At 73.5% G+C, this 454,459-nt stretch carries 423 protein-coding genes, 8 tRNA genes, 1 other RNA gene and 6 pseudogenes (2 of these 438 only partly in view); 261 read left to right on the top strand and 177 right to left on the bottom strand.

Annotation, left to right across the window (positions count from 1 at the left end; translation table 11 throughout):
* The 3 genes in view from QE405_RS15965 to QE405_RS15955 are tightly spaced (each overlapping or abutting the next) and all read left to right on the top strand, a layout consistent with a single transcriptional unit that may run on beyond the window.
* Window positions 1–638 carry the 3' portion of a TIGR03857 family LLM class F420-dependent oxidoreductase gene (locus QE405_RS15965; protein WP_307202519.1) on the top strand. 436 nt of this gene lie to the left of the window's left edge, so the window shows 638 of its 1,074 coding nt (coding positions 437–1,074); its start codon lies off the left edge, out of view; the stop codon is at window positions 636–638.
* A complete protein-coding gene (locus QE405_RS15960; RefSeq protein WP_307202517.1) occupies window positions 635–997 on the top strand; it encodes a nuclear transport factor 2 family protein in 363 nt (120 codons plus the stop codon). The genes QE405_RS15965 and QE405_RS15960 overlap by 4 nt, the downstream gene beginning before the upstream one ends.
* Window positions 994–2,112 (top strand): phosphotransferase, encoded by a 1,119-nt coding sequence (locus QE405_RS15955; protein ID WP_307202515.1) that lies wholly within the window; start codon window positions 994–996, stop codon window positions 2,110–2,112. Before QE405_RS15960 ends, QE405_RS15955 begins: the two co-directional genes overlap by 4 nt.
* 102 nt (window positions 2,113–2,214) lie before the next feature.
* Here the strand turns inward: QE405_RS15955 and QE405_RS15950 are convergent, their stop codons facing one another.
* The 3 genes from QE405_RS15950 to QE405_RS15940 are packed head-to-tail and all read right to left on the bottom strand — an operon-like array spanning window position 2,215 to window position 5,071.
* The gene (locus tag QE405_RS15950; RefSeq protein ID WP_307202513.1) at window positions 2,215–2,928 is read right to left on the bottom strand and encodes a tyrosine-protein phosphatase; all 714 of its coding nucleotides are present in this window, start codon (window positions 2,926–2,928) and stop codon (window positions 2,215–2,217) included.
* Window positions 2,925–3,551, bottom strand: coding sequence for a hypothetical protein (locus QE405_RS15945; RefSeq protein WP_307202511.1), 627 nt, complete (start codon window positions 3,549–3,551; stop codon window positions 2,925–2,927). The genes QE405_RS15950 and QE405_RS15945 overlap by 4 nt, the downstream gene beginning before the upstream one ends.
* Window positions 3,548–5,071 (bottom strand): AMP-binding protein, encoded by a 1,524-nt coding sequence (locus tag QE405_RS15940; protein WP_307202508.1) that lies wholly within the window; start codon window positions 5,069–5,071, stop codon window positions 3,548–3,550. The genes QE405_RS15945 and QE405_RS15940 overlap by 4 nt, the downstream gene beginning before the upstream one ends.
* 160 nt (window positions 5,072–5,231) lie before the next feature.
* On the opposite strand from QE405_RS15940, the gene QE405_RS15935 reads away from it, so the two are divergent.
* Genes QE405_RS15935 through QE405_RS15910 form a run of 6 tightly spaced genes read left to right on the top strand, consistent with a single transcriptional unit; the run spans window position 5,232 to window position 11,916 of the window.
* Window positions 5,232–6,428 carry a cytochrome P450 gene (locus QE405_RS15935; protein WP_307202506.1) on the top strand — a complete coding sequence of 399 codons (1,197 nt, stop codon included), beginning with the start codon at window positions 5,232–5,234 and terminating at the stop codon, window positions 6,426–6,428.
* On the top strand, window positions 6,425–7,879 hold the full coding sequence (locus QE405_RS15930) for an aldehyde dehydrogenase family protein (RefSeq protein ID WP_307202503.1): 1,455 nt from the start codon (window positions 6,425–6,427) through the stop codon (window positions 7,877–7,879). The genes QE405_RS15935 and QE405_RS15930 overlap by 4 nt, the downstream gene beginning before the upstream one ends.
* Window positions 7,876–8,712 (top strand): SDR family oxidoreductase, encoded by an 837-nt coding sequence (locus QE405_RS15925; RefSeq protein WP_307202501.1) that lies wholly within the window; start codon window positions 7,876–7,878, stop codon window positions 8,710–8,712. Before QE405_RS15930 ends, QE405_RS15925 begins: the two co-directional genes overlap by 4 nt.
* Window positions 8,709–10,175: a pyruvate, phosphate dikinase gene (locus QE405_RS15920; protein ID WP_307202500.1), complete on the top strand. Its 1,467-nt coding sequence runs from the start codon at window positions 8,709–8,711 to the stop codon at window positions 10,173–10,175. The genes QE405_RS15925 and QE405_RS15920 overlap by 4 nt, the downstream gene beginning before the upstream one ends.
* Window positions 10,172–10,876 (top strand): TetR/AcrR family transcriptional regulator, encoded by a 705-nt coding sequence (locus tag QE405_RS15915; protein ID WP_307202498.1) that lies wholly within the window; start codon window positions 10,172–10,174, stop codon window positions 10,874–10,876. Before QE405_RS15920 ends, QE405_RS15915 begins: the two co-directional genes overlap by 4 nt.
* Complete coding sequence (locus QE405_RS15910; RefSeq protein WP_307202496.1) at window positions 10,873–11,916, top strand: ferredoxin--NADP reductase; 1,044 nt, start codon at window positions 10,873–10,875, stop codon at window positions 11,914–11,916. The genes QE405_RS15915 and QE405_RS15910 overlap by 4 nt, the downstream gene beginning before the upstream one ends.
* 56 nt (window positions 11,917–11,972) lie before the next feature.
* Here QE405_RS15910 and surE read toward each other — a convergent pair whose 3' ends face one another.
* A complete protein-coding gene (gene surE / locus QE405_RS15905; RefSeq protein WP_307202494.1) occupies window positions 11,973–12,779 on the bottom strand; it encodes a 5'/3'-nucleotidase SurE in 807 nt (268 codons plus the stop codon).
* 208 nt (window positions 12,780–12,987) lie between these two features.
* Between surE and QE405_RS15900 the strand changes: the two genes are divergently transcribed.
* The 14 genes from QE405_RS15900 (at window position 12,988) to QE405_RS15835 (ending at window position 28,983) form a co-directional block, all read left to right on the top strand.
* Window positions 12,988–14,724, top strand: a complete 1,737-nt coding sequence (locus tag QE405_RS15900; RefSeq protein ID WP_307202492.1) for a PEP-utilizing enzyme — start codon at window positions 12,988–12,990, stop codon at window positions 14,722–14,724.
* 429 nt (window positions 14,725–15,153) lie between these two features.
* Window positions 15,154–15,738, top strand: a complete 585-nt coding sequence (locus QE405_RS15895; protein ID WP_307202491.1) for a hypothetical protein — start codon at window positions 15,154–15,156, stop codon at window positions 15,736–15,738.
* 83 nt (window positions 15,739–15,821) lie between these two features.
* Window positions 15,822–16,355 (top strand): hypothetical protein, encoded by a 534-nt coding sequence (locus QE405_RS15890; protein ID WP_307202489.1) that lies wholly within the window; start codon window positions 15,822–15,824, stop codon window positions 16,353–16,355.
* 37 nt (window positions 16,356–16,392) lie between these two features.
* Complete coding sequence (locus tag QE405_RS15885) at window positions 16,393–18,984, top strand: circularly permuted type 2 ATP-grasp protein (RefSeq protein WP_307202487.1); 2,592 nt, start codon at window positions 16,393–16,395, stop codon at window positions 18,982–18,984.
* A complete protein-coding gene (locus tag QE405_RS15880) occupies window positions 18,981–19,883 on the top strand; it encodes a transglutaminase family protein (RefSeq protein ID WP_307202485.1) in 903 nt (300 codons plus the stop codon). Before QE405_RS15885 ends, QE405_RS15880 begins: the two co-directional genes overlap by 4 nt.
* Window positions 19,884–20,000: 117 nt before the next feature.
* On the top strand, window positions 20,001–21,263 hold the full coding sequence (locus QE405_RS15875; protein WP_307202482.1) for a DUF2510 domain-containing protein: 1,263 nt from the start codon (window positions 20,001–20,003) through the stop codon (window positions 21,261–21,263).
* Between the two features lie 37 nt (window positions 21,264–21,300).
* Complete coding sequence (locus QE405_RS15870; RefSeq protein ID WP_307202480.1) at window positions 21,301–22,245, top strand: DUF2510 domain-containing protein; 945 nt, start codon at window positions 21,301–21,303, stop codon at window positions 22,243–22,245.
* Between the two features lie 59 nt (window positions 22,246–22,304).
* Window positions 22,305–23,285 carry a zinc-binding metallopeptidase family protein gene (locus QE405_RS15865; RefSeq protein WP_307202478.1) on the top strand — a complete coding sequence of 327 codons (981 nt, stop codon included), beginning with the start codon at window positions 22,305–22,307 and terminating at the stop codon, window positions 23,283–23,285.
* A 2-nt stretch (window positions 23,286–23,287) separates the two neighbouring features.
* Complete coding sequence (locus QE405_RS15860) at window positions 23,288–24,166, top strand: hypothetical protein (protein WP_307202477.1); 879 nt, start codon at window positions 23,288–23,290, stop codon at window positions 24,164–24,166.
* 34 nt (window positions 24,167–24,200) lie between these two features.
* Complete coding sequence (locus tag QE405_RS15855; RefSeq protein WP_307202475.1) at window positions 24,201–25,217, top strand: glutathione S-transferase family protein; 1,017 nt, start codon at window positions 24,201–24,203, stop codon at window positions 25,215–25,217.
* A gap of 93 nt (window positions 25,218–25,310) precedes the next feature.
* Window positions 25,311–26,234, top strand: coding sequence for a cation diffusion facilitator family transporter (locus QE405_RS15850; RefSeq protein ID WP_307202473.1), 924 nt, complete (start codon window positions 25,311–25,313; stop codon window positions 26,232–26,234).
* Between the two features lie 40 nt (window positions 26,235–26,274).
* Entirely contained in the window at window positions 26,275–26,535 is a 261-nt protein-coding gene (locus QE405_RS15845; protein ID WP_307202471.1) for a GlsB/YeaQ/YmgE family stress response membrane protein, read from the top strand.
* A 76-nt stretch (window positions 26,536–26,611) separates the two neighbouring features.
* Window positions 26,612–27,487, top strand: coding sequence for an AAA family ATPase (locus QE405_RS15840; RefSeq protein WP_444939687.1), 876 nt, complete (start codon window positions 26,612–26,614; stop codon window positions 27,485–27,487).
* Window positions 27,488–27,492: 5 nt separating this feature from the next.
* Entirely contained in the window at window positions 27,493–28,983 is a 1,491-nt protein-coding gene (locus tag QE405_RS15835) for a VWA domain-containing protein (protein WP_307202468.1), read from the top strand.
* A 91-nt stretch (window positions 28,984–29,074) separates the two neighbouring features.
* On the opposite strand, the gene QE405_RS15830 is transcribed toward QE405_RS15835, so the two are convergent.
* The 3 genes from QE405_RS15830 to QE405_RS15820 are packed head-to-tail and all read right to left on the bottom strand — an operon-like array spanning window position 29,075 to window position 31,895.
* Entirely contained in the window at window positions 29,075–30,508 is a 1,434-nt protein-coding gene (locus tag QE405_RS15830) for a hypothetical protein (protein ID WP_307202465.1), read from the bottom strand.
* Window positions 30,505–31,440, bottom strand: a complete 936-nt coding sequence (locus QE405_RS15825) for a hypothetical protein (RefSeq protein ID WP_307202464.1) — start codon at window positions 31,438–31,440, stop codon at window positions 30,505–30,507. The genes QE405_RS15830 and QE405_RS15825 overlap by 4 nt, the downstream gene beginning before the upstream one ends.
* A gap of 11 nt (window positions 31,441–31,451) precedes the next feature.
* A complete protein-coding gene (locus tag QE405_RS15820) occupies window positions 31,452–31,895 on the bottom strand; it encodes a hypothetical protein (protein WP_307202462.1) in 444 nt (147 codons plus the stop codon).
* Window positions 31,896–32,046: 151 nt separating this feature from the next.
* Here QE405_RS15820 and galE point away from each other — a divergent pair, with 151 nt between their 5' ends.
* Window positions 32,047–33,066 carry a UDP-glucose 4-epimerase GalE gene (gene galE / locus QE405_RS15815; protein ID WP_307202460.1) on the top strand — a complete coding sequence of 340 codons (1,020 nt, stop codon included), beginning with the start codon at window positions 32,047–32,049 and terminating at the stop codon, window positions 33,064–33,066.
* Here the strand turns inward: galE and QE405_RS15810 are convergent, their stop codons facing one another.
* A complete protein-coding gene (locus QE405_RS15810; protein WP_307202458.1) occupies window positions 33,067–34,521 on the bottom strand; it encodes a hypothetical protein in 1,455 nt (484 codons plus the stop codon).
* Window positions 34,518–35,030 (bottom strand): hypothetical protein, encoded by a 513-nt coding sequence (locus tag QE405_RS15805; RefSeq protein WP_307202456.1) that lies wholly within the window; start codon window positions 35,028–35,030, stop codon window positions 34,518–34,520. The genes QE405_RS15810 and QE405_RS15805 overlap by 4 nt, the downstream gene beginning before the upstream one ends.
* Before the next feature lie 262 nt (window positions 35,031–35,292).
* Between QE405_RS15805 and QE405_RS15800 the strand changes: the two genes are divergently transcribed.
* On the top strand, window positions 35,293–36,789 hold the full coding sequence (locus QE405_RS15800; protein WP_307202454.1) for a potassium/proton antiporter: 1,497 nt from the start codon (window positions 35,293–35,295) through the stop codon (window positions 36,787–36,789).
* Between the two features lie 270 nt (window positions 36,790–37,059).
* Here QE405_RS15800 and QE405_RS15795 read toward each other — a convergent pair whose 3' ends face one another.
* From QE405_RS15795 to eccCb, 3 genes are all read right to left on the bottom strand, one after another.
* Window positions 37,060–37,596 (bottom strand): LytR C-terminal domain-containing protein, encoded by a 537-nt coding sequence (locus QE405_RS15795; protein WP_307202452.1) that lies wholly within the window; start codon window positions 37,594–37,596, stop codon window positions 37,060–37,062.
* Window positions 37,593–37,889 (bottom strand): type II toxin-antitoxin system VapB family antitoxin, encoded by a 297-nt coding sequence (locus tag QE405_RS15790; protein WP_307202450.1) that lies wholly within the window; start codon window positions 37,887–37,889, stop codon window positions 37,593–37,595. Before QE405_RS15790 ends, QE405_RS15795 begins: the two co-directional genes overlap by 4 nt.
* 71 nt (window positions 37,890–37,960) lie before the next feature.
* Complete coding sequence (gene eccCb / locus QE405_RS15785; protein ID WP_307202448.1) at window positions 37,961–40,729, bottom strand: type VII secretion protein EccCb; 2,769 nt, start codon at window positions 40,727–40,729, stop codon at window positions 37,961–37,963.
* Here eccCb and QE405_RS15780 point away from each other — a divergent pair.
* The 10 genes from QE405_RS15780 to QE405_RS15735 all read left to right on the top strand — a co-directional run bounded on the left by QE405_RS15780 (window position 40,701) and on the right by QE405_RS15735 (window position 51,228).
* A complete protein-coding gene (locus QE405_RS15780; protein WP_307202446.1) occupies window positions 40,701–42,173 on the top strand; it encodes a hypothetical protein in 1,473 nt (490 codons plus the stop codon). The two genes, eccCb and QE405_RS15780, sit on opposite strands and share 29 nt — an antisense overlap.
* A gap of 45 nt (window positions 42,174–42,218) precedes the next feature.
* Window positions 42,219–43,595 (top strand): hypothetical protein, encoded by a 1,377-nt coding sequence (locus tag QE405_RS15775; protein ID WP_307202444.1) that lies wholly within the window; start codon window positions 42,219–42,221, stop codon window positions 43,593–43,595.
* A 132-nt stretch (window positions 43,596–43,727) separates the two neighbouring features.
* Window positions 43,728–44,036 (top strand): WXG100 family type VII secretion target, encoded by a 309-nt coding sequence (locus QE405_RS15770; RefSeq protein ID WP_307202442.1) that lies wholly within the window; start codon window positions 43,728–43,730, stop codon window positions 44,034–44,036.
* A 27-nt stretch (window positions 44,037–44,063) separates the two neighbouring features.
* Window positions 44,064–44,354 carry a WXG100 family type VII secretion target gene (locus tag QE405_RS15765; RefSeq protein ID WP_307202440.1) on the top strand — a complete coding sequence of 97 codons (291 nt, stop codon included), beginning with the start codon at window positions 44,064–44,066 and terminating at the stop codon, window positions 44,352–44,354.
* Window positions 44,355–44,487: 133 nt separating this feature from the next.
* Window positions 44,488–45,834, top strand: coding sequence for a type VII secretion integral membrane protein EccD (gene eccD / locus QE405_RS15760; RefSeq protein ID WP_307202438.1), 1,347 nt, complete (start codon window positions 44,488–44,490; stop codon window positions 45,832–45,834).
* Window position 45,835: 1 nt separating this feature from the next.
* Window positions 45,836–47,338: a type VII secretion protein EccB gene (locus QE405_RS15755; protein ID WP_307202436.1), complete on the top strand. Its 1,503-nt coding sequence runs from the start codon at window positions 45,836–45,838 to the stop codon at window positions 47,336–47,338.
* Window positions 47,335–48,579, top strand: a complete 1,245-nt coding sequence (locus QE405_RS15750; RefSeq protein WP_307202434.1) for a S8 family serine peptidase — start codon at window positions 47,335–47,337, stop codon at window positions 48,577–48,579. The genes QE405_RS15755 and QE405_RS15750 overlap by 4 nt, the downstream gene beginning before the upstream one ends.
* A gap of 104 nt (window positions 48,580–48,683) precedes the next feature.
* Entirely contained in the window at window positions 48,684–49,445 is a 762-nt protein-coding gene (locus QE405_RS15745) for an ABC transporter ATP-binding protein (RefSeq protein ID WP_307202432.1), read from the top strand.
* The gene (locus QE405_RS15740) at window positions 49,442–50,677 is read left to right on the top strand and encodes a hypothetical protein (RefSeq protein ID WP_307202429.1); all 1,236 of its coding nucleotides are present in this window, start codon (window positions 49,442–49,444) and stop codon (window positions 50,675–50,677) included. Before QE405_RS15745 ends, QE405_RS15740 begins: the two co-directional genes overlap by 4 nt.
* Window positions 50,678–50,691: 14 nt before the next feature.
* A complete protein-coding gene (locus QE405_RS15735; RefSeq protein WP_307202427.1) occupies window positions 50,692–51,228 on the top strand; it encodes a hypothetical protein in 537 nt (178 codons plus the stop codon).
* A gap of 25 nt (window positions 51,229–51,253) precedes the next feature.
* On the opposite strand, the gene QE405_RS15730 is transcribed toward QE405_RS15735, so the two are convergent.
* A complete protein-coding gene (locus tag QE405_RS15730; RefSeq protein WP_307202425.1) occupies window positions 51,254–51,625 on the bottom strand; it encodes a hypothetical protein in 372 nt (123 codons plus the stop codon).
* A gap of 111 nt (window positions 51,626–51,736) precedes the next feature.
* Between QE405_RS15730 and QE405_RS15725 the strand changes: the two genes are divergently transcribed.
* Window positions 51,737–52,225: a hypothetical protein gene (locus QE405_RS15725; RefSeq protein WP_307202423.1), complete on the top strand. Its 489-nt coding sequence runs from the start codon at window positions 51,737–51,739 to the stop codon at window positions 52,223–52,225.
* 340 nt (window positions 52,226–52,565) lie between these two features.
* Here QE405_RS15725 and QE405_RS15720 read toward each other — a convergent pair.
* Window positions 52,566–52,650, bottom strand: a tRNA-Ser gene (locus QE405_RS15720).
* Between the two features lie 142 nt (window positions 52,651–52,792).
* Between QE405_RS15720 and ffs the strand changes: the two genes are divergently transcribed.
* The 8 genes from ffs to QE405_RS15680 all read left to right on the top strand — a co-directional run bounded on the left by ffs (window position 52,793) and on the right by QE405_RS15680 (window position 60,178).
* Window positions 52,793–52,883: signal recognition particle sRNA small type (ffs, locus tag QE405_RS15715), an RNA gene on the top strand.
* 14 nt (window positions 52,884–52,897) lie between these two features.
* Window positions 52,898–55,393 (top strand): DNA polymerase III subunit gamma and tau, encoded by a 2,496-nt coding sequence (locus QE405_RS15710; RefSeq protein ID WP_373459496.1) that lies wholly within the window; start codon window positions 52,898–52,900, stop codon window positions 55,391–55,393.
* 76 nt (window positions 55,394–55,469) lie between these two features.
* Window positions 55,470–55,883, top strand: a complete 414-nt coding sequence (locus QE405_RS15705) for a YbaB/EbfC family nucleoid-associated protein (RefSeq protein WP_307202420.1) — start codon at window positions 55,470–55,472, stop codon at window positions 55,881–55,883.
* Window positions 55,884–55,899: 16 nt separating this feature from the next.
* Window positions 55,900–56,499 carry a recombination mediator RecR gene (gene recR, locus QE405_RS15700; protein ID WP_307202418.1) on the top strand — a complete coding sequence of 200 codons (600 nt, stop codon included), beginning with the start codon at window positions 55,900–55,902 and terminating at the stop codon, window positions 56,497–56,499.
* Window positions 56,492–57,181, top strand: coding sequence for a DUF5063 domain-containing protein (locus tag QE405_RS15695; RefSeq protein WP_307202416.1), 690 nt, complete (start codon window positions 56,492–56,494; stop codon window positions 57,179–57,181). The genes recR and QE405_RS15695 overlap by 8 nt, the downstream gene beginning before the upstream one ends.
* Before the next feature lie 148 nt (window positions 57,182–57,329).
* A complete protein-coding gene (locus tag QE405_RS15690; protein ID WP_307202414.1) occupies window positions 57,330–58,598 on the top strand; it encodes an aspartate kinase in 1,269 nt (422 codons plus the stop codon).
* A gap of 1 nt (window position 58,599) precedes the next feature.
* Window positions 58,600–59,643: an aspartate-semialdehyde dehydrogenase gene (locus QE405_RS15685; protein ID WP_307202412.1), complete on the top strand. Its 1,044-nt coding sequence runs from the start codon at window positions 58,600–58,602 to the stop codon at window positions 59,641–59,643.
* Between the two features lie 118 nt (window positions 59,644–59,761).
* Window positions 59,762–60,178 carry a DUF3151 domain-containing protein gene (locus tag QE405_RS15680; protein WP_307202410.1) on the top strand — a complete coding sequence of 139 codons (417 nt, stop codon included), beginning with the start codon at window positions 59,762–59,764 and terminating at the stop codon, window positions 60,176–60,178.
* 106 nt (window positions 60,179–60,284) lie between these two features.
* Here QE405_RS15680 and lysS read toward each other — a convergent pair whose 3' ends face one another.
* Entirely contained in the window at window positions 60,285–62,048 is a 1,764-nt protein-coding gene (lysS, locus tag QE405_RS15675; RefSeq protein ID WP_307202408.1) for a lysine--tRNA ligase, read from the bottom strand.
* Window positions 62,049–62,324: 276 nt separating this feature from the next.
* Here lysS and QE405_RS15670 point away from each other — a divergent pair, with 276 nt between their 5' ends.
* The gene (locus QE405_RS15670; RefSeq protein ID WP_307202406.1) at window positions 62,325–63,314 is read left to right on the top strand and encodes a helix-turn-helix transcriptional regulator; all 990 of its coding nucleotides are present in this window, start codon (window positions 62,325–62,327) and stop codon (window positions 63,312–63,314) included.
* Window positions 63,315–63,326: 12 nt separating this feature from the next.
* Here QE405_RS15670 and QE405_RS15665 read toward each other — a convergent pair whose 3' ends face one another.
* Window positions 63,327–64,256 carry a diacylglycerol/lipid kinase family protein gene (locus QE405_RS15665; RefSeq protein WP_307202405.1) on the bottom strand — a complete coding sequence of 310 codons (930 nt, stop codon included), beginning with the start codon at window positions 64,254–64,256 and terminating at the stop codon, window positions 63,327–63,329.
* Between the two features lie 185 nt (window positions 64,257–64,441).
* On the opposite strand from QE405_RS15665, the gene QE405_RS15660 reads away from it, so the two are divergent.
* The gene (locus QE405_RS15660) at window positions 64,442–65,728 is read left to right on the top strand and encodes an adenylosuccinate synthase (RefSeq protein WP_307202403.1); all 1,287 of its coding nucleotides are present in this window, start codon (window positions 64,442–64,444) and stop codon (window positions 65,726–65,728) included.
* 74 nt (window positions 65,729–65,802) lie between these two features.
* On the opposite strand, the gene QE405_RS15655 is transcribed toward QE405_RS15660, so the two are convergent.
* Window positions 65,803–66,144: an ArsR/SmtB family transcription factor gene (locus tag QE405_RS15655; RefSeq protein WP_307202401.1), complete on the bottom strand. Its 342-nt coding sequence runs from the start codon at window positions 66,142–66,144 to the stop codon at window positions 65,803–65,805.
* A gap of 90 nt (window positions 66,145–66,234) precedes the next feature.
* Here QE405_RS15655 and QE405_RS15650 point away from each other — a divergent pair, with 90 nt between their 5' ends.
* Window positions 66,235–67,479 (top strand): MFS transporter, encoded by a 1,245-nt coding sequence (locus QE405_RS15650; protein ID WP_307202400.1) that lies wholly within the window; start codon window positions 66,235–66,237, stop codon window positions 67,477–67,479.
* Between the two features lie 247 nt (window positions 67,480–67,726).
* Complete coding sequence (gene purD, locus QE405_RS15645) at window positions 67,727–68,995, top strand: phosphoribosylamine--glycine ligase (RefSeq protein WP_307202398.1); 1,269 nt, start codon at window positions 67,727–67,729, stop codon at window positions 68,993–68,995.
* 19 nt (window positions 68,996–69,014) lie between these two features.
* On the opposite strand, the gene QE405_RS15640 is transcribed toward purD, so the two are convergent.
* Complete coding sequence (locus tag QE405_RS15640; protein WP_307202396.1) at window positions 69,015–70,043, bottom strand: CAP domain-containing protein; 1,029 nt, start codon at window positions 70,041–70,043, stop codon at window positions 69,015–69,017.
* 122 nt (window positions 70,044–70,165) lie between these two features.
* Here QE405_RS15640 and purB point away from each other — a divergent pair, with 122 nt between their 5' ends.
* Window positions 70,166–71,593, top strand: coding sequence for an adenylosuccinate lyase (gene purB / locus QE405_RS15635; RefSeq protein ID WP_373459470.1), 1,428 nt, complete (start codon window positions 70,166–70,168; stop codon window positions 71,591–71,593).
* 19 nt (window positions 71,594–71,612) lie between these two features.
* Here purB and QE405_RS15630 read toward each other — a convergent pair whose 3' ends face one another.
* Window positions 71,613–72,479 carry a hypothetical protein gene (locus QE405_RS15630; RefSeq protein WP_307202392.1) on the bottom strand — a complete coding sequence of 289 codons (867 nt, stop codon included), beginning with the start codon at window positions 72,477–72,479 and terminating at the stop codon, window positions 71,613–71,615.
* A gap of 286 nt (window positions 72,480–72,765) precedes the next feature.
* Window positions 72,766–73,086, bottom strand: coding sequence for an antibiotic biosynthesis monooxygenase family protein (locus QE405_RS15625; RefSeq protein ID WP_307202390.1), 321 nt, complete (start codon window positions 73,084–73,086; stop codon window positions 72,766–72,768).
* Window positions 73,087–73,181: 95 nt separating this feature from the next.
* On the opposite strand from QE405_RS15625, the gene QE405_RS15620 reads away from it, so the two are divergent.
* The 7 genes from QE405_RS15620 (at window position 73,182) to QE405_RS15590 (ending at window position 80,652) form a co-directional block, all read left to right on the top strand.
* Complete coding sequence (locus QE405_RS15620) at window positions 73,182–73,775, top strand: antibiotic biosynthesis monooxygenase (protein WP_307202388.1); 594 nt, start codon at window positions 73,182–73,184, stop codon at window positions 73,773–73,775.
* A 25-nt stretch (window positions 73,776–73,800) separates the two neighbouring features.
* Window positions 73,801–74,703 carry a phosphoribosylaminoimidazolesuccinocarboxamide synthase gene (locus tag QE405_RS15615; protein ID WP_373459495.1) on the top strand — a complete coding sequence of 301 codons (903 nt, stop codon included), beginning with the start codon at window positions 73,801–73,803 and terminating at the stop codon, window positions 74,701–74,703.
* Window position 74,704: 1 nt separating this feature from the next.
* Window positions 74,705–75,163, top strand: a complete 459-nt coding sequence (locus QE405_RS15610) for an SRPBCC family protein (protein WP_307202386.1) — start codon at window positions 74,705–74,707, stop codon at window positions 75,161–75,163.
* 33 nt (window positions 75,164–75,196) lie between these two features.
* A complete protein-coding gene (locus QE405_RS15605; protein WP_307202385.1) occupies window positions 75,197–76,750 on the top strand; it encodes a long-chain-fatty-acid--CoA ligase in 1,554 nt (517 codons plus the stop codon).
* A 101-nt stretch (window positions 76,751–76,851) separates the two neighbouring features.
* Window positions 76,852–79,362, top strand: a complete 2,511-nt coding sequence (locus tag QE405_RS15600; protein ID WP_307202383.1) for a DUF6571 family protein — start codon at window positions 76,852–76,854, stop codon at window positions 79,360–79,362.
* Window positions 79,363–79,390: 28 nt separating this feature from the next.
* Window positions 79,391–79,693 carry a hypothetical protein gene (locus tag QE405_RS15595; protein ID WP_307202381.1) on the top strand — a complete coding sequence of 101 codons (303 nt, stop codon included), beginning with the start codon at window positions 79,391–79,393 and terminating at the stop codon, window positions 79,691–79,693.
* Between the two features lie 41 nt (window positions 79,694–79,734).
* Window positions 79,735–80,652 (top strand): hypothetical protein, encoded by a 918-nt coding sequence (locus tag QE405_RS15590; RefSeq protein ID WP_307202379.1) that lies wholly within the window; start codon window positions 79,735–79,737, stop codon window positions 80,650–80,652.
* A gap of 4 nt (window positions 80,653–80,656) precedes the next feature.
* On the opposite strand, the gene QE405_RS15585 is transcribed toward QE405_RS15590, so the two are convergent.
* Both QE405_RS15585 and QE405_RS15580 read right to left on the bottom strand, forming a co-directional pair.
* Window positions 80,657–81,160, bottom strand: coding sequence for a general stress protein (locus QE405_RS15585; protein ID WP_307202377.1), 504 nt, complete (start codon window positions 81,158–81,160; stop codon window positions 80,657–80,659).
* A 27-nt stretch (window positions 81,161–81,187) separates the two neighbouring features.
* Window positions 81,188–83,119, bottom strand: a complete 1,932-nt coding sequence (locus QE405_RS15580) for an acyltransferase family protein (RefSeq protein WP_307202375.1) — start codon at window positions 83,117–83,119, stop codon at window positions 81,188–81,190.
* A gap of 128 nt (window positions 83,120–83,247) precedes the next feature.
* On the opposite strand from QE405_RS15580, the gene purS reads away from it, so the two are divergent.
* From purS to QE405_RS15555, 5 genes are all read left to right on the top strand, one after another.
* Window positions 83,248–83,496: a phosphoribosylformylglycinamidine synthase subunit PurS gene (gene purS, locus QE405_RS15575; RefSeq protein WP_163774636.1), complete on the top strand. Its 249-nt coding sequence runs from the start codon at window positions 83,248–83,250 to the stop codon at window positions 83,494–83,496.
* On the top strand, window positions 83,493–84,158 hold the full coding sequence (purQ, locus tag QE405_RS15570; protein ID WP_307202372.1) for a phosphoribosylformylglycinamidine synthase subunit PurQ: 666 nt from the start codon (window positions 83,493–83,495) through the stop codon (window positions 84,156–84,158). The genes purS and purQ overlap by 4 nt, the downstream gene beginning before the upstream one ends.
* A gap of 30 nt (window positions 84,159–84,188) precedes the next feature.
* Window positions 84,189–84,635 (top strand): DUF3817 domain-containing protein, encoded by a 447-nt coding sequence (locus QE405_RS15565; protein ID WP_307202371.1) that lies wholly within the window; start codon window positions 84,189–84,191, stop codon window positions 84,633–84,635.
* 59 nt (window positions 84,636–84,694) lie between these two features.
* Entirely contained in the window at window positions 84,695–84,889 is a 195-nt protein-coding gene (locus tag QE405_RS15560; protein WP_307202370.1) for a hypothetical protein, read from the top strand.
* 200 nt (window positions 84,890–85,089) lie between these two features.
* Window positions 85,090–86,460: a hypothetical protein gene (locus QE405_RS15555; protein WP_307202369.1), complete on the top strand. Its 1,371-nt coding sequence runs from the start codon at window positions 85,090–85,092 to the stop codon at window positions 86,458–86,460.
* Window positions 86,461–86,664: 204 nt separating this feature from the next.
* Here QE405_RS15555 and QE405_RS15550 read toward each other — a convergent pair whose 3' ends face one another.
* A complete protein-coding gene (locus QE405_RS15550; RefSeq protein ID WP_307202368.1) occupies window positions 86,665–87,762 on the bottom strand; it encodes a hypothetical protein in 1,098 nt (365 codons plus the stop codon).
* Window positions 87,763–87,889: 127 nt separating this feature from the next.
* On the opposite strand from QE405_RS15550, the gene QE405_RS15545 reads away from it, so the two are divergent.
* Window positions 87,890–88,174, top strand: coding sequence for a hypothetical protein (locus tag QE405_RS15545; protein ID WP_307202366.1), 285 nt, complete (start codon window positions 87,890–87,892; stop codon window positions 88,172–88,174).
* Between the two features lie 29 nt (window positions 88,175–88,203).
* Here the strand turns inward: QE405_RS15545 and QE405_RS15540 are convergent, their stop codons facing one another.
* From QE405_RS15540 to QE405_RS15530, 3 genes are read right to left on the bottom strand one after another with little or no spacing between them, the layout of a single operon-like run.
* The gene (locus tag QE405_RS15540) at window positions 88,204–89,955 is read right to left on the bottom strand and encodes a PP2C family protein-serine/threonine phosphatase (protein ID WP_307202364.1); all 1,752 of its coding nucleotides are present in this window, start codon (window positions 89,953–89,955) and stop codon (window positions 88,204–88,206) included.
* A gap of 37 nt (window positions 89,956–89,992) precedes the next feature.
* Complete coding sequence (locus tag QE405_RS15535; protein WP_307202361.1) at window positions 89,993–90,874, bottom strand: alpha/beta fold hydrolase; 882 nt, start codon at window positions 90,872–90,874, stop codon at window positions 89,993–89,995.
* Window positions 90,875–90,881: 7 nt separating this feature from the next.
* Entirely contained in the window at window positions 90,882–91,544 is a 663-nt protein-coding gene (locus tag QE405_RS15530) for a vitamin K epoxide reductase family protein (RefSeq protein WP_307202357.1), read from the bottom strand.
* Between the two features lie 336 nt (window positions 91,545–91,880).
* On the opposite strand from QE405_RS15530, the gene QE405_RS15525 reads away from it, so the two are divergent.
* Window positions 91,881–93,314, top strand: a complete 1,434-nt coding sequence (locus QE405_RS15525; RefSeq protein WP_307202355.1) for a hypothetical protein — start codon at window positions 91,881–91,883, stop codon at window positions 93,312–93,314.
* Window positions 93,298–94,071 carry a class I SAM-dependent methyltransferase gene (locus QE405_RS15520; protein WP_307202352.1) on the top strand — a complete coding sequence of 258 codons (774 nt, stop codon included), beginning with the start codon at window positions 93,298–93,300 and terminating at the stop codon, window positions 94,069–94,071. The genes QE405_RS15525 and QE405_RS15520 overlap by 17 nt, the downstream gene beginning before the upstream one ends.
* A gap of 14 nt (window positions 94,072–94,085) precedes the next feature.
* On the opposite strand, the gene QE405_RS15515 is transcribed toward QE405_RS15520, so the two are convergent.
* Genes QE405_RS15515 through QE405_RS15505 form a run of 3 tightly spaced genes read right to left on the bottom strand, consistent with a single transcriptional unit; the run spans window position 94,086 to window position 99,058 of the window.
* Window positions 94,086–95,927, bottom strand: a complete 1,842-nt coding sequence (locus QE405_RS15515) for a glycoside hydrolase family 15 protein (RefSeq protein WP_307202350.1) — start codon at window positions 95,925–95,927, stop codon at window positions 94,086–94,088.
* Window positions 95,920–97,365, bottom strand: a complete 1,446-nt coding sequence (gene zwf, locus QE405_RS15510) for a glucose-6-phosphate dehydrogenase (protein ID WP_307202348.1) — start codon at window positions 97,363–97,365, stop codon at window positions 95,920–95,922. The genes QE405_RS15515 and zwf overlap by 8 nt, the downstream gene beginning before the upstream one ends.
* 49 nt (window positions 97,366–97,414) lie before the next feature.
* Window positions 97,415–99,058, bottom strand: a complete 1,644-nt coding sequence (locus QE405_RS15505) for a M1 family metallopeptidase (protein ID WP_307202345.1) — start codon at window positions 99,056–99,058, stop codon at window positions 97,415–97,417.
* A gap of 62 nt (window positions 99,059–99,120) precedes the next feature.
* Here QE405_RS15505 and QE405_RS15500 point away from each other — a divergent pair, with 62 nt between their 5' ends.
* Window positions 99,121–100,677 carry an amidohydrolase gene (locus QE405_RS15500; RefSeq protein WP_307202343.1) on the top strand — a complete coding sequence of 519 codons (1,557 nt, stop codon included), beginning with the start codon at window positions 99,121–99,123 and terminating at the stop codon, window positions 100,675–100,677.
* 25 nt (window positions 100,678–100,702) lie between these two features.
* Here QE405_RS15500 and QE405_RS15495 read toward each other — a convergent pair whose 3' ends face one another.
* Window positions 100,703–101,611 carry an SGNH/GDSL hydrolase family protein gene (locus QE405_RS15495; protein ID WP_307202342.1) on the bottom strand — a complete coding sequence of 303 codons (909 nt, stop codon included), beginning with the start codon at window positions 101,609–101,611 and terminating at the stop codon, window positions 100,703–100,705.
* Window positions 101,612–101,985: 374 nt separating this feature from the next.
* Between QE405_RS15495 and QE405_RS15490 the strand changes: the two genes are divergently transcribed.
* Entirely contained in the window at window positions 101,986–102,528 is a 543-nt protein-coding gene (locus tag QE405_RS15490; protein WP_307202340.1) for a hypothetical protein, read from the top strand.
* A gap of 152 nt (window positions 102,529–102,680) precedes the next feature.
* Here QE405_RS15490 and QE405_RS15485 read toward each other — a convergent pair whose 3' ends face one another.
* Window positions 102,681–103,832, bottom strand: coding sequence for a helix-turn-helix domain-containing protein (locus QE405_RS15485; RefSeq protein ID WP_307202338.1), 1,152 nt, complete (start codon window positions 103,830–103,832; stop codon window positions 102,681–102,683).
* Window positions 103,833–103,971: 139 nt separating this feature from the next.
* On the opposite strand from QE405_RS15485, the gene QE405_RS15480 reads away from it, so the two are divergent.
* The 5 genes from QE405_RS15480 to QE405_RS15460 all read left to right on the top strand — a co-directional run bounded on the left by QE405_RS15480 (window position 103,972) and on the right by QE405_RS15460 (window position 110,257).
* On the top strand, window positions 103,972–105,135 hold the full coding sequence (locus QE405_RS15480) for a ferredoxin reductase (RefSeq protein ID WP_307202336.1): 1,164 nt from the start codon (window positions 103,972–103,974) through the stop codon (window positions 105,133–105,135).
* Between the two features lie 37 nt (window positions 105,136–105,172).
* Window positions 105,173–106,432 carry a fatty acid desaturase family protein gene (locus tag QE405_RS15475; protein WP_307202334.1) on the top strand — a complete coding sequence of 420 codons (1,260 nt, stop codon included), beginning with the start codon at window positions 105,173–105,175 and terminating at the stop codon, window positions 106,430–106,432.
* Window positions 106,433–106,467: 35 nt separating this feature from the next.
* On the top strand, window positions 106,468–107,841 hold the full coding sequence (locus tag QE405_RS15470) for a zinc ribbon domain-containing protein (protein WP_307202333.1): 1,374 nt from the start codon (window positions 106,468–106,470) through the stop codon (window positions 107,839–107,841).
* Window positions 107,842–107,920: 79 nt separating this feature from the next.
* Window positions 107,921–109,390: a flavin-containing monooxygenase gene (locus tag QE405_RS15465; protein WP_307202331.1), complete on the top strand. Its 1,470-nt coding sequence runs from the start codon at window positions 107,921–107,923 to the stop codon at window positions 109,388–109,390.
* A 54-nt stretch (window positions 109,391–109,444) separates the two neighbouring features.
* A complete protein-coding gene (locus QE405_RS15460) occupies window positions 109,445–110,257 on the top strand; it encodes a crotonase/enoyl-CoA hydratase family protein (RefSeq protein ID WP_307202329.1) in 813 nt (270 codons plus the stop codon).
* 4 nt (window positions 110,258–110,261) lie between these two features.
* Here QE405_RS15460 and QE405_RS15455 read toward each other — a convergent pair whose 3' ends face one another.
* The 3 genes from QE405_RS15455 to QE405_RS15445 are packed head-to-tail and all read right to left on the bottom strand — an operon-like array spanning window position 110,262 to window position 112,819.
* Entirely contained in the window at window positions 110,262–111,017 is a 756-nt protein-coding gene (locus tag QE405_RS15455) for a hypothetical protein (protein WP_307202327.1), read from the bottom strand.
* A 9-nt stretch (window positions 111,018–111,026) separates the two neighbouring features.
* A complete protein-coding gene (locus QE405_RS15450) occupies window positions 111,027–111,962 on the bottom strand; it encodes an oxidoreductase (RefSeq protein ID WP_307202325.1) in 936 nt (311 codons plus the stop codon).
* Window positions 111,959–112,819 (bottom strand): maleylpyruvate isomerase family mycothiol-dependent enzyme, encoded by an 861-nt coding sequence (locus QE405_RS15445; RefSeq protein WP_307202322.1) that lies wholly within the window; start codon window positions 112,817–112,819, stop codon window positions 111,959–111,961. The genes QE405_RS15450 and QE405_RS15445 overlap by 4 nt, the downstream gene beginning before the upstream one ends.
* A 100-nt stretch (window positions 112,820–112,919) precedes the next feature.
* On the opposite strand from QE405_RS15445, the gene QE405_RS15440 reads away from it, so the two are divergent.
* A complete protein-coding gene (locus QE405_RS15440) occupies window positions 112,920–114,734 on the top strand; it encodes an NHL domain-containing thioredoxin family protein (RefSeq protein ID WP_307202321.1) in 1,815 nt (604 codons plus the stop codon).
* 18 nt (window positions 114,735–114,752) lie between these two features.
* Here the strand turns inward: QE405_RS15440 and QE405_RS15435 are convergent, their stop codons facing one another.
* On the bottom strand, window positions 114,753–115,418 hold the full coding sequence (locus tag QE405_RS15435; protein ID WP_307202319.1) for a hypothetical protein: 666 nt from the start codon (window positions 115,416–115,418) through the stop codon (window positions 114,753–114,755).
* Window positions 115,419–115,725: 307 nt separating this feature from the next.
* On the opposite strand from QE405_RS15435, the gene QE405_RS15430 reads away from it, so the two are divergent.
* Window positions 115,726–117,120 carry a DEAD/DEAH box helicase gene (locus QE405_RS15430; protein WP_307202317.1) on the top strand — a complete coding sequence of 465 codons (1,395 nt, stop codon included), beginning with the start codon at window positions 115,726–115,728 and terminating at the stop codon, window positions 117,118–117,120.
* 37 nt (window positions 117,121–117,157) lie between these two features.
* Here the strand turns inward: QE405_RS15430 and mnhG are convergent, their stop codons facing one another.
* From mnhG to QE405_RS15390, 8 genes and pseudogenes are all read right to left on the bottom strand, one after another.
* A complete protein-coding gene (gene mnhG / locus QE405_RS15425) occupies window positions 117,158–117,526 on the bottom strand; it encodes a monovalent cation/H(+) antiporter subunit G (RefSeq protein ID WP_307202315.1) in 369 nt (122 codons plus the stop codon).
* Entirely contained in the window at window positions 117,523–117,888 is a 366-nt protein-coding gene (locus QE405_RS15420; RefSeq protein WP_307202313.1) for a monovalent cation/H+ antiporter complex subunit F, read from the bottom strand. The genes mnhG and QE405_RS15420 overlap by 4 nt, the downstream gene beginning before the upstream one ends.
* The gene (locus QE405_RS15415; protein ID WP_307202311.1) at window positions 117,885–118,454 is read right to left on the bottom strand and encodes a Na+/H+ antiporter subunit E; all 570 of its coding nucleotides are present in this window, start codon (window positions 118,452–118,454) and stop codon (window positions 117,885–117,887) included. The genes QE405_RS15420 and QE405_RS15415 overlap by 4 nt, the downstream gene beginning before the upstream one ends.
* The gene (locus tag QE405_RS15410; protein WP_307202309.1) at window positions 118,451–120,145 is read right to left on the bottom strand and encodes a Na+/H+ antiporter subunit D; all 1,695 of its coding nucleotides are present in this window, start codon (window positions 120,143–120,145) and stop codon (window positions 118,451–118,453) included. Before QE405_RS15410 ends, QE405_RS15415 begins: the two co-directional genes overlap by 4 nt.
* A complete protein-coding gene (locus tag QE405_RS15405; RefSeq protein ID WP_307202307.1) occupies window positions 120,142–120,576 on the bottom strand; it encodes a Na(+)/H(+) antiporter subunit C in 435 nt (144 codons plus the stop codon). Before QE405_RS15405 ends, QE405_RS15410 begins: the two co-directional genes overlap by 4 nt.
* Window positions 120,576–123,488, bottom strand: coding sequence for a Na+/H+ antiporter subunit A (locus tag QE405_RS15400; RefSeq protein WP_307202305.1), 2,913 nt, complete (start codon window positions 123,486–123,488; stop codon window positions 120,576–120,578). The genes QE405_RS15405 and QE405_RS15400 overlap by 1 nt, the downstream gene beginning before the upstream one ends.
* Before the next feature lie 106 nt (window positions 123,489–123,594).
* Complete coding sequence (locus QE405_RS15395; RefSeq protein WP_307202303.1) at window positions 123,595–123,750, bottom strand: LysE family transporter; 156 nt, start codon at window positions 123,748–123,750, stop codon at window positions 123,595–123,597.
* Window positions 123,751–123,817: 67 nt separating this feature from the next.
* Window positions 123,818–124,219, bottom strand: a pseudogene (locus QE405_RS15390) (LysE/ArgO family amino acid transporter); the annotation flags it as partial.
* A 70-nt stretch (window positions 124,220–124,289) separates the two neighbouring features.
* On the opposite strand from QE405_RS15390, the gene QE405_RS15385 reads away from it, so the two are divergent.
* Window positions 124,290–125,153, top strand: coding sequence for an ArgP/LysG family DNA-binding transcriptional regulator (locus QE405_RS15385; RefSeq protein ID WP_307202301.1), 864 nt, complete (start codon window positions 124,290–124,292; stop codon window positions 125,151–125,153).
* A 90-nt stretch (window positions 125,154–125,243) separates the two neighbouring features.
* On the opposite strand, the gene QE405_RS15380 is transcribed toward QE405_RS15385, so the two are convergent.
* Window positions 125,244–127,112: an acyl-CoA dehydrogenase gene (locus QE405_RS15380; RefSeq protein WP_307202300.1), complete on the bottom strand. Its 1,869-nt coding sequence runs from the start codon at window positions 127,110–127,112 to the stop codon at window positions 125,244–125,246.
* 236 nt (window positions 127,113–127,348) lie between these two features.
* On the opposite strand from QE405_RS15380, the gene QE405_RS15375 reads away from it, so the two are divergent.
* Window positions 127,349–128,257, top strand: coding sequence for a sulfite exporter TauE/SafE family protein (locus QE405_RS15375; RefSeq protein WP_307202299.1), 909 nt, complete (start codon window positions 127,349–127,351; stop codon window positions 128,255–128,257).
* Between the two features lie 41 nt (window positions 128,258–128,298).
* The gene (locus tag QE405_RS15370) at window positions 128,299–128,760 is read left to right on the top strand and encodes an RrF2 family transcriptional regulator (protein ID WP_307202297.1); all 462 of its coding nucleotides are present in this window, start codon (window positions 128,299–128,301) and stop codon (window positions 128,758–128,760) included.
* A gap of 15 nt (window positions 128,761–128,775) precedes the next feature.
* Here QE405_RS15370 and QE405_RS15365 read toward each other — a convergent pair whose 3' ends face one another.
* The 3 genes from QE405_RS15365 to QE405_RS15355 all read right to left on the bottom strand — a co-directional run bounded on the left by QE405_RS15365 (window position 128,776) and on the right by QE405_RS15355 (window position 130,369).
* Window positions 128,776–129,450: a DUF2461 domain-containing protein gene (locus QE405_RS15365; protein WP_307202295.1), complete on the bottom strand. Its 675-nt coding sequence runs from the start codon at window positions 129,448–129,450 to the stop codon at window positions 128,776–128,778.
* Window positions 129,450–129,525, bottom strand: a tRNA-Gly gene (locus QE405_RS15360). The genes QE405_RS15365 and QE405_RS15360 overlap by 1 nt, the downstream gene beginning before the upstream one ends.
* A gap of 34 nt (window positions 129,526–129,559) precedes the next feature.
* The gene (locus QE405_RS15355) at window positions 129,560–130,369 is read right to left on the bottom strand and encodes an SGNH/GDSL hydrolase family protein (RefSeq protein ID WP_307202293.1); all 810 of its coding nucleotides are present in this window, start codon (window positions 130,367–130,369) and stop codon (window positions 129,560–129,562) included.
* A gap of 67 nt (window positions 130,370–130,436) precedes the next feature.
* Here QE405_RS15355 and dcd point away from each other — a divergent pair, with 67 nt between their 5' ends.
* Window positions 130,437–131,012, top strand: coding sequence for a dCTP deaminase (dcd, locus tag QE405_RS15350; protein ID WP_307202291.1), 576 nt, complete (start codon window positions 130,437–130,439; stop codon window positions 131,010–131,012).
* A 25-nt stretch (window positions 131,013–131,037) separates the two neighbouring features.
* On the opposite strand, the gene QE405_RS15345 is transcribed toward dcd, so the two are convergent.
* Window positions 131,038–131,478 (bottom strand): MarR family winged helix-turn-helix transcriptional regulator, encoded by a 441-nt coding sequence (locus tag QE405_RS15345; protein WP_307202289.1) that lies wholly within the window; start codon window positions 131,476–131,478, stop codon window positions 131,038–131,040.
* A 207-nt stretch (window positions 131,479–131,685) separates the two neighbouring features.
* On the opposite strand from QE405_RS15345, the gene QE405_RS15340 reads away from it, so the two are divergent.
* The 5 genes from QE405_RS15340 to QE405_RS15320 are packed head-to-tail and all read left to right on the top strand — an operon-like array spanning window position 131,686 to window position 136,702.
* Window positions 131,686–132,741, top strand: a complete 1,056-nt coding sequence (locus QE405_RS15340) for an ABC transporter substrate-binding protein (protein ID WP_307202287.1) — start codon at window positions 131,686–131,688, stop codon at window positions 132,739–132,741.
* 25 nt (window positions 132,742–132,766) lie between these two features.
* Window positions 132,767–133,813 (top strand): FecCD family ABC transporter permease, encoded by a 1,047-nt coding sequence (locus QE405_RS15335; RefSeq protein ID WP_307202285.1) that lies wholly within the window; start codon window positions 132,767–132,769, stop codon window positions 133,811–133,813.
* Window positions 133,810–134,883 (top strand): FecCD family ABC transporter permease, encoded by a 1,074-nt coding sequence (locus QE405_RS15330; RefSeq protein ID WP_307202283.1) that lies wholly within the window; start codon window positions 133,810–133,812, stop codon window positions 134,881–134,883. Before QE405_RS15335 ends, QE405_RS15330 begins: the two co-directional genes overlap by 4 nt.
* Window positions 134,880–135,728: an ABC transporter ATP-binding protein gene (locus tag QE405_RS15325; RefSeq protein ID WP_307202281.1), complete on the top strand. Its 849-nt coding sequence runs from the start codon at window positions 134,880–134,882 to the stop codon at window positions 135,726–135,728. Before QE405_RS15330 ends, QE405_RS15325 begins: the two co-directional genes overlap by 4 nt.
* 5 nt (window positions 135,729–135,733) lie before the next feature.
* Window positions 135,734–136,702, top strand: coding sequence for a siderophore-interacting protein (locus QE405_RS15320; RefSeq protein ID WP_307205895.1), 969 nt, complete (start codon window positions 135,734–135,736; stop codon window positions 136,700–136,702).
* Window positions 136,703–136,704: 2 nt separating this feature from the next.
* Here the strand turns inward: QE405_RS15320 and QE405_RS15315 are convergent, their stop codons facing one another.
* Complete coding sequence (locus QE405_RS15315) at window positions 136,705–139,197, bottom strand: CocE/NonD family hydrolase (RefSeq protein WP_307202279.1); 2,493 nt, start codon at window positions 139,195–139,197, stop codon at window positions 136,705–136,707.
* An 83-nt stretch (window positions 139,198–139,280) separates the two neighbouring features.
* On the opposite strand from QE405_RS15315, the gene QE405_RS15310 reads away from it, so the two are divergent.
* On the top strand, window positions 139,281–140,465 hold the full coding sequence (locus QE405_RS15310; RefSeq protein WP_307202277.1) for an MFS transporter: 1,185 nt from the start codon (window positions 139,281–139,283) through the stop codon (window positions 140,463–140,465).
* A 277-nt stretch (window positions 140,466–140,742) separates the two neighbouring features.
* Here QE405_RS15310 and QE405_RS15305 read toward each other — a convergent pair whose 3' ends face one another.
* Together QE405_RS15305 and QE405_RS15300 are read right to left on the bottom strand one after the other, a co-directional pair.
* A complete protein-coding gene (locus tag QE405_RS15305) occupies window positions 140,743–144,372 on the bottom strand; it encodes a (Fe-S)-binding protein (RefSeq protein WP_307202275.1) in 3,630 nt (1,209 codons plus the stop codon).
* Between the two features lie 117 nt (window positions 144,373–144,489).
* Window positions 144,490–145,740 (bottom strand): ROK family transcriptional regulator, encoded by a 1,251-nt coding sequence (locus QE405_RS15300; protein WP_307202273.1) that lies wholly within the window; start codon window positions 145,738–145,740, stop codon window positions 144,490–144,492.
* Window positions 145,741–145,897: 157 nt separating this feature from the next.
* Here QE405_RS15300 and QE405_RS15295 point away from each other — a divergent pair, with 157 nt between their 5' ends.
* From QE405_RS15295 to sppA, 6 genes are all read left to right on the top strand, one after another.
* Window positions 145,898–146,920 (top strand): substrate-binding domain-containing protein, encoded by a 1,023-nt coding sequence (locus QE405_RS15295; RefSeq protein ID WP_307202271.1) that lies wholly within the window; start codon window positions 145,898–145,900, stop codon window positions 146,918–146,920.
* A gap of 54 nt (window positions 146,921–146,974) precedes the next feature.
* Entirely contained in the window at window positions 146,975–148,012 is a 1,038-nt protein-coding gene (locus QE405_RS15290; RefSeq protein ID WP_307202269.1) for an ABC transporter permease, read from the top strand.
* On the top strand, window positions 148,009–148,785 hold the full coding sequence (locus QE405_RS15285) for an ATP-binding cassette domain-containing protein (protein ID WP_307202267.1): 777 nt from the start codon (window positions 148,009–148,011) through the stop codon (window positions 148,783–148,785). Before QE405_RS15290 ends, QE405_RS15285 begins: the two co-directional genes overlap by 4 nt.
* A 77-nt stretch (window positions 148,786–148,862) precedes the next feature.
* A complete protein-coding gene (locus tag QE405_RS15280; protein WP_307202265.1) occupies window positions 148,863–149,723 on the top strand; it encodes a sugar phosphate isomerase/epimerase family protein in 861 nt (286 codons plus the stop codon).
* Window positions 149,720–150,427, top strand: a complete 708-nt coding sequence (locus QE405_RS15275; RefSeq protein WP_307202263.1) for a nucleoside/nucleotide kinase family protein — start codon at window positions 149,720–149,722, stop codon at window positions 150,425–150,427. The genes QE405_RS15280 and QE405_RS15275 overlap by 4 nt, the downstream gene beginning before the upstream one ends.
* 22 nt (window positions 150,428–150,449) lie before the next feature.
* Window positions 150,450–152,225: a signal peptide peptidase SppA gene (gene sppA, locus QE405_RS15270; protein WP_307202261.1), complete on the top strand. Its 1,776-nt coding sequence runs from the start codon at window positions 150,450–150,452 to the stop codon at window positions 152,223–152,225.
* Between the two features lie 128 nt (window positions 152,226–152,353).
* Here sppA and QE405_RS15265 read toward each other — a convergent pair whose 3' ends face one another.
* Both QE405_RS15265 and QE405_RS15260 read right to left on the bottom strand, forming a co-directional pair.
* Window positions 152,354–153,610: a S1 family peptidase gene (locus QE405_RS15265; protein WP_307202259.1), complete on the bottom strand. Its 1,257-nt coding sequence runs from the start codon at window positions 153,608–153,610 to the stop codon at window positions 152,354–152,356.
* A gap of 123 nt (window positions 153,611–153,733) precedes the next feature.
* Window positions 153,734–156,397, bottom strand: a complete 2,664-nt coding sequence (locus QE405_RS15260) for a hypothetical protein (RefSeq protein WP_307202258.1) — start codon at window positions 156,395–156,397, stop codon at window positions 153,734–153,736.
* Window positions 156,398–156,685: 288 nt separating this feature from the next.
* Between QE405_RS15260 and QE405_RS15255 the strand changes: the two genes are divergently transcribed.
* The 3 genes from QE405_RS15255 to QE405_RS15245 all read left to right on the top strand — a co-directional run bounded on the left by QE405_RS15255 (window position 156,686) and on the right by QE405_RS15245 (window position 159,697).
* The gene (locus QE405_RS15255) at window positions 156,686–157,636 is read left to right on the top strand and encodes a peptidoglycan-binding protein (RefSeq protein WP_307202256.1); all 951 of its coding nucleotides are present in this window, start codon (window positions 156,686–156,688) and stop codon (window positions 157,634–157,636) included.
* 85 nt (window positions 157,637–157,721) lie between these two features.
* A complete protein-coding gene (locus QE405_RS15250) occupies window positions 157,722–158,693 on the top strand; it encodes a hypothetical protein (protein WP_307202254.1) in 972 nt (323 codons plus the stop codon).
* A gap of 140 nt (window positions 158,694–158,833) precedes the next feature.
* The gene (locus tag QE405_RS15245) at window positions 158,834–159,697 is read left to right on the top strand and encodes a PhzF family phenazine biosynthesis protein (protein ID WP_307202252.1); all 864 of its coding nucleotides are present in this window, start codon (window positions 158,834–158,836) and stop codon (window positions 159,695–159,697) included.
* On the opposite strand, the gene QE405_RS15240 is transcribed toward QE405_RS15245, so the two are convergent.
* The 6 genes from QE405_RS15240 to QE405_RS15215 all read right to left on the bottom strand — a co-directional run bounded on the left by QE405_RS15240 (window position 159,694) and on the right by QE405_RS15215 (window position 166,269).
* Complete coding sequence (locus tag QE405_RS15240; protein ID WP_307202250.1) at window positions 159,694–160,452, bottom strand: IclR family transcriptional regulator; 759 nt, start codon at window positions 160,450–160,452, stop codon at window positions 159,694–159,696. The genes QE405_RS15245 and QE405_RS15240 overlap by 4 nt on opposite strands.
* Before the next feature lie 236 nt (window positions 160,453–160,688).
* Window positions 160,689–161,945, bottom strand: coding sequence for a Na+/H+ antiporter NhaA (gene nhaA, locus QE405_RS15235; RefSeq protein WP_307202248.1), 1,257 nt, complete (start codon window positions 161,943–161,945; stop codon window positions 160,689–160,691).
* A gap of 90 nt (window positions 161,946–162,035) precedes the next feature.
* Window positions 162,036–162,485 carry a hypothetical protein gene (locus QE405_RS15230; protein ID WP_307202246.1) on the bottom strand — a complete coding sequence of 150 codons (450 nt, stop codon included), beginning with the start codon at window positions 162,483–162,485 and terminating at the stop codon, window positions 162,036–162,038.
* The gene (locus QE405_RS15225; RefSeq protein ID WP_373459469.1) at window positions 162,482–163,114 is read right to left on the bottom strand and encodes a fatty acid desaturase family protein; all 633 of its coding nucleotides are present in this window, start codon (window positions 163,112–163,114) and stop codon (window positions 162,482–162,484) included. Before QE405_RS15225 ends, QE405_RS15230 begins: the two co-directional genes overlap by 4 nt.
* 660 nt (window positions 163,115–163,774) lie before the next feature.
* On the bottom strand, window positions 163,775–164,899 hold the full coding sequence (locus QE405_RS15220; RefSeq protein WP_307202244.1) for a ferredoxin reductase: 1,125 nt from the start codon (window positions 164,897–164,899) through the stop codon (window positions 163,775–163,777).
* 176 nt (window positions 164,900–165,075) lie between these two features.
* Window positions 165,076–166,269 carry an MFS transporter gene (locus QE405_RS15215; protein ID WP_307202242.1) on the bottom strand — a complete coding sequence of 398 codons (1,194 nt, stop codon included), beginning with the start codon at window positions 166,267–166,269 and terminating at the stop codon, window positions 165,076–165,078.
* 81 nt (window positions 166,270–166,350) lie between these two features.
* On the opposite strand from QE405_RS15215, the gene QE405_RS15210 reads away from it, so the two are divergent.
* Window positions 166,351–167,040: an HAD-IA family hydrolase gene (locus QE405_RS15210; protein ID WP_307202240.1), complete on the top strand. Its 690-nt coding sequence runs from the start codon at window positions 166,351–166,353 to the stop codon at window positions 167,038–167,040.
* 101 nt (window positions 167,041–167,141) lie between these two features.
* Here the strand turns inward: QE405_RS15210 and QE405_RS15205 are convergent, their stop codons facing one another.
* Window positions 167,142–168,497: an SLC13 family permease gene (locus tag QE405_RS15205; protein ID WP_307202238.1), complete on the bottom strand. Its 1,356-nt coding sequence runs from the start codon at window positions 168,495–168,497 to the stop codon at window positions 167,142–167,144.
* Between the two features lie 103 nt (window positions 168,498–168,600).
* On the opposite strand from QE405_RS15205, the gene QE405_RS15200 reads away from it, so the two are divergent.
* Window positions 168,601–169,263: a FadR/GntR family transcriptional regulator gene (locus QE405_RS15200; RefSeq protein ID WP_307202236.1), complete on the top strand. Its 663-nt coding sequence runs from the start codon at window positions 168,601–168,603 to the stop codon at window positions 169,261–169,263.
* 39 nt (window positions 169,264–169,302) lie between these two features.
* Here QE405_RS15200 and QE405_RS15195 read toward each other — a convergent pair whose 3' ends face one another.
* The 7 genes from QE405_RS15195 to QE405_RS15165 form a co-directional block, all read right to left on the bottom strand.
* Window positions 169,303–170,547, bottom strand: a complete 1,245-nt coding sequence (locus tag QE405_RS15195; protein ID WP_307202234.1) for a CaiB/BaiF CoA transferase family protein — start codon at window positions 170,545–170,547, stop codon at window positions 169,303–169,305.
* Window positions 170,548–170,641: 94 nt separating this feature from the next.
* Window positions 170,642–172,462: a GAF domain-containing SpoIIE family protein phosphatase gene (locus QE405_RS15190; protein WP_307202231.1), complete on the bottom strand. Its 1,821-nt coding sequence runs from the start codon at window positions 172,460–172,462 to the stop codon at window positions 170,642–170,644.
* Between the two features lie 104 nt (window positions 172,463–172,566).
* Window positions 172,567–173,592 carry an NAD-binding protein gene (locus QE405_RS15185; RefSeq protein ID WP_307202229.1) on the bottom strand — a complete coding sequence of 342 codons (1,026 nt, stop codon included), beginning with the start codon at window positions 173,590–173,592 and terminating at the stop codon, window positions 172,567–172,569.
* A 9-nt stretch (window positions 173,593–173,601) separates the two neighbouring features.
* Complete coding sequence (locus tag QE405_RS15180) at window positions 173,602–175,239, bottom strand: polyamine aminopropyltransferase (RefSeq protein ID WP_307205892.1); 1,638 nt, start codon at window positions 175,237–175,239, stop codon at window positions 173,602–173,604.
* A complete protein-coding gene (locus QE405_RS15175) occupies window positions 175,236–175,658 on the bottom strand; it encodes a DUF350 domain-containing protein (RefSeq protein ID WP_307205890.1) in 423 nt (140 codons plus the stop codon). Before QE405_RS15175 ends, QE405_RS15180 begins: the two co-directional genes overlap by 4 nt.
* Before the next feature lie 59 nt (window positions 175,659–175,717).
* Window positions 175,718–176,164 (bottom strand): DUF4247 domain-containing protein, encoded by a 447-nt coding sequence (locus QE405_RS15170; RefSeq protein ID WP_307202227.1) that lies wholly within the window; start codon window positions 176,162–176,164, stop codon window positions 175,718–175,720.
* Window positions 176,165–176,173: 9 nt separating this feature from the next.
* Window positions 176,174–176,812: a DUF4178 domain-containing protein gene (locus tag QE405_RS15165; RefSeq protein ID WP_307202225.1), complete on the bottom strand. Its 639-nt coding sequence runs from the start codon at window positions 176,810–176,812 to the stop codon at window positions 176,174–176,176.
* 110 nt (window positions 176,813–176,922) lie between these two features.
* Here QE405_RS15165 and tmk point away from each other — a divergent pair, with 110 nt between their 5' ends.
* The 3 genes from tmk to QE405_RS15150 are packed head-to-tail and all read left to right on the top strand — an operon-like array spanning window position 176,923 to window position 180,397.
* Window positions 176,923–177,603 (top strand): dTMP kinase, encoded by a 681-nt coding sequence (gene tmk / locus QE405_RS15160; RefSeq protein WP_307202222.1) that lies wholly within the window; start codon window positions 176,923–176,925, stop codon window positions 177,601–177,603.
* Window positions 177,600–178,787 carry a DNA polymerase III subunit delta' gene (locus QE405_RS15155; protein WP_307202221.1) on the top strand — a complete coding sequence of 396 codons (1,188 nt, stop codon included), beginning with the start codon at window positions 177,600–177,602 and terminating at the stop codon, window positions 178,785–178,787. Before tmk ends, QE405_RS15155 begins: the two co-directional genes overlap by 4 nt.
* Window positions 178,784–180,397 carry an alpha/beta hydrolase gene (locus QE405_RS15150; protein WP_307202219.1) on the top strand — a complete coding sequence of 538 codons (1,614 nt, stop codon included), beginning with the start codon at window positions 178,784–178,786 and terminating at the stop codon, window positions 180,395–180,397. Before QE405_RS15155 ends, QE405_RS15150 begins: the two co-directional genes overlap by 4 nt.
* Here the strand turns inward: QE405_RS15150 and QE405_RS15145 are convergent.
* Together QE405_RS15145 and QE405_RS15140 are read right to left on the bottom strand one after the other, a co-directional pair.
* A complete protein-coding gene (locus QE405_RS15145) occupies window positions 180,394–181,401 on the bottom strand; it encodes an asparaginase (RefSeq protein WP_307202217.1) in 1,008 nt (335 codons plus the stop codon). The two genes, QE405_RS15150 and QE405_RS15145, sit on opposite strands and share 4 nt — an antisense overlap.
* Window positions 181,402–181,403: 2 nt before the next feature.
* A complete protein-coding gene (locus QE405_RS15140) occupies window positions 181,404–182,546 on the bottom strand; it encodes a M24 family metallopeptidase (protein ID WP_307202215.1) in 1,143 nt (380 codons plus the stop codon).
* 82 nt (window positions 182,547–182,628) lie between these two features.
* Between QE405_RS15140 and QE405_RS15135 the strand changes: the two genes are divergently transcribed.
* The 19 genes from QE405_RS15135 to QE405_RS15045 all read left to right on the top strand — a co-directional run bounded on the left by QE405_RS15135 (window position 182,629) and on the right by QE405_RS15045 (window position 201,709).
* Window positions 182,629–183,114 (top strand): PaaI family thioesterase, encoded by a 486-nt coding sequence (locus QE405_RS15135; RefSeq protein ID WP_307202213.1) that lies wholly within the window; start codon window positions 182,629–182,631, stop codon window positions 183,112–183,114.
* Window positions 183,111–183,938 carry a fumarylacetoacetate hydrolase family protein gene (locus QE405_RS15130; RefSeq protein ID WP_307202211.1) on the top strand — a complete coding sequence of 276 codons (828 nt, stop codon included), beginning with the start codon at window positions 183,111–183,113 and terminating at the stop codon, window positions 183,936–183,938. Before QE405_RS15135 ends, QE405_RS15130 begins: the two co-directional genes overlap by 4 nt.
* Before the next feature lie 209 nt (window positions 183,939–184,147).
* A complete protein-coding gene (locus QE405_RS15125) occupies window positions 184,148–184,882 on the top strand; it encodes a hypothetical protein (RefSeq protein ID WP_307202210.1) in 735 nt (244 codons plus the stop codon).
* Complete coding sequence (locus QE405_RS15120) at window positions 184,782–185,285, top strand: hypothetical protein (protein WP_307202208.1); 504 nt, start codon at window positions 184,782–184,784, stop codon at window positions 185,283–185,285. Before QE405_RS15125 ends, QE405_RS15120 begins: the two co-directional genes overlap by 101 nt.
* 104 nt (window positions 185,286–185,389) lie before the next feature.
* Window positions 185,390–186,451, top strand: coding sequence for an ABC transporter ATP-binding protein (locus QE405_RS15115; protein WP_307202206.1), 1,062 nt, complete (start codon window positions 185,390–185,392; stop codon window positions 186,449–186,451).
* Window positions 186,448–187,335, top strand: coding sequence for an ABC transporter permease (locus tag QE405_RS15110; protein ID WP_307202204.1), 888 nt, complete (start codon window positions 186,448–186,450; stop codon window positions 187,333–187,335). The genes QE405_RS15115 and QE405_RS15110 overlap by 4 nt, the downstream gene beginning before the upstream one ends.
* A 34-nt stretch (window positions 187,336–187,369) precedes the next feature.
* Window positions 187,370–188,227, top strand: coding sequence for an ABC transporter permease (locus tag QE405_RS15105; RefSeq protein WP_307202202.1), 858 nt, complete (start codon window positions 187,370–187,372; stop codon window positions 188,225–188,227).
* On the top strand, window positions 188,220–189,665 hold the full coding sequence (locus tag QE405_RS15100; RefSeq protein ID WP_307202201.1) for an FAD-dependent oxidoreductase: 1,446 nt from the start codon (window positions 188,220–188,222) through the stop codon (window positions 189,663–189,665). The genes QE405_RS15105 and QE405_RS15100 overlap by 8 nt, the downstream gene beginning before the upstream one ends.
* Before the next feature lie 3 nt (window positions 189,666–189,668).
* Window positions 189,669–191,090, top strand: a complete 1,422-nt coding sequence (locus QE405_RS15095) for an MmgE/PrpD family protein (protein WP_307202199.1) — start codon at window positions 189,669–189,671, stop codon at window positions 191,088–191,090.
* A complete protein-coding gene (locus QE405_RS15090; RefSeq protein ID WP_307202197.1) occupies window positions 191,087–192,529 on the top strand; it encodes an FAD-dependent oxidoreductase in 1,443 nt (480 codons plus the stop codon). Before QE405_RS15095 ends, QE405_RS15090 begins: the two co-directional genes overlap by 4 nt.
* A 14-nt stretch (window positions 192,530–192,543) precedes the next feature.
* The gene (locus tag QE405_RS15085) at window positions 192,544–193,218 is read left to right on the top strand and encodes an antibiotic biosynthesis monooxygenase family protein (protein WP_307202195.1); all 675 of its coding nucleotides are present in this window, start codon (window positions 192,544–192,546) and stop codon (window positions 193,216–193,218) included.
* Window positions 193,219–193,245: 27 nt separating this feature from the next.
* Window positions 193,246–194,343, top strand: a complete 1,098-nt coding sequence (locus QE405_RS15080) for a citramalate synthase (protein WP_307202193.1) — start codon at window positions 193,246–193,248, stop codon at window positions 194,341–194,343.
* Entirely contained in the window at window positions 194,343–195,554 is a 1,212-nt protein-coding gene (locus QE405_RS15075; protein ID WP_307202191.1) for a CaiB/BaiF CoA transferase family protein, read from the top strand. Before QE405_RS15080 ends, QE405_RS15075 begins: the two co-directional genes overlap by 1 nt.
* A complete protein-coding gene (locus tag QE405_RS15070) occupies window positions 195,551–196,354 on the top strand; it encodes an enoyl-CoA hydratase/isomerase family protein (RefSeq protein ID WP_307202189.1) in 804 nt (267 codons plus the stop codon). The genes QE405_RS15075 and QE405_RS15070 overlap by 4 nt, the downstream gene beginning before the upstream one ends.
* A 42-nt stretch (window positions 196,355–196,396) precedes the next feature.
* A complete protein-coding gene (locus QE405_RS15065) occupies window positions 196,397–197,383 on the top strand; it encodes an ABC transporter substrate-binding protein (protein ID WP_307202187.1) in 987 nt (328 codons plus the stop codon).
* A gap of 68 nt (window positions 197,384–197,451) precedes the next feature.
* Window positions 197,452–199,005: an AMP-binding protein gene (locus QE405_RS15060; protein ID WP_307202184.1), complete on the top strand. Its 1,554-nt coding sequence runs from the start codon at window positions 197,452–197,454 to the stop codon at window positions 199,003–199,005.
* Window positions 199,006–199,086: 81 nt separating this feature from the next.
* Window positions 199,087–200,298 carry a cytochrome P450 gene (locus QE405_RS15055; RefSeq protein ID WP_307205888.1) on the top strand — a complete coding sequence of 404 codons (1,212 nt, stop codon included), beginning with the start codon at window positions 199,087–199,089 and terminating at the stop codon, window positions 200,296–200,298.
* Window positions 200,299–200,303: 5 nt separating this feature from the next.
* Entirely contained in the window at window positions 200,304–200,507 is a 204-nt protein-coding gene (locus QE405_RS15050) for a ferredoxin (RefSeq protein WP_307202182.1), read from the top strand.
* A gap of 5 nt (window positions 200,508–200,512) precedes the next feature.
* Entirely contained in the window at window positions 200,513–201,709 is a 1,197-nt protein-coding gene (locus QE405_RS15045) for an NAD(P)/FAD-dependent oxidoreductase (protein ID WP_307202180.1), read from the top strand.
* A 23-nt stretch (window positions 201,710–201,732) separates the two neighbouring features.
* Here the strand turns inward: QE405_RS15045 and QE405_RS15040 are convergent, their stop codons facing one another.
* Window positions 201,733–202,449: a GntR family transcriptional regulator gene (locus QE405_RS15040; protein WP_307202178.1), complete on the bottom strand. Its 717-nt coding sequence runs from the start codon at window positions 202,447–202,449 to the stop codon at window positions 201,733–201,735.
* A 151-nt stretch (window positions 202,450–202,600) separates the two neighbouring features.
* Between QE405_RS15040 and QE405_RS15035 the strand changes: the two genes are divergently transcribed.
* The 5 genes from QE405_RS15035 to QE405_RS15015 are packed head-to-tail and all read left to right on the top strand — an operon-like array spanning window position 202,601 to window position 209,082.
* Window positions 202,601–203,770, top strand: a complete 1,170-nt coding sequence (locus QE405_RS15035; protein WP_307202176.1) for an acyl-CoA dehydrogenase family protein — start codon at window positions 202,601–202,603, stop codon at window positions 203,768–203,770.
* Between the two features lie 15 nt (window positions 203,771–203,785).
* Complete coding sequence (locus QE405_RS15030) at window positions 203,786–205,135, top strand: MmgE/PrpD family protein (RefSeq protein ID WP_307202175.1); 1,350 nt, start codon at window positions 203,786–203,788, stop codon at window positions 205,133–205,135.
* Between the two features lie 49 nt (window positions 205,136–205,184).
* Window positions 205,185–206,273 (top strand): NAD-dependent epimerase/dehydratase family protein, encoded by a 1,089-nt coding sequence (locus QE405_RS15025; protein WP_307202173.1) that lies wholly within the window; start codon window positions 205,185–205,187, stop codon window positions 206,271–206,273.
* Window positions 206,263–207,789 (top strand): aldehyde dehydrogenase family protein, encoded by a 1,527-nt coding sequence (locus QE405_RS15020; RefSeq protein ID WP_307202171.1) that lies wholly within the window; start codon window positions 206,263–206,265, stop codon window positions 207,787–207,789. Before QE405_RS15025 ends, QE405_RS15020 begins: the two co-directional genes overlap by 11 nt.
* A 54-nt stretch (window positions 207,790–207,843) precedes the next feature.
* Window positions 207,844–209,082, top strand: a complete 1,239-nt coding sequence (locus QE405_RS15015) for an MFS transporter (RefSeq protein ID WP_307202170.1) — start codon at window positions 207,844–207,846, stop codon at window positions 209,080–209,082.
* Here the strand turns inward: QE405_RS15015 and QE405_RS15010 are convergent.
* Window positions 209,079–210,005 (bottom strand): LysR family transcriptional regulator, encoded by a 927-nt coding sequence (locus QE405_RS15010; RefSeq protein WP_307202167.1) that lies wholly within the window; start codon window positions 210,003–210,005, stop codon window positions 209,079–209,081. The genes QE405_RS15015 and QE405_RS15010 overlap by 4 nt on opposite strands.
* A gap of 112 nt (window positions 210,006–210,117) precedes the next feature.
* Between QE405_RS15010 and QE405_RS15005 the strand changes: the two genes are divergently transcribed.
* On the top strand, window positions 210,118–210,294 hold the full coding sequence (locus QE405_RS15005; protein ID WP_307202164.1) for a hypothetical protein: 177 nt from the start codon (window positions 210,118–210,120) through the stop codon (window positions 210,292–210,294).
* A gap of 88 nt (window positions 210,295–210,382) precedes the next feature.
* Window positions 210,383–210,455 (top strand) — tRNA-Thr (locus tag QE405_RS15000).
* A 73-nt stretch (window positions 210,456–210,528) separates the two neighbouring features.
* Here QE405_RS15000 and QE405_RS14995 read toward each other — a convergent pair.
* From QE405_RS14995 to QE405_RS14975, 5 genes are all read right to left on the bottom strand, one after another.
* Complete coding sequence (locus QE405_RS14995; protein WP_307202162.1) at window positions 210,529–211,491, bottom strand: PDR/VanB family oxidoreductase; 963 nt, start codon at window positions 211,489–211,491, stop codon at window positions 210,529–210,531.
* Window positions 211,491–213,425, bottom strand: a complete 1,935-nt coding sequence (locus QE405_RS14990) for an acetoacetate--CoA ligase (protein WP_307202159.1) — start codon at window positions 213,423–213,425, stop codon at window positions 211,491–211,493. The genes QE405_RS14995 and QE405_RS14990 overlap by 1 nt, the downstream gene beginning before the upstream one ends.
* Window positions 213,418–214,227 (bottom strand): fumarylacetoacetate hydrolase family protein, encoded by an 810-nt coding sequence (locus QE405_RS14985; protein WP_307202157.1) that lies wholly within the window; start codon window positions 214,225–214,227, stop codon window positions 213,418–213,420. Before QE405_RS14985 ends, QE405_RS14990 begins: the two co-directional genes overlap by 8 nt.
* Before the next feature lie 174 nt (window positions 214,228–214,401).
* Entirely contained in the window at window positions 214,402–215,343 is a 942-nt protein-coding gene (locus QE405_RS14980; protein WP_307202156.1) for an MBL fold metallo-hydrolase, read from the bottom strand.
* The gene (locus tag QE405_RS14975) at window positions 215,340–216,545 is read right to left on the bottom strand and encodes a cytochrome P450 (protein ID WP_307202154.1); all 1,206 of its coding nucleotides are present in this window, start codon (window positions 216,543–216,545) and stop codon (window positions 215,340–215,342) included. Before QE405_RS14975 ends, QE405_RS14980 begins: the two co-directional genes overlap by 4 nt.
* A 102-nt stretch (window positions 216,546–216,647) precedes the next feature.
* On the opposite strand from QE405_RS14975, the gene QE405_RS14970 reads away from it, so the two are divergent.
* Window positions 216,648–217,250 carry a TetR/AcrR family transcriptional regulator gene (locus QE405_RS14970; RefSeq protein WP_307202153.1) on the top strand — a complete coding sequence of 201 codons (603 nt, stop codon included), beginning with the start codon at window positions 216,648–216,650 and terminating at the stop codon, window positions 217,248–217,250.
* A gap of 105 nt (window positions 217,251–217,355) precedes the next feature.
* Here QE405_RS14970 and catC read toward each other — a convergent pair whose 3' ends face one another.
* The 10 genes from catC to QE405_RS14920 all read right to left on the bottom strand — a co-directional run bounded on the left by catC (window position 217,356) and on the right by QE405_RS14920 (window position 225,772).
* Entirely contained in the window at window positions 217,356–217,631 is a 276-nt protein-coding gene (gene catC, locus QE405_RS14965; RefSeq protein WP_307202151.1) for a muconolactone Delta-isomerase, read from the bottom strand.
* A gap of 4 nt (window positions 217,632–217,635) precedes the next feature.
* The gene (gene catA, locus QE405_RS14960) at window positions 217,636–218,511 is read right to left on the bottom strand and encodes a catechol 1,2-dioxygenase (RefSeq protein WP_307202149.1); all 876 of its coding nucleotides are present in this window, start codon (window positions 218,509–218,511) and stop codon (window positions 217,636–217,638) included.
* Window positions 218,512–218,565: 54 nt separating this feature from the next.
* Window positions 218,566–219,669 (bottom strand): mandelate racemase/muconate lactonizing enzyme family protein, encoded by a 1,104-nt coding sequence (locus QE405_RS14955; protein ID WP_307202147.1) that lies wholly within the window; start codon window positions 219,667–219,669, stop codon window positions 218,566–218,568.
* A gap of 70 nt (window positions 219,670–219,739) precedes the next feature.
* Window positions 219,740–220,645: a LysR substrate-binding domain-containing protein gene (locus tag QE405_RS14950; protein WP_307202145.1), complete on the bottom strand. Its 906-nt coding sequence runs from the start codon at window positions 220,643–220,645 to the stop codon at window positions 219,740–219,742.
* 20 nt (window positions 220,646–220,665) lie between these two features.
* A complete protein-coding gene (locus tag QE405_RS14945; RefSeq protein ID WP_307202143.1) occupies window positions 220,666–221,352 on the bottom strand; it encodes a 3-oxoacid CoA-transferase subunit B in 687 nt (228 codons plus the stop codon).
* A complete protein-coding gene (locus tag QE405_RS14940) occupies window positions 221,349–222,035 on the bottom strand; it encodes a 3-oxoacid CoA-transferase subunit A (protein WP_307202141.1) in 687 nt (228 codons plus the stop codon). The genes QE405_RS14945 and QE405_RS14940 overlap by 4 nt, the downstream gene beginning before the upstream one ends.
* Entirely contained in the window at window positions 222,032–223,288 is a 1,257-nt protein-coding gene (locus tag QE405_RS14935) for a thiolase family protein (RefSeq protein ID WP_307202139.1), read from the bottom strand. Before QE405_RS14935 ends, QE405_RS14940 begins: the two co-directional genes overlap by 4 nt.
* Before the next feature lie 95 nt (window positions 223,289–223,383).
* Window positions 223,384–224,181 carry an IclR family transcriptional regulator domain-containing protein gene (locus tag QE405_RS14930; protein ID WP_307202137.1) on the bottom strand — a complete coding sequence of 266 codons (798 nt, stop codon included), beginning with the start codon at window positions 224,179–224,181 and terminating at the stop codon, window positions 223,384–223,386.
* 98 nt (window positions 224,182–224,279) lie between these two features.
* A complete protein-coding gene (locus tag QE405_RS14925; RefSeq protein WP_307202135.1) occupies window positions 224,280–224,969 on the bottom strand; it encodes an alpha/beta fold hydrolase in 690 nt (229 codons plus the stop codon).
* Window positions 224,970–225,007: 38 nt separating this feature from the next.
* Window positions 225,008–225,772, bottom strand: a complete 765-nt coding sequence (locus QE405_RS14920) for an SDR family NAD(P)-dependent oxidoreductase (RefSeq protein ID WP_307202133.1) — start codon at window positions 225,770–225,772, stop codon at window positions 225,008–225,010.
* A gap of 100 nt (window positions 225,773–225,872) precedes the next feature.
* Between QE405_RS14920 and QE405_RS14915 the strand changes: the two genes are divergently transcribed.
* Window positions 225,873–226,346 carry a MaoC family dehydratase gene (locus tag QE405_RS14915; RefSeq protein WP_307202131.1) on the top strand — a complete coding sequence of 158 codons (474 nt, stop codon included), beginning with the start codon at window positions 225,873–225,875 and terminating at the stop codon, window positions 226,344–226,346.
* Window positions 226,343–227,365, top strand: coding sequence for an MDR family NADP-dependent oxidoreductase (locus tag QE405_RS14910; protein WP_307202129.1), 1,023 nt, complete (start codon window positions 226,343–226,345; stop codon window positions 227,363–227,365). Before QE405_RS14915 ends, QE405_RS14910 begins: the two co-directional genes overlap by 4 nt.
* A gap of 33 nt (window positions 227,366–227,398) precedes the next feature.
* Here the strand turns inward: QE405_RS14910 and QE405_RS14905 are convergent, their stop codons facing one another.
* The gene (locus tag QE405_RS14905) at window positions 227,399–227,725 is read right to left on the bottom strand and encodes a hypothetical protein (protein ID WP_307202127.1); all 327 of its coding nucleotides are present in this window, start codon (window positions 227,723–227,725) and stop codon (window positions 227,399–227,401) included.
* Window positions 227,726–227,761: 36 nt separating this feature from the next.
* Window positions 227,762–228,127 carry a nuclear transport factor 2 family protein gene (locus QE405_RS14900; RefSeq protein ID WP_307202125.1) on the bottom strand — a complete coding sequence of 122 codons (366 nt, stop codon included), beginning with the start codon at window positions 228,125–228,127 and terminating at the stop codon, window positions 227,762–227,764.
* A 99-nt stretch (window positions 228,128–228,226) separates the two neighbouring features.
* Here QE405_RS14900 and QE405_RS14895 point away from each other — a divergent pair, with 99 nt between their 5' ends.
* The 17 genes from QE405_RS14895 (at window position 228,227) to QE405_RS14815 (ending at window position 245,647) form a co-directional block, all read left to right on the top strand.
* Window positions 228,227–229,390: an acyl-CoA dehydrogenase family protein gene (locus QE405_RS14895; RefSeq protein ID WP_307202122.1), complete on the top strand. Its 1,164-nt coding sequence runs from the start codon at window positions 228,227–228,229 to the stop codon at window positions 229,388–229,390.
* 83 nt (window positions 229,391–229,473) lie between these two features.
* A complete protein-coding gene (locus tag QE405_RS14890) occupies window positions 229,474–230,262 on the top strand; it encodes an enoyl-CoA hydratase/isomerase family protein (protein WP_307202119.1) in 789 nt (262 codons plus the stop codon).
* 68 nt (window positions 230,263–230,330) lie between these two features.
* A complete protein-coding gene (locus QE405_RS14885) occupies window positions 230,331–230,708 on the top strand; it encodes a Zn-ribbon domain-containing OB-fold protein (RefSeq protein ID WP_307202117.1) in 378 nt (125 codons plus the stop codon).
* Complete coding sequence (locus QE405_RS14880; protein ID WP_307202115.1) at window positions 230,705–231,850, top strand: thiolase family protein; 1,146 nt, start codon at window positions 230,705–230,707, stop codon at window positions 231,848–231,850. Before QE405_RS14885 ends, QE405_RS14880 begins: the two co-directional genes overlap by 4 nt.
* Window positions 231,851–231,861: 11 nt before the next feature.
* A complete protein-coding gene (locus QE405_RS14875; RefSeq protein ID WP_307202112.1) occupies window positions 231,862–233,058 on the top strand; it encodes an acyl-CoA dehydrogenase family protein in 1,197 nt (398 codons plus the stop codon).
* The gene (locus QE405_RS14870; RefSeq protein ID WP_307202111.1) at window positions 233,055–234,023 is read left to right on the top strand and encodes a phosphotransferase family protein; all 969 of its coding nucleotides are present in this window, start codon (window positions 233,055–233,057) and stop codon (window positions 234,021–234,023) included. Before QE405_RS14875 ends, QE405_RS14870 begins: the two co-directional genes overlap by 4 nt.
* Window positions 234,024–234,066: 43 nt before the next feature.
* On the top strand, window positions 234,067–235,278 hold the full coding sequence (locus tag QE405_RS14865; RefSeq protein WP_307202109.1) for an acyl-CoA dehydrogenase family protein: 1,212 nt from the start codon (window positions 234,067–234,069) through the stop codon (window positions 235,276–235,278).
* Window positions 235,275–236,033: an SDR family NAD(P)-dependent oxidoreductase gene (locus tag QE405_RS14860; protein ID WP_307202107.1), complete on the top strand. Its 759-nt coding sequence runs from the start codon at window positions 235,275–235,277 to the stop codon at window positions 236,031–236,033. The genes QE405_RS14865 and QE405_RS14860 overlap by 4 nt, the downstream gene beginning before the upstream one ends.
* Window positions 236,033–236,794, top strand: coding sequence for an SDR family NAD(P)-dependent oxidoreductase (locus QE405_RS14855; RefSeq protein WP_307202106.1), 762 nt, complete (start codon window positions 236,033–236,035; stop codon window positions 236,792–236,794). The genes QE405_RS14860 and QE405_RS14855 overlap by 1 nt, the downstream gene beginning before the upstream one ends.
* Window positions 236,791–237,852 carry an alcohol dehydrogenase catalytic domain-containing protein gene (locus QE405_RS14850; protein ID WP_307202105.1) on the top strand — a complete coding sequence of 354 codons (1,062 nt, stop codon included), beginning with the start codon at window positions 236,791–236,793 and terminating at the stop codon, window positions 237,850–237,852. The genes QE405_RS14855 and QE405_RS14850 overlap by 4 nt, the downstream gene beginning before the upstream one ends.
* A 61-nt stretch (window positions 237,853–237,913) precedes the next feature.
* Window positions 237,914–239,416, top strand: a complete 1,503-nt coding sequence (locus QE405_RS14845) for a class I adenylate-forming enzyme family protein (RefSeq protein ID WP_307202103.1) — start codon at window positions 237,914–237,916, stop codon at window positions 239,414–239,416.
* Between the two features lie 58 nt (window positions 239,417–239,474).
* Window positions 239,475–240,158, top strand: a complete 684-nt coding sequence (locus tag QE405_RS14840; RefSeq protein WP_307202101.1) for a TetR/AcrR family transcriptional regulator — start codon at window positions 239,475–239,477, stop codon at window positions 240,156–240,158.
* A 4-nt stretch (window positions 240,159–240,162) separates the two neighbouring features.
* Window positions 240,163–240,498, top strand: a complete 336-nt coding sequence (locus QE405_RS14835; RefSeq protein ID WP_307202099.1) for an EthD family reductase — start codon at window positions 240,163–240,165, stop codon at window positions 240,496–240,498.
* Between the two features lie 205 nt (window positions 240,499–240,703).
* Window positions 240,704–241,747, top strand: a complete 1,044-nt coding sequence (locus QE405_RS14830; protein ID WP_307202097.1) for an ABC transporter substrate-binding protein — start codon at window positions 240,704–240,706, stop codon at window positions 241,745–241,747.
* Between the two features lie 111 nt (window positions 241,748–241,858).
* Window positions 241,859–242,686 carry an SDR family NAD(P)-dependent oxidoreductase gene (locus tag QE405_RS14825; RefSeq protein ID WP_307202094.1) on the top strand — a complete coding sequence of 276 codons (828 nt, stop codon included), beginning with the start codon at window positions 241,859–241,861 and terminating at the stop codon, window positions 242,684–242,686.
* A 6-nt stretch (window positions 242,687–242,692) separates the two neighbouring features.
* Entirely contained in the window at window positions 242,693–243,892 is a 1,200-nt protein-coding gene (locus tag QE405_RS14820) for an ABC transporter ATP-binding protein (RefSeq protein WP_307202092.1), read from the top strand.
* Between the two features lie 3 nt (window positions 243,893–243,895).
* The gene (locus tag QE405_RS14815; RefSeq protein WP_307202090.1) at window positions 243,896–245,647 is read left to right on the top strand and encodes an ABC transporter permease; all 1,752 of its coding nucleotides are present in this window, start codon (window positions 243,896–243,898) and stop codon (window positions 245,645–245,647) included.
* A 111-nt stretch (window positions 245,648–245,758) separates the two neighbouring features.
* Here QE405_RS14815 and QE405_RS14810 read toward each other — a convergent pair whose 3' ends face one another.
* Window positions 245,759–246,685 carry a LysR family transcriptional regulator gene (locus tag QE405_RS14810; RefSeq protein ID WP_307202088.1) on the bottom strand — a complete coding sequence of 309 codons (927 nt, stop codon included), beginning with the start codon at window positions 246,683–246,685 and terminating at the stop codon, window positions 245,759–245,761.
* Window positions 246,686–246,891: 206 nt separating this feature from the next.
* On the opposite strand from QE405_RS14810, the gene QE405_RS14805 reads away from it, so the two are divergent.
* From QE405_RS14805 to QE405_RS14790, 4 genes are all read left to right on the top strand, one after another.
* Window positions 246,892–247,992 carry a PrpF domain-containing protein gene (locus QE405_RS14805; RefSeq protein WP_307202085.1) on the top strand — a complete coding sequence of 367 codons (1,101 nt, stop codon included), beginning with the start codon at window positions 246,892–246,894 and terminating at the stop codon, window positions 247,990–247,992.
* Window positions 247,993–248,115: 123 nt separating this feature from the next.
* On the top strand, window positions 248,116–249,294 hold the full coding sequence (locus tag QE405_RS14800; RefSeq protein WP_307202084.1) for a Bug family tripartite tricarboxylate transporter substrate binding protein: 1,179 nt from the start codon (window positions 248,116–248,118) through the stop codon (window positions 249,292–249,294).
* Window positions 249,295–249,303: 9 nt separating this feature from the next.
* The gene (locus QE405_RS14795) at window positions 249,304–251,271 is read left to right on the top strand and encodes a tripartite tricarboxylate transporter permease (protein ID WP_307202082.1); all 1,968 of its coding nucleotides are present in this window, start codon (window positions 249,304–249,306) and stop codon (window positions 251,269–251,271) included.
* A gap of 37 nt (window positions 251,272–251,308) precedes the next feature.
* Window positions 251,309–251,692: a universal stress protein gene (locus QE405_RS14790; RefSeq protein ID WP_307202080.1), complete on the top strand. Its 384-nt coding sequence runs from the start codon at window positions 251,309–251,311 to the stop codon at window positions 251,690–251,692.
* Window positions 251,693–251,764: 72 nt separating this feature from the next.
* Here the strand turns inward: QE405_RS14790 and QE405_RS14785 are convergent, their stop codons facing one another.
* The 12 genes from QE405_RS14785 to QE405_RS14730 all read right to left on the bottom strand — a co-directional run bounded on the left by QE405_RS14785 (window position 251,765) and on the right by QE405_RS14730 (window position 265,175).
* A complete protein-coding gene (locus QE405_RS14785; RefSeq protein ID WP_307202078.1) occupies window positions 251,765–253,003 on the bottom strand; it encodes an alpha-hydroxy acid oxidase in 1,239 nt (412 codons plus the stop codon).
* Between the two features lie 40 nt (window positions 253,004–253,043).
* Window positions 253,044–253,742, bottom strand: coding sequence for a FadR/GntR family transcriptional regulator (locus QE405_RS14780; RefSeq protein WP_307202076.1), 699 nt, complete (start codon window positions 253,740–253,742; stop codon window positions 253,044–253,046).
* Between the two features lie 154 nt (window positions 253,743–253,896).
* A complete protein-coding gene (locus QE405_RS14775) occupies window positions 253,897–255,003 on the bottom strand; it encodes an S-(hydroxymethyl)mycothiol dehydrogenase (protein WP_307202073.1) in 1,107 nt (368 codons plus the stop codon).
* 40 nt (window positions 255,004–255,043) lie between these two features.
* Window positions 255,044–256,051, bottom strand: coding sequence for an oxygenase MpaB family protein (locus tag QE405_RS14770; protein WP_307202071.1), 1,008 nt, complete (start codon window positions 256,049–256,051; stop codon window positions 255,044–255,046).
* Window positions 256,052–256,131: 80 nt separating this feature from the next.
* A complete protein-coding gene (locus tag QE405_RS14765) occupies window positions 256,132–257,583 on the bottom strand; it encodes an aldehyde dehydrogenase (RefSeq protein WP_307202069.1) in 1,452 nt (483 codons plus the stop codon).
* A 44-nt stretch (window positions 257,584–257,627) separates the two neighbouring features.
* Complete coding sequence (locus tag QE405_RS14760; protein WP_307202066.1) at window positions 257,628–258,650, bottom strand: hypothetical protein; 1,023 nt, start codon at window positions 258,648–258,650, stop codon at window positions 257,628–257,630.
* A 91-nt stretch (window positions 258,651–258,741) separates the two neighbouring features.
* Complete coding sequence (locus QE405_RS14755; protein ID WP_307202064.1) at window positions 258,742–259,653, bottom strand: fumarylacetoacetate hydrolase family protein; 912 nt, start codon at window positions 259,651–259,653, stop codon at window positions 258,742–258,744.
* A 35-nt stretch (window positions 259,654–259,688) separates the two neighbouring features.
* Window positions 259,689–260,948, bottom strand: coding sequence for an FAD-dependent oxidoreductase (locus tag QE405_RS14750; RefSeq protein WP_307202062.1), 1,260 nt, complete (start codon window positions 260,946–260,948; stop codon window positions 259,689–259,691).
* A complete protein-coding gene (locus QE405_RS14745) occupies window positions 260,945–261,994 on the bottom strand; it encodes a cupin domain-containing protein (RefSeq protein ID WP_307202060.1) in 1,050 nt (349 codons plus the stop codon). The genes QE405_RS14750 and QE405_RS14745 overlap by 4 nt, the downstream gene beginning before the upstream one ends.
* A gap of 113 nt (window positions 261,995–262,107) precedes the next feature.
* Window positions 262,108–262,995, bottom strand: coding sequence for a MarR family winged helix-turn-helix transcriptional regulator (locus tag QE405_RS14740; protein ID WP_307202058.1), 888 nt, complete (start codon window positions 262,993–262,995; stop codon window positions 262,108–262,110).
* Between the two features lie 54 nt (window positions 262,996–263,049).
* On the bottom strand, window positions 263,050–264,405 hold the full coding sequence (locus QE405_RS14735) for an MFS transporter (protein WP_307202056.1): 1,356 nt from the start codon (window positions 264,403–264,405) through the stop codon (window positions 263,050–263,052).
* Window positions 264,406–264,530: 125 nt separating this feature from the next.
* Complete coding sequence (locus tag QE405_RS14730; protein WP_307202053.1) at window positions 264,531–265,175, bottom strand: helix-turn-helix domain-containing protein; 645 nt, start codon at window positions 265,173–265,175, stop codon at window positions 264,531–264,533.
* 239 nt (window positions 265,176–265,414) lie between these two features.
* Here QE405_RS14730 and QE405_RS14725 point away from each other — a divergent pair, with 239 nt between their 5' ends.
* Genes QE405_RS14725 through QE405_RS14705 form a run of 5 tightly spaced genes read left to right on the top strand, consistent with a single transcriptional unit; the run spans window position 265,415 to window position 270,722 of the window.
* Window positions 265,415–266,572 carry an aromatic ring-hydroxylating dioxygenase subunit alpha gene (locus QE405_RS14725; protein ID WP_307202051.1) on the top strand — a complete coding sequence of 386 codons (1,158 nt, stop codon included), beginning with the start codon at window positions 265,415–265,417 and terminating at the stop codon, window positions 266,570–266,572.
* Window positions 266,569–267,546 carry a PDR/VanB family oxidoreductase gene (locus QE405_RS14720; RefSeq protein ID WP_307202049.1) on the top strand — a complete coding sequence of 326 codons (978 nt, stop codon included), beginning with the start codon at window positions 266,569–266,571 and terminating at the stop codon, window positions 267,544–267,546. The genes QE405_RS14725 and QE405_RS14720 overlap by 4 nt, the downstream gene beginning before the upstream one ends.
* A gap of 47 nt (window positions 267,547–267,593) precedes the next feature.
* Entirely contained in the window at window positions 267,594–268,421 is an 828-nt protein-coding gene (locus tag QE405_RS14715) for an IclR family transcriptional regulator (RefSeq protein WP_307202047.1), read from the top strand.
* 34 nt (window positions 268,422–268,455) lie between these two features.
* Window positions 268,456–269,463, top strand: coding sequence for a PDR/VanB family oxidoreductase (locus QE405_RS14710; RefSeq protein WP_307202045.1), 1,008 nt, complete (start codon window positions 268,456–268,458; stop codon window positions 269,461–269,463).
* A gap of 47 nt (window positions 269,464–269,510) precedes the next feature.
* Window positions 269,511–270,722 carry a cytochrome P450 gene (locus QE405_RS14705; protein ID WP_307202043.1) on the top strand — a complete coding sequence of 404 codons (1,212 nt, stop codon included), beginning with the start codon at window positions 269,511–269,513 and terminating at the stop codon, window positions 270,720–270,722.
* Between the two features lie 15 nt (window positions 270,723–270,737).
* Here QE405_RS14705 and QE405_RS14700 read toward each other — a convergent pair whose 3' ends face one another.
* Window positions 270,738–271,565, bottom strand: a complete 828-nt coding sequence (locus QE405_RS14700; protein ID WP_307202041.1) for an IclR family transcriptional regulator — start codon at window positions 271,563–271,565, stop codon at window positions 270,738–270,740.
* 83 nt (window positions 271,566–271,648) lie between these two features.
* Between QE405_RS14700 and QE405_RS14695 the strand changes: the two genes are divergently transcribed.
* Window positions 271,649–272,830: a 4-hydroxybenzoate 3-monooxygenase gene (locus tag QE405_RS14695; RefSeq protein ID WP_307202039.1), complete on the top strand. Its 1,182-nt coding sequence runs from the start codon at window positions 271,649–271,651 to the stop codon at window positions 272,828–272,830.
* Between the two features lie 27 nt (window positions 272,831–272,857).
* On the opposite strand, the gene QE405_RS14690 is transcribed toward QE405_RS14695, so the two are convergent.
* Window positions 272,858–273,616 (bottom strand): IclR family transcriptional regulator, encoded by a 759-nt coding sequence (locus QE405_RS14690; protein WP_307202037.1) that lies wholly within the window; start codon window positions 273,614–273,616, stop codon window positions 272,858–272,860.
* A 71-nt stretch (window positions 273,617–273,687) separates the two neighbouring features.
* Here QE405_RS14690 and pcaH point away from each other — a divergent pair, with 71 nt between their 5' ends.
* From pcaH to QE405_RS14670, 4 genes are all read left to right on the top strand, one after another.
* Window positions 273,688–274,461, top strand: a complete 774-nt coding sequence (pcaH, locus tag QE405_RS14685) for a protocatechuate 3,4-dioxygenase subunit beta (RefSeq protein ID WP_307202035.1) — start codon at window positions 273,688–273,690, stop codon at window positions 274,459–274,461.
* 10 nt (window positions 274,462–274,471) lie between these two features.
* Window positions 274,472–275,065 carry a protocatechuate 3,4-dioxygenase subunit alpha gene (gene pcaG, locus QE405_RS14680; RefSeq protein ID WP_307202033.1) on the top strand — a complete coding sequence of 198 codons (594 nt, stop codon included), beginning with the start codon at window positions 274,472–274,474 and terminating at the stop codon, window positions 275,063–275,065.
* A gap of 4 nt (window positions 275,066–275,069) precedes the next feature.
* Complete coding sequence (gene pcaDC, locus QE405_RS14675; protein ID WP_307202031.1) at window positions 275,070–277,583, top strand: bifunctional 3-oxoadipate enol-lactonase/4-carboxymuconolactone decarboxylase PcaDC; 2,514 nt, start codon at window positions 275,070–275,072, stop codon at window positions 277,581–277,583.
* An 88-nt stretch (window positions 277,584–277,671) separates the two neighbouring features.
* On the top strand, window positions 277,672–278,682 hold the full coding sequence (locus tag QE405_RS14670; protein ID WP_307202029.1) for a hypothetical protein: 1,011 nt from the start codon (window positions 277,672–277,674) through the stop codon (window positions 278,680–278,682).
* Here the strand turns inward: QE405_RS14670 and QE405_RS14665 are convergent, their stop codons facing one another.
* Complete coding sequence (locus QE405_RS14665; RefSeq protein WP_307202027.1) at window positions 278,683–279,822, bottom strand: helix-turn-helix domain-containing protein; 1,140 nt, start codon at window positions 279,820–279,822, stop codon at window positions 278,683–278,685.
* A 105-nt stretch (window positions 279,823–279,927) separates the two neighbouring features.
* On the opposite strand from QE405_RS14665, the gene QE405_RS14660 reads away from it, so the two are divergent.
* A complete protein-coding gene (locus tag QE405_RS14660) occupies window positions 279,928–281,577 on the top strand; it encodes an FAD-binding dehydrogenase (RefSeq protein ID WP_307202024.1) in 1,650 nt (549 codons plus the stop codon).
* On the opposite strand, the gene QE405_RS14655 is transcribed toward QE405_RS14660, so the two are convergent.
* Genes QE405_RS14655 through QE405_RS14645 form a run of 3 tightly spaced genes read right to left on the bottom strand, consistent with a single transcriptional unit; the run spans window position 281,490 to window position 284,783 of the window.
* Window positions 281,490–282,401 carry an endonuclease/exonuclease/phosphatase family protein gene (locus QE405_RS14655; protein ID WP_307202022.1) on the bottom strand — a complete coding sequence of 304 codons (912 nt, stop codon included), beginning with the start codon at window positions 282,399–282,401 and terminating at the stop codon, window positions 281,490–281,492. The two genes, QE405_RS14660 and QE405_RS14655, sit on opposite strands and share 88 nt — an antisense overlap.
* Complete coding sequence (locus QE405_RS14650; RefSeq protein ID WP_307202020.1) at window positions 282,398–283,147, bottom strand: ZIP family metal transporter; 750 nt, start codon at window positions 283,145–283,147, stop codon at window positions 282,398–282,400. The genes QE405_RS14655 and QE405_RS14650 overlap by 4 nt, the downstream gene beginning before the upstream one ends.
* Window positions 283,148–283,175: 28 nt before the next feature.
* A complete protein-coding gene (locus tag QE405_RS14645; RefSeq protein WP_307202018.1) occupies window positions 283,176–284,783 on the bottom strand; it encodes a sigma-70 family RNA polymerase sigma factor in 1,608 nt (535 codons plus the stop codon).
* 371 nt (window positions 284,784–285,154) lie between these two features.
* On the opposite strand from QE405_RS14645, the gene QE405_RS14640 reads away from it, so the two are divergent.
* The 3 genes from QE405_RS14640 to QE405_RS14630 are packed head-to-tail and all read left to right on the top strand — an operon-like array spanning window position 285,155 to window position 290,702.
* The gene (locus tag QE405_RS14640) at window positions 285,155–289,600 is read left to right on the top strand and encodes a beta strand repeat-containing protein (protein WP_307202016.1); all 4,446 of its coding nucleotides are present in this window, start codon (window positions 285,155–285,157) and stop codon (window positions 289,598–289,600) included.
* The gene (locus QE405_RS14635; protein ID WP_307202013.1) at window positions 289,597–290,061 is read left to right on the top strand and encodes an FxLYD domain-containing protein; all 465 of its coding nucleotides are present in this window, start codon (window positions 289,597–289,599) and stop codon (window positions 290,059–290,061) included. The genes QE405_RS14640 and QE405_RS14635 overlap by 4 nt, the downstream gene beginning before the upstream one ends.
* Window positions 290,058–290,702: a class E sortase gene (locus QE405_RS14630; protein ID WP_307202011.1), complete on the top strand. Its 645-nt coding sequence runs from the start codon at window positions 290,058–290,060 to the stop codon at window positions 290,700–290,702. Before QE405_RS14635 ends, QE405_RS14630 begins: the two co-directional genes overlap by 4 nt.
* 141 nt (window positions 290,703–290,843) lie before the next feature.
* Here QE405_RS14630 and QE405_RS14625 read toward each other — a convergent pair whose 3' ends face one another.
* Window positions 290,844–291,134, bottom strand: coding sequence for a hypothetical protein (locus QE405_RS14625; RefSeq protein WP_307202009.1), 291 nt, complete (start codon window positions 291,132–291,134; stop codon window positions 290,844–290,846).
* A 197-nt stretch (window positions 291,135–291,331) separates the two neighbouring features.
* Window positions 291,332–292,096, bottom strand: coding sequence for an RNA polymerase sigma factor (locus QE405_RS14620; RefSeq protein WP_307202007.1), 765 nt, complete (start codon window positions 292,094–292,096; stop codon window positions 291,332–291,334).
* Between the two features lie 66 nt (window positions 292,097–292,162).
* On the opposite strand from QE405_RS14620, the gene QE405_RS14615 reads away from it, so the two are divergent.
* Together QE405_RS14615 and QE405_RS14610 are read left to right on the top strand one after the other, a co-directional pair.
* Entirely contained in the window at window positions 292,163–292,834 is a 672-nt protein-coding gene (locus QE405_RS14615) for a hypothetical protein (RefSeq protein ID WP_307202005.1), read from the top strand.
* Window positions 292,831–293,589, top strand: a complete 759-nt coding sequence (locus QE405_RS14610; protein ID WP_307202003.1) for a hypothetical protein — start codon at window positions 292,831–292,833, stop codon at window positions 293,587–293,589. Before QE405_RS14615 ends, QE405_RS14610 begins: the two co-directional genes overlap by 4 nt.
* Here the strand turns inward: QE405_RS14610 and QE405_RS14605 are convergent.
* On the bottom strand, window positions 293,552–294,949 hold the full coding sequence (locus QE405_RS14605) for a histidine kinase N-terminal 7TM domain-containing protein (RefSeq protein ID WP_307202001.1): 1,398 nt from the start codon (window positions 294,947–294,949) through the stop codon (window positions 293,552–293,554). The genes QE405_RS14610 and QE405_RS14605 overlap by 38 nt on opposite strands.
* A gap of 360 nt (window positions 294,950–295,309) precedes the next feature.
* Here QE405_RS14605 and QE405_RS14600 point away from each other — a divergent pair, with 360 nt between their 5' ends.
* The gene (locus QE405_RS14600; protein WP_307201999.1) at window positions 295,310–296,893 is read left to right on the top strand and encodes a phospholipase D family protein; all 1,584 of its coding nucleotides are present in this window, start codon (window positions 295,310–295,312) and stop codon (window positions 296,891–296,893) included.
* A gap of 54 nt (window positions 296,894–296,947) precedes the next feature.
* Window positions 296,948–297,703 carry an alpha/beta hydrolase family protein gene (locus QE405_RS14595; protein ID WP_307201997.1) on the top strand — a complete coding sequence of 252 codons (756 nt, stop codon included), beginning with the start codon at window positions 296,948–296,950 and terminating at the stop codon, window positions 297,701–297,703.
* Window positions 297,704–298,003: 300 nt separating this feature from the next.
* Here the strand turns inward: QE405_RS14595 and QE405_RS14590 are convergent, their stop codons facing one another.
* Window positions 298,004–299,203 carry an acyl-CoA dehydrogenase family protein gene (locus tag QE405_RS14590; RefSeq protein WP_307201995.1) on the bottom strand — a complete coding sequence of 400 codons (1,200 nt, stop codon included), beginning with the start codon at window positions 299,201–299,203 and terminating at the stop codon, window positions 298,004–298,006.
* Window positions 299,204–299,564: 361 nt separating this feature from the next.
* Between QE405_RS14590 and ccrA the strand changes: the two genes are divergently transcribed.
* From ccrA to QE405_RS14570, 4 genes are all read left to right on the top strand, one after another.
* Window positions 299,565–300,905 carry a crotonyl-CoA carboxylase/reductase gene (gene ccrA / locus QE405_RS14585; protein ID WP_307201993.1) on the top strand — a complete coding sequence of 447 codons (1,341 nt, stop codon included), beginning with the start codon at window positions 299,565–299,567 and terminating at the stop codon, window positions 300,903–300,905.
* 11 nt (window positions 300,906–300,916) lie between these two features.
* Window positions 300,917–301,405: a helix-turn-helix transcriptional regulator gene (locus QE405_RS14580; protein ID WP_307201991.1), complete on the top strand. Its 489-nt coding sequence runs from the start codon at window positions 300,917–300,919 to the stop codon at window positions 301,403–301,405.
* Between the two features lie 60 nt (window positions 301,406–301,465).
* Window positions 301,466–302,389, top strand: a complete 924-nt coding sequence (locus tag QE405_RS14575; protein WP_307201989.1) for a LysR family transcriptional regulator — start codon at window positions 301,466–301,468, stop codon at window positions 302,387–302,389.
* Window positions 302,390–302,585: 196 nt separating this feature from the next.
* Complete coding sequence (locus QE405_RS14570) at window positions 302,586–302,879, top strand: CBU_0592 family membrane protein (RefSeq protein WP_307201987.1); 294 nt, start codon at window positions 302,586–302,588, stop codon at window positions 302,877–302,879.
* Between the two features lie 55 nt (window positions 302,880–302,934).
* Here the strand turns inward: QE405_RS14570 and QE405_RS14565 are convergent, their stop codons facing one another.
* Entirely contained in the window at window positions 302,935–303,129 is a 195-nt protein-coding gene (locus tag QE405_RS14565; RefSeq protein ID WP_307201985.1) for a hypothetical protein, read from the bottom strand.
* Window positions 303,130–303,300: 171 nt separating this feature from the next.
* Between QE405_RS14565 and QE405_RS14560 the strand changes: the two genes are divergently transcribed.
* Together QE405_RS14560 and QE405_RS14555 are read left to right on the top strand one after the other, a co-directional pair.
* Window positions 303,301–303,648, top strand: a complete 348-nt coding sequence (locus QE405_RS14560) for an STAS domain-containing protein (RefSeq protein WP_307201983.1) — start codon at window positions 303,301–303,303, stop codon at window positions 303,646–303,648.
* An 8-nt stretch (window positions 303,649–303,656) separates the two neighbouring features.
* Window positions 303,657–304,400, top strand: coding sequence for an alpha/beta fold hydrolase (locus QE405_RS14555; RefSeq protein ID WP_307201981.1), 744 nt, complete (start codon window positions 303,657–303,659; stop codon window positions 304,398–304,400).
* Here QE405_RS14555 and QE405_RS14550 read toward each other — a convergent pair.
* The 3 genes from QE405_RS14550 to QE405_RS14540 are packed head-to-tail and all read right to left on the bottom strand — an operon-like array spanning window position 304,374 to window position 306,093.
* A complete protein-coding gene (locus QE405_RS14550; RefSeq protein ID WP_307201978.1) occupies window positions 304,374–305,213 on the bottom strand; it encodes a DUF1295 domain-containing protein in 840 nt (279 codons plus the stop codon). The genes QE405_RS14555 and QE405_RS14550 overlap by 27 nt on opposite strands.
* A complete protein-coding gene (locus QE405_RS14545) occupies window positions 305,210–305,593 on the bottom strand; it encodes an STAS domain-containing protein (RefSeq protein ID WP_307201976.1) in 384 nt (127 codons plus the stop codon). Before QE405_RS14545 ends, QE405_RS14550 begins: the two co-directional genes overlap by 4 nt.
* Complete coding sequence (locus QE405_RS14540) at window positions 305,590–306,093, bottom strand: ATP-binding protein (protein ID WP_307201974.1); 504 nt, start codon at window positions 306,091–306,093, stop codon at window positions 305,590–305,592. Before QE405_RS14540 ends, QE405_RS14545 begins: the two co-directional genes overlap by 4 nt.
* Before the next feature lie 242 nt (window positions 306,094–306,335).
* On the opposite strand from QE405_RS14540, the gene QE405_RS14535 reads away from it, so the two are divergent.
* The 3 genes from QE405_RS14535 to QE405_RS14525 are packed head-to-tail and all read left to right on the top strand — an operon-like array spanning window position 306,336 to window position 309,077.
* Window positions 306,336–307,538, top strand: coding sequence for a macrolide family glycosyltransferase (locus tag QE405_RS14535; RefSeq protein WP_307201972.1), 1,203 nt, complete (start codon window positions 306,336–306,338; stop codon window positions 307,536–307,538).
* 46 nt (window positions 307,539–307,584) lie between these two features.
* On the top strand, window positions 307,585–308,592 hold the full coding sequence (locus QE405_RS14530) for an MsnO8 family LLM class oxidoreductase (protein WP_307201970.1): 1,008 nt from the start codon (window positions 307,585–307,587) through the stop codon (window positions 308,590–308,592).
* A gap of 32 nt (window positions 308,593–308,624) precedes the next feature.
* On the top strand, window positions 308,625–309,077 hold the full coding sequence (locus tag QE405_RS14525; RefSeq protein WP_307201968.1) for a nuclear transport factor 2 family protein: 453 nt from the start codon (window positions 308,625–308,627) through the stop codon (window positions 309,075–309,077).
* Here the strand turns inward: QE405_RS14525 and QE405_RS14520 are convergent.
* The 5 genes from QE405_RS14520 to QE405_RS14500 form a co-directional block, all read right to left on the bottom strand.
* Window positions 309,019–309,603, bottom strand: coding sequence for a TetR/AcrR family transcriptional regulator (locus QE405_RS14520; RefSeq protein WP_307201967.1), 585 nt, complete (start codon window positions 309,601–309,603; stop codon window positions 309,019–309,021). The two genes, QE405_RS14525 and QE405_RS14520, sit on opposite strands and share 59 nt — an antisense overlap.
* 35 nt (window positions 309,604–309,638) lie before the next feature.
* The gene (locus tag QE405_RS14515) at window positions 309,639–310,184 is read right to left on the bottom strand and encodes a DnaJ family domain-containing protein (protein ID WP_307201965.1); all 546 of its coding nucleotides are present in this window, start codon (window positions 310,182–310,184) and stop codon (window positions 309,639–309,641) included.
* Window positions 310,185–310,304: 120 nt separating this feature from the next.
* The gene (locus QE405_RS14510; RefSeq protein WP_307201963.1) at window positions 310,305–311,801 is read right to left on the bottom strand and encodes a catalase; all 1,497 of its coding nucleotides are present in this window, start codon (window positions 311,799–311,801) and stop codon (window positions 310,305–310,307) included.
* A 287-nt stretch (window positions 311,802–312,088) separates the two neighbouring features.
* The gene (locus QE405_RS14505) at window positions 312,089–313,543 is read right to left on the bottom strand and encodes an MFS transporter (protein ID WP_307201960.1); all 1,455 of its coding nucleotides are present in this window, start codon (window positions 313,541–313,543) and stop codon (window positions 312,089–312,091) included.
* Window positions 313,540–314,922: a M20/M25/M40 family metallo-hydrolase gene (locus tag QE405_RS14500; RefSeq protein WP_307201958.1), complete on the bottom strand. Its 1,383-nt coding sequence runs from the start codon at window positions 314,920–314,922 to the stop codon at window positions 313,540–313,542. The genes QE405_RS14505 and QE405_RS14500 overlap by 4 nt, the downstream gene beginning before the upstream one ends.
* Before the next feature lie 198 nt (window positions 314,923–315,120).
* Here QE405_RS14500 and QE405_RS14495 point away from each other — a divergent pair, with 198 nt between their 5' ends.
* Window positions 315,121–316,386 (top strand): serine hydrolase domain-containing protein, encoded by a 1,266-nt coding sequence (locus tag QE405_RS14495; RefSeq protein ID WP_307201956.1) that lies wholly within the window; start codon window positions 315,121–315,123, stop codon window positions 316,384–316,386.
* Here the strand turns inward: QE405_RS14495 and QE405_RS14490 are convergent.
* Entirely contained in the window at window positions 316,321–316,935 is a 615-nt protein-coding gene (locus QE405_RS14490; protein ID WP_307201954.1) for a nitroreductase family protein, read from the bottom strand. The two genes, QE405_RS14495 and QE405_RS14490, sit on opposite strands and share 66 nt — an antisense overlap.
* 97 nt (window positions 316,936–317,032) lie before the next feature.
* Here QE405_RS14490 and QE405_RS14485 point away from each other — a divergent pair, with 97 nt between their 5' ends.
* The 10 genes from QE405_RS14485 to QE405_RS14440 all read left to right on the top strand — a co-directional run bounded on the left by QE405_RS14485 (window position 317,033) and on the right by QE405_RS14440 (window position 327,389).
* On the top strand, window positions 317,033–318,424 hold the full coding sequence (locus QE405_RS14485) for a formimidoylglutamate deiminase (protein WP_307201951.1): 1,392 nt from the start codon (window positions 317,033–317,035) through the stop codon (window positions 318,422–318,424).
* Entirely contained in the window at window positions 318,421–319,632 is a 1,212-nt protein-coding gene (hutI, locus tag QE405_RS14480) for an imidazolonepropionase (RefSeq protein WP_307201949.1), read from the top strand. The genes QE405_RS14485 and hutI overlap by 4 nt, the downstream gene beginning before the upstream one ends.
* Window positions 319,633–319,639: 7 nt before the next feature.
* Window positions 319,640–320,560 (top strand): sucrase ferredoxin, encoded by a 921-nt coding sequence (locus QE405_RS14475; protein ID WP_307201947.1) that lies wholly within the window; start codon window positions 319,640–319,642, stop codon window positions 320,558–320,560.
* Between the two features lie 79 nt (window positions 320,561–320,639).
* Complete coding sequence (locus QE405_RS14470; RefSeq protein ID WP_307201945.1) at window positions 320,640–321,248, top strand: hypothetical protein; 609 nt, start codon at window positions 320,640–320,642, stop codon at window positions 321,246–321,248.
* Between the two features lie 300 nt (window positions 321,249–321,548).
* On the top strand, window positions 321,549–323,399 hold the full coding sequence (dnaK, locus tag QE405_RS14465) for a molecular chaperone DnaK (protein ID WP_307201942.1): 1,851 nt from the start codon (window positions 321,549–321,551) through the stop codon (window positions 323,397–323,399).
* A complete protein-coding gene (gene grpE / locus QE405_RS14460) occupies window positions 323,396–324,010 on the top strand; it encodes a nucleotide exchange factor GrpE (protein ID WP_307201939.1) in 615 nt (204 codons plus the stop codon). Before dnaK ends, grpE begins: the two co-directional genes overlap by 4 nt.
* 79 nt (window positions 324,011–324,089) lie before the next feature.
* On the top strand, window positions 324,090–325,232 hold the full coding sequence (gene dnaJ, locus QE405_RS14455; protein WP_307201938.1) for a molecular chaperone DnaJ: 1,143 nt from the start codon (window positions 324,090–324,092) through the stop codon (window positions 325,230–325,232).
* Window positions 325,232–325,702 (top strand): heat shock protein transcriptional repressor HspR, encoded by a 471-nt coding sequence (locus QE405_RS14450; protein ID WP_307201937.1) that lies wholly within the window; start codon window positions 325,232–325,234, stop codon window positions 325,700–325,702. Before dnaJ ends, QE405_RS14450 begins: the two co-directional genes overlap by 1 nt.
* Before the next feature lie 47 nt (window positions 325,703–325,749).
* A complete protein-coding gene (locus QE405_RS14445) occupies window positions 325,750–326,340 on the top strand; it encodes an RNA polymerase sigma factor (RefSeq protein ID WP_307201935.1) in 591 nt (196 codons plus the stop codon).
* Window positions 326,337–327,389: a hypothetical protein gene (locus QE405_RS14440; protein ID WP_307201933.1), complete on the top strand. Its 1,053-nt coding sequence runs from the start codon at window positions 326,337–326,339 to the stop codon at window positions 327,387–327,389. Before QE405_RS14445 ends, QE405_RS14440 begins: the two co-directional genes overlap by 4 nt.
* A gap of 30 nt (window positions 327,390–327,419) precedes the next feature.
* On the opposite strand, the gene QE405_RS14435 is transcribed toward QE405_RS14440, so the two are convergent.
* Both QE405_RS14435 and QE405_RS14430 read right to left on the bottom strand, forming a co-directional pair.
* On the bottom strand, window positions 327,420–327,902 hold the full coding sequence (locus tag QE405_RS14435; RefSeq protein WP_307201931.1) for a hypothetical protein: 483 nt from the start codon (window positions 327,900–327,902) through the stop codon (window positions 327,420–327,422).
* A 200-nt stretch (window positions 327,903–328,102) separates the two neighbouring features.
* Window positions 328,103–328,345 carry a hypothetical protein gene (locus tag QE405_RS14430; protein ID WP_307201929.1) on the bottom strand — a complete coding sequence of 81 codons (243 nt, stop codon included), beginning with the start codon at window positions 328,343–328,345 and terminating at the stop codon, window positions 328,103–328,105.
* Window positions 328,346–328,632: 287 nt separating this feature from the next.
* On the opposite strand from QE405_RS14430, the gene QE405_RS14425 reads away from it, so the two are divergent.
* Window positions 328,633–328,872, top strand: a complete 240-nt coding sequence (locus QE405_RS14425) for a hypothetical protein (RefSeq protein ID WP_307201927.1) — start codon at window positions 328,633–328,635, stop codon at window positions 328,870–328,872.
* Window positions 328,873–328,944: 72 nt separating this feature from the next.
* On the opposite strand, the gene QE405_RS14420 is transcribed toward QE405_RS14425, so the two are convergent.
* Entirely contained in the window at window positions 328,945–330,432 is a 1,488-nt protein-coding gene (locus tag QE405_RS14420; RefSeq protein ID WP_307201925.1) for an HNH endonuclease signature motif containing protein, read from the bottom strand.
* A gap of 636 nt (window positions 330,433–331,068) precedes the next feature.
* Between QE405_RS14420 and QE405_RS14415 the strand changes: the two genes are divergently transcribed.
* A complete protein-coding gene (locus QE405_RS14415) occupies window positions 331,069–332,397 on the top strand; it encodes a hypothetical protein (protein ID WP_307201923.1) in 1,329 nt (442 codons plus the stop codon).
* Window positions 332,394–333,407: an Abi-alpha family protein gene (locus QE405_RS14410; protein WP_307201921.1), complete on the top strand. Its 1,014-nt coding sequence runs from the start codon at window positions 332,394–332,396 to the stop codon at window positions 333,405–333,407. The genes QE405_RS14415 and QE405_RS14410 overlap by 4 nt, the downstream gene beginning before the upstream one ends.
* Before the next feature lie 9 nt (window positions 333,408–333,416).
* Here QE405_RS14410 and QE405_RS14405 read toward each other — a convergent pair whose 3' ends face one another.
* From QE405_RS14405 to QE405_RS14385, 5 genes are read right to left on the bottom strand one after another with little or no spacing between them, the layout of a single operon-like run.
* Window positions 333,417–335,042 carry a sodium/solute symporter gene (locus tag QE405_RS14405; RefSeq protein WP_307201919.1) on the bottom strand — a complete coding sequence of 542 codons (1,626 nt, stop codon included), beginning with the start codon at window positions 335,040–335,042 and terminating at the stop codon, window positions 333,417–333,419.
* Complete coding sequence (locus QE405_RS14400) at window positions 335,039–335,464, bottom strand: hypothetical protein (RefSeq protein ID WP_307201917.1); 426 nt, start codon at window positions 335,462–335,464, stop codon at window positions 335,039–335,041. The genes QE405_RS14405 and QE405_RS14400 overlap by 4 nt, the downstream gene beginning before the upstream one ends.
* Window position 335,465: 1 nt before the next feature.
* Entirely contained in the window at window positions 335,466–336,278 is an 813-nt protein-coding gene (locus tag QE405_RS14395) for a LytR/AlgR family response regulator transcription factor (protein WP_307201916.1), read from the bottom strand.
* A 28-nt stretch (window positions 336,279–336,306) separates the two neighbouring features.
* On the bottom strand, window positions 336,307–337,452 hold the full coding sequence (locus tag QE405_RS14390; protein WP_307201915.1) for a sensor histidine kinase: 1,146 nt from the start codon (window positions 337,450–337,452) through the stop codon (window positions 336,307–336,309).
* A gap of 5 nt (window positions 337,453–337,457) precedes the next feature.
* The gene (locus QE405_RS14385; protein WP_307201914.1) at window positions 337,458–338,576 is read right to left on the bottom strand and encodes a hypothetical protein; all 1,119 of its coding nucleotides are present in this window, start codon (window positions 338,574–338,576) and stop codon (window positions 337,458–337,460) included.
* Between the two features lie 247 nt (window positions 338,577–338,823).
* Here QE405_RS14385 and QE405_RS14380 point away from each other — a divergent pair, with 247 nt between their 5' ends.
* Together QE405_RS14380 and QE405_RS14375 are read left to right on the top strand one after the other, a co-directional pair.
* Window positions 338,824–341,301 carry a bifunctional metallophosphatase/5'-nucleotidase gene (locus tag QE405_RS14380; protein ID WP_307201912.1) on the top strand — a complete coding sequence of 826 codons (2,478 nt, stop codon included), beginning with the start codon at window positions 338,824–338,826 and terminating at the stop codon, window positions 341,299–341,301.
* Between the two features lie 172 nt (window positions 341,302–341,473).
* The gene (locus QE405_RS14375) at window positions 341,474–342,211 is read left to right on the top strand and encodes an oxidoreductase (protein WP_307201911.1); all 738 of its coding nucleotides are present in this window, start codon (window positions 341,474–341,476) and stop codon (window positions 342,209–342,211) included.
* 340 nt (window positions 342,212–342,551) lie between these two features.
* Here QE405_RS14375 and QE405_RS14370 read toward each other — a convergent pair whose 3' ends face one another.
* From QE405_RS14370 to QE405_RS14355, 4 genes are all read right to left on the bottom strand, one after another.
* A complete protein-coding gene (locus tag QE405_RS14370; RefSeq protein WP_307201909.1) occupies window positions 342,552–343,364 on the bottom strand; it encodes an HAD family hydrolase in 813 nt (270 codons plus the stop codon).
* Between the two features lie 61 nt (window positions 343,365–343,425).
* Window positions 343,426–343,770 carry a hypothetical protein gene (locus QE405_RS14365; protein WP_307201907.1) on the bottom strand — a complete coding sequence of 115 codons (345 nt, stop codon included), beginning with the start codon at window positions 343,768–343,770 and terminating at the stop codon, window positions 343,426–343,428.
* Window positions 343,771–343,809: 39 nt separating this feature from the next.
* Complete coding sequence (locus tag QE405_RS14360) at window positions 343,810–345,180, bottom strand: hypothetical protein (protein WP_307201906.1); 1,371 nt, start codon at window positions 345,178–345,180, stop codon at window positions 343,810–343,812.
* Entirely contained in the window at window positions 345,180–345,737 is a 558-nt protein-coding gene (locus tag QE405_RS14355) for a hypothetical protein (RefSeq protein ID WP_307201904.1), read from the bottom strand. The genes QE405_RS14360 and QE405_RS14355 overlap by 1 nt, the downstream gene beginning before the upstream one ends.
* A 201-nt stretch (window positions 345,738–345,938) precedes the next feature.
* Here QE405_RS14355 and QE405_RS20985 point away from each other — a divergent pair, with 201 nt between their 5' ends.
* The 6 genes from QE405_RS20985 to QE405_RS14320 all read left to right on the top strand — a co-directional run bounded on the left by QE405_RS20985 (window position 345,939) and on the right by QE405_RS14320 (window position 350,982).
* Window positions 345,939–348,266 carry a TadA family conjugal transfer-associated ATPase gene (locus tag QE405_RS20985; RefSeq protein ID WP_373459468.1) on the top strand — a complete coding sequence of 776 codons (2,328 nt, stop codon included), beginning with the start codon at window positions 345,939–345,941 and terminating at the stop codon, window positions 348,264–348,266.
* Window positions 348,263–349,093, top strand: a complete 831-nt coding sequence (locus QE405_RS14340; RefSeq protein WP_307201902.1) for a type II secretion system F family protein — start codon at window positions 348,263–348,265, stop codon at window positions 349,091–349,093. Before QE405_RS20985 ends, QE405_RS14340 begins: the two co-directional genes overlap by 4 nt.
* Window positions 349,090–349,821, top strand: a complete 732-nt coding sequence (locus tag QE405_RS14335) for a type II secretion system F family protein (RefSeq protein WP_307201900.1) — start codon at window positions 349,090–349,092, stop codon at window positions 349,819–349,821. Before QE405_RS14340 ends, QE405_RS14335 begins: the two co-directional genes overlap by 4 nt.
* A gap of 137 nt (window positions 349,822–349,958) precedes the next feature.
* A complete protein-coding gene (locus tag QE405_RS14330) occupies window positions 349,959–350,183 on the top strand; it encodes a DUF4244 domain-containing protein (RefSeq protein ID WP_307201899.1) in 225 nt (74 codons plus the stop codon).
* Window positions 350,183–350,593 carry a TadE family type IV pilus minor pilin gene (locus tag QE405_RS14325; RefSeq protein ID WP_307201897.1) on the top strand — a complete coding sequence of 137 codons (411 nt, stop codon included), beginning with the start codon at window positions 350,183–350,185 and terminating at the stop codon, window positions 350,591–350,593. The genes QE405_RS14330 and QE405_RS14325 overlap by 1 nt, the downstream gene beginning before the upstream one ends.
* 2 nt (window positions 350,594–350,595) lie before the next feature.
* Window positions 350,596–350,982, top strand: coding sequence for an Rv3654c family TadE-like protein (locus QE405_RS14320; RefSeq protein ID WP_307201896.1), 387 nt, complete (start codon window positions 350,596–350,598; stop codon window positions 350,980–350,982).
* Here QE405_RS14320 and QE405_RS14315 read toward each other — a convergent pair.
* Complete coding sequence (locus tag QE405_RS14315; RefSeq protein ID WP_307201894.1) at window positions 350,889–353,318, bottom strand: DEAD/DEAH box helicase; 2,430 nt, start codon at window positions 353,316–353,318, stop codon at window positions 350,889–350,891. The two genes, QE405_RS14320 and QE405_RS14315, sit on opposite strands and share 94 nt — an antisense overlap.
* 178 nt (window positions 353,319–353,496) lie before the next feature.
* On the opposite strand from QE405_RS14315, the gene QE405_RS14310 reads away from it, so the two are divergent.
* The 8 genes from QE405_RS14310 (at window position 353,497) to QE405_RS14275 (ending at window position 360,660) form a co-directional block, all read left to right on the top strand.
* Window positions 353,497–353,844 (top strand): STAS domain-containing protein, encoded by a 348-nt coding sequence (locus tag QE405_RS14310; protein ID WP_163772616.1) that lies wholly within the window; start codon window positions 353,497–353,499, stop codon window positions 353,842–353,844.
* 121 nt (window positions 353,845–353,965) lie between these two features.
* Window positions 353,966–354,121, top strand: coding sequence for a hypothetical protein (locus tag QE405_RS14305; protein WP_307201890.1), 156 nt, complete (start codon window positions 353,966–353,968; stop codon window positions 354,119–354,121).
* Window positions 354,122–354,171: 50 nt separating this feature from the next.
* A complete protein-coding gene (locus tag QE405_RS14300; protein ID WP_307201887.1) occupies window positions 354,172–355,101 on the top strand; it encodes an NUDIX hydrolase in 930 nt (309 codons plus the stop codon).
* A 205-nt stretch (window positions 355,102–355,306) separates the two neighbouring features.
* Entirely contained in the window at window positions 355,307–356,428 is a 1,122-nt protein-coding gene (pstS, locus tag QE405_RS14295) for a phosphate ABC transporter substrate-binding protein PstS (protein ID WP_307201886.1), read from the top strand.
* Between the two features lie 109 nt (window positions 356,429–356,537).
* Window positions 356,538–357,509, top strand: coding sequence for a phosphate ABC transporter permease subunit PstC (gene pstC, locus QE405_RS14290; protein ID WP_307201884.1), 972 nt, complete (start codon window positions 356,538–356,540; stop codon window positions 357,507–357,509).
* Window positions 357,506–358,546, top strand: coding sequence for a phosphate ABC transporter permease PstA (gene pstA / locus QE405_RS14285; RefSeq protein ID WP_307201882.1), 1,041 nt, complete (start codon window positions 357,506–357,508; stop codon window positions 358,544–358,546). The genes pstC and pstA overlap by 4 nt, the downstream gene beginning before the upstream one ends.
* 18 nt (window positions 358,547–358,564) lie before the next feature.
* Complete coding sequence (pstB, locus tag QE405_RS14280; RefSeq protein ID WP_307201880.1) at window positions 358,565–359,344, top strand: phosphate ABC transporter ATP-binding protein PstB; 780 nt, start codon at window positions 358,565–358,567, stop codon at window positions 359,342–359,344.
* A 254-nt stretch (window positions 359,345–359,598) separates the two neighbouring features.
* Window positions 359,599–360,660 carry a hypothetical protein gene (locus tag QE405_RS14275; protein WP_307201878.1) on the top strand — a complete coding sequence of 354 codons (1,062 nt, stop codon included), beginning with the start codon at window positions 359,599–359,601 and terminating at the stop codon, window positions 360,658–360,660.
* A 204-nt stretch (window positions 360,661–360,864) separates the two neighbouring features.
* Here the strand turns inward: QE405_RS14275 and QE405_RS14270 are convergent, their stop codons facing one another.
* From QE405_RS14270 to QE405_RS14260, 3 genes are all read right to left on the bottom strand, one after another.
* Complete coding sequence (locus QE405_RS14270) at window positions 360,865–361,887, bottom strand: inorganic phosphate transporter (protein ID WP_307201877.1); 1,023 nt, start codon at window positions 361,885–361,887, stop codon at window positions 360,865–360,867.
* A gap of 4 nt (window positions 361,888–361,891) precedes the next feature.
* Window positions 361,892–362,509, bottom strand: a complete 618-nt coding sequence (locus QE405_RS14265; protein ID WP_307201875.1) for a DUF47 domain-containing protein — start codon at window positions 362,507–362,509, stop codon at window positions 361,892–361,894.
* Window positions 362,510–362,648: 139 nt separating this feature from the next.
* Window positions 362,649–364,829 (bottom strand): RNA degradosome polyphosphate kinase, encoded by a 2,181-nt coding sequence (locus tag QE405_RS14260; protein ID WP_307201873.1) that lies wholly within the window; start codon window positions 364,827–364,829, stop codon window positions 362,649–362,651.
* Between the two features lie 101 nt (window positions 364,830–364,930).
* Between QE405_RS14260 and QE405_RS14255 the strand changes: the two genes are divergently transcribed.
* Entirely contained in the window at window positions 364,931–366,001 is a 1,071-nt protein-coding gene (locus QE405_RS14255) for an alpha/beta hydrolase (RefSeq protein ID WP_307201871.1), read from the top strand.
* A complete protein-coding gene (locus QE405_RS14250) occupies window positions 365,998–366,684 on the top strand; it encodes a GDSL-type esterase/lipase family protein (RefSeq protein ID WP_307201869.1) in 687 nt (228 codons plus the stop codon). Before QE405_RS14255 ends, QE405_RS14250 begins: the two co-directional genes overlap by 4 nt.
* A gap of 12 nt (window positions 366,685–366,696) precedes the next feature.
* On the opposite strand, the gene mshD is transcribed toward QE405_RS14250, so the two are convergent.
* A complete protein-coding gene (gene mshD / locus QE405_RS14245) occupies window positions 366,697–367,659 on the bottom strand; it encodes a mycothiol synthase (RefSeq protein WP_307201868.1) in 963 nt (320 codons plus the stop codon).
* 68 nt (window positions 367,660–367,727) lie between these two features.
* The gene (locus tag QE405_RS14240; protein ID WP_307201866.1) at window positions 367,728–368,447 is read right to left on the bottom strand and encodes a response regulator transcription factor; all 720 of its coding nucleotides are present in this window, start codon (window positions 368,445–368,447) and stop codon (window positions 367,728–367,730) included.
* 83 nt (window positions 368,448–368,530) lie between these two features.
* Here QE405_RS14240 and QE405_RS14235 point away from each other — a divergent pair, with 83 nt between their 5' ends.
* Complete coding sequence (locus QE405_RS14235; RefSeq protein ID WP_307201864.1) at window positions 368,531–368,833, top strand: MoaD/ThiS family protein; 303 nt, start codon at window positions 368,531–368,533, stop codon at window positions 368,831–368,833.
* Window positions 368,834–368,875: 42 nt separating this feature from the next.
* Here QE405_RS14235 and radA read toward each other — a convergent pair whose 3' ends face one another.
* Entirely contained in the window at window positions 368,876–370,201 is a 1,326-nt protein-coding gene (radA, locus tag QE405_RS14230) for a DNA repair protein RadA (RefSeq protein WP_373459467.1), read from the bottom strand.
* Window positions 370,202–370,430: 229 nt separating this feature from the next.
* On the opposite strand from radA, the gene QE405_RS14225 reads away from it, so the two are divergent.
* Window positions 370,431–371,474, top strand: coding sequence for a LacI family DNA-binding transcriptional regulator (locus QE405_RS14225; RefSeq protein WP_307201861.1), 1,044 nt, complete (start codon window positions 370,431–370,433; stop codon window positions 371,472–371,474).
* Between the two features lie 27 nt (window positions 371,475–371,501).
* On the opposite strand, the gene QE405_RS14220 is transcribed toward QE405_RS14225, so the two are convergent.
* The 3 genes from QE405_RS14220 to QE405_RS14210 all read right to left on the bottom strand — a co-directional run bounded on the left by QE405_RS14220 (window position 371,502) and on the right by QE405_RS14210 (window position 373,750).
* A complete protein-coding gene (locus QE405_RS14220) occupies window positions 371,502–372,233 on the bottom strand; it encodes a class I SAM-dependent methyltransferase (protein WP_307201858.1) in 732 nt (243 codons plus the stop codon).
* Between the two features lie 14 nt (window positions 372,234–372,247).
* Window positions 372,248–372,886 carry a VOC family protein gene (locus tag QE405_RS14215; RefSeq protein ID WP_307201856.1) on the bottom strand — a complete coding sequence of 213 codons (639 nt, stop codon included), beginning with the start codon at window positions 372,884–372,886 and terminating at the stop codon, window positions 372,248–372,250.
* A 78-nt stretch (window positions 372,887–372,964) separates the two neighbouring features.
* The gene (locus QE405_RS14210; protein WP_307201854.1) at window positions 372,965–373,750 is read right to left on the bottom strand and encodes a hypothetical protein; all 786 of its coding nucleotides are present in this window, start codon (window positions 373,748–373,750) and stop codon (window positions 372,965–372,967) included.
* Window positions 373,751–373,807: 57 nt separating this feature from the next.
* Here QE405_RS14210 and QE405_RS14205 point away from each other — a divergent pair, with 57 nt between their 5' ends.
* Genes QE405_RS14205 through proC form a run of 4 tightly spaced genes read left to right on the top strand, consistent with a single transcriptional unit; the run spans window position 373,808 to window position 377,408 of the window.
* Entirely contained in the window at window positions 373,808–374,743 is a 936-nt protein-coding gene (locus QE405_RS14205) for a Ppx/GppA phosphatase family protein (protein ID WP_307201852.1), read from the top strand.
* A gap of 28 nt (window positions 374,744–374,771) precedes the next feature.
* Entirely contained in the window at window positions 374,772–375,569 is a 798-nt protein-coding gene (locus tag QE405_RS14200) for a sugar phosphate isomerase/epimerase family protein (RefSeq protein ID WP_307201850.1), read from the top strand.
* 56 nt (window positions 375,570–375,625) lie between these two features.
* Entirely contained in the window at window positions 375,626–376,558 is a 933-nt protein-coding gene (locus tag QE405_RS14195; RefSeq protein ID WP_307201848.1) for a proline dehydrogenase family protein, read from the top strand.
* Window positions 376,559–376,595: 37 nt separating this feature from the next.
* Complete coding sequence (proC, locus tag QE405_RS14190; protein WP_307201845.1) at window positions 376,596–377,408, top strand: pyrroline-5-carboxylate reductase; 813 nt, start codon at window positions 376,596–376,598, stop codon at window positions 377,406–377,408.
* 23 nt (window positions 377,409–377,431) lie between these two features.
* On the opposite strand, the gene QE405_RS14185 is transcribed toward proC, so the two are convergent.
* Window positions 377,432–378,136 (bottom strand): HAD family hydrolase, encoded by a 705-nt coding sequence (locus tag QE405_RS14185; RefSeq protein ID WP_307201843.1) that lies wholly within the window; start codon window positions 378,134–378,136, stop codon window positions 377,432–377,434.
* Between the two features lie 237 nt (window positions 378,137–378,373).
* Here QE405_RS14185 and QE405_RS14180 point away from each other — a divergent pair, with 237 nt between their 5' ends.
* From QE405_RS14180 to QE405_RS14165, 4 genes are all read left to right on the top strand, one after another.
* Complete coding sequence (locus QE405_RS14180; RefSeq protein ID WP_307201841.1) at window positions 378,374–378,586, top strand: helix-turn-helix domain-containing protein; 213 nt, start codon at window positions 378,374–378,376, stop codon at window positions 378,584–378,586.
* A 125-nt stretch (window positions 378,587–378,711) separates the two neighbouring features.
* A complete protein-coding gene (locus QE405_RS14175; RefSeq protein WP_008356322.1) occupies window positions 378,712–378,813 on the top strand; it encodes a 30S ribosomal protein bS22 in 102 nt (33 codons plus the stop codon).
* Window positions 378,814–378,839: 26 nt separating this feature from the next.
* Window positions 378,840–379,922 (top strand): NAD-dependent epimerase/dehydratase family protein, encoded by a 1,083-nt coding sequence (locus tag QE405_RS14170; protein WP_307201778.1) that lies wholly within the window; start codon window positions 378,840–378,842, stop codon window positions 379,920–379,922.
* Window positions 379,915–381,039 (top strand): lysophospholipid acyltransferase family protein, encoded by a 1,125-nt coding sequence (locus QE405_RS14165; RefSeq protein ID WP_307201776.1) that lies wholly within the window; start codon window positions 379,915–379,917, stop codon window positions 381,037–381,039. Before QE405_RS14170 ends, QE405_RS14165 begins: the two co-directional genes overlap by 8 nt.
* A 408-nt stretch (window positions 381,040–381,447) precedes the next feature.
* Here the strand turns inward: QE405_RS14165 and QE405_RS14160 are convergent, their stop codons facing one another.
* The 3 genes from QE405_RS14160 to QE405_RS14150 form a co-directional block, all read right to left on the bottom strand.
* The gene (locus tag QE405_RS14160; RefSeq protein ID WP_307201774.1) at window positions 381,448–382,647 is read right to left on the bottom strand and encodes a DUF5667 domain-containing protein; all 1,200 of its coding nucleotides are present in this window, start codon (window positions 382,645–382,647) and stop codon (window positions 381,448–381,450) included.
* A 97-nt stretch (window positions 382,648–382,744) separates the two neighbouring features.
* The gene (locus QE405_RS14155; RefSeq protein ID WP_307201772.1) at window positions 382,745–383,548 is read right to left on the bottom strand and encodes a sigma-70 family RNA polymerase sigma factor; all 804 of its coding nucleotides are present in this window, start codon (window positions 383,546–383,548) and stop codon (window positions 382,745–382,747) included.
* A 188-nt stretch (window positions 383,549–383,736) separates the two neighbouring features.
* A complete protein-coding gene (locus QE405_RS14150; RefSeq protein WP_307201770.1) occupies window positions 383,737–384,660 on the bottom strand; it encodes an HAD family hydrolase in 924 nt (307 codons plus the stop codon).
* A 24-nt stretch (window positions 384,661–384,684) separates the two neighbouring features.
* On the opposite strand from QE405_RS14150, the gene QE405_RS14145 reads away from it, so the two are divergent.
* The 8 genes from QE405_RS14145 (at window position 384,685) to hemB (ending at window position 392,276) form a co-directional block, all read left to right on the top strand.
* Entirely contained in the window at window positions 384,685–384,948 is a 264-nt protein-coding gene (locus tag QE405_RS14145; RefSeq protein WP_307201769.1) for a glutaredoxin family protein, read from the top strand.
* A gap of 72 nt (window positions 384,949–385,020) precedes the next feature.
* Window positions 385,021–386,046: a glycosyltransferase family 2 protein gene (locus tag QE405_RS14140; RefSeq protein WP_307201767.1), complete on the top strand. Its 1,026-nt coding sequence runs from the start codon at window positions 385,021–385,023 to the stop codon at window positions 386,044–386,046.
* The gene (locus tag QE405_RS14135) at window positions 386,043–386,447 is read left to right on the top strand and encodes a GtrA family protein (protein ID WP_307201765.1); all 405 of its coding nucleotides are present in this window, start codon (window positions 386,043–386,045) and stop codon (window positions 386,445–386,447) included. The genes QE405_RS14140 and QE405_RS14135 overlap by 4 nt, the downstream gene beginning before the upstream one ends.
* A gap of 121 nt (window positions 386,448–386,568) precedes the next feature.
* A complete protein-coding gene (locus QE405_RS14130; protein ID WP_307201762.1) occupies window positions 386,569–387,282 on the top strand; it encodes a redox-sensing transcriptional repressor Rex in 714 nt (237 codons plus the stop codon).
* Window positions 387,279–388,583 carry a glutamyl-tRNA reductase gene (locus QE405_RS14125; protein ID WP_307201760.1) on the top strand — a complete coding sequence of 435 codons (1,305 nt, stop codon included), beginning with the start codon at window positions 387,279–387,281 and terminating at the stop codon, window positions 388,581–388,583. The genes QE405_RS14130 and QE405_RS14125 overlap by 4 nt, the downstream gene beginning before the upstream one ends.
* Window positions 388,580–389,542: a hydroxymethylbilane synthase gene (gene hemC, locus QE405_RS14120; protein WP_307201758.1), complete on the top strand. Its 963-nt coding sequence runs from the start codon at window positions 388,580–388,582 to the stop codon at window positions 389,540–389,542. The genes QE405_RS14125 and hemC overlap by 4 nt, the downstream gene beginning before the upstream one ends.
* Window positions 389,539–391,254 carry a bifunctional uroporphyrinogen-III C-methyltransferase/uroporphyrinogen-III synthase gene (locus QE405_RS14115; RefSeq protein ID WP_307201756.1) on the top strand — a complete coding sequence of 572 codons (1,716 nt, stop codon included), beginning with the start codon at window positions 389,539–389,541 and terminating at the stop codon, window positions 391,252–391,254. The genes hemC and QE405_RS14115 overlap by 4 nt, the downstream gene beginning before the upstream one ends.
* Before the next feature lie 8 nt (window positions 391,255–391,262).
* On the top strand, window positions 391,263–392,276 hold the full coding sequence (hemB, locus tag QE405_RS14110) for a porphobilinogen synthase (RefSeq protein WP_307201754.1): 1,014 nt from the start codon (window positions 391,263–391,265) through the stop codon (window positions 392,274–392,276).
* Window positions 392,277–392,349: 73 nt separating this feature from the next.
* Here the strand turns inward: hemB and QE405_RS14105 are convergent, their stop codons facing one another.
* Window positions 392,350–393,636, bottom strand: a complete 1,287-nt coding sequence (locus QE405_RS14105; protein ID WP_307201752.1) for a lytic transglycosylase domain-containing protein — start codon at window positions 393,634–393,636, stop codon at window positions 392,350–392,352.
* 256 nt (window positions 393,637–393,892) lie between these two features.
* On the opposite strand from QE405_RS14105, the pseudogene hemL reads away from it, so the two are divergent.
* The 6 genes and pseudogenes from hemL (at window position 393,893) to ccsB (ending at window position 400,095) form a co-directional block, all read left to right on the top strand.
* Window positions 393,893–395,241: pseudogene (gene hemL / locus QE405_RS14100) on the top strand (glutamate-1-semialdehyde 2,1-aminomutase).
* A 26-nt stretch (window positions 395,242–395,267) separates the two neighbouring features.
* Entirely contained in the window at window positions 395,268–395,969 is a 702-nt protein-coding gene (locus QE405_RS14095) for a histidine phosphatase family protein (protein WP_307201750.1), read from the top strand.
* Complete coding sequence (locus QE405_RS14090) at window positions 395,969–396,577, top strand: TlpA family protein disulfide reductase (RefSeq protein WP_307201748.1); 609 nt, start codon at window positions 395,969–395,971, stop codon at window positions 396,575–396,577. Before QE405_RS14095 ends, QE405_RS14090 begins: the two co-directional genes overlap by 1 nt.
* Window positions 396,570–397,379 (top strand): cytochrome c biogenesis CcdA family protein, encoded by an 810-nt coding sequence (locus tag QE405_RS14085; protein ID WP_307201746.1) that lies wholly within the window; start codon window positions 396,570–396,572, stop codon window positions 397,377–397,379. Before QE405_RS14090 ends, QE405_RS14085 begins: the two co-directional genes overlap by 8 nt.
* Window positions 397,376–399,052, top strand: coding sequence for a cytochrome c biogenesis protein ResB (resB, locus tag QE405_RS14080; protein WP_307201744.1), 1,677 nt, complete (start codon window positions 397,376–397,378; stop codon window positions 399,050–399,052). The genes QE405_RS14085 and resB overlap by 4 nt, the downstream gene beginning before the upstream one ends.
* Entirely contained in the window at window positions 399,049–400,095 is a 1,047-nt protein-coding gene (gene ccsB / locus QE405_RS14075; protein ID WP_307201742.1) for a c-type cytochrome biogenesis protein CcsB, read from the top strand. The genes resB and ccsB overlap by 4 nt, the downstream gene beginning before the upstream one ends.
* Before the next feature lie 121 nt (window positions 400,096–400,216).
* On the opposite strand, the gene upp is transcribed toward ccsB, so the two are convergent.
* Window positions 400,217–400,858 (bottom strand): uracil phosphoribosyltransferase, encoded by a 642-nt coding sequence (upp, locus tag QE405_RS14070; protein WP_307201740.1) that lies wholly within the window; start codon window positions 400,856–400,858, stop codon window positions 400,217–400,219.
* A 105-nt stretch (window positions 400,859–400,963) separates the two neighbouring features.
* On the opposite strand from upp, the gene QE405_RS14065 reads away from it, so the two are divergent.
* A complete protein-coding gene (locus QE405_RS14065) occupies window positions 400,964–401,443 on the top strand; it encodes a tRNA adenosine deaminase-associated protein (protein ID WP_307201738.1) in 480 nt (159 codons plus the stop codon).
* A 40-nt stretch (window positions 401,444–401,483) separates the two neighbouring features.
* Complete coding sequence (locus QE405_RS14060; protein WP_307201736.1) at window positions 401,484–401,915, top strand: nucleoside deaminase; 432 nt, start codon at window positions 401,484–401,486, stop codon at window positions 401,913–401,915.
* Window positions 401,916–401,929: 14 nt separating this feature from the next.
* Here QE405_RS14060 and QE405_RS14055 read toward each other — a convergent pair whose 3' ends face one another.
* From QE405_RS14055 to treY, 3 genes and pseudogenes are all read right to left on the bottom strand, one after another.
* A complete protein-coding gene (locus QE405_RS14055) occupies window positions 401,930–402,730 on the bottom strand; it encodes a DUF3459 domain-containing protein (RefSeq protein WP_307201735.1) in 801 nt (266 codons plus the stop codon).
* A 427-nt stretch (window positions 402,731–403,157) separates the two neighbouring features.
* A pseudogene (locus tag QE405_RS14050) lies at window positions 403,158–403,463 on the bottom strand (malto-oligosyltrehalose trehalohydrolase); the annotation flags it as partial.
* Between the two features lie 242 nt (window positions 403,464–403,705).
* Window positions 403,706–406,069 carry a malto-oligosyltrehalose synthase gene (treY, locus tag QE405_RS14045; protein WP_307201733.1) on the bottom strand — a complete coding sequence of 788 codons (2,364 nt, stop codon included), beginning with the start codon at window positions 406,067–406,069 and terminating at the stop codon, window positions 403,706–403,708.
* A gap of 171 nt (window positions 406,070–406,240) precedes the next feature.
* On the opposite strand from treY, the gene QE405_RS14040 reads away from it, so the two are divergent.
* A complete protein-coding gene (locus tag QE405_RS14040; protein WP_307201732.1) occupies window positions 406,241–406,972 on the top strand; it encodes a hypothetical protein in 732 nt (243 codons plus the stop codon).
* Window positions 406,973–407,031: 59 nt separating this feature from the next.
* On the opposite strand, the gene glgX is transcribed toward QE405_RS14040, so the two are convergent.
* Window positions 407,032–409,230 (bottom strand): glycogen debranching protein GlgX, encoded by a 2,199-nt coding sequence (glgX, locus tag QE405_RS14035; protein ID WP_307201730.1) that lies wholly within the window; start codon window positions 409,228–409,230, stop codon window positions 407,032–407,034.
* A 238-nt stretch (window positions 409,231–409,468) separates the two neighbouring features.
* Between glgX and QE405_RS14030 the strand changes: the two genes are divergently transcribed.
* The 8 genes from QE405_RS14030 to QE405_RS13995 all read left to right on the top strand — a co-directional run bounded on the left by QE405_RS14030 (window position 409,469) and on the right by QE405_RS13995 (window position 416,117).
* Window positions 409,469–409,981, top strand: coding sequence for a hypothetical protein (locus QE405_RS14030; protein ID WP_307201728.1), 513 nt, complete (start codon window positions 409,469–409,471; stop codon window positions 409,979–409,981).
* A gap of 84 nt (window positions 409,982–410,065) precedes the next feature.
* Window positions 410,066–411,115, top strand: a complete 1,050-nt coding sequence (locus QE405_RS14025) for a TlpA family protein disulfide reductase (protein ID WP_307201726.1) — start codon at window positions 410,066–410,068, stop codon at window positions 411,113–411,115.
* A gap of 73 nt (window positions 411,116–411,188) precedes the next feature.
* Window positions 411,189–412,334 carry an acyl-CoA dehydrogenase family protein gene (locus QE405_RS14020; protein WP_307201724.1) on the top strand — a complete coding sequence of 382 codons (1,146 nt, stop codon included), beginning with the start codon at window positions 411,189–411,191 and terminating at the stop codon, window positions 412,332–412,334.
* Between the two features lie 201 nt (window positions 412,335–412,535).
* On the top strand, window positions 412,536–413,399 hold the full coding sequence (locus QE405_RS14015) for a type IV toxin-antitoxin system AbiEi family antitoxin domain-containing protein (RefSeq protein ID WP_307201722.1): 864 nt from the start codon (window positions 412,536–412,538) through the stop codon (window positions 413,397–413,399).
* A gap of 134 nt (window positions 413,400–413,533) precedes the next feature.
* Window positions 413,534–414,097 (top strand): RNA 2',3'-cyclic phosphodiesterase, encoded by a 564-nt coding sequence (gene thpR, locus QE405_RS14010; RefSeq protein WP_307201720.1) that lies wholly within the window; start codon window positions 413,534–413,536, stop codon window positions 414,095–414,097.
* An 11-nt stretch (window positions 414,098–414,108) separates the two neighbouring features.
* Entirely contained in the window at window positions 414,109–414,663 is a 555-nt protein-coding gene (gene pyrE, locus QE405_RS14005) for an orotate phosphoribosyltransferase (protein WP_307201718.1), read from the top strand.
* A 45-nt stretch (window positions 414,664–414,708) separates the two neighbouring features.
* Window positions 414,709–415,431, top strand: coding sequence for a DedA family protein (locus QE405_RS14000; RefSeq protein WP_307201717.1), 723 nt, complete (start codon window positions 414,709–414,711; stop codon window positions 415,429–415,431).
* A gap of 41 nt (window positions 415,432–415,472) precedes the next feature.
* Window positions 415,473–416,117, top strand: coding sequence for a TrmH family RNA methyltransferase (locus QE405_RS13995; RefSeq protein WP_307205884.1), 645 nt, complete (start codon window positions 415,473–415,475; stop codon window positions 416,115–416,117).
* 10 nt (window positions 416,118–416,127) lie between these two features.
* Here QE405_RS13995 and QE405_RS13990 read toward each other — a convergent pair whose 3' ends face one another.
* Complete coding sequence (locus QE405_RS13990; protein ID WP_307201715.1) at window positions 416,128–416,412, bottom strand: MerR family transcriptional regulator; 285 nt, start codon at window positions 416,410–416,412, stop codon at window positions 416,128–416,130.
* A 126-nt stretch (window positions 416,413–416,538) separates the two neighbouring features.
* Here QE405_RS13990 and QE405_RS13985 point away from each other — a divergent pair, with 126 nt between their 5' ends.
* The 3 genes from QE405_RS13985 (at window position 416,539) to fbaA (ending at window position 419,337) form a co-directional block, all read left to right on the top strand.
* The gene (locus QE405_RS13985; protein ID WP_307205881.1) at window positions 416,539–416,976 is read left to right on the top strand and encodes an Hsp20/alpha crystallin family protein; all 438 of its coding nucleotides are present in this window, start codon (window positions 416,539–416,541) and stop codon (window positions 416,974–416,976) included.
* A gap of 152 nt (window positions 416,977–417,128) precedes the next feature.
* Window positions 417,129–418,211 (top strand): magnesium and cobalt transport protein CorA, encoded by a 1,083-nt coding sequence (locus QE405_RS13980; protein ID WP_307201713.1) that lies wholly within the window; start codon window positions 417,129–417,131, stop codon window positions 418,209–418,211.
* 91 nt (window positions 418,212–418,302) lie between these two features.
* Complete coding sequence (fbaA, locus tag QE405_RS13975; RefSeq protein WP_307201712.1) at window positions 418,303–419,337, top strand: class II fructose-bisphosphate aldolase; 1,035 nt, start codon at window positions 418,303–418,305, stop codon at window positions 419,335–419,337.
* A gap of 358 nt (window positions 419,338–419,695) precedes the next feature.
* On the opposite strand, the gene QE405_RS13970 is transcribed toward fbaA, so the two are convergent.
* From QE405_RS13970 to QE405_RS13960, 3 genes are all read right to left on the bottom strand, one after another.
* Window positions 419,696–420,886, bottom strand: a complete 1,191-nt coding sequence (locus QE405_RS13970) for a hypothetical protein (RefSeq protein ID WP_307201711.1) — start codon at window positions 420,884–420,886, stop codon at window positions 419,696–419,698.
* A 93-nt stretch (window positions 420,887–420,979) separates the two neighbouring features.
* Window positions 420,980–421,053: transfer RNA gene (locus tag QE405_RS13965), tRNA-Pro, on the bottom strand.
* 69 nt (window positions 421,054–421,122) lie between these two features.
* A complete protein-coding gene (locus QE405_RS13960; RefSeq protein ID WP_373459466.1) occupies window positions 421,123–422,121 on the bottom strand; it encodes a metallophosphoesterase in 999 nt (332 codons plus the stop codon).
* Window positions 422,122–422,147: 26 nt separating this feature from the next.
* On the opposite strand from QE405_RS13960, the gene QE405_RS13955 reads away from it, so the two are divergent.
* Together QE405_RS13955 and QE405_RS13950 are read left to right on the top strand one after the other, a co-directional pair.
* A complete protein-coding gene (locus QE405_RS13955; RefSeq protein WP_307201709.1) occupies window positions 422,148–422,606 on the top strand; it encodes a GatB/YqeY domain-containing protein in 459 nt (152 codons plus the stop codon).
* A gap of 166 nt (window positions 422,607–422,772) precedes the next feature.
* Complete coding sequence (locus QE405_RS13950) at window positions 422,773–422,952, top strand: DUF3073 domain-containing protein (protein WP_307201707.1); 180 nt, start codon at window positions 422,773–422,775, stop codon at window positions 422,950–422,952.
* A gap of 60 nt (window positions 422,953–423,012) precedes the next feature.
* Here the strand turns inward: QE405_RS13950 and QE405_RS13945 are convergent, their stop codons facing one another.
* Complete coding sequence (locus QE405_RS13945) at window positions 423,013–424,116, bottom strand: Glu/Leu/Phe/Val family dehydrogenase (RefSeq protein WP_307201705.1); 1,104 nt, start codon at window positions 424,114–424,116, stop codon at window positions 423,013–423,015.
* Window positions 424,117–424,243: 127 nt separating this feature from the next.
* The gene (locus tag QE405_RS13940) at window positions 424,244–426,784 is read right to left on the bottom strand and encodes an SCO7613 C-terminal domain-containing membrane protein (protein ID WP_307201703.1); all 2,541 of its coding nucleotides are present in this window, start codon (window positions 426,782–426,784) and stop codon (window positions 424,244–424,246) included.
* Window positions 426,785–427,005: 221 nt separating this feature from the next.
* On the opposite strand from QE405_RS13940, the gene QE405_RS13935 reads away from it, so the two are divergent.
* The 3 genes from QE405_RS13935 to QE405_RS13925 all read left to right on the top strand — a co-directional run bounded on the left by QE405_RS13935 (window position 427,006) and on the right by QE405_RS13925 (window position 430,289).
* Window positions 427,006–427,698 (top strand): dihydrofolate reductase family protein, encoded by a 693-nt coding sequence (locus QE405_RS13935; RefSeq protein ID WP_307201701.1) that lies wholly within the window; start codon window positions 427,006–427,008, stop codon window positions 427,696–427,698.
* Window positions 427,699–427,754: 56 nt separating this feature from the next.
* Window positions 427,755–428,597 (top strand): prephenate dehydratase, encoded by an 843-nt coding sequence (locus tag QE405_RS13930; RefSeq protein WP_307201699.1) that lies wholly within the window; start codon window positions 427,755–427,757, stop codon window positions 428,595–428,597.
* Window positions 428,598–428,678: 81 nt separating this feature from the next.
* Window positions 428,679–430,289, top strand: coding sequence for an SLC13 family permease (locus tag QE405_RS13925; protein WP_307201697.1), 1,611 nt, complete (start codon window positions 428,679–428,681; stop codon window positions 430,287–430,289).
* Between the two features lie 27 nt (window positions 430,290–430,316).
* Here QE405_RS13925 and QE405_RS13920 read toward each other — a convergent pair whose 3' ends face one another.
* Complete coding sequence (locus tag QE405_RS13920) at window positions 430,317–430,772, bottom strand: MOSC domain-containing protein (protein ID WP_307201695.1); 456 nt, start codon at window positions 430,770–430,772, stop codon at window positions 430,317–430,319.
* A gap of 22 nt (window positions 430,773–430,794) precedes the next feature.
* On the opposite strand from QE405_RS13920, the gene QE405_RS13915 reads away from it, so the two are divergent.
* Complete coding sequence (locus QE405_RS13915) at window positions 430,795–431,532, top strand: DUF4184 family protein (RefSeq protein WP_307201693.1); 738 nt, start codon at window positions 430,795–430,797, stop codon at window positions 431,530–431,532.
* 65 nt (window positions 431,533–431,597) lie between these two features.
* On the opposite strand, the gene QE405_RS13910 is transcribed toward QE405_RS13915, so the two are convergent.
* The 5 genes and pseudogenes from QE405_RS13910 to QE405_RS13895 form a co-directional block, all read right to left on the bottom strand.
* Window positions 431,598–431,765, bottom strand: a complete 168-nt coding sequence (locus QE405_RS13910) for a zinc finger domain-containing protein (protein WP_307201691.1) — start codon at window positions 431,763–431,765, stop codon at window positions 431,598–431,600.
* Between the two features lie 23 nt (window positions 431,766–431,788).
* Window positions 431,789–432,433 (bottom strand): annotated as a pseudogene (locus tag QE405_RS20980) (DNA-formamidopyrimidine glycosylase family protein); the annotation flags it as partial.
* A gap of 3 nt (window positions 432,434–432,436) precedes the next feature.
* Window positions 432,437–432,940: a mycothiol transferase gene (locus QE405_RS13905; RefSeq protein WP_307201688.1), complete on the bottom strand. Its 504-nt coding sequence runs from the start codon at window positions 432,938–432,940 to the stop codon at window positions 432,437–432,439.
* A 1-nt stretch (window position 432,941) separates the two neighbouring features.
* On the bottom strand, window positions 432,942–433,970 hold the full coding sequence (locus QE405_RS13900) for an NADP-dependent oxidoreductase (RefSeq protein ID WP_307201687.1): 1,029 nt from the start codon (window positions 433,968–433,970) through the stop codon (window positions 432,942–432,944).
* Window positions 433,971–433,976: 6 nt separating this feature from the next.
* On the bottom strand, window positions 433,977–434,816 hold the full coding sequence (locus QE405_RS13895) for a helix-turn-helix transcriptional regulator (protein ID WP_307201686.1): 840 nt from the start codon (window positions 434,814–434,816) through the stop codon (window positions 433,977–433,979).
* Between the two features lie 166 nt (window positions 434,817–434,982).
* On the opposite strand from QE405_RS13895, the gene QE405_RS13890 reads away from it, so the two are divergent.
* Entirely contained in the window at window positions 434,983–435,927 is a 945-nt protein-coding gene (locus QE405_RS13890; protein WP_307201684.1) for an SDR family oxidoreductase, read from the top strand.
* Between the two features lie 78 nt (window positions 435,928–436,005).
* Here the strand turns inward: QE405_RS13890 and QE405_RS13885 are convergent.
* Window positions 436,006–436,079: transfer RNA gene (locus tag QE405_RS13885), tRNA-Phe, on the bottom strand.
* A gap of 132 nt (window positions 436,080–436,211) precedes the next feature.
* Here QE405_RS13885 and QE405_RS13880 point away from each other — a divergent pair.
* The 3 genes from QE405_RS13880 to QE405_RS13870 all read left to right on the top strand — a co-directional run bounded on the left by QE405_RS13880 (window position 436,212) and on the right by QE405_RS13870 (window position 436,888).
* Window positions 436,212–436,284 (top strand) — tRNA-Glu (locus tag QE405_RS13880).
* Window positions 436,285–436,373: 89 nt separating this feature from the next.
* Window positions 436,374–436,447: transfer RNA gene (locus QE405_RS13875), tRNA-Asp, on the top strand.
* 84 nt (window positions 436,448–436,531) lie between these two features.
* Window positions 436,532–436,888 carry a metallopeptidase family protein gene (locus QE405_RS13870; RefSeq protein WP_307201682.1) on the top strand — a complete coding sequence of 119 codons (357 nt, stop codon included), beginning with the start codon at window positions 436,532–436,534 and terminating at the stop codon, window positions 436,886–436,888.
* A gap of 20 nt (window positions 436,889–436,908) precedes the next feature.
* On the opposite strand, the gene QE405_RS13865 is transcribed toward QE405_RS13870, so the two are convergent.
* Window positions 436,909–437,853, bottom strand: a complete 945-nt coding sequence (locus QE405_RS13865) for an ATP-binding protein (RefSeq protein WP_307201680.1) — start codon at window positions 437,851–437,853, stop codon at window positions 436,909–436,911.
* 179 nt (window positions 437,854–438,032) lie between these two features.
* Between QE405_RS13865 and QE405_RS13860 the strand changes: the two genes are divergently transcribed.
* The 3 genes and pseudogenes from QE405_RS13860 (at window position 438,033) to QE405_RS13850 (ending at window position 440,783) form a co-directional block, all read left to right on the top strand.
* Window positions 438,033–439,496, top strand: coding sequence for an NAD(P)/FAD-dependent oxidoreductase (locus tag QE405_RS13860; protein ID WP_307201679.1), 1,464 nt, complete (start codon window positions 438,033–438,035; stop codon window positions 439,494–439,496).
* Between the two features lie 410 nt (window positions 439,497–439,906).
* Window positions 439,907–440,218: pseudogene (locus tag QE405_RS20975) on the top strand (YibE/F family protein); the annotation flags it as partial.
* Window positions 440,219–440,288: 70 nt separating this feature from the next.
* Complete coding sequence (locus QE405_RS13850) at window positions 440,289–440,783, top strand: YibE/F family protein (protein WP_307201675.1); 495 nt, start codon at window positions 440,289–440,291, stop codon at window positions 440,781–440,783.
* On the opposite strand, the gene QE405_RS13845 is transcribed toward QE405_RS13850, so the two are convergent.
* A complete protein-coding gene (locus QE405_RS13845; protein ID WP_307201673.1) occupies window positions 440,746–442,434 on the bottom strand; it encodes a hypothetical protein in 1,689 nt (562 codons plus the stop codon). The genes QE405_RS13850 and QE405_RS13845 overlap by 38 nt on opposite strands.
* A gap of 247 nt (window positions 442,435–442,681) precedes the next feature.
* Here QE405_RS13845 and QE405_RS13840 point away from each other — a divergent pair, with 247 nt between their 5' ends.
* From QE405_RS13840 to QE405_RS13830, 3 genes are all read left to right on the top strand, one after another.
* Window positions 442,682–443,746 carry an FUSC family protein gene (locus QE405_RS13840; RefSeq protein WP_307201671.1) on the top strand — a complete coding sequence of 355 codons (1,065 nt, stop codon included), beginning with the start codon at window positions 442,682–442,684 and terminating at the stop codon, window positions 443,744–443,746.
* 38 nt (window positions 443,747–443,784) lie between these two features.
* Window positions 443,785–443,860 (top strand) — tRNA-Lys (locus QE405_RS13835).
* A gap of 546 nt (window positions 443,861–444,406) precedes the next feature.
* Window positions 444,407–445,063 (top strand): GntR family transcriptional regulator, encoded by a 657-nt coding sequence (locus tag QE405_RS13830; RefSeq protein ID WP_307201669.1) that lies wholly within the window; start codon window positions 444,407–444,409, stop codon window positions 445,061–445,063.
* Here QE405_RS13830 and QE405_RS13825 read toward each other — a convergent pair whose 3' ends face one another.
* From QE405_RS13825 to QE405_RS13790, 9 genes and pseudogenes are all read right to left on the bottom strand, one after another.
* Complete coding sequence (locus QE405_RS13825) at window positions 445,064–445,474, bottom strand: hypothetical protein (protein WP_307201667.1); 411 nt, start codon at window positions 445,472–445,474, stop codon at window positions 445,064–445,066.
* Window positions 445,471–446,739: a GMC family oxidoreductase gene (locus QE405_RS13820; protein WP_307201665.1), complete on the bottom strand. Its 1,269-nt coding sequence runs from the start codon at window positions 446,737–446,739 to the stop codon at window positions 445,471–445,473. The genes QE405_RS13825 and QE405_RS13820 overlap by 4 nt, the downstream gene beginning before the upstream one ends.
* 241 nt (window positions 446,740–446,980) lie before the next feature.
* Window positions 446,981–447,085, bottom strand: a pseudogene (locus tag QE405_RS20970) (FAD-binding protein); the annotation flags it as partial.
* Window positions 447,086–447,161: 76 nt separating this feature from the next.
* On the bottom strand, window positions 447,162–448,616 hold the full coding sequence (locus QE405_RS13815; RefSeq protein WP_307201664.1) for an aldehyde dehydrogenase family protein: 1,455 nt from the start codon (window positions 448,614–448,616) through the stop codon (window positions 447,162–447,164).
* Entirely contained in the window at window positions 448,613–450,046 is a 1,434-nt protein-coding gene (locus QE405_RS13810; protein ID WP_307201662.1) for a purine-cytosine permease family protein, read from the bottom strand. The genes QE405_RS13815 and QE405_RS13810 overlap by 4 nt, the downstream gene beginning before the upstream one ends.
* 683 nt (window positions 450,047–450,729) lie before the next feature.
* Entirely contained in the window at window positions 450,730–452,229 is a 1,500-nt protein-coding gene (locus QE405_RS13805; protein ID WP_307201660.1) for an NAD-dependent succinate-semialdehyde dehydrogenase, read from the bottom strand.
* Window positions 452,230–452,275: 46 nt separating this feature from the next.
* Complete coding sequence (locus QE405_RS13800) at window positions 452,276–452,968, bottom strand: GntR family transcriptional regulator (protein ID WP_307201658.1); 693 nt, start codon at window positions 452,966–452,968, stop codon at window positions 452,276–452,278.
* A gap of 55 nt (window positions 452,969–453,023) precedes the next feature.
* Window positions 453,024–453,527, bottom strand: coding sequence for a flavin reductase family protein (locus QE405_RS13795; RefSeq protein ID WP_307201656.1), 504 nt, complete (start codon window positions 453,525–453,527; stop codon window positions 453,024–453,026).
* A gap of 26 nt (window positions 453,528–453,553) precedes the next feature.
* Window positions 453,554–453,979 carry an ester cyclase gene (locus QE405_RS13790; RefSeq protein WP_307201654.1) on the bottom strand — a complete coding sequence of 142 codons (426 nt, stop codon included), beginning with the start codon at window positions 453,977–453,979 and terminating at the stop codon, window positions 453,554–453,556.
* Window positions 453,980–454,209: 230 nt separating this feature from the next.
* Here QE405_RS13790 and QE405_RS13785 point away from each other — a divergent pair, with 230 nt between their 5' ends.
* A protein-coding gene (locus tag QE405_RS13785; protein WP_307201652.1) for an amino acid synthesis family protein crosses the window boundary here: on the top strand, window positions 454,210–454,459 show its 5' end (the start). The gene runs 377 nt beyond the window's last position; the window shows 250 of its 627 coding nt (coding positions 1–250); the start codon lies at window positions 454,210–454,212; its stop codon lies beyond the right edge, outside the window.

Genomic DNA, 454,459 nt, shown 5'->3' with positions numbered 1-454,459 from the left:
ACTACGACGGTCCGCTCGGGACGTTCCCGGCGCTCAAGCTCGACCCGACGTTCGACGAGGACATCCGGCTCGGCACGACCGCCTTCGGCCCCGCGACGCTCGCCCTCGCCGGCCGTGCGTTCGACCTGGTCGTGCTCCACACCTTCTTCTCCGACGAGACGACGGCGCGGGTGGTGCAGGAGGTGCGGGACGCCGCGGAGCAGGCGGGGCGCGACCCGGCCGCCGTGAAGATCTGGTCCTGCTACGCGACGGTGACCGACGAGATCGACGAGCAGACCTTCGTGAAGAAGACGGTGGGCCGGCTGGCGACGTACCTGCAGGTCTACGGCGACCTCCTCGTGTCCACCAACCGGTGGGACCCGGCGCTGCTCGAGGAGTTCCGCCGCAGCGAGGTGGTCGGCGAGCTCGACGGCTGGGCCGATGCGGTCGCGACCCCGGAGCAGCTCGAGCGGCTGCGCGCCGTGCTGCCGGCGGAGTGGCTCGACTGTGCGGCGACGGGCAGCCCCGAGCGGTGTGCCGATCGGGTGGCCGCGCAGTTCGACCTCGGGGTCGACGGCGTCATCATGCACGGCGCGACGCCGAGCGAGCTGGTCTCCGTCGTGGAGGCCTACCGCGCCGCCGACCGGGTGCTCGCGTGAGCGTCGCGGTCCGCGCCGTCGAGCGCTACGTGCTGGAGATCTACAACGCCGGCCGGGTCGACCTCGTGCGCGAGATCTGCGCCGACCCGGTCGTCCGCCACGACCCGGGCGCTCCCGCGCGCCGTACCGCCATGAGCCATGACGAGCAGGTCGACCGCATCACGCGCGACCTGGCGACGCACGACCCGCAGTTCACGATCGTCCATCTCGTGGGGGACGACGAGATCGCCTCCCTCACCTGGGAGGCGACCCGACGCAGCACCGGTGACCGCCTCTGCGGCATCGAGATCTTCCGCGTCCGCGACGGTCGGGTCACCGACGTCTGGAACGCCCCCTACGCCGAAGGAGCATGGTCATGAGCACGCACCCCACCGAGGTCCCGCCGGTCCTCGACTCCGTCGCCGACCTCGACGCCGCCTGGGTCGAGACCGTCCTGCGCGCGGGCGGCCATCCCGGGGCGCAGGTCGCCGCGATCACCCACGAGCCCGTCGGTGCCGGCAACGTCAGCGACACGGTCCGGGTCGCGATCTCGTACGCCGCGGGCCACGCCGACGGCGGACCCGACGCGCTCGTCGTGAAGTTCCGCCCCAGCGCGCCCGGTGCGCACGCCCACGCACTGGGCAGCGGCGCGTACCACCGGGAGATCGGTGGCTACCGCGCCGTCGGCGCCAGTGGCGCCTGCCGGATCCCGCGGACCTACTTCGTGGGCGGCGACGAGACGACCATCAACCTCGTCATGGAGGACCTGACCACGGCGGCCGTGCCCGGCAACCAGGTGGCGGGCTGCTCCTCGGTCGAGGCGGAGGCCGTCGTCACCCAGTTCGCGCGGCTGCACTCGGCGTTCCCGCTCGACGACGCGACCGCCCCCGACTGGCTGATCCGGCTGCCCGCGGTCTGCGACTACTGGTCGGACGCCACCACGCGCGGCGCCGAGCTCTCCCTCGCGCGCTTCGCCGGCAGCCTCGGCGCCGAGGACCTCGCGATCGTGGCGGCGGCACCCGGCGTCGTACGCCCCTGGCACCTCAAGACCCAGTCGCGGTTGACCCTGACGCACGGCGACCCGCGGGTCGACAACGTGCTGTTCGAGACGCTGCCCGACGGCACGCCCGGCGCGGTGCTCATCGACTGGCAGGTCACGGGCCTGCGCAACCCCATGTACGACGTCGGCTACTTCCTCTCCGGCAGCGTCGACGTCGCGCAGCGACGGGCCGACGAGCACCGGCTCCTGCGCCACTACGTCGACGTGTTCGCCGAGCGGGGCGGGTCCTACGACCTGGAGGAGGCGACCGCGGACTACCAGCTGCAGCTGCTGAGCGGCCTCTTCATCACGCTCGCCGCGGTGGCGGTGCTCCCCGACAACGAGGTCGTCAACCGCCTCATCCTGGCGCTGCTGGAGCGCAACTGCGCCGCCGCCCGTGACTGGCACAGCATCGAGGCGATGCGCAACGTGTCCGGCGTGCTCGCCCCGGCCTGACGGCCCGAGCCGGCCCGAGCCGGCCCAGCCCCCCGATCCCCGGCTCCGGGACCGTCGCCGAACGGTCCCGGAGCCGGGTCTCACTCCAGCCTCACTCCAGCCTCACTCCAGCATCGCGCGGCGGAACGCGGCGAGCGTCTCCGCCGGCAGTCCGTGCTCGAGGAGCCACCGCTCGGCGCCCCCCGCCGCGGCGAGGTGGGCGAGGAGCTCACCGATGTTCTGCTCCGTCGGCGTCTGGTCCGCGAGCGTCGTGCGGGCCAGGATCCGCTGGTAGTAGTCGTGCTCCAGCAGCCGCGCCATGATCGTCGGCAGCACCTCGGCGGTCCGCACGTAGTCCGCCGTCACCTGCTCGTCGGGCACGTCGAGCGCCTTGAGCAGGAGGGCGGCGACGACGCCGGTGCGGTCCTTGCCCGCCGCGCAGTGGAAGAGTGCCGGCCCGGGCAGCTCCATGAGGAGACGCACCGCCTCGACGACCTGCCGGGGTCGGTGCACGAGGTAGCGCGCGTAGCCCGCGTGCCAGGAGTCCCCGCGGCCCGAGACCAGAGAGACCTGGCGGTGGTCGACGCCCAGCGCCGTCCAGGGCGGGCACTCCACCCCGATCTCCTCCTCGAGCCGGAGGTCGACGACCGTGCGCAGCCCGGAACGGGCCACGACGTCGGCGCCGGCCGCGCCCTCGGCGAACGCGGGGTAGTCGCACCGCAGCAGCCGCCCGGTGCGCACCCGGCGGCCGTCGCTGGTCCGCACCCCGCCGAGGTCGCGCAGGTTCACCGCCCCCGCGCCCCGGAGCGGTCCGAGGGGGCCGGTGGGGGCGCTCATCCCTCGTCGTGCGCGTCGCGCACCCGGCCGCCCGAGACGATGAGGTCCTCGTGCAGCTCCATCCAGATGTCGTGGTAGCTGTTGTTCATCGGCCGCGCGAAGGCGCCGGTCTCACCGTCGTCGATGCGCGCCAGGGCGCCGTCGAGGCGGTCGGCGTACCGGCGGATCCGCGGCGGTAGGTCCGCCTCCCGCAGCACGGGCACGAAGGCGTCGTGGAGGGTGTGCAGGTCGGCGAAGACCGCCTGGTCGTGGGCGGCGTCGGTGTGGTCGTTGGGCTGCCCGTCGCGCACCTGCCACCGCTCGCAGAGCCGCTTGAAGTCCCCGTTGACGGGCAGGAACGCGTCGTACAGGCGCGCCAGGGCGGGCGTCGCGTCGCGCGTCTCGGTGTCCGTGGTGAGCCGCTCGGCCGCGGCCTCCTTGCCGGCGGGCGTCAGGGTGTGGCCGGCGAACCGGCCCTCGCGCCGCAGGAGCAGCCCGGCGTCGACGAGCGGGCCGGTGTACGGCGCGAGCCCGTCCTCGGCGACACCGAGGAAGTCCGCGAGCACCGCGTCGGTGGTGAGGCCCTTGACGCGCACGGCGTGGAGCACCTCGAAGGATCGGTCGTGGGTGGCCTGGTCGGTCATCGGCTCTCTTCCGTCGGGATCGGGGTCGGGGTGGTGGCGCGGGACGCGTAGGTCGACCGGAGCGCGGTCTTGTCGAGCTTGCCGGTCGGGAGCCGGGGCAGCCGGGGCACGAACTCGAACACCCGCGGGGTCTTGAAGCGGGCGAGGTGGGCGCGGCAGTGCTCGGCGAGCCGGTCGGCGGTCGTGGCGTCGGCCGTGTGCCCGTCCTCGAGCTCGACGACGGCCACGACCTGCTCGCCGAGGTCGGGGTGGGGGAGACCGAAGACGGCCACGTCCGCCACCTCGGGGTCATCGAGCAGCGTCTCCTCGATCTCCTCGGGATGGATGTTCACGCCGCCCGAGATGATCATGAACGTGCTGCGCCCGGTGAGGTGCAGGAAGCCGTCGTCGTCGAGGCGCCCCAGGTCGCCCATGCCGCGCAGCTCCCCGGTGCCGGGCTGCGCGAAGGTGACCCGGCCGACCTCGCCCGGCGGGAGCGGGTCCCCGGCGTCGTCGACGACGACGACCCGGGCCTCGCCGAGGGGGCGGCCGACGGTGCCGGGCCGGGCGCGCGACTCGGCCGGCGACACGTAGGTGTGGCCGTAGCCCTCCGAGGCGCCGTAGTACTCGTGGAGGATGTCGCCCCACCAGTCGTTCACGGCGTCCTTGAGGCGCACGGGGCACGGGGCACCCGACGTCACGGCCACCCGGTGCGACGGCGCCCGCGGGATCTCGTCCCGCCCCGGTACGGCGAGGAGCCGCGACAGCATGGTCGGCACCCACTGCGAGTGGGTGACCTCGTGGTCGACCAGCGCGCGCAGCGCCCGCTCCGGGTCGAAGGACTCCATGCACACGACGGTGCCGCCGGCGGCGAGCGTCATCAGCTGGAAGGTGAACGGTGCGGCGTGGTAGCTCGGCGCGGGGGAGAGGAAGCGGATGCCGGCCCCGATGCCGAGCCGCTCGGCGAGCGCGGGGTGCCGGGCCGGGGCGTCGAGCGGGTGGACCCCGAGGAGCGGCTGCCGGAAGGCCTTGGGCCGGCCGGTGGTGCCGCCGCTGAAGAGCACGCGCGCGCCCAGCAGCTCGTCGTCGACGGGGTGGGCGGGCTGCTCCCGGAGCGCGGCCCAGAGGTCCAGGGAGCGCCCGTCGGGCGCCGTGCCGTCCACCGTGAGCACGACCGCGGGCGCCTCCGGCAGGTCGGCGAGAGCCGCACGGAGGGTGGCGCCCAGCGCGACGGTCGTGACGACGGCGCGGGGCGCGGCCTCGAGGAGGAGTGCGGACAGCTCGGGCGGGCCGAGGTGCCAGTTGACGGGCGTGACGCGCAGCCCGGTCCGCATCCCGGCCGCGACCGCGACCGGCCAGGCGAGCCCGTTGGGCAGGAGCACGACGAGGGTGTCGCCGGCGACCACCCCGTGGGCCCGCAGGAGGTGCGCGAGCCGGTTGGAGGCGGCGTCGAGCTCGGCGAAGGTCAGCTGGTCGCCCGTCGCGGCCATCACGTAGGCGGGCAGGTCCGGCGTGCGGGCTGCCACCGTGGGTGGGTACATCGACCTGTCCTCCTGAAATGCGACCGCTGTGTCGCTAACAGGGAGACGCTAGCGCGGGAAGCAGTCCGAGCGCCACTGTGGACCGGACTTCCCGCGCGGTGTGACGTGGGTTATGGTGCGACTCGAAAGTCACAAACGACGCGTACCGAGGAGCCCTCGCATGACCTCCGTCGACGACCTCGACCTCATGAGTCTCCACCCGTTCGAGCTCGGGCGCGACGAGGAGGTCTTCGCCCGGCTGCGCGACGAGCGTCCGGTGCACTGGAACGACGAGCCCGACGGCCGCGGCTTCTGGTCGGTGACGCGGTACGACGACGTCAAGCGCGTCGCCGCCGACCACGCGACCTTCACGGTCACCGAGGGCACCCAGATCGCCGACCGCCGCGCCGAGGGGTCGGGTGCCCGCAGCATCCACCACGTGGACCCGCCCGACCACGGGCCGCTCCGCAAGCTCGCGGCCTCCGAGGTGCGGGCGGCCAAGGTCAAGAAGCTCGAGCCCGACATCACCCAGGTGATCGACGACCTGCTCGACGAGCACGTCGGCACCGGTGAGTTCGACCTCGTCCAGAAGATCTCCGCCCAGCTGCCCCTCGTCATGATCGGGCGGCTCCTGGGCGCCCCGCTCGAGGACTGCCCCCACCTGCTGCGGTGGACCAACCAGATGGCGTCGGAGGACCCGGACTACTCGGAGGGCCCCGAGACCGCCGTGCGGGCGCGCGACGAGGTCTTCACCTACTTCCGGGCCCTCGAGGAGCAGCGGCGGGCCTGCCCCGCCGACGACCTCGTCAGCGCCCTCACCGCCGCGGAGCTCGACGGGGTGCCGCTCAGCCGCGGCTACCTCGACGCCTACTACCTGATCCTCATGGTGGCCGGCAACGAGACCACCCGGAACCTGTTGTCCGGTGGTGTCCTGGCCCTCCACGAGAACCCCGCCGCCTGGGACCACCTGCGTGCCCATCCCGCGGCCGTCCGGGTGGGCGTCGAGGAGATGGTGCGCTGGGTCAGCCCGGTGCTCTCCATGCGGCGCACGGCCACGCGTGACGTCGAGCTGCACGACCGCACCGTGCGCGCCGGCGAGAAGGTCGTCATGTGGTTCTGCTCGGCCAACCGCGACCCGCGCGCCTTCGAGCGCCCCGAGGAGTTCCGCATCGACCGGCACCCCAACGAGCACCTGGGCTTCGGGTGGGGCGAGCACGCCTGCCTCGGCGCCAACCTGGCCCGGCTCGAGGCGCGCCTCTTCTTCACCCGCCTCGTGGAGCGCGGCCTCCGCCTGGAGGTGACGGGCGACGCCCGGCGCCTGCGCAGCAACTTCTTCCGCGGCATCAAGACGCTGCCGGTCCGCCTGGAGCAGGCGTGAGCGCGTTGCCCGCGCTCGCGGGCCACGTGCTCGGAGGTGAGGAGCGCGCGGAGGGCGGTGACCGTCACGACGTCGTCTCCCCGTTCACCGAGGAGGTCGTGGGGGCGAGCCGCGAGGCCGGTGCCGCCCTGGTCGACGAGGCGGTGCGCCGAGCCCGCGCCGCCCACGAGCGGTGGACCCGGGTGGCCCCGGCCGCACGCGCCGAGCTGCTCGAGACGCTCGCCGACCTGCTGGAGCGCGACGGTGACGCCGTCGCGACCACGGTCAGCACCGAGATGGGCATGCCGCTCTGGCTGGCCGCGGCCACGCAGGTCGACCTGCCGACCCGCGTGCTGCGCTCGACGGCCGCGCTCACCCGCACGCTGGCGTGGGTGCAGCCCTCGGACGGGGCGGTGCTGCACCGCCGCGGCGCGGGTGTCGTCGGCGCGATCACGCCGTGGAACATGCCGGTGCACCAGATCGTCGCGAAGGTGGCCGCCGCGCTCGGCGCGGGCTGCGCCGTCGTCCTCAAGCCGTCGGAGCAGACGCCGTACGACGCCGTGCGGCTCGCCCTGCTGGTCGCCGAGGCGGCCGCGGTGCACGGTGCCCCGGCCGACCTCCTGCAGGTGGTGCAGGGCACCGGCCCCGTCACGGGCGCCGCGCTCACGCAGCACCCCGGTCTCGACCGGCTCACCTTCACGGGCAGCGTCGCCGCGGGTCGTCAGGTGGCCGCCGCCGGGGCCGCCACCCTGACGCCCGCCACGCTCGAGCTGGGCGGCAAGTCCCCGGCCCTCGTGCTGCCGGACGCCGACCTCGAGCGGGTGGTCCCCGCCGTGCTCGCCAGCGGCCTCGTCAACTCGGGCCAGGCGTGCAACGCGACCACGCGGCTGCTCTTCCCGGCCGGCGTGCTCGGTGAGGTCGAGGAGCTCGTGCGCGCCGAGGTCGACCGGTTCGTGCTCGGTGACCCGGCCGACCCCGCCACGCGACAGGGCCCGCTCGTCACCCGCGCCCACCGCGACCGCGTGCTCGGCCATGTCGCCGGTGCGCTGGCCGACGGGGGCCGCCTCGTCACCGGCACCGGTCGGCCGAGCGAGGTCGTCGGGCACGGCTGGTTCGTCGACCCGGTCGTCCTCGCCGACCTCCCGGCGGACGCCGCGGCCGTGCAGCAGGAGATCTTCGGGCCGGTCCTCGTGCTCCAGGGCTACGACGACCTCGACCACGCGATCAGCCTGGCCAACGACACCCGGTACGGCCTCTCGGCCGAGGTGTGGTCGGCCGGCACCGACGACGCGCGGGCCACGGCCCTGGCCGTGGCGGCGGAGATCCGCGCGGGCCAGGTGAAGGTCGACGGCGTGCGCACCCGCGAGCGGCCCGCCGTGCCCTTCGGCGGCTCCGGCGACTCGGGCTGGGGTCGGGAGCTCGGCACCCACGGCCTGCTCGAGATGACCGAGCTGACGGCGGTGATGGCATGAGCGCCGCACCGTACGTCGTCACGGGCGCCGCCTCCGGCATCGGCCGCGAGGTGGCGGCCGGGCTGCTGGCCGCAGGCCACGGCGTCGTCGCGCTCGACCGGGGTCCGGTGTCGCTCGACGGCGTCACCCCGGTGGCCGTCGACCTCGCCGACCCCGTCTCGGTGGACGCCGCGCTGGCGGCGCTCCCCGACGAGGTGGCGGGTCTCGCCAACGTGGCGGGTGTCCCCGGCACGTGCCCGCCGGCGACGGTGCTGGCCGTCAACCTGCTCGGGCCGCGCCGGCTGGCCGCCGGCCTGGTCGACCGGATCGAGCCCGGCGGGGCGGTCGTCAACGTGTCGTCGGTGGCGGCGCACCGCAGCGCCGTGCCGCCCGACGCGCTCCGCGACCTGCTCGCCGTCACCGACGCCGACGGCGTCGCGGCGTGGCTGGCGGTGCACGGGCTGGGTGGTCCGGCCGCCTACGACACGTCGAAGGCCGCGCTCAACCTCGCGACCCAGCTGCTGGCGGCCGACCTGCTACCGGCCGGCCGCCGCGCCCTGACCGTCAGTCCGGGACCCATCGAGACGCCCATCCTCGAGGACTTCCGCGCCTCCATGGGGGTCGACGCGATCGCCCGGGCGGCGGGTGTCGTCGGCCGCCACGGGCGGCCCGAGGAGATCGCCGCCGTCGTGGTCTTCGCCCTCGGGCGCTCGGCCACCTGGCTCAACGGCGTCGACGTCCCCGTCGAGGGAGGCCTGCTCGCGGCGCGGGTCGCCGCCGCCCACCGGGCCGGCCCCGCCGGGGCCGCCGCCCCCGCCGCCCCCACCACGTCCGACCGGAAGGACCCGTCATGACCGACCTGATGACCGCGGCCGACATCGTCACCCTCGACGGCGCGGAGCCCGGCGACCGTGAGCTGCTCGGCGGCAAGGCCTGCAGCGTCAACGCGATGCGGGCCCTCGGCCTGCGGGTCCCCCCCGCCTTCGCGGTGACGACGCGGGTCTGCCAGGAGTACCACGCCGCCGGCGGCCGGCTCCCCGACCGCGTCTGGCCCCAGGTCGTCGCCGGCGTCCGGGCGCTGGAGGAGGCGACGGGCCGCACGTTCGGCGCCGGACCGGAGCCGCTGCTCGTGTCGGTGCGCTCGGGCGCGGCGCAGAGCATGCCGGGCATGATGGACACCGTGCTCAACCTCGGCCTCACCCGCGACCTGGCCGACGCGCTCGCCGCGAGCACCGGCGATGCGGAGTGGGCCGACGACACGTGGCGCCGGTTCCGCGCCTCCTTCGGCGAGATCGTGCTCGACGACGCCGAGGCACTGCCGCCGGACGACCCCTGGGAGCAGCTCCGCGCCGCGATCGGGGCCGTCTTCGACTCCTGGGCCAACGACCGGGTGCGCGCCTACCGGCAGCGCCACGGCCTCGGCGCGGGCGGCGGCACGGCCGTGACCGTGCAGGCCATGGTGTTCGGCAACCGCGACGACGACTCCGCCACGGGCGTGCTCTTCAGCCGTGACCCGGGCACCGGCGCCCCCACCCTGTACGGCGAGTGGCTGCCGCGCGCCCAGGGTGAGGACGTGGTCTCGGGCGCGGCCACGCCCCAGCCCCTGGCGACCCTCGGCACCCGGTCGCCGGAGCTCCACGCCGAGCTGGCCGAGGTGGCCACGCTCCTCGAGCGCGAGCACCGCGACCTGGTCGACGTCGAGTTCACGATCGAGAGCGGCCGGCTCTACGTGCTGCAGAGCCGGGCCGGCAAGCGGTCCGCCGTCGCCGCGGCCCGCATTGCCGTCGACCTGGCCGAGGAGGGCCTCATCACGAGGGCCGAGGCCGTGGCCCGGGTCGGTGCCGACCAGCGGGCCGCCGCCGCGGCGCAGGGCTCCGTGGGCGCGGGCACCGAGGTGCTCGCCACCGGCCTGTCCGCCGGTCCCGGGGTCGCCGTGGGCGTCGCGGTGAGCGACGAGACCCAGGCCCTCGAGCTGTCGGCCGCCGGCACGCCCTTCGTGCTCGTGCGTCCGGCCACCGTGCCGGAGGACGTGCCCCTCATGTTCGAGGCCGTGGCCGTCGTCACCGAGCTGGGCGGCAGCACCTCCCACGCGGCGCTGGTCTGCCGCGAGATCGGCCTGCCGTGCGTCGTCGGTGCGGGCGAGGGCGTCGTCGACGCCCTGACCGCGACGCCCGGCACGCTCGTGACGGTCGACGGTGCCGCCGGCACCGTGCACCGCGGCGACGTGACGGGCGCGGACGCGACCGGGAGCGACGGACCGACGACGGCGGGGAACCTGCACGTCGCCACCCTCGAGCGTTGGGCGGAGGAGCTGTGAGCGACCCCGAGGTGATTGACGTCAGCGACATGATCGGCGGGCTCTACGACGACGTCGGCCTGCGCGACGGTGAGCCGTCGGCCAAGCGGCCCAACAAGCGGGGGGAGCAGACCCGTGAGCGCATCGTGACCGCGGCCATCGAGTGCTTCACGGAGTACGGCTACACCCGCACCCGCGTCTCCGACATCGTCCACCGGGCCGGCACGGCGCAGGGCAACTTCTACCGTCACTTCACGTCGCTGGACGACGTCTTCCTGGCCGCGCTCCGGCCGGGGCTGGAGGCCCTCGCGGTGGTGCCCACCCGCCGTACGGGGCACAGCTTCGAGCTCGAGAGCCTCGTCGAGAGCAACACCAGCTACCTGCACAGCTACGCCCGCTACCGGCACACCCTGCGCCTCCTGCGCGAGGCCGCGGCGGCCAGCGCCAACGACGGGTTCCTCCAGCTGTGGCTGCGGCTGCGGGGCGACTTCGTGGCGCGCACCCGGCGGTGGCTGCAGCGCCTCACCGACAACGGCCACCTCCGGGCCGGCGAGGACCTCGACCTGCTGGCCGAGGCGCTCGGCTGCCTCACGGAGCAGCTCGCCTACGTGCACGTCGGCCTGCCCGCCTCGACGCCGCGGCGCGAGCGCATCGACGAGCTGGGGCGCAGCCTCGGCGAGTCCTGGTACCGGCTGCTGCCGCGGGCGGAGGAGGACCGGTGACCGCGACGTCCCTCGACCCGGTGCTGCTGGGCCACGAGCTCGCCGTGCGCGAGGTCGTGCGGGAGACCGCGGACGCGGTGTCCCTCACCTTCGACGTGCCGGCCGACCTGGCCGAGCGGTTCGTGCACCGTCCGGGCCAGTTCCTCACCCTCGCCGTGCCGAGCGAGCGCACGGGCCGCGTCGCGCGCTGCTACTCGCTGAGCAGCGCGCCCGGCGACGCACCGACCGTCACCGTGAAGCGGACGCCCGACGGCTACGCCAGCGGGTGGCTCTGCGAGCAGGTGCGCCCCGGCGCCACGCTGCGGGTGCTGCCGCCCGCCGGCACGTTCGTCCCCCACGACCTCGCGGCGCCGATGGTGCTCGCCGCGGCCGGCAGCGGGATCACGCCGATGCTCTCCATCGTCCGGGCGGCGCTCGCGGCACCCGGCGGGCGGCTGACGCTGCTCTACGCCAACCGGGACCCGGAGTCGGTGATCTTCGCCGACGTGCTCGACGCCCTCGTGGCCGCGCACCCGGAGCGGCTCGAGGTGCGGCACTGGCTCGAGAGCGAGCGGGGCCTGCCGACCGTGGACGGCCTGTCCGCGTTGGCCGGCCCGACCGGCGAGCAGCCGTGGTACCTCTGCGGTCCGGCGCCCTTCATGGCCGTGGCGCAGCAGGCGGCGGTTGCCTGCGGGGCCGCGCCGCGGGCCGTCCACCAGGAGGACTTCCACTCGCTCGTGGGCGACCCGTTCGTGCTGGCCGTGGCGGAGTCCGCGAGCGACGACGACGCCGCCGAGCTCGAGGTCACGCTGGACGGCCGCACCCACCTGCTGCGGTGGGGCCGCTCCGAGACGCTCGTCGACGTCATGCTGGCGAACGGCGTCGAGGCGCCGTACTCCTGCCGCGAGGGCACCTGCGGCTCCTGCATGTGCACCGTCGTCGACGGCGAGGTCGTGCAGGACTCGACGGAGGCGCTGGCCGAGGAGGACATCGAGGACGGCTACGTGCTCGGCTGCCAGTCCCGGCCCGTCGGTGCGCGGGTGGTCGTCGAGTTCGACTGATCCCCGACCCTCCCGCCGCCCCCTTCCCGGGACCTCCCGGGAGGGGGGCGGACGTGCTAGACCGGGCTCGTGCCGGCGTGGGCGCGGAGCTGCGCGCGGGCGGCGTCGACGACGGCGATGACCGACGTGTCGCCCGCCGGCCCGTGGTCGGCCTGCGTGACGCCGGTGAGGGCCGTGACCGCGACGTACCCCGCCCCGACGAGAGCTGCGTCGGTGCCTCCGTCGATCCCCCGGTCGTTCGTGTAGCGACGCAGCGTGATGACGTCGTCGCCCCGCTCGAGGCCCAGGCCCATGAGGCCGCGGCGCGCCAGGCCGCCGACCTCGACGCCGGCGAGGTCGGCGACGTCGAGGGCGGGCACGTTCACGTTGAGGCAGGTGCCGCGCCGGCCCTGCTGCACGACCTGGCGCACGACGGCGACGAGCACGGCGGCGGCGGTGTCGTAGCGGTGGTGGGGCGCCTCGGCGGTGCTGACGGCGATGCTCCCGACCCCGACGGTCGCGGCGGTGAGGGCGGCGCCGACGGTGCTCGAGGCGAGCACGAGGCGCCCGGTGTTGTAGCCGTCGTTGATGCCGGCGACCACGAGGTCCGGCGGCGGCCCGAAGAGCCGGGAGCAGAAAGCGAGCACGGCGAAGGACGGTGGCGCGTCGATGGCGTACGCCGCGCAGTCGATGCCCGGCAGGCGGTGCCCGCGCCACCCGACGACGGAGCCGTCGTCGATCGGACCGAGCCCGGACCCGGAGCCGGAGAAGTCACGGGTCGGGGCGCCGACGACGACGTCGTGACCGGCGTCGACCAGGGCGCGGGCGGCGGCGGTGAGGCCGGGTGCCTCGATGCCGTCGTCGTTGGTGACCAGGATGCGCACGCGTGACCGCCTCTCGCAGTGGAACTGCGATTGTGACGGATCCGTCGCACATTCGTCCAGTTGTTCGCGGCGTGATCCCCGAAGGGGGCCTTGCGGCCGCGATTTCCGAGTCGATGTCGGCCTATTGACAGGTGACCGGCCTCACAACATGATGTGAATGCAGCGTCGCAAACGACGCCACGGACCTTCCTGACCGAGGAGATCTCGCATGACTGACTGGCCGATCGACGACGCCACGTCGAAGCTGTTCCCGCTCTACTCGCGCGCCAACGTCGGCGAGATCTTCCCCGACCCGATCAGCCCCCTGAACGCCTCCGCGGGCTTCCAGCACAACCTGGAGCCGGGGTGGCGCGACGCCTTCGTCGCGTGCGGCGTCTGGGACCACGACCTCTACGACGCGTCGGTCGAGAAGGCGATCCTCCCGGCGTTCGGCAGCTACCTCTACATCAACATGTCGCTCATGCGCCTCTTCGGCGTGCGCGTACCGGGCATGTCCGCGGAGGCCGTCGACCTGCAGTACTTCGGCGACATGCCGGGTATCCCGTCCTACGAGAGCGAGCGCCGCGACTTCGACGAGGACGCCGCCTTCGAGGCCAAGGCGGGAGCCTGGCTGATGGGCGAGGTGCTGGGGGCGACCGACCTCGCGGCGTACGACGCGGACCGGGCCGAGGTCGACGCCATCCGCGCGCAGCGGCCCGACCTCTCCGCGGCGACCGACGAGGAGCTGCGCCGTCGGCTGACGTCCTTCGACGCGCTCGCCCGCCGGCTCTTCCAGCACCACATCGAGGCCAGCCTCAAGTCGGGCGTCGGCCTGGGAGCCATGGCACAGGTGGCCGCCGCGGTCGGCCGTCCCGAGCTGGCCCTCACCCTCGTGAGCGGCATCGGCGACGTCGACTCGACCGGTCCGTCGAAGGGCATCTGGCGCCTGGGCCGGGCGGCCTCGACCGGTCCCGTCGCCGCGCTGTTCGACGCCGGCACCGAGGGTCTCCACGACCGCCTCGTCGCGAGCGGGGACGCCGAGGTGCAGGCGTTCGTCGCCGACCTCCGGCAGTTCCTCGCCGACTGGGACTTCCGCGGACCTGCCGAGTGGGAGATCCGCGCGCTGACGTGGGGCGTCAAGCCCGACATGGTGCTGTCGACGATCGACCGCATGCGCCGCGTCGACGAGGGCGAGGACCCGGCCGTCAAGGCCGAGGCCCGTGCCGCCGAGCGCGAGGCCGCGGCCACCGAGCTGCGCGCCGCCCTCGCGGGATCGGAGGAGGGCCTCGCCCAGTTCGAGGCGGCGTACGGCGCCGCCGCCCTGTGGCTGCGGGGTCGCGAGCGTGGCCGCACCACCGCCGCGATGCTCATGCACGAGCAGCGCCTCGCCGCGCTCGAGCTCGGCCGTCGCGGCGTGGCCGCGGGCGCTCTCGACAACGCGCAGCAGGTCTTCATGCTGTTCGAGCAGGAGCTCGACGCCTACCTGGCCGACCCGTCGTCTCTCACGGGGACGGTGCGCGAGCGCGAGGCGTCCTACCTGGCGCTCTTCGACCTCGTGCCGCCCTTCGTGGTGGCCGGCGACCCGCCGCCCGTCGAGACGTGGGAGCGGCGGGACGCGGCCGCGGGCGACGTGCTCGTCGCGGGCGGCTCCATCACCGGCGTCTCGGGCTGCACCGGCGTCGCCCGGGGCCGCGCCCGCGTGCTCCTGACGCCCGACGACCCGTCGGCCCTCGAGCCCGGCGAGATCCTCGTCGCTCCCATCACGGACCCGTCCTGGACGCCGCTGTTCATGGCGGCCGGCGCCGTCGTCGTCGACGTCGGGGCGCCGTTCAGCCACGCGGCGATCGTGTCCCGGGAGCTGGGCATCCCCTGCGTCGTGTCCGCCACGAGCGCCACGAGCCGCATCCCCGACGGCGCCGAGATCGAGGTCGACGGCGCGACGGGGACGGTCACCGTCCTCGGCTGACCCGCGGTACCCCCCCGATCCCACCAGCCCGGCCCGCGCGGCCGCTCCCCCTCGCCCCCGTCACGGGGGAGGGCGGACCACGCGGACCGGGCTGGCGGTCGTGGCGGCGGGCCCTCGCGGAGAAGAAAACGCGGACGGGCTCCCGAGCCGGAAAAAGAAAACGCGGACCGGCCCGGAGGGGCTCTCGAGCCGCCGAAGGAAAACGCGGACGGGACCGCGGTCCTCGCGGCGTGTCGCGCGGTCGTGTCCCGCACTCTTCTCGCCCCTCCGACGGGACCCGCGCACTTTCCTCGTCCCCTCCCCCCGCAGCCGGGCGTTTTCCTTCCCCCGACCCGACCCGACCCGACCCGCCCCGCCGCCCCGGCTCGCGTCCCGCAGGGGCCGCCCCCTCCCAGCAACCCCTCAGCATCGGCTGCGACGATCGCGGGCATGCGCCGTACGCCGCGTCCGACCGCCCGCGTGACCGCCGCCCTCGTCGGGGCGGTGCTCGGCGCCGGCCTGTTGGTGGGCTGCAGCGGCGACGAGGCCGACCCGGCGGCCGAGGCCAGCCAGGACGTGGCGGCCGAGCCCACGGTCGAGCCGACCCTCCCGGCGCCCGGGGCCACCTCGGGCGAGCGGATCCAGGCCGTCGTCGACGCGCTGCCCGAGCTCGACGAGACCGCGCTGGACCGCGTGGGGCAGCTCCCCGAGCTGCCCGACGGCGTGCTCGCGGACGACGTGGCGCTGCCCGACGTCGCGTCGTTCGGCAGCGACGAGTTCGGGTGGTACGTGTTGCAGCGCCTGCCCGGGTCCGCCGACGACAACGCCACGGTGATCGAGGACCGGCTCGTCGGCGCCGGCTTCACCGAGGCCGCGCCCGTCGACCCCGAGGGCATGACGGAGATGCGGGTCTTCACCCGCGCGGCGGACGACGCCGTCGTGGGCGTGTCGGTGGCGGACGTGACGGGGCACTCGGCGGACGACACCGAGTACCCGACCCGCGCCGCGTTCGTCGTCGCGCCGGCGCTGACCTGAGGGAGCGCCCGCGGACGACCCCGTGGTGGACTGGGCCCCCGTCGTTCGCGACCCGTTCACCGCTGCCCGATAGGAACCCGGCCATGAAGAGCCTCCACGTGCGTCGTCTCGCCCTGCTCCCCGTCACCGCCGTGCTCGGCGCCGCGCTGCTCGCCGGGTGCAGCGACGACGACGGCGGATCGGACGACGCCGGGTCCAGCGACTCCAGCGACTCCAGCGACTCCGGCGAGCCCGGCACCGGGACCGACGCCGACACCGACCCGTCCGACGTGCCGACCGGCGACCTCGACGACCTCGAGGAGCTGGGCTTCGACGACGAGCTCCCCGACGGCTTCCCCGACGACGTCCCGCTCGTCGAGGGCGAGGTGCAGGTCGGCGCCGAGCAGACGGGCGTCTACACCGCGGCGCTCCAGAGCGACGGCGCGCCGCAGGAGGCGTACGACGAGGCCGCGGGCCTGCTCGAGGCCGACGGCTACGAGGAGACGACGTCGCAGGACCTCGGCGAGGTGCTGATCGGCAGCTTCACGGGCGACGACTGGGAGGTCGCCGTCTCCGTCATCGAGGACCCCGTCGGTGGCGGCTCGGTGGTCTCCTACTCCGTGACCGAGGCCTCCTGACCCACCGGCGAGGCGCCCGCCGTGTCAGGGTGTCCCGGTGACCGTCCTCGACGACTACACCGCGGCGCTGGCCCAGCCGCGGCTGGGGGAGGCCCCCGACCGGTACGACGAGCTCGTCGCCCCCGACGGCACCCTCCGTCCCGCGTGGCGTCCGCTGGCGGAGGCCGCGTTCCGGCTCACCGCGGGTGACCTCGCCCGCGTCGACGAGGAGATCCAGCGGACGCTCGCCGACGACGGGGTCACCTACGCCCTGCCGGGTGAGCGTCCGGAGCCGTGGCGGCTCGACCCGGTGCCCCTCGTCATCGAGCCCGACGAGTGGTCCACCCTCGAGGTGGGGCTGACCCAGCGCGCCGAGCTGCTCAACGCGGTCCTGGCCGACCTCTACGGTCCCCGCACGCTGCTGCGCTCCGGCGTGCTCCCCGCCCCCCTCGTGCTGGGGCACCCGGGCTACGCGCGCGTCGTCGCCCGCGCCTCGAACGCGGACCCGCGGCCCCTCCTGCTCTCGGCGACGGACCTGGGGCGCACGGCCGCCGGTGAGTGGCGCGTGCTCGCCGACCGGGCGCAGGCCCCGTCGGGCATGGGCTACGCCATGGAGAACCGCCGGGTCGTCTCCCGCGTGCTGCCCGAGCTCTACCGCCAGGCCACGCTGCACCGGATGGCGCCGTTCTTCCACGCGCTGCGCACGTCGCTGCTCCAGGCGGCGCCCGGCGACCCCGCCGACCCGCGCGTCGTCGTGCTCTCGCCGGGCCCCCACTCGGAGACGGCCTACGACCAGGCCTTCCTGGCGAGCACCCTCGGCTTTCCGCTGGTGCAGGGCAGCGACCTGACGGTCCGCGACGGTGCCGTCTGGATGCGGGTCTTCGAGCACCTCGAGCCGGTGCACGTCATCCTGCGGCGCGTCGACGCCGCGTTCAGCGACCCGCTGGAGCTGCGCGGCGACTCGCGCCTGGGGGTGGCCGGCCTCTCCGAGGCGGTACGCCGCGGCACGGTCCGCGTCGTCAACGGCCTCGGGTCCGGCGTGCTCGAGAACCCGGGCCTGCTGCCCTACCTCCCGGCGGTCGCCCAGCACCTCCTGGGCGAGGACCTGCGCCTCGACGCGGTGCCCACCTGGTGGTGCGGGGAGGCGGAGCAGCGCCGTACGGTCCTCGACCGGCTCGACGAGCTCGAGGTGCGGCGCATCGACGGCAGCCGTGTCGAGGGCGACCGCGACACCCTGCGCGCCCGGATCCTCGCCGAGCCCCACGCCCACGTGGGCCAGCAGCCCATCGCGCTCTCGCAGGCGCCGACCTTCGGGCGCGAGCGGGCGTCGTACGGGCCGCCGACCGGCCGGATCGCCCCCGGTCCGATGTCGCTGCGGACGTTCTCGCTCTGGTACGGCTCGTCCTACCGCCCGCTCGTCGGCGGGCTCGCCACGGTGCGCGAGCGTCACGACGGCGGGCGGACGTCGCCGTGGGTGTCGAAGGACGTGTGGGTCCTCAAGAAGGACGCGGCCGAGCCCGACCAGCACCTGGCCCACCAGCTGCAGCTGTCCTACGCGGTGCCGGGCGCGGCCAGCGGACCGCGCGTGCTCGACGACCTCTTCTGGTTCGGTCGCTACCGCGAGCGGGCCGAGGACCTCCTGCGCCTCGTGCTCACCGCGCACGCGCTGGCCGAGGACTACCGCTCCCGGCCGTGGTCGTCCGGCGGCGCGAGCCTCGCCGTCGCCTGGTCGGCGATCCACCGGCTGTGCCCGCTGCCGGCCACCGCGCCGTACGCCGCGTCCTTCGTCGGCCTCGCCGGCCCTGAGGCCGCGCGGGCGGAGGCGTTCGGGGCGCCCCTCGACGCCGAGTTCCACGCCGTGCTGCTCGACCCGACCCGGGAGGGCAGCGTCGCGCAGTCGCTCGCGGCGCTGCGGGCCTGCGCCGGGGGCGTGCGGGACCAGCTCTCGGCGGACACCTGGCGGGCGTTCGCGGCGCTGGACCGCGCCGCCGCGGCGCTGACGGCCTCGCCCCACAGCCACCGCGTGGAGGAGGCGAGCGGCCGGATGCTCGACGGCATGCTCGCCCTCACCGGCGTCACGGCCAACATGGTGCGCGACCCGGGCTGGCACATGGCCGGCGCCGGCCGCACCCTCGAGCGCGCCCAGCAGGTCGCGCTGCTGCTCGCCGCCGCGACGGTCGAGCGGCGCGGGCTCGACACCGACCGGCGGGTGCTCAACGTCGTGCTCGGCGCGACGGAGTCGGTGGTGACCCACCGCCGGCGGCACCGCGGCTACGTCAAGGTCGACAGCGTCCTCGAGCTGCTGCTGCTCGACCCCCACAACCCGCGCTCGGTGGCCTTCTGCCTCGACGAGCTGCGCGGCCACCTCGCGGCGATGCCCGGGTCGACGGGCTCGACCCGCCCGGAGCGCCTGCTCGAGGAGCTCGTCGAGCGGGTCACCACGGTCGACGTCCGGGCGCTCGTCGCGATCGGGGGTGCGCACCGGCCCTACCTGCGGGGGTTCCTCGCGCAGCTCGTCGCCGACGTCGCCCAGCTCTCCGACGCCGTCGCGGGCCTGCACCTCGCCGCCGGCCCGGGCCCCCGCTCGTTCGGCCAGCTGGTGTCCCGGCTGTCGCGCCACCAGGGCTCGCTGGGGGAGGACGCCCCGTGAGGTACCGGGTCTGGCACCGCACCACCTACACCTACGACGACGACGTCACGAACAGCCTCGGCATCGCCTACCTGACGCCGCGCGAGCTGCCGTTCCAGCAGGTGCGCGAGCGCTCGCTGCAGGTGACGCCCGCGACGGAGGTGCGCGACGACGTCGACGTGCACGGCAACACGGCGTCGTACTTCCAGGTCGTCACGCGCCACCGCGAGCTCGACGTGTACGCCGAGAGCGTCGTCGACGTCGTCACCCCGACGTACGACGCGGCGGTGCTCGCGCAGCCCTGGGAGGACGCCCGGCCGGGGAGCCGCCCCGAGAGCCCCGACGCGTGGGAGGCGTGGGAGTACGCCCTGCCCTCGTCCCTCGCCGACCAGGGACCGGAGGTGCACGCGTACGTCGCGGCCTCGCTCACCCCCGGCCGCCCCGTCGGCGAGGCGGTCACCGACCTCGTGCGACGCATCCACGCGGACTTCGCCTACGACCCGGCGGCGACGACGGTGAGCAGCACGGTCGCGGACCTGATGGCGGAGCGCGCCGGCGTCTGCCAGGACTTCGCCCACCTGACGCTCGCGGGGCTGCGGTCCCACGGGCTGGCGGTGCGCTACGTGTCGGGCTACCTGGCGACCACGCCGCCGCCGGGCCGGGAGCGGCTCGTGGGGGCCGACGCCAGCCACGCGTGGAGCGCCGTCTGGGTGCCGGGCCTGCCGGACGCCGAGGGCGGACGCGGCCCTGGCACGTGGCTCGCGGTGGACCCGACCAACGACACCTGGGCGGACGACCGCTACGTGACCGTGGCCTGGGGACGGGACTACGCGGACGTCACGCCGCTCAAGGGCGTCATCTACACCGAGGCGTCCTCGTCGCGGCTGGAGGTCGCGGTCGACGTGGCGCCGCTCCCCTGAGTCGTGGCCCCTCCGGGGCGTTTTCCGGGGCGCTGGGGCCACGACCGTTTCGGACGTCGCGCAGCGTGGAAGACCTGCTCGGCGTCGCGGGGGGTTCCGTGACCGGGAGGGGACGTGATGAGCGGGCAGGCGGGACCGGGGTGGTACCCCGACGGTGCGGGCGGCGAGCGCTGGTGGGACGGCCAGCAGTGGACGGACCAGTCGCGTCCGGCGCAGGCACCGCCCGGTCAGTTCGGTCAGCCGGGGCAGCCCGGTCAATGGGGCCAGCCGGGTCAGCCCGGTCAGTGGGGCCAGCCGGGTCAGCCCCCGAAGAAGAAGCGCGGCGGGTTGATCGCCCTGGTGGCGGCCCTGGTGGCGCTCGTGCTCATCGGGGGCGGCGTCGCGTCGTACTTCGTCTGGTTCCGCGACAGTGACGACGACCCGCGGCGTGACGACGAGACGTCGGCCGAGGGCCCCGAGGACGTCGCCGTGGACTACACCGCGGCGTACGCGACCCTCGACTTCCGCACCATGTGCGAGCTGACGTCCACCGACGGGCGCGACGACCTCTACGGTGACTTCGACGCCAGCGACGCGACCGACTGCGACGACTTCGACGACGCGGCGTCCGCCGCCTACGACGAGCTGCTCGGCGACGGAGGGAGCGACGTGTTCGGCGACTACGCCGACATCGACGAGCTGCGCGACGACCTGAGCGACAACGGCCGGTTCGTCCCGGGCGACGTCGAGGTGGTCGAGGGCGACCCCGAGGTCGACGACGAGGTCAAGGTGCGGGTGCCGGGCACCTACGAGTACGACGGCGACAACCCCGAGATCGACGCCGAGAACGACGACGAGATCGTGCTCGACCTGGTCCGCGAGGGCGACGAGTGGCGGGTCGAGGGCGTCGACGCGACGTACGACGCCGACGGCGGCTCGAGCGACGACTCCGGGTCGAGCGACGACGGCAGCTCCGACGAGGGCGCGGAGGAGCCGGCCGAGCCGTCCGAGGAGCCGACGGCCGCCGCGAGCCCTGACGCCGCGGGCGCTCCCGAGGCCACCGAGGAGGCGGCCTCGGCGCTGCTCGCGGAGATCGCGGCCGCGGCCCAGGGCAACGACTGGGAGACCATCTGCGACAACAGCTCGCAGGGCATGCAGCTCTACAACTTCTCGTTCTTCGACGTCGAGGACTGCGCCGGTGTCGCCGACGCGGCGGGCGACCGCAACTGGGCCGAGGTGGCGGTGCGCTCGCTCGAGGTCCCGGAGGCGGCCGGCGAGGGCGACACCGCGACCGCCACGCTGGCCCACACCTCGAGCGCGGGCGCGCCGGGGCAGCAGGAGGTCACGCTCGTCGTCGAGTCCGGCGAGTGGCGGCTCGACACCGACCTGATCCCCAGCTGATCGCGACAGAACGCCCCGCAGGAGAGAGGATGTGCGCATGACCGACGACGGTGTGACGGAGCCCGGCTGGTACGACGACGGTTCGGGCACCATGCGGTGGTGGGACGGCCAGCGGTGGACGGAGCAGACGCTCCCGGACGACGGCGCCACCGCCGTCGGCACGCCCTACGGCCAGGGTGCCCCCGGGTCCGACCCGCAGCAGGGCTACGGCCAGGGCTACGGCCAGGGCTACGGCCAGCAGGGCGGGTACGGCGCGCAGCCCGGTGGCTTCGGCCAGCAGCCCGGCTACGGCGGCACCGCGCCCTACCAGCAGGGCTTCGGCCAGCAGGGCGGCTGGGACCCCGGCACCCCCGGCAGCGGTAGCGGCGGCGGCAAGGGCAAGCTGTTCGCGATCATCGGCGGTGTCCTCGCCGTGGTGCTGATCGCGGCGCTCGTCGTGGGCTTCCTGGTCTGGGGCGGCGACGACGACGACAACGACAACGACACCGCGGACGGCAGCTCGCAGTCCGACGACCCCACGGCCGACGGCGGCTCGGACAGCTCGGACAGCTCGGACAGCTCGGACGACCCGAGCGACGACGAGTCGCAGGGGTCCGACGGTCCGACCGACGACGAGTCGCAGGGCTCCGACGACGGCGGCGACGCCGACTCCTCGGACGCCGAGTCGGTCGCGGAGTCCTTCGCCACGGCGGTCGACGACGACGACTGGGAGACCGTCTGCGAGCTCAACTCCGCGGAGGTGCAGGACCTCAACTTCACCTACTACGACGTCACCGACTGCGCGGAGCTGGGCACCGCGGCGACGGCCTCGAAGCAGTGGGACGGCGTGACCGTCACCAGCGTCGACGTGTCCGGCGACTCGGGCACGGCGGAGGTCGACTACACGGGCGAGTTCGGCGACTCCTCGACCACGTGGGACCTCGTGGACGAGGACGGCGAGTGGCGCGTCGACAGCGACGTGATCCCGCTGCGGGAGTCCTGAGCGGGACGGGTTGGTCCTCCGTGTGAGGATTCCGGGTCGTGAGGTCCTTCCGTTGTCGTGTGTGTGAGAACGAGCTCTTCTTCGGCAACTCCCGGTGCGTCGCGTGCGACACCCGGCTGGGGTTCTCGCGGGCGGAGCGGGCCATCGTGCCCGTCGACGACGAGGGGCGCTACGTCGACCACCACGGTGGCGAGTGGTGGGTCTGCGCGAACCTCCGCCTCTCGGGGTGCACCTGGGTGACCTCCACCCGGGGCGGCTCCTGCGAGGCGTGCGCGCTGACCCGCACCCGGCCGGCGGACGGCGACGCGGTCGGCCTGGCCCAGCTCCCGGCGGCCGAGTCGGCCAAGCGCCACCTCGTGGTGGAGCTCGACTCGCTCGGCCTGCCGGTGGTCGGTCGTGACGAGGACCCGGTCGGCGGCCTCTGCTTCGACATGCTGAGCAGCGTCGAGGAGAACGTCGTCATCGGCCACGCCGACGGGGTCATCACCATCGACCTCGCCGAGAGCGACGACGCCCGCCGCGAGCGGGTGCGCGTCGAGCTGGGCGAGCCCTACCGCACGATGCTCGGACACCTGCGGCACGAGGTGGGCCATTACCTGCAGTACACGCTGGTCACGGAGGGCGAGCGCCTCGAGCGGTGCCGGGAGCTCTTCGGCGACGAGACCGCCGACTACCAGGCGGAGATCGACCGGCACTACAGCGAGGGGCCTCCGGAGGGCTGGGAGGAGCGCTACATCACGACGTACGCCACCATGCACCCCTTCGAGGACTTCGCGGAGACGTTCGCGCACTACCTGCACATCTCCGACACGGTGGACACGGCGGCGACCCAGGGCCTGATCACGATCGACCCGTCCGCGTTCTCCTCCTTCCGCGACCTCGTGCTGGGGGTGTGGGTGCCGCTGAGCGTGGCGCTCAACCAGATCAACCGGTCGATGGGCAAGGGCGACCTCTACCCGTTCGTCATCCCGGAGCCGGTGCTCGACAAGCTGGAGTTCGTGGCCTCCCTGGCGCTGCAGGGCGCGGGAAGCGGGGTGTGACGGTGCGAGGCTTCCGGACCGCGGTCGGGGTGCTGCTCGCGCTCGCCTTCGCCGTGACCGCGCCCCTGGCGGTCGCCGCCTCCTGGGCGAAGACCCAGGTGGACGACACGGACGCGTACGTCGCGAACGTGGGCGGGCTGTCCGACGACCCCGTCGTGCGGCGCGAGGTCGGCGAGCAGCTGACCCGCGTGCTCACGGCCCAGCTGCAGGTCGGCGAGGTCCCCGGTGCCTCCGACGTGATCGGCGCGGTCGTCGACCAGGTGCTCGACAGCGACGACTTCCCCACGGTGTGGGAGGAGGCGAACCGCACGGCGCACGAGCAGATCGTCACGATCCTGCGGGGTGACGCCGCGGCGGCCGACGGCGACGTCGAGATCTCGCTGGCCGACCTCTACAACCTGGCCGCCGAGCGGATGCGCGCGGAGGGCCTGCCCGTCGCCGACCGTCCCGAGGGCTCGCTCACGTTCCGCACCGCCCCGCCGCAGCGGCTCGAGGACGCGCAGGGCGCCTACCAGGGCCTCGTCGCCGCCGGCACCTGGCTACCGGTCCTCGCGCTCGTGCTGCTCGTCGGTGCGATCGCCGTCCCGGCCGGGCGCTCGCGCCTCACGGCACTCCTCGTCGGGGCCCTCGGCACGGTCATCACCACCGGCCTGCTGCTCGTCGCCGTCGCCGCGGGCTCGGAGATCGCGGGTCTCCAGGTGCGCGGCGAGGACCGGGCGCTGGCCACCGCCGTCATCGACGCGCTGCTCGACAGCCTGCGCGACCGGGCCTGGATCGTCATCGTCGTCGCCCTGCTGGCGTTCGTGGGATCCATCGTGGCCCTCGTCGTGACGGGTCGGGCCGCCCGTCGGCGGCCTCGGACGCTGCCGCCGCCCGTCTAGCCGGCCGGCTGGGCCCGCTCTCTAGGCTGGGCGCATGAGCGCCGAGACCGACGAGAAGCCCGGCTACGTGGCCAAGGGCAAGGGCTTCGACCGGGACATGAACTACATCCCGGACCGCATCACCGCCGTCGACCCCGCCACGGGCGAGCCGCGACGACCGGAGCACGGCCCGACCGACGTGCCGCTGTGGCCGGCCGAGCCGGGGCGCTACCGCCTCGTCGCGGCGAAGGCCTGCCCGTGGGCGACCCGCGCCATCATCGTGCGGCAGCTGCTCGGCCTCGAGGACGCCATCTCGCTCGGCACGCCCGGGCCCACCCACGACCCGCGCTCGTGGACCTTCGACCTCGACGAGGGCGGCCGCGACCCGGTGCTGGGCATCGAGCGTCTGCAGGAGGCGTACTTCGCGCGCATCCCCGACTACCCGCGCGGCATCACGGTGCCGGCGATGGTCGAGGTGGAGACGGGGAAGGTCGTCACCAACGACTTCCCGTGGATCACCCACGACTTCTTCTCCGAGTGGCGTGACCACCACCGCGAGGACGCCCCCGACCTGTGGCCCGACGACCTGCGCGCCGAGATGGACGAGGTCAACAAGCGGGTCTTCACCGAGGTCAACAACGGCGTCTACCGCTGCGGCTTCGCGGGATCGCAGGAGACGTACGACGCGGCGTACGACCGCCTCTGGACGGCGCTGGACTGGCTGGAGGAGCGGCTCACCGACCGCCGGTTCCTCATGGGTGACCGTCTGACGGAGGCCGACGTGCGGCTCTTCACGACGCTGGCGCGCTTCGACCCCGTCTACCACGGCCACTTCAAGTGCAACCGCCAGAAGCTGAGCGAGATGCCGGCGCTGTGGGCCTACGCCCGCGACCTCTTCGCGATGCCGGGCTTCGGCGAGAACACGGACTTCGAGCAGATCAAGCAGCACTACTACGTGGTGCACAGCGACATCAACCCCACGCAGGTCGTGCCGAAGGGACCCGACCTCGGGAACTGGTTCGAGCCGCACGGCCGCGAGGCGCTGGGCCCCACCCCGGCCTTCGCGCGCTGACCCGCGCCGTACGGGGCGAATGAGAACCAGCCGCAAGATACCCCCGGGGGGTACGGTCGCGACCTGACACGGACGACGAGATCAGGAGCAGCGATGGGACACGGGCACGGTCACGGGGGACACGGAGCAGGCCGGGCAGCGGACCGGCGGCGGCTGAAGATCGTCCTGGCCGTCACCGGCTCGATCCTCGTGCTCCAGGCGGTCGGCGGCGTCGTCACGGGCTCGCTCGCGCTGCTCGCGGACTCCGCCCACATGGCGATGGACGCCGGCGGCGTGCTGCTGGCGCTGGGCGCGTCGTACGTCGCGGCGCGGCCGGCGGGGGAGCGCACGACGTTCGGGTACCACCGCGCCGAGGTGCTCGCCGCGCTGGCGAACGCCGTGGTGCTGCTCGCCGTGGGCGCGGTGCTCCTGGTCGCCGGCGCCTCCCGCCTCGCGGACCCCGGGGAGGTGGACGCCGGGCCGATGGTGCTGTTCGCGCTCACCGGCCTCGTCGCCAACGGGGTCTCGATGGCCGTGCTGAGCCGCTCCGACACCGGCTCGCTCAACCTGCGCGGCGCGCTCATGGAGGTGATGGCCGACCTCCTCGGGTCGGTGTTCGCGATCGTCGCCGGCCTCGTCATCCTGCTGACCGGCTTTCAGCGGGCCGACCCGATCGCCTCGCTGCTCATCGCGGTGATGATCCTGCCGCGGGCGTTCACGCTCGCGCGCGACGCGCTCCGGGTGCTGTTCGAGGTCGCGCCCGACGGCCTGGACCTCGCCGAGGTGACCGCGCACCTCCGCCGGATGGACGGCGTGGTGGACGTCCACGACCTCCACGCGTGGACCATCACCTCGGGGCTGCCGTCGATGTCCGCGCACGTCACGGTGACGGAGGAGGCACTGGCGGCCCACGGTGTCGGCGGCATGCTGGACCGGGTCAGCAGCTGCGTGGCGGAGCACTTCGAGGTGCGCCACGCGACCTTCCAGATCGAGCCCGAGTCGCACCGCGCGCACGAGGACCTCGGCGAGGCGCACTAGCACGGTTGGGTGGACTGGACCACCGCGCTAGGTTGAACAGATGGGTCTCATCATCTTCCTCGTCATCGGCCTCATCGCCGGGTTCATCGCACGCGCTGTCGTCCCCGGCGACGACAGCATGGGGATCATCGGAACGCTGGTCCTGGGGCTCATCGGTTCCTTCGTCGGAGGCACGCTCGCGTCGCTCATCGGCGACGGCCCGATGACGTTCAGCGCCTCCGGCCTGATCGGCTCCATCATCGGCGCGATCATCGCGCTCGTCATCTTCAACCTGGTCACCGGCCGGAAGCGCGTCGCCTGACCCCGCTCGCCTCTCCTCTTCCCCCCACACCGACCCTGACAGCCCCGCTGTCAGGGTCGGTGCCACTATGGGGCGCATGACCTGGTTCTCCTCGCCCGACGACGTGACGGGCCGGCTCGCCGGCGCGGGCTACCTGGCGGACGTCGCCACGGCCACGACCGCCTTCCTGGCCGGGCGGCTCGAGAAGCCGCTGCTCATCGAGGGCCCGGCGGGCGTCGGCAAGACCGAGCTGGCGAAGGCGGTGGCGCGGTCCACGGGCGCCGAGCTCGTGCGCCTGCAGTGCTACGAGGGCCTCGACGAGGCGCGGGCGCTCTACGAGTGGAACTACTCCAAGCAGCTGCTCCGCATCCAGGCCGCCCGCGGCGAGAACGGCCCCACGCAGGGCTGGGACGCCACGCACGACGACATCTTCACCGAGGAGTTCCTGCTGACGCGGCCGCTGCTCACGGCGATCCGCCGCGAGCAGCCGACGGTGCTGCTCATCGACGAGGTCGACAAGACCGACGTCGAGGTGGAGGGCCTGCTGCTCGAGGTGCTCAGCGACTTCCAGGTGACGATCCCGGAGCTGGGCACGGTGGCGGCGACCCGCCGGCCGTTCGTGGTGCTCACCTCCAACGCGGCCCGGGAGCTGTCGGAGGCGCTCAAGCGCCGCTGTCTCTACCTCCACCTCGACTACCCCGACGCGGAGCGCGAGCGCGAGATCGTCACCGCGCAGGTGCCCGAGCTCGACGACGCGGTGGCGCGCCGGCTCGTGGAGACCGTGGTGCGGCTGCGCGAGCTCGAGCTGAAGAAGGCGCCCTCGATCGCGGAGTCCATCGACTGGGCCCGCACGCTCGTGGCGCTCGAGGTGCGCGAGCTCGACCAGGCGGCCATCACGGCCACGCTCGGCGCGGTGCTCAAGCACGCGACCGACCAGGACCGGGCGGTGCGCGAGCTCAAGCTGAGGGGCTGAGCGCGGTGGCCGACGGCGTCGCCCCCACCAGCGGTCTCGTCGACCGCCACATCGCCTTCGTCGAGGCGCTGCGCGGCGCGGGGCTGCCCGTGTCGCTGTCGGAGGGCCTCGACGCGGTCGAGGCGTGGCGGGCGCTCGACTGGGCGGACCGCGCGGCCATCCGGGCCGGGTACGCCGCGACCCTCGTCAAGCGCCCCGCCCAGCGCCCGACGTTCGACGCGCTCTTCGACCTCTACTTCCCCCACCTCGTCGGGGAGGGCCTCCCGACCCTCGACCCTGACACCGAGGACCCGGCCGCCGGGCGGGCGACGAACCCCGCCCGCGACAACGCCGAGGCGATCGCGGCGTTCCGCGACCGGTTGGCCGCCGGCCTCGAGGCGGAGCTGCGGACCGACGGCGGGGGGACGCCCGCCAGTGAGGCGGACCCCGCCGACGGCGCCCCGTCCGCCGCCTTGGAGCGCCTCGCGGCCGAGGCCGTCGGCCGGTTCGGCGCGATGCCCGGCCGGCAACCGGGCCAGACGGCGTACTCCGCCTACCAGACCCTCCGCCGCCTCGCCCCCGGCGAGCTGGCCGACCGGCTGGCGGCGGGTCTCCTCGGCGACGCTGACTCCGCGGCCATGGACCCCGCGGCGCGGCTCGTCGCCGAGCGACGCGCGGCCCGGGGCATCGGCCGGTTCACGCGGCTGGTGGAGGACGACGCCCGCCGTCGGATCGCGGAGCGCAAGTCGCCCGCGTACGTCGCGGAGGTCGCCGTGCGGCCCAGCATCGACCGGGTCGCGTTCACGGCGGCCCGGCGCGACGACCTCGAGGAGATGCGTCGCCAGATCGGCCCGCTCGCCCGGCGGCTGGCGACCCGGCTCGCCAAGCAGCGCAGCGCCCAGGGTCGTGGCCCCCTCGACTTCCGTCGCACGGTCCGGACGTCGATGTCGACGGGCGGCGTCCCGATCACCACGCGGCACCGGCCGAAGCGACCCCACCGCACCGACCTGGTCGTGCTGTGCGACGTCAGCGGCTCGGTGGCGCACTTCGCCCAGTTCACGCTCCTGCTGACCTACGCCCTGCGGGAGCACTTCGGCCGCATGCGCGCCTTCACCTTCGTCGACCGCACGACCGAGGTGACGAGCGTCCTGCGGCCGGGGCGCGACCCCGTCGAGGTCATGGAGGAGCTCGCGGCCAGCATCCAGCACGCGGCGCTCGTGGGGCGCACCAGCTACGGCTCCGCGCTGCGCACCTTCCGGCAGGAGTACGGCGACGCGCTCGGCCCCGCGTCGTCCCTGCTGGTGCTGGGCGACGCCCGCAGCAACTACTCCGACCTCGCCCTCGACGACCTCCGCGCGATGACGCACGGGATCCGCGCCGCCTGGTGGCTCAACCCCGAGCACCCGCGCAACTGGGACACGGGTGACTCGGCGGCCTCCCGCTACGGCGCGGTCGTGCCGATGGTCGAGTGCCGCAACCTGGCCCAGCTCGAGGAGTTCGTGCAGAAGGTGCTCTGAGCGCCTCGCGCCTCCCCGCACTGACGGTCGTGGTGCCAGGCCACCGGTTTCCGTCGGCCTGGCACCACGACCCCCGAGAGGGGTGGGGCGGTCAGCCCGCGAGGTAGCCCAGCTCCGTGAGGCGGTCGATCTCCGCCCGCAGCGCCGGGTGGCTCGAGGCGTCGGCGGCGCGTCCGCCCGCGACGTACAGGTCCTGCCCGTCCGCCCGGCGCGCGTCGTCGCCGTCGAAGACGACGGTCACCCGGTTGCCGACGCCCTGGTTGATGAGCGAGCCGAGGAGGGCGACCGGGTCGCCCCGGTCCTCCAGCGAGAGGACGCGGATCGGCTCCGGGACCCGGGTGACCTGCGAGGAGGGCGCGCCGGCCGTGACGACCTGCTCGATCGTGAACTTGTCGGAGGACGCCTCGGCGGCGACCTCCGCGGCCGCGAGACCACCCTGGGCGGAGCCGACGAGCATGACCCGTGCGCCCGTCGTGTCACCGACGGCCTGCTCGACGGCGGCGACGACCTCCGCGCCGTACGCCCCGTGGTCCCCGCCGACGAGCCGCAGGCGCGCCGGGGTGTGCGCCTCGGGGCCCGGCAGGTAGGCGATGTAGCGGTCGGAGCCGACCCGCTGCACCTGCACGCGACGGGTGGTGGCCGCCAGCGCGCTCATGAGCTCCTCGATCGACCGGGGAGCGCGGAGGTCGTCGACGGTCGCCGCGCTCGCGTCCGCGGCCGTGTCCTCCGGGTCCTCGTCGACGAGTCCGACCGCGATGTCGCGGAAGGCCGCGCCGGCGTCCGACGTGAAGGAGGTGGCCCCGACCGACTCCAGCCCGGCCCGCCCGGCGGCCGCGCCGCGCTCGCCGGCCAGGTAGCTCGCCGTGAGCAGCGAGCGCAGCTGGAGGCTCTCGACGAGCCCCCCGCCACCGCTGGTCACGTGGTCGAGCAGGTCGGGGTTCTGCTCGGCGAGCTCGCCGAGGTACGCCGCCAGCCCGTCCCGCTCCAGGGCGTCGGTCTCGATCAGCCCGGCCGACACGATCGCCCCGCCCAGCGCGACCTCGGGCGCCAGGTAGCCGATCGCCCGCCCGGCGACGGAGCCGAGCGTGCGGTAGGCGACGTCCTGCAGCTCGTCGATCCAGCGGTAGGTGAGCACCGTGGCGCGCACGGCGAGCGCGTCCGCGTCGAGCTCCAGCGAGCGGTTGAGCAGCCCGTGCTTGCCGAGCGTGGCGGACCGGATCTCCGCCTCGGCGTCCTCCCAGGTGCGGGGCGAGAGCGGGGCGGAGGCCGTGACGTCGTCGTCGGCGAGGATCGCCTCGCCGAGGCGGGCCCGCGCCCGGAGGTCGTCCCCCGTGGCGTCGAAGAGGTCGGCGAGGGCGAGCATCTGCTCGTAGGTGTCCTGCTGTGCCGCCGACCGGGCCGTCGCGCTGGTCCCGCCGTCGGTCGGGTCGTTCGTCACCTGGTCCTCCTGCTCCACCTGGTCCACCTGCTCCACCGGTCCCTCCGCGTCGTCCGGTCGTGCGGGATCGGCTGGTCGCGTCGTCATCCCGCCACCTCCGCGAGGACCGGGGCGAGCGCCGTCGGGAAGTCGCCGGGCTCCACCCGGTGCACCTCGACGCGGTGCTGGTCCCCGTCGCGGTGGGGGCGCAGGCCGTGCCAGCCGTCGGCGAGCAGCACCCACGAGACGATGCCCACCGTGGTGCTCCCCGCCCCGACGTCCGCCACCATGGCGCGGACGCGACCCTGGGTCTCGTCGTGGAGGGCGCGCACGACGGTGAGGACCTCGCCGTCGGGCAGCACGCGGCCGCTCGCGTCCCGCACCTCTCCGGAGTGCTGGGCCACGAGCGCCGGGAGCACGTCGGCGCGGTTGCTGCGGAGCGCCTCGCCCACGGCGTCCACCAGCTCGTAGGGCAGGTCGACGGACTCCGGCACCGACGACGGCGCCAGCGGCACGTCCTCGGGCACGGCCGCGACCCGTCGCAGCTCGTCCGACCAGGTCTCGCTGTCGAACCACGCGAGCTCGAACACGAGCCCGTCGGCGGTGGCGAGGGTGGCGACGGCGCCGTCGGCCTGGCGGTGCCAGGCCTTGGCGCGGGCCCCGCCCGCGACGACCACGTCGATGTCGACCCCGATCCGGGGCGTGGCCAGCAGGCCGATGGCGCCGACGATCCCGGCGTCGACGCCGGCGTCGGTCAGCAGGCCGCGGCGGGTCAGCGACACGGACGGGTCGCCCAGCGAGGCGACCGCCTCCGCGTAGGCCGTCGCGTCGTCGTCCGCCGGTCGCACGCCGAGGCGGTCGGCGAGGGCGTCGGGGGCAGCACCGTCGGCCGGAGCAGCGTCCACGAAGGGAAGGGGAGCGCCACCGGCGCGCTGGGCGCAGAACCGGAGCTCGGGGAGCGTGAGCGCGACCCGTCGGGGGAGCCGGTCGAAGAGGTGGGTGGGGGTGGGAGTCGGAACGCCGAGATCGATCGTCGTCATGGGTGCTTTCCTCACAGTCCCGGAAGGGAGACGGAGAGCCAGTCCTTGTGGCCTGGCGGCGGGGGGTCGAAGTCGACCAGCTGCTGGTCGGCCGGGGTCAGCGTGCGCTGCACCCCCGCTGCGTCGTCGAAGGTCGCGAGCTCGGCCTGCCGGTTGCGGGCGTCGGCGACCAACGAGTGCGCCCGGCGCTCGATGCCCGAGATCGCGTCCTTCACGTCGCCCACCGCGCCGGCGTGCTTCGCCAGTGCCTGTCCGGCGTTCTCGTGCTGGCCCGCGACGTCCCGCAGCTGGGCGGCGCGGTCCCGCATGCGCAGGCGGAGGTCGTCCGCCGCGCGACCGCTCCACCCGACCGAGTCCGCCCCGGCGACCAGCCGGTCCGCCAGCGCGCGGATGTCGACCGCCTGCTCGTCCAGCTCCGAGGCGCGTCTGCGGATCACTGCCGCGTCGCCATACATGTCCGTCGCCTTTCGTCGTGTGTCGCACTCTTCTGCGTCCATCCCCCGACGTCGGTGGTCCTGCCTTCCCCCTCGTCGTACCGCGAAACATCACACCCCCCGCGAGAGCGATCACCCCACCCGGCCGGACGAGCCTCCCTACGATGACCGGGTGCGCATCCTGGTCGCCGGCGGAGCCGGTTACATCGGCTCCCACACGGTGCTGTCCCTGCTCGAGGCGGGCCACGACGTGGTGGTGGCCGACGACTTCTCGAACGCCCGGCCGGCGGTGCTCGACCGGATGCGGGAGCTGGCCGGTGCCGAGGTGCCGTTCGTCGAGGTCGACCTCACCGACGCCGCGCGCACCGAGGCCCTCGTGGCCGACCGGCGGCCCGACGCCGTCATCCACTTCGCCGGCCTCAAGGCGGTCGGCGAGAGCGCGGTGCAGCCGCTCCGCTACTACCGGACCAACCTCGACGCGACCTTCTCGCTCCTCGAGGCGATGGGGCGCCACGGCGTCGAGCGGTTCGTGTTCTCCTCCTCCGCGACCGTCTACGGCGACCACGCCCCCGTGCCGTACGTCGAGACCTACGCCCCGCTCGCCGCCGCCAGCCCCTACGGGCGCACCAAGGTGATGACCGAGCAGGTGCTGAACGACCACGCCGCCGCGACACCGGGGCTGCGGGTGGCGCTGCTGCGCTACTTCAACCCCGTCGGCGCCCACCCGTCGGGCCGGATGGGCGAGGACCCGCAGGGGGTGCCGAACAACCTGATGCCCTACGTCGCGCAGGTGGCCGTCGGTCGCCAGCAGCGGCTCGCGATCTTCGGCGACGACTACGACACCCCCGACGGCACCTGCCTGCGCGACTACATCCACGTGGTCGACCTCGCCGAGGGCCACGTCGCCGCGCTCGAGCACCTCGACGAGCAGGCGACGCCGGTGCGCGCCTTCAACCTCGGCGGGGGCCGCGGCACGAGCGTGCGCGAGCTGTTCGACGCCTTCTGCGCGGTCGTCGGTCGGGAGCTGCCGCACGAGGTGGTCGGGCGCCGGCCCGGTGACCTGCCCGCCTACTGGGCCGACACGACCCGTGCGGCCGACGAGCTGGGCTGGACGGCCCGCCGCTCGCTCGACGACATGGTCGCCGACGTCTGGCGCTGGCAGTCGCAGAACCCGACCGGCTACCCCGCCTGATCATCCGACCCCCTCCCGGGTGATCCGGTAGGTCCACGAGACCGCCGGCTCCCCGTCCCCGAGGGCACCGGAGGCCCGCAGCTCCTCGACCCGGTGGCGCACCACGGGGTCGGTCGCCGCGTCCACGGCGGCGGCACCCCGGGCGTACTCCGCCAGGGAGTGCGCCTCCCCGGGCGTCGTGCCCCCGCCGGCGAAGCGCACCGTCAGGTGCTCGACCCGGTCGGGGTTGGGCGTGCCGTCGAGGAGCACGAGGACGTCGCGCTCGTTCTCCAGCGACGTGACGCGCACCCCGTCCGGGGCCGGTGGCATCGCGCCGATCGGTGAGCCGAGCGTGATGACGTCCTCCACGGCGAAGCGGCCCCCGCTCGCGACCTGGACGGCTGCCATGCCGCCCTGGGAGTGCCCCCAGATCGTCACCGGGTCGTCGGGGCCGATGCCCGCCTCGGTCATCGCCGCCTCGACGCCGCGCTGGTAGGCCGTCGACTGTCCCGCCATCGCCCGCAGGTTGGTGCCGAGGTCGCGGACGTCGTCGTCCTGCTCCCCGGGGAGGGTCCCGGGGTCGTCCGTCCCCGGCAGGAGCACGACCCACCGGGCCTGCTCCCCGGAGCCGACGCGCTGGATCTCGATGGTGCCGTTGCCCTCGGGTCGCTCGGCCGTCGACAGCGCGTTGACCCGGTCGAGGGCCGCGACCCCGGCGGCGAGGTCGCCCGGGCCGCGGCTCGTGGTGGCGGCGACGCGTTCGACGCGGGCGCGACCGTCGACGTACCAGAGCCCCAGGACGCCGGCCGCGACCCCGACGCTCGGCAGGTACCACCGACCCCCGAACGGCGTCGGCACCAGGTCGCCCGAGTCCCACAGGCCCTCCAGGAGGCCGGGGGCCCGGGCGACCAGGGCCTCGGCGGCCTCCGGGTTCGCCATCGCCCACGCCTCGAGGACCGCTGCGTCCTCGCCACCGGGGCCGTCCCCGGGGCCGGAGAGGCGCGCAGCGAGACCGTGCAGGTCGGCGGCGGGGGCGTCCGGACGCAGGCCGTCGGCGTCCACGCCGACGGCCCGGCCGAGCGTGCCCAGCGACCAGCCGGCCTGGTAGGACGCCAGGTAGCGCAGGTCGTGGTGGAGGTCGGCCACGAGCGCGTCGGCCTCCTCCAGCAGGGTCGCCGCGGCGCGGACCGCCGCCGCCTGCGCCCACCAGCCCGCAGCCCCGGCGGGGAGGCCGGTCGGGCCCAGGTTGAGGCCCGCGACGTGGGCCTCGGCGACGGCGAACGTCGCCGGCGACCAGGGCGCGCTGCCGACCAGGGCCGGGTCGACGAGCGTCGCCGCCGCGCCGCCGCCGAGGGCGACGAGCCGGCCGGCGGCCGCGTCGTACTCCGCCGCGAGGCCCCGCACGGCCTCCAGCTGGGCATCGAACCCGCCCGCGCCGCCCGTCGTGGAGAGGGACGGCGTCCCGTCGACGCTCACCGCAGGCCCGGGACGTCGAGGTCGAGCCAGGCGGGATCGCCCGGCGCGGGCACGCGGATGCGCGAGAGCCGCTCGCGGAGCTCGGCGGCCGCGTCGTCGCCGCCGAGGCCGACGAGCTCCCCGAGCCCGCCCACGGCGTCACCCGCGGTGTCGCCCAACGCACCGGCGGCGTCGAGCACGTCGCCGGCCACGTCGACCAGCGTGGCGCCCACCGAGGCGGCGAGCTCGAGGAACCGCTGCCGCAGCCCCGCGATGAGCTCGAGCGTCGCCTCCACCTGCGCCGCGTGCTGGGTCAGCGCCGCCCCGGTGTCGGTGTGCCCGTCGGCCGTGGCGTGCATCCGATCGGCCGCCGCCTGGGCCGCCGCCCGCATCGCTTCGGCCGCCGCACCCTGCCAGGGGGCGCCCGCCGCTCGCGCGACGAGGGCGGCCGCCTCGTCACGGAGGTCGGCCGCGCGGTCGTGGTAGGTCGTGGCCAGCGCTCGGAGCGCGGCCGTGTCCGGCAGCAGCACGGTGGTCTCCCTTCCCCGGTGGGATCGCGGTGCGCGACCTCCACCCGAAGCGAACCGCAGGTCGGACGCGCGTGGGTGAGCCCCCGACGTACCTGGGGAACACGGGTCGTCCCCGGCGGGTTGGGGACGGACGACGGGTTCGGCCCTCTCGCGCTCCCCAGGCGCGGCAGCGGCGGACGTCACCGGCGCAGCGCGTCGTTCGTCCCGCGCGCACCGTCGGCGCTCCGTAGAATCAGCCCGACCCGACCCCCGAGGTGAGCCCGTGACGTTCGACGCGCACGACCTCGACGTGTTCCTCCTCGTCGGATCGGCCGTCACGCTCCTCGCCATCCTCGCGGTGCGGGTCTCGTCGCGGGCGGGCCTGCCCAGCCTCATCCTCTACCTGCTGATGGGCGTCGCCCTCGGCTCGTCGGGGCTCGGCATCGAGTTCTCCGACGCGGCGCTCGCCCACGCCATCGGCTTCGGCGCGCTCGTCGTCATCCTCGCGGAGGGCGGTCTCACGACCGACTGGCGCGAGATCCGGCCCAGCATGCCGCTCGGCCTCGCCCTGGCCACGATCGGGATGGCCGTCTCGGTGACCGTCGTCGCCCTCGGCGTGCACTACCTGCTCGGGCTGCCGTGGCAGATCGCCGTGCTCCTCGGGGCCGCCACGTCGGCCACCGACGCCGCCGCCGTCTTCTCCGTGCTGCGCATCGTGCCGCTGCCCCGCCGCATCACCGGCGTGCTCGAGGCCGAGTCGGGCCTCAACGACGCCCCGACCGTGGTGCTGGTCGTGCTGGTGAGTGCCGGCGGTGCGCTCGAGCACGGGGTGCTCGCGATGGGGCTCGAGATCGTCTACGAGCTCGTCGTGGGCCTCGCCATCGGCCTCGCCGTGGGATGGGCCGGCGCGTGGACGATGCGGCGGGCCGCGCTCCCGTCCTCGGGCCTCTACCCGCTGGCGGTCGTCTGCCTCACCGTCCTCGCCTACGGCCTCGGGGCGCTCGCGCACGCCTCCGGCTTCGCCGCGGTGTACGTCGCGGCCCTCGTGCTCGGCAACGCCGACCTGCCCCACCGGGCGGCGACCCGGTCGTTCGTCGAGGGGGTCGCCTGGCTGGCGCAGATCGGCCTCTTCATCATGCTGGGCCTCCTGCTCACGCCCGAGCGGCTCACGTGGCACACGATCGGGATCGCCCTCGTGGCCGGTTTCATCCTCACCGCCGTGGCGCGTCCGCTCTCGGTGGCGGTGAGCTCGCTGGTGCAGCGTGCCCCCTGGCGCGACCAGGCGTTCCTGTCCTGGGCGGGCCTGCGCGGCGCCGTACCCATCGTCTTCGCCACCATCCCCCTCGCCGCCGGGGTGCCCGGTGCGACCCAGCTGTTCGACATCGTGTTCGTGCTGGTGGTGGCCTACACGCTGCTCACCGGTCCGACGCTGCCCTGGGTGGCCCGCCGGCTCGGCCTGGTCGACGGCCAGGAGCTGCGGGACCTCGAGGTCGAGGCGGCGCCGCTCGAGCGGGTCGCGGCCGACCTGCTCCAGGTGCGCATCGCGGAGGAGTCCCACCTCCACGGCGTCGAGGTGGGCGAGCTGCGGCTGCCTGTGGGCGCGTCGATCTCGCTGGTCGTGCGGGGCGAGGCCGTGCTGGTGCCCGAGCCGACGACCGCCCTGCGGCGCGGCGACGACCTCATCATCGTCACGCCGCGGGGGCTCCGGGAGAGCACCGAGGAGCGGCTGCGGCTGGTGTCGCGCCACGGCCGCCTGGCGCGCTGGGGGCGTCGGTCCTGACCACCCCGCCGGACGTCATGCGAGGCGCGGGCCCGGGGCGCCGCAGCGCATGACGTCCCGGGTACGGCGCGGCGCGGGCGTGGTCCCGGGCGGGGCCGGGGACGGAACTGTGCGGTCGGGACGGTGTCGACCGGGGTGGCGCCGTACCAACGTCCCAGTTCGGCCCGCCCGGCCCGCCCATACCGAACATCCCAAACCATCCTCCGGGACGTCATGCGAACCGCCGCCCCGGGGCGCCGCACCGCATGACGTCCTGGGTACGGCGCTGGATCAGGGCAGCGGCACGTCGTTGGGTCCGCAGATGGACTCGGCGACCGGCACGGTGCGCGAGCCCTCCTCGCCCTTGAGGTCGTCCCAGCCGGGTCCGACGTAGAGCGTCACGGCGTCCACGTCCTCGTCGAGCGTGACGACGACGGGGTCGCCGAGGTTGGCCCGCAGGATGCCGACGGCGGTCGACTCGATGTTGTTGGCGCGGATCTCCACGCGGGCGACCTCGGTGCCCTCCGGGGCGTTGCCGGTGTTGCCGGCGGAGAAGCCACGGCTGGTGAGCGCGGTCATCGTCTGCTGCGCCAGGCCGGAGCGGCCGCTCGCGTTGTAGACGTTGACGACGACGTCGGCGGCGGTCAGCGTGGCGCCCGCCTCGTAGTCGCGGGGCGTGCACACGCCGCTGCTGGCGCTGCCCAGCTCGGGAGCCGGCACGGGGGCGGTCAGGCGGGTCCAGCCCCAGACGATCGCGCCGAGGAGGAGGACCACGAGCACGGTCATCGTGATCGCGGTGCGGACCCGGGTGTCGATGGCGTCGCTCACGAGTCGATCACCACGACCCGGGCGTGGAGCACGTTGCGCTGCTGCAGGGCGGCACGGAGCGCGCGGTGCAGGCCGTCCTCGAGGAACAGCTCGCCGTGCCACACCACGACGTGGGCGAACAGGTCGCCGAAGAACGTCGAGTCCTCGTCCAGCAGCGCCGCCAGCTGGAGGGTGTCCTTCGTCGTCACCAGCTGGTCGAGCCGCACCTGCCGAGGCGGCACCGCCGCCCAGCCCTTGGCGTCCAGGCCGTGGGCCGGGTAGGGGCGCCCGCTGCCCACCCGCTTGAAGATCACCCGGCGATCATACGGACGACGGTGCGCCGACGGGCGCGCACGTGCTCCCGTCGGCGCGGCCCCGCCGCAGGTCAGAGGTCCGTCGGCGGCGACCAGGACAGCTGCACGACCTCCGTGCCGCGGTCGCGCGTCACCAGCCGGCCGCGCCCGGGCGGGGCCTTCTGCGGGCGCACGTTGCCGATGAGCGCGCCCTCGTCCGGCGACCCGGAGAGCACGATGCCCGGCATGGCCAGGTCGCGCAGGGACTGGATGACGGGCTCGTAGAGCGCGCGGGACGCACCGCCCGACCGCCGGGCCAGCACGACGTGCAGGCCGACGTCGCGCGCCTGGGCCAGCAGCGGCTGCAGCGGCTGGACGGGCGAGTTCTGGCCGGTCGAGACGAGGTCGTAGTCGTCGATCACCACGAACACCTCCGAGCCCTGCCACCACGAGCGGTTGCGCAGCTGGTCGGGCGTGACATCGGGACCGGGGATCCGGTTCTCGAGGTACTTCGCCAGGTCCCGCAGCAGCGGCGTGGCCTGGGCGGCGCTCGTCAGGTAGTTCAGCTGGTACTCGTCCGGCACCTCGCCCAGCAGCGAGCGGCGGTAGTCGACAACCACGACCTGGGCTTGCTTCGGTGTGCGGGTGCGCATGACCTCCCGCACGTAGGAGCGCAGCAGCGCGCTCTTGCCGGAGCGGCCGTCGCCGAAGACGAGCAGGTGGGGCTCGGCGTCGACGTCGAGACCGACGGGGGCGAGCTCCTTCTCATTGACGCCGAGGAGGATCCGCCCGCTGTCGGCCAGGGTGCGGCCGCCCTCGAGCGGCGTCTCGGCGGCCTGGGCGAGCACGCGGTCGGACTCGATCTGCTCGGGCAGGAGCCGCAGCTTCGGGCCGGTCGGTCCGGTCCACGCCGCGGTGACGCGGCCGACGAGGTCGTCGACGCCGTCGCCGATGGTCGCCGGGTCGGGCGTGGTGTCGACGCGGGGGAGGGCGCCGAGGAAGTGCAGCTTGCCGGGCACGAGGCCGCGGCCGGGACGACCGGTCGGCACGAGCGCCGCGATCTTGCGGTCGATCTCGGAGTCGATGGGGTCACCGAGCCGCAGCTCGAGCCGCGTGCCGAAGACGTCGCGCATCGCGGCGCGGAAGTCGGGCCAGCGCGAGGCGCCCACGACGATGTGGAGACCGAAGGTCAGGCCACGGCCCGCGAGCTGCTGCAGGGACATCTCGATGTCGTCGAAGTCGGAGCGGAGCGTGCTCCACCCATCGACGACGAGGAACACGTCGCCGTACCCGTCGTCGGCGCGCCCCTGCCGCCGCCGCGTCCGGTAGGTCTCGATGGAGTCGATGCCCTGGTTGCGGAAGTAGGCCTCGCGGCGGTCCACGATGCCTTGGACCTCGGCGACGATGCGCCGTACGACGTCGGGCTCGGCCCGCGTGCCCACGCCCGCGACGTGCGGGAGCCGGGCCAGGGGCGCGAAGGTGCCGCCGCCGAAGTCGAGCACGAAGAACTGGGACTCGAGCGGCGTGGTCGTGAGGGCCGTGCTGGTGACGATCGTGCGCAGCAGCGTGCTCTTGCCGCTGCGGGGACCGCCGACCACGGCGACGTGGCCACCGGCGCCGGCCATGTCGATCGTGAGGGTGTCGCGGCGCTGCTCGCGGGGGCGGTCGACCGTGCCGAGGGGCACGACGAGGCCGCCCATGCTGCGCCAGTGCGGGGACACGAGGCCCGCGTCGGGCGTCGTCGTCAGGTCCGGCATCAGCTGGTCGAGGGTGTCGGGCACGTCGAGCGGCGGGAGCCACACCGAGTGGGCCGAGGGCCCCTTGCCGTGCATGCGGTCGACGGCGATGTCCAGGAGTGAGGGCTGCTCGCCCTGCGCGGCCGGCCGCACCTCCTGCACGGGCGCCACCTCGTCCTCGATCGGCTCGAGGGTCTGCACCTCGGAGATCGTGAAGGGGAGGATGCCGCGCACGTTCCCGCCCTCGTCGCGCCGCACCGTGGCGCGCGAGCTCGCCGGCGGCGGGCCCGAGACGTACGCCGCCTTGAAGCGCAGCAGCGTCGACTGGTCGGGCTTGAGGTAGCCGAGGCCCGGCACGGCGGGCAGCTCGTAGGCGTCCGGCACGCCGAGCACGGCACGGGACTCGCCGGCCGAGAACGTGCGGAGGCCGACCCGGTAGGACAGGTGGGACTCGAGGCCGCGCAGGCGGCCCTCCTCCAGGCGCTGCGAGGCGAGCAGCAGGTGGAGGCCGAGCGACCGGCCGAGGCGGCCGATGGCGACGAAGAGGTCGATGAACTCCGGCTTGGCCGTGAGCATCTCCGAGAACTCGTCGACGACGATGAAGAGGGACGGCAGGGGCGCGAGGTCCTCGCCGCCGGCGCGCGCCCGCTCGTAGTCGCGGATCGAGGCGTAGTTGCCCGCCTCGCGCAGCAGCTCCTGGCGGCGCACCATCTCGCCCGACAGGGCGTCCTGCATGCGGTCGACGAGGGTGAGCTCCTGGCTGAGGTTGGTGATGACCGCGGACACGTGCGGCATCTCCGACATGCCGGCGAACGTGGCGCCGCCCTTGAAGTCGACGAGCACCATGTTGAGCTGCTCGGAGGAGTGCGTCATCGCGAGGCCGAGCACGAGCGTGCGGAGGAACTCCGACTTGCCGGAGCCGGTCGCGCCGATCACGAGGCCGTGGGGGCCCATGCCCTGCTGGGCGGACTCCTTGATGTCGAGGTGCACCAGCCCGCCGTCGCCGGAGCCGATGGGCACGCGCAGCCGGTCGCGGGCCGGGCGGGGACGCCAGGCGCCCGCCGGGTCGTAGCCGTGCACGTCGCCGAGCCCGAGCATGTCCATGAAGTCGGTGGGGCCGGACATCTCCGCGGGGTTGGTGCTCTCCCCCGGTGTCGCCGCTGGAGACGGTGTGGAGCGGGGTCAGCCGCCGGGCGAGGGCCTCGGCGCTGGCGATGGAGCACTGGTCGCCGGTGCCGTGGACGACCTCGGTGCGCACCCGGATCGCGTCGATGCGCGGGCGTCCGTCGGACTCCTCGCCGACGACCTCGAGGCGCAGGCGGGTCGGGTCCTCGAGCTCCTCCCACCGCGCCGGGAGGTCGATCACCGTGACGCCGTGGAGGCCGTCCGGCGGGATGACGTGGTTGCCGGGCGGCAGGATGCCGCCGTCGACGACGAGCACGACGTGCGGGGTGGCCGCGCGCTCGTCCGCACCGAAGCGGGGCCGCTCGGCGAGGTCGGGCGGCAGCAGCGCGCCGAGGTCGTCGATGGACGTGCTCACCATCCGCATGGGGCCGACGGCGTCGGACTGCTGCGCGCTCTGCGCGTGGGGGAGCCACTTGAGCCAGTCCCAGTGCTCCAGGTTGGCCTCGGAGCTCAGCACCGCGACGACGACCTGCTCGGGGCCGTGGAAGGCGACCGCGCTCGTGATCATGGCCCGCGCGAGGGAGCGTGCCTGCTCCTCCGGGCCGCAGACCTCGACGCGGTCGAAGGCGCGCAGGTCGACCGAGGCCGGCAGTCCCGGCTGCACGCGGTGCACCACGAGCAGCCGGTGCAGGGCCGACGCGGCGGCGGGGTCGACCTGGTCGATGGGCGCGCTCTCCGGCGGCACCAGCTCGACGGACAGCGGCTGCGGGCAGACCCCCCAGCGCACCTGGAGGAAGTGGGCGTCGCCGGACGCGCGCTCCCACAACCGGGTGCGGTCCTCGGCCACGGCGGGCAGGGCGTCGGGGGAGGGGTGGTGCCAGGTGAGCGCCTCGCGCTGCCGGTCGGCCGAGTCGCGGGCCGCCTGGCGGATGCCGGCCAGGTAGCGCAGGTACTCCGTGCGCGACCCCGTCACCTGCTGGTTCCGCTGCTTGCGCTGGCGGTCGATCTGCACCGCCACGAAGCCGAGCGTCGCGAAGAGGAACATGCCCGCCGCGAGCATCGAGCGGCCGCCGGTCGTGCCGCCCTGGCCGGAGAGCGACGCGATGACGACGATCGAGCCGATGCTGCCCAGCATCGGGATGGCGTTCATGAGCACGCCGCTGGCACCCTCGTGCTCCTGGATCTGGGGCGGCGGCTGCAGCACGATCTGCCCGGTCGGCACCTCGGGTGCGTCGATGCGGTGGCTGCTGCGCAGCGTGGTGCTCACACGGCTCCCCTCGTCGGCCCGGTCGGGCCCCTCACGGTACGCGCCAGGGCAGGCCGCACCGGCGCCTTCGTGCCCCGTCGGACCCCCTGGCGAAACCCCCGCCGCGCACCTTGTGGAGACGGGGGTGGAAACCCGTCCCGATCAGGACGGGTAGTTCGGCCGCGGGCGGGGAACTAGCCTCCCTCGTGCGCCACCGGCGCGCCCTGACGAGAGAGGGGTCGGATGACCGAGACCGTGGCCGGTGGGGCTGCCGGCAGCACGACGGGCACGCTCGCGCTCTCGGTGCACGGCCGCTCCGGCGTGCTGGACCTCCTCGTCCCCGAGGGCGCGTCCGCGGTGGACGTGCTCCGGGAGTACGCCAAGCAGACCGGCGAGCGCACGCCCGCCCGTCTCTGTGACCACCGCGGCGCCGAGCTCCCGGCCAGGGCCACCCTGGCCGACGCCGGCGTCCGGTCGGGCAGCGTCGTCGTGGCGACGTACGGCCCACCCCCCGCCGTACCCGACCGCGGGCGCGGCGACCGTCACCGGTCGGACGCCGCGGACGGGCCGGGCCCGGTCGCCCGCTGCCTCGTGGCGCTGGCCGCGGCTGCGGCGCTGCTCGCGGGCCTCGGGGTGCTGGCCGGCGGCGACGAGGACGACCGGCGGCTGCTGGTCGGGCTCCTGCTCGCCGGGGCGGTCGTGGGGGTCCTCCCGCTCGGGCGCCTCGTCGAGCTGCGGGTGCTGGCGGCCCCGGTCTTCGGGGGTACGGCGGCACTCGTCGCGGTCTGGGACCCCGCGTCCGCGCGGCTCCCCATGGTCGTCGGCATCGCGGCGCTCGGGGCGGCGGTCACGGCAGCGGTGGCGCGCGCGTCGACGGGCGTGTCCGACGAGCAGCTGCGCGTCTGGATGTGGGCCGGCGGCGCGGTGTTCGTCGTGGCCGGTCTCGCCGCCGTGCTCGGTCTCCACGAGCGGGTCGTGTGGGCGACGCTCCTCCTGCTCTGCCTCGTGGCGGGCCGCTTCGTGCCCGGCGTGGCCGTCGACGTGCCCGACCAGACGCTGGTGGACCTCGAGCGCCTGGCGGTCTCGGCCTGGTCGGCGCGCGACCGCACGACGAGCCGGCGCACCCGCACGATCATCCGGCGCACCGCCGTCGAGGACGTCGTCGAGCGCGGCGCGCGGCTCGTCGGGTCCGCGGCGATGGCCGTGCTCGCCGTGTCGCTGGTGGCGGCCCCGCTCGTGCTGCAGACGACCCGGCTGCCGCTCGACGAGGTGGGCGCGCCCCTGCTGGTCACGCTGGTGGGCTGCACCCAGCTGCTCGTCGCGCGCAGCTACCGGCACCCCGCCGCACGGGTGGCCCTGCGGCTCGCCGGGCTGTGGTGCCTGGGGTGCGTGCTGGTGGCCGTCGTCGCCGAGCAGTCGTGGTCGGGCCGCCTCGGCCTGGCCGCCGTCGTGGTGGGCGTGGCCGTGGTCGCGGCGGCCGTGGCGCTGGGCCGCGGATGGCGCTCCGTGTGGTGGGGACGCCGCGCCGAGATCGCCGAGGCGCTCACCGTCGCGCTCGCCGTGCCGGCCTTCGTCGTGACCGTCGGAGTTTTCCGCAGAATCTGGGAAATCGTCGGCTGAGGTGTTTACCGGTTCGGGCCCCGGGTACCACACGCCACCGTCCGGGTGGGCAGCGACCTCGCCCGGCGAGTCCGAACCACACGGTCAGCTCCTCGCGCGTCTCGGAACCGCTCGGGGGAGAAGGAGATGAGCATGTCGAACGTTCAGATCGGAGAGGGCAGTCTCTCCAGCGCGGCCCAGCTGGTCAGCGAGGCGAAGATCGACCTCGACCGCAAGAGCCAGACGCTCTCCAGCAAGATCCAGGGCATCGGTGCGCAGTGGGGCGGCCAGGGTGCCGCGGCCTTCCACCAGCTGCACAACGCCTGGCAGGAGAAGCAACAGACGATCACCAACGCCCTCAACAACTTCGAGGCCTCCCTGCGCGACACCGAGACCGACGCGGTCTCGACGGACACGACGCAGGCCGACACCTTCCAGTCGCAGTTCAACCGCCTCGGCTGAGCCGGGCTCGAGGAGCAGGAGAGAAACATGAGCGGAATCCGCGTCAACCACGGCAGCCTCGAGGCCGCCTCGCAGGACCTCGTCAGCACCGCCCGTGACATCGAGGCCCGCCTCGACCAGCTCGAGAGCGAGCTGTCGCCGCTGCGCAGCGAGTGGGAGGGCCAGGCACAGCAGGCCTACCTCACCGCCAAGGCGCAGTGGGACACCGCGATCGCCGAGATGATCGCGCTGCTGGAGAGCACCGGCAACGCGGTCCAGTCCTCGAACCAGGAGTACCGCGCGGCCGACCTCCGCGGCGCGGAGCGGTTCCCGGTCTGAGTCGTCGACGAGCCGCCCCGACCACTGATGGTCGGGGCGGCTCGTGTGTCCGGGTGCGGCCGTCCGGCCGCACCTCCCCCAGCGGGCCGCCCTCCGGGCGCGTGACCCGCCGAGCCCGAGGAGGAGCCCCACGATGAGCCAGGCACAGGTCGGTACGTCGGGTCTGGTGCGCGTGACCGTGGCGTCCGGGCGGCGGCGGGTCGACCTCGTCCTGCCGTCGGCCGTCCCGGTCGCCGAGCTGGTGCCCGAGCTGGCCCGGAGCGTGGGTCTCCTCGACGCCGCCACGGTGCACGGCGGCTACCGCGTGGTGACCCACGACGGCCGCACGCTGGCGCACGACGCGGGCCTCATGATCCAGGGCGTCGAGGACGGTGGTCTCCTCACCGTCAGCGCGGGCGTCGACGACGACCCGCCGCGGGTGTACGACGACGTCGTCGAGGCGATGACGGACGTGGTCGAGCGCGAGCTGAAGCCGTGGGAGCCGGCGGCGGGTCGCCGCACCGCCCTCGGGGCCGCGGCCCTGCTGCTCGGGGTCGGCGCCTGGTCGCTGCTCATCCAGAGCGACGCGCTGCTGGCCGGTGTCGGCGCCGCCGTCATCGCCCTGGTGCTGGGTGCCGGAGCCGTGGTCCTCTCCCGCGTGCAGCACGAGCGGCAGGCGGCGGTCGTCGTCGGGCTCCTCGGCGCGGCGTACGGCGGGGTGGCGGGCTACCTGGCCGCCGTGGAGTGGGACGTGCCGGTGCTCACCGCGGTCGGTCTCGGCGTCCTGGCCGTGGCCCTCGTCGTGGTGGTGGGCCTCGAGGACGGACGCCCGCTCCTCGCGGCACCCGTGCTGCTCGGCGGTCTGATGGCGGTCGGGGGGTGGCTGTTCGGGGTCACCACCTGGGACCCGAGCGCCGTCCTCACCGTCGTGCTCGTCTTCGTCGTGGTGGCGGGCAGCGTCTTCCCGTGGCTCGCGCTCAGCGCGACGTCGACGCGGGTCGACCAGCTGGCCACGGTCGACGACATCGAGAACGACCCCGACGACATCGACCCCGAGCGGGTGCTGGCCGACGCCCGCACGGCCCACGAGATCCTCGTGGGCATCACCTCCGCGGTCGGCCTGCTGGTCGTGCTCGTCGCGCCGCTGGCGGTGGGCCTGGGCCTCGCGGGCACCGTGCTCGCCGCCCTGTGCTGCGTGGTCGTGATGATGCGGACGCGCCAGTACCGCACCGGGCTCGAGGTGCTCGTCGGGCTCGGCACCGGCATCCTCGGCCTGCTCGTCACGGCCGTCAGCGTCCTGGTGGTCCACCCCGACTGGCGGCCCACCGCCGCCGTCGCGCTGGCCGTCGCGGGCGGCCTCGTGCTGCTGACGACGCTGGTGCCGGGCGGCACCTCGGTGCGCCGTGCCCGTCTGGGCGACATCGCCGAGACCGTCGCGCTCGTGGCCCTCTTCCCGCTGCTCGCCGTCGCGGTGGGCGTCCCCGACCTGATCGCGCGCTGACGTGGCCACCAAGCGCGACCTCGTCGAGGCCTACTCCTTCAGCCGCCGGCGGCTCGTGACCGCCTTCGTCTCCGGCGCCCCCGGCGGGCGCGAGGTCGAGCCGAGCCGGCCCGGCCGCGCCATCGTCGGCGGCATCGCGATCACCGTGCTCGTGCTCGCCGCCGCCGCCGTGCTCGGCTTCGTCAAGCCGCGGCCCAACGCCGGCTGGGCGGACAGCGAGGGCGTCGTGCTCGCCGAGGACTCGGTGCAGCTCTACCTCGTGCAGGTCGGCGAGAACGGCGAGGACACCGTGCTCGTGCCGATCGTCAACGCCACCTCCGCGCGCCTCATCCTCGGTTCCGACCTCAACCCGACGACGGTGCCGGAGGCGGAGATCAACAAGTACGAGCAGGCCGACGCCATCGGCATCCCCGAGGCCCCCGTGGCGATGCCGGGCGGCGACGCGCTGGTCCGCACCGGGTGGACCGGGTGCACGACGAACGGCGGCGGGTTCCAGGTCGCGGTGACCTCCGACGCGTCCGTCGAGGTGGACGCGCAGGCCGCCATGGTCGTGAGCAGCGGGGGCACCTACTTCCTGCTCGCCCCCGGCCAGCCGGACGCCGCGGGCACGCCGCGCACCTTCCGCATGGAGATCCCGTCGGCCGAGGCCGCTGCCGAGCTGCTCGAGGTGCTCGAGGGCCCGGTGCCCGAGGACGTCGTCGAGGTGCCGCGCGACTGGGTCGACCTCTTCCCGGCGGCACCCCCGCTGGGGCTCGACGCCTTCGACTTCGAGGGGCAGCTCGACCAGCCCGGGCAGGGGATCGAGGGACTCACCCTCTCCAACGGCAACCCGGCGCTCACGGGCATGCTCGTGCTCGACCGCAACGGCGACGAGGTCGTGCTGACGGCGGACGGCTACCGCGAGATGTCGGACTTCGGAGCCGCGGTCTACCGCACCCTGCCCAACATCGGTGAGCCGTCGCAGGTCACGGGTGACATCGGCACCCGGTACGCCGACCCCGCCCCCAACGACGTCTGGCCTGTCGACCGCCCCGAGCTCCGGCAGGACGCGACGGCCCAGCAGCCCTGCGTCGTGCTCAGCACCCACGAGGACGTGCCGCCGACGGTCACGCTCGCGTTCCGGCCCTCCGCACCCGCGGCCGCCGAGGGCGTCGGCGCCGACGAGGTGCGGACCTTCGTCGAGCGCGGCAGCGGCGCCGTCGTGCGGGTCGGCGGCTTCACCGACACCCGCGCCGGCGACGCGTTCCTCGTCGACTCCCAGGGCGTGCGCTACGCGCTGCCCGGCGACGCCCTCACCCAGCTGGGCTACGGGATCGACGACGCCCCCGTCGTGCCGACCGCGTGGATCGAGCACTTCGGCTGCGGGGTCACGCTGACGCGGGAGGAGGCGCTCCGGCCTATCGGCTCGAGCGCTCAGGCGGACCGCACGTGCACGCCGGTCGCTCCCGGCGAGGAGGCACCGGCCGAGGAGGGCGCCGAGGCCGAGGCGGGAGCGGGCGGGTGATCCGCCGGGCGGTGGGGCGCGTCGTACCGGCGCTGGGGCTGACCGCCGCGGCGACGTGCGTGACGCTCCTGCCCGGAGTCACCGCGCCGGCGGCGGCCGTCGAGTGCCCGGCCGGTCCGTCGCAGAACGGGGAGCCGCTCGGCAGCGACGGGACCTCGCCGCTGGCCACCGACCTCGACTACGCGTCGCTGCACCGCATCGCGCGCGGCGAGGACGTCGGGGTCGCGGTCATCGACACGGGGGTGGCCGCCAGCGACGCGCTCCCGGTGGAGGAATCGGTCGAGCTCCGGGGCACCACGGCGACGACGGAGTCCTACCACGGCACGAAGGTGGCGGGGATCATCGCCGGGCGTGGCGGCGGCCCGGGGGTGGGGGTCGCCCCGGCGGCGACGATCTACGCGGTGCAGGTCGCCGACGTCAACACCGACGAGGGCGGCCAGGACGGGCTCGTCGAGCCCACGGTCGCCGGCCTGGCCGCGGGGCTGCAGTGGGTCGTCGCCAACCACGCGCCCCGGAACATCAAGGTCGTCAACGTGTCCATGACCGTCGATGCCTCCCAGTCGCCGGAGGTCGCCGCGCTCGTCGAGCAGCTGGACGCCCTCGACGTGCTGGTCGTGGCCGCCAACCTCAACGTCGAGGGCGGCGACCCGCCGAGCCTCGGCAACCGTCCGGAGGAGGACCCGTCGGACGCGGTGGCCTACCCCGCGGCGTACCCCTCCGCGCTCAGCGTCGCCGCCATGCCGGAGCTCGGCGCCCCGGCGTCGTCGTGGACGCGGCCCTCCTACGCGACGGACGTGGTCGCCCCGAGCGGCGGTGCGCTCACGCTGCTCCCCGAGGGGGCGTGCGAGGTGCCGGCGTCGTCGTCGTACGCCGCGGCGGTCGTGAGCGGTCTCGCCGCGGTCATGTTCAGCTCGGGCAACGAGTGGACGGCGCCGCAGGTGCGCGCGCGGATCATCGCGACGGCGGGCGGGGTGACGGACGCGCCGAACGCGTACGGCGGGGCGGGGGTCGTGCAGCCCGTCGAGGCGCTGACCCGGGTGCTCGAGGTGGCCCCCGACGGCACCGTCACGACGAGCACCACGTTGCCGGGCGAGACGGTCGAGGCCCGCGCGCCGCGTGCGCCGGAGGACCACCTCGGGGTGTCGCGCTCGGAGTTCCTGTGGTGGGGCCTGCTCGCCGGCGCCGCCCTCGCCCTCGCGCTCGTCGTGCGGCCCGCGACGAGCCGGTGGCGGCGGCGCTGAGGGCGCCTGTGGATCGGCTGGTCGACAAACCTCGCCGATAGCGTCGATGATGACGGCGGCCACCCCTCGGGGTGGGCACAGCATCGACGACTCGGGGGAGCGGCGTGGTCCACGACGGCACGACGATGCGGCTCGCGGTGCGCGGCCTCGTCCAGGAGTACGGCGCGGTGCGCGCCCTCGACGGCGTCTCCTTCGCGCTCGACGAGGGCGTCACGGCCCTCATCGGCGCGAACGGGGCCGGCAAGTCGACCCTGCTGACAGCGGTGGCGGGCGGTCGCCGACCCACTGCGGGCACCGTGGAGGTGGCGGGGCACGACGTCTACGGCCGTCGGACGCGTCGCCCCGCGCAGCGGCGGGTGGCCCTCGTGCCGCAGCTGCCCCGCTTCCCGTCGAACCTGACGGCGCACGAGGTGGTGGCCTACCTGGCGTGGATGCGGGGACTCCCCAGCGGGAGGGCGGCACGGGCTGCCGACGAGGCCCTGGAACGGGTCGGGCTGGAGGCGCGCCGGTCGAGCAAGCTCGGCTCACTGTCCGGCGGCATGCTGCGGCGGGTGGCGCTCGCTCAAGCGCTCGCGGGTGAGGCCGACGTGCTGCTGCTGGACGAGCCCAGCACGGGTCTCGACCCGCACCAGCGGCGCGGCATGGTCGAGCTGCTCCAGACCCTGCCCGGCACGGTGCTCATCAGCAGCCACGTCATGGAGGACGTGGCTGACCTGGCCGAACGGATCATCGCGCTGCACGAGGGGCTCGTGCGGTTCGACGGCACGCCGGCGGGCCTCGTCGAGCGCGCGCCCGCGGGCACGGCGGAGCACCGTCGGCTCGAGGCCGGTTTCCTGACGGTCTGCCTCGAGGGCCGTGCGGCGTGACCCGCGCGATCCTCCTGTGGGGCCGTCGCTCCACGGTGGCGCTGGCCTGGCCGGGCCTGGTGCTGCTCGTCGTCCTTGCGACGTGGTCGCGCGACGGATGGCAGACCGAGTGGGACTGGGCCGTCAGCTGGGGGGCGAGCGGGACGATCCTCCTGGGCCCTGTGATCGCCGGACTCGTCGCGCACGACCGTGCGTGGCGGCACGCGCCGACGCTGCTGCTGATGGAGCAGACGTCGCCTCGCGGCCGGCTGGCGGCTCTCGCCCTCCCGGCTGCGGCCGCGGTGCTCGGTGCCCTGGCCTGGTCGGCCGGCATGGTCCCGGTCGGGGTCCGCCTGGTGCGTCACGGCGCGGTCGCCGCTCGCGCGGACGTCATCGTGCCGGTCGCGGTGTCGGTGACCGCCGTCGTCGTGGCGGCCGCGTTCGTCGGGTTCGCGATCGGCTCGCTGCAGAGGAACAGGGCGGCCGGCCCGATCGCTGCGCTCACCGTCTACGCGGTGTTCGCGTTGTCGCCGCGGGTGGAGCTGATGGGGCTCTTCCAGGCTGGCGGCAGCCTGAGCACCCTGGTGGGCGTCGCGATCTCGCCGGCCTGGACGCTCGGGCACGTGGCGGCCCACCTGGGGCTGGCCGTGGGCGGGGCGCTGCTCGGCGTCGCGGTCGCCGGTGGCCCGTCCACCCTGCGCCGCGGGACGGTTGCGTTGGCCGTCGTCCCCGTCATCGCCGGTCTGGTCCTCTTCCACCAGCTCAAGCAGGACGGCAGTCGCGTGCTCGTCGAGGAGGCGATGTCGTGCACCGGTGAGCGGCCCCAGGTCTGCGCACCCGCGCGGGCGCCGGACCTGGTCGACGCAGCCGCTGTCTCGCTGACGGACGCCTACGCCCAGCTCGCGGACTCGGGGCTCCCGCTCCAGGGCCGGTACGTGTACGACCGCGGCCTGCGTGACAACCGCATTCCCGACGACGCCGGTGCCCTGAGCGCGGACCCGGGGCAGGTCACAGGGGGCCGGCTGTCTCGCGCGGACGTGCTCGAGACCCTGGTGGCGCCTCGGCGGTGTCTCGCCTACGCGGCGGTCGAACCGCCCGAGGACCTGCTCGCGGCGCAAGCCGTCGTCGCAGACTGGGTCGGTGCCCGCCTCGACGGCCAGGTCGAGGGGCCGGCTCCCGACGAGGTGGCCGCGGCGTACGCCCTGCTCAGCGACTGCGAACCCGATCGCGGTCCTGTGCTCGTGGTGGGGTGAGGGAGGTGGTCACCGTGCTCCTCCGGGTGGGCCGTTGGCACATCGCCCTCCCGGTCGCGGTCGCGCTCCTCGTCCTCGCCACCTGGCAGGACGGGTCGGTCATCGACGTGCCCCTGGTGGACTGGCCGGTCGCCGTCCCGCTGGTCCTCGCCCTCGCGGGGGCCGGCGCGGGCCTGTTGCCGCTCTACTCAGCCGTCGGTGGCCTGGAGGCCACTCTCGTGCGGACCACCAGCTGGCGCGCGGTGCAGCTCGCCGGCTCGCTCGGGGCTGTCGCCATCGCGGCGTGGCCCGCGGCGTTCGGGGTCCCCGACACGACGCGACTGGTGTGCCTCTTGCTGGTGACCGGGTACGTCGCGGTGGTCGCGATCGGCGACGCCGCGTGGGTCGTGCCGGTCGCCATCGGAGGTCTGGCGGTCGTGGCCGACGGCGCGATCGACCGCCCCTTCAGCACGGCGCTCGCCCAGGTCCCCGCCGTGGTCTGGGCCGCACTGGTGCTCGGCGCGGCCGTGCTCTACGTCGTGCGCGGTCCACGCGAGGCCAGGAGGTCGTAGGGAGCCGTAGCCGCGCTCCCGGCCGTCACGCCCGGTCGCGGTACGCCGCCACGACGTCGGCCTCGCGCCGCAGGCGTGCAGCGTCCGCATCGCGTCCGTGGCGCTCCACCTCGTCAGCGGCCGCGCGCCGCTCCGCGACCTGCGTCGCGAGCAGCACGGCGAGGTCGCTGGGGGACAGCTCGCGCCGTACCGCCTCCGTCGCCCCCAGGCCCGAGACCGCTCCGGCGACGGGACCGGAGGTCGGTGGGGTCACGTCGACGGTGGGCAGCGCCTCCGCGTTGTCGATGGCGGCGATGGTGGTGCGCAGGGCGGTGGCGACGGTGCGGTCGCGGGCACGCAGCGCCACCACGAGGTCGGCGCGGAGCGCGTCGCGCAGGGTGGTCGTCGTCCAGGTCACCGCTCCAGGCTGACCGACGACGGGGCGCACGCGCCACCGACTTCCGTGCGGGGGCGTCGGTCCGGTTAGCCTCGACCGGGCCGGACATCGGTCTGGGGGAGTAGAGGGAACGTGCGGCAGCTGAACATCCCGATGGTCACCGACGCCGATGCGTGGCACGACCGCTCGGTGCGGGTGGGGCGTCAGGAGTTCCGCTCCCCGGGCCCGTCCGGGTGGCTCGCGGGCCGTCCCGCGGCGACGGCGACGCACCACGAAGAGCCGCTCCACCTCGTGCGCACCAACCACGGGCTCTCCCGCTGCGGCGACCTCGTGGACTTCGCCGACGAGGCGCTGCTGGCGAACGTGCCGATGGGCTACACCAGCCTCGACCTCCTCGAGAAGCGCGCCGTCGTCGCCTCCGGACAGGTGGCGCGGCTGTGGCCCGGGCGCACGGCGGCGACGTACGGCGTGACGACCGTCGATGACGACGGCAAGCCCCTCTCGGCGGGGACGAGCGCGCTGCTCTGGCACGCGCTCGCCCTCGCGGTGCGGTGGTCCGGGCTGCTCGGCGACCGTCCGCTCCTGGTGACCTCGACCCGCAGCTCGCAGAACTGGCACTGAGGTCCGGCGACCACCGCCTCCACCGCCCTCCTCGCCGCGCCGGCCCATGCCGGGGGCTCAGCGGTGATGATCGAGGCCGACGACGACGCGACCCTCACCAGCCACCCGTCGGCGACCGCACGGCCGTGAACTTCCGCGACGCCGAGACGGGCTGCCCGGGCGACTACGGCGTCGCCGCTGGGACGCCGGGACGCCGGTGCGCCCGCGCCTGAGCGGCCCCGGCGGCCTCGCCCTCACCGTCGCCGAGGTCGCCCCCCGCCTGCTCGAACGGCGGGGAGGGGAGAAACGCGAGAACCCCCGCCCGGTGACACCCGGCGGGGGTTCTCTGATCCATCTACGGCGGAGGTAGGGGGATTCGAACCCCCGAGGGCGTTAACCCAACACGGATTCCAGCCGTGCGCCATAGGCCACTAGGCGATACCTCCGCCGAGGAGCGTACTGGGTGCCGCGGGGCCGGTGAAATCCGGTGCACGCGCACGCACCCGCCGTACGGCGCGGTCCGCCGCAGTCCGACCTCCGGAGTGGTCGCGTTGTCGCTCGCTCCAGGGGTCGCCTACACTCGCTGCCAACCCCCCGTGTGGCGGCACCTCGCCCAATTCCCCCAGGGCCGGAAGGCAGCAAGGGTAAGTGAGCTCTGCCGGGTGCACGGGGGGCCTTTTCGTCCCCCGACCGCTGCGGTCGAGGTTGTCAGCGCCTCTCGTTAGGGTGCCTCTCGTGGACTCCCCCCTCGCTCTTTACCGGCGCTACCGCCCGGAGACGTTCGCCGAGGTCATCGGCCAGGACCACGTCACCGAGCCGCTGCGCGCCGCCCTGGCGAGCAACCGGGTCAACCACGCCTACCTGTTCTCCGGCCCCCGCGGCTGCGGCAAGACGACGAGCGCACGCATCTTGGCGCGGGCGCTGAACTGCGAGCAGGCGCCGATCGCCGACCCGTGCGGCGAGTGCCGCTCGTGCCGCGACCTGGCGCGCGGCGGCCCGGGCTCCATCGACGTCATCGAGATCGACGCCGCGTCCCACGGTGGTGTGGACGACGCCCGCGACCTGCGGGAGAAGGCGTTCTTCGCGCCCGTCCACAGCCGCTACAAGGTCTACGTCATCGACGAGGCCCACATGGTGACGACGCAGGGCTTCAACGCGCTCCTCAAGCTGGTGGAGGAGCCGCCGCCCCACCTGCGGTTCATCTTCGCGACCACGGAGCCCGACAAGGTCATCCCGACGATCCGGTCGCGCACCCACCACTACCCGTTCCGGCTGATCCCGCCGAAGCTGCTGTCGGGCTACCTGCAGGAGCTCTGCGACCGCGAGGGCGTGCCGATCGAGCCCGCCGCGGTGCCGCTCGTGGTGCGGGCCGGGGCCGGCTCGGCCCGCGACACCCTCTCGGTGCTCGACCAGCTCATCGGCGGCTCGGGCCCCGATGGCGTGACGCACGCGCTGGCGACGGGCCTGCTGGGCTACACCCCCGACACGCTGCTCGACGAGGTCATCGACGCGTTCGCCGCCGGTGACGGCGCGGGTGTGTTCGGCGTCGTCGACAAGGTCATCGAGGTGGGTCAGGACCCCCGGCGCTTCACGGAGGACCTGCTCCGCCGTCTGCGCGACCTCGTCATCATCGCCGCGGTCCCCGACGCCCCGGCGACCGGCCTGCTCGAGGTCGCGGAGGACCAGGGCGAGCGCCTCAGTGCCCAGGCGGCCCGGTTCGGAGCGACGGAGCTCAGCCGCGCCGCCGACCTCGTCGCCGCCGGGCTCACCGAGATGCGTGGCGCGACGGCGCCGCGGCTGCTCCTCGAGCTCATCTGCGCCCGCGTGCTGCTGCCGGCCGCCGACTCCACCAGTGACGGGGTCATGGCACGCCTCGACCGCATCGAACGGCGGATGGCGATGCCCGGTGGCGCTGCGATCGCGGCCGAGGCCGACGGTGCGCCCGCTCCGGCGCCGCGCACCGTGCGCCCGCGGCTCGCGGACGCGCTGCCCGCTGCGTCCACAGCGGCCCCGGCTGCACCCGCCACCGCGCCGCCGGCCGAGCGCCCTGTCGAGCGCCGCGACCCGCGTCCCGTCGCCGACCAGCCGCCCGCGGTGCCTCCGCGTCCTGCCGCGCCCCCGTCGCCGGTCGGTGACCGACCCGGGGACCGCCCCGGCGAGCACGACGGCGGCCAGGCCCTCCAGCCGACTCCCCGCCCGACGCAGCCGGGCCCGGCGCACGCCGAGCCGGCCCCGCCCGCGGGGGCCCCGGCGGACCGCCCGGGCGAGCGTCCCGGCGAGCAGGCGTACGCCGACGCCCCGACCACCGACGACGGCTGGCCCACCGCGGTTGTGCCCGGCGCCCAGGCGGCCGCACCGCCGCTGGTGAGCCCCGAGCCCGAGCCGGCAGCAGCCCCGACCCCGTCAGCCCCGGCCCCGTCAGCCCCGGCCCCGTCAGCCCCGGCCCCGTCAGCCCCGGCCCCGTCCGGCGCGGGCTCGTCGTCGGGCGGCATGACGCTCGCCGACGTACGGCGGCTGTGGCCCGAGGTCGTCGAGGCCACGAAGTCGATGCGGCGGGTCACCTGGATCCACCTCTCGAAGAACGCGCAGGTGGTGGCGTTCTCCGACGGCGTGCTGACCCTCGGTTTCGCCAACGCCGGCGCCCGGTCCTCCTTCGAGTCGGGCGGCAGCATCGAGGTCGTGCAGGAGGCGACGGTCCGCACCTTCGGGTTCGACTGGCGCATCGAGGCGATCGTCGACCCGGGTGCCGCCGGTGGCTCGGGAGGCACCGGCGGCGGCCCCACCCCGCCCCGCCCGCCGCAGCCGCCGGCCGCTGAGCCCGAGCGTCCGAGCGCACCGGCTCCGCGACCCGAGTCCGTGACGCCAGCCGACGGGTCCCGGCAGCACGAGGAGGCCGAGCGGCCGCCGCAGGCCCGGGAGGCCGGAGCGGCTCCGCAGGCGGAGCGTCCCCAGCGCCAGGAACCGGCCGCCCGTCCGGCGGACGCCGCGCGCCAGGCGCACGCGGCGGCCGGCCAGCGCAGCGCGGCGCAGGACGGGCCCCCGCCCGACGAGCCGCCCGCCTGGCTCGACGACCCCGACGACGCGGCGTCGCCCGACGACCCGGTCGACGACGCCCCCGACCTCGCCGGCACCGCGCTGCTCGAGCGGGAGCTCGGTGCGGTCGTCATCAACCAGATCCGCCACGACTGAGCCGCACACCACCCCGGCAGACTGGGGCCCGCAGCCCCGACCGACCCGACCCACCCGACCTTCCGAGGAGCACCCGATGAGCCAGAACCCGTTCGACCCGGCCGGCGGCCTCCCCGGGGGAGGCGGCTTCGACATGGGCGCCCTCCTCCAGCAGGCCCAGCAGATGCAGGAGCAGCTCGTGGCCGCGCAGGCCGAGCTCGAGGAGGCGGAGGTCGACGGCGCGGCCGGCGGCGTCACCGTGCGCGTGTCCGGCTCGGGCGAGCTCAAGGGCGTCGTCATCCCGCCGAGCGCGGTCGACGCGGCCGACCCCGACGCGCTCTCCGACCTGGGTGACCTGATCGTGGCGGCGTACCGCGACGCGCGCACGCAGGCCGACCGCCTGGCCGCGGAGAAGCTCGGTCCGCTCGCGGGTGGCCTCGGCGGCTTCGGTGGTCCCGAGGGCGGCCCCCAGGGCGGTGCGCCGGGCCTGCCCGGCGGCATCGGCTTCTGAGCGGCGGTCCCGCTCGGTGTACGAAGGCGTCGTCCAGGACCTCATCGACGAGCTCGGTCGGTTGCCCGGCGTGGGTCCGAAGAGCGCGCAGCGGATCGCCTTCCACCTGCTCCAGGCCGACCCGACGGACGTCCGGCGGCTCGCCGACGCCCTCGTCGAGGTCACGGTGAAGGTGAAGTTCTGCCGCATCTGCTTCAACGTCTCCTCCGAGGAGGAGTGCCGCATCTGTCGCGACCCGCGACGTGACGTCTCGGTGATCTGCATCGTCGAGGAGTACAAGGACGTCGTCGCGATCGAGCGCACCCGGGAGTTCAAGGGGCGCTACCACGTGCTCGGCGGCGCCATCAGCCCGATCGACGGCATCGGCCCGGAGCAGCTCCACATCCGTGAGCTCATGGTGCGGCTGGCGGACGGGGCGGTCACCGAGGTCATCCTCGCGACCGACCCGAACCTCGAGGGCGAGGCGACGGCGACCTACCTCACCCGCATGCTCAAGCCCCTGGGGTTGCGCGTGACCCGACTTGCGAGTGGACTGCCGGTGGGTGGTGACCTGGAGTACGCCGACGAGGTCACCCTCGGCCGCGCTTTCGTCGGGAGGAGATCGGCAGATGACTGACAGCTTCAAGGACGAGGGCGTCGTCTTCGACCTGACCGGGTTGGACCCGGAGGACGAGGCCGCCCTGCGGGGGTTGGCCGAGGTAGCGCCCACCGAGACCCGCGAGGCGCCGGACGAGTTCGCCCAGCAGGTCGCCGACCAGGTCGAGAGCTTCCTCGTGGCGCTGCAGGCCATCGCCCGCGAGGCCGACGGCAGCCGGTCGATCTCGCTGCTGCTGCTCGAGGTCTCGCAGGTCCTCCTCGCCGGGGCGCGTCTCGGCGTGCAGCAGGACTTCGACCCGGTCGAGGAGTTCGAGCCCGACGCAGGCCCCGATCCCGACCTCGACGAGATGCGCCTGCGGCTGGCCGACCTGCTCGACGGCGTGGACCAGTTCACCGAGGTCTTCGACCCCTACGGCCCCGAGGCCGGGGGAGCGCCCGAGCTCGTCGAGTCGACGCTGTCCGACGACCTCACGTCGGTCGCCTCGGCCCTCGCGCACGGCCTGCGCCACTTCAAGGCCGGCCGCGTCGCCGAGGCGCTCTGGTGGTGGCAGTTCTCGTACGTCGCGAGCTGGGGCAGCGAGGCATCGGGCGCCCTGCGGGCCCTGCAGTCGATCGTCGCCCACGCCCGCCTCGACGCCAGCTTCGTCGGCGAGGTCGAGCGGATCGCCGCCGCCGACGAGATGCTCGACGCCGGTCGCTGAGCGCCCGTTCCCGCGACGGCGCCGGCAGTGGTCCCGGCCGTGGGACGTGGTCGGGGGCACCCCACCCGCGCCGGTAGGATCAGCGCCGGTCAAGTGCGGTCCGTCGCGAGGCGACGGGCCGCGTCGTACTGGGTGAAGAGGGACTGACGTGAGCATTGTCGTGCAGAAGTACGGCGGCTCGTCCGTGGCCGACGCGGCCGGGATCAAGCGGGTCGCGCAGCGCATCGTGGCGACCCGCAAGAAGGGCCACGACGTGGTCGTGGTCGTCTCCGCGATGGGTGACACGACCGACGAGCTCCGCGACCTCGCGCAGCAGGTCACGCCGATCCCGCCGCCGCGCGAGCTCGACATGCTCCTCACCGCCGGTGAGCGCATCTCGATGGCGCTCGTCGCGATGGCGATCAACCAGCTGGGCTACCAGGCGCGGTCGTTCACCGGCTCGCAGGCCGGCGTCATCACCGACTCGGCGCACGGCCGCGCCAAGATCATCGACATCACGCCGGGCCGCATCGAGCAGGCCATCGCGGCCGGCGACATCGCGATCGTGGCGGGCTTCCAGGGCGTCAGCCAGGACACGAAGGACGTCACCACCCTCGGGCGCGGCGCCTCCGACACGACGGCGGTCGCGCTCGCGGCGGCGCTGGGCGCCGAGGTCTGCGAGATCTACTCCGACGTCGACGGCGTCTTCACGGCCGACCCGCGCATCGTCCCCAAGGCTCGCAAGCTCGACCGCGTCTCCACGGAGGAGATGCTCGAGATGGCCGCGAACGGCGCGAAGATCCTCCACCTGCGGTGCGTCGAGTACGGCCGCCGCCACAACATGCCCATCCACGTGCGCTCGACCTTCTCCCAGAAGGAAGGCACCTGGATCGTCCCCGAGCAGCAGGGAGCAGCCATGGAAGACGCGATCATCTCGGGCGTCGCCCACGACAAGAGCCAGGCCAAGATCACCGTCGTCGGCGTGCCCGACAAGGTGGGCGAGGCGGCGCGGATCTTCGAGACGCTCGCGACGACGGCCGTGAACCTCGACATGGTGGTGCAGAACGTCTCCGCCGCCGCGACGGGCCGCACGGACATCTCCTTCACGCTGCCCCGCGAGGACGGCCAGACCGCCGTCACGGCGCTCGCCGCGCTGCAGGAGCAGGTCGGCTTCGACAAGCTGCTCTACGACGACCAGATCGGCAAGGTCTCGCTGATCGGGGCCGGCATGAAGTCCCACCCGGGCATCACCGCAAAGTTCTTCGCCTCGCTGGCCGCGGCGGGCGTCAACATCGAGATGATCTCCACCTCGGAGATCCGCATCTCGGTCATCATCGACGAGACCCAGATCGACGACGCGGTACGCGCGGCACACACCGCGTTCGACCTGGACGACTCCGACGGCGAGGCCGTCGTCTACGCAGGGACGGGACGCTGACATGGGCGTGAACATCGGCGTCGTGGGCGCCACCGGGCAGGTCGGCGTCGCGATGCGGCAGATCCTCCTCGAGCGCGGCTTCGAGGCCGACGAGGTGCGGTTCTTCGCCTCGGCGCGCTCGGCGGGCACCGTGCTGCCGTTCGGCGACCGCGAGATCACCGTCGAGGACGCCTCCACGGCCGACCCGAGCGGTCTCGACATCGCCCTGTTCTCCGCGGGTGCGACGACGTCGCGCGCGCAGGCGCAGCGCTTCGTGGACGCCGGCGTCATCGTCGTCGACAACTCGAGCGCCTTCCGCAAGGACCCGGCGATCCCGCTGGTCGTCTCCGAGGTCAACCCGGAGGCCGCCGCGTCCGTGATCGCGGCCGGGCGCGGCATCATCGCGAACCCCAACTGCACCACGATGGCGGCCATGCCGGTGCTCAAGCCGCTGCACGACGAGGCCGGCCTGGTGCGGCTGGTCGCGTCGACGTACCAGGCGGTCTCGGGCTCCGGCGTCGCCGGCGTCGAGGAGCTGGCCACGGGCATCGAGGCGGCGGGCGACAAGGCGCGCGAGCTGGCCTACGACGGCGAGGCCGTCGCGTTCGGCGAGCCGGGGGTCTACAAGAAGACGATCGCCTACAACGTGCTGCCGTTCGCCGGGAACCTGGTCGACGACGGCCTCGAGGAGACCGACGAGGAGCAGAAGCTGCGCAACGAGTCGCGCAAGATCCTCGGCATCCCCGAGCTGCGCGTCTCCGGCATCTGCGTGCGCGTCCCGGTCTTCACGGGCCACTCGCTGGCGATCAACGCCGAGTTCGCCCGGCCGCTGTCGCCGGCGCGTGCCAAGGAGCTCCTCGCGGACGCGCCCGGCGTGCAGCTGGTCGACATCCCGACGCCGCTCGACGCGGCCGGCAAGGACCCGTCGCTCGTCGGCCGGATCCGTGTTGACGAGGGCGTCGACGGCGGACGTGGCCTCGCCCTGTTCGTCAGCAACGACAACCTCCGCAAGGGTGCCGCGCTCAACACGGTGCAGATCGCGGAGCTCGTCGTCGCCTCGCGCTGACCTGCTGCCACCCCGCACCACCCACCCGGGTCGTGGTGCCTCGCCTGCGGTTTCCGCGGGCCTGGCACCACGACCCGGGTGCGTCGGGGGGTACGGCGCGCGTGGCAGGCTGGGCTCCATGAGCCACGTCGACCTGATGGCGGGTCCGCCGCCGACCCGTCTGCCCGAGGACCCCGCCGCCGCCGAGCTGGAGGGCTCCGCCCCGGCGGACGTCGTCCGTCGCCACCCCGAGTCGCCTGTCGCCTGGGCCACGCTCGCCGAGCAGGCGAAGGCCGAGGGGGCGGACGCCGTGACGGTCTACGCCTACGCGCGCGTCGGCTACCACCGCAGCCTCGACCAGCTGCGTCGCAACGGCTGGAAGGGCCACGGCCCCGTGCCGTGGGACCACGAGCCCAACCGCGGCTTCCTCCGCGCGCTCGCCCTGCTCGCGCTCACGGCGCGGGAGATCGGCGAGACGGCGGAGTGGGAGCGCTGCTCGGAGTTCCTGCGCGACTCGAGCCCCGCGGCGTACGACGCCCTGCTCGGCGCCGTCTGACGCCTGCCTCGAGGGGGTAGTCCCTGACGTTCCGCACCGTGTCGGGCCGCAGGTCCGGCGTGTCGCGTGCAAAACGTCAGGGACTACCCGCCGAGAGGGGACCGGCTCAGGCCGCCTGGATGAGTGCCCGGACGGTGTCCGGGCCCAGCGCGAGCACGAGCGTGGGCAGTCGCGGACCGCGCTCGGCGGCGACGAGCAGCCGGTAGAGCAGGGTGAAGAACGCCTTCTGGTCGGCCTTGACCTCGTCGGTCGGCTGGTCCTCGAGCGCGAGCCCGCGGGCGAGCTTCGGGACGCCGTAGACGACCGTCGTGACGCGGTCGAGGTCCGGCGTGCCGTCGGTCCACGCGCTCGGCAGCTGCTCGAGGAACAGGTGCAGCCACGTGCGCTCCAGCTCCCCCAGGGAGGCGAGCAGCTCACGGTCGGGGGTGGTGCGCACCGTGGTGCGGTCCTCCTCCGGCACGAACTCGTGCGTCCAGGTGATGGCCCGGCCGAGGCGCGGCTCGAGGTCGGCCACGGAGTCGTGCGCGTGCCCGAGGTCGCCGACGAGCCGGCTGATCTGGTCGGCGCTGCCGGCGGTCACGTCGGCGATCGAGGAGAGCGTGCGGAACGGCACGACGACGGGAGGCGTCGGCAGGGTCCCGGCGCTCGACGTCGTCGACGCGCGCTCGAAGGCGAGCACCTGCGCGTCGCGCTTCGCCGGGTTCGCCGCCTTCTTGCCGAGGGCGTCCCACTCGTCGTACAGGCGCACCACCTCGGGACCGAGGTCCACCGTGAAGGCCTGCTTGGGCTGCCGCCGCGCGTAGAGCCAGCGCAGCACCGGCGCCTCCAGCACGCGGAGGGCGTCGGCCGCGGTGGGCACGCCGCCCTTCGAGGACGACATCTTCGCCATGCCGGCGACGCCCACGAACGAGTAGCCCACGAACGAGGGCGCCCGGCCGCCGTAGAGCTTCACGATCTCCTTGCCGACGGTGTACGACGACCCGGGCGAGGCGTGGTCGACACCGCCGGGCTCGAAGTTCACGCCCTCGACCGACCACCGCATGGGCCAGTCGACCTTCCAGACGAGCTTGCCCTCGGGCTGCGTCCGCACGGTGGTGACGTGGGAGTCGCCGCAGGCGTCGCAGGTGTAGGCCAGGTCGGTGGTCTCCTCGTCGTACGACGTCAGCGTCACCGTGTCCCGGCCGCAGGTGCGGCAGAACGGCTTGTAGGGGAACCGGGCGAGGTCGCCGGTCTGGGTCGGTTCGTCGTCCTCGGCCACCGAGTCCTCGAGCGCCGCGGCCTCCTCGGCGGAGGCGTCCTCGGGCACGGCCTGCTTCGTGCGGTGGCGCGCGAGCACCGACTCGATGACGTCGCGGCGCTCGATCGCGTGGAGCACCTGCTCGGTGTAGGCCCCGGCGCGATAGCGGTCGGTCTGGTCGACCTCCTCCATCGTGCAGCCCATCTCGGCGAGCGCGGCCCGCAGCGGCGCCTTGAAGTGCTCGGCCCACGAGGTGTGGCACTCCCACGGGTCGGGGACGGCGGAGAGCGGCTTGCCGATGTGGGTGGTCCACGACGGGTCGACGCCCTCGGGGATCTTGCGGAGCCGGTCGAAGTCGTCCCACGACTGGAGGTGGCGCGCCGGTACGCCGCGGCGCTTCAGCTCCTCGGCCACGAAGTGCGTCGTGAGGAACTCGCGCAGGTTGCCGAGGTGGATCGGGCCCGAGGGGCTGATGCCCGAGGCGCAGGTGACGACCGTGCCGGCGGCCCGGAGCTGCTCGGCCACCGCGGGGTCGCGCGGGTCGCCGCCCGCGTGCCGGATGGCGTCGTCCGCCGCCCGGGTCACCCAGTCGGTGGGCTCGGGGGCGGGGGAGTCGCTGCTGCGTCGTGCCATGCCTGGGTGCTCGCCTGCTTCGCTCTGGTGCGTGGGAAAGGGCCGCGTGGCAGGTTACCGGGCGCCGCGGGGGCCGAGAAATGTGCGAGGGCGCCGTATCCCCTCGGCACGGCGCCCTCTGCTGACGCTCGCGGATCCGTCCCCCGACGGGCCGACTGGTCGCGTCCCCCGCGGAGCGACCGAGCGTCGGACCCATCGTTCCACTGACCCGATCCGGACAGGTGGCTCCGATGCGCCAGTGACAGGAAGTTGCCAATGTTTGGCTAGGGTGGAGACATGGTCACGCGACGGGCGGTGCAGGCGGCGCTGTCGGAGTTCGGGCTGACCCTGGAGACCGAGGACCTCTACTGGCGGGTGCACGGGCGCCACGGCCAGGATCTCGCCCACGCGGCAGCGGCGCTCGACTTCGACGGGGTCGAGGAGCTGCAGCGGGCGCTCGGGCCCCTCCTCGCCATGGGCGCCGTCGCGGTCGACGCGGCCGGGCGGCTCCAGGTGCCCCCCATGGCGCACGTGCTCAGCCACCTTCTCGACGACGAGGTGCAGCGCATGGAGGCCGCCGTGCGCCGGGTCCGGGAGCTGGCGATCACGGTGCCCCAGGTGATGCCGCGCATCCCCGTCGGTCCCGACGCGACCGAGCCGCTGGCCGGACACCGGATCCCCGAGGGCGAGGCCGCCGCGACGATGGCCCGCTGGATCGAGGAGAGCACCGGCGACATCCTGTCCCTGCGGCCCGACCAGTGGCGCCAGCCGACCCACCCGGCGCTCCAGCGGGCTCTCACCGAGGCGCTCCGCTCGGGGCGCAGCGCGCGGGCGCTCTACCCGGTGCGTGCGCTGGAGCAGGCCCCCGAGGCGCTCGCCGAGCGGGCGCGCATGGGGGAGGAGATCCGCGTGCTCGCCCACGTGCCGACGCGCCTGTTCGTCATCCCGCTGACGCACGCCCTGGTCCCCGACATGCCCGGCTACGAGACGGCCGGCGTGCTCGCGGTCCACGAGCGGGCGCTGGTGCTGCTGCTGGCGCAGTACGTCGAGCTGCTCTGGGACCGTGCCGTGCCCGTGCCGGAGCTCGACCTCCGGGGAGCCCGCGAGCGCAGCCGGCGGCTGCTGCTCTCCGAGCTGGCCGCCGGCGCCGCCGACGAGCAGATCGCCCGCACGCTGGGCGTCAGCCTCCGCACGGTGCGCCGCCGCGTCGCCGACCTCATGATCGACCTCGGGGCCGACTCGCGGTTCCAGGCGGGCGTCGAGGCCGCCCGCCGCGGCTGGATCTGAGGGGCGGAACGCTCAGGCGTCGGGGGTGTCGCGCGGCAGCGTCATCCGGTACGCCGCGGGCTCGACCCGCCACGACCGCCGGCGCTCCGGGCCGGAGATCTCGCCGTCCGCGCTCGTCCAGAACTCCTCGCCGGCGACGGCGACCGAGGTGGCCCGCAGGTAGCGCACGTCGTCGCGTTCGTGGTGGCGGCGCAGGGCGAGGTCCGCGACGTACCCCAGCTTCTCGACCGGTCCCGTCGCGAAGGCGACCATGACGTCGGCCTTCCCGTCGCCGACCTCGGCCTCCGGGGTGATCGCGGCGCCGCCCCCGACGGTGCGGCCGATGCCGACGGCCACCATGAGCACGGGGTGGTCGAGGTCGGCCACCGTGACGCCGTCGACCTCGACGTGGAGCCGGAGGTGCGGGGGCTTGACGGCGGCGATCGCGGCACCGATGGGGTAGCCGAGCTTGCCGAGGTTGACCTTGCCGACCCCGATGGAGCCCAGCCGCTCCTTCCAGCGGACGGCGCGGCGGCTCGCCTGGGCGCCGGCGCCGAGGTGCACGTTGTTGACGACGACGCCGCCCAGCTCGTCGACGAGCACGTCCACGGGCTGCACCTCGCCGTCGAGCACCACCCGCGCGGCCTCCTCGATCTCCAGCGGGATCCCGGCGCCGCGGGCGAAGTCGTTGCCGGTGCCGAGGGGCAGCAGGCCGAGCACGCGGTCGCCCAGCTCGTTGCGCCGGTGGAGGGCCGTCACCACGGCGTGGAGCGAGCCGTCGCCGCCGGCCACGACGATCCGTCGGGAGCCCGCGCGGTGCAGCACCCCGTCGAGCTCGCCGGGGTTGGACGTCGCCGCGACCTCGACCGAGGCCTCCTCGCGCAGCACGTCGAGCGCCCGCTCGAGCGTCTCCTCGTCGGAGGTGCCGGCGGACGCGTTCGTGATCACGAGCAGCGGGTCCATCGCGGCGAGACTACGCGAGGCTCCTACCCGGACGGGTCCGGAGCGCGCCGAGGAGCGGACCGGTCCGCCCGCGGTTTGGTAGCGTGGGGCCGCAAGAGCCCTGGTGACCCGGCACGCTGTTGCCGCACCGGGGCTCGTGCGTTGCACGGACCGCAAGCACGACACCCGACAACGAGAGGGCTGCGATGCCCGCGATCATCATCCTGGGCGCCCAGTGGGGCGACGAGGGCAAGGGCAAGGCGACCGACCTGCTCGCCACGACGGACGACATCGACCTCGTCGTCCGCACGAGCGGTGGCCACAACGCCGGCCACACCATCGTGGTGGACGGCAAGAAGTTCGCGACCCACCTGCTGCCGAGCGGCATCATCACCAAGGGCGCGACCTGCGTCATCGGCAACGGCGTCGTGGTGTCCCCGGAGGCGCTGTTCCGCGAGCTCGACCTGCTCCACGAGCAGGGCGTCGAGACGGCCGAGCTGCTCGTCAGCGCCAACGCGCACGTCATCGCGTCGTACCACTCCACGATCGACAAGGTGACCGAGCGCTTCCTCGGCAACAAGAAGATCGGCACGACCGGCCGCGGCATCGGGCCGGCCTACGCCGACAAGGTCAACCGGGTCGGCATCCGCATCGCCGACATCTTCGACGAGAAGATCCTGACCCAGAAGGTCGAGGCGGCGCTCGAGACGCGCAACCACCTGCTGTCGAAGGTCTACAACCGCCGGGCCATCGAGGTCGGGGCGGTGGTCGAGGAGCTGACGTCCTACGCCGAGCGCCTGCGCCCGATGGTCGCCGACACCTCGCTCCTCATCAACGAGGCGCTCGACGCCGACAAGACGGTGCTCTTCGAGGGCGCCCAGGCGACGATGCTCGACGTCGACCACGGCACCTATCCGTTCGTCACCTCGTCGAACCCGGTCGCGGGCGGCGTGTGCGTCGGCGGCGGCATCGGTCCCACCCGGATCGACCGCGTCGTGGGCGTCATCAAGGCGTACACGACGCGCGTCGGCTCGGGACCGTTCCCGACGGAGCTCTTCGACGCCGACGGCGAGGCCCTGCAGCGCATCGGCGGGGAGATCGGCGTCTCGACGGGCCGCACGCGCCGCTGCGGCTGGTACGACGCGGTGATCGCCCGCTACGCGACCCGCGTCAACGGCCTCACCGAGTTCTTCCTGACGAAGCTCGACGTGCTCGACTCCTGGGAGCGGATCCCGGTCTGCGTGGCCTACGAGATCGACGGGCAGCGGGTCGAGGAGATGCCGATGACGCAGACCGAGTTCCACCACGCGACGCCGGTCTACGAGTACTTCGACGGCTGGCAGACCGACATCTCGGGCTGCCGGACGTTCGAGGAGCTGCCGGCGAACGCCCAGGCCTACGTCAAGGCGCTCGAGGAGCTCTCCGGGGCGCCGTTCTGGGGCGTCGGCGTGGGCCCGGGCCGCGAGCAGACGATCGTGGTCAACCCGGTCTGAGCCGGAACCGAACGGGGGTCGTGGCCCCAGCGACACGGAAGACGTGGCGCTGGGGCCACGACTGTGTCGGGTACTCAGTCCGCCCCCGACAGCCCGGTGAGCACCGAGGTCAGCAGCCCGGGCAGGGCGGTCTCGACCTCGTCGAGGCAGAGGCGCTGGTGGAGCACGCCGCCCACGTAGGTGCGCTCCGTCAGGCCCGCCTCGCGCAGCACCTTGAAGTGGTGGCTCGCGGTGGACTTGCCGATGTCGTCGTAGAGCGCCGCGCAGCGCTCGGTGTGGTCGGGCGCGGCGGCCATCCGTCGCACCATCTCGAGGCGCACGGGGTCGGCGAGGGCGGCCAGCACCACCTGCACCGGGGCCACCTCGGCGGTCGCCGCGAGCCCGGGCACGGGGGAGCACGCCTCCGTCTCGACCATCGGACCTCGCCCTCCTTCGGTTCGATCGGCATCGAACTTGTTGTACTCTGCCACGAGTTCGATCGGCATCGAATCTAGCAGGAGGCGCGCATGACCCCGACCGACCGGTCCGCCCGGTGGCCCTACCCGGCCCTCCTCCTGCTCACCGCGCTCGGCCTCGGTGTGTCGGGCGCGCCGGCGCCGCTCTACGGCATCTACGCGGCCGAGTGGCACTTCGCGCCCATCACGACGACGGTCGTGTTCGCGGCGTACGCCGTCGCCGCGCTCGCCAGCGTGCTCGTCGCCGGGTCCGTGTCCGACCGGTTCGGACGCCGGCCCGTGCTGCTGGTCGCGATCGGTCTCGTGCTCGCCGGGCTCGCCGTGTTCGCCCTCGCGGACGGCGTGGCCACGCTGCTCGTCGCCCGCGTGCTGCACGGTCTCGGCGTCGGCGCGATCGTCGTGTCCGGTTCCGCGGCGCTGCTCGACCTGCGCCCGGCCGACGGCGCGCGGGTGGGGCTGCACTCGGGCGTCACCATGAACCTCGGCATCGCCGTCGTCATCTTCCTCGTCGCGGTCGACGCCGAGCTGGGAGCGGCGCCGCTGGTCGCGCCGTACGTCGTGCTCGCGGCCCTCGCCCTCCTCGGCGGCCTGGCGGTGCTCCTGATGCCGGAGCCCCACCGCGACGGCCGGGCCGTGCGGCTGAACGTGGCCCGTCCGCGGGTGCCGCGGGCGATCTCCGCGGACTTCCGCTTCGCGGCGCTGGGCGTGATGGCCGCCTGGTCGGTGCTCGGGGTCTTCCTCTCGCTGTTCCCGAGCATCGCGGCGCACGCCGTGGGCACCACGAACCTGCTCTTCGGCGGCAGCGTCGTCGCGATCTCCGCGGCCACCGCCGCCGCGAGCCAGGCCGTCGGCGCGCGGTGGCCGGCCCGTCACGCCGCCGTGGTCGGCGACCTCGGCACGGCGGTCATGCTCCTCGTCTGCATCGGCTCCGTGGCGCTCGGCGACGCCGCGGTGCTGCTGGCCACGTCCGCCGTCCTCGGCTTCTTCTTCGGCCTCGCCTTCGGCTCGTCGCTGCGCCACCTCGGCCAGGTCGTGCCCGCCGCCCACCGGGGCGAGGTGATGTCGGCGTTCTACGTGCTGGCGTACGGCGCGATGGCGGTGCCGACCATCGTCGCGGGCTGGGCCGCCACGGTCTGGGGCGCCCCCGAGATCTTCGCGCCGTTCATGGTCGTCGTGGCCCTGGCCTGCACCTCGGCCGCCGTGCTCGGCCTCCGCGTGCGCGGCACGCAGCCCGACGTGGAGCTCGTCGAGCACGCCGGGCCGGCGACGCCCGCGCCCCGGGCCGCCGGCGGCTGACGGCCGCAGGGTCGGCGTCGGGTCGGCGTCGGGTCGGCCTCGGGCCGGGGGGGAAGAAAACGCGGACCGGCCTCGAGCCGGAAGAAAGAAAACGCGGACCGCAGCCTGGTCTGGATCGTTCCATGCGGAGTCCGGCAGCCCTCCCGTCCGCGTTTTCCTCGACCCCGTCCCCCACCCGTCCGCGTTTTCCTCGCCGGAGGCCCGCCGCGCCGATCGGTGTCCCGCCGGGCGGTTAGGATCGTCGCCCGTGACGACCCCCCTCAAGACGCTGGTCATCGGCAACGGCGGCCGCGAGCACGCGCTGGCCCGGGCCCTCTCGCTCGATCCCGGCGTCGCCGAGGTGCACGCCGCGCCCGGCAACCCCGGCATCGCCGGCGTCGCGTCGCTCCACGACGTGGACCCGCTCGACCCCGCCTCGGTCGCCGCGCTGGCCCAGCGCCTCGCGGTCGACCTCGTGGTCGTCGGTCCGGAGGCGCCGCTCGTCGCGGGCGTCGCGGACGCCGTCCGCGAGGCCGGCATCGCCTGCTTCGGCCCGTCCGGCGAGGCGGCACAGCTCGAGGGCTCCAAGGCCTTCGCCAAGGAGGTCATGGCGGCCGCGGGCGTCCCCACGGCGGCGGCCCGCGTGTGCACCACGCCCGAGGAGGCCGCGGCGGCGCTCGACGAGTTCGGCGCGCCGTACGTGGTCAAGGACGACGGGCTCGCCGCCGGCAAGGGCGTCGTCGTGACGACCGACCGCGCCGAGGCGCTCGCCCACGCGGGGCAGTGCGAGCGGGTGGTGATCGAGGAGTACCTCGACGGGCCCGAGGTCTCCCTCTTCGCGATCACGGACGGCAGCACGGTCTACCCGCTGCAGCCGGCCCAGGACTTCAAGCGCATCTTCGACGGCGACGAGGGCCCGAACACGGGCGGCATGGGTGCCTACACGCCGCTCGACTGGGCGCCCGAGGGCCTCGTGGACGAGGTGCTCCGCACGGTGCTGCAGCCGACGGTCGACGAGATGGCGCGCCGTGGCACGCCGTTCGCGGGGCTGCTCTACGCCGGGCTCGCCCTCACCTCGCGCGGCACCCGCGTCGTCGAGTTCAACGCCCGCTTCGGCGACCCCGAGACGCAGCCGCTCATGGCGCTGCTCGACTCGCCCCTCGCGCCGCTGCTGCTCGGCGCCGCCACCCGGACGCTCCACGAGGTCGAGCCCCCGCGCTGGAAGCCCGGCGCCGCCCTGGCCGTCGTGCTCGCCTCGGGCGGCTACCCCGAGACCTCCTCGACGGGTGACGTCATCAGCGGCCTCGCCGACGCCGAGGCCGTCGACGGGGTCCACGTCATCCACGCCGGTACGGCGCGGGACGGCGCCGACGTCGTCACCGCGGGTGGCCGCGTGCTGGCCGTGACCGCGGTGGGCCCGTCGCTCGCGGCGGCGCGGTCCGCGGCGTACGCGGGGGTGGAGCGGATCGGCTTCGACGGGGCGCAGCACCGCACGGACATCGCGCTCGCCGCGGAGCGGGGCGAGATCAGCGCCTGACGGGTCGTGGCCCGGTCGGTCAGTACTTCCCGAAGTTCTGCACGTAGTAGAGCCGCCCGTCGGAGCCCTTCGCGACGCCGACGCCGATGTGCGTGAAGTCGCCGAGGATGTTGGCGCGGTGGCCGGGGCTGTCCATCCACGCGTCGACCACGGACGTCACGCCGTAGCCGTAGGCCACGTTCTCCGCCGCCCGCGTCCAGCCGCGCGGCATCTGGCTGGCGTAGTCGGGGTTGTGCTCCATCCGCCGGTTGGCCGCCATCGTCTCCGCCCAGTCCTGGGCCACCGTGGTGATGCCCGACAGCTGCGCGAGGGCGGGCAGGCCCTGGCGGGCACGGGCCGCGTTGGTGTCGGCGACGATGCGGTTGCGGGCCTCGGCGATCTCGTCGGTCGGCGGCGGGGCCGGGGTGCCCACCGTGACGCTCACCCAGCTGCTGCCCACCCACGTGCCGCCGGAGGTCGCGACCGTCCGGAAGGTGCGCACGCCGTCGGTGTCGCCGGCGGGGTGGGTGAACCCGTAGTTCCGGTACGACGGGAGCGACGCCACCGTCGACCACGTCGAGCCGCGCTTCTCCTGGAGCTTGAACGAGCCGGCGTCCGGCAGGAACGTCGAGCGGGCGGCGAGCTGGATCGTGCCGCCCCGGGCCACCTGCGCCGTCGTCGTGCTGAGCGCGGTCGAGGTCGCGGACCGCACCGTGACGGAGACGGCGCGGCTGTGGACCCACGTGCGGCTGTCCGCCTTCGCCGCGACCCGGAAGGTGCGGGTGCCGGGGGTGCTGCCGACGGCCAGCTCGAAGCCGTAGTTGCGGTAGGACGGCAGCTCCTTCGCCGTGACCCACTGCGTGCCGCGGCGCTCCTGCAGCCGGAAGCTCCCCGCGACCGGCGTGAAGGTCGACCGGATCACGACCGTCGTCGTCCCGCCGGCGGCGACCGACGTCGGTGACAGGGTGAGGCTCGTCGTCGCTGCGGCGGAGGCCGGCGGCGGCGCCACGAGCAGCACGCCGACGACCAGCGAGAGGGACAGGACGAGACCGGACAGCAGCTTCCGCACGGGGGGCTCCTCGATGCTCCGAGACATCACCGGGAGGGGGGCGCCGGCGACCGTCCCCCATCGTCGCCGCCCGGCGGCCCTCGCGCCACCCCCCTCCGGGCGAGCGTGGGAGGATGCGGCCCGTGACCCGCGCCTCCGTCCCCAACGTCCTCGCCACGCGCTACGCCGCCGCCGACCTGGCCGGCACCTGGTCCCCCGAGCACAAGATCGTGCTGGAGCGACAGCTGTGGATCGCCGTGCTGAAGGCGCAGCGCGACCTCGGGATCGAGGTGCCGGACGGCGTCGTCGAGGCGTACGAGGCCGTCGTCGACCAGGTCGACCTCGCCTCGATCGCCGCCCGTGAGCGGGTCACCCGCCACGACGTGAAGGCGCGCATCGAGGAGTTCTGCGCCCTCGCGGGCCACGAGCACATCCACAAGGGCATGACGTCGCGCGACCTCACCGAGAACGTCGAGCAGCTGCAGGTGCAGCAGTCGCTCCTGATCCTTCGCGACCGCGCCGTCGCCGCGCTCGCCCGGCTGGCGCGCCTCGCGACCGAGCACGAGACCACCGTCATGGCCGGCCGGTCGCACAACGTGGCCGCGCAGGCCACCACCCTCGGCAAGCGATTCGCGACGATCGCCGACGAGATGCTCGTCGCGGTGCAGCGCATCGAGGAGCTGCTCGCGCGCTACCCGCTCCGCGGCATCAAGGGGCCGGTGGGCACCGCGCAGGACATGCTCGACCTGCTCGGCGGCGACGCGGACAAGCTCGCCGAGCTCGAGGAGCGCGTGGCCGCGCACCTCGGCTTCTCCCGGGTGCTGACCAGCGTCGGCCAGGTCTACCCGCGCTCGCTCGACTTCGAGGTCGTCTCCGCGCTCGTGCAGCTGGTGGCCGGACCGTCGAACCTCGCCACGACCATCCGGCTCATGGCCGGCATCGAGCTGGTCACGGAGGGCTTCAAGGAGGGCCAGGTCGGCTCGTCGGCGATGCCGCACAAGATGAACACGCGCTCCTGCGAGCGGGTCAACGGCCTCGCCGTCATCCTCCGCGGCCACCTCTCGATGGTCGGCGAGCTGGCCGGCGACCAGTGGAACGAGGGCGACGTCTCCTGCTCGGTCGTGCGCCGCGTCGCCCTGCCGGACGCCTTCTTCGCCGCCGACGGCCTGTTCCAGACGTTCCTGACCGTGCTCGACGAGTTCGGGGCGTTCCCGGCCGTGATCCAGCGCGAGCTCGACCGCTACCTGCCGTTCCTCGCCACCACCAAGGTGCTGATGAGCGCCGTCCGCAACGGCGTCGGCCGCGAGAGCGCCCACGAGGCGATCAAGGAGCACGCCGTCGGCGTCGCCCTCGAGATGCGCCAGGGACTGGCCGTCAACGACCTGTACGAGCGCCTCGCGGGCGACGCCCGCCTCGGCCTGACGCGCGAGCAGATCGACGCGCTGGTGGCGGACCCGATCGAGTTCACCGGCGCCGCCCGTGCCCAGGTGCAGGCCGTGGTCGCCGCCGTCGAGGCGCTCGCGGCCGCGCACCCCGAGGCCGCGGCGTACGCGCCGGGGGAGATCCTCTAGGACTGTTCGTCCGCAGGACTCAGCGGCGGGTGCGTCCGCCGCTCGGCCCGGCCCAGGCCCGGGTGAGGTCGGCTCGCCCTGCGGCGGAGAAGCCCGAGGTCCGCAGCAGGTCGAACCAGGCCCGGAGGCGGTCCGGGTCGTGCGGTCGGCCCAGGGCGCGGTCGGCGTCGCGCAGCACCTGGTGGGCGTGCCGCAGCACGTCGTTTCGCACGTAGCCGTTCCGCGTCCACCCCACCTGGCCCAGCCGTCGCTGCCGCGCGAGGTCGTCCGCGAGCTGGCGGGGCTCGCGGTGGTGGGCGCCGTCGTACTCCTGCAGCGTGCGCGTCCCCTCGATCCACAGGTCGCCGCGCGCCACCTGGACCTCGTCGTGCACCACGCGGTGCTGGGTGCGGACGGGCACCTCGCACACGACGTGCAGCATGCGGAGCAGCGTCTCCCAGGGCGATTCGGCGCCGGCGTCGGCCAGCGCGAGCGCCGTGCGGAGACGGCCCACGCCACGTCGCCGGCACTCGCCTGCCCCGTCGAGCACCTCGCGCGGGACACCTGCCGCCAGGGCTCCGTCGACGAGCACGACGAGGTCGAGCACGCCCAGCCAGCGGGCCGCGCTGCGCAGCGTCTCGACGGGGCACGCCACGCGCAGGTCGTCGACGAGCTCGTACGGCGGGGGTGCGGTCAGCCGCTGGACGACCAGCCCGCGACGCTCCACCGTGCCGTCGCGGGGCCCGACGGCGGCGAAGACCGGGACGACGGGTGGCAGCTCCGGGAGCCACCAGCCGCGCAGCCGTGCCGCGGTGAGCCCGGTGAAGCACGCGCGGCGGGGGAGCACCTGCTGCCAGGCGACGAGGTCGGCGACGAACGGGTCGGCGGCATCGGCGGGTCGGTGCACACCGGGGGTGACCGGCGTCCAGGCGCGACGACGGTTTGGCCCGGTGAGGACTGCTGGGGGAGGCGCGGGTCGGGTCGTCCGGATCGGTGGGGTCGGCTGGGACGGCGGCATGGGTCCCGGTCTTCCCGGTGTGGACCGCCCTGGACCCGGCTCTGCCAAGCCTGTGGACAGAGGGCCGGCCGCCCCGCCATGGGTCCGCGGGAGTCCTGCGGAACGGATGCGATTTCGACCGGCCCGAAACTGCGCCCGTTCCGCAGGATCTTTCAGGGACGCTGCCCCTGGGCGGTCAGCCCTGCGGCTGCACGTCCAGCACGACCTCGAACTCGAGCAGGTCGGCACCCGACGCGACGGGCTTGCGCGGTGCCTCGCCCTCGGGCGCGGCGTGCGCGGCGCGGGCGTCGCCGTCGCGCCAGGCGGCGAACGACTCCTCGTCGGCCCAGTGGGTGACGACGAAGTAGCGCGTCTCGCCGGCGGTGGGGCGGAGCAGCTGGAAGCCGAGGAAGCCGGGCTGGCCCTCGACGGTGCCGGCGCGCTCGGCGAAGCGCTTCTCGAGCTCGGGCGCGGCCTGCGGCGGGACGGAGATGGCGTTGATCTTCACGACGGACATGACGCGAGCCTAAGCCGCCGCCGCACCCGACCGAGGCGGGTCTCACACCGTCGTGGGCGTGCGTGCGGCGTACCGGTGCCGTTCCATGGGGTGGCATGACGGCACAGGAGGCGGGACCGGTGACGGTGGCCGCGACCCGGTACGCGGACCCGGCGCGCGAGGCGGAGATGGTCGCGTGGATCCGGGCGGGCACGGCGCTGGCTGAGCAGTTCCCGGGCTTCCTGGGCCACGGCTACGTGCGGTCGGCCGAGGGTGACGACGCGTGGCACATGCTCTACCGGTTCGCGGACCACGAGGCGCTCGCCGGGTGGGAGGCGTCGCCGCAGCGCGCCTGGTGGCTCGGGGCCGCGCAGGGTCTCGTCGGGGAGTTCCGCGTGCAGCGCATGACCGGCATCGAGGGGTGGTTCGACCCGCCCGAGCACCACGACGTGGCCTATCCGGGCATCCCGACCCCGCCGCCCCGGTGGAAGCAGGCGGTCTCCATCTTCGTGGTCTTCCTCCCGCTCAGCCTGTTCCTCGGCGAGGCCGGCGCGCGCCTGCTGCCCGACCTGGCGCTGCACTGGCGGATCGTCCTGCAGACCGCAGTGGCCACGCCGGTGATGGTCTGGTTCGGGCTGCCGTGGATCACGCGGCTGCTGGAGCCGTGGCTGCAGGGCCGTCCTCGCCAGGGACGCCGGGGACGACGGTGACGCGGGTGGGAGGATGACGCCCGTGATCGCGAACATCCCGCCCGCCCCGGTCGTCGAGGGCGCCACGCACCTGCACTCCGGCAAGGTGCGCGACCTCTACCGCATCGACGCCGGCGAGCACGCGGGCCGGCTGCTCATGGTGGCGAGCGACCGGATCTCGGCGTACGACCACGTGCTCTCCTCGACCATCCCCGACAAGGGCGAGCTGCTGACGCGGATGTCGCTGTGGTGGTTCGACCAGCTGGCCGACCTCGTGCCGAACCACGTCGTCTCCACCGACGTGCCCGCCGCCGTCGCGGGCCGCGCCGTCGTCTGCGCGAACCTCGAGATGTTCCCCGTCGAGTGCGTCGCGCGGGGCTACCTGACGGGCTCCGGCCTGGCGGACTACCAGGCGACCGGCGAGGTGTGCGGCATCGCGCTCCCGCCCGGCCTGGTCGACGGCGACCGGCTCCCGGCGCCGGTCTTCACACCGGCGACGAAGGCGGACCTCGGCGACCACGACGAGAACGTCTCGTTCGACGCCGTCGCCCGCACCGTCGGCGCCCACGACGCGGAGGCGCTGCGCGAGCTCACCCTGCGCGTCTACGCGCGCGCCGAGGAGCTCGCGCGCGAGCGCGGCATCCTGCTCGCCGACACCAAGCTCGAGTTCGGCCGCGTGCCCGGTGAGGGGGAGCGCGGCACCATCGTGCTCGCCGACGAGGTCCTCACCCCGGACTCGTCGCGCTACTGGCCCGCCGACGACTGGCAGCCGGGGCGCACCCAGGCGTCCTTCGACAAGCAGGTGGTGCGCAACTGGCTCACCTCCGACGCGGCGGGCTGGAACCGCACGTCGGGCGCCGAGCCGCCCGCGCTGCCCGCGGAGGTCGTGGCCCTCACCCGCGCCCGGTACGTCGAGGCCTACGAGCGGCTCACCGGAGAGAGGTTCTGACGTGCCCGTCCCCCGGTTGATCGCCGACCTCACGGTGCCGTTCGCGGCGTCCCCCGACGTCGTGCACGCCTACCTCGCCGACCCGGCCAACCGGCCGGAGTGGCAGTCCAGCCTGCGGCGGGTGGCCGCCGTGGCGGCGGTCGGCGACCACCCCGGCGACACCGGTACGTCGTGGGAGGACGTGACCCTCGTCCCCGGCGTGCGGCCGCGGATGACGGTCGAGGCGAGCGAGCCGCCCCACCGCTGGGTGGAGGCCGGGACCTGGCGCTTCGTGCGGGCCACCCTCGCGATGACCTACACGCCCCGGGCCGACGGGGGCACCGACGCCCGGGCGGTGGCCCACCTGGAGGTGCCGGGACCGCTCACGCCGCTGGCCCTCGCCCTGCGGGTGGCTGCCCCGCCCGCGCTCCGTGCGGACCTGCGCTCGGCCGCGCGGCTGTTGGCGCGCCGTACCGGGTGACGGGCCTCACTACCTGGCAGTAGGTTGAGCCCCATGACCAACCTGTCGTCCCTGCTCGAGGGCTCCGCGCAGCAGTTCCCCGCCCGCACCGCGATCATCCTCGGCGACACCCGCCTGAGCTACGCCCAGGTCGACGGTGCCGCCAACCAGGTCGCGAACCTGCTCGTCTCCCGCGGCATCAAGCCGGGCGACAAGGTGGCGCTGACCTGCCCGAACCTGCCGTACTTCTCGATCGTCTACTACGGCATCCTCAAGGCCGGCGCGACGGTGGTGCCCCTCAACGTGCTGCTCAAAGCCCGCGAGATCGCCTACCACCTCGACGACTCCGACGCGAAGGCCTACTTCTGCTTCCAGGGCACGCCCGAGCTGCCGATGGGCGCCGAGGGCAAGGCGGGCTTCGACCAGACGCCCGGCGCGGAGCACTTCTTCGTCATCACGGCCGACCCGGCCGCGCCGTCGCCGATCGAGGGCGCGGAGACGTTCGGCCAGGCGCTCGCCGGCCAGGCGCCGACCTTCGAGCCCGTCGCCACCGACGACGGCGACACCGCGGTCATCCTCTACACGTCGGGCACGACCGGCCAGCCCAAGGGCGCCGAGCTCAGCCACTCCAACATGCTGTCGAACGCGCTGGTGAGCGAGCAGCTCTTCGGCGCGGACGCGGAGAACCCCGACACCTACCTGTGCGTGCTGCCGCTCTTCCACTCCTTCGGCCAGACGGTCATCCAGAACAGCGCGTTCGCCTTCGGCGGCACCGTGGTGATGCTGCCGCGCTTCGAGGCCGAGCCCGCCCTGGGCCTGATGCTGAAGGAGAAGGTGACCTTCTTCGCGGGCGTGCCGACGATGTACTGGGGCCTCCTGGGCGCGCTCGACGACTCGGTCGACGTCTCCAGCCTCGCCGCCAACCTCCGCGTCGCGGCCGCCGGCGGCTCCGCGCTGCCCAAGGAGGTGCACAAGAACTTCCAGCAGAAGTTCGGCGTGACCATCCTCGAGGGCTATGGCCTCTCCGAGACCTCCCCGGTCGCGTCGTTCTCGCCCTTCGGCGAGGAGCCGCGGGTCGGCTCGATCGGCACCCCCATCCCCGGCGTGGAGATGAAGCTGATCGACGCCGAGTGGAACGAGGTCACCGAGGACGACGCCGTCGGCGAGATCGCGATCAAGGGCCCGAACATCATGAAGGGCTACTACGGCCGCCCCGACGCCACGGCTGCCGCCATCCAGGACGGCTGGTTCCGCTCGGGCGACCTCGGCAAGAAGGACGCCGACGGCTGGTACTACATCGTCGACCGCGCCAAGGACATGATCATCCGCGGCGGCTTCAACGTGTACCCGCGCGAGATCGAGGAGGTGCTGATGACGCACCCCGCGGTCTCGCTCGCCGCCGTCATCGGCGTGCCGCACGAGTCGCACGGCGAGGAGGTCAAGGCGTACGTCATCCTCGACAAGACGGCCGACCCGGTGACCGCCGACGAGCTGGTCGCCTGGGGCAAGGAGCAGTTCGCGGCGTACAAGTACCCGCGCACCGTGGAGGTCGTCGAGACCCTCCCGATGACGGCCACCGGCAAGATCCTCAAGCGCGAGCTCGACTGACCGTTCCCCGGCCGCCGGGTTTCTCCGGCGGCCGGGGCGGGAACGACCTCCGCCGGTTCCGCCCCCGATCGGGAGAGGGGTGGCGACGGAGGAGGACCCGGATGGTCGACATCGACACCCTGCTGTCCTGGAAGCCGACCGACCTGGCAGCCGTGGGCGACCGGCTCAACGAGGACCGCAGGACGCTGCTCGACCTGCAGGACGAGGTCGACGACGGGTACCCCCCGAGCACGTGGACGGGCGACGGCTCGACCGCCGCCCGCACGAACCACACGCGGCTCCGCGACGACCTCAACGACCTGGTGGCCGAGATCGCCCCGGTCATCACCGCCATCGACAGCGCAGCCTCGACGATCCTCGCCGCGCAGCAGAAGGTCGAGGCCGCGCGGCAGACGATCGCCGCCCGTGGCTGGCTCCTGTCGACGGCCGGCGGGCAGGTCCGGGCCGATCCCCCGGCGGGCGCCGAGGAGGGCGACGGCGACCGCGAGGCCGTCCAGGGCGCGGTCGACGAGATCACGACGGCGCTCTCCGACGCCCAGCAGGCGGACGCGGACCTCGCGGCCGTGCTGGGCAACGCGGAGTCGAACCAGTACGACGGGGGCACCGGCACGCTGTCCGACGCGGGCCTGCCGCCCCACCTGCAGGGGCTCAGCGAGGCGGAGCTCGTCGACTACTTCATGGAGCACCCGGAGGAGACGGCGCCCTACGTCGACCAGCTCTCGACGCAGCAGCAGCAGGCGCTGGGCGAGTCCCTGGCGGGCCAGCTCGAGCGGCTGGACTACGGCGACTGGAACTACGGCGACCAGGAGACCGACGCCGACGACTGGCTGACCGACTCCGAGCTGGCCCAGCTCAACGCGCAGCTGGCGGCCTTCGGCCACAACGCGACGGTCGCGACCACGGCGCTGAACCAGATCGGTCCCGAGACCTACCTCGAGCTGCAGCAGAACCTGCTCATGCCCCACGGCGACCAGGGCACCGAGCCGCCGACGATCGGCACGATGGGCGAGTCGCAGCGTCAGCTCGGCGCCCTGCTGGCGGCCGGCACCTCGGGCATCACCGCCGACGGGCAGGCCGGGTCGACCACCCACGTGCCGGAGGAATGGGTCGACGACCTCGTCGACCACGCGACGTCGACCGACTACAACTACAACTGGGGCCCCGACACGGTCAACGGCCTCCAGCTGCTGGGCGTCGCGGCCGGCGAGCCCGGTCACGGCACGTACTTCCTCAACCGGCTGGGCTCCGAGGTCGAGCGCTACGAGGCCGACTACATGGCCGAGAACGGCGGCGTCCCCTGGTCGCAGTGGTCCTCCGGTCCGGACTCGCGCCTCGACTACACGGCGTACGGCGCGGACGACGGCCGGTCGTGGGACGAGCTCATGTCCGAGAACCGCCTCGACCCGGGGACCCCGAGCGGGTTCGACCCGATGGCCGGGGTCTTCGAGGGCATGGCGCACAACCCGGACGCGGCCCGGGAGTTCCTGTCGGGCGACCCCTACGTCGCCGAGGGCCAGGACGCCCCGGAGAACCGGATCGACTACTACCTCAACGACCGCGAGTGGGACACCAGCCCGCACGAGGACGAGTGGGTCACCGGCATGCGGCACTTCGGCGACGCGCTCGTGTCGGCGACCACCGAGTCGCCGACACCGGTGTCCGCCGACCTCGCGGAGCAGGCGGTGACCGCGGCCCAGGGTGGGGCGCTCGACGACTACCCGTCGCTGCAGCGCGACTACGCGACGATCCTCGGCGCCTACATGCCTGACGTGTACGACGCGTTCAGCGGCCCCGGCGCCCAGGACCTGCAGTCGCAGGGCGACACCAACCCGTGGCTGCCGGGCGAGCAGACCGCCGACATGCGGGCGCGCTTCTCCGAGGCGGAGCTGCGCGACGTGCTCCAGCAGGTCGGTCAGGACGAGACGGCCGGCCAGAACCTGACGGGCGCGGCGACCCTCTACGCGAACTACGGGTACGACGCGGTCTTCAGCGGCGCGGTCGACGCCGGCGCCGAGGGCCAGGACCTCACGGGCCAGTGGAACTCGCGGCTCGACAACGCGGTCTCGTCCGTCAACTCGCCGTTCGCCGACGTGGTCGGCTCCCTCGGCGAGGGCTACAGCGAGCACCTGCGGGCGGAGGGCCTGCGCGCCGACCAGGAGGCCAGCAACGCCGGTGACGGCTACTGGCAGGCGGGCGGATACGTCGCGAACAAGCTCGCCGGCGAGATCCCCTTCGTCGGTGCGGTGGCCCCGGACGTCGTGGACGCCGCGGTCGACGGCATCACCGGGCTCAACGACGTGGACACCACCAACGAGGTGCGCGCCGACATCGGCTCCTACGTCTACAACACCGAGGGCGCGCTGCAGGGCGTGGCGGAGGGCGCGGTCTACCGCAACCTGCCGGTGGACTACCTCCAGCAGTACGCCCCCGAGCTGGTCGGTCCGGACGGCCGCGCGGTGCCGATGAACGAGTGGACGCAGGCCCAGGCGGATGCCTGGGCGAGCCTGAACGGCACGAGCGGGCCCGGCGGCGTGGCCGGCCAGCTCTCCAGCGACCTCGCCGACCAGCTCGACGGGTCCGCCAGCCAGACGGAGCGCCAGGACGGCAACTGAGCCGGTCCCGGCAGGAGGAGGTACAGGCATGACCGTGGCCATGGTCCGTTCGGACATCGAGAGCGCGGCGGAGCGGATCGGCGCGGCCGGCGAGGCGGTGGACGGCCTGTCCGCCGGCGAGCACGCCGGCCAGATCGCGTCGGCGTTGCCGGGCTCCACCTCGGCCCCGGCGTCGACGACGCTGCAAACCACCTGGACGCAGGAGTACGACGGCTGGGCCCGGCGGGTGCGTGAGCACGCGCAGGCGATGCGCGACTCCGCGGCCGACCTGGATGAGACCGACATCACCGTCGCCGCCGGCATGCGGCCCGGCGTGCCCCAGCCCATCTGATGGGGCTGCGGGGGTCACGTCGATCGGTCGTCGGCACGGCGGTGGCGATCGCCGTCGCGGTCGTCGTGGTGGCGGTGGTCGCCGTCGTGGCGCTCGTGCGCGGCGACGAGAACCCGGCGGTGGACGCCGGCCTGGCCGAGATCGCCGAGGAGTCGCCCATCGACCTGCTCGTGGGCGGGGACGGGCTGCCGGACGACGCAGCCGAGCGGCTGCGCCTCGTGCTCGTCGCGACCCCGTGGTCGGCGGAGCAGGCCGCGCGCGTGGCCGCTGTCCTGCCGTACGCCCTGGCCCCCGACGCGGGCACCGACGACGCCGCCGGTCTGCTCACGACCGCCGTCACGGTCGTCGCCGACGCCGACGACGTCCAGCCCGGGCTCGCGGACGCGTTCCTGGCGACGCTCGCCCGGTGGCCGTCCGCCGTCCACACGGCGCTGGGTGGGCAGGTGCCGGCCGGCTCCGGTCGCGTTGACGCCCTCGGGCCGGACCTCCCGCGTGACGACCTGCTGCGGGCCGTCACCGTGGCCGCCCGCGAGGGCGGCGGGGGACAGCTCTTCGCCACGACGTACGGCGCCTGGGCGGCCGACGTCTTCCGCGCCGACCTCGCCGTGGCGGTCGCCGACGCCGGTGCCATCGGACCGGACGTGGTCGAGGGTGCCGGCTCGGCGTACGTCGGGGCGGTGCGGATCGCCGAGGCGGTCCGCGACGGCGAGTGCACCGACGGGGTCGACTGCTGGACGGTGGAGCGGTCGCTCGAGGGAGCGCTGGCTCCGCCGCTCCTCCAGGTCGTGCTCGACGCGTACGACCCGGAGGACGTGCCGCCCGGGCTCGCCGGGCCCGACGGACGACCGATCCGCCTCGACCTGGCGACGATGACGCCGGACGAGCGGGCGGCGTACGGCGACTACTACGCCAGCGTGACGTCCGCGACGCCGGTCATCGCGGAGCTCGGCGAGATCTGACGTCTCAGGCGAACGGGTTGGGCAGGGCGCCGGGGAGGTCGGCGAGGAGCTCGCGGGCGCGGGCGGCGTGCTTGTGCTCGACCAGCACCTCGTAGCGCGTCGCGACGACGGAGCTGACGGAGCTGAAGTCCCGGCGGCCGCCCGTCGCGGCGTACCCGAGCACCGCCCAGACCACGCTGAACGCCACGCCCAGCAGGACCGTCGAGAGCAGGATCGCGCCGAGGCCCTGGTCGACGAAGAACGAGAAGATGAGGCCCAGGAAGAGTCCGAGCCACGCGCCCGAGATGGCGCCGGCCGCGGCGACCTTCGGATAGGTGAGCCGACCGGTGACGCGCTCGACCTGCTTGAGGTCGGTGCCGACGATCATGCAGTTCTCGACGGGGAACTCGGCGTCGGAGAGGTGGTCGACGGTGCGCTGGGCGGCGGCGTAGTCGTCGTACACCGCGAGCGACTGCGGGAACTCGAGGGACAGGGCGCCGGCAGCGCCGGGCGGGACGCGGTTGGACATGCCTCCAGTGTGCCGCGCCGCCCCTGATCAGGGCAGTGTGCGGAGCGTCTCCGCGACCGTGCGCGCGAAGACCCCGCCGCCCTGCTCGCCGGGGTGGATCCCGTCGGAGGCGAAGTCGGTGACCTGCGCGGCCGCCTGGTCCCAGCGGGCGAGGCCGACCCAGGGGTGGGCGGTCACGAACGCCTGGAGCTTGCGGTTGACCTCGGGCATCCAGGAGCGGTCGCCGTGGGCCGTGACGAGCACCAGCCGGTGCCCCTCACCCATGGCTGCGACGATGGCGCTGAGGTCGCGGCTGCTGATGTCGCCGTTCGTGCCGAGGGCGACCACGAGGTAGGGCCGCAGCCGGCCCGACTCCCGCAGCGCGGTCACGATCGCGGGCGCCTCCGCGAGCTGGCGCCCGACGGCGGCGTCGACGCCGACGCCGGGGAGCTCGGCCACGAGGCCGGGGGCGGCCGCGAGCGTGACCGAGTCACCGATGACGACGGTCTGCGCGCCGATCTCGGCGGGCGTGGCCCCCTCCAGGGCCGGCGGCGCCGGCTGGTCGGGCTCCTCCGGCGCCGCGCCCGACCCGTCGTCCAGCGCGGCTCCCGACGCGGCCAGCGCGTCCTGGCCGGCCGCGACGAGGCTCTCCACCTGGCCGCGGTCCGGCGCCTGGCGGAGGCCCTGGCCGGCCAGCAGGCCCAGGGCCGCCAGGCCGACGAGCAGCACGGCGCCCCGGGGGAGCAGGTCCGCGCGGACGACCCGCCAGGCCCGCCGGCCGGCGCCCCGGAAGCCGTGGCGCAGGATCGGCCGCTCGACGTACCGCCAGCTCAACGACGCCGCCGCGAGGGTGAGGTAGACCGTCAGGGCGCCGCGCAGCATGCCCGAGCTGTCGGGGAACGCGCCGCGCAGCAGCACGAGGACGGGCCAGTGCCACAGGTAGATGCCGTAGCTCCGCTCGCCCAGCCACACCACGGGGCGGGTCGCGAGCACCGCGCGGACCGGTCCGCCGCGGCGGACGACGAGCCCCACGAGGAGGAGGGCCGTCGCGAGGGCGACGGCGGCGATGCCGCCGCGATAGGTCAGGTCGAGGCCGTCGCGCAGCCTCGCCATGCCGAGGAGCACGCCGAGCGCCGCCGCGACCGGTACGACGGGATGCGTCAGCGCGCGCTGCACCGCGGCCACCCGCGCGGTGCGCGGCGCGCCGGTCAGCAGCGGCACGGCGAGGGCGGCGGCCGCGCCGAGCAGGAGGCCGAAGCCGTGGGTGTCGGTGCCGAAGTAGAGGCGGCTCGGGTCCTGGCCCGGGGTGTGGAGCCACGCCATCGCGCCGGCGCTGGCGGCCGCCGCGCCGAGCACCACGAGGACCCGTGTGCGGGGTCGTCGGACCGCGACGAGGAGGAGCGCGAGGACCAGCGGCCAGGCGAGGTAGAACTGCTCCTCGACCGCCAGCGACCACAGGTGCTGCAGGAGCGGCGGGTCGGTGTGGTCGAAGTAGGAGAACTCGGCGCTCGCCTGGAACCAGTTGCTGGTGAACGTCAGCGCCGACAGCACCTGCTCGCGCAGGCGGCCGCTGACGACCGGGCCGACGAGGGCCGCAGCCGCCGCGACGGTGACGAGCAGCGTCAGCAGGGCGGGCAGGAGACGCTGGGCGCGCCGTACCCAGAACCTGACGAGACCCGGACCGCCCTCCACCCGGCGCTGGTGGACCAGGCTGGCCGTGATGACGAAACCGGAGATGACGAAGAAGACGTCGACGCCGAGGTAACCGCCCGGCACGAGCGTCGGGAACAGGTGGTAGAGCACCACGGCCGTGACCGCGACCCCGCGGAGCCCATCGATGGCGCGCACCCGCGGCGGGTGGGGCGTCCCGGCGGGCTGGGGGCTCGTGTGCGGGTCGACCGTCGGGGCCGCCTCGGCCGCCGGACGCGGCGCGGAGCCGGCCTCGGGCGACCGCTGGAGGGTGGCGGTGGGAGGAGTCATGGGGGAGGGAAGCACCTGGGGTCGGGGAGGCTGACAACCCGATCGAGTTTCGCACAGGTGCTGCTCCGGCACATAGGATGACGCCCCGTAGCCCCCGCAGCAGTCCCCAGCACCTCCAGGAGCGCCCCGTGGCCCGTGTGGTCGTCGACGTCATGCCCAAGCCCGAGATCCTCGACCCGCAGGGCAAGGCGGTGGCCGGCGCCCTGCCGCGCCTCGGCTTCACCGGCATCAGCGAGGTCCGCCAGGGCAAGCGCTTCGAGCTCGAGGTCGCCGAGGTCACCGACGAGGTGCTCGCGCAGGTCCACGAGGCCGCCGAGAAGCTGCTGTCCAACCCCGTGATCGAGAACTTCACGGTGCGGGTGGAGGACCAGGCGTGAAGATCGGCGTCGTCACCTTCCCCGGCTCGCTCGACGACGTCGACGCGCAGCGCGCGGTCCGCATCGGCGGCAACGAGGCCGTGGCGCTCTGGCACGGCGACGAGGACCTCCACGGCGTCGACGCGATCGTGCTGCCGGGCGGCTTCTCCTACGGCGACTACCTGCGCTGCGGCGCCATCTCGCGCTTCTCGCCGGTGATGACGTCGCTGGTCGAGGCGGCCGGGAAGGGCATGCCCGTCCTGGGCATCTGCAACGGCTTCCAGGTGCTCTGCGAGTCCCACCTGCTCCCCGGTGCGCTCATCCGCAACGACCACCGCAAGTTCATCTGCCGCGACCAGCGCCTCCGCATCGAGAACGCGACGACGGCGTGGACCTCGGCGTACGAGGCCGGCCAGGAGATCACGGTCGTGCTGAAGAACGGCGAGGGGGCCTACGTCGCGGACGAGGCGACGCTCGACCGCCTCGAGGGCGAGGGCCAGGTCGTGGCGCGCTACCTGGGCAACCCCAACGGGTCCCAGCGCGACATCGCCGGCGTCACCAACGCCGCGGGCAACGTCGTGGGCCTCATGCCGCACCCCGAGCACGCGGTGGAGCACCTCACCGGCCCCGGCACCGACGGGCTCGGCTTCTTCACATCGCTCGTCGAGCGGGCGTTCGCCTGATCTACGACACGCCGTCGTAGGATGCGGGTCATGTCGCCCCGCCGCCTGTTCCGTGTCGTCGCCGTCACCGAGGCCTGCACCTGGGCCCTCCTGCTCGTCGGCATGTTCCTGAAGTACGTCACGGAGACGACCGAGGCGGTCGTCAGCGTCGGCGGCATGCTCCACGGCATCGCCTTCATCGCCTACCTGCTGACGACGATCGTCGTGGCGCAGGACCAGCGGTGGTCCTTCGGCCGCACGATCACGGGCCTCGCCTCCGCGGTCCCGCCGTTCTTCACCGTCTGGTTCGACCTCGCGACGGAGCGCAAGGGCCTGCTCGGCGACACGTGGCGCCTCGCGAGCGAGCCGGCGTCGGGTGGCCTGGAGAAGCCCGTCTCCTGGCTCGTGCGCAAGCCGCTCCAGGGCCTCGCCGCCGGCGTCGTCGCCGTCGCCGTGCTGACCGGCCTCGCACTCCTCGCCGGGCCCCCGGTCGGCTGAGGTCGGCTGAGGTCGGCGGGCCTCAGGCCTCCCTCAGCAACGCGCGTCACCCTCGGGGGATGGGTCGTCCGCGTCGTACCGTCCTCGTCACCTCCCGCTGGGTCGCCTCCGCCGCCGTGATGGCGGCGATGGCGACGGGAGCGGCCGCCGCGTCGGAGGACGGTCCCGCGGGTCCCGCCGGCGGCACGTCCGTGTCAGCCGCCGGCCATGCGGCCGAGGAGCTCCAGCGGGGCGTCGATCTCCGCAAGGCGTAGCACCACCCACTCCAGGTCGTCGGCGCCCGCCACGATCCGCGTCCACCCGGGCTCGGGGTCCGGCTCGGCGCGCGGCGCTCCCACCGGTCCAGACCAGCGACCCCCGATCCGGGTCCGCTGAGCGCCGATCCACCAATTCGGCGGCGGTGCGCTCGCGCTCCCCCTAGGCTCCCTGAGAATCGTCTGAGGAGAGGGAGCACATGCGCACCACCACCACGACCGGCGTCGTCGCAGCCGCCGCGCTCGCCATCGGCGGGCTGACGCTCGCGCCGGCCCAGGCGGCAGCGCCCGGGGGCATCACCATCAGCGGCCCGACCTACCCGACGCCGCAGGCCGAGGACACGGAGTGGTCGCCCTACGTCTCCGAGACGTGCGGGTTCGAGGTGACGTTCAAGGACGCGACCCCGGCGGCCGACTACGACGCCACGATCGCCAGCGCCGACGGCACCGAGCTCGACCTGGTGTGGTGGGTCGACTACGACAGCCGGGGCAACGGCATCGTGGGCATCGACTGCGGCTACGACGACGTGCTCCTGGTCGACGGCGAGACCTACCTGGTGACGGTGCAGGAGTACACGGCCCGCGGCGCGAAGGGCGAGTCGACCACGGCCGAGATCGTGTACGACGAGGTCGACGCCCCGGTCGACGCGTGGGTCGCGGTCGACGGCGTGCGCGCCGGCGACACGCTGCCGACCGCCCGGGCGATCGACATCGCCTACGAGGGCGCCTGGGAGGAGGGCTCGACCTTCACCACGCGGGTGAGCGTCGTGCCGCGCGAGGTCGTCGAGAGCGACTACGAGGTCGACGAGGACCCGTTCGTCGACGTCCTCAACCGCACCGTCACCGGCTCCGCGCCGGTGTCGCGCTTCTCGCTGCCCCACCACCTCGGCGGCGACTACGTCTTCGTGTCGGTCCGCGCCGACAAGGCGGGCAAGGCGCCGGTCTACGTCACCCTCGACCCGTTCGAGGTCGTCACCTCCCCGCCGACCTCGACGGTCCCGTCGGGCTGGATCACGTCGCCGGGCACGAAGTCGGGCAAGGCCTACGTCGGCTCGGCCGTCGGCGTCTCGGCCCCGACGATCACGCACTCGGGCAAGGTGGCCGAGGTCAAGACCTACTACCAGTGGTTCCTCGACGGCAAGAAGATCCCCGGCGCGACCAAGCGCACCTACGTCCCGCCGACGCAGGCCCTGGGCCGGCAGCTGACGCTGGGCATCCAGTTCTCGGCGCCGGGCTACTTCGCCCGTAGCGGCTCGTTCGGCTTCGGCACGGTGGGCCAGCGTTCGGTGCCGGCCGGCTGGATCAAGTCCCCGGCCGTGAAGTCCGGCGCCCCCCGCGTCGGTCGTGCCTCCTCGGTGTCGGGTCCGACGCTGACGCCGACCGCGGTGTCCTCGGGCGCGAAGGTCCACTACCAGTGGTTCGTCAACGGTCAGAAGGTCCCCGGCGCCACGTCGCGCTCGTGGACGCCGACCGCGAGCACCCGCGGCACGACCCTCACGCTCGGCATCGCGGTCAGCAAGCCGACGTGGAAGTCGCTCAACCAGACGGTGTCCTTCGGCCGCATCGGCTGACCGACCCACCCCTGGGCTCGTGGCCCCAGCGCGACGGAAATCGTCGCGCTGGGGCCACGACTCGTTGCGTCGCGGGCCGGGAGGTCCAGACCACTCGACCGGATCCGGCATCGGGTGAGCGACGATCTGGCGATCTGGCCGCGTCGTGCTCCGCCGTCCTCTAGCGTGCGCACCACGAGCCCGGTGCACGTCGCACCGGGCTCCTTACGTGGAGGGGGACCCATGCGCACCATCGTCAGGTCCGGCGTCGTCGTCGCCGGCACCGCAGCTCTTGCCGCCAGCGGGCTCACGCTGGTCGGGCCGGCCCAGGCCGAACCCGTCGGGCTGTCGATCACCGACATCCACTACCTGACGATGGACGACCTGCCGGAGGAGTTCCCCGACGAGCTCTTCCTGCCCTACGTCGCGCCGTTCTGCGGGATCGCGCTCGAGTTCGACGACGCCACCCCGGGCTCCGACTACCGCCTGCGGCTGTCGCCCCAGGCCGACGTGGAGTCCGAGGCCGGCTGGTACGCCGAGGACCAGACCGGCTACGGCTACATCGACTGCGGCTACGGCGACGACGTGCTCGTCGACGGTCAGACCTACACGATCACGGTCGAGCAGCTCGGCATCCGCGGCCGCGTGGTCGAGTCGACGAGCACGGAGTTCACCTACGACGAGATCGACGCCCCGGTGGACGCGCGGCTCGAGGTCGCGGGCCAGACCCTCGAGGAGGAGCTCCCGACCGGCAAGCCCATCGACATCGCGTTCGACGGCGCCTGGGAGGAGGGCGTGACCTTCCACACCCGCGTCGTCACCGTGTCGGAGGAGGACTGGGACTACTGGGGCTGGGGCTTCGACAGCGACTTCCGCACGGCCGACCGTGCGGCGGTCGCGACGGCCGCCCGCGCCGCGGCGCGTGACGACGAGGACGTCGCCGTGGTGGTCGTCGACGGCGAGGAGCTGGAGCTGCCCTTCGAGCTCGTCGTCGACGAGGTCACGACCGGCGCGCCCGTGACCCGCTTCTCGCTGCCCCACACCGCCGGCGACAGCCTGGCCTTCGTCTCGATCCGCGCCGAGAAGGCGGACCGCGGCTCGGTCTACCTGGGCTGGGACGTGCCGTGGTGGGTCGTCACCTCCGACCCGGTCGCGCAGTTCCCGGCGGGCTGGATCAAGAACCCGGGTCGCAAGTCCGGCGCTCCGGTCGCGGGCTCCTCGGTCGGCGTCACCCCGGCCGTGCTCACGCACACCGGTGCGGTGTCCGGCGTGAAGGCCAACTACCAGTGGTTCCTCGACGGCAAGAAGATCCCGGCGCGCCACGAAGCGCACCTACGTCCCGCCGGCGCCGTCGGTCGGCCGCCACCTGACGCTCGGCATCCAGCTCACCGCCCCCGGCTACTTCCCGCGCAACGGCTCGTTCGACTTCGGTCGCGTCGGCCAGCGCTCGGTGCCCGCCGGCTGGGTGGCCGCTCCCGCGATCCGCTCGGGCGCGCCCCGCGTCGGTCGGGCCTCGTCGGTCACCGGACCCGCCCTGACCGCCACCGCGGTCTCGTCGGGCGCGACGGTCTACTACCAGTGGTTCGCCGACGGCGTGAAGGTGCCGGGCGCGCGGTCGGCCTCGTGGACGCCCACCGCGGCGTACCGGGGCAAGAACCTCACCCTCGGGATCGCCATCGCCAGGCCGGCCTGGAAGTCGCTGCACCAGACGGTGTCGTTCGGCCGCATCGGCTGACGTCCCGCCTCGCCGTACGTCGTGGGCTCTCAGCCCAGGCGTACGGCGAGGATGGCGACGTCGTCGTCCTCGAAGGGCCCCAGGGCCGTCAGCACGTGGTCGCACAGGGCGTCGGGCCCGAGGTCCGGCTGGTCCGCCACGGCCGCACGCAGGCGCTCCATGCCCGCGTCGAGCAGCTCGCCGCGCCTCTCGACGAGACCGTCGGTGTAGAGCAGCAGGGTCGATCCCGCCGGCACGTTGGCCTCGAGGTCGCTGCGCACGGTCTCGGGATCGATGCCGAGCAGCATCTGGCCGGCGTCGTCGAGCAACGCGGCCGTGCCGTCCGGGCCGAGCAGCACCGGCGGCGGGTGGCCGGCGTTGGCCCAGCGGATCGTGTAGCCGCGCCCGCCCCCCGGTCGTTCGGCGAGGACCACCTCCGCGAGGAGGAAGGTCGCCACGGCGTCGACCTCGAAGTGGGCAATCGCCTGGTCGAGCAGCTCGGTCACCTGGGCCGGGCTGGGCCGAGAGCTCGAGCGGGTGCCCGCGAGCACGATGCCGCGCACCAGGCTGCGCAGCTGCCCCATCGCCGCGGCGGAGCGACCGTCGTGACCGGCGACGTCGCCGATCGCGACCACCAGCGGCCCGTCGGGGAGCGGGAACGTGTCGTGCCAGTCGCCGCCGACCTGCTGGCGCGCGGACGCGGGCACGTAGCGGCTGGCGGTGCGGGGGCCCTCCGCCCGGGGCGTGTCGTGGCGGGAGGCGAGCATGGCGGCCTGCAGCTCGAGCGAGAGCGCCCGGTCGCTCGCGGCGTCGGCCCGCTCCCCCTGGAGGCCGCGGATGCGGATCACCGCCGCGGCGAGCATGTCGGCGACGACCTGGAGGAAGGGCCCGAGGTCCTCGTCCGCGGCGCTGTCGCCGCGGCACACGAGGATCGTCTGGCCGTGCAGCCAGGCGGCGGGACCGAGCGCCGCGAGGGGCACCGCGCCGGCGGGGACCTCCGCGTCCTCCTTCGGCTCCCACGCCACGATGCCGTGCCCGGGGCGGATCGCGTCGGGGCGCGTCCACCAGCGGTCGGCCCCCGGGACGGCTGCGCCCTCGGCGTCGGCCTCCTCCACTGCTCCGGCCACCGGCACGACGCTGCGCGTGCCGGGCGCGGCCGGCTCGGTGACGGGCGCCGGCATGCGCACGTCGACGACCTCCATGGACGGCAGCTCGTTGCGCAGCATGCCGAGCGCGGCGACCCGCAGGGTGAGGAGCGACTGGGCCCCGGCGGTCGCGCTGCCGAGGGCGTTGAGCAGCCGCAGCTGACGCTGGGCGAGGACCTGCCGGGTCGTCTCGATCGAGACCCCGTGCACCGCCACGATCGTGCCGTCGAGGTCGCGCACGGGGGAGTAGGCGTAGCTGTACCAGTGCTCCGCGACCCGTCCGTCACGCTCCACCGGCACGAGGGAGTCCTCGAGCCACGCGGGGCGTCCGTGCTCGAGGACGTCGGTGATGAGCGGTCCGACCCGGCTCCACGACTCCGGGAACGACGCCTCGGCCGGCTGGCCGAGGACCGCGGGGTGCCGGTCGCCGATCACCGCGGCGATGGCGTCGTTGTAGAAGTAGGTGCGCTCGTCCCCCCAGAACAGCACCGACGGGATCGGGGTGGCCAGCACCAGCCGCACCGCGACGACGAGGGCGGGTGACCACGTGGACGGCGGGCCGACCGCGGTGGCGGCCCAGTCGACGCGCTCGTATGCCTCGAGCAGGTCCGGGCTCGCCGCGCCCGCGCTCGAGCGCAGGCTCTGGAAGGGCTCCACGAGCGGGATCCTAGGTGGCGACGGTGACAGCCCGGTGTCAGACCCGTTCGGCGACGAACCGCAGCTGCGCCCCGGCGAGGCGCCGCCAGTAGCCACGGTCGTGGTCGCCGCGCTCGAAGCCGCCGGCGGGGCGCTCGGCGAACCCCTCGACGTACTCCTCGGCGGCGACGCAGAACGGGTCCCCGAGACCGCAGTCCACGCGCACGGGGATGCCGGCGAGGTCGTCCTGGCGGCCCATGACCGTCACGGCGGCGAAGTCCGCGGCGTCGTCGAACGCGCCGGGCGCGGTGTCGTCGTAGTCGGTCCAGAGGGCGGGGCTGAGCGCGGCGACGGCGCGCACCCGGTCGGGGCCGAGCCGCCCGGCGAGGCGCAGCGCGCCGAAGCCGCCCATCGACCAGCCGAGGAGGCCGAGGCGGCTCGTGTCGAGGCCGCGGTCGGCGAGGAGGGGGAGGTACTCGTCGACGACCATCGCCCCGGGGTCGTCCCCGTCGGCGCGCTCGTGCCAGTAGGCGTTGCCCCCGTCGATGCTGGCGAGCGCGACCGGCGGCACGCCGTCGGCGACGGCCGCGGCGAGGAAGCGGTCGAGACCGAGGTAGTCCCGGGCGAACGGCGACGTGTGGTCCGCGCCGCGGGCGTGGAGCACCACGACGAGGGGGAGGCCCTCGGGGCCGGTGCCCGGCGGGGTCGCCAGGCTCCAGCCCACGCGACGCCCGCCGCGCGCGGCCGAGACGAGCTCGCCGCTGACCAGGTCGCCGGGCTCGACGTCGGGGACGGTGCCGTCCTCGCCGTCCAGGCCCAGGCGTGAGTAGAGCTGCGCACGACCGGGCAGCACGCCCGACGCGACGCCCGCGCCGCCGGCGACCACGGCCGCGGTGCCGATCCCCGCGGTGGCGAGCGCGGTCCTGCGGGTGAGCCTCATCGACGCCTCACAGCAGGGACGACCAGTAGTCCCAGAAGCGCTGCAGGATCAGGAGCCCGACGAGCAGGTAGACGAGGGCGACGGCCAGCACCGACCAGGCGCGCGCCACGCGGACCGCGCCGGAGCGGGCGAGGCCGGCACCGAGCACCCCGGCCTCCGCGTTGCGCACCGTCACCTGCCAGAAGAGCGGCACCATCACGACCCAGACGACCATGCAGTAGGGGCACAGGGCGTTGATCTCGTAGAGGCTCTGGGCGATCAGCCACGCCACGAACCCGATCCCGAACGTGACACCGACCTGGAGCCCGGCCCAGAACCAGCGCGCGTAGGCCGCGCCCGCCAGGATGCCGGCGCCGACCACCGCGACCACCGGGAAGGCCGCGACACCGATGACCGGGTTGGGGAACCCGAAGACCCGCGCCTGCTCGGTCGTCATCACGGAGCCGCAGCTCAGCACCGGGTTGAGGCTGCAGGAGGGGATGTAGCTGGGATCCACGAGGAACTGGATGCGCTCCAGCAGGAGCGTCACGGCGGCGACGGCCCCGACGATCCCGGTGACGACCAGGAGCCAGCCGAGCCGGAGGTCCCGACGACCGGCCTCGTACGCCGCGAGCTCGGCCCGCTCGTCCTCGGTGAGGTCGAGGACGAGGTCGTCGGTCGCGGCGGTCACGCGCGGCAGGGTAGTCGCCGATGCTGAGGGGATGGTGATTTCTGGCGTCGAGCTGGGTTGTACGGCGCGGTGGGGGCGTCGAGTTGGGTTGGACGGCGCGGTGGGGGCGTCGAGTTGGGTTGGACGGCGCGGCGGGGGCGTCGAGTGGGGTTGGACGGCGCGGCGGGGGCGTCGAGTTGGGTTGGACGGCGCGGCGTGTGCGTCGAGTTGGGTTGTCGGGCGCGGCGGGGGCGCCGAGTTGTCACGTACGCCGCGGCGGGGGTGTGTCGAGCTGGGCCTCGTTCACCTGTGGAATCGCGGTGGCGGGGCAGGTCGGCGAGGCGTAGAATCGCACACATGTTCGATCATCTTTCGCCTTGTGAGCTGCTGGATGCAGCTGCTGGGGCGGTGCGCGCCCGCCGGTTGGCGGAGGTGGCCGACTTGGAGGTGATCGCGGCGTGGGCTGCGGTGCACTCCGGTGAGCCGGCGGACCCCGGGCGCCGGAGGAACCTGCTGGTGGACGTGGGTGGGGAGGGTACGCCGCGGGTGCAGGACCACGCCCTCGGGGAGATCGCCCTGGCGCGGGGTGCGGGCGTGGTGGCCACGATCAACGCCCTCGCGGACGTGCTGGACCTGCAGCACCGCCTGCCGTTGACGTGGGCGGTGGTGCGGCAGGGGACGGCGGAGGTGTATGTCGCGCGGAAGGTGGCCCGGATGTCGCGGCACCTACCTGCGGCCGTTGTGGGCGTGGTGGATGTGGCGGTGGCGCGGATGATCGCTACCGAAGCACCTGGCCGCGTGTTGACCGTGGCCGAGGGCAAGGTGATCGAGGCCGATCCGGCCCTGCACGAGGAGCGGGTGGAGGAGGAGAAGCGCCGCCGATACGTCGGCCTCGGACGCACCGACGAGTACGGACTCCGCACGTTGATCGCCCGCCTGGACGCCGGGGATGCGGCCTGGGTGCAGGCCACCGTCACCCGAGTCGCGGAGATCATCACCCCCGGTCACCCGGATGCGACCGCGGACGAGGTCCGCGCCATCGCACTCGGGTACCTAGCCCGACCCGCCGAGCTCCTCGCGCTCCTGGTCGAGAACGAGACACCCGGTCAGCCGGAGCCGGTCACCGACGACGAACCCCTCGCTCCGTCACGCGCGACCGCACTGCCCGTCGACGTCCTCGACAAGCTCCACCGCACCGACCTGACGAAGTTGCGGCCGAAGGCGGTCTTCTACGTCCACCTCCACGAAGCCACCCTCCTCGGCACGAAGGGCGTCGCCCGCGTCGAAGAACTCGGCCCCCGCACCCTCGGCGCCCTCCACCAGCTCCTCGCCACCACCCAGGTCACGGTCAAGCCGGTCATCGACCTGGCCGACGCGGTCCGCACCACCGCCTACGAACACCCCGAAGCCATCAAAGAACGGGTGCACCTCGTCACCGGCGGTGACTACTGGCCCTACGCCACCTCGACCAGCCGCAACGCCGACTACGACCACCCCACCCCGTTCGACCACGGCCCCGAGCGATCCCCCGAAGCACAACAACCAGCCCAGACCGGCACCCACAACTCCGGCCTCCTGCAACGCCGCCACCACCGCTGGAAGACCCACGCCGGCTACCAAGCCCGCCAACGAGCCCCCGGCCACTACGTCTGGCTCACCCCGAACGGTCTCGGCTTCACCGTCGACCCGACCGGCACCCACCCCTGCTCCGAGATGGAAGCCCGCCTCCACCTCGCCCTCGCCGACCGTCGCGCACAGCCGGGAGGATGGCCAGATGACGGCGAACCCTGAGCCCGTGCTGCCGCCCCTCCACGAGTCGCTCACCTGGCTCACCCCGCTGTCCGAGGAGCGCCCCGCGGGGCTGGTCGGGTTCCTGTCCGAGCCCGCACCCGCCGACGTGCTCGACCTGGGGTGTGGCTGGGGTGAGCTCCTCCTCCGGGTGCTGGCCGCCGCACCGCAGGCGCACGGCCGCGGGGTCGACAGTGCGGCGCCGTCGATCGCCCGGGCCCCGGAGCAGGCACGCGTCCGCGGCCTGGCGACGAGGGCGACCTTCGAGGCGACGCCCGGCCGCGACGCCCAGCTCGAGCCGGCCGACGCCGTCATCTGCATCGGCGCCAGCCAGATCTGGGGGCCACCGGTGGAGGACGGCCAGCCGCTCGACTACGCCGCGGCACTGCGGGCCCTGCGCGGCCTGGTCCGCCCCGGCGGGCGCCTGGTCTACGGCGAGGCCGTCTGGTCGGCCCCGCCCCATCCCGCGGCGACGGCACCGCTGTCGGGGAGGGACGACGAGTTCGTGACCCTCGAGGCCCTGGTGGAGCTCACCGGACGAGTGGGCTTTGAGGTCGTCCACGCCGACCCGGCGGACCTCGACGAGTGGGACACCTTCGAGGCGGGCTTCCGCGCCCGCTTCGCCCGCTGGATGGAGACGCACGGCGACGACCACCCCGCCGCCCCCGACGTCCGCCGACGCCACGAGCAGCAGCGGGCGGCGTACGAGGAGGGCTACCGCGGCGTCCTCGGGATGGCCTACCTGTGCCTCCGTGGCTGACCGGGAGCCAGGACCTAGCCGAGCGCCCGGTCCAGGTTCGTCGCGGCCGAGATCAACGACAGGTGCGTGAAGGCCTGGGGGAAGTTGCCCAGCTGCTCGCCGGTCAGCCCGACCTGCTCGGCGTACAGCCCGAGGTGGTTCCCGTAGGTCAGCATCTTCTCGAACGCCAGCCGCGCCTCGTCGTGCCGGCCCGCGCGGGTGAGCGCCTCGACGTACCAGAACGAGCACATGGAGAACGTGCCCTCCGCGCCGTCGAGCCCGTCGGAAGAGCCGTCGGCGCCGGGGTCGTAGCGGAACACGAGCGAGTCGGTGACGAGGTGCTCCTCGACGGCCGCGAGGGTCGAGAGGAAGCGCGGGTCCCCGGGGGCCGTGAACTTCACGAGCGGCATGAGCAGCAGCCCCGCGTCGAGCACGTCGCCGCCCTCGGTCTGGGTGAACGACTGCAGCTCGTCGTTCCACGAGGCGCTCATGATCCGCTCGTAGATCTCGTCGCGCACCTTCCCCCAGGCGGCGATGTCGCCGGGCAGGCCGCGCTTGCGGGCGACGCGGATCATCCGCTCCACCGCGACCCAGCACATGAGGCGCGAGCTGGTGTGCGGCCGCGGGTCCTCGCGGATCTCCCACATGCCGTGGTCGTCACGCTCCCAGTTCCCGATGATCCAGTCGAGCACGGTGACGAGGTCGGTCCAGCCGTCGTGGCTGATGCCGCTGCCGTACTTGTCGAAGAGGTAGATCGAGTCGATCAGCTCGCCGTAGATGTCCAGCTGCAGCTGCTCGACCGCCGCGTTGCCGACCCGCACGGGCCGGGAGCCGCGGTGCCCGATGAGGTGGTCGAGCTCGTGCTCCTCGGTGGGCACCTTGCCGTCGAGGTCGTAGAGCACCCGCAGCGGTCCCAGCTTCTCGTACGTCGGGTGGTCGGCGTCCGCCTCCCCGATGCGCTTCGACAACCAGGCCGTGAACGCGCCCGCCTCGTCGGTGAACCCGAGCCGCAGCAGCCCGTAGAGGGTGAACGCGGCGTCGCGCACCCACACGTAGCGGTAGTCCCAGTTGCGACCGCCGCCGATCTCCTCGGGCAGGCTGGTGGTCGGCGACGCGATGACCCCGCCCGTGGGCTCGTGGCACATCAGCTTGAGCGTGATCGCCGAGCGCTCGATGGTGCTGCGCCAGCGGCCGGCGTACGACGACGTGGCGAGCCAGCCGCGCCAGTAGGCCGACGTCAGGTCGAGCAGCCGCTCGGTGTCGTCGACGGCGCAGGGCTCCGGGTCCTCGCCCTTGGGCACGACCTCGAGCACGAAGAGGGCGACCTCGCCGTCCTCGAGCGTCACCTCGCCGCGCACGACCCCCTCGTCGATGGTCAGGGGATGCGTCGAGGTGAGCATGAGGTCGACGTGCCCGTCGGGGATGTGGACCCCCGCCTCGACCGCGACCGGCTCGGCGGCGCTGGCGCCGTAGTCGTGCCGCACCTCGACCGCGGTGGCGATCGGCACCCGCCCGCGCACCGCGGCGACCCGCCGCACCAGCCGCTGCTGGTGGTCGGGGTCGTGGGCCTGCAGCACCGGCATGAAGTCCTGCACCTCGATCACGCCGTCGGGCGTGAGGAAGCGGGTGACGAGCACGGCGGTGTCGGGCAGGTAGTACTGCTGCGTGCGCGTCACCTCGCCCGTGGGCGCGAGCCGCCAGGCGCCGCCGCGCTCCTCGTCGAGGATCGAGGCGAACACGCTCGGCCGGTCGAAGCGCTCGGGGCAGAACCAGTCGATGGTCCCGTCGGTGGAGACGAGGGCCGCCGAGCGGAGGTCCCCGATGATGCCGTGCGCGGCGATGTCGGGGGCGTCACCGGCCGTGCGGGACTCAACCACCGAGCCGCCACCCGCCCGGGGCGAGGTCGAGCGCGGCCTGCGGGCCCCACGAGCCCTGCTCGTAGGAGTGCACCTCGGGCCGGTCGTCCAGCACCGGCTGGCAGACCTCCCACAGCCGCTCGACCTCGTCGGAGCGCGTGAAGAGGGTCTGGTCGCCGTGGAGCACGTCGAGCAGCAGGCGCTCGTAGGCCTCCAGGGGGAACGACTCCTCCGTGCCGTGCACCTGCACCTGCATGGTCGCCATCGTGATGTCGAAGGCCCGACCGGGCTTCTTCGTCCGCACGTCGACGGTGATCTGGGGCTCGTCGGTCAGCTCGAGCACGAGCTCGTTGCCGCACGACGGCTCCTCGAACATGTCGGACTCGGGATCGCGGAACCGCAGCGTGATCGTCCGTCGCCCCTCCGCCAGCGCCTTGCCCGTGCGCAGCAGGAACGGCACGTCGCGCCACCGGTCGTTGTCGACGAACACCTCGGCCGCCACGAAGGTCTCGACCGTCGACTCGTCGTCGACGTCCTCCTCGTCGCGGTAGCCCTCGTACTGCCCGAACACCACACGGGTCGGGTCCAGCGGCCGTACGTCGCGGAACAGCGCCGCCTTGGTGTCCCGGACCGCCTGCGCCTCGAACGCCCCGGGGTCCTCCATCGCGACGAACCCGAGCAGCTGGCAGAGGTGCGTCGAGATCATGTCCCGCAGGCACCCGGTGGACTCGTAGAAGCCCGCCCGGCCCTCGATGGTCAGCTCCTCGGGCACGTCGATCTGCACCGACGCGATGGAGCGGCGGTCCCACGCCGGCTCGAAGAGCCCGTTGGCGAAGCGGAGCGCCAGGATGTTCTGCACCGCCTCCTTGCCGAGGAAGTGGTCGATGCGGAAGACCTGCTCCTCGTCGACCGCGTCGAGCAGCACGCCGTCGAGCTCCTCCGCCGAGGCGAGGTCGAGGCCGAACGGCTTCTCCACGACGAGCCGGGCGCGCTCGGTGATGCCCTCCCGGTCGAGCATGCCGATCATGTCCGTCATCGCCGACGGCGGCACCGACAGGTAGACGAGCCGCCGCACGTCGGCGACGTCGGCGCCCGCCTCCTCGGCGACCTTCTTCTCGGCCTCGCCGATCGCGGCGGCCAGGTCGGACCCGTCGTCCGCCGACGCCGTCTGGAAGCTGAGACGTTCCACCAGCCCGTCGACGGCGTCGCGCTCGTCGTCGTCCGCCTTCTCCTGCAGCGCCTCGCGCACCTGGTCGCGGAACTCGTCGTCGGTGCCGGGCGAGTGCCGGCCCGAGCCGATGATCGCGTAGGACTCCGGCAGCCACTCCGACGCGGCGAGGCGGAGGAACGCGGGGAAGAGCTTGCGCTTGGCCAGGTCACCGGTGGCTCCGAAGAGCACGATCACGCTGGGCGGAGGGGTCGAACCGTTCGAGCCGGCCGCGCCGGAGGTGTCCGTCATGCCCCCTTTGCTACCCCCGCGCTCCAACCCGCACGGGTGGGCCTGCCCGTCAGAACGTCGTGGCCGGCTCGGTCTCGCCCAGCAGCCACTCCGTGAGGAACGGCGTCAGGTCGCCGCCGGCCTGCTCGGACAGCCAGGCCCAGTACTCCTCGCGCCCCGTGGAGACGAAGGCGTCGCCCGCGGCGTACGGCCACGCCCGGGTCATCTCCCAGAAGACCTCGTCGCCGAGCCGCGTGCGCAGCTCGTGCCACATGACGCCCGGCGGCACGTAGATGTTCGACTGGCCGAACTGGTCCGGGTCCCAGTCGGCCGGCGGACCGGCCTCGTCGCGGTAGGACTGGTCCTCGGCGCCGTAGATCGCGACGTACTCGTCGGGGTCGACCTCGAGGTCCTCCGCCTCGTAGAGCATCTGGAGGTACATGGCCATGCCCTCGTTCATCCAGACGTCGCGCCAGTCGTTGGGGGACACCTTGTCGCCGTACCACTGGTGGACGATCTCGTGCACGATCACCTCGGGCGACAGGGTGTAGCCGGTGTTGCCGTAGGTGATCATCGTCTGGGTCTCCATGGCGCTCTCGGAGTCGACGACGACGGAGCCGAGGCTGTCGAACGGGTAGGGCCCGAGCTTCTCCTCCACCCAGGCGAGCGCGTCCTTCGTCTCCTCGATCGCCGCGAGGATGCTCTCGTCGCCGGACGGGGTCCAGTAGGCCAGCGGGACGCCCGAGTCGCTCTCGTCCTCCGTCAGCTCGTAGTCGCCGACGGCGATCGTCGACAGGTACGACGACATGGGGGCGTCCGCGTGGAACCGGTTGACTGACTCGACGTCGTTCGCCTCGGAGAAGGTCAGCACGCCGTTCGCGACGCCCTGCCAGTCGGGCGCCGTGTGCACGGTGATGTCGTAGATCGCCTTGTCGGCGGGCTGGTCGTTGACGGGATACCAGGTGAACGCGCCGTACGGCTCCTGCATCGTCCACAGCCAGCCGTCGTAGCCGGACGAGTCGGAGCGCTGCAGGCCCACGCCCTCGAAGTCGGACCGCGTGGTCGGCGCGTCGACCGGCTGGGGCGGGCCGCCGTAGGCGACCTCCACGACGTACCGCTCGTCGGCGGTCACCGGGACGTCCACCACGAGGTCCTTGCCGTCGTGCTCGAAGGCGTCGGTCGGCTCGCCGTCCACGGAGACGGACGCGACGTCGAGGTGCTCCGCCAGGTCGAGCTGGAACCGCTCCGCCGTGGTCGTCGCGCGGAAGGTCACCGCCGTCGTCGCCGTGAACTCGTCGTCGTCGGGGAACCACGAGAAGTCGATCGCGTAGTGCAGCGCGTCCACCCCGGGGTCGCCGACCTCCGGGTAGACCGAGTCCTCACGCGGCTCGCTCACTGCCGCCGCGAGCGCCGGCTCCGTGGGCGCCGCGAGCTCCGGTACGTCGACGGGCTCGCCCCCGCGGTCGGCGGGGTCCTCGGGATCGTCGGCGGAGCCGTCGGACGGGGAGTCGGACCGGTCCTCGCTGCGGTCGTCCGCCTGGCGGTCCCGCACCTGGTCGACCACGAGGATCACCGCCAGCGACGTCACCGAGGCCAGCACGAACGCGACGACGAAGGCGATGACGACCGTCCCGCGTCCCTGCGACCGGCTGCGGGACCGACTGCTGGACCGGCTGCTGGACCGAGGGGGCGGCGGGGGCAGCGGCGACGACATGTGACCAGTCTGCCCGGCCGGAAAGCGCTGCGCGTCACCAACGCTCGCTACCGTTGCGCCCCGTGTCCACGCTGCTCATCCGCCAGGCCCGCCTGGTGCCCGTCGGGCCCGGTGTCACCGCCGGGCCCTCGCCCCGTCCCGTCGACGTGGTGGTGACGGACGGTCGCGTCACCGCGGTCGGCCCCGACCTGCCCGTCCACCCCGGTGCGACCGCGGCCGAGGTCGTCGACGCCGAGGGGCGCTGGCTCATCCCGGGCCTCTGGGACCAGCACGTGCACCTCGGCCAGTGGACGCTCGCGTCCCAGCGCCTCGACCTCGCCGGCGCCCGCTCGCCCGAGGACGCGACCAGGATGGTCGCCGAGCGGCTCGCCGAGCAGCCCGGGCATCCGGTCATCGGCTGGGGACACCGCTCCGGCGGCTGGGAGCGTGACGTCACGGTCAGCGAGCTCGACGCCGTCTCGGGCGACACCCCCGTCGTCCTCATCTCCGGCGACGGCCACCACGCCTGGCTCAACACGACGGCGCTGCTCCACCTCGCCATGCCCGTGCGGGACTCGGTGGTGCGCGAGGCGGAGTGGTTCGCGGCGTACGCCCGCCTCTCCACCCTCGTCGGCGACGACGGCACGTCGCCCGCGGCATACCGGCGCGCCCTCGACACCGCCGCCTCGCTCGGCGTCGTCGGTCTCGTCGACCTTGAGTTCTCCGGCGGCGCCGCCGACTGGCTGCACCGCTGGGAGCAGGGGTGCGACCGGCTGCGGGTGCGGATGTCGACGTACGCCGAGGGGCTCGACCAGGTGCTCTCCCTCGGCCTGCGCACGGGGGACGTGCTGCCGGGCGTCGCCGACGTGACGGGCCCGCACGACGACCGCCTGCAGATGGGGCCGCTCAAGATCATCTCCGACGGGTCGCTCAACACCCGGACGGCGTGGTGCTGCGAGCCCTACGCCGACGCCCACCGGCTGGAGTACCCCGCCGGTCAGCCCAACCTGTCCGGCGCGGAGCTGCGGTCCCTCCTCGAGCGTGCGCACGCCGCGGGCCTCGAGGTGGCGACCCACGCGATCGGCGACGCGGCGGTGGCGGCCGCGCTCGCGGCGTACGCGACGACGGGGGCGCGGGGCTCCATCGAGCACGCCCAGATGGTCGGCCGGGCCGACTCGCGGCGCATGGCCGAGCTGGGCATCCGCGCCAGCGTGCAGCCCGCGCACCTGCTCGACGACCGCGACCTCACGGAGAAGATCTGGCAGGAGCGCGCGAGCCGCTGCTTCGCGTTCCGCTGGATGCTCGACGACGGCGTCGAGCTCGTGCTCGGCTCCGACGCGCCCGTCTCCCCGCTCGACCCGTGGCTCGCGATGGCCGCGGCCGTGCACCGCAGCGCCGACGAGCGCGAGCCGTGGCACGGCGAGCAGGCGCTCACCGTGGCCGAGGCGCTGGCCGCGTCCACCGATGGCTGGGGCACCGTCGCCCCTGGCCACCCGGGTGACCTCGTGCTGCTCGACGCGGACCCGTACGCCGCGTTCGGCTCCACCGCCGAGCAGGGCGCGTGGCTGCGGGAGATGCCGGTGGCCGCGACGTACGTCGCCGGTGAGGCCGTGTACGGCGCGGGGATCGAGCTGGGCTGACCCCCTGGCCCCGGTGGGCCGGGGCTCAGCTGTCCAGGAGCTCCACGATCGCCGCCGCGGCGGCGCGCTGGCCGGACTCGAGCGGGTGGTAGGGGACGGCACCGTCGGTGTCGCCGCCGTTGATCCACGGCTCGTCGGAGCAGAGCGCGTGGCCCTGCGTGGCCGCGAAGAGGTCGACGAACTCGACCCCGGCGGTCTCGGCGGCGCGCTCCTGCGCGTTGGCGAGCTCCTGGTTGAGGAGCCGGGCCAGGCCGAGGGTCTGCGCGTCGAGCGGCACGTCGTCGCAGCCCTCGGTGCCGGCGGGCACGACCTGCGGGTAGCCGATGACGAGCACCCGCGCCTCCGGCGCCCGCTCCTGCACCTGCGCGATGGCGCCGGCCAGGTTGGTCGACAGCTGGGCGAGGCCCTCCTGCACCGCGGCGATGTCGATGTCCTCGCAACCCGTCTGCACGCAGTCGCCCGCCAGCAGCGCGAAGGCGCCGAAGTCGTTGCCGCCCGTGCTGATCGTGACGATGTCGGTGTCCGCGGTGACGGCGTCGATCTGGGCGGGCACGTCGCCCGTCGCCAGGGCCTGCGGCGCGAGGAGGTCCGCCGTGGTCGCGCCCGAGCACGACACGTCCGTGAGCTCGGAGCCGCCGAACGCGCCCTGCACCAGGTGGGGGTAGTTCACCTCGGAGCGCCCGCACAGGCCCGAGGCGTCGTCGGCCGGCTCCACGCCGGGGGCGGCGGTGTAGGAGTCGCCCATCGCGACGTAGGACTGGTCCGCGAAGTCGTCGGAGTCGTCCGTGCGCACCTCGGGGCCGTCCGCTCCGGGGGCCTCGGACGAGGGCTCCGCCGTCGCGACGCTCGGGCCGTCGGAGTCGTTGCCGCTGCACCCGGTGAGGACGAGGGCGAACGCGAGGCCGGCGACGACACGGCGGGGGAGCGAGGTCATGGGGACCAGTATCCGTGCTGGGGGTCGTCGGTGCGTGTCTGTCGGCCGCGATCGACGAGCTCGAGAAGACGAAGTGTGGGTGGAACCGACTGGTGCCCCACCGCGTCTCCTCGGCAGCACACGTGACGCAGCTGAGGAGCGAGGACAGTGAAGAAGAAGAACGTGCTTGCCCCCGCGCTGTCCGTCGTCCTGTTCGCGCAGGCCGGGTGTGGTTCGGAGGCAACGTCGACCAACGCCGCGAGTTCCGAGAGCTCGCGTCTGGTGGCGGGCGATTGCGGTGGTGGAGTCGAGCCGAGGTGGTTCGCGGGAGTGGCTACTACGACTACAACGTGTTGCCGAACCTGTCAGCCGCAGTCGAGCAGCACGATGTCGCGGTGGCAGGACGTGTGACCGGCTGGTCCGAGGGCCGCTCCGTCAACACCGGTGACATGGTCACGCGCTACGCCACCGTCACCGTCCAGGTCGACCTCGCTGCCAGGATCGCTGATCCCTCCCAGCGCGACGTCGCGTACGTCGCCGTCAGCCTCGGGTCGGATCCGGTCGGCCCCGACGGCGCCGCAGTGGGAAGTGTCCCGACGCTCGGCGAGCTGGAGCGTGCCGTCCCCACGGGGACCCGCATCATCGCGATCGGCAACGCGGTCCCTGAAGACGAGGAGGAGCAGTACGGCTCGCCGTTCGAGGTCGCGGACTACGAGGCGGGGCGCCCTGCCGGTGCCCCGCTGGCGAGCTTCACCGTCCAGGGCTCCCTCGTCGAGACGACGAACGGCTGCACGGTCTCCCTTCGGGCGCAGGACGAGGACGTCTCGTACTGGACCATCCACGCTGCCGAGCTGGCCGGCAACGAGGCGACGGCTACGACGAGCCCCGGCAGCTTCCAGAACCTCGTCGACGAGCTCGAGAGCTCAGCCACGGGCTGAACCTCGACGGTGGCCGACCGCGCTCGACGCGTCGACGACCGCCAGGCCCGAGTCCCGGAACTGTGCGGCTGGGACAGCCCGGGTCGAGTCTTACCCGCGCTATCAGCACCTTTGCTCGACGATCGCGCTGAGGCCGCGCCGCCGGAGCCCGTTCACGCCAACGCCACCACCAGCTCGCGCACGACGTCGGGGTCGCCGAGCGTGTCGCCCCACAGCTCGCGCACGCGTCCCATGCGGTAGCGCACGGTCTGGGGGTGCACGAACAGCGCCGCGGCCACCTCCTCGCGGCGGCCCTGGTGGAGCAGCCACGCGCGGAGCGTCTCCTCGAGGCGGGCCGCGGTGTCGGCGCGCACGCTTGCGAGCGGCGCGAGAGCCCGGGCGCGCAGGGCGGCGCGGGCGGCGGGATCGGCGTGGACGACGAGGTCGACGAGCACGTCGTCGGTGTCGAGGAGCCCGTCCGAGCGGTCCAGCCCGTCGGGCCCGTGGAGACCGAGGGCGCGCTCGACCCGGTCGTACGACGTGCGCACGTCGAGCCACGGCACCGTCGGGCCGACGACCGCGTCGTACCGGCCGAGCTGCTCGAGCAGCACCGCGCGCCGCACGTCGGGCACGAGCAGGAGCGCGCGCTCGCCGTCGGCGAGGGCGGGGAGCTCGTCGGCGGGCTGCAGGGTGGTGGGGTCCACCGTCGTGAGCACGGCGCGGACCTGGTCGCTGCGCACGACGAGCGCGGTGAGCGTCTCCGGCGGCTCCCAGTCGGTCGAGGCGACGACCGCGTGCACCGCGTCCGCGGGAGCGCGCTCGAGCAGCAGGGCCGCGATCCGCTCCAGGCGGCGGCGCCGCACGCGGCCGCTCGCGGCCAGCTCGTCGGCGTGCCCGGCCGCGCTGGCGGCGGAGAGCTCGTCGATGAAGGCGAAGACGAGCTCCGCGAACTCGGCCAGCATCCGGGCGCCGACGCCGTGGTCGACGGCGACGCGGGACAGCTCGCGCCAGGAGACGCGGGCCCCGATGCGGTACGCCGCGAGCAGCGCCTCCATCGACCGCCCGCTGCGCGCCTCGCCCCGGCCCAGGTCGTAGGCCCCGCGCGTCGACGCCGTCGCCGGTCGTCGGGGGTCGCGGCGTCGGCCGGCGGCGGCGGAGGTGCCGGAGACGAGGGCGACGAACCCGCCGAGGGCGAGCTGCACGGCCTGGCGGATGGTGGCGCCCATCGGCCCGGACAGGGCGTTCTCGTAGCTGGGGACCTCGGTGATGATGGCGTCGACGGTGCGGTCGGCGACGTCGGGGAGCGCGCCGCGCAGCGCGGTCACGGCTCCCTCCGAGAGAGTGACTGCGTCGTCTGTGGGATCCATGGACCACCTCCGGTTTGTTCTGAGCGAACAACATTATGCCGCAACTTCACCTGCGGAGCGTGACGACATCGAGCGCCCGTGCCCCCACGATGGACGCATGAGCTCCTCTGTGCCCCTGCTGACGTCGACGACCCGTCGGCGCGCAGGCTCCACGACGCTCCGTGCGCGCCTCGAGCGGATCGCGAACGCGGCGGTCACCCCGCTCGTGCCGGCCGACTACCTGGACCTCTTCAACCCGCTCCGTGCGGGCGCCGAGCTGCGGGGCAGGGTCGTCGCCGTCACGCCCGAGACGGCCGACGCCGCCACCATCGTCATCCGCCCCGGCCGCGACTGGGCCGGGCACGTGCCGGGCCAGTACGTGCGGGTCGGCATCGACGTCGACGGCGTCCGCCAGTGGCGCGCCTACTCGCTCACCCACGGCCCGCGCCCCGACGGCAACATCTCGATCACGGTGAAGGCCGTGCCCGACGGCGTCGTCTCCCACCACCTCGTGCACCGCGTGCAGGTCGGCACCCTCGTCCACCTCGAGCAGGCGACCGGCGAGTTCGTGCTGGCCCCCGAGGTCACCGACGGCCCCGCCACCGCCAAGCTGCTCTTCGTGACCGCCGGCTCCGGCGTCACCCCCGTCGTCGGGATGCTGCGCAACCTGTTCCCCGTGACCGACAGCGGCGTCGTGCGGCCCGCCCGCAGCGCCCACCTCGACATCACGGTCGTCCACGTCGCGCCGAGCCGCCCCGACTCGATCTTCATCCGCGACCTCGAGGCCCTCGACGCCGCCGGCGCGATCCACCTCGTGGCGCGGTACGACGACGTGCACGGCCTCCTCGACGTCGACACGCTCGGCGACCTGGTGCCCGACCTGGGCGAGCGTGCGACGTACGCCTGCGGTCCGGGTGGCCTCCTCGACGCGCTCGAGACCCACCACGCGGCGCGCGACCTCGTGCTCTACACCGAGCAGTTCCGGCCCGCGACGCTCGTCGTCGGCGAGGGCGGCGAAGTCACCTTCGCCGGGGGCGCGAGCATCGAGACCGACGGCGCCACCACGCTCCTCGACGCGGGCGAGTCCGCCGGCGTCCTCATGCCGAGCGGCTGCCGCATGGGCGTCTGCTTCGGCTGCGTCGTCCCGCTCACGGAGGGCTCGGTGCGCGACCTGCGCAACGGGGCCCTCACCACCGCCGTGCCCGGGGAGACCGGGCCGGAGGGCATCCGCATCCAGACCTGCATCACGGCCGCCGCCGGCCCGTGCCACCTCGACGTCTGATCGTCGCCGAGCCACGCAAGCGAAAGGGAGAGTCGACATGACCGTCGTCACCAAGAAGGACGAGAACCCCGTCGCCCACCTCACGCCCGAGGACATCGAGCAGCTGGGCATCGAGCTGGACGCGATCCGCCAGGAGGTGCTCGACACCCGCGGGGAGCGCGACGCGGCGTACATCCGCAAGGTCATCGACGCCCAGCGCAAGCTGGAGCTGGGCTCCCGCGCCGTGCTGCTCGCCAGCGCGTTCCCGCCGGCGTTCGTCGCCGGCACCATCGGCCTCTCGATCGCCAAGATCATCGAGAACATGGAGATCGGCCACAACGTCATGCACGGCCAGTGGGACTGGATGCGTGACCCGAAGATCCACTCCACCACGTGGGAGTGGGACAACGCCTCGACGGCGGAGGGCTGGAAGCACAGCCACAACGAGGTGCACCACACCTACACGAACATCGTCGGCAAGGACAACGACCTCGGCTACGGCATCATGCGCGTCGACGAGGACCAACGCTGGGTGCCGATGTACCTCGCGCAGCCCGTGTGGAACTTCATCAACGCGTGCTTCTTCGAGTACGGGATCGCGGCCTACGACCTCGAGCTCGGCAAGAACCTGAAGACGCCCAAGGACCGCCGCCCGGAGTCCTTCACGAAGGCCGCCCGTGCCACCCTCGGCAAGATCCGCAAGCAGATGACGAAGGACTACGTCGTCCACCCGCTGCTGTCGCTGCCGACCGGCTCGTTCCTGCCGACCCTGGCCGCCAACTTCACGGCCAACCTGGTCCGCAACGTGTGGAGCCACTCCGTGATCATGTGCGGCCACTTCCCCGAGGGCGTCGAGACCTACGAGAAGGCCGCGATCCCGGAGCGGGAGACGCGTGGCGAGTGGTACCTGCGCCAGATGCTCGGCTCCGCCAACATCTCCGGCTCGAAGGCCATGCACTTCATGACCGGCAACCTCTCGCACCAGATCGAGCACCACCTCTTCCCCGACCTGCCGTCGAACCGGTACGCCGAGGTGGCGCCCAAGGTGCAGGCGCTGTTCGAGAAGTACGACCTCAACTACCACTCCGCGTCGCTGCCCGCGCAGGTCTACTCGGCGTGGCACAAGGTCGTCCGCCTCTCGCTGCCCAACGGCTGGCTGGAGACCACGACGAAGGACAACCTGCCGAGCCAGCTCAAGATGCTCTGGGCGATGACGACGGGCGACCGCAAGGTGCGCCGCGTGGCCCAGCTGCGGCTCGAGCAGCAGGCCCGTCGGCTCCGCGCCCAGAAGAAGGCGGACGTCGAGCGCGTCGCCTGATTAAGGCCACGGGTAGCGGGGTAGACCGCCCCGCCATGAGCACCTGTGCCGTCTGCGGCCACCAGATGCCCCACGACGCCGCGTTCTGCGACACGTGCGGCACCCCGGCCGACGCGACCCACGTCAGCGGCGGTTCCTCCCCGTCCTCCCCGTCCTCCCCGTCCGCTCCCGCTGATGCGGGCGACGCCCCGACGAGCGTGAGCGGCGGGCTGCCGCCGTCGTCGTCGTACGGCGCGCCCTCGGGCCCGCAGGGCGGCTACGGCCAGCCCGGCGGGTACGACGCGGGCTACGGCCAGCCCGGCGGGTACGACGCGGGCTACGGCCAGTCGGGCGGCTACGGCGGTGGCTACGGCGGTGGCTACGGCGGTGGCTACGGCGGGGGCTACGGCGAGGTCGGTCAGCCCGGGCCCGGCCGGGGTGGCGGCGGCCGCGGCAAGTGGATCGCCATCTGGGGTGTCGTGGGCGTGCTCGTCATCGGGGTCATCGTCACGACGCTCGTGCTGACGGTCTTCAACGGCAAGGACGACGACGACCGCGACACGGCCGACCCGGACGAGACCAGCAGCACCGACGGCACCGACGGGCCCGACCCGTCCGGCATCACGCTCGGCGAGGTCAACGAGATCCCGGTCGACGACGACACCGCCGTGCTGACGGTCGAGGCGGACGAGTCCCAGATCGTGCTGCTCTCCAGCTCCGACGACATGGGCATCCCGTTCCCCGAGGACGCCGCGATGCAGGTGACCTCGGCCCAGGGCTGGTACGGCGAGGAGGGCTTCGCGGCCTTCGTCCCGGAGCGCTCGGGCGAGCAGGAGGTCGAGTTCAACGTCTTCGCCGGCTCCGACACCGTCGAGGTGTTCGTCGACGTCGTCGACGCCGAGATGCTGGAGCTGGGCGACGCGGTGCCGCTGCCGGCGGGTTCGCCCATGGGCGCGGCGATCTACGAGGACCTCTCGGGTGCCTTCGTGCTCCCCGAGGGCATGTACATCTCGAGCTGCACGAGCGACGCCATCTGCGACCTCGAGGGCACGGTGCTCGCCGTCGCCGACCGGTCCCGGCTCACCCCGGCGCAGGCGCCGGAGGGTGCCGGCGTCTGGGGCGAGGGCGGCACGACGCTCGAGACGACGATGCCGGCGGGTGGCGGCAACGCCCCGTTCGTCGCCACGACGAGCGGCTCGCTCACCGTCTTCCTCGAGAACATCGCGGACCCGGCGGTCGACTTCCGCCTCCAGGTCTTCGACAAGCACGGCAACGAGATCTGCAACCGCGACAGCTCCTTCGGCGACGAGACCTGCCTCGTCCAGGTGCGCCAGGGCGACGACTACTCGGTCGTCGTGACGGAGTACGACGAGGACCCGCAGGCGACCGGCAACATCCGTCTGCAGCTGATCCCCGGCACCAACGAGTGACCCCCGTGACCCGGACCGGGCCCGATCCACGCTATTGAACGCGTGACAACAGGGCCCGGTCCGGGTCATGATGCGCGGCATGGCGCAGACCCCGGCTCCCTCCAGCCCCTCCCCGCGTGAGCACGTCGACGTCCTCGTCATCGGGGCCGGCCTCTCCGGCATCGGTGCCGCGGCCCGGCTGACCCGTGACCACCCCGACCTCGAGCTGCTGGTCCTCGAGGCCCGCGAGGCCATCGGCGGCACGTGGGACCTGTTCCGCTACCCCGGCGTGCGCTCCGACTCGGACATGTACACGCTCGGCTACCGCTTCAAGCCCTGGCTCGGGGAGAAGGCGCTGGCCGACGGTGCCTCCATCCGGGAGTACGTCGAGGAGACGGCCGCCGAGCACGACCTGGTCGACCGGATCAGGTTCGGCCACAAGGTGGTCGGGGCCGCGTGGGACTCTGCGACCTCCCGCTGGACGGTCGAGGTGGTCGTCGACGGCGAGACCGCGACGTACTCCGCCGGGTTCCTCTACTGCTGCGCGGGCTACTACGACTACGACGCCGGCTACCGGCCCGTGTTCCCGGGCGAGGAGCTGTTCGAGGGCGAGCTCGTCCACCCGCAGGCGTGGCCCGAGGACCTCGACTACCGCGGCAAGAAGGTCGTCGTCATCGGCTCCGGGGCCACGGCGATCACCCTCGTGCCCTCGATGGCCGGCGCGGCCGAGCACGTGACGATGCTGCAGCGCACGCCGACCTACGTCATCTCCATCCCCGCGCGCGACCAGCTGTCGCTGCTGGCGCGCAAGGTGCTGCCCGAGATGACGGCCTACCAGCTGACGCGGTGGCGCAACGTCCTGCAGCAGATGGTCTTCTTCAACGCCAGCCAGACGTTCCCGTCCGTCGTGAAGCGCGGGGTGCGCGCGTGGACGAGGCGCCAGGTGCCGGACCTCGACGTCGACACGCACTTCAACCCGCCGTACGACCCGTGGGACCAGCGGTTCTGCGTGGTTCCGGACGGCGACCTCTACCGGGTGCTGCGCTCGGGCGAGGCGTCGATCGCGACGGGCCGGATCGCCACGTTCACGCCCACCGGGATCCGGCTGGAGAGCGGCGAGGAGATCGAGGCCGACGTGGTCGTGACCGCGACCGGGCTCAACCTGCTCGCCTTCGGCGGCCTGTCGTTCACGGTCGACGGTGCCGAGGTGAAGCTGCCCGAGACGATGAGCTACCGCGGGCTGATGCTCACCGGCGTGCCCAACTTCGCCTACACCATCGGCTACACCAACGCCTCGTGGACGCTGAAGGCCGACCTGGTCGCCGACTACGTCTCGCGGCTGCTCGGGCGGATGCGGGCCACGGGCCTGCGGAAGGTGGAGGTCGAGCGCGACCCGACCGTCGCCGAGGCGCCCCTGCTGGGCCTCGAGGCGGGCTACGTGCAGCGCTCCGTCGACCAGCTCCCCAAGCAGGGCGCCGAGGCGCCGTGGAAGGTCGTGCAGAACTACCTCTACGACATCCGGGCGCTGCGCCGCTCGGACCTCGACGACGGCACGCTCACCTGGTCGTGAGGGGGCTGGTCGTGAGGGCTGACGCAACGGTTACCTGCGAGTAGCATGGCGCCCATGTCTGCGTCGCCCGCCACCACGTACGTCTCCTGCACCGTCGAGGACGGCATCGCGCGCGTCGTGCTCGACCGGCCCGACAAGCTCAACGCGCTCACCCTCGACACCCTCGAGGACCTGATCCGCGTCGCGCGGTGGCTGCGGCACGACCGCAGCCTCCGCGCGGTGATCCTCAGCGGGGCGGGCGACTCGTTCTGCGCCGGGCTCGACTTCGGCACCGTGCTGAAGAAGCCCGGCCGGGTCGCGCGGGCCCTCGTGCCCTCGCCGTTCCGGGGCACCAACACCTTCCAGGAGGCGTGCTGGGCGTGGCGGCGGTTGCCGGTGCCGGTGATCGCGGCCGTCCACGGCCACTGCTACGGCGGCGGGCTGCAGATCGCGCTCGCGGCCGACTTCCGGTTCACGACGCCGGACGCCCGCTGGTCGGTGCTCGAGGGCAAGTGGGGCCTCATCCCCGACATGAGCGGGGTGCGCAGCATCTCGGAGCTCGTCGGCCTCGACGTCGCCAAGCGGCTCGCGATGACCGCTGAGATCGTCTCGGGCAAGGAGGCGCTCGACCTCGGGCTCGTCACGGGCGTCGACGCGGACCCGGTGGCCGCGGCGGAGTCGCTCGTGGCCGAGATCAAGGCGAAGTCGCCCGACGCAGTGGCGGCCGCGAAGCGCCTGTTCGACGGCGCGCAGACCTCGAGCGCTCGGCACACGTTCGCGCGTGAGCGCATCGAGCAGGTCGTCCTGCTCGCCACGCGCAACACCCGCATCGCCCGCGAGTCCGCCTTCGCCAAGATCGCGCCCACCTTCGGGCCGCGCTCGCGCTGACGGCTCAGGCGACGGTCTCCGTCGACTCGCTCGCAGCAGCGCGCCGGCGGTCCTGCGCACGACGGCGCCGGTGCTCCGCCCAGGCCACGGCGAGGCCGACCACGACGGGGAGGAGGTACGGCGCGACCCGGGCCGCCCGTCGTACCCACTCCGGCTCGTGCCAGGTCGGCAGGTCCGGCAGGTCGGGCCAGGGGACGCGGGGCAGGTCGGGCCACGAGATGCTCGGCAGGTCGGGCCAGGGGACGCTCGGCAGGTCCGGCAGCGGGATGTGGCCGAGCAGCCCCACGAGCCGGAGCATGACCCACACGCCCGCGATCGGCAGCACGACCTTGGCCGCGCCGGACACCACGTGGCGGGCCCCGGTGCGGACCGGGTGCCGCCGGGCCTCCTCCTCGCGTGCGGCTGCGGGAGAACCGGCGTCCGGGACGAGGTCGATCCCACCGCGCCCGAGGTGGGCGGCGGCGCGCGGTCCGAGGCGCCGCCCGTCTTCCGTCGGCGGGTACCAGGTCACCCGGGTCGCGTCGCCGAAGTAGCTGCGCCGGACCGCCAGGGCGCCCAGCCCCCGGTCCTCCGGGGTGAGGACGGCGGTGTCGCTACCGCCGTCCTTGCAGGTCGCCGCGATCTCGCCGTCGACGAACCAGGTCACCTTGTCCTCGGCGGTCGGGTCCGTGATGACGCGGTGATCCCGCGGCGCCCCGTGCAACGACCAGCCCTGGCCGACGGGCTGCGCATCAGCCGCCACCGTCGGAACATCCGCCACCCGGCAACTCTAGGGCCAGCGGAGTCCCACCGTCTCCTCGCTGATCTCCCACAGCCGCCGCTGCGCCTCCGGGTCACGGGCCAGCGTCGTCGACCCCACCGGGCGGGGGAGGCCACGGAGCTGGCTGAACCCGCTCGGGCCGCAGTAGGTGCCACCCCGGAGGTCGGCGGTGGCCGCCATCAGCGTCGGCAGTGCGCCGTCGTCGGCGGACTGCGCTGTCGCGGACGCCACCCCGTTGAGGATCGAGGCGAGCCCGCCCGAGCCCCGACCGGTCTGGCCGTAGGACAGGAGGTGGGTCGCGGCGTACCCCGGGTGCGCGGCCAGCGCCCGCACCGGCACGCCCGCCGCCTCGGCGCGGCGCTGGAGCTCGTAGGTGAAGAGCAGGTTGGCGAGCTTCGTCTGCGCGTAGACGCCCCAGCGCGAGTACCGCCGGGGCGGGGTGCGCGGGTCGCCGAGGGGCGCGCGCCGCGCGACCGTGTGCATGAAGGACGACACGGACACGACCCGCCCGCCGCCGTCGGCGACGAGCTGGGGCCAGAGCAGCCCGGTCAGCAGGAAGTGGCCGAAGTGGTTGGTCGCCATCTGGAGGTCGAGCCCGTCCTCGGTGCGCTGCGCGCGGGTGGCCATGACGCCGGCGTTGTTGACGAGCAAGTCGATCGGGCCGAGGCGGGCCGCCTCCGCCGCCGCGGTGCGCACCGAGGCGAGGGAGGCCAGGTCGACGACCAGCCGCTCGAGGTCGGCGCCGGGCACCGCGCGCGTGATGTCGCCCGCCGTGGACTCCAGCTTCTCGGGACTGCGCCCGGCGAGCACGACGCGGGCGCCGGACCGGGCCAGCTCCCGGGCCGTCGCCGTGCCGAGGCCGCTCGTGGGGCCGGTGACGACCGCGGTCTGGCCCGCGAGGTCGGGCATCTCGGCCAGGGACCAGGTGCGGGGCTCGTGCTTCACGGCGTCACCGCCAGGTTCGCGATGACGCGGCGGGCGAGGTCCTCGTCGCCGGACAGCTCCCAGCGCGCGAGGTCGGCGTCGCCGCGGCCGCCGGAGGCGAGGCAGAACGCCTCCAGGTCGGTGCGCAGCGCGGCCGTGGGGGAGTCGAGCTCCTCGACGGGGACCGGGCGGCCGCGACCGTCCTCGCCGACGAGGACGCCGACGGGAGGCAGGGCCCCGACCTCGACCAGCACCGACGTGCCGGGCGCCGGCTTCACCCGCTTGCCCACGACGAAGGGCACCGAGCGGAGGAGGCGCTGTGCGCAGTACGCCGCGGGGAGCCCGTCGAGGCCCCCCGGCCGCCCGACGGCACGCCGCAGGTCCTGCTCGTGCATCCACACGTCGAAGGGCCGGTTGCCGAGGAACGTCTCGGTGTCCCACCCGAGGAGGCCGAAGGGCCCGGGCGCCGTCGCGGACGGGTCGGTCGGAGGGTCGGCCTGGAGCTCGGCGTGCCGCCCCTGCGTCGTGCTCCGCAGCTCCTCCACGAGCGCGGCGGGATCGTCGGCCCGTCGCGCGACCACGCCCTGCTCGGTGAAGCGCCCCAAGTCGTTGCGCACGTGGGGCGCGTCGCCGATCTCGACCTCGGGGTGGGCACCGCCGACCGTGAGCGACTCCAGGTGCACGAGGTGGGCGAGCACGTCCTGCGCCGTCCAGCCCGGGAGGTCGGTCGGGAGCCGCCACTCCTCCGGGGTGAGGGTCGACGCCAGGGCGAGGAAGTCCTCGACGGCCGCCCACCAGACGTCGACGTAGGACGCCAGGCGGGCCGTCGTGTCGGTGTCGGAGGGGACCTCGGCGGCGCTGGGGGGAGGGGTGGGCATGTCCGCCAGGGTAGTGGCGGGCGCACGTCCGGCCCAGGGCGTCGGGCCGCCTGTGGACAGCCGTCCCCGGGTGTCGGCGCCGCCCTCTACCGTCGTCCCCATGACGACCGACCACGGCCTCGTGCCCCGTGTCCGCGCCCCCGAGCTGCGGGGGCGGGGTTGGCTCAACACGGGAGGCCGCGCGCTGACCGCGGCGGAGCTGCGCGGCCGGTTCGTGCTGCTCGACTTCTGGACGTTCTGCTGCGTCAACTGCCTCCACGTCCTCGACGAGCTGCGGCCCGTCGAGGAGCGCCACGCGGAGCACCTCACGGTCGTCGGCGTGCACAGCCCCAAGTTCGTGCACGAGGCGGATCCCGACGCGCTCGTGGCGGCGGTGGAGCGCTACGGGGTGCACCACCCGGTGCTCGACGACCCCGAGCTCCTCACCTGGCAGGCCTACACGGCGCGGGCGTGGCCGACGCTGGTGCTCGTCGACCCGGAGGGCTACGTGGTGGCGCACTACGCGGGGGAGGGCCACGCCCACGCCATCGACCGGCTGCTCGACCGGCTGGTGGCCGAGCACCGCGAGCGGGGCACGCTGCAGCCGGGCGACTCACCCTACGTCGCGCCGCCCGTCACCCCCGGCGACCTGCGGTTCCCGGCGTCGGCGGTGCCGCTGCCCGACGGCCGGGTCCTCGTCGCGGACGCGGGCCACGACGAGGTCGTCGAGCTGGCTGCTCCGGAAGGCCCCGTGCTGCGCCGCTTCGGCGGCTTCCGCGAGCCCAACGGGGTCTGCCTGCTGCCGGCGGAGGTCGCGGCGGCGGTGGGCTACGACGCGGTCGTCGCCGACACGGTCGGCCACCGTCTCGCCGGGCTGCGCCTCGCCGACGGCACGGTCACCACGCTCGCCGGCGACGGCGAGCAGTGGATGCAGGGCGACGGCACCGAGCGCCTCTCCTCCCCGTGGGACGTCGTCTGGTGGCGCGACCGCGTGTGGGTCGCGATGGCCGGCATCCACCAGCTGTGGACCCTCGACCCGCGCACGGGCGCGGTCGAGGTCGCCGCGGGCACGACCAACGAGGGCCTCCTCGACGGGCCGCTGTCCACGGCGTGGTTCGCACAGACGTCGGGGCTGGCGGTGTCCCCCGACGGCGCACGGCTGTGGCTGGCCGACTCCGAGACCTCGTCGCTGCGCTGGATCGAGGTGGACGAGCAGGAGGGGCCGGTCGTCCGCACGGCGGTCGGCACCGGGCTGTTCGACTTCGGGTTCCGCGACGGCCCGGGCGGGGCCGACGACGGTGCAGCGCTGCTCCAGCACCCGCTCGGCGTCACCGCCCTGCCCGACGGGTCGGTCGCCGTCTGCGACACCTACAACGGCGCGGTCCGCCGCTTCGACCCCGCGGCCGGCCCGGCCGGCGAGCTGACGACGCTGGCCACCGGTCTCGCGGAGCCGAGCGCGGCGTACGTCGCGGGTGACGCCCTCGTCGTCGTCGAGTCGACGGCGCACCGGTTGAGCACGGTGCCCCTGGGGTCGGCCGTGACCACCGCGGGCTTCGCCCACCGCACGCAGCGGCCGGTCACCGAGGTGGCGGCCCGGCTCCGGTTGGTGGTCCCGTTCGTGCCGCCGCCGGGACAGAAGGTCGACGAGCGGTTCGGGCCGGCGACGCAGCTCCTCGTGAGGGCGACGCCGCCCGCCCTCCTCCGCGGCGGCGACGGACGCGCGATCCCGTTGACGCGGGAGCTCGAGCTCGACCCGGCGGTCGGGGAGGGCGTGCTGCACGTGGCGGCCCGGGCCGCGTCGTGCGACGCCGACACCGACGGCGAGGTGCCCGTGGGGGCGGCGTGCCACCTCCACCAGCAGGACTGGGGCGTCCCCGTGCGGGTCGCCGACGGCGCGCCGGCGGAGCTGCGCCTCCCGCTCGGGGGCGAGGCCTGAGGCGCTGAGCGCAGGGCGCTAGGCCCGGGCGGCGGTGAGGAAGGCGGTGGCCTGGGCCGTCGCGTCCTCCTCGCCCTCCACGGAGAGGGGGAGGAGCAGGTTGGCGACCGCGTCGCCGTACGCCGCGGCGCAGAACCACTGCTCCGCGCGGCTCTCGTCCTCGAGCACGACGGGCACGTAGCCGCAGGCGACGCCACCACCGCCGTCGACCTCGGAGGAGGCGACCTCCTGCCCCAGGTTGAAGGAGACGGTCTGCGCGGCGAGCTCAGGGGCGTCGACGGCGGCGATCTGGTCGCTGACGAAGATCGCGACGACGAGCTGGTCCGCCAGGTCGGTGCTGTCGTCGACGACGTAGACCGCGCCCGCGGGCGTGCCCTCCGCCCCGGCGGGGCGGTCGTCGAACACCCCGAACGCCTCGTCCAGCCGGGCCTCGGCCTCGGGCGACACGTCGCGGGTCCAGGCGCCTCCGCCGACCGCGTCGAAGGTGTCGGGCGTGACGAGGGAGCCGTCGGCCGCCGCGCCCTCGGTGGAGGAGCCGCCGTCGCCGGACTCCTCCTCGACGGGGTCGCCGTCGGGTTGCCGCACCCACCACACGACCACGACCAGGCCCGCGAGCAGGACCGTGAAGGTCACCCACCAGCGGCGGCGCATCAGGGTCGGTCGGGGGTCGCGGTCCTCGCTCACCCGGCCAAGAGTGCCACCTCGCCGCTCGGGGGCGACCACGGGTGACCCAACCGACAGGCCCCGGGATTGCGGGTGGGGTCGCGCGGCGCCGTACCCTGGTCGACGGCCAGTGACTCCTCGGACCGACAGCGTCGGTCGAGGTCACTCTTCCTTGTGCCCGGTGTGGTGCGTGCGGCTCCCCGCGGCGCAGAGACCAGCGATCGGGTCCATCGAGATCGCGTCTCGTCAGGCCCCCGGACCCGCACCCGTGGTTCCGGGCGCAGACGCATGCCTGTCATCGCGCTGCGCGCGAGGAAGTAGAACCCGCATGTCCGAGAACACCACCACCCCCACGGCCATCTCCGAGGCTGCTCCCGAGGCGACCGTCTTCGACGCGCTGCGCCGCGACATCGTCGCCGCGCTGGCCACGCAGGGCATCACGACCCCGACGCCCGTGCAGGCCGCCGTCATCCCCGACGCGCTCGCCGGCGCCGACGTGCTCGGCCGCGCACAGACGGGGTCCGGCAAGACCCTCGCGTTCGGCATCCCCGTGCTCGAGCGGCTCGCCGGTGGGCGCAGCCGCCCCCACCACCCGCGCGCCGTCATCGTCGTCCCGACGCGCGAGCTCGCCACCCAGGTGGCGCGGTCGCTGCAGCCGCTCGCGGCGGGCGTGGGCCTGAAGCTGACGACGGTGTACGGCGGGGTGCCCTACGAGCGCCAGACCCGCCAGCTGCGCCAGCGCGCCGACATCGTCGTCGCGACGCCGGGCCGCCTGAGCGACCTGGTCGAGCGCGGCCACTGCTCCTTCGACGACATCCAGGTGACGGTGCTCGACGAGGCCGACCACCTGTGCGACCTGGGCTTCTACCCGGCCGTCGACGAGCTCGTCGGCCGCACGCCCGCCGGCAGCCAGCGCATGCTGCTGAGCGCCACGCTCGACGGTGACGTCGACAAGCTGGTGCGGCGCCACCTCACCGCGCCGAAGGTCCACGAGCTCGACCCCAACGCCGGTGCCGTCACGACGATGACCCACCACACCCTCGTCGTGGGCGGCTTCCGCGAGAAGGTCGACGCCGCGGTGCAGCTCGTCGAGGCCAACGGCCGCACCATCGTCTTCACCCGCACCCGCGAGGGCGCCATCGAGCTCGCCGCGGCGCTCGAGCAGCACGGCGTCACCGCCGTCGACCTCCACGGCGACCTGTCGCAGCGGGCCCGCGAGCGCAACCTCGCCCGCTTCTCCTCCGGTACGGCGCAGGTCGTCGTCGCCACCGACGTCGCCGCCCGCGGCATCCACGTCGACGGCGTCGGGCTCGTCGTGCACTTCGACGCGGCGTCCGACCCCAAGGCCTACCTGCACCGCTCGGGTCGCACCGCCCGCGCCGGCACGGACGGCGCCGTCGTCACCATCACGACGCCGAAGTTCCTCGACGCGGTCGTTCGCCTCCAGCGCGGCGCGGCCGTCGAGGTGCGGCACCACGACATCCGCACGGCCCCCCGCCCGATGACCGCCGAGGCCCTCGACGCGTCGGGCACCACCGCGCCGCCGGCGCGCCAGGGTCAGCGCAGCGGTGGTCCGCGTGGGGGTGCCCCGCGCACGGGTGGCCACCGCGGTCGCAGCGACGCCCGCTCCTACGGCGACCGCGGCCGCCGTGACGACCGCCGCGGCCCGCGCACCGAGGACCGTCGGTCCCGCGACCAGCGCCCGGAGCGCAGCGGGCGCTGATCCGGGCGCGGGAAAACGCGGACCGGGGACGGCGGGCTCACGGCGCCCCGCGGTTCTCCTCCAGCCGGGGGAGCGCGTCGCTGAGCTCGTCGGCGACGAGGAGGTCCTTGCGGACCTGGTCGGCGCGGTACGACGCGCGGCCGGCCATGTGCGACGCCACGGGGGCCGTCACCATCTGGAACACCGCCACCAGCAGGAGGATGGCGATGGCCGACGGCTCGCGGAGCCGGAGGGCGAGGCCGAGGACCACGAGCAGCAGGCCGAGCACCTGCGGCTTCGTCGCCGAGTGCATGCGGGTCAGCAGGTCGGGGAAGCGCAGCAGACCGATCGCGGCGATGAGCGAGAGCACGGCACCGGCGAGCAGGAGCACCCCGGCGACGACGTCGAGCACGGCGGTGAGGGTCATCGGCTCATCCTCCGGGTGCGCAGGCTGTGCTCACGGAGGCTCCGCTCGCGGCGGTTGGCGCCGCGGGCGCGGTTGACGGGGTCGTCCGACTGCTCCGCCTCGACGTCGTCGCTGCCGGGCGAGAACCGGGCGACGCTCACCGAGCCGACGAAGCCGAGCAGCGTCGCGACGAGGAGCAGGGGCATGGTCTCGGAGTTGCGGTCGATCGCCGCCTCGACGGCGATCGCGCAGATGCTGATGGCGATCAGCACGTCGAACGCGATCGCGCGGTCGAGGGTGGTCGGTCCGAGGGTCATCCGGATGACGACCAGGAGCGCGGAGACCCCCAGCAGCACCCCGCAGATGATCAGCAGCACGGTCATGACACGGTCTCCTCGAGGTCCTCGTCGCTCACCTTGAAGGCCCGGTGGACCCGGGCCTCCTGCTCGAGCGCGTTGCGCCGCACCCGCTCCATGCCCTCCTCGTCGGTCACGTCGATGGCGTGCAGGTAGAGCGTGTGGCTCCCCCGGTGCGCCTCCACGACGACCGTGCCGGGCACGAGCGACAGGAGCTCGGCCACGACCGTCAGCGCGAAGTCGGAGTCGGTCCGCAGCTGCACCTCGACGAGGGCGCTCGTGAGGGGCTTCGGCGGGAACAGGGTCAACCACGCGATCTGCAGGCTCGCGAGCAGCACGTCCCACAGGAACCGGCCGAGCAGCACGAGCAGGGCCCAGGGGTGCACCTGCACCCGCATCCGCAGCGGAGGGAGCGGGAACACGAGGGACACCGTGACCGCGACCGCCACGCCGCCGAGCAGCGAGAACAGCGAGTACGAGCCCCACAGCACCCACCAGACCAGCGTCAGGACCAGCACCATCGGCCACTGCACGGAGCGGTAGCGGGCGGGTCGCTGCTTCCCGGACCGGGTGGTCTTCATCTGGGGGCTCACGGGGTGTCCTCCCCGAGCACGGAGGAGAAGTACGGCGTGCGTTCCTGGAGGTCCTCCGCGGCCCGGTCGGTGAAGCCGAACAGGGGACCGGCCACGAAGGTGATGACGACGCTGACGAGCACCAGGGCGGCCGCCGGGCCGACCATCGAGAGGGGCAGGCGCTCGGGCAGCGAGCCGTCCATGACCCGCTGGTAGAGGTCGCGGTCGGGCTCGTCGGCGTCCGCCACCCGCTTGGCCTCGGCGAGGTCGCGCTCGCCGAAGGCGACGGAGCCGACGTGCACGTGGCCGCGGTGACGCACGAGCTGGGGCGTCGCGGCGTCCTCCTCGGTGTGGGAGTCGCCCGTGCCCGGGAGGAGCTTCATCATCTCGTGGGCCTGCTCCGGCGAGCGCCAGAAGGCGAGCGCCCAGGTCTTCGCCACGGCGTAGAGCGTGAGCAGGCTGGTGAGGGTGCCGCCCGCGACGAGCACGAGGGCGAGCCACGACCCCTGCGCGAGACCGGCCTGGAGCAGGCCGACCTTGCCGAGGAAGCCGGACAGCGGCGGGATGCCGGCGAGGTTCATCGCGGGGACGAAGAACAGCACGCCCAGCACCGGCGCGAAGCGGGCGAGGCCGCCCAGCCGGAGCAGTGCCGTGCTGCCCGCCCGGCGCTCGATGAGGCCCAGCACCAGGAAGAGCGCGGTCTGGATGGTGATGTGGTGGGCCACGTAGAAGATCGCGCCCGAGAGCCCGGTCGTCGTGGCGAGCGCGACGCCGAAGATCATGTAGCCGATGTGGCTGACGAGCGTGAAGGACAGCATGCGCTTGATGTCCGACTGCGCGATGGCGCCGAGGATGCCGACCAGCATCGTCAGCAGCGCCGCCCACAGGAGGAGGTCGGTGAGCGGGCTGCCGGGGAAGAGCAGCGTCTGCAGCCGGATGATGGCGTAGACGCCCACCTTCGTCAGCAGGCCCGCGAACACCGCGGTGACCGGCGCGGGCGCGGTCGGGTAGCTGTCGGGCAGCCACAGCGACAGCGGGAACACGGCGGCCTTGATGCAGAACGTCACGAGCAGCAGCAGCTGCAGGGTGAGCGCGACGTGGTCGGGCAGGTCGTCCACCCGCTGCGCGATCTGGGCCAGGTTGAGGGTGCCGACCGCGGCGTACACGGCCGCCAGGGCCGCGAGGAACAGCATCGACGACAGCACGTTGACGACGACGTAGATCGTGCCCGCCCGGATGCGGGCCGCGGTGCCGCCGAGCGTCAGCAGCACGTAGCTGGAGAACAGCAGCATCTCGAAGCTGACGAACAGGTTGAAGAGGTCGCCCGCCAGGAAGGCGTTGGAGACGCCGGCGACCAGCACCATGAAGGTCGGGTGGTAGATCGAGACCGGGGTCTCCGACTCGTCGCCGGTCATGCCCTGGCCGATGGAGTAGAGGAGGACGGCGAGCGTCACGATCGCCGACACCAGGAGCATGAGCGCGGCGAGACGGTCGGCGACCAGCGCGATGCCGATCGGCTTCCACTGCCCCAGCCACACGACCTGCGGGCCGTCCTGGTCGGCGGCGACGAGCAGCAGGGCCGCGATGACCACGATCGCGGCCAGCACGCCGACGGTGATCGCCCGCTGCGCCCGCGGGCGCTTCGACAGCATGAGCGCCGCCCCGGCCCCCAGGAGGGGGAGGAGGACGGGGAGCGGTACGAGCGCGGTCATGCGCCCTCCTCCACGGGGTCGTCCTCGTGCTGACCCTTGGTGCTCAGGTCGTAGCTGTCGGAGGTGGCGTCGTCGATGGCGAGCTTGCGGATGGCGGAGTCCTCCACGTCGTCCTGGACGTCGTCGTTGCCGTTGAGCTGCCAGGACCGGTGGGCCATGGCGAGCAGGAACGCGACCGTGCCCAGGGTGATGACGATCGCGGTGAGCACGAGGGCCTGGGGGAGCGGGTCCGCCATGCCCTCGGGGTCGGAGCTGCCGACGATCGGCGAGGTGCCGGCCCGACCGCTCGCGACGAGGAACATGACGTTGACGCCGTTGCTGATGAGCACCAGCCCGACGAGCACGCGGGTGAGGCTGCGCTCGAGCAGCAGGTAGACGCCGGCGCCCATGAGGGCGGCGACCACCACGAGGAGCGTGAGGTTGACCTGCATCAGTGCACCCCTCCGGTCGCACGGGAGACGGAGTCGTCCTCGCGCTCGGCCCGCAGGATCTGCCGGTCGAGGCGTGCCCCGAACGTGCGGAGCAGGTCGAGGATGAGGCCGACGACGACCAGGTAGACCCCGATGTCGAAGACCACCGAGGAGACGAGGTGGGGCTCGCCCAGGAAGCCCAGGTCGACGTACACGTCGTAGGACTGCAGGACCGTTCCCCCGAAGGCCATGGGCGCGAGCGCCGCGAGCGCGGCGATGAAGAGGCCGGTGCCGATGAGCACGCCGGCGTCGATGGGCGCCGCCTCGTCGAGCTCGTAGCGACCGCCCGCCAGGTAGCGGATCATGAGCGCCAGGCCGGTCACCATGCCGGCCGCGAACCCGCCGCCCGGCATGTTGTGGCCCGCGACGAGCAGGTAGATCGCGAAGACCATGATCACGTGGAACACGAGGCGGGTGACCACCTCGAAGATGATCGAGCGGCGGTCGGGGCTCAGCGTGCGGGGTCCGGGCAGCCAGACGCGCCGCCCCGGCTTCGTGGGCTGCTTCTCGACGCCCTTCGGGTAGGGGATGTCGGCGACCCGGCGGATGCCCGACATCCGTGTGTCGAGGAAGATCAGGCTCGCCACGCCGGTGGCCGCGGCGACGAGCACGGAGATCTCGCCCATCGTGTCCCACGCGCGCATGTCGACCAGCGTGGTGTTGACGATGTTCTTGCCGTAGGCGAAGTCGACGGACGCCTGGGGGAACGCCTCCGAGACGGGGGTGGCCGTCCGCGCGGCGGCGGCGATCATCACGAAGACCGCCGCGGCCGTGCCGAACGCGGCCGCCAGCGCCACGCGCCAGTAGCGGCGCCGCGTCAGCGGGCGGTTGGTGAAGTACTCCGGCAGACGTCGCAGCACCAGCACGAAGACGACGAGGGTGACCGTCTCCACGAGCACCTGGGTGAGGGCGATGTCGGGCGCACCCTGGACGAGGAAGAGGAGGCCGCAGCCGTAGCCCGTGACGCCGGCCAGGATCACCGCGCGCAGCCGGCGCCGCGACCGGACCGTCGCGATCGCCGCGGCGACGATGACGAGGCCGATGATGGGCTGCGCCAGGCGGTCGTAGCCCACCAGCTCGATGCGCGACCCGTCGTCGAGGAGGGCGCGCACCGCGGCGTACCCCGGCAGGGCGAGCACCACCAGCAGGATGATCGCCAGGTAGTTGGCCACGGAGCCCCGCTGGAACGAGCCGGTGACCTCGACGGCCGAGCGGTCGACGGCCCGCATGCCGAAGCGGTAGACGCCCTCGGCCGTGACCGGCAGCGCCGTGCGGGCCTGGAAGCGGCAGAGCGGCTCGCGCACGAGGAAGAGCCCGACGCCGACCACGATCGCGACGACGGAGAACCACAACGGGAGGCCGAAGCCGTGCCAGAGCGCGAGGTACTCCTCGTGGGCGCTCGGCACCAGGGTGTCGGCGTACGGCGCGAACGCGGTCGTCAGCGGTGCGCCGGCGAAGCCCGCGCCCAGGCACAGGGCGGCGAGCAGCACGGGGGAGACCGTGAACGCCGGGTGCGGCGCCTTGACCACGGTGGGCTCGACCCCGGGCTTGGTCGCGAACGCGCCCCACAGGAAGCGCGCCGTGTAGCCCACCGTCAGCGCCGAGCCCGCGACGAGACCGGCGACGACGAGCCAGCCCGCCCCCCAGCCGGGAACGCCCGCCGTCTCGCCGTGCGCCAGCTCGAGGAGCGCCGCGAAGACCGACTCCTTGCCGACGAAGCCGAGCAGCGGCGGGAGGCCGGCCATGGAGGCGCCGGCGATGATGCCGGCCGCCGCGACGGCGGGCATCGCGCGGCCGACGCCGGACAGCTCGCGCAGGTCCCGCGTGCCGGTCTGCTTGTCGACGATGCCGACGACGAGGAACAGCGGCGCCTTGAACAGGGCGTGGGCCACGAGCATCGCGAGCCCGGCCAGGGCGGCGGTGCGGGACCCGATCGCGAAGACCACGGTGAGGAAGCCGAGCTGGCTGACCGTGCCGTAGGCCAGCAGCAGCTTGATGTCGCGCTGCCGCAGCGCCCGCCAGCCGCCGATCAGCATGGTGACCGTGCCGAGGGTGAGCAGCGACAGGTGCCAGCCGGGCACCCCGGCGAAGGCCGGGGCCAGCAGGGCGACGAGGTAGATGCCGGCCTTCACCATCGAGGCCGCGTGGAGGTAGGCGCTGACCGGCGTCGGGGCCGCCATCGCGCCGGGGAGCCAGAAGTGGAAGGGGAAGATCGCCGACTTGCTGACCGCGCCGACGAGCATCAGCAGCACCGCGACGGTCACCGCCGGGCCGGACGGCGGGTCGGCGAGGATCCCGGTGATGCGGTAGGTGCCCGCCTCCTGCCCCAGCAGCAGCATGCCGACGAACATGACGAGCCCGCCGAGCGTCGTGACGATGAGGGCCTCCATCGCGGCCAGCCGGCTCGCGCGCTTCGTCGGCTCGAAGCCGATGAGCAGGAAGGAGAAGATCGTCGTGAGCTCCCAGAACACGAAGAGCACGAGCAGGTCGTCGGCGAGGACGAGGCCGAGCATGGCGCCGACGAAGGCCGTGAAGCTCGACGAGAAGATGACGAGGCCGGGATCGCCGTCCTTGAAATACCAGGCGCAGTAGGTCATCACCAGCACGCCGATGCCGGCGACGACGAGCAGCATCACCCACTGCAGCGTGCTCACCGCGAACGCCAGCTCGAGCCCGATCGAGGGCACCCAGTCGACGACGGAGGTGACGGTGCCGCCGTCCTTCACGTCGCCGTAGAGCGTCAGCGCCCAGACCGTGGTGGCCGCCGGGAGGAGCGCCAGCACGAGGAACGCGCGACGACCGAGCAGGCGGACGAGGGCAGGGGCAGCCGCGGCGGCGACGAAGTGGGCGACGGCGACTGCGAGCAAGTGCACGGCCTTCGTGGTCGGTGCTGGTCGCGGGCAGGCGTCAGCAAGGGCGGAACGGAGGTCGGGGCTCGTCCGATTCTAGGCGACGCGTCCAGTGGCCCTCGCGCCCGGTTCAGACGGGCTGCAACGCCAGGCGCAGGGCGATCGCCAGCATGACGACGCCGACGAGGGCTTCCAGCACGCGCCAGGTGCCCGGGCGTTCCAGCAGCCGGTGGGCGCGCCCCGCGCCGTACCCGAGTCCCGTGAACCACAGGACGCTCGCCAGCACCGCCCCCCGCCGCGAACCACCAGCGCAGTGCGGGGCCCTCCTGCTGGGCGACGGAGCCGAGCATGAGCACCGTGTCGAGGTAGACGTGCGGGTTGAGCCAGGTGAGGGCGGCGGCGGTCGCGACCGTCCGGCCGATCCCGCGCCCGGCGGCGGCCGCCGGGTCGAGGGCCGCGGGGCGTACGGCGCGGCGCAGCGCCAACAGCCCGTAGGCCGTGAGGAGCGCGACCCCGCCCCAGCGCAGAACGTCGACGACCGCCGGCGCGAGGGCCACCAGCGTGCCGATCCCGGCGACGCCGGCGACGATCAGCACCGCGTCGGACGCCGCGCACACCGCCACGACCGGGCCGACGTGTCGTCGCAGCAGGCCCTGGCGCAGCACGAAGGCGTTCTGCGCGCCGATCGCGACGATGAGGCCGAGCGCGGTGAGGAGACCTGTCGCGGCGGCGACGGCGGTCGTGGTCGTGTCCATGGCGCCGACGCTAGGCAGCGCGCCGCCTGAAGGGAAGCGAAAGAATCTGCAGGAGCATTAGCATCGCTTCATGTACGCCCCCGCCCAGCTCGCCGCCCTCGTCGCCGTCGTCGAGACCGGCACCTTCGACGCCGCCGCCCGCACGCTGCACGTGACCCCGTCCGCCGTGAGCCAGCGGATCCGGGCGCTGGAGACCCAGGTCGGTCAGGTCGTCGTCTCGCGCAGCGTGCCGTGCCGGGCGACGTCCACGGGGGAGGTGCTCGTGACCCTGGGCCGGCAGACGGCGCTGCTCGCCGCCGAGGCGGACCGCCGGCTCGGCGGCGGTTCCGCCGTGCTGCGCGCCGCCGTGGCCGTCAACGCCGACTCCCTCGCCACCTGGTTCCACGACGTGCTCGAGGTCGCGGCGGGGTGGGAGCGCGTCGCGCTCGAGCTGTACGTCGAGGACCAGGCCCACACGCTCCGGCTGCTCCGGCAGGGCCGGGTGCTCGCCGCCGTCACGTCCGACCCCACCCCCGTGCAGGGCTGCTCGGTGCGGGCGATCGGCGGCCTCCGCTACCACCCCGTCGTGGCCCCGGCCCTGCTCGAGCGGGCCACCGTGGACGGGCGGCTCGACTGGTCGCTGCTGCCGCTCGTGCGCTTCAACGAGCGCGACGACCTCCAGCACGAGATCGTGGCCGCCGCCGGGGCGACGCCACCCGAGGTCGTGCACCGGGTGCCGACGACGGCGGACATGGCGGAGGCCGTGCGCCGCGGGCTCGGCTGGGGCATGTTCCTCGACGGCCAGCTGGGCGACGCCCTCGAGTGCGGTCGGCTCGTGCGCCTGCCGGCCGGACCCGTCGTCGTACCGCTCTTCTGGCAGCGCTGGCGCGTCGCCTCCGACCTGCTCGACCGCCTCACCGACGCGGTCGTGGCGGCTGCCGGGTCACCCGCCTAGCGAGGCCGGCGGTCCCGGCACGGCGACGGCCCCCGGGAAGGATCCCGGGGGCCGTCGGCGTGGTGCAGGTGGAGCGGGGTCAGGCGCGGATCAGAAGGCCGCCTCGTCGAGGTCCATGATCGCCAGGTCGGTGGACTCGGCGATCTTCCGCTCGGCGGAGATCCGGGGGAGGTTCTGCTGCGCGAAGAACTGCGCGGCGGCGACCTTGCCCTCGTAGAACGCCTTGTCCTTGCCCGGGTCGCCGTCCAGCTTGGCGATCGCGACCTCGGCGCCGCGGAGCAGCAGCCAGCCGCAGACCACGTCGCCGAGCGCCATCAGCAGGCGGCTCGTGTTGAGCGCGACCTTGTAGACGTTGCGGATGTCGCCGCCCGACGACGCGTCCGCCGACATGAGGTCGTTGATCATGAGGCCGACCAGCGCGTTGGCGTCGTCGAGGGCGGTGGCGAGCAGCTCGCGCTCGTTCTTGAGGCGACCGTTGCCGGCCTCCGACTCGATGAAGCCCTTGATCTCGCCGGCCAGGTGGCCGAGCGCGCGGCCCTGGTCCTTGACGATCTTGCGGAAGAAGAAGTCCTGGCCCTGGATCGCGGTCGTGCCTTCGTAGAGGGTGTCGATCTTGGCGTCGCGCACGTACTGCTCGATCGGGTACTCCTGCAGGAAGCCCGAGCCGCCGAACGTCTGCAGCGACTCCGTGCCCAGCAGCACCCACGAGCGCTCCGAGCCGTAGCCCTTCACGATCGGCAGGAGCAGGTCGTTGACGGCCTCGGCGAGCTCGTCGCGCTCGCCGGCGGCCTCCGCGATCTGCACCTTGTCCTGCCACGACGCCGTGTAGAGCACGAGCGAGCGCATGGCCTCGGCCGACGCCTTCTGCGTCATCAGCGAGCGGCGCACGTCGGGGTGGTGGGTGATGGTGACGCGGGGGGCGGTCTTCGCCGAGTTGGTGAGGTCGGCGCCCTGCACGCGGCTCTTGGCGTACTCCAGCGCGTTGAGGTAGCCCGTCGACAGCGTGGCGATGGCCTTGGTGCCGACCATCATGCGGGCGTTCTCGATGACCTGGAACATCTGGGCGATGCCGTCGTGGACCTCGCCGAGCAGCCAGCCCTGGGCCGGCTCGCCGCCGCCGACCTGCGGGTCGCCGAAGGTGACCTCGCAGGTGTTGGAGACCTTGATGCCCATCTTGTGCTCGACGTTCGTGACGTAGACGCCGTTGCGCTCGCCCGTGAGCTCGCCGCTCTCGTGGTCGAAGTGGTACTTCGGCACCACGAACAGGCTGAGGCCCTTGGTGCCGGGGCCGCCGACGCCCTCGACGCCGGCCGGGCGGGCCAGCACGAGGTGGATGATGTTGTCCTGCAGGTCGGACTCGGCCGACGTGATGAACCGCTTGACGCCCGTGATGTTCCACGAGCCGTCCTCGTTCGGGGTGGCCTTGGAGCGGCCGGCGCCGACGTCGGAGCCCGCGTCGGGCTCGGTGAGCACCATCGTGGCGCCCCACTTCTTCTCGACCATCAGCTGCGCGATGCGCTTGTCGCGCTCGGTGCCGTTGCGGTGCACCACGCCGGCGAAGGCCGGGCCCGCGGCGTACATCCACACGGGGGCGTTCGCGCCGAGCACGAACTCGCCGAGCGCCCAGACGATGCTGGACGGTGCCTGCTGGCCGCCGAGGTCCTCGACGATCTGGAGGCGCCACCACTCGGAGTCCATCCAGGCGTCGTAGCTCTTCTTGAAGGACGCGGGGATCGGCGCCGTGTGGGTCTCGGGGTCGAAGACCGGCGGGTTGCGGTCGGCGTCCTCGTAGGACGCCGCGAGGTCCTCGCGGCTGAGGCGCTCGACCTCGCGGAGGATCTCGCGCGCGGTCTCGCCGTCGAGCTCCGCGAACGGGCCGCTGCCGAGGATCTCGTCGCGCCCGAGCACCTCGAAGAGGTTGAACTCGATGTCACGCAGGTTGGTCTTGTAGTGGCTCACGGAACTCCACCTTCGTGCGGTCGGTTGGGCGCCAGCGGCGATCGCTACTGGCAAGTAACATGAATGATCCGCCAGACCCGCCGTGGATTCAAGTCGTCGCACCGATTGGTTCCCCGGATCACGTCACTGTCCTGTCGCGGAGATCCACCATGTGGATCCCCCCGGCACCATCGAGACGCCTAACCTAGGTTTTCTTGTCGACTTGGGTCGCCGGGTCGAGATGGAGAGGGAGCGGGATGAAGCAGCTGATCGTGCTGGGCGTGGTGGGGTTCCTCGCCCAGCTCGTCGACGGGTCCCTCGGCATGGCGTACGGCGTGACCTCCTCGACCCTCCTCCTCGCCGCGGGTGTCGCCCCGGCCGCGGCCTCCGCCGCCGTCCACTTCTCCGAGATCGGTACGTCGCTGGTCTCGGGCTTCTCCCACCATCGGCTCGGCAACGTGGACTGGCGCACGGTCGCCATCCTGGCCGGGCCCGGCTTCGTCGGTGCCTTCGTCGGGGCGACGTTCCTCGTCAGTCTCCCCGGCGACACCGCGAAGCCGTGGGTGGCGGGGATCCTGCTCGTGCTCGGTCTCTACGTGATCTACCGCTTCCTCGTGCTCCGCGGGCGGCGGCCGCAGTTCCGTGGCCGCCCGAGCGCGCGCTTCCTCGCGCCCATGGGGCTCTTCGGTGGCGCGCTCGACGCGATCGGCGGCGGCGGGTGGGGCCCGGTCGGCACGACGACCCTCCTCTCGTCCGGCCGGCTCGAGCCCCGGAAGGTGGTCGGCTCGATCGACACCTCCGAGTTCGTGGTCGCGGTCGGTGGCTCGCTCGGCTTCCTCGTGGGGCTCGGTGCCGCGGGCATCGACTGGGGCTACGCGCTCGCGCTCCTCGCCGGCGGCGTCGTCGCGGCCCCGATCGCGGCGTACCTCGTCAAGATCCTCCCGGCGCGCGTGCTCGGTGTCGCGGCGGGCGGTCTCATCGTCCTCACGAACTCGACGACGATCGGCGGCAGCCTGGGGCTCGTGGGCACCCAGGTGGGGGCGCTGGCCGCGGTCGTCGGGGCGCTGTGGATCGCGGGGATCGTGTGGGCGGTGCGCGACGAGATCGCCCTCCGTCGTGCCGAGGCGGGCGCGGGCGAACCGCGCGAGGAGCTCCAGACCGTCTGAGCGGGCGCGTGTCGGCGCCGCCCTTCTGACAGAATCGCGGCATGCGCGTCTCCGCGAAGTCCGACTACGCCCTGCGAGCCCTCATCGAGATGGCCGTCGAGCGCGAGGACGGGCGCCCGGTGAGCGCGGAGGAGCTGGGCCGGCTCCAGGAGATCCCCCACGGCTTCCTGCAGGCGATCCTCGCCGACCTGCGGCGCGCGGGCATCGTGGTGTCGCAGCGCGGGCAGTACGGCGGGTGGCGGCTCCAGCGCGCCGCCGGGGAGATCTCGGTGGCGGACGTGATCCGCGCGGTCGACGGCCCGCTGGTGTCCGTCTACGGGCTGCGCCCGGAGTCGGTGACCTACAACGACTCGGCCGCGGTGCTCCAGCACGTCTGGATCGCGGCGCGCTCCTCGCTCCGCGACGTCTTCGAGAACGTGACCATCGCGCACCTGTCGTCGGGCGACATGCCCGAGGTCGTCACGCGGCGCACCGCCGACGAGGACGCCTGGCAGACGCGCTAGGCCGTCAGGGGCCCGTCAGAGGTCCGGCTGGTCGCCGAACGGATCGGTCAGCACCTCGGCGAGCGTCTCCACCACGGGCCGCAGCTCGCGCCAGTCGGCGCGCACCCGGTCCGCGAACCCCGGTACGCCGATGACCTCGGGCGCGAAGCCGTGGTCGCGCCCGAAGGTGAGCGAGCGGTGGCGCAGCAGCTCGATGCGCGGGTGGTCCTTGGCGAAGCCGCGGGGCGCGGTCTTGAGCGTGTCGCCGCCGACCGACCAGCCCCGGCGCTCCACCGCGGCCACGTCGTCGACGAGCGTCGGGCCGGTGGCGTCGTCCGCGACGTACGCCCGGAAGCGCGCGAGCGCGTCCGCCTCCGCCCGGTAGAAGCCGCCGCCCGTGCGCACGCCCGCGGCCGAGACCTGCACGTAGAAGCCGCAGGACGGGCCGGCGGCGACGAAGGCGCCCTGGTGGGTCTTGTAGGGCGTCTTGTCGCTGCGGAAGCGCACGTCCCGGTAGGGCCGGAACACCTTCGCGGCGCCGAACTCGGCCTCGAGCGCGGCGGTGAGGGCGAGCATCGGGGCGCGGACGGCCGCGTCGTACTGCTCCTTGTGGGCCAGCCAGAACGAGCGGGTGTTGTCGAGCTCGAGGTCGTCGTAGAAGTCGAGCGCGGCCTCGCCGAAGCCCTCGAAGGGGAGAGTCGTGGCAGACATGGAGCGGACGACGAGACTCGAACTCGCGACATCGACCTTGGGAAGGTCGCGCTCTACCAACTGAGCTACGTCCGCACGGCCGCCGCGGGTGGCACGGCCGGGCCCGATGCTACTCGATCGGCGCGAGCCCCGGACGACGCGGGGTGATCGTGTCGCCCGAGGAGCGCCCCGTGAGGCGCCGCTGCACCCACGGCGCGAGGTGCTGGCGTGCCCAGTCGAGGTCGGCGCGGGCGCGCTGGAGACGGGGTACGGCGAGGGCCTCCGCCAGCGGGACGGGCGCGAGACCGTGGTCGGCGAGCCCGAGCGCGTCGAGCACCATCATGGCGACGAACTGGTGGCCGGCCGGCCCGAGGTGCATCCGGTCGACGTCCCACAGCCGTGCGTCGGAGGCGACGAGCTCGCCCGGGAGGCGGTGCGCGATCCGCCACGAGTCCGCCACCACGGCGCCGTGCCGGTCGGCGATCTCGCGGACGTGCTCGTTGTAGAGGGCGAAGCGGCCGCGGATCGGCGCGTAGAGGCCGCCCTGGCCCGGGTCGAACGCCGTGAACAGCACGACCTGCGCGCCGGTGGCGGCGAGGCGCTCCACGCCCTCGTCGTACGCCACCGCGAGGGCGTCGAGGTCCACCTTGGGGCGCACGATGTCGTTGGCGCCGGCGTAGAGCGTCACGAGGTCGGGCTCGAGCGCGATCGCCGGGTCGACCTGCTCCTCGAGCACGGGGACGAGCTTGCGTCCGCGGATGGCGAGGTTGGCGTAGCCGAAGGTCTCGCCGGCGGCCGCGGCGCGGTCCGCGAGCACCTCGGCGACCCGGTCCGCCCAGCCCCGCACCCCGTTGGGGCGGTCGGGGTCGCGGTCGCCGACCCCCTCGGTGAAGGAGTCGCCCAGGGCGACGTAGCGGAGGTACGGGGGCGTGGCAGGCATACCTTCAGTGTGCAACTGGTTGCGGTCGCGGCGCACACCAGGGGTCGGGGCCGCTAGGTTGACCCCCGTGCTTCTCTCCGACCGCGACATCAAGGCCGAGATCGACGCCGGCCGGGTCTCCCTCGAGCCCTACGCGCCCGAGATGGTGCAGCCGTCGTCGGTCGACGTGCGGCTCGACAAGTTCTTCCGGGTGTTCGACAACCACCTGCACGCCCACATCGACCCCGCCGAGGACCAGGCGGACCTGACGCGCGAGGTCGAGACGGGCAGCGACGAGCCGTTCATCCTCCACCCGGGGGAGTTCGTGCTGGGGTCGACCTACGAGGTGGTCGGCCTGCCGGACGACATCGCGGCCCGGCTCGAGGGCAAGTCGTCGCTCGGGCGGCTGGGCCTGCTGACCCACTCGACCGCCGGGTTCATCGACCCCGGGTTCTCCGGGCACGTGACGCTGGAGCTGGCGAACGTGGCGAACCTGCCCATCAAGCTGTGGCCCGGGATGAAGATCGGCCAGCTGTGCTTCTTCCGGCTGAGCTCGGCGGCGGAGCACCCCTACGGCTCGGAGCGCTACGGGTCCCGCTACCAGGGGCAGCGCGGCCCGACGCCGTCGCGGTCCTACCTGAACTTCCACCGCACGACCATCTGACGGCCGGACGGCGGCCTGCCTGCCGTCAGGACATGGCGCGCGTGATCGAGCGCAGTGTCTCCTGGAGCTCGCGGAACTCGAGCACGTCCATCGCCAGCCGCGCCTTGAGGTCGCAGTGCACCTGGGTGACCCCGGCGCGCAGCTCCTCGGCGCGCGGACCCGGTGCGACCGCCCATCCCGCGGGGTCGGTGGCGTCGGGGGCGCGCGTCGCCGTCCGCGCGACGACCATCGACCGCACCGTCGGCTGCAGCTGCTCGACGGGCAGCCGCAGCCGGTCCGCGAGGTGCGAGATGCCGACGGGGCCGTCGGCCTCCCAGAGCGCGAGCAGGGCCAGGTACTGCGGGTAGTCCACCCCCAGGCGGCCCAGGGCCGCGTCGTACGCCGTGACGACCGCGCGCGAGGCGGCCACGAGGTCGGCGCACAGCTGGTGGTCGAGGCGGGGGGTGGTCGCGACGTCGGTCGTCATGCAGGCTCCAGGGGATCCTCGGTGCGGCGGGGGGAGAGCGCCGCCCGAGGGCGCCGGGCAGCAACGTAGGGCCGGATGGTTGAAAACTCAACTTCCTGTCCCCGCGCGCGACGCGGCGAGACGCACGCCACGGGGAGTTGCCAAGGTAAGGCTGGCCTTAGTAGCGTCCGCCGGGTCGTCCTCCCCCGCTCCATGAAGGAATCCCCCGTGCAGCTCTCCTCCCTGCGTCGTGCCTCCGCGCTCGTCGCGGCGACCAGCGTCGCCATGCTCGGCCTCAGCGCCTGTGCCACCGGTTCGTCCGACGAGGACGGTGCGGCTCCCGCGGCGAACTCCAGCGCCGACACCGACGCGTTCCCCGTGACCATCGAGTCGACGTACGGCGAGGCCACGATCGAGGAGGAGCCGCAGCGGATCGTGACGCTCGGCGTCGACGGCGACAACGTCGCCGCGCTGGGCGTCGCGCCGATCGCGGTGCAGAAGATGACCTGGGGCGGCAACGCCGCGGGCACCACGGACTGGTTCGACGACGCGCTCGCCGAGATCGACGGCGCCGAGGCCCCCGAGCTGCTCGACGTCACCGACGCGGTGCCCACCGACCAGATCATCGGCCTCGAGCCCGACGTGGTCATCGCGACCAACTCCGGCCTGACGCAGGACGACTTCGACAAGCTCAGCGACGCCGGCATCCCGGTCATCGCGCACCCGGGCGTCCAGTGGGCCACCACGTGGGAGCAGTCGATGGAGACGACCGGCCAGGCGCTGGGTCGCACCGAGGCTGCTGAGGAGATCATCGCCGAGACCAAGGCCGACCTCGAGGCCACGGCCGAGGAGAACCCGGACATCGTCGGCGCCTCGTTCATCTGGGCGTTCTTCGACCCGACCGACCTCTCCAACGTCGGTGTCTACACGACGGTCGACAACCGCCCGGCGATCCTCGAGGAGCTGGGCATGGTGTCCCCGCCCATCGTCGAGGAGGGGGGCACCGATGCGTTCTACTTCAACGTCTCCGCCGAGCGCGCGGCCGAGCTCGACGCCGACGTGATCCTGGCCTACGGCACGACTCCCGAGGAGTCGGAGCAGCTCGTCCAGACGCCGCTGCTGCAGCAGATCCCGCCGATCGCGAACGGCAACTACGTCATCACGCTCGAGCCGAACGACACCCTGGGCCTCTCGTTCCCGTCCGTCCTGGGCATCCCCTACGCGCTCGACCACTTCATCCCCGAGGTCGCGGCCGCCATCGGTGGCGAGCCCCAGGTCTACTGAGCGACCTCCCGAGTCGAGTGCATCCGTGACCACCACCACGGAGACCTCTCCCGACCTGCCCGGCCGGACCGCCACAGCCGGCCGGGCACGGACGCCACGCCGGAGCACGCCGGCGAGCGTCGCGATCTGCATCGCGGCGCTCGCCGTCGTCGGCGTCGCCTCCCTCTGCATCGGCAACCGGTGGGTCGACCCGCTCGCGCTGCTCGACGCGAGCCACCCCGACCACGTCTTCATGGATGCCCGGCTGCTCCGCACCGGCGTCGGGGCCCTTCTCGGGGCGGCCTTCGGCGTCGCGGGTGCCGCGATGCAGGGCCTGACCCGCAACCCCCTGGCCGACACCGGTCTGCTGGGCGTCAACGCGGGTGCGGCGTTCGCGATGGTCGCCGGCATCACCTACGTCGGCGCCGGGACGATCGGCGGCTACATCTGGTTCGGCTTCATCGGCGCGGGCGTCGCGGCGGTGGCCGTCCACCTCATCGCGAGCCTCGGGCGGGGCGGGGCCACTCCCGCCAAGCTCGTCATCGCCGGCGCCGCGGTCACCGCGGCCCTCTCCAGCTGGACCACGGCCATCCTCCTGATGAGCCGCGAGACCATCGACGCCACGCGACGCTGGCAGGTCGGCAGCGTGGCGGGCAAGCAGACCGACGCCCTGCTCACGGCGCTCCCGTTCATCGTCGTGGGCTTCGTGCTCGTCCTCGGCAGCGCCCGGGTGCTCAACGCGCTCGCGCTCGGCGACGACCTCGCCCGCGGCCTCGGCCGCAACACCACCCGCGACCGTCTCGTCGTGGGCCTCGGCCTCGTGCTGCTCGTCGGCGCCTCGGTCGCGCTCGCGGGCCCGATCGCCTTCCTCGGCCTCCTCGTGCCCCACCTCGTGCGCATGCAGGTGGGCGGGGACTACGCGAAGGTGCTGCCCCTCAGCGCCGCCTGGGGCGCCGTGCTCATGGTCGGCGCCGACACGGTGGGCCGCTTCGTGCTGCCCCCGAGCGAGATCCAGGTCGGCGTCATGATCGCCGTCATCGGCGCGCCGCTCTTCCTCGTGATGATCCGCCGCGGGAGGTTGGGAAGCCTGTGACCGTCCTCAGCGAGCGCCCCTCCGAGGTGCTCACCCAGGTCGTGGCCGCGGACGTCGAGCGCGTGCGTCGCGCCCGTCGCGCGCCGCGCCGGCGGCACGCCCTCGTGCTCGGCGGGCTCGCCGTGCTCACCTTCACGCTGTTCTGCGTGCACCTGCTGCTCGGCGGCTACACCTTCACGGCCCCCGACGCGGTGCGCATCATCCTCGGCGACGGCATCGGGCGTCCGACCGCGGAGTTCATCATGATGGAGTCGAAGCTCCCGCGGGCCCTGACGGCCGTCGGGGTGGGTGCCTGCTTCGGCATCGGCGGCGCCGTCTTCCAGACCACCCTCCGCAACCCGCTCGCCAGCCCCGACATCATCGGGATCAGCACGGGCGCGAGCACCGCGGCCGTCCTCGCGCTGCTCACCTTCGGGCTCCGGGGCGACGCCGTCGCCCTCGCCTCCGCGGCCGGCGCGGTGGCCACCGCCCTGCTCGTGCGGTGGGTGGCCGGCGGCCTGGGTGGCTACCGCCTCGTGCTCGTCGGGGTCGGCGTCGCCGCCGCGCTGGTGTCGGTGACGCAGTACCTCTTCACCCGTGCCGCCGTCTGGGACGTCCAGCTGGCGCTGCGCTGGATCACGGGCAGCCTCTCCGACGCCGACTGGCAGAAGGTGCAGGTGCTCGCCCTGGCGCTCGTCGTCCTGCTGCCGCTCGTCTGGTGGGCGAGCCGGGACCTGCGCGTCAACGAGCTGGGGGAGGACGCGGCGGTGGGGCTCGGCGTACCGCGGCGTCGGCCCGACCTGCTCATGCTCGTGGCCGTGCTACTCGTCGCCGCCGGCGTCGCCGGGGCCGGTCCCGTGGCGTTCCTCGCGTTCCTGTCGGCGCCCATCGCCCGCGGCCTCAACAAGGGCCGCACGAGCATCGCCGGCGCCGCTCTGGTGGGTGCCTGCATCCTGCTGGCCGCCGACCACGTCGGCGCCAACTACATCGGCGACGTCACGATGCCGGCCGGCATCATCACCGGCGCCGTCGGCGCCCCGTTCCTCCTCTGGCTGATGGCCAGGGGCGCCACCGGAAGGAGCCCGCGGTGAGCACGACCGCTCCCACGCGCCTGTACGCCGAGGGCGTCTCGCTCGGCTACGACGACCGCACCGTCGTCGACGACCTGACCGTCGCCATCCCCGACGGGAAGGTGACCGTCATCGTCGGCGGCAACGGCTGCGGCAAGTCCACGCTGCTCCGCGGCATGGCGCGGCTGCTGCGCCCCCAGGGCGGCGCGGTCCTGCTCGACGGCGAGGCCGTCCACACGATGCCGACCAAGCAGGTCGCCCGCCGCCTCGGCCTGCTGCCGCAGAACCCGATCGCGCCCGAGGGCGTCACCGTCGTCGACCTCGTCGGCCGCGGTCGCCACCCGCACCAGAGCGCCCTGCGCCGCTGGAGCCGCGACGACGACCGGGCGGTGGCCGAGGCGCTCGCGCTCACCGACACGACCGACCTCGCCGAGCGGGTGGTCGACGAGCTGTCCGGCGGCCAGCGCCAGCGGGTCTGGATCGCCATGGCCCTCGCCCAGGGCACCGACCTGCTGCTGCTGGACGAGCCGACGACGTACCTCGACGTCGCCCACCAGGTCGAGATGCTCGACCTGCTGGCCGAGCTCAACCTGCGCGCCGGCACGACGATCGTCATGGTGCTGCACGACCTCAACCTGTCGGCGCGCTACGCCGACCGCCTCGTCGCGATGAAGCAGGGCCGCGTCGTCGCGGAGGGCACGCCCGCGGAGGTCGTCACGGAGGACAACGTGCGTGACGTCTTCGGCCTCGAGAGCCGCGTCATCCCCGACCCGGTCTCCCACACCCCGTTGGTCGTCCCGGTCGGCCGCCACCTCGGCCGGCCCGGCGCGACCATCGACGACCCCCTGGCGAAGGAGCACCCGTGAGCGAGATGTCCGTGATCGTCGCCGAGGCGGAGGTGCGCGCCGTACGCCGCGTGTCGTCGTCCTTCGTGCGCGTCGAGCTGGGCTGCGACGAGTTCGCCGAGCTGGGCCGCGAGACGCCCTGGCTCGACCAGCGGATCAAGTTCGTCTTCCCGCCGGCCGGCGGGACGCTGCCGCGCGTGGAGCCGGTGGACGGCGACTGGTACACGCCGTGGCTCGCGATCCCCGAGGACGAGCGCGGCTGCATGCGGACCTACACGGTGCGCGACGTCGTGGGGGAGGGCCCCGACACCCTGCTGGTCGTCGACATCGTGGTGCACGACCCCGGCGAGGGCGGTGCCTGCTCCGGGCCCGGCAACGACTGGGCGCGCGCCGCGCGGATCGGGGACCGCGTCATCGTGGTCGCCCCCCGACGCGGCCACGACTTCGGGGGCGTCGAGTGGCTCCCGGGCGACGCGACCGACTTGCTGGTCGTCGGTGACGAGACGGCGCTGCCGGCGATCTACGGCATCCTGCGCGACCTCCCGGCGGACGCCACCGGCACCGTCTTCGCGGAGGTCCCGCACCGCGACGACGTGCTCGACGACGTCGTCGGCCCCGCCGGGGTCGAGGTGGTGTGGCTGCCCCGCGAGGGCGCGCCGCGCGGCGAGGAGCTGCGGGCCCGCGTGCTCGCGCACCTCGACCGGACGGCCGGCGACCGCGCCGCCGCCGCGGCGGCCGCCTCGGCGGCTGCCCTCGTGGAGCCCGACCCCGAGGGCGACCTGCTGTGGGAGACGCCCGTCTTCTCCGGCCTCGGCGAGGAGGTCGCGACGACCGGGGGCGTCGACGGTCCCCACGCGGGCCTCTACGCCTGGATCGCCGGCGAGTCGAAGGTCGTCACCGGCCTACGCCGCGCCCTCGTCAAGGACCTCGGCGTCGACCGCGGCCAGGTGTCCTTCATGGGCTACTGGCGCGAGGGCGTCGCCATGAAGGCCTGACCTCAGCGCACCACCCACGCCGTCGAGCGGCTGGAGGGCCGCGAGGTCGGCTGCCCGATGTAGCTCGCCGTCACCGTCCGGGTGCCCGCCCGCGTCGCGGCCGGCAGGGCCAGCGTCCCGAGCCCCTTCACGAGCGGCACCTCGGCGACCCGGCGCCCGTCGACGAGCACCCGCACGCGGCCGGCGGCCGGGGTGCCGTCGGCACGCACCACCGAGAACCCGACGCGGTTGCCCTGCCCGACGCGGGTCGTGGCGCCGTCGAGCATCCGCACGTACGTCGTCGTCGCGAGCACCGCCGGCGGTCGCACGACCCAGGTGCGGGTGCGCTGCGACGGCGCGGAGGTGTCGTTGCCGAGGTACGTCGCGGTGACCGTCCGGTTGCCCGCGGTCCCGGCCGGCAGGGTGGTCGTGGCCGTGCCCCGCACCAGCGGCACGTCGCGGAGGGTGCGGCCGTCGATCGCGACCCGGACCGTGCCGCTCGGGCGGCCGAAGCCGGTCGTCGTCACCTGGATGCCCAGCGTGTTCGTCGCTCCCGCCGCGGTCGAGTCCGCGCCGAGACGCGTGGAGGTCGTCGTCGCGAAACGCTGGACGCTGGGGAGGGTCAGCGCCGACGGGTACTGCTCCGAGGCGTGGATCGTCAGCGGCGCGAGGGTGGCCGGGAGGTCCGGCACGGTCGGCAGGAGGTGGGGCACGTCGTACGCCTGCACCGCCACGCGGAGCCGGTGGCCCGCCGGCACCTGCGCGCCGGTCGGGAAGATCTCGACGTCGACGGGCACGACGGCGCTCCCCGCCGCGGGGGCCTTCGCCTCCCGGGTGAACGGGTGGTAGGGCTGGACGAGCTGCCCGTCGAGGTAGCGGCTGCGGCCCGTGTCGAGCGCCCGGTGGGCGATGGTCTGCCAGCCCCCGGTGATGCGGTGCACGGTGCCGTCGGGCGCCACCGAGGAGACCGCCACGGAGAGCAGGCCGTCACCGCTCGGGGTCGAGGTGTAGAGCCGCGCGTTGAGCGGGCCCTGGAAGCGGAGCGGCGCGGCGAGCGCGTCCGTCTCGTAGACGACGCCCGCGAGGTCGTTGGCGCGGTTGTCGCTCCAGCACGGGAGGTCTGCGAGGACGGCGGTGGGCAGGCCGGCGGTCCACTGGTCGGTCGAGCGCGTGCAGAGCCCCGCGACCGGGACGGGCGGGACCGTCGCCGTACCGGCGGTCGCCGCGCCCGTCGTCAGGCCGCCGTTGCGCACGCCGCCGGCCGTGGCCGGGCCCGAGAGCCGGAACGTGGTGGCGGTCAGGTTGTCGCCGATCCAGTCGTTCGCCTGGCGCCAGGTGTCGGCGTTCTGCTCGTAGTAGGTCATCGGGGCGATGTCGGTGTCGAGGCCCGGGTCGGGCACGCCCCGCACGTAGTGGTCGAACCAGCGCAGCTGCAGCTCCTCGAGCGTGCCGTAGCCGGCGTCGGCGACGTCCTCGCCCGACGAGCCCTCCAGGTGGTTCCACGGGCCGACGATCATCTTCGTCGGCACGCCGCGCGAGCGCAGGTTCTCGAACAGCAGCGGGGTGCCGCGCTGGAACAGGTCGTACTGACCGCCGACGAGGAAGGTCGGCACGTCCACGTCGTCGACGACCTCGATGGGGGAGCGCTCGCGGTAGAACGCGCCGTCGTAGGCCGGGTCCCCGCCCAGCACGGCCGCCAGCACGAGCGGCGCCGTGAAGGTGAGGGCGCCGCTGAGGTGCTGGAAGAGGGTGGTGAGGGCCGCGGCGGGATCGGTCGCGCCGTACGCCGGCGGCACGACCCCCGTCGTGGTGACCAGCCCCAGCCACAACGGGATGAACCCGATGTCGATCTGGCCGCCGGAGGCGACCACGTCGCGGTAGACGTCCGCGGCGGGCACCTGCGGGAAGAGCGCCTTGAGGCCGGGCGGCTTCTGCGCGGCGGCGAAGATCTGGTTGATGCCCATGTAGGACGGCCCGCGCATCGCGGCCGAGCCGTTGCTCCACGGACGCTCCGACGAGGTCGCCCACGCGATGATCTCGCCGGCGTCGGTGTTCTCCCGGGCGCTGAACGCCGCCCACGAGCCCTGCGAGGAGCCCGTGCCGCGGGCGTCGACCGTCAGCTGGGCGTAGCCGCGCTGCACGAGGTACTCCGGCCCGCCGCCCATCAGGTCGGTCGAGGCCGACGCGGTCTTGTTGTAGGCCGTGATGGTGACGACGACCGGGAAGCGGCCGGGCACCGCGACCCCGTCGGCGTCCCCGGGGAGCACGAGGTCGCCGCGCAGCACCGTGCCGTCGGACATCGGGATCTGCAGGTCGCGCTGCGTCACCGTGCCGGGGTAGTCGGCCGGGCGGGGCGTCCAACCGCTGGGGAGGGCGGGGGCGCTGGTGGTCGTGGTCGTGGTCGACACGCTCGCCGCCGGAGCCGGGCTCGGGACGAGCGCGGCCGCGGAGGCGACGAGGGCGAGCGTCGCGACGTACGAGGCGGCGCGGCGGGTGGTGCGACGGACGAGCAGCATGGGTCACTCCTGGAGGCGGTGTGACCTGGGTAACGACGCCGTCGGCACCGGGTTACCGGCGGGTTACCTGCGATGCTGGTCGGGTGCCCGACCCGAGCGACCGCCACCGGCCCGGGTCGCAGGGGTACCGACGGCTCAACCTCGCGATGGCCTGCGCCGGGCTCGCGGCGTTCGGGCTGCTCTACGCCACACAGCCGCTGCTGCCGGAGATCGCGGAGGAGTACGGCGCGACCGCCGCCCGCGCCAGCCTCACCGTGTCGGCCAGCACCGGGGCCCTCGCGCTCGCCGTCGTGCCGGTCACCGCCCTCGCCCTCCGCTGGGGCCGCGTGCGCACGATGCGGATCGGTCTCCTGCTCGCCGTCGCCCTCGCGCTGGCCTGCGCCGCCGCGCCCACGCTGGAGGTGCTCGTCGGGCTCCGCGGCCTCCTCGGCCTGGTGCTCGCCGCGATCGTGGGCGTCGCGATGGGCCACGTCGGCGCCGAGGTGCACCCGAGCGGCCTCGGGGCGGCGATGGGCCTGTACGTCGCCGGCAACTCCCTCGGCGGCGTCGGGGGCCGGCTGATCACCGCCGCGGCCGTCGACCTCGGCACCTGGCGGATCGCGCTGGCGCTGCTCGCCCTCGCGGCGCTCGCCGCGACCGCCGTCTTCTGGTGGCTGCTGCCCCCGGCGATCAACGAGTCGGTCGGTCCGCGGACGTCGCCCCGCGCCTTCCGGTCCCTCCTGCGCGACCCCGCGGTGCTGGCGCTGGTGGCGATCCCGTTCCTGCTCATGGGCGGGTTCGTCGCGGTCTACAACTACCTGACGTTCCGGCTCGTCGCGCCGCCCTTCTCGCTGCCCGTCGCCGTGGTCGGACTGGTGTTCCTGGCCTACCTCGCCGGTACGACGTCCTCCGCGCTCGCCGGTCGCGCCGCCGACCGGGTCGGCCGCTCGGCGGTGCTCGCCCTCGCCCTCGGCCTCATGCTCGCCGGCCTGCTGCTCACGCTGCCCGCCTGGCTCCCGACCGTCGTCATCGGGCTCGTCGTGCTCACCGCGGGCTTCTTCGCCGCCCACGCCGTCGCCAGCGGGTGGGCGCCCGCCGTGGCCGGCGCCCACGGCACACAGGCGAGCGCGCTCTACGTCTTCGGCTACTACGCGGGCTCGAGCATCTTCGGGGCGTGGATCGGCGTCGCCTGGAGCGGCTTCGGCTGGGCCGGCGTCGTCACGTGGGTCGCCGGGCTCGTCGGGCTCGCCATGGTCTGCGGGTGGGTCGTCGCGCGCCGTACGCGCTGAGGGTCGGCTGCTGCCTGGCTGGCCGGCCCGCCCCCGTGTAACGCGGTGTCCGGGCTACTTCACACGCGGTCGACCACCGCACAGGACGCACTAGCACCGCACAAGTAGGGGCGGGACCGCTTCGCATGACGTCCGCCCGGACGCGAGACCCCTGCGGACGTCATGCGTGTCGGTCGTCGGGGGCGCCGCTCCGCATGACGTTCGGGGTCCGGGTGGAGACGACGAACGGGGCGGGACCCGTGTGGGTCCCGCCCCGTGCGGTACGTCGCGGCTCCGGTCAGAGGTCGAACAGCGAGCCCGCGCCGTGGATGTCCGCATCCGTGCGCGGCGTGTGCGTCGCGCCGCTCGAGCGCGGCTTCTCCTGCGGTGCAGGGGTGGGCTCGGGCTCCGCGGCTGCCTCGGGCTCGGGCTCCGGCTCGGGCTCCGCGGCTGCCTCCGGCTCCGGCTCCGGCTCCGGCTCCGGCTCGGGCTCCGGCTCCGGGGCCGGTGCCTCGGCGGCCGCTGCCGGTGCGCTCGGCGCCGGGGCCGTGCCCGTCTCCGGGGCCTCGATGTCGAACAGCGAGCTCGTCGCCTGGATGTCGACGTCGGTGCGCGGGCTGCTGGTGGCACCCCCACCGCTCGCTGCCGGGGCAGCCGGGGCCGGCTCGGGCTCGGTCGTGACGTCGACCGGCGCCTCAGGCTCGGGCTGCACCGATGCCTCGGGCGCCTCGGGCGCCTCGGGCTCCGCCGCGACCGGCTCGGGCTCCGCCGCGCGGGCGGGGGTCGTGCCGGTCTCCGGGGCGGCGATGTCGAACAGCGATCCTGCGGCGCTGATGTCGACGTCCGTCCGCGGGGCGGAGGTCGCGCCCCCGCCGGCCGCCGGCGTCGCAGCCGCGGGCTTGGCCGGCTCCGCCTCGGCAACCGCCTCGGCAACCGGCTCAGCCTCGGCAGCCGGCTCCGGCTCCGCCGCCGGGGTGGGCGCTGCCGGGCGGGCGGGCGCCGTACCGGTCTCGGGGGCGGCGATGTCGAACAGCGAGCCGCCCGCGCTCAGGTCGACGTCGGTGCGCGGCGTGCTGGTGGACCCGCCACCCGACGCTGCCGGCTCCGCCTTCGCGGCGGGCTCGGCCTCGGCCGGCTCCGCCTTCGGGGCAGCCGGAGCCGACTCCTGCGCCGGGATGTCGAAGAGCGACCCGCCGGCGCCGAGGTCGACCGCCGGCTTGGCGGCGGGCTTCTCCGCAGCCGGCTCCGCGGCAGCGGGCTTCTTCTCGGCAGCGGGCTTCTTCTCGGCCGGCGTCGCAGGAGCGTCGCCGCCCAGGTCGAACAGCGACCCTCCGGCGCCGAGGTCGGCGGCGGGCTTGGCCGCGGGCTTCTCCTCGGGCTCGGCAGCCGGCTCCGCCTTCGCCGCGGGCCTCGCGGGCGTGTCGAACAGCGACGAGGCGTCGTCGTCGAAGAGCGAGCCGCCGGTGCCCTCCTTCTTCGGCTCCTCCTTCTTCGACTCGGGCGAGTCGAAGAGCGAGTCGCCGCCGGAGGCCTTGGCGAGGGGACCGACGTCCGCCGTCTCGGTGACGGTGGAGTCGGTGACGGTCACGTCACCCGGCTCGGGCTCGGCCTTGAGGGCCTCGTCCTTCTTCTTCGCCGCGGGCGCCGCCTTCCTCGCGGGGGCCGCCTGCGCGCCCTCGCCGGGGAGCAGCTTGGTCGCCTGCTCGCCCTTCACCGAGGCGAGCAGCATCTGGGCGACGTCGAGGACCTCGACCTCCTCGCGCGCCCGGCCGCCGGACTGCTCCGCGGTCAGGCCGTCGGAGATCATCACGCGGCAGAAGGGGCAGCCGACGGCGATCTGGTCGGCGCCGGTGCCCACCGCCTCCTGGGTGCGGTTGACGTTGATGCGCTCCCCGATGTTCTCCTCCATCCACATGCGGGCACCGCCGGCGCCGCAGCAGAAGGACCGCTCGGAGTTGCGCTCCATCTCCTTGACCTCGGCGCCCGGCATGATCTGGAGCAGCTCGCGCGGGGGCGTGTAGACCTGGTTGTGGCGACCCAGGTAGCAGGGGTCGTGGTAGGTGATCGTGCGCTGGTGGGCGCCCGCGCCGGTCGCGACCGGCGTCAGCTTGCCGTCCCGCACGAGGCGGTTGAGCAGCTGCGTGTGGTGGATGACCTCGAGCTCGATGCCGAACGACTTGTACTCGTTCTTCAGCGTGTTCATGCAGTGCGGGCAGGTGGAGACGACCTTCTTGGCCTTGAACTCCTTGAGCGTCTCCACGTTCTGCGCCGCGAGGCCCTGGAAGACGAACTCGTTGCCCGCGCGGCGCGCCGAGTCACCGGTGCAGGTCTCGCCGTTGCCCAGCACGCCGAAGCTGATGCCGGCCATGTTGAGCAGCTCCGCGGTGGCGCGGGTGGTCTTCTTCGCGCGGTCCTCGTACGCCCCGGCGCAGCCCACCCAGAACAGCCAGTCGACCTCGTCGAGCGACTCGATGGTCTCGCCGACGACGGGCACCTCGAAGTCGAGGCCCTTGGCCCAGTCGAGGCGGTCGTTGGGGGACATGCCCCACGGGTTGCCCTTGCTCTCGAGGCGCTTGAAGAGGCCGTTGAGCTCGGCGGGGAAGTTGGACTCGACGAGCACCTGGTAGCGGCGCATGTCGACGATGTGGTCCACGTGCTCGATGTCGACCGGGCACTGCTGGACGCACGCGCCGCAGGAGGTGCACGACCACAGCACGTCGGGGTCGATCACGGCGGCGCCGCTCTCGGGCATGTAGAACCAGTCGTCGCCCGTGTCGCCGACCAGCGGGCGCTCGGCCTCGCGCTGCAGCACCTCGTTGCCCTCGAGCAGGGCGACGGCCGCCTCGCTCTCCTCGCCGCCGGCGCGGGAGTACGGACCCTTCGCGTAGGCGTGGTCGCGCAGGCCCATGATGAGCAGCTTCGGCGACAGCGGCTTTTCGGTGTTCCAGGCCGGGCACTGGCTCTGGCAGCGACCGCACTCGGTGCAGGTGGTGAAGTCGAGGATGCCCTTCCAGGAGAAGTCCTCGATCTTGCCGACGCCGAGCGTGGAGTCCTCGTCGAGGTCGTCGATGTCATCGAGGGTGATCGGCTTGCCGTCCGAGGTCAGCGGCTTGAGGGCGCCGAGCGCCGTGCGGCCCGAGCCCTCGCGCTTGAACCAGATGTTCGGCCAGGCGGTGAACCGGTGCCACGCCACGCCCATGTTGAGGTTCGAGGAGATGACGATGAGCCAGACCATCGCGAGGAGGATCTTGATCATCGCGATGACGACGATGATGTTCTCCAGCGTGCCCTCGGAGCCCGCGCCGGTCGGGAACAGCGCCGTACCGACGTGGGAGCTCAGCGGGAAGTGGAAGGTGGAGAAGTCCTCGGGGTGGTCGCTGGCGATCTGGCCGAGGTTGTACTCCGCGCCGCGGATGAACAGGATCGCGGAGCCCTCGAGCAGCGCCATCGCCTCGACGAAGTAGGCCTGCCACTGGTTGGAGCCGTAGAACCGGCTGCGCCGGCCCTCGCGACGCGGGTGGTGGAGCTGGCGGTAGACGATGAGGAAGACGATGCCGATCGTGCCGAGCAGGCCGAGACCCTCGCTGGCCCACTCGAAGAGGAAGAAGTGACCGATGATCGGCAGCGCGAAGTCGGGCTTGAACAGCTGCACGTAGCCCGTCATGACCGCGGTCGACAGCAGGATGAACGCCGCGTAGACGAACCAGTGCATGATCCCGACCCAGTGCCACTGGAGCATCCGGGTGTGGAGGAACGTCTCCTTCACCATGGTGAGGGTGCGGCGGACCGGCTGGTCCGTGCGGCCGGAGGTCGGTTGCCCGACCTTCACGGTCGCGACGATCGAACGAACGGCCATCGTCGTCATCGTCACGGCCACGGCGGTGACCGCCAGCGACACGACGATGGCCACGATCTGGATAGCACTCATCAGCGAGAAGCTCCTCGTCACTACGTGCGCGCATCCCGGCCACATCCGGAGGCGCGCGTCGTCCGACCTTAGTGTCGGGGCGTTCGCTGCGTCACACCAGTCGGTGTGACACTTGTCTTACTGGCCGGTAACCGAGGCCAGGGCGACGTCGACGGTCGCGGGCGCGAAGATGTGGTCGGCCAGCAGGAGGGCCAGGCCGACGGACCCGGCCCGCACGTCGAGACGGCTCCGGTGGAGCTCCAGGCGGCGCGTCGCCAGCGGCAGCGAGCGCGAGTACACCATCTCCCGCAGCCCGGCGAAGATCTGCTCCTCGGCCTCCGCCAGCTGGCCTCCGACGACCACCACGCGGGGGTTGAGGATGTTGACGGTCTCGGCCAGCGCCGTACCGAGGACGCGGCCGGCCGTGCGCGCGAGGCCGACGGCCACGGGGTCGGCCGTGTGGATCCGCTCGACGACCTCGTCGACGGTGCTGAGGTCGCGGCCGGCGGCCGCGAGGTCGCGCAGCATGGCCCACCCGCCCGCGCGGGCCTCGACGCACCCGTGGTTGCCGCACCGGCAGAGCGGGCCCGCGTCGCCCTCGGCGCCGGCGGTCTGGGTGTGCCCGATGTCGCCCGCGGCGCCGTCGGCGCCGCGGTGGATGCGGCCGCCGGCGATGATGCCCGCGCCCACACCGGTGCCCAGCTTGAGCATGAGGAGGGTGTCGGCGTCGGGGTAGTGGGTGCGGTACTCGCCCCAGGCCATCGCCGTGGCGTCCTTCTCGAGCAGCAGCGGGCAGGCGTACGTGCGGGCGAACCGCCCGCGGATGTCGTAGCGGTCCCAGCCGGTCATGATCGGCGGGCTGACGACGGTGGCCTGCTCGTGGTCGACCGGGCCCGGCACCGACAGCGCGATGCCGCGCACGTCCTCCGGGCCGCGGCCCGCGGACTCCAGGAGCTCGGCGAAGAGGGGGTCGACGCGCGACAGGACCGCCTCGGGGCCCTCGGTGACGTCGCTGGTGAGGGGCAGGTCGCGCAGCACCCGTCCGCTGAGGTCGCAGATGGCGGCGCGCAGCGCGGTGGCGCCGATGTCGCAGACGAGGAGGACGCCCTGCTCCTCGTTGAAGGCGAAGGAGGCCGACGGGCGGCCGCGCCCGCGGCCCGGGACGACGTCGGGCTCCCGGGCGACGAGGAGCCCGGCGTCCTGGAGCAGGTCGATGCGCTGGTTCACCGTGGAGCGGGACAGGCCCGTGAGGGTCATGACCTCCGCGCGGGTGAGGGCGGGGCGCGCCCGGAAGAGGGCGAGCAGCTCCCCGGGGCCGACGATGCCCGCGCCGGGACTCAGGGCACCGTCCAGCGGCGTGCCCGGCAGCCCGGCAGACGTGGTCGACATGCCCGCACCCTATTAAACGAAGGCGGCAAACGGAAAGACCCCGATTAATGATTGACAGAAGTCATTAATGGCGGTTCGATGCTCCACGACCGCATGACGGCGGTCACAGGTTTTGCTCCGGCAGAGCTGCCGGAGCACCGATCGAAGGACTACCCGAATGCGTCGTGTCCCCTCTCGCCGCCTGGCTGCCGCCGCGGTCGCGGCCAGCCTCTGCCTCGTCGCCTCCGCGTGCAGCGACGACTCGTCCTCCTCGGGTGGCAGCGACGGCGACGTCGCCGCCGTCATCAAGGGCCTCGACAACCCGTTCTTCCAGCAGATGGAGGCGGGCATCGACGCGGGCGGCGAGGAGGGCGGCTTCTCCGTCGACGTGCAGGCGGCCGCCGACATCACCGACACCACCGGTCAGCTCGACAAGCTCAACGTCGTGGCGGGCCAGGACCCGGGCTGCGTGATCGTCAACCCGATCGACGGCACCAACCTCGTCCAGGGTCTCGCCCAGCTGGCGGCCAAGGACGTCCCGATCGTCAACATCGACAGCCCGGTCGACGCGGACGCCGCGGCGGAGGCGGACGCCACGCCCGCGACCTACATCGGCACCGACAACACCGAGGCCGGCCGCATGGGCGGCGAGCACATGCTGACGCTGCTCCCCGACGGCGGGAAGGTCGCGCTCGTCGGCGGCATCGCCGGCGACGTCACGAGCAACGCGCGCCTCGACGGGTTCACCGAGGCCGTCGGCGACGGCGTCGAGATCGTGCAGACGGTCTCCGCCAACTGGTCGCGCGACGAGGCCCTCACCCAGGCCACCACCCTGCTCCGCGCCAACGAGGACCTCGCCGGCTTCTTCGTCGCCAACGACGACATGGCGCTCGGCGTCGCCCGTGCCGTCTCCGACGTCGGCCGCACCGGCGAGGTCGAGATCATCAGCGTCGACGGCGTCGAGGACGGCCTCAACGGCGTCAAGGACGGCGGCATCTCGGCGGTCGTGGCGCAGTACCCCTACGCCATCGGCGAGATGGGCGTGAACGCCTGCCGCGCCGCCATGGACGGCCAGGACCTGCCCGAGAACGTGACCGCGCCCATCGCGCTCGTCACCGCCGACAACGTGGACCAGGCCCTCGACGCCGCCCCGGCGCCGTTCGAGGACTACGAGGACCCGTTCGCCGACCTCCTGAACTGACGGTCGGTCAGACGGTCCGTCACCCCCCGCACGACAGCACCCCGAGGAGCCACGATGTCCACCGCCGCCACCGGTACGCCGGCCGGTACCACCGCGCTCACGAAGGGCTCGACCCCCGAGCCCGGTGACGCGCCCGGACGAGGCCGGAACCCGGTCGTCGCCCGCCTGACCGACGTCGGCTTCTGGGCCGACTGGGCCGCCCTCGTCGGCCTCGTCGCCCTTGTCGTCGTCTTCACGGTCCTCGACCCGTCCTTCCTGAGCTCCGGCAACGTCACCGGCATGCTCTCGGCCTCCGCGGCGCTGGTGATCCTGGCCGTCGCGCAGACCTTCGTCGTCGCCACGGCGGGCATCGACCTGTCGATCGCCTCCGTGACGACGCTGGGCATCGTGGTCCTCGGGCAGCTGTACGTCGCGGAGCAGCCCCTGTGGGTCTGCTTCGTCGGCGCCGTGCTCGCCTCCCTGCTGGCCGGCCTGGTCAACGGCCTGCTGGTGGCGAAGGCGAAGATCACCGACTTCGTCGTCACCCTCGGCATGCTGTCGGCCGCCTCGGGCCTAGCGCTGGTGCTCTCCGACGGCCAGCCCGTCACGGTCACCGAGGGCTTCTTCTTCGACATCTCCCTCGACGGCCCGGTGGAGATGGTCAGCTGGATCGTCGTCATCGCCGTGGTCGTCGCGGTGCTCGCCCACGTCGTGCTCTACCACACGCGGTTCGGCACCCACGTGCTCGCGACGGGCGGATCGCCCGAGGCGGCGACGGCCACCGGCATCTCGACGGCGCGGGTCAAGGTGGCGGTCTACACGATCGCCGGTCTCCTCGCCGGCATCGCGGCCATCATCATCGTGGCCCGCCTCGGGTCGACGCCGCCGGCCGCGAACACGTCGTACCTGCTCAACTCGGTCGCCGCGGTGGTGCTCGGCGGGGTCAGCCTCTTCGGCGGCCGCGCGAGCATCCTCGGCCCGGTCTTCGGAGCGCTGCTCCTCACCGTGCTGCTCAACGGCCTCACGACGCTGGGCGTCTCGCAGTACTACCAGCCCCTGTCCGTCGGTGTCGTCGTCGTGGCGGCGGCCTTCCTGATGAGGTTCCAGAAGTGACGTCGCTCGAGAAGGACCCCGCCGGCGGGACCACCACCGCCACCCGCCCCATCCTCGAGGCCCGCGGCGTCTCGCTGTCGTTCGGCAGCGTGCGCGCGCTCCGCGACGTCGACGTGACCGTCGCGGCGGGCGAGATCACCGCGCTCGTCGGCGACAACGGCGCCGGCAAGTCGACCCTCGTGCGCTGCTTCTCCGGCGTGCACAAGCCGCAGGCGGGCGAGATCCTGCTCGACGGCGAGCCCGTCTCGTTCGGCACGCCCGAGGCGGCCCGCGCGGCCGGCATCGAGACGGTGCACCAGAACCTGGCGCTCGTCGAGGACCTCACCGTCTGGCAGAACCTCTTCCTCAACCGCGAGCTCACCCGCTTCGGGATGCTCGACCGGAAGCGGATGCGCACGGAGGCGCAGAAGATGGTCTCCGAGCTCGCCGTCAACGTCCCGGAGGTCACCGCCCGCGTCCGTCGCCTCTCCGGCGGCCAGCGCCAGGCGGTCTCGATCTGCCGCGCCGCCGGCTTCTCGTCGCGGCTCGTGATCATGGACGAGCCGACCGCCGCCCTCGGCGTGCAGGAGACCGCGCGCGTCGAGCAGCTGATCCTCAAGCTGCGCGACGAGGGCCACGCGGTGCTCCTCATCAGCCACAACTTCGACCAGGTCATGCGCCTGAGCCAGCAGGTCTGGGTCATGCGCGCCGGTCGCTGCGTCGCCGGTCGCCGCACCGACGCGACCACCGGGCAGGAGATCGTCGGCCTCATCACCGGCGCCATCCCGGGCTGACCCGCCCGGCCCGCCACCCGCACGCCCCCCGAACTCCCGCGCGCCGCGATCCGGCGCCGTACCGAAAGGTCCTCCCCATGAGCAACCCCCTCGGCGTCCACGCCCTCGTCTGGGTCGGCGGCACCTCGCCGGCCGACGTGGAGACGGCCGTGCGCCAGACCAAGGCCGCGGGCTACGACCTGCTCGAGCTCTCCCTGCACGACGCCGTGAACCTGGACGCGGCCGCCGCCCGTGCGGTGCTCGAGGCCGAGGGCCTCGGCATCGCCTGCTCGCGCGGTCTCGCGTTCGACGCCGACGTGTCCAGCGCGGACACGGAGGTCGTCGCCCGCGGCGAGAAGCTGCTGCAGGACTCGCTGCAGATCACCCACGCACTGGGCGGCACCCACTTCACGGGCGCGCTCTACTCGGCGCTGGGCAAGTACTCCGCCCCGCTGAGCACCGCGGGCCGCGCCAACGTCGTGCGGGTGCTGCGCGACCTCGCCGCGGAGGCCGCCGGCCTCGACATGACGCTCGGTCTCGAGATCTGCAACCGCTACGAGACCAACGTGATCAACACGGCCGCCGACGCGCTGCGCCTCGCCGACGACATCGGCGCCGACAACGTCACGATCCACCTCGACACCTACCACATGAACATCGAGGAGGACTCGCTCGACGCCCCGGTGCGGCTCGTCGGCGAGCGGCTCGGCTACGTCCACATCGGCGAGAACCACCGCGGCTACCTCGGGCAGGGCCACATCGACTTCGACGCGTTCTTCGCGGCGCTCGCGGAGATCGGCTACACCGGACCGATCACGTTCGAGTCGTTCTCCTCCGCGGTCGTCTCCCCGACGCTCTCCAACGACCTCGCCGTCTGGCGCAACCTGTGGGACGACGGCATGGACCTGGCGACGCACGCCCGCGAGTACATGGCGGCGCAGCTCGCCAAGCACGCGTGACCGAGCCCTCCACGGTCGGGCTCGCCGACCTGGTCGGCCGCCTGGTCGCCCGCGCGCACGACCTGCTGCGGCAGGCCGAGCTCGTGGGCGACCGGGCGGTGATCGGCGTCGTCGGCGCGCCGGGCGCGGGGAAGTCGACGCTCGTCGACGCGCTCCTCGCGGCCCTGGCCGCGGCGCCGCCCGCGGGTGCCGGCCCCGACTGGGTCGCCCACCTGCCCATGGACGGCTTCCACCTCGCCGACGCGCAGCTCGACCGCCTCGGCCGGCGGGACCGCAAGGGGGCTCCCGACACCTTCGACGCGCGGGGGTACGCCGCCGCGCTCCGCCGCGCGCGCACCGAGCAGGACCACACCGTGTTCGTGCCCGGGTTCGAGCGCGAGCTGGAGCAGCCGATCGCCGCGGCCCTCGCCGTACGGCCGGAGGCCCGCCTGGTGCTCACGGAGGGCAACTACCTGCTGCTCGGCGCCGACGGCGACGCGGACCACCTCGCGCAGGGCTGGGGCGAGGTGCGGGCCCTGCTCGACGAGACCTGGTACGTCGAGGTCCCCGACACCCTGCGCCACGAGCGCCTCGTCGCCCGGCACGTCCGGTTCGGCAAGACGCCCGCGGCGGCCGCCGCCTGGGTCGACGAGGTCGACGAGCCCAACGCGCGGCTCGTGGCCGCGGGCCGGGAGCGGGCGGACCTGGTGGTGCCCCTCCCGTAGACCGGTTCCGTAGGGTCGTCCCATGGCCGCGCGACGCTTTCCCGCCCCGCTCCGTCCCTACCTCGACCCGGTGGTCGCCTCCGTGCGCACCGTCGCCGGGCGGGTCGCGAACCGGGGGGAGACCGAGCGCCTGCTGCTCGAGCTCGACCTCACCCGCGGCCTCCTGGAGGCACCGCCCACGTCGCCCCTCGCCGCCTTCCGCGCGCTGCAGACCCCCACGCTGCGGGGCGTCGTCACCGCGCTGGAGAAGGCCGCGGAGGACGACGAGGTCGTCGGCGTGGTGGCCCACGTCGGCGGCTCGCTCGGCCTGACCGCCACCGCGGAGATCCGTGCGGCCGTGGCCACCTTCCGGGCGGCGGGCAAGCGGGCGGTCGCCTGGTCGGAGACCTACGGCGAGATGGGGGGCGGCAACGCGGCGTACCACCTCGCCAGCGCCTTCGAGGAGGTCTGGGTGCAGCCCACCGGCCAGGTCGGGCTCGTCGGCGCCCACGCCGAGGTGACCTTCCTGCGGGGCACCCTCGACAAGCTGGGGGTGGAGACGCAGCTGGGGCAGCGGCACGAGTACAAGTCGGCCGCGAACACCTACCTCGAGCGCAGCATGACCGAGCCGCACCGCGAGATGATGACGCGGATCGTCGACTCGATCACCGACACGCTGGTCGCCGACGTGGCCGCCGGCCGGGGGCTGGAGCCCGCCGCGGTGCGCGCCGCCCTCGAGGTCGGGCCGCTGTCGCCCGACGACGCCGTCGCGCGGGGCCTCGTGGACCGGATCGGCTACCGCGAGGACGTCTACGCGGCGCTGCGGTCGGAGCTGGCGGTCGGCGGGGAGCCGACGCTGCGCTACGTCGAGCGCTACGCCAAGCCCGGCGGCCCGCTCGCCGGCCTCAAGGACCAGCTGCCCGGCCCGCGCGGCAAGGGCGTCGTCGCCGTCGTCGGCGCGCACGGCCCGATCCACCTCGGCCGCAACGGCGGGCCGAACCCGTTGGGCGGCCCGAGCATCGGCTCCGACTCGCTCGCCTCGGCGCTGCGCACCGCCGGCAACGACCCGTCGGTCCGCGCGATCGTGCTCCGGATCGACAGCCCGGGCGGTTCCGCGGTGGCCTCCGACGCGGTACGCCGCGCGGTCCAGCAGGTGCGCGCCGACGGCACGCCCGTGGTCGCCTCCATGGGAGCGGTCGCCGGGTCGGGCGGCTACTTCATCGCGATGCCGTGCGACGAGATCGTCGCCGGGGCGGCGACCCTCACGGGCTCCATCGGCGTGCTCGGCGGGAAGCAGGTGCTGCGCGAGACGCTCGGCCGCATCGGCGTGGACCGCGAGACCGTCCGCGCCGGCCGGTTCAGCGACATGTTCTCCTCCGACCGGCCGTTCGACGAGGAGGAGTGGGCCCGCGTCGAGGGCTGGCTCGACGCCATCTACGCCGACTTCACCGCCAAGGCCGCCGCCGACCGCGGGATGCCCCTCGCCGAGCTCGAGCCGCTCGCCCGGGGCCGGGTCTGGACCGGCGCCGACGCCGCCGAGCGCGGTCTCGTCGACCACCTCGGCGGCCTCAGCCTGGCCGTGGACCGGGCGGTCGCGATCGCGGGGACGAGCCGGGGCGACGTCGACGTCCGCGCCTGGCCGAAGCCGAACCCGCTCGCCGCGTTCAACCCGCCCGAGAACAGCGAGGCCCCGGCCGCGGCGCTCCTGCCCGGCGAGGGCGTGGGCGTCGTCGACCGGGTGCTCCGGCTGCTGGTCGAGCAGGCGGGGCTGCCGGCGTACGGCGCGCTGACCATGCCGGGCCGGATCGTCGTGCGCTGAGGCCGCGGCCCGGCCCGTCGGGGGAAAGAAAACGCGGACCCGAAGGCCACCTGGATCGATCCAGGGGCACCTCGGGTCCGCGTTTTCTTCCCCGGTCCGCGTTTTCCTCGGCCCGGGGGGCAGCCGGATCAGCCGTACGTCAGCCCGTAGTAGGACAGCGCGTCGGTGACGGGCTGCACGAGCGAGGACTTCCCGCTCTCGAACCCGCCGTTGTAGGTGCAGCGCTGCGTGCTCGGCCCGCCGGAGGTGAGGCCGACGGCGTACCCGCCCGTCGTGTAGGCGCCGCCCGAGTCGCCGCCCTGGGTGCAGACCGTCGTGGTCATGAGCCCGCTGACCTGCGCCACCTGGCGACCCTGGGCGTCGGTGTAGTTGACCGACGTGTTGTAGCCGGTGATCCGGCCGCAGGTGATGCCGGTCGTGGAGCCCGACTTGCACAGCTCGGTGCCGACCGCGGGACGCGACGCGCCCAGCGGGGCGTCGAGGTTGTAGCCCGAGGTGCCGTAGGGGTTCACCCGCGTGACCACGGTGTCGTCGGCGTCGATCCGCAGGGCCCCGATGTCGCGGTCCGGGGTGCCGTCGTAGCTCGTGAAGGCCGAGCCCGCCGACGTACCGATCCGCTCGCCGGCCGAGGTGAAGGTGCCGCCGCCCTCGTTGCAGTGGCCGGCCCAGATCATGTAGCGCGCCCCGGCCCGGTCGCGCGCCGGGAAGCCGGCGGAGCAGCGGCCGCCGTTGGGCGCGTAGACGGCGTCGCCGCCGCGGACGGTGGCGGCGTTGGTGGAGTACGCCGGCGTGTCGACCGCGGCGACGGCCGCATCGTGCTCGGCGAGGAACTCCGCGGCCTCCGTCGACAGGTCGCCCGCGGTGCCGACGACCAGCCGGTCGGCGGCGACGTCGACCTGCACCGTCGCGACGCCGGTCGGGTCGAGGCTGGCGAGCTCGTCGGCCAGCGCCTCGAGCTCGGCCTCGCCGAACCGGGCGGGAGCGACCGTGGCGCCCGCCGCGGTGGCGGCGCGGGCGTCCGGCGTGCCGGGGGTCGCCCGCACGACGAGGCGGCCGTCGTCGGCGAGGAAGGCGCCGTCGAAGTCGTGCCCGGCCCGCTGCAGCGCGGCGAGGGTCGTGTTGGAGGCGGCCTGGCGCTCGAGACGCTGCTCCTGCGCCGCGACCGACCGGCCGCTGGTGGCGGCCATCAGGGCGACGACCTCCGCGTCGTACGTGGGGTCCGCCATGGCGGTCGCCCCGGCGGGGACGTCCCCGTCGGAACCGGTTCCGGTGCTGCCGGACACCAGTGGCACCACCTCCGCGGGTGCGGCGCCGGCCGGGGTCATGACGGCGCCCATCGCGGCGATGACGAGCAGCGTGCCCGCTGCTCCTGCCCGAGATCTCATCGTGGGTCCTCCCTGCTGCGTCGTCGGATCTCGACGACGGGGGGATGAACGTAAGGTCTCGCGGGACCCGACGGGGGGCCGTGCGTGCCCCAGGTTCGTGCATTGCAGAAAGATGGTGCGGGCTCAGGACTCCCGCACCTGCTGCGTCGCCGCCACGCGCCCGTCGGGGCCGAACGTGACCCGCACGCGGTCGAGGCCGCGGACGGGCTCGGTGCAGTAGACGAAGGTGCGGCCGGGCCGCAGGTAGGGCTGCCCGGCTCCCTCCAGCACCTGCTGGGTCGACGCGCCGCGGTGCGCGACGTTGAGCAGCTCCGGCACGCTGAGGCGCAGCTCCGGGTTGCGGCAGGAGTCGGGCGCGATCCCGGTCGCCCGCTCCCAGGTCTGCAGGTAGGCCTCCGGTCCGCGGGCCAGGTCCTCGAGCAGCGCGGCCGCCTGGTCGGGTCCGGCGTCGGCGGTTGCGATGAGGCGCAGGTCCTCGATCCAGTCGGGGTAGAGACCGTAGTGCGCGACGCCGTCGACGTTGAGGTCGTAGACCCGCTCGCCCGAGACCTGACGGTCGACGACGGTGCCGCCGAAGCCGGCGAAGGGATAGGTCACGGGGTTGTCGACGTCCGCGCCGCGGGGGTTGCCCTGGGCGCCGAGGCCGTTGATGTCCGCGCCGTACCCGAAGCCGAAGTAGTAGCGCGGGTCCGCCCAGGCGAGGTGCCGCTGCCACTTCTCGTAGAACCCGACGGAGTCGCCGGCGTACGGCGCGACGAAGCCCCCGAGGGCGTAGATGCGCGGGTAGGCGTCGGGCGTCGACCAGGAGTGGCTGGACAGCACGCCCGGGTAGCTGCGCGCCTCGAGCCGGTCGAGCAGCGCGGACCGCCCCGCGACGGACATGTGGTCGGGGTCGATGAGCATGCCGCGGTCGGCCATGGCGTCGACGAGGTGCGCGCCGAGGTCGGTGAGCCCGCGCCGGTTGCAGTGCAGCGGGCTGGGATAGATCGGCAGGGCCGGGAGGCTGAGCAGGCCGCTCGCCTCGACCACGGCACCGAAGATCGCGTCCTGCTGCGGCCCGTCCGCCTGGGGCGGCAGCGCCGTCGACTGGGTGCGGTCCGCGGACTCGCCGTCGGCGGGCTCGCAGTGCTCCATGTTCCAGAAGGTGCCGGTCTCGAGGAAGTTGCCGAGGTTGACCGCGACGCCGATGGCCCCGGCGTCGCCGGCGACGCCGGAGAGCGCGTTGTCGAACTTGTTGACGATCTCCATCTGGCGGACGCCCAGGTCGTACATCTCGTCGAGCTGCGCGTCGATCGCCGCGGTGTCGCAGTGGGGCACGTCGAGGGTCATCGAGCAGCCGAACGGCACCGAGGTCTCGATGCCCATCACGACGGCGAGGCGTCCGCCGTTGATGACGGCGCGGGCCTCGGCCGGGGTGCGGACGATGCGGTACCAGCCGCGCCCGGGACCGCCGTGCTGGGCATCGACGTAGCGCTCGAACTCGACCATCCGCTGGGCCTGGCGGCGGATCGTGTCCATGTCGTCGCAGTTGTAGCCGGGCTTGCGGATCGGGTAGATCTCGCACAGCTGGCCGTTCTCCACCAGCAGGTTGACGAGCACGCGCTGGCCGCCGCGCCAGTTGCGCTCCATCCACGTCATGTAGGTGCCGCCGTGCGTGAGCGAGTCCGGCGCCGGGAAGTCGCGGTAGGTCGGCCAACCGGTCGTGTCGTGGGAGGGCCGGCCGCTCAGCACCGTCTCGAGCGGCGTCGCGAGGCCGAGGGTCGCCTCGTGGTCGGGGCAGTCGCGGGTCGCGTGCTCGATCCCGTAGCGGTGCCACGGCCGCCCGCAGTGCGCCGCGCCGCCCAGGAACTCGAACGCCATCCCGTGGGTGTGGGCGTCGATGTAGCCCCGCACCTCCTGGTACGGCGTCACCCCGGCCAGCGGGTCGCCGTCGATGTTCACCTCCGCCTCCGGGTACGTCGCGCACCCGGTCGCCGTCCGCAGCGCGAAGCGCGTGCCGGGCTCGGTCAGGGCGGCGCCGGTCGGGGTGACGGCCAGCCGCAGGTCGAGGGCGAGGTTGGCGAAGGTGAACCGTCCGTCGTCGCCGCGCTCGGCCACCCACTCGGCCTGCTGCGACGGCGCCTCGGCGATGCGCACGCCGCCGTTCGACGCGGCGGCGGTGAAGCGCTCGTCGAGCGTGTAGAGGAGGTAGACGCCCAGGTCGGTGGCCTGGAACCGGAACGGTGTCGCGTCGCTCGCCCGCGTCGTGCCGGCGGAGACCCCGGTGCCGCGGGAGGTCCCCGTGACGACGTACCGGCCGTCCGGCGCCTGGAGGGTGTAGCAGCCGCGGGCCATCGCCCACACGTCCTCCGGCACGGGCAGGCGGGGACGCTCGAGGTCGACGGTGGTGGTCGCGGGCTCGGGTGCCGCGCGGCCCGCCTCGACCCCCGCGCGGTTGGCGGCGGCCCGCGCCGGTGTCGTCGGGTCGGTGGCGGCCTCCCCGCTCCGGGAGAGGTCGTTCCGCGTCGTGGGGTCGGCGTGGTCGTGGGACGTGCCGTCCGCGTGGGTGTGGACGCCGTCGACGTCGGTGGTGCCGAGCCCCGCGGCGTACGCCTCCGACTGGTCGGCCAGGTCGTGGATCGCGCCGCCGGTGCGGTCCGGTGGCACGGCAGTGGTGTCCCGGGCCCCCGCCCCACCCCCGAGGAGGCGGGGGCCGTCGAGCAGCGCCGCCGCGGTCACGACCGCGGTGACGAGGGCGAGGAGGACGTGCAGCCGGGCGCGGCTCCGGTCCGTCGGGGCAGGGCGCACGGGTGACCTCCTGGATCGCTTGTCGGGTGCAACGATCGAGGGTGAGCCGGGTCACTCGTGACCTCGCCGTCGTGTAACGCGGTGTCCGGGCTACTGAGGAGGTGGTCGACCACCGGCATGGACGCACCAACACCGCACCAGTTGCGATCGCCGAGCCGGTGGGGGTACGCGGAACGTTCCGTCGTGGGGGAGGTGACCTTGCGACGAGGGGTCCGGTACGGCGAGGGTGGAGCCGCGAGGGCCGACGCACTCGGGCGTCGGGCCGCGACGTTCTCGGGAGGACCCGTCATGCACGACCGCCCCACCCATCCACCGCTCCGCCGCCTCGCCGGTGTGCTCGTCGCGCTCGCCGCGGCGCTCGGCCTGTCGCTCGTGGCGACGGCGTCACCCGCCCAGGCCGCCTGGCCCGTGCTGCAGCAGGGCTCCAGCGGACCCGACGTGGCCGCGGTGCAGCACCTGCTCACCGCCCGCGGGCACGCGACCGACGCCGACGGCGCCTTCGGCCCGGGCACCGCGAGCTCGGTCCGCGCGTTCCAGGGCAGCGCCGGCCTCGCCGCGGACGGCATCGTCGGCGCCCAGACCTGGGGCGCACTCGTCGTCACCGTGCGCGAGGGCGACAACGGCTCCGCGGTGTCGGCCGCGCAGACCCTGCTCAACAAGCACGGCGCCGGCATCGCCGTCGACGGCGCGTTCGGACCCGGCACCGCCGGAGCCGTGCGCAGCTTCCAGTCCGCCCGCGGCCTCGCGGTCGACGGCATCGTCGGCCCCGCCACCTGGGAGACGCTCGCCGGCTCGGGCGGCGGTGGCGGCACCGCCGGCTGGTCGCCGCTCATCCCGCGCGAGACGGTCGGGCGCGGCTACTACGACGACCCCCACCACACCTACCCGGCGCTCGACCTGCCGACGCCGACGGGCACCCCGGCGTACGCCGTCACCGGCGGCACCGCCACGGCCACCTACAACGACCGCTGCGGCAACGGCGTGAGCCTGTCGGCCGGTGGGGCGACCTACCTCTACTGCCACTTCTCCAGCCACGCCTTCTCCGGCACCCGCACCGTCAACGCCGGCGACCTGCTCGGCCACACGGGCAACACCGGCAACTCGACCGGCCCCCACCTGCACTTCCAGGTGACCGTCGGCGGCTCCCTGCGCTGCCCGCAGACGCTGGCGCTGGCGTTGTACGACGGCGTCGCGCCCCCCGACCCGGCCTCGCTGCCGACGTCGGGCTGCGTGGGCTGACCTCCCCCTCGACACCGCCGCCGGCCGGGCCCTGAGCCCGGCCGGCGGCGGTCTTCGTGTGTGGCCGGGCTGGTTGGATGACGTCATGGCGCGGGTGTCGACGACGGGGTGGTACGGCTTGTCCGCGCGGCACTCGAGCCGCGAGCTCCTGGTGGCCCCGGAGTGGGAGGGCATGCCGGAGCTGGGACCGTGGCTCCTCGACGACGGACGGGACGCCTACGAGCTCGTCATGGAGGGGCGGCAGGACGAGCTGGGGTTCCCGGTCTGGTTCCGACAGGTGGAGGGCTCCCGCGACAAGCGGCGCGGCGACATGCTGGCCGGGTCCGGCCTGGGCCTCAAGGTGGTCTCCCGCCGCCTCGTCGAGGCCCTCGAGGAGCTCGGGGCACTCGACGGGGTCCGCACGTTCCCGGTCGAGCTGCGCGACCGCCGGATGCGGCGCATCGACGCGGACTACCTCGGCTTGTTGGAGCCGATCGGCCACGGCGAGGTGCGCGCCCGGATGCCGGAGTGGCGCACGTGGGACCTCGTGGTCAGCGCGCGCGTCCTCGACGGCCTGCGCGAACGGGGCGTCACCGAGCTCAAGGTCGAGCCGGACGTCGACCCGACGGTGGCCCCGGAGCCCCTGCCGGAACCGACCCTGGCCGACGTGGTGATCGGACGCGGCTACCTGTGGCGCTACGTCGCCGACGACGCGGTGCCCGAGGACCAGCTGCTCCGCCTCCCGGGTGATCGCGCGCTGCGCGACGTGCTGACCTTCGACGGTCGCGCGATGGGCGAGAGCCTCGAGTGGGCCGTGCTGATGCACGTGGACGACGAGTACTTCCCCCTGGACCGGGTGCTCGAGGGCTTCGACCTGCTGGGGATGGACGACGCGGCGACGATGGTCCGCGCCACGGCGCGGAGACTCCGCGGCACGACCCTCGAGGATCTGCCGCCCGCCGACGAGGACTGGGGCTCGGGGCACCCGGCGTGGGACGCGTTCAGCTCCGGGGGGCTCGATGCCGCTGCCGAGCGCATGGTCGAGCTCCGGCCGGAGCTCTTCGACCCCGAGCCCTGAGGCGACCTCGCCGAGCCATCCGCCCGGAAAGGGCCACGAACGACGGGCTCTGGCGCCGTCCGGCTGGCGTTCGTGACCCTTTCCGCAGCGGACCCGGACCAGGCCCGACCGACGCCGCTCCCGCGCCGTACCGTGGCCGCGTGACGCGCTACTCCTTCCGCCAGGTCGACGTCTTCGCCCCCGGTCCGCTGACCGGCAACCCGGTCGCGGTCGTGCACGACGCCGACGCGCTCGACGACGACCGGATGGCGGCCTTCGCCCGCTGGACCAACCTCTCCGAGACCACCTTCCTGCTCGCCCCGACCGCGGAGGGCCGGGCGGCGGGCGCGGACTACCGGCTGCGCATCTTCACCCCGGGCGGCGAGCTGCCGTTCGCCGGTCACCCCACCCTGGGCAGCGCCCACGCCTGGCTCGAGGCCGGCGGTGAACCGGCCCGGGACGACGTCGTGGTGCAGGAGTGCGGGGTGGGGCTCGTGGAGGTACGCCGCGACGCCGGCCCCCTCGCCTTCGCGGCCCCGCCGCTGCTCCGGTCGGGCGACGTGGCACCGGACGTGCGCGAGCAGGCCACGGCCGCCCTCGGTGTCGCTCCGGAGCAGGTGCTCGACGCCGCCTGGGTCGACAACGGACCGGGCTGGGTGGGCCTCCGGGTCGACAGCGCCGCCACGGTCCTCGCGATCCGTCCCGACCTCGCGGTGATGGGCGACCTCAAGGTGGGCGTCGTCGGCCCCCACACGGACGCGGACCGGGAGGCCCTGGGCGCCGACGTCGAGGTCCGCGCGTTCGTGCCGGGCCTCGGGGTGCCGGAGGACCCGGTGACCGGGTCGCTCAACGCCGGACTCGCCCTGTGGCTCACGGCGGGCGGGGTGCTGCCCGCGTCGTACGTCGCCCGCCAGGGCACCGCCGTCGGCCGCGACGGCCGCGTCACGGTCACCACGGCCGACGACGGCCGGATCTGGGTCGGGGGCGTGACGACGACGGTGCTCGCGGGGGACGCCGCGCTCTAGCGCAGGCGGCGGGTGAGGAGGGCAGCCGTACGGCGCACCGCCGTCGCCAACGCCGTGGGGTCCGCGACGGGGGAGTGCCCCGGCTCCGTCGGGTAGGTGACGGCGAGGCCCGCGACGGGGTGGTCGTTGTGGTCGAGCACGGGCGCGGCAACGCTGGCGAGGCCCGGTGTGACCTCGCCGTCCTCCTCGGCCCAGCCGCGGCGGCGCGTCGCGCTCAGCACCTCCCGGAGCGCCGTCAGCGTGCGGGGGCCGGTGCCGTGCCGGTCGACGAAGGCCTCCCGGTCGGGGAAGAGCGCCCGCACCTGGGCCGCGGGCAGCGCGGCGAGGATCGCGCGACCGCTGGCGGTGAGATGGGCCGGGAGCCGCACGCCGACGTCCGTCACGAGCGGCGGTCGGCCCGGGGCGCGCTCCTCCACGACGTACAGCACGTCCCGCCCGTGCGCGACCGCCAGGTGCGCGCTCTGCCCGACCTCGTCGACGAGCGTGGCGAGCGGGCGTCGCGCGATCCGCGCCAGCGCGCCCTGCCGCACGTAGCCGCTGCCCACCTCGAACGCCGCGACGCCCAGGCCGTAGCGCCGCTCGTCGGCGAGGTGCACGACGAAGCCTTCGGCGACCATGGCGCCGAGGAGGTGGTACGCCGTGCTGCGCGGCAGGTCGCACGCGCGGGCGATGCGGTCGAGCGGGACGGGGCCGGGCTGCTCGGCGAGGAAGCGCAGCACCTTCAGCGTGCGCGTCGCGGCGGGGACCTGGCTCACCGGGCGATCATCTCGCGGGGACGGCGCATGTGCCTCGCGGCCTCGCGGCCTCGCGGCCTCGCGGCCTCGCGGCGGCTCGGCTCGGGGCGCCCCCTCGTGTAACGCGGTGTCCGAGCGTCCATGGAAGCCCCAGGACCACTGGTGCGGTGTAGGTGCCACCTGTGCGGTGGTCGACCGCGTGTGAAGTAGCCCGGACACCGCGTTACATCGGCGCGGATCCGGACCGCCCCCGCCGGTCACCCCCCGATGAGCGGCACGTCGCCGTCGTCGATGCCGTCGAGGTTCATGTCCCGCGTGCGGGCCTGTCGGGCGTCCCAGCGCAGCAGGAGGCCGCCCAGCACCGCGCAGATGAGCGAGGCGACGAGCACCGCGGCCTTGCCGGCGGCGACGAAGTGCTCCTCGTCGAACGACAGCTCCGCCACGAGCAGGGCGACCGTGAAGCCGATGCCGGTGAGGAACCCGATCGGCAGCAGGTCGCGCACGCCGATGCCCTGCGGCAGCCGGAACGGCGTGAGCCGGGTGACGAGCGCCGTCGTGCCGAGCACGCCGACGACCTTGCCGACGACGAGGCCGGCCATGACGCCCAGCGCGACCTCCTCGCTCAGCACGCTGCCGAGGCCGTCGTCGACGACGGTGACGCCCGCGGCGAAGAACGCGAAGACGGGCAGCGCGATCGTCGAGGACCAGGGGTTGAACACGTCCGCGACGTGGTGGGCCCGGCCGTGCGGCTCGCCGTGCAGGGGCAGTGCGGGCGCGACGAGGCCCAGCAGCACCCCCGCGACGGTCGCGTGGACCCCCGACTCGTGGACGAGGACCCAGGTCACGACGGCGATCGGCACGAGCGCCCAGACAGGTGGCGCCGGACGTCGCAGTAGCACCGCGAACAGGGCGATGAGCGCCGCGGCGGGCACGAGCCAGAGGGGCTCGAGCCCCGACGTGTAGAAGACGGCGATGATCGTGATGGCGATGAGGTCGTCCACGACGGCCAGGGTCAGCAGGAAGACCCGCAGCGCGACCGGCAGGCCGCGGCCGAGCACCGCCAGCACGGCGAGCGCGAACGCGATGTCGGTGGCGGCCGGGATGGCCCACCCGTCCCGGTGCCCCGCGTCGCCGCTGCCGACGACCACCGCGAGGTAGATCGCCGAGGGCAGGACGACGCCGCCGACGGCTGCGCACACCGGTACCGCCGCCTCGCGCGGATTGCGCAGCGACCCGGCCACGAGCTCGTGCTTGAGCTCGAGGCCGACGACGAAGAAGAAGACGGCCAGCACGGCGTCGGCCGCCCAGGTCGCCAGCGACAGGTCGAGGTGGAGCGCCGAGGGTCCGACCGTGAGCGCGGAGAGGGACTGGTAGGCCTCCCGCCACGGCGAGTTGGCCCAGACGAGCGCGACCACGGCGGCCGCCATGAGGAGGAGGCCACCGGTGGTCTCCCGGCGGGTCCAGGCGGCGAGCCGGGCGGCGCGGGACGTGCGGGGCTGGGGGGACAGGCTCACGGAGCTCCTCAAGGGGTCGGCACCTGCCCCGGGAGGTCCGGGGCGCCCGCCGACCAGACTTCCCGGCACACCGGGATCGAGGTTACCCGCTCAGACCTCGCGCCGCTCCACCACCGCGTTCGGCCGGAACAGGTGCAGCCCGTCGCGGGCGGTCGGCCGCACGAGGTCGAACCCGCCGGTCGTCACCAGCGTCCACCGGCGGTCCGGACCCGCCTCGTGGCCGAGCACCGCGCCGTCCCCCGCCGCCGTCAGCACGGCGAGCAGGTCGTCCACGCAGGCCGCGTGCACGGGCGGGAGACGGAACGCGTTGTCGTCCGCCTCCGACGCCGTGCCGACGAGGTGGAGCGGGCGGTCCAGCGTCTGCGCGCACACGCCGCAGACCCGGCTCAGCGCGCACTGGACCACCCGGCCGCGCTGCAGCACGGCCACGTCGCCGACGCCGCCGGGGTCGGTGGCGACGAACGGCACGGCCGCCAGGTGCGGCGATCGCCCCGGGTCCCCGCCGAGACCCAGGCGCGACAGCCGCAGCCCGGCGCTCACGCGCGGGCCGAGGCGCTGGCCCGCGACCAGCCCCCCAGCTCCGTACGGCGCGTGGGCCGCTCCGCGTCGCTCTTGCGTCCGCGGTCGGCCACCTTGCGCGTGGGGGGCTGGATCGCGCCGTACTTCTCGCTCGCGTGCTTGGTCCACGAGTTCGGAAGCGACAGCAGCGTGATGGTGCGCAGCGCTTGGCCGTACTGCTTGTAGAGCGGGCCGGTGGTGTAGGGGATGCCGTGCTCGGCGCAGATCTTGCGCACCTCGACGGCGATCTCCGGGTAGCGGTTGCTCGGCAGGTCGGGGAAGACGTGGTGCTCGATCTGGTAGCCGAGGCTGCCCGACAGGATGTGCAGCAGGCGCCCGCCGTCGAAGTTGGCGGAGCCGAGCATCTGGCGGAGGTACCACTCGGCGCGCGTCTCGTCCTCGACCTCCTCCTCGGTGAAGTGCAGGGCACCGTCCGGGAAGTGGCCGCAGAAGATGATGACGTAGGCCCACAGGTTGCGCGTGATGTTCGCCGCGACGTTGGCCTGCAGCGTCTGCTTCCAGCCGGGGCCGGAGAGGGCCGGGTAGACGATGTAGTCCTTGAGGATCTGGTTGCGGCCCTTGCGGAAGATCTGCTTCAGCTGCCGCTTCATCTCGACGGGGTCCTTCTCGAGCTTGCGGATGCGCTCGATGTCGAGGTCGTGGAGCGCGACGCCCCACTCGAACAGCGTCGCGAGCAGCGCGTTGTAGACCGGCTGGCCGAGGTTCGCCGGGTGCCACTTCTGCTCGCGGGGCCATCCGCAGGATGCCGTAGCCGATGTCGTTGTCGTAGCCGAGCACGTTGGTGAACTGGTGGTGCACGTAGTTGTGGCTGTGCTTCCACTGCTCGGCCGGCTGCGCGGTGTCCCACTCCCACGTGGAGGAGTGGATCTCGGGGTCGTTCATCCAGTCCCACTGCCCGTGCATGACGTTGTGGCCGATCTCCATGTTCTCGAGGATCTTGGCCACGCCGAGCAGTGCGGTGCCGCCGAGGACCGCGCCGCGGCGTACCGCCTTGCGCTCCTTCGGCGCCCAGGCGCCGACGGCCATCGCGACCCGCCCGGCGAAGGCCATGCCGCGCTGCACGCGGATCAGGCGGTGGATGTACGCCGCGTCGTCGGCGTTGCGCGACGCCTCGACGCGGGCGCGGAGCTCGTCGAGGCGTCGCCCGATGTCCTCGACCTCCTCGGCGGTGAGGTGGGTGTATTCCTTCACGTCGGCGATGGCCATGGGGGCCTCCAGTCAGGGGACGGGTCGGGGGACGGGTCGGGGGATCAGATGGCGATGGTGCAGTCGCCGTCGGGGACGGTGACGCAGGTCTGGATCTGCTCGTTGGGCTGGTCGAAGCGGTCGCCGTTGCGGACGTCGGTGACCGAGCCCTTGACGAGGGTGAGCGTGCAGGTGTGGCAGATGCCCATGCGGCAGCCGTAGGGCATGCCGACGCCGGCCGCCTCGCCCGCCTCGAGCACGGTGGTGCCGGGCTCGGCCTCTTGCTCCTTGCCGGAGTTCTGGAAGGAGACCGTGCCGCCCTCGCCGGCGTCGTCGCCGCGCTCGAGCGTGAAGCGCTCGAGGTGCAGGGCGTCCTCGAGGTCGGCGCCCTGCCAGTGCTCGGTGGCCGCGTCGAGCATCGGCGCGGGGCCGCACGCCCAGGTCTGGCGCTCGCGCCAGTCGGGCACGACCTCGTCGAGCTCGTCGAAGGTCAGCACGCCGTCGGTGTCGGTGTAGATCGGCGTGAAGGTGAGCGAGTCGTGGTTCGCGGCGAGGCGGATGAGGCGCTCGCGGAAGATCATCCGCTCGGGCGTGGGCGACGAGTAGACGAGGTGGATGTCGGGGAGCGGCCACCGGCCCTCGCCGGCCCGCCGCACGAGGGTCTTGAGCATCGCCATGATCGGCGTGATGCCGGAGCCGCCGACGAGGAAGAGGATGCGCTCGGGTGGCGGGTCGGGGAGCACGAAGTCGCCCGCGGGGGCGGCGAGCCGCACGACGGTGCCGGGGGCGAGGCCGTCGATGAGGTGGCCCGACAGCTTGCCCTCGGGCATCGCCCGGATCGTGATGGTGATGCGACGGCCACGGCGTCGGGGCGTGCTCGTCAGGGAGTAGGAGCGCCACTGGTAGCGGCCCTCGATCGGCACGCCGATGCCGACGTACTGCCCCGCCTTGTGGTCGAACCGCCACCCCCACCCGGGCCGGATGACGAGCGTCGCCGCGTCCTCCGTCTCCCGCACCACCGACTCGACGCGGCCGCGCAGCTCGCGCGAGGTCCACAGGGGGTTCACGTAGCGGAGGTAGTCGTCGGGATGCAGCGGGGTCGTCAGCCCCTCGGCCAGCGAACGGACGGCGAACCAGTCGCGGCGGCGCCGCGTGGGGCTGAGCTCGCGGACGGCGGTGCGGACGGCCATGGGCGCTCCCGGAGGGGTCGGGTGATGCGGGTCACGTCTTCAGTGGCCAGTTGTACACCGAGGGTGGTGACGGCGGGAGGGCCTGGGAAAAGAAAACGCGGACCGGGGGCCGGGTTCGATCGATCCAGGGGCCGCCCGGGTCCGCGTTTTCTTCCCCGGTCCGCGTTTTCCTCCGCCTACCGCTCCCCGCGCACCGGCACGAGCGGGGCGGCGAGCAGGGGGAGGAGGGCGACGAGCGCGTACGTCGCGGGGTAGCCCCACGCCGTCACGGCGAGCCCGGCGACGGGCGGGACCGCGGAGGCGACGAGGTTCTGGGCCGTGTTCTGCATGCCGAGCGCCCGGCCCGACCAGAACGGCCCGGCCCGCTCCGCGACGGCGGTGAAGGCGAGGCCGTTGTCCGCGACGGTGACGGCCGAGGCGAGCACCATGAGGGCGACGGCGACGCCCGGCACCCACTCGGCGGTCACGCCCAGCAGGCTCATGGTCAGGGCGGCGACGACCGCGACCCACCGCAGTGGTCGCATCCGGGAGCCGACGACGTCGGACAGCCACCCGGCGCCGACGCGGGCGACGGCCCCGGCGACCTGGGTGCCGGCCACCACGCCGCCCGCCGCGCCGACCGACCAGCCGAGGTCGGTGACCATCCAGGTCAGGGCGAAGGTCCACACCACGAACTGCGGCACGACGAGGAGCACGGAGACCCCGTGGATCCGGGCCAGGTAGCGGTCGGCGCGGTAGGGGTTGGGGGCGTCCGCCCGCTCCGCCGCTGGCGGGCGCGGCGGGTCGAGCACGACGAGGGCGACCACCACGAGCGCCACCAGGGTGGCGGCGGTGGGGATCCAGAGAGCTGCGGCGACGCCGTACCGCTGCGCCACGACCGCCATCGTGGCCGCCGCGAGGCCGACGCCGAGGGGCTGCGCGGTCTGGCGGATGCCCATCGCGAGGCCACGGCGCTCCGGTGGGAACCAGCCGACGACGACCCGGCCCGACGCCGAGTTGGTGGCCGCTCCGCCCACGCCCGCGACGAACAGCGCGCCGGCCAGGGGCACCAGGCCCGTCGTCTGGGTGGCCACGAGACCGCCGGCGGCGGCGAGCCCCAGGCCGCTCAGCAGGGCGAACCGCTCGCCGCGGCGGTCGACGACCGCGCCCCAGGCGAGCAGCGCGACCATGATGCCGGCGAGCGGGGCCGAGGCGACGAGCCCCGCCTGGGCGAGCGGGAGCCCGGCCTCGGTGTGGAGGACCGGGATGAGGAACGCCGGTCCGTGCACCATCACCGACGACGACGCCTGCGCGCCGGTGCCGGCCGCGAGCATGCCCCACCGCCGCGCGGTGGTGATGCGCTCGTGGACGGGCAGGTCGGTGGCGGTCACGGGTCCAGTCAAGACCCGCGTGTCCGTCATGTGAAATCACCGTCTCGTCCAGCGAGACGGGCGGGGCGCTACGGTCGAGGGGTGATCGTCACCTTCGACCTGTTCAGCGCCCTGACCGACAGCCGTTCGGGAGCCTCGGCGTTCCTCGGACGCCTCGCCGCCGAGCACGGGTGGGCCGTGTCCGGCGAGGAGCTCTACGACTGCTGGGACCGCCACAACAAGGCCGCCCAGCGGACGGCCCGGCCGCCGGTCACGTTCCGCGACCTGTCGGGGGCGTCGTTGCTCCGCGCCTACGACGAGCTCGGGCTGGCTGCGGACGACCGGGTCGACGTCGACGCGGACCTCACCGCGCTCCAGGCCTCGGCCGCCGACTGGCCGCTGTGGCCCGACGTGGCGGCGGGCGTGACCGCGGTGGCGGCGCGGCACCGCGTCGGCATCCTCTCCAACGTCGACGACGACCTCGCCCGCACGACGCGGGCCCACGCGCTCGTCGACCCCGCCCTCGTCCTCACCTCCCAGCGGCTGGGGGCCTACAAGCCCAGCCCGGAGCTGTACGCCGCGGCCGCAGTCGCCGTCGCCCCCGAGCCCCTCGTCCACGTGGCGGCCTCGGGCCGCGACGTACGGGGTGCGCTCGAGGCGGGCCTGGCGACGGTGCGGCTGGTGCGGCCCGGGCACGTGGTCGACCCCGCCGGACCCGTCCCGCCGGTCGAGGTGGCGGACGCCGGCGACCTCCTCCGGGCCGTGGAGGAGGCCGCCGGCGCGGCGGGGTGAGGGTGCGTCGGGGCCGGGTCGCGAACTGTTGGGTTGGTGTGGGTCCCGGGCGCTGGGGCCTGCCCCAGCCGCCCAGTTCTGGCGACGAACGAGGCCCGGCCTCAGGCCGTCGGCACCACCAGCAGCACCCAGGCGACGATCGGCGCGACGACGACGATCGACATGCCCCACTGCATGAGCCGCTTGAACACCATCTCGCGCTCCTTGGCGTCGGCGTTGGCGACGACGAGGGCGCCGTTGGTGGAGAACGGGCTGCAGTCGACCACCGAGCTCGAGATCGCGAGGGCGGCGATGAGGCCGATGGCGTTGACCTGGCCGGTGAGCAGGAACGGCACGGCGAGGGGGATGAGCGCGCCGATGATGCCGGTGGTGGAGGCGAAGGCCGAGACGACCGCGGCGATGAAGCAGATGAGCAGCGCGGCCACGAGCGGCGCGCCGACCTCGGCGACGCGCTCGCCGACCCAGTCGACGACGCCCTGGGCCTGCAGCAGGTTCACGTAGGTGACGATGCCGCCGATGAGCAGCACGGTGCCCCAGCTGATCTTCTCCACCGCGCCCTTCGCGGAGGCGGGGAACGCCAGCGTGAGCGCGACGGCGATCGTGAGGGCCGTGAAGCCGACGTCGAGGTCGAAGCCGAGCGCGCCGATCATCAGGGCGACGAGGCCGAGGAGCGTGACGATGCGCTGCGCGTCGAGGGTGTGCTGCGCGGCGGGCTCGTCCTCGGGGGCGCGGCTGCGGGTGGCCTCGACGGCGGAGTGCGGCGTGCCGGGTCCGCCGGCGTGGGTCGCGGCGTGGGCGACGGCCTCCGCCTCGGCGCCCATCTCCTGCACCGCCTCGGTCTCCTTGCCGCGGGCGAGGAGGGCCCGTCCGCCGAACGCGAGGTAGGTGATCGCGGCGATGAGCGCCGCGGCGGAGAAGGTGGTCACGAAGAGCACGAGCTGGTTGCCGGGGAGGTCGTTCTGCTCGACGACGCCGTTGGTGATGCTGCCGAAGATGCCGATGGGGGAGAAGCTGCCCGCCGTGGCGCCCTGCACGACCATCATGCCCATCATCACGGGGTGGATCCGGTAGCGGAGCGCGAAGCCCATGGCGACCGGCGCGACGATCGCCACCGCGGCGGGGCTGACCGCGCCGATCGAGGTGACGGCCGCGCAGACGAGGAACATCGCCCACGGCACGAGGGCCACGCGGCCGCCGACCGCGCGCACGGCGGCGTGCACGATCCAGTCCACGGTGCCGTTGTTCTTCGCCAGCGCGAAGAGGTAGGTGACGCCGACGAGGATGACGAAGAGGTCGCTGGGGAAGCCACCCAGCACGCCGTCCGCGTCGAGGTCGTAGACGCTGAGTCCGACGACGAAGGCGGCCACGAGGGCGAGGGCGCCCATGTTGACGCCCCTGACCGTCGCGACCAGGAAGACGATGACGAGGACCGCCAACGAGACCAGTTCGGTGGGCATGGAGTTCCCTCTCGGATTGTGATGCACGTCATGTGCCGACCGGGGGATCATGTCAGTGGCTCAGCCACCTGGCAACCGGACCACGTCCGGGTAGGATGCCGCCATGCCCGGTGACGCCCCCCGCCGCCTCCAGCCGCTGCGGCGCGAGCGCCTCTACGAGAGCCTCGCGGCGCACATCTCCGACTTCATCGAGGCGCAGGGGCTCGTCGGTGGCGACCGGCTCCCGTCGGAGCGGCAGCTGGCGGCCGAGCTGGGGGTCAGTCGAGCGACGCTCTCCCGGGCGCTGGCGGCGCTGGAGACGAAGGGGCGCATCGAGGTGCGCCACGGCGTGGGGGCGCTGGTCCGCGAGGCGGACGCGCCCGGCGGTGCCGAGGGATCCGGCGGTCGGGCCGGGGGTGACGGCTGGGGGCGGCGGGTCGCCGAGAGCCCGGTCTCGGAGGTCGTGGTGGCGCGGGAGGCGGTGCTGGCCGGCCTCGCGCGTGCGGCCGCGAGCAACCCCGACAGCTCGCTGCGGGTGGCGATGCTCGCGCCCGACGGTCGCGCCCGGGACTTCGAGCACACGTGGCGGTGCGTGCGGCGCCTGTCGGCGGCGCCCCTGCTCGCCGATCTCGACGACGTGCTCGCCGAGCACGCCCCGGCCCCTGCGGTCGACGCCGATCCCGGCCTGCGTCACCGCCTCGACGTCGTGGCCGACGCCATCGTCGCGGGCGACGCGGCCACGGCGGCCACTGCGTGCCAGGGACTGCTGGGCGGCCCGGCGGACTGAGTCCCCCGGGCCGCCGCGGCGGTTGGTGCAGCGGGTGCGTCAGGCCTGGTCGTCGCCCGTGGCCCAGGCGCGGATCGCCGCGGCGTCCCCGTCGAGCAGGGGCGGCGGGCGGTGGCCGGTGCGGGTGGTCTCGGCTCCGGCGCCGTCGAAGAACCGCAGCGGGGGGCCGGGCAGCGAGATGCGGCCCAGGGTCGGGTGCTCGATGTCGAGGAGCAGGCCCTGGCTGCGCGTCTGGTCCCAGGCGTAGACCTCGTCGAGCGTGCGCACCTTGCCCGCCGGCACGCCCACCTCGGAGAGCCGCTCGAGCAGGGGAGCGGAGTCCCAGGTCGCGAACGCCTCCTCGACGACCCCGATCACGCGCTCGCGGGCGGCCACCCGCTCGGCGTTGGTGGCGAGGCCCTCGGCCTCGGGGTCGAGGTCGAAGCCCGCGCAGAAGCGGCGCCACAGGCTCTCGCTGCCGAGGGCGATCTGCACGGCACCGTCGCGGCACCGGAAGAGCCCGTACGGCGCGATCGACGGGTGGTGGTTGCCCTGGGCACGACCGACCTCGCCGGCGACGGTCCACCGTGTGCCCTGGAAGGCGTGCACGCCGACGACGGCGGCGAGGAGCGAGGTGCGCACGACCTGGCCGACGCCGGTCACGGTGCGCTCGTGGAGGGCGGCGAGCACGCCGTACGCGCCGTACATGCCCGAGAGGAGGTCCGCGATGGGCACCCCGACGCGCTGCGGGTCGTCGGGGCCGGAGCCGGTGAGGGACATGAGGCCGGCCTCGCCCTGGGCGATCTGGTCGTAGCCGGCGCGGCCGCCCTCGGGGCCGTCGTGGCCGAAGCCGGTGATGGAGAGGACCACGAGGCGCGGGTTGCGCTCCATGAGGGACTCGATGCCGAGCCCGAGGCGCTCGAGCACGCCGGTGCGGAAGTTCTCCACGAGCACGTCGGCGCGGTCGACGAGACCGAGCAGCACGTCGCGGTCCGCGGCGTCCTTCAGGTCGAGCGCGATGGACTCCTTGTTGCGGTTGGCGGAGAGGAAGTACGTCGACTGCCGGTCCCCACCGTCCTCGGGGGTCACGAAGGGCGGACCCCAGCCGCGGGTGTCGTCACCGGTGCCGGGCGCCTCGACCTTGATGACCCGGGCGCCGAGGTCGCCCAGCATCATCGTGGCGTGCGGGCCCGCCAGTGCGCGGGAGAGGTCGACGACGACGACGTCGCCGAGGGGGCCGCTCCCGGAGCCGCCGGCGGCCTCGGTCGGGCGCTCGGGGGACGGGGCGGTGGGGTCGTGGGTCACGGTGTCCTCTCGCGGGGTCAGGTCGGTGGGAGCCCGGAGGCTCATTGGACTGGCCAATATGCCATCCCGGCCGCCGCAGTGACAGCCCGGGAGGTCAGTGCACCCGGACGGCGAGGATCGCGACGTCGTCCTCGGCGCGGCCACCGAGCATCTCGTCGGCCAGCAGGCGGACGGCCTCGGTCAGCGGTCGGCCCTCGTCGTGGACGAGACGTGCGAACACGACCCGCACCTCCTCGACCATCGCGGCGAGGTCGGCCCGGCGCTCGTCGAGCAGGCCGTCGGTGTGGACGAGCAGCAGCGTCCCGGGAGCCAGGTGGACGTGGTGGTCGTGGCGCTCCTCGACCTCGAGGTCGGGGTAGAGGAACGGATCGCCCTCCAGCAGCACCCGCGCGGTGCCGTCGGGCGCGAGCACGAGGGGCGGCGGGTGCCCGGCGTTGGTCCAGCGCAGTGTCCAGCCGTCCGCGCCGGGGACCAGGTCCCCGTGCACCACCGTGCCGTGGGCCTCGAGACCGAGCATGCGGGCGGCGTTCTCCACGGCCAGCACAGCCCGGGCCGGACCGGCCCCGGGAGCGTCGGCGCGCGCCTGGCGCAGCATGCTCCGCACCTGGCCCATGACGGCCGCCGCCCGGGTGTCGTGGCCGGTGATGTCGCCGACCGTGACCGCGACCGGCCGCGGGCCACCGGGGGCGAGGGGCGGGAGCTCGTGCACGTCGTACCAGTCCCCGCCGACCATGTCGGCCGTCGAGGACGGTCGGTAGAGCGTGGCGACCTCGAGGCCGGCCACCGCCGGCGGCTCGCTCAGCATCGCCTCCTGGAGCTCGGTCGCGGTGGTCACGCGCCGCTCGAGCTGGAGGATGCGCTCGACCGCCGTCGCGGTGTAGGCCGCGATCGCCGTCAGCACGGCGTCCTCCGTCAGCTCCCACGCGTGGGGCGCGTCCCAGCCGAAGGTGAGCGCACCGAGCGCCCGCCCGCTGCCGAGGACCGGCACGCACTCCAGCGCGCGGAGGTCCAGCTCGCGCCAGGCCGCCAGCGCGTCGGCGCTGTAGCCGTCCGCCACCAGCTGCTCCGGGCCGGCGACGATGACGCGGCGCTGCTCCGCGACACAGCGGGCCTCCGGCCAGGACGCGTCGAGCCCGACGGTGTCGGGGAGGTGGGTGACCGGCTCGTCCCAGGTGGGGTCCTCCACCCGCAACACGTGCTCGCCGTCGACGAGCGACAGGCCGACGAAGACGGGGTGGAGCGGTCCGGTGACGAGGTCGCGCACGCGTCGCAGCAGGTCCGTCAGCGACCACACCTCGCCCAGCTCGACGGCGGCCTGGAGCATCAGCTCGGCGCGCTCGCGGCCGCGGTCGACCTCCCGGCGCGCGTCGGCGGTGCGGCGCCCCGAGACCTTCAGCCGCAGGGCCGCGCTGCACGCCGCGGCGAGGTCGGCGAGCACCTCGAGCTCCGTCGGGGTCCACACCCGCGGCTCGTGGTCGATGGCGCACAGCGAGCCGAGCACCTCGCCGCCCTCCGCGGTGAGGGGCATCCCCGCGTAGGCCACCACCCCGAGCTCGGGGATCGCGAGGTTGTCCCTCACGAGGTCCACCGTGCGGGCGTCGCTGATGACGAGCGGCTCGGCCGTGGTCGCCACGTGCTGGCAGAACGAGTGGCTCAGGGGCGTGCAGCGCGCCGACGCCCACGGCTCGGGCAACCCCACCTGACCGGGGAAGACCTGGCGGTCCTGCTCGACGACGGACACCAGGGCCACCGGGACGTGGAGGGTGCTGGCCACCAGCCGGGCGAAGCGCTGCAGGTCGGGGTCGGCGCTCGGCCCCGTCCCGATCGCGCGGAGCGCGGCGAGACGACCGGGCGCGTCGAGGGGTAGGGGGGCAGCGACCGGCTCGGTGGGGTGCGGGCCGGGCCTGTCCAGCACGGGTCCCCTCCTGCCTGCCGGGGCCGTCCCTCCTGGGTGCCCGTCGGGTGCCATCATGACGGACGCCCCCACGAACGGGTGGTGCGGGCGACCTCGACCCTCCGCTACGCCAGTGCCGCCCGCAGGTCGGCGGGCTCGATCCGGGCGGGCCCGACGTAGTAGAGGACGGCCCCCGCCGGGACCGGCGTGTCCCACGCCGGGCTCACGCGCACGTCCCCGTCGACCGCCACCGCCAGCAGCGTCGTGGACCGCGCGGGGCCCAGGGCCTGCTGCCACGCGCCGTACGTCGCGGTGGCGCCCGCGGGCACCACCGTCGACCACGTGCTGGGTCCGCCGGGGGTCATCAACGCGTCGTACACCTCCGCGATCCCCGGGTCGGACAGCTCGTCGAAGACGAGCCCGAGGGCGTGCCACTGCACGCAGTGGACGGTGGCGTCGATGCGACGGATCGTGCGTCGGCGCGCGACGTCGCGCAGGGTGACCACGGTGTGCACGCCGGGCGCCGCCTCCTCGGCGGCGACCGTGAGCGTCACCGCCTCGTTGTCGTCGCGCGCGTCGACGAGCACGGCCCGCGCGCTCTCGGGGTGGGCGCGGCGGAGCACCGCGAGGTCGGTGAGGTCGCCGCGCACGAAGTGCACGTCCGCGGTCTCGGGCAGCGGGTGCTGCTCCAGCTGGTCCTCCCACGCGCACACGACGATGGGCACGGTCCCGTCGCTGCGCAGGTCGGCGACCAGCCGGTCGGTGCGCCCCGGGGTCCAGCCCACGAGCACGAGGTGGTCGGCGAGGTCGTGGTCGAGCAGGCCGTGCATGCGTCGTCCCTTCGCGGTCGCCAGCGTCGCGGCGAGGTGGGTGAAGAAGGTGGTGAGGGTGACGACGCCGCCGAGCACGACGTAGGCGCCGACGATGCGGCCGCCGGTCGTGGTGGGGAAGAAGTCGCCGTAGCCGACGGTCGAGGCCGTGACGAGGAACCACCACCAGTAGTGGCCGGGGTCGGCGATGCCGCTGTCGCGGTCGAGCAGCGCCATGGCGCCCCAGCTCGTCACGAACACGGTGAGCAGCACGAGCAGGGGCGTGCGCCAGGTGACGGCGGAGGTCATGCGGGCCCACAGGCGGGCGAGGACGAAGACCACGACGGCGCCTCAGTACCCGACCCAGGCGTGCTCGGAGTAGGTCAGGATCGCCGGGTCGAGCAGCGTCGAGACCTCCCCGCCGGGGTCGTCGCGGTCGGGCGGGAACACGGCGGCGGCGGTGAGCGTCGCGGGGGAGGCGAAGCGGAGCGCGGGGGCGTCCGGGGCGAGGGTCAGGGGCGGCGCGTCGGCGGCGGTGGGGCTGCCGCCAGCGGGGGCCTGGGCGAGCACCCAGCCCCAGTCACCGAAGGACGGGACGTCGGCGTGGTACGGCGTCGTGGCCAGCCCGGCCGCCTCCAGGGTGCGTCGGACGCACCAGAAGGCGTCGGGCGCGAAGAACGGCGACCCCGACTGCACGACCATGCGGCCACCGTCCGCCAGCAGCCCTGCCAGCGCCGTGTAGTGCTCCTGGGAGTAGAGCTTCGCGAGGGCCGGCGAGTCGGGGTCGGGGTAGTCGACGACGATCACGTCGTAGGCGTCCAGCGGCTGCTCGCGTGCCCAGCCGAAGGCATCGGCCGCGACGTACTCGACCCGGGGGTCCGCCCAGGCGTCGTCGTTGAGGTCGCGGATCGGCGCATAGGTGCGGGCCAGGTCGACGACCGCGGGGTCGAGGTCGACCAACGTCACCTCCTCGACGTCGTCGTAGCCGAGGATCTCGCGCAGCGCGAGCCCGTCCCCGCCGCCCAGCACCAGCACGCGGGCGTGCTCGCCCGCCATCGCGGGGTGCACGAGCATCTCGTGGTAGCGGTACTCGTCCACCGACGAGAACTGCAGGTCGCCGTCGAGGTAGAGCCGCACGTCGTCGAACTCCGCTCCCTGGAACCAGCCGCGCGTGACGACGATCGACTGGTAGTCGGAGCGCTCGGCGTGGACGATCGGGTCGCGGTAGAGCGCCTGCAGGGCGGTCGCCTCGAACGCGGAGGCGCGCCAGGCCATCAGCCCGAGGCCGAGGCCGGTGACGAGGCAGAGGACGAGCGCGGTGACCACCGGCGTACGCCGCGGTCCGCGCCACCCGAGCATCACCGCCACCACGCCAGCGGCCACGACGTTGAGGGCCGCCACGGCGAGCGTGCCCTCGAGGAGCCCGAGGGTCGGGAGGAGCACGAACGGGAAGGCGAGGCCGCCCACCAGGGCGCCGACGTAGTCGACCGCGTTGATGTCGGCCACCGCGTGCGCCGCGTCCTGCCGCCGCAGTCGCTGCAGGAGGGCCATGAGCAGCGGGATCTCGGCGCCGACGAGGAGACCGATCGCGAAGGTCACGACGACCATCGCGGGCGTGTAGACCGACAGCCAGGCGAACGCGGCGTAGAGCACCGGCACCGCGAAGCCGCCGACGACGGCGAGGGCCAGCTCGATCGCCACGAACGCCCGCAGCGGTCGGCCGAGCAACGGCTTCGCCGCGACGGCGCCGACGCCCATCGCGAACATCGTCACCGCGAGCACGAGGGACGTCTGGGTGATCGTGTTGCCGAGCAGGTAGCTGCCCAGCGTCACGAGGGCCAGCTCGTAGACCAGGCCGCAGGCCGCGCACACGAACACGGCGGCGAGCACGATCGTGCGGAGGGCCCGGTGGTGGGGGACCCCGGTGGGCTCGGCGGTCGTCGTCGGGGTGGCCCCGTCCGGGACCGCGGTCGTGGACGTGGTCGTCAGGTGATCGAGGCGGCGACCACGAGGCCGACCGCCAGCTGGAGGGCCACGGCCACGTAGACGGCCGGGTCGTCGGACTCGTCGACCACGAGCTCGGCGAGGCTGCCGGGCGTCAGCAGGTCGAGGAGGAAGAACGCGATGCCGAGCAGCGCGACGCCGATGATCCCGAACACGGTCGCCTCGAGCAGGGTGTCCCAGGTGTCGCCCTGCGCCGTGTAGAACGCCGTCGCCACGATGATGCCGACGGAGATCTGCGTCGAGGCCAGCACCAGCGCGGCGTCCCGCTTGTGCTCGACGAACACCTGCCGGCCGAGGTGACCGGGGGTCAGCAGGTCGACCATGAAGTAGCCGACGAGGAGGAGGACGATGCCCACGCCGGCGAACGCCAGCGTGGCCAGGGACTCGTCGAGGAGCTCGGGCATGTCGTGCCTTTCGGGAGTGGGTGGGGCGAGGGGGCGGGACGGGCGGGTGGCGCGCGGGGCTACTTGCCGGAGCCGGAGCCGCCGCCGCGGTAGCTGCTGCCGCCACCGCCGCCACCGCCGTAGTAGCCGCCCCAGAAACCGACGTACGTGCTGTTCGCGGAGTAGCCGCGGTCGAACTCGTCGAGCGTGATGCGCGACCCGTCGCCGTCCTCCTCGACCGTGACGATCCAGTCGTTGCTGTAGCGGAGGAAGGCGCGACCGTCGGCCTCGCGACGGTCGGAGGCGTCGGTGCCCGACGCGATGGCCGCCGCCGTCGTGGTGACGTCGTCGTCGGAGCGCCAGGTGACCGTCTCGTTGTCGGGATCGGAGCCCGACACGTGCGTGTAGCGGTCGTCGATCCAGCCCTTCGGGCCGTTGCCGAACCCGCCGAAGGCGAACGGCACGACGATGATGCCGACCAGCAGGAGCACCCCGATGACGAGGAGGCCCTTCGCGCGTGAGCTCATGCCGCCCCCTCAGCGTCCCGCCGGACCGGTGCTGGTCGCGGGCCCGTCCGATCCGGGGTAGACGGTCAGCTCCCACGGCTGGAGGGGCTCGCCGAGCGAGGCCTCCCAGGTGCTGCCGAACTTCTCGAAGCCCAGGAGGTGCTTCCCGTCGGCGCTGGCGTAGTCGGCGTACTCCGCCGTGCCCTGCGGCGCGGTGCCCGTCGCCCCCGAGGCACGGAACGACGCGGAGCCCTTCTCCTGCAGCCGGTAGGCCACCCCGCCGACGATGACGTCGCGGTCGCCCGCCCCGCCCTGCTCGACGTCGCCCGCCGCGATGCTGCGCCAGAGGGAGACCTCGAAGCCCTCGTCCTCCTCGACGGTCAGCCAGCGGCGGGTGGTGTCGTCGTCGAGGAAGTGCTCCGTCCAGCGGTAGCCCTCCTCGTCGAAGTCGAGACGACCCCGGACGAACAGCATGGCGCCCTCGTAGCCCACGACGTCGCCGACCTGCAGCCGCCGCAGCGGCTCGACCGACGCGAGGTCGGACTCGGCGATGACGTCGCTCGGACCGCGGCTCGACGCCCCGGCCGGCTTCGACGCGCGCGTGCGCACGATGACGACGACGGCCGCGACGGCCGCTGCCACGACGAGCAGCGCGATGACCCAACCCACGATGTGCCTCCTCCGAGATGTCCGGCGCGGTCGTTACCCCGTCATGCGGTGCGGCCAAACCCGACACCCGCGGTGGATAACTGTCGCCGCGACCTCGTAGGTTCGCCTGCGTGACGTCCCCCGACCCCGCCCCCGCGCCGGGCCTCCGCGCCGCCACCGGCGTCTTCGTGTGCTTCGAGGGCGGCGACGGCGGCGGCAAGTCGACGCAGTCGGCGCTGCTGGTCGAGCGGCTGCGCCGGGAGGGGTACGACGCCGTCCCCACCTTCGAGCCCGGCGACACGCCCGTGGGGCGCGAGCTCCGGCGCATCGTGCTCGACCCGGCCACCGGTCACCTCGCGGCGCGCACGGAGGCGTTGCTGTACGTCGCGGACAAGGCGGAGCACGTCGCGGAGGTCGTCCGGCCGGCGCTCGACCGCGGGGCGGTGGTGGTGACGGACCGGTACGTCGACTCGACGCTGGCCTACCAGGGGGCGGGCCGCGCGCTGGGCGACGCCGTCGCGGGCCTCGAGCACGTGGCGCGCTGGGCCACCGGCGACCTGCGGCCCCACCTCACGGTCGTGCTCGACGTGCGGCCCGGTGCCGGACTGGCGCGGCTCACCGGCCGCGACCGCATCGAGGCCGAGTCGGTGGAGTTCCACGAGCGGGTGCGGGCCGAGTTCCTCGCGCTGGCGGAGGCCGACCCGGCGCACTACCTGGTCGTCGACGCCACGGGCACGCGCGACGAGATCGCCGAGGCCGTGTGGGCGCGGGTCGCGCCCCTCCTGGTGCAGGCGCGGCGGGGCGCGCGATGACGGTCTGGGACCACCTGGTCGGCCAGCGGCCCGCCATCGCCGCGCTCGCCCAGGCGGCGGGCACCGGCGGGGCGCGCCCGCAGGGCATGACCCACGCCTGGCTCTTCACCGGGCCGCCCGGGTCGGGGCGCTCCAACGCGGCCATCGCCTTCGCGGCGGCGCTCCAGTGCGAGGAGGGCGGCTGCGGAACGTGCCACGCCTGCCGCACGGTGCTGGCCGGCTCCCACGCCGACGTGGCCGTGATCCGCACCCAGCGCCTGTCGATCGGTGTCGACCAGGTGCGCGACCTCGTGCGCCGCTCGGCCCTCGCCCCCGTCGGGCGGCGCTGGCAGGTCCTGGTGGTGGAGGACGCGGACCGGCTCACCGACCAGGCGTTCAACGCCCTGCTCAAGGCGATCGAGGAGCCCACGGAGCGCACGGTGTGGATGCTCTGCGCCCCCACGGTCGAGGACGTGCTGCCCACGATCCGCTCGCGCTGCCGTCTCGTCACGCTGAGCACCCCGGCGACGGCGGACGTCGCGGCCTTCCTCGAGCGCACGGCCGCGGTCGAGCCCGCGCTCGCCCTCCGGGCGGCGCGCGCCAGCCAGGGCCACATCGGCCGCGCCAAGGCCCTCGCGACCGACCCCGACACCCGTCAGCGCCGCGCCGAGGTGGTCGCCCTGCCGGGGCGGCTCCGCTCGCTGGGCGCGGCGATGGCGGCGGCGACGATGCTGAGCGAGACGACGAAGGCCGAGGCCGACGCGATCACCGTCGAGCTCGACGCGGCGGAGCGGGCGGACCTGGACGCGGCGTACGGGGTGGTGGAGCGGGGACGGAAGCCGCGGGAGTACGCCCCGGCCCGCGCCGCGCTCGAGCGCGAGCAGAAGTCGCGGGCCAAGCGGCGCCACCTCGACGTGGTCGACCGGGCCCTGACCGACCTGGTCTCGGTCTACCGGGACGCCGTGGCGGTGGGGCTCGGGGTCGGCACGGAGCTCGTCAACGAGGAGCTGCGGGAGCAGGTGGAGGCGCTGGCCGAGGCCGGCGGCCCGGAGGCGAACCTGGCGCGCATCGAGGTGGTGTTCGCCGCGCGTGAGCAGATGCTGGAGTTCAACGTCCCTGTCATGCTCGCGCTCGAGTCGATGATGGTGGGGCTCCTCCCGCGCCGTGACGGCGCCGGCGCCCCGACGGGGAGGAACGTGCGGTGAAGCGCAGCTCGGTGGTGTGGCTGGTGGTCGGCCTCGTGGTCGCCCTCGTCGTGACGGTGGGGGCGGCGGCCACGACCGCGTTCCTGCTGATGAACGGCGACGACGACGGGTCGGACACGTCCGACGACGCCTCGCCGTCACCCACCGAGCGGGGGGACGACCGCGGCCCGACCGGCGAGTCGCCCAGCCCCGAGCTGGAGCCGTTCTACACGCAGTCGCTCTCGTGGGACGAGTGCGACGAGACGGCCGAGGACGGCCGCGGCGACTTCGAGTGCACGTGGCTCGAGGTGCCGCTGGACTACGACGAGCCCGAGGGCGACACGATCGAGCTGCGGGTGCTGCGCCGCGCGGCCGACGGCCCGGCGGACGAGCGGGTGGGCTCGCTGCTCGTCAACCCCGGTGGTCCCGGCTCCGGCGGCACCGAGCTCGCGGCCCGCGAGGACGCCTACGGCGACGCGCTGCTCGAGTCCTTCGACATCGTCGGCTGGGACCCGCGCGGCACCGGCCAGAGCTCGCCCATTGACTGCCTGAGCGACGCCGACCTCGACGACTACCTCGCGGCGTCCGGTGACCCGGACACGCCGGAGGGCGTCGCGCTGGCCGAGGAGTGGCAGCAGCGGCTCGGCGAGGGCTGCGAGGAGCTGTCGCCCGACCTGGTCGACCACATCTCGACCGTGGAGACCGCGAAGGACATGGACGTCCTGCGTGCCGTGCTCGGCGACGACCAGATGCACTACCTGGGCTTCTCCTACGGCACGACGCTGGGGGCGGTCTACGCGACGTACTTCCCCGAGCGCTCGGAGCGGCTCGTGCTCGACGGGGCGACCGACCCGAACCTCGACCGCATCGAGGGCTCGCTGAGCCAGACCGCAGGCTTCGAGCTGGCGTTCCGCAACTACCTGCAGGCGTGCGTCGACGACGGCGACTGCCCCGTCGGCGACTCGGTCGACGAGGGACTGCAGACCGTGCAGTCCCTGCTCGACTCGCTGCTCGCGGAGCCCCTGCCCACGAGCGACCCCGATCGGGTGCTCACCCAGGCGCTCGGCACGACGGGCATCCAGGCGGCGCTCTACAACGAGCAGAACTGGCCGTTCCTCACCGACGGCCTCGAGGAGGCGCTCGGCGGCCAGGGCGACACGCTCCTGCTGCTGGCGGACTTCTACGCCGACCGCGACTTCAGCGGGGGCTACGCGTCGAACCTCATGGAGGCGTTCTACGCGATCTCCTGCCTCGACGACCCGACCAGCCTCTCCCCGGAGCAGGCGGCGCAGTACGCCGACGACTTCGAGGAGGCGGCGCCCACCTTCGGTGACGGCGGCGAGCTCGGCCTCGGCTGGTGCAGCGCCTACCCGGGGCGCCAGGCGGAGGAGCCGCGCGAGGTCACGGGCGCCGGCGCCGCCCCGATCGTCGTCATCGGCACGACGGGCGACCCCGCGACGCCGTACGAGGAGGCCGTCGCGATGGCCGAGACGCTCGAGTCGGGCGTGCTGGTGACGCGCGAGGGCGAGGGCCACACGGCGTACGGCTCGGGCAACGACTGCATCGACGAGGCGGTCGAGGCGTTCCTCGTCGACGGCGAGGTGCCCGAGGACGGGCTGGTCTGCAGCTAGGTGCGCGTCGCCATCTCGCCGCACACGTCGCGCCGCATGATGGCGTCGACCGCGGCACGCGGATGCGCGAGCGCCCACATGAGCTTGACCTGAGCGGTCTCGCTGCTCATCCGGCCGGCCGGCATGACGTTCGGCAGGTCCAGCAGCTCGCGGTCGCCGCGATAGGCGCCGAGGCGCTCGCCACCCGCGGCGACCTGGGTCGCGGCGACGATCGGACCGGGGAACCCTGCAAGAGCGGGGATCCAGCTCGTCGGGACGTGGCCCACGCCCGTTCCCTCGATGACGAGGCCGGACGACAGCGCGAGCACGGCCGTCAGGTGATCGGCGCCGAGACCCGGGCTCGCCTTGAGGATGGGGACGCGGGAGTCGAAGGCGGCGGAGGGGAGTGGCTCGCGCGCTCGGCGGGGAGGCCCCCACGCGAGTCGCACCTCGTCCTGCTCGACGTGGCCGAGGTTCGCCACCTCGTAGGGGCCGAACGCCGCGGGGGACGAGCTGTGCGTCTTCCGGGCGTTCGTCCCGGCCAGGATCGTGGCACGCGTGAGGTCGTCCCGGTCGGAGAAGACGATCGAGACCCCCCGGAGGCGGGGGTCGCAGGCAGCGACGACCGATGCGCGCAGGTTGGCCCGAGCGTCGCTGCCGTCGTCTCCTCCCGGGCGCATGGATCCGGTGAGGACGACGGGCACGTCGGGAGCCCGTAGCGCGAAGCTGAGAGCGGCTGCGGTGTAGTGCAGCGTGTCGGTGCCGTGGAGCAGGACGACGCCGTCGATCGGTGGGTCCGGTCGGTCCAGCAGCTCGGTGACCAGGTTCGTCGCACGGATCCAGTGGGCCGGCTGGACGTCCTTGCTGCCGATCTGGGCGACGACGTGGTGCTCGACCTCGACGTCGAGGTCGAGGATGCTCGTCGTCAGGCGGCGGACGTCGAAACCGGGCGCGGAGGGGCCGCCGGGTCCGGACTGCTGCGAGATGGTCCCGCCGAAGCTGAGGAGCGCGAGTCGTCGGCGCACGTTCACCTCCGACGGCTCCATTGCGGAGCCGCGAAGGTGCGGGGTGTCGAGGTGAGCTCCACGCAGCCGTCCGCGGTGACGACGACCGTGGTCGCGTGGGTGATGAGGGCGGGATCGTCGACCAGGGTCTGCACCAGGATGGGCTGGCCCTCCTGCAGGACTGCTGGATTGCCACGGGTGAGGTCGACCGCGAAGTTGGTGAGACCCATGGAACCGCCGACGCGCCGGTGGTAGGGAATGCCCCGGGCCTGCTGGTAGACACGATCCGCCTCGCCGAAGACCTCTCCGGCGGTCCGCCCGGCTGCGATCGTGTCGCGCGCGGCGTCGTGCATGGCGAGCACCAGTGCATAGGCATCGGTCAGCTCCGGGCGCGGCTCCTCGCCGAGGTAGAAGCAGGCTTGGGCGCCCGTGCGCAGGTGGTGGTCGACCCCCATGATCTCGATCGTGGCGACGTGGCCCTCGACCAGCTCCTGGGTGACCCGGGTGTCGTGCATCGCGCCACCACGCGGGCCCGTCCACACGGCCACGAGTGCCTTGTCGAAGTCCGTCTGTCCGGCGGCGTACATCGCCTCGTGGGCCGCGCCGACGACGTCGTGCGCGCGCCGGCCGGGTGCGAGCGCTCGGCTGGCTGCCTCGAGCCCGGCCATGGTGACCCGAGCGGCGCCGTCGATGGCGCCGCGCTCGTCGGCCGATGGTGACGAGGCGAAGCCCTCGACGCGGCCCGTGATGTCGACCGCGTCCGCGATGTCGAAGACGGCGCCCAGCTCTCGCCACTGACGCACCGACAGGAACCGCTGCTCGACGCCGACCCGCAACGTGCGGGGTGTGGAGCCGTCGAAGAGCGTGTCCCGCATGCGGGGATACGGGTCGACGTCGTCGTCGAACAGCAGGACAGCGTCGATCCTCTGGTCGTCGGCGGTGACCGCCTCGAGCGAGCGGGCCACCAGGACCGGGTGGCCCTCGCGGGGGACGAGGATGCCGTGGAACCTGCTGGTCCGCGCCGCGACGTGGGCCGCCCGGTAGCCGCTGAGGTAGTAGATGTTCTCGGGCCTGGTCACGATCCACAGGTCGCAGTCGAGATCGGCCATGGCCGCGCGCACCAGGGACATGCGGCGCTCGAACTCTGCCGTGGTCAGGTCGTGCATGGGGTCGTCTCCTCCGGATGGGGTGCCCTGCGCTCAACTGTATACTGCCATACAGAGACCACCATCTGACGCGGAGGATCCCATGACGGCACGTGCCGACCAGCCCCAGAACCCATTGGCGATGACCTACGGCGGACAGGAGCCCGGCGCGGTCCGCGCGGTCTCGGCGGGCGATGCCCCGGTGCCGCCGGGCTCGCTGATCGACTCGCTGGGCATCCGTCTCACCCACGTGGGGCCGGGAGCCGCCGTGGCGACCATGGAGATCGCGACCCAGCACCTGAACCAGGCCGGGGTCGCGCAGGCCGGTGCTGTGATGGCCCTGGCGGACGCGGCCGCCGGGTGGGGGGCGAAGACCGCGCTCCGTGCCGGCCAGAGCTTCACGACGCTGGAGCTGAACGCGAACCTGGTGCGGGCCGCCCGTCCGGGAGACCGCCTCGTCGCCACGGCCTCGCCTGTCCATCTCGGGCGGACCTCGATGGTGATCGCGGTGACGGTCGTGGTGGAGGTCGAGGGCGGGGCCAGCAAGACGCTCGCCGAGTTCCGCTGCACCGAGCTGGTGCTGGGATGAGGCTCGCGACCGTCCGTGTCGAGGGGCGCACGCAGGCCGCAGCCGTCGACGACGAGTCGGTGCACCTCCTGCCGTTCCCCGACCTGGGCTCACTGCTGGCCGGTGGCGGCGACGTCTCGGACTGGCGTTACCACGCGCTCGACGAGCGCAGCCTGTCGGGCGTCGAGATGGCTCCCGTCGTCATGCCCGATGCGATGTACGCCGTCGGGCTCAACTTCCGCTCGCACATCCTGGAGATGGGGCGTGAGCTCCCCAGCCGCCCGACGATCTTCACCAAGCACCGCTCGACCTTGATCGGCGCGCACGACGCGATCAGCCTCGACGACGCCTCCGAGCGTTGGGACTACGAGGCCGAGCTCGCCGTCGTCGTGGGGCGTGCGGCCCGGCGGGTGACGGTCGCGGAGGCGACCGAGGTGATCGCGGGCTACTGCGTGACGAACGACGTCACCGCGCGCGACTGGCAGAACCACGGCAGCCAGTGGACCCCGGGGAAGAACTTCGAGGGGACCGCCCCGTTGGGCCCCGTGCTCACCACGCGAGCAGCCGTCACGGACCTCGGCGACCGCATCCTGTCGTGCCACGTCGACGGCCAGCGGGTCCAGCGCGCACCTCTGTCGGACCTGCTGTTCGGCCCTCCCGAGGTCGTCGCCTACCTGAGCACGTTCGTGACCCTGCGCCCCGGGGACGTGATCGCGATGGGCACCCCTGCTGGTGTCGCGGCCGGAGGCGGAGGGCCGTGGCTGCGTCGCGGCTCCGAGCTCCGCACGGAGGTCGAGGGCCTGGGTGCCTGCCGAAACCTGTGTGCGACCTCCGCACCGTCGTGACGGTCGAGCGCACGAGAGCGTGAGTTGTTTCGACCGTGAAAACACTGTGATGCATCTCGCGACCACCGTTGACCGTCTGATGTAACACCGTATACCGTCTTCCGCACTACCAGCTCATCTCGGCCTAAGCGTGGGAGACGCAGATGCGATTGATCGGAAACGCAGGTTCTCGTCGGCGGCGCAGTCGCGCCGTGGCACTGGCTGCTGCCATGTCCTTGGCCGCCACGGGGCTCGCGGCCTGCGGGGGCGGCGCCGAGGGGAACGGCAACACGGGTGCGGACTGCAACCCGGCTGACGTCACCGTCTCGGGCGACGGCACGGCGACGGCTCCGGAGGAGTGCAACTTCGAGGGGCAGACGCTGACGGTGGCCGCCTACACGGGCGCCATGACCGAGGCGTTGCAGGCCGGGGTCGGCAAGCTCGTGGAGGAAGCCACCGGTGCCACGATCGAGTGGGTGGGCGTCGACAACGCCACCGCCATCAGCCAGATCCTCGCCAGTCGTGGCGCTGCGCCTCCGTTCGACGTGGTGAGCGCGATGACGACCGTCGACCAGATCAGCCTGGTGGACAGCCAGCTCCTCGTGGAGCCGAGCAACCTCGACGAGTTCGCCGACTTCCCGGAGCAGGCCTTCGGTGCCGAGGGCTACCAGCCGGGGTTCTACTACTTCGTCACCGGCATGTGCGTCCGCTCCGACAAGATGGCCGAGGCAGGGCTCGACGCCACCGAGGGCTTCGACCTGCTGCAGGAGCCGGCCCTCGCGGGGAAGGTGGCCTTCCCCAACGCCGGCATCAGCCAGTGGGACCTGCTGGTGCCGCGCGATCAGCGACTACCTGGGCTCCTCCGTGGACGACCCGAGCGCGACGATCGACTGGCTGAACGACATCGACGGGCTCAAGTTCTGGGCGAGCAGCGGCGACCTGGACCAGTGGCTGACCGCGGGTGACGTGTGGGCTGCTCCGGCCACCGACGGTCGTTGCCTGGCCCTGCAGGAGCAGGGCGTGCCGGTCGAGTACCACGAGCTCGACATGGAGGTCGACGGCACGACGTACTCCGCCGTCGGTGCGACCACCGGTGCGTACGTCGTCGCAGGCACGGAGGTGTCGAAGCTGGCGGAGATCTACGTCCACCTGGTCAACCAGCCGGCCGGCCTCATGCCCTACCTGACCGATCGCGCCATCTACCGACCGACCAACCCGGAGACCTTCACCGCCCTCGAGGCCGAGGCTCCGGAGCGCGCCGCCCTGCTCACCGGCGATCCGGCGACCTACTACCAGGCCGACTACGAGGCCTTCCTCGAGAGCCGCCCCGAGTGGATCGAGCAGTGGAACCGGGAGTTCCAGGGCTGAGCCCGTCCGACCGACGGCCAGGCGCTCGGCGCCGAGCGCCCGGCCGTCGCGTCCGGCACCCACCCGACACCGACGCGTGCCCCACCTAGCAACCGGGAGAACCCGTGAGTGAACTCGTCGCCAGCAAGATCTGCCTGAAGTACAAAGACAACCCGGTCCTGCGGGACTTCGACCTGTCGCTCGCGTCCGGAGAGTTCGTCACCCTGCTCGGCGCGTCCGGCTCGGGCAAGACGAGCATGCTCCGCATCATCGGGGGCTACGTCAACGCCACGTCGGGGACCATCACGGTCGAGGGGCGCGACATCACGACCCTGCAACCGCAGCGACGGAACATCGGCACCGTCTTCCAGCAGTACGCCCTCTTCCCGCACATGACGGTGGCCGACAACGTCGCCTTCGGCCTGCGCACCCGGCGGGTGTCCCGGTCCGAGACCACTCAGCGGGTGATGGCCATGCTCGAGATGGTCGACCTGACCCGCCTGGCGGATCGCTATCCCGCGCAGCTGAGCGGCGGGCAGCAGCAGCGGGTGGCGCTCGCGCGGTCGATCGTCATCAATCCGTCGGTGCTCCTGATGGACGAGCCGATGGGTGCGCTCGACGTCAGCCTCCGCGTCCGCCTGCAGCAGGAGCTGAAGCGGATCCAGACGTCGCTGGGCATCACGACCCTCTACGTCACGCACGACCAGTCCGAGGCATTCGCGATGTCCGACCGCATCGTGGTGGTGCACGAGGGTCGGCCCGTCGACGCAGGCAAGCCCCAGGACCTCTTCTTCAACCCGAGGACGGAGGTCACGGCGCGCCTGCTCGGTCACGTCAACCTGCTGGACATCGAAGCCGTGAGCACGGGCGACGGCCGGTCCACGGTCCTCCTCGCCGGCACGGGCGATGCGGTGACCGTCGCAGGTGCCGGCGATGTCGCCGATCCGACCCACCTGCTGCTGCGCGCCGGCGCTGCGAGCATCGCCTCCGACGCGGGGCCCGCTGCGCTGAAGGGGACCGTCGTGGGGCGCACCTTCGCCGACGGCATCCCCCTGACCTCGGTGAAGATCGGTCGGGGGACCGTGCACCTCGAGGACCGCCAGCTGGCCACGGAGGTCGGCGACGTGGTGGGGATCGACATCGACCCGGAGCGAGTCCTGGTCCTGGGAACGGATGCGCCGCGATGACGACCGTGATCGACGACCGGCGTCAGGACGCTCCGCCCGCCCCGAACGTCACCACACCTCCCGCAGGCACCAACCGGGTCCTCGACGCGCTGTACGACGTCGGATCGCGCCTGCTCGCGGTGTTCGTCGTGGCCTTCCTGCTCGCGCCGGTCGTCGTGGTCGTCATCGTGTCCTTCTCGACCAGCGGGATCGAGTTCTGGCCCCGGTCGTTCGGCTGGGACGCGTACGGCGACATCCCCGGCTACATGTTCGAGGCCCTGTGGCTGAGCACGAGGCTGGCCGCGGTCGCCGTGGTCATCTCCCTCGTCCTCACCATTCCGCTCGCCGTGGCGATGGTGCGCGGGCGTCTCCCGGGTCGGTCCCTCGTCGAGGCCTTCTTCCGGAGTCCGCTCCAGCTGCCCGCCCTCGTCCTCGGTGTCGCGTTGTACCAGTACTTCATCTTCATCGGGTCGTCCGGTGTGACCCTGCGCGGCACCTTCATCGGGCTGGTCGTCGGCCACGTCATCGCCATCACCCCGTTCCTCCTCAGCGCGGCCGTCGGTCGGCTGAGCGAGATGGACCCGGTGATCGAGGACGCTGCCGCAGGGCTCGGTGCGGGCTTCTTCCGGGTGCTCCTGCGCGTCACCCTCCCGCAGATGCGTCCGGGCCTGGTTGCCGGCTCGTTCCTCGCCTTCCTCGTCTCGTTCAACGACGTCGCGCTGTCCGTCTTCCTGACGGGCGCGGGTCAGTCGCCGCTGCCCGTCGTCATGCTCTCCGACGCCGAGACCATGCCGGGCGTGTACCTCTACGCGATCTCGGCCGTCGTCGTCGTCCTCTCCCTCGTGGCCTGTGTCGCGGTCGATCGTCTGGTCGGCCTGCGCTCGGTGGTCGGGGCGGCGCGATGAGCTACTGCCCACGGCACCCTGGAGGTTCTCCGCGATGATCCGCGACAAGAAGGTCGCCTGGTTCGCGATGCTGCCGGCGCTGGTGATCTTCGTCATCTGGTACGTGATCCCCGTCGGCAAGTTCTTCGCCCTCAGCTTCACCGGATACGCAGGGCCCGCGCTGACGGACGGGCAGGCCACCCTCGCGACGTACACGGGCATCCTGACCGATCCCTACTACCTGGCCGTCATCCGCCGCACCGTGGTGCTGGGGGTCGTGGTCGCCGGAGCAGCGGTCCTCCTCGGATACCCGCTGGCCTACCTGATCGTCTTCTCGAGGCGCTGGGGGACCTTCGTGTTCCTGGTGACCGTGTCGACCATGTTCGTCAACCCGGTCGCGAGCGCGCTCGGCCTGCGGGTGATGCTCACCGACAGCGGAATGCTCAACGAGGCGTTGACGGGAGCGGGCCTCGTGGACTCCCCGGTGACCTTCATCGGCAGCTTCTCGGGCGTCGCCATCGGCCTGGTCCACGCGATCATCCCGTTCATGGTGCTGAGCCTGGTGCCGATCCTCGACTCGGTGCCCAAGGACTGCATCGCGGCGGCGCGAGGTCTGGGAGCCTCTCGGCGCTACACCTTCACCCGGGTGATCTTCCCGATCTCCGTGCGGGGTCTGTTGCCGGCCTTCCTGCTCGCCTTCGCGGTCACGGGGGGTTCGTTCACGACGGTCGTCCTGCTGGGAGCCGGCAGGGTCGGCGTGCTGTCGCTCCTCATCTGGCAGCAGACGCTGAAGAACCTCGACTACGCGGCGAGCGCGGCCCTGTCGGTGATCCTCGTGGCGGTCATCCTCGTGCCGGTGGCTGCGGGCATCTGGTACGCGAACCGCATGCGACGGAGGCTGGGACATGAGTGACGCACCGACGACGGTCCCCGGTGAGGTCGACGTCCTCGTCCTGGGGTACGGGGGCGCCGGCGCCAGCGCCGCCATGACGGCGCACGACAGCGGCGCGACGACGCTCCTCGTGGAGGCCGGGCGGCAGGCGGGCGGGAACACGCGAGCGTCCGGTGGATCCCTCCGCCCCGTCCAGGATCCCCAGGGGGCCCTCCAGTACCTGGAGCACCTGGCCCAGGGGGAGACACCGTCGCGCATGCTCGAGGCGTTCCTGGCCGAGACTCCACGCACGCTGCGTTGGCTGGAGAGCCTCGGTGCCGAGCTGGTCCCTCTCGACGGACGCGCGATCAGCAGCTACCCGCGTATCACGGACGTCACCTACTCCGGTGTGCCCGGGGCGGACGCGATGGCCGGCCGCCTACGGGTCGCGAGCCCGCGTGGAGAGCTGGGTGGCGAGGCGTTGTGGAACGTGCTGGAGGCAGGGGTCGCCGCGCGGGGCATCCCCGTCCTGCTCGGCGCCCGCGCGCGGACGGCGGTGCGTCGTACCGACGGTTCCTTCCGGGTGGTCGTGCAGACGGGCGCGGACGAGCGTGAGGTGGTGGCACGCGCCCTCGTGCTGGCGCTCGGCGGTTTCGGCCACGCGGCCGACCTCGTCGAGGACTTCGTCGGACACCCGCTCGTCGCCTTCGGTCCTCCCCAGAACCGCGGCGACGGCCTCCTGATGGCGCAGGCGCTCGGCGCGGACCTCTGGCACACCCCAGCCGTCGCGGCCACCCTGGGCTACGTGCTCGACGGCGTCGACGGCCCGGTGCGCCACCAGTCGCCAGCGGCGGGCTTCGTGTACGTGGACTCGTCCGGTGAGCGCTTCGTCGACGAGACCGGCACGGACTTCCACGCGCTGCCGATGGCCTTCCTGAAGGCGGACGCACGGACGGGCCGCTACCTGCGGATGCCGTCGTACTTCGTCTTCGACGAGCGCACGCGCGCGGCCGGCCCGATCGCGAACGGCGGTCTCACGTGGGCCGACATCGACTGGAGCGAGGACAACGCACGCGAGGTGGAAGCGGGGCTGATCGCGACCTCCACCACGATCGCCGGGCTCGCCGAGACCCTCGGTCTCGACGCGGCGACGCTGGAGCGGACGATCGGTCGCTACAACGAGGGCTGCGCGCGGCGGGACGGCGACGCGCTCGGCCGCCAGGACCTCGAACCCGTGGCGGAGCCGCCGTTCTACGCGGTCCCCGTGACCCCGGTCCTGGTCAACACCCAGGGCGGTCCGCGTCGTGACGAGCACGGCCGGGTTCTCGGCCCCGACGGGACGGTCATCCCCGGCCTCTACGCGGCGGGCGAGCTGGGTTCGATGTGGGGCCAGATGTACCCGGGTGCCGGCAACCTCACCGAGGCGCTGGTGTCCGGTCGTGCCGCAGGACGACATGCCGCCGGCGAGATGAGGAGCTGAGTCGTGGGACAGACGACCGAGACCGAGCAGGGAGCCGCGGCGCAGGCGCGACCGGCCGCGACGGAGAGGCTCGCCGCCATGGTGGCCGGTGTGACCGCCGAGGACCTTCCGCCCGCTGTCCTCGACAGCGTGCGGCGCTGCCTCCTCGACTACATCGGCTGCAGCCTGTACGGGTCGACGCTGCCGTGGAGCGCGGCGGTGCGCGCCGTGGCGCTGGCGGAGGGGGCGACGGGTCCGGCGCTCGTCGTGGGGACGTCGGCGACCGGCTCGCCGACCGCGGCAGCGATGGCCAACGGCACCGCGGCGCACGCCTTCGAGATCGACGACCTGCACGAGGCCGGCTGCCTGCACCCGGGCGCCGTCGTGTTCCCCGCGGCGATGGCGCTCCTGCCCCACAGCGACGAGGCGGACGGTGCGACGTTCCTCGCGGCGGTCGTCGCCGGGTACGAGGTCGGTGCGCGCCTGGGCAGCGTGCTCGGGATCGCGCACTTCCTGAGGGGGTTCCACCCCCAGGGGACGATCGGCGCGGTCGCCGCGGCCGCGGCGGCTGCGCGCGCCCTCGGGCTCGACGTCACCCGGACGCGGCACGCGCTCGCGATCGCGGCCAGCCAAGGTGCGGGCCTGATGGGGGCCCAGGAGGAGGGCATGGTCAAGCGGTTCCACTCCGGGTGGGCCGCCCAGAGCGGGGTGTACGCCGCGCTGCTCGCCGCGCAGGGTCTCGAGGGCTCCCACGACATCCTGGAGGCCGAGTTCGGCGGGTTCGTCGCGTCGCTGCGTGGTGACGTGGTGCAGTGGGACGCCCTCGAGCCGGCCGCGGACGGCAGCTGGGAGATCGACCGCGTCGGCTTCAAGGCATACGCGAGCTGCGCGGTCATCCATCCCGCCCTCGCGCTCGTGACCGAGCTGCTCCGCGCCCACGACCTCGGACGTGACGACGTGGCGTCGATCGACATCGACGTGCCGACCGACGCCTTCGTCCACTGCGGTTTCGAGACCCAGACGTTCGACGCCGTCAGTGCACAGATGAGCTTCTCCTTCGCCGTGGCCGTGCTGGTCGCGCACGGGGAGACGGGTGGTGCCGCGTTCACGCCCGAGCGGCTCGACGACCCCCTGGTCCATGCGGTCGCGGCACGGGTGCGCGTGCGTCCCGACGAGGACTTCGACGCCCGCGGCGAGGCGTTCCGCTTCTCCACGCGGGTGACCCTGGGGACGCACGACGGCCGTCGGCTCGTCACGGAGTCGGTGCACCGGCCGGGCAGCCCCCAGCTGCCGCTGAGCACCGCGCAGCTGGTGGCCAAGTTCCGGGAGCTCGCGCTCGCCGTGCCCGAGGTGGACGCCGAGCGGGTCGCCGCCTGTGTCCTGGAGGGGGACGCGAACCGCCTCCTCGACGTGACGCGGCTCCTGCAGGTCGGGGGTGCCGCGTGAGCGGGCCGACGTACGACGTCGTCGTCGTCGGCCTGGGTGGAGCCGGCGCCGCGGCGGCGATCGAGGCCCACGACGCCGGTCTGGCGGTCCTGGTGGTGGAGAAGGCGGCCGAGGGGGGTGGCAACACCCGGGAGTCGGGAGGGTCGCTGCGGCACGTCGATGACCAGGAGGCCGCGTGCGCCGCCCTGCGCACGTACGCCGACGCGGTCACGGGCGAGGACGTCCAGCGAGCGTTCGTCGAGGGCCTGCCCTCGACCACCGCGTGGCTGACCTCGCTCGGCGCGGACCTCGTGGCCCCCAGCGCGTGGACGAAGGGTTACCCGGGCACCAAGTCCCAGACCCTCGAGGGTGCCGGCCGCGACGGTGCGCTGGGCGGACGACTGCGCGTGGCGGCCGACGACGGGCGCTCGGGGGGCGAGGCGCTCTGGGACGTGTTGCGGGCCGCTGTGGAGCAGCGCGGCATCGAGGTGCGCCACGGAATGCGGTGCGAGGCGCTGCTCGTCGACGACCATGGTGCCGTGCGCGGCGTCCGCGCCCGCGACGCGGGAGGCCAGGGCGGTGCGGTCGAGCTGACCGCCCGGCGTGGTGTGGTCCTCGCGACCGGGGGCTTCGGAGCCGACCGCCAGATGCAGCTGAACTTCCTGGGCCGCAGCATGCCCTCGATGGGGCTGCCCGACGGCAACACCGGTGACGGGGTCCGTCTGGCGCAGCAGGCCGGAGCCGGGCTCTGGCACGTCAGCGCCTACGCCACGGTGATGGGGTACGACCTCCCCGGGGTGGACCAGGCGCTCCAGCACCAGATGCCGGTCCCGAACTACGTCTATGTGGACGCCGGGGGCAACAGGTTCCTCGACGAGCTGGGCTACGACTGGCACGCCCTGCCGCATGCCTTCCTCCCGACGGTGGGGGAGCCGGGGGCCGCGGCCTGGGGGCGCACCTTCGTCGTCTTCGACGAGACCGCGCGCCGGGCCGGGCCGATCATCAACGCGACGACCCGGGCGGGGCGCCGGCTGGGGTGGAGCGCCGACAACTCCGCCGAGATCGAGCGGGGCTGGATCAAGCGTGGCACCACGCCCGAGGAGCTGGCGGAGCAGCTCGGCCTCCCGGGCGAGGCGCTGGCCAGGAGCCTCGCCGACTACGACGAGGCCTGCAGGGGAACCCGCGCGGACGCGTTCGGGCGGACCGAGCTCGCCGGGCTCGCCGCGCCGCCCTACTACGGGCTCGAGGTCCTCCCGATCCTCTGCAACACCCAGGGCGGGCCGCGTCGCGACGCACGCGCTCGGGTGCTGGATCCCTACGGGAACCCGATCGCGGGTCTCTACGCCGCGGGCGAGCTCGGATCCATCTGGGGCAAGCACTATCCCGGTGCAGGGAACGTCACCGAGGCACTGGTCTTCGGCAGGATCGCCGGCCGCGAGCTCGCGGGCCGGACAACGTGAGAAAGGACGAAACCATGAGCAAGCCCGTCGTCTACGTCGTGCAGTGCGCGGTCGATGCCGACTACGAGGCCGAGTTCGAGCGGTGGTACGCCGACCGGCACGGCCCCGACCTGGTGCGGTCAGGCTTCCTCTCCGCGCAGATGTTCCGTTCCCTCGACGAGCCGAGCGCCTACCTGACCGTGTACGACGCGCCGGAGCACAACGTCTTCACCTCCGAGGTGTACGCCGCCGCCCGTGCCGCCGATCCGGTCCTCCCGATCGCCGAGAGCCACATCGGTTCGAAGATGACGAAGGGCCGGTTCGCGCACCGGGTCGCGGCCGGCGTGGCCGGGAGCGGCTTGCCGTCGATCGATTCCGAGCACGTGGTGACGCTGCGCGCGCAGGTGCACGAGACGCAGCTCGACGCGGCGTTCGCGACGTTCGCGGGCGAGACGGCCCCGGCGCTGGTGGCCGCCGGGGCGAGCAGGGCGTGGTGGTCGCACCTCGTCGGCCTGCACAACCTCTTCCCCCAGCTCGTCCCGCCGAACACGCTGGCCGTGGCCGAGGTGGACGCCGCTGCGTGGAGCGCCTTCGAGGTCCCCGAGCTCGTCTCGGAGACAGCAGACGGCGGCGGCGCTTTCGTCGTGCACCGCTACGAGCGCATCTTCAGGTTGGCAAACGGCAATACGGTATACAGTAATGCGGTATAGTGATCGCCATGCGATGTGAAGAGATGGATGACCTCCCCGCAGGTGCACCTGGTCGAGGAGGGCATGCGTGAGGGACTTCAGATCGAGAGTGCCGACATCTCGGTCGACGAGAAGCTGCGGCTCCTCGACGCGCTCTCCCGCACGGGCCTGAAGACGATCGTCGTCGGTTCCTACGTGAGCCCGAAGTGGTGTCCCCAGATGGCCGACACCGAGGAGCTCGTCGCGCGGATGCGACCGGCGGACGGGGTGACCTACACCGCGCTCGCGCTCAACCGACGCGGACGGGAGCGGATGCTGGCGCAGTCGCCTCCGCTCAGCGAACGGGCCGGTGCGGGGCGGACGCTGGTCCACCTGTGCGACGTCTTCGCGCAGCGCAACACGAACCGCACCCAGCAGCAGGAGATCGCCGCCTGGGAGGGCGTCGTGGCTGACGCGGTCGCCCACGGGACCACCGAGGCCACGATCGCGCTGAACGCCGCGTGGGGCTCCAACTGGACCGGCGACGTCGCCGAGGAGACGCGCCTCGACCTGCTGGAGGCGCAGCACCAGCTGTGGACCGACGCGGGCATCCCGGTCACGCGCGTGTGGCTGGGGGATCCGATGGGGTGGAACCTGCCGCACGTGGTCGAGCGCCACCTGCGCAACATCATGGAGCGATGGCCGTCGATCACGACGTTCCACCTCCACCTGCACGACGCCCGGGGTGCCGCACTGCTCTCGGCGTACTCGGCGCTGCGCGTCCTCACCAGCGAGCACACGCTCGTCCTGGACACGTCGATCGGCGGGATGGGCGGTTGTCCCTACTGCGGGCACGGCCGCATCACGCGCATGATCCCGACGGAGGACGTCGTGGACCTCCTGGAGGAGCTGGGGGTCAAGACCGGGGTGGACCTGCCGGCCCTGATCGAGGCCGCCCACGTCGCCGAGTCCGTCGTCGGTCACCCGCTCTGGGGCCACGTCTCGAAGGCGGGCCCGCGGCCGCGGGGCAACGACCTCTACGCGATGGACATGCCGTTCGTCGAGACCGAGGAGCAGGCGCAGCACTTCCGACTCGGGCCGACCGTCTACGAGGGAGCCCTCTCGCCGTGGAAGAGCCCGATCACGTCGCCGATGAGGAGTCAATGATGGATCTTCCTGCCGACACGTCCGCCACCACCGGCCCGCCGGAACCCGCGGGACCCGGGTCGCTGGGCGACATCAGGGTCCTCGACATCACCACCAACGTCGCCGGTCCGTTCGCGACGCAGGTCCTCGGCGACCTCGGGGCCGACGTCATCAAGGTCGAGCGGCCCTCGGGCGGTGACGACACCCGTGGCTGGGGTCCGCCGTACTGGCCCAACGGCGAGAGCGTCACGTTCTCCACCCTGAACCGCAACAAGCGCAGCCTCGCTCTCGACCTGTCGTCCGACGAGGGCCGGGAACGGCTCCGCGGCCTCGTGGCCGAGGCGGACGTGCTGGTCGAGAACATGCGCCCCGGCGCCATGGACCGGCTCGGGTTCGGCGACGACGCGCTGCGCGCCCTGAACCCACGACTGGTGGTCTGTCACATCACCGGCTTCGGTCCGGGACCGTCGGCGGCCAAGCCGGCGTACGACCCCCTGATGCAGGCATTCAGCGGTCTCATGGGGATCGTGGGCGAGCCGGGCCGCGCACCCGTCCGGATCCCGGTCTCGGTGCTCGACAAGGGAGCCGGCATGTGGGCCGTGATCGGCATCCTCAACGCGCTCCGGTTGCGGGAGCAGACGGGCGCGGGGTCGGTCGTGGCCACGTCCCTGCTCGAGACGGCGCTGCAGTGGGAGCCGGCGCAGCTCCTGGGAGTGCTGGCCGACGGGAGCGTCGCGGGCCAGCTGGGCTCGGCCACCCTGGGGATCGCGCCGTACCAGGCGTTCCTCGCCCAGGACCGACACCTCGTCATCGCCGTGGGGAACGAGCGCCTGTGGTCGAAGTTCACCGCCGTGATGGGTCGCGAGGACTGGCGCACCGACGAGCGCTTCGTCGACAACGGCTCGCGGTTCAGGAACCGCGAGGTGCTCGCGGAGGAGATCGAGGTCGAGCTCAAGAGCCGCCCGGCGCAGGAGTGGATCGCGACCTTCGAGGCGGTCGGGATCCCGTGCTCGCTGATCCGCCGCGTCGACGAGGTGCTCCGCGACGAGCAAGTGGTCGCGACGGGGGCGGTGGCCCCCCTCGAGCACCCCGAGGTCCCCGCCTACGCCACGGTGCACACCCCCGTCCGCACCGACGGTGAGCACTTCGCACTGCGCCGCCGCCCCCCCGTGCTGGGGGAGCACTCCCTGGAGTCCTTCGAGGGTTCCGCTTCCCGACAGGAGCGACGATGACCGCAACCGACGACCACACGGAGACGGACGGGCTGCTCGTCGAGCACCGTGACCACGTCGCGTACCTCACGCTCAACCGCCCCCACCGGCACAACGCGCTGGACAGCGCCCTGAAGCGCGACCTGGTGAGGTGCGCATCGGACCTCGCGGAGGACCCCGAGGTCCGGGTCGTCGTGCTGAGCGGTGCCGGCGACCGTGCCTTCTGCGTCGGGGCCGACCTCAAGGAGATCGACCAGACCGCTCGTGCAGGACGCAGGCTCACCACGCCGATGACGGGTGAGGCGCGCAACGTGTTCGAGGCGGTGCTGGAGATCCCGAAGCCGACGATCGCGGCGATCGACGGCTACGCCCTGGCCGGGGGCTTCGAGCTGGCGATGGCGTGCGACCTCAGGATCGCCACGCACGGCTCGGTCTTCGGGATGCCGGAGGCCAAGATCGGGATGGGTGCCAACTTCGCCTCAGTGATGCTGCCGCGGCTCGTCGGGCCGGCGGTGGCCTACGAGCTGCTGTACACCGCGGAACGCTTCGACGCGGCGCGCGCCCTCGACGTCGGCCTGCTGATGCGCGTCGTGGACAGCGCCGACCTGACGGCCTCGGTCGAGGCGCTGGCGCGTGGCATCGCCCGGAACGCGCCCCTCTCGCTCTTCCGCTACAAGCAGATGGTCCTGCGCGGCATGGACCTGCCGGTGCCGGCAGCCCTGCGGCTCAACGTGGGGCCGAACCCCTACGCCTCCGCGGACCGCGAGGAAGGAGTCCGCGCCTTCCTCGAGAAGCGCGAGGCCTCCTGGCAGGCCCGGTAGCCCGACCGCCCCTTCTGCCCCACCCCGACACAGGAGACCCCGATGACGAAGCTCGAGCTGAGCCTGGCGCTGCGCACCAACCCGCGCGTCCAGGCGCTGGTCGACGACCCGCACGCGATCGAGGGCGTGCGCCTGCGCACGTCCCTGCTGCCGCCGGCCGACACCTTCTGGCGCCAGCTGAACTTCCAGGACTTCGACATCTCCGAGATGTCGTTGGCCTCGTTGACCCGGTTGCGGCTCCAGGGCGACGACACCTGGGTCGCGCTGCCGGTCTTCCCCGACCGGCGGTTCTTCCACGCCGCCGTCGTGGTGCGTGCGGACTCCGACGTGCGGACCCCGGCCGACCTGCGCGGCAAGCGGATCGGCGTGGCCGACTACTCCATGACGGGAGCCGTCTGGGCGCGCGGCGTGCTGCAGCACGACCACGACCTGCACCCGTCGAGCATGACGTGGTTCCAGGAGCGCACGACGCGCCTGAGCCACGGCGGCGCGACGTCGTTCCGCCCGCCGGAGGACGTCGAGGTCGTCCAGATCGGCCCCGACGACAGCCAGCGGAGGATGTTCGCGGAAGGGCGCCTCGAGGCGTCGATCCTGTTCATCACCTACAAGACGATGCTGGACCGCAGCACGGGCTCGATGGACGAGGCCAACGTGCGCCTGCTCTTCCCCGACGACGACGCGGAGAAGGCGCGTGCCTTCGGCACCTGGGGCTTCCTCCCGTTCAACCACTGCATGGTCGTCCGGCGCAGCCTGGTCGAGGCGCACCCGTGGCTGCTGCTGAACATCTACAAGGGCTTCCTGGATGCCAAGACGACCCACCTCGCCGCGCTCCAGGAGGCGGTCCGGCTCCACCGTGAGGTCGGGCTGGTGCCGGCCTCCGGGAGCACGGACGTCGACCTCTTCCCCTACGGTCTGCGGGCCAACGCGCACGGGCTCGACACGCTGTCGCGGTTCTTCCACGAGCAGGGCATCACCCCGTCGTCCTTCACGGTCCGTGAGCTCTTCGACGACCGCTTCGCGTCGCTGTGAGCCCCGCGCAGCCGCCGCCGGCACCGGCCGGCCTCGACGTCGGCCTTCGCGAGCGCACCGTCCCGCGGGTGCTCGCGGCAGCCGTCGCGGAGCACGGCCCCCGGGTCGCCGTCCGCGACGGGAGCCGTTCGCTGACCTACGACGAGCTGCACCGCGAGGTCCGGGAGCTGGCGGGTGGGCTGGGGACCTTGGTCGACGGTGACGGGGCGCGCGTCGTAACCGTGCTGGACAACCACGTGGACCAGGTCTGCCTCTGGCTGGCCATCGCCGAGGCGGGTCTCGTGTCCGTGCCGGTGAACCCCGAGTCGACGAGCGCCCAGCTCGCCCGCTCCGTCGCGTCCGTCGACGCCTCGGTCGTGGTCGTCGAGGGCCACCGGCTCGACACCGTCCTCGCGGGCCTCGCCGACCTCGGACCCGACGCGCGCCGGCTCACGTTGGTCGTCCGAGGCGGACGTACCGATGCGCAGCAGGTCCCGGAGGGTGTGCGGGTGCTGCCGTGGGCGGAGCTCCTGCGGCGTCCCGGCGGAGCCGCCCTCGGCTCCGACGGTCCCGAGCCCTGGGACCTGCAGGCGGTGATGTTCTCCTCCGGCAGCACCGGTGGGCCCAAGCGGGTCCTGGTCACCCAGGCCCAGACCGTGACCCGGGCGATGGTCGTCGACCAGCGCCCGGCGACGGGTGACGGCGTCGTCCTGCTCACCGTTCCGCTCTTCCACGTCGCCGGGCAGTGCCGCGGCGTGCTGGGCCCCCTGATGGCGGGTCTGCAGGTGGTGGTCGCCGAGCGTTTCAGCGTCAGCGGCTTCTGGTCGACGGTGCGCGCGCACGGCGTCACCTCCACCCTGCTGATGGGCTCGATGATGGAGTACCTGCTCCAGGTGCCCCCGGAGCCGGCAGACGCCGACAACCCGCTCCAGCAGCTGTACGCCGCGCCTGTCTCCCCCCGCGCGGCGGAGTTCGCCGCACGGTTCGGGGTGACCGTGCACGCCAGCTATGGATCGACCGAGGCGGGGACGGTGTCCACCGGCCCCTCGACCAGACCGGGATCGCTCGGCTGGCTCCACCGCGACTTCGTGGCCCAGGTGGTGGACGAGGTGGACGTCCCCGTCGCGCCGGGCGCGGCCGGCGAGCTGGTGCTGCGGGCTCGGCACCCCTGGCTGATGACGCCGGGCTACGAGGGTGACCCCGCGGCCACGACGGCGCTCTTCCGCAACCAGTGGCTCCACACGGGCGACCTCGTGCGGCAGGAGGAGGACGGCGAGCTCGTCTTCGTCAGTCGGCTCAAGGAAGTCATCCGCAGCAACGGGGAGAACATCTCGCCCTCGGAGATCGAGGACTTCGTGCGGGGCCTCGACGACGTCGTCGACTGCGCCGCGGTCGGGGTCGCCAACGAGGGGGGCGAGGACGACCTCAAGCTCGTCGTGGTGCCCGGACCCGGTCGGACGACGGTCGAGGACCTGTGCCGTCAGATCGGCGAGGGCCTGCCGCGCCACATGTTCCCGCGTTACGTGGAGCTGCGGCCCGACCTCCCGAGGACGGCCACGGCGAAGACGCGGAAGGCGGAGCTGGCCACCCGCGACGGCTCCGGGGTGGTCGACGTCGCCCACCTGCGGCCCGCTCGGCGCTGACCTGGTCGCGGTTCGCGCGAACCGCCCGGAACGCTCGGCTGATACGGTATACGAGAACACAGAGAGGATGACGCCATCGTGATGACGCAGGGAGGCGACGCCACCGGCAGCCCGGTGTGCCCGGTCGCGCACGACAGTGCCGCGTTCGACCCGTACGACCCCACCCTGGGTGAGCCCGGCGTGTGGGCGGTGTACGAGGAGGTGCGGGCGGCGGGCCCGGTGGCCCGCTCGGAGGAGCGTGGCGGTTTCTGGACGCTCACCGGTTTCGACGACGTCCGGACCGCGCTCCGCGATCACGAGACCTATGCCTCCGGGTGGGGTCACCGGCTGCCGACCGACGGGAGCCACCGCTCCATCCCGATCGACACCGACCCGCCCTTGCACACGCACTACCGCACGATCATGGGACTCGCGCTGTCGCCGGCGCGCATCCGCGACATGGCGCCCTTCCTGCGCCAGATGGTGTCGACCATCGTCGACGACTACGCCCGCGAGGGCGGGGGCGACGCGGTGCGGGCCATCTCGCTGGCGATCCCGCTGCAGGTCCTGACGGAGCTGGTCGGATTCAGCCAGCACACGGTCAACCGCTTCCGCGAGCTGACCGAGGAGATGTGGAGCCGGGTTCCGCAGGTCCCGTTCGCGGAGGCGCGCGCGTCGATCTTCGACCTCATGGCGGAGGAGGTCGAGCGGCACCGGCAGGAGCCGGCCGACGACTTCGTGGACGCGCTGCTCGGGGCGACGGTGGGAGACCGGCCCATCGAGGACGACGAGAGGCTGCGGGTGCTCGGCACCCTCGCCGTCGCCGGCCACGAGTCGACCATGAACGCCATCAGCATGCTGCTGTGGACGCTCGCGACCCACGAGGAGGAGCAGAGCGCGTTGCGGGCGGACCCGTCGCTCGCGCCGAAGTACATCGAGGAGCTGCTCCGCCTCCGCACGCCGGTGCAGAACATCGCCAGGCGCGCCACGTGCCCCGTCGACGTGGCGGGTCAACGCATCGACGAGGGCGACTCCGTCCTGCTCTCGTACGCCGCGGCCAACCGCGACCCGGCCAAGTTCGACCGACCGACCGAGTTCGTGCCCGGCCGCTCCGAGCGGGGCCACCTCGGCTTCGGCTGGGGCATCCACCAGTGCATGGGGGCTGCCCTGGTCCGCTCCGAGCTGACGATGCTCCTCGAGGAGCTCTGCAAGCGGCCCCCGCTGCGCCTCGACGGCGAGGTCGAGTGGTCGCCCCTCCAGGGCGGGACCCACCTGGGCCCAGCCCGGCTTCCCCTACGGTTCGAAGGAGCGTGAGTGCGATGACGGTGCACATCGACATCGATCGTGAGGCCTGCAACGGCTACGGGAACTGCGTGATCGCGGCTCCCGAGGTCTTCGACCTGGAGCCTGGCACGAGCATCGCTTACGTCCTCCCGGGGCACCCGACGGAGGCGGACCGTGACGCGGTCGAGGAGGCTGTCGCCGACTGCCCGGTGCAGGCCCTGAAGCTCCGCCGGCCATGATGAGCGTGCGTGCTCCCGGCGACGCCCACACGGTGATCGTCGGGGGGTCGGTCGCCGGCGTGCGCTGTCTCCAGGCGTTGCGGCAGAAGGGGTACGACGGCCGGATCACCCTGGTCGAGGCAGAGGTCCACCAGCCCTACGACAAGCCGGACCTGTCGAAGTCCGCACTGACGGGCACTGAACCGCGACGCCTGCTGGACCTCGCCGAGGTCGACGACCGGGACGAGGTGGTGCTGGGAGACCCCGCCACCGGGGTCGACCTCACGCGTTCAGAGGTGGCCCTCTCCAGCGGTCGCGTCCTGGTGTTCTCCGACCTGGTCGTCGCCACGGGGGCCCGTGCGCGCCGGCTCCCCTCGTTCGACGTCTTCCCGAACGTCCACTACCTCCGGTCCCTCGACGACGCCCGTCGCCTTCGTGCCGACCTGGCCGCCGCCCGTCGCATCGTGGTCGTCGGTGGTGGCTTCATCGGGGGCGAGGTGGCCAGCTCCGCGAGGGAGCGCGGCGTGGACGTGACGATCGTCGAGGCCGGCCCGCGGCTGCTCACGCGCTCGATGCCGGCCGAGGTCGCCGAGCACCTCCAGGGCATCTACGAGCGCCACGGCGTGCAGGTCGTCTTCGACACCGTCGCCGCCCGGGGCGTCCCGGGCGACGGGGGAGTCCTGCGATCGGTCGAGATGGGCGACGGATCCGTGGTCGAGGCCGACCTGGTGGTGATCGGCGTGGGGTCCGTCCCGAACTGCGAGTGGCTGGCCTCCAGCGGCATGCCGATCGACGACGGACTCCACTGCGGGCCGGATCTCCGGGTGGCGGGCACGGATCGCGTCTTCGCGATCGGGGACGTCGCGCGGGTTCGTTCGGCGACCGACGCGAACGGATCGACCAGCTCTCGTCACGAGCACTGGACCAGTGCCCGCGAGCAGGCGTCGATCGCGGCCCAGAACATCCGGCAGGTCGGCTCCGCGACGCACCGGGCCACCGGCTTCGTGTGGAGCGACCAGTTCGGCCACCGCATCCAGCACGTGGGCTCCGCCGATCCCGGCGCGGACGCCGTGGTGGACGTAGCCCACCTCGATCACGGCGGTGTGATCTTCCACCACCGCGGGGCGACGGGACAGGTCGTCGGTGCCACCGCCATCGACGCCCAGCGCGAGTTCGCCGCGGTGCGCCGCGCGTTGTCGCTGGCGCCGTTCGCCGCGGTCTGACGCCCGGGGACGTGACGGCTCGGTCAGTCGGCGGCGACGGTCGGAGCGGCGCTGGTCCCCCCGAGCCCCCGGTTCTCGAGATAGGTGAGCAATGCCAGCGCGGCGTGCTCGAAGTGTTGCGCGGTGAGCGCCTCCGCAGTGTCCGGATCGCGGTCCCTGATCGCCTCGTAGATGGCTCGGTGCTCCTCCGGCGTGTCTCCCCACCACCCGGCCTTCTCGTCCATGAAGTCCTGCATCAGCGGGAGGGACACAGCCCGCAGGGTCGCGATCAACCGGGACGACCGCGCCATTCGGTTGACCTTGTGGTGGAACGCCCAGCTCGACTTGGCGATCGCGTCGCGGTCCACTGCGGACTCGCCCGCGCTCACCAGCTCCTCGAGCTCCGCGATCTCCTCGTCGGTCCCGCGGAGCGTGGCCCGACGGGTCGCGAGGCTGGCGATGAAGGCCTCGATCTTGAACGTGTCGACCAGGTCCTGGGCGTCGAACTGGTTGACGATCATCTGGTTGCGCCTGTTGCGCACCACGAACCCCTCGTTCGCGAGCATCAGCAGCGCGTCACGCACCGGGATCCGGCTGACCCCGTAGATCTCGCACAGCTTCTCCTGGGGCAAGGGGGACCCGTCGGGGAGCTTGCCCAGGATGATGTCGCGCCGGATGGCGCTGGCCACCTGATTGCCCAGGGACTGGGGACGCGTCACGGCGACGTGGGTCGCAAGCTCACTGAGGGGGGCCGCAGGCATGGCGACAGAATACTGCATACGGAATCACCCTGTTTGGCCGTGACCCGTGTCGCAGGACGACGGTGAGCGGATCAATGGACAGGGAGCGTATGACCATCTACTGTATACCGTGTTGCAACAGCGGGGATCGAGAGCGACGGAGGAATCAGCGGTGATCAAGGACTTCGAGCGGTTGTCGGGCGACCTGGCGGAGATCCGGGCGGCGGTGGGACAGCTGTGCGACAAGTTCCCGGCGTCGTACTGGCAGGAGATGGACGCCGAGCGCCGCTACCCCGAGGCCTTCGTCGACGCGCTGACGGAGGCGGGGTGGCTGTCCATCCTCATCCCGGAGGAGTACGGCGGCGGCGGGATGGGCATCTCCGCGGCCTCCGTCGTCCTCGAGACCATCAACCGGCACGGCGGCAGCGCCTACGCGGCCCACGCGCAGATGTACACCATGGGCACGGTGCTGCGGCACGGCTCGGACGAGCAGAGGCAGCGCTACCTGCCCCAGATCGCCGACGGGTCGCTGCGGCTGCAGTCCTTCGGCGTCACCGAGGCCGACGCCGGGTCGGACACGACCCAGATCGCCACCTTCGCCGACCGTGACGGCGACGACTACGTCATCAACGGGTCGAAGGTGTTCATCTCCCGCTACTTCCACTCGGACCTGATGCTCCTCCTGGCGCGCACGACGAAGCGGGCGGACGTCGAGAACAAGGCCGACGGCATCAGCACCTTCATCGTCGACCTCCGCACCGCGGGCGACGCCATCAAGGCCTCCCCGATCAAGACGATGGTCAACCACGAGACGACGGCGCTGTTCATCGACAACCTGCGGGTGCCCGCGGCCAACCTCATCGGTGAGGAGGGCAAGGGGTTCTCCTACATCCTCAGCGGCCTCAACGCGGAGAGGATCCTGACGTGCTCGGGCCAGCTCGGAGGGGCGTACTGGTTCCTGGACCGGGCTGCGCAGTACGCCAACGAGCGTGTCGTCTTCGACCGCCCGATCGGCAAGAACCAGGGGATCCAGTTCCCCCTGGCGCAGGCGTACGTCGAGCTCTCGGCCGCGAGCGCCATGCGCTGGCGTGCCATCGACCTGTTCGAGGCAGGGGAGCAGCCGGGCTTCGAGGCGAACTCGGCCAAGTACCTGTCCTCGAAGGCCCAGTGGGCCGCTGCCAACGCCGCCATGGACACCTTCGGTGGATGGGGCATGACCGAGGAGTACGGGATCGAGCGCAAGTTCCGCGAGGCGCGGCTCTCGCTCGTCGCCCCCGTCAGCAACAACTTGGTCATGAACTACGTGGCGACCAAGATGCTCCGACTGCCTCGCTCGTACTGAGCGGAACGAACAGCAATGGGACTCACGCGTGACCTGGCCGCGTTCGCGACGGCGGCCACACCCTCCGAGGGGGCTGCACCGATCGTGGGCCGCTCCCTGGTGGACACGGTCGGTGTGGCGGTAGCGGGCGCCGGTCGGCTCGGCGAGGGCGTGCTGGAGCGGCTCCTCGTCGCGCACGGCTCCCCCGGGGCCGGTCCTGCGTTCCTCCTGTCCACCGGGGAGCGGGGTGCGGTGCTGTCCGCTGCGTTGTGCAACGCCACGGCAGCGCACGTCCTCGACTTCGACGACGTCTCGCACGCGGTGCGGGGGCACCCGAGCGCCGTCCTCATCCCCGCCCTGCTCGCGCAGTCGGAGGAGACGGACGTCAGCGGCGCCGAGTTCGTCGCGGCGTTCGAGGTGGGTCTCCAGGTCGCCGCGGCGCTCCTTGCCGGGGTCGGTCCGACGCACTACGCCGACGGATGGCACGCGACCTCGACCTTCGGCACCATCGCCACGGCGGCGGCAGCGTCCCGCCTCCTGCGACTGGACGAGGGTCAGGCCGCGGAGGCACTCGGGCTCGCGGCCTCGTTCGCGGCCGGCAGCCGTGCCAACTTCGGCACGATGACCAAGCCCCTGCATGCGGGCCACGCGGCGCAGTGGGGCCTGTTCGCCGCACGCGCCGCCGGCGCCGGGTTCACCGCCAACCCCGACCAGCTCGAGAGCCAGACGGGATTCCTCCGCCTGCACGGTGAGCGCGACGTCGCGGGCGCCCTGGACACGCTCCACGGTCCGCGGGTCCTGACGAGCGACCGCGGGCTCAACGTCAAGAAGTATCCGTGCTGCTACTTCGCGCACCGAGCCATCGAGGCGACGATCGGTCTCCGGGAACGGGTCCGGACGGAGGACGTCGAGCGGATCGAGGTGACGGTGCCTCCGGGTGCCACCGCCGCGCTCACCTTCGACGCGCCGCGCACCGGGCTCGCCGCCAAGTTCAGCGGGCCCTTCCTGGTGGCGTCCGCCCTGCTCGACGGCGCTGTCCGCTTCGCGACGTTCGACGCGGCCCAACGGTCGCGTGCCGACGTCGCCGACCTGGGGCGTCGCGTGCGGTGGTCGGAGTCCGCGACGCCGCCGTACGGCCCGCCGGAGTGGTCCGAGGGTTACGCCGTCGTGGTCGCCCACCTCCGTGGTGGCGAGACTGCGTGCGCCCGCGTCGACGTCCCGCGTGGCGACTGCCGCGATCCGCTGGGACAGGCCGAGCTGTGGGCCAAGTTCGCGGACTGCGTGGACGGCTGCGAGCTCCCCGGCGCCGACCCCCGGACGTTCTTCGACCGCCTGCTCGACCTGCCGTCCTCGCCCTCGGTCGCGACGTGGGCGGCGCCCGCGTGAGCAGGTGAGCAGGTCCCCCCGTCCGCACCAAGCCAAGGAGCTGAACCAGATGGTCAAGAAGGCACTCGTCGTCGGAGGCACGGGCCCCACCGGCCCCCTCATCATCCGAGGACTGCAGGAACGCGGTTACGCACCGACCATGCTCAACCGGGGGAGCCGCGTGCTGCCCGAGCTGGCCGACATCGAGCTGATCAAGGCTGACCCGCACTTCGCCGAGACGTTCGCCGCAGCGGTGCAGGGGCATCAGTACGACCTGGTCATCGCGACCTACGGCCGTCTGCGGGTCATGATCGACACCCTGCGCGAGGTCACCGACCGCGTGGTGAGCGTGGGCGGCACCGCCTATGCGGACCGGGGCGGGCGCCCCGCCCACGAGGACTCCCCGCGGTACACCGAGAACAAGATCGTGGCCAAGATCGTCGAGACCGAGCAGGCGCTGCTGGCCGCGCACGACGCCGGCTACTTCAACTGGTCCCACCTGCGCTACCCGAACCTGTGGGGCAGCCGCCAGCTGGCGCCGCGCGAGTGGAGCATCATCCGTCGCCTCAAGGACGGCCGCCGTACGATCCCCATCGCCGACGGGGGGCTGACCCTCGAGAGCAAGGCGTACGTCGAGAACGCGGCCCACGCCGTGCTCCTGACGGTGGACAAGCCGGACGAGTCGGCGGGTCAGCAGTACAACGTCTGCGACGACGAGACGCCGAGCGACGCGACCCGCGTGCGGGACCTCGCGCGCGCGTTCGGCGTGGACGACGTGCAGCTGCTCAGCCTGCCGGAGGCAGCGACCGGGCCGGCCTCCTTCTGGGGCATCGGGCGGGACCTCAGCTTCTCGCGCGAGGGACGGCCGCCGAGGACCGTCCACAAGCTCCTCAGCAACACCAAGATGCGCGAGCAGCTGGGCTACGAGGACCTCGTCCCCTACGAGGAGGCGGTGCGACGGACCGTCGAGTGGTACGTGCAGAACCCGGCGGACGCTCGCGACGAGGAGCAGCTCTCCGACCCGTTCGACTACGCCGCCGAGGACGCCTACGCCGATGCGCTCGCGTCGTTCGTCGACGACACCAGGGCGATCCCCTTCGCCGGTGTCGAGTACGTCCACCAGTACAGCCACCCGAAGAAGCCCTCCGATGTCGCCTGACCAGGCCGTGGCGACCCCGGTGCCCGAAGCCTCCACCGTCGACCAGGAGCTGCCCATGTCGCCACGGATGACGATCGACGGTGCCGGTGTCGCCGGGACCCGCACGTTCCCCGTCCACGACCCGGCGACGGGCGAGGTCGTGGCGCAGGCGCCGAACTGCACCGATGAGGAGATGGAGCGGGCCATCGAGGCGGCGAGGCGGGCCTTCGAGACGTCGTGGTCGCGGGACAGCGACCTGCGCGCCTCGGCGCTCCGGGCGTGTGCGGAGGTCCTCCGCGCGAACGTCGACGAGCTCGCGCCCCTGTTGACCCGCGAGCAGGGCAAGCCCATCGCGGAGGCGCGCCGGGAGATCGGCGTCGCGGCCGACCGCTTCGAGTACTTCGCCGGGCTGAGCCTGAGCGAGCAGATCATCGAGGACGACGATCGGGCGCTCGTGCGCGTGGTGCGCAAGCCGCTGGGGGTGAACGTGATGCTGACGCCCTGGAACTCCCCGCTGTCGGTGGCCGGCAATAAGATCGCGCCCGCGCTGAGCGCCGGTAACACGGCGGTGCTGAAGCCGTCGCCGGACACGCCGCTCACGACGCTGCGGCTGGGTGAGCTGCTCGCGCCCGTGCTCCCGCCCGGCACCCTCAACGTCGTCTCGGGCCTCGAGCCCCTGGGCGCCAACCTGTGTGGTCACCCGGTCCCGCGCCGGATCAGCGTGACAGGGTCGATCGGTACGGGCCAGGCGGTCCTGCGGACGGCGGCTGCCGACCTGAAGCGTGTCACGGCGGAGCTGGGCGGCAACGACGCTGCCATCGTCCTCCCCGATGCGGATCCCGAGACCATCGTGGACGGCATCTTCCGTGCGGCGTTCGCGAACTCGGGCCAGATCTGCGTGGCCATCAAGCGCCTGTACGTCCACTCCTCGATCAAGGACAGGCTGGTCGAGCTCCTCCTCGAGCGGATCGCGCAGGTGCGCCTCGGACCCGGGCTCGACGAGTCCACCACCATGGGGCCGCTGGCGACCGCAGCGCAGCGCGACTGGGTCGAGACCCTGGTGGCGGAGGCCGCCGCCCAGGGGGCGACGGTGCTGACCGGCGGGCGCCGGGTCGACGGACCGGGCAACTTCTACGAGCCGACCCTCGTCGTCGACGTGGACGCCTCCATGCGCCTGGTCGCCGAGGAGCAGTTCGGCCCCGCTCTGCCCGTGCTGGCCTTCGACGACGTCGAGCATGTCCTCAGTGAGGTCAACGGGGGCATCCACGGACTCGGCGGCTCCGTGTGGTCGAGCGACCCGGAGCAGGCGTTGGCCGTGGCGGAGCGTCTCGAGGCAGGCACCGTCTGGATCAACGGCCATCGCATCCTGGCGGCTCACCAGCCGATGGGGGCGGTCAAGTCCAGCGGCGTCGGTGTCCACGGTGGTGAGCTGGGCCTGTGGGACTGCACCGAGACCCGACTGATCTGGCAAGGGCGGGCCGCGAGCTCGGCCGCCTTCCCGCCCGGGCTCGTCGCCGCGCCGAGCGTGACGAGCTAGCCGGTTCGGGTGCGCCGGGGCTCCCGTCGACGCGCGGCCCGCAGCGAGGTGGGGATGTTCGCCTCGCTGCGGGTCCGCAACTACCGGATCTACGCGCTCGGGGGACTGGTCTCCAACGTCGGCACGTGGTTGCAGGCCACGGCGCAGACCTGGCTCGTCCTGGAGCTGGGGGGCAGCGGTGCCGACATCGGTCTGGTGCTCGCGCTCCAGATGGCACCGACCCTGCTGCTGTCCGCGTGGGCCGGTGTGCTCGCCGACAGGTTCGCGAAGCGTCCCCTGCTGGCCTGGCTCCAGGTCGCCATGGCATTGCCTGCGACCGTGCTGGGAGCGCTCGCCATCGCGGGCGACGTCAGCCTGGACCACGTCTTCGTCCTGGCGACCGCCTTCGGTGTCGCGCGGGCTCTGGAAGCACCGGCGCGGCAGTCCTTCGTCGCCGAGATCGTGGGTCCAGGACATCTCAACAATGCCGTGGCCCTGAACTCTGCATCGTTCAACGCCGGGCGGTTGGTCGGGCCGGCAGCAGCCGGTCTGACGGTCGCCACGCTGGGGTCGGGCGTGTCGGCCACCGGCGTCGTCATCGTGGCCAACGGCCTGAGCTTCGGGTTTCCCCTGCTCGGCCTCGTGATGATGGATGGCGGGCGCCTGAGGCCGGCCCCCGTGACGGCAGATCGACGGCGCGCGATCCGTCACGCCGTGCGCTACGTGCGCACGCGGCCCGACCTCCTCCTCATCTTCGCGTGCGCGTTCTTCCTCGGTTGCTTCGGGATGAACTTCCAGATCACCAGCGCACTGATGGCCACGGAGGAGTTCGGCCGGGGTGCAGGCGACTTCGGTCTCCTCGGTTCGCTCCTGGCGCTCGGTTCCCTCGCGGGCACGCTGCTCGCGGCTCGGCGCCCGGCGCCGCGGTTGCGCGTGCTGGTCGCTGCGCTGGCCGTGTTCTCGACGATGCAGGTCATCACGGCGGCGATGCCGACCTTCGTCACCTACGCGGCGCTCCTCCCCTTGGTGGGGGCTGCGCTCTTCACCGCGGCGACGACGGCGAATGCGCTGGTGCAGATCACCACCGCTCCGAGCATGCGAGGCCGGGTCGCGTCCCTCTACATCATGGTCTTCCTCGGGAGCGTCCCGCTCGGCGCGCCGCTGATGGGCGTCGTCGCCGAGCTGGGCGGCGCCCGTCTGGCACTCACGATCAGCGGTGGTGTCGTGGGGTTCGGTTCGCTCGCCGCCTCCGCGTGGTTCGCCCGCACGCGCCGTCGCGGCGTGGCGAGGGGTCACGGACCGGCCCACGGCTAGCGCGGTGCGAACGGCTCGGCGATCTGCTGGATCCGCCGCGTGGCCAGCTCGATCATGAGCTGCGCGGCGGGCGACAGGGTCGCGCCGGAGCGGTGGACGACGGCGAGGGTGTCGTACTGCCGCGGGCGCAGCGAGACGTAGCCCGCCGACGGCGCCAGGCGGGGGAGCAGCTGCAGCGCGGCTCCCTTGGGGATGACGCTGTCGGCGAGGCCCATCCCGACGAGCTCGACCGCGGTCTCGATGTCCTCGACCTCGATCCGCGTCGTGGGGTTGCGGCCGGTCTCGTGGAGCATCTGCCGCAGCACGATGCGCGTCGAGTCGACCGCCCGCCAGGTCGTCTCCGGCATCACCAGCTGCGCCTGCGCGAAGCGCTGCGGCGTCACGGGCGACGTCAGCCGCTCCGGGTCCGCGCTGATGTAGACGAGCTCGTCCTTCGCGACGGGCGTGACCGTCATGCCCTCGCTGGTCGCGGCGGGCACCGCGATCATCGCGGCCTCGAGCCGGCCGCGGCGGAGGTCCTCCTGCACCTCGTTGGAGTTCTGGCCGATGAGCTCCACCCGGACACCGGGGTAGCGGGCCAGCACGTCCGCGACCAGCCCGGCCCCGGCGTACAGGCGGGCAGCGCCGAACATCCCGAACCGGATGGTGCCCGTCTGCAGCGCCTTGGCGCTCGTGACGGCACGGCGCGCCTCCTCGGCGGCCGCCAGCGTGCGCTCCGCGTGGGGCCGCAGCTCGTCGGCGACGGTGGTGGGCACGACGCCGCGCCCGACGCGGCGGAACAGCTGGACGCCGAGCGACTTCTCGAGCGCCCGGATCTGCTCGGACACGCTCGGTTGCGCGTAGCCGAGCTCGGTCGCCGCGGCGGTCAGCGAGCCGTGCTCGTACGTCGCGAGGAAGCACCGGAGCTGGTGGAGGGAGAGCACGGTCACATCATAGGAATGACCTAGGGATCGCGCTGGAAAGTGAGGCTACCCCTGGAGTCTCGACGTCGAGAGGATAGGAGTCGTCCCCGATCTGACTCCTGAGGAGGCCACCGTGTTCGTCCACCGCTGCAGCAGCTGCGAGAAGCGCCAGCTCATCTTCGACACCCAGTTCAGCGCGGTGCGCGCCGTCGAGGGCGGGTGGGTCGCGACCTTCACCTGCTGGTGCGGTGCTACGCAGGAGCACGCCAGCGAGGGCGCGCGCCTCGCCGGGCTGACGCTCGCGGCCTGAGCCCCCGAGCGCCGCGACCGGGGCCCGATTCGCGCGGGTGTGGACCGGTCGCTATGCTCTCCTCGCTGTCCGTTCCGGCGGGCAGCGCGCCGCCTTAGCTCAGTCGGTAGAGCGAATCACTCGTAATGATTAGGTCGTCAGTTCGATTCTGACAGGCGGCTCCGACACACAGCCCCCGACCTGCAGAGATGCAGGTCGGGGGCTGTGTCGTTGTCGTTGCGGCCCTGGGCAGATCTAGGCATCGAGCACGAGCCGCGGCGACCGTGCTCGGCCGACGCAGATCATCATGCTGCGGGACGCCTCGCGCTCCTCGGGGGTGAGCACGAAGTCTCGGTGGTCGGGCTCGCCGGCGAGCACCGGGACCTCGCAGCTGCCGCAGGTCCCCTCCTCGCACGAGTACATGATCGGGACGCCCGCGTCCTCGGCGACCTCCATGATGGAGCGGTCGGCGGGGACCGTGAGCGTCACGCCGGTGCGGGCGAACTCCACCTCGAACGCGCCGTCGTCCTCCGTGGTGGCGGGGAGGGCGACGGGCGCGAACCGTTCGAGGTGCAACGTCCCGGGGGGCCACGCCGCGGAGGCGACCTCGACCGCGTCGAGCAGCGGCGCCGGTCCGCAGCAGTAGATCGCGGTGTCCGGCTGGGGCACGGCGAGCAACCCGTCGAGGTCGAGCAGCCCGTGCTCGTCCTGGGGGCGGATCGACACGCGGTCGCCCCACGCCTCGACGAGCTCGTCCGCGAAGGCCATCGACGCGCGGGTGCGGCCGCCGTAGAGCAGGCTCCAATCGGCCCCCGTCGCCGCGACGGCCGCGATCATCGGCAGCACCGGGGTGATGCCGATTCCGCCGGCGACGAAGACGTAGCGGCGCGCCGGCACCAGGGCGAAGTGGTTGCGCGGGTGGCTGACCGGGACGACGTCACCGGGACCGAGCCGGTCGACCACGTGGGCCGAGCCGCCGCGGCTGGCGGGGTCGCGGAGCACGGCGACCTCGTAGCGGTCGGGGTCGGCGGGGGAGGAGCACAGCGAGTACTGGCGCACCAGCGCGGGGTCGCTCCCGAGGTGCAGGTCGATGTGCGCGCCGGGCTCCCAGGGGGGAAGGGGACCGCGGTCGGGTCGTCCGAGCGTGAGCCGGACGGTGTCGACCGCGACGGTCTCCTTGTCCAGCACGACGAGCTCGATGGTCTCGGGGGTCGGCATCAGGGCACCTCGTGGTCGTGGTCGCGGGTCGGTCGTGCGGCGCGCCGGGTCTCGCCCAGCTGCTGGAAGACGTGCAGGAGCTCGGGACGGTCCACGGCGCCGACCTGTGCGGCCGGCTCCATGCCGACCAGGATCTTCTTGATCGGCACCTCGAGCTTCTTGCCCGTCAACGTGTGGGGGATCCCGGGCACCTGGACGACCTCGTCGGGGACGTGGCGGGGCGAGACCTTCTCGCGGACGGACGTCAGGATGGTCGTGGCCAGCTCGTCGTCGAGCCGTCGGCCCGGTGCGAGGGTGACGAACATCGGCATCCAGTAGCCGCCGTCCGGCTCGTCGATCCCGACCACCAGTGCCTCGAGGACGCCGGGCACGTCCTCGGCTGCCTGGCAGATGTCCGCGCTGCCCATGCGGATGCCGTGCCGGTTCAGCGTGGCGTCGGAGCGACCGTGGACGATCACGGTGCCGCGCGAGGTGACCGTGACCCAGTCGCCGTGCCGCCAGACGCCGGGGAAGTCCTCGAAGTACGCGGCGCGGAGGCGGCTGCCGTCGGGGTCGTCCCAGAACGCCACGGGCATGGACGGCAGGGGTGTGGCGACGACCAGCTCGCCGACCTGGTCGACGAGGTCCTCCCGCTCAGCCGACCAGGCCCGCAGGTCGACGCCCAGCCAGCGGGCGCTGATCTCCCCGACGTGGTCCGGCACCGTCGGCACACCACCGGCGAAGCCGCTCACGACGTCGGTGCCCCCGGTGGTCGGGGCGACCCGCACCGCGGGCCCCAGGTCGTCGGCCACCCACTGGTGCACGGGGCGGGTGAGCACCGACCCGGTGCAGCCGAGCACCCGCAGGGCGCTGAGGTCTCGGTCGGTCGACGGGTGGAGCCCCGCGTCCCGGGAGGCGGTCAGGTAACCGGGGCTGACGCCGAGATGGGTGATGTGCCCGCGTTCGGCGACCTTCCACAGCGCCGGGGGCGTCGGCGCGCCGTCGAAGCAGTGGACCGGGGCACCGCACAGCAGGCCGCCGAGACGCAGGTTCCACATCATCCAGTTCAAGGTCGTGTACCAGAAGAACTGGTCGCCGGGCCCGAGGTCGAAGAACAGCCGCAGCGTCTTCAGGTGCTCGACGACGACGCCGGCGTGGCCGTGCACGATGCCCTTGGGCGGCCCGGTGGTCCCGGAGGTGAAGAGCACCCAGAGCGGGTGCGCGGACGGCACCGGGACGGGTGCCGGACCCGGCCCGGGGCGACTGACGGCGGTGGACCACGCGACCGCGCCGTCCGCGAAGGGGTGGCCGTCGCCGACGAGCACCGAGAGGCGCAGGCCGGGGAGCCCGTGGCGGAGCACCTCCACGTCCGCCGTCCGGTCCACCCAGCGCCCGCGGTGGTGGTAGCCCGCGGCCGCGACGAGGCACGTGGGGTCCAGCTGGCCCACGCGCGCGAGCGCGGCCTCCCCCGCCAGGTCGGTGCCGCACCCCGCCCACACGGCCCCCAGGGTCGCGGCCGCCAGGAACGCGACGATCGCCTCGGGCCGGTCGGGCAGGTAGCCGACCACCCGGTCGCCCGGACCGACCCCGGCATCGGCCAGGGTCCCGGCGAGCGCCGACACCTGGCGCTCGAGGTCGGCCCAGGTCAGGGTCTGGGTGATCCCCTCCTCGTCGTGCCCCACGATGGCGGGGCCGGTGCGGGGCACGGCGAAGACCTGGGCGGCGTAGTTGAGGCGGCCGCCCGGGAACCACCGTGTGTCCGGCAGCGGTGCACCGTCCGTGACCGCGTCGGGCTCCGTCTCCCAGACCACGCCGCAGAACTCGTCCACGGCGCTCCAGAACGCCGAGGTGTCCTGCACGGACCACCGCCAGAGCGCGTCGTACGACGCCGTGGCCGGGGGGCCGCCGTACCTCTCCGCCAGCCGGGCGAAGGCCGTGATGGCGGGCTCAGCCACGGCCCACCACCCCCGACCAGTCCCGCTGGCGGCGTTCCCGGGCGGGGCGCGCCCGACCGAGCGGCACCGGGTCGGCGCCGGCCACGATGGTGTTCGACAGGGCGCCGATGCCCTCCGCGACCAGGGTCACCTCGTCGCCGGGGGCGAGCGGGGGGACCACGTCGGTGCCGAGACGGGCCCAGTACTCCAGCAGGCAGCCGCCACCGCACGTGCCCGACGCCAGGACGTCGCCGGTCCGGAGCTCGGTGCCGCGCGACGCGAACGCGATCATCTCCTCGAACGACCACGCCATGTTGACGGAGCTGTCGCCCCCGGCCGGGAGCGGCACCCCGTTGAGCTCGACGTGCAGCTCGAGCGCGAGCCGGTCCTCCCGCCGGTACGGCGCGAGCTCGTCCGCGGTGACGACCCAGGGCCCGAATGAGTTCGCGAAGTCCTTCCCCTTCATGGGACCCATGCCGAACGGGATGACGGGTTGCATCAGGTCGCGGGCCGACCAGTCGTTGAACAGGGTGTAGCCGGCGATGTGGTCGCCCGCCTGCTCCGGGGTCAGGTCCTTGCCGGGCTTGCCGATCACGACCGCCAGCTCGAGCTCGAAGTCCAGCAGCTCACAGCCGGGAGGAACCGCGATCGCGTCGCCGGGTCCTGCGACGGCGTTGCGGTTGTAGAAGGTGAAGACCGGCATCTCGTACCAGACGGGATGCGGCTCGGTCGCGCCGAGGATCTGCAGGCTGCCCTCGAGGTGCTCCTCGAACGTCAGGAAGTCGCGGAGGCTGGTGGGCTCGATCGACGCGCGGAGCCGCACGTCGGACAGGGGCAGGGGCTCGCCCCGTCGCGGCCCGCGCCACCGTCTCGGCGCGCTCCGCGGGCGAAGCTGCGAGCAGGGCGAGGTGGTCGACCCCGGGGGCGAGCGGTTGCACCCGGTCCCCGTCCACGACGCCGATGCGGGTCGCTCCGTCGACCTCGACACGCGCGATCCTCATCGCCGCACCCCCGCGTCGTAGGCGGCGATGCGACTGAACTGCTCGAGCCGGTCGGAGCGGGGTCGCGTCGGGTCGAGCTCCTCGTAGACGTTGAGCACGTTGGCCGCGATGCGCTCCTGCTCCGTCATGTCCGCGAACGGTGTCAGGTCGATCGCCGACACGGCTTCCTCCACGGAGAGGCCGGCGCGGAAGTGGGCGGTCGCCTCGACGGCGACGTGCTCGAGGTAGGCCCGCACGCGCCGTACGGCCGTGTCGTCGGTCAGCGGCCCGTGACCGGGCACCACGACGTCGGGCTCGAGGGCGAGCACCTGGTCGAGAGCGGCGATGCACCGCGAGATCGGTCCGGTCCACACCAGGGGTGCGCCGCCGTTGAAGACGATGTCCCCGGTGTAGACGACGCCGGCCTCCGGCACGTGCACCAGCACGTCGCCCGCCGTGTGGGCGGGTCCCACCTCGATGAGGTGGACCTCCCGGCCGCCGACGTCGAGGACGAGGCGGCCGCTGAAGGTGCGCGTGGGCGGCGTCGCGACGATGCCGTGCATGTCGAAGCCGACCGAGATGGGTCGGATGAACTCCCCGATGTGGCCGTCCCGCTCGTGCAGCCCGACCATCTCGTCGACGGCGTGCTGCGTCATCGTCGCGGCGGCTGCCGCCGAGGCGATGATCTCCACGCCGTCGCCCCCCACCAGCTGGTTGCCGAACCAGTGGTCGCCGTCGGAGTGGGTGTTCACCACGGTCCGGATCGGGTGCTCCACCGTGAGCGGCGCGTAGCCGTCGAGCATCTCGCGGGTGTGGGCCAGGTCGTAGAGGGTGTCGACCAGGAGCGACTCGCCCTCGCCGCGCACCAGGCCGGAGTTGCTCTGCCCCCAGTGGCCGGACGGCACGAGCCACGCGAACGCGCCGCGGCCGAGGTCGTGGGGTCCCTTGGCATAGCTCATCGACCCGCCCCCTCGGCGGTGACGACGCGCACGGGCAGCGCGTCGAGCTTCTGCACGGTCTGGCTGGCGCTGGGCACCGGGTCCCCGGCGCGCTCGAAGCGCACCACCCGCTTGCTGAGCTCGCTCAGCAGGGAGGCGACCTCGACGCGGGCCACCGGGGAGCCGAGGCACACGTGCAGTGCGTTGCCGAACCCGAGGTGCGTCTTCGCGTTCTCGCGGGTGAGGTCGAGCCGGTGCGGGTCGGGGAACTGGCGCGGGTCGCGGTTGGCGGCCGCGAGCATGACCGCGACGCGGGCCCCCGCCGGGATCGGGACGCCCGCGACCTCGGCCGCCGTGCGGGTGCGACGGAAGAAGGCCCGGAACGGCGCACCGTGCCGCAGCACCTCCTCGACCGCGTTGGGGACGAGGTCGGGGCGCTCGCGCAGCAGGTCCCACTGCTCGGGCTGCTCGATGAACGCGTTGACGGCGTTGCCGATCAGGCCGCCGGTGGAGTCGATACCAGCGAGCCACATCGAGGCCAGCACCATCACCCGCTCTGTGCCTTCCTCGAGGCTGCCGTCGTTGCCGCCGGAGTCGACGATGAGTCGTCCCAGGCAGTGCGCCGGCATGGCCGGCAGTCCCTCCGAGACCAGCCAGGTGACGGCCTCCATCACCTGGCTGGCGTGCTCCGGCGTGCCGGCCGGCTCCTCGGCGCGGCTGGTCGCGTCGCTCCAGTCCGCGAGCGCGGCGGCGCTCGGCGGGGTGATCCCCGTCAACAGGGTCATGGCCCGGTCCGGCATCGCCCGGGCGATGACGGGGATGGCGTCGAACTCCCCGCGGTCGACCACCTCCTGCGTGATCTCGCGCGCGACGTCCTCGATGCCGGGGCGGAGCGCCTCGACCGCCCGCTTCGAGAAGGAGGGCTGCACGGAGCGCCGGATGCGGTCGTGCAGCGGGGGGTCGTTCTCGATCAGCGGGTAGCGCTCGGTCCGCGTGGTCGGGACCTCGAAGGTGACCCCGTCGCCCGAGACGAACTGGGTGTGGTTGCGCAGCACCTGGACCGCCTCGGCGTGCCCCGCGACCAGCCACAGGTCCCGCTCGGGCACGTGGACCACGGGCCCCTGGGCGTGGAGCCGGTCGTAGTACGCCGCGGGAGCGAGCTGGGCCTCTGGCGCGTAGGGGTCGAGGTCGTGGGGTTCTACTGTGGTCGTCGCGTGGGACATGGTGCTCCTCGTGATGGAATTGCACTTGAGTGCAAAGTGGCCGCGGTCACATGGTGCACTTGGGTGCAAAACCTGTCAACAGCCGGCCCCGGAAGGATCGAGATGCCCCTGTCGTCGCCCCCGTCGCCCCCGCGCCCCGACCGGGCGGCGCGGACCCGCGCGGCGCTGCTCGAGGCGGCGTCCACGCTCTTCGTCTCCCGTGGCTACGAGGAGACGACGATGGCCGACATCGCCGCCGAGGCCGGCGCCTCGCGGCGGACCGTCTTCAACTACTTCCCCACCAAGGGCGACATCCCGATGCTGTGGGTGCGGCAGATGGCCGACCGCGCCATCGAGGACGCGATGGGGGAGGCGGCGCCGTCGGACCTGGTCGTGGCGGTCCGGGCCTACTTCCGGTCGATCAGCGAGGCCGTCGAGTCCACGCCCGAGCTGAGCCGCCAGATGATGCTGGGGTGGACGGCCGCGCTGGGGCCGACGCGCTACGAGTCGCAGCTGCTGGCGGACGTGACGCCCTACGTGGAGGCCGCCCGGGACCGGGGGCAGGTCGATCCGACCGTGGACGTGGCCGACGTCGCCCGGGCCCTCAGCGACGTGCTACAGGGCGCGGTGTTCCGCTGGGTGCGCGAGCCCGAGACCGTCCTCCACGAGCGCGTGGACGCGGCGGTGACGCTCGTGCTCCGCGGGATCACGGTCGCCGTCGACTGACGGAGAGCCGCACGAAAAAAGAGAACGCGGACCAGGACGCCTGCTGGATCGATCCAACAGGCCTTCCGGTCCGCGTTTTCTTTCTGCGCCTCCCCCCGCCGCCCCTCAGATCGCCGACGGGTGCGGCGCGAGCGGCGTGACGTCGATGGTCATGTAGGGGAAGAGGGGCAGGTTCCACAGGAGGTCGTGGAGCTCCTCGGTGGAGTCGACGTCGAACACCGAGATGTTCGAGTAGGCCCCCACGACCCGCCAGATGTGGGGCCACTTCCCGGAGCGCTGCAGCTCCTGGCTGTAGGCCTTCTCCCGGGCGAGGGTGTCGGCGCGCACCTCGGGGTCGAGGTCGCGGGGGAGGTCGACGTCCATCCGGACGCAGAACAGCACGGGCTCAGGCCGGGTCGAGCACGAAGTCGTAGGTGACCTCGTCGCCCTGGCCGTCGGCGCGCGGCGTCGGCGCGAGCACGAGCTCGGGCTTCACGGCGGAGGCGATGTCGTTGGCGACGTGCTCCCCGCCCTCGAAGTAGAGCTGCGTCGTGATGAGCCGGTGGCCGGGCGCCGACACCTTGAGGTGCAGGTGCGCGGGACGCCAGGCCGACCAGCCGGCCGCGTCGATGAGGCGGCCGCAGGAGCCGTCCGTGGGGATCTGGTACGGCGCGGGCTGGATGGTGTCGATCCAGAAGCGCCCCTCGTCGTCGGCCGTGATCGAGCCGCGGAGGTTCCACTCGGGGATGCCGGGGGCGAACTGCGAGTAGAAGCCTGCGTCGTCCGCGTGCCACAGCTCGACGAGGGCGCCGCCCAGCGGCGTGCCGTCGACGGCGCGCACCTGGCCCTGGAAGCGGAGCGGCGAGCCGACCTCGTCGTCGCGCTGGGGGAGCGTGGCCTGGGCGGGGAGCGCGGGTGCGCCCGGGACGTAGTACGGGCCCTCGATGGAGCCCTTCGAGCCCTCGCGGTCGGCGTTGGCGACCTCCTCGACGACGTGCTCGATCCACACGTCGAGGAAGAGCGGCCACTCGCCGTCCTGGCCGACGGCGATCATCCAGGCCTTGAGGGCGTCGTACTCCTCGTAGGTCACCTGCTGGTCCCGGATCACCTCGTGGAGCGCGGTGAGCGCGGCCGTCGCCACCTCGGAGACGCGCTCCTTCGAGACGGCCACGGCGGCCTTCTGCTTCGCCTGGAACTGGGCGGTCGCGTTGGCGCCCGAGTCGGCGGCGCGGGCGACGGTGGCGTCGTGCAGGTCGGTGTCGTGGTCGAGCTGCTGGGTCATCGGTGACTCCTCGGTGGTGGTGCGGGGCGACGGTCGTGGAACGGCGGAACGGGTTCAGGTGTCGAGCCGGTAGCGCTCGAGGCGCTCCGGGTCGACGGCGATGCCGAGGCCCGGGCCCTCGCGCACCTTGAGCTCGCCGTGCTCGATGACGAGCGGGTCGGCGAGGAGGTCGTCGGTCATGTCGAGGAAGTTGGAGAGCTCGGCCGCGCGACGCGACGTGAGCTCGTACGCCGCGGCGAACGCCGCCGAGCACAGCGAGCCGACCTGCGTGTCGATCTGGTTGCCCACCACGACCTCCACCCCGAGGCCCTCGCAGAGCCCGACGAGACGCTGGCTGGTGGTGAACCCGGTGCGGGACGTCTTGAGCGAGATGCCGGTGGCCGCGCCGGCGAGCAGCTCGCGGGTCACCTCGCCGGGCCGCGCGACGGACTCGTCGGCGAAGAACGGGATGGTCGACTGCTGCACGAGCCAGCGACGGCCCAGCACGTCGTCCGCCGGGCAGAGCTCCTCCGCCATGGTGAGCCCGAGGTCGGCCATCTCGGCGAGAGCTCGGGCCGACTCCGAGGCGGTCCAGCCGCGGTTGCCGTCGACGTAGAGCTCCACGTCGTCGCCGAGCCCGGCGCGCAGGGCGCGGCAGACGTCGACGTCGAGGCGGTAGGGCCGGCGGCCGACCTTCACCTTGAAGACGGTGATGCCGTAGGTCTCCCGGATCCGCTCCGCCTCGGCGACCATGGCCGCCGGCTCGGCGAAGCCGACCATGTGGGAGACCCGGACCCGGTCGGTGAAGCCGCCGAGCAGCTCCGAGACGGAGACGCCGAGGGTCTGGCCGATCGCGTCCCAGATCGCCATGTCGACCGCGGCCTTGGCGACCGGGTTGCCCACGGTGCGCTCCAGGCGGCTCCGCACCTGCTCGCGGTCCAGGATCGAGAGACCCTCGATCGCCGGTGCGAACAGCTCGGTGACGACGCTGCGGATGGAGGTCTGGGTCTCGCCGTAGGTGTACGGCCGGGGCGGGGCGTCGGCCTGTCCCACGATCCCGTCGTCGGTGTGCACGCGCACCAGCACGTGGTCGGCCGTCGCCACCGCGCCGCTGGCGAACGCCAGGGGCTTGCGGTAGGGGATCGCGTAGGGGATCGCCTCTACCCGGCTGATCTTCATGCGACGACGGTCACACGAGATTCGTGTCGAGTGAAGGACTCAGTTCCTCTCGATCGAGACGTGCGGCGACCTAATAAAGGGGTGTCGCCCCGATCGCGCCCAGGAGGTCGAGCACGCGACGGACGACGGGGGCGTCCTCGCCGCGTCGCGTGGCCACCCCGAGGTCGACGCTCGGTGCCGTGCCGGCCAACGGGCGGTAGGCCGCGCCCGTGATGCGCAGGTGCTGGACCGACTCCGGCACGAGCGCGACGCCCAGGCCCGCGGCCACGAACGACACGAGGGTCGAGGTCTCCGCGACCTCGGCCACGGGCTGGGGCTCGAACCCCGCCGCACGGCAGGCGGCGAGCACGGCCTCGTGCACGACCGACCGGTGTCCCGACGGGTACGTCACGAAGGACTCGCCCGCGAGGTCGGCCAGCCGCACCGCGGAGATCCCCGGCGCCGCGACGAGCGGGTGCGCGTCGGGCAGCACCGCGACCAGCGGCTCGCGCCGCAGCAGGTGGACGTCGAGCGCGTCGTCCTCGACCGGCGGCCGCAGCACGCCGACGTCGAGCGAGCCGTCGTGCAGCCGCGCGACCTGGCCCGGGGTCAGGATCTCGCCGTGGAGCTCGACCTCGACGTCCGGCAGCTCGGCGCGCAGCACGCGCGCGAGGCGCGGCAGCAGCTCGTAGGTCGCCGACCCGGTGAACCCGATCGCCACCCGCCCGACGCAGCCGTCGGCGACCCGGCGGGCGTCGTCGGCCGCCCGGTCCACGGACGCGAGGATGGCGCGTGCGTGGTCGAGGTACGCCGCGCCCGCGGCCGTGAGCTCCACGCGCCGCGTCGACCGGGTCAGCAGGGTGACGCCGAGGTGCGCCTCGAGCTGCTTGATCTGCTGGCTGAGCGGCGGTTGCGCGATGTGCAGCCGCTCCGCCGCCCGCCCGAAGTGGCACTCCTCGGCGACCGCGACGAAGTACCGCAGGTGACGCAGCTCCATGGCGGGAGCCTGTCAGCGGGTCAGAGCCGGCGCAACGGCAACCCGGTGCGCGACGCGAGCTCGTCGACCGAGGCGCCGTAGGTCTCCAGCACGGTCACCCCAGCGTCGGGACCGCCCACGGCGAAGACGCCGTGGTCGGTGTAGACGCGGCTCACGCACGCCGCCCCGGTCAGCGGGTAGGTGCACGCCTCGACGAGCTTCGCCGTGCCGTCCTTCGAGAAGAGCGTCATCATGACGAGCACGTCCTTGGCCCCGATGGCCAGGTCCATGGCCCCGCCCACGGCCGGGATCGCGTCAGGCGCGCCCGTGTGCCAGTTGGCGAGGTCGCCGTTGGCGGCGACCTGGTAGGCCCCGAGCACGCACACGTCGAGGTGGCCGCCGCGCATCATGGCGAAGGAGTCGGCGTGGTGGAAGTACGCCGCGCCCGGGAGCTCCGTCACCGGCACCTTCCCGGCGTTGGTGAGGTCGGGGTCGACCTCGTCGCCCTGGGCGGCCGGGCCCATGTTGAGCATGCCGTTCTCGGTGTGGAGCACGACGCCCGCGTCGGGGGCGAGGTGGTCGGCCACGAGGGTGGGCTGCCCGATGCCGAGGTTGACGTAGGAGCCCCGCGGGATGTCGCGCGCGATGATCGCGGCGAGCTCGTGCTTGTCGAGGGGGCCGCGGTCGGTGTGCTCCGTGGTCGCGGACGGCAGGACGAGGGTGCTCACGCGGTGGCCTCCGGATCGGTGGTGGCGGACAGGTCCAGCACCCGGTCGACGTAGATGCCGGGCGTGACGACCGCTTCGGGATCGAGCTCGCCCAGCCCCACGACCTCCCGCACCTCGACGACCGTGGTGGTCGCCGCCGTGGCCATGACGGGCCCGAAGTTCCGGGCCGTCTTGCGGAAGACGAGGTTGCCCATGGGGTCGGCGCGGTGCGCTCCGATGAGGGCGACGTCGCCCTTGATCGGCATCTCGAGCACGTGGCGGCGGCCGTCGATCGTGCGCTCCTCCTTGCCCTCGGCCAGCAGCGTGCCGACGCCGGTGGGGGAGAAGAAGGCGCCGATGCCGGCGCCCGCCGCACGCATGCGCTCGGCGAGGTTGCCCTGCGGCACGACCTCGAGCTCGATCTCGCCGCCCCGGTAGAGCCCGTCGAAGACCCAGGAGTCGGACTGGCGGGGGAACGAGCAGATGATCTTGCGGACCCGCTTCGCCGCGAGCAGCGCGGCGAGACCGGTGTCGCCGTTGCCGGCGTTGTTCGAGACGACCGTCAGGTCGCGGGCACCGGAGTCGATGAGGGCGTCGATCAGGGTCACCGGCATGCCGGCCATCCCGAAGCCGCCGACGAGCACGGTGGACCCGTCGGCGGTGCCGGCGACGGCCTCGGCCGGATCGGTGTGGAACGTGGTCATCGGGCCCCTCCCGCCGTGGCGTCGAGGTTCTCCAGCACGACCGCGAGCGCCTGGCCCACGCCGATGCAGATCGCGGCGAGCCCCCACCGCTCGCCGCGCTCGCGCAGGACCGCCGCGAGAGTGCCGAGCACCCGGCCGCCGGACGCGCCGAGCGGGTGGCCCAGGGCGATCGCGCCGCCCCGGGTGTTGACGATCCCGGGGTCACGCAGCCCCTCGGGCAGCCAGGCGTCGACGCAGGCCAGGGACTGCACCGCGAAGGCCTCGTTGAGCTCCACCGCGCCGACCTGGTCCCAGCCGATGCCGGCCAGGGCGAGGGCCCGGTCGGCCGCCTCGGCGGGCGCGAACCCGAAGGCCTGTGGCTCCAGCGCGCTCGCCGCCCGGCCCGCGATCCGCGCGACGGGCTCGGCGCCGACGCGGGCCGCGGCCCCCGCCGTACCGAGCAGGAGGGCCGAGGCGCCGTCGGAGAGGGGGGAGGCGTTGCCGGCCGTGATGGTGCCGTCGGGGCGGAAGGAGGGCGTGAGGCCTGCGAGCGTGTCGACCGTGGTGTCGGGGCGGACGCCCTCGTCGCGGGCCACGGTCGTCGTGCCCTTGCGGCCGGGGACCTCGACGGGCGACACGAACGCGTCGTAGAACCCGTCGGCCCAGGCCTGCGTGGCGAGCTCGTGCGAGCGAGCGGCGAACGCGTCCTGCCGCTCGCGGCTGATGCCGAAGCGCTCCTGGAGCTGCTCGTTCGCCTCGCCCAGCGAGACCGTCCACTCCTGCGGCATCCGCCGGTTCACGAGCCGCCAGCCGAGGGTCGTCGAGACCGCGGTGACGTCGCCGGCGGGGAACGGGCGGTCGGACTTGGGCAGCACCCACGGCGCGCGCGTCATCGACTCGACGCCGCCGACGACGGCGATGCCGTCCTCGCCGAGGTCGCCCGACGCGAGTGCGCGGGAGGCCTGGATCGCGGCGTCGAGGCTCGAGCCGCACAGCCGGTTGATCGTGGTCGCGGGCGTCGCGACGGGCAGACCGGCGAGCAGCCAGGCCATCCGGCCGACGTTGCGGTTGTCCTCGCCCGCGCCGTTGGCGTTGCCGAAGAACACCTCGGTGCGTTCGGCGAGGCTCGCGGCGTCGAGGCCGGGGGTGCGGGCCAGCAGGTCCGTGAGGACGCCGGCGGCCAGGTCGTCGGGCCGCACCCCGGCGAGCGCCCCGTTGAACTTCCCGAACGGCGTGCGGGTGGCTGCGTACAGGTAGGTGTCGAGCTGCTCCACCGGAACTCCTTGTTCGCCTAGCGAACGTCCGTTCGCTTTCCGAACCGACTGTACGCCGCGAGCGAGACCGTGCCAAGGTCGCGCCCCCGAGCGGTTCAGCGACCGATGCGCTCCAGGTCGGCGCCGATCGCCGCGGTGCACGCGAGGAGGGGCGCGAGGACCTCCCGCTCGAGGTCCCGCTGGTCGAGCGCGGACGTGGACACGTTGACGGCGGCGACGACGCCACCCGCCGTGTCGCGGACCGGTGCCGCGATGGAGCGCAGCCCGCGTTCGAGCTCCTCCTCGACGGCCGCCCAGCCCCGCTCGCGCGTCCGCCCGACCTCCGCCCGCAGCGCGGCGCGGTCCGTCAGGGTCCGCGGCGTCCAGGCGACGAGGTCGCCGTCGAGGACGTCGTCGACCGCCGCGTCGTCGAGACCGGCGAGCAGCACGCGGCCCATCGAGGTCGCGTACGCCGGGAACCGCGTCCCCACCGTGATCCCGACGCTCATGATGCGGCGGGTGGCGACGCGCGCGACGTACACGACCTGGTCGCCGTCGAGCACCGCCAACGACGTCGACTCGCCGACCTGGGCGGAGAGGGCCTCGAGGTGCGGCTGCGCGACCGCCGGCAGGCCGAGCGCGGAGAGGTAGGCGAACCCGAGCTCGAGGATGCGCGGGGTCAGGCGGAAGGTGCGGCCGTCGGTGGCGGCGTACCCCTCCGTGACCAAGGTGTGGAGCACCCGCCGCGCGGTCGCGCGGGAGAGTCCGGAGCGGCGGGCGGCGTCCGACAGGGTCAGGCGGGGGTGCTCGCCGTCGAACGCCCGCACCACCGCCAGCCCGCGCACGAGCGACTGGATCGGCTCGGGCGGGGTCGGCGCTGCCGGCTCGGCGGCAGGCTCGGGATCGGTCGGCATGGTGGCCACAGCGTGCCAGACGGTCGACCCGCGCCGTACCGGGTCGTGGCCCCAGCGCTACGGAAGACGGTGCGCTGGGGCCACGACCCGGGGTGGGTTCAGCGCGCCTCGCGCAGGACCCCCGCGACCTGCTCGGGGATCGTCACCATGGCCATGTGTCCCGCGTCGAGGAAGACCTCGTTCCCGCCGACACGGCGCGCGGACGCCTCCTGCAGGACCGGCGTGTAGCAGGCGTCGTTCGTCAGGCGCACGTAGGTCCGGGGGACGTCGGCCTCCAGCCCGGACAGGTCGACCGGCTCCGTCAGCAGCGCCGCCGCGTCGTCGACGACCTGCGCGAGCGTCCACGCGGTCTGTGCCTCGTCCATGTCGTTGCACAGCATGGCCTGCGCGCCGGCGGGGTCCTGGTGGTAGATGCCGTCGCCCGTGGAGGCACGCACGGCCTCCCGCACCCCCGGGTCGATCTGGTCGAGCACCGCGGACCCGTCGGGCGGCACGACCGCCGACAGGAAGACGACGTGCCGCAGCCGGGGGGCGAGGGCGGCCATGACGCGGGGCACCGTGACGCCGGCGAACGAGTGGGCGACCAGCACCAGGTCGTCCCCCTCGAGGGCGGCGACGTCGTCGAGCAGTGCCTGGGCGCAGTCGTCGAGGGTGACGGACGTCAGCGGCACGTCGGCCCGGGTGCCGCGGCCGGGCAGGTCGACGGCCACGGCGGGGCCGTCGAGGTGGGGGAGCAACGGCTCCCAGCAGCTGGCGCCCATGCCGGCGCCGTGGACGAGCACGTACATCGCGTTCTCCTGTCGAGCGACGGGGTGGGGTCGATGGATCAGCGGGCGGTCCAGCCGCCGTCCGCGTAGATCTCCGAGCCGGTCATGAATGCCGCGTCGTCACTCGCGAGGAAGGCGACGACGGCGGCGATCTCGGCGGGCGTGCCGAGACGTCCCATGGGCGTGCCCGCGAGCATCGCCGCGTGCCGCTCGGTCCCCTCGAACCGCTGGAGCAGCGGCGGCGTGCCGATGAAGCCGGGGTGCAGCGAGTTGACCCGCACGCCCCGGGTGGCCCAGTGCAGCGCGGCGTTCTTCGTCATCGTGCGCACCGCGCCCTTGGCTGCGTGGTACGCGAACGAGTTGCCGAAGCCGCCGACCGTGCCGAGGATCGAGCAGAGGTTGACGATCGCGCCGCCGCCGGAGGTCTCGATGAGCGGGCCGCCGTGCTTCATCCCCAGGAAGGTGCCGGTCTGGTCGACGCGGACGACCTGCTCCCAGTGCTCGACGGACTCGTCCTCGACCGTGGCGAGGCTGCCCAGCGCTGCGTTGTTGACGAGGGCGTGGAGGCCGCCGTCGGCGGCGACCTGCTCCAGGGCGGCGACCCACGAGTCCTCGCCGGCCACGTCGAGGCGGATCGCCCGGTGGCCCTCGCCGGGCAGTGCGGCGACGAGCTCCTGGCAGGGTGCCTCGTCGAGGTCGGTGACGACGAGCCGTCCGCCCTCCCCGGCGATGCGTCGGCAGATCTCGGTCCCCAGGCCACCGGTCGCTCCCGTGACCAGCACGGTGCGTCCCGCGAACCGCGGCGTCGCGCTTGCGAGCTCCATCGCCCGCCCTCCTCGTCTGGCGCCTGGTGCCGGCAGCCGTTGTGGTTCAGTATGAAGTGAACTCAGGTCAGTTTGCCACCCCGATCCGCAGGGAGCCACCATGTCCACCGCCGTCCGCATCCCGCTGCCCGACCTCGCCGGCGCCGTCGGCTCCGCGCTGGGCCCCGGGCCCTGGCTGCAGGTCGACCAGCAGCGGATCGACACGTTCGCCGACGCGACCGACGACCACCAGTGGATCCACACCGACCCGGAGCGGGCCGCGCGGGGTCCGTTCGGAGCCACCGTCGCCCACGGTTACCTGACGCTGTCGCTCGTCGCGCCCCTGCTCGACGCGCTCGTCGTCGTGGACGGTGCCGCGATGGGCGTCAACTACGGGCTCGACCGCGTGCGCTTCCCCGCGCCCGTCACCGCGGGCAGCCGCGTGCGCGCCAGCGCCGTGCTCGCCGACGTCCAGCCGGTGGGAGGCGGTGTCCAGGCGCGGTTCGACGTGACGATCGAGGTCGAGCACGGCGCCAAGCCCGCCTGCATCGCGACGGTCCTGTGCCGCTTCTACGGTGCGGAGCCGTCGGCGTGAGGACCCGCGAGCTGCGTCTGGTACGCCGCCCCTCCGGCACGCTCCGAGCCGCCGACCTGGAGGTGGTCGAGGTCGAGGTGCCGCGCCTCGCGGACGGCCAGGTGCTCGTCGCCACCAGCCACCACTCCGTCGACGCGGCCGTGCGGCTGCGGATGGACCCCGAGAGCCCGCCCGGCTACCTCCCGGCCTTCGGTCTCGGTGAGGGGATCGAGGGCCTGGCGGTGGGCACCGTGCTCGAGTCGCGGGCGTCGGGGTTCGCCGAGGGCGACCTCGTGCAGCACGCGCGCGGCTACCGCGAGCTCGCCGTCGTCGACGCGGGCGCGGGCGCACTGGGCGGTGCCGGTGCGCTGACCCGGCTCGACGCCGAGCTGGCGCCGCCGGAGGTCCACCTCGGCCTGCTCGGCGGGACCGGCCTCACCGCGTGGTCCGGCATCGTGCCCGTCGCCCGTGCTGCCGAGGGCGAGACGGTCTGGGTGTCGGCGGCGGCCGGGGCGGTCGGGAGCGTGGCGGGTCAGCTGGCGCGGTCACGGGGGTGCCGCGTGGTCGGGAGCGCCGGAGGTCCCGAGAAGGTCGCCTACCTGCGCGAGGAGCTGGGGTTCGACGCCGCCTTCGACCACCGCGCGGGCGTGGCGGAGGGCCTGGCCGCCGCCGCCCCCGACGGGATCGACGTCTACTTCGACAACGTCGGCGGGGGACACCTCGTCGCGGCGCTGGACCACCTGCGGCCCTTCGGTCGCGCCGCTCTCTGCGGTGCCGTCGCGGGGTACGACGGCGCGCCCGCCCCCGGGATCGACAACCTGTTCCTCGCGACGAGCAAGAACCTCACGCTCCGCGGCTTCCGCGCCGGCGCGTTCGCCGAGCACGCCGACGAGGTGCGCGTCGAGCTGGCCGCCCTGTGGCGCGCGGGTCGGATGCGGCTCGACACCGCGACGTACGACGGCCTGGAGCAGGCGCCCCAGGCCGTCGTCGACCTGCTCACGGGACGTACCCGCGGCAAGTGCATGGTCGTGACCGGCTGACCCACGGGTCAGCCGGTCAGGCCGATCGCCAGGTCAGGCCTCGAACTCGAGCGCGGGGGTGCGGGCCATCAGCAGGCGACGGACCTTCCCGTCGACGAGCTGCGCCGAGGCGTTGAAGCTGGCCTCGAAGGCGCCGTCCCGCGTGGTGCGGCCGAGCACGAGCTCGGTGTCGCCGACCGTGCTGCCGGCGATCACCTCGTGCACCAGGGTGCTCTTCTCGCGCTGGGCGAGGTAGCCGACCAGGCCCTCGCGGTCGCCGGTGAACTCCGCGGCCTGGTCGGCCCCCCGGGAGAACAGCACGGACATCACGAAGTCGTCGGTGATGTGGTCGAGCACCCGGTCGGGGTCGTCGGAGTCCATGAAGGTGAACCACTGCTGGAGGAAACGGGGTCGCGCTCATGCGTCCACCCCCAGCAGGGCGAGCTCGACGTCGAAGGAGACCTGGTAGCGGGTGATGAGCCCGTCCGTGACGCGCACGGCCGCGAGGAAGTGGCCCGTCGTCGTCACGCCGTCCTCCACGACCGCGCCGTAGACGAACTCGAGGTCCTCGTCGACGCCGGTGCGCAGCGGGTGGTGGGCCCGGTCGACCGGACCCCGGTCGCGGAGGTAGCCGACCATCTCCTCGCTCGTCGTCCCGCGCCGCGACTCCGCGGGCAGGTGGATGGCGAAGGTGACCTCCGGGTGGAGGCGTGCCTGGGCGGCGTCGATGTCGCCGGCGTCGACGTCGGCGTAGTAGCGCGTGAGGTGGTTGGGTGTGGCCATGAACTGAACCTAGTTCAGGTTTGGCTGCCCGCCAACCGTTGCGCCGGAGAGGCCTCGGTCCTATCTTGAACTGATGTCACTTCAGTTTAGGAGACGACCGTGAGCGCACCCGACCGTCTGCCCCCGCTCTGGCCCGACTCGGATCCCGCGGTCCTCGCGCCCGTGCCCGAGCACGAGGACCTCCGCGCCGTGGCGAGGTCGATCGTCGAGAAGCACGGCGACCTCGAGCAGCTGCTGGGTGCGGTCGAGAGCGGCCAGGTGCCCACCGAGGTGTGGCGACGGCTGACGGCCGAGCTCGACCTGACCGCGATCGCCGTGCCCGAGGCCCAGGGGGGCGCGGGGTTCGGGCTGCGGGAGCTCGTCGTGGTGCTGGAGGAGACGGGCGCCGCCCTCGTGCCCGACCCCGTGCTGTCCTCGGCCGTGCTCGGCCTGCAGGCGCTGCTCCTCGCCGACGACCCGGCGGTGGCCGCGGACGTCCTCGCCGACGCACTGGCGGGGTCCGCCCTCGTCACCGACGCGTGGGGCCACGCCGAGGCCCTGCGCCTGGAGGGCGGCACGGCCAGCGGCCGGCTGCACCGGGTGCTCGACGCCGTCGGGGCCACGCACCTCGTGGCACCGGCCGTGGGACCGGAGGGGCGGATGCTGCTCCTCGTCGACCTGGCCGAAGCCGGCGTGACGCCGCTCGAGCACCTCGACGTCACGCGTCGCCTGGGTGACGTCGTGCTGGAGGGCGCGTCCGCCCGTGTCCTCGTGGGGCCGGACGGCGTCGACGACGCCCTGCGGCGCCTCGCGGTCCTGCGCCAGGTCGCCGTGGCGGCGGAGCACGCGGGCATGGTGGCGCGGCTCCTCGACATGACGGTGGCGCACGTGACGACCCGCCAGCAGTTCGGCCGCCCCATCGGTTCCTTCCAGGCGGTCAAGCACCGGTTGGCCGACGTGCTCGTCGCCCGCGAGCGCTGCCGCTCCGCAGTGCGGTACGCCGCGGCGCGCCTCGACGACGACGTCGCAGCGGGCCACGACCTCGGCGGCGCGGAGGTGGCCGCTGCCGTGGCCGCCGCCGTGGGCACCGAGGCGGTGCTGGCCGCGGCCCACGAGGCCGTCCAGCTGCACGGCGGCATCGGCTTCACCTGGGAGCACCCGGCCCACCGCTACCTGCGTCGGGCGCTCGGCGACGAGGCCCAGTTCGGCTCGGCGCGCGACCACCGTGCGCGGCTGGCGGCGCTGCTCGCCGTGCCCGGCTCCACCCCGCTCGAAGTTTCCTGAACTAACTTCAGTTCAGGCATTGACCGGCGCCAGTCCGGGCGCACATACTGAAGTGAATCCAGTTCATTCTGAAAGGACCCGCTGTGATCGACACCGACCACGTCCTGCTCGAGAAGGACGGCAATGTCGCCCGCGTCTGGCTCAACCGGCCGCACAAGAAGAACGCCGTCACGGTGGAGCTGCTCCACCGCCTCGACGAGATCATCAAGGAGGTCGACGAGGACCCCGACCTCCACGTGCTCGTGCTCCGCGGCAAGGGCGGCACGTTCTGCTCGGGCTTCGACCTCGACGAGCTCCTCGAGAACTACGTCGGCAACACCCAGGCCATGGAGGTCGCGGTGCTCTCGGCGCAGGTCTGCGACCGGCTCTACCAGATGAACACGCCCTCCGTGGCCGTGCTCGAGGGCTACGTGACGGCCGGCGGCTTCGAGCTCATGATCTCGTGCGACTTCGCGGTCAGCGCGGACGACGCCAAGATCGGTGACTTCCACATCCGTCGCGCGCTCTTCGGCGGCGCCGGCCCGATCTACCGCCTCCCGCGCATGATCGGCCTCCGCAAGACCAAGGAGCTCATGCTCACGGGCAAGCTGCTCTCCGGCACCGAGGCCGTCGACTTCGACCTCATCAACGCGTCGGCCCCCGCCGAGGAGCTCGACCAGCTCGTCGCCGACTTCGTCGCGCCGATCATCGACAAGAGCCCCTTCGCGATGCGTCTCACCAAGATGACGATCAACCAGGGCCTCGACGCCGACGTGCGCTCGCTCATGGTCATGGAGCACCTCGCCGTGGGCAACGCGCTGCAGTCGGAGGACGCCAAGGAGGGCGTGCAGGCCTTCCTCGGCAAGCGCGAGCCCAAGTGGGTCGGTCGCTGACCCGACGGGTCACCGCCCCCACCCCCTAGCCCGTCCCAGCCCGACACCGACGTCGACCGAGGAGAACCGTGACCACCGCACCTGCCGCACCCGCCGCCCTCGAGGGCAGCCGCTGCACCGTCTGTGGGAACGTCGCCTTCCCGGTCGCCGACGGCTGCCAGCGCTGCGGCTCGAACGAGACCGCCGCGCTGCCGCTGTCGAGCCAGGGCACGGTCTGGGGGTGGACGGTGCAGCGGTTCGCACCGAAGTCACCGCCGTACGTGCCCCCGGCGGAGGGGTTCCGCCCCTTCGCCGTGGGGTACGTCGAGCTGCCCGAGGGGGTCAAGGTCGAGGCCGTCCTCGACCCCCGCGGGGCGGACTTCGCCACGCTGTCGGGGGCGCAGGTCGCCCTCGTCGCGACCGAGCCGGTGCCGTGCTTCGCCGTCGTCGACGGAGGTGCGCGATGACCGTCTCGATCATCGGTGCGGGCCTGTCCCGCTTCGGGCGCCAGCCCGGCGTCAGCGGTCGCGCCCTCGCCCTCCAGGCGGTGCGCGCCGCCCTGACCGACGCCGGCATCACCTGGCCCGACGTGCAGGTCGCCTTCGGCGGCAGCGACGGCTCGGGCCTGGCCGACACGCTCGTCAGCGACCTCGGCCTCACGGGCATCCCCTTCACCAACGTGAAGAACGGGTGCGCCACCGGAGGCAGTGCGCTGGTCGCGGCGATCGACGCCATCGAGTCCGGGCGGGCCGAGATCGCGCTCGCCGTCGGCTTCGACAAGCACCCCCGGGGAGCGTTCGACCCGCGCCCCGAGGAGTGGGGCCTGCCCGCCGGCTACGGCGAGGCGGGGCTCATGGTCACCACCCAGTTCTTCGCGATCAAGATCGCGCGCTACATGGAGCAGCACGGCATCTCGCGGCAGACGCTCGCGCGGGTGGCGGCGAAGGCCTACCGGAACGGTGCGCTCAACCCCAACGCCTGGCGCCGCGAGGCCATGGACGAGGAGGTCATCGCCTCCGCCGACATGGTCAACGACCCGCTGACGCGCTACATGTTCTGCTCGCCCGGCGAGGGCGGCGCCGCGATCGTGCTCGCCAGCGAGGCCGCCGCGCGCCGTCTCGGCGGCCGCCCGGTCAAGGTGCTGGCCGTCTCGGCGCGCACCCGTTCCTTCGGCTCCTTCGAGGTCTTCAGCCCCGCCGTGCAGGGCGCCGGCGAGCCGTCGAGCGTGAGTGCCGACGCGGCCCGCGCGGCCTTCGAGATGGCGGGCGTCGCGCCCTCCGACATCGACGTCGCGCAGCTCCAGGACACCGAGAGCGGCGCCGAGATCATGCACCTCGCCGAGTGCGGCTTCTGCGAGCACGGCGAGCAGGAGAAGTGGCTCGCCGAGGGCCTCACCGAGATCGGGGGTCGTCTGCCGGTCAACACCGACGGCGGCTGCATCGCCAACGGCGAGCCCATCGGGGCCTCCGGCCTGCGCCAGGTCCACGAGATCGTCACCCAGCTCCGCGGCGAGGCGGGGGAGCGCCAGGTCGCCCCGGCCCCGCGACTGGGCTTCACCCACGTGTACGGCGCGCCCGGCATCAGCGCCTGCACCGTCCTCGGCGTCTGAGGGAGGCCACCGTGACCCTGCCCGACTTCGACACCTTCGTGGCCGACGCCCGTGCCTGGCTGGCCGGCGTCGCCCCGCCCCGCACCGCGAGCGCCTGGGGCGAGGGCAGCGACTCCGTCGCCGTCTTCGAGAGCTGGACGCCCGAGGAGGAGCGCTCCGAGACCGACCGCATCCGGGCCTACGAGCAGGCGCGCTTCGACGCGGGCTGGGGCCCGCTCACGTGGCCCGCGGAGTACGGCGGGCGGTCGCTCCCCGCGTCGTACGCCGTCGCGTTCCGCCGGGTCGAGGAGGAGTTCGCGGTGCCGAAGCGCACCGAGATGTTCCCCGTCACCCAGCAGCTCGTCGCGCCGACCGTGCTCCAGTGGGGCACGCCGGAGCAGAAGGAGCGCTACCTGCGCGCCATGCTCCGCACGGACGTCATCGCCTGCCAGCTCTTCTCCGAGACGGAGGCCGGTTCCGACCTCGCGGCGGTCCGCACCCGCGCGGTGCGCACCGACGACGGCGGGTGGCGCATCGACGGCCACAAGGTCTGGACGTCCGGGGCCACGGTGTCCGACGTCGGGATCGCGGTCTGCCGCACCGACCCCTCCGCCCCGAAGCACCGCGGCCTCACCGTGTTCCTCGTGCCGCTGGACGCCCCGGGCGTGACCGTGCGGCCCATCCGGCAGATGACCGGCGGCGCGTCGTTCAACGAGGTCTACCTCGACGGCGTCGTGGTCGGCGACGAGCAGCGGCTCGGCCCCGAGGGGCAGGGCTGGAAGGTCGCGCTGACCGTGCTCGCCTCCGAGCGCCTCGACTCGGGCGGCCTCGGGCTCGACAACGCCGACCAGGCCGTCGAGATGGCCCGGCACCGCGCGACCCCGCTCGACGCCCTCGAGGTGGACCGGGTCGCCGACCTGGTCACCCGGGCCTACGTGCAGCGGCTGACCGGCATCCGGGTCGCCGCCGCCGTCGTCGCGGGGCAGGACCCGGGCGCCGAGGCGTCCGTCGGCAAGCTGCTCGCCACCGACACGATGGCGCGCACCTCCGAGGTGGCGCGCCTGCTGCTCGGGCCCGACCTGACGGTCGACTCGGGACGCTGGGGCGAGCACGCCTGGCTCGAGCACGTGCTCGGTGCCCCGGGCTACCGCATCGCCGGCGGCACCGACGAGATCCAGCACAACATCCTCGCCGAGCGCGTGCTCGGCCTGCCGCGGGAGCCGGCGTGACCGGCGCGGCGGAGCAGCACGCCCGCGACCTCGGGCCGCGCGTCGCCGAGGTGCTCCGCGCGACCGCGCCGGGCCTCGAGGTGGGTCCGCTCGAGGTCATGCCGGGCGGCCACTCGGGCCTCACCTACCGCCTCGACACCGGCGAGGGGCCTCTCGTCGTCAAGGCCGTGCCCCCGGGCCAGCGCTCCATCGGGCGCCACGACATGCTCCGGCAGGCCCGGATCCTCCAGGCGCTGGCGGACACCCCGGTGGCCGTGCCGGCGGTGCGTGCGGTCGACGACACGGAGCCCGCCTGGTTCGCCATGGAGCTGGTCGAGGGCGAGTCCCTCGAGCCCGTGCTCGACGACCCGCCGGTCCCCGCCGACCTCGCGGCCACCCGCATGCGCCACGCGGCGGCGGCCCTGCCCGCCCTCCACGGCGTCCCCATCGCCGCGGTCCCCGACCCCGGGCCCGTGCTGACGCCCGCGGACGAGCTCGCGCGCTGGGTGCGCACGATGGGTGCCGTCCCGCCGGAGCTCTTGCCGCAGGGCGACGTGCTCGGCGAGCGGCTCGCGGCCGCGGTGCCCGCGGCCGTCGACCCCGTGCTCGTCCACGGCGACTACCGCCTCGGCAACCTGCTCAGCCGCGGCGAGCACCCCGTGGCGCTCATCGACTGGGAGATCTGGAGCCTCGGCGACCCGCGGGTCGAGCTCGGCTGGTTCCTCGTCTTCGCCGACGGGAGCAACTTCCCCGGCGTCGGCCGCGAGGTGCCGGGCCTGCCCGGCGAGGACGAGCTGCTGGGGCTCGCCGGCGGCGCCGACCGGCCCGACCAGGCGTGGTTCAACGCCCTCGGCCGCTTCAAGATGGCCGCGATCATGGGCCACAACCTGCGTCGCCACCGCGAGGGTCGTCACCACGACCCCGCCCAGGAGCAGCTCCCCGCGACCATCACCCGGCTCATCGAGACCGGGCTCGACCGGCTCTGATCGGCTCCCCGAGCCCGATCGCCCGCGACAAGGAAGGCACCCCGTGGACTTCGACCACAGCCCGCGCACGACCGCCCTGCTCGGCACCGTGCGCACGTTCATGGACGAGCACGTCATCCCGGCCGAGCCGGTCTACGACGCCCAGGTGGCCGCGGCGGAGAACCCGCACCAGCAGCCCGCGGTCATGCTCGAGCTGCAGGCCACGGCACGTGAGCTCGGCGTCTGGAACCTGTTCATGACCCACGGCGACCGCGGCGCCGGCCTGACCAACCTCGAGTACGCCCCGCTGGCCGAGGAGCTCGGCCGCTCGATGATCGGCAACGAGGCCGCCAACTGCTCGGCGCCCGACACCGGCAACATGGAGATCCTGGCCATGTACGGCACGCCCGAGCAGCAGGAGCAGTGGCTGGACCCGCTGCTGCGCTGCGAGATCCGCTCGGCCTTCGCGATGACCGAGCCGGACGTGGCGAGCTCCGACGCCCGCAACATCACCTCCACGATCCGCCGGGACGGGGACGAGTACGTCCTCAACGGCCGCAAGTGGTACACCTCCGGGATCCTCGACCCCGACTGCGGCCTGGTGATCTTCATGGGCAAGTCCGACCCCGAGGGGCCGACGTACCGGCAGCAGAGCATGGTGCTCGTGCCCGCCGACGCCCCGGGGATCGAGGTCCTGCGGGACCTGCCGATGTTCGGCTACCGCGACCGTCTCGGGCACGGCGAGGTGCAGTTCACCGACGTCCGCGTGCCCGTCACGAACATGCTCGGCAGCGAGGGCGACGGCTTCGCGATCGCCCAGGGTCGCCTCGGTCCCGGCCGCATGCACTACGCGATGCGGGCCATCGGCATGGCGGAACGCGCGCTCGAGCTCATGTGCCGGCGGGCCACCAGCCGCGTGGCCTTCGGCGAGCCCCTGGCCAGGCGCGGCGTCGTGCGCGAGTGGATCGCGCGCAGCCGCATGGAGATCGACCAGATCCGCCTGCTCACCTTCAAGGCCGCCTGGCTCATGGACACCCGCGGCAACGCCGCGGCCCGGTCCGAGGTCGCCGCGATCAAGGTCGCCGCCATGGAGACCGCCCACGACGTCGTCAACCGCGCGGTGCAGACGTTCGGCGCCGCCGGCGTCAGCGACGACACGGTGCTGAGCCGCCTGTTCGCCATCACCCGCGCGCTCCAGATCGCCGACGGCCCGACCGAGGTGCACCTGCGCACCATGGCCCGCCTCGAGCTCGACCGCTACAAGGAGGAGGCGTGACCGACCTGCTGCTCGAGGGCAAGGTCGCCCTCGTCACCGGCGCCACCCGCGGCCTGGGGCGCGCGATCGCGTTCGCCCTGGCCGACGCCGGCGCCACCGTGGTCGTCTCGAGCCGCAAGCTCGAGGCCTGCGAGGAGACGGCGGCCGCCATCACGGAGCGGACCGGACGCGCGGCGTACCCCCTGCGGCTGCACGTGGGCGACTGGGACGCCATCGGCCCCGCGGTCGACTCCGTCGTGGCCGACCACGGCCGGATCGACGTGCTCGTCAACAACGCCGGGATCGCCCCGCTCGCCCCGTCGCTGCTGGAGCTGGGCGAGGGCCTCTTCGACAAGACCATGGAGGTCAACGTCAAGGGCCCGTTCCGCCTCATGGCCACCGCGGGCGCACACATGCACGCCGCGGGCAGCGGTTCCATCATCAACATCTCGAGCATCGGCGCCGAGCGGCCGAGCCCGCCGGAGGCGGTCTACGCCGCGGCCAAGAACGGCCTCAACGCCCTCACCCGCGCGTTCGCGCAGGAGTACGCCCCGACCGTCCGCGTGAACTGCCTGATGCCGGGCGCCTTCGCGACCGACATGAGCGAGTCGTGGGACGACGCGTTCCTCGGCCTCGTCACCGACCGGCTCCCCGCCGGTCGGCTCGGGCAGCCCGAGGAGCTGGCCGCGCTCGTGGTGCACCTGGCCTCCGACGCGCCCGGCTACCTGACCGGTGCGCTCATCCCCGTCGACGGCGGCCGGACGGCGGTCTACTGATGGGGGCGCTCGACCTCTTCGACCTCACGGGCCGCGTCGCCGTCGTGACCGGCGCCTCCTCCGGGCTCGGCGCCGGCTTCGCGCGCACGCTCGCCGAGGCCGGCGCGACCGTGTACGCCGCGGCGCGACGCCTCGACCGCCTCGAGGAGCTCGCCCGGGAGGTGCCCCGGATCGTGCCCGTCCGCTGCGACGTCACGGTCGCCGCGGACCGCGACGCCCTCGTGGAGCGGGTCGTCGCCGAGTCGGGGCGGATCGACGTGCTCGTCAACAACGCAGGCCGCGCCGGCCCGCCCGCCGCGGTCGAGGACACCCCCGAGGTCTTCGACAGCGTGCTCGGGCTCAACCTCACCGCCGGCTTCCACCTCGCCGTCGCCGTCGTCGACGCCGTGCCGGAGGGCTCGCCCCTGTCGATCGTCAACCTCGGCTCGGTCATCGGCCTGGTCTCCACCGCGCCGGTCGGCGGGGCCAGCTACGCCGCGTCCAAGGCGGCCGTCACCGGTCTGTCGCGCGAGCTGGCCGGCCAGTGGGGCCGGCGCGGGGTGCGCGTCAACACCCTCGTCCCCGGCTGGTTCGATACCGAGATGACGGACGGGCTGTTCACGAACGAGGCGTCGGCGAACTGGGTCCGCCGCGGCACCATGCTCGGCCGGGGCGGCCAGGAGGGCGAGGTCGACGGTGCGCTGCTGTTCCTGGCGTCCGACGCGTCGACGTACGTCACCGGTCAGTGCCTGGTGGTCGACGGCGGGTGGACGGCGCGATGAGTGCCCCGACCGCCGCCGTGCCCGCGCGGATGCGGGCGCTGCGGCTCGTGGAGTGGGCGGCCCGGCCCGTGCTGGCCGAGGTCGACGTGCCCCGGCCCGAGGGGCGGCAGGTGCTCGTGCGGGTCGAGGCCGCCGGCCTGTGCCAGTCCGACCTCCACGTCGTGGACGCTCCCGCCGGCGCGCTGCCCTACGAGGCCCCGTTCACGCTGGGCCACGAGATCGCGGGCACCGTGGCCGCAGCGGGTGACGACGTGGACCCCGCCGTGCTCGGCACCGCGGTCGTCGTGCACGGCGTCTGGGGCTGCGGGACGTGCCGCAACTGCCGGCGCGGCAGGGAGAGCTACTGCCTCGAGCTGGCCGACGGACCCGCCGGCGCGGGCCTGGGGCGCGACGGGGGCCTGGCCGACTACGTGCTGGTGCCGGACGTCCGTCACCTCGTGCCGACCGACGGGCTGGCCGCCACCGCCGCCGCGCCCCTCACCGATGCGGGCCTGACGGCCCAGCACGCCGTGCGCCGGCACCGCGCCCTCGCCGAGGGCGGCACGACGGTCCTCATCGGCGTCGGCGGTCTCGGTCACCTCGCCCTGCAGATCCTCCGGGCCCTGCCCGACACCGCCGTGGTCGCCGTCGAGCCCCGGCCCGCGGCGCGGGAGCTCGCGCTCCGTCTCGGCGCCCGCGCCGCGGTGGCCGACGTCGGGGACGTCGCCGCCGAGCTGGCCGGCCTGGGGCGCGGCCCCGGAGCCGACCTCGTGCTCGACTTCGTCGGTTCCCCGACGACGCTCGCGGTGGCGCCCGAGCTGCTCGCGCCCGGCGGCACCGTCGTGGTCGTGGGCAGCGGCGGCGGCCGGCTCGAGGTGGCCAAGGGCCGCCTCGCCAACGGCTGGACCTTCGACGCCCCGTTCTGGGGCCACCGCTCCGACCTCGTCGACGTCGTCACGCTCGCCCGGCAGGGCACGGTGACGGCCGAGGTGCACACCTATCCGCTCGCGGACGCCCTCACGGCGCTCGACGACCTCCGGGCCGGTCGGGTGCAGGGGCGGGCGGTCGTCGTCCCCTGAGACCCACGGCGCACGACCCCCATCGATCCGCACCACCCACCACCCCCAGGAGGCAGTCGCCATGAGGAAGCTGGCGCAGGAGCTCGAGGTCCGCGCGGCGACCGATCCCGACGCGGTGCTCGTCGTCGACGGCACCGGCGACCACACCGTCGGCGAGGTCGTCGCCGCGGCCCGTCGGCTCGCCGACGCCCTCGGCGAGGTCACCGACGGCGCCCCCACGGTGCTGCTGCAGGCCGACAACACGTGGCGCACCATGGCCACGGCGCTCGCCGTCGGCATGCGCGGCGGCCTCGTCACCGTGATGAGCCACCACGCGACGCGGGGCGAGTTCGAGCTGGCGCTCGAGGACGTCGCGCCCGACGCCGTCGTCGCGTCGCCCGAGATCGTCGAGCGCTGGGAGGTCGACGAGGGCGACCTGGCGGCGTACCGGGAGGTGCTGCAGGGCTGGGACCTGCGGGCGCGCCCGGGCACCACGGCCGGGGTCGAGCGCTGGGGCGGCGGCGTCGCGATCGCGATGACGTCGGGCTCCACCGGACGGCCGAAGTGCGTCGTGCAGTCCGAGGACGCGCTGCGGTACGCCGCGCGCACCACCATCGACCTCGTCGGCCTGCGGCCCGGGGACCCGGTGGCGGCGCTCGTGCCGCTGTCGTCGGTCGCCGCCTTCTGCTTCGGCCTCTACCTGCCCGCGCTGCTCGGCGGCAGCCAGGTCTGCCTCGAGAAGTGGAACCCCGCCGAGGCGCTCGACCTCATGGAGTCGCGGCGCGTCGCGTGGACGATGCTCGTGCCGACCATGGCGCTGCAGCTCTCCCTCGTCCCCGGCAGCGAGGGCCGCCTGTCCTCCCTGCGGGCGATGACGGTCGGCGGCGGGCCGATGAACGCGGTCGCCCTCGAGCGTGCCGAGCGTGCCCTCGGCACCCGGTTCCTCCGCGTGTTCGGCATGTCCGAGTGCCTGGGCCACACGTCCCCCCGTCCCGACGACGACGCGTCCGTGCGCCTGGGGCGCGACGGTCGCCCCTTCCCGGGCACCGACGTGCGGGTGGTCGGCGAGGACGGTCGCCCCGTGGCGCCCGGCCGGGAGGGGCGGCTCCAGGTCAGCGGCCCGTCGCTGTTCCTCGGCTACGCGCGGGAGGGGCGGCCGCAGCGGCCCGACCTCACCGACGACGGGTTCCTGCCGACCGGCGACCTCGGGCGGATCGACGAGGGCGGCTTCCTCCAGGTGTCCGGCCGGGAGAAGCAGGTCATCATCCGCGGCGGCCGCAACATCGACGTGAACGAGGTCGAGGCGGCCCTGGCCGACCTGCCCCAGGTGGCCCAGGTCTGCGTGGTGCCCGTGCCGGACGAGCTGCTGGGGGAGCGCGTCGCCGCGCTGCTGGTCACGGTCGAGCCGATCGACCTCGCCGGCGTGCAGCGGGGGCTGGAGGCCGCCGGCTTCCCCAAGGCCAAGTGGCCGGAGGTCGTCCACGTCGTGCCCGACCTGCCGCAGAACCGCGTGGGCAAGCTCAACCGGTCGGAGGCGGTCGCGCTCGCTGCTCGTCTCGTGGCGGACCGAGCGGTATCCCCGTGAACCCGACTTCACTTCAGTACGCTGTGCGGACGTCGCCACCGGTCGAGGAAGGCCCACCATGACCAGCACCCGTGCAGCCGCCGCGTCCGACCGAGGGGTGGAGCCCGTCGTCCCGCGCCGCAAGGACGGGCCGCGCTCCAAGCGCGGCGTCATCCTGCAGGCCGCGGTCGACAGCTTCGGGCGGGACGGCTTCGAGCAGACCAAGTGGGCCTCGATCGCCGACCAGGTGGGCATCGGGCAGACCGCGCTCTACCACTACTTCGAGTCGAAGGTGCACTGCCTGCTCACCATCATGAGCGCCGAGCTGGAGCGCTCGCTGGAGCAGTTCCAGGAGGTCGTCGCGGACCAGCCGGACGACCTCGGCCGGCTCCGGGCGGCCGTCAGCAAGGCCTTCGACCTCACCGACCGGGAGACCCTCTCGGCGCGGATCCTGCTCGCCCACATGGACCTGCTCACCACGCAGCGCGCCTCGGAGCGCGAGGAGGCCGAGCGGCAGCGGGCCCGCATCCTCGTGCGGGCGATCGAGGACGAGTGGTCCCGCCTCATCGAGCAGGGCATGGAGTCCGGCGCCTTCGTCGCGCGCGACCCGCGCCAGACCGGCCTCGCCCTGCTCGCCCTCATCGTCAGCGTCTGGCGCTGGTACCGCCCCGGCGGTCGCCAGAGCCTCGGCGACATCGCGGAGTTCATCACCGGCGCCTGCGTGCGTCTGGTGGGCCCCGACCCCGACACCGACCAGGAGTGACCCCATGTACAACCTCGTCCTGATGGCCTCGAAGCCCGACGACTGGACCCACGAGCAGTTCATCGACTGGTGGCGTGGTGAGCACGCCGAGGTGACCTACGGCCTGCCGGGCCTGCGTCGCTGGCTCCACACCGACGTCCAGGGCGCGTTCGAGGAGCGCTCCGAGGGGTGGGACGGCGTCTCGATCCTCAGCTTCGACGACCGGGCCGCGCTCGAGGCCGCCCTCGCCAGTGACGAGTGGAAGGCCGCCGTCCGGCACGTCGGGAAGATGCGTGGGCGCCGGATCGCCGTCATGGGCGAGGAGCGCACCATGGTCGCCGCCGCGGACGCCACCGCCTGAGCCCCCGCCCTCCACCCCGTCCGCCCGCGCGGACGGGGTGCTTCGGCCTGCCCGGGCGCGCCTCGGAGCGCCCGGGAGCGCCCGGGAGCGCTCGGCGGACGCGGATCGCAGCGCATGTCCAGTCGGGTCGAACTAGTGATTGACGCCACAGCCCGGCCGCACTACCTTGAACCGATATCAGTTCAACTTCAGCTGGAGGAACGGCATGAGGACCACAGTGATCCGGACGGGCGTGGCGGTGTCGGCGTTGGCAGTCGTGCTCGCCGGGTGCGGCAGCGACAGCGGCGGCAGCGGGGGCGAGGCCGTCGAGGGCGACTGGGACGCCGTCGTCGCCGCGGCGAACGAGGAGGGCGAGGTGCTGCTCTACTCGAGCCAGAACCCGACGCGCCTCGAGGCCCTCGAGGTCGCCTTCGAGGACGCCTACCCCGACATCGACATGAAGTTCGTGCGCGGCACGGACGCCGAGATGAACCCCAAGGTCGAGGTCGAGAACCAGACCGGGCGCGGCACCGCGGACGTCCACATGGTCACCGACGCGGCCTGGATCACGACGGTGTCGGAGTCCGGTCAGTACTCGGTCGCCGACCTGCGCGGGCCCTCGTTCGACGAGGAGGCGTTCGACCGCGACGAGAACGTCATCGCGGACTCGTTCTTCCTCACCAGCGCGGCCGTCTTCGCCATGGGCTGGAACACCGACGCGGTGCCGGACGGCTTCGAGGAGCCGCAGGACATGCTCGACGAGCAGTACGCCGGGAAGATCGGCATCGTCAACCCGCAGGGCATCGCGGCGTACGTCGACTTCTACTCGTTCTACGAGGACAACTTCGGCCCCGACTTCGTCGAGCAGCTCGCCGAGCTCGAGCCGCGCATCTACCCGAGTGCACTGGGCATCGCCCAGGCGCTGACCTCCGGCGAGATCGTCGCCGCCCCGGGCGTGCAGCCGCTCGTGGCCGAGGTCGAGGCCGGCGCGCCGGTCGACTGGAAGCTGCCCGACCCGGCGTGGGGCACCCCCTGGTACTCCCACATCCTCAAGGTCGCGCCGCACCCCAACGCCGCCCAGGTGCTCGCCGACTTCATGGTCAGTGAGGACGGCCAGGCCGCGCTCAACGTCGGCTACGCCTCCGTCCTGGGCGAGGGCAACGGTGCGGTGGCGGACGCCGGCGCCATCGAGCTGCCCGACCCGGACGCGCTGACGCCCGAGCAGGTGCAGGCTTACCAGCAGGAGTGGGAGTCCCTCTTCCTGCCGTGAGCGACGGCGGCGACCGGCTCCGGCCGGTCGCCGCCCCGTCGCGTGTCCCACCGTTCCTCCCGATCCGCCCGCCCACCCGTCCGCTCGACCCGACAGCGAGGTGATCCGCCCATGACCGACGCCCGGCTCCCCGCCACGGCCGTCCTCGACGGCCGCACCGCGCTCGTCACCGGCGCGGCCAGCGGGATCGGCGCCGCCACCGCGCGGCTGCTCCACGCCCGCGGAGCCACGGTCGTCCTCGGCGACATCGACGTCGACGGGGCCGGCGCCCTGGCGGCCGCGCTGGGTGACGGAGCCTCCGCCGTCCGCCTCGACGTCGCCGACGAGGCGGCCTGGGACCAGCTGGTCGCGCGCTGGGCGCCCGACGGGCTCGACGTGCTCGTGCACTCCGCGGGGATCGCCCAGCGTGCGGAGCTCGCGTCCGCGACGCTGGACGACTTCCGCCGCATCGTCGACGTCAACCTCGTCGGCACGTTCCTCGCCCTGCGCGCCGCCGCGCGAGCGGTGGGCCGGGGCGGCGCCGTCGTCACCGTCTCCTCGCTGCGGGGCGTGCTGGCCACGACCGGCCTCGGTGCGTACGGCGCGTCGAAGTTCGGCGTGCGCGCGCTGACGCGCGTGGCGGCCCTCGAGCTGGCCGAGCGCGGCGTGCGTTGCAACTCGGTCTGCCCCGGCAGCATCGCCACCGACATCAGCAGCAGCAAGGGCTTCGACGTCGTCGACGTGGACGCCTACCTCCGCAGCATCCCGATGCAGCGCCAGGGGCACCCCGACGAGGTCGCCCGCGCCATCGGCTTCCTGGTCGGTGACGACGCGTCGTACGTCACCGGCACCGACCTCCTGGTGGACGGCGGCACCGCCGCCGGCCGCACCACGCCGCGGCTCGACCGCGACGAGACCCCCGACCAGCGGGCCGACCGCCCGACCCCGACGATGAGGTGACCCCCCGTGTCCGGATTCAACGTGCAGGGCCTGACGAAGCGCTTCGGCGCGACCACGGTCGTCGACGACCTCGACCTGAGCGTGGAGGACGGCGAGTTCGTCGTGCTCCTCGGGCCGAGCGGCTGCGGCAAGACGACGACGTTGCGCTGCCTCGCCGGCCTCGAGCGACCTGAGGCCGGTCACATCTCCTTCGGCGACCGCACCGTGTTCGACAGCGGCAAGCACGTCGACGTGTCCACCCACAAGCGCAACATCGGCATGGTGTTCCAGTCCTACGCGCTGTGGCCGCACCTGACGGTGCGCAAGAACATCGGCTACCCGCTCAAGGTGCGGGGGCGCAAGGACGCCCTCAAGGGCGGCGCCGTCGAGCGCGCCGCCGAGATGGTGGACACCCAGATGCTGCTCGACCGCTACCCGGCCCAGCTGAGCGGCGGGCAGCAGCAGCGCGTCGCGGTGGCCCGCGGCCTCGTCGCCGAGCCCGACCTGGTGCTCTTCGACGAGCCCCTCAGCAACCTCGACGCCCGCCTGCGCGACCAGGTGCGCACCCAGATCCACCAGCTGCACCAGCGCCTCGGCTTCAGCGCGGTCTTCGTGACCCACGACCAGTCCGAGGCGTTCGCGCTCGGCGACCGGCTGGCCATCATGAAGGCCGGCCGGCTCGAGCAGCTCGACACCCCCCAGCGGGTCTTCGACGAGCCCGGCTCGGAGTACGTCGCCGCCTTCATCGGCATGGGCAACCGTCTCGAGCTGACCCGCGGCGAGGCGGGCTGGACCACGGCGTCGGGCGAGGTCGTCGACCTCGGCGGCCGCACCCCGGAGCGGGGGGCGGGCGACCGTGTGGTGGCCCGTCTGCGCAAGCAGGACCTCCACCTCGTCCGGTCCGCCGAGCAGGCGCCCGCCCACCACGTCGTGCTGGGCGCCACGCTCGTCACGAAGGAGTTCGGTGGTCGCCACTACGACGTGCTCGTCGACGTCGCCGGCCAGCAGCTCAGCCTCGAGGCCGACACGCGGGAGCACGGTGCCTGGCTCCGCGACGCCGCCGAGGGTGCCCCGGTCCAGGTCGGCTTCGCGCCGTCCGACGTCCGCCTCTTCGCGCCCGACCTCGACGAGAGGCCGCAGACGGGCCTGGCGGTCGCGGGTACGGCCGGCAGCACGGGCGGCACCGGCACGACCGGCGGCCTGCGTGCCGTGACGACGGGAGTCTGAGCCATGTCGACCGCGACCGCACCCCCGCCCACCGCGTCCCGCCCGGCGCCCCCGCCGGTGCCGGGTCGCTTCCGCACCTCGATCGACCGGCTCACCGACCGTCGCGGCTGGGGAGCCCGCCTGGGCTACCTCGCCCTCATCCTGTTCCTCGGCTACCTCGTCGTGCTGCCGCTCTACCGGCTGCAGGCGCTCGCGTTCGAGGACGGCGCCCGCGGCTACGACGCTCAGTACTCGCGCCCCGACATCGGCTCCGTCATCTGGACGACGGTCAAGCTGGGCGGGATCTCGCTGGTCATCGCCATGGTGCTGGGCACGCTGCTGGCCTTCGCCGTGACGCGCCTGCCGGCGCGGTTCTCCTGGCTGCGCGTCATCCCCGTCCTGCCGATCGTGATGCCGGCCATCGCCAGCGTCAGCGGCTGGGCGTTCCTGCTGTCCCCGGGACCGGGCTACCTCAACGCCGCGTTCCGCACGCTCCCCTGGTGGGACCACCTCGAGTCGGGCCCGATCGACGTCTACACGCCGACGTGGATCATCCTGCTCACCGGCTTCGGCCTGACCTCGTTCGTCTACCTGTTCGTCAGCGCCGGCATGGCCGGCATCAGCGCCGAGCACCTCGAGGCGGCGCAGACGAGCGGCTCCTCGACGGTCGGCGTGTTCTTCCGGGTCGTGCTGCCGCTGCTGCGGCCGTCGCTCGTGTACGGCGGCGGTGTGGCCCTGCTGCTCGGCCTCGGCCAGTTCACGGGCCCGCTGCTGCTGGGGTCCAACACCGGCGTGAAGGTGCTGACCACCGAGATGTACCGCCGCGTCTCCGAGTCCCCGGCGGACTTCGCCGCGGCCGCGGCGGCCGGCTCCCCGCTCGTCATCCTGGGCCTCGTCGTCGTGCTCGGCCAGAAGGCGTTGCTCGGCAACCAGAGCCGCTTCGTCACCCACGGCGGCAAGGCGTTCCGCTCGGCCCCCGCCCGCTCCTGGTGGGCCGTCTCGACCGTCGTGATCTACGGCTTCGTCGCCCTGGTCGCGCCCCTGCTCGGCCTGATCGCGGTCGCGCTCTCGCCGTACTGGTCGGAGTCGATCCAGTGGAACGCGCTGACGCTCGACAACTTCCGCCAGCTGCTCAGCACCCCGGACGTCATCGACTCCGTCGTCACCAGCCTGGTGGCCTCGTCCCTGGCGGTCGCGATCTGCGTGCCCCTCGGGTTCGCCATGGCCAACCTGCTCGTGCGGGGCCGCCGCTACACCGTGCTGCGGCTGGCGGGCGACCTCATCACCGCGCTGCCGCTGGGCATCCCGGCCGTCATCTTCGGTGTCGGGTTCCTGCTGACCTACACGCAGCCGCCGTTCATCCTGTACGGCACGCGCACGGTCATCGTCCTCGTCTACGTGGTGCTGATGCTGCCGTTCGCCACCCGTCTGCAGATGACGGCCCTGCTGTCGCTGGGGGAGACGTACGCCGAGGCCTCGGCCACCAGCGGTGCGAGCTCGCTCGTGACGAACCTGCGGATCATCCTGCCGCTGATGCGTCCTGCGATCCTCAGCGCGGTCGCGCTCATGTTCATCCTGCTCACGCACGAGTTCGCGGCCTCGCTGCTCGTGCGGGCCCCCACGACGCAGGTGATGGGCACGCGCCTCTACGACCTCTGGGCCAACGGGTTCTACCCGCAGGTGGCGGCGATGGCGCTGCTCATGACGGTCGTGACCGGCCTCGGTGTCGGCGTCGCGATGCTCATCGGCGGGAAGAACGTGCTCGACAACCTCTGATCCCGCGCCACGCGAGTCGTGGCCCGCGCCACGCGAGTCGTGGCCCCAGCGCCACGGAAGACGGGGCGCTGGGGCCACGACCTCGTCGCGCGTCCCGCCGCCGGTGGCCGTTCAGCGCCCGGCCGCGGTCACCTCGGCCTGGTAGTCCCGCGCCGTCTCCACGAGGATCTCGGCGAACGCGATCTCGGTCGCGGTGCGCACCCGGTCGGGACGGTGCGCCACGAGGATGCGCCGCGGCGGTGCGGTGCTGCCCAGCGAGACGACCTCGACCCCGGGGTGCTTGTTGAGCACGGCCGTGCGTGGGGCCAGGGTGATGCCGAGCCCGACGCTCACCATCGCCTGGGCCTCCTGGTAGTCGTTCGCCTGGAACGAGATGCGCGGCGTGAACCCGGCGGCCAGGGCACTCCGCTCGAGCACCTCCACCACGGGGTGCCCGCCCGCGCGGATCACCCACTGCTCCTCGGCGAGGTCCGCCATCGCCACCCGCCGGCGCTGCGCCAGCGGGTGGTCGGTGGCCACCAGGAGCACCGTGGGATCGGAGAACAGCGAGGTCAGGGCCAACCGCTCGGGGTCCATCCGCTGCCACTCGTAGTCCCACAGCAGGGACAGCCCGATCTGACCCTCCTCGAGCTTGCGCACGAGCCCGTCCTCGCGGTCGCTGTGGATCGTCAGCTGGATCGCCGGGTAGTCGGTGCGGAACTGGCGCACCGCGAGCGGCAGGAAGGAGGCGCCCATGGTGGGGAAGGTGCCGAGGTCCAGCCGGCCGCGGCGCAGTCCCGCGATCTCGGCGAGGTCCGACTCGGCCGCAGCGAGCTGCCGCAGCACCTTCCGGGCGTGCCCGACGAGCACGAGCCCGGCCTCCGTCGGCTGCACGCCACGGGGGTGCCGCTCGAGCAGGGGCTGACCGACCTCGCGCTCGAGGCGGAGGATCTGCTGGGACACGGCCGAGGGCGTGTAGCTGAGCGCCGCGGCGGCCCGGGTCACCGATCCGCACTCCACGACGGCCGCCAGCACCTGCAACCTCTTCACGTCGTACACGGGATCTGCTTACAGGAACGCTACATACCTGTAAAGGGATCTGAAGAGGACCTAAATACTGGCCCGCGCCTCGGGGGCGCAGCCGCCGCCCCCTAATGCGTGAAGCATTGCTTCAACCTCATGTCCTAACTGGCGATTGTGCTTCATATGGGCGCCGTCACACGCTGGTCCCCCGGAGCACCACCAGGACGACGACGAGGACGGCGATGCGCGAGATCGAGGCAGTGTGGATGCGTGGCGGGACCAGCAAGTGCTGGGTGTTCCGGGACGCCGACCTGCGTCTGCCCGAGCTGTCGGTCGACGAGGTGCTCCTCCGGGCCTTCGGGAGCCCGGACCACCGTCAGGTGGACGGCGTCGGCGGAGGCACGTCGACGACGAGCAAGGCCGTCATCCTGGCGCCGTCCGAGCGACCCGGAGCCGACGTGGACTACACGTTCGCCCAGGTCGGCATCGACGAGGCGAAGGTCGACTGGGGCAGCAACTGCGGCAACTGCTCGGCCGTCGTCGCGGCGTACGCCGTGCGGGAGGGATGGGTGCGCGCCACGGACGGCGAGACGGTGGTCCGCGTCCACAACACCAACACGGGGCAGCTCATCCTGCAGCTCCTCGCGACCCCCGGCGGTGTCCTCGACGAGGAGGGCAGCACGGCGATCCCGGGCGTGCCCTTCCTCGGCGCGCCGGTCCGCATGGGCTTCGTCGACCCGGTCGGGCGCACCACCGGCGCGCTCCTGCCGAGCGGGAGCACGGCCGAGACGATCGAGGTCGACGGGACGGCGGCGCGGGTGACCCTGGTCGACGCCGGCGCGCCGGTGGTGGCCGTGCTCGCCTCCTCCGTCGGCCTCCGCGGCGACGAGCCGCCGGCGCGCATCGACGCCGACCGCGACCTGCTCGACCGCCTCGACCGCATCCGGCGCGAGGGTGCGGTGCGGATGGGTCTCGCCCCCACGCCGGCCGAGGCCGAGCGCGCCGTGCCCAAGCTCGCGCTGGTCAGCGCCGACCCGGACGGCGAGGCCGACGTGCGTCTGCGGATGCTGTCGATGGGCCAGGTCCACCCGGCGGCGCCCATCACGGGCAGCGTCGCGCTCACGTTCGCCGCGCGGACACCCGGAACGGTCGTGCACGACCTGCTGGCCGACGGTGCCGACGCCCCCGCGTCGCTGCGGCTGGCCACGCCCGCGGGGACGGTGGCCACCTTCTTCGAGGTGCGCGACGGTGCGCCCGTCGTGGGCGTCGTGCGCACCTACCGACGGCTCGCGAGCGGGGTCGTCCACCTCCCGCAGCTCTCCAGCCCCGACACCGCCGCCTAGCGCGAGCGCCGGCGGACCGCGCCGCCCCGTCACCACGGCCCCCGCCCGCCGGTGGGTCGACCACGCCCGCACGCAGGGCCCATTTCGTGATACGCCTCACACCAGCACCTGGAGGACAGCACCATGCCCGCACCCGATCCCGACGTCAGCAACGCCGCTGCGTCGACGTCTCCCGACGACCCGCCGCCGCCCCGACGCAGCACCGCCGCCAAGGTCATGGCGGGCTTCGCGGTGCTCGCCGTGGTCGGCTCGGTGCTCGGCGGCGACCTCCTCAACCCACCCGCCTCGACCGCCGACGGCGACTACGACGGCGAGACGCTGGAGCTCCTGATCCCCCTGGCGGAGGGCGGCGGCACGGACACCTGGGCGCGCTACGTCGGCACCGAGCTCAGCCACACGCTGCCGGGCGAGCCGGGCTTCGCGCCCGTCAACGACGAGGGCGGCGAGGGCATCGCGGGCACCAACCACTTCGTGTCCTCCGCCCGTCCCGACGGCACGGAGATCCTCGTCAGCACGGCGACGAGCGTCGTCCCCTACCTGCTCGAGCTGCCGGCGGTGAAGTACGACTTCACCGAGCTGGTGCCGATCCTCGCGAACGGCACCGGTGCGGTGGTCTACGCCCGCACCGCCGCGGGTGTCCGCTCCGTCGCGGACCTCGTCGAGCGCTCCGACGAGCTGACCTTCGGCGGGATCGCGGCGACGGGTCTCGACCTCACCACCCTCGTGGCCTTCGACCTGCTCGACCTCGACCTCGAGGCGGTCTTCGGCTTCGAGGGTCGTGGCCCGGTCAACCTCGCCCTCCAGCGGGGCGAGATCGACGTGGACTACCAGACCACGTCGTCGTACGGCCCTGCGGTCGAGCCGCTCGTCGAGGACGGGTCGGCGGTCGCCCTCTTCTCCCTGGGACAGCTCGACACCGACGGCCACGTCGTGCGCGACCCGAACTTCGCGGACATCCCGACGGTGGTCGAGGTCTACCGCGAGGTGTACGGCGCGGAGCCCGACCCCGAGAAGCTCGCGGCGTACGAGGCCCTGCTGGGTCTCACCTACACGTACCAGAAGGCGCTCTGGGTGCCCCCCGGCACGCCGGAGGAGGCCGTGGAGCTGCTGCGCGAGACGTCGGCCGAGCTCGGTGCCGACCCGGCCTTCCAGGAGGCGGCGGCCGAGGTGCTCGGCGGCTACCCGATCGACGCCGCGGGGGACCTCGAGCAGCGCATCGACGAGGCCTACGCCGTCGACGACGAGGTGCGCGAGTACGTCCGCGACCTGCTGTCGTCCTCCTACGACATCACGATCGACTGAGGCCTGGCGATGCTCGACTCTGCACTCACCGCCCTGGGTTCGCTCACGGACCCCTCGCTCCTCGTCATGCTCGCCGTCGGCGTGCTGGCCGGCCTCGTCATCGGCCTCATCCCCGGCCTCGGTGGCACCGGCGCCGTCGCGATCCTCCTGCCGCTCACGTTCGGCATGGACCCGGCGCCCGCCCTCGCCATGCTGATCGGCGCCCTGGCCGTGGTGCACACGTCCGACACGGTCGCCGCCGTGCTCCTCGGGGCACCCGGGTCCGCGTCGGCCAGCGTCACGATGCTCGACGGCTACTCGATGGCCCGCAACGGCCAGGCGAAGCGCGCGCTGTCGCTCGCCTTCCTCTCCTCGATGGCGGGCGGCATCATCGGCGCCCTCGGGCTCACCCTCGCCATCCCCCTGGCGCGGCCCCTCGTGCTCTCGTTCGCGAGCCCCGAGCTGTTCATGCTCACCATCCTCGGCGTCTCCCTCGCCGCGGTGCTCTCCCGGGGCAACGTCGTGAAGGGTCTCGTCGCCGGCTTCCTCGGCCTGCTGCTCGGCCTCGTCGGCACCTCGCCGACCACGGCGGAGGAGCGGTTCACGTTCGGCAGCCTCTTCCTCGGCGACGGCCTCTCGCTGGTCGCCGTGGCGCTCGGCATCTTCGGCCTCGCCGAGATCGCCGGCCGGGTCTCGCAGCGGCGCGTGACCGAGGACTCCGTCGAGCTCACCGGCGGCTGGTTCGCGGGCATCCGCGAGTGGCTGACGCACTGGTCGCAGGTCATCCGCGGCTCGCTCATCGGCATCTGGGCCGGTGTGCTGCCGGGCGTCGGGGCGACCGCGGGCACGTGGCTGGCCTACGGCCAGGCCGTCGCCACGGCGAAGGACAAGCGCAAGTTCGGCAAGGGTGACCCGCGCGGCATCGTCGGCCCGGAGAGCGCGAACAACTCGGTCGAGGCCGGTGACCTCATCCCCACCCTGCTGTTCGGCATCCCGGGCGGCGTGCCGTCGGCGATGCTCCTCGGGATGCTGCTGACCTACGGCATCCAGCCCGGACCGGCGATCGTCACGGACCACCTCGACCTGATGTACCTCATCATCTGGTCGTTCGCGATCGCGAGCATCGTGGGTGCGTTCCTCTGCTTCCTGGCGACGCCGAGCCTGGCGAGGCTCACCAAGGTGCCGTTCGCGGTGCTGGGGCCCGGGCTGCTGGTCGTGATGCTGCTGGGCGCGTTCCAGGACAGCGGCCAGCTCGGTGACCTGTGGATCATGGTGGCGCTGGGCGTGGCCGGCTGGCTCCTCAAGGCCACGGACTTCCCCCGCGCCCCCTTCCTCATCGGCTTCGTCCTGGCGATCCCGATGGAGCGCTACTACTACCTCACCGCGAACCTGTACGACGGCGCCGGCTGGATGCTGCGTCCCGGCGTGCTCGTCTTCCTCGCGGTGCTGGTGGTCCCCGTGCTGTGGGCGCTCTTCAAGGCGTGGCGCAAGCGTCGGGCGACGCCCGACGAGGGCCACCGCTCCGAGGAGGTGCTCGACGGCGCCGACGAGCTCGAGGGCTCGCTCGCGAACTCGGTCTGGTCGCTCAGCGTGGCCGCGGTGGTGGTCGCCGTGTTCGCCGGTGCGTGGATCGTGAGCGGCTCGTTCTCCGAGGAGGCTCGCCTCATGCCGCGCCTCGTCGCGACCGGCGGGCTCGTGCTCGGCCTGGTGCTGCTGGCGCAGGAGCTGCGCACGCGGTCCCGCGGTCGCCGGGGCCCGGGCTGGACACCCGATGTCACCACGGCCGTGCGCACGTTCCTGCTCATGTGCGTCTTCCTCGGCCTCGTCGTCGTGGTGGGCTACCTCGCCGCGGTGCTGCTCTTCGCGCCGGGCTTCCTCCTGTACGTCGCCCGGGCCGGGACGCGCACGACCATCCTCTACCCGCTCATCCTGGGCGTGGTGCTGCTGGTGCTGCCGTCCGTCCTGCCCGTCGACCTGCCGACCGGCCTGCTCCAGTGATCCCGACCCCCCTCACCACCCCGAAGCGGAGGAACCCATGACCATCGTCCTCGCCCATGCGGACTCGGAGCCCGGACGCGCGGCGCTCGTCGCGGCGCTCAGGGAGGCCACCGACCACGCGGAACGGCTGGTGGTGGTCCCCGCCACCCGTGGGGCCCACCTCACCGTCGAGGCGGTGACGGAGGAGGCGCCCGACCTCGTGCGGGCGCTCCTCGCGGCCGGCGGCGAGGTCGTCGTCGAGGAGGGCAGCGTCGGCGACCCGAGCGACGCGGTGGTGCAGGTCGCCCAGCGCCACGACGCGCGTCTCGTCGTCGTCGGCCTGCGGCACCGCAGCCCCGTCGGCAAGGCCATCCTCGGGAGCACCGCGCAGCGGATCCTCCTCGACGCGACGTGCCCGGTGCTGGCGGTCAAGCCGGGCTGAGCACGCGCCGTACCCGCGTCGTGGCCCCAGCGCTCCGGAAGACGGCCCGCTGGGGCCACGACGCGGCCCGGCTCAGGCCAGGGGCCGCGGCGCGAGCCGCACGAGCTGGGTGACGTGGCGCGGCTCGAGCTCCTCCAGCGTGGCGACGCCGAGCAGCTTCATGGTGCGCTCGATCTCGTCCTTGAGGATCGCGATGGTGCGGTCGACGCCGGGACGCCCGCCGGCCATGAGGCCGTAGAGGTAGGCCCGGCCGATCAGCGTGAAGTCCGCGCCCAGCGCGATCGACGACACGATGTCGGCGCCGTTCATGATGCCGGTGTCGACCATGACCGTCGTGTCCTTGCCGACCTCGCGGACGACCTCGGGCAGCAGGTGGAACGGCACGGGGGCACGGTCGAGCTGGCGCCCGCCGTGGTTGGAGAGCACCACACCGTCGACGCCGTGGTCGACGAGGCGGCGCGCGTCGGCCACGTTCTGCACGCCCTTGACGACGATCTTGCCGGGGAACAGGCCGCGGATGACCTCGAGGTCGTCGTAGCTGATCGTCGGGTCCATCGCCGAGTCGAGCAGTTCGCCGACGGTGCCGCCGGTCGAGGAGAGCGAGGCGAACTCGAGCTTCGGCGTGGTGATGAAGTCGATCCACCACCAGGGCCGCACCGCGGCGTCGAGCACCGTGCGCAGGGTGATCTGCGGCGGGATGGAGAAGCCGTTGCGCTTGTCCCGCAGCCGTGCGCCGGCCACGGGGGTGTCGACGGTGAAGAAGAGCGTGTCGTAGCCCGCCGCCGCAGCGCGGCGGGTGAGCTCGTAGGACGTCTCGCGGTTGCGCATCACGTAGAGCTGGAACCAGTTGCGTCCGCCCGGGTTCGCCGCCTGCACGTCCTCGATCGACGTGGTGCCGAGGGTCGACAGCGTGAACGGGATGCCGGCCGCGCCCGCCGCACCGGCGCCGGCGATCTCGCCCTCGGTCTGCATGAGGCGGGTGAAGCCGGTGGGGGCGATGCCGAACGGCAGCGCGCTCCGCGCTCCCAGCACCTCGATCGAGGTGTCGACGTCGACCGCCGGGCGCAGCACGTCGGGGTGCAGCTCGACGTCCTGGAAGGCCTGGCGCGCCCGCACGATCGACAGCTCGCCCTCGGCGGCGCCGTCGGTGTAGTCGAAGGCGGCCCGCGGCGTGCGACGCTTTGCGATCACCCGCAGGTCGTCGATCGTGAGCGCCTTCGCCAGCCGCCGCTTGCGAGGGTTGAGCTCCGGCTTCTTGAACTTCAGCAGGTCGAAGATCTCGGCGGGCTTGGGGAACTGGCGGGCGACCATGGGGGTCCTCTCGGGCGTAGGGCGGGGTGCAGGTGACGGGTCAGGGACGGATCTGGGCGAAGTAGCCGTGGATGTGGTCGGCCACGCACGTCCGTGCGGCGTCGGCCCGTCCCGCGGCGACCGCGTCGAGGAGGGCGGCGTGCTCGTCGCGCAGGCGGTCGACCGTGGCGGACCAGTCGTCGATGCGGGCGAGGCCGAGGCGCACGTAGTCCTCGATCGCCGTGCGCAGCCCCGCCATCACGGAGAGCATCACCTGGTTGCCGGTCGCCTCCGCCAGGGACAGGTGGAACCGCGCGTCGAGCGCGAGGAACTCCTCGGGCGCGAGAGCGTCGTCCTCCATCGCGACGAGCAGCTCGCGGGCGGGCGTGAGGAGGGCGTCGTCGTACGCCGCGGCGAGGGTCCCGACGACCGCCACCTCGAGCGCGACGCGGGTCGCGACGACGTCGTCCACGCCGAAGGCCTGCGCGGCGGTCTGGAGCCGCAGCATCGTGGACATGCCGGCGCCGGGCCGCGCGACGATGATCGCTCCGGCCGACGGTCCGGAGCCGGTGGCGGTGCGCACGACGCCCATGACGTCGAGCACCCGCACGGCCTCGCGGACGCTCGAGCGGCCGACGCCGAGCCGCGCGGCCAGCTCGCGCTCGCCGGGCAGGCGGTCGCCGGGACCGAGCCGGCCCTCGCCGAGCTCGCGCTCGAGGTGGTCGAGCACCGTGCGCCAGGCCCGTGTCGTCTCGGCCACGAAGTGCCTCCGTCGGTCGCAGGTGGGGATGACCGTGTGGTCTGACCACACCATAGCATGTGGTCAGACCACAGCCCCACCGTCGGACGTCATGCGCGGCGGTGGCCCCGGCCGACGGTTCGCATGACGTCCGACACGGAGAGGAGGGTGGGCGTCAGAGGACCACCACGCTGCGCAGGACCTCGCCGTGGTGCATCTTCTCGAACGCGGCCTCGACGTCCTCGATGCCGATCTCCTCGGTCACGAACGCATCGAGGTCGAGACGTCCCTGCCGGTAGAGGTCGACCAGCATCGGGAAGTCACGGTTGGGCAGGCAGTCGCCGTACCAGGACGACTTCAGCGACCCACCCCGGCCGAAGACGTCGATCAGCGGGATCTGCGGGACCTTCATGTCCGGGGTCGGGACGCCGACCAGGACGACGGTGCCGGCCAGGTCGCGGGCGTAGAACGCCTGTTCCCACGTCTCCGGGCGACCCACGGCCTCGATCACCACGTCCGCGCCGTCGGCACCCTGGTGGCCCGCCGCCGCAGCCGCGATCGCCTTGATCGCCGCGACCGGGTCGGTCTCCTTCGAGTTCACCGTGTGCGTGGCGCCGAGCTTCTTGGCGCCCTCGAGCTTCGCCTCGTCGATGTCGACCGCGATGATCGTGCCCGCGCCCGCCAGCGCCGCACCAGCGATCGCCGCCACCCCGACACCGCCGCAGCCGATCACCGCGACCACGTCGCCGCGCGAGACGTTGCCGGTGTTGATCGCGGCACCGATGCCGGCCATCACGCCGCAGCCCAGCAGGCCCACCGCGGCCGGGCGGGCCTCGGGGTCGACCTTCGTGCACTGCCCCGCGGCCACCAGCGTCTTCTCGGCGAACGCCCCGATGCCCAGGGCCGGCGACAGCGGCGTACCGTCGCTCAGGGTCATCTTCTGCGTCGCGTTGTGGGTGTTGAAGCAGTACTGCGGCTCGCCGCGGTCGCACGCGCGACAGTCGCCGCACACCGCGCGCCAGTTCAGCACCACGAAGTCGCCCGGGGCGACCGTCGTGACGTCCTCGCCGACGGCCTCGACGACACCTGCGGCCTCGTGGCCCAGCAGGAACGGGAACTCGTCGTTGATCCCACCCTCGCGGTAGTGCAGGTCGGTGTGGCACACCCCGCACGCCTGCACCTGCACCAGCGCCTCCCCCGGCCCCGGGTCCGGCACCAGGATCGTCTCCAGGCTCACCGGCTCCCCGACCGACTTCGCGACGACTGCCTTGACCTCGTGCATCTCTGTCTCCTCGGTGGTGGGCGGGCTGTAGTGGCCGGGCTCAGTCGCCCGTCGGGGCCGTCACGGGCAGGTGGGGGCACAGACCCCCGTGGTGGGACACCTGGCCGTCGAGCCGTCCTGCTCGGCGGTGTGCCGCGACGTCGACGCCCGAACCCGAGGCCGTGCTCGCGCTGGCGCGACGGCGCCGGTCGAGGATGCTGTCGCGGGGATCGGGCAGGACATAGGTGGAGGCAACGATCCCCACCCACATGAACGCGCGAGCTGCCAGGGCGTACGGCGGCGCGGGGGGCTCGATGCTGTGCGCCCGTCGAACGTGGGGCGAGAGGAACGTCGTGACGAGTGCGCGACCGAACGGCCGTAGGGGACGCGGGAACCACGTACGAGCGAAGTTCTCGATGGCCGAGGTGGTCGAGAGGTGGCCGGGTCGGTGGACCGGCCAGGGCCTGGCCTGATAGTCCTCGACGAGCTGGACCATCTGGTCGAAGTCTCCTGGGAAGGCGGTCGCATCGAGTGCCGGCCGACCGGTCGTGGCGACGGTGAAGTGGGCAGCGAGCCGGGACCAGAACTCCCAGGTGGCTCGCTGCTGGGCCTCGCTGAAACCGGGCATCCCCAGCCGGCGTGCGGTGCTGTGGAAGAAAGTCGCGTTCAGGCAGAGGATGTAGACGTAGTCCTCGGGCGAGGCGAATCCCTGGGGAAAGTCGCGCGCGAAGTGCGCGTGGTACTTGTTGACCATGCCGACCGAGGCCGTCGTGACCGCGTCCGCGGGCCCGTGCTCGAACCACATCATGAGGTGGTCGACGGAGTCGTCGCGGCGCAGGTTCGGCTGCGTGTTGTAGGTGCCTTCCCCATGGCGCCACACCGCGTCCGTCACCGCTGGAGCGATGCCGGCCGCGGGTGTCCCGACCGCGTAGAACCACGCGAGCTGGAGCGGGTTGACCCGGTACAAGGTGCTCAGCCGCACGATCTCGGCGAAGTCGGTGCTGGGGTCGAGCTGAGCGATCCGACGGTCGATCCACTTGCGACCTTTCGGTGAGGTCGTCGCGGTCATAGCTGCCTCTTCAGAGTGCCGATGGTGGGTGGGTGTCGTGGGGCCGCCCAGCGGGCGACCCCACGACATCGGGTCGTTGTTCAGTCGAAGCGGTAGACGGACTTCAGCTGCTGGTAGGCAGCCAGCCCCTCGGGACCGAACTCCTTGCCGATCCCGCTGGCCTTGACGCCCCCGAACGGACCCTGGGGGTCGGGGAGGTAGCCGTTGATCCCGATCGTCCCCGTGTGCACGGCGTTGGCCACGCTGGTCGCGCGCTCGGGGTCGGTGCTCCACACGGACCCGCCGAGGCCGTAGTCGGAGTCGTTGGCGATCGCGACCGCCTCCGCGTCGCTGCCGTACGGGATGACGCTGAGGACCGGTCCGAAGATCTCCTCTCGGGCGACGGTGGCGTGGTTGTCGAGGTCGGCGAAGAGGGTCGGTCGGACGAACCAGCCGTGGTCGAGGCCATCCGGCCGGCCGGCGCCGCCGACGACGACCCGCGCACCTTCGGCGGCCCCGCGCTCGATGTAGCCGTGGACGCGATCGCGCTGGGTGCTGCTGGCCATCGGGCCGATGAGTGTCGACTCGTCCAGGCTGTCGCCGACGGGAGCGTTGGAGATGAGCGCGGTGAAGGCGTCCACCACCTCGTCGTACCGGTTCCGCGGCGCGAGAACCCGGGTGCCGAGGAAGCAGACCTGACCGTTGTTCGCGAGGGTCGCGCCGAAGAGCGACTGGCCGACCCTGGCGAGGTCGAGGTCGGCGTCGTCGAGCACGATCGCAGCGCTCTTGCCGCCCAGCTCGAGGGAGACCGGGCGCAGGAGTCCGGCACAGGCCTGGGCGACGGCGCGCCCCCCGGCTGTGGACCCGGTGAAGGCGACCTTGTCGATGCCGGGGTGGGAGACGAGGTACGCCCCCAGGTCGCGCCCGCCCGGGACGATGCTGATGACGCCCTCGGGGACGCCCGCCGCAATGGACGCCTCGGCTAGGAGGTAGGCGTCGAGGACCGTCTCGGGTGACGGCTTGACCACGAAGGTGCAACCGGCGGCCAGGCCGGGGGCCAGCTTGGTCGCGGTCAGCGACTGCGGCACGTTCCAGGGGACGATCGCCGCGACGACGCCGACGGGACTTCTACGGACCGTCACCGTCGAGGCCAGGATGCCGTCGCGCACGTCCTCGACGGGCTGCTTGCGGACGAGGTCGGCGTAGTAACGGAACAGGAGCGGCGGGAAGCTCTCGAGCTGTCGGGCGATCGCGATGGGCATGCCGTTCTGGGCGGAGATCGCGGCGTACATCTGCTCCGCGCGCTTCTCGTACTCCGCGGCCAGGCGGTCGAGGACGTCGGCCCGCCGGGAGGCGTCCCAGGTCGCCCAGCCGGTGGGGTCGTCGAAGGCGCGTCGGGCCGCTGCGACCGCCGCGTCGACATCGGCGTTCGAGGCCTCCGGCACGGAGCCGATGACCTCCTCGGTGGAGGCGGAACGGACAGTGATGCGGTTCTGGGACGAGGGGGCGGTCCAGACCCCTCCGATGAGCAGCTGTGTGTGGTCGGCAGTCATGGGTGTCCTCCGGGGTGCGTGTCGTGGGGCAGGGCGAGGCGAGGTCAGGCGGAGCGGTCGGCGAGCCGGACTGGTGCGGCGGTGTCGTGGGGTCCGGTGGCAACGGCGTGCGCGGGGCAGGTCACGGCGGTCTGGCGCGCGGTCCGGGTGCGTGCTCTCTCGTTGCGGGTGGGCACACGCGCGCGTCCCGTCGCGGCCCGTCGGCGCCGGTGGATCTCCGGCAGGGACACCTCGGGGTCGGCGACGACTTTCTCGTTCACGACCAGCGCCGCCCTGAATGCGCCCCGGACGAGCCGACGCACGAGGGGGTGCGGCCGTGCCATGCCGTGCGCGGCGAAGATGAAGTCGGGGTAGAGCGAGGTGACCATCTGCTTGGCCAGCGGATGCAGCACCCGGGGGAAGTGCCGCTCGGCGAAGGGTCGGAGGATCACGTCCGTCACTTCGTGCCCCAGGGGGTTGCGAGGCCAGTTCTCGCCCTCGTAGCGGTCCATGTACGCATTGATCTCGGCGAAGTCGGACGGGAACCCCTCGAGGGGGCGGTCGTCGGGGCTGCCGACGTTCACGAACTGCTCCGCCATGCGCGACCAGAACTCCCACGCGGCGACCTGCATCTTGTCGTCGAACCCCGGCAGGCCGAGGCTGATGCGGAGCCGGTGCATCATCGCGGCCTCGTAGCACAACGTGTAGACGTAGTCCTCGTTGAAGGTGAACCGACCCGGGTACTGCTGGGCCCAGTAGCGGTGCAGGTTGTTCAGCGAGCGCACCGAACGCTGCGTGTCCGGGTGGTCCGGCCCCTTCTCCCACCACACCAACATGTGACGGGACGTGTCGTCCATGCGCTTGTCGGGATCGGTGTAGATCTTGCCGGTGCCACCGCGCAGCACGGCCTGCGCGCCACGCAGGGGGGCGATGAATCGCGGGAAGGTGATCGCGTAGATCCAGTCGAGCATGAAGTCGTTGACGTAGTAGACGCTCGACAGCGCCCAGATGCGCGCGTAGTCGGTGTGGGGGTCGAGGGTCGCCATCTCTGCGGCGATCCACTTCCGGGGCTTGGTGCGTCGGGCCATGGGGGCCTCCTGTCGTGCCCGAGCTGGATGAGATGAGTCGTGCGACGTGGGTCGCGAACTACCGGCGTTCTCCTGCCGGTGGCAGCAGCGGTCAGCGCTGTCGCACGGGGGTGACGGACGCCGGCGGCTTGGGTCCGCGGTCTGCGCCGCGGGTGGGACTGCGGACGGCGCCCGTTGCGCTGACCTTGGCGGAGAGACGTCCGACACGCGAGATCTCCACACGGACGTCGTCGCCGTCGCGGACCTGCCCGACCCCGGCGGGAGTTCCCGTGGTGAGGATGTCGCCGACCTCGAGCGTCATGACGGACGACGCGTACGCGATCAGAGCCGGCACGTCCCAGATGAGGTCGGCGATGTCGGCGTCCTGGCGGAGCTCGTCGTTGACCCAGGTGCGCAGGCGCAGCTCGCCGAGCGGGCCTACTTCGTCCGGTGTGACGACGGCAGGACCAACCGGGGTGAACGTGTCGAACGACTTGCGGGTCGACCTGTCCTCGCCGCCCCGCATGGTCATGTCCAGGAGGCAGGTGTAGCCGGCCACGTAGTGCAGGGCGTCGGCGGCCGCCACGTGGCGCGCGCGTCGCCCGATGACGAGGGCGAGCTCGCCCTCTTGGTCGAAACGGCGGTCGGAGTAGGGGAGGGTGACCGTCGCGCCGTCGGCCGCTACCGAGGAGGGCGCCTTGAGGAAGACGCCCAGCGCGTCGATGTGAGCGTCCTGGTTCATCTCGGCCTGGTGATCGGTGTAGTTCACCGGCGCTGCGACGACCTTGGAGGGGTCGGGGACGACCGGGAGCAGCTCCACGTCCGTCAGGGGGAAGCCTGGGAGGCCGAGGAGGTCGTCGGCCTGGGTGGGCAGGCGACCGTCGTATGCGTGGAGGAGGCGACGGATCGGGCTCAGTCCCGCGGTCGGTGCGGGGAGACGGGTGCCGAGATCCATGACGCGGTCGCCGATGATCGCACCCACGGAGGTGTGGGTGGAGGCGGTGCGGAAGCTGACGTACTGCATGGATGTCCTTCTGGTCGAGAGATCGGGGAGGCGTGCTAGGACGCGGCTCTGGTCGCCCGTTCGGCGGCTCCCGGGGCAGGGTTGTCCAGGAGGGTGAGGCTGCGTTCGGCGTAGAGCCAGTCGAGCTCTGAGTAGTCGTCAGGTCGGCGCTGGCGCAGCAAGCGGTTGCGCAGACCGAGCACGGTGGGGTCCTCGGTGTGCCACAGGGCTCCCCACGGGCGCGCCGCCTCCTGGCAACGTGCGCCGATGGGGCGCCGCACGTCCTCGTAGGCCTGGAAGGCAGCAGCGTCGTCCCCCGGGTGCGCGCGGAGTGCCGCGCCCAGCTCGACGGCGTCCTCCAGCGCCTGGCAAGCGCCCTGACCGAGGTACTGGAGCATGGCGTGGGCGGCGTCCCCGATGAGCACGCTGCGCGACGTGCTCCACGGCCGCATGGGTCGACGGTCGAAGACCGGCCAGCCGCGGGAGACGTCGATGAGGTCCACCGAGGCCCTGACCTGCGGACAGGCGCGCGCGAAGACGTCGGCGAGCTCCGTGAGGTCGCCGTGCGGTTCGACACGGCTCGGGGGGCGTTCGTAGACCGCCACCTGGTTGTAGAGCGTGCCGCTGCGCACGGGGTACTGCATCAGGTGCATGCCGGGGCCGATCCAGAGCAGCACCTCGTCGTCGCTGACCGGGCCGGGGATGTCGTCGATGGCGATCGCGCCGCGGTAGGCGATGTGACCGCTGAAGGACGGCTCGCTGGTGTCGAGGAGGTGGCGCACCCGCGACCGGATGCCGTCGGCGCCCACGATCGTCTGCGCACGGTCGCGCGTGCCGTCCGTGAAGAAGACGTCGGCGTGGGACGCCGTCTCGTGCACCTCGGCGACCGCGCGTCCGTTCTCCAGGTGGACGTTGGGCTCGGCATGGCAGGCGTCGAGCAGTGCATCGAGCACGTCGCGCCGGTGGGCGACGGCATACGGATAGCCGTAGCGATCCACGAACCGCCGACCGAAGTCGAGCACGGTGAGCTCGGACCCGTCCACGGCATCGCGCACCACGCCGCGGGCCGGGAACACGGCTGATCGGGCCACGGCGGCGTAGACGCCGAGTCGGTCGAAGGCGCGCATCGCGTTCGGACCGAGCTGGAGTCCTGCGCCGATCTCCCCGAACTGGGGGGCCTGCTCGACCAGGTGCACGTCTCTCCCGGCGCGTGCGGCGGAGAGTGCCGTGGCGAGCCCGCCGATGCCACCACCGACGACCAGGACGTCGTGATGTGCGGACGGGCGTGTCGTCGGGGTCGTCTCGGTGGTCGTCATGCCGGCACCGCCGTCCGACGGAAGAGACCGAGGGCGTCGAGGACGGGGGCGTCGCTCGTGGTGAAGATGTCGATCGTGGTGTCGGCCTCGAGCTGGTGCTCACACCACGAGGGCACCACGAAGACGTCGCCGGCGACGAGCGAGAACCGTTGGTCGCCGAGCCGGACCGTTCCTGCGCCGTTGAGCACGGCGCACACGCGGGTCCCGGTCTGCCGGTCGGTCGACGTGGTCGCGCCGGACACGACGCGACGCATCTCGCACCGCAGGGTGGGCATCACGTCGCGGTCCCGGCTCGGGTCGCGGTAGCGCACCTCCGCCTGGGCTCCGTCACCGAGCTCCAAGAGCGCGTCGAGGGCAGCATCCGTGTCGGCCCACCGGTAGACGGAGAGCGGCGAGTGGCGCTCCTCGTGCAGGACGCTGCTGACACCGGTGGGCACAAGACCCGGACCCTGGCCGTAGCGCCGCTCTGCCGCCGAACGCGGAAGGACCGACTCATCGGCCTCCTCCGAGGGACCCTCCTCGAAGAAGACGGCATCGAGGGCCGCGACCATGGGCAGGTCGAGGACGTCCAGCCACATCATCGGCTGGGCGCTGGGGTTGTGGTGCTCGTGGTAGACCCACGACGGCGTGAGCACGAGGTCACCCCGGCTCATCGGCACCGGGTCACCGTTCAAGACGGTATACACACCATCTCCGTCGAGCACGAAGCGCAGGGCGCCAGGCGTGTGGCGGTGGGCGGGCGCGACCTCGCCGGCACCGAGGAACTGCACCGCCGCCCACAGCGTCCCGGAGATGAAGGGAGCGCCGTCCAGGCCGGGGTTGGCCATGGCGAGCACTCGCCGGTCGCCGCCGCGGTCCACGGGGACGAGCTCCCCGGCACGAGCAGCCAGCGTCTGCAGTTCTCGGGCGCTCCAGCGGTGCGGTACCGACTGGACGACGGGCGTGGGGGTCAGCAGGCCGGACATCTCCCACAGCGGCTGCAGGTGGACCCGATCGATGTCGGCGTAGTACGCGTCGAGCTCGGGCTCGTCGGCGTGGTAGCGCACGTGCTTCCTCCTCTACTCGGACCCTGATGATCTGCGATGTGGCCGGGATCACGATAGTAGTACGTATACAAACTAATGGCAACCAACGAGGGCCAGACCGAGCTCGCACCGCCCTAGGCGACGGCGATGCGAGAAGGCCCGTCGACCACGCGGCTGACCCGCTGGGCGAGACCGAGGAAGCGCGTTCGGTCATCCCCTCCCAGTGGCAGCAGCAGCTCGTCCTGCACGCCTTGCACCGGGCCGGCAAGCAGGCGCACGGCGGTCTCGGCCGGTGCGGTGACACGGACCGGCCGGCTTCGCCGGTCTCCGGCATTCGGAGCGGCTTCGAGCCACCCCCGCGCGGTGAGCCGGCCCACGATGTCTCGCACGCTGGAGGAGTCCAGGGACGCGCGAGTGCCGATCTCCGCATGGGTCGCGGTGCCGGCGCGGAGAACGGCTGCCAGCACCGCGTACTGCGGTCCGGTCACATCGGTGACGTGATCGGACCACAACGCCGTGTGCAGCTGCTGAGCCCGGCGGATCAGGTAGCCCGGCGTGCGCGCCATCACCAGGGACCGGTCGTGCACATGCTGGCCGACGATGGGCGAGTCGTCGAGCCGGGCCACCTGCCCCAGGAGGTCGACGAACGTCTCCCGCTCGGGTTCCGAGAGAGGGGACAGCAGGGCTGCCTGGACCTGCCGCGCCGCAGCGGTGAGCACGGGCAGCTTGATTGCTCCGTCGCCGGTGGTCTCGAGCAGCCGTCGCCGACGGTCGTTCGGGTCCTCTACCCGCCGGATCCAGCCGCCCGCCACGAGTCGGGACACGATGCCCGCGGTGGTCGACTTGTCGAGCGAAGCCAGCTCGCCGGCGAGCTTCTGGTCGAGCCCGGGCCACCCGTCGACAGCGACGAGCACGGCGTACTGAGGGCCGGTCACGTCGGACACGATGCGGGACCAGGCCTCGGTGTGCACCTGCTGTGCTCGACGCAGCAGGTGCCCCGGAGCGGTGAGATGGTCGACCACGCCACGCTTGTCCACAACTGGCCCCCGAGTGCTCTTTTCGGCTGACGACGCAGCCTAGACGCCGTCCCCGACAGGCGCCGGGACTGGCTCTTCCTCGCGGAGGAAGAGCAAGGCGAGGAAGCTCGCCGCGCCGAGGGCGGCCATGTAGACCGCGATGGGCCAGGACGCGGCGTACGCCGCGAACAGACTGGTGGCGATCGTAGGCGCGAAGGCCCCGCCGAGCACCGATCCCACCTGATAGGCGAGCGACGACCCGCTGTAACGCACGGACGCGGGGAAGAGGTCGGCGACGAGCGCCGCCTGGGGTCCGGCCATGGTCGCGACCGCGACAGCCGCGACGCTCAGCGCCACGCCCATCGACACGACCTCGCCCGAGTCCACGAGGCGGAAGAAGGGGAACGCCCACACGCTCACCAACAGGGCTCCCGCGAGAAAGACGCGCTTCCGGCCCACGCGTTCGGCGACCACGGCCGAGATCCCGATGGCCACCAGCCAGGCGAGGCTTGCGACGACGATCAACCAGAGCACCGTTTGGGAGCTGTGGCCGATCACACCGACGCCGTACGACAGCATGTAGACGAGGATGAGGTAACCCAGGGCGGGAGCGGCGATCGACGCGGCGCTCGCGAGCAGCAGGTCCGACTTGTGCGAGCGGAAGACCTGCACCAGTGGAGATCGCAGGACCTCCTTGTCCTCACGCAGTGCAGCGAACTCCGGGCTCTCCTGCACCTTGAGGCGGAGGACGAGGCCGACCACGATGAGGACGGCGGAGAGCAGGAACGGCACGCGCCAGCCCCACGCGGCGAACTCTCCCGGTGCGAGCCGCTGCACCGCGACGATGAACGCGACGTTGGCCAGGATCACGCCGGCCGGGAGACCCATCTGCGGGAGGGACCCGAAGATCGCGCGGCGGCGGGGCGGGGCGTACTCGACCGACATCAGCACGGCGCCGCCCCATTCCCCGCCCACGCCGAAGCCTTGGACGAGGCGCAGCACGACGAGGAGGATCGGGGCTGCGATCCCGATCGTCTCGTATGTCGGCAACAGGCCGATGAGCACGGTCGCGACGCCCATCAACATCATCGAGGTGACGAGCATCGACTTGCGCCCGACCCGGTCGCCGAAGTGACCCATGACGATGCCGCCGATGGGACGCGCGATGAAACCGACGGCGAAGGTGGCGAATGCTGCCAGCGTGCCGGTCAGAGGGTCGGCCTGGGGGAAGAACAGGGGACCGAAAACCAGCGCCGCCGCGCTTCCGAAGATGAAGTAGTCGTACCACTCGATCGTCGTGCCGATCAGGCTCGCCGCCGCGACTCGGCGGCGCTGCGTCGGTGTCGGTTCGCGTCGGGGCGGGACCCGCGGGGCGTCCGACGGGCCGGGCCGGCCTGCTGCAGTGGTGGCACTCATGTGTCCTCCAGGAAGAGAAAGTACGTATGCGGAGGAAGTTAGGACTGCCGCGGTGTGACACGCAACACATCAAAGCAGTTTGGTACTGCGGTACATCGACCGCTCGGCCCGCGCGGCCCGCTCTGTCACGTGGCGGCCAGCCTTTCGAGCGTGCCGGGTCCGAGGACGTCGATGAGGCGGAGGGCGCAGAGCACGTCCGTCTCCGTGCCGTCGAGGGGGGCGGGTAGTCGTGCTGCTGCCCGTCGGATCCGGTAGACCATGGTGTTGCGGTGGACGTGCTCGCGTTGCGCAGCTCGTTGCAGGCTGCGACCGGCCTCGAGATAGCCGCTCAGCGCGCGGCGGTCGTGCGCAGCGGTCTCGGTGTCGTCGGCCAGCGGACCCAGGGCGTCGCGCACCAGCTCGCGCGCCCGGGCCGCGTCCTGCGCCAGGGCGGACACGAGGGCGGCGGTGCGCAGGGCGTCGGCGCGGTGGTCCGCGTGGTCCGCCAGCCATGCCGCTATCGCGAGGGAGACCTGAGCGCCCGCCGGGCCGATCAGCGCCGGTCCGACTCCCAGGAGCGGCCCGCGGGACGCTGGCGACGTGCCCATCGCTTGTCGCAGGACGCGCTCTGCGATTGCTCCGCGCACGTCGAAGCCGACGGCGTACGCCACGAGGCCGGGACCTGGACCCAGGTGCAGCCGACTGTGGGCGTCGATCGGGACCGCGCCCAGGATCGCGGGGTGGACGGCAGGGGTGTCCGCGCGCTCGAGGACGACCAAGTGTCGACGCATGGGTGCCGCTCGGTGCTCGAGCTGGCCGAGGCGGCCCGCGCACGTCGCCAACCATGTCGTGGCGGACGCCATGGTCGAAGGCGGGGGTGGCGGTCTGTGACCCGTCACCTCACGTTCCATCGATCACCTGTCCAGCCTCCCTGCTCCGTGGACTCCCGGCCGAGGCGCCCCGTGGTTGACGATGTGAGGGCGATCACTCATTCTATTACGTATACGGACTATCTGGAAGGACGTGCTTCATGACCGATGTCGCTCGAGCAACCCCTACGGCCGCCCACGACGCCCGCGGCGGGGACGACGACCTCGGTGGCCTCACGGACATCGCGGCAAGCGAGTGGCCCATGGACGCCTGGTACGCCGCTGCTTACGACGCCGAGGTCGGTCGCCGTCTGACATCCTTCACGGTCGCGGGCTTGCCGGTGGTGCTCTACCGCACGCTGGACGGCACGCCTGTCGCGCTCGCCGACGCCTGCTGGCACCGTCTCGTCCCCCTCTCGATGGGGCGGCTGTGCGGGGACGAGGTCGAGTGCGGGTACCACGGGATCCGCTACGACGCCGAGGGTCGGTGCACCCACATGCCGGCACAGCGGACGATCAACCCGAGCGCCGGTGTCAGAGCCTTCCCGACGGTCGAGCGGCACCGGTTCATCTGGGTGTGGCCGGGCGACCCCGCGAAGGCCGACCCCGAGCTGGTGCCCGACATGCACTGGAACGATGACCCGCTGTGGGCCGCCGACGGCAAGGTGATCGAGGTCGACGCTGGCTACCAGCTGATCCTCGACAACCTGATGGACCTCACTCACGAGGAGTTCATCCACACCTCGAGCATCGGCAACGACGACCTCAGCACCGCTGAGTTCGACACCGTGCACGACAAAGCCGGACGCCGAGTGACCGTGACCCGCTGGATGCGGGGGATCGAGCCGCCCCCCCTGTGGAGGCACCTGCTGAAGATCAAGTTCCCTGAGTACCACGGGCCGGTGGACCGGTGGCAGATCATCCACTACCAGGCGCCGGCGACGATCTGCATCGACGTCGGCGTCGCCATCGCAGGCACCGGAGCCCCCGAGGGCGACCGCAGCCAGGGCGTGAACGGTTACGTGTTGAACACCATGTGCCCGACCGGTCCGAAGACGGCGCGCTATCTGTGGGCGATCGCCCGGAACTTCGCGATCGACAAGCAACGCGTCACCACGGAGCTCCGCGAGGGAGTGGGCAACGTCTTCTTCGAGGACGAGACGATGCTCAACGCGCAGCAGCGCGCCATCGACGACAACCCGGGCTACGACTTCTACAACATCAACATCGACGCGGGCGGCATGTGGGCCCGGCGCCTCATCAAGGACATGATCGCCGAGGAGAAGAACCCCGATGTCTCCGCAGGTGGCCTCACATGAGCGCCACGTCGCAGAAGCGGTGGACGTGGGCAGTCGTCGACAGCGTCCGGGATGCGGCAACCGGGGTGCGCGAGATCGCGCTGCGCTACGCGACCGCGGTGCCCGGTGCCGACCCGGGGAGCCACATCGACGTCCGCACAGCCGGCAACGACATCGCCGGCGTCCGCAGCTACTCGATCGTGCGCGTCGCGGACCGGCGTCACGTGCTCGTGCTGGGCGTCAACCGGGCAGACCGATCACGCGGAGGCTCGGCCCGCATGCACTCGCTTCGCGCGGGCGACCGCCTCGCCACCACCCAGCCGCTCAACAACTTCGACTTCGCCACCGGAGGTCGTCCGGTCCGGTTCCTCGCAGGTGGAATCGGCATCACGGCGTTGTACGGGATGGCTGCGCGGGCGAGGTCCGTGGGGGACGACTACACCTTGACGTACGTGGGCCGAGAGCGCGACCGCATGGCGTTCCTGGCCGACCTCGAGATCCTCCACCGCGACCGGATGCACGTGCACTGCGACGACCGGTCCGGTCGCTTCGACGTCGCGGGATGGGTGCGCTCCGTCCCACGGGGCGCTGTGGCCTACCTGTGCGGTCCCCTGCGGCTCATGGACGCGGTGCGTGAGGCATGGCGCAGCGACGGCCGGCACTCCCGTGACCTCCGCCTCGAGACGTTCGGGGCCAGCGGACGGTTCGCCAACCAAGCGTTCACGGTGCGCGTACCTGCACACGGTGTCGACCTCGAGGTGCCGGCGGAACGCTCGATCCTCGAAGCGCTCGAGGATGCCGGCCTCGACATGATGTTCGACTGCCGCAAGGGCGAGTGCGGTTTGTGCCAGGTCAAGGTGCTGGGACACCGTGGTGAAGTCGACCACCGGGACGTCTTCCTGGACGCTGCCCAGCACGATGCGGCCCGGCTCCTCTGCACCTGCGTGACGCGGCTCAGCGGCCCCGGGGCCGAGGTCACTCTGGAGCTGCCCTGACATGACGGGGCATGGAACGTTGCGCATGATCAGCTGGAGGTGAGCCCGTGGCGCGGTCACCCTCCGGTGAGGGCGTCGTCGAGCGCGTCGTGCGGATGCTCGAATCGTTCGATCCCGCCACGCCGGCCATGACCGTCGGCGAGCTGGCGGCTCGGGCGGGCCTGCCCCCATCGACGGCATCGCGGCTGGTGGACCAGCTCGTCTCCCACCAGCTCCTTCGTCGTGACGCGCGCGGCCAGGTCCGCGTCGGGGTCAGGATGTGGGAGCTCGCCGCCCGCGCGTCGCCCGCGCAGGTGCTCCGTGAGGTCTCGATGCCCTTCATGGAGGACCTGCAGGCGGTGGTCGGGCACCACACCCAGCTCGGGGTGCTCGACGGGCGTGACGTGCTTTTCCTCGAGCGCCTTTCCGCCCGCGGCGCGGTCATCAACGTTACCCGGATCGCCGGGCGTCTCCCCCTCCATGCGTCCTCCGCCGGTCTCGTCCTGCTTGCCCATGCGTCACGCGGTGTGCAGGAGCAGGTTCTGGCGGGGCCGCTGCAGTCCTACACGCATTCCACCGTCACGGATCCGGCCCGTCTGCGAGCCTTGCTGGCCGACGTGCGGCACCAGGGTTTCGCCGAGTGCCGCGGCCACATCGACCTGGCGGCGACCGGGGTCGCCGTCCCGGTCCGTGAACCGAGCGGCAGCGTCATCGCCGGGCTCGCTCTCGTCATTCCCAATGATGGCAGCTCGACGCGGCCACGCATCGACGTGCTGCGCACCGCAGCCCGGGGTCTCGAGCGGGCCCTCCGCGGGCCTCGGGGGGCAGCTGAGCAGCGCGTCAGCTGCGGCGACGCGCAATCCGAGCCGTCCGCCCGTTCAATGGGAAAGCCATAGTGACCGCTGTCACTATCGGGGCATCCTCCGACGCATGTCGCTCTCATCGTCGCCCGCCGCAGCAGGCCGGCCCGCGCCCGTCGTGGCGTCCGTCGGTGCCTCCGGCCGGGTAGCCCTCGTCGTCACCGCCAAGGACCCCGTCGCGGACGGCGTGGTCAGGCTCCGCCTGGAGGCGCCGGGAGGACTGCGACTGCCGGACTGGACGCCCGGAGCGCACATCGACCTGGGTCTCCCCAACGGACTCACCCGCCAGTACTCGCTCTGCGGTGACCGGTGGGACCCACGCTCCTACGAGATCGCCGTGCTGCGCGAGCCCGACGGCCGTGGCGGCTCAGCCTTCGTCCATGATCATCTCGCCGTCGGCGACGGGATCGAGGTGGGTGGGCCTCGCAACCACTTCCCGCTGGTGCCCGCCGATCGCTATCTCTTCGTGGCCGGTGGGATCGGGATAACTCCGATGCTGCCCATGATCGAGCAGGCAACGATGCTCGACACGCCCTGGTCGCTCCTCTACGGCGGCCGCAGGAGGGTCTCGATGGCGTTCGTCGATCGCCTCGCACGCTGGGGCGATCGGGTGACCCTGTGGCCCCAGGACTCCCACGGACTCCTCGACCTGGCGTCGGCGGTCGATGCCGAACCGTCCGGCACGAAGATCTACTGCTGCGGCCCCGCGCCGCTGCTCGCCGCCGTGGAGTCTGTGTGCACCGACAGACCAGTCGGGCACTTGCGGATCGAGCGGTTCGAGGCGCGCGAGCAGGGCCCGCCGGTGCGCACGACCGGCTACGAGGTGGAGCTCGCCCGCACCGGCACGGTGCTCGGCATCCAGCCCGGGGACAGCGTGCTCGACGCTCTCGCGGCAGCGGGAGCGCCCGTCCTGGCCTCCTGCAGGCAGGGCGTGTGCGGGACGTGCGAGACCACCGTGCTCGCCGGCACCCCCGACCACCGCGACTCGCTGCTCGACGAGGCGCAGCGCCGCCGGAACGACTGCTTCTACCCCTGCGTCTCCAGGTCGGCGAGCGACCGCCTCGTCCTCGACCTCTGACCTCTCGGCTCACCTGCCCGTCCAGCGCCCACCGAAGGAACACCACCATGTCGCTCGCCACCCCGGATCCGACCGTCGAGGCCCCGGCCCTGGACGTCGACCCCTTCGGGCCGGAGATCCTCGCCGATCCCATCCCGTTCCACGAGCGTCTGCGCGCGGCCGGCCCCGTCGTGCACCTTCCGCGCTACGACGTCTACGCGATGGGACGCTACGCCGAGGTGCACGCCGCACTCGTCGATTGGCAGCGTTTCCAGTCTGCGGCGGGCGTGGGACTGAGCAACTTCCGCTCTGAGAAGCCGTGGCGACCGCCGAGCCTGCTGCTGGAGACCGACCCTCCGCATCACGACGCCCCTCGCCACGTCCTCGAGCCCATCCTGAACCCCCGCGCGCTGCGTGCGTTGCGTCCGCGGTGGGAGACAGCCGCCGAGGAGCTTGTCGAGGACCTGCTCGAGCGTGAGCGCTTCGACGCGGTGTCGAACCTTGCCGAGCGCTTCCCGCTGCGGGTCTTCCCCGACGCGGTCGGCATCCCTGAGGAGGGACGCGAGAACCTGCTGCCCTACGGCGACCACCTCTTCAACGCGTTCGGTCCCGTCAATGCGCTCGTCGAGAAGGGGTTGCCGAGGATCGCTGGGGTCTCCGGGTGGGTCAACGAGCAGTGCCGTCGCGAGGTCCTGTCCGCGGACGGCTTCGGTGCGCGCATCTGGGAGGCGTCGGATTGTGGCGACATCACCGCCGAGCAGGCGCCGCTCGTGGTCCGCTCGCTCCTGTCCGCCGGGGTCGACACCACCGTGCACGCCCTGGGAGCGGTGATGGCCGGTTTCCTGTCGTCACCCGAGCAGTGGGAGCGCCTGCGAGCAGAACCCGCCCGGGCCCGGGTCGCGTTCGACGAGGCGATCCGATGGGAGTCACCCGTCCAGACCTTCTTCCGCACGGCCACGTGCGACGTTCGTGTCGGTGACGTGGTCGTCCCCGAGGGGCGGAAGATCCTCATGTTCCTCGGCTCGGCCAACAACGACCCGAGCCGGTGGGAGCGCCCCGAGGAGTTCGACCTGGACCGCGACCCGTCGGGTCACGTGGGGTTCGGCATGGGAATCCACCAGTGCGTCGGCCAGCACGTGGCGCGGATGGAGGCCGAGTGCGTGCTGCACGCGCTCGCCCGTCGTGTGAAGAAGATCGAACCGGACGGTATCCCGGTCCGCCACCTCAACAACACCCTGCGGGGCTTCTCCTCCCTGCCTGCTCGCCTGGTGGCCCGCTGAGCGGAGCGCCGCGGTTCAGCCGCGCTGGCCGACCGCGGCCCTCGCCAGGGCGCGTCCCGTGCCCGAGGCCGCGACCTGCAGCGCGGCCAGGATCCGCGGGCGGTCGCGGCGCAGCGACGGCACCACGACGCCGAGCGCCGCGACGACCTCGCCGGCTCCTCCCGGGTCGCCGGTCCCGCCCGTCCCGCCCGTCCCGCCCGTCCCGCCCAGGCGGATCGGCACGGCGATCGAGCAGGCCCCGAGGGTCATCTCCTCGGCCGTGGTCGCCACGCCCTCCCGGCGGATCCGCCGCAGCTGCTCGGCGAGGACCCCGGGCGACGTGATCGTGTACGGCGTCAGTCGCGGCCGCCCGGACAGCTCGCTGAGCACCCGGGCGACCACGTCGGCCGGTGCGTGGGCGAGCAGCACCTTGCCGACCCCGGTGGCGTGCAGCGGCAGGGTGCCGCCGACGCGGCTGACCACCGGCACCGTGGTGCGCCCGGCGAGCCGCTCCAGGTAGAGGACCTGGTCGCCCTCGCGCTCGGCCAGGTGCACGGTCGCGCGGGTCGCCGCCTGGAGGTCCTGGAGGAAGGGGGCGGCCGTCTCCCGGAGCCCGCTCTGCATGGGGGCGAGCAGCCCGAGGTCCCAGATGCGTCGGCCCACGGCGTACCGGCCGTCCTCGCCGCGCTCCAGGGCGCCCCCCGCGACGAGCTCGCGGGCGATGCGCAGGGTCGTCGGCACGGGAAGGTCGGCACGGGTCGCGAGCTCGGTCAGGCCCAGCCGCCGGTGTCGGTCGTCGAACGCGCCGAGCACCGCGAGCGTCCGCCGGACCAGCGACGCCCCCGGGGTCCCACCACCCGCCACGGACTGCTCCCCTCGGAAACGCGTTCCACTCAGTGACATCCTAGGGGAGGTGATGCCCGTCACGGGCCCCTAGCGTCCTCGCCGTGACCACCGCATCCACCACCCGCACCCGGGTCGTCGTCGTCGGCGGCGGCCCCGCCGGTCTCCTCCTCTCCCACCTCCTGCACCTGGCCGGCATCGAGTCGGTCGTGCTGGACCATCGCGAGCACGACGAGATCGCCACCACCCATCGCGCCGGCATCCTCGAGCGCGACAGCGTCCGGCTCCTCGTCGACTCGGGCGCCAGCGAGCGGGTGCTCACCGAGGGGGACCGGCACGGGGGCATCTACCTGCGCTTCGGCGGCGTGAGCCACCACGTCGACTTCGAGGCGCTCGTGGGCGCGTCGGTCTGGCTCTACCCGCAGACCGCGGTCTTCCGCGACCTGCACGCCACCCGCTCGGCCGCCGCGGGCGACCTGCGGTACGGGGTGAGCGACGTGCAGGTGCTCGACGTCGCCGAGCCCCGCGTCACCTACACTGGCACGGACGGTCGCACCCACGAGGTCGTCGCGGAGGTGGTCGTCGGGGCCGACGGTTCCCGCAGCGTCTGCCGTCCGCTGGTGGCGGACCGGAAGCAGTACCTCCGCGAGTACCCGTTCGCGTGGTTCGGGATCCTCGCCCAGGCGCCGCGCAGCGCCCCCGAGCTGGTCTACGCCCGCTCCGAGAAGGGGTTCGCCCTCATCAGCCAGCGCACGCCGGACGTGCAGCGCATGTACTTCCAGTGCGATCCCGGTGAGGACCCGACAGGCTGGAGCGACGAGCGGATCTGGGAGGAGCTGCAGGGGCGGGTCGCCGGTGTGGACGACTTCGGGCTGCAGACGGGCCCGGTGCTGGAGCGCAGCGTCCTGCCGTTCCGGAGCTTCGTCCAGACGCCCCTGCGCCACGACCGTCTCGTGCTCGCGGGGGACGCCGGGCACACGGTGCCGCCGACCGGGGCCAAGGGTCTGAACCTGGCGATGGCGGACGTGCGGGTGCTCGCCGAGGAGCTCGAGCGGTTCCTGCTCAAGGGCCAGGCCGACGCGCTGGAGACCTACACCGACCGCGCGCTCGCGCGGGTGTGGAAGGCCCAGCACTTCTCCTACTGGATGACCACGATGCTGCACCGCTCGCCCGACTCCGAGGACTTCGACGAGGCGCGGCAGCTCGGTGAGCTCGAGAGCCTGGTGAGCTCCACGGCCGGGTCCACCTACCTCGCCGAGGGGTACACGGGCTGGCCGACGGTCTGATCCGTCCCCGGCGGGGGAGGGGGCGGGTCAGAGCGACCGGGCGATCCCCGCAGCGGCGGTGCGCAGCGACGCCAGCAACCGCGGGCGGTCGCGCTTGAGCGAGGGCACGACCACGCCGAGCGCGGCCACCACGGGGGCGTCGGGGGCACTGCCGCGGCGTACGGGGACCGCCAGCGAGCACGCCCCGGCCGACACCTCCTCGACGGTCGTGGCGTAGCCGTCGCGGCGGGCGGCCTCCAGCTGGCGCCGCAGCGTGCCGGGCTGCACGACGGTGTAGGGCGTCAGCCGGGGCAGGGGGCCCGCGAGGAGCTCGTCGAGGACCGCGGGCGGTGCGTGCGCGAGCAGTACCTTCCCGACGCCGGTCGCGTGCCCCGGCAGCCGGCTGCCCACCGTCGAGATGATCGGCACCGAGGCCCGTCCCGACAGCCGCTCGACGTAGAGCACCTCCGTGCCCTCCCGCACCGCGAGATGCACGGTGGCGAGCGTGGCGGCGTAGATGTCCTGCAGGAACGGCGCTGCCGCGGCTCGCAGGTCGGTCTGGACGGCGGCGAGCAGGCCGAGGTCCCACAGTCGCCGACCCACGGCGTAGGTCCCGTCGCCGCGACGCTCCAGGAGCCCCCCGGCGACCAGCTCGGCCGCGAGCCGGTGCGCCGTCGGTGGGGCGAGGCCCGAGCGCTCGGCGAGGCGGGCGAGCGGGAGCCGGCGGTGCTGGTCGTCGAAGGCCCCGAGGAGGGCGACGATGCGTTGCGCGACCGTCGTCCCGGGCTCGCGCGCGTTGCCGGCCATCTCCGCCTTCCTTCCGCTGAGTGGAAGATGTGAGGCGCCGAGCGTACCCGTGCCGCACTACCGTCGCAGGCGTGACCACCGAGACCCAGGCGGAGCTCTCCGCCGAGATGGCGACGATCGCGCAGGACTACGCCGCGTCCGTGGCCGCCGGTGCGCCCGTCGAGACCCGCCCCCGGCTCGACTACCCGCCCTACCGCAGCAGCATCCTGCGGCACCCGACGAAGTCGTTGCACCACGCCGATCCCGAGGAGGTCGAGCTCTGGGCGCCGGCCTTCGGCCCGACGGACGTCGACCCCCTCGAGGCTGACCTCACCATCCAGCACGGCGGCGAGCCCATCGGGGAGCGGATGGTCGTCACCGGACGTGTGGTCGACGGCGAGGGCCGTCCCGTGCGCCACCAGCTCGTCGAGCTGTGGCAGGCCAACGCGGCCGGCCGCTACGTGCACAAGCGCGACCAGCACCCCGCGCCCGTCGACCCCCACTTCACCGGTGCCGGTCGCTGCCTCACCGACGGTGACGGCTGGTACCGCTTCACCACGATCAAGCCCGGCCCCTACCCGTGGCGGAACCACCGCAACGCCTGGCGGCCCGCGCACCTCCACTTCAGCCTGTTCGGCACGGAGTTCACCCAGCGCCTCGTCACGCAGATGTACTTCCCGGGCGACCCGCTCTTCGACCTCGACCCGATCTACCAGTCCATCGTCGACCCCGCGGCGCGCGACCGGCTCGTCGCGACCTACGACCACACCGTGACCACGCACGAGTGGGCGACGGGCTACCGGTGGGACATCGTGCTCACCGGCTCCCACCGCACCGTGCGCGAGTCCGACGTCGAGCACCTCTGAGAGGACGACGATGACCTCCCCAGCACGGACGCCCGGTCAGACCGTCGGGCCGTTCTTCCACTACGCCCTGCCGTACGCCGGCGACCGCGACCTCGTGCCCCCGGGTGCGCCGGGCGCGGTCCGCCTGCACGGACACGTCGTCGACGGGGCCGGTGCGCCGGTGCCGGACGCCCTGGTCGAGATCTGGCAGACCGACCCCGGCGGCGCGGTCCCCCAGGTCGAGGGCAGCCTGCGCCGCGACGGCTTCACCTTCACCGGCTTCGGCCGAGCGTCGACGGACCGGCGCGGCGCCTACTCCTTCTCGACGCTCACCCCGGGGCCGGCCCGGCCGGGTGCGGCGCCGTTCTTCGCCGTCACCGTCTTCGCCCGGGGACAGGTGGACCGCCTGTTCACGCGGGCTTACCTCCCCGCGGGCGCACCCGGCGTCGACGAGCAGGCGCTGGCCGCCGACCGGCTGCTCGCCTCGTTGCCCGCCGAGCGGCGCGCGACGCTGCTGGCGACGGCCGACCGGCAGGGGTACGTCTTCGACGTACGCCTGCAGGGCGACGACGAGACCGTCTTCCTCGCCTTCGACGGTCGTCGCGGGTCGGCCGGGGGAGACTGACCGGGTGCCCGACCTGTTGTGGCCCGGCGACGAGCGCGCCGGCGACCTCTTCGACGACACCCGCCTGCTGGCACTGATGGTGCGGGTGGAGCAGGCCTGGCTGGACGGGCTCGTGGCGGCCGGCGTCGCGCCGACCTCCGCCGCGGCGGTCCTGCCCGGTGTGGGGGAGGACGACGCTGCCGACCTGGCGCTCGGCGCCGAGGGGGGCGGCAACGCGGTGATCGGGTTGGTCGGTGTGCTGCGGGAGCGGCTGCGCGCGACCGGCGCGGCCGACGCGGCGACGTGGCTGCACCGCGGCCTCACCAGCCAGGACGTCGTCGACACCACGCTGGTCCTGGCGCTGGTCGACGCCCTCGACCGCGTCGACGAGGCCCTCGGTCGTGCCGCCGACGCGCTGGCCGACCTGGCGCGCGAGCACGGGGGGACGGTCATGGTCGGCCGCACCCTCACCCAGCACGCCGTGCCCACGACCTTCGGCCTCAAGGCGGCCGGCTGGCTGCGGGGCGTCGTAGCGGCCGCCGAGGAGGTACGTCGCGCCCGTGCCCTCCTGCCCGTGCAGGCCGGCGGGGCCGCGGGCACGCTGTCGGCCCTCGGCGAGCTGACGTCCCTCGGGGCGACTGCGCGCACCGGCGCGGCCGTCGACCCCCTCGCGATCACCGACGTCCTGGCCGACGCCCTGGGGCTCGCCCGTTCGGTGCCGTGGCACACCGACCGCACCCCGGTCACCCGCGCCGGGGACGCGCTGGGCACCGCGACCCAGGCCTGCGGCCGGATCGCCACCGACGTGCTCACCCTGGTGCGGTCCGAGGTCGGCGAGGTCGGGGAACCGACGGGCGAGGGCCGCGGCGGCTCGTCGACCATGCCCCAGAAGCAGAACCCCGTGCTGTCGGTGCTCGTGCGGCGCGCCGCGATCACGACCCCGGGCCTCGTCGCGACGTTGCACGCTGCCGCCGCGCTCGCCGACGACGAGCGGCCGACCGGCTCGTGGCACGCCGAGTGGGCGACCCTCCGCGACCTCGGACGCCGCAGCGTCGTGGCCGCCGACCAGACCGCCGAGCTCGTGGCCGGGCTGCGGGTGCACGCGGACGTGATGGGCGAGCGGGCACGGGCCGCCTCCTCCGCGGGGCTGTTGGCCGAGCGCGACGCGGTACGGCGGGCCGCGGGCGCCGACCCCGCCCCCGGCCCCCGCGGACGCGGCCCACGATCCCTCGACGTACCTCGGTGCCGCGGACGGGATCGTCCGTCGCGTCGTCGAGCAGGCCGAGCGCCTGCGCCGCGAGAGCAGGAGAGAGCAGTGAGCGTGCCCGACATCCGCACCGTCGACCTCGGGGGCCGGGGTCCCGTGCTGCTGCTCGGCCCGTCCCTGGGGACGTCCGCGACCGCGCTGTGGGAGACCACGGCCGCCGCGCTGGCGGCCGACCACCGCGTCCTCGCCTGGGACCTGCCGGGTCACGGGACCAGCCCCGCGCCCCAGGACCCCTTCGACCTGGGGGAGCTGGCGGCGGGCGTGCTGGCGGCGCTCGACGCCGCGTTGGCCCACGAGGGTCGGAGCGGCGAACGCGTGCTGTACGCCGGCGTGTCCGTCGGCGGTGCAGTGGGGCTCCAGCTCCTGCTCGACGCGCCCGAGCGGGTCGTCGCCGCAGCCCTGGTCTGCACCGGCGCGCGGATCGGGGAGGCCGCGGGCTGGCACGAGCGAGCCACCCTCGTCCGAGCGTCGGGCACGTCGAGCGTGGTCGACGGCGCGCGGCAGCGCTGGTTCGCGCCGGGGTTCGTCGACCGCGACCCCGAGCGCGCCGGCCTGCTCCTCGATGCGCTCGCCGCCGCCGATCCCGGGGGCTACGCGCACACCTGCTCCGCCCTCGCCGCCTTCGACGCGCGCGACCGGCTCGTCGAGGTCGCGGCGCCGGTCCTGGCGGTCGCCGGTGCCGCCGACCAGGCCACGCCGCCCGCCGACCTCGCGGCGATCGCCGACGGGGTGCGCAACGGGCGCCTCGTCGTCCTCGACGACGTCGCCCACCTGGCCCCTGCCGAGGCCCCCGACCGGGTGGCAGCTCTCCTCGTGCCGTTCCTGCGGGCCCACCACGGCGCAACGGGCCCCGCGGTGGACCGCGACGGGGTCCCGTCGTCGGCGACGATCGAGGAGCAGCGCGCCGCCGGCATGCGGGTGCGGCGCGCCGTGCTCGGCGACGCGCACGTCGACCGCGCCACCGCCGCGGCGACGGGGTTCACGGCGGGGTTCCAGGACTTCATCATGCAGTACGCCTGGGGCGGGATCTGGACCCGCCCGGGGCTCAGCCGGCACTCCCGCTCCCTCATCACCCTGACCGCGCTCGTCGCGCGCGGTCACCACGAGGAGCTCGCGATGCACGTCCGCGCGGCGATCGGCAACGGGGTCACGGTCGACGAGCTCGAGGAGCTCTTCCTGCAGACGGCGATCTACTGCGGTGTGCCCGACGCCAACACCGCGTTCCGGATCGCGCAGCGGACCCTGGCCGAGATGGGCATCGACCTCGGCTGAGGGTGCGCGCCGTCCCCTTCCGCACGTCATGCAAAGCGGTGGCCCCGGCCGACGGTTCGCATGACGTCCCAGGGGGAAGGGCGGGGTCATGCGTCTCCTCCGTCCCGGCCGTCCTGCCCTGCTCGCCGCCGCGCTCGTCCTCCCGCTCGCGCTCGCGGGGTGCGGCGACGACGACGGGGGACCGGGTGACCGCGATCGCGCCGACGGCGACACGGCAGGCGACACGGCAGGCGACTGGGACGCGACGGGCGGGACCGACGCCGGCTCCGTGCCGTGCGGGCTCGTCTCGGCGGAGACGCGCGACGCGCTCGCCGAGGCCCTCGACGCCAGCAGCTCGGGCGGTGCGGACGACCTCGGTGGCGAGGCCGTCGGTCTCCTCCCGGGCGAGGAGACCTTCGCGGCCTGCGGCTTCGCCGGCGGGATGCTGAACGTGGGGGTGCGCGCCTTCGACGACGGCCGCCCGGTGGCTGCGATCGCGACGCCCTACGGCAGCGACCCCGCCGAGCCGCTGGCGGGTCTCGGCGACGAGGCGTACGTCGCGGTGAACTCCTACGACGGGCTCCGCGTGACGGTCCGGGCCGGGGACCAGGTCGTGCTCGTCGACAGCCAGTTCCGGGACGACAGCGACGCCGTGGTGTCCGAGGACCTGCTCGTGGACCTGGCCCGCGAGGTCGTGGACGGCCTCGCGGACGTCGACGTACCGGCCGTCGAGCTGCCCGCCTCCTGCCCCGATCCCGCCGACGAGCTGGTCACCGCGCGGGTGGGCGAGGTGCGCGCCGCGCGCGGAGCGGTCGGCGCGGCGGGGATCCGGTGCGCGTACGTCGGGGACGAGGCGTTCACGACGATCGGGTCCCAGCTGACGAACGAGGGCTACCTCGCCATGGGCCTCGCCGGCTCCGGGGACCCCGTCGAGGTGGACGGCAAGGAGGTGTACGTCGACCGCGACTCCGCCGTCCTCGTCGCCTCGGAGGAGTGCGCCGTGACCGCCACCAGCAGCCGCCTCGGCTGGGCGCTCGCCGACACCCGCGACGAGGACGAGCAGCGCGACGACCTCGTGGAGCTCGCCGCCGCGGCGTACGACGTCCTCGGCTGCGCCTGACTACCCGGCCCGGCCCAGGAGCGCCACCTCGAGCACGAGCCGGTCCCAGGGGCGACGGGGGTCGCGGCCGGTGAGGTCGCGGGTGCGCCGCAGCCGGTGGCGCAGGGTCTGCGGGTGGACCCCGAGCCGGGCCGCGGCGGCGTCGGCCGAGCCGGTCGCGATGTGGGCCTCGATGCTCGCCCGCAGGTGGTCGGCGTCGCCCAAGCCGCCGAGGGTCAGGCGCTCGAGGCGCGCGTGGTCCGTGTCGGGATGGCCCGTGAGGAGCGCGACGAGCAGCGCGTCGGCCTCGTCGAGGAGGCGGCCCTCGCCGTACGCGTGCGCGGGAGCGCGGTCGAGCGCACGGGTGGCGAGGCGGAAGGACCGCGGCAGGTCGGCGACGCGGTCGTTCGGGATCAGCGCACCCCGCCACGACGCGGTCCAGCGCACGGCGGCCGCCCGGGCGGCCGCCGCGTCGAGGAGGGCGACGCCGTGGCCGTCGCGGTGCCGGAGCGGCGCGTCGTCGCCCACCAGGGCGGCCAGGTCGGCGCGCGACGGTCCGTCGGGGGAGAGGGCGACCACCAGCAGGGTGGGGCGCGGCGGGACCGCGACTCGCAGCTCCCGGCTCCGGTCCTCGAGGTTGGTGCGCGCGACCTGACGGCCGGCGAGCAGGTCGTCGAGGAGGTGCTCGATGGCGCCGTCACGGTCGCCCGCGCGCTGGGCGCCGGCGGCGTAGCCGTCGTGGAGCGCGTCGGTGAGGGTGTCGACGACCGCCATCCACAGGCGTGACAGGGCGATCGCGTCACCGACCGTGAGGCGGTCGGCGGCGGTGGCCTCGATGTGGTCGACGACCTGGGTGGCAGCGAGGTGGTAGGCGCGGATGATGCCGGGCAGCGGGCGCCCGTCGAGCGCCCGAGCGGCGCCGATCCCCCGGAAGCGCTGCACGTCCGACGGTGCGAGCCCGGCCGCGCCCTCCGCCCACAGGTCCAGCACCCGGGTCGTGCCCCACCGCGCGATCGCGTCGACCTCGGCGAGCTGGGCCGGCGCGAGCGCGGCGTAGGCGGGGATCTCGGCGACGATCTCGGCGGTGACGCGTGCGGCGATCTCGTCGAGCCGGGCGAGGGCCTCGTCGCGCACGGTGCGACGGGCGGGGTCGGTGGCCATGCTCGCTCCTCGCCGGCGCTGGAATCTGTCAGGACATGACAATGCCAGTGCTCACCTCAGGTGACCACCCTTGTGCTCGTCGGAGACGGCGCCGAGCCTCTCCCCATGGACGCAGACGCGATCGTGGTGGGGGGAGGACTGGCGGGGCTCGTCGCCGCGGCGGAGCTGGCGGACGCCGGTCGGAAGGTGGTGGTGCTCGACCAGGAGCCGGAGCAGTCGTTGGGGGGCCAGGCCTTCTGGTCGCTGGGCGGGCTCTTCCTCGTCGACAGCCCCGAGCAGCGGCGGATGGGCGTCAAGGACTCGCTCGACCTCGCGCTCCAGGACTGGTTCGGCTCGGCGCAGTTCGACCGTCCCGAGGACCACTGGCCGCGGCGCTGGGCCGAGGCCTACGTGCACTTCGCCGCCGGCGAGAAGCGGTCGTGGCTGCGGCAGATGGGCCACCGCTTCTTCCCGGTCGTCGGGTGGGCCGAGCGGGGCGACGGCCGCGCCGACGGCCACGGCAACTCGGTGCCGCGCTTCCACCTCACCTGGGGCACCGGACCCGGTGTGGTGGAGCCCTTCGAGCGGCGCGTGCGCGAGCACGTCGCGACCGGGCGGATCGAGCTCCGCTTCCGGCACCGCGTCGATGCGCTCGTCACCAGCGAGGGCACGGTCACGGGCGTGCGCGGCGCTCTGCTGGCGCCGTCCGACGTCGTACGGGGCGCGGCGTCCTCCCGCGACGAGACCGGGGAGTTCGAGCTCAGCGCCCAGGCCGTGGTCGTCGCCTCCGGCGGCATCGGGGGCAACCACGAGCTGGTGCGCCAGAACTGGCCCGCGCGTCTCGGCACCCCGCCGGAGCGGATGGTCGCCGGCGTGCCCGCCCACGTCGACGGGCGGATGATCGGCATCACCGAGGCCGCCGGCGGCGCGGTCATCAACCCCGACCGCATGTGGCACTACGTCGAGGGCCTGCGCAACTGGGACCCGATCTGGGCCAACCACGGCATCCGCATCCTCCCCGGCCCCTCGTCCCTGTGGCTCGACGCCGAGGGCAACCGCCTGCCCGCGCCGTACTTCCCCGGCTTCGACACCCTCGGCACGCTGCGGCACCTCCGGAGCACGGGCCACGACTACTCGTGGTTCGTGCTCACGCAGAAGATCATCGAGAAGGAGTTCGCGCTCTCGGGCTCGGAGCAGAACCCCGACCTCACCGGCAAGGACCTCAAGCTGCTGCTCTCCCGGGTGCGTCCCGGGGCGCCGGGTCCGGTCGAGGCGTTCAAGCAGAACGGCGAGGACTTCGTCGTCGCCGACAGCCTCGCCGACCTCGCCGCCGGCATGAACCGCCTCACCGGCAGCTCCCTCATCGACTCCGAGCGCCTCACCCGCCTCGTCGAGGCGCGGGACCGGGAGATCACCAACCCGTTCGGCAAGGACGCCCAGGTCACCGCCATCCACGGGGCGCGGAACTACCGCGGCGACAAGCTCATCCGCGTCGCGACCCCGCACCGCCTCCTCGACCCGACGGCGGGTCCGCTCATCGCCGTCCGCCTCAACATCCTCACCCGCAAGACCCTCGGCGGGCTGCACACCGACCTCGACGGGCGCGTGCTCGACGCGGCCGGGCAGCCGGTGCCGGGCCTGTACGCCGCGGGCGAGGCCAGCGGCTTCGGTGGCGGCGGCATGCACGGCTACAACGCGCTCGAGGGCACGTTCCTCGGCGGGTGCCTGTTCTCCGGGCGGACGGCGGGACGCGCCGCGGCGGCGGCGATCGGCTGAGGGGGGCGCAGCTCCACCCGCACCGCGAGGTGGTCGCTGTCGGCCACGCAGTACGTCGCGGCGTCACCCACGACGTACCGCCCCGCCGGGTCGTCCAGCAGCACGTGGTCGAGCTGCACCCGCGGCCGGTGCGCCGGGTGGGTCGGTGCGCGCAGCGCCGGCGCGCCGGGAGAGCTCACCAACCGCGGCGGCAGGTTGAGGTCGCCCAGCAGCACGAGCGGGCGCGGCAGGTCGGCGCACCACTGCACGACGTCCCGCAGCTGGGCGCGGGCCCGCAGCGGGGCGAAGGACAGGTGGGTCGTCACGACGCTCACCGGTCCGCCGGGCGCGGCGACGACCGCCGCGAGCACCACCCGCGGCTCGTCCGGCACCCACAGGACGCGCCGCCCCGCCCCCGGCGGCAGGGGCATCGGCAGACGCACCCGCGACGGGCCGAGACGCAGCTCCCGCCAGGCGGTGATGGGGTGGCGGCTGAGGAGGGCGATGCCGTACGACGGTGCGTCCGGTCGGTCGCCGACCACCGGTCGTGCGGGGCGGAACCCGGCGGACGTGCCCGGGGTGCCGTGCACCGCCGCCGCGAAGCGCGCAGCCCAGGCGGGTCCGTCGCCGCTCAGCCGCGCGGCGAGGACGCTCGTCTGGTCGACCTCCCCGCTACGCGGCAGCCGGTGGTCGACCTCCTGGACGGCCAGCACGTCGACGTCGAGCGCCGCGGCGGCGTCGCTCCAGTGCGCCCACGAGGCCGCGTCGGTCCGGCCGCGCCGGTCCCGCCCGCTGGCGGCGTTGGCCGTGGCGACCGTGAACGGGCGCGAGCCGCCGACCGTCACGCCCGGCTCACGACGAACGCGAGCAGGAAGCCCGACGCAGCGATCAGCCCCGTGTAGAGGTGGGTGCGCTCGAACGCCTCGGGGATCATCGTGTCCGCCACCATCGCGAGGATGGCGCCGGCGGCGAGGGCCGTGACCACGGCGATCGCCTCGGCGGGCGCGCCCTGGAGCAGCAGCGCGCCGGCCAGTGCCGCCACGCCGCTGATGACCGCGATCCCGCCCCAGACGCCGAAGACGTAGCGCGCGCTGCGTCCGCTCCGCTTCATCCCGGCGGCGCTGGAGAGCCCCTCCGGCACGTTGGAGATGACGATGGCGGCCAGCACGGCGACGCCCACGGTGCCGCCGTCGAGCAGGGAGAGACCGAGGACCACGGACTCGGGAACGCCGTCGAGCAGCGCGCCCACGGCGATCGCGGTGCCGGATCCCGGTTGCTCCGACTCCGAGGCCTGCTGGTCCCCCGACCGCTTGCGGTGCGCGGCCCCGCGGCGGGCGAGCGCGACGTTCGCCGCGACGTACGCCACCGCGCCCACGAGGAAGCCCGCCGCCGTCGCGAGGAGACCGCCGCTCGCCTCGGCCTCGTCCACGAGCTCGAACGACAGGGCGGAGATGAGCACGCCCGCGCCGAAGGCCATGACGGACGCGACGACGCGCTGCGGCACGCGCACGAACCACGCGACGAGCGCGCCGACAACCAGTGCACCGCCGCCGGCGAGGCCCCAGAGACCGGCGGCCGCCCAAGTGGTCATCCTGCGAGCGTACGACGGGACCGGAGCCTCAGCCGCCCGTGCGCAGGATCGCGTCGACCGCGTTGTCGGTGGGGACGTCGTCGGGTCGGTCGGCCGCCTCGAGGCCGAACCCGATCCACGCCAGCGCGTCGTGCCGCACCTCCACGACGAGCGGCTCCGCTGCGCTGACCCCGGGCACGGTCCACCCCGTGACCGCTCCCGTCGTGCACGTCGGATCACCGGCGGTCAGCAAGCAGACCTCCCGGGCGCCCCGGACGGTCATCGTCACGACCGTGCCGGGCGACGCCGCGACGACCGGGACCGTCACCCGCGTCCACCCGGGCTGCTCGCCCGGCGCCACGGCGAGACGGGACCGCTCGAAGCGGGGGTTGGCCGCGGGGTCGAGGCTCGGGGGTGCCGGCTCGGGGGAGGGCTCCGGTTCCGGCTCCGGGGCGGGCTCGGCCGAGGGACCGGTCGACGGCTCCGGCCGCCCGGGTCCTCCCGACTTCGCGGCACCGGGGTCCGGGACGTCGGGCGCCGGCGACCCCACGGGCTCCACGGGGGCACCGGGAGCCTCGGGGGCGGCGGTCCCGTCGGCCGTCGCGGGTGCGTCCGGTCCGGCGGTCGCTCCCGCGGGCGGCGACGGCTCCGTCCCGCCGGCGCCTCGGGACGGCGCCGTCGCGATCGCCGGACCCCGGTCCGACGCGCCCCAGGGCTCGAGCACGGCCGCAGCCGCCGCCAGGCCGACGGCGACGAGGGCGGCCACCACCAGCAGCGTCGTACGACGCGGGTGCCGCCGCGACCGACCGGGCCCGGGATCGGAGGCCGAGGCAGTGCTGGAGGCAGCCCCGGGCAGCCCCTCCGCCGCGAGCAACCCCAGCAGGGGGAGCAGCACGGCGCCGAGGTTCGCCGAGATCTGCCCGAGCTCGTCCACGGCGTGCCGGCACCGGGCGCAGTCGGCGAGGTGGTCGCTCACGCGCTGGCGCTTGGCGACCGACATGGCCCCGCGGACGTAGGCGCCGAGCAGGGGCGTCGTGCGCACGCACCTCTCGTCGACGGCCGCCGCGAGGTGGGCGTCGAGGTAGGCGGTGCGCAGGCCCTCCCGGGCGCGGTGGGCCAGCACCGCCACGGCGTTGGTCGTGAGCCCGAGGGCCTCGCCCACCTCGTCGTGCGGCATCCCCTCGACCGCGGTGTGCCACAGCACGTGCTGCCAGCGGGGCGGCAGGTCGGCGAAGGCGGCCGCCACCGTCGCGCGGTCGAAGCGGTCGTCGGCCCCGTCCGTCGGCGCGGGGACGAGCGGCTCCAGGTCGTCGTCCTCGACGAGCACGAGGCGGGAGTCGCGGCGCACGTGGTCGACCCAGGCGCTGTTGACCGTCGCGGCGAGGTAGGGGCGGAACGCGGTGGTCGGGCCCTTCCCCCGGCGGAGCAGCCGGAGGATCCGCTCGAACGCCGTCGCGGCGATGTCGGGGGCGACGTCGGGGCCGGCGTGCCGGGTGGCCAGGGCCAGCGCCACCGGGTGGTAGCGCTCGAACAGCACGGCGACCGCCTCCGCGTCGCCCGCACGGGCGCGGGCCAGCAGCGCGGCGTCGGGGGGACCGGCGAGACCGGGATCGCTCGGGTCGGTGGGCTCCGGTGGGTGGGCTACAGCGGTCATCATCCTGGTCGCGGTGTCGTCGACGGGACGTGACGGCGCGCGACGTCGTCCCGACGCGCGCTGTGCTGCCTCGCCGCGACTGGACGAGGCGTCCCCCGTGCGGCGGATCCTAGGTCATCGCGCTCCCGGGATCGGAGGTGATCCAGACCACCTGGAATTCCTTCGAGAGTCGCGTAAGGAACCCGTCCCCGCCCCGTCCTCTTCCCGCGGTCGAACGGCCGTGGTCCGACGACGATGTGGGGAATGCGTTGAGCGAGCACGTGCGTGTGCGTGGGGGCACACGAGGGGGAGCCGGTCGTTCCGGCACGAGCAGGACGCGGCGGTGGTTCGCGCAGGCGGCGGCCACGGTCGTGGTGGCGTCGGGGCTCGCGGGGGTGACCCTGTCGCTGGCCGCCGCGCCCGCGGCCGCCGCTCCGGCGCTCGACTGCGGCACGGTCTACTCCATCCAGGGGGCATCGCCCCGCAACATCTGGGCGCTCGGGGACGACGGCAGCCAGACCAGCGTCGGCACCTTCGACATCGGCGCGAGCGGCAGCCTCAACGGGCTCGGCATCGCGGACGACGGCAGCCAGGCGTTCGGCGTGCTGCCGGCGGCCCAGGGCACCGGGCGCACCATCTACCGCCACGACCGGGCCACCGGCACCACGACGGCCCTCGGGGCCGGGGCGAGCAACACCCCCGTGACCCACGGCGCGGTGAACCCGCTCAACGGCTTCTACTACTACGGCGGCTTCAACGGCTCGACCGTGCAGGTCTACGGGTTCGACACGACGACCAACACCTCCATCGGTCTCGTCGCGAGCGGCACCATCCCGACCGGCGGCGGCAACGGCGACTGGGTCTTCGACCAGCAGGGCCGCATGTACGTCGTCGGTGGCGCCAGCGGCAGCAACGTCGTCACGGTCATCGACCAGGAGATCCCGACGAGCGGCCCCGCGATCACGGTCACCGGCCGCCAGATCACCGACATCACGACCGCGTCGAACCAGGCCATCAACGGCATCGCGTTCGCGGGCACGGGCCTGCTCTACCTGGCCAGCGGCAACCAGCTGTTCGAGGTCAACCCCTCGACGGGCGAGGTGCTCTCGACGTCCCCGCTGGCCCAGTCGGGCTCGGTGGACCTCGCGTCCTGCGCCTCGCCGAACACGATCCGCGTGCAGAAGGACTTCCCGGACGGCCGCGCCGTGCCGGGTGACCAGGCGACGCTGACTGTCACGGGCGGCGGCATCACCAGCGGCAACACGGCGACGACGACGGGCGGCGACTCCGGCCGGCAGGACACGCCGGCCGAGACCGCCGGCCCCGTCTTCGGGCTCACGGGCACGACGTACACCGTCAGCGAGAGCGGCAACGGCACCCTCGCGAGCCGGTACGACGCGGCCTGGGCCTGCGTCGACGAGAACACCGGCGGCACGATCGCCAGCGGCACGGGCACGACCGGCACGTTCACGATGCCCAACGGCGGCGCCGCCGGCGTCGCGGCCCTGTGCACCTTCACCAACGAGGCGAAGCGCCCGTCGCTCGAGCTCGACAAGATCGCGGGCACCCCGACGGGGAGCACCGCCGGATCGACCATCACCTACAGCTTCGTCGTCACCAACACCGGCCCCGTGCCGCTCGCGACCGTCGCGGTCTCCGACCCGAAGGTCGGTGCCGTCACCTGCCCGCCCGGGCCGCTCGCGCCCGGCGACGACGTGACGTGCACGGCCGCGCCGTACGTGCTCACCCAGGCGGACGTGACCGCCGGCGTCGTCGACAACACGGCCGTCGCCTCCGGCAACACCGGCGTGCCCGGTGACCCGGACGTCACGGACGACGACACCACGAGCACCCCGATCGACCACGACGCCGCGCTCACGCTGGAGAAGCGCGCCGGCACGCCGGTGGACGTCAACGGCTCGGGCCTCACCGACGCGGGGGACACGATCGCCTACACCTTCACGGTGACGAACACGGGCAACGTGCCGGTCACCGACATCGCGGTCTCCGACCCGCTCGTCGGGGCGGTGACCTGCGACGTGACGAGCCTGGAGCCCGGTGAGGACGCGGAGTGCGTGGCCGACGAGGCCTACGTCGTGACGGAGGCGGACGAGGTCGCGGGTGCCGTCGTGAACGTGGCGACGGCCGCCGGCGAGGACCCCTCGGGCGACCCCGTCGCCTCGGACGAGGACTCCACGACCACGCCGGTGGACACCCCGGCGCCGGGCCTGGCGCTCGACAAGCAGGCGGGCACGCCCGTCGACGTCAACGGCTCGGGCCTGACCGATGCGGGCGACACGATCGCCTACACGTTCGTCGTGACCAACGCCGGCAACGTGCCGCTGACCGCGGTGGCGATCAGCGACCCGATGCTGACCGGGCTGAGCTGCCCGGCGGGCGTGCTGGCGCCCGGCGCGTCGGTGACGTGCACGGCCGCGCCGTACGAGATCACGCGCGACGACGTCGACGCGGGCTCGGTGGACAACACCGCGACCGCGGGGGCGAGCGACCCCGACGGCGACCCCGTCGGCTCGGACCCCGACTCGACCTCCACGCCGACCGACCTCCCCGAGCCCGCGCTCACGCTCGAGAAGTTCGCGGGGACGCCGGTGGACGTCAACGGCTCGGGCATCACCGACGCGGGCGACACGATCGCGTTCACGTTCACGGTGACCAACACGGGCAACGTCCCGGTCGACGCCGTGCGCGTGCAGGACCCCCTCGTCGGTGCCGTGACCTGCGAGGCGACAAGCCTGGCGCCGGGCGAGGCGACCGACTGCGCGGCCGACGAGCCCTACGTCGTCACCGAGGCCAACGAGCTCGCCGGCGCCGTCACGAACGTGGCGACGGCGGTGGGCAGCGACCCGTACGACGAGGACGTCGTCTCGAACGAGGACACGACGACCACGCCGGTCGAGCGCCCGGCCCCGGCCCTGGTGCTGGAGAAGCGCGCCGGCACGCCGGTGGACGTCAACGGCTCGGGCATCACGGACGCGGGCGACACCATCGCGTTCACCTTCACCGTGACCAATGCGGGCAACGTCCCGGTCACCGGCGTGGCGGTCTCCGACCCGCTCGTCGGCGCCGTGACCTGTGAGGCGACGAGCCTGGCGCCGGGTGCGTCGACCGAGTGCGCCGCGGACGCGCCGTACGTCGTGACCGACGCCGACGAGACCGCGGCGGTCGTCAGCAACACGGCCACGGCCGCTGGTGAGGACCCCGACGGCGACCCCGTCACCAGCGACCCGGACTCGACCAACACCCCGGTCGCGACGCCGGCCCCCGTGCTGACCCTCGACAAGTTCGCGGGCACGCCGGTGGACGTCAACGGCTCGGGCATCACCGACGCGGGCGACACGATCGCCTTCACGTTCACCGTCACCAACGACGGCAACGTGCCGGTCTCCGACGTGCGCGTCGTGGACCCGCTGGCGGGCGCCGTGACCTGCGAGGTCACGAGCCTGGCGCCGGGTGCGTCGACGGAGTGCGCCGCCGACGCGCCGTACGTGGTGACCGAGGCGGACGAGGTCGCGGGCGCCGTGGTGAACGTGGCCACCGCCGCGGGCGAGGATCCGGACGGCGATGCGGTCGAGTCGAACGAGGACGCGACGACGACGCCGGTGGACACCCCGGCGCCGGGCCTGGCGCTGGACAAGCAGGCGGGCACGCCGGTCGACGTGAACTCGTCGGGGACCACGGACGCGGGCGACACGATCGCCTACACGTTCGTCGTGACCAACACCGGCAACGTGCCGCTGACCGCGGTGGCGATCAGCGACCCGATGCTGGGTGGGCTGAGCTGCCCGGCGGGCGTGCTGGTGCCGGGCGCGTCGGTGACCTGCACGGCGGCGCCGTACGAGATCACGCGTGACGACGTCGACGCGGGCTCGGTGGACAACACCGCGACCGCGGGGGCGAGCGACCCCGACGGTGACCCCGTCGGCTCGGACCCCGACTCGACCTCCACGCCGATCGAGGCCGTGCCCGGGCTGGCGATCGTCAAGCTCGCCGAGCTCGAGGACCTCGACCAGGACGGCGTGGCCGACCTGGGGGAGGAGATCTGGTACGGCTTCGAGATCACCAACACCGGCAACGTCACGCTCGTCGACGTCGTCGTGGACGACCCGAAGGTCGGCACCGTCACCTGCGAGGCGACGACCGTGCGCGCCGGCGACACCGTGTTCTGCGTCGTCGACGAGCCGTACGTCGTCACCCAGGCCGACGTCGACGCCGGCACCGTGCACAACTCGGCCACCGCGACCGGTACGCCGGTCGGTGGCGACGACGACCCGGTGGAGTCGCCGCCGTCGACGACGGACACCCCGACGGAGACGACCGCGACCCTCGGGCTCGTGAAGTCCAACGCCGTGGCCGGCGGCGGGCCCGCGCAGGTGGGCGACACCATCACCTACCGGTTCGACGTCACCAACACGGGCGCCGTGACGATCGCGTCGATCACCATCGACGACCCGATGCTGGCCGACGCCGACGTGGAGATCTCCTGCCGCGAGACGACCCTCGCGCCGGGGGAGAGCACCACCTGCGAGGCGGACTACGAGGTCACCGCGGCGGACGTCGCGGGCGGCCCGATCGTCAACCGTGCGACGGCCGGCGGGTGCACCCCCGCCGGGTGCGACACGGTGCCGCCGGTGGTCTCGCCGCCGTCGGACACGACCACCCCGGTCGCGTCCACGCCGGCCCCGCCGGTGAAGCCCGCGCCGTCGGGTCCGGCCCTGCCCGACACGGGCGGTCCGGCGGCCGGCCTGCTCGGCCTCGCGGCGCTGCTCCTCGGCGCCGGTGCCGCGCTGGTCTGGCGCGGTCGTCGTCGGCGGACCGCGTGACCCGTCGTCTCCTGACGGCGGCCCTCGTGCCGGTGCTCCTCCTCGTCCCCGCCGCGTGCAGCGGCGGGGACGAGGGGGCCCGGTCCGAGCTCTCGAACCCCCGGCCCTCGTCGACGGACCCCAGCCTCGACGAGGGCCGGGTCTCCCCGGCCGACCTGCCGACCGCGCCCGTGCTGGAGGGAGGCACGGGCGCCCGGGGCGACCTCGCCGCGGCGGAGTGCGACGCCGCGGCGGGCGTGCAGGCCGTCGCGGGCGAGCTGACGAACAGCGGCGACGCGGCCGCGGACTACGTGGTCGTCGTCAGCTGGACCACCGCGACCTCCGACGTCGTGGCCCGCGGCGTCGCCACGGTGGAGGACCTCGCCCCCGGCGCCGCGCGCTCCGTCGAGGTCACCGCCGAGGTGCCCTCCGGTGCCACTGCGTGCACCGTCAACGTGCGCCGAGCACCGGTGGCGGGATGAGCCGACGGGTCCTGACCGCGACCGGGCTCCTGCTCGTCGTGGCGGGCCTCGGGGTGCTCGGGTACGTCGCGTGGCAGCTCTGGGGCACCACCCTGCTCGCCGAGCGGCGCCACGACGAGGGCGTGGCCGCGCTGGAGGACGCCTGGGACGACGGCGAGGACACCGCCCGCACCGACATCGGGGACGCCCTCGCGATCGTGCGGGTCCCGCGCTTCGGCGACGACTACGCGGTGCCGCTCCTCGCCGGCACCGGCGACGACGTGCTCGCCGCCGGGCTCGGGCACTTCGAGGGCAGCGCCCGCCCCGGCGAGGTCGGCAACCTCGCCGTGGCCGGCCACCGCATCACCCACGGCGAGCCGTTGCGCCGGATGACCGAGCTGGAGGTCGGGGACCTCGTGCTGGTGGACACCCGCACGACGACCTACACCTACCGGCTCCTCACGGCCGGCGACGCGCTCGAGGTGCCGTTCACGGCGACGTGGGTCGTGGACCCCGCGCCGGAGAACCCGGACCCCGAGGGCGTGGGGCCCGATACGGCACCGGACGCACGCCTTCTCACCCTCACGACCTGCGCGGAGCTGTTCCACACCGACCAGCGGCTCGTGGCGTTCGCGGAGCTGGTCGACGAAGCGCCCCGCTGAGGGGCTCGGGCCGGGTCGCGCTCAAAGGGTCAAGGACGACAGCCAGCGAGGCGGATCGGCGGTCGTTCGTGACCCTTTCCGCGGTCGGTGGGGAACGCGTCGTGGTGCTGAACCGACCGGGCGTGGTCCGGACGGACGGGATCACGCTCCGCCTCCACCGTCCTCCGACGCATCGAGCCTCGCCTGGATCTTCTGACGTTCCTGCCGCGGGAAGCGGCGCAGCTGCATGGCGAGCACGAAGGACGCCGCGTCCTCGTCCAGACCGAGCTGTTCGCTCACCAGGGCCTCGGCGTCACGGGCAGTCTCGCAGGCGTAGATGTCGCTGAGCAGGGTCTCCGACCGCTCGAACGCGAGCAGCAGGGCCCGCAGGTACTCGCGCTGCCTCGCGAGCTCCTCGGGCGTCGGGCCGTGCGGGCTGTCGGGTCTGGCCAAGGGAGCCTCCTCGGTGGCGTCGGCGGGTGCCGTGACTGGTCGGGCAACGTGCGCGGGCTCTCGACGACCGACAGCGGGCCGTGGGTCGTCGCGAACGGGGACGTTGGTGCGGGTCGCACGAGCCGGGACGCGTCGTACCCGCACAGTTCCGCCCCCCTCCACTCCGGTCGCCCCGCCTCAACGCGGCCCGGCTCCGCTCAGGCCGCCACCAGCGACGCCGGCCGCAGCCGCCGCAGCTCGTCGTACGTCGCGGCGCATCCCCCGCAGCCCGCGAGGTGCCCGCGGACGTCGTCGGCCTGCGCGTCGGTGAGGCGCCCGAGGTGGAGGCTCGCCAACCGGTCGCGCCACGGCGCGCAGCGCGGGTCGGCGGCGTGGGCGACGTGCTCCGCGACGTACGCCAGGCGGAGGCCCTCCCGCGCCCGGAAGGCGAGGGCTGCCGCCGCGTTCGGGCTGAGGTCGAGCCGCGCGCCGACGTCGTCGAGGGAGCGTCGCTCGACGAGGGTCCACCAGAGCACGAGCTGCCAGCGGTCCGGCAGCTGGCGGAGCACCCGGCTCAGCAGGCGAGACTCCTCGCGGCGGTCGGTCTCGTCGGGGACGGCCGCGGTCGACGCCGGGTCGTCCGTCCAGACGAGCGGCGCATCGCGACGCACGTGGTCGACGTGGGCGTGCCGCACCGCGGTGAGGAGGTAGGCCCGGAAGGAGCTGCGCGGTCCGCCGCCCGACGCGAGCTGGGCGAGCACCCGGGCGAAGGCGTCGGCCACGACGTCCTCGACGTCGCGCTCGTCGCACAGCCGGCCAGCGAGACGGAGGGCCACGTCGCGGTGGCGCCGGTAGAGCTCGGCCGTCGCCGCGACGGCCTCCGGGTCCGCCGCACCCGCCCGGGCCTGCTCCAGCAGGTCGGCGTCCGAGGCCAGCTCGACGAGCCGCGCCGTGGCGTCGAGGGCGGGCAGCGGGGTGGGCACGGGCTCACACTTTAGTGCGGGCAGCCCCTGCCCGCCCCCGGAACCGCCCTAGGATGACCCCCGCCCATGACCGACCGCCCGCACGGCCGCTCCGGTCCGCTCCCTCGCCCGAGGCTCCGCGGACGTCGTGGCGCGCCCCCGGCGGCGGCGCTCGCCCTCCTCGTCGGTGAGCTGTGGCCGGACGGCACCGAGGGGGCCCTCGACGAGGACGCGCTGCGGCGGGTGGCCCACGACTACGCCCGGCGCGGTGACGACCTGCGTCGGCTGCTCCACGACCTGGAGCAGGTGGTCGACCTCCTCGGCCCCGCCTGGACGGCCGACGAGGTCAGCGCGCTCGTGGAGCAGTCCGCCCTGGCCTGGTCGGACACCTTCCTCGGCGTCCGTGCGACCGGTGACCCGACGGTCCCGCCCGGCGCCCCGGGTCGCGCCCGCCGGCGCACCCGCACGGTCGAGGTCGTGACGGTCCGGCTCGAGGGCGCCGGCGGCTCGCTCGCGGAGGACCTGCGCACCGTCTCCCTCGTCGCGGCCGAGCACCTCCCGGGCAGCGAGGTGCTGCTCGCCCCCGCGGAGTCCGTCGCCCGCGTCGTCGTCGGCGCGGCCGGCGAGGCCACCGCGGCGGTCGCGGGCTTCGGCGTCGCCTGCGCCGAGCTCACGACGCACCGGTGCATCGTCACGGTCGAGCGGGTGGCGGTCGGCTCCGCCGAGCACGAGCGCCTGCTCGGTCGGTCCGCCGGATGAGCGCGACACCCGAGCCGCCGGGGCCATCGGGGCCGCCGGGGCCGTCCGATCCCTTCGGACGCCGCGGGGCCGACCCCGCCACGCTGCCGGCCGAGGTGCGGGGACTGCTGGAGGACGTCGCCGCGATGGCGCGGGCGTCAGCGGAGGACGGCCTGTCGATGGAGACGCTGGTGGGCGACCTCCGCCTGCTCTGCGACCTCGACGACGGCGAGCGACTGCCCCTCGACGTGCTGCGGGTCGCGACGCTGGCCTGGTCCGACCACCACGGCGAGCTGGAGCGGCGCTCCGCCCAGCGCGACGGGGGAGTGGTCGCTCCGGACGACCTCGTGTGGGCGCTCGTGGGGCGTGCCGACCGCGCACCCGGCTCGCCGCACGAGGTGGTGGTGCTGCGCCTGGCCGCGCCCGACCCCGGGTCGCTGCTCGGCGACGTCGCGCGCGAGGTCTTCGACGGGGCCGACGACCTGGTCGCGCTCCTCGCGGACCGGCACGCCGTGGTGCTGCCGGACCCCACCGGCGACCCGACCGCCGACCCGACCGCCGACCTGGCCGGTCGTGCGGCCCTCGCGGTCCGCGCCCTGCGCCGTGCCGTGGGGCCGGGGATCGAGGCGGACGTGACGATCGTGCCGCTCGCGCCGACCGCCGCGGCCGCGGCCGCGGGCCTGCGCCGGCTCCTCGTCGACCTCGAGAACGAGAACGAGAACGAGAGCGACGGGACGGTCAGTCCGCGGCCAGGCGACCCTCCGCCTCGCCGATGAGGGACAGGACGGCGGCGAGGTCGCCGTCGCCGAGCAGCACCTCGATGCGGGCGTCCGCGGAGACCGCGGCGCGTACGTCGCGGGCGATCGCCTCCGCCTGACGAGCGTCGCGCTCGGCCAGTGCCACGACGGCGAGCCGGCCGGACGTCCAGCGTGCGACGCCGACGGGGCTCGCGTGCGCCTCGGCCCAGCGTCCGAGCGTCCGGGCGTCCCGCGCGACGCCGCCGGGGGCGGGCTCGACGATGGCGACGACGGCGCGCGGAGGGGGCGTGTCCTCGAGGTGTGCGGCACCGCCGCCCAGGTGGACGCCCAGCTGCTCGACCAGCCCGAGCGGCGTGAGCAGTCCGGTCTCGGCGTCGTGCTCCGGCAGGCTGCGCAGCGCCGGAACGGCGGGGCCTGCCGCCGGCGCGGACGGTGGCGCGGACGGCACGGGGCGCCCGATCCGCCGGAGCACCACGGACCAGCCGCCGCCGTCGCCCGCGTCGTACAGGGCGTGGCAGAAGCCGGTGAGCCGGGTGGTGCCGCCCACGGCCGGCACCTCGAGGACGGTGCCGTCGGAGAAGGGCAGGTCCACCCCGAGCACGTCCGCGACGGCGTCGCCCACGCGCGGCTCGCGGCCGGCGAGGGCGAGGAGCAGCTCGGCCGGCCGGTTCCACTCGACGAGCCGGCGTCCGGCGTCGAAGGCGAGGACGAGGGCGCCCAGGTCGTCGAGCAGCCGGTCCGGTGACGGGGGCACGACCGGCCGAGCCGGCCCCCGCACCCCGGCGCCGACGAAGACGGTGAGCGCGGCGACCGCCGCGACGTCGGTCAGCTGCAGACGCATCGCCTCCGTCACCAGCGCGGCCACGGCACCCCACTGCAGGGCGGCCGCCTGGAGCCGCACCGCCCCCTCGCGGTCGTTGCTGCGGCGGGCCAGGGCCAGGACGGCGAGGAGGAGGAGCGCGAAGCAGTAGGCCGTGTGCACGGCGAACAGCGGGCCGAAGCTCACGATGGCGCCGACCGACACGACCGCGTGGGGGCCCAGCAGCACCTGCCAGGCGGCGACGACGAGGGGCTCGGCGACCAGCAGCGCGACGACGGCACGCGACGGGCGCCAGGTGGCGTCGGTCATGCGACGGGCGACGGTCCACAGCAGGCCGCAGGTCGCCCCGACCGCGGGCAGCCACAGGAGCAGCCCCCGCGAGAGCCCGGACGCCTCGAACCACGCGACGTGACCGGCCCACGCGGCGGCCGAGGCGCAGGCGAGGGCGACCGTGCGACCCGCCACGAGGCGGTCGCGCCGGACGAGGGCGACGACCGTCAACGCCGCCGCGACGACGAGGGCGACGACGTGCACCGCGAGCGCGAGTTGGCTGGCCACGGCCTCATTCAACACAACTCGGCGGACCCCCCGCGACGTCGTGCGACCGCCTCGACCCCCGCGCGGAGGTCCCGCTCGCGAGGGATCCACCCCCGGAGCAGCTCTGCCGCGAAGAGCGCCGCGACCGCGGCGGCGTCGTCCTCCGACAGGGCCGGCTGATCCGCCTCCACCCCGCACCGCCCCTCGTGGCCGCGGCCCGTCCGTCCCCGTCGTGCGCGCATCGTGCTCCTCCCCGGTCGACCGGCCCCGGCCGGTCGCGTCTCGTCTCCCGCGGAGAGGACGCGCGGCCCGCGCGTTCCTTACGCCGGCCCGTGCGCGACGAGCGTGGCCCGCATCACCCGCGCGTGGCAGGCTGAGGACGTGCCCGACCGAGGAGAACCGGAGCGCTGGCTCCTGACCGCGGGGGAGCGCGGCAACCCGCGCACGCGGGTCGACGACCTCCACCCGGGCGCCGTGGCGTGGTCCACCGGCAACCTGGTGCGACCGCTGGTGCACGGCGCGACCTACTTCGCCGAGCTCGTCGAGCGGATCGAGGCGACGGGGCCGGGCGACCTCGTTCTGTTCACCGACTGGCAGGGCGACGCCGACCAGCGGCTCACCGACGACCCGGACAGCACGGTGCTCGAGGTGCTCGGTCGTGCCGACGAGCGCGGTGTCGACGTGCGCGGCCTCGTGTGGCGCTCCCACAGCGACGTCACCGGCTTCACCGCCCGCCAGAACGCCAACCTCGGGCGCGCCCTGCAGCGGCGCGGCGCCGAGGCCATCCTCGACATGCGGGTGCGGGTCGGCGGGTCGCACCACCAGAAGCTCGTGGTGGTCCGCCACGGCGACGACCCGTCGCGCGACATCGCCTTCGTCGGGGGCATCGACCTCGCGCACTCACGGCGCGACACCCGTGGGCACCCCGGCGATCCGCAGCCGGTGCCGGGGATGCCGGAGGAGTACGGCGCGCGCCCGCCCTGGCACGACGTCCAGGCCGCCGTGACGGGCCCGGCGGTCCACGACGTGGAGACGACCTTCCGGGAGCGTTGGGAGGACCCCACCTCGCTCCGCCACAGCCCGATCATCCTGCTGCGCGACCGGCTGCGCGGCCTCGACACCACCCCCGACCCGCTCCCGCCGCAGGCGCCGCCCCCGCCACCGGTGCCGGGCGGGACCCACGCGGTCCAGCTGCTCCGCACCTACCCCGACCTGCGCGGCGGCCGCGACTACGCGTTCGCGCACGGGGGCGAGCGCAGCGTGGCGCGCGGCTACACGAAGGCGCTCGAGCAGGCGCGGAGGCTGGTGTACGTCGAGGACCAGTACCTCTGGGGCGACCACGTCGGCCGCGTGTTCGCCGAGGCCCTCACGGCCCATCCCGACCTGCACGTCGTCGTCATCGTGCCGCTGCACCCCGACGTCACGGGCCTCAACCGGCTCGCCCAGCGCGAGGGGCGCCGGCGGGCGATGGAGCCGATGCACCGGGTGGCTCCCGACCGCGTGGCGGTCTACGGCCTGGAGAACGACGAGGGCACCCCGATCTACGTGCACGCCAAGACCTGCGTCATCGACGACACGTGGACCACCATCGGTTCCGACAACTTCAACCGCCGCTCGTGGACCCACGACTCCGAGCTGTCCGTCGTCGTCGTGGACGAGGCCGGCGACTACGCGCGCCGGCTGCGCCTGGCCCTGGCCGCCGAGCACCTCGGCCGCGGGGCGGACGACCCGATGGAGGACTGCATGGACCCGGCCGCGATGTTCGCCGTCCTCGCCCGGGCCGCCGCCGACCTCGACGCCTGGCACGCCGGGGGCCGGGTCGGACCGCGTCCGCCGGGTCGGCTGCGGCGCCTCCGTCCGCCACGACTCGGCCGCGCCGCGCGGGCGCTGGCGTCCGCGCCGTACCTCCTGCTCCACGACCCCGACGGCCGCCCCCGCGAGCTGCGACGGCGTGGGGAGTACTGATCGCGGCACGCCATGGCGTAGAACATGCGCACCGCGCCGTACGGAGGAGAGAACGTGGCCACACGCGTGTCGTTCGCCAGCTCGACCGGTCCCCGGCTCGCCGGGCTGGTCGACGAGCCGGAGGGGGAGGTGCGCGGGTGGGGCGTCTTCGTCCACGGGTTCACCCTCGGCAAGGACTCGCCGGCCGCCGCGCGCGTCAGCAAGCAGCTCGCCCGCGAGGGGATCGGGATGCTGCGCTTCGACGCCCTCGGCCTCGTCGACTCGGAGGGGGAGTGGGGCGACGGGTCGTTCACGGTGAAGGTCGCCGACACGCAGCGGGCGGTCGCGTTCATGGCCGAGCGGGGCACGCCGGCGTCCCTGCTCGTCGGGCACTCGTGGGGCGGGGCGGCCGCGATCGCCGCGGCCTCCGACGGCGCGCCCGTCTCCGCCGTGGCCTCGATCGCCGCGCCGGTGGACCCGGGGCACGCGGAGCACCAGTACGACGCGCTCGTCGACCAGGTCCTCGACGACGGCCGGGCCGAGTGGAGGGTCGGGGGGAAGGCCCTCACGTTGACGCGGGAGTTCGTCGAGGACGTGCGCCGGGCGGAGTTCCGCGACCGCATCGACCGCCTGCGCCAGCCCCTGCTCGTCATGCACTCGCCGACCGACAACACCGTCGGCGTCGGCAACGCCAGCGAGATCTTCCAGCGGGCGCGGCACCCGCGGAGCTTCGTCGCGCTCGAGGGCGCCGACCACCTGCTGACCGCGCCGGGCCAGGCGCAGCGCGCGGCGCGGCTCATCAGCGCCTGGTGCGACCCGTACCTGGCCTGATCGCCCCCCATCCCCGGGACGTCATGCGTTCCGGCGGCCGCGGGCCGCGCTTCGCATGACGTCCCGGAGGGGTGAGCGGGCGGCGGTGCCCCGGGACCGCGGCCAGCGGGCGCGGAATTGTGCGCTTGGTGCACCTCTGATCGTGGCGGGCGTGTCCCGGCCGCACATTTCTCGCCCTCCGGCCGGACCCCCCGGCCGAGCCGCGACGCCGTACGCCGCGGAGCCGCCCACCCCCGCGACGTCATGCGTTCCGGCGGCCGGGGGCCGCGCTTCGCATGACGTCCCGGAAGGGTGAGCGGGTCAGCCCTTCAGCTGGTAGTCCTTCAGCAGGCTGCGGCCGATGATCATCTTCTGGATGTCGCTCGTGCCCTCGCCGATGAGCATGAACTTCACCTCGCGCATGAGGCGCTCGATCTCGTACTCCTTCGAGTAGCCGTAGCCGCCGTGGATGCGGAACGAGTCCTCGACGACCTCGTTGGCGTACTCCGAGGCGAGCATCTTCGCCATGCCGGCCTCGACGTCCATCCGCTGGCCGGTGTCCTTGAGGCGGGCGGCGCGCACCATCATCGTGTGGATGGTCTCGACCTTGGTGGCCATCTCGGCGAGGCGGAACAGCACGGCCTGGTGCTCGGCGATGGCCTTGCCGAAGGTCTTGCGCTGCTGGGCGTAGGCGATGCCCAGCTCGAAGCCGCGCCACGCGAGGCCGCAGGCGCGGGCCGCGACGTTGACGCGACCGACCTCGACGCCGTCCATCATCTGGAAGAAGCCCTTGCCGGGCTCGCCGCCCAGGATCTGGTCGGCGGCGATCTGGTGGCCGTCGAGGATGAGCTCGGTGGTCTCGACGCCCTTGTAGCCCATCTTCTCGAGCTTGCCGGGCACGGTGACGCCCTGGGCGGTCTCGCCGAAGCCGGGCTCCTTCTCGACCAGGAACGTCGTCATGTTCTTGTAGACCGACTCGGCGCCCTCGTCGGTCTTGGTGAGCAGCGCGACGAGCGTCGAGGTGCCGCCGTTGGTCAGCCACATCTTCTGGCCGGTGATCGAGTAGGACCCGTCGTCCTGCTTGACGGCCTTGGTCGAGACCGCGGAGACGTCCGAGCCCAGGCCCGGCTCCGACATCGAGAACGCGCCGCGCACCTCGCCCGTCGCCATCCGCGGGAGGTACTTCGCCTTCTGCTCCTCGGTGCCGTGCTGCATCAGCAGGTACGCCACGATGAAGTGCGTGTTGATGACGCCCGAGACGCTCATCCAGCCGCGGGCGATCTCCTCCACGACGAGGGCGTACGTCAGGAGCGACTCCCCGAGGCCGCCGTGCTCCTCCGGGATCGTCAGGCCGAAGACGCCCAGCTCCTTGAGGCCCTCGATGATCTCCGTGGGGTACTCGTCGGCGTGCTCCAGCTCCTGGGCGACGGGGATGATCCGCTCGTCGACGAACTCGCGCACCGCCTTGAGGATCTCGGTCTGCACGTCGCTGAGGCCGTCCGTCTGACACAAGCGGGGCATGTCACTTCCTTCCAGGTGCTGATGGGTGCGAGAGGGATCGCAGTTGCCCGACCTCTCCTGCGTCAACCCAGTGTGACGCAGTCGTGATCGAGCGATCGGTCGGCGACCGCATCCGCACCGGGCGTTCGGTGAGTGGACGCGGCGGTTGCGCCGCGATCGCCGTGGTGGAACATAGCCCAGAAGTGGCATCGAGGCCCGCGCGAGCGGTGCGGAGTTCCTCGCGAGTAACAAGATCTGCGTCCGTTGAGTGATCCACGTCAACTTTAGTTGGCCGACAGACCGAGCGCTCGGTACGCTCCCGGCCAGTTAATGCGTGTTAACCGTGCCGACCCGTCGGCCGAGACCCCTCAGGAGTCCCGAGATGCAGCAGATCCTCGACGCGATCCTCTCCGGCAACGCGGAGGGCGGTGACTACGCCGCCATGGAGCTCCCCGAGTCGTTCCGCGGCGTGACCGTCCACAAGGACGAGGTCGACATGTTCGAGGGCCTCGCCACGCGCGACAAGGACCCGCGCAAGTCGCTCCACCTCGACGACGTCCCGCTGCCCGAGCTGGGCCCGGGCGAGGCCTACGTGGCGGTCATGGCCTCGGCGATCAACTACAACACCGTGTGGACGAGCATCTTCGAGCCCGTCTCCACCTTCGGGTTCCTCGAGCGCTACGGCCGGCTCTCGGAGCTGACGAAGCGCCACGACCTGCCCTACCACGTGGTCGGCTCCGACCTCGCCGGCGTCGTGCTGAAGACCGGCCCGGGCGTCACCCAGTGGAAGCCGGGCGCCGAGGTCGTGGCCCACTGCCTCTCCGTCGAGCTCGAGGACCCCGCCGGTCACGACGACACGATGATGGACCCGCAGCAGCGCATCTGGGGCTTCGAGACCAACTTCGGCGGCCTCGCCGAGATCGCGCTGGTGAAGTCCAACCAGCTGCTCCCCAAGCCCGACCACCTGACCTGGGAGGAGGCCGCCTCCCCGGGCCTCGTCAACGCGACGGCGTACCGGCAGCTGGTCTCCAAGAACGCCGGCCAGATGAAGCAGGGCGACAACGTGCTCATCTGGGGCGCGTCGGGCGGCCTCGGCGGCTTCGCGACGCAGTACGCCCTCAACGGCGGCGCCAACCCGATCTGCGTGGTCTCCAACGAGGAGAAGGCGAAGATCGTGCGCAGCATGGGCGCCGAGATGGTGATCAACCGTTCCGAGGAGAACTGGCAGTTCTGGAACGAGGAGGGCACCAAGCAGAACCCCAAGGAGTGGCAGCGCCTCGGCAAGAAGATCCGCGAGCTCACCGGTGGCGAGGACATCGACATCGTCTTCGAGCACCCGGGTCGCGAGACCTTCGGTGCGTCGGTCTACGTGACGCGCAAGGGCGGCACCATCACCACCTGTGCCTCGACCACGGGCTTCATGCACGAGTACGACAACCGCTACCTGTGGATGAACCTCAAGCGCATCGTCTCCAGCCACTTCGCCAACTACCGCGAGGCCTACGAGGCCAACCGGCTCATCGCGCAGGGCAAGATCCACCCGACGGTCTCGCGCACCTACGGCCTCGACGAGGTCGGCCAGGCCGCGCTCGACGTGCACCACAACAAGCACCAGGGCAAGGTCGGCGTGCTCTGCCTGGCGCCCGAGGAGGGCCTGGGCGTCCGGGACCACGCGAAGCGCGAGAAGCACATCGACGCCATCAACCGCTTCCGCGGCGTCTGAGGTCGGTCGACGTGCGGATCACGGTGGAGGTCCACCTCGACGAGCTGGCCGGCGACCTCGCCGGGGGGCTGGCCGGCGCCCTCGGCGCCGACCGGAACGTGCGGGTGCGGGTGGTCGGCGACGACGGTGCGGAGCTCGGGGACGCCGGGGACGCGCTCGACCTCGACCAGGACGGAGAGGGAGCCGTCGGCGCGCCGGCGCCGGTGGTGGTGCTCCCGGCGCCGCCCGTGCCGATCGCCGGGCGGTGCATCGCCCCGACCGAGCGCCTCACCGCGCGCGAGGTCGAGGTCGTCGGCCTCGTCGCCCACGGGCTGACGAACGACGAGATCGGGGCGGCGATGTACCTCGCCGGCTCGACCGTCAAGTTCCACCTGCGGCAGATCGCGATGAAGCTGCGCACGCGCAACCGCGTCGAGATCGCCGCCTGGGCCTGGCAGTCGGGGGTCGCCGCACGGGCGGCCGACCGGCTGGTCCCCTCCGCGGCGGTCCAGGCCATCTGACCGCCCTATGATCCTCCGCGCCCGGTGCACCCGCGCCGGGCGCGGAGGAGAGGGTGCAGGGTGGAGATCGACCCGCGACGGCTGCGGTTCCTCGTGGCGGTCGCCCGCTCCGGAGGGATCCTCGCGGCGGCCGAGCAGCTCGGGGTGTCACCCTCCGCGGTGTCCCAGCAGGTGGCTCGGCTCGAGCGCGAGACCGGCCAGGCGCTCATCCGCCGCACGGTCCGCGGCACCGTCCTGACCCCGGCCGGCGCGACCCTCGCCGAGGCGGGCGAGGAGGTGGAGCGCACCCTCAACCTCGCCGCCGTGCGGCTCGACGCCGCCGGCGCGTCGCTGTCCGGCACCGTGCGGGTCGGGGCCTTCGAGAGCTTCCTCCGCACCATCCTCGTGCCGGCCCTGCCGCGCTGGCGCCTCCAGCACCCCGACCTCGACGTCATCGTCGCGGAGGCGGAGCGCGACGTGCTCATGCGGCGGCTGCGCACCGGGCACCTCGACGTCGCCGTCATCGAGACCGACACCGACGAGACGGCCCGGCTCCCGGCCAGCGTCGTGGAGCACCACCTGCTCGACGACCCCTGGCGGGTCGTCGCGCCGGTGGGGGCGTTGGAGTCCGCCGACCTCGAGGGTCTGCGCGGCTCCTCCGTGCCCTGGCTCGGGGTCGCGGACTCGGAGGCCAGCGCGCGGGCCATCGCGCGGGTACGCCGCGGGCTCGGCCTCGGCGGCGTCGTCAAGCACGCGTACTTCGGGCTGCAGACCGCCCTCGCCCTCGTCGCCGCCGGCGAGGGGGTCGCCCTCGCTCCGGCCCTGGCCCTGCAGGGCCTCACGCCGCCGGGCGTGGTGGTGCTCGAGATCGAGGGGCTGGGGGTGCGTCGCATCGTCGCGCGCCACCACGAGTCCCGCGGGCCGACGCCCGGTCCGGCCGTCACGGTCACCTCGCTGGTGAGCCAGGAGGCGGCGGCGCACGGCGGAGCCGACCCGCTGGGGTGAGCGGCGGCGTACCGGGGTGTGACCTCGGCGACCCATCCCCGCGGGAGCGCCGCGCGGCTGTGCCTCTTCAGCGTTGCTGAAGCCCGGGTGCGGGGTTCCGGCACTCCCGCCGGGGGCCGGTCGTGGTCCACGATCCATGCCGGTCGGCCGCGCTCGCGGCCTCGCGGAGAAGGTCGGGAAGAGAATGCTCGCGGCAGTGCTGGGATGGGTCGGGACGATCGGGACGATCGGAGCCTTCGCCCTCCACTCCACCGGACGGATGTCGTCCCTCTCGGTGCGCTACGCGCTGCTCAACGGCGTCGGCGGTCTGCTCGCGTCGGCGGGCGCCGCCCTGTACGGCGCGTGGCCGAGCGCCGCCTCGAACCTGGTGTGGGCCGCGCTGGGCCTCCGGGCGCTCGTCGTGGCGCTGCGCGAGCGGCGGGGCGCGCGGGTCGTCCTCGACGAGGTGCGGTCCGACGAGGACCCGCAGCCGGTCACGCTCGCCGCCTGAGCCCGTCGGCCCCCGCTCGGCCCCCGCTCGGCCCCCGCTCGGCTCAGGGCTCGGCTCAGGGCTCGCCGTGCCCCTCGTGCGTGGGGCACGCGTCGTTCGTGCACACGCGGTCGTCGACGGTCGGGTCGGCGCCCCCGACGACGCCGTCGCGCGGGCCGACGGGCGTGGTGCGGTCGTCGGGGTCGGGTCGGTGGGGTCCGAGCCGGACGGCGCTGCCGCACACCTGGCAGGGTCGGGCGTCCTCGTACACGTGTCCTCCTCGTGGTGGTCCCGGGGGCCGGTACCCCCGTGAGGTGCAATACCTCAACAGGCCCCCAGAATTCTCTGTGTAGATATTTTCCGTTGAAGACTGCATGATGGGCATCGCGGCTCGGCCCTTCGATCCGTCTCGTGCTGCATCCCCTCGTCGGAAGGCTGATCCGTGAACCACCCCGCACCCGCCGACTCCCTCCGGATCCACCACACCGCGCCGGGCGACCTGCGCGTCACGGGTGGCGTCTACGAGCAGGAGGACCTCGAGCGGCTCGACTTCGAAGTGACCGGCGCGACCGAGGGCTTCACGCGCAACGTCTCCCTCGACCTCAGCGACATCGACTTCCTGCCCAGCCTCGCGGTGGGCACCCTCATCGCCCTCGCGCGGCGGGCCGAGCGTGACGGCGTGGCGGTCACGCTCACCGCCCGCGCCGGCACGCTGGCGCACCGTGTGCTCAGCGTCGTCGGCGTGCCGGTGGGCGAGCCCGCCGGCGGCACGGGCGACCTGGTCGGCTGATCGCGCCCGTGCGGCTCGTCTGCCTCCACGCCCTCGGAGGCAGCTCGCGGTCGTTCGACGCCCTGACGGCGGAGCTCGGTCCGACGGTGGGCGTCACCGCCCTCGACCTGCCCGGCTTCGGGTCCGGCGCCCCCGGCATCGCGGACTGCGCCGCCACCGTGCGGCACGTCGCCCGTCGCGTCGCGGACCTCCCGAGCGCTCCCGGCCCGCTCGTCCTGCTCGGGCACAGCATGGGCGGCAAGATCGCCACGCTCCTCGCGGCCGGTGCGGTCGTCCCGCCACCGCCCGACCTCGCGGGGGTCGTGCTCGTCGCCGCCTCCCCGGTCGTCCCCGAGCCGATGGCGGAGGACCGGCGTCGCCAGATGCTCGCCTGGGCGCAGGACGGCCCCCTCGACGAGGTCGCGGCGGCGGAGTTCGTCGCCATGAACACCCACGAGCCGCTCCCCGCGGCGCTGCACGAGGCGGCGGTGGCGGACCTGCGGCGCGCCGATCCCGTCGCGTGGCGGCGCTGGCTGCTGGCGGGGTCGCGCGAGGACTGGTCGGCCCGCGTGCCGCGCCTCGACGTGCCCGCCCTCGTCGTGGCGGGCGCCGAGGACGGCGACCTCGGCGCCGCCGCGCAGCACGAGCTCAACGGCGCGGTCGCCCGCGAGACCGAGCTGGTCGAGGTCGACGGCGCCGCCCACCTCGTGCCGCAGGAGCGGCCGGCGGAGCTGGCCGCCGTGCTCTCAGCCTTCGTCGCCCGCCTGGACTGAGCCCCCGGACCGTCGGGGGAGCGGCAGGAAGAACGGGACCCGCCGCTGGTAGTCGCGGTAGGCCGGCCGGTCCTCCATCCGCCGCTCGGTGCGCTTGGCCCCGGTGGCGAAGACGAGGAAGTACGACATGGCGACCGGGGCCGGGAAGGTCCAGGCGCCGGGCGCGGAGGCGGCGGCGGCGACCCACGCGCCGTCCCAGACGACGGAGTCGCCGAGGTAGTTCGGGTGGCGCGAGAGCCCCCACAGGCCGGTGTCGAGCACGTCGGGCCGCTCGTCGCGGTCGCGCTCCATGAAGCGGGCCTTCTGCCGGTCGGCCGCGGCCTCGACGACCGCGCCCGCCACCATGACCGCCATGCCCGCGGGGAACAGCCAGCGACGGGGCGTGCGGGGGAGCGTGCTCGCCGCGGCGAGCTGGAGCGGGGCCGAGACGGCGAGCTGGGCGAGGCCCTGGGTCACGAACACCTTCGCCACGACCGCGGCGGTGCCGTCGCCGTCGAGGAACTCGGTGTAGCGCTCGTCCTCCTCGTCGGTGCCGCGCACCCGCCCGAGCATGAGGCGCTCCAGCCGGACCGCCCACGCCGTGGTGACGCCGGCCAGGGCCCAGCGGCGCCAGGGGTCGCCGGAGCCGAGCGCGGCGCTCGTGACCGCCACCGCGGCGAGACCGGGACCCCACGCGGCGTCGGCGTAGTCGCGGCGGCCGCGGCGGAGGGCGACCACCGCGGTGCCGGCCTGGACGGCCGCCACCACCGCTGCGGAGGCGCCGACGACGCGGCGCAGGCTCGTGCCGTCGACCGACGAGGTGCGGCTGCTCACGACGCGGTCCACGGGGGCGGGCCGTCCTGGCTGTCCTCGTCCGCCGCGATCGGGTCCTGGACGTCGAACCCCACCGCCCGCAGCATCCGTCGACTCAGCGATCCCTCGGCGGCGAGGAGGCGGAGCGTCGTGCCGCGGGCGCTGGCCGACCGCTGTGCCATGACGAGGGAGCGGATCGCGCGGCTGGGCAGGAAGGTCACGCCGCTGAGGTCGACGGCGAGGGTCCCGCCCGGCTGCGTCCCGGCGGCATCGATGAGCTCGTGCTCGAGGCGGCGTGCGTCGAGGTCCGTGAAGACACCGCCGGTGACCGTCACGCGGCCGTGGTCGATGTCGCTGGCCAGCTCCAGCAGGTCGGTGTCCTGCTCGTCCTCGGCCGTCATCGGAGCCGCACCTGGGCGGACACCGTCGTGCCCTCCTCGCCCGTCTCGACGTCCCACGACTCGCTGAGGGCGTCGACGAGGTGCAGCCCCCGTCCGCGCAGCGCGTCGGGCGCGATGGGCGTGAGGATCTTGCTCCGCCACCGCTCGGCGTGGTCGGAGCAGTCGTCGTCGACGCACTCCGGCGGGCAGGCGCCGTTGGGGGTGCCGCAGTCGGTCACCCGCAGCGTGAGGAGGTCGTCGCCGACGTCCCAGCGCACCTCCAGCGTGTGGTCCTCGCACGGCGCGCCGTGGTCGATCCCGTTGCGCACCAGCTCGTGGAGGATCGTCGTCGCGTCCTCGACCACGTGGCGCTCGAGCCCGAGGGGACGCAGCTGGTCGAGCAGGTCGTGGCGGGCCAGGTTCGCGGACGCGTCCGCGAAGGGCAGCGATGCGTCGTACGTGCGGGCGACGCCCTCGGCGGGGCTGCCCGCCCGGGCCGTGCTCGCGCCTGCGGTGGTCACGTCGGCCGTCCCCTCTGTCCGCGTCTCGGGATTCACGTCGGTCGCCTCGTCTGCACTGGGTCTCCCCACTCGTTGGAGCGCCCCCGGCTCGAGCGGACGGGACGTGGTCACGACAGTAGTGGTGCTCACCCAAGCCGGTACCCGGTCGACGCTGCGCGAGCGCCACGAAAAGCCGTCGCGCTCCTGGCAGGCGGCTGGCTACGGTCGTGACGCCCGCCGTCCGACGACCTCGAGGAGGACCCGTGGCGCACCTCGCCATGGTCAGCATCCCGGCCCCCGGCCACGTCAACCCCAGCCTCGAGGTGGTCCGCCGGCTCGTGGAGCGCGGCCACCGGGTGACCTACGTCAACGACCCCTCCTTCCGGGAGACGATCGAGGCGACGGGGGCGGAGCTCGCGCCGTACTCCTCCGTGCTGCCCCGCACGAACCACGCCGGACGGGGCGAGGGCGACGGTCCCGAGGAGGCCTTCGAGGGGGACGCGATCGACCACCTCGCGCGCTTCCAGGACGAGTACGAGGTGATGCTCCCGGCCGTGCGCGAGCGCTTCGCCGACGACCGCCCCGACCTGTTCCTCTACGACATCGCCGGCATCCCCGCGCGCCTGCTCGCGGACGCGTGGGGGATCCCGGCGCTGCAGCTCTCGCCGACGTACGTCGCGTGGGAGGGCTACGAGGAGGACATGGCGGAGTTCACCTCGTGGGTGCGCGGCGACCCGCGGGGCGCGGCCTACCTGGAGCGGCAGCGCGCGATGCTCGCGACGGAGGGCGTCACGGACGACCCGCTGCACTACCTCGGCCGTCCGCCGCGCTGCGTGGTGCTCGTGCCCGAGTCGCTGCAGCCCCACGCCGACCGCGTGGACCGGGAGGTCTACACGTTCACGGGGCCGGCGGTACGCCGCGCCGACGCCGCCGCCTGGACGCCGCCCGCGTCGGGCCGGGTGCTCCTGGTGTCGCTCGGCACGGCGTTCACGAAGCAGCCGGAGCTCTACCGGCGGTGCCTCGCCGCCTTCGGCGACCGGCCCGACTGGCACCTCGTGCTGCAGGTCGGCCGGCACGTCACCGTCGAGGAGGTGACCGGCGGACGGCCGCTGCCGCCGAACGTGGAGATCCACCCGTGGGTGCCGCAACGCGAGATCCTCGACCACGCGGCGGCGTTCCTCACGCACGCCGGGATGGGCGGCGCCAACGAGGGGCTGGTGACGGGGACCCCGATGATCGCCGCGCCGCAGGACGTCGACCAGTTCGACAACGCCGACGCGCTCGTCGCGGCGGGCGTCGCGGTGCGGATCGACAGCGCGACCGTCGACGTGGACGGCCTCCGCGCCGCGCTCGACGCCGTCACCACGCCGGAGGTCGTGGCCCGGTCGGCGGCGCTGGCGGCCGAGGTCGCCGCCCTCGGCGGTCTCGACCGCGCCGTCGAGGTCGTGGAGTCGCTGCTGCCGTGAGGGGGGCCGGGGGAAGGCCCGGGCGGGGCCCGTCGTTGTGCCCGGCGTGAGGCTCTCGCTGCTCGACCGCTCCCGCACCCGCGCCGGCCGTCCGGACGGCGAGGCGCTGCACGACACGATCGCGCGGGCCCGGCACGCCGAGGAGCTGGGCCTGCACCGGTTCTGGGTGGCGGAGCACCACGGCGTGCCCGGGGTCGCCTCGGGCTCACCGCCGGTGCTGCTCGCCGCCGTCGGTGCCGCCACGTCGTCGATCCGGCTCGGGTCCGGCGGCGTGATGCTGCCCCACCACCAGCCGCTCGTCGTCGCCGAGCAGTTCCGCATGCTCGACGCCCTCCACCCCGGCCGCATCGACCTGGGCGTGGGGAGGTCCTTGGGGTTCACGGCGCCGGTCCGCCGCGCGCTGCGCCACGACCCCGGCCCCGACGTCGACGCGGCGCTCGCCGCGGGAGCGGAGGCGTTCGCCGCCGACGTCGAGGAGCTGCGGGCGCACCTCGACGGCACCGCGGAGGTCACCGTGCGTCCCGCGACGGGGCGCGCCATCCCGCTCCACGTGCTCGCCACCGGGCGCGGCCTCCTCCTCGCCGCGCGCCTCGGCCTGCCGGTCGTGGTCGGCGGACCCGTCCTGGCCTCGGCGGACGTGGGGGACGCGCTCGCGGCGTACCGCTCGGCGTTCCGCCCGCACCCCGGCGGCCCCGAGCGTCCGCAGGTCATGGTCTCGCTCGACGCCGTCGTGGCTGACACCGCCGCCGAGGCGCGGGAGCTGGCACTGCCGGAGGCCCACGCGATGGCACTGTCCCGCACGACCGGCGAGTTCGGGCCGCTGCAGAGCCCCGCGGACCTGCGGTCGGCGGCGTGGCCCGACCAGGTACGCCGCCGCGTCGAGGCCCACCTCGACCGGACCCTCGCCGGCACCGCGCCGCAGGTGCGGGCCGCGCTGGAGGAGCTGGTCGAGCGCACCGGGGCGGAGGAGGTGCTCGCGAGCACGTCGACCTGGGACCGCGCGGCGCTGCTCGAGGCGGACCGGGCGCTGGCTGCCGCCCTCGGCGGCTCGTGACAGCCGGGTCCCGTGCTGCTTGACTGCCACGGGTGAGCACCCCCGCCGACCGTCCCGCCGACCGTCCCGCGACCGTCGCCCGCTGGCACGACCTGGTCGCCCACCGCGACGCCCCGGACGTCGACGTGCGCCTGCGCGAGATGCTCGCGCCCGCGGCGGTCTTCCGGTCGCCCGCGGTGCACCGGCCGCAGGAGGGCCGGGACCTGACGGCCGCGTACCTCGGCGCCGCGCTCGTGGTGCTCGGTCCGGAGCTGCGCTACGAGCGGGAGTGGTGGGACGAGCGCTCGGCCGTGCTGGAGTTCGTCACCGTCGTGGGCGGCCGCGACCTGCACGGCATCGACATGCTGACGTGGGACGACGACGGCCGGATCGTCGACTTCGCCGTCATGGTGCGCCCCCTCCGCGGCCTCGAGACCCTCGTCGAGCTCATGGGCGCGGAGCTGGCGCGGGCTGGTGCCTGGCGCCCAGCGCCCGGTCCTGGATGAGCCGGAGGGCCCACTCGAGCGCCTCGCGGCCGCCGGTCGCGTGGGACTGCTCGTATCCCACCAGCAGGAAGAACGCCGCCTGGCCCAGGTTGACGGCGAGCTCCTCGGAGCCGGGCGGCATCGCGGCCGCGAGGGCCTCGGTGACCGTCGCGAGACGCTGGTCGTCGACCTGCTGCTGCAGCTGCGCGACGGCGGGGTCGACCCCGGCCCAGACGCGGATGGCGGCCTCGGCGCCGTGGGGCAGGTCGACCGCGGCGCGCACGAGCAGCTCGACGCGACGGGTCGGGTCGTCCTCCTCGTCGGCGAGCACCTGGGCACGACCCGTGCGCTCCCGGTACCAGTGCTGCAGGAGGGCGTCCGTGTAGGTCGGCCAGTTCGGGAACGCGTGGTAGAAGCTGCCCGTCGTGACCCCGACCCGACGGCAGAGGGGGGCGAGCTTGAGCGCGCCGTACCCCTCCTCCGCCAGCAGGTCGAGGCCCGCCTCGAAGAACCGCAGCTGCGGTGCCGTCAGCGGGGTCGCGGTCATGGCTGGGCAGTCTAGGAGCACGGCCCGCCGACGGGTCAGTCCGACCGGCGGAACCACCGGCGGCGTGCCTCACGCTCGGTCCGCTCCGTGCGCGCCCGCTCCGCGGCAGCCGTACGGCGCTGCTCCAGCCGCTCCCGCCATGCCGCCACCTCCGCCTCGACGTCGCGGCGCTGCGTCAGGAGCGGGGGGCCTCCGGGATCGCCGTACAGGGCCCGGCGGACGCGCTCGTTGAAGTCGAGGAGCTCGCGACGCACCTCGGCCTCGCTCGTGAGCCGGTCGAGCCGGCCGTCGAGCTCGGCGTCCTCCTTGCGGAGCTGGAGGGCGGCCGGCAGCACCCCGGTGATCTGCTCGCGCTCGACGAGCCGCTTGACCCACCAGTCCGGGTCGTGGTCGGAGCCGAGGTCCGCGATCGGCTTGCCGAAGCCGGGGAGGTCGTCGAACTCCCCGCGGTCGCGGGCGCGCTGCAGCTGCAGCTCCACCCACTGGCCCTGGTGCCGCATGCGCTCCGCGGCGGCACTCCGCCCGGTGCGCTCGTCCCGCTCGGCCTCGCGGAACTGCTGACGCTCGTCGTCCTCGGGCACGTCACCACCCCCTCGCTCCTCGACGGTAGCGCGCCGGTCACGAGCGACGCCCCCGCCGCCGGGATCGGCGACGGGGGCGTCGAGGTGGAGCGACGGTGCTCAGACGTGCTCAGACGGTGCTCAGACGGTGGTGACGGGCTCGGTCGGGTGGGGCGCGACGTCGTTGGCCTGCTCGGCGCGCACCGCCTCCTCGATCCGCTTGCCGATCTCGGCGTCGACCGAGCTCCAGTAGGCGAAGGCCTTCACCAGGATCGGCTCGCTGACGCCACCGAGCAGGTGGCCGGCGACGTTGCCGACGAAGCGCTCGCGGGCCGCGTCGTCGAACACCTCGCGCACGAGGATGCCGGCCTGCCCGAAGTCGTCGTCGTCCTCACGCAGCGTGTAGGCGTCGCGCACCATCGCGCCGTCGGCCTCCCAACCGTCCGGGGCGGGACCGGTCGCGTCGGAGTACGGGTCCCCGTAGCTGTTGGGGGCGTACTTCGACCGGTCGCCTGCGTGGTCGTAGGCCATCGGACCGTCGAACTGGTAGGTGTAGGCGCCCTCCACGCGGTGGCGGTTGACCGGCAGCTGCTGGTAGTTGGCGCCGATGCGGTGGCGGTGGGTGTCGGCGTACGCGAAGACACGACCGAGCAGCATCTTGTCGGGGGAGAAGCCGATGCCGGGGACGATGGCGGACGGCTCGAACGCTGCCTGCTCGATCTGGGCGAAGTGGTTGTCGGGGTTGCGGTCGAGGGTGAGGCGACCGACCTCCTGCAGCGGGTAGTCCGCGTGCGGCCAGACCTTGGTGAGGTCGAACGGGTTGAGCCGGTAGGTGCGCGCGTCCTCGTAGGGCATCACCTGCACTTTGAGCGTCCACGAGGGGTGGTCGCCGCGGTCGATGGCCTCGAAGAGGTCGCGTCGGTGGAAGTCCGAGTCCTCGCCGGCGATGCGGTTGGCGTCCTCCTGCGTCAGGCTCTTCACGCCCTGGTCGGAGATGAAGTGGAACTTGACCCAGCTCTTGCCGCCGGCGCCGTCCTCCAGCATGTAGGTGTGGCTGCCGTAGCCGTTCATCGTGCGCCACGACGCCGGGATCCCGCGGTCGCCCATGAGCCAGGTGACCTGGTGGGCCGACTCGGGGTTGAGGGTCCAGAAGTCCCACTGCATGTCGTTGTCGCGCAGCCCGGAGGCGCCCCGGCGCTTCTGCGAGCGGATGAAGTGGGGGAACTTCATGGAGTCGCGGATGAAGAACACCGGGGTGTTGTTGCCGACGAGGTCCCAGTTGCCCTCGGACGTGTAGAACTTGAGCGAGAAGCCCCGCGGGTCGCGCCACGTGTCGGGCGAGCCGAGCTCGCCGGCCACCGTCGAGAAGCGCGCCAGCACCTCGGTGCGCGTGCCGGGGCGGAACACGGCGGCGCGGGTGAGGTGGGTGATGTCGCCCGTCACCTCGAAGGTGCCGAACGCTCCCGATCCCTTGGCGTGCACGTTGCGCTCGGGTATGCGCTCCCGGTTGAAGTGCGCCATCTGCTCGACGAAGTGGTGGTCGTGCAGCAGCATCGGTCCGTCCGGACCGACGGTGAGGCTGTTGCGGTCGCTGGGCGCGGGTGCGCCGGTCCCGGTGGTGGAACCTGTCTCGGTCATTGCCTGTCTCCCGTGTCGCTCGTCCGTCGGTGGCCATCTCAGCCTGCGCGACGGCACCAACCTTCGGCGAGGCCACGGTCCTGACGAACCCCGGGTGGAGCGGTCGCCCCGGGGACGGGAAACGCCCTCGGGCCGGACGGGGGAGGCCGGCCCGAGGGCGTCGAGCGACCGTCCGTCGGGGGATGGGGACGGCCGCGGGGTCGAATGTAGTCGGCCACCCTGGAGGAAGGCTGTGGATCAGTGGTCGATCCCCGCAGGAACTCGACAAGAGCCGCCCGGCACCGGCCTCACCCGACCGGGACGGCCTCGCGCTCCCGCCGCGCCACCAGGAGGAGGAGCGCGCCGACGAGCGCGCTGACCGAGCACACCGTCCAGACCGTCAGGTAGCCCGACAGCGACGCGGCTCCGACGCCCGGCTCGTCGAGGGACCCCGTCGAGGTGAGCGCGATCGCGAAGACGGCCGAGGCGATCGCGCCGCCGACGGTCTTCGTCGCGTTCGTCATGCCGGTCGCGAACCCGGTGCGGTCGGCCGGGGCGGCCGCGGCGGCGGCCGCGGGGAGGGCGGCGACCAGCAGGCCCGACCCGATGCCGGCGACCCCGAGGTTGGCGAGCAGCTGCACCGTCGAGCCGTGCAGCGGCACGAAGAGCCCGTAGCCGACCGCCACCAGCAGCATGCCGGCCACCATCGCCCCGCGCGCGCTGAGCAGACGGGAGGCCAGGGGCAGCAGCAGGGCGCCGACGAGCAGGGACACGACGTAGACGCCCACCAGGGTCGAGACGAAGCCGGCGCTGGCGCCGAGCCCGTAGCCCACCACGTCGGGGTCGGCCCGCGCGAACGTCGACAGGGGGATCTGGGCGCCCAGCACGCTCATGCCGAAGAGGAAGGCGGTGAGCTGCACCGACCACTGGGCCGGCACGGCGAGGAGCCGGACGTCGATGAGCGGCTCCTCCACCCCGGCCTCGTAGCGCACCAGCACGACGGTCGCGACGACGCCGGCGGCCACGAGCGCCCAGGGCCATGGGGATCCGACGCCCTGGAGACGCACGAGCACGAGGCCACCCATGACGAGCCCGAGCACGACGGTCAGCAGGCCGACGCCCGCGTAGTCGTAGTCACCCGTCGCCACGCCGGGCGCCCGCTCGATGCCGAACCAGACGACCACGAAGCAGACGGTGACGGCGACCGCCGGCAGCGCGAGGAGCACCGGCATCGACGTGGCCTCGACGAGGGCGCCGCTGGTGAGCGCGCCCAGGATCACGCCCGCCTCGAGGGCGGCCACGAGCAGCGCGGCGGCCCGCCGGGTGAGGCGGCCCTGCTCGCCGGTGCCCGCCGTGCGGCGGTGGATGATCGCCACCTCCACCGGCAGCCACACGACGTAGGCACCCTGCAGCGCCCACCCGACGAGGAACGTCGTGAACCCCGGCGAGAACACGAGCACCCACGAGCCCACCGCGGTGATGGCCGTCGACAGCAGCAGCACGTTGCGGTGGCCCCACAGGTCGCCCAGGCGCGACAGCAGGGGGACCGCGAGCGCCGACAGCATGAGCTGCGCGGCCTCGAACCAGTTGACGTCGCCCTCGCGGATCCCCAGGTGGTCGGCGATGTCGGTGAAGATCGGCGTGTAGTAGCCCTGCAGGATCCCGCTCGCGACCTCGACCGCGACGAGGAAGCCCACGACGGCCCACAGGCCGGGGACGATGACCGCCCGGCCGGGGCCGGGCTCCAGCACCGGGGCGCTCACGCCGGCAGCCCGGTCAGGAGCGCGGCGTACCAGTCGACGCCCGCGAGGAACCCGTCCACCGTGATGCGCTCGTCGTAGGAGTGGATCGACTCCCGCTGCGCCTTGCTCATGGGGAAGGGAGCGAACCGGTAGACCCGCTCGCAGATCGCCGTGAAGTGGCGGGAGTCGGTCGCCGCCATCATCACGTACGGCGCGGGCACCGCCTCGGGGAAGACCGCGGTGATGGTCCGCTCCAGCAGGGCGAAGGCGGGGTCGCCCTCGTAGGGCGACACGGGGCTCGGCTCGCCGGCCTCGACGACCGTGACCTCGACGTCGCGCCCCACGACGCGGCGCAGGTGCTCGGCGACGCTCGCGACGGTGTCGCCGACGAGGATGCGGGCGTTGACGGTCGCCGTCGCGGTGGAGGCGATGACGTTGGCCGCGGGCGACCCGGACAGCATCGTGGTCGCCAGCGTCGTGCGGGTCATCGCCGCCGCCTCGGGACCGGCGGCCTGGAGCGCGCGGGTCAGGGCCGGGGTGAGCCGACCTCCGACCGCGCCGAGCGCCAGCCGCAGGGGGAGCGGTGTCAGCGGGGCCATCCGGTGCAGCAGCGCGACCGTCGGCGCCGGCAGGCGCGTCGGCATGGGGGCGGCGTCGACCTTGGTCACCGCCCGCGCGACGCGCACGGTGGGGCCGTTGCGCGCCGGGGTGGACGAGTGGCCGCCGCGACCGCTGGCGCGCAGCTCGAACAACGAGGTGCCCTTCTCCGTCACCCCGACGACGCCGATCGCACGACGTACGCCGGGGAACGCGCCCGCGGCGACCGCACCGCCCTCGTCGAGGACGAACCACGGCGTCACCCCGGCGTCCCTCAGGTGCGCGACCGCGGCCTCCGCCGAGCTGCCCGAGACCTCCTCGTCGCAGCCGAACGACAGCCACACGTCGCGCTCGGGCGTGACGCCGTCCGCCAGCAGGCGCTCCACGGCGGCGCAGATCGCGACGACGCAGCCCTTGTCGTCGAGCGTGCCGCGGCCCCAGACGGCCGTCCCCTCGGGGGAGTCGGCGACGACGGCGTCGAAGGCCGGGTGGGTCCAGGTGTCCGCGGGCTCGACGGGCACGACGTCGAGGTGGGCCATGAGCACGACCGGGGCGGCGTCGGTGCGGCCGCGCCAGCGGAACAGCAGCGCCTGCCGCGGGACGCGCACCAGCTCGAGGTGCTCGTGGAGCAGCGGGAAGTGCTCGGCCAGCACGGCGTGGAGCCGGTCGAACGTCGCGGTGTCGACGCGGGCGGGGTCACGGTGCGAGACGGTGGCCGTCCGCACCGCCGCTCGCAGGGCGGCCACGGCGGGGTGCTGCACGTCGGGCTCGTGGTGCTCCCCGGCGGGGGTGCTGTTCGTCATCGGCTGCCTCCTCCGGCGCACCGTACCCCCGCCGCCGGGTGCGCGGGCCGGCTCTCCACAGCCGCCGCCAGGTCGTGACATTCGTCAGGTGAGGACCGTCGGGGGGCGGCCCTACGGTGGTCTGGACCAGTCGACGAGGGCCTGATCTCGGCAGACCCCGACGGGCGAGGTGGCCACGGCCACGGAGGGGGAACATCCATGAGCACGACGACCACGACCGCACGACGGACCGCGCGGCGCGCGGCGGCGCTCGCGAGCGCCGCCGTCCTGTCCCTGGTGGCGCCGGTCGCCGTCCAGGCGTCCCCGGCGGCGGCCGACCCGCTGCCCTACGACACGGCGGCGCTGGAGGCGGCCATGGCCGCGGCGGTGGAGGAGGAGCACGTCGCCGTCGTCGGCGAGGTCCGCGGCGAGCGTGGCCGCTGGTCCGGTGCCGACGGCGTGCGCGACCTGGCGTCGTCGGAGCCGGCCCTCGCCCGCGACCGGTTCCGGTCCGCGAGCACGACCAAGATGCTCGTCGCCGTCCTCGCCCTGAACGCCCAGGAGCGGGGGCTGTGGCGGCTGGACACCACGGTCGACGACGTCGCGCCGGGCCTGCTCGGCGAGCACGGCGACGTGACCGTGCGGGAGCTGCTCAGCCACACGTCGGGGCTGCCTGAATACCTGGGACCGCTCCTGGTGGCCGAGAGCGGCGACGACTACTCGACCGAGCGGTTCCTCGAGGTGGTCGGTGAGCCGCGCGAGCCCGAGCAGCTGATCGCCTACGGAGCCGGTGCGCCGTGGACGCCCCGGGGGGAGTTCGTCTACTCCAACACGGGCTTCGTCGTCGTCGGCGAGCTGCTGCAGCGCGTCACGGGGCAGCGGCTCGACGACCTGCTGCGCAGCTGGGTCCTGGGGCCGGCCGGCATGTGGCGGACCTCGTTGCCCGACGACCCTCGGCTGCCCGGGGACGCCCTCACGGAGTACGCGACGATGTACGGCGAGCGCGTCGACCTGTCCGCCTTCGACCCGACCATGTTCGGGGCGGCCGGCGGCCTGGTCACGACGACGGAGGACCTCAACCGCTTCCAGCGGGCTCTGGGATCCGGCCGGCTCCTGGGCGCGGGCTCGGTGCGCCTCATGCGCGAGGTGGTCTCGACCGAGCCGCCGGCCTACGGGCTGGGCAGCTACCGGCTGCCCGACCCGTGCGAGCCGGGCAGCTACCTCCACGGCCACAACGGCGCGAGCTACGGCACGTGGACGGTGTCCTACGCCTCGGCCGACGGCCAGCGCGCCGTCACCCTGGCCGTGACCGGACGTGACCTCGACACCCTGACGCCCGACCTGTCGGCCTTCAACGCCCTCGTCGGCGAGGCCCTGGCCCAGACGTGCGCGGGCGAGCCGGTGCAGCCGGGCGCGCGCTCAGCCGCCCCAGTAGCCCCGGTGCACGACCTCGTCGACCGCGCGCCGCTCCCGCCGCGCCGGTGACCCGCGGGAGCCGGTGTCGTCGGGGTGGCGGTGGCCGATCGTGACGGCGCCGAGGGGCTGGTACGCCGCGGGCACGCCGAACGCCGCGCGGAAGTCGTCGACGCGGGACGGCGTGATGCCGAAGAAGCAGGCGCCCAGCCCCTCGTCGACGACGGTCTGCAGGATGAGGAGGGTCGCCATGCCGGCGTCGACGTACCAGTAGGGGACCGGCCACCGTGCCTCGTCGCGGTCGGTCCAGCCCTTGTCGGGGGCGGCGTAGCGGTCGAGGTAGGCGTCCTTCGAGGTGAGGGGCACGACCACGACCGGCGCCGACCGCATCCCGGTCAGCCAGCGGCCCTCCGGGTCGGCGTGCTCCGGCGTCGTCACCTCCCAGAACCGCGCGACGTCGACGGGGGTGTCGAGCCGGAGGAAGGCCCAGCCCTGGCTGAAGCCCGCGCTCGGTGCGCGCGTGGCGTGCTCGAGCATGCGGTCGACGAGGGCGGGGTCCACGGGACGGTCGGCGTAGCGACGCACCATGCGCCGCCGGCGCACCACCTCGGAGAAGTCCATGGGGCCAGCGTCTCAGGTCGCTCGCCCGTCTCGCATGCGAGACGCCGCGGTGCGGTCGAGCGTTGACCTGGATGGCCGTCGGGCGTGGGATCGGCACGTGACGACGACCTACCGCCTCGAACGGGCGTGGCTCGCCCTGCCCGGGCAGGCGCCCCGGGTGCACGACGACGTCGTCGTGCGGGTCGAGCGCGGGCGCTTCACCGAGGTGCGGCCGGCCGGCGGCCCCGAGGACGCCCTGGCCGCTGGCGCCGTCCGCCTCGCCGGGCTGACCCTCCCGGGTCTCGCCGACACCCACTCCCACCTGTTCCACCGCGCCCTCCGCGGCCGGGTGCAGCGCGGTGGTGGGTCGTTCTGGACCTGGCGCGACGACATGTACGGCCTCGCCGCGCGGCTCGACCCCGCGTCGTACCGGGTGCTCGCCGGCGCCGTCCTCAGCGAGATGCTCGCGGCCGGGATCACGGGCGTGGGCGAGTTCCACTACGTGCACCACCGGCCCGACGGGACCCCGTACGACGCGGCCGACGGCGGCCCGCACGCGATGGCGCTTGCCGTCGTGGACGCCGCGGCCGAGGTCGGGATGCGGGTGACGCTGCTCGACACCTGCTACCTGGCGGCCGGGTTCGGGCGGCCGACGGAGGGTGTCCAGAAGCGCTTCGACGACGGCTCGGCCGCCGCGTGGCTCCGTCGCCACACCGATCTGCGCGCGGTGCTTGCCGACCGGGCAGTCGAGCAGGGCGCCGTGCGCGTCGGCACCGCGCTGCACTCGGTGCGCGCCGTACCGCCCGCCGCGCTCGCGGAGCTCGCCGCGGCGGGGGTCGGTGGGGGCGCCGAGCCGGTGCACGTGCACCTGTCGGAGCAGGCGGCGGAGAACTACCAGTGCCGCGCCGCCACCGGCCTGACCCCGACCGGGCTGCTGGCCCGCCACGGCATGCTGGGCCCGATGACGAGCCTCGTGCACGCCACCCACCTCACCCCCGCCGACGTCGGGACGATCGGCTCCGCGGGGGCGTACGTCGCGTTCTGCCCCACCACCGAGCGCGACCTGGGCGACGGCATCGGCCCGGCCCGGGCGCTCGTCGACGCCGGCGCGCGCCTGACCCTCGGCAGCGACAGCCACGCCGTCGTCGACCCCTTCGAGGAGATGCGGGCCGTCGAGATGCACGAGCGGCTGGCGGCGCAGCGCCGCGGCCACTTCACGGCCGCCGCGCTGCTCGCCTCCGCGACCGTCGACGGCCACGCCTCGCTCGGTGTGCACGACGCGGGACGGATCGCCGCCGGCGCCCGGGCCGACCTCGTCACCCTCGACACCGCCACGCCCCGCACGGCGGGCACCGGCGCCGACGAGCACACGGCCGTGTTCGCCGCGACCGCCGCCGACGTCGTCCACGTCGTCGCCGACGGACGGGTCGTGCACCGGGCCGCCGACGCGCCCGCCGTGGGTGCGCTCCTCGCGGAGGCGATCGAGGCGATCACGGCGGTGCGCGCATGAGCGTGCTCGTCACCGGCATCGGCGAGCTCCTCACCGGGCGGTTGCCGGGCGACGAGGGCCCCGAGGTCCCGCTCCTCGTCGAGCGGGCCGCCGTGGTGCTCGAGCGCGACCGCGTCGCGTGGGTCGGCACCGCGGAGGAGGCGCGCTCCGACGGCCTCGCCGCCGACGTCCACGTCGACGCGGGCGGGCGCGCCGTGGTCCCCGGCTTCGTCGACTCCCACGCCCACCTCGTCTTCGCGGGCGACCGGTCGGCGGAGTTCACGGCGCGGATGGCGGGGGAGCGGTACGCCGCGGGCGGCATCCGCACCACCGTGGCGGCCACCCGGGCGGCGTCCGACGAGGCCCTGCTGGCCGGGGCCGGGCGCCTGGTCACCGAGATGCTGCGCCAGGGCACGACCACGGTCGAGATCAAGTCGGGCTACGGGCTGACCGTGCGCGACGAGGCCCGCAGCCTGGCGGTGGCGCGCCGGCTGACGGAGGAGACGACCTACCTCGGCGCCCACGTCGTGCCGGACGGGCCCGACGGCGGCGCGGGCGACGCCGCGGCGTACGTCGACCTCGTCACCGGGCCGATGCTCGAGGCCTGCGCCCCCCACGCGCGCTGGATCGACGTCTTCTGCGAGACCGGCGCGTTCGATGTCGACCAGGCGCGCGCGGTGCTCGCGGCGGGCGCGGCCGCGGGGCTCGGCGGCCGGCTCCACGCCAACCAGCTCGGTCCGGGCCCGGGGGTGCGGCTGGCCTGCGAGCTCGGGCTGGCGGCGGTCGACCACTGCACCTACCTCGACGACGCCGACGTGGCGGCGTTGGCGGACGCGGGCACGACGGCGACGCTGCTGCCGGGGGTCGAGTTCTCGACGCGGCAGCCCTACCCCGACGCGCGGCGGCTGCTCGACGCCGGCGTGCACGTCGCGCTCGCCTCGGACTGCAACCCGGGGTCGAGCTTCACCAGCTCCCTGCCGTTCTGCGTCGCGCTCGCCGTGCGCGAGATGGGGATGACGCCCACGGAGGCGGTGCTCGCCGCGACGCGCGGCGGGGCGCGGGCGCTCGCCCGGGACGACGTGGGTCGGATCGTGCCCGGGGCGCGGGCCGACCTCGTGCTGCTCGACGCACCGAGCCACGCGCACCTGGCGTACCGGCCGGGCGTGCCCCTCGTCGCCGGTGTGTGGCAGCGCGGTCGGCCGGTGCTGCCCCTCGCGGGCCCGTCATGATGGCGGGGTGACCGACCGCTGCACCGCCCTCAGCGCCGCCGCCGGCGAGGACCAGGCCGGCACCGCGCCCGGTGAGGGCGTCTGGCTCCTCGTCGAGCAGCCCGGCCCGTGGGGCCGGAAGGCCCTGCGCGAGAGCGACCTGCCCGCCGACGTCGCCGCGCTGCTCGGTGGCCTGGGCGCCCACGTGGCGCCGGGGGCACCGGACGTCCGGGTGCAGCTGGTGCGCCGACCGGGCCGCGCCGCCCCGGTGCGCGACGACGTCGGCGCCCGCCGCACTGTGCTGGCGGCCCGGCCGTCCGGCCCCGGCGGTGCGCTCGCCGTCGCGCGGCTCGAGGTCGACGACCTGCGGGCCCTCCTCGACCACGACCCCGCGGACCTGGCGGCCGGGCACCTGGCCGGGGCGACGCCGTACGAAGGTCCCCTCTGGCTCGTCTGCACCAACGGCCGCCGGGACGTGTGCTGCGCGGAGCTGGGCCGTCCGGTGGCGGCCGCGCTCGCGGAGCGCTGGCCCGCGGCCACCTGGGAGACGGCGCACCTCGGCGGTCACCGGTTCTCGGCGACGCTCCTCGCCCTCCCGACGGGGGTGACCCTGGGCCGGCTCGATCCGGTCACGGCCCTCGCGGCGTGCGCGGAGCTCGAGGCGGGACGCCTCCCGCTCGACGTGACCCGGGGCCGCGCCGGGCTGCCGGCGACCGCCCAGGTCGCGGAGCTCGCGCTGCGGCGGCACCTCGGGGTGACGGGGATCGGTGACGTCACGGTCGTCGGGACGGACGAGGGCGGGGTGGAGCTGGAGGTGGGCGCCGGCGGCGCGCGCTGGTACGCCGCGGTGACGTCCCGACCCGGTGTCCCGAGCCCCGCGAGCTGCGGTGACACGAAGCCGAAGGCGGCACCCGTCCACGAGGTCGAGCTGCGGCCGCTGGGGGCCTGACGCCCGGGTCGGTGTTGGCGCGCGGGCGCCGGCCGACCACAATGGCCCGACGCGGGGACCGTGGGGACCCGGAGCCGACGTGACGGGAGTCGACGACGTGGTGGACGAGACGGAGGACCGGCCGGTCCTGGTGGGCGTCATCGCGCTCGTCGGCGTGAGCCTCATCGTCGGACTCATCGTGGGCGTGGTCGCCCTCGGTGGCGCGCGCGTGTTCGGCCTGAGCGGCGGTGGCGGAGGTGGCGGCGGCGGTGCGGCCGTCGAGCCCACGCTGTCGCTCCCGCCGGTCACCGAGACGGCGACCGCGAGCGGTCCGCTCATCACCCTCACGCCCGGCGACGAGGGCGAGGAGGGCGGCGGCGAGGAGTCCGCGCCGGCGTCGCCGACCGAGCCCACCACGACGACCACCGAGGCGGCCGAGGGCGAGATCACCCTGCAGGTGAGCACCACGACGGCCGGCCCCATGGAGCGGATCGACGTCTCAGGCATCTACACCGGCGGCGACGGGGCGATCCTCACCATCCAGCGCCTCACCGACGGCAGCTGGAACGACATCGCCGCCAACGCCGCCGTCTCCGGCGAGCTGTTCAGCACCTACATCGCGCTCGGCCGCCCCGGCGAGAACCGCATCCGCGCGATCGACCCGTCCGCCGACGTCGCGTCGAACGAGGTCAGCGTCACCATCGGGTGACCCTCCGGTCGCCCTCCCGAGTCGTGGCCCCAGCGCTACGCATTCCGGTGCGCTGAGGCCACGACCCCCGGCCCGTCCGAGGTGACGGGCACCACACCCCAGGCGGGATGATCCTGCTGCCAGCGGCGTTGTGCCTAGCAAGGAAGTTGAGTCGATCAGACTCAGGTAACTTGCGAGACGTGGTCCGGCGACGCACCATGGGAAGCACGCCCGGTGCGCCGGGGCGCTCGACGCTCGCAGCGCCTGACGGACCGGCCCGACGGACATCCACGTCAGCAACCCACGCAGCAGGAGGCACACATGGCTCGCGCAGTCGGCATCGACCTCGGTACGACGAACTCGGTCGTCGCGGTCCTCGAGGGCGGAGAGCCCACGGTGATCGCGAACGCCGAGGGCGCCCGGACGACCCCCTCGGTCGTCGCGTTCTCCAAGTCCGGCGAGGTCCTCGTCGGCGAGGTCGCCAAGCGTCAGGCGGTCACCAACGTCGACCGCACCATCCGCTCCGTGAAGCGCCACATGGGCACGGACTGGAAGACCAAGCTCGACGACAAGACGTTCACGCCCCAGCAGATCAGCGCGTTCGTGCTGCAGAAGCTGAAGCGCGACGCGGAGGCCTACCTGGGCGAGACGGTGACCGACGCGGTCATCACCGTCCCCGCCTACTTCTCCGACGCCCAGCGCCAGGCGACGAAGGAGGCCGGCGAGATCGCGGGTCTCAACGTGCAGCGCATCGTCAACGAGCCGACCGCGGCGGCGCTCGCCTACGGGCTCGACAAGGGCGACGACCAGACGATCCTCGTCTTCGACCTCGGTGGCGGCACGTTCGACGTCTCGCTGCTGGAGATCGGTGAGGGCGTCGTCGAGGTCAAGGCCACGAGCGGTGACAACGAGCTCGGTGGTGACGACTGGGACAAGCGCATCGTCGAGTGGATGGTCAAGAAGTTCAAGGACGCGAACGGCGTCGACCTGGCCGCCGACAAGATCGCCGCGCAGCGTCTCCAGGAGGCCGCGGAGAAGGCGAAGATCGAGCTCTCCTCCTCGAGCGAGACCACGATCCACTTGCCCTACATCACGCACGGCGAGTCGGGCCCGCTCCACTTCGAGGAGAAGCTGACGCGCGGCGAGTTCCAGCGCATCACGTCCGACCTGCTCGACCGCACCAAGGCGCCGTTCCAGCAGGTGCTGAAGGACGGCGGCGTCGCGGTCTCCGCGATCGACCACGTCGTGCTCGTTGGCGGCTCGACCCGCATGCCGGCCGTGCCGGAGCTCGTCAAGGAGCTGCTCGGCGGCAAGGAGCCCAACAAGGGCGTCAACCCCGACGAGGTCGTGGCCCTCGGTGCCGCGCTCCAGGCCGGTGTGCTCAAGGGCGAGGTCAAGGACGTCCTGCTCCTCGACGTCACCCCGCTGAGCCTCGGCATCGAGACGAAGGGCGGCATCATGACCACCCTCATCGAGCGCAACACGACGATCCCGACGAAGCGCAGCGAGATCTTCACGACGGCCGACGACAACCAGCCGTCCGTCGAGATCAAGGTCGCGCAGGGCGAGCGGCAGATCTGGGCGCAGAACCAGCCCCTCGGCAACTTCGAGCTGACCGGCCTCCCGCCGGCCCCGCGCGGCGTGCCGAAGATCGAGGTCACGTTCGACATCGACGCCAACGGCATCGTGCACGTCTCGGCGAAGGACCAGGGCTCCGGCAAGGAGCAGTCGATGACGATCTCCGGCGGCTCGGCGCTCGGCAAGGACGAGATCGACCGGATGGTCAAGGAGGCGGAGCAGTACGCCGAGGAGGACGCCCAGCGTCGCGCCGCGGTCGAGGCCCGCAACACCGCCGACCAGCTCGTCTACACGACGGAGAAGTTCCTCACCGAGAACGCCGAGAAGCTGCCCGAGGACGTCAAGACCGAGGTGCAGGCCGACGTCGACGCGCTGAAGGAGACCCTCGCCAAGGAGGACGCGTCGTCCGAGGAGATCGAGGCGGGCGTGCAGAAGCTCAACACCTCGAGCCAGAAGATGGGTGCGGCGCTCTACGCGCAGGCCGAGGCCGACCAGGCCGCGGCCGGTGGGAGCACCGGCTCGACGGGCGAGGCCGACGACGACGTCGTCGACGCCGAGATCGTCGACGAGACCCCCGAGGGTGAGAGCAAGTGACCGCACCCGGCGACGGTGACCGCGAGGAGGTGAACGACCCGTCGGTGGAGGAGCCGACGGAGTCGCACATCGCCGAGGGTGACGCCCCGGACGTGCACGAGCCCGACGCCACGGAGGGGGAGCCCGCCGCGGCCGAGGGGGAGGCCGGCACCGCCGAGCACACGGCGGCGTCGGACGAGCTCGCCGTGACGCAGATGGAGCTGGCGGAGCGCACGGCGGACCTCCAGCGGCTGCAGGCGGAGTTCCTCAACTACAAGCGACGGGTCGAGCGCGACCGCGAGCTGCTGGCGCAGAACGCGGCGTACAAGGTGCTCACCCCCGTCATCGAGGTGCTCGACACGATCGACCGCGCCAAGGAGCACGGCCCCCTCGAGGGCGGCTTCAAGGCGGTGGCCGACCAGCTGGAGCGCGTCGTGGGCGCGCAGGGCCTGACCCGCTTCGGCGAGCCGGGCGACGCGTTCGACCCCAACCTGCACGAGGCGCTCTCGCACCTCGGCACCGATGCGGACGTCACCGTGCAGACGGTGAAGGTGGTCGCCAAGGCGGGCTACCGCATGGGTGACCGCGTGGTGCGCGCGGCGCAGGTGCTGGTCGTCGATCCCGAGGACTGACGACCGCTCCGCCGGGCCCGGGACCTCCCGGGCCCGGCGGACCCACGACTGACGACAGAACTTTCGAGGAGGTGCGCGGATGAGCAACGCCGACTGGGCGACGAAGGACTTCTACAAGGTGCTCGGGGTGGGCAAGGACGCCTCCGCCGACGACATCAAGAAGGCCTACCGCAAGCTCGCGCGCGCCAACCACCCCGACTCCAACCCCGGGGACACCGCGAAGCACGAGACGTTCAAGAAGGTCGCCGAGGCCTACGACGTCATCGGTGACCCGACGAAGCGCAAGCAGTACGACGACATCCGGTCCGCCCCGTCCTTCGGCGGCGGTTTCGGGGGCGGGGGCGGCGGGGGCGGCTTCGACCTCTCCGACCTCCTGCGCGACCGCGGTGGCGCGGGCGGCGCCGGTGGGCTGGGCGACATGTTCGGCGACCTCTTCGGCCGCCGGCAGCAGACGCGTAGCCGGGCCACGAAGGGCGCCGACGTCGAGAGCACGGCGACCATCAGCTTCACCGACGCCCTCGAGGGCGTCACGATCTCGCTGCGGCTGAGCAGCGAGGCCGCGTGCTCGACGTGCAGCGGCACGGGCGGCAAGCCCGGCACCAAGCCGCACATCTGCACCGAGTGCGAGGGCGCCGGTTACATCACCGGTTCCGTGGGCGGGGCGTTCTCGATGAACGAGACCTGCCCGGTCTGCCACGGCCGGCAGCTGGTGTACGACGAGCCCTGCCCCACCTGCCACGGATCCGGTCGCGGCACGGCGGCGCGCTCGATCCAGGCACGCATCCCGGCCGGCGTCAAGGACGGCCAGCGGATCCGGCTCCGGGGCAAGGGGGCCCCGGGCGAGAACGGTGGCCCCGCGGGCGACCTCTTCGTCACCGTCAAGGTGGCGGGCCACCGCGTGTTCGGCCGCAAGGACGACAACCTCACCCTCGACGTGCCCGTCGGCTTCGACGAGCTCGCCCTCGGCGCCGAGATCAAGGTGCCCACGCTCGGCGGGGCGCCGGTGACCCTCCGGATCCCGGCGGGGACGCCGAACGGCCGCACCTTCCGGGTGCGGGGCAAGGGTGCGCGGCGCGCCGACGGCACGATGGGCGACCTGCTCGCCACCGTCGAGGTCCAGGTGCCCGCCTCGCTGGATCCGGCGGCGCGCGAGGCGATCGAGAACTACCGTGCTGCCGTGGCCGGCAAGCCGTTGCGGGCCGGACTGTTCGAGGAGTCGTGATGGCGGGTCCGGGTGGTGCGGGTGGTCCGCGGCGTCCCGGGCCGCCCGACCCCGACGCCGCCGTCTTCGTCATCTCCGTCGCGGCCGAGCTGACCGGGCTGCACCCCCAGACGCTGCGCGCCTACGAGCGCATGGGCCTCATCAACCCGGGCCGCACCGGTGGCGGCGGACGCCGCTACTCGGCACGTGACGTCGACCGGCTCCGCGACATCGCCGAGCTCACCGCGGCCGGCACCGGCATCGAGGGCGTCCGCCGCATCCTCGACCTCGAGAACCACCTCGCCGCGCTGCGGGCGCGCAACGACGAGCTCGTGGCCGAGCTCGAGGCGACGCGCGACGCGTTGCGGCAGGCGCTCGCCCAGCGACGTACGGCGGCTCCGGCGGCGCCGGTGCGCCCGGGCAACCTGCCGGTGCTCCGCGGCCCCGACCCGGGGCAGTCCCTCGTGGTCTGGCGGCGCAACCGCGGCTGAGGTGCAACGCCGGGCCGGGTGCCGGACACGTACGGAGCATGATCCTGATGACCGAGCACGCCGACGACCCGACCCACGACCCGCCGCCGCGGCCTGACCTCCGCCTCCTCGACGAGGAACCGGTGGAGGAGCGCTTCCAGCGCCTCTACGCCGCCCACTTCGACGCCATGCTGGGCTACGCGCTGCGGCGCGTCGCGGTCAGCGAGGACGCGGCCGACGTGGTCGCCGAGACGTTCCTCGTCGCGTGGCGGCGGATCGCCGACGTGCCGGCCGAGCCGCGCACCCGGCTGTGGCTCTACGGCGTCGCCCGCCGCACCCTCGACAACCACCGCCGCGGTGGGTCGCGCCGCGACGCGCTCGGTGACCGGCTCCGCCACCAGCTCAGCGTCGTCGTGCCCGACCACGCCACGGCGGTGACCGAGCACCTGGCGGCCGCCGACGCCCTGTCGCGGCTCGCCGCCCGCGACCGCGAGGTGCTCGAGCTCGCGGCCTGGGAGGGCCTGGAGCCCCGTGAGATCGCCGAGGTGCTGGGCACCTCCGCGGTCGCCGTCCGCACCCGCCTCTCCCGCTCCCGCCGACGCCTGCGCGAGCTGACGCCCGACACCACCACCGACCTGATCCCCGGGGAGTCCCGATGAACGCCACCGACGACCTCCGGCGGCTGCTGCCGCCCCTGATCACCGACGAGCAGGTGCGCGACCTGCCCCTCCACGAGGGGCGCCAGGCCCTCCTCGGGGAGCTGCTGCGGGCCGAGCCCGCGACCCGGCGGGTGCCGACCGCGTGGCGGACCCCGCGGCGTACGGCGCTCGTGGGTCTCGCCGCGGCCTCCACGGTCGCGCTCATCGGCCTCGGTCCGCTGTTCCTCGGGGACGGGGGTCCCGGGGAGCCGAGCGACCGCTCGAGCAGCTGGGCCGGGGCCGGGCCGGGCGTGTACGCCGACGGGGACTGGGTGGTCGCCGCCGACCCGGCGTGGGACCTCACCTACGTGCGGGACGCCGGGGACGAGCGCGAGCTCACCTACGACGCTCCCGGTGGCGTGGAGGTGACCATCCACCAGCGACCCGCCGTCGCCCACGACTCCTACCTCGAGGACCGTGCGGACGCCTCGGCGCCGACCGACCTCTCGCTGCTCGGCAGCCCCGCCGAGCGCTTCGACTACAGCGCCGACGACCACACCGTCATCGCCGAGCCCGTGGGCGCCTTCTTCCTCGAGGTGCGGGTGTCGGGCGTCGACGCCGCGGGGCTGTCCGCGGTGCTCGACGTGCTGCAGCCCGTGGCGGCCGGTGAGCTGGCGGCGTACCTCCCCGACGACGTCGTGCTCGCCGCTGACCAGCCGGCTGCGCTCGACGCGGTGTTCGCGACCGTCGCGCTGCCGCCGGGACTCGACCGCGGTACGGCGGTCTCCCGGGCTGCGGCCGACCTGGAGGGCGCGACGGTGGCCTCGACGTACAGCCTCGGCAGCGCCGTCGTCGACACCCTCGTCTGTGGGTGGGTGGCGGACGTCGCGGCCGGCGGCGGGCGCGCGCAGGCGGTGACCGCACTGTCGGACGCCGCGGCTGCGCCGTTCGCGCAGGCGATGGACCTCGAGGGCGACTACACCTACATCCTCGACGAGGCTGCCGTCGCCCTCGGCCGCGGCGACACCCCGGCGCAACTGGCCGAGCGGACGGGGCTCGAGTGCCCGTGAGTGTCGCCGCCGGCCCTCAGGCCGTGGTGGTCACGCCTCGCAGCGGTGGGCCCAGAGGTGCACGACCTGGCCGTCGGAGATCTTGCGCCAGCCCGGGCCCTGCCAGGTGCGCGTGCCGTTGGCGCCGATGCTGATCTGGCCCTGGCAGCGCTCGCGGATGAGGTAGCCGTCGACGTCCGTACCGCCGCCGCCCGGACCGCCCAGGGTGCTGCCGCCACCGACCACGACCTGGTTGCCGACGCTGGCCGACGGCGACAGGTAGGTCGCGCTGGACGGCCACTGCGTCGTGATGCGGAACGCGATCCCGCTGACGTGGTTGGCGGCGCCGCCGCAGGCCGCGTAGTTGGCCGCCCACGACGCGTCGCAGGCGGCGCCCGCCTGGGCGGGGGACGTGGTCGCTCCGGCGACGCCGAGCGAGGCGGTGGCGGCGAGCGCGGCCATGGCGATGCGGGCGGTGTTCTTCAGGGTGCTCTTCGGGGTGTTCTTCACGGTGCTCTTCACGGTGCTCTTCACGGGAGACTCCGAGTGCGTCGAGGTGGGAAGCGGTGCGACCACCAGGCAACCGGGGGCGGCGCGGGGCCGGCAACCAACGCGCGAGGAACCTGCGGGGAACGGAGGGCGTGCGCGTCCTGCCCTGCGCACCAACGCAGACGACCGGCGCCGGGGAGTCCCCGGCGCCGGTCGTGGGCGCGTGCGGTACGGCGCGGATCAGCTCACATATTGCTGACGACGAGGTATCCCAGGACCATGCCGATGATGGTGGCGGCGATACACCAGATGCCGGCCCAGAGCCCGAGGCGGTCGCCCTTCGCGTAGGCCACGAAGCCGAGAACCGCGCCAACCGGGCCGACGATGATCGGAACGAAGAGGAGGGCCACGAAGCCCAGCACGATTCCGATGATGCTCATGACGCGGAAGCCGCTGTTGTTGTTCGGGACAGGTGCGGTCTGGCTCATACGGGTCTCCCTCGGGTCGAGCCGCTCGCTGACGTCGAGCGGCTGGGGTGGTGCGGCGTTACCCCGCCGGAACCGGGTCCACACCGCAAAGGCCCAGTTCAGGCGTGTCGATGCCGAGTGGGCTAGACCAGTTGGCCTGGTTTGCTGCATTTCTTGTGTAGCGGTTGTCCCGCTGGTCGATTGGAGGGTCGGGCTCACGGCAGCAGTGCTCCGAGCAGCCGTCGCCCGCTGTTCGACGGACGACCTGACGACGAGGAGACCGCTGTGTACGCCACCCCACCCGCCCCATGACCCAGGACGAGCTCGACATGATCTGCCGCGTCTGGGCTGACTGCGGCAGTGATGACTCCACCGATCGCTGGCTGCAGCTGTGGGACGGCGGGAACTCAGCTGACCAACCCGAGACGCGCGACGCCATCATCGGGGTCGCCGAGGCATGCGGCCTCGAGACCACGGTGGCGAACGGGGTGCTGATGGTGCAGAAGACCCAGCAGCTCCACGACGAGATCGGGGAGCGCTGGATCTGATCCTGTGCGCTGAGGCATGCTGCGCCGCCCGGCCACGGGGTGTGGGCGGGCGGCGGGTGGTGCTGGTCGGGGTCAGGTCTTGTGCGTCTGGTCTGGTGCCTCGTCGGGTGGCGGCCAGGGCCGGGTGCCGTCGCGGTCGACGAGGTAGGTCTGACCGTGGGGGCTGGTCCAGATGAGGGCGTTCGGTGGTTCGCCCGTGTCGGGGTGGGTGGGGCGGTAGGTCCAGCGTTTCCCGGTTTTCATCTCGCGGTGGGTCTTCATGCGGTGGTGACGCCGGCAGAGCGGGAAGAGGTTGGCCGTCGAGGTCTGGCCGGGTGGGCCGTTCTCCTCGTAGGCCTGGCAGTGGTCGAGGTCAGCGGTGCGTGAGCTGCGGGTGCAGTACGGGAACACACACCTGGGCCAGCGGACACGGACGTGGTCAGCGATCCGGTCCGGTGGGGTGTAGCCGTTCCCGGCGTCGTCGAGGTTGAGGTCAATGATCGGCTTCACGGTCACCGTCGTGTCGGGGCTGGCGCACCAGGCCTGGACCTGCTCGGCCATGACGGCCCCGCGGGGTAGGCCGGGGGTGTCGAGCCGGGCCAGGTCGATCCCGGTCGTGCCGGTGCAGGCGTCGATCCCCGGGCCGAATCCGTTGAGGGTGCCGGTGATCGCGGCCTGGTCGAGATGGACGAACAGCACGACCTCGCGCCGGGCCCGCTGGACCGGGCGTCGCTCGCTCTCGGCGGACTCGTCGGCCGTGGCGTAGTCGAGGGTCGTGACGCCATCGCACCGTCGCGCGATCTCGCCCAGGGCGATGGAACGCCGTGCGTCGAGGTCCTGACCGCACCCCAGCTCGACCAGCTGCCGCGCCACGTGCGCGACCGTCCGCTCCAAGTCCAGCGCGTCGGCCAGGTCGAGCGTCCCGTGGACGTCCACGGTTCCGCGCAGGGTCCCGGTCAACGCATCCGCGTAGCCCACGTCGCCCAGCTCGATCGTCAGGTGCCGGCCCCCGTCGGCCTCAGCCCGTTCGGCCTCGGTGGTCTCGGGGTCGAACCGAGCCGCCGCCTCCGCCACCAGCCGATCGACCTCGGGACCGGTGGCCTTGCCCGCGACGTACGCCACGTGCCGATCCACGAACCCCGCCGCCTCGAGCGTCAGGGTGCGCGTCGCTTGGGCGACGCGGCGGCCTCGCCAGACGTCGACCTCGCCCGCGGCGATGCGGGCGTGGACCCGGGGGAGCCGGTAGCGCAGCTCGATCGCGTCGCCGACCAGTCGCCGGGCCGCGTCGAACGAGCACCCCCGGGCGGCGGCGATCTCGCCGATGCAGAACTCCGCCACCACCGGCGCACCCGGCCCACCCAGCTCGAGGAACTGATCCCCCGCCAGAGCCTCGACGTAGGACTCCTCGTGCCACTCACCCAACGACGTGAACGGATCCCCCACGACCTCCTCAGAGGTGTGCGCAGCCGCCCAGTCACCCACCGCGACGAACGCAGCCGCCTCCGCGACACGAGCCGCCGTCGTGCGCTCGCGGACCGCGTCGATCAACGCGGTCGCTGTGGTGTGGGTCCCCCGATCCATGACCCCACTCTAGTCGAACACGCATTCGATCACCACCTCTCGGTGGTGATCTGTGGATGACCGATCCGAGGCCGGCGTCGAGTTGCCACGTACGCAGCGACGAGTCCCCGCCCGCTCCGCGGCGTACACGACAACTCGACGCACCGCACCGCGCCGTACAAGGCAACCCGTCGCACCCGCCGCGCCGTTCGACCCAACTCGACGACCCCGCCGCGCCATCCGACCCACCTCGACGCACCGCACCGCGCCGTACAAGCCAACCCGTCGCACCCGCCGCGCCGTTCGACCCACCTCGACGCACCCGCCGCGCCATCCGACCCACCTCGACGCACCGCGCCGCGCCGTCCAACCCAACTCGACGCGCCCGCCGCGCCGTCCAAGCCAACTCGACGACCCCGCCGCGCCGTCCGACCCACCTCGACGCCCCCGCCGCGCCGTCCGACCCAACTCGACGCTCCCGCCGCGCCGTCCGACCCACCTCGACGCCCGTGACCCGACGCCACCCCTGCCGTTCACCCGATGTGACAGCATGGATGTCACGTTTCTGTCCGTCCTACCGGGCCCGTGGCACCCGTCCGGACGCTACGGTGCGGACAGGGACTGACCAGCGGCAACGACGCCGTGCGGCACGAGGTGGTGAGGTCGACGCTCGAAGCAGCGCTGGACTGGCTGCGCGACTACCTCGCGCACATGGACTGGGTCCACTTCTGGTCCATCCCCGTCTTCACCGCCGTGGTCGGTTGGCTCATCAACTGGTCGGGGCTGTGGATGCTCTTCTCCCCGACCCACTTCCACGGCTTCCGCGTGCCCGGTCTCAAGGAGCTCGCGACGGCGTCGCCCCGCAAGGTGCAGGAGATCCCCGGGTTCCTCTCGGGCGGTCTCGGGTGGCAGGGGATCGTGCCCGCCCGCGCCGGCAAGATGGGCAGCATCGCCGTCGACAAGGCGATCGCCAAGCTCGGCACGCCTGCGGAGTTCTACCAGGAGCTCGAGCCCGAGAAGATCGCCGAGCACATCGTCGAGATGTTCTCCCCGGACATCCCGGACCTGGTCGACCAGGTGATGGAGCGCGAGCACCCGCGGCTGTGGCACGACCTGCCGCGTCCCGTGCGCTCGGCCGTCGTGGAGCGGGTGCAGGCGCAGCTCCCGCAGGTGGTACGCCGCGTGACCACCGAGATCGGCATCCACATCGACCAGCTGCTCGACCCGAAGATCATGGTGATCGACCACTTCGAGCAGAACCCCGACCTCGTCGTCCGGATCTTCCGCGACTTCGGGGCGCGCGAGCTGCGGCTCATGGTGGTCTTCGGGGCGATCTTCGGCTTCCTGCTCGGCATCCCGGTCGCGATCATCGACCACGCCTTCGGCCAGTGGTGGGCGCTGCCCGTCATGGGCGTCATCGTCGGCTGGATCACCAACCTGCTCGGCATGTGGCTGATCTTCGACCCGCCGGAGCCCCGCAAGGTCGGGCCGTTCACGCTGCAGGGTCTCTTCCCGCGACGTCAGGCCGCCGCGGCGGAGATCTACGCCCAGCACATCGCGAGCGACGTCATCACCCTCGAGCGCATCGGCGACTTCCTGCTCGACGGCCCGCGCGGCGACCGCACGCGGCAGATGCTGGCGACCGCCCTCAAGCCCGCCATCGACGGCGCCATCGGCCCCGCCCGCGCCGCCGTCCGGGTGGCCGTCGGCACGGCCCGCTTCGACACCATCAAGGACTCCGTCGCCCAGGAGGCGGTGGGCCGCACCCTCAAGCCCTTCCAGGACCCCGTGTTCTCCGCCCGGCAGTCGGAGAAGATCCGCACCCTGATCGCGCAGCGCACGAAGGAGCTCCCGCCGCGGGACTTCGTCGAGATGATGCGAGCGGCGATCAAGGAGGACGAGTGGATGCTCTACGCTCACGGCGCGATCATGGGGGCGGCCGGCGGCTTCCTCCACCTGTGGATCTTCGGAGTGGGGGGTCAGTGAGCGACAGCGGTCAGCACCGTCCTCCGCGCGCCCTGCCCCCGCCGCGTCGTCGCGGCTTCGCGGCCCTCGTCCCGGCCCGACGCAGCTCGCTCGTGCCCACGGCCTTGACCGACGCGATCTCCGACCGGGTGCCGGCGTCGCTGAGCCCGGCCGTCGACGCGCTCCCCGGCCTCGCCCGGATCGCCGCCGCCACGGCGCTGCACACCGCGGAGTGGGGCGTCACCGCCTCCACGCGCACCGGCCTCAAGCTCGCGCGCGCCATGGTGGACCCGCAGGCGGCCGCCGAGCTCTCGCGCGACCTCAACGAGGCCGCGTCCGTGGTCGCGGGCATCGCCAAGGGCGTGTCCGCGGGGCTCCCGCTGTCGCAGGCGGTCGCGCAGCTGCGGCTGCCGGGCGAGACCGCGGGCCCGCCCGTCCCCGAGGGCGGCGGCCTGTCCCGGCGCGAGTCCGAGGCCGAGCGGCTCCGGGCGAAGGGAGCCAAGCTGCTGGAGCAGTCGCGCGACGTGTGGCACCCCGAGACCGGGCACCCGGCGTACGAGCGCATCCTCGGCGACCTCGCCCCCGACGAGGCACGCATCATCGTGCTCCTGCTCAAGGACGGCCCGCAGCCGTCGGTCGACGTCCGCACGGGCGGGCCCGTCGGGATGGTCAACTCGCAGCTCGTCGCGCGCGGCCTCAACATGATCGGCGCGCGGGCGGGGCTGCGCCACGTGGACCTCGTGCCGCAGTACCTCAACAACCTCTCCCGGCTCGGCCTCGTCTGGCAGTCCTCGGAGGCGCTCGAGGACCTCCTGCGCTACCAGGTCGTCGAGGCCCAGCCCGACGTGCTCGCCGCGATGCACTCGGTCAAGTTCCCCAAGGTGCTCCGCCGGAGCCTCCACCTCACGCCGTTCGGCGTGGACTTCGCGCGGATGTGCTTCACGACGGAGGACGAGGCCACCGCGGCCGCGTTCCCCACGCACCTGGCGCCACCTGCCGCCGCCGGCGAGAAGCAGCTGCCGCGCGCCTGAGCCGGTCCCTCACCCCCGGTCCAGCGGCACCGTCTCGGGCGTGTGCAGCCGCACCATGAACCGGTCGACGCCGGCGGGCACGCGGCGCGGGGTGGCCCGGCTGACCAGCACCATGACGGCGAACGCGAGCGGCACGCTCCACGCGGCGGGCTGGGTGAGCAGCGCCGTGCCCCAGCCGCCGCCGGCGTCGGGGACCAGCAGCGCCGCGACCACCCCGACGCCGGAGCCGAGCCCGCCCGCGACGAGCCCGGCGAGCGCGCCGACGTCGGTGAGGCCGCGCCACCAGATCCCCAGCACGAGGAGGGGGCAGAAGGTCGAGGCGGCGACCGCGAAGGCCAGGCCCACGGACCGCGCGACCGGCAGGTCGGGGGAGACCAGCGCCGCCGCGCACGGCACCGTCACCGCGAGCACCGCGCCGACCCGGAAGGCCGTCACGGGCTCGACCCGCCAGCGCGGCAGCAGCTGCCGCACGGGAGCCGGTACGCCGCGCCCCGCCACCGTGCGTCCCCCGCGGCCCGAGGGGGTCACGGCCTGGCTGAGCACGCCCGCGACGGCGATGCAGAGACCCGAGGAGGTGGAGAGGAACGCCGCGAACGCGCCCGCGGTCAGCACGGCGGTGAGGGAGTCGGCGAGCAGCCCGTCGGTCATGAGCCCCGGCAGGCGCAGCACCATCGTGTCGGCGCCGTCCAGCCCGCCGTCGGTGTCGTAGGCGCGGCCGAGCGCGCCGTACACGGGCGGGAGCAGGTAGAAGAGACCCAGCAGGCCGAGCACCCCGAGGGTGGTGCGGCGGGCGGCGCGGCCGTCGGGGTTCGTGTAGAAGCGCACGACCACGTGGGGCAGGCCCATGGCGCCGAGGAAGGTCGCGACCATGACGGAGTAGGTGAGGTAGAGCCCCTCCGGTCCGGCCGCCAGCCCGGAGATGCCGCCGCCGAAGGGCGTCGACCAGCTGTCGCCGCCGCTGCCTCCACCGCCGATGATCCCGGTGCCGAGGTCCCGCGGCAGCGGCCGGCCGTCGCCGTGCCACACGACGACGAGCACGGCCAGCGGGGCGAGGAGGGCGGTGAGCTTGAGCCAGTACTGGAACGCCTGCACGAACGTGATCGAGCGCATCCCGCCCGAGGCCACGCCGACGAGCACGACGAGCGCCACGACCGGTCCGCCGAGCCACGACGGCGCGCCCGTGACGACCGCGAGCGTCAGCCCCGCGCCCTGGAACTGCGGCAGCAGGTAGAGCCACCCGACCGCCACCACGAGCAGGGCCGACACCGCGCGGACCCGGCCCGAGGCCAGCCGCGCCTCGGCGAAATCGGGCAGCGTGTAGGCCCCCGAGCGGCGCAGGGGAGCGGCGACCAGGGCGAGCAGCACGAGGTACCCGGCGGTCCAGCCGACGGGGTACCAGAGCATCTCGGCGCCGTACGCCAGCACCAGTCCGGCCACCCCGAGGAACGACGCCGCCGAGACGTACTCCCCGCCGATCGCCGACGCGTTGAGCATCGGCCGCACCCGCCGCGACGCGACGAAGAAGTCGCTGGTCGTGCGCGACGAGCGCAGCCCCCACGCGGAGATCACCAACGTGACGGCGACGACGGCCGCGACCGCCGCGCCTCCCCAGCGCGGGTCGAGCGGATCGCTCACGCGCCGGCCCCCGATGGCGGCTCCTCGCGGGCGACGAGCTGCGCGAAGTCGCGCTCGTTGGCCTCGGAGCGCCGCACGTGCACCCACCCGAGCACGAAGAGGAAGGGGTAGACCGCCCCCGCCAGCACCGCCCACGCCAGGGGCACCCCCAGCACCCGTACGTCGGCGAGCCCGGGCGCGAGGTAGAACACGACGGGCAGCGAGCCGAGCGTCAGCGCCAGCGTGGCCACGACGGCCAGCCCGAGGCGCAGCTGCTCGGCGAGCAGCGAGCGCAGGTAGACCTCGCCGACCGCCGTGCCCGCGTCGATCTGCTCGGCGCCGGTGGAGCGGCGGGCGCCGCGCCGCGGCGGGCCGGTGACCCGCACGCGCTCCGACGGCGGCCGGGGCCCCGGCGCGTGCTCGCCGGCAGGCAGGTCCGGCACGTCAGCGCGCCCCGACGTACCCGGCCAGCACCTCGCGCAGCGTCCGCGTGTGCCGGCGGCTGACGCCGAGCTCGGTGCCGTCGACGAGCACCGTGCAGCGCCCCGCCTCCATCCGCACCTCCTGCACGTGGCCGAGCGCGACGAGCAGCGAGCGGTGCACGCGCACGAAGCCGGCGTCCGCCCACTCCTCCTCGAGGGTGGCGAGCGGCGTGCGCACCAGGTACGACGCGGACTCGCCCTCCACGCGGGCGTGGAGCCGCGCGTAGTCGCCCTGGGCCTCGACGTGGGTGATCGCCGAGCGCGGCAGGAAGCGGGTGACGCCGCCCCGCTCGACGCGGACCTGCTCGTCGGGGACCGGACGGGGGCCGGTCGGGCCCGGCGCCGACCGCGCGCTCCGGTCGAGCACCCGGCGCACGGCCTCGGCGAGCCGGTCCTCGCGCAGGGGCTTCAGCAGGTAGTCCACCGCGCTGAGGTCGAACGCCTCGAGCGCGTGCTCCTCGTGGGCGGTCACGAAGACGACCGCCGGCGGCTCGCGGAAGGCGGCGAGCACACCGGCCAGCTCCAGCCCCGTGAGGCCGGGCATGGCGATGTCGAGGAAGACCACGTCGATGCGGGCGGCCCCGTCGCCGCCACCGTCGTGGAGCACCCGGAGCGCCTCGGTCGCGGACGGGCACGTGACGACGCGGCCGATGCGGGGGTGTCGCTCGAGGAGCCAGGCGAGCTCGTCGCGCGCCGGCTGCTCGTCGTCGACGACGAGCGCGACCAGCCCGGGGGGTCCCGGAGGCGGCGCCGAGGAGGGAGTGGCCTGGGTCACGGGGGTGACGGTAGCGGCAGCGGGTGGCTCAGGTGTGCACGCCCGGCGCGAACTTCGGGATCCGGACGACCACCTTGGTCCCCGCGCCGGGCGCGGTCTCGACGACGAGGCCGGCGTCCTCGCCGTACGTCGCGCGGAGGCGCGCGTCCACGTTGCCGAGGCCCACGGAGGGATGGGCGCCCTCGGAGGTCCCGGACCCCTCCGCCGTGCCGGCCAGCACGGCGGCGATGCGCTCGGGGTCCTCGCCGGCACCGTCGTCCTCGATCTCGACGACGCAGGTGCGGCCCAGGTCGCGGGCCACGATGGAGACGGTCGTGACGGGGCGCGGCGAGCCGGCCAGGCCGTGGCGGACCGCGTTCTCGACGAGGGGCTGCAGGCAGAGGAACGGCACCGTCACGCCGAGCACCTCGGGGGCGATCCGGAGCCGCACCGCGAGCCGGTCCCCGAAGCGCGCCTGCTCGAGCACCAGGTAGCGCTCGATCGCCCGCAGCTCCTCGGCGAGCGTCGTGAACTCGCCGTGCCGCCGGAAGGAGTAGCGCGTGAAGTCGGCGAACTCGAGCAGCAGCTCCCGCGCGCGGTCGGGGTCGGTGCGGACGAACGAGGCGATGGCGCCGAGCGAGTTGTAGATGAAGTGCGGGCTGATCTGTGCGCGCAGCGCCCGCACCTCGGCCTCGACGAGCCGGGTGCGCGACGCGTCGAGCTCCGCGAGCTCGAGCTGGCCGGAGACCCACACCGCCACCTCGTCGGTGGCCCGCACGAGCCGACCCGTCACCTGCGGGGCGAGCACGGCGAGGGTGCCGACGACGTCATCCTCGACCACGAGCGGGCTCGCGATCGCCCCCCGCAGCACGCAGTCGGGGGCCGCGCAGCGGAGGTCCGCCGGGGTCGCCAGCACCGTGCTGCCCGCCGCGACCGCGCGCGCGGCGAGCACGCCGAGGTCGCCCTCGTGGTGCGAGCCCGCGCCGTCCCACGCGAGCACCGTCGTCGGACCGGTCAGGCCGACGCCGGGCGTGCCGAGGAGGGTGCGCAGGTGCCCGACCGCGCGGGCGGCGCTGTCGGGCCGCAGCCCCTCGCGCAGCGACGGTGCCGCGAGCGACGCCGTGTGGAGGGTGCGGAAGGTGGCGCGGTCCGCCTCGGTGCCGAGCGCGGTACGACGACGGCTCCAGCGGGCCACGCCGGTCAGCGGAAGCGGATCAGCAGGTCGGGGTCGTCCGGCCCGTCGTGCGCGTCGGGCTCGGCGCCGCCGGGCTCGCCGAGCACCCGGAAGGTGCTGAGCGGCTGGGTCTGCTCGCCGCCGGCCGACTCGTCCACGGCGAGCGGAGCGCGCACGGGCGGGATCTCGCCGGTGTCGACGACGTAGGTGATGATCCCCTCCGCCGTGTCGCCCATGTCGAAGGTCGGCCGCGGTCGGGCCGGCGGCGGGTACGCCGGACGCTCGTCGGTGCCGTGCACCGCCGCGCGCAGGGCGTCCGCGTCCATGGCCTCGGTGCTCTCGCCGGTCTCGCGGGGCTCGTGCGGGCCGGCGGTCTCGTCCGCGACCGCGTCCACGTCGTACGGCGCGGGACCGTCCGTCGAGGAGCCCGTCTCGGCCGCGCGGGCCGCCGCGCCGCGGGCCGCGCGCTCGGCGAGGGCGGCTGCCTCGGCGGCGGCGCGGGCGCGCTCGGTGACCATCGCCCACGCCTCGCCGAGCACGGGGGCGCGGTAGCAGTGGCTGACCCACGGCAGCTGCATGCCGTCGGGGCCGCGGCCGTAGTCGTCGTAGAGGCGCTCCGCCTCCTCGACCGCACGGGCGGCCTCGGACTGGCTGCGGGCGAGCACCGCCGGCAGGGCGCGCACGACCTCGCCCAGCGTCTCGCGCGTCACGACCTGCCAGTGCCGGAAGGTGTCGGTGGAGACGGGCCCGAAGTAGGGCGACGAGTCCATCGGACCCGACGGGTCGACGGGGTCGGGCAGCCGCAGGGCCGCACGCAGCTTGCGCACCCACGGGATGCGGTGGTCGTGCGCCTGCACCAGCACGGCGACCTGGCCGCCGGGCCGGAGCACGCGGGCGGCCACCTCGGGCTCGGGGCAGAGGTCGAACGACACGATCGCGTCCACCGACCGGTCCGGCAGGCTCATGGTGCCGTCGAGGCTGGAGCGCACGTCGTACCCCAGCGCGGCGAGCGCCTCCTCGAGCGGAGCGGCGCTGCGGGGGTCGCCCACGAGCACCACGGTGCGCCCCGACGGTCCGGCCAGCCAGGCGGCGGCGTCGGGGGGGAAGGCGGAGGCGGCGCGGGTGCGGTCGGACAGACGGTCCATGGTGGGCCAGAGGCTACCGGCGCGGAGGGGCGCCCGGTCGCTCGCCACGCCGCGCGGCGTGCCCGCTCCGCCGCGTCCGCCGCCGTCGACGGGTCGCGGACCCGGGTCGTCCGCTTGCCCAGTTCGTTACGGATCCTTCATCTCCGTACACGTATCCCTCAGGAGATTCACGGGTTAGCGTGCCGAGGCCACCCCTTACCTTCCGAGAGGTAGACCGTTGTCCCGTTCCCAGACCCACCGCCTGCGCGTGAGCGCTGCCCGGCTGTCGGCGCTCGCCGTCACGGCCGGTCTGTGCGCCGTCGTGCCGGTGGCGCTCGCGCCGTCGGCGAGTGCCGCACCCGTCTCGATCCAGCTCCTCAACTTCAACGACTTCCACGGCCGCATCGACGCGAACACCACCAAGTTCGCCACCACGATCGAGCAGCTGCGGGCCCAGAACCCGAACACGCTCCTCATGAGCAACGGCGACAGCATCGGGGCGAGCATCTTCGCCTCGGCCGTGCAGGAGGACGTCCCGACCCTCGAGGTGCTCAACGCCCTCGACGTCGCGACGTCGGGCGTCGGCAACCACGAGTTCGACCAGGGCTACGACAACCTCACCGGTCTCGTCGCGGACACGGTCGACTTCGACTACCTCGGGGCGAACGTCTACCAGAAGGGCACGGACACGCCGGCGCTGCCGGAGTACGCCGAGTTCGAGGTCGGCGGCCTGACCGTCGGCGTCGTCGGCGCGGTCACGCTCGAGACGCCGGACATCGTGTCGCCCTCGGGCGTCGAGACCATCGACTTCGGCGACCCGGTCGAGGCGGTCAACCGCGTCGCAGGCCAGCTGTCCGACGGCGACGCCGCCAACGGCGAGGCCGACATCATCGTCGCGCAGTACCACGAGGGCGCGAACCTGACGACCGGGCTCGACGCGGCCAAGGCGAACCGGCCCGAGTTCGCGGAGATCGTCGATGGCACGAGCGCCGCGGTCGACGTGATCTTCACGGGTCACACGCACCAGAAGTACGCGTACGACGCGCCCGTCCCCGGCACGGACCGCACGCGCCCGGTGCTGCAGGCGGGCCAGTACGGCGAGAACATCGGCCAGGTCACGCTCACGGTCGACAGCGAGAGCGGTGACGTCTCGGCGTACACGCAGGCGAACGTCGCCCGCGTCGCCACCGCCGACACCACGCTGCCGCGCGTCGCCGCGGTCGACGCGATCACCAAGGAGGCCCTGGAGTACGCGGCCGAGGTGGGCAACGAGCCGGTCGGCGAGATCACCGCCGACATCACCCGCGCCTACAGCGCCCCGGGCGCGACGGACCGCTCGGTCGAGTCGACCCTCGGCACGCTCGTCGGCAACGCGCTGCGCGACGGCGTCCCGGAGAACATCGGCACGCCCGACCTCGGCATCACCAACCCCGGTGGTCTGCGTGACGACCTGCTCTACGCGGGCAACACGACCAGCAACCCGGCCAACACCGACGGTGTCGTCACCGTCGCCGAGGCCAACAACGTGCTGCCGTTCCTCAACAACGTCTCCCTCGTCGAGCTGACGGGTGACGAGCTCGCGCAGGTCTTCGAGCAGCAGTGGCCCGTCGAGGGTCGCAGCTCGACGCTGCGTCTCGGCACCTCCGACAACGTCGCGATCACGACGAACCCGGCGGCCCCCGCCGGCAGCCGCGTCGAGAACATCTGGATCGACGGCGTGCTGGTGCAGCCGGAGGAGACCTACACGGTCTCCACGTTCAGCTTCCTGGCGGGCGGCGGCGACTTCTTCAGCGCCTTCAAACTCGGCACCACGCGCGACACCGGTCTCGTCGACCGTGAGCTCTGGTTCTCCTACCTCGAGGACGCCAGCCCGATCGAGCCCGACTTCGCCAAGCACCAGGTCGTCGCGCCCGGCATGCCCACCGTGCTCGGCATCGGCGACACCGCCGAGATCAGCGTGAGCAACCTCGACCTCACGTCGCTGGGCTCGCCCGCGAACACCGACCTCACGGCCTACGTGGTCGACGAGGAGGGCGAGGTCGTCGACGTCGCCGGCGAGGCGACCGTCACCGCCGGTGCGGCCACCATCGCCGTCGAGGTCCCGCTGTCGGCCTACGAGGGCGACGAGATCTACCTGGTCGCCGAGCCCACCGGAACGGCCGTCGGCCCGATCGCCGTCGTCGACGAGCGCACCGCGTCCACCGCCACCGGCCCGGCCACGGCCGTCACCACCACGGTGGGCAAGGGCGTGCAGGTCCCGATCCGCATCACGTCGGACGCCACCGCGACCGGCACGGTCGAGATGCGCTGGAACGGCTACCGCCAGACGGCCACGGTCGTCAACGGCGTCGCCCGTCCCACCGTCCCGAGCAACTGGAAGCCGGGCACCTACAACATCGGCTTCTACTACAGCGGTGACGCCCAGACCGCCCGCTCCGCCGTCGGCGTGCGGGTCACGATCGGCCGCGCGCCGTCCGTGGTGCTGCTGACGGTGCCGAACCCGGTGAAGGCCGGCGCCACGCCGACCCTCGGGATCCAGGTCGGCAACTCCAGCGGCGTCCCCTACACGGGTCGCGCGAACATCTCCTACGGCGGCAAGGGCTACCAGGTCCTCGTCGTCAGCGGCCGCGCGAAGTTCACGATGCCCCCCGGCCGCGTGGGCAACCACCTCATCACGGTCTGGATCGACGGCAACACCCTCACGGCCCCGTCGGCCTCGACCCGTGGGGTCCGCATCATCCGCTGATCCCCGTACCACCTGCTCCACCAGTCGACAGGGAGTCGCCCCTCGCGGGGCGGCTCCCTGTTGCTGCTCGGGGTGCGTCTCCCCCTCCCGCGGTCGTGGTGCGAGGCCTCCACTTTCCGCAGGCCTGGCACCACGACCGCGGAGGCGGCGGCGGGTCGATACCCTCGCGCTCGTGCCCGACGCCGCGCCCGACCCGCTGAGCCACCTCGTCGCCCTCGAGGGGGTGGGATCGGCGTACGCCGCGGCGCGGGACGGCATCGACGTCATGCTGCGCGACCGGGGACTGCGCCGCACCTCGCCCGAGCTCACCGCCGAGTCCCTGCTGCGGGGGGCCCACGCCAGCGCGGTGCTGGAGGGCTCGGCCTCGACCCTGGCGGAGGTGCGCGAGGGTGCGGGCGACGAGGTCGCCCAGGACGCCGTGCGGGTCTCCACCCAGCTGCTCGGGCTCGCGCCCCAGCTGCGCACGGCGCCGCTCATGGCCTTCGCGCGGCTGCACGCGCTGGCCGCGGCCGGGGCCCTGCCCGACGAGCGTCTCGGGCGCCCGCGGGACGCGGAGAGCGCGGCCCGGCTGCGGAGCACGGCGGACCTGCTGCTCAGCTCCCGCGAGGTGCCGGCGCTGGTCGTCGCGGCCGTCGTCCACGCCGAGATCGCCTGCGCCGCCCCGTTCCCGTCCCACAACGGCATCGTGGCCCGCGCGGCCGAGCGGCTGGTCCTCGTCGCCCGCGGGCTCGACGAGAAGTCCCTCGTCGTCCCGGAGGCGGGGCACCTGGCGGTGCGGGCGGAGTACGAGTCGAACCTCCGCGGCTACCGCAGCGGCAGCGCGTCCGGCGTGCACGCCTGGCTGCTCTACGCCGCCGAGGCCTACGCGGCGGGGGCCGAGGCGAGCCCGCTGCGCCGCGACGCCGTCTGAGGTCGTCCGGGGCCGTCTGAGGTCGTCCGGGGTCGTCCGGGGTCGTCCGGGCAGCAGACGGCCCCCGGAGTCGCGTGGATCCGGGGGCCGTCGCTGACACGCACCGCCGCTGGCTACCAAGCGTGCACTCATCTGCCGCCGCGGGAGTCTCCCGTCGGCGTGCGCCCTGTCAGAAGGGTGGGTCGCCGCGTGGGTACCCGGTGGTGCGTGAAGTCCCTGTGGAGTTCCCGGTTCCGGATCCGGGGTGCTGCGTGGCACCCACTGTGCCTCTGTGATCCACGTCACGCAAGGGTTCCTGGTCGGTAACTTCCGATCCCGGCGTCGTCCCGACCGCGTGCGCTCAGACCGGCTCGCGGCGCCTGCGCACCTGGGTCCAGACCACGCCCGCCACGGTGAGCGCCCCGCCGAGCGCCAGCGCCGCGAGCGTCGGCCCGGCCGGCGGCAGCCGGCTCCGCAGCGCCACGGGCTTGGTGAAGACGAGCACCGGCCACTCGTTCGCGATCGCGACCTTCCGCAGGTCGCGGTCCGGGTTCACGGCGTACGGGTGGCCCACCGCCTCCAGCATCGGCACGTCGGTGATCGAGTCGCTGTAGGCGTAGCAGGCGTCCAGGTCGTAGCCGCGCTCCTCCGCCAGCGCCCGGACCGCGTTGGCCTTCTCCTCGGCGTAGGCGTAGTAGGCGATCTCGCCGGTGTAGCGGCCGTCCTCCTCGACGAGGCGGGTGGCGACGACCCGGTCGGCGCCGAGCATCGCGCCGATCGGCTCCACCACCTCCGAGCCCGAGGTCGACACGATCACGACGTCGCGACCCGCGAGGCGGTGCTCCTCGATGAGGGTGACGGCCTCGTCGTACACCAGCGGGTCGACGACGTTGTGGAGCGTGTCGGCGACGATCTCCCGCACCGTCGCGACGTCCCAGCCCGCGGTGAGCGCGGAGAGGAACTGCCGCATCTTCTCCATCTGGTCGTGGTCGGCGCCGCCGACGAGGTAGACGAACTGCGCGTACGCCGAGCGGAGCACCGCACGTCGGGAGATGAGGCCGCCGGCCTGGAACGGCTTCGAGAACGCGAGCGTGCTCGACTTCGCGATGATCGTCTTGTCGAGGTCGAAGAACGCCGCGGTGCGGCGGCCCTGGGCTCCGGTGCGCTCCGGCATGGTCGTGAGGATAGCCGTCTCGTCCGTCGCCGGTGGGCTGCTGCTCGCGTCGGCCCGGGGGTCAGGAGTAACGCTCGTGCAGCTCCGCGCCCGAGGGTCGCGACCGGAACCCGACGTCGGTGGGACCGATCACGGTGCCGTCGGGGAGCCGCCCCACGGCGTACACGGCGACCCGGCTCCCGTCCCGGCCCAGCACCCGCCCGAATGCGGCGAGGGCCTGCTCGAAGGACGCGGCGTCCGCGACGGCGACGTGCCCGCGCAGGGACCCTCCGCCGCTCGCGTCGGTGCGGAGCAGGAGGTCCTGGTCGGTGACCCCCGGCAGCGCGCGGACGGCGCTGACGAGCTGCGCCTGCACCTGCGCGTCGCTGCGACCGGAGCCGCCCAGCAGCCGCGTCATCCACCCCATGGGCCCATCCTCACCGATCCGGGCGGCCGGCGGGACCCCTCAGTCGGGAAGCCGCTGGACCGGTACGTCGACGGCGGTCGCCCGGCGGCCCGAGCCGTCGGGCCCGACGAGGAACGGCGCCATGGACCCCGAGGACTGGTAGGCCCGCAGCTCCGCCCCGAGCGGGGTGTCGGACGCGAGCGCGTCGTGCACCGAGCGGATGTAGGCCTCGTGGCTGTGGTTGGTGAGCACGTCGTTCCACGCGCCCGGGCTCGGCAGGTCGACGTGCCGGCTGGTCGGGGTGTGGGAGGTGCCGAGGCCCTCGAGGTCGGTGCGGGGGACCGGGTCCAGCGTGTGGCCCATCTGCAGGACGTCGACGCCGCGGACGTCCAGGTGGTCGACCGGGGCGCCGTAGGTGACCATGTTGGTCACGTTGAACCGCTCCCGGAAGGCGGGGTCGGTCGCCAGGTGGCCGGTGATCATGCCGCCCTGGGAGTGCCCCACGAGCAGCACCGGGGAGTCCGGGGGGATCCCGGCGCGCTCCATGGCCGCCCGGACGCTCTCGGCCGCCGCCGTCGGGTTGCCGGCCATGAGCTGCAGGTTCGCCGACAGGTCGCGCGGCATGCTCCCCGCCGACGGCGTCCAGGTCTCGGTGCCGGGGACGTTGACGATGTACGCCGGGGGCCCGGTGCCGTTGTCGACCCGCACGATGCGCACCTCGCCGTTGCTGCCCTCGGCCGTGCCGTTCGCGTAGGCGTCCGTCACCGACTGCATGATCGTGTCGAGGGAGCGTGGCGCCTCGAGGGCGGGGCGGTGGCCGAGCCCGGTGTCGGACGTCGGCACCGCGACCGGGTCGCCGGCCACGCCGCGGCCGCCCGCGAGCCAGCGCTGGTCCACGCCGGTGCCCAGGTTCACGCCGACCCCGAGGGCGGTGCCGACCGTGCCGAGCGCGCTCGCCGCGATGGCGGACACGCTCCAGTCGCGCTGGCCGGTCAGGACGTCGACCACCTTGCCCTGGAGGTCGGTCGCCGCTCCCAGGAAGCGCCCGAGGGCGACGCCGCCGGCCTGCAGGCGGTCACCGATCCAGGCGCCGATGCGGTCGAGCAGACCGCGCTGCGGGGCGGCTCCCGGGCCGGCCGGCGCCGTGCCGCCCTCGCCCGTGCCGCCGGACGCGCGGTCCTGCTCGTCCGCCTCCGCCCGGAGCCGGAGGGCGAGCTCGGAGAGGTGCTCGGCCACCAGCTCGAGGTGGGGGCGCTGGGTGAACGACCAGTCGGAGCGCACCCGCTCGGCGTCCGGGCCCCACCAGTCGAAGTCCGCGAGCGCGGCGTCGAGCCGCGCGGCGAGGGCGTCGATCTGCGCGGCCCCGCCCGTCAGGTCGTCCGCGGCGGCCAGACCGGCCGCCGTGTCCATCCCGTGGGTGACGGTGCTCATCAGGCCGCCCCGGTCGCGGCGAGCGTGCCGACGAGGTGGTCGAGCGCCCCGGCCACGTCCCACTGCAGGGTCGCCGCGATCGCCCCGGCGCGCTCCCGCAGGACGGTGGTCGAGCCGTCCGCGGCGGCCGTGACGGAGTACAGGTCCCGCGCGGTCAGCAGCCACGTGCGCAGCGCGAGGGTGTCGCGCGTCCGCGGCCCGTTCGACCGTGCGTCGGTGCCGGTCGGGCGGGCGGTCACCGTCACGGTGACCGCGTGGCGCACCAGCGCGGGCAGGACGGCCGTCTCCTCCGCGTCGACGGGCACGCGGTCGGCTGCGGGGGTGACGGCGGGCGCCGTGCGCGCCACGCTGTCGGCGGGCAGCAGCGCGCGGACGGTGGGCCAGAGCCGGCTGACGGGGAACTCGCTGATGGTCGCGTCGGGCGAGCCCAGCGGGGTGTGGACGGAGCCGCGACTGCCGACGACGACGAGGTCGCTGCGCGTGGTGCGTCGCCCCGTGGTGACCGCGATCCGGAGGGCGACGTGCGGGGGGAGCGCGGTGGACGGGACGTCGGGCACGGGGGGCCGCCTTTCGACGGGGAGCGGGGACCTGGGGCCAGGGAGCCCACGCTCCCCCCTCCGCCGGGCGTTGGGGAGGTGGAACGTTCCGGGTCGTCCGCGGGCCCGCTCCCCGTCCCCAGGCGCCCTGCCGGACGTGCTCGTCCCCAGGTCCGCCCGGAGCGGTACGCCGCGCCCCGCCCCCGACGCATCGTCGGACCCATGAGACGCCGTCGCCCCGGTCCGACCGCCGCCGAGCTCCGCGCTGCCCCGCCGCCCCCGACCCGCCCGGTGCTCGTGACCCGGGCGGCCGCGCTGGCGGCCCGGGTGGAGCGCCTGGCCGCGGCGTCCGGCACCAGCCTGCACGTGACCGCCGGTGCCACCGAGGCGCTGGCCGCCTGGCGCCGGGCCCCGCTCGTGCTGGTCGGCCAGGACGTCGCGGTCGAGCTCGCGGAGCGGCGCCCGGCGCGGCGCGCGGAGGTGCACGTGGTCGCGAGCGCGGAGGTCGGGCAGGAGGCGCTGCGAGCGGCGCTGGGGCTCGGGGCCGAGGGCGTGGTGGTGCTGCCCGACGGCGAGGCGTGGCTGGGGGAGCTGCTGGCCGCGCAGGAGGCGGTGCCGCACGCCGCGCGCACCGTCGCGGTGGCCGGGGCGACGGGCGGTGCCGGGGCGACGACGCTGGCCTGCCTGCTGGGGCTCCTCGCCGCCGAGGACGCTCCGGCCCTCGTGGTGGACCTCGACCCGGCCGGAGCGGGCGTCGACCGGGTGCTCGGCCTGGAGACGGTCGCGGGCATCCGCTGGTCCGCGCTGGACGACGTCGTCGGCCGCCTCAGCGGTCCGGCGCTGCGTGACGCGCTGCCCGGTCGCGGAGGCCTGCGGGTGCTCGCCTGGGACGACGCGGGCCGCGGCACCGGTGGTGGACGGGGGCGTGCGGACCGGCCGCTGCCCCACCCCGCGGTGCTGGCCGAGGTGCTGGCGGCGGCTGCGAAGGCGCACGCCACGGTCGTCGTCGACGTCGGGCGCCGCGAGGACGCCGGTGGCCGACGACGTGCTCGCCCGCAGCGACCTCGCGGTGGTCGTGGTGCCGGGCACCGCACCGGGACTGGTGGCCGCGGGCCTCCGGGTCGACGGCCTCGGCGCCCGCGTCCCGGTGGGCGTGGTGCTCCGCGGGCGGGCCGCGGACGAGGCCGTCGTGGCGGGTGCCGTCGGAGCCCCCGTCGTCGCGCGCCTGCCCGAGCGTCGCCGCGCGGTCGAGGACGTCCATCTCGGCATCGGTGGCCTCCGGCCATCGCGGGGCCTCGTCCGCGCTGGTCGCGACGTGCTCGCCCTGCTCCCCGAGCACGCGCCGCGGTGGTCGGCGGGAGGGGCGGCATGAGCGCCGCGGTGGGCGCGGTCGGCCCGCTGGTCGACCTCGTGCGCGAGCGGCTCGCCGGTGAGGGTGGCGACGTCACGCCGGCACGGGTCGCGGCCGCGCTGCGGGCCCAGGGCCGCCCGGTCGGCGACGCGACGGTGCTCGCCGTGCACGAGGAGCTGCGTCGGGAGGTGCTCGGGGCCGGCCCGCTCGACCCGCTCCTCCTCCGGCCCGGCGTCTCGGACGTCCTCGTCAACGGCCCGGCGGAGGTCTACGTCGACGTCGGTCGCGGTCTCGAGCTCACCGACGTCCGGTTCCCGGACGAGGCCGCCGTGCGGCGGCTCGCGCAGCGTCTCGCCGCGCAGGCCGGCCGGCGGCTCGACGACGCGGTGCCCCACGTGGACGCCCGCCTCGCCGACGGCACGCGCTTCCACGCCGTGCTGGCGCCGGTCGCGCGCCCGGGCACGTTGGTCAGCCTCCGGGTGCCGCCGCGCGGCCGGTTCGGGCTCGAGGACCTCGAGGCCCGCGGTGCGGTCAGCGGGCCCGGGGCGCGCCTGCTGCGGCGCGTCGTCGCCCGGCGGCTCGCGTTCCTCGTCAGCGGCGGCACCGGCACGGGCAAGACGACCCTGCTGGGCGCCCTGCTCGGCCTGGTGCCCCACGACGAGCGGATCGTCCTCGTGGAGGACGCGAGCGAGCTGCGGCCCGACCACCCCCACGTGGTCGCCCTCGAGGCCCGCCCCCCGAACGTCGAGGGCGCCGGCGAGGTCACCGTCCGCACGCTCGTGCGGCAGGCGCTCCGCATGCGACCGGACCGCCTGGTCGTGGGCGAGGTCCGCGGCGCCGAGGTGGTCGACCTGCTGGCGGCGCTCAACACCGGCCACGAGGGCGGCTGCGGCACCATCCACGCCAACGGGGCGGGCGACGTCGTCGCCCGCATCGAGGCGCTCGCCCAGGCAGCCGGGCTCAGCCGGGCGGCGGCGCACGCGCAGGTCGCCGCCGCGCTCGACGTCGTGCTCCACGTCGCACGCGGCCGTGACGGCCGCCGGCGGCTCGCCCAGGTCGCCGTGCCCGTACGCCGCGACGACGGCCTCGTCGAGACCCGGGTCGCCGTCGCGTTCGACGCCGCCGGTCGCCTCGTCGAGCACGCGGGTGTCGACCGGCTCGCGCGCCTGCTCGACCGCGACGCGGGGGAGCCGTCGTGAGCGCCGTCCCCGACGCCGGTGGACTGCTGCTCGCCGCGACGGCGGCGGCCACCGCGGTGCTGGTCGGGTGGCGACCGAGCCCGGCGACGCCTCCCGGGCGCGCGGGGCCGGTGGCGGGTGGAGGGGCCGGGCCCGCACCTCGTCGGCGCACCGCCGTCGCCGCGGCGGTCGCCGCGGCGGGCACGGCGGCGGCCGTGGTCGGCGGGGTCCGGGCCGCGGTGTGGGCGCTGCTGGCCACCGGTGTCGTGCTGGGAGCGCGCACCCTCCTGCGGCGTCGGCGCGAGGGCCGGGCGGCCGCGCGTAACCGGGAGCGGGTCGTCGGCCTCTGCGAGCTCCTGGCGGGCGAGCTGCGGGCGGGCCGTGCGCCGTCCGTCGCCCTCGCGGCGGCGGGCGAGGAGTGGCCCGCCGTCGACGCCGTGCGTCGCGCCGACGCCCTCGGGGCCGACACCGTCGCCGCGTGGCGGGCCCTGGCCGCCACGCCCGGCGCGGACGCGCTGGACCTGGTCGCCGCGGCGTGGCAGATCAGCGCCCGCACGGGTGCCGGGCTCGCTGACGCCCTCGCACGGGTCGCCCGGCTCGTGCGCGGGACGGAGGCGACCCGTCGTGTGGTCGCCTCCGAGCTCGCCTCGGCTCGAGCCACGGCGCGTCTCATGGCGGGCCTGCCCCTCGTCGCCCTCCTCGTCGGCGGCACGACGGGCGGCAACCCGGTCCACTTCCTCCTCGTCACGCCCCTGGGGCTCGGCTGCCTGGCGGCCGGGCTGGCGTTCGGCGCGGCCGGCCTGCTGTGGATCGAGCGCATCGCGGACGACGTCCTGGAGGTCCGGTGAGCGACGGGACCGGCCTCGTCCTCCTCGCGGCCGTGGGGGCCGCGGCGGCGGTCGCCCTCGCCGTACCGCCGCGGGTCGGCGGGCCCGCACCGCCCGCCGCCGGTCCGCCGGCCCCGCGGGACGACCGTGTGCGGCGGCTGGCCCCGCTCTGGTGTGCCTCCGCCGCCCTCGGTGTCGGCACCTTCCTCAGCGGGCCGCTCGCGTGGCCTGCGGCCGCAGCCGCCGCGGTGGGGCTGTGGGTGCTGCTGCGGCGGGCGGAGCCGGCGGAGGCGCGGCGACGACGAGCCCGCCTGGTGCGCGAGCTCCCGGCCTTCGTCGAGCTGTTCGGGGCGGCGCTGGCGTCGGGCTCCGGGCCCGCCACGGCGCTCGGAGCGGCGCGTGCGGCGCTACCGGGCGCTGCCGCCGACGAGCTCGCCCCCGTCGCCGCTCGCCTGGAGCTGGGCCTCGACGCGGGCGAGGTGTGGACCCGGCTCGCGGCGGACAGCCCGGGGCTGGCGCCGCTCGCGCGCGTCATGGCGCGCTCGCACGAGGCGGGCATGGTCGTCACCGACGCCGTGGCCGCCCTGGCCGAGGAGCTCGACGAGCAGGCGCGCGCCCGGGTCGAGGACCGTGCGCGGGCGGTGGGCGTCCGCGCGGCCGTTCCCCTCGGGTTGTGCCTGCTGCCGGCGTTTCTCCTGCTCGGGATCGTGCCGCTCGTCGCGGCCGCTGTGGAGGGACTGCGGTGGTGACCCGCTCGCTCTCCCCAGGCGGCCCCGGGGAGCCCGTCGTCCCCAGCCTGGTCGTCGTCCCGACCGCGGGGCCCGTCGACGGGCGAGGGTCGTCCCAGGTCGGCGGGACGGTCCCACCGACCGGAAGGGGGATGACCATGCACCTCACGTGGAGCGCGCGGCGACGCGTCGCGCGGCTGCTGGGCCGGAGCGCCGGTGGCGCCCGCGACCAGCGGGGGATCACGACGGCGGAGTACGCCGTGGGCACCGCCGCCGGGGCCGGCCTCGCCGGCCTGGCCTACCAGCTGCTCACCGGTGGTCTCGGCAACCAGATGCTGACGTCGATGTTCGAGCACGTGCTCGGACTCATCGGCATCGGCTGATGGGCCGGCGCCGACCCGCGCGGAGCGGGTGCGTCCTCCCGGCCCGCCTCCGCGCGGGTCGGCGCCGGGACCAGCGGGGAGCCGTCACGGCCGAGACCGTCATGGTGCTCCCGCTGCTGGTGCTCGTCACCCTGGCGCTGACGTGGATGGTCGGGCTGGCGCTCGTGCAGGTCCAGGTCGTCGACGCGGCGCGCGAGGCCGCCCGCGCCGCGGCGCGGGACGACGGCACGGCCGCGAGCGTCGCGGCGGGCCGGCGGGTGGCTCCGGACGGCGCGACGGTGACCGTGGCGACGGGGGAGTCCGAGGTGACCGCGACCGTGCACGTGCGGGTCGAGGGACCTTCCCTCCTCGCCTGGGCGCCCTCGGTGCCGCTGAGCGCAACCGCGGTGGCCGCCCGGGAGGAGCAGTGAGGGTGTCGGGCCACGTCCACGGCGACCAACGCGGCGCGGCCACCGTGACGGCGCTGGCGATGGTTGCCGTCCTGGGCGCCGTCGCGGTGGTCCTCGCGGTGGGGGCGGGGTTGTTCGTCGAGCACCGCCGGGCCCAGGCGGCCGCCGACCTGGCGGCGCTCGCGGGTGCCGGTGCCGTCGCGGAGGGCGACCCGTGCGCGGCCGCCGCGGCGACGGCCGGGCGCAACGGCGCGGAGCTGACCTCCTGCGAGGTGCTGGACCGCGACGTGCGGGTGGTGGTGGCGGTGCGCCGGGACTACCCGGGCGGGTGGGAGGCCGTCGTCGAGGGCGTGGCCCGCGCCGGTCCGGCCGGTCCGGCCCGTCCGCCGGGCGCCGGGGGCGGCGCATGACGCAGCAGCGCGTCGAGCAGCAGCAGCGCCGCGTGCTTGTCCAGCGGGTTGTTCTGGTTGCCGCACTTCGGGGACTGCACGCAGGACGGGCAGCCGTCCGTGCACTCGCAGTCCGCGATGGTCGCCCGGGTCGCGCGGAGCCAGTCCGGCGCGGCCTCGAAGCCGCGCTCGGCGAAGCCCGCTCCACCGGGGTGGCCGTCGTGGACGAAGACGGTCAGCCTCCCGGTGTCGGGGTGGACGACGGTCGACACGCCGCCGATGTCCCAGCGGTCGCAGGTGGCGAAGAGCGGCAGCAGGCCGATGGAGCAGTGCTCGGCCGCGTGGGCGGCGCCGGGGAGGTCCCCGGCGGCGACCCCGCGGCCCTCGAGGTCGGCGACGACGGAGGGCGGGACGGTCCACCACACGGCGGCCGTGCGGAGCGACCGCACGGGGAGGTCGAGGGCCTGCTCGCCGATCACCTCGCCCCCGGGCTCGCGACGGCGGAGGAAGGCGACCACCTGGTGGCTGACGTCGACGGTCCCGAACGCGAGGCGGCACCCGCCCCAGTCGACGCCGCGCTGCTCCTCGACGATGCGGATGTCGGTCACCTCGCGGGCGGAGGTGGAGTACGGCGGGTCCGACCGCTGCAGCACCGCCACGTGCTCGTCGAGGTCGAGGCTGTCGACGAGCCAGGTCTCGCCCAGGTGCACGTAGACCGCGCCCTCGTGCGCCTCGCCGTGCGCCCGCGCGGCGTCGACCGTGCCGATGACGCGGCCGTTCCCGGCCTCCACGAGCTGCACCGGCGCGCCGCCGCTCGACCGCAGGTCGGCGAGGTCGCTCGCCCGCCGTCGGTCGGTCCAGAAGTAGCCCGCCGGCCGACGCCGCAGCAGGCCGGCCGCGAGGAGCTGGTCGAGGAGCACCGGGGCCGTCGGCCCGAAGAGCGGGAGGTCGGCGTCCGTGAGCGGCTGGTCGGCGGCGGCCGCGCAGAGGTGCGGCGCCAGCACGTAGGGGTTGTCGGGGTCGAACACCGTCTGCTCGACGGGCGCGTCCAGGAGCGCCTCGGGGTGGGCGACGAGGAAGGTGTCGAGCGGGTCGTCGCGGGCGACGAGCAGCCCCAGGGAGTCCTGCTGCGCCCGGCCCGCGCGCCCGACCTGCTGCCACAGCGCCGCGCGCGTCCCGGGGAAGCCGACGACGAGCACGGCGTCGAGGCCCGCCACGTCGATGCCGAGCTCCAGCGCGTTCGTGGCCGCGAGGCCCAGCAGCTCGCCGGAGCGCAGGGCCCGCTCGATCTCGCGCCGCTCCTCGGGCAGGTAGCCGCCGCGGTACGACGAGACCCGCGCCGGCAGGCCCGGGTCGACGTCGGCCAGGTGCTCCCTCGCGGTGCGGGCCACCTGCTCGGCGCCCCGCCGCGACCGCACGAAGGCGAGCGTGCGGACTCCGTCGACGACGAGGTCGGTGAGCAGGTCGGCCGCCTCCGAGCCGGCGGCGCGGCGCACTGGTGCGCCGTTCTCGCCCTGGTGCGACGTCAGCGGCGGCTGCCACATGCCGAGGGTGACGCTGCCCCGCGGCGACGCGTCCTCGGTGACCGGCACGACGTCGAGACCCGTGAGCCGGTGGGCGGTGTCGGCGGGCTCGGCCGCCGTGGCCGAGGCGAGCACGAAGGTGGGCTCGCTGCCGTGGTGGGCCGCGATGCGCCGCACCCGCCGCAGCACCTGGGCGACGTGGGCGCCGAAGACCCCGCGGTAGTGGTGACACTCGTCGACCACGACGTACCGGAGCCCCCGCCAGAACGCGGGCCATCGGTGGTGCCCGGGCAGGAGCGAGTGGTGGAGCATGTCGGGGTTGGTGAGGACGTACTCGGCGTGGTCCCGGGTCCAGTCCCGCAGCTCCGTCGGGCTGTCCCCGTCGTGCGTGACCGCGCGCACGCCGGTGCCGAGGCGCTCGACGGCGGCGAGCTGGTCGGACGCCAGGGCCTTGGTGGGCGCGACGTAGAGGGTGGACGCCCCGCGGGTGCCGCGGGAGGTGCGCGCGTCGAGCAGGGTCGTGAGCGCCGGCAGGAGGTAGCCCATCGACTTGCCCGACGCCGTGCCCGTGGCCAGCACGACGTGGGTCCCGCCGTGGGCGAGGTCCGCGGCGGTCCGCTGGTGGGCCCAGGGCGCGGCCACCCCCTCCGCGGCGTACCCGTCGCGCACCGCGGGGTGCACCCAGTCGGGCCACGCGGCGGTCACGGCCTCCCGCCGGGGCAGCACGCGGACGTGCCGCAGGCGCTCGGAGCGGTCGTGCGGCGACGTCAGGCGCGCCAGGGACGCCGCGGGCGAGGCGGTGTGCCCCGCCTCGTGCTCACCGCGACCGTCCATGGGGCGGGAGTCTGGCAAGCGGCACCGACGTTGCTGGCATCGGCGGGGCCCGGCACAGCGGTTCCGGCGTCCTCCTGCGGCCCGTCGGGGGATCATGGTTTGATAGGCCGGGCACCTTCTCGGGTACGGTGCCCGGCAAGTGGCCCGATGCATGCACCCGCGTGCCTGAGGAGACGACGTGGACCTGACTCTTGCGACCAGCGAGGCCGATGGCAAGACCATCGTCGCCGTCGGTGGCGAGATCGACGTCTACACGGCGCCGCGCCTCCGCGACCGCATCACCGAGCTCGTGGCCGCTGGCACCTACGACCTCGTGATCGACATGGAGGGCGTCGAGTTCCTCGACTCGACCGGGCTGGGCGTGCTCGTCGGCGGTCTCAAGAAGGTCCGCGCCAACAACGGCTCCCTGCAGCTGATCTGCAGCCAGGACCGGCTCCTCAAGATCTTCCGGATCACGGGCCTCGCCAAGGTCTTCGTCATCCACGACTCGCTCGCCGCCGCGCTCGCGTCGGCCGACGCGTCCTGACGCCGACCGCCCGCCCCCGGGCGACCGGGGCCGACGCGTTCCTTAACCTCCCCGGAGGTTTCCCACCGGTGGCCGCGGGCACCGTCCCTCCGGTGTCCGCGCACGCGAGGGAGGAGAGGCCGTGAACGACCAGTTCGACGTGACCCTCGAGGACTCCGTGCTGCTGGGCGAGGTCGAGCTCACCACCAATCTCATGGTCGCGGCCAGCCGCTCCGAGCGTCACCTCACGACCGAGGAGATCGACCGCATCCTCGGTGTCACCCCCGACGACGACTGAGCCCTCCGCCCGTCCGGGAGTCTCGGGCCCGGGGTGTGAGGATGGTGCCCATGTCGCGCCGCCTCCCCGGGTCCGTCCCCCGCGAGCAGCTGCCGCCGTCCGCCGGGACCGGTGCGGGCGACCGGCCGGCCGTGCGCGCGGCGGGTGCCGTCGTGACGCGACCCGGCAAGGAGGTCCTCCTCGTCCACCGTCCGCGGTACGACGACTGGTCCTTCCCGAAGGGCAAGGTCGACCGCGGGGAGCACGTGGTCGCGACCGCGGTGCGGGAGGTCGAGGAGGAGACCGGGCTCCGGGTCCGCCTGGGCGCCCCGTTGGCCGACCAGCACTACGGTGTCGTCGGTCGTGGCGGCCCCCGCGCGAAGACGGTCTCCTACTGGTCCGCCCGCGTGGTCGGCGACGACGAGGTGGCCGGCTACCGGCGCGGCGAGGAGATCGACGAGGCCGCCTGGGTGCCGGTCGCCGAGGCCCGGGACCGCCTCACCTACCCCCACGACGTCGCCACCCTCGACGAGGCGATGGCCCGCCCGCGGCGCACGTCGACCCTCGTCGTCCTCCGCCACGGCCTCTCCCGCTCGCGCGACCGCTGGCGCGCCGACGACCGGGTGCGCCCCCTGCTGGCGGGCGGCCACGACCAGGCGCGCCGCTGGGTGCCGCTGCTCGCGGCGTACGGCGTGGGTTCCGTCGTGAGCTCCCCGAGCACGCGCTGCGTGCAGAGCGTGCAGCCCTTCCTCGACGCGCAGGACCTCACGCCGCGGCTCGAGCCGGTGCTGAGCGAGGAGGACGCGAACGCGGCGGGGGTGCGTCGTCTGGTGGCGCGCCTGCTCGAGGAGCCTCGCACGGTCCTGTGCACGCACCGCCCGGTGCTGCCGCTCGTGCTCGACGCGCTCGGGGTCGCGCCGGTGGCCCTCGACAAGGGCGCGGCGCTCGTCGTCCACCACCGCCGCGGCCGCGTCGTCGCCACGGAGGTCACGACCGCGTAACGGTGAGTGTGGTCCAGGTCATGCCGTCAAGGGTGCACCGGTCCAGTTCACCCGATGCTCACCGTCTGCCCGACCTCGCGTCTGCCGATGGGTCACCACCGTTCACTGCTCGTTCACTGACGCCGACGGATCCGTACACCAAGTCTCCCTACGTTCCGTGCGTCAGTTCGTTCAGTGATCCTCAGCAGACCTCAGGAGACCCGCAGTGAAGCGCACTTCCTTCCGCTACGTCGTGCCCGGTGTGGCCGCTCTGGCCCTCACCCTCTCGGCCTGCGGTGCCGGCAACGAGGGCGGCAGCTCGGACGGCGCCGGCAGCGGTGACGCCCCCTCGGCCGCCTCGGGCCTCTCGGGCGAGCTCCGCGGCGCCGGCGCCACCTCGCAGGAGAAGGCACAGGAGGCGTGGGCGACCGCGATCCAGGGCCTCAACGACGGCAACCTGACCGTCGACTACCAGGGCATCGGCTCGACGGACGGCCGCGGCCAGTTCATCGACGGCGCCACGTCGTTCGCGGGCTCCGACTCCTACCTGAGCGACGACGAGCTCGGCGAGGCCGGCGACCGCTGCGGCGGCAACGTCATCGAGATCCCGGCGTACGTGTCGCCGATCGCGATCGCGTTCAACGTGCCGGGCGTCGACAGCCTCAACCTCAGCCCCGCGGTGATCGCGGACATCTTCAACAACCAGATCACGAAGTGGAACGACCCGGCGATCGCCGAGGACAACCCGGACGCCGACCTGCCGGACGCCGACATCTCGCCGGTGCACCGCTCCGACGACTCGGGCACCACGAAGAACTTCACGGACTACCTGGGCAAGGCCGCGCCCGACAACTGGCCCTACGAGGCCGAGGACGCGTTCCCCGTCTCGGGCGGCCAGTCGCAGGCGGCCGAGGGCACCTCGGGTGTCGTCGAGCTCATCACGAACACCGAGAACACGATCGGCTACGCCGACGAGAGCCAGATCGGTGACCTCGGCACCGTGTCGGTCGGCGTGGGTGACACGTTCAGCGCCCCGACCGCCGACGGCGCCGCCCAGGTCGTCGCGGTGTCGACCCGCGTCGAGGGCCGCGACGCCACCGACATGGCGACCGACGTCGACCGCACCACGACGGAGGAGGGCGCCTACCCGGTGATCCTGCTGTCCTACCTGATCGCGTGCGAGAACTACGACGACGACACCGAGGCCGCCAACGTCAAGGGCTACCTGTCCTACATCGTGTCCGACGAGGGGCAGCAGGCCGCGGCCGACGCCGCCGGCTCCGCGCCGCTCTCGTCCGAGGTCGCGACCGAGGCCCAGGGGATCGTCGAGAACATCTCGGCCGGCTGATCCAGACTGCTCCTGCACGGCGCTCCCGGGGGTGTGACGATGTCACACCCCCGGGCGCGTGCACGGACCACTGCACCGATTCTCACGTCGCCCGGAGGAGACCTCGCCCGTGAGCACCATCCTGACCACCAAGGAAGCGCCAGCCGGCGGCGACCCGTCGCCGTCCTGGATCTCCGAGCGCTCGGGCCGCGGCGACGCGATCTTCAAGGCCCTCACGATCGCTGCTGCCGCACTGATCCTCCTGGCGCTGGCCAGCGTCTTCGTCTTCCTGTTCACCCAGGGGTTCGCGGGCTTCACGCAGCCGGCCGAGGTGTACTCCAAGTACGGCTCCAGCTTCTGGGGCTACGTGTGGCCCCTGCTGGCCAGCACGATCGTGGCCTCGCTGATCGCCCTGATCATCGCGGTGCCGCTGGCGATCGGCATCGCGCTCGTCATCACGCAGTACGCCCCGTCGTGGCTCAGCACGCCGGTGGCCTACGTGATCGACCTGCTCGCCGCCGTGCCGTCGGTCGTCTACGGCCTCTGGGCCGGCATCTACCTGGCGCCTCGGCTGGTGCCGATCTACGAGTGGCTCCACGAGCACTTCGGCTTCATCCCGCTCTTCGGTGACGTCGTGAGCAGCGGCCGCTCGATCTCGACCGCGGGCATCGTGCTGGCGATCATGGTCCTGCCGATCATCACGGCCATCAGCCGCGAGGTCTTCGCCCGTACGCCGCGGCTCCACCGCGAGGCCGCCCTCGCCCTGGGTGCCACGCGGTGGGAGATGATCCGGATGACGGTCTTCCGGTACGGTCGGTCCGGTGTCATCTCGGCCGTCATGCTCGGCCTCGGTCGCGCGCTCGGCGAGACCATGGCGGTCGTCATGGTGCTGTCGCCCGGAACGCTCTTCACCTTCAACCTGTTCAGCGGCTCGAACACCCCGTCCATCGCGGCCAACATCGCGCTGCGCTACCGGGAGCGGTCGGAGGGCACCCTCGAGGTGCTCATCGCCACGGGTCTCGTGCTCTTCCTGCTGACGTTCGCCATCAACTTCGCGGCCCGGTGGGCCGTGGCCCGCAGCGAGAGGAAGCTTGCCGGATGAGCATCCAGTCCCCGCCCGCGTCGCTCCCGACGCTCACCCACGGCCGCCTGCCCCGGCAGGCGCCCCTGATGGTGGGTGCCGTCGCCGCGGCCGTCGCCGTCGCCGGCGTGGTGATCGGTCTCGGGACGGTCTCCTCCGTCCTGATCGGCGCGCTGGTCTTCATCGTCGCGCTGCCGGTCTGGTCGCTCGTCGTCGAGAACCGTCGCTCCGCGACGGACCGACTCATGACCGGTCTCATCTGGGCGACCTTCTTCGTCGCCCTGGCACCCCTGGTCAGCCTGGTGTGGACCGTGGTCGCCGAGGGCTCCCAGGCGCTCAGCGGCACGTTCTTCACCTACAGCTTCTACCGGACGTCGCTGGACCAGCCGGTCGGCGTCTACCACGCGATCATGGGCACGCTGGTCATCACCGGCGTCGCCGCGCTGATCTCGGTGCCGGTCGGCATCCTCACCGCGATCTACCTCATCGAGTACGGCAAGAAGAACACCTTCTCCCGCGTCGTCACGTTCCTCGTCGACGTCATGACCGGCATCCCCTCGATCGTCGCCGGCCTCTTCGCGTTCGCGCTCTTCACCTTGCTCTTCGGGGCGGGCTACCAGTCGGGGCTGGGCGGCGCGGTCGCGTTGTCGCTGCTCATGATCCCGACGGTCGTGCGGGCGACCGAGGAGATGCTGCGTCTGGTCCCGGACGACCTGCGCGAGGCGGCGTACGCCCTGGGGACCCCGCGGTGGCGCACGATCGTGCGCGTCGTGCTCCCCACCTCGGTCGGTGGCATCATCGCCGGTGTCACGCTCGCCGTCGCGCGCGTGATCGGTGAGACGGCGCCGCTGCTGCTCATCGCCGGCATCGTGCAGCGCACCAACTTCAACCCGTTCGACGGGAGCATGACCACCCTGCCCGTGCTGATCTTCTCGGAGCGCAACAAGGGCAACATCGAGATCGTCTGGGGAGCCGCACTGGTGCTGATGGTGCTGGTCATGCTGCTCAACGTGATCGCTCGCGTACTCGGCAAGATTCTGGCGCCCAAGCAGGGCTGAGAGGGAACTCCCACCACCATGGCTAAGAGCATCGACGTCTCCGACCTCGACATCTACTACGGCGACTTCCTCGCCGTGCAGGGTGTCAACATGACCATCCGGGCACGCTCGGTCACCGCCTTCATCGGCCCCTCCGGCTGCGGCAAGTCGACCTTCCTCCGCTCGCTCAACCGCATGCACGAGGTCATCCCCGGCGCGCGCGTCGAGGGCAAGGTCTCCGTCGACGGGCAGTCGCTCTACGACCCCAACGTCGACCCGGTGGCCGTGCGGCGCCAGATCGGCATGGTCTTCCAGCGCCCGAACCCGTTCCCCACGATGTCGATCTACGACAACGTGCTGGCCGGCAACCGCCTCAACAACAAGCGCATGAAGAAGAGCGAGGCCGACGCGATCGTCGAGCGCTCCCTCAAGGGCGCGAACCTGTGGGGCGAGGTGAAGGACCGTCTCGGCAAGCCCGGGATGGGCCTGTCCGGCGGCCAGCAGCAGCGCCTGTGCATCGCCCGGGCCATCGCGGTCGAGCCGCAGGTCCTCCTCATGGACGAGCCCTGCTCCGCCCTCGACCCGATCTCGACGTCGGCGATCGAGGACCTCATCCACGAGCTGAAGACCCAGTTCACGATCGTGATCGTCACCCACAACATGCAGCAGGCGGCCCGCGTCTCCGACGAGACGGGCTTCTTCAACCTCAAGGGCGCCGGCCAGCCCGGCCACCTGGTCGAGTTCAACTCGACCGAGAAGATGTTCGCCAACCCGGACAACGACGCCACCGAGGCCTACATCTCGGGCCGCTTCGGCTGATCCGCTCCCGAGGGCCCGGCCCGCCACGGTCGCCCGTGGCCGGCCGGGCCTTCGTGCGTGTCGCGCGGTCGCTGTCGTCGTTGCCGCCCCCTTTCCGGCGGTAGTCCCTGACGTTTCGCACCGTGTCGCGCCCGAAGGGCGGCATGTCGGATGCAGAACGTCAGGGACTACCGCCGAAGAGGGGCAACAGCCTGGCCCCGCGGGCCTGTGGATGGCCGGTGGCGGCGCGCGCGGAAGCGGCGCACGCTCGTCGGGTGGACCGTTCACCGCTTGCCGACCTGAGACGGGCGATCGCCGTGGCCCGACCCCACCTCAGCGTGCCGGTCCGGGCGGACGACGGGACGGAGGGCTTCCCCCGGTCGAGCTTCCGGCGCGGTTGGAGGCGCGCCCACCGCGGCCTCTACGTCCCTGCGGGAGTCGACGACGGATCGCCCGAGCAGCGGGTCCTCGAGGCCGCGGCCTGCTTCGCGGGCCACGCCGGTGCCGTGACCGGGTGGGCAGCCCTGACGTGGCGCGGCGCGCGCTGGTTCGACGGAGAACGCGGGGACGGATCGCGCGCGCCGGTCGCGGTGGTGATCTCTACCTTCGATCGTCGCCCTCGAGCCGGAGTCCGCCTGTCAGCAGAAGCGTTTCGCGCTGATGAAGTCACGGTCGTCGACGGCGTGCGGGTCACGACTCCCTGCCGCGCGGTCGCCGACGAGATGCGGTGGTCGTCATCCGTGCGGGCAGCGGTACGCGTTGCCGAGATGGCGGCGTACGACGACCTCGTCTCGGTGGCGGAGCTCAAGCAGCAGGTACGGCGCTGGACCGGGCGCACCGGCGTACGCATCCTCCGCGACGCCGTGCCGCTGGTCGACGAGAATGTGTGGTCGCCGCCGGAGTCCGACCTCCGATGGGACTGGCACGAGCTCGCGGGCCTCCCGCCGGTCATGACGAATCGGCCTGTCTTCGACCGGCGGGGCCGCCATCTCGGCACACCGGATCTGCTGGAGCCGACCGTGGGGCTGGCGGTCGAGTACGACGGCGTGATCCATCTCGATGCCGTCCGGAGGCGCAACGACGTGGACCGGGAGGAGCGGTTCCGGGCGGCCGGCCTGGAGTACGCGACGATCGTCGCAGGGGCAGACCGCCACGCTCGTGCGCTACGTCTGCAGAGGATCTGGGAGCGCGCTCGAGCGAGCCGCGATGGAGGGCGCGAGCAATCGTGGACGGTGGACCCGCCGGTGTGGTGGACCCCGACTGACTCGGTGGAGGCCCGCCGGGCGCTGTCACTCGACGACCGGGTACGCCTGCTGGGGTACCGATCCGCCTCGTGAGGCGGTGCCGGCTCGGTTCGGGAATCGAGCCGAGCCGGGGATAGTCCCTGACGTTGTGCACCCAACACGCCGCCGTGTCGACGCAACACGGTGCCGAACGTCAGGGAGTACGCAGCAGCGCCGCGCCACCGCAGCGCATGACGTCCGAGAGGGCCCCGGCGTCCGGGAGCAGCGGCCCCAGCGAACGGAACCAGCGTCAGCGGGTCAGGGCGCGACCTCGAACAGCACGTGCGCGACCCAGTACCCCGCGGCGCCGACGAGGCCGGCGGCGGGGAAGGTGAGCACCCAGGCGGCGACGATCGACTTCGCGACGCCCCAGCGCACGGCGGAGAAGCGCTTGGTCGCACCGGCGCCCATGACGGCGGAGGTGATGGTGTGCGTGGTGGAGATGGGCGCCTCGAACACGAACGCGGTCGTGTAGAGCACGCCGGCCGCGACCGTCTCCGAGGCGAAGCCGCGGGCGGGGTCGAGGTCGATGATGCGGCGGCCGAGGGTGCGCATGATGCGCCACCCGCCGGCGTACGTGCCCAGCGAGATCGCCGCGGCGGCCGAGAAGATGACCCAGAACGGGAGGCCGTCGGACTGGGCGGCGAAGCCGCCGGTGACGAGCGCCAGGAAGATGACACCCATCGTCTTCTGGGCGTCCTGCAGGCCGTGGCCGAGCGCCATCGCGGCGGCCGACACGGTCTGCGCGACCCGGAACCCGCGCTGCGTCGGGCCGGGCTTGCGCCGGCGGAAGATCCACATGATCGCCAGCATCAGCAGGAACGCCGCGCCGAAGCCGAACAGCGGCGAGGCGATCATCGGGATGACGACCTTCTCGACGATGACGTCCCACTTCACGCCGGCGCCACCGGCGATGGCAGCGCCGACGAGTCCGCCGATGAGGGCGTGGGACGAGGAGGAGGGGAGGCCGAAGTACCAGGTGACCAGGTTCCACGTGATCGCGCCGAGGAGGCCCGCGAGCACGATCACCAACCCGTGCACGGCCGCGGACTGCGTCGTCGGATCGGGGATGGTGATCACCGAGGCGACGGTGTTGGCGATCTCCTGGCCCAGGAACGCGCCGACGAAGTTCATGACAGCGGCCATGCCGAGGGCCACGCGCGGGGTCAGCGCCCGGGTGGAGACCGACGTCGCGATCGCGTTGGCCGCGTCGTGGAAGCCGTTCGTGTAGTCGAAGACCAGGGCGACGACGACCACCACGATGACGATGGTGAGCTCCACGTCGTCAGGACTCCTTGACCGCGATCTGCTCCACGGTGTTCGCCACGGTCTCGAAGGCGTCGACGGCGCGCTCGAGCGCCTCGACGATGTCCTTCAGCTTGAGCACCTCGAGCGCCTTGTAGTTGCCGCTGAAGAGGTTCGCGAGCGTGCGGCGGTGGTTCTTGTCGCCGGCGTTCTCGAGGCGGTTGATCTCGATCCAGTACTCCGAGAGGTCCTGCATGGTGCGCAGCCGCGGCATGGCCTCGGCCGTCAGCTCGGCGCAGCGCTGCAGCACCTCGACCTGGGCGCCCAGCTCGGCGGGCAGCGACTTCACCTCGTAGAGCAGGATCATGTCGACGACCTCGTCCATCTCGTCCATGACGTCGTCGAGCCCCGACGCCAGGCCGTAGATGTCCTCACGGTCGAACGGGGTGATGAAGGTGCTGTTCACCTTCCGCACGATCTCGTGGGTGGTCTCGTCCGCAGCGTGCTCGGCATCCCGCATGCGGCGCGCCACGTCCTCGTGGTCGGCGCCGTCGGCCAGCATCTCGGCGAGCAGGCCGGCTCCGACGGTCAGGTGCTGGGCCTGCTGGGTGAAGAGGTCGAAGAACGCACCCTCGACCGGGCGGAAACGAAAAGCCACGACTTCTCCTGCTGGATGGGAACCGGCCGCCCCATGCTAGGGGCACGTCACTCCGGCGTCACAAACCGCGGGGGTCGCGCGCGCGTTCTCGCGGTACGGCGCGGGGGGAGCCCGCGCCGTACCGCACGCCCGACGGGCGTCAGGACCGGCGGCGCCGCTGCCGGTCGACGAGGCTCTCCTGCAGGTGCACCGAGCCGGTGTTGCGGTTCCACACGCCGTCCGCGTCGAGCTCCCAGGCGTTCGTGTCGGGATCGAACGCGAGGTCGAGCAGGCTCTCGACGCGGGCGCCGAGGGCGGACGGCAGACGCACCAGCACCTCGACGCGACGGTCGAGGTTGCGGTGCATCATGTCGGCCGAGCCGATCCAGGCCTGGGGCTCGCCGCCGGCCTCGAACGTGAAGACGCGGCTGTGCTCGAGGAACCGGCCGAGCACGGAGCGCACCGTGATGGTCTCGGACAGGCCGGGCACCCCGGGCCGCAGGGCGCAGATGCCCCGCACGAGCAGCTCGACGGGCACACCCTCCTGCGAGGCCAGGTAGAGCGCGTCGATGATCGCCTCGTCGACGACCGAGTTCGCCTTGAGCCGGATCCGCGCGGGACGCCCCGCCTGGTGGTGGGCGATCTCGGCGTGGATCTGCTCGACGAGGCCGGTGCGCACCGAGTCGGGGGCGACGAGCAGCTCGTCGTAGGACGCGTTGCGCGAGAAGCCGGACAGGTTGTTGAACAGGTGGGCGACGTCCTCGCCGATGCGCGGGTCGGCCGTGAGGAGGCCGAGGTCCTCGTAGAGCCGCGCCGTCTTCGGGTTGTAGTTGCCCGTGCCGATGTGGGTGTAGCGACGGATGCCGTCGGGCTCGTCGCGCACCACGAGCGAGAGCTTGCAGTGGGTCTTCAGCCCGACCAGGCCGTAGACCACGTGGCAGCCCGCGTGCTCCAGCTTGCGTGCCCACCGGATGTTGTTGGTCTCGTCGAACCGCGCCTTGATCTCGACGATGACGAGCACCTGCTTGCCGGCCTCGGCCGCGTCGATGAGGGCGTCGATGATCGGCGAGTCGCCCGACGTGCGGTAGAGCGTCTGCTTGATCGCCAGCACGTGCGGGTCGGCGGCCGCCTGCTCGAGGAACCGCTGCACCGACGTGGCGAACGAGTCGTAGGGGTGGTGGAGGAGCACGTCGTTGCGCCGCACCGCCTTGAACACGTCCACCGGCGAGCTCGACTCCACCTCGGCGAGCAGCGGGTGCGTGGTGGGCACGAACGCCCGGTACTTCAGGTCCTCCCGGTCGAGGTCGGCGATGTCGTTGAGCCCGCGCAGGTCGAGGGGGCCGGTGAGGCGGAAGACCTCCTCCTCCCGCACGCCGAGCTCGGACATCAGCAGCTCGAGCACGGCGGGATCGATGGACTCCTCGACCTCGAGGCGCACCGCGGGCCCGAACCGCCGGCGGAGCAGCTCCTTCTCCAGCGCGGCCAGCAGGTTCTCGGCGTCGTCCTCCTCGACCTCGAGGTCCTCGTTGCGGGTCACGCGGAACGTGTGGACCTGCAGCACCTCCATGCCGGGGAACAGGCGCTTGAGGTGCTCGCGGATGACGTCCTCCAGCGGCACGAACCGCTGGTTGCCCACCGCCACGAAGCGGTCGAAGATCGGGGGCACCTTCACGCGCGCGAACTGCTCCTTGCCCGACTTCGGGTTGCGCACCAGGACGGCGAGGTTGAGCGAGAGGCCCGAGATGTAGGGGAACGGGTGCGCCGGGTCGACCGCGAGCGGCGTCAGCACCGGGAACACCCGGTCGCGGAACAGCCGCTTGCAGTGCTTCTGCTCCTCCCGGTCGAGGTCCTCCCACCGCACCAGCTGGATGCCCTCGGCCTCGAGGGAGGGCGTGATCTCCTCGCGGAAGACCCGCGCGTGCCGCTCCATCAGCTCGCTGGTCGTCGCCCAGATCTCCTTCAGCACCTCGCGGGGCAGGAGCCCGGACACCGCGCGCACCGCCACGCCCGCCGCGATCCGTCGCTTGAGACCGGCGACCCGCACCATGAAGAACTCGTCGAGGTTGCTCGCGAAGATGGCCAGGAAGCGCACCCGCTCGAGCAGCGGCAGCGACGGGTCCTCCGCCAGCTCCAGCACCCGCTGGTTGAACTTGAGCCAGGAGACCTCGCGGTCGAGGAAGCGGTCGCCGTGCTTCTCGACGGCGGCGAGCGCCTCCGGGTCGGGCGTGTAGGGCGGGTCCACGTCGAACGTGTCGCCGCCGACGGCGGCCAGAGCAGCCTCGGGCGGCCCGTCGTCCAGGGATCCGGAGACGTGGGCTGCGAGGGCGGACGGGTCGGTCATGTCGGAGATCCTCCCACTGCCGGGTGAACGGCCGGTGTCGTTTTCCACAGGGTCGCCAGGACCTCCGGCGGGCGACCGAACCGGCGGGTAACGTGACCGCCGTGTCCCTCCCGACCCGCCCCGCAGCCGTCGTCGCCGCGGCCCGCCGTGCCTCGGTCGCGGCGCTGCTGCGGCTGCCCGAGCCGGTCAAGCGACGCCTCGCCGGCCCGCCCGTGCGGGTCGACGGGCTGGAGCTCGACCTCGACACCCAGCTCGTCCTGCGGCTGCGCCGCCTCGCCCGCGAGCCCGTCGTCGAGGACCTCCCGATCGCCCACGGTCGGGCCGTGCTGCGGGCCCAGGCGGCCCTGGCCGGCGGCGACCAGCCCATCGGTGCCGTCCGCCCGTGCCGCGTGGCGGACCTCCCGGGCCGGCTCTACGTCCCGAGCGGTCGTCTCGTCCAGGACGGCGGCGACGGCGACCCCCTGCTGGTCTTCTTCCACGGGGGCGGCTGGCTCTACGGCGACCTCGACAGCCACGACCCGCTCTGCCGGTTCCTCGCCGAGCGCGCGGGCGTGCGGGTGCTCTCCGTCGCCTACCGGCTGGCCCCGGAGCACCCGTTCCCCGCGGCGTACGACGACGCCCTCGCCGCCCTCGAGTGGGTGAGCGCCAACGCGGGGTGGCTCGGCGCCGACGTCCGGCGGATCGGGGTGGGGGGCGACTCCGCGGGCGGCAACCTCGCGGCCGCCGTGGCGATCGAGGCCGCGCGGCGCGAGATCCCGCTCGCGTTCCAGCTGCTCGTCTACCCGGCGACGGACATGACGCGGGGGAGTGCCTCCCACCGGCTCTTCGGCCAGGGGTTCTACCTGACGACCGAGTTCATGGACGGGGTCGCGGCCCACTACCTGCCCGTCGAGGAGCAGCGCACCGACCCGGCGGCGTCCCCGCTCTTCGCCGACCTGCCCGCGGGGCTCGCTCCGGCGTACGTCGCCACGGCGGGCTTCGATCCCCTGCGGGACGAGGGGGAGGCCTACGCCGCGAAGCTGGCCGACGCCGGCGTGCCCGTCCGGGTCCGCCGGTTCGACGGCCTCATCCACGGCTTCGCCAACTGGGTCGCCCTCGGGGCCAGCAACACCGCGGCCGTGGCGGAGGTCGCGGACGCGCTGGCCAGCGGTCTCGCGGAGGCCGACACGTGAACCGCCCGCTCGTCCGTCGCGTCGCCACCGGGGGAGTGGCGCTGGCGGCACTGACGGGCCTGCTCGTCCACGAGGCGGTCCGCGTCGAGGCCAGCACCCACGGCGTCCCGACCGTCTTCATCGGCGACTCCATCAGCCAGGCCGACACCGACGAGTTCACCGACCTCCCCGGCAAGGCGTCGTGGCTGCGCTACGTCGTGGTCGACGACCGCACCCCGTGGCGGTACGTCGCGAACGCCGCCATCTCCGGCGAGACCCTCGGCCAGATGGAGGCGCGGTTCGACCGGGACGTCCTGGAGCGCGACCCGCGGGCCGTCGTCATCATGGGCGGCACCAACGACGTCCGGCTCGGGATCCCGGTCGAGGACTCGCTCGACTCGCTGCGCTCGATGGTGACGTCCGCCCAGGACGCCGGGGCCGCGGTGTGGGTCATCTCGCCGCCGCCGCTCGACCGCGACGACTGGGGGGACGTGGGTCCGCTCATCGCCGCCGAGCGGGAGCTCGCGGCCGAGCTGGACGTCCCGTTCGTCGAGACGGTGGACGCCGTCGGCGAGGGTGGCGAGGACCGCTGGCGGCCCGGCCTGTCCGAGGACGGGGCGCACCCGACCCGTGAGGGTGCCCGTGCGATCGCGGCCGCCGTGCTGGCCGCCGTGGGCGCCGAGCGCGCCCAGCGCGCGGGCTGAGCCCGAGCAGCGTCAGGCGGTCGACGCCGCGCGGGCGTACTGCACGTGGGTCGCCACGACCTCGAAGCCGAGCCCGGCGTAGACCGCCCGGGCAGTGGCGTTGTCGCCCTCGACGTACAGCTCGATGCGCTCCACGCCCCACGACGCCAGGTGGTGCAGTCCCGCGAGCGTGAGGAGCTTGCCGAGCCCGCGGCCCTGCGCCTCGGGGGCGACGCCGACGACATAGACCTCCCCGTCCGCGCCGGGGCCCTCCGGCCCGGCGTCACCGGGCCGTCGGGCCGTCTTGGTCCAGTGGAACCCCAGCACCGCGCGGGTGGCGGCGTCCTCCGCGACGAGGAGACCGGCCGGGTCGAACCAGTCCTGGGCCATCCGCTCCGCCAGGTCGCGCTCGTCCATGGCGCCCTGCTCCGGGTGGTGGGCGAACGCGGCCGCGTTGATGCGGAGGAGGTCGTCGCGGTCGTCGGGCGTGAAGGCCCGGATCCGCACGTCGTCGCGCTCGACGGCGGGCGGCAGGCCGGTCGCGGGCCGCTCCATGACGAGCAGCTCGCGCACGACGGCGAAGCCGGTCCGGGCCGCGAGCCGGTCGGCCCGCTCGTCCGTCGTGTGCCGCCACGCGACGACCCGTCCGCCGGTCGCGTCGGCGAGGGCGGCCTCGGCCAGCGCCGTACCGATGCCGTGGCCGGCCACCGCCGGCCGCACCGCGAGGGTGAGGTCGTGCTCCGCGCCGGTGTCCCTGAGGAACGCGAAGCCGCCGGGTCGTGCGCGGCCGTCGGGCCCGGTGGCCGCGGCCAGCCAGAGGCGCGCGCCCTCGAGACCGCGGTGCTCCAGGTGGCGGTGGCCCGCCTCGTCGAGCGCGCCCCCGCCGAACGTCGTGCGGACGTCGGCGTCGACGCCCGTGACGTCGTCGCGCGCGCGGGAGTCGAGGTCGGCGACCTCACGGACGGTGAACGTCGTCGTGTCGCGCGTCTCGACCATGGCCCGAGCGTACGGCGGCCCCCCGACCACGGGGGTCGGAGGGCCGTCGGACGAACGGTGTGCCCGGATCAGGCGTCAGCGGGGACCGTGGCCTCCGCCGCCTTCTCCTTCGTCGGCAGCACGAAGCGGTAGCCCACGTTGCGGACGGTGCCGATGAGCGTCTCGTGCTCGGGGCCGAGCTTGGCGCGCAGGCGACGCACGTGGACGTCGACCGTGCGGGTGCCGCCGAAGTAGTCGTAGCCCCAGACCTCCTGCAGCAGCTGCTGCCGGCTGAAGACGCGGCCCGGGTGCTGCGCGAGGAACTTGAGGAGCTCGAACTCCTTGAACGTGAGGTCGAGCGGCCGCCCACCGAGCTTCGCGGTGTAGGTCGCGTCGTCGACGACGACCTCGCCGGAGCGGATGACGTGGGCCTCGGGGTCGTCCGCCTCGCGCTGCGCGGCGAGACGACCGATCGAGAGGCGGATGCGCGCCTCGAGCTCGGCCGGACCGCACGTGTGGAGCAGGACGTCGTCCATGCCCCAGTCGGCGGCCACGACGGCGAGCCCGCCCTCCGTGACGATCAGGAGCACCGGCACGTCCGACCCGGTGGTGCGGATGAGGCGGCACAGGTCGCGGGCGTGGGCCAGCTCCTGTCGGCCGTCGACGAGCACGAGGTCGGCGTCGGGGGCCTCCAGCAGGGCGCTGCCCTCGGCTGGAAGAATCTTGACCGAGTGGCCGAGCAGTGCGAGACCCGGCAGCACCTCGACCGAGGGCTGCAGGGCGCTGGTGAGGAGCAGGAGTGCACTCACGATGGTCTCCTCCCTGAGGGGGTGGGGACCGAAACACGACGTTGAGCTTCGGCCAGCACAAGTGAACGGGAGAATACAGAAACATGGGCGACACACCACCGGAATCCCCGCGAAGTGAGACGCAGGTCATCGAGGCGCGCTACTGGGCGTCGGCGAAGCAGGCGGCGGGGACCGACGCCGACCGGCTCGAGGTGGAGGGCCCGGTGACCCTGGCTGACCTGCAGCAACGGCTGCTCGGGCTCCACCCGGGGGCGCGTCTCGGCGACGTGCTGGCGGTCTGCTCGGTGCTCGTGGACGAACGACCGGTCAGCTCCGACGATCCGGGCGAGGTCGTGGTCAGCCCGGGCAGCGTCGTGCAGTTCCTCCCGCCGTTCGCGGGCGGCTGAGCCCACCCCCCCGTACGCCGCGGGGCCACCCCGGCCGGGTGGTCAGCCCGGGAGGAGGTTGAGCAGGCGCAGCGCGGACTGCACGTCGCTGGAGTCGATCACCTTCATGCCGTCGACGGTCCAGGACTCCGGGGTGCGGGCCCGACCGTTGGGCGAGCGGCCCGGCACGATCGCGAGCCGGAAGCCCAGGCGCGCGGCCTCGCCGAGCCGCTGGTCGAGGTCGCGCACCCGCCGGAGCTCGCCCGCCAGCCCGATCTCGCCCATGGCCACGACGCCCAGCGGCGCGGCGCGACCCTGTGTGGCGGAGGCGAGCGCGACGGCCACGGCGAGGTCGCTGGCCGGCTCGTGCAGGCGCGCCCCGCCCACGGTCGAGGCGAAGACGTCCATGTTGTGCAGCCGGATGCCGCAGTGCTGCGCCAGGACGGCGATGACCATCGCGATGCGCGAACCGTCGAGCCCGGACGTGGTGCGCCGCGGCCGGTCGGCCGAGGTCGGCGTCACGAGCGCCTGCACCTCGGCGAGGAGGGGGCGGCGGCCCTCCATCGCGACCGCCACGCACGTGCCGGGGACCTGCCGCTCGTGGTGCTCGACGAACAGGCCGGTCGGGTCGGACACGGCCACGATGCCGTCGCTCGCGAGCTCGAAGCAGCCCACCTCGTCGACCGGTCCGTAGCGGTTCTTCATCGCGCGCACCATCCGCAGCCGCGAGTCGCGGTCGCCCTCGAAGTGGAGCACGACGTCGACGAGGTGCTCGAGCACCCGGGGGCCGGCGATCGCCCCGTCCTTCGTCACGTGGCCGACGAGGACCGTGGTGATGCCGCGGGTCTTGGCCATCCGGATGAGGGCGGCGGCGACCTCCTTCACCTGGGTCACGCCGCCGGGCACGCCGTCGACGCCGGCGGCCTGGATCGTCTGGACGGAGTCGACGACCAGCAACGTCGGCTTCACCGCGTCGACGTGGCCCAGGACGGCGCCGAGATCGGTCTCTGCCGCCAGGTAGAGCTCCTCGGTCACGTTGTGGGTGCGGTCGGCGCGGAGGCGCACCTGCGACGCGGACTCCTCGCCCGAGACGTAGAGCGTGCGCGCCTTGAGCCGCGCGGTCTGCGCCGCCACCTCGAGCAGCAGCGTCGACTTCCCGACCCCGGGCTCGCCGGCGAGCAGCAGCGCGGCGCCGGGCACGAGGCCCCCGCCCAGCACGCGGTCGAGCTCGGGCACGCCCGACGACCTGAACGCGGCCGTGTCGGTGCGCACCTCGCCGATGGGCACCGCCGGCGCCGACACCGGACCCGCCACGGCGGTCGTGCCCGCCGCCGCCGGCGCGACCTCCTCGACGGTGCCCCACGCCTGGCACTCACCGCAGCGCCCCACCCACTTCGCCGTCTCCCAGCCGCACTCGGTGCAGCGGTGGACGGTGCGCGGTCGCGACGAGCGCGAGGGGGGGTGCGGGACATGGCGAGGACGCTAGACGAGACCGCCGACACTCCTCGCGGCTCGTCCCCAGGTCCCCCCGTCGTCCACAACCCGGGGTTGCCGTGCGGACCGGGCCGCCCCGACGTACCGTTGGAACGTTCTAGTGCGAGCGGACGGAAGAGGACGCATGGGTCGCGAGCTGCGGGTGCAGGACGGCGCCACGTCCCTGCCCACCCTGGCGGACGTCGCCGCGATGGCCGGCGTCTCGCGGCAGACCGTCTCCAACGCGCTCAACAACCCCTCGCTGCTGCGGGCGGACACCCTCGAGCGGGTGCGGGCCGCGATCGCGCACCTGGGCTACACGCCCAACCGGGCCGCCCGGAACCTCCGCACGAAGTCGTCGCGGCTCATCGGCCTGCGGCTGACGCCCTTCGCCGAGGACACGGCCAACGCGACCATCGACCGGTTCGTCCACGCGCTGGTGCAGGCGACGCGGGCGGCCGACTACCACGTGCTGCTGTTCGACGGGAACGACCCGGCGGACCCGTCGTCGGGCTACGACGACCTCGTGCGCTCGACCGCGGTCGACGCCTTCGTCGTCACCGACACCTTCAAGGGCAGCCCGCAGGCGGCCTACCTCGAGGACGGCGGCGTGCCGTTCGTCGCCTTCGGCCGACCCTGGACGCCCGCGGCGCTGCACCCCTGGGTCGACGTCGACGGCGCGGCGGGGACGTCGGCGGCGACCGCGCACCTCCTGGCGCAGGGCCACACCCGCATCGCCTGGATCGGCTGGCGCAAGGACTCGCCCATCGGCGAAGACCGCCGCGCCGGCTGGTCCCGCACCATGCACGGGCACGGGCTGCGCACGACCGGCCTGGCCTCGCGCGTCGAGGACTGCGTGACCAGCGGCGTCGAGGCGGCGGCGGTGCTGCTCGACGAGGCCCAGCCGACCGCCTTCGTCTGCGCGTCGGACACGCTCGCGACGGGGGTGCTCCACCAGCTCCACGAGCGCGGGCTGCGACCGGGCCGCGACGTCGCCGTCACCGGGTTCGACGACTCGCCCTTCGCGCAGCTCCTGCCCGGGGGCCTCACCTCGGTGCGTCAGCCCGTCGAGGAGGTGGCGGTGCAGGTGGTGGACCGGCTCGGCAAGCTGCTCACGCACCGCGAGGTGTTCGGGTCGGGCACCCTCCTCGAGCCGACGCTCGTGGTGCGCGGCAGCAGCGAGCGCTGAGGGCGGGGCCCCGGACGGCCCGGCGCGTCAGAACCGCCGCCACCACAGGTTGACGGCGTAGTCGACGGACGTGCCCGGGTGCTCCGCGAGGATCGCGTCGGCGGTGCGCGGGTCGAACTCGATGCGCACGACGGCCTCGAAGTCCTCCCGGGTGTCGTGCTCCCAGGCGATGTCCAGCTGCTCGCGGTTCCACCCGTGGGAGGCCCAGAACCGCTCGATCACGGCGGGCGGGTCGACCTGCGGGTACCCCCGCCGGAACCACGCCCCGAAGGTCGAGCGCGACCCGTCGTTGTCGATGACGAAGGCGGTGCCCCCGCGCCGTACGACGCGGGAGAGCTCCGCGAGGCCCGGTTCGCAGCCCGGGCCGAAGAAGTAGGCCCACCGGGCGTGGACCACGTCGACGGAGGCGTCGGGCAGCGGGACCTGCTGGGCGGAGCCCACCTCGACCCGCACGCCCTCGAGGCTCCGCACGCGCCGCCGGGCCAGCGCGGCCAGCGCGGGGTGCGGCTCGACGCCGACGACCCGGGCGGCCCGTCCGCCGCTCGGGTCCGCGCCGGCCCAGCGCGGCAGGTGGAAGCCGGCCCCGCAGCCCAGGTCGAGGAGCGTGGCGCCGGACCAGTCGTGGATCCCGCGCATGGTGCGCTCGATCAGACCGTCGCGGTCGACGCCACGGTTCTCGAGCTCGTAGGCGGCCGTGTGCTCCCAGATGTTGGGACTGGGGATGGTGCCGCGAGGGGCCCCGGGCGGGAGCTTCGCCACGAGCGGTGCTCCGCTCAGATGCGGACGAGGCCGTCCGGCGTCTGCACCTGCACGGCGAGCAGCCCGGGGGTGCCGTGCGGGGCGACCCACTCGACCTTGAGGTCCTCCAGGGGCTCCTCGATGGGCTCGCCCAGCCACTCGCTCACGCGGTGCGGGTCGCCGGCGATCTCGAGGCAGGCCAGCGAGAACGCCTGGTCGGCGCCGGCACCCGGGTGGAGCTCGCGGGGCGAGTCCCAGTGCACGAAGAACGGCAGCTGCGGGTCGGCGATGAGGCCGTTGACGCCCAGCTGCTTCCAGACGAGCTCGGTGCCGTCGGGCCGGTGGCGGCTGCCCTTGACCGCCTCGCGACCGAGCCGGCGCTCGATGCGGGAGAGGTCGCCGACCGCGACGACCCAGCCGAGCCACCCGCCGCCGAGCGCGGACCGCGCCCGCACCGCCTGGCCGAAGGGAGCCTTGTCGGACGCCGGGTGGTCGAGCACCTCGACGATCTCGATGTAGGTGTCGCCGGCGAGGCCGAGCGTCATGTTGCGGGTGCCGAAGCGGGGGTGGATGCCGCCGTCGGTGAACTCACGGCCGAGCAGCTTCCCGATGCGCTCGGCGGTCGCCGCCAGTCCGTCGGGTCCGGCGGCGTACGAGACGTGGTCGAGGCGCATGGCCACGATTCTGTGGGACACACCGCGCCGCCGCGAAACCGGGGTCCGGTGTCTTGACGTCGAGACTTGTCGGAGGGTTCAGCGGGGGTCGGCGGGGTGGAGCGCCAGGGCCGACCGCGAGCGCACGTGCGCCTCGCAGTGGCGGACGAGCGCGGCGTACCCCGCGTCCCCCATCAGCTCCCGCAGCTCGGCCTCGCTCGTGACGTAGAGCGGCTCCGGCGCGACGTGGGCGACGGGGTTGCCGGTGCAGTACCAGTCGAGGTCGTGCCCGCCCGGTCCCCAGCCGCGGCGGTCGTACTCGCCGATCGACACCTCGAGGTACGACGTGCCGTCGGGCCGCTCGACGGTGCGGTAGGTGCGCCGCAGGGGCAGCTGCCAGCAGACGTCGGGCTTCGTCTCGAGCGGGTTGCGGCCCTGCCGCAGCGCGAGCGCGTGCAGCGCGCAGCCCTCGCCGCCGGCGAACCCGGGGCGGTTGGCGAACACGCACGCCTCCTGCCCGTCGACGACGATCGTGAGCGTCTTGCGGGCGCCGTCCTCGTCCTTGGTCACCCAGTCCTTCCGGGTCACCCTCGCCACGTCGGGACGGTGCTGCCACTCCTCGGGGCCGAGCTCGGCGACGTACGCCGCGACGCGGCGCTCGTCGTCACGGTCGGAGAAGTGCGCACCGAGCGTGCAGCAGCCGACGTCCGGCGCGGAGGCGTAGATCCCGGCGCAGCCCGCGCCGAAGATGCACGTGTAGGCCGAGGTCAACCACGTGAGGTCGCAGCGGAAGACCTGGCCGTCGTCGGCGGGGTCGCCGAACTCCACCCAGGCGCGGGGGAAGTCGAGGGGGACCTCGCGGGAGGGACCGGAGGGGTCGGGCACCGGGCCACCCTACGGGCGACGCCACCGGGGCGTCCGCGCGGCGCTACGGTTCTGCCCATGAGGTTGGGAGTGCTGGACATCGGCTCGAACACGGGTCACCTGCTCGTGGTCGACGCCGCCGGCGGGGCGGCGCCGCTGCCCGCCTCCTCCTACAAGGAGCCGCTGCGCCTCGCCGAGCACCTCGACGCCTCCGGCGCGGTCACGCAGGCGGGCATCGACGCCCTCGCGGCGTTCGCGCAGCAGGCCAAGGTCGTGGCCGAGGACAAGGGCTGCGAGGACATGCTGGCCTTCGCGACCTCCGCGGTGCGCGACGCCTCGAACTCCGACGCCGTGCTCGCCGAGGTGGAGGGCCGCACCGGGGTGCCGCTCACGGTGCTCTCGGGCGAGGACGAGGCGCGCCTCACCTTCCTGTCCGTACGGCGCTGGTTCGGCTGGTCGGCGGGCCGGCTGGCCGTCTTCGACATCGGCGGGGGGTCGCTCGAGATCGCGGGCGGCTCCAACGAGGCCCCGGACGTCGCGTGGTCGCTGCCGCTCGGTGCGGCCCGCCTCTCGCGCGCCTGGTTCGCCGACGGCGTCCCCGACGAGGACCGCGTGCGCGACCTGCGCCGCACGATCCGCGCCGAGATCGCCCGCGACGCGGGCAACCTGCTGCGCGCGGGCGCGCCCGACAAGGCCGTGGCCACCTCGAAGACGTTCCGCTCCCTGGCCCGCATCTGCGGTGCGCCCGGCTCCTCGGAGGGGCCGCTCGCGCCCCGGGTGCTGCCCGCCGCCGAGCTGCGGGAGTGGATCCCCAAGCTGATGGTGATGGACCACGAGGCCCTCGCCGCGCTGCCCGGGGTCTCGCCGAGCCGCACGCACCAGGTCGTGCCCGGCGCCCTCGTCGCCGACGCCGTCATGGACATCTTCGGGCTCGAGGGCCTGGAGATCTGTCCGTGGGCGCTTCGGGAGGGCGTCATCCTGGAGAGGCTCGACCAGCTCAGCGTCCTGGGCTGACCCCGACCCCCCTCCTAGGAGCGGCTCGATGATCGTCGGCCTGTCCACCTCCTCGGTCTACCCCGAGTCGACCGCGCACGGGTTCGCCTACGCGGCCGAGCTCGGGTACGACGCGGTCGAGGTGATGGTCGGGATCGACGCGCTCAGCCAGCAGGTGGCCGCGGTGGAGCAGCTGGCGCAGCACCACGACGTACCGGTGTGTGCGGTGCACGCCCCCTGCCTGCTGTTCACGCAGGCGGTCTGGGGCCTCGAGCCGTGGGGGAAGCTGGAGCGGTCGGCCGAGATGGCGAAGGCCCTCGGGGCGGACGTGGTGGTGGTGCACCCGCCGTTCCGGTGGCAGCGGGAGTACGGCCGCGACTTCGTCAACGGCATAGCCGCGCTCGAGGAGTCGAGCGGCGTCGCGTTCGCCGTCGAGAACATGTATCCGTGGAAGGCCACGCCCCGGAAGGGCTCGACGCGGGGCATGGAGGTCTACGTGCCGGGCTGGGACCCCTCGGACGAGAACTACGCCAACACGACGATCGACGTCTCGCACGCCGCCATCGCCGGCTCCGACCCCGTCGCGATGGCCGAGCGCCTCGGCGAGCGCCTGCGGCACGTGCACCTCACCGACGGCACCGGCTCGGCGAAGGACGAGCACCTCGTGCCGGGTCGCGGGCGCATGGAGCCGGAGCGCCTGCTGCGCCACCTCGTGCGCACCGGGTTCGACGGCCACGTCGTGCTCGAGATCAACACCCGCAAGGCGGAGACGGCCGACGCCCGCCGCGCCGACCTCGCCGACTCCCTCGCGTTCGCGCGGGAGCACCTGCGCCCCGCGGCGGTCTGACGCGGGCTGACGCAGCCCGCGGTGTCGCCTGGATCACGCCCGGTAAGTTGGAGCGCATGTCCCTCCTGCGACGTCCCCTGCTCGCGCTGGCGCGCAGCGAGGAGGTGAAGCGGGGGCTCATGACGATGCCGCTGACCGCGGCGGTGGTGCGGGGGTACGTCGCGGGCGAGTCCACCGCCGAGGCCGTGCGCGTCACGGCCGACCTCGTGGGCGAGGGCCTGGCGGTCACCATCGACCACCTGGGCGAGCTGACGACCGACACCGGTCGGGCGGAGGACACGACGAAGGTCTACCTCGCGCTCCTCGACGACCTGGCGGCCCACGGGCTCGCGCGCCGCGCGGAGGTGTCGCTCAAGCTGAGCGCGGTGGGCCTCTCCCTGGGGGACGCCGGCACCGACCTCGCGCTCGCCAACGCGCACCGCATCTGCGAGGCCGCCCGCGCGGTCGGCACGACGGTCACCGTCGACGCCGAGCACCACGAGATCATCGACGACACGCTCACCGTCGTGCACGAGCTGCGCCGCGAGCACCCCGAGGTCGGTGCCGTGCTGCAGGCCTACCTGCACCGCACCGAGGCGGACGCCCGCGACCTCGCGCACGAGGGGTCCCGCGTGCGCCTCTGCAAGGGCGCCTACGACGCCCCGCCGACCGTCGCGCACCAGGGCGCCGCCGTCGACCGGGCCTTCGTGCGCAGCCTGCGGATCCTCATGGCCGGCCAGGGCTACCCGATGGTGGCGACCCACGACCCGCGCCTCATCCGCATCGCGGCGTCGCTGGCGAGCCGGCACGGTCGCGGCCCCGGCACCTACGAGTTCCAGATGCTCTACGGCATCCGCCCGGCCGAGCAGCGGCGTCTCGCCGAGGCGGGCGAGACCATGCGGGTCTACGTGCCCTACGGCACCGACTGGTACGGCTACCTCACCCGCCGGCTCGCGGAGCGACCGGCGAACCTGTCACTCTTCCTCACGTCGTTGATCTCCAGGTCGTGAGCCGTCCCGGCTCACCCGAGCCGGAAGCAGGCAGCACGTGAGCAGCTCCACCCCCCGTCTGACCGCCATCATCGGTGCCGGCGTCATGGGCGAGACCCTCCTGTCGGGCCTCGTCCGTGCGGGCCGCCGCCCGGAGGAGCTCGTCGTGGGGGAGAAGCGGCCGGAGCGCGCCGAGGAGCTCACCGCCCGCTACGGCGTCGCGGTCGTCGACAACGTCGACGCCGCCCGTCGCGCCGACACCGTCGCCCTCGTGGTCAAGCCCCAGGACATGGCGGCCGTGCTCGAGCAGATCGCCCCGGAGCTCCGCCCCGGGCAGCTCGTCGTCTCCCTCGCCGCCGGCATCACGACGGCGTACGTCGAGGAGCGGGTGCCCGCCGGCGTCGCCGTCGTGCGCGTCATGCCCAACACCCCCGCGCTGGTCGACGAGGGCATGCACGCCGTCTCCGGCGGCCGCCACGCGACCGCCGAGCACCTCGACGAGGTCGAGGCGCTGCTGAGCGCGACCGGCAAGGTGGTGCGCATCCCCGAGGCGCAACAGGACGCCGTGACCGCCATCTCCGGATCCGGCCCCGCCTACGTCTTCTTCGTCGTCGAGTCGATGATCGAGGCCGGCGTGCACCTCGGCCTGCCGCGCGCGACGGCCACGGAGCTCGTCGTGCAGACCCTGGTCGGCTCCGCCGCCATGCTGCGCGAGACCGGCACCCACCCCACGGTGCTGCGCGAGCAGGTCACGTCGCCCGCGGGCACCACGGCCGCCGCGCTGCGCGAGCTCGAGATCCACAAGGTCCGGGCCGCGTTCCTCGCCGCCATGGAGGCCGCCCGCGACCGCTCGCGCGCGCTGGGGGCCTGAGACCGGGACCGCGCCTCGACGGCCTACGCCGCGAACTCGAGCTCGTCGAGCGACCGCACGCGGCGTACGCCGGCGGTGGGGTGCTCGTCGTACCGGTCCAGCAGCACCGCCGCGAGGCCGGCGTCGAGCGCGCCGCGGACGTCGTTGACCAACGAGTCGCCGACCATCAGCGTCGCGGCGGGCGCGACGCCGAGCCGGGCGCACGCGGCGGCGTAGGACCGCGCGTCCGGCTTGGCCGCGGGGAGGCTCGACGAGGCGAGCACGGGGGCGCCGAGGCCGTCGAGCAGGCCGGCGAGGCCGACCGCCTCGGCCTTCCGGCGCTGGCGCACCGCGTCGCCGTTGGTGAGCACGCCGACGGCGAGTCCTGCGGCCGCCGCCCGGCGCAGCGCCCGCGTGGCGTCGCCGAACGCCCGCCAGGCCGCCTGGTAGCCCACCAGGTAGCCCGCGAACGCGTCGTCCGCCGCCGCGTCGCTGCGGAGGTCGAGGTGGGGGAGGAACGCGCGCACCCGCGCGCGGCGCTGCTCGTCGAAGGTCAGGCGCCGCTGCTGGTACGCCGCGTAGTAGCGCACCTCGAGGGCGCTCCAGCGCTCCGCGACCTCGTCGGGGGTGCCGGCCACGCCGTGGCTCGACGCCCACCGCTCGAGGCCCGCACGGGCCGCTCCGCGGTGGTCGACCAGGGTGTCGTCGAGGTCGAACAGCACGGCGGCGAGCGGGCGTCGGGCGATCACCCGCCGCAGTGTGCCAGCGACCGCGGACAGGTCGGGATCCCGGCGTCGAAGGCGCGAGTTGCACCGCTGTCATTCGCGTTCTCGGCGTGAACGCAAGGCGACACGCCGACAAGCGCCAGATTTTGCGAATCCAACCCCTTTCCCATCCGTCACACGAGGCCCTATTCTCACGCCAACCCCATGCGTCAGTGGGTCGGACGGCCCGTCCGGCGCGCGTGGGCACGAAAGCGGTGCCTGATGCCCCAGCACGACGGTCCGACCGGCGACCTCTCCGGAGTCCGCTTCCTCACCATCGCCGAGGTCGCCGCGGTCATGCGCGTCTCCAAGATGACGGTGTACCGACTGGTGCACGGCGGCGACCTCCCCGCCGTGCGTGTCGGCCGGTCGTTCCGGGTGTCCGAGGACGACGTGGACGAGTACCTGCGACGCAGCTTCTACAACGCCGGCTAGTCCCGGCCGCTGCCCGGGAGGGACGCTGGTTTCAGTGCGCCACCGCTCTGCGGCTACGCTGAGCGTCTGGCCGCCCCGTGTCCTTCGGTGCGCGGTTCCGCTGTAGGCACGTGAAGAGGTAACTCGTGGGTTCTGTCATCAAGAAGCGGCGCAAGCGCATGGCGAAGAAGAAGCACCGCAAGCTGCTCAAGAAGACGCGCGTCCAGCGCCGCAAGCTCGGCAAGTGACGCCGATGCGGGACTGAGGCGTCGCGGTGGGCCGGGTCGTTCTCGTCACCGGGGTCTCTCGTGACCTCGGGCGGCGGGTCGCGCACGCGCTCGCCGCGGACCCCGGCGTCGACCGCGTCGTCGGCGTCGACGTCGTCCCCCCGCGGGGGGACCTCGGTTCCGTGTCGTTCGTCCGTGCGGACATCCGCACGCCCGTCATCGCGAAGGTCATCGCGCGTGAGGACGTCGACACCGTCGTCCACATGAGCGTCATCGCGACCCCCGGCACCACCGGGGGTCGCAACGCGATGAAGGAGCTCAACGTCATCGGCACGATGCAGCTCCTCGCCGCGTGCCAGAAGTCGGAGACCGTCCGGCACCTCGTCGTGAAGTCGACGACGACGGTGTACGGCGCGTCCAGCCGCGACCCGGCGATGTTCACCGAGGACGTCGAGCCCCGGGTCGCGCGCGGCGGCTACGGCAAGGACGCGCAGGAGGTCGAGGGGTACGTCCGCGGGTTCGCCCGCCGGCGGCCCGACGTCCGCGTGCTGATGCTGCGCGCCGCCAACGTGCTGGGCCCGACGGTGACGAGCCCGATGACGTCGTACCTCCGGCTCCCGGTCGTGCCCACCGTGCTCGGCTTCGACCCCCGCATGCAGTTCCTCCACGCGGACGACCTCGTCGGGGTGCTGCGGCACGGGGTGCACGCCGAGGTGGGGGGCACGTTCAACGTCGCCGGCGACGGCATCCTCACGCTGCACCAGGCGGTGCGGCGGATGCAGCGTCCCAGCGTGGCCCTGCCCCCGTTCGCGCTCGGCGGCCTCGGTCAGCTGGTCCGCCGGGTGCGCCTCGCCGAGCTGTCGCCGGAGCTGGTCGCCTTCCTCACCTACGGGCGCGGCGTCGACACGTCCCGGGCCCGCACCGAGCTGGGGTTCACCCCCCGCTACTCGACGGCCGAGGCGTTCGCCGACTTCGCCGCCGACCTGACCCCCACCTTCACGGCTCCGCAGCAGGCCCTCGGCCTCCTCGCCGAGCGACTGCCCGAGCCCGACGCCCCGCGTCCTGCGCCCGTCGCCGTCGACGCGGGCTCCGTGCGCCCCTTCGTCGCACCGGGAGGCCCGCGTGGGTGACGCCGACATCATCCCGATCGGCACGCGCGGTCGTCCCGGACGCGGCAGCGGCCGCAACCGGCCCTCGACCTCCGCGCGCGACCTCGCCGGCAACGGGAGCGGTCCTGGCAACGGAGCCCCCCGACGTACGTCCGCGGCGGAGCCGCCCGCACCCGCGGCCCCGGACGCGGCCGCCGAGCCGCGCCGCGCGCCCGCCACGGCGCAGGAGCGGGGCCCCCTCGCGGGGGTGCCGATCGGTGACTGGCTGTCCGCCTTCCAGCAGGCCGCCGCGGAGCTGTTCGGCGACGACGCCGAGCAGCAGCTCGCCCGCTTCCTGGCGTTCCTCCGCCGACGGGTGACGGGGGACTACGTCATCGACGAGTTCGGCTTCGACGCCGAGCTGACCGAGCGCTTCTTCCTCGCCGCGCTGCGCCCCATCGCGGAGAAGTGGTTCCGCGTCGAGGTGCGCGGGATCGAGAACCTGCCGGCCACGGGCGGGGCGCTCGTCGTCTCCAACCACTCCGGCACCGTCCCCGTGGACGGCCTCATGACGATGGTCGCCGTCCACGACCACGCGGGCCGGTTCCTGCGACCGCTCGGGGCGGACCTGGTGTTCCGGCTCCCGATCGTCAGCACGGTCGCGCGCCGCGGGGGCACGACGCTGGCGTGCAACGCCGACGCCGAGCGCCTGCTGCGCTCCGGCGAGCTCGTCGGGGTCTGGCCCGAGGGGTTCAAGGGGATCGGCAAGCCGTTCTCGGAGCGCTACAAGCTGCAGCGCTTCGGCCGCGGCGGCTTCGTGGGAGCGGCCGTGCGCACCGGGGTGCCGATCGTCCCGCTGTCCGTCGTGGGTGCGGAGGAGATCTATCCCCTCGTCGGCAACGTGCCCTCCCTCGCGCGGCTGCTCGGCGTGCCCTACGTCCCCATCACCCCGACGTTCCCGCTGCTCGGCCCGCTGGGCCTCGTGCCGCTGCCGTCGAAGTGGCTGATGGAGTTCGGCGAGCCGATCCGCACGGACGAGTACGACGCGGGTGCCGCCGACGACCCCATGCTGGTGTTCGACGTGACCGACCAGGTGCGCGAGACCATCCAGAGCACGCTCTACCGGTTGCTCATCGACCGCGGCGGCGCCTTCGGCTGAATCGCCCGACCCTGCCCCCGGACGTCATGCGGTCCGGTGCCCGGGGCGACGACGGCGCATGACGTCCGCGAAGGGTTGGGGGCGTGGCTGGGCCGGGCCTCCTCCGGGCCGGCGTGGAAATGTGCGGATGGTGCGGCTGGGGCCGGGGTGGCGGCGTACCAGCGTCCCAGTTCCGGTCCTCGGGTGGCGTGCCGTCGCGAGGCCTCGCCGGTCGTGGTGCGAGGCCTGCGGAATCCGGTGGCCTCGCACCACGACCCGGCTGGCGGAAGCGCCCGCCTCCGGACGTCATGCGGTCCGGTGCCCGGGGCGACCGCGGCGCATGACGTCCGCAGGATCGAACGCTGGTCGTGGTGCCAGCCCTCCGGAAACCAGTGGCCTCACACCACGACCGGCGGGGATCGAACCGGATCAGGGCGTCGACTTGAGCCCGAGCAGGGTGTCGAGCGTCTCGGTGATCGCCCGGAGCGGCTCGGCGAGCGGCCCGGTCAGGCCCGTGATGCCCTCCGTCGTCCCGGTGATGCCGCCGCTGGTGCCGGGCAGCCCGGCGCCGGGGTCGGGGGTCGTGGGGGCGGTGGGCGTGGTCGGCGTCGCGGTCGGTGCCGGCGTCGGGGTGCTCGGCTGCTCGCTGCCCCCGGTCGCGGGCGGCGGCGTGGTCTCGGGGGGAGCGGCGACGGACGTCCCGTCGTCCTGCGGACCGGCGACGCTGCCCGGCGGGAGGGCGCTGACGTCGACGTCGGGCACGACCGGCGCGTCCTCGCCGAAGAGACCCTCGTCGAACATCGACGCGGCGTTCGCCAGCGCGAACGGCAGCTCGACGGCGGAGGACGACCCGCAGGTCGGGCACAGCTCGAGGGCCCGGCCGTCGATGTCGCGGAGCGCGGCGACCGCGGTGGCCAGGCCCTCCTGGTCGGTGACGGACAGGGACGGCTCGAGGTCGGCCAGGGTGGCGACCGCCCCGGCGACGAAGCCACGGAGGTCGGTCACCGACCGGTCGTCGCCCTGGGCGCCGGCCGCGAGCAGGAGGTCGGCGGCCTCGTCGGACTGCTCGACGAACGTGGCGAGCGCGTCGGAGACGAGCGCGTCGCTCGCGGTGTCGTGCCGCTCGACGAGGCCCTGCACCTCGGCCAGCCGCTGCTCGGCGTGCCGCAGCGTCAGGGCGCCACGCGACTCGTCGGTGAGGCTGATCGACCCGCGGGCACCCTCGAGCGCGCGCTTGACCGGGTAGAGCGAGTCGCCGGGGAGGGCGCCCTGCGCGGCGTACGCCATCGTGCTGGACCCGCCGGCCACCACGAGGACGGCGGCGACGGCGGTCACGCGGCGCTGGCGGCGGGGCGCGTGGGGCGAACGGCGGAGGGTAAGCAGCTCGTCGGTCGCCGGGTCGGGGGCGACGAGCACGGTGGCGGCCTCGGTCATGAGGCGACCGCGGAGATCGGCGGCGAAGTCGGCCCGCGGGGCGGGGACGGACGCGGCCCCCTCGGCGCGGAGCTGGGCGACGACGTCGAGCAGCGGCTCGAGGTCGGCGCTCGGCGCGGAGGCGTCGCGCGCCGACCCGGAGACCGCTGCGTCGAGCTCCTCGGCACGGCGACGCGCCGTCGGGAGGGACATCATGCGGGCATCCTCATCGGTCGGTGGCCCTGCCCGAGGGAGGGCCGGACAGGTGCACTGTCCCGCTCAACGAGGGCGGAGGTCGCGAGGTTACGGCGGCTCACGAGTCCCGCATCCCCTCGGGCATCAGCTTCGCCAGGTTGCGCACGCCGCGCAGCTGGAGCTGCTTGACCGCGCCCTCGCTGCGCTCGAGCACCGCGGCCGTCTCGGCGATGCTCATCCCCTGCAGGAAGCGCATGACGAGGCAGTCCTGCTGCTCCGCCGGGAGCTGCGTGAGGGCCTCCATCAGCAGCTCGTTCGTGATGGCCGAGAGCACCGTCGACTCGGGGCCGTCGTCGTGCCCGTCGTCGTGCAGCCCCATGTCCTCGACGGTGTGCTCGAGGCGGGTGCGCCCGGCCTTGAAGTGGTCGGTCGTGAGGTTGCGCGCGATGGTCATGAGCCACGCACCGAAGTCCTTGCCCTGCCAGCGGAAGTCGCTCATCCGGCGCAGGGCGCGGAAGAAGGTCTCCGACGTCAGGTCCTCGGCCAGCGTGACGGAGCGGGTGCGGTAGTAGAGGAACCGGTAGACCGCGGCGTGGTAGTGGTCGTAGAGCAGCCCGAACGCCTCGCGGTCGCCGCCGCGGGCCAGGTCGACGAGGGCGATGAGGCGCTCCCGGTCCTCCGGACGCTCCTCCGCCGAGTGGGCCTCGGTGCTGCCGTCCCCGCCGGGCTCGCCCCCGCCGCCGCCTCCCGCCGTGGTGTGGGGTGCCGAGGCCCGGGCGCTGCCGACCACGTCCTGGTGGAGGACCGTCAGGGGGCCTCCGGCGGTCGCGACCGCCGCCGGCGCGAGGGCCTCGAGCACGAGGGCACGCAGCACGTCGAGACCTCGCTCGACCGCGCGTGCGTGGCGCGCTGCACTGCCCATGGTGATGCCCTCCCCGCCCCTCTCCCCAGGGGGACGTCGGCCAAGGTTAGGCCGCGTCCGTGGTCTTGGGAACCGCAATCGGCAAATCCCTCGCGGACCCGAGGAGAACGCAGCACCGACTTCCATCGTCCAGTGGGGGCGCGGGATACCGGTCGGTAGGTACGCACGGGAGGAGTGCGTGCCGGGGCTCAGCGCCGGGCGGAGCGGAGCGCCGTACCGGCCGCCACGGCACCGGCGGCGGCCCCCACGGCCGCGCCCGTGAGCAGGCCCAGGCGGGCGGCCTTGCGCCCCGTGCGGTAGTCCCGCACGCGCCAGCCCTGCTCACGGGCGTGCGCGCGCAGCCGGGCGTCGGGGTTGATCGCGCAGGGGTCGCCGACGAGGCCGAGGAGGGGGAGGTCGTTGACGGAGTCGGAGTAGGCCGAACACCGCTCGAGGTCGAGGCCCTCCCGCGCGGCGAGCGCCTTGACGGCCTCCTTCTTCGCCGGGCCGTGGAGCATCTCGCCCACGAGACGGCCCGTGTAGACCCCGTCGTCGTCGTGCTCGGCGACGGTGCCGAGCGCGCCGGTGAGCCCGAGGCGGCGCGCGATGATCGTCGCGATCTCGACCGGCGCCGCCGTCACGAGCCACACCCGCTGCCCCCGGTCGAGGTGCAGCTGCGCGAGCGCCCGGGTGCCCGGCCAGATCCGCATCGCCATCGCCTCGTCGAAGATCTCCTCCGCCAGCGACTCCAGCTCGCCGACGGTGTGGCCCGCGATGAAGCCGAGCGCGGAGCTGCGCGCCTCCGCCACGTGCTCCGGGTCCTCGACGCCGACCACGCGGAAGTAGGCCTGCTTCCAGACCGCGCCGGCGATCTCGCGGGTCGTGAAGAACTCGCGGCGGTAGAGCCCCTTCGCCAGGTGGAAGATGCTCGCCCCCTGCATGAGCGTGTTGTCCACGTCGAAGAAGGCGGCCGAGGTCGCGTCGCGGGGCACGTCGAGCGCGCTCTCCACCTCGGCCGCGGCCGCCGACGCCTCGCCCGCGAGGCGGGAGCGGCGCTTCAGGTCGGTGCGCCGGGCCGCCGCGGCGTGCGAGCGCGGACGGTCGTCGGCGGTCTCGTGCTCGGGGTCGGCCACGGGGCCGAGCCTAGGATGAGGAGCGTGACCCTGCCACCGGAAGCGCCGCGCGAGCCGCGGGTCGTGCTGTTCGGCCGCGAGGGCTGCCACCTCTGCGAGGTGGCCCGCGCTGTGGTCGCCACCGTGTGCGCCGAGCTGGGGGAGTCGTTCCGCGAGGTGGACGTCGACGAGGACGACGAGGCCGCGGCCCACGTCGACCTCGACGAGATCCCGGTGACCTTCGTCGACGGACGCCAGCACGACTTCTGGCGCGTGGACCCCGACCGGCTGCGCGCCGCGCTGTCCTGACGGTCGGCCACCCAGCCGCCACCCAGCCGCGCCACAGCCCGCGCACGGCTGCGCTCCGTAGACTCCCGGTTCGTGCCCGAGCCCGCCGCGACCAGCGCCGTACCCGCTGACGGACAGGTGCGTCGCCGGGTCGCCTACGTGTTGCCGGTGTACGACGAGGGGCGCAACCTGCCCGCCTTCCACGCCGCGCTGCTGGCGGCGACGGCGCAGCGGCCCGACCTGGACTTCGAGTTCCTCTACGTCGACGACGGCAGCCGCGACGACTCCCTCGAGCAGCTGCTGGCGCTGCGGGCGGACGACGACCGGGTGACGGTGCTCGCCCTGTCGCGCAACTTCGGGCACCAGGTGGCGCTGACCGCCGGGCTCGACGCGGCCGGCGACGCGGACGCCGTGGTGGTGATGGACACCGACCTCCAGGACCCGCCCCGCGTCAGCCTCGAGCTCATCGCGCTCTGGGAGACCGGGGTCGACGTCGCCTACGCGCAGCGGCGCACCCGGCAGGACACGTTGTTCAAGCGCGCGACCGCCAGCCTGTTCTACCGGGTCCTGGCGCGCCTCGCCGACGTGGAGATCCCCCGGGAGGTGGGCGACTTCCGCCTCATGGACGCCCGCGTGGTCGCCGAGGTCGGGCGCTACCGCGAGCACGGCCGCTTCCTGCGCGGCATCGTGGCCCATGTCGGGTTCCGGCAGGAGGCCGTGCTGTTCGACCGGGACGAGCGCCACGCGGGCGCGTCGGGCTACGACCTGCGCACCATGCTCTCCTTCGCCTCCCACGGACTGCTCGGCTTCTCGACGGCGCCGCTGCGGATGATCAGCAAGCTCGGCTTCGTCATCTCCGCGATCAGCGTGCTCCTGGCGGTCTACGTGTTCTCGGTGCGGGTCTTCACGCCGGAGCAGGCGGTGCCGGGCTGGGCGTTCCTCGGTGTCGGCATGTTCCTGCTCTCGGGGCTGCAGCTGATCATGATGGGCGTGATCGGCTCCTACCTCGGCCGCGTCTACGTCGAGACCCAGGACCGCCCGCTCTACTCGCTCGCCCTCGCCGCGCGGGGCCGCCGCGGCGCCCCCGGCACGCCCGGCACCGCCGGCCCGCGGGGATGACGGCCCCCGTCGTACGCCGCCCCGCGGCCCTGGCGCCCGCCGTCCGGTTCGCGGGGGTCGGGGTGCTCAACACGGCCGTCGACGTCGGGCTCTTCCTGCTGCTGCACGCCTCGCTCGGGATCGTGCTCGCGAACCTGGTCTCGACCAGCGCCGGCATGACGTGCAGCTTCGTCGTCAACGGGCTGTTCACGTTCTCGGCGGGGCGGCTGACGTGGCGCCAGGCCGGCCTCTTCCTCGCCACGACGGGTACCACGATGTGGGTGCTGCAGCCGCTCTTCATCCACGCCGCGCTGCTGGTGGTCGACCCCCTGCTGGTCGCCAAGATCGTTGCGATAGGTTGCAGCCTCGTCGTCAATTTCGCCGCCTACCGATTCGTGGTATGGCCCCGGGGCGGCCGCTGAGGCCTGCCCTCCCGTTTTGTTCTCCCGCGCCGGACTACCTACAGTGAGCGGGCCGCTCGCCAACCCCCGAGGCGCCCGAAAGTCCGAGTAGGTGCTCGCGCGCGGCTGGAGACGAGACACGTTGACTGCACGGACCCAGGCCGAGAGCCCCCGGGGCATCCCGGAGGCCACCGTCGCGCGGCTGCCCCTCTATCTCCGTGCGCTCACCCTGCTCTCCGACGAGGGCACCTCCACCTGCTCGAGCGAGGCGCTCGCGGTGGCGGCGGGCGTCAATTCCGCGATGCTGCGCAAGGACCTGTCCCACCTGGGGTCCTACGGCACGCGCGGCGTCGGGTACGACGTGGAGCACCTGCGCTACCAGATCGCCCGCGAGATCGGCCTCACCACCGACCGCAACGTCGTGGTCGTCGGCCTCGGCAACCTGGGGCAGGCCCTCGCGAACTACGCCGGCTTCCGCACCCGCGGCTTCCGCGTCGTGGCCCTCCTCGATGCCGACGAGCGGCTGCACGGCACCGTCGTCGGCGGCGTCGCCGTGCGTCCCGTGCACGACCTCGAGCGGGTCGTGGCCGACCTCGACGTCGCCATCGGCGTGCTCGCCCTGCCGGCCTCGGCCGCGCAGGAGGTGGCCGACCGCCTCGTGGCGGCCGGGGTCACCGCGATCCTCAACTTCGCACCGACGGTCCTGTCGGTCCCCGAGGGCGTGGAGGTGCGCAAGGTCGACCTGTCGACCGAGCTGCAGATCCTCGCCTTCCACGAGCAGCGTCGCTCGCCGTCCTACCTCGCGGACGGGGAGCCGGTGGCCACCGGTGTCGGTGGCCGGGAGGAGGTCCGATGAGCGTCCTGGTCGTGGGGGTGTCCCACCACTCCGCTCCGGTGACGGTGCTCGAGCGGCTCGCGCTCGACGCCGAGGGGGCCCAGAAGCTCGTCGCCGACGTCGCGGGCGCCGAGCACGTCACCGAGGCCACGGTCATCTCGACGTGCAACCGCCTCGAGGTCTACACCGAGGTCGAGCGGTTCCACGGCAGCATCGAGACGATCTCGCGGCTGCTGATCGAGCGCGGCGGCGCGAGCACCGAGGCGATGCTCCCCCACCTCTACGTGCACTACGACGACGCCGCTGTCTCCCACCTCTTCCGGGTCACCGCCGGCCTCGACTCCATGGTGGTCGGCGAGGGCCAGATCCTGGGCCAGGCGCGGGAGGCCCTGCGCCTCGGCCAGGAGCTCGGCACCGTGGGCCCCGCCCTCAACGTGCTCTTCCAGCAGGCGCTCCGGGTCGGCAAGCGCGCCCACGCGGAGACCGAGATCGACCGCGCGGCGCCGTCCCTCGTCGCCGCGTCCCTCGAGCTCGCCGCCCCCCACGTGGGCGGACTGACCGGGGCGAAGGCGGTCGTCGTGGGCGCCGGGTCGATGGCCTCGCTGGCGGTCGCGACCCTCGCCCGCGCCGGCGTCGGCGAGATCGTCGTCGTCAACCGCAGCGCGGATGCCGCGCAGCGGCTCGCGGGGGAGTACGGCGCCCGCGCAGCCCTGCTCGCCGACCTCGAGCGCGAGCTGATCGGCGCCGAGGTGGTCGTCTCCTGCACCGGCGCCACCGGCACGGTCGTGACCCGGGAGCTCCTCGCCCGGGCCCGCAGCGGCCAGGCCGACCCGACGAGCCCGCTCTCCGTCGTCGACCTCGCCCTGCCCCACGACGTGGAGCCCGCCGTCGAGCACCTGCCCGGCGTGCAGCTCCTCGGGCTGTCGCGCCTCGCCGAGGAGCTGCGGGTCGCCGAGGTGGCGCCGGGCATCGACGCCGTCCGGGAGATCGTGACGCAGGAGATCGCCGCGTTCACGACCGCGCGCCGCCAGGCCAGCGTCACGCCGACCGTGGTCGCCCTGCGCACGATGGCGACGACGGTGGTCGACAACGAGATGGCGCGCCTCGACGGCCGCCTGCCCGACCTCGACCCCGTCGCCCGTGCCGAGGTGCTGCACACCGTGCGGCGCGTGGCCGACAAGCTCCTCCACCAGCCGACCGTCCGCGTCAAGCAGCTCGCCAACGAGCAGGGTGCGGTGTCCTACGCCGCGGCGCTGGCCGAGCTCTTCGCCCTCGACCCCGAGGCCGTCGACGCCGTGACCCGTCCGGGAGGCCGCCCGTGACCGCCCCGCTCCGTCTCGGCACGCGTGCCTCGGCGCTCGCCACGACCCAGTCCGGCCACGTCGCCGACGCGCTGCGCGCGCGGCTCGGCCGCGAGGTCGAGCTCGTCGAGGTGACGACCCACGGCGACGTCTCCCGCGCCCCGCTCGCGCAGATCGGCGGCACGGGCGTGTTCGTGAGCGCCCTGCGCGACGCCCTGCTCGCCGGCGAGGTCGACCTCGCCGTGCACTCGCTCAAGGACCTGCCGACGACCCCGGCCGAGGGCATCGCGCTCGCCGCGGTCCCGCCCCGCGAGGACTCGCGGGACGTCGTGGTCGCCCGCGACGGCCTCACGCTGGGCGAGCTGCCGGTCGGCAGCCGCGTCGGCACGGGCTCGCCGCGCCGCGCCGCCCAGCTGGCCGCGCTGGGGCTCGGTCTCGAGATCGTGCCGATCCGCGGCAACGTCGACACGCGCATCGGCAAGATCGCCGCCGGCGAGGTCGACGCGGTGCTGCTGGCCCGCGCCGGTCTCGCGCGGCTCGGCCGCGTCGACGAGGTCACCGAGGTGATCGACCCGTTCCAGATGCTCCCGGCCCCCGGCCAGGGAGCGCTCGCCGTCGAGTGCCGCGCCGCCGACGTCTCGCTCGTCGAGGCGCTGTCGGTGCTCGACGACCCTGCCACCCGGGCGGCCGTCACCGCCGAGCGTGCCGTGCTGGCGACGCTCGAGGCCGGCTGCTCCGCGCCCGTGGGCGCCCTGGGCGAGGTCGTCGAGGGCGACGACGGCGAGGAGCTCTGGGTGCGTGCGGTGGTGCTGTCCCTGGACGGCGCCCTGAGCATCCGGATGTCCGCCACCGGCTCCCCCGGCGACGCCTTCGGCGTCGGGAGCCGCCTCGGCCAGGAGATGCTGGCCGACGGTGCCGCCGATCTGATGGAAGGCCCTCAGCCAGGGGGTCCCGACCGAGTGGGAGAGCAGCACGCATGACGCGACGTACCGCAGGGACCGACGACCGCACCACCGCCACGCCGGGCGGCTCGCCGGCCGCGGCGACCGGCACGCCCGACGGGGGCTGGGTGTCGTTCGTCGGCAGCGGCCCCGGTGACCCGGGCCTGTTGACCGTCCGCGCGCTGGACCTCCTCCGCGCCGCCGACGTGGTGGTCACCGAGGCCCCCGACCACGAGGTCCTCGTGCGCTCGGTGCTGGGCATCCCGACCCCGACCGTCGTCACCGACGAGGACGGCAACGAGACGGTCGTCGACGAGGGCCCGGTCTTCCTCGACGGCGGGTTCGGCGACGACGGCCAGCCGCTCACCCACGCCGCCCGCGCCAAGGTGCTGCTCAAGCCCGCCAAGGCGGGCAAGCACGTCGTGCGGCTCATGACGGGCGACCCGTTCCTCTACGCGTCCGGCCCCGAGGAGGCGCAGGCCTGCGTCAAGGCGGGCATCGGGTTCGAGATCGTCCCCGGCGTCTCCGCCGCGACGGCGGTCCCGGCCTACGCCGGCATCCCCCTCACCACCCGCAGCCACCGCGAGGTGACCGTGGTGTCGTGCACCGACAAGGTGGACTGGAGCCAGTACGCCGACGGTCGCACCCTCGTGCTGCTGAGCTCGGTCGGTCCGATCGCCGACGTCGCCTCCGCGCTCGTCGCCGCCGGCCGACCGGCGTCGACGCCGGTCGCGATGACCCGCGTGGGCACGACGACCGAGCAGCTCACGGTGACCTCGACGCTCGAGAACATCGCCGCCGACGCCCGCGCGGCGAAGATCCAGCCGCCGGCCGTCACGGTGGTCGGCGACGTCGTCGACCTGCGCGAGACGCTGTCGTGGTTCGAGACCAAGCCGCTCTTCGGCTGGCGCGTGCTGGTGCCGCGCACCAAGGACCAGGCGGGTCCGCTGTCGGCGCGCCTGCGCGGCTACGGCGGTGTGCCGGAGGAGGTGCCGACCATCTCGGTCGAGCCGCCTCGCAACCCGCAGCAGATGGACAAGGCCGTCCGCGGCCTCGTCGAGGGCCGCTACGAGTGGATCGCCTTCACCTCGGCCAACGCGGTGCGCGCCGTCCGCGAGAAGTTCGAGGAGTACGGCCTCGACGCCCGCGCGTTCTCCGGCCTGAAGATCGCGGCGGTGGGCGACAAGACCGCCGAGGCGATCGGCGCCTGGGGCCTGCGCGCCGACCTGGTGCCGACGGGCGAGCAGTCCGCCGCCGGCCTGCTCGAGGTGTGGCCGGAGTACGACGAGGTGCTCGACCCCATCAACCGGGTCTTCCTGCCGCGGGCCGACATCGCGACCGAGAACCTGGTCGCGGGCCTCATCGACCTGGGCTGGGAGTGCGACGACGTGACGGCCTACCGCACGGTGCGCGCCGCGCCGCCGGCCGCGCCCGTCCGCGACGCCATCAAGACCGGCAAGTTCGACGCCGTCGTCTTCACGTCGTCCTCGACGGTCCGCAACCTCGTCGGCATCGCGGGCAAGCCGCACCCGTCGACGGTCATCGCCGTCATCGGGCCGGCGACGGCGAAGACCGCCGAGGAGCACGGCCTGCGGGTCGACGTCATGGCGCCGTCGCCGTCTGCCGAGGTGCTGGCCGACGCGCTCGCCGACTTCGGTGCGGCCCGTCGCCTGGCGCTGGTCGAGTCGGGCCAGCCGGTGACCAAGCCGTCGGACCGCAAGACCGCGTCGCGCCGCAAGGTCTCGAACTGACCGGGCCGGTGCAGGACGGCACGCGGGCGGGCCTGGTGCGCCCGCCCGTGGAGTCGCCGTACCTGCGTCCCCGCCGCCTGCGCCGCACGCCCGCCCTGCGGGAGCTGGTCGCGGAGACCACGCTCCGGGCGGGCCAGCTCGTGCTCCCCGTGTTCGTGCGGGAGGGTGCGGATGCGCCCGTGCCGATCAGCTCCATGCCGGGCGTCGTCCAGCACACCCGCGACTCGCTGCGCGCGGCCGCCGTCGAGGCGGCCGAGCTCGGGCTGGGCGGCATCATGCTGTTCGGCGTGCCCACGTCGAAGGACGCGGTGGGTTCCGGTGCGGTCGACCCCGACGGCGTGCTCAACGCCGCGATCGCGGACGTCGCGGCCGAGGTCGGCGACGCCCTGCCGGTGATGGCCGACCTCTGCCTCGACGAGTTCACCGACCACGGCCACTGCGGCGTGCTCGACACGGCCGGCCGCGTCGACAACGACGCCACGCTCGAGGTGTACGCCGAGATGGCGCGTGCGCAGGCCGCCGCCGGCGCCGCGGTGCTCGGGCCGAGCGGGATGATGGACGGCCAGGTCGCCGTCATCCGCGACGCGCTCGACGGGGTGGGGGCCACCGACGTGGCGATCATGGCCTACTCGGCGAAGTACGCCTCCGCCTTCTACGGCCCGTTCCGCGAGGCCGTCGACTCGTCGCTGGTCGGCGACCGGCGCACCTACCAGCAGGACGCCCGCAACGCGCTCGAGGGCGTGCGCGAGGCCCAGCTGGACGTCGCCGAGGGCGCGGACCTGGTGATGGTGAAGCCCGCGCTGGCCTACCTCGACGTCGTACGCCGCGTGCGGGACGCCGTCGACGTACCGGTGGCGGCGTACAACATCTCGGGGGAGTACGCGATGGTCGAGGCCGCCGCGGCCAACGGTTGGATCGACCGCGAGGCCGCGATCATGGAGACGCTCGTCTCGATCCGGCGCGCCGGTGCCGACGTCGTGCTGACCTACTGGGCGGCCGAGGCGGCGCGGCTGCTGCGCTGAGCGGCATCCCGCCGGAACGACGAGGCGCCCCGGACCGGCTGGTCCGGGGCGCCTCGTCGTCGGGGGAGCCGGGTCAGTAGCCCAGCGCCTTCATGCAGAGGTCCCACGGGTCGTTCGTCTTGAACGGGTTGTCGAACTTGCCCTGGGCGTTGCAGGAGACGCTGGCCTGCAGCCAGGTGAGCGTGTTGCCGACCGTGCCGACGGGGTCGGTCACGACGCCGCCCACGGTGCCGACCGGGTCGGTCGGGAGGTCGGCGAGGCCGCCGTCCTTCGGCTCGCTCGGCGTCGGGGTCGGCGTCGGGGTCGGGACGACGGGCGTGCCGCCGCCGGTGGAGCCGCCGCCGGTGCCCGGGGTGGAGCTGCCGCCGTCGGAACCGCCCGAGCCACCGCTGGAGCCGCCACCCGTGCCGGGGGTCGACCCGCCGGTGCTGCCCGAGCCGCCGCTGCCCGGCGTGCTGCCCGGGGTCGAGCCGTTGCCGGACCCGCCGCTCGTGCCGGGGTCGGCCGAGTCCGTCGAGCCGCCGGGCTGGACGCGCACCGGGTCGGGCACGAAGTAGTTGGACGAGGCGACGGCGTTGGGCACCGACGTGTACTCGCCGTCGAGGTAGGCCTGCTCGATCGCGAGGACGAGGTTCACGTATTCCTCGCTGCGGTTGTAGCGCAGCACGGCGGCGCGCTTGCCGGCCTCGGTCGAGAGGTCCTCGGTGCCGGAGCACAGGTAGACCGCCGTGCCGAGCGCCGCGTCGTGGATGTTCTGCGGGTCGCGCACGCCGTCGCCGTTGGCGTCGACCCGGATGACGCGCCACGTGGACGGGATGAACTGCATCGGGCCGACCGCACGGTCGTAGGTCGCGTCGTTGTCGAGCTCGCCCGCGTCGGTGTCGAGGATGCGCGAGGTGCCGTTCGTGCCGTCGAGGGGGATGCCGAAGATGCCGGGGGTGGCGATGCCCTCGTCGGAGAGCTGCCCGCCGCCGAAGCGACCGTGGTCGGACTCGACGCGACCGATGGCGGCGATGAGCTGCCACGAGATGCGGCAGGAGGTGTCGGCGCCGTTGATGATCGTCTGTGCCCGCTGGTAGGCGCCCAGGGCCACGGCCGGGATGCCGCTCGTGCTGGACGCGCTGACGATCTGCGGGTCGCTGGTCGGCGTCACCGCGTCGGGCACGGAGACGCTCGCCGGGGTCTCGACGGCGTCGGTGGGGACCGCGATGGCGCCCTCCGTCACCGTGTCGTCGGCGGCCGTGAGGGTGCCGACCGGCCCGCCGGATCCGGCGACGACCACCGTGGCGGCAGCGGACAGCGCCGCCATCGGCGCGAGCGCCGTCGCCTTCTGCCAGCGCGCGAACTTGCTGTTGCTCATCTGTTCTCCCCATCGCCCGTGCGCCCCGTGGCTCACGCTCGGATCCGTGGCTCCCTCAAGCCATGTGACGTGACTAACGCTGCTGTTCCCCCGAGGTTACGAGCGTTCACCCAGCGCCCATCTTCTTGAGGATACCTTGAGGATTCGTTGCGTGTCAGCCTTCTGACGGGTGGGACGCCGCGGAGGCGCCCCCATCAACGACGCTGTGTCGTAGCCCGATGTGCCCTCGCTTGCCGGTCTGGGCGAGAATGGGGCGGTGACTGACCCGACCTCCCGTCCGACAGCACGCTCCGCCGACCTCTTCGCGCGGGCGTCGGCGGTGACGCCGGGCGGCGTCAACTCGCCCGTCCGGGCCTTCGGTGCCGTCGGCGGGACGCCCCGGTTCATCGCCTCCGCCCAGGGCGCCTGGCTGACCGACGTCGACGGCAACGAGTACGTCGACCTCGTGGGCTCCTGGGGCCCGATGCTGCTCGGCCACGCCCACCCCGAGGTGCTCGAGGCCGTGCAGGCCGCGGTGGCGCGGGGCACGTCGTACGGCACGCCCACGGAGCCCGAGGTCCTCCTCGCCGAGGAGATCGTCGCGCGCACGCCGGTCGAGCGGGTGCGCTTCACCTCGTCCGGCACCGAGGCCACGATGTGTCGGCGATCCGGCTCGCGCGCGGCGCGACGGGTCGCGACGTCGTCGTGAAGTTCGCCGGCTGCTACCACGGCCACGTCGACGCCCTGCTCGCCAGCGCCGGCTCGGGCCTGGCCACCTTCGCGGTGCCCGGGACGCCCGGCGTGCCGCAGAGCGCGACCGACCTGACCATGGTGCTGCCCTACAACGACCGCGCCGCGGTCGAGCGGGTCTTCGCCGAGCACGGCGACCGCATCGCCTGCGTCATCACCGAGGCGACCCCCGGCAACATGGGCGTCGTCAACCCGGAGCCGGGCTTCAACGCGTTCCTCGCCGCCACCTGCGCCGCCCACGGCGCCCTGTTCGTCTCCGACGAGGTGATGACGGGCTTCCGTGCCACCAAGCGCGGCGGGTGGGGCCTCGACGGCGCCGTCGAGGGCTGGGTCCCCGACCTCATGACCTTCGGCAAGGTGATGGGCGGCGGCCTCCCCGCCGCGGCGTTCGGCGGTCGGGCCGACCTCATGGGGATGCTCTCGCCGGAGGGACCCGTCTACCAGGCCGGCACGCTGTCGGGGAACCCGGTCGCGACGACCGCGGGCCTCACGACGCTGCGGCTGGCCACCGACGAGGTCTACGCCCACGTGGACGCCGTGGCGACGACGATCAGCGAGGCCGCCTCGGCGGCGCTCGGCGCGGCCGGGGTGCCCCACCTCGTCCAGCGCGCAGGCACCATGTTCTCGATCTTCCTGCTCGAGCCGGGCTCCACCCTGACGGCCGTGCGGAACTTCGACGAGGCGGGGCGCCAGCACCTGCCCGCCTACGCGGCCTTCTTCCACGCCATGCTCGACGCCGGGGTGCACCTGCCCCCGTCGGCGTACGAGGTGTGGTTCTGCTCCGCCGCCCACGACGAGCGCGCCGTCCAGCACGTGCTGGACGCGCTCCCCGCAGCAGCCCGGGCCGCGGCCGCGACGTACGGAACGCCCGCCTGAGGCGGACGGACCACCGAGAGGAACCGATGACCGAGCAGACCGTCGTCCACCTGCTGCGCCACGGCGAGGTGCACAACCCCGAGGGCGTGCTCTACGGCCGCCGCGACGGGTTCCACCTGTCCGACAACGGTCGGGCCATGGCCGACCGGGTCGCCGAGCGCATCGGCGACCGGCCCATCGTGCACCTGCGGGTCTCCCCGCTCGAGCGCGCCCAGGAGACCGCGGCGCCGCTTGCTGCCGCCCGCGGCCTCGAGGTCGTCACGGACCCGCGGATCATCGAGTCCACCAACAAGTTCGAGGGGATGCGCTTCGGCGGCGGCGACAACGCGCTCCGGCGGCCCTCGACCTGGCGCCACCTGTGGAACCCCTTCAAGCCGTCGTGGGGCGAGCCCTACGAGGAGGTCGCCGCGCGCATGCTGGCGGCCGTGCACGACGCCCGCGACGCGGCCGCGGCGGCGCCGGAGGCGGTCGCCGGGCAGCCCAACGAGGCCGTGCTCGTCTCGCACCAGCTCCCGATCTGGACCACGCGGCTGGTCGTCGAGAACCGCTCGTTCCTCCACGACCCGCGCAAGCGCCAGTGCACCCTCTGCTCCCTGACCTCGCTGCACTTCCGCGGCGACCTGCTCACCCACCTGACCTACTCGGAGCCGGCGGGCGACCTCATCCCCACCCGTGACAAGGCAGCGCCGTTCTCGGCCGGCGGCGCGGCGGAGGAGCACCGACCCTGATGCGGAACCGACGGCGCGCCGCCCCGGCCGGGGCGGCCCTGCTGCTGGGCCTCGCCCTCCTGGCGGGCTGCAGCGACGTGGAGGCGACGGGCGACGCGGGCTACGTGTCGGCCGACGGGCAGCTCACGGAGTACGCCCCCGCCGAGCGCGGCGACCCGATCGTCCTCGAGGGCGAGGACCTCGAGGGCCAGCCGCTGTCGCTGGAGGAGTTCCGCGGCACGCCCGTGGTCGTCAACGTCTGGGGCTCCTGGTGCCCGCCCTGCCGCGCCGAGGCGCCCGACCTCGTCGAGGCCGCCGAGCAGCTGGGGTCCTCCGCGGCGTTCGTCGGCATCAACAACCGCGACTCCTCGACCGCGCAGGCGCAGAGCTTCGAGCGGGAGTACGAGGTGGAGTACCCCTCGTTCTACTCGCCCGACGGACGCGCCCTGCTCGCGTTCGCGGGCTCGCTGTCGCCCCGGGCGATCCCGTCGACCACCGTCCTCGACAGCGAGGGCCGCGTCGCGGCCACCATCGTCGGCCGGGTCCCGTCGGCGACGACGGTGACCACGCTCGTCGAGTCGGTCCTCGACGAGGAGGGATCGGGCGGAGCCGGTGACGGCGATGGGTGACGCCTTCGCGGAGACCGCCGCGAGCGGCTCGCTCCTGCTCGCCGTGCCCGTCGCGCTGATCGCGGGCCTGGTCTCCTTCTTCTCGCCGTGCGTGCTGCCGCTGGTGCCGGGCTACCTGTCCTACGCGACGGGCATGTCCGCCGCCGAGGTCGTCGACGCGACGGGCGGGCGACCCACGGGCGGTGGCACGGCCACCGCCGAGCGGGTCCGCGTGCGGCGCGGCCGCCTGCTCGCCGGCTCCCTGCTGTTCGTCGCGGGCTTCGCCACGGTGTTCGTGCTGCTCGGGGTGGCCTCTGCCAGCATCGCCGTCTGGTTCTTCGAGTGGCGACGCACGCTCACCGTCGTGCTGGGCGCGCTGACGATCGTGCTGGGCCTGGCCTTCGCCGGGTTCCTGCGGATCCCCGGCCTCGACCGCGACGTGCGGGTCCACAAGATCCCGTCCGTCGGGCTGCTCGCCGCGCCGGGCCTCGGCTTCCTCTTCGGGCTGGGCTGGACGCCGTGCGTCGGCCCGACGCTCGTCGCGATCACCTCGCTGGCCTACAACGAGGGCACCGCGGGTCGCGGCGCCCTGCTGTCGGGCGTCTACGCCCTCGGCCTCGGCATCCCCTTCGTGCTCATCGCGCTCGGCTTCGGCTGGTCGATGCGGGCCGTGGGCTGGCTGCGGAAGCGGCAGGTGCTCGTCATGCGGGTCGGCGGCCTCATGCTCGTCGCCGTCGGCGTGCTCCTCGTGACGGGCTGGTGGGACGTCGTGGTGCAGGACCTCCAGCGCTCCCTCATCACCGGGTTCGAGGTGGGCGTGTGAGCGCCCGCGAGAAGTCCGAGGTCGAGCCCGGCGCCGCTCCCGTCGAGGGGCCGGGCTCCGGCAACCCCGGCCGGCGCAGCGGCGAGCTCGACGCCGTCGAGCTCCTCCGCTGGGGCTGGCGCCAGCTCACCTCCATGCGCACGGCGCTCGTGCTGCTGCTGCTCGTCGCGCTGGCCGCGATCCCCGGCTCCGTCGTGCCGCAGGAGGCCGTCGACGCCTTCGAGGTGTCGCAGTGGCAGGACAACCACCCGAAGCTGACCCCTGTCTACGAGGCGCTCGGCCTGTTCTCGGTCTACGACTCGCCGTGGTTCGCGGCCATCTACCTGCTGCTGATGGTGTCCCTCGTCGGCTGCATCCTGCCGCGCATCAAGGTCTACGCGAAGGCCGTGCGGGCGCGCCCGCCCCACGCGCCGCGCAACCTCACCCGCCTGCCCGACCACGCGTCGTACCGGGATGCCGGGAGCGCGGAGGAGATCGGGAAGCGGTACGCCGCGGCGCTGCGCAAGCGGCGCTACCGCGTCGTCGACACCGACGTGGACCCCGACGGCGACGTCGTCGTCGCGGCGGAGCGGGGCTACCTGCGGGAGGCCGGCAACCTGGTCTTCCACCTGTCGGTGCTCGTCGTGCTGGCCGGCTTCGCGATGGGCAGCCTGCTCGGCTTCCAGGGCGGCGTGATCGTGCTCAAGGGCGGCGGGTTCTCCAACAACCTGACGCAGTACGACGACCTCGACCCCGGCAGCCTGTGGACCGCGGACGACCTGCAGCCGTTCGCGTTCACCGTGGACGACTTCTCGATCGACTGGTACCGCTCCGGCGAGGCCTTCGGGCAGGCCCGCGGCTTCGCCTCGGACATCACGTACGTCGAGGACGCGACCGACCCGGACGCGGAGGAGAAGTCCTACGAGCTGAAGGTCAACCACCCGCTGAGCATCGGCGGCACGGACATCTTCCTCATCGGCCACGGCTATGCGCCGGTCATCACCGTGCGCGACCCGGAGGGGGAGGTCGTCTACTCCGGTCCGACGATCTTCCTCCCCACGGACCTGACCTTCGCCAGCTTCGGCGTCGTCAAGGTGCCGGACGGCCTGGAGGAGCAGGTCGGGCTGCAGGGCGAGTTCTACCCGACCTACGGCTTCGACATGGAGACCGGCCCGTACTCGGTCATCGGCGAGGCGCAGAACCCCTTCCTCTCCATGGTCGTCTTCACGGGCGACCTGGGGATGGACGACGGGACGCCGCAGTCCGTCTACGCGCTCGACCTCGACGGCCTCACGCCGGTCGAGGGCTCGGGCGGGGCGCAGTTCCGCCTGGACCTGGCGCCCGGCGAGAGCGCCGACCTGCCGGACGGGCTCGGCACGGTCAGCTTCGACGGCATCCAGCAGTGGAACCGCGTGCAGATCAGCGAGACGCCCGGCAAGCTCGTGGCGCTCGGCGGCGTCGTCGCCGCGCTGCTCGGGCTGCTCGGCTCGCTGTTCATCCGGCCGCGCCGGGTGTGGGTGCGGGTGAAGGACGACGGCGACGGTGCGCTGGTCACCGTCGGTGTGCTCGATCGCTCCACCGGAGCCGGTGGCGGCGAGGAGGCCCTCGAGGGCATCCTGGAGGACGTGCGTGTGCCGGACGGCGCCGCCGGTGACGAGCGGGCCCGGCCCGCGCAGAGGGAGGACCGCCCGTGAGCAACGAGGCGTGGGAGACGCTGAGCAACCAGGCCGTGGGATTCTGCGGCATCCTCTACTTCCTGGCGCTGATGGCGCACCTGTGGCAGTGGGCGTCGCTGCGGAAGGTGCCCGTCGCGGCCGCCGCGCGCGAGACCGTCGGCGCCGGCGTGGGGCGTTCCCCGCGGCGTACCGCGGACGCGTGGACCGAGGCCGAGGTCGCCGACGCGGCCGGCGAGGACACGCGCCGTCGCGTCGCCATGGGCGAGCGGCTCGGCATCCTGCTCACCGTGGCGGCCGCCGCCGCGCACTTCGTCGCGCTCCTCGGCCGCGGGCTCGCGGCGGAGCCGGCGCGGGTGCCGTGGGGCAACATGTACGAGTTCACGCTCTCCGGCTCGTTCTTCGTGACGCTGACCTACCTGGTGCTGCTGCGGAAGTTCAAGCTCGGCTGGCTCGGCCCGATCGTCACCGGCTTCGTGGTGACGGTGCTGATGGTCGACGTCATCTGGCTCTACCAGCCGGTGGCGCCGCTGACCGAGGCGCTCAACTCCTACTGGCTCGTCATCCACGTCGTGTCCGCGGTGATCGCGACGGCGGCGTTCACGCTCGGCGGCTTCACGTCGATCCTGTTCCTGCTCAAGGAGCGCGCGGAGCGCAAGGCCCGGGCGGCGGTGCCGGCGGGTGACGTCGCGGCGGCGGACGGGTCGGACGCCGAGGCGCCCGTCGTGCGTGGCTACCTGGCGCGCGTGCCCGACCTCGTCGGCCTCGACCGGCTGACCTACCGCCTGCACGCCTTCGCGTTCCCGGTGTGGACCTTCGCGGTGCTCATCACGGGCCCGATCTGGGCGCACGAGGCGTGGAGCCGCTACTGGAACTGGGACCCCAAGGAGGTCTGGGCGTTCATCACGTGGGTCGTCTACGCGGCGTACCTGCACGCCCGGGCCACCGCCGGCTTCAAGGGCCGCAACGCGGCGATCCTCGCGCTCATCGGCCTGGCGACGCTGTGGTTCAACTTCATCGGGATCAACTTCTTCTCGACGTCGAGCATGCACTCCTACGCCTGATCCGGTCGCGTCACTTTCCCCGGTCGACCGGGGAACACGCCGCTTTGACCATCAACATTGATGGTCAAAGTGACACTTTCCCCGGTCGACCGGGGAAAGTGTCACCGCGTCGCCACCGACCTCAGTCGGCGACGCCGTACAGCCGGTCGCCGGCGTCGCCGAGCCCGGGCACGATGTAGCCCTGCTCGTTGAGCCGCTCGTCCATCGCCGCCGTCACGACGGTGACCGGGATCGACAGGTCGGCCAGCTCCTGCTCGAGCCGCGCGGTGCCCTCGGGCGCGCACAGCAGCGTCACGGCCGTGATGTGGTCGGCACCGCGGTCGACGAGGAACCGGATCGCGGCGGCCAGCGTGCCGCCCGTCGCCAGCATCGGGTCGAGCACGTAGCACTGCCGGCCCGACAGGTCGTCGGGGAGCCGCTCGGCGTAGGTCGACGCCTGCAGCGTCTCCTCGTTGCGCACCATGCCGAGGAAGCCGACCTCCGCCGTGGGCAGCAGCCGCACCATGCCGTCGAGCATGCCGAGGCCGGCCCGCAGGATCGGTACGACGAGGGGCTTGGGGCTCGAGAGCCGGACGCCCGTGGTGGGCGAGACCGGCGTGGTGATCTCGGACGGCTCGACGCGCACGTCGCGGGTGGCCTCGTAGGCCAGCAGGGTGACGAGCTCGTCCGCGAGCCGGCGGAACGTGGGGGAGTCGGTCCGCTCGTCGCGGAGTGCGGTCAGCTTGTGGGCGACGAGCGGGTGGTCGACGACGAGGGTGTCCATGGGCTGAACCCTACGGTGAGCCGCGCGTATCACCATGGCGTGTCGTGGCCGGGTCTGTCACGCTGGGACCCGGACGGTCGGCACACGGCACGAGGAGGGATCGGCGTGGACAACGAGAACATCGACTTCGCCTTCGTGGCCTACCGCGAGGAGGGCGTCTGGCAGCTCCACGAGATCGTCGACGACGTGCTCGACTCGGTCGACGAGTTCGCGGCCGCGCTGCGCCGCTTCCCGGGTGACGGTGGAGCGATCGGCGTCGTCGCGGTCGACGAGGACTTCTTCGTGCTGCTCCGCGTCGCGGGCGCCCGCACGCGGGTGCTGCTCTCCGACGTCACGGCCGCCGACGAGTGGGAGATCGCCCGCTCCGCCCTGGAGGCGCTCGACCTGCCCATGCCCGACGACGAGGACGACCAGGAGCCGGCCGGCGACCTCGGGCTGCTCGCCGACCTGGGCATGAACGCCATGGACCTCGGCCTCCTGCTCGACGACTTCGACCTCTACCCCGACGAGATGGTCTCGGAGATCGCCCGCAAGCTCGGCTTCGGTCGGCTCTTCGACGACGCGGTGGGGCTCACCTCCGCGTGACGCCGTGATCCACCCGCAGGGCGGTCGTTGGCACGTCCCCATGCGTGCCGCCCTCACGGAGGCGGCCGCTGCGCGCGCCACCGGCGACGTACCCATCGGCGCCGTCGTGCTCGGCCCGGACCGTCGCATCCTCGCCCGGGCCCGCAACGTGCGCGAGGCCGACGGCGACCCCACGGGCCACGCGGAGGTCGTCGCGCTGCGCGCTGCGGCGCAGGCCGTCGGCGAGTGGCGCCTGACGGGCTGCACGCTCGTGGTCACCCTCGAGCCGTGCACGATGTGCGCCGGCGCCGCGGTCCTCTCCCGCGTCGACCGGATCGTCTTCGCCGCGTGGGACGAGAAGGGCGGCGCGGTCGGCTCGCTGTGGGACGTCGTGCGCGACCGCCGGCTCAACCACCGTCCCGAGGTGGTCAGCGGCGTGATGGCCGGGGAGTCGGCCAGGCTGCTCGACGCGTTCTTCGCCGAGCAGCGCTGACCGCCGTCGCCCGGTCAGGCGTCCGCGACGACCACCGCGCCGTGGGGCGGTACGACGACGGAGGCACCGCGCTCGTCGTACCCGCCCGGGGTGGCCCAGACCACCGCACGCCCCGCGGGCACGTCGACGGTGACGGGCTCGGTGCCCAGCGCGAGCACGAGCTCGACGCTCCGGCGCCGCACGCGCACGACGCGCGCCGCCTCGTCGACCTCGCAGCTGGTGGCCGTGAAGTCGGGGTCGAGCAGGTCGGGCTGGTCGACCCGGAGCCGGGCGAGCGAGCGGTAGACCTCGAGCAGCACCGCGTGCCGACCCTCCGTCAGCTCCGACCAGTCGAGCTTCGAGCGGGTGAAGGTCTCCGGGTCCTGCGGGTCGGGCACCACGGCGGGGTCCCAGCCCATCTTGGCGAACTCCTCGATGCGGCCCTCCGCGGTCGCCTTCCCCAGCTCCGGCTCCGGGTGGGACGTGAAGAACTGGAAGGGGCTCGAGGCCGCCCACTCCTCGCCCTGGAACAGCATCGGGGTGAAGCCGGTGCAGAGGGTGAGCAGCGCGGCGGTCGCGAGCTGGTCGTCGTCGAGGTGCTCGGTGAGCCGGTCGCCGCGGGCGCGGTTGCCGATCTGGTCGTGGTTCTGCGAGCAGACGACGAGGCGCCACGTCGGGGTGGTGCCGAGGTCGATCGGCACGCCGTGGTCGCGCTCCCGGAAGGAGCTGTAGGTGCCGTCGTGGAAGAACCCGTGGGTGAGCACCTTCTGCAGGGCGGCCAGCGGCTCGAAGTCGGCGTAGTAGCCGCTCGTCTCGCCCGTGAGCGCGACGTGCACGGCGTGGTGGAAGTCGTCGCTCCACTGCGCGGTGAGGCCGTGGCCGGCCGGCCTCGCGCGGGGTGAACATGACGGGGTCGTTGAGGTCGCTCTCCGCGATGAGCGTCAGCGGCCGACCGACCTGCGTCGAGTACGCCGCGGTCTCGACCGCCATCTCCTCGAGCACGTGCCGGTCGGAGGAGTCCTTCAGCGCGTGCACGGCGTCGAGCCGCAGGCCGTCCACGTGGAAGTCGTGGAACCAGGAGCGCACGTTGTCGAGCACGTAGCGCCGCACCTCGTCGGAGTCCTCGCCGTCGAGGTTGACGAAGTCGCCCCACGTGTTGCGGCCGCTGGACAGGTAGGGACCGTAGAGCGGCAGGTAGTTGCCGGACGGGCCGAGGTGGTTGTAGACGACGTCCTGCACCACGCCCAGGCCCGCGGCGTGGCAGGCGTCGACGAAGCGCTGGTAGGCGGCCGGGCCGCCGTACGCCTCCGTCACGGCGAACCAGCCCACCCCGTCGTACCCCCAGTTGTGGGTGCCGTTGAAGGCGTTGACCGGGAGCAGCTCGACGAGGTCGACGCCGATGGAGAGCAGGTGGTCGAGGCGCCCGGCGGCCGCGTCGAGGGTGCCCTCGGGCGTGAAGGTGCCGACGTGCAGCTCGTAGACGACGGACCCGGGCAGCTGCCGGCCCGTCCACCCCGCGTCGGTCCAGGTGAAGGCCCCCGGGTCGAAGGTGCGCGACAGGCCGTGCACCCCCGCCGGCTGGCGGCGCGAGCGGGGGTCGGGCCGCGGGTCGGGGTCGTCGTCGAGGAGGAAGCCGTAGTCGACCCCCTCGGGGAAGGCCGCCAGGTCGAAGCGGTCGAGCGTGCCGGCCGGCGGCGACCACCAGCCGTCGGCGCCCTGCGCGAGGTCCACGACCTCGTCGTGGTCGCCGGCGCTGACGACGAGCCGCACGGCGCGCGGTCGCGGCGCCCAGACGGAGAAGAGGCGGTCGGTCACGAGTCCTCCCGGGTGAGCAGGGCGACGGGGTACGTCGCGAGCAGGTCGGCGACACGGGTGCCGGTCACCGGTCGGGCGGCCACGCGGTCGAACCAGCGACCGGGTGGCAGGTCGAGCTCGGTGTCGCCCCAGCCGCCACGGCGCTCCAGGCCGACGGGGAGACGGGTGGCGACGGCGACGACGCCGCCACGGTCGTAGGCGACGACGTGGTCCGCCGCCGGGCCCGTGGCCCCGACCGGGGCGTAGCCCGTGAAGCGGTGGGCCTCGTCGCGGCGCAGCCGCAGGGCGGTGGCCACGAGGCGCAGCTTGACGGCGCCCGAGTCGGACAGACCGCCGACGAGCGGGGGCGTCACGCCCCCGAGGAGGGCGGGGAGCACCTCGGCCCGCAGGTCGAGGTCCACCGGCCGACGGTTGTCGGGGTCGACGAGCGACTGCTCCCACAGGTCGCTGCCCTGGTAGACGTCGGGCACGCCCGGCATCGTCAGCGTCAGCAGCTTGGCGGCCAGCGCGTTGGACCAGCCGGGGTCGACGACGGTGTCGAGCAGGGTCGCGAGCACGCGGCGTACGCGGGGGTCGTCGAAGGCGGCGTCGACGCAGCGGTGCATCGCGTCCTCGTAGGCCTCGTCGGGTGCCGTCCACGTCGTGCCGTCGCCGGCCTCGCGCATGGCCTTCTCGGCGTACCCGTGGAGACGCGTGCGGTAGTCGGTGCCCGACGACGCGGGCCACGCGCCGACGATCGCCTGCCACAGCAGGGAGGCGAACCCGGGGTCGGGCACCGGGACGGCCTCGAGCAGCTCGGAGAGCGCCCCCGCCCAGAGGTCCGGCACCTCGGCGAGCACGCTGATGCGGGCCCGCACGTCCTCGCCGCGCTTCGTGTCGTGGGTCGAGCCGGCGCTCATGGCGTGCGGCCGGGTGGCCTGGCGCTCGAGCATCGCTTCGTGGAACTCGTCCGGGGTCGCCGCGAACACCGACGGGTCGCCGCCGACCTCGTTGAGGCTGGTGAGGCGGGACGAGCGGTAGAACGCGCAGTCCTCGACACCCTTCGCCATCACCATGCCGGAGGTCTGCTGGAACCGCACCGCCGCCGGGTGCTCCGGGTCGCCCAGCACCGGCTCGAGGGCGTCGAGCGTGGCCGCGAGGTCGGGCCGCGCCGCGCGGGCGGCGGCGAACGCCTCGTCGAGGTGCTCGCGGCCGACCGGCAGGTAGGAGCGGTAGACGGGCATGGTCGTCACCAGCTCGGCGACGGCGTCCACGACCTCCGCGGGTGCCTCCGGGCCGCCGACGACCTCGCGGGAGATCCGGCGGACCTCGGAGCCGAGGATCCCGTCGGCGACGTCGCGCTTGCGGTCGTGCACCAGCTGCTCCCAGTCGACGGGCGCGCCGCGCAGGGAGGTCTCGAGCGCGTCGAGCGGCTCCTGGCCGGCCGGGTCGACGAGCACGCGGTCGACGAGCGCCATGGCGTCGTACCCCGTCGTGCCGGCCGTCCGCCAGCCGTCGGGCAGCCGCTCGCCGTGCTCGAGGATCTTCTCGACGAGCACGTAGGCGTCGTCGGTGAGCCCGGCGAGGTCCTCGAGGTAGCCCACCGGGTCGCGGAGCCCGTCCGGGTGGTCGACGCGGAGGCCGTCGACGAGGCCCTCCGCGAACCACCGGCCGATCTCCGCGTGGGTGGCGTCGAACCAGCGGCGGTCCTCCACCCGCACCGCGGCGAGCGTGTTGACCGCGAAGAAGCGCCGGTAGTTGAGGCGGTCGTCGGCGGTGCGCCAGCCGACCAGCTCGTAGTGCTGCGCCGCGTGGGTCGCCTGCGCGTCCGCACCACCGTCGCGCTCGACGAGCGTGCCGGGCGCGATCGGGAAGCGGTGGTCGTGGTAGCGCAGCTCGCCGTCCACCACGCGCAGGTTCCCGATCCCGCCGTCGGGGAGCAGGTCGTCGTCGCCGACCACCGGGAGGCGGAGCCGGCCGCCGCCGGCCGCCCAGTCGACGTCGAAGGCGCTCGCGTACGGCGACGCCTCGCCCGCCGTCAGCACCGACCACCACCAGGCGTTCTGCGCGGGCGTCGCCACCCCGACGTGGTTGGGCACGACGTCGACGAGCACGCCCATGTCGAGCGAGCGCGCCCGGGCGGCGAGGGCGGTGAGCCCCGCGGCGCCGCCGCGGGAGGCGTCGATGCCGTGGTGGCCCACGACGTCGTAGCCGTGGTCGCTGCCCGGCTCGGCCGCGAGCACGGGGGAGAGGTAGACCCAGTCGACGCCGAGGGCGTGGAGGTACGGCAGCGCGCGGGCCGCGGCGTACAGGTCGAAGGAGGACGTGATCTGGAGCCGGTAGGTGCTCGTGGGGACGCGAGCGGGCGGCGTGGCGGTCAAGGGATCTCCGTGGGGTGGGGTGACCGGGCGGGCGGTCTCTTCAGCCTAGGGTGGGGGTGGCAGCCGGGGCCTGTACCCAGTGGCGGCCACCCGAGACGACGACCACGTGGGGAGAACCGACCGATGCGACTGACGATGCGAGGCACGACGCGACGAGGAGCGCGCCGCGGCGTGGCGCTGCTGGGCACCGCGGTGATGGCGACGACCGTGCTGGCCGGGTGCGGCGGCGACTCCGACGACTCCGAGGGCTCGGGCGACTCCGGCGACTCCTCGTCGTTCGTCGACCAGGACGCGCAGGCGATCATGGACGCCGCCGAGGAGGCGACGAAGAACGCCTCGTCGTTCCGCATCGTCGGTGAGATGCAGTCCGACGGCTCCGAGGCGTCGCTCGACCTCGTGCTCGCCACGGACGGCTGCGAGGGCACGGTCGGGATCGACGGCAGCGACGTCGAGGTGCTGAAGATCGGCGACGAGGGGTGGTACCGCCCCACCGCCGACTTCTGGCGCGCCCAGCTCGGCGGTGCCGGCATGGACGACGCCACCCTGGACCAGCTGCTCAGCCAGGTCGAGGGCAAGTGGATCACCGACGAAGAGGGCAGCTTCGACGACTTCTGCACCATCGAGTCCTTCTTCGACGACGCCGACGACGATGACGACGACGACAACAGCGAGGCCACCAAGGGCGACGTCGAGGACATCGACGGCGTCGAGGCCATCGCCATCGACCACGAGAGCGACGGGACGCCGGCGACCCTGTGGGTCGCGGTCGACGAGCCGCACTACGCGGTGCGCGTCGACGGTGGCGACGAGGGCTCGTTCGACCTGACCGACTTCGACGAGGACGTCTCGTTCGAGGCCCCGGACGACGCCGACGTGGTGGACCTGAACTCCCTCATGGGCTGAGTCCCCCCACGCGACGACGGCCCGGCACCCCGAGGGGTGCCGGGCCGTCGTGCGTCCGCTCAGTCGTCGGCGAGCGCCGCGATGCTGGCGGCCACCGAGTGGTCGACCTCGGTCTCGTCCGCCGGCTGCTGCTCGCGCAGCACGATGACGCTGCGGGAGGCGAGCTGGAGCTCGGCGCCCGGCGCGTGGGTCGAGTCGTCGGCCAGCTTGCCCGCCGTGTCGATGACGACGTCCCAGCCCTCGGCGTACTCCGCCGGCGGCAGCGTCACCGTGCAGTCGCCGTCGGCGTTGAAGTAGAGCAGGAAGTGGTCGTCGACGATCGTCTGGCCGCGCTGGTCCTTGCCCGCGATGCCGCGCCCGTTGAGGTACATGCCGAGCGCCTGGGCCGCGGCACCCTCGCCGTCGGTCCAGTCGCCGTCCTCCATCGGGCGGCCGTCGAGGTGCAGCCACACGATGTCGTTGAGGCGGTCGCCCTCCTCCCCGGGCAGCGGCGTGCGCACCGTGTTGCCGGTGAAGAAGCGCTTGCGGCGGAACGTCGGGTGCGCGCGCCGCAGCCGCGCGACGGCGGCCGTGAACTCCACCAGGGGCCGGTCGGCGGCGTCCCAGTGCACCCAGGCGATCTCGGAGTCCTGGGCGTAGGTGTTGTTGTTGCCGCCCTGCGTGCGCCCCAGCTCGTCGCCGTGCAGCAGCATCGGCACGCCCTGGCTGAGCAGCAGCGTGGCGATGAGGTTGCGCTGGTCGCGGGCCCGCAGCGCGAGCACGTCCTGGTCGTCCGTCTCGCCCTCGACGCCGTGGTTCCACGACCGGTTGTGGCTCTCGCCGTCGTTGCCGTCCTCACCGTTGGCCTCGTTGTGCTTCTCGTTGTAGGACACGAGGTCCCGCATCGTGAAGCCGTCGTGGGCGGTGATGAAGTTGATGCTTGCGAACGGGCGCCGCCCGGAGTTCTCGTAGAGGTCGCTGGAGCCCGCCAGCCGCGACGCGAAGTCGCCGAGGATCCGCTCGCCGCGCCAGAAGTCCCGCACCGTGTCGCGGTACTTGCCGTTCCACTCGGTCCACTGCGGGGGGAACCCGCCGACCTGGTAGCCGCCGGGGCCCACGTCCCACGGCTCGGCGATGAGCTTCACCTGGCTCACCACCGGGTCCTGCTGCACGAGCTCGAAGAACGTCGCGAGCCGGTCCACGTCGTAGAACTCGCGGGCCAGGGTCGAGGCGAGGTCGAAGCGGAAGCCGTCGACGTGCATCTCCGTGACCCAGTAGCGCAGCGAGTCCATGATCAGCTGCAGCGAGTGCGGGTGGCGCACGTTGAGGCTGTTGCCCGTGCCCGTGTAGTCCATGTAGTAGCGCTGGTCGTCCTCGACCAGGCGGTAGTACGCCGGGTTGTCGATGCCCTTGAAGCTGAGCGTCGGCCCGAGGTGGTTGCCCTCGGCGGTGTGGTTGTAGACCACGTCGAGGATGACCTCGATGCCCGCCTCGTGCATCGCCTTCACCATGGACTTGAACTCCTGCACCTGCTGCCCGTCGCCGTGGGCGGCGTAGGACGCGTGGGGCGCGAAGAACCCGATGGTGTTGTAGCCCCAGTAGTTGCGGAGGCCCTTCTCGATCAGCGTGTTGTCCTGCACGAACTGGTGCACCGGCATGAGCTCGATGGCCGTGATGCCGAGCTTGCTGAGGTGCTCGGTGACCGCGGGGTGCGCGAGCGCCGCGTAGGTGCCGCGGATGTCCTCGGGCACGTCGGGGTGCAGCTGGGTGAGGCCCTTGACGTGCGCCTCGTAGATCACGCTCTCCTCGTACGGCGTGCGCGGACGCCGGTCGCCCTCCCAGTCGAAGAAGGGGTTGATGACGACGCTGTGCATCATGTGCGGCCCGGAGTCGTCGTCGTTGCGCGTGTCCTCCTCGCCGAAGACGTAGGAGAACAGCGACGGGTCCCAGTCGATGTCGCGGCTCGTCGCCTTCGCGTACGGGTCGAGGAGCAGCTTGGCGGGGTTGCACCGCAGACCGTTCGAGGGGTCCCACGGGCCGTGCACCCGGTAGCCGTAGTGCTGCCCGGGCTGCACCGTCGGCAGGTACGCGTGCCACACGAACGCGTCCACCTCGGTGAGCTCGATGCGCGTCTCGGTGAAGCCGCCCTCCCCGTCCGGGTCGGGGTCGAGGAGGCAGAGCTCCACCCGCTCCGCCACCTCGCTGAACAGTGCGAAGTTGGTGCCGCTTCCGTCGAACGTCGCCCCCAGCGGGTACGCCGTGCCTGGCCAGACCTCCACGAGGTGCCCTCCCTGATCGTCGGTATCGGCCCCATTAGAGGCAGGGCCCCGAAATGGGGTGCCCACCCGCCGCCCGGCTCACCCTTTCGCCAGCTTGTCTTCGACAAATCTTGAGGTCCAAGCCCTTGAAGTTGCGGATTAGTAGAGACGTATGGCCGAACAGTGCTTATGCTCACCGAAGGTCGGGAGGGGTTCCCCGACCTTCGAACCGACCGTCCCACCGTCAGGGGAGCGCCTCATGACCGACATCCAGAACGACGGACGGCGCCTCGTCAGCCGACGCGCCGTCACCCGCACCGCCGCCTGGTCCGTCCCGGCCGTCGCCGTCGTGTCCGCCGCGCCGGCCTTCGCGTCGTCGATGACCGACGTCGGCTACTTCGCCATCACCGCGCACTGCGGCACGGTCAACGGCGTCATCAACTCGGGCTTCGACCTCACGGCCGGCGCCGTCGCGCTCCCGGCCGGGACCATCATCTCGATCAACCCCACCAACGGCGTGGCCGTCAACATCAGCGCCCCGAGCGGGGCCGTCGAGCTCGGCGGCGGCAACTACGCCCTCACGGCGGCGCTTCCCCCGAACCAGAAGATCACCCTCAACCGCCTGCTCAACGTGAGCGCTGCGACCGTCACCACGGCTGTCGTCACCCTCCCGACGGGGTTCACCTCGACGGGCAACCCCAAGACGTCGGCGGAGCTGCGGTACGCCGAGTCGGGCATCGCCGGCGTGCTCGGCTGCCAGGTCGGCGCCTGACCGAGCCGCCGGCGGCACACTGACGCCGCCCGGTCCGGTCTCCGAGCGCGGATGTCCCGCGGGCGATCGACGTCAGGGGAACAGATGCCGAGCGCCGCACTGCACGTCGCGACCGCCAGCACCCTCGTGGGGGTGCTGGCGGTCGCTGCGTTCGCGAAGGTGCGCGATCCCGACGCGGCCCGCGTCGGGTGGAGATCCCTCGCGCCGGCGTCGTGGCGGGAGTGGTGGGCCGCGCCGTACGTGCTCGCGGGCGCGGAGGTCGCCCTCGCCGTCGGGCTCCTGCTGCCGGACCCGGCCGCCACGGTGGCCGCCTCCGGTGCCGTGCTCCTGCTGACCGCGTTCGCGGTGGTCCTCGCCCGGGCGGCCCGCCGGGCCGACGGCGCTTCCTGCGGGTGCTTCGGGGCCTGGTCGACCGAGCCCGTGACGGGGTTGGCCGTCGTCCGCACGGCCGGGCTCGCGGCGCTCGCCGTCGTCGCGCTCGTCGTGGGGGAGGGCGGGCTGGTGCGGGCGGTGGCCCGGGAGGCGACGCCCGACGTCGTCCTGGGGCTGCTCGGTGCCGCGCTCCTCGGGCTCGTGCTCGTGCTGACCACGGCGCTGGCCGCCGCCCGTGCCCGGGTGGCGACACCGCCGGCCGGGCCCGTGGTGCCGGACGAGGACGGCGCCGCGGCGTACCCCGTCGACGTGAACGGCATCCCCGACCGCACCGGTGCGCCGGTCCCCGACGTCGAGGTCGTGCTGGCGGGCGGGCAGGTGCGGAGCCTGCGGCACCTCGTGGGCGAGCGCGGCCTCCTCCTCGTGCTGGCGAGCCCGACGTGCGGCACCTGCCGCGAGGTGCTGGCCGAGCTGCCGGCCTGGCAGGACGCCCTCGGCCGGGGTGCGCGGATCCTCGTCGTGACCTCGGCGGACCGGGACGCGATACTGCGCGACTTCCCCGAGCTGGAGCCGATACTCGCGCTCGGAGCCGGTGGGACGGCCGCGGCGCTCGGCGTGCCGGGGACGCCCGCCGCCGTCCTCGTCGGGGTCGACGGCCGGATCGCCACCCGGGTGGCGGCGGGCGTCGACGAGGTGTTCGGCCTGCTCGCCGGCACGGTCACCGCGGTGGAGGACGCCGGCCGCCGGGCCGAGGGCCTGTGACGAGATCCTGTGACGAGGGCCTCACGGACGCCGCTGATGACAGCCGAGTTACCGGTAGGTAGCCTCACGTTTCGTGAAGCGTGAGATCTACGACGAGGACCACGAGGCGTTCCGCAGCTCGGTGCGGGAGTTCCTGGAGCGTTCGGTCATCCCCGAGGTGGAGACCTACGCCGAGAAGAAGGGAATCCCGCGCGAGTTCTGGCTCGAGGCGGGCAAGCAGGGGTTCCTCGGTCTCGAGATCCCGGAGGAGTACGGCGGCGCGGGCGCCGGCGACTACCGCTTCAACGCCGTCATGGGCGAGGAGCTGAGCAAGGTCAACGCCGCGCTCGGCTCGTGCTGGGGCATCCACGCCGACATCACGGCGCCCTACATCGTCGCGCTCGGCACCGAGGAGCAGAAGCAGCGCTGGCTCCCGGGTGTCGCCGCGGGCGAGATCCTCCTCGCGATCGGCATGACCGAGCCCTCCGGCGGCTCGGACCTGGCCGCGCTCAAGACCACCGCGGTGCGCGACGGCGACGAGTGGGTCATCAACGGTTCCAAGACGTTCATCACCAACGGCTACTCCGCGGACATCGTGCTGACGGCCGTCCGCACCAGCCCGGAGAAGAAGGCGCGGGGCATCACGCTGTTCGCGATCCCCGCGGCGGCGGAAGGCTTCAGCCGTGGCCGGAAGCTCGACAAGGTCGGCCAGGACGAGTCCGACACGGCCGAGCTGTTCTTCGAGAACGTGCGGCTCGGTGACGACCACATCGTCGGCGAGCTCGACGGCGGCTTCATCCACATGATGCAGAAGCTGCCGCAGGAGCGCCTCGGCTGCGCGGTGTCCAACATCGCCCACGCGAAGCAGATCCTGCTGGAGACGATCCAGTACGCGAAGGACCGCAAGGCGTTCGGCCAGTCCATCGGTCAGTTCCAGCACTCCAAGTTCCTGCTGGCGGAGCTCGTCACCAAGATCGAGGTCAGCGAGGCGTTCCTCGACCAGTGCGTCGTCGCCCACGCGAAGGGAGAGCTCACCCCGGTCGACGCCGCCAAGGCGAAGTGGTGGACGAGCGAGATCCAGAACGACGTGCTCGACCACTGCGTCCAGCTGCACGGTGGCTACGGCTTCATGAACGAGTACCGCGTGGCGCGCGCCTGGCGCGACGCCCGCGTCTCGAAGATCTGGGCGGGCTCGAACGAGATCATGAAGGAGCTGATCGGGCGCGACCTGGGCTTCTGAGCCGGTGCGTGCATGGCCCGTCCTCCCCACCGGGAGGGCGGGCCGTTTGCCGTTCCTGGAGGCTCTGTTCACAACGGCGGAGAACGCGTCGCCAGACGCCGGGTTCGGCCGCTCGGGCCACCTGTTTTCCGCGTGGCGCGTCCTCCCCACCCCTGTGGATGACCGATCGCACAGGGGTCGAGTCCGGGCGAGGCTGAGCGCATGGCCGATCTCAGCCCTGCCGAGCGCGTCGCCCGCTGCGGCGGTCTGGCGACCCGCGCCCAGATCGCCGCCTGCGGGCCTCGCGCCATCGCCGCCGCCGTCGCCGCCGGCGAGATCGTGCGCGTGCGCCGCGGGCTCTACCGCCTCCCCGACGTGGACCGCGCGCTCCGTCTCGCCGCCGAGTGTGGAGGGCAGGTGGCCCTGCTCCACGCTGCGCAGGCGCACGGGTGGGAGGTCGCCCTGCTCCCGGACCGCCCGACCGTGAAGCTCCCGTCGGGTGGCCACGTGCGACCGGTCGCCGCCGACACGATCTGGGGCGAGGTCGATCCCACGACGGGTCGCGTGACCTCCCAGCGCCTCACCGTCGTCGACTGCGCGCGACGCCTCCCGCTGCGGGACGCCCTCCCGGTGCTCGACTCGGCGCTCCGGCACGGCTACGACCCGACGACCCTGCTCGCTGACGCACGCGCCGTGCGGGGCAAGGGAGCGGCTGCGGCCCGCCGGGCGGCCGAGCTGGCGTCGGGCCTCGCCGCCAACCCCTTCGAGTCCCGGCTGCGTGCGCTCGCCGTCGATGCGGGCCTGGACGTCCGCCCCCAGGTGACGATCGGGCTGCCCGCGGAGACGCGGGGCACCGCGCCGGCGACCGTGCGCCCCGACGTGGTGGACGTCGGGCGTCGGCTCGTGCTCGAAGCCGACTCGTGGGAGTTCCACAGCAGCAAGGAGGCGTTCCAGGCGGACTGCCTGCGCTACACCGCGCTCACGGTGGCGGGGTGGACCGTCCTGCGCTTCACGTGGTGGCAGGTCATGCACGACCCGGGCTGGGTGATCACCTGCCTCGCACGCTACGCCGAGCGGGCGGCCTGAGCCGGCGGCCTGTTCACTCGGCGGAGAACGCGCTGTCAGACCCCCTCCTCGGCGGCTCGGGCTACGCGTTCTCCGCTCCGGCGTGACGGAAACCCAGGTGCGCCCCGGCCGGGCCGGCCCTACGCTCGCCGGTGATGCGCCTCTTCACCGCCGTCCTCCCGCCCGACGACGTGGCGGACCACCTCGACGCTTTCCTCGACGTACGGCGCGCGGCGGCCGACCTCCGCTGGACGCGCGCCGACGCGTTCCACCTCACGCTCGCCTTCGCTGCCGAGGTCGAGGAGTGGCGCCTCGACGAGGTGCTCGAGCGGACCGCGGGGGCGGCGGCGCGCCGTACGCCGTTCGAGCTGCGCCTGGCCGGCGGGGGAGCGTTCCCCCACGCCGACGCCGGCAAGGTGCTGTGGGTGGGTGCGCCGACGTCGGCCGACGAGGAGCTGGAGGCACTGGCGCGGGGGGCGCGGGCGGCGTACGCGACCGCCGGCGTGCCGGTCGACGGTGCCCGGTTCCGCCCGCACGTCACGGTGGCGAGGTCGGGGCGTCCCGCCCGGCTGAGCGACTGGGTGAAGCTGCTCGACGGCTACGCCGGCCCGTCCTGGACCGTCGACGAGGTCGCCGTCGTGGCGTCCCACCTCGGCGAGGGCGCGGGTCGTCGCCCGCGGCACGAGGTGCTCGCCACGGTCCCCCTCGGCGGCCACTAGTCTGGGCGCCCATGAGCGCCCCTGACTCCCCCGCGAAGCGGACCGTCCTCGCCCAGGTCAACGAGAAGGCCATCGTGCGGGGCGAGGTGACGCTGAGCTCGGGTGCGACGGCGAACTACTACGTCGACATGCGGCGCGTCACCCTCGACGCGGCGGCCGCCCCGGCGATCGGCCGGACGATGCTGGAGCTGACCGCCGACTGGGAGTACGACGCGGTCGGCGGCCTCACGCTCGGCGCCGACCCCGTGGCGACCGCGATGCTGCACCAGGCGGCGGCCGACGGTCGCGTGCTCGACGCCTTCGTCGTGCGCAAGGCGCAGAAGGTGCACGGCCTGCAGAAGCTGATCGAGGGCCCGCCGGTGAAGGGCCGCCGCGTGCTGGCGGTCGACGACACCTCCACCACCGGCGGTTCGGTGCTCGAGGCCGTCGCCGCGCTGCGCGCCGAGGGCGCGGAGGTCGTCGGCGTCGCCGTCATCGTCGACCGCGACACGGGGGCGGCGGAGCGGGTCGAGGAGCAGGGCGTGCCCTACCGGTACGCCGTGGGCAAGGCCGAGCTCGACATCTGACCGCCTCGCCGGGATGCGGACGACCCGGCTGGCTATCCTCACCGGGTGATCCCGACCAGCATCCTGCCTGGCCTGACCGTGCTCGCCGCGAACGACTCCCACGACCCGCACGACCTGACCGGCTTCGCCGGGTGGGCCGTGGACCTCATGGAGAAGATCGGTCCCGTCGGCGCCGGGATCGCGATCGCGCTCGAGAACCTCTTCCCGCCGCTGCCCAGCGAGGTCATCCTGCCCCTCGCGGGCTTCACGGCGGCGCAGGGCGAGTTCACCGTCGTCGAGGCGATCCTGTGGACGACGGTCGGCTCGGTCGTCGGGGCGATCGCGCTGTACTACCTGGGCGTCGTCTTCGGCCGTGACCGCATGTACTGGATCTGGGAGCGGATGCCCCTGGTCAAGACCGAGGACCTCGAGCGCACGGAGGCCTGGTTCGCCAAGCACGGCCGCAAGGCGGTCTTCTTCGGGCGGATGCTGCCGATCTTCCGGAGCCTCATCTCGGTGCCGGCCGGCATCGAGCGGATGCCCGTGGGGATCTTCGTCGTGCTCACGACGCTGGGCAGCCTGATCTGGAACACCCTGTGGGTGATGGCCGGGTACCTCGCCGGCGACCAGTGGTACCGCATCGAGCCCTACATGGGCATCGTGCAGACGGTCGTGCTCGCCGCGGTGGTCCTGTTCGTCATCGGGTTCGTGGTGCTCCGCGTGCGACAGATCCGCCGCTCGCGCCACCACCGCAACCCCCACGACCCCGACGCGCTCGAGGAGGCGTGAGCGAGGGGCACGACGCGGGCGAGCGCGCGCCGTACGACCCCATGCCCCACGGCCCGGCCGAGGTCGGGGTGGGGCCCTGGGAGGGGCCGTGGCCCCCGGGGGAGCACTACGACCCGGAGCTGCTCGCGCACGGCGACCGGCGCAACGTGGTCGACCGGTACCGCTACTGGCGCCTCGAGGCGATCGTCGCGGACCTCGACACCCGCCGCCACGGGTTCCACGTCGCCATCGAGAACTGGCAGCACGACTTCAACATCGGCACGATCGTGCGCACGGCCAACGCGTTCCTCGCCGCCGAGGTGCACATCGTCGGCAACCGTCGCTGGAACCGCCGCGGGGCGATGGTGACGGACCGCTACCAGCACGTGCGCCACCACGCGTCGGTGCCGGAGCTGGCGGACTACCTGCACGGCCTGCCGGCGCCCGTGCGGCTGCTCGGCATCGACAACCTGCCGGGGTCGGCCCACCTCGAGACGATGGCCGTGCCCCACGACGTCTGCTTCCTCTTCGGGCAGGAGGGGCCGGGGCTCTCCGAGCAGGCCCGTGCGGTCTGCGACGGCACCTTCTCGATCGCCCAGTTCGGCTCGACCCGCTCCATCAACGCGAGCTCGGCCGCCGCCATCGCGATGCACGCCTGGGTGCGGAGCCACGCCGACCTCGACGCCGCTCCGGTCTGGCGGGGCTGACCGGCCGCGGCTAGCCCTCGCGCAGCCGCGCGTTCTCGGCGTGCAGGCGCGCCACCTCGTCCTCCAGGGCGAGCACGCGGGCGACCCCGGCGATGTTGAGGCCCTCGGCCAGGAGGTCGCGGATGCGCTCGAGACGCTCGATGTCGTCCTCGCTGTAGAGCCGCGTGCCGCCGGCCGTGCGGTCGGGCGTCAGGAGGCCCCGGCGCTCGTAGACCCGCAGGTTCTGCACCTGCATCGCGACCATGTCCGCCGCCACGGAGATGGCGAACACCCCGGTCGTCCGTCGTCGTGCCACCGACGCATCCTCCCACACTTGATTCTCCGTGCGGCATGGAATATATAACGGTGGTGTCAGATTAAGTGGTGTGTGAACACCACGATCACCGCCCCGGTGATCGTCGATCCGAAGGAGGAATCCGTGATGCTGCTCCGAACCATCGATCCCTTCCGCGAGTTCGACCGTCTCGCGGCCCAGCTGACCGGCCCGGCCGGCACGACCAACCGGCCCGCGGTGATGCCCATGGACGCGTGGCGCGAGGGTGACCGCTTCGTCATCGAGTTCGACCTGCCGGGCGTCAGCGCCGACAGCATCGACCTCGACGTCGAGCGCAACGTCCTCACCGTGAAGGCCGAGCGGGTGGCCCGCAACGGCGACTGGGAGATGCTCGCCAACGAGCGCACGCGGGGCACGTTCACCCGCCAGCTCGTGCTGGGCGACAACCTCGACCTCGACCGCATCGAGGCGGGGTACGCCGACGGCGTGCTCCGGCTCGTCGTCCCGATCGCCGAGCGCGCCAAGCCGCGCAAGATCGCGGTCACCCAGGCCGGCGACCCGGTCGAGCGGGCGATCGAGGCCTGACCCGTCGCGGCCCGGTCCGGTCCGGTCCGACGATCGAGGGGCGCCCCCGCCGTCACCGGCGGGGGCGCCCCGTCGCGTACCGGCCACCCTCCCGTCCCTCGGTGGCCGTCCACGCGTCGTACCGTGGCGTGTCCGTCCCGAGGAGGTGCACCGTGAACCGTCGTCCGTTCGAGCCCGTCGAGCCCGGGGCGACCGCGCCGCCGGAGCGCCACCGCCGCAGCGTGATCGACAGCGCCGTGTACGTCGAGGGTCGGCGCGTCGCGTCCCCGGAGGGCCTCGCCGCGACGTACCGCACCCTGCGGGAGCACCCCGACGGCACGGCCTGGATCGGGCTCTACCGGCCCGAGCTCCACGAGCTGGACTCGCTCGCCGCCGAGTTCGACCTCCACGAGCTCGCGGTCGAGGACGCGGTGGTGGCGCACCAGCGACCGAAGCTGGAGCGCTACGACGACACGCTCTTCGTCGTGCTGCGTCCCGCGCGCTACGTCGACGAGCGCGAGGAGGTCGAGTTCGGCGAGGTGCACCTCTTCGTCGGTCCCGACTTCGTCATCAGCGTCCGCCACAGCGAGGCGCCCGACCTGGCCGCCGTGCGGCACCGCCTCGAGGGCGATCCGGACCTGCTGCGGCTCGGTCCGGAGGCGGTGCTCTACGCGATCCTCGACCGCGTCGTCGACGGCTACGCGCCGGTGGTGGCGGGCCTGGAGAACGACATCGACGAGATCGAGGACGAGGTCTTCCGCGGCGAGCCGTCCGTCTCGCGGCGCATCTACGAGCTGACCCGCGAGGTGGTCGAGTTCCAGCGGGCGACCCGGCCGCTCGTCGCCGTCGTCAAGGGGCTGGCGGCCGGCTTCGGCAAGTACGGCGTCGACGAGGAGCTGCGGCGCTACCTCCGCGACGTCGACGACCACCTCACCGTCGTGGTCGAGCAGGTCGACGAGTTCCGTCAGCTGCTCCGCGACATCCTCACGGTGAACGCCACCCTGGTCGCGCAGCAGCAGAACGAGGAGATGAAGGCGCTCTCCGAGCACGGCATCGACCAGAGCGAGGAGGTCAAGCGGATCTCCTCCTGGGCCGCCATCCTGTTCGCGCCGACCCTCGTCGGCGGTGTCTACGGCATGAACTTCGCGGAGATGCCCGAGCTCGACTGGCGCTACGGCTACCCGATGGCCCTCGGGCTGATGCTGCTCGTCGCGCTGGCGCTCTTCCTCGTCTTCCGGCGTCGCGGCTGGCTCTGAGGTCGGGTGTGGTCCAGCCCGCGTCGCGCGTGCGCCGCGCGCCGGCGCTAGGGTGACCCGCGATCCCACCCGATCCCTCGAGGAGCGCACGATGCCCATCGCCACCCCGGAGAAGTACGCCGAGATGCTCGACGCGGCCAAGGCCCGTTCGTTCGCCTACCCGGCCATCAACGTCTCGTCGTCCCAGACCCTCAACGCCGCCCTCAAGGGCTTCGCGGACGCGGGCTCCGACGGCATCATCCAGATCTCGACGGGCGGCGCGGAGTACCTCTCCGGCCCGTCGATCAAGAACATGGTGACCGGCTCCGTCGCGTTCGCCGCCTACGCGGCCGAGGTCGCGAAGAGCTACCCGGTCAACATCGCGCTGCACACCGACCACTGCCCCAAGGACAAGCTGGACGGCTTCGTCCGGCCCCTCCTGGCGATCTCGAAGGAGCGCGTCGCGCGCGGCGAGGCGCCCCTGTTCCAGTCGCACATGTGGGACGGCTCGGCCGTGCCGCTCGACGAGAACCTCGTCATCGCCGAGGAGCTCCTGGCCCTCTCCGCCGAGGCGAAGGTCGTGCTCGAGGTCGAGATCGGCATCGTGGGCGGCGAGGAGGACGGCGTCGAGGGCGGTCTGGGCGACCACCTCTACACCACCCCCGAGGACGCGCTGGCGACCGTCGCGGCGCTCGGTGTCGGCGAGAAGGGCCGCTACCTGACCGCGCTGACCTTCGGCAACGTGCACGGCGTCTACAAGCCCGGCAACGTGAAGCTGCGCCCCGAGATCCTCAAGTCGGCGCAGGAGGCCGTGGTGGAGAAGCTGGGCCTCGAGGCCGGCTCGAAGCCGTTCGACCTCGTCTTCCACGGTGGCTCGGGCTCGACCGCGCAGGAGATCGCGGACGCGGTGTCCTACGGCGTCATCAAGATGAACATCGACACCGACACGCAGTACGCGTTCACCCGCCCGGTCGTCGACCACATGTTCAGCAACTACGCCGGCGTGCTCAAGGTCGACGGCGAGGTCGGCAACAAGAAGGCCTACGACCCGCGTGCGTGGGGCAAGGCGGCCGAGGCCGGCATGTCCGCGCGGATCGTCGAGGCCTGCGAGCACCTCAGCTCCGCGGGCACGACGCTGGGCGCCTGACCCTCCGCTCCCTCTGCTGCACACGACGCGGCGTCCCCGGCTCCGGCCGGTGGGCGCCGCGTCGCTCGTTGGTGGCTCTTGCCGGGCCGGCCCCCGCGGTCGCGGTCTGAGGACTGCGGTTTCGGTGGGTCTTGCACCACGACCCGGGGATGGGGGTCGTGGTGTCAGCGGGCCGGAAAACGGGGCGCTGGGGCCACGAGGCGGGTGGGGTACGGCGGGGGGCGCGTCGCGTCGTACCGCCCGTAGATCTCGACCCACCGGGTGCGTCGGATGTTCCGCGGGTGCGGTGCCGCCCCGTGGTCGTGGTGCCAGGCCTGCGGTTTCCGTGGGTCTCACACCACGACCCGGGGCTGGAGGGCTAGCGGCCGGGGGGATGCACGTCCTCGGCGCCCTCGGACAGCTTGGTCGTGAGGAAGTGCGCCAGCAGGAACATCGCGGCCGAGAGCACCGGCAGGATGACCGCCATCGCCCACGAGAAGAGCGAGCCCAGGAAGAACAGGATCGCGACCATCCCCGCGAGGCTGACCGCCAGGAAGCTGGTGCTGCCCGGATCGCCCACCTCCCAGGCCCGCAGGAGACGCGTGCCGACGACCATGGCGACGACGAGGGCGGCGATGAGCAGGGGGATGATCGGCGCCCCGCACGAGCCCGACCCCTGCACGACCGAGCAGAGCTGCAGGCTGAGGCCGCCGAGGAGCACCAGGACGACACCGGCGGCCACGCCCGTGACCACGACCGCGGCCGTCTCGGGCAGCGGCGGCAGGTCGACGTCCCGCAGTCGCCCGAGCAGGGCCGCCGCTCGTGACGGCTGCTTCTCCGTGGGCTCCTCCGGTACGGCGGGTGGTGCGGCCGCCTGCTCCGCCTCCGGTTCCGGCGTGGGCTCGGTGACGGTCTCGGTGACGGGCTCGGGTTCGGGGTAGAGCTCGGGGGCGTGGGCGGGTTCGGCGACCTCGGGCTCCGGCGCCGGAGGCGCTTCCGGGGCGGGAGCGGCCACGGGGAGCGTCGCGGTCGGGGGCTCCTCGACCTCGGGCGCATCGGGCTCGGGCGCCAGGGGCTCGGGCTCCGGGGGGCGCGACGACCGGCGGCGCGCGGCGAGACGCTCGCTCAAGGTGCCGCCGACGGATCCGGCGCGCTGGCGCACGCCGGAGAGCGTCGCCCTCGCCTGCGACGCGCGCTCGGCCGCGGGCGAGACGGGACTGGCCGGCGGCGGGTCGACGGGCGCCGGGGGGACCACCGGCTCGGGCTCGGGCTCGGGCTCGGGCGCGGCGACCGGCTCCGGAGCGACCACCGGCTCTGGCTCCGGCTCGACGACCGGCTCGGGCTCCGGCTCGACGACCGGCTCGACGACCGGCTCCGGCTCGACGACCGGCTCCGGCTCGACGACCGGCTCGACGACCGGCTCGACGACCGGCTCCTCGACCACCGGCTCCTCGACCACCGGGGCCGCCGGCTCCGCCTTCCGCCGACGGCGCCGACCGAAGGAGGGGAGCTGGAGGGCCTGCTCGAGCGCGTCGAGCTCCTCCTGCGAGCGGTCGTCCTTCTTCGCCATGGGCGGAAGTCTGTCACGCGAGCGGCCGGGTGATCCGGGATCGTGGGCCGGAAATGCAGGACGGCCGGACCCGTGGGTCCGGCCGTCCGTCTGTCGGGCTGACAGGATTTGAACCTGCGGCCTCCTCGTCCCGAACGAGGCGCGCTACCAAGCTGCGCCACAGCCCGATCGTGGCCTTCCGGCACACGAGCGGTCGTGAGCATAGCCGAGCCCCGGACGGTCCTCCCAATCGGGTGTCAGGCGGTCGTCGGCGTCAGCGTCAGGAGGGTCGCCTCCGGCCGGCAGAAGGTGCGCACCCGCATGGACGGCGCCGTGCCGAGGCCCGCCGACACGTGCAGCCAGCTCGACCCCGGGTCGCCCGGCGCGGAGTCGGCGGGGTGCCGGTGCAGCCCCTTCGCCCGTGCGGGCTCGAGGTCGCAGTTGGTGGTGAGCGCGCCGACGAACGGCAGGCACACCTGGCCCCCGTGGGTGTGGCCGGCGATCACCGCGTCGTACCCGTCCCGGGCCATCTGGTCGAGCACCCGGAGGTACGGCGCGTGCACGACCCCCAGCGCGACGTCGGCGTCCGCGCCGAGCCCGGTGCGGGCGGGACCGGCGATGGCGCCGAGGTCGTCGTACCCGAGGTGCGGGTCGTCGAGGCCCCCGAGCACGAGTCGCACACCGCGCACGTCGAGGACGTCGCGCCGGTTGGTGAGGTCGCGCCACCCGGCGCGGGCGAGCTCCGCCTTGAGGGTGCGCCAGGGCAGCTCGGGCGTGTGGGTGTTGCGCTGGCCGTCGTCGGGCGCGAGGTAGCGCAGCGGGTTGCGGCGCGACGGCGCGAAGTAGTCGTTGGACCCGAGCACGTGCACCCCTGGCACGTCGAGGAGCCCGCCGAGCGCGTCGAGGAGGGCCGGTACGGCGTCGGGGTGCGCCAGGTTGTCACCGGTGTCGATCACCAGGTCGGGCCGCAGGCTGGCGAGGTCCCGCAGCCACGCGATCTTCCGGGCCTGCGTCGGCACGAGGTGGACGTCGGAGAGGTGCAGCGCCCGCAGGGGCGGCGTGCCCGGCGGGAGGATCGGCAGGTCCACCTCGCGCAGGGTGTAGCGGCGGGCCTCCCACGCGGCGTACGCCACGGTCGCCGCACCGGCCACCGCTCCGCCGGCGACGAGGCGCGCGGCGTCGCGGCCGACCCGTCGCGCGAGCCGCCCGGAGTCGGAGGGGCGGGACGGGTGGCGGGGGAATGCGGTGGGCGACACCCCGACAGGCTGCCACAATCGGTCCCATGAGCACCCTGAAGGACCGTCTCCGCGCCGACCTCACCACCGCCATGAAGGCCCGCGAGCAGCTGCGCGCCTCGACGCTGCGGATGGTGCTGACCGCCGTCACCAACGCGGAGGTCTCCGGCAAGGAGCAGCGGGAGCTCGACGACGCCGACGTGCTCGGGATCCTCGAGAAGGAGGCGAAGAAGCGTCGCGAGGCGGCGACCGCCTTCGCCGAGGGCGGTCGCGCCGAGAGCGCGGAGAAGGAGCGGGCCGAGGCGGAGGTCATCGCGGCCTACCTGCCCGAGGGGCTGAGCGACGCCGAGATCGAGGCGATCGTCACGGCCGCGATCGAGCAGACCGGCGCCGCCGGCGAGGGGATGCGTGCCATGGGCAAGGTCATGGGAGTGGTCCAGCCGCAGGTCAAGGGCCGTGCCGACGGTGCCGCGGTCGCGGCCGAGGTGCGTCGCCAGCTGGGCTGACGAGGGCCGCCCCACCCCGCCCGGGAGCCGGTTTCGCCGAGGGCGTACGTCCAAAGTGCCGGCGAGTGTGCGGGAACGACCACCGAACAGGTAGCGTTGCCCCCACGACACAGACAACTAGTCCGGGTGCCTCCGAGCCCCGGCCAAGCGCGAGGGGGTCGACCCTATGGGGCGCGGCCGAGCAAAGGCCAAGCAGGCGAAGGTCGCACGCGACCTGAAGTACCGCACGCACGACACCGATCTCGGTGCTCTCGCGCGGGAGCTGCATGGCGGTAGCGACGACGACGACACGACCGAGTCGGATGACTTCGGCGACTGGGCCGACTACCGCCCACCTCGTGATTGACGTCTTGTAGAACGGCACCCCCGGGCTCGTCGAGCCCGGGGGTGCCGTCTCTTGCGTGCCTCAGGCGCCGAGCCAGATGCCGCGCAGGCGACCGACGTCGCGCATCCGCTGCTCCGCGAGCCGGTCGGCGGCGACGGCCGGGGTGACCTGGTCCTTCTCGGCCAGGTCGAACACCGCTGCCGTGGTGTCGAAGATCCCCGACGCCCGCTGCTTCGCGCGCTCGAAGGAGAAGCCCTCGCGCTCGTCGGCGACCTGGATGAGCCCACCGGCGTTCACGCAGTAGTCGGGCGCGTAGAGGATGCCGGCATCGGCGACGCGGTCGGCCGAGTCGGGCCGGGGGAGCTGGTTGTTCGCGGCGCCGCAGACGACGCGCGCCTTGAGCACGCCGATGGTCTCGTCGTCGAGCGCGCCGCCCAGGGCGCACGGCGCGTAGACGTCGAGGTCCTCCCGCACGAGCTCCTCGGTGGACCCGACCGCGCGTACGCCGGCGGGGTGGTCCGCGAGGACGCCCGCCACGGCGGGCGCGTAGACGTCGGTGACGACGACGTCGGCGCCGTCCTCCCGCAGCAGGCCGACGAGGTGGCGCCCGACCTTGCCGACGCCCGCGACGCCGACGGTGCGGCCCGCCAGCGTGGGCTCGCCCCAGAGCCGCTGGGCGGCGGCCCGCATCCCCTGGAACACGCCGTAGGCCGTCAGCACCGAGCTGTCGCCGGCGCCGCCGTGGGCGACGGTGCGGCCGGTGACGTAGTCGCACTCGCGAGCGACGTGGTCCATGTCGACCGAGTAGGTGCCCACGTCGCAGGCGGTGAGGTAGCGGCCGCCGAGCGACTGCACGAAGCGTCCGTAGGCCCGCAGCAGCGCCTCCGACTTGTCGCGACGGGGGTCGCCGATGATGACCGCCTTGCCGCCACCGAGGTCGAGGCCGGCCAGCGCCGCCTTGTAGGACATCCCGCGCGACAGGTCGAGCACGTCGCGCAGCGCGTCCGCGGTCGAGGCGTAGGGGTGGAAGCGGGTGCCGCCGAGGCCCGGGCCGAGCGCGGTGGAGTGCACCGCGACGATCGCGCGGAGACCCGTCGCGGGGTCGTTGGCGAACACGACCTGCTCGTGGCCGGCGGCGAGCTCGAACACGTCGGTCGAGGGGCTCGCGGAGGGGGTGGTGCTCATGGCGCTCCTGTCGTCGGGCGTCGCGCGGGTGGGCGACGCGGGGCCGCCCACGCGGGGGTGTGGCGCGGGCGACACCCAGCCTATGACGCGAGGGCCCCGGGGGAGACCCGAGGCGCGACCCGTGGCCTCACCGCAGGCGTGCGACGTACCGCCGCCCGCGACGCAGCGAGGCCAACCGGTCCTCCCACGTCACGCCGACCGTCACGAGCAGCGCCCCGGCGGCGATCATCACGACGTACGGCGGCAGCTCCGCGGCGTACGGCGCGAGCGCGCGCAGCAGGAGGAGGGCGCCGGCGACGGAGCCGGCCACGAGGGGAGCGCTCCAGCGGAGCGACGCCCCGCCGAGCACCAGGGCCAGGCTGGCGAGCGCCACCAGCAGGCCACGCAGCGTGGCCGGCTCGTCGAGCGCCAGCAGGGTGCTCGGACCGAGCGCCAGGGCCAGTCCGCTGAGGAGCATCGGGGTGGTCCGTCGGCGCGGGTCGCGCAGCAGGGCCACGACGCCGACCGTCAGGAGCACGAGGGCCGCCGGCAGGGTGTAGGCCTCGGCGACGGTGATGCCCGTGTCGGCGAGCCGCACCCACGAGGCGACCACGAGCAGCGCCCCGCCGACCCAGGCGAGAGGGCGCCGCGTCGGCCGCACGAGGGCCGCGACGGCGGCCGCGGTCCCCGCGACGGTGAGGTGCACGGCCAGCCAGGTCAGCGGGTCGGCGCCGGCCGCGACCGCGGACGTCAGCACCGCGGCCACGACGGCGGCGGCCAGCTCGTTGGCGGGTCGGGCGACGGCGACGAGCAGCAGGCCGACCACGGCGAGGGCGACCGCCAGCACCGGCTCGGTGGGCTGGGCGGTGACGCGGCCCAGGTCCACCACCAGGAGGGCGGAGGCCGGGGCGAGGAGCGTGAGGGCGAGGGTGCCGAGGCCGCTGCGGAGCAGGGCGGCGGCACCGCCGGCGATGCCGACCAGCACGACGAGGGCGAGGGCCTGGAGCCCCGCGCTGGGGGTCGCGACGACGACCGCGCCGAGCGCGGCCACGAGGGCGGCGCCAGCGCCGGTCGTCGCGGCCTGCCGGTGGTGACGCAGTGCGGCCGGGGTGGCGAGCGCGGCCGCGGCCACCGCCGCGACGAGGAGCTCGGCGACGACCAGGGCGAGCGGCACGGCGTAGGTCGCCGTCACCGCCACCCCGGTCGCCGCGAGGAGGCCGGCGACCGACGCGAGGAAGGCCGTCGACCGCAGCACGCCCCCGCGGTCCCCGCGTGACGCGGGGGCGTGCTGGTCGAGCACCGCCCCGAGGGCGGCGGTCAGGGCCGCGGCGGCGAGGAGGGCCAGCCACGGGTGGGTCAGGAGGGTCGCGGCGCCGGTGAGGCGGAGGTCGCCCCGCGGGGTCAGGGCGGCGTCGGTGGCCCGGCCCAGCACGTCGACGAGGGCGACGAGGGGGACGAGGACGGCGATGGCGCCCGGGCCGGTGAGGGCCGCCCGCCAGCCGGCCGGGACGAGCGGAGCGGCCGCCGCGACGAGCAGCAGCAGGAGCGACCAGCCGACGACGCCGGCGTCGAGCGAGACGTCGTGGAGCGGCAGCAGGAGGGCGGGGGCGAGGGTGGCGCCACCGGCGCCGAGTGCCGTCGCCCGGAGGGGGCGGGGGAGGAGCGGGACGGCTGCCGCGGCGAGGGCGAGGAGGACGGCGGCGAGCAACGGCCACACCTCGGCGCGACCCCAGAGCGCGGTCACGGAGACGTCGGTGACGGCCCGCCCGAGACCGGCACCGGCGAGCGCCAGCCAGGCGAGTCCGGCGCAGCCGGCGGCCAGCGGCGGCAGGAGGCGGAACCCGCCGAGCTGCGCGACCAGGGCGAGCGCGCCGAGGAGGAGCGTCCCGATGACGAGGCCGAGCTCCGCGGTGGGCGCGGCGATCGTGGTGCCGATGGCCACGAGCACCGCCCCCAGCACCACGACCACCTCGCCGGTGAGGAGGCGACCCAGCGGCGTACGCCGCGCGCCGAGCGCCAGCGCCGCCCCCAGCGCTCCCAGCACCGCGCCGACCTGGGCCGGCAGCACGCCGTCCGGGGGGTTGCCGAGCCAGCCGGCGGCATCCGCGCCGACGCACGCCAGGAGGGTGAGGCCGGAGGTGACCGCGGCCAGCGCCTCGCTCGCTGCCGGCAGCCCGCGGCGGGCCAGGACGGCGGTGAGCGCGCCGGCGCCCACCGTGGTCCCGACGAGCACCGCTGTGCGCCCCTCGACGCCCATGAGCACCCACGCCACCGCGAGGAACACCAGTGCCCCCACGAGGAGGCAGGCGGCGCCGAGCCCCAGCAGCAGCTTCGGCACGCCCGACTCGAGCATGCCCCGCTGCGGCGCGGCGCCCGCCGCGGGCGTCGGGACCGCACCCGCCGGGCGCGGGTACGCCGCGAGCCCGGCCGTCATCGGCGTCGTACGCGGGGCGGGAGCGGTGGCCGGAGCACTGACGGGAACGGTGACGGGAGCCGCGACGGGAGCCGCCGCGCGGGAGCGGGCCTCGGCGCGGAGGCGGAGGACCAGCCGGTCGGCCCGCTCGAGCGTGGCGAACAGCTGCCAGGCGACCTCGCCGGTGAGGCGGATCGCGCAGCGGGGGCACTCGTCGCGCCCGGCGACGAGCGCGGAACGGCAGTCGGGGCAGCAGGTGCGGTCGGCGAAGAGCATGCCTCCTATTCCGCCGTGGACGGGCGCTCCGCACGACGACCGGGCGACTCAGGTGGGGTGAGTACGGGTACTCGGTCGTTGGTGCGTCGGCCGTAGGGTGGGCGCTCCGCGGCGCACGGGGCGCCGTCCGTGTCCCCCGGCCCGACCCCACCCCGATCCGACCCCCGATCCGACCCCCGATCCGACCCCCGATCCGACCCCCGAGGAGATCCCCAGTGCGCGTGCTGCTCGACCGACGCAACCCGGCCCACGACGGCGCGACCGAGGTGTCGGACGACCAGCTGGCGACGCTCTACGCGCCGCCGGCCGGACGGGACTGGCTGCGGGTCAACATGGTGAGCACCGTCGACGGGGCGGCGACCGGCGACTCGGAGCGCTCCGACTCGATCCACACCCCCGCCGACAACCGGGTCTTCGGCGTGATCCGCTCGCTCGCGGACGTCGTGGTCGTGGGTGCGGGCACGGCGGCCGCGGAGACCTACCAGGCGGGGGAGCTGCCGCTCGTGCTCGTGAGCCGCCGGGGCCAGGTGCCGGAGCAGCTGCGGGACGCCGAGCCCGGCGCGGTGCTGCTGGCGACCTGTGCCACCGCGGACGGCCTGGACGAGGCGCGCGGGATGCTTGGCGACGACAACGTGCTCGTGCTCGGGTCCCACAGCGTCGACCTGTCCGAGCTGCGCCAGCGGCTCGTCGAGCAGGGCTTCGTGCGGTTGCTCGCCGAGGGCGGCCCCCACCTTCTGCGCGACCTGCTGGCCAGCGGGGTCGCGGACGAGCTGTGCGCGACGTACGTGCCGCGGATCGTCGGCGGCGACCGGCCGCGGATCACCGCGGGCCCGCCGGTCGACGCGGCGCTCGACCTGCAGCTGCTGCTCGAGGAGGACAGCACGCTGCTGGGGCGCTGGGACGTCGTGCGCTGATCGTGCGCTGATACTGCTGCGACGCCGGGCGACCGGCGGTGCGAGGATCAGCGACCGTGACAACTCGACGGATCGCGTACCAGGGAGAGCCCGGCGCGAACTCCCACATCGTCTGCCAGCGCCACTACCCCGAGCTCGAGGCCGTGCCCTGCGCCTCGTTCGAGGAGGTGTTCGCGACCGTCGAGCGCGGTGACGCCGACCTGGCGATGATCCCGATCGACAACACGCTGGCGGGTCGCGTCGCCGACATCCACCACTTCCTGCCGACGACGAACCTCCACATCGTGGCGGAGCACTTCCTCCGCATCCAGTTCCACCTCATGGCCGTGCCCGGCGCGACGACGGAGACGATCCGCACGGTGCACAGCCACGTGCACGCGCTGGGCCAGTGCCGCCGCATCATCGCCGGCAACGGCTGGCGTCCGGTCATCTCCGGCGACACCGCGGGCGCCGCGCGCGAGGTCGCCGAGTCGGGGGACACCACGCAGGCCGCCATCGCGCCACCGCTGGCCGCGGAGATCTACGGCCTCGAGGTGCTGGCCGCGGACGTCGAGGACGAGGACCACAACACGACGCGGTTCGTCGTGCTCTCCCCGGAGCCGCAGCGCGCGCCGGCGGGCAACGGTCCCGTCGTCACCAGCTTCGTCTTCCACGTCCGCAACCTCCCGGCGGCGCTCTACAAGGCGCTGGGCGGGTTCGCCACCAACGGCGTCAACATGACGAAGCTCGAGTCCTACATGGTGGGCGGCCACTTCACCGCGACCCAGTTCCTCGCCGAGGTCGACGGCCACCCCGACGACGTCGGCCTCGCCCGCGCGCTCGAGGAGCTGCAGTTCTTCACGCACGAGGTGAAGATCCTCGGCGTCTACCCGGCCGACCCGCACCGCCGGGAGGGGTGAGCGACCCGGTCCTGGGTACTGTGACCCAGGACACAGGCGCGGTGCGCACCCGGGTGCCGCGCACCTGACTCCGGGAGCGCCATGACCTCCACGCAGGACCGTCCCTCGGGCGGTAGGACCGACGTCGACGCGGCCTTCCTCGACACCGCGACCTACCGCAGCCTGGGCGAGCAGAAGCTGTCGCCGCGCGAGGAGCGGTTCGAGAAGGGCCGTCGCACCGCGGGCCTCGCGCTGGCCCCGCTGGTCGCGGTGGTCTTCTGGCTCCTCCCGACCGGGCTGGAGGGCGACCAGCACCTGCTCGCGGCGGTGCTCCTCGGCGTCATCGTGCTCTGGGTGACGGAGCCCGTCCCCATCCCCATCGGCGGCTTCATCGGGATCGGCGCGATCGTCGTGCTCGGCGTCGCCACGGCCGACGAGGCGCTGGCGCCCTTCGGTTCCTCCACCGTCTTCACCTTCATCGGCGCCTTCATCCTGGCGCAGGCGATGCTCAAGCACGGTGTCGCACGCCGGTTCGCGATCTTCGTGCTCAGCCTGCCCGGCGTCGGCCGCTCGACCTTCCGCGTGATCCTCGCCTTCGGCGCGATCACCGCCCTCCTCTCGGCCTTCGTCTCCAACACGGCGACGGTCGCGATGCTCATGCCGACCGCGATCGGCATCCTCACGGTGATCGCGAAGCTGCTGCAGGACCGCGGCACCGTGGCCGCCGACTTCGATCCGCTCCGGCTGCGGGTGGGGGCCGCGCTCATGCTCATGCTCGCCTACGGCGCGAGCGTCGGCGGGCTCCTGACCCCGGTGGGCTCGCCCCCCAACCTCATCGGCCGCGGCCTCATCGAGGAGGCCACCGGCGAGCGCATCTCGTTCCTCGACTGGATGGTGATGGCGGCGCCCATCTGCGCGCTCATGTTCGTCGCGCTCGCCGTCGTCATCCTCCTGCTCAACCGGCCGGAGACGCGCGACCTGGAGGGTGTCGAGGAGTACGTGCGGGCCGAGCGGGCCCAGCTGGGGAAGCTGTCGGTGGCCGAGCGCAACACCCTCGTCGCGTTCGCGGTGACCGTGACGCTGTGGATCCTCCCGGGCGTCGTGGCGGTCGTCGCCGGCACGGACTCGAGCACCTACACGACGGTCAGCGACCGCCTCGACGAGGGTGTCGTCGCGATCCTCGGCGCCGCCCTGCTGTTCCTGCTGCCCACCCGCTGGGCGGACCGGGAGTTCACCCTGCGCTGGAGCGACGCGGCCGGCATCGACTGGGGCACGGTCGTGCTCTTCGGCACCGGCATCATCTTCGGCAGCCTGCTGGAGTCGTCCGGGCTGGCGGAGACGCTGGGCAACGGTGCCTCCGACCGGCTGGGCCTCACGAGCACGTTCCTCATCACGGTGTTCTCGGTGACGTTGGCGATCGTCGTGTCGGAGACGACGAGCAACACCGCGGCCGCTGCGGTGGTCGTGCCGATCCTCATCCCCATCGCGATCGCGGCGGACGTCAACCCGTTCGTGCCTGCGCTGGCGGCGACCTTCGGTGCGTCCTTCGGGTTCATGCTGCCGGTCTCGACCCCGCAGAACGCCATCGTCTACGGCTCGGGGACCGTGCCCATCACGCGCATGATCCGCACCGGCATCTCCTTCGACGTGCTGGGCGCGGTGCTCATCGTGCTGCTGCTGCCGGTGATGGTGGGCCTGCTCGGGCTGGGCTGAGCCCGCCGGCCCCGGAAGGACCGACGCTCAGAACAGCCGGTCCTCGTTCGGCGGCTCCAGGTCGCAGACGTCGCCGAGGCGCACGACCCCCGAGTCGAGCAGCCGGCACACGACCCCGCCGCGGCGGATGAGCGCGATCTTGCCGCCCGGCCCGAGCTCGTCGTCCATGATCCGGCACGGCGCGGCCACGCGGACGACCTCCAGGTCGAGCCCGGCGAGACGCAGGCGTGCGCCGGGGGCCGTCGGGAGCGGGCCGTGGTCGAGGGTGACGTTCCGTCGCGTGCGCGGAGCCGGTACGTCGCGGCCCAGCCGCCGCCCGGCGCTCGCCAGGTCGTCCGCGGTCTGCACCGTCACGTGCCGGTGCCGGGCGCCGAAGAAGCGGTCGCCGACGAGGCCCCGTCCGGCGACGGCCTCGACCGACGTGACCGGCACCATCGGCGCCCGGTGGGCCGGCGCGACGTGGAGGGCGACGACGATCGGCATGCCGCGATCGTAGGCTCGCCCCGTGCCCATCACCGTCGCCCACCCGGCGCTCGTGCTGCCGCTGACGCGGCTCACCGCCCGCCTGGGCGTGCCGCTGACGCCCCTCGTCGTGGGCACGATGGTGCCCGACGTGCCGCTCTTCGCGGGCGAGCACGCGGCGTACGGGGTGACGCACTCGCCGCTGGGCGTCGCGCTCTACGCGCCGCTCGCGACGACCGTCGTGGTGCTCCTCTGGTTCGCGGTCGTGCGCGACGCCCTCGTCGGCCTCGCCCCGGCCCTGGTGCGCCGCCGCCTCGACCCCCACGTCTCCCTGCCGCTCCGGGCGTGGGCGTGGGTGCCGGTCGCGGGGGCGCTCGGCGCCGTCACCCACGTCGCGTGGGACTCGTTCACGCACCCCGGCCGGTGGGGCTGGGAGACGATCCCGTGGCTGTCGGCGCAGCAGGGGCCGCTGCCGGGGGGCAAGTGGCTGCAGTACGGCTCGGGCGTCGTCGGGATGGCCCTGGTGGCCGGTGCGGCGGTGCTCTGGTTGCGGTCGCGGCCCACCCGCGCCGTACCCCCGCGGGTGACCGGGGTCCCCCTCCTCGAGCTCGCCGTCGGTGCGGCGGCCCTCGTCGCCCTGGTGACCGCGGTCGACCGGGTGCCGCAGGGACTGCACGCCGTCGCGTTCGACGGGGTCGTGCGGGGGCTGGTGGCGCTCGTGGTCGCGCTGCTGGTGGCGTCCGCGGCGTGGCACGTGCTGCGCCTCGCCGCCCGCACCTGACCCGGTCGTGGCCCCAGCGCCACGGAAAACGGTGCGCTGGGGCCACGACGCGGATCGGCCCGGGCCTAGGTCTGGTCGACCGGGCACCACCAGGTGGTGCGGCCGCCGACCTCGCCCCGCACCATGGCGGCGCCGCAACGGGGGCAGTGGCCGTCGGCCCGGCGGTGGGGGATGACCTCGCCGGTGTGCACGCCACCCTGGCGGATCGCGGCGCGGATGCAGCGGCGGAGCACCCGGCGCAGCTCTCGTCGAGCTGCTCCTCGTCGAGGTCGTCCACCCGGTGCTGCGGGCTGAGCCCCGCCTGCCACAGCGTCTCGTCGGCCAGCAGGTTGCCGACGCCCGCGATCGCGGACTGGTCGAGCAGCCGGGCCTTGAGCGGCGCCGTGCCGCGGCCGATGCGCGTGCGGAACTCCTCCCGTCCGATCTCGCCCGCGTCGGGTCCGACCCCCGACAGGTCCGGGTCGAGGCGGACCCGACCCAGTCGCCGCGGGTCGAGGAGCCGCAGCGACCCGCCGTCCTCGAAGCGCAGGGTGAAGCGGAACCACTCCTCCTTGCGCCGGTCGGCGTGGCGACCGGCGTAGTCGCCGCCCACCGACTCGTCCCCGCCGTCGGCCGCGGCCGTGACGAGGATCCGGCCGCTCATGCCGAGGTGCAGGCCGAGGTGCGGGCCCTCCTCGTGCTCGTCCCGCTCACCGTCCCGCCCCGACGTGGTGAGCCACATCGACTTCCCGCGGCGGTGGGCGGCGAGGAGCGTCCGCCCGAGCAGGGCGTCGCGGATCTCGCCGGGTGCGTGCGGGCGGCACTCCCACGTGTCGGTGTCGTCGACGTCGGCGATGGTGCGCCCGAGCGCGGCGCGCTCGATGACGGCGCGGGCGGACTCGACCTCCGGCAGCTCCGGCACGGCTCAGGGACCCAGGAGACCGCGGACGTAGCCCGCCTGGCCGGCGTGCTGCGCGCCGTCGTCCGCGACGCTGACGAGCCGCACCCCGAGGGTGACGGGCGGGTCCCACCGCTCGTCGACGACGCGGTCGAGGTCGTCGGCGCCGACCGTGCGCAGGTAGGCCACGCTGGCGGCGTGGGTCGCCCGCAGGTACGCCGCCAGGTCCTCGGCGCTCGCCCGGACGGCGGCGACCTGCTCGGACGTGTGCCCGTAGCCGGTGTCGGACTCCTCCAGCGGGAGGGCGAGACGCGCGGCGTACCCCTGCGTCGTCCACACCTGCGCCGTGCCCGCGACGTCGGCGACGTGGTCGTCCTGCACGCGGGTGAGGTGCCAGACGAGCCACGCGACGGAGTTCGCGTCGGGGCCGGGCCGGGTGGCGAGCTGCTCCTCGGTGAGGCCGTCGACGGCCGCGAGGGCGTTCTCGAGCACGCGGTCGTAGGCGTCCTCGAGCAGCTGGGCGGGGGTCACCTCAGTCCTCCTGCGGGATGGTGACGGCGATCTTGCCGCGGGTGCGGCCCGACTCCGAGGCGCGGTGGGCGTCGGCGAGCTCGTCGAGCCCGTACGTCGCGGCGAGGTCCACCCGCAGGCGTCCCGCGTCCACGAGGGCCCGGAGCTCGTCGAGGTGCGCCGCCTCGGGACGCACGAAGACGTAGTGGCCGCCCATCCCGAGCACGGCGTCGGCGTCCACGACGGAGGCGACGCGCGACGTGTCGCGGACCTGCTGCGGGGCATCGGCCAGGGCGTCGCCGCCGATGAGGTCGACGACCGCGTCGACGGGCGCGGAGAGCTGGGCGCTGATCGGCCCCTGCGTGTGGTCGATGACCTCGGCGACCCCTAGCTCGCGCAGGTGGGCGTGGTTGTCGGGCCGCGCGGTGCCGATCACCGTCGCGCCACGGGCGACCGCGACCTGCACCGCGAACTGGCCGACGCCACCCGCGGCGGCGTGCACGAGGACCCGGTCGCCGGCACCGACCTCGAGCGCCTCGACGACCAGCTGCCAGGCGGTGAGGCCGGCCAGCGGGACCGCAGCGGCCTCCTCGAAGGTCAGGCCCTCGGGCTTGCGCGCCACCGTGCGCTCGGGCGCCGCGACGAGCTGGGCCGCCGTGCCGAGGGCGACGTCGTCGCGCCGCACGTAGCCCCAGACCTCGTCGCCCGGCCGCAGCCCCGAGCGCACCGCGGGGCCGACGGCCTCGACGACGCCCGCGACGTCCCAGCCCGGCACGATCGGCAGGTGGTGGGGGAAGGCGCCCTGCAGGTAGCCCTCGCGGACCTTCCAGTCGACGGGGTTGACGCTCGTCGCGCGGGCACGGACCAGCACGACGTCCGGTCCCACCGGCGGGTCGTCGACCTCCCGCACCGCGATGACGCTCGCGTCGCCGTACGTCTCGTAGACCGCTGCTCGCACGTGCACCTCCTGCTCGGGGAGGGGCTCGGCTCCGAGCCCCGCCGACCATCGTGTCGCGGCGGCCAAGCGGCCGCCGATCGCCACGACGGCCACGGCGTCTCAGGTCACCGCGGCGGTGCCCAGCACGGCGAGCAGCTCGAGCTTCTCGTGGCTCTCCGACCCGGGCTCGGCGGTGTAGACCATCAGCCGGTGCGACTGGTCGGGGTCGAGCAGCGTCTGGCAGTGCACCTCGATCCGGCCGAGGGTGGGGTGCTGGTAGCACTTCAGCTCGTGGGGCTCGAGGCCGACCTCGTGCGCGTCCCACAGCTCCCGGAACTCGGCGCTGCGCTCGAGCAGCAGGTCGGCGAGCGCGGCGGCCCGTGAGCCGGGACCGCGCAGGCCGACGATGGCGCGCAGGCCGGAGGCGTAGAGCCGGGACAGGAACGCGTGCTCCTCGGGGACGTGGCGGTCACGGGCGGCGGGATCGGTGAACCAGCGGTAGCCCCGGCTGCGCTCCGGGCCCGTCAGGTGGGTCGTCGGTCCGGTCAGGGCGACGGAGAGCGGCGTCTGCCGCAGCGTGTCCCCGAGCTCGGTGACGATCTCGGCCGGCGTGTCCGCGAGGCGGTCGAAGATGCGGAGCAGGCCCGGCGACACGTGCTCGCTGCTGGCGCCCCGCGGCGGCGGGCGGTGACCGAGCAGGCGGAACAGGTGGTCGCGCTCGGCGAGGCTCAGGTGCAGGCCCTGGGCGAGCGCGGCGGCCATCTGCTCGGAGGGCCGCGGGCCGCGCTGCTGCTCGAGGCGCGTGTAGTAGTCCGTCGACATGTGGCACAGCGCCGCGACCTCCTCGCGCCGCAGGCCGGCGGCGCGCCGGCGCGGCCCGCGCGGCAGCCCCACGTCCTCGGGCTGCAGCGCCTCCCGGCGCCGGCGCAGGAAGTCGGCCAGTCCCTCGCGATCGACCACGGTTCCCCCTCTCGGTGCCTTCCTACCGCGTCCGGGCCCGGGGTGCCACGGATCGTCGGTCCCCCCGTGCGGCGGGGCGGGTGCGCCACGGGGGGACCGGCGGGTCCTCCCGCGCGGCGTCCCGGCGGCGCAGGGTGGAGGACGACACCGATCGCCAGGAGGCGCCATGACCCGCTCGACCCCCCGTCCGTCCGTCCCCGACCTGACCGGCCGCCGGGTCGTCCTGACCGGCGGCAGCGACGGCATCGGACTGGTCCTCGCCCGCCACCTCGCCGGCGCGGGCGCCGACCTGGTGCTCGGCGTGCGCAACCCCGCCAAGGGGGAGGCGGCGGTCGCCGCGATCAGGGCGGAGCACCCGGACGCCCGCGTGACGCTCGGGTCGCTCGACCTCGCCTCGCTCGCGTCGGTCGAGGCCTTCGCGACCGGGCTGCGCGACGAGGGGGGCCCCGTGCACGTGCTCCTCAACAACGCGGGGGTGATGACGCCGCCCGAGCGCCGCACCACCGCGGAGGGCCACGAGCTGCAGCTCGGCACGAACCACCTGGGTCACGTCGCCCTCGTGGCCCACCTCCTGCCGCTGCTGCGGGCGGGACGGGCGCGGGTGACGTCGCAGACCAGCGTCGCGGCCCGGAACGGCTCGGTCCAGTGGGACGACCTCGACGCGGAGCGGTCGTACGACGCGATGCGCGCCTACCAGTCGTCCAAGACCATCCAGGGACTGTTCGCGCTCGAGCTCGACCGTCGCAGCCGTGCGCACGGATGGGGCATCACGAGCAACCTGTCCCACCCGGGCGTCGCGCCGACGAGCCTGCTCGCCGCCCGGCCCGAGATGGGGCGGTCCGGCGACACCCGCGAGGTGCGCCTGATCCGGCTGCTCTCGCGGGTCGGCATCGTCGGCACCCCCGAGTCCGCCGCGCTGCCCGCGCTGCTCGCGGCCACCGCCCCGGGCGACGCCGGCGGTCGGTTCTTCGGCCCGCGACGTCCGGGCGGGCTCGCGGGCGCGCCGGCGGAGCGCCCGCTCTACCGGCCCCTGCGCTCGGAGGCCGACGCAGCCCGCGCGTGGACGGAGTCGCTGCGTCTCGCGGGCGTCGGCTTCCCGACGGAGGGGTGAGCCGCGGCGTACGGCGGGGGAGGCGTGCCCGGGAAAGGGCGAAGGCCCCGCGAGGATCTCGCGGGGCCTTCGTGCTCGTGGGCAGGGGCGGGGTCGAACCGCCGACCTATCACTTTTCAGGCGATCGCTCGTACCAACTGAGCTACCTGCCCGAGCGGGGTAGACCATACCGCAGGCCGCGGCGCCCCACGAATCGGATCTCGCGGTCGGTGGCGCCCCGCGGGTGCGCGGAGGGGTTCGTTGGCGGCGCTCCGGGCCCCGCCCTATGCTGGTGCGCGCGTCCGGCCCCCATCGTCTAGCGGCCTAGGACCCCGCCCTTTCACGGCGGTAGCGCCGGTTCGAATCCGGTTGGGGGTGCGACGAACCAGGCCGCTGGAGCTCGATTGTGAATCGGGCGCGAGTGTGCGTTATGGTTCACCGGCTCCTGCACCGCAGGGGTTGAGCAAGGCCCCGTAGCGCAGTTGGTTAGCGCGCCGCCCTGTCACGGCGGAGGCCGCGGGTTCGAGTCCCGTCGGGGTCGCCGACACCACCGCCCCGGATCTCATCGAGATCCGGGGCGGTGGTCATTGCAGGCCGGTTCCCGGTCACCCGCGAGGATGGGCCCATGCCCGTCGACCTCGACCGTCCTGCCTTCGAGCTGCTCGTCGACCGCGCGCTCGACGGTATCCCCGACGAGCTCGCCGCGCTCGTCGACAACCTCGTCGTCCTCGTCGAGGAGGAGCCGCCGGAGGGGGAGCCCGCCGACCTGCTGGGGCTGTACGACGGGGTGGCCCTGACCGAGCGCGGCTTCGACTACGGCGGGGTGCTGCCCGACCGCGTCTTCGTCTTCCGCAAGCCGCTGCTCGCGATGTGCGAGGACCTGGAGGAGCTCGAGGACGAGGTGCGGATCACGGTCGTCCACGAGATCGCCCACCACTTCGGCATCGACGACGCGGCGCTGCACGACCTCGGCTGGGGGTGACCCCCGCGGGTGGGCCCGGATCAGCTCGCGTGCCAGGACTCGTTGCGCGGCTCGACCCAGGGCGTCGGCACCTCGCCCGCGGCCTGCGCGGAGATCTCGCCGAGGAGCCAGCGCTGGAAGTCCCGCTGCTGCTCGGAACGGGCCAGCGACAGGAGGCGCTGGGTGCGGCAGAACGCGTCGGCGAGGTCGAGCAGGTCCCGCATCTGGTGGGACAGGTCGGCGGCCGGCTGGCCCACCGTCAGCAGGAAGTCGCCGGTGGCTCGGCCCGCCGCGAGGCCCGCCTCGACGCTGCCGGCGATCCCCGCGTGGTCGATGTGGTTCTCGAAGAGGTCGAAGACCCGGGAGAGCTCGTGGGCGAGCGGGTAGTCGTCCTGGTGGGCCAGGGAGAGCAGGCGCACCTCGCGCCGCAGGTCGCCGTAGTGGCGGCGGAAGTCCCGGTAGGGCAGCAGCGGCATCCCGCGCAGCCGCACGAACACGGTCGGCACCCGCTCGATGTCGCCGGTGGTCAGGGTGATGTCGAAGACCTCGCCCTCGAGGTCGGCGTCGAGCCGCGGCTCCGGCACCGGCTCGAACCACACCACCTTGCCCTCGGGGACGATGTCGGCGCCCCAGGCGGCGGAGTTCATCGCCACCAGGCCGAGCCCGCGGCCCACGGTCATGAGGAAGCCGAACTCGTCGTCGTCGGCGTCCCCCAGGTCCACCTCCGGGGCCGAGACGCTCGGCGGCACGCGCGAGCCGTCGGCCACCTCGAAGCGCGGGTGGACCCGGGTGCCCCGCACGCGCACGGTGATGGGCTCGGTGGCGTGGAGGAGCGCGTTGGTCACGAGCTCGGAGACGCCGAGCTCGGCGGCGTCGAGCAGGTCCTCGCGGCCCATGTCACGGCAGACCGCAGCGGCCCAGCGCCGAGCCTGCTGGACACAGGTCGGGCCGGGCTCGAGTCGGACGGCCTCTCGGCTCTGCGGCATCACGCCAACCTTCGTCGTCACAAGCGCGCGTCAGCCCGAGCGGGACGCGGGGGTTCGGTCATCTGGCGCCTGCTTCCCCCCGGCGATGTGGTCGAAACCACCGCGCTCGATGTGCTTTGTGTCCTAGGTAGGAGAAGAATGGTCACCGGCCCCACACATCGGCGAGGAAGGGTGGGTTCATGAACCAGCAGAGCAGCGCAGGTCGGCACAAGGTCGTGGTGATCGGTTCCGGCTTCGGAGGGCTCTTCGGCACGAAGGCCCTGCGCAAGGCACCGGTCGACGTGACGATGGTGGCCAAGACGACCCACCACCTGTTCCAGCCGCTGCTCTACCAGGTGGCGACCGGCATCCTGTCGCAGGGCGAGATCGCCCCGCCGACGCGCGAGGTGCTGGCGAAGCAGAAGAACGCCACCGTCCTCCTGGGCGAGGTCACCGACATCGACCTCGAGAACCGGATCGTCACGTCGCACGTGCTGGGTCTGGAGACCCTCACGCCCTACGACTCGCTCATCGTGGCGGCGGGGGCGGGCCAGAGCTACTTCGGCAACGACCACTTCGCCGAGTTCGCCCCGGGCATGAAGAGCATCGACGACGCGCTCGAGCTGCGTGGCCGCATCTTCGGCGCCTTCGAGCTCGCCGAGATCGCCGCCGCGCGGGGGGAGAAGGTCCAGGACCTGCTCACCTTCGTCGTGGTCGGCGCCGGCCCGACGGGCGTCGAGATGGCCGGGCAGATCGCCGAGCTCGCCCACCGCACGCTGCGCACCGACTTCCGCCACATCAACACCGAGAAGGCGCGCGTCGTGCTCGTCGACGCCGCCCCGCAGGTGCTTCCGCCGTTCGGCGAGAAGCTGGGCGCCTCGGCCAAGGGCTCCCTGGAGAAGCTGGGCGTCGAGGTCAAGCTGGGCGCGATGGTCACGTCCGTCGACCAGGACGGGCTCGACGTCAAGTACAAGGACGGCTCGACCGAGCGCATCAACTCCACGGCCATGATCTGGGCTGCCGGCGTGCAGGCGAACTCCCTCGGCAAGACCCTCGCCGAGCAGAGCGGCGCCCCGCTCGACCGCGCCGGTCGCATCGGCGTCAACCCCGACCTCACCCTCCCGGGCTACCCGGAGGTCTTCGTCGTGGGCGACATGATCAGCCTCAACAACCTCCCGGGCGTCGCCCAGGTGGCGATCCAGGGTGCGAAGTACGCGGCCAAGGAGATCCAGGGCCGTCTGCAGGGCAAGGCCCCGCAGAAGCCGTTCAAGTACTTCGACAAGGGCTCGATGGCCGTCATCGGCCGCTTCCGCGCCGTCATGATGGTGGGCAACAAGATCCGTGTCAGCGGCATCATCGCCTGGCTGTCGTGGCTCGCGGTGCACCTGATGTACCTGACCGGCTTCAAGAACCGCGTGACCGCGCTGCTGCGCTGGTTCGTCTCCTTCGTCGGTCGCGACCGCTCGGAGCGCACCATGACGGAGCAGCAGGTCTTCGCCCGCCGGGCGCTCGCGCGCCTCGAGGGCGGCGCGCGCGACCTGGTGAGCCGGGACGACACCAAGGCCGAGGAGGCGCTCGAGGCGCGTCGTACCGAGCTGGAGAAGCAGGCCGCGGAGGAGTCCCGTCTGACCGACGCGGGCGAGCGCGGCGTCGCCGTCGGGTGAGCCACGGACACGGGCACGGGCACGGCCCGTCGGTCGGCGCGGTGCGCACCGACCGGCGGGCCGTGGTGCTGCTCCTGGGGTTCCTCGCCGTGGTGCTCGTCGGCACCCTGTCGGGGCTCGTCGCCCTCTGGCCGTCGGACGCCGACGCCGTCGACGACGTCCAGTACGCCGCGGAGGGCGTCACCTTCGTCGACGCGGAGGTCGTGCGGGTCGAGGACGCGTGCCCGGTCATCGCGGTCGGCCCGGGTCTGCCCGAGCCCGAGGGCGGCGCCGACCAGGCCTTCCCCGAGAACTGCAACACCCTCGTCGCGCGGCTGAGCGAGGGCCCGGAGGAGGGTGACGAGACCCGCGTGCAGACGGAGGCGTCCGTCGTGCGCTCCGGTCTGCGGGCCGGCGACGAGGTCGTGCTCATGCGCGTCCCGCCCGTCGAGGGCCAGCCGGAGACGGTCTACGGCTTCTCCCACCCCCACCGCGACGCGCCCCTGCTGGCCATGACGATCCTCTTCGTGGTGGTCGTCGCGGTCATCGCCCGCGTGCGCGGCATCCTGGCGCTCGTCGGCCTCGGCTTCGCCGCCGTCGTGCTCTGGGGGTTCATGATCCCCGGGCTCCTGGCGGGGGAGAGCGGCATCGGGGTCGCGGTGGTCGGCTCGATCGTCATCATGTACGTCGTCCTCTACCTGGCCCACGGACCCTCGCTGCGCACCAGCGCGGCCCTCGCGGGGACGCTCCTGGGCATCAGCGTCACCGCGCTGCTCGGCGTCTGGGCGGTCGGCGCGGCGCGGGCTGTCCGGCATGAGCGACGAGAACGGCGAGTTCCTCCAGCTCTACGCCGACCAGCTCAACTTCAAGGCGCTGCTGTCGGCCGGCATCATCATCGCCGGTCTGGGCGTGCTCAACGACGTCACCATCACCCAGGCCTCGTCGGTCTGGGAGCTGCGGTCGGCCGCCCCCGAGATGACCCGGCGCGAGATCTTCTCGCGCGGCATGCGGATCGGGCGCGACCACATCGCCTCGACCATCTACACGATCGTGTTCGCCTACGCGGGCACGGCGCTGGGCGTGCTCCTGCTGCTCTCGCTCTACGACCGCCCGATCGCCGACGTGCTCTCCTCCGACATGCTGAGCGAGGAGGTCGTGCGCACCCTGGCCTCGGCGATCGGCCTGGTGGCGAGCGTCCCCATCACGACGGCGATCGCGGCGGCGACGGTGGCCCCTCCGGGCGCCCCGCCCGCCGCCGGGAAGCGTGCGCTCAGAGGTCGCGGCGGTAGCGACGTACCGCCTGCATGAACGCCACCGGGTCCACCATCGAGCGGTCGATGGTGACCGGACCGAGGCTGCGGCGGTGGATCTGCAGGCGCCAGCTCCGCTGACCGGGGGTGCCGTGCTCCTCCACGTCGAGTTGCACGTTGGTGAGGTCGAACGACGACGTGCTGGTGGCGCGGGTGATGTGGAGGACGCCGCGGTCGATGACCACCGTCGTGGGTGCGGAGCCGGCGCGCACGGCCCACACGACGAGGGTCAGCACCGCGGCCACGCCGGCGAGCGCGGCGTCGGCGACGTCGCGGGTGTCGTAGGCGACCCACGCCATCCCCGCCGTCACGAGCAGGCCCGCCACGATGAGGAGGGTCGCGGTGACCTGGCCCGTCCGCGGCGACGCGAACTGGACCCGGAGCGGGGTGCGCTCCTCGGCGGGCCGGGAGGCCTCGTCCCGGGTACGCCGCCCCACCGGCTCGGGCGCCTCCGCCGCGGTCTCGTCGTGGGCGGCCGCGCGGGCCGCGGCCGCGCGCTCCTCCTCGACCCGTCGTGCGGCCGCCACGAGCGGTGAGGCGGCGGCCGTGGAGCTGGCGGAGTCCTCCGGCTCGGGGGCCGGCTCGGGCTCGGGGGACGGCGCGGGGGCCGGCGCGGGCTCCGGGTCGGGACGCCGGAACGCCGCGACGACCGACTGCGCGATGTCGTGGGTGCTGGTGGGCGGCGGAGCCGTGCTGATGTGGCGGCCCGCCGTGTCCTCCGGCGGGAGCGGCGGGTTGGCGGGGTCCGCTGCCTGGCCGGGGTAGAGGTCGACCGCAGTGGCATCGACCGGGGCAGGGTCGAGCACCGCGGCAGGGTCCGGCTCGGGCTCCGGTTCTGGCTCCGACGGCTGCAGGGCGGCCAGCACCGACGCGGCGGCGGAGTTCTGCGTGACCACGGGCGGCGGCACGGCGGCGGGTCGGGCGGGGGTCTCGGGCTCCGGTCCGGGGTCGGGTTCCGGCTCGTCCCGTCCGAGGGGGCTGTCGTCGTCGAGGCCGACGAGCTCGATCGGGCCGGTGAGCGGGTCGACGGGATCCTCGGAGCGCGGCTCGTCGGCGCCCTCGTGGTCGTCGGCGCCCTCGTGGTCGTCCGCGCCCTCGTCGTCGTCCGGGGCGTCGGCGTCGCGGTCCTCGGCCGGGTCAGGCGACGCGGCGGGGGGCAACGAGGGCAGCGGACCGCTCGCCGTGAGGACGTCGCGCTCGTCCGGCGGGTGCGTCGCGGCGCTGCGCGCATCGTCGGTGTCCCGGAAGGCCGCGAGCACCGAGGCGGCCGCCGCGTGCTGCGGTGCCACCTCGGGCTCGGGCTCGGGCTCGGCCTCGGGTTCGGGTTCGGGCTCCGCTTCGGGCTCGGGCTCGGGCTCCGGTTCGGGCTCGGGCTCCGGTTCGGGCTCGGGCTCCGGCTCGAGCGGCTCGGGTTCCGGCGCGGGTTCCGGCGCGGTCGCGACCGGCGCGGGCGCGGGCTCGGGGTCGACGGGGGCGTCGGCAGCGACGTACGTCGGGGTGGTAGCGGGGGCCTCGGAACGCTCCACGGGGTCGGGGCCGGTCGGCTGCGCGGACGCACCGCTGCGGGCGGCCGCGCGCCGCTCGCGCATCTCCAGCCACCGGCTCCGGAGGTCGGAGGGCCGGTTCCCGCCGTCCAGTGGATTGCTCATGGGCAGAAACTACGTCGTGCGCGGGGGCCCGCGCGAAGGAATCCCCCTGCGACGCGCCGACGGGGTGACGCGGACCCGCCGAGGCGTGTTGTCGCGATTCGCCGGACGCATCACCACCCCGGTGCCACACTGGTCCTCGGGTGGTGGCCGAGACCCGAGACTCGGCCACCACCCCTCGAATCCGGACCCGCGTCGTCTCCCCCGTCGGCGCGGGTCCTCTTCGTCCAGGGGTGGGTACCGGCGCGAGGTGTCCCTGCCACGCCCGCTCGCCGACCTGGCCCTGCACCCCGCCCCCGCGGTCGCGGTGAAGGCGGCGGTCGCCGCCGTGCTCGCCTACCTCGCCGTCGTGCCGTGGGGCGGGGTGGCGTCGCACTACGCCTACTACGCACCCCTCGGTGCGGTGGTCACCGTCTCGACGACGACGGTGCACTCGGTGCGCACGGCCGTGCAGTCCGCGGTCGCCATCGGGATCGGTGCCGCGCTCGCCGTCACGGTGACGATGACCGCCGTGCCGACGCTCGCCGGGATCGCGACGGTCGTGGCGCTCGGCAGCCTGCTGTCCTGGTGGCGGCGGCTCGGGGCGATGGCCTCCTGGGTGCCGGTGTCGGCGCTCTTCGTGCTGCTCCTCGGGGGTGGTGACCCCGGGGCGTACGTGCTGGGGTACCTCGGCCTCACCGCCGTCGGCGCCGCCGTCGGTGTGCTCGTGAACGTGGTCCTGCCCTCCCTACCTCTCGCCACCGCCGACGCGGCGCAGGCCGAGCTGCGTGCCCTGCTGGCGGACCAGCTCGACGACCTCGCCGACGGGCTCCGGCAGGAGTCGCTGCCGCGGCCCTCCGAGTGGGAGGGCAGGTCGCGGGACCTCACCACGCCCACGCGCACCCTCGAGGCCCTCGTCGCCCGGGCCGCCGAGGCACAGCGTGGCAACTGGCGCGCCCGCCGCAGGCCGGACCCCGCGCGGTCGACCGTCACGCACGGCCGCGCGCTGGGATGGCTCTCCTACGAGGTGGAGGAGATCCTGCGCACGCTCGCCCGCGACGAGCACGCCGAGCGCGACGAGGTCGCCTTGGGGCCCCTGCTCCGTCCCGCGGCCGCCGACGCGCTCGCCGCCGTCGCCGCGGTGCTGCGGACCGTGGGGGAGGGCCGCGAGCCCGCGTACGGCGAGGCCGACGCCGCCGTCGAGCGCTTCGCCGACGCCGTGAGGGAGCGCCAGCGCGCCGGAGCCGACACCTTCGTCGCATCGGCCCTCGTCGTGGCGACCCGGCGGGTGCTCGACGCGACGGACCCGCAGGTCGTGGTCGCCGCCCGGTCCTGAGACACTGGGCGGCGGCCGGTTCCCGACGGGGCCGCCGCGGGCCACTAGCTCAATGGGCAGAGCATCGGACTTTTAATCCGCTGGTTCAGGGTTCGAGTCCCTGGTGGCCTACCAGAACGAGGTCTGACCTGCGGGAACGCGATCGGTGCCGTGGGTCGTCGAAGTCAATCCAACGTTTATCCAACGTTTTGAGCCGTGGCGCGTTGTCAGAGGATGTCGGCGGCAATCTGCTTCAGATGGACACCCGGCTCACGGTTCCTCGCGACACGGACCACGTCATCGCGGAACTCCTTCGGGTGGGGCTTCGGCACAGTGCACATCCTTCCAGCGACACCTCTCGGCACCACAGGTCAGATGTCACCTATCCGTGCAGCAGTCCCTGTCGAGCTCCTGTGGGGAGAAGGTGTGAGGGTTCGACATTGGTAATGGGTGGTCGTCGCTGCGGTCGTGAGTTGCAACCGGAACGGCGGGTAGGCGGCGTGCCCGGTGGCATCGCCCGATTGGAGCGGTGTTGCGCGCGCGAAGATGCCTTTGCGGTAAGTGCTCTGGTGTCGGTTCCTGGGTCTATGGCGCGGGGTGCTCTTCGGCGCCTGAGACCTCACCCCTCTGGGATGATCCTGTTGCGCAGCGCACCCCCTCGGAGACAGCCCAGGAGAACAGATGACCAACACGAGATCCACCGGGTCGATCCAAGCCCGGGTCGTCGAGGCCATGCGCCAGCGAATCGTCGGCATGGAGCCCGGCGGCGCGCTCTCCGAAGTGGTCCTCGCGGAAGAGTTTGGTGTCAGTCGCACTCCGATCCGAGAAGCCCTCAAGCAACTACAGACCGAGGGTCTGGTCGAGATCCGCCCCCGCGTCGGCACCTTCGTCGCGGCGCCCTCCCGGCGCGAGATCACGGAGTTGTTCGAGATGAAGGAACTCCTCGAGGGTGCGGCTGCGCGACTGATGGCACAACGGGGCCGAGTCCCCGAGCTCGATCTCCTGGAGGAGAAGATCGAGCAGGCCGACCGCGCCGTGGCCAGCGACGACCGTGCGCGCTATGCCGAGCTCGTCCACGAGTTCCACGACCTGCTGATCCAGGGCTGCGACAACCAGAAGCTCCAGGCGCACTACCGCACGCTGATGAACCAGCTCGCCTACGCGCGCCTCGTCCAGACGTCGCTGGACCAGCCGGGCCGTCCTCTCGAATCGGAGCGGGAGCACCAGATGGTGCTTCAGCTGATTAAGGACAAGGACGGCGACACCGCCGAGCGCGTCATGCGCGAACACGTGCGCGCCAGCCGCCGCGCGCTGCTCGCTGGGCTCCCGATCGATTGATCAGTCAGTCGCACGGTAAAGCGGACCCCGCTCCACCACAGACTCCAGCATGTCGACGTATGTCTCCACGTCGTCGTGGACCGGCCGGGGTGTCCCTTGGTGGTATTTGAGCGTCTCGCGGACAGTAGGGCTCAGGTAGTAGGCGCCCGTCGTGAGCAGCGTCAGTGCGAAGAACTCCTCCGGATGCGACGACGCGAGCAGTTCGACGGCTACCGTGGCCTCTGTGTCGACGGTTAGTTCCAGAGCTCGGGTGAAGGCCTCGGCGAGGTCGGGACGGTAGGACAGCGCATCGTCGATCAGGCCATCCTGGGTCCCGGCTCCGGTCGCCGTCGGCAGGCTGCCAGTCGCCGGGATGAGCACGTCGGCAAGGCGTGCAAAGGTGTCGCGCTGGTACGTCGAGAGTGTGCTCATGAGGACACCTTCTGGTTACGGCGATTCTTGGTCATCTGGCGTGTCGCGCGGAGCGCGATCGCCATGATCGTTGCGGTCGGGTTCACGCCTGAAGAGGTGACGAAGACGCTACCGTCCATGATGAACAGGTTCGGTACGTCGTGGCTGCGACCGTACTGGTCGACGACCGAGGTCGCTGCGTCATCGCCCATCCGCGCCGTCCCGCTCATGTGCCAGCCGGAGTCGCGGCCCATCCCGACTATCTCGGTCGAGATCGCGCCGGCTGCCTCGTGTGCCTCGACGGCACGGGCGGCGTGCCACGCCAGCAACCGACGGGTGTTGTCGTCGACGGTGTAGGTCATCCGGGGCGCCGGGATGCCGTCTGCATCTGTGAGCGCGGGGTCGAGGGTGACGCGGTTGTGCTCGTGAGGAAGGTCCTCCGCGATGATGCCCCACTCGGCCGAGCGGCCGAGATAGCGATCGGTCGTGGAGTGAAACCCCGGCCCGAACTGCTCGGTCCAGGGAGTACCTCGATCCCACCAGTGACGGGCGACTGGCCCACCGGTCGGCTGGAGGTGCCACTTGGCGCCACGGAGGAAGCCACGCGACGGGTCCGACTCGTAGAACTGCATGGACTGCAACGACTGCCCGAGGGGGCCAAGCCAGCTTTCGAGGTCGTCGTCATACGTCCCGATCACCGAGGCATAGGGATGCATCATCAGACGCTTGCCGACCAAGCCGGACGAGTTGGCGAGGCCGTCGGCGAACAGGCTCGAGGCGGAGTTGAGCAGCAGACGCGGGGTGCCGATGGTGTTGGCCGCCATGATCACGACCTGTGCGGCCTGATGGCGCGTGACGCCGGAGCGGTCAACGTATTCGGCGCCCGTGGCGAGGCCCTGCGCGTTGGTCGTCACCCGGCTGACCCGGGCGCCCGTGACCAGGTGGGCGCCGAGGCGGACGGCCTCACGCCAGTGCGTGACGTCCGTGCTCCCCTTGGCGCCGGCCGGGCAGCCCTGCTCGCACGTGCCGAACCGCTGGCATCCGTCGCGCGTGCCCGTCGCTCGTGAGGCAATCGCGTTGGGAGCGGGCCACCAGTGCCAGCCGAGCTTGTCCATGCCGCGGGCGGCACGAAGGCCGTACGTGCCGATCGGCAGCGGTGGCAGGGGGAACTCGTGGTCGTCGGGGTACGCCGGATCGCCGGCGAGGCCGGAGGCGCCCACGTCCCGGGTGACCTCGTCGTAGAACGGACGGAGGTCCTCGTAGGTCAGCGGCCAGTCGTCGGCCACCCCGTCGAGCGTCCGAACGCGGAAGTCGGACGGCAGGAACGCGGCACCAGTGGGCGCTGAACAGCACCGTGGTGCCACCCACGCCGTTGAACATGAGCGGGTTGAAGGCCGAGGTCTCAGCGGCGACCGGGTAGTCCGACTCGTTGGCGCGGACGTTGGGGTCCGAGCTCCACTGCTTGAGGCGGGTGAGCTCGAGCTGGGGCTTGTCCCCTACGTAGTCCGCCGGGTTCTGCCACTGTCCCTGTTCGAGGCAGACGACGCTGAAGCCCTGGCGTACAAGCTCCAGGGTTGCGACGGCGCCGGCGGCGCCGGCGCCGATCACCAGTACGTCGACTGTGGCGGGCATGTGTCGCGAGATGTTGTGGAGGTTCATGATGCTTCCGTGATCTGGCCCGGGCCCGAGGCACCCGCGCGTGAGCGGTTCAGGAAGAGAGCCCACCGAGGACGACCGTACGCGTCTGTGTGAGTGACTCCAGGACATAACGCCCTCCGACCCGGCCGGTCCCGCTGTGCGTGCCGGCACCGCCGCCGAAGGGCAACTGCGGCTCCCAGTGGTTCGAGGACTCGTTGATGTTCACCCACGCGGCCTTGACCGAATCGGCGTAGCGCAGGCCCTTGGCGTAGTCCCGCGTATAGATGGAGGCCATCAGCCCGTAGGGGAGCGCATTGGTGAGCGCGATGGCGTCCTCGAGCGAGTCGACCGGGATGATCGGCGCGATGGGTCCGAAGGTCTCCTCCTGGGCGACGACGGAGTCGCGCGCGACCCCCGTGAGGATCGTGGGCGCCCAGTACAGCGAGGTCGGCAGGTCGGATCTTGCTGTGCCTCCGTGGACGAGTGTGGCTCCTCGCGCGATCGCATCCTCCACGTGGTGCTCCATCTTGGCAGCGACGCCCTCGTTGTTGAGCGGGCCCATCGTGGTCTCGGGATCGAACGGATCACCGAGGCTGACGTCCTTGTGCGTGGCCTCGGTCAGACGGAGGGCGAACTCGTCGGCGACGTCGCGGTGCACGAGGATCCGCTCCGCGGCGGCACAGCTTTGACCTGCGTTCAGGAAGCAGCCGACGATGGCGCCTTCGACTGCGCGCCCGAGGTCCGCGTCGTCCATCACGACCATGGGGCCGTTGTTGCCCATCTCGAGGATCTGGATCTTGCCGGCAGCCCGGCGGCCGACCGCGTATCCCGTGGCTGTCGATCCGACGAACGCAATGGCGGCGACGTCCGGATGGCCGGCGAGTTCATCGCCGACGACCGGGCCGGGGCCGGGCACGAAGTTGACCGCACCGGCCGGGAGACCTGCGGCCTCGATGCACCGCATCAGCACCGCGCTGCAGTACGTCGTGCTCGGCGCAGGCACCCACACCACCGCGTTGCCGACGGCGAGCGCTGGCGCGATGATCTGGGCGGGCATCGTGTAGGGCCAGTTCCACGGCGTGATCACACCGACGACGCCGACGGGTCGTCGCTCGACCAGTACGCGCGAGCCGGTCAGCATCGTCGATGGTAGGTCGCCAGCGAGCCGGATGGCGTCCTCGGCGGCGCCGCGCCAGTAGCCGACGAGGTCGTCGACCTCATGGTAGGCCTCGGCGTAGAGCGCCTTGCCCTGGTCGAGCGTGAGGGCCCGGGCCAGCTCCTCCTTGCGCTCCAGGCAGATGTCGGCGAGCCGGTGCAGCAGGGCTGCTCGTTCGTGGACGTTGGTGCGGGACCACTTGTCGAAGGCAGTGCTCGCTGAGGCGACTGCCCGCGCCACGTGGACTCGGCCTCCCTGGCTGACCTCGGCGATCAGCTCGCCGGTGGCCGGGCTGGTGGCTGGCACCCGCTCGCCGGCAGCGAGCCACTCGCCGCCGACGAACAGATCCACGTCGTGCACGATGCTCATGCCACCGCGTCCTCGGCCTCGGGCGCCGAATCCGCTGTGCGCTGGTTGAACCCCAGGAGTGTCGACAGAGCAGGGAGGCGGGAAAGACAGAGGTAGAGGACGGCGGCCACGAGTGCACCCGCGACGTACGACCAGTCACCCCAGGTCGGGTTCGCAGCAGCGACGGGGCCGGTGTACCTCGTCCACATCCAGAAGGGGATGGAGGCAAGTCCGCCGCCGATCCACGCGACGAAGCCCCATTCGACCGCGCGCCGCGGATCGAACAGCTCGCCGATGCGCGTCGCGTCGCGCCGCCCGCCGACCCAGTAGTCGAGCACGAGCACCGTGACGAACGGCGCGATGAAGTAGGCCGACAGCAGGAGGAAGTCGTAGAACAGGGTGTAGATGTTGTCGTGGAGCACGATCCCGGCCACGAGAGCGATGGCGGTGATGATCGCGGCGCCGATGTGCCGCGGCACTGGGATGCGCAGGGTGAGGATCGAGAGCGCCCCGCCGTAGACCGTCAGGGCGTTGGTCGGGATGCAGGCGAAGACAAGTGTCAGCATGGCGAGCCAACCCCATCCGCCAGCGAGCTCCTCGATGGCTTCGACGGGCCCGTAGTTGCCGGCGAAGTTAGCGATCAGGATGCCGGTGCAACCGAGCCAGGCGGCGGGCACGAAGTTGCCCAAGGTCGTCCAGCCGAAGACCTTGCGGACCGAGGTGCTCTCCGGGAGGTAGCGCGCGAAGTCGGAGGCGAACGGTGACCAGGCGAGAAACCAGGCAAAGAAGTAGCCGGCAGCGGTGACGAAGCCGCCGAACGTGCCCATGTAGTAGGCCGCATCGGGGTTCGCGCCGTAGGACCAGTCGGCCTTGCCCATCGCAAGGATGGTGATGGCGAAGAAGAGAAGCACCAGGATGATGGTCGCGATCCGGTTGACGACGTGGAGCAGGTTGTAGCCCCACACGGCAAGCGCGCCGATGATCAGGAAGAGAGCGGTGCCACCCAGCCAGAAGGGCACGTCGACGAGCTGCTGCAACGCCTGAACCGCGAAGACCCCGTTGACGCCGGCCCATCCGACGGCGGCGAAGACGTTCACGAAGGCGACCGGAATGAAGTTGCCGTAGAAGCCAAGGCCGCCGCGCGCCTGAATCTGTTGGGGCACTCCTAGTCGCTGGCCCATCGTCGCGAGCGCCCCGATCATGCACGCTCCGAGTCCCGCTCCGACAAGCGCGGCTAGCAGCGAGACCCTCAGGGAGAGCCCAAGGACGGTCGGGAAGAAACCGACCGCGAGAAGGCTGAGCGTGAGGTTGGCCGCGGTCCACGTCGTGAACTGGTTGAACGGCTTGCCGTGGCGCTCGGAGTCCGGGATGTGTTCGATGCCGTAAGGCTCGACCTTGGCAACGCTTCCGCGGTAGCCGAGGTCGGTGTGCGGGTCACCCGTGGTGGCCATGACCTTCTCCTCTCGGGAGATGTTCAGTCGAGTGGGGCTCGATGTCGTGGCTCTTCCAGCTCCATCGCCGAGAAGCCCTTGCATGCAAGGAAACGTTACGGATGCCTCGTTAGGACGTCAAGATCGGTCTTGGGTCCCGCAGCACCGGTAGTTGCAGTGCATGGCAATGAGTCGTGATTCGGCTCCTGCCATGCAACAAGTTGGATGGTCGGCTGCGCCGCCATCGACGGCACCAGGCTTCATCCGGTCGATACACCCGCCGCACTACCGATCCATCGGAGAACGGATCGAAGCGGCGAGATCTCAATCTTCGGCGTGCGCATAACGCCGTACATGGCGAACTTCCCCGGCGACGCCTACGGCGGGCGCGCTCCGCGCGCTGCCGGACCAGGCCGCTTACAGCTCTGCCCGCCCACCGGACGATTTCCCGCAGGACACCGTGCTCACCGACTCACCGACCGACTGCGCCGCCGTGCTGTCCTTGCGCTCTGCGCCCACGGGCGGGGACAGCATCGGAGAGCAGGCGGCACGAGCCGATAGGTGCCACTGCGGCGCGGAATTGGTGGCGAACCGCGGCTGCGGTACCCGGTGGCGTGAGCCGGTCCGGTCCGACCCGAGGACTGTCCGCGGCGGCTCTGGCGGCAACTGCTGGCGCCGGACCGCAGCCAATAAGCTAGACCTGATCAGCTCCAGTCCACAGAGATGTACTGGGTTTCGGTGAAGGCTTTCAGGCCGTCTCGGGCGCCTTCCCGGCCTAGACCCGACTGCTTGAACCCGCCGAATGGAGCGGCCGGGTCGGAGACGATGCCGCGGTTGATGGCAACCATGCCGGCCTCGATCCTCTCCGCGAACTTGAGCGCCCACCTGAGGTCGCCCGAGTACACGTACGACGCCAGGCCGAACTCGGTGTCGTTGATCTGGTCCAACAGGTTGCTCTCGTCGGTCCAGGTGACCACCGGAGCGACCGGGCCGAAGACCTCGGTTCGTACAACTTCGGCGCCTGCCGGAACGTCGACGAGCAGAGTCGGCGGGTAGAAGTGGCCCTGAAGGGTGCTGGTTGGAGCTTGGTGGCTGATGCGGGCTCCGCGCGCCAAGGCGTCCTCAACGAGGCTGGTCATGCTGGCCACGGCTTTGGCCGAGATCAGGGGGCCGACCGCAGTGCCGTCCTCGAAAGCGGAGCCGACATGTAGCGCCTCGATCGCATCGCCGAATTTCTCGACGAAGGCGTCGGCGACATCGGCGTGGACGTAGAAGCAGTTGGCGGCAGTGCACGCTTGGCCGCCGTTGCGAAACTTGGCAACCATCGCGCCCGCAACGGCAGCGTCGACGTCGGCGTCTGGCGCCACAACGAAAGGCGCGTTGCCGCCCAGCTCCATGGACGGGTTCACGACGCGGTCGGCGGCTTGACGCAGCAGCAGCCGGCCGATGCCCGTGGAGCCGGTGAAGGAGATCTTGCGGACCCGATCGTCGGCGAGCCAGGTGCCCACGACGGACCCGGGGTCGGTGGTGGTGACGACATTGACGACCCCCGCGGGAACGCCGGCCTCCTCGAGGATGCGGACAACCGCAAGAGCGGTCAAAGGGGTCTCCGCGGCGGGCTTGAGGACGACGGTGCAACCCGCGGCGAGTGCGGGGCCGATCTTCCGGGTCGCCATCGCGGCCGGGAAGTTCCACGGGGTCGCCAGAGCGGCTACACCGACCGGGTGGGAGGTGACGATCGTGCGGGCGCCGCCAGCGGGGGACTCGCCGTAGTCACCGGCGGGACGGACCGCTTCTTCTGCGTTCCAGCGGAAGAATTCTGCGGCGTATGCGACTTCTCCCCTAGCGTCGGCGAGTGACTTTCCGTTCTCGGCGGCGATGATCGCGGCGAGCTCGTCGGCGCGGCCCCGCATCAGCTCGAACGCTCGGTGGAGTGCCTCGCCGCGGACCCGGGGCGGGGTCGCCGCCCAGGCTGGAAATGCCTCGGTGGCGGCGTCGACCGCCGCGTTGGCCTCGGTTGCGCCGGCGTCGGCGAAGGTTGCGAGACGTTCGCCTGTGGCCTTGTCGACGACGGTGAAGGTCGCACCGGAGGCGGCGGCTAAACCACGGCCGGCGATGTGCTGGCCGCGTTCGGGGTCGAGGGCAGCGATGGTGCCGTGGACGGTGGCTGGAATGAGGCGGGTGCGTTGGGGAGTCGAGGTCATGAGGAAGTCCGATTTCGTCGGGGAGGCGATGGCAGACGCGAGAGGTTCAGTGGGCCTGGGCGCCGTGCTGGTGGTCGTGGTGAAGGCCGGCGAAGAGCGCGCGGCGGCTGGCGCGCACGTGCTCGCGCATGACGCGCTCGGCGCTGTCGCCGTCCTTGGCCATGATCAGCTGGAGGACGAGGTGGTGCTCCTGGTCCGATTGCAGCGGGCGGCCGGGCTGGGACAGGGACGTCGTGACCAGCCTTGGATAGGCGAGCTGGTTCATCAGTGTCCGGTAGTGAGCTTCTAGCTTGCTGTTGTCGGCGCCGCGGATCAGCAACTGGTGGAACTCCTGGACGAGCGCGGCGTACCAGCGCCGGTTGTCCCGGGCGACAGCCTCATTCGCATCCTCGAGGTTGAGCAGGAGTTCGTCTATCTCGGGCACCCTTCCCCGCTGGGCGAGGAGTCGGGCTGCGGCGCCCTCGAGGAGCTCCTTCATCTCGAAGAGCTCGGTGATCTCGCGCCGCGAAGGGGAGGTCACGAAGGTGCCGACCCGAGGACGGATCTCGACCAGGCCCTCGGTCTGGAGTTGCTTCAGCGCTTCCCGCACCGGGGTTCGGCTGACGCCGAACTCCTCGGCGATCGCGACCTCGGAGAGAAGCGCGCCGGCGTCAAGCGATCCGCTGATGATGCGCTCGCGCATCGCGGCGATGACGCGTCCCTGGATCGATGGGGGGGCTTCGCCGTGGGGTCGGCTCATTCGTTGCTCCACCCTCCGTAGTGCGCTGCCCATGCTGGAAGTGTCCGACCGGTGCTCAGCCGAGCGGCGCGAGTGCGCCACCGTCGAAGAACCTGCCGGCGCTGTAGATCATTGGGTCCGCTTCGCTCACGGCGACGTGGATGACCCGGCAGATGAACACGGTGTGCGTGCTTGCCCGCAGCCGCTCCCGGATCGCGACCTCCATCTGGGCGCTGCTACCGGTGATGAGTGGGCTGCCGAAGGGGCCCGGCGTCCAGTCCACGCCGGCGAACTTGTCGTCAGAGCGGGTGGCGAAACGATTGACGACGTCGACCTGCCCGGTCGACAGGATGTTGATCGCCAGGTGGGACGCGCGGAAGAGGCAGTCGTGGGTGCTGGAGGTGTGCTGGACGCAGACCATCACGGTTGCGGGGTCGAGCGAGATGCTCGAGAACGCGTTGACGGCAAGTCCCTTCGGTGTCTCGTCGTCCAGCGTCGTCACGACGGTGACACCGGTGACGAATTGACGGTTGACCTGCTTCATCAAGTCGAGATCGGGCTTCGTGAGTGCGGTGTTCATGGAGGTCTCCGATGTCCTTCTCGTGGTCAGTCCTGGCCGACGCTGATGATCCCGAGGGCGCTGAGCAATGACCGCGGGTCCCAAGTCACGTGCTCCTCGACGATGCTGTCGCCTTCGAACCTGGCAAACGTGGCGCCGGAAACTTCCACGCTTCGGTGGGTCGCGGGCACCCCGAGCAGGGCGTTTTGATGCGTGCCGGTGCTGTGCCAGCGGATGGCGGCTTCGTCGCCTTCGATCACGATCGAGTCGATGACGGTGGTCAGGTCTGGGAACGCGGAGCGCGATGCCGTAATCGAGGCCTTGAACGCGTCACGGCTCTGGATGCCTGGACCGTTGCTGTGGCGCTGGTAGTCGGGACTGAGGAGCGTGTCGAGCTGATCGACGTCCCCGCGGTCCCAGGCGGCCGCCCAGGTATTGAGGATGGTCGCGCGACGTGCGTCGGTGGTGGGCATCCATGTCCTCCAGGTCGATGCGGTTGATGCATGCAAGAACCAGTAATGCATGGCCCTCACGAGGGTGTCAATGGCGGTAGCTGGGACGATCCACGCGGCCAGAAGCGTCGGTGTACCTGCGTCCCGAGGCGTAGAATGACTGCAGTCTGAAGGCAGGTCGCGGGGGAAATCGGCCAGGAGAGCGCTGGGCTAGTTGACGGTTGTTGCATGCATCTCTATTGTGTTGTGCCATGCAAGAGACTGATGGCCCCGTCCACGAAGACATTGGGCTTCGCAAGGTCGTCACCTACGTCGACCAGGTCGTGACGGAGGCGGGCCGTGTTCCCGACCGGGCCGCCCGGCGTGCGAGCGTCGGTGCCGTGCTGCGCAATCCTTGGGTGGGCACCGGAGTCGAGACCGACCTGCTCGAGGAGCAGGCGCGGGTGGCCCCGGTGCTGGCCCGGCTGCTCACGGACCTGCTCCTCGACTCCCTGGGCAGGG

The organism is Nocardioides zeae (assembly GCF_030818655.1).
Classification (GTDB): domain Bacteria; phylum Actinomycetota; class Actinomycetes; order Propionibacteriales; family Nocardioidaceae; genus Nocardioides; species Nocardioides zeae_A.
Note: the sequence above shows the minus strand (reverse complement) of the source record. Positions and strands in the feature narration are given on the sequence as shown.

What these genes read in the sequence shown, in the direction of transcription:
- QE405_RS15955 (WP_307202515.1), top strand. Translation starts at nt 994, where the DNA reads ATGAGCACGCACCCCACCGAGGTCCCGCCGGTCCTCGACTCCGTCGCC.
- QE405_RS15950 (WP_307202513.1), bottom strand. Translation starts at nt 2,928, where the DNA reads ATGAGCGCCCCCACCGGCCCCCTCGGACCGCTCCGGGGCGCGGGGGCG.
- QE405_RS15945 (WP_307202511.1), bottom strand. Translation starts at nt 3,551, where the DNA reads ATGACCGACCAGGCCACCCACGACCGATCCTTCGAGGTGCTCCACGCC.
- QE405_RS15940 (WP_307202508.1), bottom strand. Translation starts at nt 5,071, where the DNA reads ATGTACCCACCCACGGTGGCAGCCCGCACGCCGGACCTGCCCGCCTAC.
- QE405_RS15935 (WP_307202506.1), top strand. Translation starts at nt 5,232, where the DNA reads ATGACCTCCGTCGACGACCTCGACCTCATGAGTCTCCACCCGTTCGAG.
- QE405_RS15925 (WP_307202501.1), top strand. Translation starts at nt 7,876, where the DNA reads ATGAGCGCCGCACCGTACGTCGTCACGGGCGCCGCCTCCGGCATCGGC.
- QE405_RS15920 (WP_307202500.1), top strand. Translation starts at nt 8,709, where the DNA reads ATGACCGACCTGATGACCGCGGCCGACATCGTCACCCTCGACGGCGCG.
- QE405_RS15900 (WP_307202492.1), top strand. Translation starts at nt 12,988, where the DNA reads ATGACTGACTGGCCGATCGACGACGCCACGTCGAAGCTGTTCCCGCTC.
- QE405_RS15895 (WP_307202491.1), top strand. Translation starts at nt 15,154, where the DNA reads ATGCGCCGTACGCCGCGTCCGACCGCCCGCGTGACCGCCGCCCTCGTC.
- QE405_RS15890 (WP_307202489.1), top strand. Translation starts at nt 15,822, where the DNA reads ATGAAGAGCCTCCACGTGCGTCGTCTCGCCCTGCTCCCCGTCACCGCC.
- QE405_RS15875 (WP_307202482.1), top strand. Translation starts at nt 20,001, where the DNA reads ATGAGCGGGCAGGCGGGACCGGGGTGGTACCCCGACGGTGCGGGCGGC.
- QE405_RS15870 (WP_307202480.1), top strand. Translation starts at nt 21,301, where the DNA reads ATGACCGACGACGGTGTGACGGAGCCCGGCTGGTACGACGACGGTTCG.
- QE405_RS15855 (WP_307202475.1), top strand. Translation starts at nt 24,201, where the DNA reads ATGAGCGCCGAGACCGACGAGAAGCCCGGCTACGTGGCCAAGGGCAAG.
- QE405_RS15850 (WP_307202473.1), top strand. Translation starts at nt 25,311, where the DNA reads ATGGGACACGGGCACGGTCACGGGGGACACGGAGCAGGCCGGGCAGCG.
- QE405_RS15845 (WP_307202471.1), top strand. Translation starts at nt 26,275, where the DNA reads ATGGGTCTCATCATCTTCCTCGTCATCGGCCTCATCGCCGGGTTCATC.
- QE405_RS15840 (WP_444939687.1), top strand. Translation starts at nt 26,612, where the DNA reads ATGACCTGGTTCTCCTCGCCCGACGACGTGACGGGCCGGCTCGCCGGC.
- QE405_RS15830 (WP_307202465.1), bottom strand. Translation starts at nt 30,508, where the DNA reads ATGACGACGCGACCAGCCGATCCCGCACGACCGGACGACGCGGAGGGA.
- QE405_RS15825 (WP_307202464.1), bottom strand. Translation starts at nt 31,440, where the DNA reads ATGACGACGATCGATCTCGGCGTTCCGACTCCCACCCCCACCCACCTC.
- QE405_RS15820 (WP_307202462.1), bottom strand. Translation starts at nt 31,895, where the DNA reads ATGTATGGCGACGCGGCAGTGATCCGCAGACGCGCCTCGGAGCTGGAC.
- QE405_RS15780 (WP_307202446.1), top strand. Translation starts at nt 40,701, where the DNA reads ATGTCCATGAAGTCGGTGGGGCCGGACATCTCCGCGGGGTTGGTGCTC.
- eccCb (WP_307202448.1), bottom strand. Translation starts at nt 40,729, where the DNA reads ATGTCCGGCCCCACCGACTTCATGGACATGCTCGGGCTCGGCGACGTG.
- QE405_RS15775 (WP_307202444.1), top strand. Translation starts at nt 42,219, where the DNA reads ATGACCGAGACCGTGGCCGGTGGGGCTGCCGGCAGCACGACGGGCACG.
- QE405_RS15770 (WP_307202442.1), top strand. Translation starts at nt 43,728, where the DNA reads ATGTCGAACGTTCAGATCGGAGAGGGCAGTCTCTCCAGCGCGGCCCAG.
- QE405_RS15765 (WP_307202440.1), top strand. Translation starts at nt 44,064, where the DNA reads ATGAGCGGAATCCGCGTCAACCACGGCAGCCTCGAGGCCGCCTCGCAG.
- eccD (WP_307202438.1), top strand. Translation starts at nt 44,488, where the DNA reads ATGAGCCAGGCACAGGTCGGTACGTCGGGTCTGGTGCGCGTGACCGTG.
- QE405_RS15705 (WP_307202420.1), top strand. Translation starts at nt 55,470, where the DNA reads ATGAGCCAGAACCCGTTCGACCCGGCCGGCGGCCTCCCCGGGGGAGGC.
- QE405_RS15695 (WP_307202416.1), top strand. Translation starts at nt 56,492, where the DNA reads ATGACTGACAGCTTCAAGGACGAGGGCGTCGTCTTCGACCTGACCGGG.
- QE405_RS15685 (WP_307202412.1), top strand. Translation starts at nt 58,600, where the DNA reads ATGGGCGTGAACATCGGCGTCGTGGGCGCCACCGGGCAGGTCGGCGTC.
- QE405_RS15680 (WP_307202410.1), top strand. Translation starts at nt 59,762, where the DNA reads ATGAGCCACGTCGACCTGATGGCGGGTCCGCCGCCGACCCGTCTGCCC.
- lysS (WP_307202408.1), bottom strand. Translation starts at nt 62,048, where the DNA reads ATGGCACGACGCAGCAGCGACTCCCCCGCCCCCGAGCCCACCGACTGG.
- QE405_RS15670 (WP_307202406.1), top strand. Translation starts at nt 62,325, where the DNA reads ATGGTCACGCGACGGGCGGTGCAGGCGGCGCTGTCGGAGTTCGGGCTG.
- QE405_RS15665 (WP_307202405.1), bottom strand. Translation starts at nt 64,256, where the DNA reads ATGGACCCGCTGCTCGTGATCACGAACGCGTCCGCCGGCACCTCCGAC.
- QE405_RS15660 (WP_307202403.1), top strand. Translation starts at nt 64,442, where the DNA reads ATGCCCGCGATCATCATCCTGGGCGCCCAGTGGGGCGACGAGGGCAAG.
- QE405_RS15655 (WP_307202401.1), bottom strand. Translation starts at nt 66,144, where the DNA reads ATGGTCGAGACGGAGGCGTGCTCCCCCGTGCCCGGGCTCGCGGCGACC.
- QE405_RS15650 (WP_307202400.1), top strand. Translation starts at nt 66,235, where the DNA reads ATGACCCCGACCGACCGGTCCGCCCGGTGGCCCTACCCGGCCCTCCTC.
- QE405_RS15625 (WP_307202390.1), bottom strand. Translation starts at nt 73,086, where the DNA reads ATGTCCGTCGTGAAGATCAACGCCATCTCCGTCCCGCCGCAGGCCGCG.
- QE405_RS15620 (WP_307202388.1), top strand. Translation starts at nt 73,182, where the DNA reads ATGACGGCACAGGAGGCGGGACCGGTGACGGTGGCCGCGACCCGGTAC.
- QE405_RS15605 (WP_307202385.1), top strand. Translation starts at nt 75,197, where the DNA reads ATGACCAACCTGTCGTCCCTGCTCGAGGGCTCCGCGCAGCAGTTCCCC.
- QE405_RS15600 (WP_307202383.1), top strand. Translation starts at nt 76,852, where the DNA reads ATGGTCGACATCGACACCCTGCTGTCCTGGAAGCCGACCGACCTGGCA.
- QE405_RS15595 (WP_307202381.1), top strand. Translation starts at nt 79,391, where the DNA reads ATGACCGTGGCCATGGTCCGTTCGGACATCGAGAGCGCGGCGGAGCGG.
- QE405_RS15585 (WP_307202377.1), bottom strand. Translation starts at nt 81,160, where the DNA reads ATGTCCAACCGCGTCCCGCCCGGCGCTGCCGGCGCCCTGTCCCTCGAG.
- QE405_RS15580 (WP_307202375.1), bottom strand. Translation starts at nt 83,119, where the DNA reads ATGACTCCTCCCACCGCCACCCTCCAGCGGTCGCCCGAGGCCGGCTCC.
- QE405_RS15565 (WP_307202371.1), top strand. Translation starts at nt 84,189, where the DNA reads ATGTCGCCCCGCCGCCTGTTCCGTGTCGTCGCCGTCACCGAGGCCTGC.
- QE405_RS15560 (WP_307202370.1), top strand. Translation starts at nt 84,695, where the DNA reads ATGGGTCGTCCGCGTCGTACCGTCCTCGTCACCTCCCGCTGGGTCGCC.
- QE405_RS15555 (WP_307202369.1), top strand. Translation starts at nt 85,090, where the DNA reads ATGCGCACCACCACCACGACCGGCGTCGTCGCAGCCGCCGCGCTCGCC.
- QE405_RS15535 (WP_307202361.1), bottom strand. Translation starts at nt 90,874, where the DNA reads ATGAGGCTCACCCGCAGGACCGCGCTCGCCACCGCGGGGATCGGCACC.
- QE405_RS15525 (WP_307202355.1), top strand. Translation starts at nt 91,881, where the DNA reads ATGTTCGATCATCTTTCGCCTTGTGAGCTGCTGGATGCAGCTGCTGGG.
- QE405_RS15520 (WP_307202352.1), top strand. Translation starts at nt 93,298, where the DNA reads ATGACGGCGAACCCTGAGCCCGTGCTGCCGCCCCTCCACGAGTCGCTC.
- zwf (WP_307202348.1), bottom strand. Translation starts at nt 97,365, where the DNA reads ATGACGGACACCTCCGGCGCGGCCGGCTCGAACGGTTCGACCCCTCCG.
- QE405_RS15505 (WP_307202345.1), bottom strand. Translation starts at nt 99,058, where the DNA reads ATGTCGTCGCCGCTGCCCCCGCCGCCCCCTCGGTCCAGCAGCCGGTCC.
- QE405_RS15495 (WP_307202342.1), bottom strand. Translation starts at nt 101,611, where the DNA reads ATGACCTCGCTCCCCCGCCGTGTCGTCGCCGGCCTCGCGTTCGCCCTC.
- QE405_RS15480 (WP_307202336.1), top strand. Translation starts at nt 103,972, where the DNA reads ATGAGCTCCTCTGTGCCCCTGCTGACGTCGACGACCCGTCGGCGCGCA.
- QE405_RS15475 (WP_307202334.1), top strand. Translation starts at nt 105,173, where the DNA reads ATGACCGTCGTCACCAAGAAGGACGAGAACCCCGTCGCCCACCTCACG.
- QE405_RS15470 (WP_307202333.1), top strand. Translation starts at nt 106,468, where the DNA reads ATGAGCACCTGTGCCGTCTGCGGCCACCAGATGCCCCACGACGCCGCG.
- QE405_RS15465 (WP_307202331.1), top strand. Translation starts at nt 107,921, where the DNA reads ATGGCGCAGACCCCGGCTCCCTCCAGCCCCTCCCCGCGTGAGCACGTC.
- QE405_RS15460 (WP_307202329.1), top strand. Translation starts at nt 109,445, where the DNA reads ATGTCTGCGTCGCCCGCCACCACGTACGTCTCCTGCACCGTCGAGGAC.
- QE405_RS15445 (WP_307202322.1), bottom strand. Translation starts at nt 112,819, where the DNA reads ATGCCCACCCCTCCCCCCAGCGCCGCCGAGGTCCCCTCCGACACCGAC.
- QE405_RS15440 (WP_307202321.1), top strand. Translation starts at nt 112,920, where the DNA reads ATGACGACCGACCACGGCCTCGTGCCCCGTGTCCGCGCCCCCGAGCTG.
- QE405_RS15430 (WP_307202317.1), top strand. Translation starts at nt 115,726, where the DNA reads ATGTCCGAGAACACCACCACCCCCACGGCCATCTCCGAGGCTGCTCCC.
- mnhG (WP_307202315.1), bottom strand. Translation starts at nt 117,526, where the DNA reads ATGACCCTCACCGCCGTGCTCGACGTCGTCGCCGGGGTGCTCCTGCTC.
- QE405_RS15420 (WP_307202313.1), bottom strand. Translation starts at nt 117,888, where the DNA reads ATGACCGTGCTGCTGATCATCTGCGGGGTGCTGCTGGGGGTCTCCGCG.
- QE405_RS15410 (WP_307202309.1), bottom strand. Translation starts at nt 120,145, where the DNA reads ATGACCGCGCTCGTACCGCTCCCCGTCCTCCTCCCCCTCCTGGGGGCC.
- QE405_RS15405 (WP_307202307.1), bottom strand. Translation starts at nt 120,576, where the DNA reads ATGCAGGTCAACCTCACGCTCCTCGTGGTGGTCGCCGCCCTCATGGGC.
- QE405_RS15385 (WP_307202301.1), top strand. Translation starts at nt 124,290, where the DNA reads ATGTACGCCCCCGCCCAGCTCGCCGCCCTCGTCGCCGTCGTCGAGACC.
- QE405_RS15375 (WP_307202299.1), top strand. Translation starts at nt 127,349, where the DNA reads ATGAAGCAGCTGATCGTGCTGGGCGTGGTGGGGTTCCTCGCCCAGCTC.
- QE405_RS15370 (WP_307202297.1), top strand. Translation starts at nt 128,299, where the DNA reads ATGCGCGTCTCCGCGAAGTCCGACTACGCCCTGCGAGCCCTCATCGAG.
- QE405_RS15365 (WP_307202295.1), bottom strand. Translation starts at nt 129,450, where the DNA reads ATGTCTGCCACGACTCTCCCCTTCGAGGGCTTCGGCGAGGCCGCGCTC.
- QE405_RS15355 (WP_307202293.1), bottom strand. Translation starts at nt 130,369, where the DNA reads ATGCCTGCCACGCCCCCGTACCTCCGCTACGTCGCCCTGGGCGACTCC.
- QE405_RS15345 (WP_307202289.1), bottom strand. Translation starts at nt 131,478, where the DNA reads ATGACGACCGACGTCGCGACCACCCCCCGCCTCGACCACCAGCTGTGC.
- QE405_RS15320 (WP_307205895.1), top strand. Translation starts at nt 135,734, where the DNA reads ATGTCCGTGATCGTCGCCGAGGCGGAGGTGCGCGCCGTACGCCGCGTG.
- QE405_RS15315 (WP_307202279.1), bottom strand. Translation starts at nt 139,197, where the DNA reads ATGCTGCTCGTCCGTCGCACCACCCGCCGCGCCGCCTCGTACGTCGCG.
- QE405_RS15305 (WP_307202275.1), bottom strand. Translation starts at nt 144,372, where the DNA reads ATGAGTGCTATCCAGATCGTGGCCATCGTCGTGTCGCTGGCGGTCACC.
- QE405_RS15300 (WP_307202273.1), bottom strand. Translation starts at nt 145,740, where the DNA reads ATGTCGACCACGTCTGCCGGGCTGCCGGGCACGCCGCTGGACGGTGCC.
- QE405_RS15295 (WP_307202271.1), top strand. Translation starts at nt 145,898, where the DNA reads ATGCGTCGTGTCCCCTCTCGCCGCCTGGCTGCCGCCGCGGTCGCGGCC.
- QE405_RS15290 (WP_307202269.1), top strand. Translation starts at nt 146,975, where the DNA reads ATGTCCACCGCCGCCACCGGTACGCCGGCCGGTACCACCGCGCTCACG.
- QE405_RS15280 (WP_307202265.1), top strand. Translation starts at nt 148,863, where the DNA reads ATGAGCAACCCCCTCGGCGTCCACGCCCTCGTCTGGGTCGGCGGCACC.
- sppA (WP_307202261.1), top strand. Translation starts at nt 150,450, where the DNA reads ATGGCCGCGCGACGCTTTCCCGCCCCGCTCCGTCCCTACCTCGACCCG.
- QE405_RS15265 (WP_307202259.1), bottom strand. Translation starts at nt 153,610, where the DNA reads ATGAGATCTCGGGCAGGAGCAGCGGGCACGCTGCTCGTCATCGCCGCG.
- QE405_RS15255 (WP_307202256.1), top strand. Translation starts at nt 156,686, where the DNA reads ATGCACGACCGCCCCACCCATCCACCGCTCCGCCGCCTCGCCGGTGTG.
- QE405_RS15250 (WP_307202254.1), top strand. Translation starts at nt 157,722, where the DNA reads ATGGCGCGGGTGTCGACGACGGGGTGGTACGGCTTGTCCGCGCGGCAC.
- QE405_RS15225 (WP_373459469.1), bottom strand. Translation starts at nt 163,114, where the DNA reads ATGAAGCGGCAGCTGAAGCAGATCTTCCGCAAGGGCCGCAACCAGATC.
- QE405_RS15220 (WP_307202244.1), bottom strand. Translation starts at nt 164,899, where the DNA reads ATGGCCGTCCGCACCGCCGTCCGCGAGCTCAGCCCCACGCGGCGCCGC.
- QE405_RS15205 (WP_307202238.1), bottom strand. Translation starts at nt 168,497, where the DNA reads ATGCCCACCGAACTGGTCTCGTTGGCGGTCCTCGTCATCGTCTTCCTG.
- QE405_RS15200 (WP_307202236.1), top strand. Translation starts at nt 168,601, where the DNA reads ATGCCCGGTGACGCCCCCCGCCGCCTCCAGCCGCTGCGGCGCGAGCGC.
- QE405_RS15175 (WP_307205890.1), bottom strand. Translation starts at nt 175,658, where the DNA reads ATGCCCGAGCTCCTCGACGAGTCCCTGGCCACGCTGGCGTTCGCCGGC.
- QE405_RS15170 (WP_307202227.1), bottom strand. Translation starts at nt 176,164, where the DNA reads ATGAGCTCACGCGCGAAGGGCCTCCTCGTCATCGGGGTGCTCCTGCTG.
- QE405_RS15155 (WP_307202221.1), top strand. Translation starts at nt 177,600, where the DNA reads ATGACGGTCTGGGACCACCTGGTCGGCCAGCGGCCCGCCATCGCCGCG.
- QE405_RS15140 (WP_307202215.1), bottom strand. Translation starts at nt 182,546, where the DNA reads ATGCACGACCTGACCACGGCAGAGTTCGAGCGCCGCATGTCCCTGGTG.
- QE405_RS15135 (WP_307202213.1), top strand. Translation starts at nt 182,629, where the DNA reads ATGACGGCACGTGCCGACCAGCCCCAGAACCCATTGGCGATGACCTAC.
- QE405_RS15130 (WP_307202211.1), top strand. Translation starts at nt 183,111, where the DNA reads ATGAGGCTCGCGACCGTCCGTGTCGAGGGGCGCACGCAGGCCGCAGCC.
- QE405_RS15125 (WP_307202210.1), top strand. Translation starts at nt 184,148, where the DNA reads ATGTCCTTGGCCGCCACGGGGCTCGCGGCCTGCGGGGGCGGCGCCGAG.
- QE405_RS15110 (WP_307202204.1), top strand. Translation starts at nt 186,448, where the DNA reads ATGACGACCGTGATCGACGACCGGCGTCAGGACGCTCCGCCCGCCCCG.
- QE405_RS15105 (WP_307202202.1), top strand. Translation starts at nt 187,370, where the DNA reads ATGATCCGCGACAAGAAGGTCGCCTGGTTCGCGATGCTGCCGGCGCTG.
- QE405_RS15100 (WP_307202201.1), top strand. Translation starts at nt 188,220, where the DNA reads ATGAGTGACGCACCGACGACGGTCCCCGGTGAGGTCGACGTCCTCGTC.
- QE405_RS15085 (WP_307202195.1), top strand. Translation starts at nt 192,544, where the DNA reads ATGAGCAAGCCCGTCGTCTACGTCGTGCAGTGCGCGGTCGATGCCGAC.
- QE405_RS15080 (WP_307202193.1), top strand. Translation starts at nt 193,246, where the DNA reads ATGACCTCCCCGCAGGTGCACCTGGTCGAGGAGGGCATGCGTGAGGGA.
- QE405_RS15075 (WP_307202191.1), top strand. Translation starts at nt 194,343, where the DNA reads ATGGATCTTCCTGCCGACACGTCCGCCACCACCGGCCCGCCGGAACCC.
- QE405_RS15070 (WP_307202189.1), top strand. Translation starts at nt 195,551, where the DNA reads ATGACCGCAACCGACGACCACACGGAGACGGACGGGCTGCTCGTCGAG.
- QE405_RS15065 (WP_307202187.1), top strand. Translation starts at nt 196,397, where the DNA reads ATGACGAAGCTCGAGCTGAGCCTGGCGCTGCGCACCAACCCGCGCGTC.
- QE405_RS15055 (WP_307205888.1), top strand. Translation starts at nt 199,087, where the DNA reads ATGACGCAGGGAGGCGACGCCACCGGCAGCCCGGTGTGCCCGGTCGCG.
- QE405_RS15050 (WP_307202182.1), top strand. Translation starts at nt 200,304, where the DNA reads ATGACGGTGCACATCGACATCGATCGTGAGGCCTGCAACGGCTACGGG.
- QE405_RS15040 (WP_307202178.1), bottom strand. Translation starts at nt 202,449, where the DNA reads ATGCCTGCGGCCCCCCTCAGTGAGCTTGCGACCCACGTCGCCGTGACG.
- QE405_RS15030 (WP_307202175.1), top strand. Translation starts at nt 203,786, where the DNA reads ATGGGACTCACGCGTGACCTGGCCGCGTTCGCGACGGCGGCCACACCC.
- QE405_RS15025 (WP_307202173.1), top strand. Translation starts at nt 205,185, where the DNA reads ATGGTCAAGAAGGCACTCGTCGTCGGAGGCACGGGCCCCACCGGCCCC.
- QE405_RS15020 (WP_307202171.1), top strand. Translation starts at nt 206,263, where the DNA reads ATGTCGCCTGACCAGGCCGTGGCGACCCCGGTGCCCGAAGCCTCCACC.
- QE405_RS15015 (WP_307202170.1), top strand. Translation starts at nt 207,844, where the DNA reads ATGTTCGCCTCGCTGCGGGTCCGCAACTACCGGATCTACGCGCTCGGG.
- QE405_RS14995 (WP_307202162.1), bottom strand. Translation starts at nt 211,491, where the DNA reads ATGCCGACCCCCGAGACCATCGAGCTCGTCGTGCTGGACAAGGAGACC.
- QE405_RS14980 (WP_307202156.1), bottom strand. Translation starts at nt 215,343, where the DNA reads ATGAGCTATGCCAAGGGACCCCACGACCTCGGCCGCGGCGCGTTCGCG.
- QE405_RS14975 (WP_307202154.1), bottom strand. Translation starts at nt 216,545, where the DNA reads ATGTCCCACGCGACGACCACAGTAGAACCCCACGACCTCGACCCCTAC.
- QE405_RS14970 (WP_307202153.1), top strand. Translation starts at nt 216,648, where the DNA reads ATGCCCCTGTCGTCGCCCCCGTCGCCCCCGCGCCCCGACCGGGCGGCG.
- catA (WP_307202149.1), bottom strand. Translation starts at nt 218,511, where the DNA reads ATGACCCAGCAGCTCGACCACGACACCGACCTGCACGACGCCACCGTC.
- QE405_RS14955 (WP_307202147.1), bottom strand. Translation starts at nt 219,669, where the DNA reads ATGAAGATCAGCCGGGTAGAGGCGATCCCCTACGCGATCCCCTACCGC.
- QE405_RS14950 (WP_307202145.1), bottom strand. Translation starts at nt 220,645, where the DNA reads ATGGAGCTGCGTCACCTGCGGTACTTCGTCGCGGTCGCCGAGGAGTGC.
- QE405_RS14940 (WP_307202141.1), bottom strand. Translation starts at nt 222,035, where the DNA reads ATGACCACGTTCCACACCGATCCGGCCGAGGCCGTCGCCGGCACCGCC.
- QE405_RS14930 (WP_307202137.1), bottom strand. Translation starts at nt 224,181, where the DNA reads ATGCCGACCGATCCCGAGCCTGCCGCCGAGCCGGCAGCGCCGACCCCG.
- QE405_RS14925 (WP_307202135.1), bottom strand. Translation starts at nt 224,969, where the DNA reads ATGTACGTGCTCGTCCACGGCGCCGGCATGGGCGCCAGCTGCTGGGAG.
- QE405_RS14920 (WP_307202133.1), bottom strand. Translation starts at nt 225,772, where the DNA reads ATGGAGCTCGCAAGCGCGACGCCGCGGTTCGCGGGACGCACCGTGCTG.
- QE405_RS14915 (WP_307202131.1), top strand. Translation starts at nt 225,873, where the DNA reads ATGTCCACCGCCGTCCGCATCCCGCTGCCCGACCTCGCCGGCGCCGTC.
- QE405_RS14905 (WP_307202127.1), bottom strand. Translation starts at nt 227,725, where the DNA reads ATGGACTCCGACGACCCCGACCGGGTGCTCGACCACATCACCGACGAC.
- QE405_RS14900 (WP_307202125.1), bottom strand. Translation starts at nt 228,127, where the DNA reads ATGGCCACACCCAACCACCTCACGCGCTACTACGCCGACGTCGACGCC.
- QE405_RS14880 (WP_307202115.1), top strand. Translation starts at nt 230,705, where the DNA reads ATGACCGTCTCGATCATCGGTGCGGGCCTGTCCCGCTTCGGGCGCCAG.
- QE405_RS14855 (WP_307202106.1), top strand. Translation starts at nt 236,033, where the DNA reads ATGGGGGCGCTCGACCTCTTCGACCTCACGGGCCGCGTCGCCGTCGTG.
- QE405_RS14850 (WP_307202105.1), top strand. Translation starts at nt 236,791, where the DNA reads ATGAGTGCCCCGACCGCCGCCGTGCCCGCGCGGATGCGGGCGCTGCGG.
- QE405_RS14845 (WP_307202103.1), top strand. Translation starts at nt 237,914, where the DNA reads ATGAGGAAGCTGGCGCAGGAGCTCGAGGTCCGCGCGGCGACCGATCCC.
- QE405_RS14840 (WP_307202101.1), top strand. Translation starts at nt 239,475, where the DNA reads ATGACCAGCACCCGTGCAGCCGCCGCGTCCGACCGAGGGGTGGAGCCC.
- QE405_RS14835 (WP_307202099.1), top strand. Translation starts at nt 240,163, where the DNA reads ATGTACAACCTCGTCCTGATGGCCTCGAAGCCCGACGACTGGACCCAC.
- QE405_RS14830 (WP_307202097.1), top strand. Translation starts at nt 240,704, where the DNA reads ATGAGGACCACAGTGATCCGGACGGGCGTGGCGGTGTCGGCGTTGGCA.
- QE405_RS14825 (WP_307202094.1), top strand. Translation starts at nt 241,859, where the DNA reads ATGACCGACGCCCGGCTCCCCGCCACGGCCGTCCTCGACGGCCGCACC.
- QE405_RS14815 (WP_307202090.1), top strand. Translation starts at nt 243,896, where the DNA reads ATGTCGACCGCGACCGCACCCCCGCCCACCGCGTCCCGCCCGGCGCCC.
- QE405_RS14805 (WP_307202085.1), top strand. Translation starts at nt 246,892, where the DNA reads ATGCGCGAGATCGAGGCAGTGTGGATGCGTGGCGGGACCAGCAAGTGC.
- QE405_RS14800 (WP_307202084.1), top strand. Translation starts at nt 248,116, where the DNA reads ATGCCCGCACCCGATCCCGACGTCAGCAACGCCGCTGCGTCGACGTCT.
- QE405_RS14795 (WP_307202082.1), top strand. Translation starts at nt 249,304, where the DNA reads ATGCTCGACTCTGCACTCACCGCCCTGGGTTCGCTCACGGACCCCTCG.
- QE405_RS14790 (WP_307202080.1), top strand. Translation starts at nt 251,309, where the DNA reads ATGACCATCGTCCTCGCCCATGCGGACTCGGAGCCCGGACGCGCGGCG.
- QE405_RS14785 (WP_307202078.1), bottom strand. Translation starts at nt 253,003, where the DNA reads ATGGTCGCCCGCCAGTTCCCCAAGCCCGCCGAGATCTTCGACCTGCTG.
- QE405_RS14775 (WP_307202073.1), bottom strand. Translation starts at nt 255,003, where the DNA reads ATGCACGAGGTCAAGGCAGTCGTCGCGAAGTCGGTCGGGGAGCCGGTG.
- QE405_RS14770 (WP_307202071.1), bottom strand. Translation starts at nt 256,051, where the DNA reads ATGACCGCGACGACCTCACCGAAAGGTCGCAAGTGGATCGACCGTCGG.
- QE405_RS14765 (WP_307202069.1), bottom strand. Translation starts at nt 257,583, where the DNA reads ATGACTGCCGACCACACACAGCTGCTCATCGGAGGGGTCTGGACCGCC.
- QE405_RS14760 (WP_307202066.1), bottom strand. Translation starts at nt 258,650, where the DNA reads ATGGCCCGACGCACCAAGCCCCGGAAGTGGATCGCCGCAGAGATGGCG.
- QE405_RS14755 (WP_307202064.1), bottom strand. Translation starts at nt 259,653, where the DNA reads ATGCAGTACGTCAGCTTCCGCACCGCCTCCACCCACACCTCCGTGGGT.
- QE405_RS14750 (WP_307202062.1), bottom strand. Translation starts at nt 260,948, where the DNA reads ATGACGACCACCGAGACGACCCCGACGACACGCCCGTCCGCACATCAC.
- QE405_RS14735 (WP_307202056.1), bottom strand. Translation starts at nt 264,405, where the DNA reads ATGAGTGCCACCACTGCAGCAGGCCGGCCCGGCCCGTCGGACGCCCCG.
- QE405_RS14730 (WP_307202053.1), bottom strand. Translation starts at nt 265,175, where the DNA reads ATGCGTCGACACTTGGTCGTCCTCGAGCGCGCGGACACCCCTGCCGTC.
- QE405_RS14725 (WP_307202051.1), top strand. Translation starts at nt 265,415, where the DNA reads ATGACCGATGTCGCTCGAGCAACCCCTACGGCCGCCCACGACGCCCGC.
- QE405_RS14720 (WP_307202049.1), top strand. Translation starts at nt 266,569, where the DNA reads ATGAGCGCCACGTCGCAGAAGCGGTGGACGTGGGCAGTCGTCGACAGC.
- QE405_RS14710 (WP_307202045.1), top strand. Translation starts at nt 268,456, where the DNA reads ATGTCGCTCTCATCGTCGCCCGCCGCAGCAGGCCGGCCCGCGCCCGTC.
- QE405_RS14705 (WP_307202043.1), top strand. Translation starts at nt 269,511, where the DNA reads ATGTCGCTCGCCACCCCGGATCCGACCGTCGAGGCCCCGGCCCTGGAC.
- QE405_RS14690 (WP_307202037.1), bottom strand. Translation starts at nt 273,616, where the DNA reads ATGGCCGGCAACGCGCGCGAGCCCGGGACGACGGTCGCGCAACGCATC.
- pcaG (WP_307202033.1), top strand. Translation starts at nt 274,472, where the DNA reads ATGACCTCCCCAGCACGGACGCCCGGTCAGACCGTCGGGCCGTTCTTC.
- QE405_RS14670 (WP_307202029.1), top strand. Translation starts at nt 277,672, where the DNA reads ATGCGTCTCCTCCGTCCCGGCCGTCCTGCCCTGCTCGCCGCCGCGCTC.
- QE405_RS14665 (WP_307202027.1), bottom strand. Translation starts at nt 279,822, where the DNA reads ATGGCCACCGACCCCGCCCGTCGCACCGTGCGCGACGAGGCCCTCGCC.
- QE405_RS14660 (WP_307202024.1), top strand. Translation starts at nt 279,928, where the DNA reads ATGGACGCAGACGCGATCGTGGTGGGGGGAGGACTGGCGGGGCTCGTC.
- QE405_RS14650 (WP_307202020.1), bottom strand. Translation starts at nt 283,147, where the DNA reads ATGACCACTTGGGCGGCCGCCGGTCTCTGGGGCCTCGCCGGCGGCGGT.
- QE405_RS14645 (WP_307202018.1), bottom strand. Translation starts at nt 284,783, where the DNA reads ATGATGACCGCTGTAGCCCACCCACCGGAGCCCACCGACCCGAGCGAT.
- QE405_RS14630 (WP_307202011.1), top strand. Translation starts at nt 290,058, where the DNA reads ATGAGCCGACGGGTCCTGACCGCGACCGGGCTCCTGCTCGTCGTGGCG.
- QE405_RS14615 (WP_307202005.1), top strand. Translation starts at nt 292,163, where the DNA reads ATGACCGACCGCCCGCACGGCCGCTCCGGTCCGCTCCCTCGCCCGAGG.
- QE405_RS14610 (WP_307202003.1), top strand. Translation starts at nt 292,831, where the DNA reads ATGAGCGCGACACCCGAGCCGCCGGGGCCATCGGGGCCGCCGGGGCCG.
- QE405_RS14590 (WP_307201995.1), bottom strand. Translation starts at nt 299,203, where the DNA reads ATGCCCCGCTTGTGTCAGACGGACGGCCTCAGCGACGTGCAGACCGAG.
- ccrA (WP_307201993.1), top strand. Translation starts at nt 299,565, where the DNA reads ATGCAGCAGATCCTCGACGCGATCCTCTCCGGCAACGCGGAGGGCGGT.
- QE405_RS14545 (WP_307201976.1), bottom strand. Translation starts at nt 305,593, where the DNA reads ATGACGGCCGAGGACGAGCAGGACACCGACCTGCTGGAGCTGGCCAGC.
- QE405_RS14520 (WP_307201967.1), bottom strand. Translation starts at nt 309,603, where the DNA reads ATGACCGCGACCCCGCTGACGGCACCGCAGCTGCGGTTCTTCGAGGCG.
- QE405_RS14510 (WP_307201963.1), bottom strand. Translation starts at nt 311,801, where the DNA reads ATGACCGAGACAGGTTCCACCACCGGGACCGGCGCACCCGCGCCCAGC.
- QE405_RS14500 (WP_307201958.1), bottom strand. Translation starts at nt 314,922, where the DNA reads ATGACGAACAGCACCCCCGCCGGGGAGCACCACGAGCCCGACGTGCAG.
- QE405_RS14495 (WP_307201956.1), top strand. Translation starts at nt 315,121, where the DNA reads ATGAGCACGACGACCACGACCGCACGACGGACCGCGCGGCGCGCGGCG.
- QE405_RS14490 (WP_307201954.1), bottom strand. Translation starts at nt 316,935, where the DNA reads ATGGACTTCTCCGAGGTGGTGCGCCGGCGGCGCATGGTGCGTCGCTAC.
- hutI (WP_307201949.1), top strand. Translation starts at nt 318,421, where the DNA reads ATGAGCGTGCTCGTCACCGGCATCGGCGAGCTCCTCACCGGGCGGTTG.
- dnaK (WP_307201942.1), top strand. Translation starts at nt 321,549, where the DNA reads ATGGCTCGCGCAGTCGGCATCGACCTCGGTACGACGAACTCGGTCGTC.
- dnaJ (WP_307201938.1), top strand. Translation starts at nt 324,090, where the DNA reads ATGAGCAACGCCGACTGGGCGACGAAGGACTTCTACAAGGTGCTCGGG.
- QE405_RS14450 (WP_307201937.1), top strand. Translation starts at nt 325,232, where the DNA reads ATGGCGGGTCCGGGTGGTGCGGGTGGTCCGCGGCGTCCCGGGCCGCCC.
- QE405_RS14445 (WP_307201935.1), top strand. Translation starts at nt 325,750, where the DNA reads ATGACCGAGCACGCCGACGACCCGACCCACGACCCGCCGCCGCGGCCT.
- QE405_RS14440 (WP_307201933.1), top strand. Translation starts at nt 326,337, where the DNA reads ATGAACGCCACCGACGACCTCCGGCGGCTGCTGCCGCCCCTGATCACC.
- QE405_RS14430 (WP_307201929.1), bottom strand. Translation starts at nt 328,345, where the DNA reads ATGAGCCAGACCGCACCTGTCCCGAACAACAACAGCGGCTTCCGCGTC.
- QE405_RS14425 (WP_307201927.1), top strand. Translation starts at nt 328,633, where the DNA reads ATGACCCAGGACGAGCTCGACATGATCTGCCGCGTCTGGGCTGACTGC.
- QE405_RS14420 (WP_307201925.1), bottom strand. Translation starts at nt 330,432, where the DNA reads ATGGATCGGGGGACCCACACCACAGCGACCGCGTTGATCGACGCGGTC.
- QE405_RS14385 (WP_307201914.1), bottom strand. Translation starts at nt 338,576, where the DNA reads ATGGACCGTCTGTCCGACCGCACCCGCGCCGCCTCCGCCTTCCCCCCC.
- QE405_RS14370 (WP_307201909.1), bottom strand. Translation starts at nt 343,364, where the DNA reads ATGCCGGAGCGCACCGGAGCCCAGGGCCGCCGCACCGCGGCGTTCTTC.
- QE405_RS14365 (WP_307201907.1), bottom strand. Translation starts at nt 343,770, where the DNA reads ATGGGGTGGATGACGCGGCTGCTGGGCGGCTCCGGTCGCAGCGACGCG.
- QE405_RS14360 (WP_307201906.1), bottom strand. Translation starts at nt 345,180, where the DNA reads ATGAGCACCGTCACCCACGGGATGGACACGGCGGCCGGTCTGGCCGCC.
- QE405_RS20985 (WP_373459468.1), top strand. Translation starts at nt 345,939, where the DNA reads ATGAGACGCCGTCGCCCCGGTCCGACCGCCGCCGAGCTCCGCGCTGCC.
- QE405_RS14330 (WP_307201899.1), top strand. Translation starts at nt 349,959, where the DNA reads ATGCACCTCACGTGGAGCGCGCGGCGACGCGTCGCGCGGCTGCTGGGC.
- QE405_RS14325 (WP_307201897.1), top strand. Translation starts at nt 350,183, where the DNA reads ATGGGCCGGCGCCGACCCGCGCGGAGCGGGTGCGTCCTCCCGGCCCGC.
- QE405_RS14315 (WP_307201894.1), bottom strand. Translation starts at nt 353,318, where the DNA reads ATGGACGGTCGCGGTGAGCACGAGGCGGGGCACACCGCCTCGCCCGCG.
- QE405_RS14300 (WP_307201887.1), top strand. Translation starts at nt 354,172, where the DNA reads ATGTCGCGCCGCCTCCCCGGGTCCGTCCCCCGCGAGCAGCTGCCGCCG.
- pstA (WP_307201882.1), top strand. Translation starts at nt 357,506, where the DNA reads ATGAGCATCCAGTCCCCGCCCGCGTCGCTCCCGACGCTCACCCACGGC.
- pstB (WP_307201880.1), top strand. Translation starts at nt 358,565, where the DNA reads ATGGCTAAGAGCATCGACGTCTCCGACCTCGACATCTACTACGGCGAC.
- QE405_RS14260 (WP_307201873.1), bottom strand. Translation starts at nt 364,829, where the DNA reads ATGACCGACCCGTCCGCCCTCGCAGCCCACGTCTCCGGATCCCTGGAC.
- mshD (WP_307201868.1), bottom strand. Translation starts at nt 367,659, where the DNA reads ATGGTCGAGACGCGCGACACGACGACGTTCACCGTCCGTGAGGTCGCC.
- QE405_RS14235 (WP_307201864.1), top strand. Translation starts at nt 368,531, where the DNA reads ATGGGCGACACACCACCGGAATCCCCGCGAAGTGAGACGCAGGTCATC.
- QE405_RS14225 (WP_307201861.1), top strand. Translation starts at nt 370,431, where the DNA reads ATGGGTCGCGAGCTGCGGGTGCAGGACGGCGCCACGTCCCTGCCCACC.
- QE405_RS14215 (WP_307201856.1), bottom strand. Translation starts at nt 372,886, where the DNA reads ATGCGCCTCGACCACGTCTCGTACGCCGCCGGACCCGACGGACTGGCG.
- QE405_RS14205 (WP_307201852.1), top strand. Translation starts at nt 373,808, where the DNA reads ATGAGGTTGGGAGTGCTGGACATCGGCTCGAACACGGGTCACCTGCTC.
- QE405_RS14200 (WP_307201850.1), top strand. Translation starts at nt 374,772, where the DNA reads ATGATCGTCGGCCTGTCCACCTCCTCGGTCTACCCCGAGTCGACCGCG.
- QE405_RS14195 (WP_307201848.1), top strand. Translation starts at nt 375,626, where the DNA reads ATGTCCCTCCTGCGACGTCCCCTGCTCGCGCTGGCGCGCAGCGAGGAG.
- QE405_RS14180 (WP_307201841.1), top strand. Translation starts at nt 378,374, where the DNA reads ATGCCCCAGCACGACGGTCCGACCGGCGACCTCTCCGGAGTCCGCTTC.
- QE405_RS14160 (WP_307201774.1), bottom strand. Translation starts at nt 382,647, where the DNA reads ATGATGTCCCTCCCGACGGCGCGTCGCCGTGCCGAGGAGCTCGACGCA.
- QE405_RS14155 (WP_307201772.1), bottom strand. Translation starts at nt 383,548, where the DNA reads ATGGGCAGTGCAGCGCGCCACGCACGCGCGGTCGAGCGAGGTCTCGAC.
- QE405_RS14135 (WP_307201765.1), top strand. Translation starts at nt 386,043, where the DNA reads ATGACGGCCCCCGTCGTACGCCGCCCCGCGGCCCTGGCGCCCGCCGTC.
- QE405_RS14125 (WP_307201760.1), top strand. Translation starts at nt 387,279, where the DNA reads ATGAGCGTCCTGGTCGTGGGGGTGTCCCACCACTCCGCTCCGGTGACG.
- QE405_RS14115 (WP_307201756.1), top strand. Translation starts at nt 389,539, where the DNA reads ATGACGCGACGTACCGCAGGGACCGACGACCGCACCACCGCCACGCCG.
- QE405_RS14105 (WP_307201752.1), bottom strand. Translation starts at nt 393,636, where the DNA reads ATGAGCAACAGCAAGTTCGCGCGCTGGCAGAAGGCGACGGCGCTCGCG.
- QE405_RS14095 (WP_307201750.1), top strand. Translation starts at nt 395,268, where the DNA reads ATGACCGAGCAGACCGTCGTCCACCTGCTGCGCCACGGCGAGGTGCAC.
- QE405_RS14090 (WP_307201748.1), top strand. Translation starts at nt 395,969, where the DNA reads ATGCGGAACCGACGGCGCGCCGCCCCGGCCGGGGCGGCCCTGCTGCTG.
- QE405_RS14085 (WP_307201746.1), top strand. Translation starts at nt 396,570, where the DNA reads ATGGGTGACGCCTTCGCGGAGACCGCCGCGAGCGGCTCGCTCCTGCTC.
- upp (WP_307201740.1), bottom strand. Translation starts at nt 400,858, where the DNA reads ATGGACACCCTCGTCGTCGACCACCCGCTCGTCGCCCACAAGCTGACC.
- QE405_RS14060 (WP_307201736.1), top strand. Translation starts at nt 401,484, where the DNA reads ATGCGTGCCGCCCTCACGGAGGCGGCCGCTGCGCGCGCCACCGGCGAC.
- QE405_RS14030 (WP_307201728.1), top strand. Translation starts at nt 409,469, where the DNA reads ATGACCGACATCCAGAACGACGGACGGCGCCTCGTCAGCCGACGCGCC.
- QE405_RS14025 (WP_307201726.1), top strand. Translation starts at nt 410,066, where the DNA reads ATGCCGAGCGCCGCACTGCACGTCGCGACCGCCAGCACCCTCGTGGGG.
- QE405_RS14015 (WP_307201722.1), top strand. Translation starts at nt 412,536, where the DNA reads ATGGCCGATCTCAGCCCTGCCGAGCGCGTCGCCCGCTGCGGCGGTCTG.
- thpR (WP_307201720.1), top strand. Translation starts at nt 413,534, where the DNA reads ATGCGCCTCTTCACCGCCGTCCTCCCGCCCGACGACGTGGCGGACCAC.
- pyrE (WP_307201718.1), top strand. Translation starts at nt 414,109, where the DNA reads ATGAGCGCCCCTGACTCCCCCGCGAAGCGGACCGTCCTCGCCCAGGTC.
- QE405_RS13995 (WP_307205884.1), top strand. Translation starts at nt 415,473, where the DNA reads ATGCCCCACGGCCCGGCCGAGGTCGGGGTGGGGCCCTGGGAGGGGCCG.
- QE405_RS13985 (WP_307205881.1), top strand. Translation starts at nt 416,539, where the DNA reads ATGCTGCTCCGAACCATCGATCCCTTCCGCGAGTTCGACCGTCTCGCG.
- fbaA (WP_307201712.1), top strand. Translation starts at nt 418,303, where the DNA reads ATGCCCATCGCCACCCCGGAGAAGTACGCCGAGATGCTCGACGCGGCC.
- QE405_RS13970 (WP_307201711.1), bottom strand. Translation starts at nt 420,886, where the DNA reads ATGGCGAAGAAGGACGACCGCTCGCAGGAGGAGCTCGACGCGCTCGAG.
- QE405_RS13955 (WP_307201709.1), top strand. Translation starts at nt 422,148, where the DNA reads ATGAGCACCCTGAAGGACCGTCTCCGCGCCGACCTCACCACCGCCATG.
- QE405_RS13950 (WP_307201707.1), top strand. Translation starts at nt 422,773, where the DNA reads ATGGGGCGCGGCCGAGCAAAGGCCAAGCAGGCGAAGGTCGCACGCGAC.
- QE405_RS13945 (WP_307201705.1), bottom strand. Translation starts at nt 424,116, where the DNA reads ATGAGCACCACCCCCTCCGCGAGCCCCTCGACCGACGTGTTCGAGCTC.
- QE405_RS13940 (WP_307201703.1), bottom strand. Translation starts at nt 426,784, where the DNA reads ATGCTCTTCGCCGACCGCACCTGCTGCCCCGACTGCCGTTCCGCGCTC.
- QE405_RS13925 (WP_307201697.1), top strand. Translation starts at nt 428,679, where the DNA reads ATGACCTCCACGCAGGACCGTCCCTCGGGCGGTAGGACCGACGTCGAC.
- QE405_RS13920 (WP_307201695.1), bottom strand. Translation starts at nt 430,772, where the DNA reads ATGCCGATCGTCGTCGCCCTCCACGTCGCGCCGGCCCACCGGGCGCCG.
- QE405_RS13890 (WP_307201684.1), top strand. Translation starts at nt 434,983, where the DNA reads ATGACCCGCTCGACCCCCCGTCCGTCCGTCCCCGACCTGACCGGCCGC.
- QE405_RS13870 (WP_307201682.1), top strand. Translation starts at nt 436,532, where the DNA reads ATGCCCGTCGACCTCGACCGTCCTGCCTTCGAGCTGCTCGTCGACCGC.
- QE405_RS13865 (WP_307201680.1), bottom strand. Translation starts at nt 437,853, where the DNA reads ATGCCGCAGAGCCGAGAGGCCGTCCGACTCGAGCCCGGCCCGACCTGT.
- QE405_RS13860 (WP_307201679.1), top strand. Translation starts at nt 438,033, where the DNA reads ATGAACCAGCAGAGCAGCGCAGGTCGGCACAAGGTCGTGGTGATCGGT.
- QE405_RS13850 (WP_307201675.1), top strand. Translation starts at nt 440,289, where the DNA reads ATGAGCGACGAGAACGGCGAGTTCCTCCAGCTCTACGCCGACCAGCTC.
- QE405_RS13845 (WP_307201673.1), bottom strand. Translation starts at nt 442,434, where the DNA reads ATGAGCAATCCACTGGACGGCGGGAACCGGCCCTCCGACCTCCGGAGC.
- QE405_RS13830 (WP_307201669.1), top strand. Translation starts at nt 444,407, where the DNA reads ATGACCAACACGAGATCCACCGGGTCGATCCAAGCCCGGGTCGTCGAG.
- QE405_RS13825 (WP_307201667.1), bottom strand. Translation starts at nt 445,474, where the DNA reads ATGAGCACACTCTCGACGTACCAGCGCGACACCTTTGCACGCCTTGCC.
- QE405_RS13815 (WP_307201664.1), bottom strand. Translation starts at nt 448,616, where the DNA reads ATGAGCATCGTGCACGACGTGGATCTGTTCGTCGGCGGCGAGTGGCTC.
- QE405_RS13810 (WP_307201662.1), bottom strand. Translation starts at nt 450,046, where the DNA reads ATGGCCACCACGGGTGACCCGCACACCGACCTCGGCTACCGCGGAAGC.
- QE405_RS13805 (WP_307201660.1), bottom strand. Translation starts at nt 452,229, where the DNA reads ATGACCTCGACTCCCCAACGCACCCGCCTCATTCCAGCCACCGTCCAC.
- QE405_RS13800 (WP_307201658.1), bottom strand. Translation starts at nt 452,968, where the DNA reads ATGAGCCGACCCCACGGCGAAGCCCCCCCATCGATCCAGGGACGCGTC.
- QE405_RS13795 (WP_307201656.1), bottom strand. Translation starts at nt 453,527, where the DNA reads ATGAACACCGCACTCACGAAGCCCGATCTCGACTTGATGAAGCAGGTC.
- QE405_RS13790 (WP_307201654.1), bottom strand. Translation starts at nt 453,979, where the DNA reads ATGCCCACCACCGACGCACGTCGCGCGACCATCCTCAATACCTGGGCG.